The 461,373-nt window shown below is 40.5% G+C and carries 394 protein-coding genes, 4 tRNA genes, 2 pseudogenes and 2 riboswitches (2 of these 402 running past the window's edge); of the genes and pseudogenes, 227 read left to right on the top strand and 173 right to left on the bottom strand.

Features of this window, described 5'->3' with window-relative positions; translation table 11 throughout:
• The 5 genes from ACK8HY_RS07490 to ACK8HY_RS07470 all read left to right on the top strand — a co-directional run.
• Nucleotides 1-1,152: the 3' portion of a glycoside hydrolase family 2 TIM barrel-domain containing protein gene (locus ACK8HY_RS07490; RefSeq protein ID WP_416133246.1), read on the top strand. The gene continues 1,323 nt to the left of window position 1, outside the view; 1,152 of the gene's 2,475 nt are visible here — the last part of the coding sequence; the start codon falls outside the window, past its left edge; its stop codon occupies nt 1,150-1,152.
• Nucleotides 1,153-1,156: 4 nt separating this feature from the next.
• Nucleotides 1,157-3,727 (top strand): glycosyl hydrolase family 95 catalytic domain-containing protein, encoded by a 2,571-nt coding sequence (locus tag ACK8HY_RS07485; RefSeq protein ID WP_416133245.1) that lies wholly within the window; start codon nt 1,157-1,159, stop codon nt 3,725-3,727.
• Nucleotides 3,728-3,746: 19 nt separating this feature from the next.
• A complete protein-coding gene (locus ACK8HY_RS07480) occupies nt 3,747-4,934 on the top strand; it encodes an alginate lyase family protein (RefSeq protein WP_416133244.1) in 1,188 nt (395 codons plus the stop codon).
• A 74-nt stretch (nt 4,935-5,008) separates the two neighbouring features.
• Nucleotides 5,009-7,714 carry a hypothetical protein gene (locus ACK8HY_RS07475; RefSeq protein WP_416133243.1) on the top strand — a complete coding sequence of 902 codons (2,706 nt, stop codon included), beginning with the start codon at nt 5,009-5,011 and terminating at the stop codon, nt 7,712-7,714.
• A 62-nt stretch (nt 7,715-7,776) separates the two neighbouring features.
• Complete coding sequence (locus ACK8HY_RS07470; protein ID WP_416133242.1) at nt 7,777-11,952, top strand: two-component regulator propeller domain-containing protein; 4,176 nt, start codon at nt 7,777-7,779, stop codon at nt 11,950-11,952.
• Between the two features lie 304 nt (nt 11,953-12,256).
• On the opposite strand, the gene ACK8HY_RS07465 is transcribed toward ACK8HY_RS07470, so the two are convergent.
• Nucleotides 12,257-13,456, bottom strand: coding sequence for an MFS transporter (locus ACK8HY_RS07465; protein ID WP_416133241.1), 1,200 nt, complete (start codon nt 13,454-13,456; stop codon nt 12,257-12,259).
• Nucleotides 13,457-13,720: 264 nt separating this feature from the next.
• On the opposite strand from ACK8HY_RS07465, the gene ACK8HY_RS07460 reads away from it, so the two are divergent.
• Nucleotides 13,721-14,911, top strand: coding sequence for a M20 metallopeptidase family protein (locus tag ACK8HY_RS07460; RefSeq protein ID WP_416133240.1), 1,191 nt, complete (start codon nt 13,721-13,723; stop codon nt 14,909-14,911).
• A gap of 1 nt (nt 14,912) precedes the next feature.
• On the opposite strand, the gene ACK8HY_RS07455 is transcribed toward ACK8HY_RS07460, so the two are convergent.
• The 4 genes from ACK8HY_RS07455 to ACK8HY_RS07440 form a co-directional block, all read right to left on the bottom strand.
• Nucleotides 14,913-15,590: a YiiX family permuted papain-like enzyme gene (locus tag ACK8HY_RS07455; protein ID WP_077432640.1), complete on the bottom strand. Its 678-nt coding sequence runs from the start codon at nt 15,588-15,590 to the stop codon at nt 14,913-14,915.
• A 320-nt stretch (nt 15,591-15,910) separates the two neighbouring features.
• Nucleotides 15,911-16,123 (bottom strand): hypothetical protein, encoded by a 213-nt coding sequence (locus tag ACK8HY_RS07450; protein WP_416133239.1) that lies wholly within the window; start codon nt 16,121-16,123, stop codon nt 15,911-15,913.
• Nucleotides 16,124-16,137: 14 nt separating this feature from the next.
• Complete coding sequence (locus ACK8HY_RS07445) at nt 16,138-16,872, bottom strand: hypothetical protein (protein ID WP_416133238.1); 735 nt, start codon at nt 16,870-16,872, stop codon at nt 16,138-16,140.
• Nucleotides 16,859-17,353 carry a hypothetical protein gene (locus ACK8HY_RS07440; RefSeq protein WP_077432642.1) on the bottom strand — a complete coding sequence of 165 codons (495 nt, stop codon included), beginning with the start codon at nt 17,351-17,353 and terminating at the stop codon, nt 16,859-16,861. The genes ACK8HY_RS07445 and ACK8HY_RS07440 overlap by 14 nt, the downstream gene beginning before the upstream one ends.
• Nucleotides 17,354-17,752: 399 nt before the next feature.
• Between ACK8HY_RS07440 and ACK8HY_RS07435 the strand changes: the two genes are divergently transcribed.
• The 6 genes from ACK8HY_RS07435 to ACK8HY_RS07410 all read left to right on the top strand — a co-directional run bounded on the left by ACK8HY_RS07435 (nt 17,753) and on the right by ACK8HY_RS07410 (nt 23,674).
• Nucleotides 17,753-18,562 carry a phosphoribosyltransferase family protein gene (locus ACK8HY_RS07435; RefSeq protein WP_416133237.1) on the top strand — a complete coding sequence of 270 codons (810 nt, stop codon included), beginning with the start codon at nt 17,753-17,755 and terminating at the stop codon, nt 18,560-18,562.
• Nucleotides 18,555-20,063 (top strand): nicotinate phosphoribosyltransferase, encoded by a 1,509-nt coding sequence (locus ACK8HY_RS07430; RefSeq protein WP_416133236.1) that lies wholly within the window; start codon nt 18,555-18,557, stop codon nt 20,061-20,063. The genes ACK8HY_RS07435 and ACK8HY_RS07430 overlap by 8 nt, the downstream gene beginning before the upstream one ends.
• Complete coding sequence (gene nadE / locus ACK8HY_RS07425) at nt 20,053-20,835, top strand: NAD(+) synthase (protein WP_077432646.1); 783 nt, start codon at nt 20,053-20,055, stop codon at nt 20,833-20,835. The genes ACK8HY_RS07430 and nadE overlap by 11 nt, the downstream gene beginning before the upstream one ends.
• A gap of 155 nt (nt 20,836-20,990) precedes the next feature.
• On the top strand, nt 20,991-21,905 hold the full coding sequence (locus ACK8HY_RS07420) for a hypothetical protein (RefSeq protein ID WP_077432647.1): 915 nt from the start codon (nt 20,991-20,993) through the stop codon (nt 21,903-21,905).
• A gap of 4 nt (nt 21,906-21,909) precedes the next feature.
• Nucleotides 21,910-22,614, top strand: coding sequence for an NUDIX hydrolase (locus tag ACK8HY_RS07415; protein WP_077432648.1), 705 nt, complete (start codon nt 21,910-21,912; stop codon nt 22,612-22,614).
• Between the two features lie 217 nt (nt 22,615-22,831).
• Nucleotides 22,832-23,674 carry a hypothetical protein gene (locus ACK8HY_RS07410; protein WP_139350976.1) on the top strand — a complete coding sequence of 281 codons (843 nt, stop codon included), beginning with the start codon at nt 22,832-22,834 and terminating at the stop codon, nt 23,672-23,674.
• 26 nt (nt 23,675-23,700) lie between these two features.
• Here ACK8HY_RS07410 and ACK8HY_RS07405 read toward each other — a convergent pair whose 3' ends face one another.
• Complete coding sequence (locus ACK8HY_RS07405; RefSeq protein WP_077432650.1) at nt 23,701-24,240, bottom strand: hypothetical protein; 540 nt, start codon at nt 24,238-24,240, stop codon at nt 23,701-23,703.
• Nucleotides 24,241-24,442: 202 nt separating this feature from the next.
• On the opposite strand from ACK8HY_RS07405, the gene ACK8HY_RS07400 reads away from it, so the two are divergent.
• From ACK8HY_RS07400 to ACK8HY_RS07390, 3 genes are read left to right on the top strand one after another with little or no spacing between them, the layout of a single operon-like run.
• Entirely contained in the window at nt 24,443-26,920 is a 2,478-nt protein-coding gene (locus tag ACK8HY_RS07400; protein ID WP_416133235.1) for a tetratricopeptide repeat protein, read from the top strand.
• 9 nt (nt 26,921-26,929) lie between these two features.
• Nucleotides 26,930-29,503 (top strand): SEL1-like repeat protein, encoded by a 2,574-nt coding sequence (locus ACK8HY_RS07395; RefSeq protein WP_416133234.1) that lies wholly within the window; start codon nt 26,930-26,932, stop codon nt 29,501-29,503.
• An 8-nt stretch (nt 29,504-29,511) separates the two neighbouring features.
• A complete protein-coding gene (locus tag ACK8HY_RS07390; RefSeq protein WP_077432653.1) occupies nt 29,512-29,742 on the top strand; it encodes a hypothetical protein in 231 nt (76 codons plus the stop codon).
• Nucleotides 29,743-29,894: 152 nt separating this feature from the next.
• Here the strand turns inward: ACK8HY_RS07390 and ACK8HY_RS07385 are convergent, their stop codons facing one another.
• Nucleotides 29,895-30,431: a YfiT family bacillithiol transferase gene (locus ACK8HY_RS07385; protein WP_077432654.1), complete on the bottom strand. Its 537-nt coding sequence runs from the start codon at nt 30,429-30,431 to the stop codon at nt 29,895-29,897.
• A 225-nt stretch (nt 30,432-30,656) separates the two neighbouring features.
• Between ACK8HY_RS07385 and ACK8HY_RS07380 the strand changes: the two genes are divergently transcribed.
• Entirely contained in the window at nt 30,657-31,322 is a 666-nt protein-coding gene (locus ACK8HY_RS07380) for a DUF2625 domain-containing protein (protein WP_077435675.1), read from the top strand.
• Between the two features lie 249 nt (nt 31,323-31,571).
• On the opposite strand, the gene ACK8HY_RS07375 is transcribed toward ACK8HY_RS07380, so the two are convergent.
• Together ACK8HY_RS07375 and ACK8HY_RS07370 are read right to left on the bottom strand one after the other, a co-directional pair.
• The gene (locus tag ACK8HY_RS07375) at nt 31,572-32,882 is read right to left on the bottom strand and encodes an NYN domain-containing protein (protein ID WP_416133233.1); all 1,311 of its coding nucleotides are present in this window, start codon (nt 32,880-32,882) and stop codon (nt 31,572-31,574) included.
• Between the two features lie 426 nt (nt 32,883-33,308).
• On the bottom strand, nt 33,309-34,187 hold the full coding sequence (locus ACK8HY_RS07370; RefSeq protein WP_416133232.1) for a helix-turn-helix domain-containing protein: 879 nt from the start codon (nt 34,185-34,187) through the stop codon (nt 33,309-33,311).
• A 61-nt stretch (nt 34,188-34,248) separates the two neighbouring features.
• On the opposite strand from ACK8HY_RS07370, the gene ACK8HY_RS07365 reads away from it, so the two are divergent.
• Nucleotides 34,249-35,457: a CynX/NimT family MFS transporter gene (locus tag ACK8HY_RS07365; protein ID WP_077432656.1), complete on the top strand. Its 1,209-nt coding sequence runs from the start codon at nt 34,249-34,251 to the stop codon at nt 35,455-35,457.
• Between the two features lie 123 nt (nt 35,458-35,580).
• Here ACK8HY_RS07365 and ACK8HY_RS07360 read toward each other — a convergent pair whose 3' ends face one another.
• Nucleotides 35,581-37,440 (bottom strand): CocE/NonD family hydrolase, encoded by a 1,860-nt coding sequence (locus tag ACK8HY_RS07360; RefSeq protein ID WP_416133231.1) that lies wholly within the window; start codon nt 37,438-37,440, stop codon nt 35,581-35,583.
• A gap of 500 nt (nt 37,441-37,940) precedes the next feature.
• Here ACK8HY_RS07360 and ACK8HY_RS07355 point away from each other — a divergent pair, with 500 nt between their 5' ends.
• From ACK8HY_RS07355 to ACK8HY_RS07330, 6 genes are all read left to right on the top strand, one after another.
• On the top strand, nt 37,941-39,269 hold the full coding sequence (locus ACK8HY_RS07355; RefSeq protein ID WP_416133230.1) for an inositol-3-phosphate synthase: 1,329 nt from the start codon (nt 37,941-37,943) through the stop codon (nt 39,267-39,269).
• A gap of 197 nt (nt 39,270-39,466) precedes the next feature.
• Nucleotides 39,467-40,207 (top strand): nucleotidyltransferase family protein, encoded by a 741-nt coding sequence (locus ACK8HY_RS07350; protein ID WP_254846153.1) that lies wholly within the window; start codon nt 39,467-39,469, stop codon nt 40,205-40,207.
• A gap of 13 nt (nt 40,208-40,220) precedes the next feature.
• Nucleotides 40,221-41,105 carry a hypothetical protein gene (locus ACK8HY_RS07345; RefSeq protein WP_254846154.1) on the top strand — a complete coding sequence of 295 codons (885 nt, stop codon included), beginning with the start codon at nt 40,221-40,223 and terminating at the stop codon, nt 41,103-41,105.
• Complete coding sequence (locus ACK8HY_RS07340) at nt 41,086-42,039, top strand: CDP-alcohol phosphatidyltransferase family protein (RefSeq protein ID WP_077432660.1); 954 nt, start codon at nt 41,086-41,088, stop codon at nt 42,037-42,039. The genes ACK8HY_RS07345 and ACK8HY_RS07340 overlap by 20 nt, the downstream gene beginning before the upstream one ends.
• Nucleotides 42,029-43,018, top strand: coding sequence for a lysylphosphatidylglycerol synthase transmembrane domain-containing protein (locus tag ACK8HY_RS07335; protein ID WP_077432661.1), 990 nt, complete (start codon nt 42,029-42,031; stop codon nt 43,016-43,018). The genes ACK8HY_RS07340 and ACK8HY_RS07335 overlap by 11 nt, the downstream gene beginning before the upstream one ends.
• A gap of 2 nt (nt 43,019-43,020) precedes the next feature.
• Complete coding sequence (locus ACK8HY_RS07330; RefSeq protein WP_077432662.1) at nt 43,021-43,728, top strand: HAD family hydrolase; 708 nt, start codon at nt 43,021-43,023, stop codon at nt 43,726-43,728.
• On the opposite strand, the gene ACK8HY_RS07325 is transcribed toward ACK8HY_RS07330, so the two are convergent.
• The 7 genes from ACK8HY_RS07325 to ACK8HY_RS07295 form a co-directional block, all read right to left on the bottom strand.
• Nucleotides 43,729-44,601: a helix-turn-helix domain-containing protein gene (locus ACK8HY_RS07325; protein ID WP_077432663.1), complete on the bottom strand. Its 873-nt coding sequence runs from the start codon at nt 44,599-44,601 to the stop codon at nt 43,729-43,731.
• A gap of 2 nt (nt 44,602-44,603) precedes the next feature.
• Nucleotides 44,604-45,212: a M15 family metallopeptidase gene (locus ACK8HY_RS07320; protein ID WP_416133229.1), complete on the bottom strand. Its 609-nt coding sequence runs from the start codon at nt 45,210-45,212 to the stop codon at nt 44,604-44,606.
• Nucleotides 45,213-45,412: 200 nt separating this feature from the next.
• Nucleotides 45,413-47,482 carry a polyphosphate kinase 1 gene (ppk1, locus tag ACK8HY_RS07315; RefSeq protein ID WP_077432665.1) on the bottom strand — a complete coding sequence of 690 codons (2,070 nt, stop codon included), beginning with the start codon at nt 47,480-47,482 and terminating at the stop codon, nt 45,413-45,415.
• 166 nt (nt 47,483-47,648) lie between these two features.
• Nucleotides 47,649-48,026: a hypothetical protein gene (locus ACK8HY_RS07310; RefSeq protein WP_077432666.1), complete on the bottom strand. Its 378-nt coding sequence runs from the start codon at nt 48,024-48,026 to the stop codon at nt 47,649-47,651.
• 10 nt (nt 48,027-48,036) lie between these two features.
• Complete coding sequence (locus ACK8HY_RS07305) at nt 48,037-48,615, bottom strand: DJ-1/PfpI family protein (RefSeq protein WP_077432667.1); 579 nt, start codon at nt 48,613-48,615, stop codon at nt 48,037-48,039.
• 78 nt (nt 48,616-48,693) lie between these two features.
• A complete protein-coding gene (locus ACK8HY_RS07300) occupies nt 48,694-49,257 on the bottom strand; it encodes an NADPH-dependent FMN reductase (RefSeq protein ID WP_077432668.1) in 564 nt (187 codons plus the stop codon).
• A gap of 108 nt (nt 49,258-49,365) precedes the next feature.
• On the bottom strand, nt 49,366-50,301 hold the full coding sequence (locus ACK8HY_RS07295; protein ID WP_254846155.1) for a 1-aminocyclopropane-1-carboxylate deaminase/D-cysteine desulfhydrase: 936 nt from the start codon (nt 50,299-50,301) through the stop codon (nt 49,366-49,368).
• Between the two features lie 18 nt (nt 50,302-50,319).
• On the opposite strand from ACK8HY_RS07295, the gene ACK8HY_RS07290 reads away from it, so the two are divergent.
• A complete protein-coding gene (locus tag ACK8HY_RS07290) occupies nt 50,320-51,366 on the top strand; it encodes an RluA family pseudouridine synthase (RefSeq protein WP_077432669.1) in 1,047 nt (348 codons plus the stop codon).
• A gap of 19 nt (nt 51,367-51,385) precedes the next feature.
• Nucleotides 51,386-52,252, top strand: a complete 867-nt coding sequence (locus ACK8HY_RS07285; RefSeq protein ID WP_077432670.1) for an aminotransferase class IV — start codon at nt 51,386-51,388, stop codon at nt 52,250-52,252.
• A gap of 125 nt (nt 52,253-52,377) precedes the next feature.
• Here the strand turns inward: ACK8HY_RS07285 and ACK8HY_RS07280 are convergent, their stop codons facing one another.
• Nucleotides 52,378-52,953, bottom strand: a complete 576-nt coding sequence (locus tag ACK8HY_RS07280; protein ID WP_077432671.1) for an NADPH-dependent FMN reductase — start codon at nt 52,951-52,953, stop codon at nt 52,378-52,380.
• A gap of 217 nt (nt 52,954-53,170) precedes the next feature.
• On the opposite strand from ACK8HY_RS07280, the gene ACK8HY_RS07275 reads away from it, so the two are divergent.
• Nucleotides 53,171-53,698, top strand: coding sequence for a hypothetical protein (locus ACK8HY_RS07275; protein ID WP_416133228.1), 528 nt, complete (start codon nt 53,171-53,173; stop codon nt 53,696-53,698).
• A 195-nt stretch (nt 53,699-53,893) separates the two neighbouring features.
• Nucleotides 53,894-54,820, top strand: coding sequence for a polysaccharide deacetylase family protein (locus ACK8HY_RS07270; RefSeq protein ID WP_139350977.1), 927 nt, complete (start codon nt 53,894-53,896; stop codon nt 54,818-54,820).
• 87 nt (nt 54,821-54,907) lie between these two features.
• Here the strand turns inward: ACK8HY_RS07270 and ACK8HY_RS07265 are convergent, their stop codons facing one another.
• Complete coding sequence (locus ACK8HY_RS07265; protein WP_416133227.1) at nt 54,908-55,489, bottom strand: PhnA domain-containing protein; 582 nt, start codon at nt 55,487-55,489, stop codon at nt 54,908-54,910.
• A gap of 173 nt (nt 55,490-55,662) precedes the next feature.
• Here ACK8HY_RS07265 and ACK8HY_RS07260 point away from each other — a divergent pair, with 173 nt between their 5' ends.
• A complete protein-coding gene (locus tag ACK8HY_RS07260; RefSeq protein ID WP_416133226.1) occupies nt 55,663-56,532 on the top strand; it encodes a neutral zinc metallopeptidase in 870 nt (289 codons plus the stop codon).
• Between the two features lie 77 nt (nt 56,533-56,609).
• Here ACK8HY_RS07260 and ACK8HY_RS07255 read toward each other — a convergent pair whose 3' ends face one another.
• Both ACK8HY_RS07255 and fabG read right to left on the bottom strand, forming a co-directional pair.
• Nucleotides 56,610-57,590, bottom strand: a complete 981-nt coding sequence (locus ACK8HY_RS07255) for an acyl transferase (RefSeq protein WP_416133225.1) — start codon at nt 57,588-57,590, stop codon at nt 56,610-56,612.
• 168 nt (nt 57,591-57,758) lie between these two features.
• A complete protein-coding gene (gene fabG / locus ACK8HY_RS07250; RefSeq protein ID WP_077432676.1) occupies nt 57,759-58,502 on the bottom strand; it encodes a 3-oxoacyl-[acyl-carrier-protein] reductase in 744 nt (247 codons plus the stop codon).
• A 314-nt stretch (nt 58,503-58,816) separates the two neighbouring features.
• Here fabG and ACK8HY_RS07245 point away from each other — a divergent pair, with 314 nt between their 5' ends.
• From ACK8HY_RS07245 to ACK8HY_RS07235, 3 genes are all read left to right on the top strand, one after another.
• The gene (locus tag ACK8HY_RS07245) at nt 58,817-60,316 is read left to right on the top strand and encodes a malate:quinone oxidoreductase (protein ID WP_077432677.1); all 1,500 of its coding nucleotides are present in this window, start codon (nt 58,817-58,819) and stop codon (nt 60,314-60,316) included.
• A gap of 13 nt (nt 60,317-60,329) precedes the next feature.
• Nucleotides 60,330-60,471: riboswitch (TPP riboswitch) on the top strand.
• A 58-nt stretch (nt 60,472-60,529) separates the two neighbouring features.
• Nucleotides 60,530-61,150 (top strand): nicotinamide riboside transporter PnuC, encoded by a 621-nt coding sequence (gene pnuC, locus ACK8HY_RS07240; protein ID WP_077432678.1) that lies wholly within the window; start codon nt 60,530-60,532, stop codon nt 61,148-61,150.
• Nucleotides 61,125-62,219, top strand: a complete 1,095-nt coding sequence (locus ACK8HY_RS07235; RefSeq protein WP_077432679.1) for a hypothetical protein — start codon at nt 61,125-61,127, stop codon at nt 62,217-62,219. The genes pnuC and ACK8HY_RS07235 overlap by 26 nt, the downstream gene beginning before the upstream one ends.
• 331 nt (nt 62,220-62,550) lie before the next feature.
• Here the strand turns inward: ACK8HY_RS07235 and ACK8HY_RS07230 are convergent, their stop codons facing one another.
• The 4 genes from ACK8HY_RS07230 to xerD form a co-directional block, all read right to left on the bottom strand.
• Nucleotides 62,551-63,264, bottom strand: coding sequence for a hypothetical protein (locus ACK8HY_RS07230; RefSeq protein ID WP_139350978.1), 714 nt, complete (start codon nt 63,262-63,264; stop codon nt 62,551-62,553).
• Nucleotides 63,265-63,562: 298 nt separating this feature from the next.
• Nucleotides 63,563-66,028, bottom strand: coding sequence for an ABC transporter permease (locus tag ACK8HY_RS07225; RefSeq protein WP_077432681.1), 2,466 nt, complete (start codon nt 66,026-66,028; stop codon nt 63,563-63,565).
• A 449-nt stretch (nt 66,029-66,477) separates the two neighbouring features.
• A tRNA-Arg gene (locus tag ACK8HY_RS07220) sits at nt 66,478-66,549 on the bottom strand.
• Between the two features lie 320 nt (nt 66,550-66,869).
• Nucleotides 66,870-67,772, bottom strand: coding sequence for a site-specific tyrosine recombinase XerD (xerD, locus tag ACK8HY_RS07215; RefSeq protein ID WP_077432682.1), 903 nt, complete (start codon nt 67,770-67,772; stop codon nt 66,870-66,872).
• A gap of 233 nt (nt 67,773-68,005) precedes the next feature.
• Here xerD and ACK8HY_RS07210 point away from each other — a divergent pair, with 233 nt between their 5' ends.
• Entirely contained in the window at nt 68,006-70,861 is a 2,856-nt protein-coding gene (locus tag ACK8HY_RS07210) for a M16 family metallopeptidase (RefSeq protein ID WP_416133224.1), read from the top strand.
• A gap of 126 nt (nt 70,862-70,987) precedes the next feature.
• Here ACK8HY_RS07210 and ACK8HY_RS07205 read toward each other — a convergent pair whose 3' ends face one another.
• Nucleotides 70,988-71,848, bottom strand: a complete 861-nt coding sequence (locus ACK8HY_RS07205; RefSeq protein WP_028068906.1) for a sigma-70 family RNA polymerase sigma factor — start codon at nt 71,846-71,848, stop codon at nt 70,988-70,990.
• Nucleotides 71,849-72,235: 387 nt separating this feature from the next.
• Here ACK8HY_RS07205 and ACK8HY_RS07200 point away from each other — a divergent pair, with 387 nt between their 5' ends.
• Nucleotides 72,236-72,457, top strand: coding sequence for a helix-turn-helix domain-containing protein (locus ACK8HY_RS07200; RefSeq protein WP_077432684.1), 222 nt, complete (start codon nt 72,236-72,238; stop codon nt 72,455-72,457).
• Here the strand turns inward: ACK8HY_RS07200 and fmt are convergent.
• Entirely contained in the window at nt 72,454-73,371 is a 918-nt protein-coding gene (fmt, locus tag ACK8HY_RS07195; RefSeq protein ID WP_416133223.1) for a methionyl-tRNA formyltransferase, read from the bottom strand. The two genes, ACK8HY_RS07200 and fmt, sit on opposite strands and share 4 nt — an antisense overlap.
• A 149-nt stretch (nt 73,372-73,520) precedes the next feature.
• Here fmt and ACK8HY_RS07190 point away from each other — a divergent pair, with 149 nt between their 5' ends.
• The 12 genes from ACK8HY_RS07190 (at nt 73,521) to ACK8HY_RS07135 (ending at nt 88,514) form a co-directional block, all read left to right on the top strand.
• On the top strand, nt 73,521-74,738 hold the full coding sequence (locus ACK8HY_RS07190; RefSeq protein ID WP_077432686.1) for an ABC transporter permease: 1,218 nt from the start codon (nt 73,521-73,523) through the stop codon (nt 74,736-74,738).
• Between the two features lie 115 nt (nt 74,739-74,853).
• Entirely contained in the window at nt 74,854-76,977 is a 2,124-nt protein-coding gene (locus tag ACK8HY_RS07185) for a cation:proton antiporter (RefSeq protein WP_077432687.1), read from the top strand.
• A 26-nt stretch (nt 76,978-77,003) separates the two neighbouring features.
• A complete protein-coding gene (gene icd, locus ACK8HY_RS07180) occupies nt 77,004-78,266 on the top strand; it encodes an NADP-dependent isocitrate dehydrogenase (RefSeq protein ID WP_416133222.1) in 1,263 nt (420 codons plus the stop codon).
• Between the two features lie 56 nt (nt 78,267-78,322).
• Nucleotides 78,323-78,580: a hypothetical protein gene (locus ACK8HY_RS07175; protein ID WP_077432689.1), complete on the top strand. Its 258-nt coding sequence runs from the start codon at nt 78,323-78,325 to the stop codon at nt 78,578-78,580.
• Nucleotides 78,581-78,767: 187 nt separating this feature from the next.
• Complete coding sequence (gene serC, locus ACK8HY_RS07170) at nt 78,768-79,835, top strand: 3-phosphoserine/phosphohydroxythreonine transaminase (protein WP_077432690.1); 1,068 nt, start codon at nt 78,768-78,770, stop codon at nt 79,833-79,835.
• 152 nt (nt 79,836-79,987) lie between these two features.
• Entirely contained in the window at nt 79,988-80,935 is a 948-nt protein-coding gene (locus ACK8HY_RS07165; RefSeq protein ID WP_077432691.1) for a D-2-hydroxyacid dehydrogenase, read from the top strand.
• A gap of 125 nt (nt 80,936-81,060) precedes the next feature.
• On the top strand, nt 81,061-82,374 hold the full coding sequence (locus ACK8HY_RS07160; RefSeq protein WP_077432692.1) for an aspartate kinase: 1,314 nt from the start codon (nt 81,061-81,063) through the stop codon (nt 82,372-82,374).
• Between the two features lie 15 nt (nt 82,375-82,389).
• The gene (gene lysA / locus ACK8HY_RS07155) at nt 82,390-83,550 is read left to right on the top strand and encodes a diaminopimelate decarboxylase (protein WP_077432693.1); all 1,161 of its coding nucleotides are present in this window, start codon (nt 82,390-82,392) and stop codon (nt 83,548-83,550) included.
• Between the two features lie 98 nt (nt 83,551-83,648).
• Nucleotides 83,649-84,410 carry a prolipoprotein diacylglyceryl transferase gene (locus ACK8HY_RS07150; protein ID WP_416133221.1) on the top strand — a complete coding sequence of 254 codons (762 nt, stop codon included), beginning with the start codon at nt 83,649-83,651 and terminating at the stop codon, nt 84,408-84,410.
• A gap of 3 nt (nt 84,411-84,413) precedes the next feature.
• A complete protein-coding gene (locus ACK8HY_RS07145; RefSeq protein ID WP_077432695.1) occupies nt 84,414-84,650 on the top strand; it encodes a hypothetical protein in 237 nt (78 codons plus the stop codon).
• 14 nt (nt 84,651-84,664) lie between these two features.
• Nucleotides 84,665-86,068, top strand: a complete 1,404-nt coding sequence (locus ACK8HY_RS07140; RefSeq protein WP_416133220.1) for a radical SAM protein — start codon at nt 84,665-84,667, stop codon at nt 86,066-86,068.
• Between the two features lie 121 nt (nt 86,069-86,189).
• Entirely contained in the window at nt 86,190-88,514 is a 2,325-nt protein-coding gene (locus ACK8HY_RS07135) for a mechanosensitive ion channel family protein (protein ID WP_416133219.1), read from the top strand.
• Between the two features lie 60 nt (nt 88,515-88,574).
• On the opposite strand, the gene ACK8HY_RS07130 is transcribed toward ACK8HY_RS07135, so the two are convergent.
• Complete coding sequence (locus tag ACK8HY_RS07130) at nt 88,575-89,405, bottom strand: AraC family transcriptional regulator (protein WP_077432698.1); 831 nt, start codon at nt 89,403-89,405, stop codon at nt 88,575-88,577.
• Nucleotides 89,406-89,512: 107 nt separating this feature from the next.
• Here ACK8HY_RS07130 and ACK8HY_RS07125 point away from each other — a divergent pair, with 107 nt between their 5' ends.
• On the top strand, nt 89,513-90,427 hold the full coding sequence (locus ACK8HY_RS07125; RefSeq protein WP_077432699.1) for an AEC family transporter: 915 nt from the start codon (nt 89,513-89,515) through the stop codon (nt 90,425-90,427).
• A gap of 135 nt (nt 90,428-90,562) precedes the next feature.
• The gene (locus ACK8HY_RS07120; protein WP_077432700.1) at nt 90,563-91,009 is read left to right on the top strand and encodes a DoxX family protein; all 447 of its coding nucleotides are present in this window, start codon (nt 90,563-90,565) and stop codon (nt 91,007-91,009) included.
• Between the two features lie 44 nt (nt 91,010-91,053).
• Here ACK8HY_RS07120 and purL read toward each other — a convergent pair whose 3' ends face one another.
• Entirely contained in the window at nt 91,054-94,728 is a 3,675-nt protein-coding gene (purL, locus tag ACK8HY_RS07115) for a phosphoribosylformylglycinamidine synthase (RefSeq protein WP_416133218.1), read from the bottom strand.
• 320 nt (nt 94,729-95,048) lie between these two features.
• Between purL and pheT the strand changes: the two genes are divergently transcribed.
• The 4 genes from pheT (at nt 95,049) to rny (ending at nt 100,114) form a co-directional block, all read left to right on the top strand.
• On the top strand, nt 95,049-97,445 hold the full coding sequence (gene pheT, locus ACK8HY_RS07110) for a phenylalanine--tRNA ligase subunit beta (protein WP_416133217.1): 2,397 nt from the start codon (nt 95,049-95,051) through the stop codon (nt 97,443-97,445).
• 40 nt (nt 97,446-97,485) lie between these two features.
• Nucleotides 97,486-97,791, top strand: coding sequence for a hypothetical protein (locus ACK8HY_RS07105; protein ID WP_077432703.1), 306 nt, complete (start codon nt 97,486-97,488; stop codon nt 97,789-97,791).
• Nucleotides 97,792-97,848: 57 nt separating this feature from the next.
• Entirely contained in the window at nt 97,849-98,139 is a 291-nt protein-coding gene (locus ACK8HY_RS07100; protein ID WP_077432704.1) for a cell division protein ZapA, read from the top strand.
• Between the two features lie 421 nt (nt 98,140-98,560).
• Nucleotides 98,561-100,114 (top strand): ribonuclease Y, encoded by a 1,554-nt coding sequence (rny, locus tag ACK8HY_RS07095; RefSeq protein WP_077432705.1) that lies wholly within the window; start codon nt 98,561-98,563, stop codon nt 100,112-100,114.
• Nucleotides 100,115-100,262: 148 nt separating this feature from the next.
• On the opposite strand, the gene ACK8HY_RS07090 is transcribed toward rny, so the two are convergent.
• Entirely contained in the window at nt 100,263-100,916 is a 654-nt protein-coding gene (locus ACK8HY_RS07090) for an HAD-IA family hydrolase (protein ID WP_416133216.1), read from the bottom strand.
• 140 nt (nt 100,917-101,056) lie between these two features.
• Between ACK8HY_RS07090 and ACK8HY_RS07085 the strand changes: the two genes are divergently transcribed.
• Complete coding sequence (locus tag ACK8HY_RS07085; RefSeq protein ID WP_077432707.1) at nt 101,057-101,584, top strand: Mpo1-like protein; 528 nt, start codon at nt 101,057-101,059, stop codon at nt 101,582-101,584.
• A gap of 154 nt (nt 101,585-101,738) precedes the next feature.
• On the opposite strand, the gene ACK8HY_RS07080 is transcribed toward ACK8HY_RS07085, so the two are convergent.
• Together ACK8HY_RS07080 and ACK8HY_RS07075 are read right to left on the bottom strand one after the other, a co-directional pair.
• A complete protein-coding gene (locus tag ACK8HY_RS07080) occupies nt 101,739-103,064 on the bottom strand; it encodes an ABC transporter permease (protein WP_077432708.1) in 1,326 nt (441 codons plus the stop codon).
• Nucleotides 103,057-103,992: an ABC transporter ATP-binding protein gene (locus tag ACK8HY_RS07075; protein ID WP_077432709.1), complete on the bottom strand. Its 936-nt coding sequence runs from the start codon at nt 103,990-103,992 to the stop codon at nt 103,057-103,059. Before ACK8HY_RS07075 ends, ACK8HY_RS07080 begins: the two co-directional genes overlap by 8 nt.
• 192 nt (nt 103,993-104,184) lie before the next feature.
• On the opposite strand from ACK8HY_RS07075, the gene yihA reads away from it, so the two are divergent.
• From yihA to ACK8HY_RS07060, 3 genes are all read left to right on the top strand, one after another.
• Nucleotides 104,185-104,814: a ribosome biogenesis GTP-binding protein YihA/YsxC gene (gene yihA, locus ACK8HY_RS07070; RefSeq protein ID WP_416133215.1), complete on the top strand. Its 630-nt coding sequence runs from the start codon at nt 104,185-104,187 to the stop codon at nt 104,812-104,814.
• Nucleotides 104,815-104,915: 101 nt separating this feature from the next.
• Nucleotides 104,916-105,770 carry a UbiA-like polyprenyltransferase gene (locus tag ACK8HY_RS07065; RefSeq protein ID WP_077432711.1) on the top strand — a complete coding sequence of 285 codons (855 nt, stop codon included), beginning with the start codon at nt 104,916-104,918 and terminating at the stop codon, nt 105,768-105,770.
• A gap of 80 nt (nt 105,771-105,850) precedes the next feature.
• Nucleotides 105,851-107,527 (top strand): PNGase F N-terminal domain-containing protein, encoded by a 1,677-nt coding sequence (locus tag ACK8HY_RS07060; RefSeq protein WP_416133214.1) that lies wholly within the window; start codon nt 105,851-105,853, stop codon nt 107,525-107,527.
• A gap of 78 nt (nt 107,528-107,605) precedes the next feature.
• Here the strand turns inward: ACK8HY_RS07060 and ACK8HY_RS07055 are convergent, their stop codons facing one another.
• The gene (locus tag ACK8HY_RS07055; RefSeq protein WP_104381061.1) at nt 107,606-108,067 is read right to left on the bottom strand and encodes an Lrp/AsnC family transcriptional regulator; all 462 of its coding nucleotides are present in this window, start codon (nt 108,065-108,067) and stop codon (nt 107,606-107,608) included.
• Nucleotides 108,068-108,225: 158 nt separating this feature from the next.
• Here ACK8HY_RS07055 and ACK8HY_RS07050 point away from each other — a divergent pair, with 158 nt between their 5' ends.
• The 3 genes from ACK8HY_RS07050 (at nt 108,226) to ACK8HY_RS07040 (ending at nt 111,546) form a co-directional block, all read left to right on the top strand.
• Nucleotides 108,226-109,293 (top strand): PLP-dependent cysteine synthase family protein, encoded by a 1,068-nt coding sequence (locus tag ACK8HY_RS07050; protein ID WP_416133213.1) that lies wholly within the window; start codon nt 108,226-108,228, stop codon nt 109,291-109,293.
• Between the two features lie 123 nt (nt 109,294-109,416).
• Entirely contained in the window at nt 109,417-111,096 is a 1,680-nt protein-coding gene (locus tag ACK8HY_RS07045) for a protein-disulfide reductase DsbD family protein (protein WP_416133212.1), read from the top strand.
• A gap of 282 nt (nt 111,097-111,378) precedes the next feature.
• Nucleotides 111,379-111,546 (top strand): hypothetical protein, encoded by a 168-nt coding sequence (locus ACK8HY_RS07040; RefSeq protein ID WP_416133211.1) that lies wholly within the window; start codon nt 111,379-111,381, stop codon nt 111,544-111,546.
• Between the two features lie 68 nt (nt 111,547-111,614).
• Here ACK8HY_RS07040 and ACK8HY_RS07035 read toward each other — a convergent pair whose 3' ends face one another.
• Both ACK8HY_RS07035 and ACK8HY_RS07030 read right to left on the bottom strand, forming a co-directional pair.
• On the bottom strand, nt 111,615-114,212 hold the full coding sequence (locus ACK8HY_RS07035; protein ID WP_416133210.1) for a DUF5686 family protein: 2,598 nt from the start codon (nt 114,210-114,212) through the stop codon (nt 111,615-111,617).
• A gap of 301 nt (nt 114,213-114,513) precedes the next feature.
• Nucleotides 114,514-116,202: an RluA family pseudouridine synthase gene (locus ACK8HY_RS07030; RefSeq protein WP_416133209.1), complete on the bottom strand. Its 1,689-nt coding sequence runs from the start codon at nt 116,200-116,202 to the stop codon at nt 114,514-114,516.
• A 149-nt stretch (nt 116,203-116,351) separates the two neighbouring features.
• On the opposite strand from ACK8HY_RS07030, the gene ACK8HY_RS07025 reads away from it, so the two are divergent.
• From ACK8HY_RS07025 to ACK8HY_RS06980, 10 genes are all read left to right on the top strand, one after another.
• Entirely contained in the window at nt 116,352-116,825 is a 474-nt protein-coding gene (locus tag ACK8HY_RS07025) for a DNA starvation/stationary phase protection protein (protein WP_343558763.1), read from the top strand.
• A 142-nt stretch (nt 116,826-116,967) separates the two neighbouring features.
• Nucleotides 116,968-119,427 (top strand): glycoside hydrolase family 31 protein, encoded by a 2,460-nt coding sequence (locus tag ACK8HY_RS07020; RefSeq protein ID WP_077432719.1) that lies wholly within the window; start codon nt 116,968-116,970, stop codon nt 119,425-119,427.
• 2 nt (nt 119,428-119,429) lie between these two features.
• Nucleotides 119,430-121,388, top strand: a complete 1,959-nt coding sequence (gene glgB, locus ACK8HY_RS07015; protein ID WP_416133208.1) for a 1,4-alpha-glucan branching protein GlgB — start codon at nt 119,430-119,432, stop codon at nt 121,386-121,388.
• A gap of 84 nt (nt 121,389-121,472) precedes the next feature.
• On the top strand, nt 121,473-122,885 hold the full coding sequence (locus ACK8HY_RS07010) for a glycogen synthase (RefSeq protein WP_077432721.1): 1,413 nt from the start codon (nt 121,473-121,475) through the stop codon (nt 122,883-122,885).
• A gap of 6 nt (nt 122,886-122,891) precedes the next feature.
• Nucleotides 122,892-124,175, top strand: a complete 1,284-nt coding sequence (locus ACK8HY_RS07005) for a glucose-1-phosphate adenylyltransferase (RefSeq protein WP_077432722.1) — start codon at nt 122,892-122,894, stop codon at nt 124,173-124,175.
• A 63-nt stretch (nt 124,176-124,238) separates the two neighbouring features.
• A complete protein-coding gene (locus tag ACK8HY_RS07000; RefSeq protein ID WP_139350980.1) occupies nt 124,239-124,994 on the top strand; it encodes a hypothetical protein in 756 nt (251 codons plus the stop codon).
• A 1-nt stretch (nt 124,995) separates the two neighbouring features.
• Nucleotides 124,996-125,778, top strand: a complete 783-nt coding sequence (locus ACK8HY_RS06995) for a zinc-dependent peptidase (RefSeq protein ID WP_416133207.1) — start codon at nt 124,996-124,998, stop codon at nt 125,776-125,778.
• A 74-nt stretch (nt 125,779-125,852) separates the two neighbouring features.
• The gene (locus ACK8HY_RS06990; protein ID WP_077432724.1) at nt 125,853-127,634 is read left to right on the top strand and encodes a DUF4091 domain-containing protein; all 1,782 of its coding nucleotides are present in this window, start codon (nt 125,853-125,855) and stop codon (nt 127,632-127,634) included.
• Nucleotides 127,635-127,892: 258 nt separating this feature from the next.
• A complete protein-coding gene (locus tag ACK8HY_RS06985; protein WP_254846156.1) occupies nt 127,893-129,626 on the top strand; it encodes a thiamine pyrophosphate-dependent enzyme in 1,734 nt (577 codons plus the stop codon).
• 653 nt (nt 129,627-130,279) lie between these two features.
• Entirely contained in the window at nt 130,280-130,747 is a 468-nt protein-coding gene (locus ACK8HY_RS06980) for a hypothetical protein (protein ID WP_139350982.1), read from the top strand.
• Here the strand turns inward: ACK8HY_RS06980 and ACK8HY_RS06975 are convergent.
• Complete coding sequence (locus ACK8HY_RS06975; RefSeq protein ID WP_077432727.1) at nt 130,727-131,113, bottom strand: diacylglycerol kinase family protein; 387 nt, start codon at nt 131,111-131,113, stop codon at nt 130,727-130,729. The genes ACK8HY_RS06980 and ACK8HY_RS06975 overlap by 21 nt on opposite strands.
• Nucleotides 131,114-131,359: 246 nt before the next feature.
• Between ACK8HY_RS06975 and ACK8HY_RS06970 the strand changes: the two genes are divergently transcribed.
• Nucleotides 131,360-132,532, top strand: a complete 1,173-nt coding sequence (locus ACK8HY_RS06970; RefSeq protein ID WP_077432728.1) for a MalY/PatB family protein — start codon at nt 131,360-131,362, stop codon at nt 132,530-132,532.
• A 100-nt stretch (nt 132,533-132,632) separates the two neighbouring features.
• Here the strand turns inward: ACK8HY_RS06970 and ACK8HY_RS06965 are convergent, their stop codons facing one another.
• On the bottom strand, nt 132,633-134,795 hold the full coding sequence (locus tag ACK8HY_RS06965) for a S46 family peptidase (protein WP_077432729.1): 2,163 nt from the start codon (nt 134,793-134,795) through the stop codon (nt 132,633-132,635).
• A 226-nt stretch (nt 134,796-135,021) separates the two neighbouring features.
• Here ACK8HY_RS06965 and ACK8HY_RS06960 point away from each other — a divergent pair, with 226 nt between their 5' ends.
• Together ACK8HY_RS06960 and ACK8HY_RS06955 are read left to right on the top strand one after the other, a co-directional pair.
• Nucleotides 135,022-135,960 (top strand): hydrogen peroxide-inducible genes activator, encoded by a 939-nt coding sequence (locus ACK8HY_RS06960; RefSeq protein WP_077432730.1) that lies wholly within the window; start codon nt 135,022-135,024, stop codon nt 135,958-135,960.
• A 6-nt stretch (nt 135,961-135,966) separates the two neighbouring features.
• Nucleotides 135,967-137,766, top strand: coding sequence for a chloride channel protein (locus ACK8HY_RS06955; protein WP_416133206.1), 1,800 nt, complete (start codon nt 135,967-135,969; stop codon nt 137,764-137,766).
• A gap of 164 nt (nt 137,767-137,930) precedes the next feature.
• Here the strand turns inward: ACK8HY_RS06955 and ACK8HY_RS06950 are convergent, their stop codons facing one another.
• The 7 genes from ACK8HY_RS06950 to ACK8HY_RS06920 all read right to left on the bottom strand — a co-directional run bounded on the left by ACK8HY_RS06950 (nt 137,931) and on the right by ACK8HY_RS06920 (nt 149,497).
• A complete protein-coding gene (locus ACK8HY_RS06950) occupies nt 137,931-138,521 on the bottom strand; it encodes a riboflavin synthase (protein ID WP_416133205.1) in 591 nt (196 codons plus the stop codon).
• Between the two features lie 642 nt (nt 138,522-139,163).
• Nucleotides 139,164-139,757: an RNA polymerase sigma factor gene (locus tag ACK8HY_RS06945; protein WP_416133204.1), complete on the bottom strand. Its 594-nt coding sequence runs from the start codon at nt 139,755-139,757 to the stop codon at nt 139,164-139,166.
• Between the two features lie 208 nt (nt 139,758-139,965).
• A complete protein-coding gene (locus tag ACK8HY_RS06940) occupies nt 139,966-141,456 on the bottom strand; it encodes an arylsulfatase (protein ID WP_077432734.1) in 1,491 nt (496 codons plus the stop codon).
• The gene (locus ACK8HY_RS06935) at nt 141,453-142,976 is read right to left on the bottom strand and encodes a sulfatase-like hydrolase/transferase (RefSeq protein WP_416133203.1); all 1,524 of its coding nucleotides are present in this window, start codon (nt 142,974-142,976) and stop codon (nt 141,453-141,455) included. The genes ACK8HY_RS06940 and ACK8HY_RS06935 overlap by 4 nt, the downstream gene beginning before the upstream one ends.
• 54 nt (nt 142,977-143,030) lie before the next feature.
• On the bottom strand, nt 143,031-144,686 hold the full coding sequence (locus tag ACK8HY_RS06930) for a RagB/SusD family nutrient uptake outer membrane protein (protein WP_416133202.1): 1,656 nt from the start codon (nt 144,684-144,686) through the stop codon (nt 143,031-143,033).
• Between the two features lie 19 nt (nt 144,687-144,705).
• On the bottom strand, nt 144,706-148,098 hold the full coding sequence (locus ACK8HY_RS06925; RefSeq protein ID WP_416133201.1) for a SusC/RagA family TonB-linked outer membrane protein: 3,393 nt from the start codon (nt 148,096-148,098) through the stop codon (nt 144,706-144,708).
• A 226-nt stretch (nt 148,099-148,324) separates the two neighbouring features.
• Nucleotides 148,325-149,497, bottom strand: a complete 1,173-nt coding sequence (locus ACK8HY_RS06920) for a FecR family protein (protein ID WP_077432738.1) — start codon at nt 149,495-149,497, stop codon at nt 148,325-148,327.
• A 195-nt stretch (nt 149,498-149,692) separates the two neighbouring features.
• Here ACK8HY_RS06920 and ACK8HY_RS06915 point away from each other — a divergent pair, with 195 nt between their 5' ends.
• Nucleotides 149,693-150,394 (top strand): hypothetical protein, encoded by a 702-nt coding sequence (locus ACK8HY_RS06915; protein WP_416133200.1) that lies wholly within the window; start codon nt 149,693-149,695, stop codon nt 150,392-150,394.
• A 140-nt stretch (nt 150,395-150,534) separates the two neighbouring features.
• Here the strand turns inward: ACK8HY_RS06915 and ACK8HY_RS06910 are convergent, their stop codons facing one another.
• The 6 genes from ACK8HY_RS06910 to ACK8HY_RS06885 form a co-directional block, all read right to left on the bottom strand.
• A complete protein-coding gene (locus ACK8HY_RS06910; protein WP_416133199.1) occupies nt 150,535-151,323 on the bottom strand; it encodes a hypothetical protein in 789 nt (262 codons plus the stop codon).
• A gap of 348 nt (nt 151,324-151,671) precedes the next feature.
• Nucleotides 151,672-152,046, bottom strand: a complete 375-nt coding sequence (locus ACK8HY_RS06905; RefSeq protein WP_416133198.1) for a hypothetical protein — start codon at nt 152,044-152,046, stop codon at nt 151,672-151,674.
• Nucleotides 152,047-152,293: 247 nt separating this feature from the next.
• Nucleotides 152,294-152,366: transfer RNA gene (locus ACK8HY_RS06900), tRNA-Lys, on the bottom strand.
• Between the two features lie 142 nt (nt 152,367-152,508).
• On the bottom strand, nt 152,509-152,721 hold the full coding sequence (locus ACK8HY_RS06895; RefSeq protein ID WP_077432742.1) for a hypothetical protein: 213 nt from the start codon (nt 152,719-152,721) through the stop codon (nt 152,509-152,511).
• Nucleotides 152,722-152,869: 148 nt separating this feature from the next.
• Nucleotides 152,870-155,743 carry a heavy metal translocating P-type ATPase gene (locus tag ACK8HY_RS06890; protein ID WP_416133197.1) on the bottom strand — a complete coding sequence of 958 codons (2,874 nt, stop codon included), beginning with the start codon at nt 155,741-155,743 and terminating at the stop codon, nt 152,870-152,872.
• 259 nt (nt 155,744-156,002) lie between these two features.
• The gene (locus tag ACK8HY_RS06885; RefSeq protein WP_416133196.1) at nt 156,003-156,236 is read right to left on the bottom strand and encodes a hypothetical protein; all 234 of its coding nucleotides are present in this window, start codon (nt 156,234-156,236) and stop codon (nt 156,003-156,005) included.
• A 268-nt stretch (nt 156,237-156,504) separates the two neighbouring features.
• Between ACK8HY_RS06885 and fbp the strand changes: the two genes are divergently transcribed.
• Nucleotides 156,505-157,512 carry a class 1 fructose-bisphosphatase gene (fbp, locus tag ACK8HY_RS06880; protein ID WP_077432745.1) on the top strand — a complete coding sequence of 336 codons (1,008 nt, stop codon included), beginning with the start codon at nt 156,505-156,507 and terminating at the stop codon, nt 157,510-157,512.
• A gap of 118 nt (nt 157,513-157,630) precedes the next feature.
• Nucleotides 157,631-159,079 carry a L,D-transpeptidase family protein gene (locus ACK8HY_RS06875; protein WP_175991927.1) on the top strand — a complete coding sequence of 483 codons (1,449 nt, stop codon included), beginning with the start codon at nt 157,631-157,633 and terminating at the stop codon, nt 159,077-159,079.
• 86 nt (nt 159,080-159,165) lie between these two features.
• Here ACK8HY_RS06875 and ACK8HY_RS06870 read toward each other — a convergent pair whose 3' ends face one another.
• Complete coding sequence (locus ACK8HY_RS06870) at nt 159,166-160,755, bottom strand: DUF3943 domain-containing protein (protein WP_175991928.1); 1,590 nt, start codon at nt 160,753-160,755, stop codon at nt 159,166-159,168.
• Between the two features lie 168 nt (nt 160,756-160,923).
• Here ACK8HY_RS06870 and ACK8HY_RS06865 point away from each other — a divergent pair, with 168 nt between their 5' ends.
• Nucleotides 160,924-162,456: a SulP family inorganic anion transporter gene (locus tag ACK8HY_RS06865; protein ID WP_077432748.1), complete on the top strand. Its 1,533-nt coding sequence runs from the start codon at nt 160,924-160,926 to the stop codon at nt 162,454-162,456.
• 1 nt (nt 162,457) lies between these two features.
• Here ACK8HY_RS06865 and ACK8HY_RS06860 read toward each other — a convergent pair whose 3' ends face one another.
• Nucleotides 162,458-163,048 carry a methyltransferase domain-containing protein gene (locus ACK8HY_RS06860; RefSeq protein ID WP_416133195.1) on the bottom strand — a complete coding sequence of 197 codons (591 nt, stop codon included), beginning with the start codon at nt 163,046-163,048 and terminating at the stop codon, nt 162,458-162,460.
• 239 nt (nt 163,049-163,287) lie between these two features.
• On the opposite strand from ACK8HY_RS06860, the gene ACK8HY_RS06855 reads away from it, so the two are divergent.
• Entirely contained in the window at nt 163,288-164,172 is an 885-nt protein-coding gene (locus ACK8HY_RS06855; RefSeq protein ID WP_077435687.1) for a bestrophin family protein, read from the top strand.
• Nucleotides 164,173-164,287: 115 nt separating this feature from the next.
• Here ACK8HY_RS06855 and ACK8HY_RS06850 read toward each other — a convergent pair whose 3' ends face one another.
• On the bottom strand, nt 164,288-165,172 hold the full coding sequence (locus tag ACK8HY_RS06850; RefSeq protein WP_416133194.1) for an NAD(P)-dependent oxidoreductase: 885 nt from the start codon (nt 165,170-165,172) through the stop codon (nt 164,288-164,290).
• A 140-nt stretch (nt 165,173-165,312) separates the two neighbouring features.
• Between ACK8HY_RS06850 and ACK8HY_RS06845 the strand changes: the two genes are divergently transcribed.
• Nucleotides 165,313-165,447, top strand: coding sequence for a hypothetical protein (locus ACK8HY_RS06845; protein ID WP_262507800.1), 135 nt, complete (start codon nt 165,313-165,315; stop codon nt 165,445-165,447).
• Between the two features lie 348 nt (nt 165,448-165,795).
• Nucleotides 165,796-166,596, top strand: a complete 801-nt coding sequence (locus tag ACK8HY_RS06840) for a class I SAM-dependent methyltransferase (protein ID WP_077432751.1) — start codon at nt 165,796-165,798, stop codon at nt 166,594-166,596.
• Between the two features lie 234 nt (nt 166,597-166,830).
• On the opposite strand, the gene ACK8HY_RS06835 is transcribed toward ACK8HY_RS06840, so the two are convergent.
• Nucleotides 166,831-167,691 (bottom strand): AadS family aminoglycoside 6-adenylyltransferase, encoded by an 861-nt coding sequence (locus tag ACK8HY_RS06835; RefSeq protein ID WP_077432752.1) that lies wholly within the window; start codon nt 167,689-167,691, stop codon nt 166,831-166,833.
• Nucleotides 167,692-167,838: 147 nt separating this feature from the next.
• On the bottom strand, nt 167,839-168,297 hold the full coding sequence (locus tag ACK8HY_RS06830; RefSeq protein ID WP_077432753.1) for a hypothetical protein: 459 nt from the start codon (nt 168,295-168,297) through the stop codon (nt 167,839-167,841).
• Nucleotides 168,298-168,642: 345 nt separating this feature from the next.
• On the opposite strand from ACK8HY_RS06830, the gene ACK8HY_RS06825 reads away from it, so the two are divergent.
• Nucleotides 168,643-169,842, top strand: a complete 1,200-nt coding sequence (locus ACK8HY_RS06825; protein WP_172395306.1) for an MFS transporter — start codon at nt 168,643-168,645, stop codon at nt 169,840-169,842.
• Between the two features lie 56 nt (nt 169,843-169,898).
• Here ACK8HY_RS06825 and ACK8HY_RS06820 read toward each other — a convergent pair whose 3' ends face one another.
• Complete coding sequence (locus tag ACK8HY_RS06820; protein ID WP_077432755.1) at nt 169,899-170,450, bottom strand: 5' nucleotidase, NT5C type; 552 nt, start codon at nt 170,448-170,450, stop codon at nt 169,899-169,901.
• Nucleotides 170,451-170,560: 110 nt separating this feature from the next.
• Between ACK8HY_RS06820 and ACK8HY_RS06815 the strand changes: the two genes are divergently transcribed.
• A complete protein-coding gene (locus tag ACK8HY_RS06815) occupies nt 170,561-171,307 on the top strand; it encodes a DeoR/GlpR family DNA-binding transcription regulator (RefSeq protein WP_416133193.1) in 747 nt (248 codons plus the stop codon).
• Nucleotides 171,308-171,358: 51 nt separating this feature from the next.
• Here ACK8HY_RS06815 and ACK8HY_RS06810 read toward each other — a convergent pair whose 3' ends face one another.
• Together ACK8HY_RS06810 and ACK8HY_RS06805 are read right to left on the bottom strand one after the other, a co-directional pair.
• Nucleotides 171,359-171,925 carry a YceI family protein gene (locus ACK8HY_RS06810; RefSeq protein WP_416133192.1) on the bottom strand — a complete coding sequence of 189 codons (567 nt, stop codon included), beginning with the start codon at nt 171,923-171,925 and terminating at the stop codon, nt 171,359-171,361.
• A 218-nt stretch (nt 171,926-172,143) separates the two neighbouring features.
• The gene (locus ACK8HY_RS06805; RefSeq protein ID WP_077432758.1) at nt 172,144-172,713 is read right to left on the bottom strand and encodes a dihydrofolate reductase family protein; all 570 of its coding nucleotides are present in this window, start codon (nt 172,711-172,713) and stop codon (nt 172,144-172,146) included.
• Nucleotides 172,714-173,320: 607 nt separating this feature from the next.
• Here ACK8HY_RS06805 and arr point away from each other — a divergent pair.
• The 4 genes from arr to ACK8HY_RS06785 all read left to right on the top strand — a co-directional run bounded on the left by arr (nt 173,321) and on the right by ACK8HY_RS06785 (nt 176,567).
• Nucleotides 173,321-173,734 (top strand): NAD(+)--rifampin ADP-ribosyltransferase, encoded by a 414-nt coding sequence (gene arr, locus ACK8HY_RS06800; RefSeq protein WP_416133372.1) that lies wholly within the window; start codon nt 173,321-173,323, stop codon nt 173,732-173,734.
• A gap of 444 nt (nt 173,735-174,178) precedes the next feature.
• On the top strand, nt 174,179-175,234 hold the full coding sequence (locus ACK8HY_RS06795) for an NAD(P)-dependent alcohol dehydrogenase (RefSeq protein ID WP_077432759.1): 1,056 nt from the start codon (nt 174,179-174,181) through the stop codon (nt 175,232-175,234).
• 140 nt (nt 175,235-175,374) lie between these two features.
• Nucleotides 175,375-176,208: a 2OG-Fe(II) oxygenase gene (locus ACK8HY_RS06790; protein ID WP_416133191.1), complete on the top strand. Its 834-nt coding sequence runs from the start codon at nt 175,375-175,377 to the stop codon at nt 176,206-176,208.
• A gap of 80 nt (nt 176,209-176,288) precedes the next feature.
• On the top strand, nt 176,289-176,567 hold the full coding sequence (locus ACK8HY_RS06785) for an Ada metal-binding domain-containing protein (RefSeq protein ID WP_416133190.1): 279 nt from the start codon (nt 176,289-176,291) through the stop codon (nt 176,565-176,567).
• 62 nt (nt 176,568-176,629) lie between these two features.
• Here ACK8HY_RS06785 and ACK8HY_RS06780 read toward each other — a convergent pair whose 3' ends face one another.
• A complete protein-coding gene (locus ACK8HY_RS06780; RefSeq protein ID WP_077432761.1) occupies nt 176,630-177,094 on the bottom strand; it encodes an Lrp/AsnC family transcriptional regulator in 465 nt (154 codons plus the stop codon).
• A 189-nt stretch (nt 177,095-177,283) separates the two neighbouring features.
• Here ACK8HY_RS06780 and eat point away from each other — a divergent pair, with 189 nt between their 5' ends.
• The 5 genes from eat to ACK8HY_RS06755 are packed head-to-tail and all read left to right on the top strand — an operon-like array spanning nt 177,284 to nt 183,236.
• The gene (gene eat, locus ACK8HY_RS06775; RefSeq protein ID WP_077432762.1) at nt 177,284-178,606 is read left to right on the top strand and encodes an ethanolamine permease; all 1,323 of its coding nucleotides are present in this window, start codon (nt 177,284-177,286) and stop codon (nt 178,604-178,606) included.
• On the top strand, nt 178,603-179,964 hold the full coding sequence (locus tag ACK8HY_RS06770; RefSeq protein WP_416133189.1) for a glutamine synthetase family protein: 1,362 nt from the start codon (nt 178,603-178,605) through the stop codon (nt 179,962-179,964). The genes eat and ACK8HY_RS06770 overlap by 4 nt, the downstream gene beginning before the upstream one ends.
• 7 nt (nt 179,965-179,971) lie before the next feature.
• The gene (locus ACK8HY_RS06765) at nt 179,972-181,120 is read left to right on the top strand and encodes an iron-containing alcohol dehydrogenase (protein WP_416133188.1); all 1,149 of its coding nucleotides are present in this window, start codon (nt 179,972-179,974) and stop codon (nt 181,118-181,120) included.
• 12 nt (nt 181,121-181,132) lie between these two features.
• Entirely contained in the window at nt 181,133-181,882 is a 750-nt protein-coding gene (locus tag ACK8HY_RS06760; protein WP_077432764.1) for a gamma-glutamyl-gamma-aminobutyrate hydrolase family protein, read from the top strand.
• A complete protein-coding gene (locus ACK8HY_RS06755) occupies nt 181,860-183,236 on the top strand; it encodes an aldehyde dehydrogenase family protein (protein WP_416133187.1) in 1,377 nt (458 codons plus the stop codon). The genes ACK8HY_RS06760 and ACK8HY_RS06755 overlap by 23 nt, the downstream gene beginning before the upstream one ends.
• A gap of 121 nt (nt 183,237-183,357) precedes the next feature.
• Here ACK8HY_RS06755 and ACK8HY_RS06750 read toward each other — a convergent pair whose 3' ends face one another.
• Nucleotides 183,358-184,620, bottom strand: coding sequence for a metallophosphoesterase (locus ACK8HY_RS06750; protein ID WP_416133186.1), 1,263 nt, complete (start codon nt 184,618-184,620; stop codon nt 183,358-183,360).
• Between the two features lie 95 nt (nt 184,621-184,715).
• Here ACK8HY_RS06750 and ACK8HY_RS06745 point away from each other — a divergent pair, with 95 nt between their 5' ends.
• Nucleotides 184,716-185,084, top strand: a complete 369-nt coding sequence (locus ACK8HY_RS06745; protein ID WP_416133185.1) for a VOC family protein — start codon at nt 184,716-184,718, stop codon at nt 185,082-185,084.
• A 36-nt stretch (nt 185,085-185,120) separates the two neighbouring features.
• Here ACK8HY_RS06745 and ACK8HY_RS06740 read toward each other — a convergent pair whose 3' ends face one another.
• Both ACK8HY_RS06740 and ACK8HY_RS06735 read right to left on the bottom strand, forming a co-directional pair.
• A complete protein-coding gene (locus ACK8HY_RS06740) occupies nt 185,121-185,759 on the bottom strand; it encodes a hypothetical protein (RefSeq protein ID WP_416133184.1) in 639 nt (212 codons plus the stop codon).
• A 347-nt stretch (nt 185,760-186,106) separates the two neighbouring features.
• Nucleotides 186,107-187,162: a 3-oxoacyl-ACP synthase III family protein gene (locus tag ACK8HY_RS06735; RefSeq protein WP_416133183.1), complete on the bottom strand. Its 1,056-nt coding sequence runs from the start codon at nt 187,160-187,162 to the stop codon at nt 186,107-186,109.
• A 707-nt stretch (nt 187,163-187,869) separates the two neighbouring features.
• Here ACK8HY_RS06735 and ACK8HY_RS06730 point away from each other — a divergent pair.
• Nucleotides 187,870-188,235: a hypothetical protein gene (locus tag ACK8HY_RS06730; RefSeq protein WP_077432770.1), complete on the top strand. Its 366-nt coding sequence runs from the start codon at nt 187,870-187,872 to the stop codon at nt 188,233-188,235.
• A 17-nt stretch (nt 188,236-188,252) separates the two neighbouring features.
• Here the strand turns inward: ACK8HY_RS06730 and ACK8HY_RS06725 are convergent, their stop codons facing one another.
• Both ACK8HY_RS06725 and ACK8HY_RS06720 read right to left on the bottom strand, forming a co-directional pair.
• Nucleotides 188,253-188,351: an AraC family transcriptional regulator gene (locus tag ACK8HY_RS06725; protein WP_077432771.1), complete on the bottom strand. Its 99-nt coding sequence runs from the start codon at nt 188,349-188,351 to the stop codon at nt 188,253-188,255.
• 41 nt (nt 188,352-188,392) lie between these two features.
• Complete coding sequence (locus ACK8HY_RS06720; protein WP_077432772.1) at nt 188,393-189,400, bottom strand: AraC family transcriptional regulator; 1,008 nt, start codon at nt 189,398-189,400, stop codon at nt 188,393-188,395.
• A gap of 128 nt (nt 189,401-189,528) precedes the next feature.
• Between ACK8HY_RS06720 and ACK8HY_RS06715 the strand changes: the two genes are divergently transcribed.
• Entirely contained in the window at nt 189,529-189,897 is a 369-nt protein-coding gene (locus ACK8HY_RS06715) for a hypothetical protein (protein WP_077432773.1), read from the top strand.
• Between the two features lies 1 nt (nt 189,898).
• Nucleotides 189,899-190,294, top strand: coding sequence for a nuclear transport factor 2 family protein (locus ACK8HY_RS06710; protein WP_077432774.1), 396 nt, complete (start codon nt 189,899-189,901; stop codon nt 190,292-190,294).
• Between the two features lie 299 nt (nt 190,295-190,593).
• On the opposite strand, the gene ACK8HY_RS06705 is transcribed toward ACK8HY_RS06710, so the two are convergent.
• The 4 genes from ACK8HY_RS06705 to ACK8HY_RS06690 form a co-directional block, all read right to left on the bottom strand.
• Nucleotides 190,594-191,661, bottom strand: coding sequence for a 2,3-butanediol dehydrogenase (locus ACK8HY_RS06705; RefSeq protein ID WP_077432775.1), 1,068 nt, complete (start codon nt 191,659-191,661; stop codon nt 190,594-190,596).
• A gap of 117 nt (nt 191,662-191,778) precedes the next feature.
• Nucleotides 191,779-192,162: a 5-carboxymethyl-2-hydroxymuconate Delta-isomerase gene (locus ACK8HY_RS06700; RefSeq protein ID WP_416133182.1), complete on the bottom strand. Its 384-nt coding sequence runs from the start codon at nt 192,160-192,162 to the stop codon at nt 191,779-191,781.
• Nucleotides 192,163-192,379: 217 nt separating this feature from the next.
• Nucleotides 192,380-192,616, bottom strand: a complete 237-nt coding sequence (locus ACK8HY_RS06695; RefSeq protein WP_077432777.1) for a hypothetical protein — start codon at nt 192,614-192,616, stop codon at nt 192,380-192,382.
• Nucleotides 192,617-192,724: 108 nt separating this feature from the next.
• Complete coding sequence (locus ACK8HY_RS06690) at nt 192,725-193,612, bottom strand: alpha/beta hydrolase (protein ID WP_416133181.1); 888 nt, start codon at nt 193,610-193,612, stop codon at nt 192,725-192,727.
• Nucleotides 193,613-193,854: 242 nt separating this feature from the next.
• Between ACK8HY_RS06690 and ACK8HY_RS06685 the strand changes: the two genes are divergently transcribed.
• On the top strand, nt 193,855-194,502 hold the full coding sequence (locus tag ACK8HY_RS06685) for an HD domain-containing protein (RefSeq protein ID WP_416133180.1): 648 nt from the start codon (nt 193,855-193,857) through the stop codon (nt 194,500-194,502).
• 41 nt (nt 194,503-194,543) lie between these two features.
• Here ACK8HY_RS06685 and ACK8HY_RS06680 read toward each other — a convergent pair whose 3' ends face one another.
• Nucleotides 194,544-195,188, bottom strand: a complete 645-nt coding sequence (locus tag ACK8HY_RS06680) for a DNA alkylation repair protein (RefSeq protein WP_416133179.1) — start codon at nt 195,186-195,188, stop codon at nt 194,544-194,546.
• A 316-nt stretch (nt 195,189-195,504) separates the two neighbouring features.
• Between ACK8HY_RS06680 and ACK8HY_RS06675 the strand changes: the two genes are divergently transcribed.
• Together ACK8HY_RS06675 and ACK8HY_RS06670 are read left to right on the top strand one after the other, a co-directional pair.
• On the top strand, nt 195,505-196,023 hold the full coding sequence (locus ACK8HY_RS06675) for a hypothetical protein (RefSeq protein WP_077432780.1): 519 nt from the start codon (nt 195,505-195,507) through the stop codon (nt 196,021-196,023).
• 332 nt (nt 196,024-196,355) lie between these two features.
• Complete coding sequence (locus ACK8HY_RS06670; RefSeq protein WP_416133178.1) at nt 196,356-197,477, top strand: hypothetical protein; 1,122 nt, start codon at nt 196,356-196,358, stop codon at nt 197,475-197,477.
• Between the two features lie 100 nt (nt 197,478-197,577).
• Here ACK8HY_RS06670 and ACK8HY_RS06665 read toward each other — a convergent pair whose 3' ends face one another.
• From ACK8HY_RS06665 to ACK8HY_RS06640, 6 genes are all read right to left on the bottom strand, one after another.
• On the bottom strand, nt 197,578-199,173 hold the full coding sequence (locus tag ACK8HY_RS06665) for a RagB/SusD family nutrient uptake outer membrane protein (protein ID WP_416133177.1): 1,596 nt from the start codon (nt 199,171-199,173) through the stop codon (nt 197,578-197,580).
• Between the two features lie 10 nt (nt 199,174-199,183).
• The gene (locus ACK8HY_RS06660) at nt 199,184-202,441 is read right to left on the bottom strand and encodes a SusC/RagA family TonB-linked outer membrane protein (RefSeq protein ID WP_416133176.1); all 3,258 of its coding nucleotides are present in this window, start codon (nt 202,439-202,441) and stop codon (nt 199,184-199,186) included.
• Nucleotides 202,442-202,588: 147 nt separating this feature from the next.
• Nucleotides 202,589-203,782: a FecR family protein gene (locus tag ACK8HY_RS06655; RefSeq protein WP_416133175.1), complete on the bottom strand. Its 1,194-nt coding sequence runs from the start codon at nt 203,780-203,782 to the stop codon at nt 202,589-202,591.
• Nucleotides 203,783-203,854: 72 nt separating this feature from the next.
• The gene (locus ACK8HY_RS06650; protein ID WP_077432784.1) at nt 203,855-204,367 is read right to left on the bottom strand and encodes a sigma-70 family RNA polymerase sigma factor; all 513 of its coding nucleotides are present in this window, start codon (nt 204,365-204,367) and stop codon (nt 203,855-203,857) included.
• Between the two features lie 704 nt (nt 204,368-205,071).
• Complete coding sequence (locus ACK8HY_RS06645) at nt 205,072-206,658, bottom strand: discoidin domain-containing protein (protein ID WP_416133174.1); 1,587 nt, start codon at nt 206,656-206,658, stop codon at nt 205,072-205,074.
• Between the two features lie 211 nt (nt 206,659-206,869).
• Nucleotides 206,870-207,586 (bottom strand): DUF3667 domain-containing protein, encoded by a 717-nt coding sequence (locus ACK8HY_RS06640; protein WP_416133173.1) that lies wholly within the window; start codon nt 207,584-207,586, stop codon nt 206,870-206,872.
• Between the two features lie 157 nt (nt 207,587-207,743).
• On the opposite strand from ACK8HY_RS06640, the gene ACK8HY_RS06635 reads away from it, so the two are divergent.
• The 4 genes from ACK8HY_RS06635 to ACK8HY_RS06620 all read left to right on the top strand — a co-directional run bounded on the left by ACK8HY_RS06635 (nt 207,744) and on the right by ACK8HY_RS06620 (nt 211,971).
• On the top strand, nt 207,744-208,499 hold the full coding sequence (locus ACK8HY_RS06635) for a response regulator transcription factor (RefSeq protein ID WP_077432787.1): 756 nt from the start codon (nt 207,744-207,746) through the stop codon (nt 208,497-208,499).
• A 92-nt stretch (nt 208,500-208,591) separates the two neighbouring features.
• On the top strand, nt 208,592-209,191 hold the full coding sequence (locus ACK8HY_RS06630) for an NAD(P)H-dependent oxidoreductase (protein ID WP_077432788.1): 600 nt from the start codon (nt 208,592-208,594) through the stop codon (nt 209,189-209,191).
• A gap of 128 nt (nt 209,192-209,319) precedes the next feature.
• A complete protein-coding gene (locus ACK8HY_RS06625) occupies nt 209,320-210,441 on the top strand; it encodes a vWA domain-containing protein (RefSeq protein ID WP_077432789.1) in 1,122 nt (373 codons plus the stop codon).
• Nucleotides 210,442-210,504: 63 nt separating this feature from the next.
• Entirely contained in the window at nt 210,505-211,971 is a 1,467-nt protein-coding gene (locus ACK8HY_RS06620; protein ID WP_416133172.1) for a sigma 54-interacting transcriptional regulator, read from the top strand.
• A 98-nt stretch (nt 211,972-212,069) separates the two neighbouring features.
• Here ACK8HY_RS06620 and ACK8HY_RS06615 read toward each other — a convergent pair whose 3' ends face one another.
• Nucleotides 212,070-212,468 (bottom strand): DUF1801 domain-containing protein, encoded by a 399-nt coding sequence (locus ACK8HY_RS06615; RefSeq protein ID WP_077432791.1) that lies wholly within the window; start codon nt 212,466-212,468, stop codon nt 212,070-212,072.
• Nucleotides 212,469-213,011: 543 nt separating this feature from the next.
• Between ACK8HY_RS06615 and ACK8HY_RS06610 the strand changes: the two genes are divergently transcribed.
• Nucleotides 213,012-213,857 carry a DUF5694 domain-containing protein gene (locus ACK8HY_RS06610; RefSeq protein ID WP_416133171.1) on the top strand — a complete coding sequence of 282 codons (846 nt, stop codon included), beginning with the start codon at nt 213,012-213,014 and terminating at the stop codon, nt 213,855-213,857.
• A gap of 106 nt (nt 213,858-213,963) precedes the next feature.
• Here ACK8HY_RS06610 and ACK8HY_RS06605 read toward each other — a convergent pair whose 3' ends face one another.
• Entirely contained in the window at nt 213,964-214,599 is a 636-nt protein-coding gene (locus ACK8HY_RS06605; RefSeq protein ID WP_077432792.1) for a carbonic anhydrase, read from the bottom strand.
• A gap of 504 nt (nt 214,600-215,103) precedes the next feature.
• Here ACK8HY_RS06605 and ACK8HY_RS06600 point away from each other — a divergent pair.
• On the top strand, nt 215,104-216,510 hold the full coding sequence (locus ACK8HY_RS06600; protein ID WP_416133170.1) for a sialate O-acetylesterase: 1,407 nt from the start codon (nt 215,104-215,106) through the stop codon (nt 216,508-216,510).
• Between the two features lie 122 nt (nt 216,511-216,632).
• On the top strand, nt 216,633-217,991 hold the full coding sequence (locus tag ACK8HY_RS06595) for a hypothetical protein (RefSeq protein WP_077432794.1): 1,359 nt from the start codon (nt 216,633-216,635) through the stop codon (nt 217,989-217,991).
• A 112-nt stretch (nt 217,992-218,103) separates the two neighbouring features.
• On the opposite strand, the gene ACK8HY_RS06590 is transcribed toward ACK8HY_RS06595, so the two are convergent.
• Together ACK8HY_RS06590 and ACK8HY_RS06585 are read right to left on the bottom strand one after the other, a co-directional pair.
• On the bottom strand, nt 218,104-218,943 hold the full coding sequence (locus ACK8HY_RS06590) for a hypothetical protein (RefSeq protein ID WP_077432795.1): 840 nt from the start codon (nt 218,941-218,943) through the stop codon (nt 218,104-218,106).
• Between the two features lie 66 nt (nt 218,944-219,009).
• The gene (locus ACK8HY_RS06585; RefSeq protein ID WP_077432796.1) at nt 219,010-219,804 is read right to left on the bottom strand and encodes a helix-turn-helix domain-containing protein; all 795 of its coding nucleotides are present in this window, start codon (nt 219,802-219,804) and stop codon (nt 219,010-219,012) included.
• A gap of 359 nt (nt 219,805-220,163) precedes the next feature.
• Here ACK8HY_RS06585 and ACK8HY_RS06580 point away from each other — a divergent pair, with 359 nt between their 5' ends.
• Nucleotides 220,164-221,303, top strand: coding sequence for a hypothetical protein (locus ACK8HY_RS06580; RefSeq protein ID WP_416133169.1), 1,140 nt, complete (start codon nt 220,164-220,166; stop codon nt 221,301-221,303).
• Nucleotides 221,304-221,370: 67 nt separating this feature from the next.
• Nucleotides 221,371-222,030: a SanA/YdcF family protein gene (locus ACK8HY_RS06575; protein WP_416133168.1), complete on the top strand. Its 660-nt coding sequence runs from the start codon at nt 221,371-221,373 to the stop codon at nt 222,028-222,030.
• A 306-nt stretch (nt 222,031-222,336) separates the two neighbouring features.
• Here ACK8HY_RS06575 and ACK8HY_RS06570 read toward each other — a convergent pair whose 3' ends face one another.
• The 3 genes from ACK8HY_RS06570 to ACK8HY_RS06560 form a co-directional block, all read right to left on the bottom strand.
• The gene (locus ACK8HY_RS06570; protein WP_416133167.1) at nt 222,337-223,878 is read right to left on the bottom strand and encodes a protein adenylyltransferase SelO; all 1,542 of its coding nucleotides are present in this window, start codon (nt 223,876-223,878) and stop codon (nt 222,337-222,339) included.
• Between the two features lie 356 nt (nt 223,879-224,234).
• Nucleotides 224,235-225,863 carry a SusD/RagB family nutrient-binding outer membrane lipoprotein gene (locus ACK8HY_RS06565; protein WP_416133166.1) on the bottom strand — a complete coding sequence of 543 codons (1,629 nt, stop codon included), beginning with the start codon at nt 225,861-225,863 and terminating at the stop codon, nt 224,235-224,237.
• 11 nt (nt 225,864-225,874) lie between these two features.
• A complete protein-coding gene (locus tag ACK8HY_RS06560) occupies nt 225,875-228,925 on the bottom strand; it encodes a SusC/RagA family TonB-linked outer membrane protein (protein ID WP_416133165.1) in 3,051 nt (1,016 codons plus the stop codon).
• Nucleotides 228,926-229,493: 568 nt separating this feature from the next.
• Nucleotides 229,494-229,587, top strand: a riboswitch (TPP riboswitch).
• Nucleotides 229,588-229,790: 203 nt separating this feature from the next.
• On the opposite strand from ACK8HY_RS06560, the gene ACK8HY_RS06555 reads away from it, so the two are divergent.
• Both ACK8HY_RS06555 and ACK8HY_RS06550 read left to right on the top strand, forming a co-directional pair.
• Nucleotides 229,791-230,408 carry a Crp/Fnr family transcriptional regulator gene (locus tag ACK8HY_RS06555; RefSeq protein WP_416133164.1) on the top strand — a complete coding sequence of 206 codons (618 nt, stop codon included), beginning with the start codon at nt 229,791-229,793 and terminating at the stop codon, nt 230,406-230,408.
• A gap of 53 nt (nt 230,409-230,461) precedes the next feature.
• Nucleotides 230,462-231,142, top strand: a complete 681-nt coding sequence (locus ACK8HY_RS06550; protein WP_416133163.1) for an MBL fold metallo-hydrolase — start codon at nt 230,462-230,464, stop codon at nt 231,140-231,142.
• Between the two features lie 69 nt (nt 231,143-231,211).
• On the opposite strand, the gene ACK8HY_RS06545 is transcribed toward ACK8HY_RS06550, so the two are convergent.
• The 4 genes from ACK8HY_RS06545 to ACK8HY_RS06530 form a co-directional block, all read right to left on the bottom strand.
• Entirely contained in the window at nt 231,212-232,165 is a 954-nt protein-coding gene (locus tag ACK8HY_RS06545) for a hypothetical protein (protein WP_416133162.1), read from the bottom strand.
• 620 nt (nt 232,166-232,785) lie between these two features.
• On the bottom strand, nt 232,786-233,418 hold the full coding sequence (locus ACK8HY_RS06540; protein WP_077432802.1) for a hypothetical protein: 633 nt from the start codon (nt 233,416-233,418) through the stop codon (nt 232,786-232,788).
• A 280-nt stretch (nt 233,419-233,698) separates the two neighbouring features.
• Nucleotides 233,699-234,247 (bottom strand): DUF4382 domain-containing protein, encoded by a 549-nt coding sequence (locus ACK8HY_RS06535; RefSeq protein WP_416133161.1) that lies wholly within the window; start codon nt 234,245-234,247, stop codon nt 233,699-233,701.
• A 376-nt stretch (nt 234,248-234,623) separates the two neighbouring features.
• Nucleotides 234,624-235,220, bottom strand: coding sequence for a hypothetical protein (locus ACK8HY_RS06530; protein WP_416133160.1), 597 nt, complete (start codon nt 235,218-235,220; stop codon nt 234,624-234,626).
• A gap of 469 nt (nt 235,221-235,689) precedes the next feature.
• Here ACK8HY_RS06530 and ACK8HY_RS06525 point away from each other — a divergent pair, with 469 nt between their 5' ends.
• From ACK8HY_RS06525 to pgl, 4 genes are all read left to right on the top strand, one after another.
• Nucleotides 235,690-236,481 carry a hypothetical protein gene (locus ACK8HY_RS06525; protein ID WP_416133159.1) on the top strand — a complete coding sequence of 264 codons (792 nt, stop codon included), beginning with the start codon at nt 235,690-235,692 and terminating at the stop codon, nt 236,479-236,481.
• 381 nt (nt 236,482-236,862) lie between these two features.
• A complete protein-coding gene (gndA, locus tag ACK8HY_RS06520) occupies nt 236,863-238,281 on the top strand; it encodes an NADP-dependent phosphogluconate dehydrogenase (protein ID WP_416133158.1) in 1,419 nt (472 codons plus the stop codon).
• Between the two features lie 9 nt (nt 238,282-238,290).
• Nucleotides 238,291-239,772, top strand: a complete 1,482-nt coding sequence (zwf, locus tag ACK8HY_RS06515; protein ID WP_077432830.1) for a glucose-6-phosphate dehydrogenase — start codon at nt 238,291-238,293, stop codon at nt 239,770-239,772.
• 17 nt (nt 239,773-239,789) lie between these two features.
• Complete coding sequence (pgl, locus tag ACK8HY_RS06510; RefSeq protein ID WP_416133157.1) at nt 239,790-240,500, top strand: 6-phosphogluconolactonase; 711 nt, start codon at nt 239,790-239,792, stop codon at nt 240,498-240,500.
• A gap of 271 nt (nt 240,501-240,771) precedes the next feature.
• On the opposite strand, the gene ACK8HY_RS06505 is transcribed toward pgl, so the two are convergent.
• The 3 genes from ACK8HY_RS06505 to ACK8HY_RS06495 form a co-directional block, all read right to left on the bottom strand.
• Nucleotides 240,772-240,954, bottom strand: coding sequence for a hypothetical protein (locus tag ACK8HY_RS06505; protein WP_077432832.1), 183 nt, complete (start codon nt 240,952-240,954; stop codon nt 240,772-240,774).
• On the bottom strand, nt 240,944-241,522 hold the full coding sequence (locus tag ACK8HY_RS06500; RefSeq protein WP_077432833.1) for a zeta toxin family protein: 579 nt from the start codon (nt 241,520-241,522) through the stop codon (nt 240,944-240,946). Before ACK8HY_RS06500 ends, ACK8HY_RS06505 begins: the two co-directional genes overlap by 11 nt.
• Before the next feature lie 292 nt (nt 241,523-241,814).
• Nucleotides 241,815-242,591, bottom strand: a complete 777-nt coding sequence (locus tag ACK8HY_RS06495) for a helix-turn-helix domain-containing protein (protein ID WP_416133156.1) — start codon at nt 242,589-242,591, stop codon at nt 241,815-241,817.
• Between the two features lie 82 nt (nt 242,592-242,673).
• Between ACK8HY_RS06495 and ACK8HY_RS06490 the strand changes: the two genes are divergently transcribed.
• Nucleotides 242,674-243,807 carry a 2-isopropylmalate synthase gene (locus tag ACK8HY_RS06490; RefSeq protein WP_416133155.1) on the top strand — a complete coding sequence of 378 codons (1,134 nt, stop codon included), beginning with the start codon at nt 242,674-242,676 and terminating at the stop codon, nt 243,805-243,807.
• Between the two features lie 36 nt (nt 243,808-243,843).
• Entirely contained in the window at nt 243,844-244,248 is a 405-nt protein-coding gene (locus ACK8HY_RS06485) for a nuclear transport factor 2 family protein (RefSeq protein ID WP_416133154.1), read from the top strand.
• A 438-nt stretch (nt 244,249-244,686) separates the two neighbouring features.
• On the opposite strand, the gene ACK8HY_RS06480 is transcribed toward ACK8HY_RS06485, so the two are convergent.
• Together ACK8HY_RS06480 and ACK8HY_RS06475 are read right to left on the bottom strand one after the other, a co-directional pair.
• Nucleotides 244,687-245,058, bottom strand: a complete 372-nt coding sequence (locus tag ACK8HY_RS06480) for a luciferase family protein (RefSeq protein ID WP_416133153.1) — start codon at nt 245,056-245,058, stop codon at nt 244,687-244,689.
• Nucleotides 245,059-245,136: 78 nt separating this feature from the next.
• Nucleotides 245,137-246,063, bottom strand: coding sequence for a hypothetical protein (locus ACK8HY_RS06475; protein WP_416133152.1), 927 nt, complete (start codon nt 246,061-246,063; stop codon nt 245,137-245,139).
• 830 nt (nt 246,064-246,893) lie between these two features.
• On the opposite strand from ACK8HY_RS06475, the gene ACK8HY_RS06470 reads away from it, so the two are divergent.
• Nucleotides 246,894-247,397, top strand: coding sequence for a PD-(D/E)XK nuclease family transposase (locus tag ACK8HY_RS06470; protein ID WP_416133371.1), 504 nt, complete (start codon nt 246,894-246,896; stop codon nt 247,395-247,397).
• Between the two features lie 575 nt (nt 247,398-247,972).
• Complete coding sequence (locus tag ACK8HY_RS06465; protein ID WP_416133151.1) at nt 247,973-249,526, top strand: FKBP-type peptidyl-prolyl cis-trans isomerase; 1,554 nt, start codon at nt 247,973-247,975, stop codon at nt 249,524-249,526.
• Between the two features lie 119 nt (nt 249,527-249,645).
• Here the strand turns inward: ACK8HY_RS06465 and ACK8HY_RS06460 are convergent, their stop codons facing one another.
• The gene (locus ACK8HY_RS06460; RefSeq protein ID WP_416133150.1) at nt 249,646-249,927 is read right to left on the bottom strand and encodes an SOS response-associated peptidase family protein; all 282 of its coding nucleotides are present in this window, start codon (nt 249,925-249,927) and stop codon (nt 249,646-249,648) included.
• Between the two features lie 292 nt (nt 249,928-250,219).
• Between ACK8HY_RS06460 and ACK8HY_RS06455 the strand changes: the two genes are divergently transcribed.
• The 9 genes from ACK8HY_RS06455 (at nt 250,220) to ACK8HY_RS06415 (ending at nt 258,058) form a co-directional block, all read left to right on the top strand.
• Nucleotides 250,220-250,435: a hypothetical protein gene (locus ACK8HY_RS06455; RefSeq protein ID WP_416133149.1), complete on the top strand. Its 216-nt coding sequence runs from the start codon at nt 250,220-250,222 to the stop codon at nt 250,433-250,435.
• A 196-nt stretch (nt 250,436-250,631) separates the two neighbouring features.
• Complete coding sequence (locus ACK8HY_RS06450) at nt 250,632-250,883, top strand: DUF3606 domain-containing protein (RefSeq protein WP_416133148.1); 252 nt, start codon at nt 250,632-250,634, stop codon at nt 250,881-250,883.
• Between the two features lies 1 nt (nt 250,884).
• A complete protein-coding gene (locus ACK8HY_RS06445; protein ID WP_416133147.1) occupies nt 250,885-251,136 on the top strand; it encodes a hypothetical protein in 252 nt (83 codons plus the stop codon).
• An 11-nt stretch (nt 251,137-251,147) separates the two neighbouring features.
• Nucleotides 251,148-251,924: an exodeoxyribonuclease III gene (xth, locus tag ACK8HY_RS06440; RefSeq protein WP_416133146.1), complete on the top strand. Its 777-nt coding sequence runs from the start codon at nt 251,148-251,150 to the stop codon at nt 251,922-251,924.
• Complete coding sequence (locus ACK8HY_RS06435) at nt 251,921-252,373, top strand: tetratricopeptide repeat protein (RefSeq protein ID WP_416133145.1); 453 nt, start codon at nt 251,921-251,923, stop codon at nt 252,371-252,373. Before xth ends, ACK8HY_RS06435 begins: the two co-directional genes overlap by 4 nt.
• A 531-nt stretch (nt 252,374-252,904) precedes the next feature.
• Nucleotides 252,905-253,906, top strand: coding sequence for a hypothetical protein (locus ACK8HY_RS06430; protein WP_416133144.1), 1,002 nt, complete (start codon nt 252,905-252,907; stop codon nt 253,904-253,906).
• A 608-nt stretch (nt 253,907-254,514) separates the two neighbouring features.
• Nucleotides 254,515-255,216: a LytR/AlgR family response regulator transcription factor gene (locus ACK8HY_RS06425; protein WP_416133143.1), complete on the top strand. Its 702-nt coding sequence runs from the start codon at nt 254,515-254,517 to the stop codon at nt 255,214-255,216.
• 411 nt (nt 255,217-255,627) lie between these two features.
• Nucleotides 255,628-257,418: a hypothetical protein gene (locus ACK8HY_RS06420; protein ID WP_416133142.1), complete on the top strand. Its 1,791-nt coding sequence runs from the start codon at nt 255,628-255,630 to the stop codon at nt 257,416-257,418.
• A 202-nt stretch (nt 257,419-257,620) separates the two neighbouring features.
• Nucleotides 257,621-258,058 (top strand): hypothetical protein, encoded by a 438-nt coding sequence (locus ACK8HY_RS06415; protein WP_416133141.1) that lies wholly within the window; start codon nt 257,621-257,623, stop codon nt 258,056-258,058.
• 109 nt (nt 258,059-258,167) lie between these two features.
• Here ACK8HY_RS06415 and ACK8HY_RS06410 read toward each other — a convergent pair whose 3' ends face one another.
• Nucleotides 258,168-258,662, bottom strand: coding sequence for a GNAT family N-acetyltransferase (locus ACK8HY_RS06410; RefSeq protein ID WP_416133140.1), 495 nt, complete (start codon nt 258,660-258,662; stop codon nt 258,168-258,170).
• 38 nt (nt 258,663-258,700) lie between these two features.
• Between ACK8HY_RS06410 and ACK8HY_RS06405 the strand changes: the two genes are divergently transcribed.
• The 13 genes from ACK8HY_RS06405 (at nt 258,701) to ACK8HY_RS06345 (ending at nt 277,474) form a co-directional block, all read left to right on the top strand.
• Nucleotides 258,701-258,853 (top strand): hypothetical protein, encoded by a 153-nt coding sequence (locus ACK8HY_RS06405; protein ID WP_175991932.1) that lies wholly within the window; start codon nt 258,701-258,703, stop codon nt 258,851-258,853.
• Nucleotides 258,854-259,046: 193 nt separating this feature from the next.
• Nucleotides 259,047-259,601 carry a DUF4468 domain-containing protein gene (locus tag ACK8HY_RS06400; RefSeq protein WP_077432851.1) on the top strand — a complete coding sequence of 185 codons (555 nt, stop codon included), beginning with the start codon at nt 259,047-259,049 and terminating at the stop codon, nt 259,599-259,601.
• Nucleotides 259,602-260,260: 659 nt separating this feature from the next.
• Entirely contained in the window at nt 260,261-260,830 is a 570-nt protein-coding gene (locus tag ACK8HY_RS06395) for an RNA polymerase sigma factor (protein ID WP_416133139.1), read from the top strand.
• 75 nt (nt 260,831-260,905) lie between these two features.
• On the top strand, nt 260,906-261,889 hold the full coding sequence (locus ACK8HY_RS06390) for a FecR family protein (RefSeq protein WP_416133138.1): 984 nt from the start codon (nt 260,906-260,908) through the stop codon (nt 261,887-261,889).
• 115 nt (nt 261,890-262,004) lie between these two features.
• Nucleotides 262,005-265,469, top strand: a complete 3,465-nt coding sequence (locus tag ACK8HY_RS06385; protein WP_416133137.1) for a SusC/RagA family TonB-linked outer membrane protein — start codon at nt 262,005-262,007, stop codon at nt 265,467-265,469.
• A gap of 72 nt (nt 265,470-265,541) precedes the next feature.
• Nucleotides 265,542-267,305 carry a RagB/SusD family nutrient uptake outer membrane protein gene (locus ACK8HY_RS06380; RefSeq protein ID WP_416133136.1) on the top strand — a complete coding sequence of 588 codons (1,764 nt, stop codon included), beginning with the start codon at nt 265,542-265,544 and terminating at the stop codon, nt 267,303-267,305.
• Entirely contained in the window at nt 267,296-268,177 is an 882-nt protein-coding gene (locus ACK8HY_RS06375) for a metallophosphoesterase (RefSeq protein ID WP_416133135.1), read from the top strand. The genes ACK8HY_RS06380 and ACK8HY_RS06375 overlap by 10 nt, the downstream gene beginning before the upstream one ends.
• Before the next feature lie 31 nt (nt 268,178-268,208).
• The gene (locus ACK8HY_RS06370) at nt 268,209-269,480 is read left to right on the top strand and encodes an RICIN domain-containing protein (protein WP_416133134.1); all 1,272 of its coding nucleotides are present in this window, start codon (nt 268,209-268,211) and stop codon (nt 269,478-269,480) included.
• A gap of 12 nt (nt 269,481-269,492) precedes the next feature.
• On the top strand, nt 269,493-270,869 hold the full coding sequence (locus ACK8HY_RS06365) for a DUF3472 domain-containing protein (protein ID WP_416133133.1): 1,377 nt from the start codon (nt 269,493-269,495) through the stop codon (nt 270,867-270,869).
• A gap of 548 nt (nt 270,870-271,417) precedes the next feature.
• Complete coding sequence (gene dinB / locus ACK8HY_RS06360) at nt 271,418-272,599, top strand: DNA polymerase IV (RefSeq protein ID WP_416133132.1); 1,182 nt, start codon at nt 271,418-271,420, stop codon at nt 272,597-272,599.
• Nucleotides 272,580-275,516 (top strand): DNA polymerase III subunit alpha, encoded by a 2,937-nt coding sequence (locus ACK8HY_RS06355; protein WP_416133131.1) that lies wholly within the window; start codon nt 272,580-272,582, stop codon nt 275,514-275,516. The genes dinB and ACK8HY_RS06355 overlap by 20 nt, the downstream gene beginning before the upstream one ends.
• A 19-nt stretch (nt 275,517-275,535) precedes the next feature.
• Nucleotides 275,536-275,877, top strand: coding sequence for a hypothetical protein (locus tag ACK8HY_RS06350; RefSeq protein WP_416133130.1), 342 nt, complete (start codon nt 275,536-275,538; stop codon nt 275,875-275,877).
• 73 nt (nt 275,878-275,950) lie between these two features.
• Nucleotides 275,951-277,474: a hypothetical protein gene (locus tag ACK8HY_RS06345; protein ID WP_416133129.1), complete on the top strand. Its 1,524-nt coding sequence runs from the start codon at nt 275,951-275,953 to the stop codon at nt 277,472-277,474.
• A 198-nt stretch (nt 277,475-277,672) separates the two neighbouring features.
• On the opposite strand, the gene ACK8HY_RS06340 is transcribed toward ACK8HY_RS06345, so the two are convergent.
• From ACK8HY_RS06340 to ACK8HY_RS06315, 6 genes are all read right to left on the bottom strand, one after another.
• Nucleotides 277,673-277,918: an integrase core domain-containing protein gene (locus ACK8HY_RS06340; RefSeq protein ID WP_416133370.1), complete on the bottom strand. Its 246-nt coding sequence runs from the start codon at nt 277,916-277,918 to the stop codon at nt 277,673-277,675.
• Nucleotides 277,919-278,419: 501 nt separating this feature from the next.
• Nucleotides 278,420-279,136, bottom strand: coding sequence for an ADP-ribosyltransferase (locus ACK8HY_RS06335; RefSeq protein WP_416133128.1), 717 nt, complete (start codon nt 279,134-279,136; stop codon nt 278,420-278,422).
• 101 nt (nt 279,137-279,237) lie between these two features.
• Complete coding sequence (locus tag ACK8HY_RS06330; RefSeq protein ID WP_416133127.1) at nt 279,238-279,867, bottom strand: hypothetical protein; 630 nt, start codon at nt 279,865-279,867, stop codon at nt 279,238-279,240.
• A 17-nt stretch (nt 279,868-279,884) separates the two neighbouring features.
• Entirely contained in the window at nt 279,885-282,047 is a 2,163-nt protein-coding gene (locus ACK8HY_RS06325) for a DEAD/DEAH box helicase (protein ID WP_416133126.1), read from the bottom strand.
• Nucleotide 282,048: 1 nt separating this feature from the next.
• Nucleotides 282,049-283,362, bottom strand: a complete 1,314-nt coding sequence (locus tag ACK8HY_RS06320) for an ATP-binding protein (RefSeq protein WP_416133125.1) — start codon at nt 283,360-283,362, stop codon at nt 282,049-282,051.
• The gene (locus ACK8HY_RS06315; protein ID WP_416133124.1) at nt 283,359-285,767 is read right to left on the bottom strand and encodes a tellurite resistance TerB C-terminal domain-containing protein; all 2,409 of its coding nucleotides are present in this window, start codon (nt 285,765-285,767) and stop codon (nt 283,359-283,361) included. Before ACK8HY_RS06315 ends, ACK8HY_RS06320 begins: the two co-directional genes overlap by 4 nt.
• 510 nt (nt 285,768-286,277) lie before the next feature.
• Here ACK8HY_RS06315 and ACK8HY_RS06310 point away from each other — a divergent pair.
• Genes ACK8HY_RS06310 through ACK8HY_RS06300 form a run of 3 tightly spaced genes read left to right on the top strand, consistent with a single transcriptional unit; the run spans nt 286,278 to nt 289,731 of the window.
• Complete coding sequence (locus tag ACK8HY_RS06310; protein ID WP_416133123.1) at nt 286,278-287,357, top strand: ABC-three component system protein; 1,080 nt, start codon at nt 286,278-286,280, stop codon at nt 287,355-287,357.
• The gene (locus tag ACK8HY_RS06305; protein WP_416133122.1) at nt 287,345-287,851 is read left to right on the top strand and encodes an ABC-three component system middle component 2; all 507 of its coding nucleotides are present in this window, start codon (nt 287,345-287,347) and stop codon (nt 287,849-287,851) included. The genes ACK8HY_RS06310 and ACK8HY_RS06305 overlap by 13 nt, the downstream gene beginning before the upstream one ends.
• A 5-nt stretch (nt 287,852-287,856) precedes the next feature.
• Complete coding sequence (locus tag ACK8HY_RS06300) at nt 287,857-289,731, top strand: hypothetical protein (protein WP_416133121.1); 1,875 nt, start codon at nt 287,857-287,859, stop codon at nt 289,729-289,731.
• Here ACK8HY_RS06300 and ACK8HY_RS06295 read toward each other — a convergent pair.
• The 7 genes from ACK8HY_RS06295 to ACK8HY_RS06265 all read right to left on the bottom strand — a co-directional run bounded on the left by ACK8HY_RS06295 (nt 289,728) and on the right by ACK8HY_RS06265 (nt 297,188).
• On the bottom strand, nt 289,728-291,125 hold the full coding sequence (locus tag ACK8HY_RS06295) for a hypothetical protein (RefSeq protein WP_416133120.1): 1,398 nt from the start codon (nt 291,123-291,125) through the stop codon (nt 289,728-289,730). The two genes, ACK8HY_RS06300 and ACK8HY_RS06295, sit on opposite strands and share 4 nt — an antisense overlap.
• A gap of 30 nt (nt 291,126-291,155) precedes the next feature.
• Nucleotides 291,156-292,313, bottom strand: a complete 1,158-nt coding sequence (locus ACK8HY_RS06290; protein ID WP_416133119.1) for a hypothetical protein — start codon at nt 292,311-292,313, stop codon at nt 291,156-291,158.
• Nucleotides 292,314-292,378: 65 nt separating this feature from the next.
• The gene (locus tag ACK8HY_RS06285) at nt 292,379-292,687 is read right to left on the bottom strand and encodes a hypothetical protein (RefSeq protein WP_416133118.1); all 309 of its coding nucleotides are present in this window, start codon (nt 292,685-292,687) and stop codon (nt 292,379-292,381) included.
• Nucleotides 292,674-294,782 carry a hypothetical protein gene (locus ACK8HY_RS06280; protein ID WP_416133117.1) on the bottom strand — a complete coding sequence of 703 codons (2,109 nt, stop codon included), beginning with the start codon at nt 294,780-294,782 and terminating at the stop codon, nt 292,674-292,676. Before ACK8HY_RS06280 ends, ACK8HY_RS06285 begins: the two co-directional genes overlap by 14 nt.
• 864 nt (nt 294,783-295,646) lie before the next feature.
• Nucleotides 295,647-295,970 (bottom strand): DUF1016 N-terminal domain-containing protein, encoded by a 324-nt coding sequence (locus ACK8HY_RS06275; RefSeq protein ID WP_416133116.1) that lies wholly within the window; start codon nt 295,968-295,970, stop codon nt 295,647-295,649.
• Nucleotides 295,971-296,002: 32 nt separating this feature from the next.
• Complete coding sequence (locus tag ACK8HY_RS06270) at nt 296,003-296,422, bottom strand: nuclear transport factor 2 family protein (RefSeq protein WP_416133115.1); 420 nt, start codon at nt 296,420-296,422, stop codon at nt 296,003-296,005.
• A 250-nt stretch (nt 296,423-296,672) separates the two neighbouring features.
• Nucleotides 296,673-297,188: a helix-turn-helix domain-containing protein gene (locus tag ACK8HY_RS06265; protein WP_416133114.1), complete on the bottom strand. Its 516-nt coding sequence runs from the start codon at nt 297,186-297,188 to the stop codon at nt 296,673-296,675.
• Between the two features lie 1,006 nt (nt 297,189-298,194).
• On the opposite strand from ACK8HY_RS06265, the gene ACK8HY_RS06260 reads away from it, so the two are divergent.
• Genes ACK8HY_RS06260 through ACK8HY_RS06245 form a run of 4 tightly spaced genes read left to right on the top strand, consistent with a single transcriptional unit; the run spans nt 298,195 to nt 304,642 of the window.
• Nucleotides 298,195-298,569 carry a hypothetical protein gene (locus ACK8HY_RS06260; RefSeq protein ID WP_416133113.1) on the top strand — a complete coding sequence of 125 codons (375 nt, stop codon included), beginning with the start codon at nt 298,195-298,197 and terminating at the stop codon, nt 298,567-298,569.
• A gap of 16 nt (nt 298,570-298,585) precedes the next feature.
• Nucleotides 298,586-300,139 carry a TlpA family protein disulfide reductase gene (locus tag ACK8HY_RS06255; RefSeq protein WP_416133112.1) on the top strand — a complete coding sequence of 518 codons (1,554 nt, stop codon included), beginning with the start codon at nt 298,586-298,588 and terminating at the stop codon, nt 300,137-300,139.
• Nucleotides 300,136-303,276, top strand: a complete 3,141-nt coding sequence (locus tag ACK8HY_RS06250) for a SusC/RagA family TonB-linked outer membrane protein (protein ID WP_416133111.1) — start codon at nt 300,136-300,138, stop codon at nt 303,274-303,276. The genes ACK8HY_RS06255 and ACK8HY_RS06250 overlap by 4 nt, the downstream gene beginning before the upstream one ends.
• 7 nt (nt 303,277-303,283) lie before the next feature.
• Nucleotides 303,284-304,642 (top strand): RagB/SusD family nutrient uptake outer membrane protein, encoded by a 1,359-nt coding sequence (locus tag ACK8HY_RS06245; RefSeq protein ID WP_416133110.1) that lies wholly within the window; start codon nt 303,284-303,286, stop codon nt 304,640-304,642.
• A gap of 41 nt (nt 304,643-304,683) precedes the next feature.
• Here ACK8HY_RS06245 and ACK8HY_RS06240 read toward each other — a convergent pair whose 3' ends face one another.
• Together ACK8HY_RS06240 and ACK8HY_RS06235 are read right to left on the bottom strand one after the other, a co-directional pair.
• Nucleotides 304,684-305,052, bottom strand: coding sequence for a hypothetical protein (locus ACK8HY_RS06240; RefSeq protein WP_416133109.1), 369 nt, complete (start codon nt 305,050-305,052; stop codon nt 304,684-304,686).
• Nucleotides 305,053-305,434: 382 nt separating this feature from the next.
• Complete coding sequence (locus ACK8HY_RS06235; protein WP_416133108.1) at nt 305,435-305,980, bottom strand: hypothetical protein; 546 nt, start codon at nt 305,978-305,980, stop codon at nt 305,435-305,437.
• A 508-nt stretch (nt 305,981-306,488) separates the two neighbouring features.
• Between ACK8HY_RS06235 and ACK8HY_RS06230 the strand changes: the two genes are divergently transcribed.
• The 4 genes from ACK8HY_RS06230 (at nt 306,489) to ACK8HY_RS06215 (ending at nt 309,559) form a co-directional block, all read left to right on the top strand.
• A complete protein-coding gene (locus tag ACK8HY_RS06230) occupies nt 306,489-307,427 on the top strand; it encodes a hypothetical protein (protein WP_416133107.1) in 939 nt (312 codons plus the stop codon).
• Nucleotides 307,428-307,660: 233 nt separating this feature from the next.
• Nucleotides 307,661-308,467: a hypothetical protein gene (locus ACK8HY_RS06225; RefSeq protein ID WP_416133106.1), complete on the top strand. Its 807-nt coding sequence runs from the start codon at nt 307,661-307,663 to the stop codon at nt 308,465-308,467.
• 2 nt (nt 308,468-308,469) lie between these two features.
• A complete protein-coding gene (locus ACK8HY_RS06220) occupies nt 308,470-309,213 on the top strand; it encodes a LytR/AlgR family response regulator transcription factor (protein ID WP_286592301.1) in 744 nt (247 codons plus the stop codon).
• A 31-nt stretch (nt 309,214-309,244) separates the two neighbouring features.
• The gene (locus ACK8HY_RS06215; RefSeq protein WP_416133105.1) at nt 309,245-309,559 is read left to right on the top strand and encodes a MerR family transcriptional regulator; all 315 of its coding nucleotides are present in this window, start codon (nt 309,245-309,247) and stop codon (nt 309,557-309,559) included.
• A 76-nt stretch (nt 309,560-309,635) separates the two neighbouring features.
• Here the strand turns inward: ACK8HY_RS06215 and ACK8HY_RS06210 are convergent, their stop codons facing one another.
• Nucleotides 309,636-310,088, bottom strand: coding sequence for a GNAT family N-acetyltransferase (locus tag ACK8HY_RS06210; RefSeq protein WP_416133104.1), 453 nt, complete (start codon nt 310,086-310,088; stop codon nt 309,636-309,638).
• 452 nt (nt 310,089-310,540) lie between these two features.
• Between ACK8HY_RS06210 and ACK8HY_RS06205 the strand changes: the two genes are divergently transcribed.
• The 6 genes from ACK8HY_RS06205 (at nt 310,541) to ampC (ending at nt 314,576) form a co-directional block, all read left to right on the top strand.
• On the top strand, nt 310,541-311,185 hold the full coding sequence (locus tag ACK8HY_RS06205) for a DUF6266 family protein (protein ID WP_416133103.1): 645 nt from the start codon (nt 310,541-310,543) through the stop codon (nt 311,183-311,185).
• A 50-nt stretch (nt 311,186-311,235) separates the two neighbouring features.
• Entirely contained in the window at nt 311,236-311,769 is a 534-nt protein-coding gene (locus tag ACK8HY_RS06200; RefSeq protein WP_416133102.1) for a DUF6266 family protein, read from the top strand.
• A complete protein-coding gene (locus ACK8HY_RS06195; RefSeq protein WP_416133101.1) occupies nt 311,766-312,170 on the top strand; it encodes a DUF5675 family protein in 405 nt (134 codons plus the stop codon). The genes ACK8HY_RS06200 and ACK8HY_RS06195 overlap by 4 nt, the downstream gene beginning before the upstream one ends.
• A gap of 180 nt (nt 312,171-312,350) precedes the next feature.
• The gene (locus tag ACK8HY_RS06190; protein WP_416133100.1) at nt 312,351-312,668 is read left to right on the top strand and encodes a hypothetical protein; all 318 of its coding nucleotides are present in this window, start codon (nt 312,351-312,353) and stop codon (nt 312,666-312,668) included.
• Nucleotides 312,655-312,822 (top strand): hypothetical protein, encoded by a 168-nt coding sequence (locus ACK8HY_RS06185; protein WP_416133099.1) that lies wholly within the window; start codon nt 312,655-312,657, stop codon nt 312,820-312,822. The genes ACK8HY_RS06190 and ACK8HY_RS06185 overlap by 14 nt, the downstream gene beginning before the upstream one ends.
• A gap of 590 nt (nt 312,823-313,412) precedes the next feature.
• On the top strand, nt 313,413-314,576 hold the full coding sequence (ampC, locus tag ACK8HY_RS06180) for a class C beta-lactamase (protein WP_416133098.1): 1,164 nt from the start codon (nt 313,413-313,415) through the stop codon (nt 314,574-314,576).
• Between the two features lie 236 nt (nt 314,577-314,812).
• Here ampC and ACK8HY_RS06175 read toward each other — a convergent pair whose 3' ends face one another.
• Nucleotides 314,813-315,061, bottom strand: coding sequence for a hypothetical protein (locus tag ACK8HY_RS06175; RefSeq protein WP_416133097.1), 249 nt, complete (start codon nt 315,059-315,061; stop codon nt 314,813-314,815).
• A gap of 510 nt (nt 315,062-315,571) precedes the next feature.
• On the opposite strand from ACK8HY_RS06175, the gene ACK8HY_RS06170 reads away from it, so the two are divergent.
• A complete protein-coding gene (locus ACK8HY_RS06170) occupies nt 315,572-316,735 on the top strand; it encodes a P1 family peptidase (RefSeq protein WP_416133096.1) in 1,164 nt (387 codons plus the stop codon).
• Nucleotides 316,736-316,860: 125 nt separating this feature from the next.
• On the opposite strand, the gene ACK8HY_RS06165 is transcribed toward ACK8HY_RS06170, so the two are convergent.
• Nucleotides 316,861-317,901, bottom strand: coding sequence for a linear amide C-N hydrolase (locus tag ACK8HY_RS06165; RefSeq protein WP_416133095.1), 1,041 nt, complete (start codon nt 317,899-317,901; stop codon nt 316,861-316,863).
• A 650-nt stretch (nt 317,902-318,551) separates the two neighbouring features.
• Here ACK8HY_RS06165 and ACK8HY_RS06160 point away from each other — a divergent pair.
• From ACK8HY_RS06160 to ACK8HY_RS06145, 4 genes are all read left to right on the top strand, one after another.
• Entirely contained in the window at nt 318,552-319,901 is a 1,350-nt protein-coding gene (locus tag ACK8HY_RS06160; RefSeq protein ID WP_416133094.1) for a DUF1800 domain-containing protein, read from the top strand.
• 16 nt (nt 319,902-319,917) lie between these two features.
• Nucleotides 319,918-321,111 carry a DUF1501 domain-containing protein gene (locus ACK8HY_RS06155; RefSeq protein ID WP_416133093.1) on the top strand — a complete coding sequence of 398 codons (1,194 nt, stop codon included), beginning with the start codon at nt 319,918-319,920 and terminating at the stop codon, nt 321,109-321,111.
• A 125-nt stretch (nt 321,112-321,236) separates the two neighbouring features.
• Nucleotides 321,237-321,803 carry an RNA polymerase sigma factor gene (locus tag ACK8HY_RS06150; protein ID WP_416133092.1) on the top strand — a complete coding sequence of 189 codons (567 nt, stop codon included), beginning with the start codon at nt 321,237-321,239 and terminating at the stop codon, nt 321,801-321,803.
• Between the two features lie 2 nt (nt 321,804-321,805).
• Entirely contained in the window at nt 321,806-322,657 is an 852-nt protein-coding gene (locus ACK8HY_RS06145; RefSeq protein WP_416133091.1) for an anti-sigma factor domain-containing protein, read from the top strand.
• 109 nt (nt 322,658-322,766) lie between these two features.
• Here ACK8HY_RS06145 and ACK8HY_RS06140 read toward each other — a convergent pair whose 3' ends face one another.
• From ACK8HY_RS06140 to ACK8HY_RS06080, 13 genes and pseudogenes are all read right to left on the bottom strand, one after another.
• On the bottom strand, nt 322,767-323,600 hold the full coding sequence (locus tag ACK8HY_RS06140) for a ferritin-like domain-containing protein (RefSeq protein ID WP_416133090.1): 834 nt from the start codon (nt 323,598-323,600) through the stop codon (nt 322,767-322,769).
• Between the two features lie 20 nt (nt 323,601-323,620).
• Nucleotides 323,621-324,346, bottom strand: a complete 726-nt coding sequence (locus tag ACK8HY_RS06135; RefSeq protein WP_416133089.1) for a ferritin-like domain-containing protein — start codon at nt 324,344-324,346, stop codon at nt 323,621-323,623.
• A gap of 247 nt (nt 324,347-324,593) precedes the next feature.
• Nucleotides 324,594-325,091 (bottom strand): peptide-methionine (R)-S-oxide reductase MsrB, encoded by a 498-nt coding sequence (gene msrB / locus ACK8HY_RS06130; protein ID WP_398456133.1) that lies wholly within the window; start codon nt 325,089-325,091, stop codon nt 324,594-324,596.
• Between the two features lie 33 nt (nt 325,092-325,124).
• Nucleotides 325,125-325,592, bottom strand: a pseudogene (msrA, locus tag ACK8HY_RS06125) (peptide-methionine (S)-S-oxide reductase MsrA); the annotation flags it as partial.
• A gap of 382 nt (nt 325,593-325,974) precedes the next feature.
• On the bottom strand, nt 325,975-326,559 hold the full coding sequence (locus tag ACK8HY_RS06120) for a hypothetical protein (protein WP_416133088.1): 585 nt from the start codon (nt 326,557-326,559) through the stop codon (nt 325,975-325,977).
• On the bottom strand, nt 326,474-326,830 hold the full coding sequence (locus tag ACK8HY_RS06115) for a hypothetical protein (RefSeq protein WP_416133087.1): 357 nt from the start codon (nt 326,828-326,830) through the stop codon (nt 326,474-326,476). The genes ACK8HY_RS06120 and ACK8HY_RS06115 overlap by 86 nt, the downstream gene beginning before the upstream one ends.
• Before the next feature lie 23 nt (nt 326,831-326,853).
• The gene (locus tag ACK8HY_RS06110) at nt 326,854-327,378 is read right to left on the bottom strand and encodes a hypothetical protein (RefSeq protein ID WP_416133086.1); all 525 of its coding nucleotides are present in this window, start codon (nt 327,376-327,378) and stop codon (nt 326,854-326,856) included.
• A gap of 14 nt (nt 327,379-327,392) precedes the next feature.
• On the bottom strand, nt 327,393-328,544 hold the full coding sequence (locus ACK8HY_RS06105) for a zinc-dependent alcohol dehydrogenase (protein WP_077432896.1): 1,152 nt from the start codon (nt 328,542-328,544) through the stop codon (nt 327,393-327,395).
• Nucleotides 328,545-328,821: 277 nt separating this feature from the next.
• On the bottom strand, nt 328,822-329,613 hold the full coding sequence (locus ACK8HY_RS06100) for a hypothetical protein (RefSeq protein WP_416133085.1): 792 nt from the start codon (nt 329,611-329,613) through the stop codon (nt 328,822-328,824).
• 9 nt (nt 329,614-329,622) lie between these two features.
• On the bottom strand, nt 329,623-330,426 hold the full coding sequence (locus ACK8HY_RS06095) for a hypothetical protein (RefSeq protein ID WP_416133084.1): 804 nt from the start codon (nt 330,424-330,426) through the stop codon (nt 329,623-329,625).
• A gap of 10 nt (nt 330,427-330,436) precedes the next feature.
• Nucleotides 330,437-333,859, bottom strand: a complete 3,423-nt coding sequence (locus tag ACK8HY_RS06090) for a carboxypeptidase regulatory-like domain-containing protein (protein WP_416133083.1) — start codon at nt 333,857-333,859, stop codon at nt 330,437-330,439.
• Nucleotides 333,860-334,012: 153 nt separating this feature from the next.
• Nucleotides 334,013-335,179, bottom strand: a complete 1,167-nt coding sequence (locus ACK8HY_RS06085; RefSeq protein ID WP_416133082.1) for a FecR family protein — start codon at nt 335,177-335,179, stop codon at nt 334,013-334,015.
• Nucleotides 335,180-335,255: 76 nt separating this feature from the next.
• Nucleotides 335,256-335,864: an RNA polymerase sigma factor gene (locus tag ACK8HY_RS06080; RefSeq protein WP_416133081.1), complete on the bottom strand. Its 609-nt coding sequence runs from the start codon at nt 335,862-335,864 to the stop codon at nt 335,256-335,258.
• Between the two features lie 263 nt (nt 335,865-336,127).
• Here ACK8HY_RS06080 and ACK8HY_RS06075 point away from each other — a divergent pair, with 263 nt between their 5' ends.
• Nucleotides 336,128-336,364 (top strand): hypothetical protein, encoded by a 237-nt coding sequence (locus ACK8HY_RS06075; RefSeq protein WP_077432901.1) that lies wholly within the window; start codon nt 336,128-336,130, stop codon nt 336,362-336,364.
• Between the two features lie 235 nt (nt 336,365-336,599).
• On the opposite strand, the gene ACK8HY_RS06070 is transcribed toward ACK8HY_RS06075, so the two are convergent.
• Nucleotides 336,600-336,890: a hypothetical protein gene (locus ACK8HY_RS06070; RefSeq protein ID WP_416133080.1), complete on the bottom strand. Its 291-nt coding sequence runs from the start codon at nt 336,888-336,890 to the stop codon at nt 336,600-336,602.
• Nucleotides 336,891-337,250: 360 nt separating this feature from the next.
• Here ACK8HY_RS06070 and ACK8HY_RS06065 point away from each other — a divergent pair, with 360 nt between their 5' ends.
• The 3 genes from ACK8HY_RS06065 to ACK8HY_RS06055 all read left to right on the top strand — a co-directional run bounded on the left by ACK8HY_RS06065 (nt 337,251) and on the right by ACK8HY_RS06055 (nt 341,435).
• Nucleotides 337,251-338,051: a helix-turn-helix domain-containing protein gene (locus ACK8HY_RS06065; protein ID WP_416133079.1), complete on the top strand. Its 801-nt coding sequence runs from the start codon at nt 337,251-337,253 to the stop codon at nt 338,049-338,051.
• A 101-nt stretch (nt 338,052-338,152) separates the two neighbouring features.
• Nucleotides 338,153-339,001, top strand: coding sequence for a macrolide hydrolase EstT (gene estT / locus ACK8HY_RS06060; protein WP_416133078.1), 849 nt, complete (start codon nt 338,153-338,155; stop codon nt 338,999-339,001).
• A 262-nt stretch (nt 339,002-339,263) separates the two neighbouring features.
• Nucleotides 339,264-341,435: an alpha-galactosidase gene (locus ACK8HY_RS06055; protein WP_416133077.1), complete on the top strand. Its 2,172-nt coding sequence runs from the start codon at nt 339,264-339,266 to the stop codon at nt 341,433-341,435.
• Nucleotides 341,436-341,518: 83 nt separating this feature from the next.
• Here the strand turns inward: ACK8HY_RS06055 and ACK8HY_RS06050 are convergent, their stop codons facing one another.
• Nucleotides 341,519-342,955 (bottom strand): alanine/glycine:cation symporter family protein, encoded by a 1,437-nt coding sequence (locus tag ACK8HY_RS06050; protein ID WP_416133076.1) that lies wholly within the window; start codon nt 342,953-342,955, stop codon nt 341,519-341,521.
• A gap of 280 nt (nt 342,956-343,235) precedes the next feature.
• Here ACK8HY_RS06050 and ACK8HY_RS06045 point away from each other — a divergent pair, with 280 nt between their 5' ends.
• The 9 genes from ACK8HY_RS06045 to ACK8HY_RS06005 all read left to right on the top strand — a co-directional run bounded on the left by ACK8HY_RS06045 (nt 343,236) and on the right by ACK8HY_RS06005 (nt 356,044).
• Complete coding sequence (locus ACK8HY_RS06045; RefSeq protein ID WP_077435717.1) at nt 343,236-344,084, top strand: mechanosensitive ion channel family protein; 849 nt, start codon at nt 343,236-343,238, stop codon at nt 344,082-344,084.
• A 65-nt stretch (nt 344,085-344,149) separates the two neighbouring features.
• On the top strand, nt 344,150-346,156 hold the full coding sequence (locus ACK8HY_RS06040; RefSeq protein WP_416133075.1) for a BCCT family transporter: 2,007 nt from the start codon (nt 344,150-344,152) through the stop codon (nt 346,154-346,156).
• A gap of 3 nt (nt 346,157-346,159) precedes the next feature.
• Nucleotides 346,160-346,537: a hypothetical protein gene (locus ACK8HY_RS06035; RefSeq protein WP_416133074.1), complete on the top strand. Its 378-nt coding sequence runs from the start codon at nt 346,160-346,162 to the stop codon at nt 346,535-346,537.
• 225 nt (nt 346,538-346,762) lie between these two features.
• Nucleotides 346,763-347,542: a DUF4476 domain-containing protein gene (locus tag ACK8HY_RS06030; RefSeq protein ID WP_077432917.1), complete on the top strand. Its 780-nt coding sequence runs from the start codon at nt 346,763-346,765 to the stop codon at nt 347,540-347,542.
• A gap of 161 nt (nt 347,543-347,703) precedes the next feature.
• On the top strand, nt 347,704-348,243 hold the full coding sequence (locus ACK8HY_RS06025; RefSeq protein WP_416133073.1) for an RNA polymerase sigma factor: 540 nt from the start codon (nt 347,704-347,706) through the stop codon (nt 348,241-348,243).
• Between the two features lie 69 nt (nt 348,244-348,312).
• Entirely contained in the window at nt 348,313-349,509 is a 1,197-nt protein-coding gene (locus ACK8HY_RS06020; protein ID WP_416133072.1) for a FecR family protein, read from the top strand.
• 193 nt (nt 349,510-349,702) lie between these two features.
• Complete coding sequence (locus ACK8HY_RS06015) at nt 349,703-353,017, top strand: SusC/RagA family TonB-linked outer membrane protein (RefSeq protein ID WP_175991936.1); 3,315 nt, start codon at nt 349,703-349,705, stop codon at nt 353,015-353,017.
• Between the two features lie 31 nt (nt 353,018-353,048).
• Nucleotides 353,049-354,521, top strand: coding sequence for a RagB/SusD family nutrient uptake outer membrane protein (locus ACK8HY_RS06010; RefSeq protein WP_416133071.1), 1,473 nt, complete (start codon nt 353,049-353,051; stop codon nt 354,519-354,521).
• A 26-nt stretch (nt 354,522-354,547) separates the two neighbouring features.
• Entirely contained in the window at nt 354,548-356,044 is a 1,497-nt protein-coding gene (locus ACK8HY_RS06005) for a DUF4832 domain-containing protein (protein WP_416133070.1), read from the top strand.
• Nucleotides 356,045-356,092: 48 nt separating this feature from the next.
• Here the strand turns inward: ACK8HY_RS06005 and ACK8HY_RS06000 are convergent, their stop codons facing one another.
• Nucleotides 356,093-356,575: a DUF4199 domain-containing protein gene (locus tag ACK8HY_RS06000; RefSeq protein ID WP_416133069.1), complete on the bottom strand. Its 483-nt coding sequence runs from the start codon at nt 356,573-356,575 to the stop codon at nt 356,093-356,095.
• A 228-nt stretch (nt 356,576-356,803) separates the two neighbouring features.
• Here ACK8HY_RS06000 and ACK8HY_RS05995 point away from each other — a divergent pair, with 228 nt between their 5' ends.
• Nucleotides 356,804-357,502: a YdeI/OmpD-associated family protein gene (locus tag ACK8HY_RS05995; RefSeq protein ID WP_254846162.1), complete on the top strand. Its 699-nt coding sequence runs from the start codon at nt 356,804-356,806 to the stop codon at nt 357,500-357,502.
• 239 nt (nt 357,503-357,741) lie between these two features.
• On the opposite strand, the gene ACK8HY_RS05990 is transcribed toward ACK8HY_RS05995, so the two are convergent.
• The gene (locus tag ACK8HY_RS05990; RefSeq protein ID WP_416133068.1) at nt 357,742-358,380 is read right to left on the bottom strand and encodes an isochorismatase family protein; all 639 of its coding nucleotides are present in this window, start codon (nt 358,378-358,380) and stop codon (nt 357,742-357,744) included.
• 380 nt (nt 358,381-358,760) lie between these two features.
• On the opposite strand from ACK8HY_RS05990, the gene ACK8HY_RS05985 reads away from it, so the two are divergent.
• The 5 genes from ACK8HY_RS05985 to ACK8HY_RS05965 all read left to right on the top strand — a co-directional run bounded on the left by ACK8HY_RS05985 (nt 358,761) and on the right by ACK8HY_RS05965 (nt 363,061).
• Nucleotides 358,761-359,462: a DUF3667 domain-containing protein gene (locus tag ACK8HY_RS05985; RefSeq protein ID WP_077432925.1), complete on the top strand. Its 702-nt coding sequence runs from the start codon at nt 358,761-358,763 to the stop codon at nt 359,460-359,462.
• Between the two features lie 276 nt (nt 359,463-359,738).
• Complete coding sequence (locus tag ACK8HY_RS05980; RefSeq protein WP_077432926.1) at nt 359,739-360,008, top strand: hypothetical protein; 270 nt, start codon at nt 359,739-359,741, stop codon at nt 360,006-360,008.
• Nucleotides 359,986-360,267 (top strand): hypothetical protein, encoded by a 282-nt coding sequence (locus ACK8HY_RS05975; protein ID WP_416133067.1) that lies wholly within the window; start codon nt 359,986-359,988, stop codon nt 360,265-360,267. The genes ACK8HY_RS05980 and ACK8HY_RS05975 overlap by 23 nt, the downstream gene beginning before the upstream one ends.
• 107 nt (nt 360,268-360,374) lie before the next feature.
• On the top strand, nt 360,375-360,497 hold the full coding sequence (locus tag ACK8HY_RS05970) for a hypothetical protein (RefSeq protein ID WP_416133066.1): 123 nt from the start codon (nt 360,375-360,377) through the stop codon (nt 360,495-360,497).
• A 164-nt stretch (nt 360,498-360,661) separates the two neighbouring features.
• A complete protein-coding gene (locus ACK8HY_RS05965; RefSeq protein ID WP_416133065.1) occupies nt 360,662-363,061 on the top strand; it encodes an ABC transporter permease in 2,400 nt (799 codons plus the stop codon).
• Here ACK8HY_RS05965 and ACK8HY_RS05960 read toward each other — a convergent pair whose 3' ends face one another.
• Nucleotides 363,062-363,562 carry a DinB family protein gene (locus ACK8HY_RS05960; protein WP_416133064.1) on the bottom strand — a complete coding sequence of 167 codons (501 nt, stop codon included), beginning with the start codon at nt 363,560-363,562 and terminating at the stop codon, nt 363,062-363,064.
• 926 nt (nt 363,563-364,488) lie between these two features.
• Here ACK8HY_RS05960 and ACK8HY_RS05955 point away from each other — a divergent pair.
• The gene (locus ACK8HY_RS05955) at nt 364,489-365,358 is read left to right on the top strand and encodes a pirin family protein (RefSeq protein ID WP_416133063.1); all 870 of its coding nucleotides are present in this window, start codon (nt 364,489-364,491) and stop codon (nt 365,356-365,358) included.
• Between the two features lie 128 nt (nt 365,359-365,486).
• Here ACK8HY_RS05955 and ACK8HY_RS05950 read toward each other — a convergent pair whose 3' ends face one another.
• Nucleotides 365,487-366,065, bottom strand: coding sequence for an RNA polymerase sigma-70 factor (locus ACK8HY_RS05950; RefSeq protein ID WP_416133062.1), 579 nt, complete (start codon nt 366,063-366,065; stop codon nt 365,487-365,489).
• Nucleotides 366,066-366,168: 103 nt separating this feature from the next.
• Between ACK8HY_RS05950 and ACK8HY_RS05945 the strand changes: the two genes are divergently transcribed.
• The 4 genes from ACK8HY_RS05945 (at nt 366,169) to ACK8HY_RS05930 (ending at nt 373,189) form a co-directional block, all read left to right on the top strand.
• Nucleotides 366,169-367,149: a FecR family protein gene (locus ACK8HY_RS05945; RefSeq protein WP_416133061.1), complete on the top strand. Its 981-nt coding sequence runs from the start codon at nt 366,169-366,171 to the stop codon at nt 367,147-367,149.
• A 54-nt stretch (nt 367,150-367,203) separates the two neighbouring features.
• On the top strand, nt 367,204-370,506 hold the full coding sequence (locus ACK8HY_RS05940; RefSeq protein WP_416133060.1) for a SusC/RagA family TonB-linked outer membrane protein: 3,303 nt from the start codon (nt 367,204-367,206) through the stop codon (nt 370,504-370,506).
• An 11-nt stretch (nt 370,507-370,517) separates the two neighbouring features.
• Nucleotides 370,518-372,047, top strand: a complete 1,530-nt coding sequence (locus tag ACK8HY_RS05935) for a SusD/RagB family nutrient-binding outer membrane lipoprotein (RefSeq protein WP_416133059.1) — start codon at nt 370,518-370,520, stop codon at nt 372,045-372,047.
• Nucleotides 372,048-372,148: 101 nt separating this feature from the next.
• The gene (locus ACK8HY_RS05930; RefSeq protein WP_416133058.1) at nt 372,149-373,189 is read left to right on the top strand and encodes an endonuclease/exonuclease/phosphatase family protein; all 1,041 of its coding nucleotides are present in this window, start codon (nt 372,149-372,151) and stop codon (nt 373,187-373,189) included.
• Between the two features lie 89 nt (nt 373,190-373,278).
• Here ACK8HY_RS05930 and ACK8HY_RS05925 read toward each other — a convergent pair whose 3' ends face one another.
• The 3 genes from ACK8HY_RS05925 to ACK8HY_RS05915 all read right to left on the bottom strand — a co-directional run bounded on the left by ACK8HY_RS05925 (nt 373,279) and on the right by ACK8HY_RS05915 (nt 376,628).
• Nucleotides 373,279-374,592 carry a sensor histidine kinase gene (locus ACK8HY_RS05925; protein WP_416133057.1) on the bottom strand — a complete coding sequence of 438 codons (1,314 nt, stop codon included), beginning with the start codon at nt 374,590-374,592 and terminating at the stop codon, nt 373,279-373,281.
• A gap of 198 nt (nt 374,593-374,790) precedes the next feature.
• Complete coding sequence (locus ACK8HY_RS05920; protein WP_416133056.1) at nt 374,791-375,747, bottom strand: nitrilase family protein; 957 nt, start codon at nt 375,745-375,747, stop codon at nt 374,791-374,793.
• Nucleotides 375,748-375,788: 41 nt separating this feature from the next.
• Nucleotides 375,789-376,628, bottom strand: a complete 840-nt coding sequence (locus ACK8HY_RS05915) for a DUF6597 domain-containing transcriptional factor (protein ID WP_416133055.1) — start codon at nt 376,626-376,628, stop codon at nt 375,789-375,791.
• Nucleotides 376,629-377,003: 375 nt separating this feature from the next.
• Here ACK8HY_RS05915 and ACK8HY_RS05910 point away from each other — a divergent pair, with 375 nt between their 5' ends.
• On the top strand, nt 377,004-377,213 hold the full coding sequence (locus ACK8HY_RS05910; protein WP_416133369.1) for a hypothetical protein: 210 nt from the start codon (nt 377,004-377,006) through the stop codon (nt 377,211-377,213).
• Here ACK8HY_RS05910 and ACK8HY_RS05905 read toward each other — a convergent pair.
• Nucleotides 377,130-377,387: a hypothetical protein gene (locus tag ACK8HY_RS05905; protein ID WP_416133054.1), complete on the bottom strand. Its 258-nt coding sequence runs from the start codon at nt 377,385-377,387 to the stop codon at nt 377,130-377,132. The two genes, ACK8HY_RS05910 and ACK8HY_RS05905, sit on opposite strands and share 84 nt — an antisense overlap.
• Before the next feature lie 327 nt (nt 377,388-377,714).
• Here ACK8HY_RS05905 and ACK8HY_RS05900 point away from each other — a divergent pair, with 327 nt between their 5' ends.
• Nucleotides 377,715-378,053, top strand: coding sequence for a nuclear transport factor 2 family protein (locus tag ACK8HY_RS05900; protein WP_077432942.1), 339 nt, complete (start codon nt 377,715-377,717; stop codon nt 378,051-378,053).
• Nucleotides 378,054-378,087: 34 nt separating this feature from the next.
• Here ACK8HY_RS05900 and ACK8HY_RS05895 read toward each other — a convergent pair whose 3' ends face one another.
• On the bottom strand, nt 378,088-380,499 hold the full coding sequence (locus ACK8HY_RS05895) for a TonB-dependent receptor domain-containing protein (protein WP_416133053.1): 2,412 nt from the start codon (nt 380,497-380,499) through the stop codon (nt 378,088-378,090).
• 421 nt (nt 380,500-380,920) lie between these two features.
• Between ACK8HY_RS05895 and ACK8HY_RS05890 the strand changes: the two genes are divergently transcribed.
• Nucleotides 380,921-381,325 carry a hypothetical protein gene (locus ACK8HY_RS05890; protein WP_416133052.1) on the top strand — a complete coding sequence of 135 codons (405 nt, stop codon included), beginning with the start codon at nt 380,921-380,923 and terminating at the stop codon, nt 381,323-381,325.
• Nucleotide 381,326: 1 nt separating this feature from the next.
• Nucleotides 381,327-382,124, top strand: coding sequence for a hypothetical protein (locus tag ACK8HY_RS05885; protein ID WP_416133051.1), 798 nt, complete (start codon nt 381,327-381,329; stop codon nt 382,122-382,124).
• A gap of 94 nt (nt 382,125-382,218) precedes the next feature.
• Here the strand turns inward: ACK8HY_RS05885 and ACK8HY_RS05880 are convergent, their stop codons facing one another.
• Complete coding sequence (locus ACK8HY_RS05880; protein WP_416133050.1) at nt 382,219-382,383, bottom strand: winged helix-turn-helix transcriptional regulator; 165 nt, start codon at nt 382,381-382,383, stop codon at nt 382,219-382,221.
• Nucleotides 382,384-382,394: 11 nt separating this feature from the next.
• Nucleotides 382,395-382,595 carry a winged helix-turn-helix transcriptional regulator gene (locus tag ACK8HY_RS05875; RefSeq protein ID WP_416133049.1) on the bottom strand — a complete coding sequence of 67 codons (201 nt, stop codon included), beginning with the start codon at nt 382,593-382,595 and terminating at the stop codon, nt 382,395-382,397.
• Between the two features lie 140 nt (nt 382,596-382,735).
• Here ACK8HY_RS05875 and ACK8HY_RS05870 point away from each other — a divergent pair, with 140 nt between their 5' ends.
• The 5 genes from ACK8HY_RS05870 to ACK8HY_RS05850 all read left to right on the top strand — a co-directional run bounded on the left by ACK8HY_RS05870 (nt 382,736) and on the right by ACK8HY_RS05850 (nt 388,443).
• Nucleotides 382,736-383,368: an NAD(P)H-dependent oxidoreductase gene (locus ACK8HY_RS05870; RefSeq protein WP_416133048.1), complete on the top strand. Its 633-nt coding sequence runs from the start codon at nt 382,736-382,738 to the stop codon at nt 383,366-383,368.
• Nucleotides 383,369-384,106: 738 nt separating this feature from the next.
• Entirely contained in the window at nt 384,107-384,367 is a 261-nt protein-coding gene (locus tag ACK8HY_RS05865; RefSeq protein ID WP_416133047.1) for a hypothetical protein, read from the top strand.
• Nucleotides 384,368-384,455: 88 nt separating this feature from the next.
• Nucleotides 384,456-385,217: a GLPGLI family protein gene (locus ACK8HY_RS05860; protein ID WP_416133046.1), complete on the top strand. Its 762-nt coding sequence runs from the start codon at nt 384,456-384,458 to the stop codon at nt 385,215-385,217.
• A gap of 3 nt (nt 385,218-385,220) precedes the next feature.
• Nucleotides 385,221-387,890 carry a carboxypeptidase-like regulatory domain-containing protein gene (locus ACK8HY_RS05855; RefSeq protein ID WP_416133045.1) on the top strand — a complete coding sequence of 890 codons (2,670 nt, stop codon included), beginning with the start codon at nt 385,221-385,223 and terminating at the stop codon, nt 387,888-387,890.
• 67 nt (nt 387,891-387,957) lie between these two features.
• On the top strand, nt 387,958-388,443 hold the full coding sequence (locus tag ACK8HY_RS05850) for a nitroreductase family protein (RefSeq protein ID WP_416133368.1): 486 nt from the start codon (nt 387,958-387,960) through the stop codon (nt 388,441-388,443).
• Nucleotides 388,444-388,732: 289 nt separating this feature from the next.
• On the opposite strand, the gene mnmE is transcribed toward ACK8HY_RS05850, so the two are convergent.
• Nucleotides 388,733-390,112: a tRNA uridine-5-carboxymethylaminomethyl(34) synthesis GTPase MnmE gene (mnmE, locus tag ACK8HY_RS05845; RefSeq protein ID WP_416133044.1), complete on the bottom strand. Its 1,380-nt coding sequence runs from the start codon at nt 390,110-390,112 to the stop codon at nt 388,733-388,735.
• Between the two features lie 166 nt (nt 390,113-390,278).
• Between mnmE and ACK8HY_RS05840 the strand changes: the two genes are divergently transcribed.
• Nucleotides 390,279-390,764, top strand: coding sequence for a hypothetical protein (locus tag ACK8HY_RS05840; RefSeq protein ID WP_343559071.1), 486 nt, complete (start codon nt 390,279-390,281; stop codon nt 390,762-390,764).
• 72 nt (nt 390,765-390,836) lie between these two features.
• On the opposite strand, the gene xpt is transcribed toward ACK8HY_RS05840, so the two are convergent.
• The 3 genes from xpt to ACK8HY_RS05825 form a co-directional block, all read right to left on the bottom strand.
• The gene (gene xpt, locus ACK8HY_RS05835; protein WP_077432949.1) at nt 390,837-391,412 is read right to left on the bottom strand and encodes a xanthine phosphoribosyltransferase; all 576 of its coding nucleotides are present in this window, start codon (nt 391,410-391,412) and stop codon (nt 390,837-390,839) included.
• A gap of 53 nt (nt 391,413-391,465) precedes the next feature.
• A complete protein-coding gene (locus ACK8HY_RS05830) occupies nt 391,466-393,244 on the bottom strand; it encodes an AMP-dependent synthetase/ligase (RefSeq protein ID WP_416133043.1) in 1,779 nt (592 codons plus the stop codon).
• A 287-nt stretch (nt 393,245-393,531) separates the two neighbouring features.
• Entirely contained in the window at nt 393,532-394,728 is a 1,197-nt protein-coding gene (locus ACK8HY_RS05825; protein WP_416133042.1) for a proline dehydrogenase family protein, read from the bottom strand.
• A 95-nt stretch (nt 394,729-394,823) separates the two neighbouring features.
• Here ACK8HY_RS05825 and ACK8HY_RS05820 point away from each other — a divergent pair, with 95 nt between their 5' ends.
• From ACK8HY_RS05820 to ACK8HY_RS05810, 3 genes are all read left to right on the top strand, one after another.
• Entirely contained in the window at nt 394,824-395,030 is a 207-nt protein-coding gene (locus tag ACK8HY_RS05820) for an RNA-binding S4 domain-containing protein (protein ID WP_077432952.1), read from the top strand.
• A 50-nt stretch (nt 395,031-395,080) separates the two neighbouring features.
• Entirely contained in the window at nt 395,081-396,148 is a 1,068-nt protein-coding gene (gene aroB, locus ACK8HY_RS05815; protein WP_416133041.1) for a 3-dehydroquinate synthase, read from the top strand.
• Between the two features lie 138 nt (nt 396,149-396,286).
• Nucleotides 396,287-397,000: a ThuA domain-containing protein gene (locus ACK8HY_RS05810; protein ID WP_416133040.1), complete on the top strand. Its 714-nt coding sequence runs from the start codon at nt 396,287-396,289 to the stop codon at nt 396,998-397,000.
• 169 nt (nt 397,001-397,169) lie between these two features.
• On the opposite strand, the gene ACK8HY_RS05805 is transcribed toward ACK8HY_RS05810, so the two are convergent.
• Nucleotides 397,170-399,056: a TonB-dependent receptor plug domain-containing protein gene (locus ACK8HY_RS05805; protein WP_416133039.1), complete on the bottom strand. Its 1,887-nt coding sequence runs from the start codon at nt 399,054-399,056 to the stop codon at nt 397,170-397,172.
• A gap of 237 nt (nt 399,057-399,293) precedes the next feature.
• Nucleotides 399,294-400,247, bottom strand: a complete 954-nt coding sequence (locus ACK8HY_RS05800; RefSeq protein WP_077432956.1) for a zinc dependent phospholipase C family protein — start codon at nt 400,245-400,247, stop codon at nt 399,294-399,296.
• A 174-nt stretch (nt 400,248-400,421) separates the two neighbouring features.
• Between ACK8HY_RS05800 and ACK8HY_RS05795 the strand changes: the two genes are divergently transcribed.
• The 3 genes from ACK8HY_RS05795 to ACK8HY_RS05785 are packed head-to-tail and all read left to right on the top strand — an operon-like array spanning nt 400,422 to nt 403,039.
• Nucleotides 400,422-401,408, top strand: coding sequence for a glycosyltransferase family protein (locus ACK8HY_RS05795; RefSeq protein ID WP_077432957.1), 987 nt, complete (start codon nt 400,422-400,424; stop codon nt 401,406-401,408).
• 7 nt (nt 401,409-401,415) lie between these two features.
• Nucleotides 401,416-402,147 carry an FKBP-type peptidyl-prolyl cis-trans isomerase gene (locus tag ACK8HY_RS05790; RefSeq protein WP_077432958.1) on the top strand — a complete coding sequence of 244 codons (732 nt, stop codon included), beginning with the start codon at nt 401,416-401,418 and terminating at the stop codon, nt 402,145-402,147.
• Nucleotides 402,134-403,039, top strand: coding sequence for an aldo/keto reductase (locus ACK8HY_RS05785; protein ID WP_416133038.1), 906 nt, complete (start codon nt 402,134-402,136; stop codon nt 403,037-403,039). The genes ACK8HY_RS05790 and ACK8HY_RS05785 overlap by 14 nt, the downstream gene beginning before the upstream one ends.
• Before the next feature lie 4 nt (nt 403,040-403,043).
• Here ACK8HY_RS05785 and kdsB read toward each other — a convergent pair whose 3' ends face one another.
• The 4 genes from kdsB to mazG all read right to left on the bottom strand — a co-directional run bounded on the left by kdsB (nt 403,044) and on the right by mazG (nt 406,388).
• A complete protein-coding gene (kdsB, locus tag ACK8HY_RS05780; RefSeq protein ID WP_416133037.1) occupies nt 403,044-403,787 on the bottom strand; it encodes a 3-deoxy-manno-octulosonate cytidylyltransferase in 744 nt (247 codons plus the stop codon).
• A gap of 79 nt (nt 403,788-403,866) precedes the next feature.
• Nucleotides 403,867-404,484 (bottom strand): deoxynucleoside kinase, encoded by a 618-nt coding sequence (locus ACK8HY_RS05775; RefSeq protein ID WP_077432961.1) that lies wholly within the window; start codon nt 404,482-404,484, stop codon nt 403,867-403,869.
• A gap of 15 nt (nt 404,485-404,499) precedes the next feature.
• Complete coding sequence (trpS, locus tag ACK8HY_RS05770; RefSeq protein ID WP_077432962.1) at nt 404,500-405,498, bottom strand: tryptophan--tRNA ligase; 999 nt, start codon at nt 405,496-405,498, stop codon at nt 404,500-404,502.
• Nucleotides 405,499-405,575: 77 nt separating this feature from the next.
• Nucleotides 405,576-406,388, bottom strand: a complete 813-nt coding sequence (gene mazG / locus ACK8HY_RS05765) for a nucleoside triphosphate pyrophosphohydrolase (protein WP_077432963.1) — start codon at nt 406,386-406,388, stop codon at nt 405,576-405,578.
• A 138-nt stretch (nt 406,389-406,526) separates the two neighbouring features.
• Between mazG and ACK8HY_RS05760 the strand changes: the two genes are divergently transcribed.
• The gene (locus ACK8HY_RS05760; protein ID WP_077432964.1) at nt 406,527-406,826 is read left to right on the top strand and encodes a hypothetical protein; all 300 of its coding nucleotides are present in this window, start codon (nt 406,527-406,529) and stop codon (nt 406,824-406,826) included.
• 222 nt (nt 406,827-407,048) lie between these two features.
• On the opposite strand, the gene ACK8HY_RS05755 is transcribed toward ACK8HY_RS05760, so the two are convergent.
• The 4 genes from ACK8HY_RS05755 to ACK8HY_RS05740 form a co-directional block, all read right to left on the bottom strand.
• Entirely contained in the window at nt 407,049-408,608 is a 1,560-nt protein-coding gene (locus ACK8HY_RS05755) for a sulfatase (protein ID WP_416133036.1), read from the bottom strand.
• A gap of 268 nt (nt 408,609-408,876) precedes the next feature.
• A complete protein-coding gene (locus ACK8HY_RS05750) occupies nt 408,877-409,458 on the bottom strand; it encodes a YdeI/OmpD-associated family protein (RefSeq protein WP_416133035.1) in 582 nt (193 codons plus the stop codon).
• Nucleotides 409,459-409,488: 30 nt separating this feature from the next.
• Complete coding sequence (locus ACK8HY_RS05745) at nt 409,489-409,953, bottom strand: SRPBCC domain-containing protein (protein ID WP_077432968.1); 465 nt, start codon at nt 409,951-409,953, stop codon at nt 409,489-409,491.
• Nucleotide 409,954: 1 nt separating this feature from the next.
• Nucleotides 409,955-410,275, bottom strand: a complete 321-nt coding sequence (locus ACK8HY_RS05740; protein ID WP_077432969.1) for an ArsR/SmtB family transcription factor — start codon at nt 410,273-410,275, stop codon at nt 409,955-409,957.
• Nucleotides 410,276-411,136: 861 nt separating this feature from the next.
• Here ACK8HY_RS05740 and ACK8HY_RS05735 point away from each other — a divergent pair.
• The 6 genes and pseudogenes from ACK8HY_RS05735 (at nt 411,137) to ACK8HY_RS05710 (ending at nt 415,390) form a co-directional block, all read left to right on the top strand.
• Nucleotides 411,137-412,489 (top strand): GH36-type glycosyl hydrolase domain-containing protein, encoded by a 1,353-nt coding sequence (locus ACK8HY_RS05735; RefSeq protein ID WP_416133034.1) that lies wholly within the window; start codon nt 411,137-411,139, stop codon nt 412,487-412,489.
• A 334-nt stretch (nt 412,490-412,823) separates the two neighbouring features.
• Nucleotides 412,824-413,480, top strand: a complete 657-nt coding sequence (locus ACK8HY_RS05730) for a hypothetical protein (protein ID WP_077432970.1) — start codon at nt 412,824-412,826, stop codon at nt 413,478-413,480.
• Between the two features lie 130 nt (nt 413,481-413,610).
• A complete protein-coding gene (locus tag ACK8HY_RS05725) occupies nt 413,611-414,120 on the top strand; it encodes an STM3941 family protein (protein ID WP_416133033.1) in 510 nt (169 codons plus the stop codon).
• Nucleotides 414,121-414,370: 250 nt separating this feature from the next.
• A pseudogene (locus ACK8HY_RS05720) lies at nt 414,371-414,430 on the top strand (hypothetical protein); the annotation flags it as partial.
• Nucleotides 414,431-414,606: 176 nt separating this feature from the next.
• A complete protein-coding gene (locus ACK8HY_RS05715) occupies nt 414,607-415,005 on the top strand; it encodes a hypothetical protein (protein WP_416133032.1) in 399 nt (132 codons plus the stop codon).
• A gap of 40 nt (nt 415,006-415,045) precedes the next feature.
• Nucleotides 415,046-415,390, top strand: coding sequence for a hypothetical protein (locus ACK8HY_RS05710; protein ID WP_416133031.1), 345 nt, complete (start codon nt 415,046-415,048; stop codon nt 415,388-415,390).
• 149 nt (nt 415,391-415,539) lie between these two features.
• Here ACK8HY_RS05710 and ACK8HY_RS05705 read toward each other — a convergent pair whose 3' ends face one another.
• From ACK8HY_RS05705 to ACK8HY_RS05665, 9 genes are all read right to left on the bottom strand, one after another.
• Entirely contained in the window at nt 415,540-415,686 is a 147-nt protein-coding gene (locus ACK8HY_RS05705) for a hypothetical protein (RefSeq protein WP_175991939.1), read from the bottom strand.
• Between the two features lie 28 nt (nt 415,687-415,714).
• The gene (locus tag ACK8HY_RS05700) at nt 415,715-416,278 is read right to left on the bottom strand and encodes a biliverdin-producing heme oxygenase (protein ID WP_077432974.1); all 564 of its coding nucleotides are present in this window, start codon (nt 416,276-416,278) and stop codon (nt 415,715-415,717) included.
• 102 nt (nt 416,279-416,380) lie between these two features.
• Nucleotides 416,381-417,388, bottom strand: a complete 1,008-nt coding sequence (locus ACK8HY_RS05695; protein ID WP_416133030.1) for a hypothetical protein — start codon at nt 417,386-417,388, stop codon at nt 416,381-416,383.
• A gap of 83 nt (nt 417,389-417,471) precedes the next feature.
• A complete protein-coding gene (locus ACK8HY_RS05690; RefSeq protein ID WP_139351002.1) occupies nt 417,472-418,275 on the bottom strand; it encodes a hypothetical protein in 804 nt (267 codons plus the stop codon).
• An 87-nt stretch (nt 418,276-418,362) separates the two neighbouring features.
• The gene (locus ACK8HY_RS05685) at nt 418,363-419,073 is read right to left on the bottom strand and encodes a hypothetical protein (protein ID WP_077432977.1); all 711 of its coding nucleotides are present in this window, start codon (nt 419,071-419,073) and stop codon (nt 418,363-418,365) included.
• A gap of 125 nt (nt 419,074-419,198) precedes the next feature.
• Nucleotides 419,199-419,987, bottom strand: coding sequence for an HmuY family protein (locus ACK8HY_RS05680; protein WP_416133029.1), 789 nt, complete (start codon nt 419,985-419,987; stop codon nt 419,199-419,201).
• Between the two features lie 285 nt (nt 419,988-420,272).
• Complete coding sequence (locus ACK8HY_RS05675) at nt 420,273-420,860, bottom strand: hypothetical protein (RefSeq protein ID WP_416133028.1); 588 nt, start codon at nt 420,858-420,860, stop codon at nt 420,273-420,275.
• A 30-nt stretch (nt 420,861-420,890) separates the two neighbouring features.
• Nucleotides 420,891-421,646 carry an HmuY family protein gene (locus tag ACK8HY_RS05670; protein WP_416133027.1) on the bottom strand — a complete coding sequence of 252 codons (756 nt, stop codon included), beginning with the start codon at nt 421,644-421,646 and terminating at the stop codon, nt 420,891-420,893.
• 64 nt (nt 421,647-421,710) lie between these two features.
• On the bottom strand, nt 421,711-424,089 hold the full coding sequence (locus ACK8HY_RS05665; RefSeq protein ID WP_416133026.1) for a TonB-dependent receptor domain-containing protein: 2,379 nt from the start codon (nt 424,087-424,089) through the stop codon (nt 421,711-421,713).
• 292 nt (nt 424,090-424,381) lie between these two features.
• On the opposite strand from ACK8HY_RS05665, the gene ACK8HY_RS05660 reads away from it, so the two are divergent.
• The 4 genes from ACK8HY_RS05660 to ACK8HY_RS05645 all read left to right on the top strand — a co-directional run bounded on the left by ACK8HY_RS05660 (nt 424,382) and on the right by ACK8HY_RS05645 (nt 428,200).
• Nucleotides 424,382-425,254, top strand: a complete 873-nt coding sequence (locus ACK8HY_RS05660) for a heme/hemin ABC transporter substrate-binding protein (RefSeq protein WP_254846164.1) — start codon at nt 424,382-424,384, stop codon at nt 425,252-425,254.
• A 5-nt stretch (nt 425,255-425,259) separates the two neighbouring features.
• A complete protein-coding gene (locus tag ACK8HY_RS05655) occupies nt 425,260-426,291 on the top strand; it encodes a FecCD family ABC transporter permease (RefSeq protein ID WP_077432981.1) in 1,032 nt (343 codons plus the stop codon).
• A gap of 32 nt (nt 426,292-426,323) precedes the next feature.
• Nucleotides 426,324-427,115, top strand: a complete 792-nt coding sequence (locus tag ACK8HY_RS05650) for a heme ABC transporter ATP-binding protein (protein WP_416133025.1) — start codon at nt 426,324-426,326, stop codon at nt 427,113-427,115.
• Between the two features lie 122 nt (nt 427,116-427,237).
• Nucleotides 427,238-428,200, top strand: coding sequence for a helix-turn-helix transcriptional regulator (locus ACK8HY_RS05645; RefSeq protein ID WP_077432983.1), 963 nt, complete (start codon nt 427,238-427,240; stop codon nt 428,198-428,200).
• On the opposite strand, the gene pdeM is transcribed toward ACK8HY_RS05645, so the two are convergent.
• From pdeM to ACK8HY_RS05625, 4 genes are read right to left on the bottom strand one after another with little or no spacing between them, the layout of a single operon-like run.
• Nucleotides 428,201-428,857, bottom strand: a complete 657-nt coding sequence (gene pdeM / locus ACK8HY_RS05640) for a ligase-associated DNA damage response endonuclease PdeM (RefSeq protein WP_416133024.1) — start codon at nt 428,855-428,857, stop codon at nt 428,201-428,203.
• The gene (locus ACK8HY_RS05635; protein WP_416133023.1) at nt 428,854-431,316 is read right to left on the bottom strand and encodes a ligase-associated DNA damage response DEXH box helicase; all 2,463 of its coding nucleotides are present in this window, start codon (nt 431,314-431,316) and stop codon (nt 428,854-428,856) included. The genes pdeM and ACK8HY_RS05635 overlap by 4 nt, the downstream gene beginning before the upstream one ends.
• Before the next feature lie 2 nt (nt 431,317-431,318).
• Nucleotides 431,319-432,899, bottom strand: coding sequence for an ATP-dependent DNA ligase (locus tag ACK8HY_RS05630; RefSeq protein WP_416133022.1), 1,581 nt, complete (start codon nt 432,897-432,899; stop codon nt 431,319-431,321).
• Nucleotides 432,896-433,879, bottom strand: coding sequence for a ligase-associated DNA damage response exonuclease (locus ACK8HY_RS05625; RefSeq protein ID WP_416133021.1), 984 nt, complete (start codon nt 433,877-433,879; stop codon nt 432,896-432,898). Before ACK8HY_RS05625 ends, ACK8HY_RS05630 begins: the two co-directional genes overlap by 4 nt.
• 215 nt (nt 433,880-434,094) lie before the next feature.
• Between ACK8HY_RS05625 and ACK8HY_RS05620 the strand changes: the two genes are divergently transcribed.
• From ACK8HY_RS05620 to ACK8HY_RS05595, 6 genes are all read left to right on the top strand, one after another.
• Complete coding sequence (locus ACK8HY_RS05620) at nt 434,095-435,579, top strand: ATP-binding protein (protein ID WP_416133020.1); 1,485 nt, start codon at nt 434,095-434,097, stop codon at nt 435,577-435,579.
• Nucleotides 435,569-439,168, top strand: coding sequence for a response regulator (locus ACK8HY_RS05615; protein ID WP_416133019.1), 3,600 nt, complete (start codon nt 435,569-435,571; stop codon nt 439,166-439,168). The genes ACK8HY_RS05620 and ACK8HY_RS05615 overlap by 11 nt, the downstream gene beginning before the upstream one ends.
• Nucleotides 439,169-439,181: 13 nt before the next feature.
• The gene (locus ACK8HY_RS05610; protein WP_077432990.1) at nt 439,182-439,553 is read left to right on the top strand and encodes a response regulator; all 372 of its coding nucleotides are present in this window, start codon (nt 439,182-439,184) and stop codon (nt 439,551-439,553) included.
• A 2-nt stretch (nt 439,554-439,555) separates the two neighbouring features.
• Entirely contained in the window at nt 439,556-440,386 is an 831-nt protein-coding gene (locus tag ACK8HY_RS05605; RefSeq protein WP_416133018.1) for a CheR family methyltransferase, read from the top strand.
• A 71-nt stretch (nt 440,387-440,457) separates the two neighbouring features.
• Nucleotides 440,458-440,823, top strand: a complete 366-nt coding sequence (locus tag ACK8HY_RS05600) for a response regulator (RefSeq protein ID WP_077432993.1) — start codon at nt 440,458-440,460, stop codon at nt 440,821-440,823.
• Nucleotides 440,824-441,099: 276 nt separating this feature from the next.
• A complete protein-coding gene (locus tag ACK8HY_RS05595) occupies nt 441,100-441,978 on the top strand; it encodes an NAD(P)-dependent oxidoreductase (protein ID WP_416133017.1) in 879 nt (292 codons plus the stop codon).
• Here the strand turns inward: ACK8HY_RS05595 and ACK8HY_RS05590 are convergent.
• The 3 genes from ACK8HY_RS05590 to ACK8HY_RS05580 form a co-directional block, all read right to left on the bottom strand.
• Entirely contained in the window at nt 441,975-442,334 is a 360-nt protein-coding gene (locus tag ACK8HY_RS05590) for a winged helix-turn-helix transcriptional regulator (protein WP_416133016.1), read from the bottom strand. The two genes, ACK8HY_RS05595 and ACK8HY_RS05590, sit on opposite strands and share 4 nt — an antisense overlap.
• Nucleotides 442,335-442,644: 310 nt before the next feature.
• A tRNA-Ser gene (locus ACK8HY_RS05585) sits at nt 442,645-442,732 on the bottom strand.
• Between the two features lie 55 nt (nt 442,733-442,787).
• On the bottom strand, nt 442,788-443,306 hold the full coding sequence (locus tag ACK8HY_RS05580; protein WP_416133015.1) for a YceI family protein: 519 nt from the start codon (nt 443,304-443,306) through the stop codon (nt 442,788-442,790).
• A 184-nt stretch (nt 443,307-443,490) separates the two neighbouring features.
• Here ACK8HY_RS05580 and ACK8HY_RS05575 point away from each other — a divergent pair.
• The 3 genes from ACK8HY_RS05575 to ACK8HY_RS05565 all read left to right on the top strand — a co-directional run bounded on the left by ACK8HY_RS05575 (nt 443,491) and on the right by ACK8HY_RS05565 (nt 444,753).
• Nucleotides 443,491-443,564: transfer RNA gene (locus tag ACK8HY_RS05575), tRNA-Arg, on the top strand.
• 349 nt (nt 443,565-443,913) lie between these two features.
• On the top strand, nt 443,914-444,210 hold the full coding sequence (locus ACK8HY_RS05570) for an MGMT family protein (RefSeq protein ID WP_343559140.1): 297 nt from the start codon (nt 443,914-443,916) through the stop codon (nt 444,208-444,210).
• 15 nt (nt 444,211-444,225) lie between these two features.
• Complete coding sequence (locus tag ACK8HY_RS05565; protein ID WP_077432999.1) at nt 444,226-444,753, top strand: DUF1697 domain-containing protein; 528 nt, start codon at nt 444,226-444,228, stop codon at nt 444,751-444,753.
• Between the two features lie 95 nt (nt 444,754-444,848).
• Here ACK8HY_RS05565 and mgrA read toward each other — a convergent pair whose 3' ends face one another.
• Nucleotides 444,849-445,886 (bottom strand): L-glyceraldehyde 3-phosphate reductase, encoded by a 1,038-nt coding sequence (mgrA, locus tag ACK8HY_RS05560; protein ID WP_077433001.1) that lies wholly within the window; start codon nt 445,884-445,886, stop codon nt 444,849-444,851.
• A gap of 106 nt (nt 445,887-445,992) precedes the next feature.
• On the opposite strand from mgrA, the gene ACK8HY_RS05555 reads away from it, so the two are divergent.
• A complete protein-coding gene (locus tag ACK8HY_RS05555) occupies nt 445,993-446,634 on the top strand; it encodes a peptidylprolyl isomerase (RefSeq protein ID WP_416133014.1) in 642 nt (213 codons plus the stop codon).
• Nucleotides 446,635-446,692: 58 nt separating this feature from the next.
• Here the strand turns inward: ACK8HY_RS05555 and ACK8HY_RS05550 are convergent, their stop codons facing one another.
• Entirely contained in the window at nt 446,693-447,328 is a 636-nt protein-coding gene (locus tag ACK8HY_RS05550; RefSeq protein WP_416133013.1) for an HdeD family acid-resistance protein, read from the bottom strand.
• Between the two features lie 452 nt (nt 447,329-447,780).
• Nucleotides 447,781-448,620, bottom strand: coding sequence for an aldo/keto reductase (locus ACK8HY_RS05545; protein WP_416133012.1), 840 nt, complete (start codon nt 448,618-448,620; stop codon nt 447,781-447,783).
• Nucleotides 448,621-448,891: 271 nt separating this feature from the next.
• On the opposite strand from ACK8HY_RS05545, the gene ACK8HY_RS05540 reads away from it, so the two are divergent.
• Nucleotides 448,892-451,111, top strand: coding sequence for an NADP-dependent isocitrate dehydrogenase (locus tag ACK8HY_RS05540; protein ID WP_416133011.1), 2,220 nt, complete (start codon nt 448,892-448,894; stop codon nt 451,109-451,111).
• A gap of 96 nt (nt 451,112-451,207) precedes the next feature.
• Here the strand turns inward: ACK8HY_RS05540 and ACK8HY_RS05535 are convergent, their stop codons facing one another.
• Together ACK8HY_RS05535 and ACK8HY_RS05530 are read right to left on the bottom strand one after the other, a co-directional pair.
• Nucleotides 451,208-452,161, bottom strand: coding sequence for a glycoside hydrolase family 43 protein (locus ACK8HY_RS05535; RefSeq protein WP_077433007.1), 954 nt, complete (start codon nt 452,159-452,161; stop codon nt 451,208-451,210).
• 253 nt (nt 452,162-452,414) lie between these two features.
• On the bottom strand, nt 452,415-453,305 hold the full coding sequence (locus ACK8HY_RS05530; RefSeq protein WP_416133010.1) for a DUF4377 domain-containing protein: 891 nt from the start codon (nt 453,303-453,305) through the stop codon (nt 452,415-452,417).
• A 38-nt stretch (nt 453,306-453,343) separates the two neighbouring features.
• Between ACK8HY_RS05530 and ACK8HY_RS05525 the strand changes: the two genes are divergently transcribed.
• The 4 genes from ACK8HY_RS05525 (at nt 453,344) to ACK8HY_RS05510 (ending at nt 458,421) form a co-directional block, all read left to right on the top strand.
• Nucleotides 453,344-454,240 (top strand): hypothetical protein, encoded by an 897-nt coding sequence (locus ACK8HY_RS05525; protein WP_416133009.1) that lies wholly within the window; start codon nt 453,344-453,346, stop codon nt 454,238-454,240.
• Nucleotides 454,241-454,312: 72 nt separating this feature from the next.
• Complete coding sequence (locus tag ACK8HY_RS05520; RefSeq protein WP_343559154.1) at nt 454,313-455,140, top strand: alpha/beta hydrolase family protein; 828 nt, start codon at nt 454,313-454,315, stop codon at nt 455,138-455,140.
• A 152-nt stretch (nt 455,141-455,292) separates the two neighbouring features.
• Entirely contained in the window at nt 455,293-457,617 is a 2,325-nt protein-coding gene (locus ACK8HY_RS05515; RefSeq protein WP_416133008.1) for a TonB-dependent receptor domain-containing protein, read from the top strand.
• Between the two features lie 6 nt (nt 457,618-457,623).
• On the top strand, nt 457,624-458,421 hold the full coding sequence (locus ACK8HY_RS05510; protein WP_416133007.1) for a DUF4249 family protein: 798 nt from the start codon (nt 457,624-457,626) through the stop codon (nt 458,419-458,421).
• Nucleotides 458,422-458,424: 3 nt separating this feature from the next.
• Here ACK8HY_RS05510 and ACK8HY_RS05505 read toward each other — a convergent pair whose 3' ends face one another.
• Entirely contained in the window at nt 458,425-458,976 is a 552-nt protein-coding gene (locus tag ACK8HY_RS05505) for a polysaccharide deacetylase family protein (RefSeq protein ID WP_416133006.1), read from the bottom strand.
• Between the two features lie 113 nt (nt 458,977-459,089).
• On the opposite strand from ACK8HY_RS05505, the gene ACK8HY_RS05500 reads away from it, so the two are divergent.
• Both ACK8HY_RS05500 and ACK8HY_RS05495 read left to right on the top strand, forming a co-directional pair.
• Nucleotides 459,090-460,469, top strand: a complete 1,380-nt coding sequence (locus tag ACK8HY_RS05500; protein WP_416133005.1) for a TolC family protein — start codon at nt 459,090-459,092, stop codon at nt 460,467-460,469.
• A 21-nt stretch (nt 460,470-460,490) separates the two neighbouring features.
• Nucleotides 460,491-461,373: the 5' portion of an efflux RND transporter periplasmic adaptor subunit gene (locus ACK8HY_RS05495; RefSeq protein WP_077433023.1), read on the top strand. The gene runs 422 nt beyond the window's last position; 883 of the gene's 1,305 nt are visible here — the first part of the coding sequence; its start codon is at nt 460,491-460,493; the stop codon falls past the right edge of the window.

Below are 461,373 nucleotides of genomic sequence, written 5' to 3'. Positions count from 1 at the left end.
AAAATCAGAACATTTATGCGTGAACTGCACGAACTTTCCCACCAATTGGATCCCAGTCGGAAAACAGCCATACGGCGTTGTGATTTTTGTAAAGATATTGTCGATGTGTATTCACCTTCTATCTGGGCCGGTTGGTACCGTGGCGTATATACAGATTATAAAACGGCCTCGACAGAAGAAATGAAAAAGGTCAAACATTTTCTTCATGTGGAGTGGGGTGGAGATAGTCATGCTCGTCGACATGCCGAGGATCCGGATCGGGCATTAGCCAAAATAGAAGGTGATGGTACCACCGATGAGCGGGCTGGTGATGCATCGCTCGTTGGCGGTGCAGCAAGAGTTTCCAAGGATGGTGACTGGAGTGAGAGCTATATCTGTAACTTGATCGATTGGCACCTCAAGGAACAGGAAACCATGCCATGGCTTACCGGTACCGCTTATTGGCCCTTTAAAGATTTTTCTACACCTGTTCGGCCTGATAATCCGGTTCCCTATGTCAACCAGAAAGGTGTCGTCGAACGCGATTTTACGAAGAAAGAATCCTATTATGTATTTCAATCGTACTGGACTTCAAAACCTATGTTGCATATCTATGGACATACCTGGCCTGTTCGATGGGGACAGGCAGATGAAGCGAAGATGGTTAAAGTATATTCTAACGCGAAGGAAGTCGAGCTATTTGTCAATGGTGAAAGCCAAGGGGTCAAGAAAAGAAATAGCCAGGATTTCCCTGCCGCCGGGTTGCGATGGATGGTGAAGTTTCGTGAAGGGAAAAATCAGCTCAAAGCAGTTGCGAAAAATGGCAAGCAACTACTGACAGATGAAATCGAACAAGTGTATCAGACTCAACCCTGGGGACAACCTACAAAATTACAGGTTGAAGAAATTGCACGGGAAGGAGATATCATAACGGTGCAGGCCAAAGTGCTCGATAAAAACGGCATCCTTTGTCTGGATGCCAAAAACTGGATTTATTTTGATTCAACGGGAGATGGTGAACTGATTGTTGATCAAGGCACATCAATCGGCGCCAAAAAAGTGCAGGCATACAATGGAAGCGCCTTCATACGATTGCGTCTATCCGAAGGGAAGGCCGTTGTCTCAGGACGCTTGGACGAATCAAAAAGTACATTGTTGACAATTGAAAAATAGTGCGATGATAAAATTGAACAGTAATTTGAGCATTTTACTATTGCTCGGGATAATGGGGACTGTGAATTACGGTTTTGCACAGCATAAACAGAAGAAGCTGGAACTTTGGTACGATAAACCTGCTGCTTATTGGGAAGAAGCATTGCCATTGGGCAATGGTACAACTGGGGCTATGGTCTTTGGCGGGGTAACGAAAGATCGTTTTCAGTTGAATGATAATACCTTATGGTCGGGTGAACCCGAGGCCGGCAACAACCCAAACGGTCCACAGATTTTACCATCCGTACGTGAAGCCGTTTTAGCGGGCAAATATGAAGAAGCTGCTGCCCTCTGGAAGAAAATGCAAGGTCCTTATTCGGCACGTTATTTACCTATGGGCGATCTATGGTTAGATTTTCACCAAGACGAGAAAGCGGTGAAAGCTTACCGAAGAGATTTGGATTTGGAACGGGCGGTAAGTACGGTAAGTTATACTTATCAAGGTGTTCAATATCAAAGAGAGAGCTTTGTCAGCTACCCTGACAAAGCTTTGGTCATTCGCCTGAAAGCAGATCGAGCAAAATCGATTACATTCGATCTATCCATGACGAGTAAGCTTAAAAGTACAGTTTCTGCAATCGGAAGTGATATATTAAGTCTTGTGGGGAAAGCGCCGAGTTTTGTTGCAAATAGGGATTATGAGCCTAAGCAAGTGGTTTATGATAGCATTGAAGGAAAGGGAATGACTTTCGAAATGCGTGTCAAAGTAGAGGCAAAAGGAGGGAAGGTACAGCAGGAAAAGGATAAGCTTCGTATCATTGGTGCTGATGAGGTATTATTATTGCTGACAGAAGCGACCAGTTTTAATGGTTTCGACAAATCGCCAAGTCAAGCAGGAAAAGATGTAAAAACCGCAGTTAACGGTTTGATGAAACAGGTTGCTGCTAAAAATTTCGCAACATTGCTTGCTGATCATCAAAAGGATTATAGATCGCTATTTAGCAGGGTAGATTTTGAACTGGCCGGAATTTCAACACATGCAAGTTTACCGACAGACCAGCGCATTATGCAATTTTCCAAAGGACCTGCCGACCTTGATTTATTGACGTTGTATTATCATTTTGGACGTTATCTACTGATTGCAAGCTCACGACAGGGGGGAAGACCTGCTAATTTGCAAGGGATTTGGAATGATCATGTACAACCGCCTTGGGGAAGTAATTACACCACAAATATCAATACTGAGATGAATTATTGGTTGGCGGAAAATACCAACCTGTCCGAATGTCATCAGCCATTATTTGATTTTATGGAGGAATTGGCAGTTAATGGAGCTAAAACTGCTGCCGTAAATTACAACATAAAGGAGGGCTGGGTGGTCCATCATAATTCAGATCTGTGGGCCAAAACTTCTCCTCCTGGGGGATATGAATGGGATCCAAAGGGAATGCCGAGATGGTCTGCATGGCCAATGGCTGCGGCTTGGTTCAGCACGCACCTGTGGGAGCATTATCGCTTTACTGGAGATAAATCTTTTCTCCAAAATAAAGCCTATCCACTTATGAAAGGGGCGGCTCAGTTTATGTTACACTGGCTAATTGCTGATCCTGAAAATAAATACCTGATCACAAATCCATCTACATCACCTGAAAATACAATTAAAATAGCAGGAAAGGAATATCAATTAACCTTGGCATCCACGATGGATATGGCCATTATCCGTGAGCTATTTACCGCGGTAATTCGTTCTTGCGATGTGCTACAGGTTGATCCTGAATTTAAATCGACATTGGAGCAGGCAAGAGCAAAATTATATCCCTATCAGGTTGGACAATATGGTCAACTGCAAGAATGGTTTAAAGATTGGGATGATCCCAAAGATCAGCATAGACATATTTCACACCTTTTTGGACTTTACCCGGGTAACCAGATCAGCGTTACAGCAAATAGTGAATTGGCCGCTGCGGCAAAAAAATCGTTGCTTCTGCGCGGTGATGTGAGTACCGGTTGGTCGATGGCTTGGAAAACAAATTGGTGGGCAAGATTACAGGATGGAAACCATGCCTATAAAATACTTAAGGATGCATTGAATTTTATTGATCCCAAACTGGACCGCGCTCAAATGAGTGGTGGTGGTGCTTATCCGAACTTATTTGATGCACATCCTCCGTTTCAGATCGATGGAAATTTTGGTGCTACGGCCGGAATGACTGAAATGCTTTTGCAAAGTCATGATGGTGCAGTTCATTTATTGCCCGCATTACCCGATGAGTGGTCCGCGGGACATATCAAGGGAATTAAAGCAAGAGGAAACTTTACAGTCGATATGGATTGGAAGGATAATAAATTGCAAGAGGCGCGCATCGTTTCCAATATAGGTGGAATATGCAAGTTACGGACCGCTATGCCAGTGAAAGTAATTGGATTGGATGGAAATAAAGCTGTAAGAACTGAAAATGAATTGTTATACAAGCCAAGCGCTTTGGATTACCATGTTGTTGATCGCGAAAAATTAGTTCCCTTGCCATCCAATGAGATCTTTGAAGTTGAATTTCAGACCGTTCGCGGCAAGGAGTACCGCATTATCCCAAAATAGCTTATAAAAATCTAAGGAAATGAATTTGAAATCAATCTTCAGACGCGCTAGCACATTTATTGGGATTGTGCTGGTCCCTCTATTAGCAGGGGCGAATCATCCCAATGCATATTTTAACAGAGAGATCGCGACTGTTTTGCGTCCTATTATAAAGAAGCAGTCAAAATGGGCGATGAAGCAGAAGCCTATGACCGTAACGGCTTATCCTGCTGTTCGAAGCAGCGGAGGGATTCATGATTTTTACTCGGAGGGTGACTATTGGTGGCCCGATCCAAAGGATGCAAATGCACCCTATATTCAACGGGACGGCATGAGTAATCCTGCGAATTTTGTTGCCCATCGAAAAGCCATGATCCGCTTTAGCAGAATTATAGGTGCATTAGCCTCTGCTTATCGTTTGCAGCCTGATAAAAAATACGTACAACAGGCGCTGCTGCATTTGAATGCCTGGTTTGTTGATTCGGCGACCAGGATGAGTCCAAATCTGCTGTATGCCCAAGCTGTACAAGGACGATTTACAGGGCGTGGTATCGGGATTATTGACACCATTCATTTAATGGAAGTGGCACAGGGCGTAAAAATGCTCGAAAATGATCCTAACTTTCCACAGTCAACTAAAGATGCCATACACCGTTGGTTTGCTACCTACTTACGCTGGTTGACGGAGCACCAATACGGTAAAGATGAAATGAATGCAGCAAATAATCATGGCACTTGTTGGGTGATGCAGGTAGCCTCCTTTGCCAGCTTAGTAAAGGACACAGCTTTGCTCAAGATGTGCAGCGAACGCTATCAACAAATTTTATTGCCCAATCAGATGGAAAAAGACGGTAGTTTTCCACGGGAACTTCAACGCACGAAGCCGTTTGGATATTCCCTTTTTAACCTAGATGCAATGGTCATGATTTGTCATATCCTATCAACAGCAGATGAATCGCTATGGCAATATACGCTGTCCGATGGGCGTACAATAAAAAAAGGAATCGATTTCATGGTCCCTTATATCGAAGATAAAGCCAAATGGCCTTACCAAAAAGATGTAATGTACTGGGATCAGTGGCCTATTGCTCAACCTGCTCTTGTCTTTGCTGCAAATGCTTATAAAGACAGTAGTTATTTGCGCCTTTGGGCTGAGCTCGATCACAATCCCAAGACGGAAGAGGTCATTCGTAACTTGCCTATCCGAAATCCTTTAATCTGGTTATAATCACCGCGTAACAATGCTATTCCAACGAAAGATCTGACCAATTAACCTTTTACTTAAATAAACCTAAATATAATATGATTTTCAATATAAATAAGCTGCGATCAAAATACGTAGATGTTTCGAATCGTTTTAGCCGCGGAAAACGGTTTATCATTTGGATATTGTGCATAACATATATCCTTTGTGCTGCTGAGGAAATGAAAGCGCAGAGCAACAGTCAATTGAAAAAAGCCTGGGCTCTTGCTGAGCGGCAGTCGCAATTGCTCTATAAGGAACTACAGCTGCTAAAAAAAGGGGATTCTACACTGGCTTCTCCACGTACACTTTCCGAAAACAACGAGTTGGTAGCGGTAAAGCGTGGCGATTGGACAAGTGGATTTTACCCCGGGGTTTTATGGTATTTATATGAGAAATCCGGCAAACATACATGGAAAGAGCTAGCGGGCGAATTGACCAAATCAATAGAAGCCGAACAATATAATGGAAAGACCCACGATATGGGCTTTAAGATTTTTTGTAGCGTTGGTAATGGCTATCGCCTTACTGCCAATACCCATTATCGGGATGTGATTATCCAATCCGCTAAGACCTTGGCAACACGGTTTAATCCAAAGGTCGGATGTATCCGCTCTTGGGATCACAATAGCCATCGTTGGGATTTTCCGGTAATTATTGATAATATGCTCAATTTGGAATTGCTTTTTGAAGCAACAAAACTGACCGGGGATTCTACGTATTACCATATTGCTGTTAGCCATGCAAACACAACCATGAAAAACCATTTTAGGTCGGATTACAGTACCTATCATGTTATTGACTATAATCCCGTCAGCGGCGAAATACAGCACAGAAATACACATCAGGGCTTTAGTGACGAGTCTACCTGGGCCCGGGGGGAAGCATGGGCTCTGTATGGTTATACCATGTGCTATCGCGAAACAGGTGATCCGAAATATCTGCAGCAAGCAGAACAAATCGCACATTGGCTTTTTGCCCATCCGCGAATGCCCAATGATTTAATCCCTTATTGGGATTTTGATGCACCTCATATTCCCAACGAACCGCGGGACGTTTCAGCCGCAACAGTGATCGCATCCGGACTATTGGAATTGAGTACGTTCAGTAAACAGGGAAAGGAGCATTTGAGCAGGGCACGCACGATATTATCAAATCTAATTGATGGATATATGTCCCCTCCAAATAAAAACAAGGGATTTATATTACTGCACAGTACGGGATCAAAACCCTCCAATTCAGAGGTCGATAAGCCCTTAAGTTATGCCGATTACTATTTTTTAGAAGCCTTGCTCCGGGAGGAGAACCTGCGCTCCGGTAAGGTACAATCGAGCTTGGTACGGAAAGACCCAGAAGGAAAACTAATCTATTTTCCCGATAATAAGGGGAATATCATCCCTGATTTTAGCCGGGTTGGCTATCATCAGGGAAATCGGCCGCTTCCTACTATTGCTAACACTATTTCGTTGCGTCCTACACAAGATGAAACTGATCAACAGATGATCCAGCGTGCCATCGATGAAATTTCCGGAAAACCCCTCGATAAGAATGGGTATAGAGGAGCAATAATGCTAAAAAAAGGCACGTATAATATCCCCGGGAGTTTACTGATCAGATCGAGTGGTATCGTTCTGAGAGGTGAAGGCGATATGGAAGGTAAAACCTTATTGCGTGCGACCGGAGGGCAACAGCGTAGCTTGCTGAAAATTTCTGGCGAAGGGAATTATGTCGAAGATAAGGCTAAAGAACAGGTCGTTAAAGCAATATATATACCGGTTGGAACTCAGTATGTCGTTGTGGACGATAGTCATGTCTTCCAGAAAGGTGAACCGGTTCTCCTTTCTTATGAACTCAATAAAGCTTGGATTAATGCCATTAAAATGAATCAGATTATAGCACGGGAAGGGACAAAACAATGGACAACCAAAGAATACAAACTAAAATTTGAACGTGTTATCTCCGCCATCAGCGGAGATACATTGTTTTTAGACAATCCAGTTGTTATGGCCATAGATCCGCAGTTTGGTAAAGTGTCTGTTGTACCTTATAGCTTTACAGGGCGTATTCGGGAAGTCGGGGTTGAAAACCTACGTTTTGAATCCGAATTCGCCAACGAAACAGACGAAAATCATGGTTGGATAGCTGTTGAATTTGATAAAGTCGAAAATGCATGGGTGCGCAACATCACCGCACGCTATTTTGGTTTTGCGGCAGTAAGCTTGGGAGCCTTTGCAAAACAAACATCCGTTATCAATTCGAAATGCCTGGATCCCAAATCTCAAATTACAGGGGGACGTAGGTATTCATTCAATAACAATGGTCAGCTCAATTTATTTCGACAATTATATACCACAGAAGGGCGGCATGACTATGTCACGGGAGCAAGAACTTTGGGGCCAAATGTTTTTAGCTTGTCCACTGCAACAAATACCCATGCGGATATTGGACCACATCATCGTTGGGCAGTAGACACCCTGTACGATCAGATAACCACCGATGGCGAGATTAATGTTCAGGATCGCGGTAACTGGGGGAGCGGACACGGTTGGGCCGGCGTGACACAGGTATTGTGGAATTGCAAAGTCAAGCGTGCAGCCGTACAACAGCCTTGGGCTTCCGGGCAAAATTTTGCCATAGGGGTAGTGGGGGAAAAAAATCAAGGTCGTTTTAAAGACAGGACTGCCGGTTTTTGGGAAAATCAAAATAAAAAATTGCTCTTAGAGTCACTTTATGAGCAACAATTGAACGATAGATTAAATAAATAACTATTGGTGTTTATAGAATGGAATGATTATTTTTATCGTATCCAATTTCAATTATATTCCTCATGATGCCATTACGTATTTGTATACTTTGGGTTTTTAGTACGCTGTTTGTCCTTTCTATTTCTAATGCACAGGAGAAGAACTATCGTTTTTTACATCTTGATGTAAACGAAGGTTTATCACAAGGGAGTGTTTTTGCTATCGAACAAGATCACTTGGGCTTTATGTGGATTGGTACGCGGGATGGCCTGAATAAATATGATGCACGTAAGTTTACAATTTATAGAAGCAATCCGCAGGATAGCCTTTCCCTGGAACATAATTTTATACAAGCAATTACCCAGGACAGGAAACAACGTCTTTGGGTAGGGACAACAGGTGGTCTTAACTTATACAATCGAAATGCAGATAATTTTACACGTATTCCTTTACCTGTGGTTGAGAGTACAAGTGGGAAAATAGAAGTAAATGTGCATCAGATTTTCCAAGATTCAAATGGTGTAATTTGGATTGCGACAAATGTTGGATTATATCGGATAAAAGAAGGCGCGCATTTGGAGGCTGAGTTAGTTTTCAATGAAATCACGGTGGAGGGGAGCAATGGCCGCTCATATTTTAGAAATTTTAGAACGATATACGAGGACGGGAAGAAAAGATTATGGTTTTGCACAGATGATGCAATCGTGCTGATGCAGTCAGCTTCCAAGGATGGCAATAGATTGAAGGTGTTGCGGACTTATTTCAATCAGAAAGGATTGGTTAACAAAGTAAATCAACGATTTCAGGCTGTTCTGGAATTTGCGCCTGGTGTTTTTTGGGTAGGAACGAAATACAACGGCATAAAAATAATCAATGAAAATACAGGAGAGGTATCTTCTTTGAATACGGATGACAGTCCTACTGTAAATTTGGCGAATCAGGATGTACGCTCTTTGAAGAAGGCTGACGATGGGAGCATCTGGATTGGAACATTCAATGGCCTTTATTTATACCGAAACGGGAAAATATTATTTATACAGGCCGACGATAACAATCCCAATAGTTTGAGTAACAACTCTATTCGGCCAATATTTCAGGATAAAAGAGGCTCTATCTGGATCGGTACTTATTTTGGCGGGATTAATATCTACGATAAAGATATCCCTAATTTTCAAAATTTTACGCATCAGTCTCGGAGAAACAGCTTGAGCTACAATGTAGTCAGTGCTTTTTTGGAGAATCCAAATGGCGATTTGGTCATTGGAACGGAGGGGGGGGGGTTGAACTATTTTAACCGATACGGCAATTCTTTTGTTAATGAACGGCATGACAAAAGTAATGTGGGAAGCCTGAGCCATAATAATGTAAAATCCATCTGTCGCGATCGCGAGGGAAATTTATGGGTTGGTACCTATGATGGTGGATTAAATTTGAGACGTAAGGGACAACAGGTTTACGAGCATTTTCGTTTTGATCCCAATAACATCAATGGACTGGCAAACAATAACGTGTATGCATTGCTGGAAGATCGGCAGGGCGATATTTGGATCGGAACATTCGGCGGTGGTTTGCAGGTACAGCGGAAAAATCAAAAAACCGGTTATTTCCAGACTTTCAACGTTGCCGGTAAACAATTGAGCTCTAATATGGTGAGAGCATTAATGGAGGATTCCAAAGGTAACTTATGGATCGGTACTTCGAATGGGCTCAATCTTAAAATAGCAGGTACCGATAAATTCATTTCTTTTTTGAACCGTAAAAACGATTCACTTTCAATCAGTGGTAACGATATCATTAGCATTCACGAAGATCGAAAAGGACAAATCTGGATCGGAACCTATATGGGCGGTTTAAATCGCTATCTGCCCGAAAAGAAAGCCTTTAAACGTTTCAATGAACAAAATGGACTACCTGTCAACAATGTTTTTGGTATACTGAGTGATCAAAAGAACAAATTGTGGCTGAGCACGAATACAGGAATTACTTGTTTCGACCCGCAAGCTGGAACTGTTAGAAGTTATACAAAAGTGGATGGCTTGCCTGGTAATGAATATATTCAAAATGCAGCCACCGTGCTACGAGACGGAAAATTCGCCTTTGGTAGCTTTTCTGGTTTTACCCTATTCAATCCTGACAGTCTTAGCGTCAATAGCTATGTTCCGCCGATACAGTTTACTGATCTTAAATTGTTTAATCGTACCGTTAGACCCGGAATAGATGGTGTAATCCCCAAGGACATATCCATGATGGATGAATTGGTCTTAGATCATAATCAGAATGTATTTAGTCTTGAATTCAGTGTGTTAAACTATGTTCATCCTGAAAAAAACAGCTATGCTTACTACTTAAAAGGCTTTGATCAAGAGTGGAATTTTGTAAGCAATCCGGTCGCTACATATACAAACTTGGATCCGGGGAATTACGAACTCTGGATAAAAGGATCAAATAATGATGGAATCTGGAATGAAAAGGCGCGGGTTTTAAAAATAAGAATTCTCCCAGCACCGTGGAAAACATGGTGGGCTTATACAGGTTATTTCTTGATTTTGGGTTTTGTTGTGTTCTTGATTATCCGTTTTTTTCATGGTAGAAATAAACTAAAACGTGACCTTTTGATCCGAAAAATTGCATCTGAAAAACAGGAGGAGCTACATGAGGCCAAACTCAATTTCTTTACAAACATTTCGCATGAATTCCGCACACCCCTGTCTTTGATTATAGGACCATTGAATCAATTGAAAACGGATCATTCGCTATCTGACTATGCACAGGAACATCTGGGCTACGCCACACGAAATGCCAATCGCTTGATGAATTTGGTCAATCAACTACTTGATTTCCGGAAACATGAAGGCGGAAAAATGGAACTGCACAGTCAGAAAGTTCTTGTATCCGAATATCTGAAAAACGTTTTATTAAACTTCCATTTTATAGCAGAGAAGAATAATATCCAGTTTTTCCTTGATAATAATATTTCCACTGATTACCAGGCATATTTTGATCCTGAGCAGTTTGAGAAAGTGCTTGTCAATCTTATTTACAATGCTTTTAAATTTACCGATAAGGGCGGAAGGATAAAAGTGCAAGTTGAACTCGAGGGCAATGACGATGCGGCTAAATTACTTGTTTCCGTCTGGGATTCCGGTAGAGGCATCCCTGCAAAAGATATTCCATTTGTATTTGAACAATTCTATCAGGCAAATACCGAAGGATTTGTTGCCACAAGTAGTGGTATTGGACTTGCATTGTCACGATCCATTATCCAATTACATGGCGGTATATTAACTGTTGAAAGTAATATGGCCGCAGAACCTTTAGCCTATAATACAGTCTTTCGGATCAGTTTACCACAGCAAAATTTGCCTACGGATCCATCATCGACCGCTTATATTTTCCGTGAGTCAGCTATCGACGCTATCCCTGAACAGGCTGAACAATTGGTAGAAGAGCATGAGCATACTCCCGTAGAAATTGATCGTACGACGGATGAGAAACCGATTATACTTGTCGCTGAAGATAATGTGGAGCTGAGATGTTTTCTTTGTGAAAATTTACGCAAAAAATATGTGGTTTTGGAAGCCAATGATGGAAACGAGGCGCTGGCCTTGATCCATGAACAGCAGCCTGATATTATTATTTCGGATGTGACGATGCCAAATTGCGATGGTATCACGCTGTTGCAACAGGTAAAAAATGATAATAGTACAAATCACATTCCGGTTATTTTATTGACTGCGCGGACGGCGGATCCTTATATTACCGAAGCTTTTGAAGTTGGAACTGATGATTATATTACCAAACCATTCAGTATGCCACATTTGATTCAAAAGATATCAAATATCATACAGACAAGAAAACGTTTGGAAGAAAAGTTTGTTCAAAATTATCTTTTGGGAGGACAAGCGACAGAGACAACCGAAAGAACACGCTTTTTGGATCAGGTATTGCGTATTGTGGAAGAAAATCTAGGCTGCGAGGATTTCGGTGTACAAGAGCTCACGCAGGCAATAGGGGTAAGCAGGTCAGTTTTATACCGTAAAATAAAACAGCAAACGGGCTTGAATCTGGTCGAATTTATCAATATGGTACGTCTGAAAAAAGCGGCGCAAATACTGTTGAGTGATAGCGAATTGAGTATTAGTGAAGTTGCCTATCAGGTCGGTTTCAATGACCCAAAATATTTTAGCAAAACGTTTAAGAAATTCTATAAAGAAAGCCCACGTACCTATATCGAGAAATTTAGTGTTAAAAATAATTAAGATAATTATATCATAAATCTTCATGTTATCAAAAGGACAACGATTATGAAAATTGACTGCGGGTCCTTTCCGGTCAATAAGCCGAGTGCTGGACGCTGTCTAGTCCCTTAATAAAAAAAGAATCAATAAAAATGGGCATAAAAAAAGGTTTTCAAACGGGGAGAATGAAAACCTTCAATAACCAATTATAAACCTAAATTATGATGATACAAAGATAACTGTTTTTAACTTATTCCAAAAATAAAATAGCAGCTATATTGAAATGTGTAGCTTAAAATTGACAAAGTCTTTTTATTTGTTTTAGCTATAGCCTATTCGTTTTAGCTAGCTTACTGATGAAAAAGAGTGTGAGCAGTCCCAAACTCGCAAATACGGCGTATCCCAGTCCGATTTCAAGTTGAGAAGAGGGATTGATTAAACTGACTGTACCGTAGCTCAGGGAGGACGTTAATAGGTAAGTAATTCCACCGACCAATCCGCCGGCTATTCCTGCTGACAATGGGAATCGACCCAAACAATAACTGAAATAATTATTGAATATAAATCCGGCGGAACAATGTACCGCAAATGCGAAGAATGTTAGTGTATATAAATTCGTCTGATAAGGGGATACCACAATCATCAGTAGTACCAGGATAATCTGGATAAAATTAGCGACTCGCAGCTTTGGTATTAAGGCTCTTTTGATCAGCGCTTTTCCAATAAAACCACCGCACATCCAAGCTAATCCCATGATAAGTGATGTATAGCCCGTGGTGATTGCTCCGTAACCCAATTGATGCTCGATAAAAAATGGGCCACTAAGGTTATAAAACATCACTAAGCCGTAAGATATTCCACACATCAACACGCCAAAAGTAAAATCGTTTGTCTTTAACATCATTTTAAATTCGCCGATAAGATAATTGACGTGTAGTGGTTTTCTTTGTTTAATTGTCTCGCCAGAGAAGATAAATTCCAGAACAAAAAGTATGGCGCTATAAACAGCAAGGACCATGAAATTTGAACGCCATCCAAACTGTGTTTGAAGATATCCGCCGATAAAGGGAGCAATAATAGGTCCAATAGACCAGACGATGGTCATGATACTGAGATAGTGCTTGCGTTGCTCGCCCTCGTACACATCGACAAAGTAAGCCCGTTTGGAAATGACGACGAATGCAGATAGAATTCCCTGAAGAATACGCATGCCGTAAATAATCCAGATATCATCAGTAGTTGCGGTTATCCAAAAACTAAGGATAAAGAGAAACAGTGAAATCAGGTTGATCCGATATCTTCCCCACGCATCCACGAGTGCGCCCGTGAAGAATTGAGCTACACCGTAGCTGATCAGAAATAAGGACAGTGTTAACTGGATACGGCTTTCACTGAGACCAAGCTCTGCCGCCATTTGGGGCATCGAGGGGAGATAGATATCAGTAGCAAGACCTGTAATCGGAACAAGCGCAAAAGCCAGTATCGTTGGAACAAAAGATTGTCTGGGTTTAGTGTTTTTTTCCATCGTGATAATTTGTCGACAAAAATAATTCCATTGATGGATACAAAATATATAGAATTCAAACAAATTATTGTGAAAATCAAACAGCCTGATCACAATGCCCCCAAAGCAACAATATTGACGCGATTATGACGCTATGCAGGTTCGCCTAATAGACTTGGTATTTCTTCCCTTGGCTTTGGTATACAACATTTTTAACTTAACTTGTTGGACGATTTATATAATATTATCATAATAGAAATATCGTTTTCAACTAATATCTCGATAATGAAAGACTTGAACGCCGAAATTGATGCCATTTTCCCGAAGGTCGTTGCTATCCGTCGGCATATCCATCAGCATCCTGAGTTATCTTTTCAGGAGTATGAGACGAGTGCCTATATCCAGGAACAATTAACCGCACTCGATATCCCATTTAAACTTGTGGCCAATACCGGTGTGGTTGCCCTATTGGAGGGCGAAAAATCACCTAGTGATACTATTGTGGTTTTAAGGGCCGACATTGATGCGTTACCGATTCATGAGCAGAATGATGTGTTCTATAAATCTAAAAATGAAGGTGTCATGCACGCTTGCGGACATGATTTTCATACAGCAAATCTATTGGGTGTAGCTTCAGTCTTAAAGGGGTATAAAGCTGAATTTTCAGGAAAGATTGTATTACTGTTTCAGCCTGCGGAGGAAAAAATTCCCGGTGGGGCAATCCAGATTTTGGAATCCGGGATATTGGAATCTTTTGGTGGAAAGATTAAGGCTATTTTGGGAATGCACGTAAGTCCACGCGTTCCATTGGGAAAAATAGGCTTACGACCAGGAAGGTTTATGGCTTCGAGTGATGAATTCTATATGACAATCAAAGGACGTGGTGGTCATGCTGCTGAGCCACATCGGGCCATCGACCCCATTATGATCGCTGCGCAGCTGCTCACGACCTTACAGCAAGTGGTCAGCCGTAAGGCGAATCCGGATATCCCATCCGTACTTACTTTTGGTCGTTTTATCGGTGAGGGGGCAGCGAATGTTATCCCTGAAGAAGTCAAACTGGCCGGAACCTTCCGGACAATGGACGAAGCCTGGCGTAAAGAAGCGTTGGAAACAGTTGCCGAAATTTCGCGAACATTACCTGTCGCTTTGGGAGCGACAGTGGATGTCGAGGTTCGACATGGCTATCCAGCCTTGAACAACAACCCTGTATTGACCCAGCAGGTAAAAAATATCATACAGGCAAACATGGGGAATGACGTGGTACAGGATTTGGAAATTTGGATGGCAGCAGAAGATTTTGCTTATTACTCTTATCGATATCCGTCTTTGTTTATGTTAGTAGGGACGAATAATAACGATAATGCGACTCAACATGGGCTTCATAATCCTCAGTTCAACCTCGACGAAAAGGCGTTTAAAATAGGAATTTCAGTTTTTATAAATGCTGCACTGTCCCTCTTGAACGAGTCTTAAATTAATTGCTTGCTACTGTTGTCAAAAGCTTGCTATTGAAAATAGATGCAGGGGAAATTACTGTTTCCTCCAAAGGGATCCGATTGCCGTAACGTTCTTTGAGTTTGCTTTTGACCTCGACGCTACTGAGATCAAAATCTTTGAGTTTTTCCAGTTTGCCCACTTCGATTCCGGCACCGCGCTGATAGATTTTCCAGATTAGTTCCGAACAATAAATTCGGTTATCCGACCATTCGAATGTAGCATCGTAGTTTTTGCCCAAAAATTCTTTACCGATTCCCTTCATTTTAGCTAAAACTTCTGTCGATAGTACTTTGTCTGCCTCTTTAAGTCGTTTGATGACATAATGTTTGTTTTTTCCTCGAGCGATCCAATCCATCATGCTGGTCACTGTGACGGGTTGAACAGCCTCCAGCACGTAAGGTTTTCCATCCTCATGAAAAATAAGACCACAGTGAGAGTAAGGAGAACCTGTGGCTAGTTGCACAGCTTTACACTGCGGCGAGACGGATGACTGAAAGATCATATCGCCATCTTTTAACTGAGGTAGCATCGCGCTACTGTTAACTTTTTTATCTAAAGCTCCGTTTTGAGCTTTCGTTGCATTAATCTGGAAATAAGATAGCCCGATCAGGAGCGTGCAAATGAGCAACAGGACAAATAAAGCTATTTTTTTCATATGTGTAGTTTTTTAAATAGGATCATATAATCTGCTATCATCTTTTATTCCAGCAAGATAAGAAACGTATCGGCATAATTTATAGATTTATCTGTATGACCTTATTTTGGTAACGTTATTTTAGCTGTTGTTAGTATGCGCTGATTATGTATTGTTGTTTCAATCCTGTCATTCCTTTTAAACAGCTATGCTGTTATTCAGTCACTATACTACCAGAAGTAGTGCATAGCATAAGTTGTTGTCCTTATCTTATGGCTATGAATTGTTTTTAAGTTTAGCTATTAGGATGATAGATAGTTTGATATGTGATAAGTGTTGTTTTATTTAAAAAGATCAGCTAGCTTTTTTGCTTTCGCCCGCTCTGCGAATTGAATTGCATTAAGTACTTCTGTTTCATATTTGTATACCTTTTCTGTTGAAGCACGATGATCCAAAAGATAACGTGCGATAACCTTATTTTTTTGTTGTATTGCTTTACCGAGCAAGGTGCATTGTGTAAAACTGTAGTCGAATTTGACCTCATCTATACCCAAGATGTCTAAACTGTTTAAGGATGTTTTTTGATAAAATCCAAGTCCTCCTGTTCGATCGCCATTTTAAGTAATTCGAAGTCATTGAAATTCTTATTCTTTGTCAAAAATGAGTTATAAAAGAACTTTGCCACAGCATAGTTTTTACTGGCTAACAAATTGTGGATCGCATTGTAACCAAATTCTGCTGTGTTGGAGAAATCGTTCAATTGGCTTAAAAACAAGAGTATGTTTTCTTTGGGAACGGTCCCCCAGTTGAGTATTTTTAATTGTTCTAAATCGTTCACTGCAAATAAAGTTTCCAGTTCCCTGATAAAGTTCAAAGAAAATAAATGGCTGTTCAATCTAGGTTTGGATGGTAAATTGCTGGTTCTTAATATTTTGAGTTCGTTATCAGTAACCTGATAATGAATAGAAATGGGAGACCCCTGATAACTACTGATTTTAAGTTCTGAGCCTGTTAATTCATATTGTTTCAGCCTAAGATTCTCGACGTTTGTGCTTGGGAATAGGGTATTCAGATTCAATACTATAGCAAGATAGCTGCTATCATTTACCTGTAGATTATAGTGTAAATAGCCGTCGTCACTGATCGAATAGGGACTGAATGACTGCTGTTGGAGCTGATCAGGCGAAGCGGCCCAAGTGTCCTGTGGCAATAAGAGTGTGCTTAGACTGATAAATAAATAGCATATATACGTTGATGTCCGCAAAAGAAATGCTCGAACAAAATACAAGTTATTCAACATCATATTGCGCTAAAATTGCCTCAATCTCATCTGTAAGTTTATAGGAGGCTGATTCCAGCAGGTCGATGTCGGCTTGAATGGCCGGAGTAATCGGCAATTGCATCAGTTTTCGATATACTTGAATGTCCAGATCAATACTCCTGAGTTTGAGTTGAAGTAAATACTGCCCTTGCTCGGTTTGTAAGCAAAGTTGGCTGAACGCCTGTTTCAACCGCTCCAGTTCGGCAATTGTTCTTCTGTGGTCATTTTCTGCCGCTAGACCGTAATTAGGGTATTTTTCACCTAGTTGATTGAATGCATCAAGATATTCCTGTTCCGATAAGGAATGTATATTCATGTAAAGCAGGTTATAGGCATATAAGGCTTCCTGATTTTCTTCACTGACCGGAACGTCCTGATAATCTTTGACCAACTGCGAGATGTCCTGATATTCTGTTTGTAAAATAGCTTCAATATCCTTATTGATTAAATTTGCTTTGTTCATGCGAATATTTTGTTCTTTTGGCAGTCAACGATCGTGATCAATTCGTTTGACTGTTTGTCTTAAAGACAAAGATCCGGTTTTCTGCGAAAGATACTATCCCTGTATTCAGCTAATTTTATACGGCCTCCTGGTCGTTTTGTGTTTCTCATTTTCAAGCAAATTTTAGCGTTTGTTTGCGTATGTTTAGGTGTCGCTGAAGGTAAAACTGTGATTTTGTATTGTGCTTTATTAATAAATAAAGTGTTTTTAATGAAATTTATTCCACTGATATTTAGCTGATTGTGTCTTTGTTTTGATTCATTGAGTAAAAAATACTCAATGAATTTTGTTAAAGTAAAAATAATACGCATATTTGTTGAGTAAAAAGTACTCAACTAGAATGGCTGTAAAAAAAGAAAAATGATTATATTAAATAAACATCAGCTCATCACCGAACAGTTTCCAAATGGAGAAACGAAAGTGAAGGATTTCGATCAGTGGATCAAAGCGGATAATCTGCTAGAATTTACCTATCAGGAAGATGGCGATTTGATCCGTTTGTTTTTTGTCAAGAAGCGACTTGAGGAAGCAGGGGCGAGTTGTAAATTATGGATTCGTTATATGCCTTATAGTCGTATGGATCGCAAAATTGAGGGCGACCTGTTTACCCTAAAATATGTCGCTGCATTTATTAATAGCCTGCAGTTTGATAAAGTATATGTTGTCGAGCCACATTCCGAAACAACCCTCACCTTACTGGAAAATAGTGTAGCGATCTATCCTGCGCTAGATTGGTTGCCGAAACTAATGGGAAAATTCGAATTTTCGGACAATGACCGAATTGTATTTCCGGATAAAGGGGCAGCAGCACGCTATTTAAATAGTGGCTACGAAGATGCCTGTGTCTTTGAAAAGCAACGTAATCCACAGACGGGACGTATCGAAGCGATGAAGTTAAAAACTGGTAACATTGTCAAAGGTGCCAAATGCATAATTGTCGATGATCTATGTTCTGCAGGTGGAACATTTCTCTGGGCTGGAAAAATTCTAAAGGAGATGGGGGCAAGTGAAATTTACCTGTTGGTGACCCATTGTGAGCCAAGGATTTTCAAAGGGACTTTGTTGGAGGAAGATTCACCGATCGACCTTGTTTTCACCACAGATTCTATGATGAACACTACGCATCCGAAATTAAATTATATCAACTTAACAACTGAAAGCTATGTTTAGAGCAATGAGCAAAAATCCGATTCTCTGGACGGACGGTTACAAATTGTGTCACAAGGATCAGTATCCAGCACATACAGAATGGGTATACGAAACCTGGACTCCCCGGATGTCCCGGATCGCAGGAATAAGCCATGTTGTATTCTTTGGATTGCAGGGCGCTCTGGCGGAGATCAGTAATTCATTCGATGAATATTTTTTCGCCCAACCTGAGGAAGCTGTTGTCGCGCAGTATGAAGAAGCCATTCGTGAAGTGTTCGCGATGACCAATAGCAATTTTGCGAATACACATCAGTCACAACATATACGCGCTTTACATCGTTTGGGGTATCTTCCGATTAAGGTGAAAGCTTTGAAAGAGGGCAGTCTCGTACCGATAGGCGTGCCGATGTTTACGATCGAGAATACCCATCCAGATTTCTTCTGGTTGCCAGGTTATCTTGAAACGCAACTCTCCGCTTATATCTGGTCACCAATGACCGCTGCGACTATCGCTGATCAATACAAGCGATTGTTGACAGGTTTTGCTGAAAAAACAGGTGATGTCACTAAAGTATTCACCCAAGCTGGAGATTTCTCCATGCGGGGTATGGGGTCACCTGAAACGGCTTATCGCACTGCAGGCGGGCATTTACTAAGCTTCGGTGTTTCTGCAACACTCTCCGTTCGGGAATACCTCAAAACCTATTACGCAGCCACAAGTGATGTCATGATGTACACGCCTTCAACAGAACATAGTGTGATGTGTTCTTACGGTGAACAGGAGGTTGAAGCCTTCCGGCATTTGATTACGAAGGTTTATCCCAGCGGAAACATTTCTATTGTGTCCGACACCTATGACCTATGGCATGTTGTCGATCATGTATTGCCACAATTGAAAGAACTGATCATGGGACGGGAAGGCAAAGTTGTCATTCGACCAGACAGTGGCGATCCTGTTAAGATTATTTGTGGTGATCCGGAAGCTGACCACGAAACAGTTCAAAAAGGGATTGTCGAACGTTTGTTTGAACTTTTTGGCGGGAAGGTCAACGCGAAAGGCTTCAAAGAACTTGATCCGCATATTGCTGTTGTATATGGCGATTCCATCACCGTGGAACGGGCAACAAAGATCTGCGAAGGTTTGGTGGCGAAAGGTTTTGCCTCGACCAATACAATACTTGGAATAGGATCCTATACCTATCAGTATGTTACGAGAGATACCTTTGGCTTCGCTTTAAAGGGAACGGCCGAAATTGTTGACGGTCAGTTTAAAGCTATTCAGAAAAGGCCGGCCACAGATACAGGTAACTTTAAAAAATCCCAAAAGGGTATGGTTGCTGTTATATTCGAAGATAACGATTTTCGTATGATAGACGACCTCAATCCAGTAACTATCGAACAATTGAATGAACGTAATCTGCTCAAAGAATGTTTTGTGGATGGGGCCTTTGTCAGCGCGGCTAGTTTTAAGGAAATAAGAAACAGATTGGAAACAGAATCAGTAAGAGTATATGGAAAATAACTTAAGAAAACCGTTTTTCATCAATGATGAAAACGTTGCACAGTATGCCCAAAAAATGGCATCATGGATTGCGGGTCAGGTAAATGCGGCAAACCGTCAAGGTTTAGTGCTTGGCATGAGCGGCGGGATTGATTGTAGTGTGGTGGCTTGTCTATGCCATCTGGCGAAAGTGGATGTCCATTTGGTCATGATGCCCTATGGTAGCGATATGAACAATAGTAAGAGTCATGCACATGGGATGGAGCTTATTGAAAAATTTGATTTTCCTTACCATATCTTTGATATCAAGCCAGCTGTCGATGCGTTGACCATCAATAATGAAGCCTATATCGCAGCCTCCAGCGAATCCAACCGTGTTTTGAGCTTAGCCAATATCCGGCCACGGGTTCGTATGACCTACCTCTATCAATTTGCACAATTGGGAAGCCGTTTTGTGATCGGTACCGGCAATATGGCCGAAGCGACCGTAGGTTACTTTACCAAATGGGGAGATGGCGCTTATGATCTTAATCCCTTGGCCATGGTGACCAAGCAAGAAGTATATACACTGGCAAAATACCTAGGTGTTCCCGAATCCATTCAATATAAGAGCCCCTCTGCAGGGTTATGGGAAGGACAGACAGACGAAGAAGAATTGGGCATGCGTTATGCACAGATTGACGGATTTATTCTGACTGGAACATCCGGTGATTCAACGATAGATGAACTGATCCGCAGACGTCAACAACAGTCTGCGCATAAGTTTGCGGCGATTCCAACTTTCAAAGGCTAGTAAAAAACATAATTGATAGAAATCTTTGGGTTTAGAATTCTGGCTAAAGGAATGTAGATTTTAAACGGAGTAACGCCCATTTGACAGATGGTATAGGAGCATAACAATTTATTTATATCATCGATAGGATACCTAAAACACATAATTATTGACAGATGAAAACAAGATATGAACAGATCGTTGATGTAAGGAAGATCGCATCCGAAAAAGGAGGGGATATTCCGGCTATATTGTCATTGGCGGAACAGGAGCAAATCCTGCCTGCTGCATCAGATAAAAAGCGGACACTGCTTTTGGCGATTGATGTACAAAACGATTTTATGGAATCCATTGGGAGTCTACCGGTAGCTGGTTCGCGTGCTGATGTACAACGACTGACCCAATGGATATACAACAATATGGCTTCTTTGACGCAGGTTATGTGCAGCCTTGACTGCCATTCACTGCGGCAGATTTTCCATGCAGACTGGTGGGTGGATAAGCAAGGAAATCAGCCTAAACCTTTTACGGTCATCCGTCACAAGGATCTTATCGATGGAACCTGGACTGTTGCCAATTCGGACACAGCTGAACAATCTCTAGTTTATCTTAAAAATTTAGAAGCCGAAGGGAGAAAGGAGCTTTGTATCTGGCCCTATCATTGTTTAGAGGGGAGTTCAGGGGCGCAATTGGAAAGTCAATTTACCAATATGCTCTATTTTCACAGCGCCGCACGGCGAGTCAAACCCCTATTGGTCTATAAAGGACAGGATCCCTACACTGAAATGTATGGTATCATCAAAGCCGAATACGACGACAATAAATTTGTCAATCATGCCGTGCTCGAGGCTATCCAGGCTTACGATGCCATCTATATTGCAGGACAGGCATCAAGTCACTGTGTATTGGCATCTGCAATGCAGATATTGGAATATTTTGCGGAGGATAAAGCGATTACGTCTCGCATTACACTACTGATCGACTGTATGTCGCCTATTGCTGGTTTCGAAGAGGCTACACTGCAGGCTTTTGAATCACTGCGTGAAAAATATGGCATACAGATCAAAAAATCCACAGACGTAATTTTATAACAAGATGGCCAGTACTCCAAAAACATATAACTACGAATACCCCAGACCCGCAGTTACAGTCGATTGTGTGATCTTTGGTTTTGAAAAAAATCAGCTTAAACTGTTGTTAACCAAACGGGCAATAGAACCCTACTTAGGGAAATGGGCATTTCCCGGCGGCTTTATTCAGGAGGATGAAACTGCGGATGAATGTGCGCTACGTAAATTGTCCGAAGAAGCTGGGCTCAGCAATATCTTTCTTGAGCAACTCTATACCTTTTCGGAATTAAATCGTGATCCCCGGGGACGGGTCATCAGTATTGCCTATTATGCTTTAGTTAAACCTAACGAATATACCCTGGAGGCCGGACTTGACATCGATGCGGTGCAATGGTTTAGTTTGGAAGAGGTTGCTGATTTGGCTTTTGATCATCAGCAGATTTTGTCTGTCGCGGTCGAACGCCTAAAAGGTAAAATCCGTTACCAGCCCATCGGATTCGAACTGCTGCCAGCGCAGTTTACCTTACCAGACCTGCACAAATTGTATGAAACGATTCTGCAGCGTTCGATAGATCGCGGTAATTTTCGCAAAAAGATACTGAGCATGGATCTGTTGATCGACCATAGCGATATGCAAAAGGATAGACATGCCAGAGCAGCAAAGATCTATAGTTTTGATAAAGAAAAATACGAAGAATTAAAAGAAAAGGGATTTTATTTTGAAATCTGATCATTTGGTGTATGCATCAGGCTCTTGAAATAATAAAGACATCCGGTGGAAAGGATGGACTAGGGCTGTGTGCGGATGATCGATTTAATCGCGATGATTCTCTATAACATATTGGTGACCACAAGTCGAATATCGATTGTTATGGCGCTTAAATTAATTGAGCTGCTTCATTATGCGGCTGAAATACGATATTAGAATATCTTAATGATGCACTGTGATGAATAAAGTACTTTATTGCGTAGGTATTGTTTTGTTGATATGCTCGGCATGTCAACAAAACCAAGTGAAAAATCCTGTTCTTTCTCCGATAAAGGAGACTATTGTAAACGAAAAGCCAGCGGTCGATTCGCTTGTCTTCCAGGATAACATGATCCGAATTTATAAGATAGATTCCGTCAATTTTTTTAAGGAGCGGCAGCAGGCCGATTACCGAAGGGATACCATTGCTTCCATTAGCGATATCAATGTCGCGAGAAAACTATTGCAGGGACGTGTTAAATTTGGACGTTATATGCCAGGTAAGCCAATGGAAATTGATACCGTTGTGGAGGGAGATTTAATTGTTCGGGTACGATTTAACGATGGCCGATTGCTAGAAGCTGGAAAAACAGAAGGAGAGATTGATCTGTTTGAAAATATGTTTGTAAAATATTATCCTTCCGAGGAGGTTCTGCTGCTTGAAGGGGGGCATAGCACCGATCAGGCGCTCGATTTGCGTCTAGGAAAATGGGATGTGGAAGAAATCGGCAATTTAGACTATGTCTATTTCTCTAAGCATAAGAAATATAGATTGAATGGCATGTTTGACGGACAGGAATGTTCCAGTTATTTTTTGCAAAAAAAGGAAAATGAGGTCTATCTGACCTATGCGCAGATTCCCTTAGATTGGAATAATAACTTTGAACTATGTACCCTAAAAGAGATCTTTTGGAAAGGAGATCAGCAGCTATACTTTAGGAATTTTTTCTATGGAGCACCGCATGATAAGCGAGCAGGTTTTTACAGGTTAGATATTATTGCTGAAATAAACAACAGCAACCAATATAAAGGTGTTGAATAAAAAATTACATATCGGATTGTTTGCTATTATTTAATATCAACCCATTTTTTTTCAAAATAAATTGTTGTAACCGGATAGCCACTGACATCGATCAGCTCAGCTTCAATAAAATCATCTTTTGTCCGCAGGTATTTTAGCTTGAGGCCTTTGTCATCCAACCCTGATGTCTCATAATATGCGCCGAATTTGAGCTGGAAAGGGTTATCTTGCACATCATTCGTAAAAATAGAGAACAATAGCAGCTTTTTTGACTGAATATTTGGCTGTTCGTAACCAAAAAAACGATGGTCGACTCGGATATTCGCCCGTAAACGTATAATACTATCTTTGGTACTAAGGTTGACCTGTGCCTTTGTTAATTCATCCGATTCAAGAATACTTGTTGCATTTGCTTGATCAATGCTGTCCAAGCGGGACAGCGTCGGTGTTTTAGGTCGCTGAACCAGCGTATCCTTGCTATGGCTGAATTGGCTCGCCGGTAGTGCTAACTGCTGCTTTTTTTGCTGTTTTTCCTGACACGCCGAGCTTGCAAACAAGATCAGCAAAGGTGTAATAAGATAGCGCATAACATTAAATAGAGCTATTATTTTATTATTAAACAAAATCCGGTTCAAAGTTGCGGAAAATCTGTAAAAATAAAAATCCCTGTTTTCCGCTAAGCAGAATATTTAATAATAGCTGTAATTTTACTGCATCGGGTATAGTGCTTGCCGTTTTCATCTATTGAGGTAAGCACGATCTATTTTAAGGCTATCTAGCAATAAGGTTATGGCGCATCGCATTTATATATATAACGTAAATCTTAAAACAAAAGAAACATTTGAATCACATCTGGCCGAATGGAATTATGAAATTCCAGCCTTGATGTTCCCGCTATTTTCTTCGGATATCCGTTCCCGAGGAACACAGCTCTATGCCAATAAGGAAGACGGTATTGCAAGGCTACGCTATTTTTATGCATTGCTTGCTGATGTTTATCAATTGCATTACAAAAAGAAGTATACCGAACCTGTTAATAAGATGTTTGAATTTTTGGAAAGTTTGCCATTTGATACTTTTCAAATCGATGGTCGGGATGTCTTCAATATGAATGAAGAAAACCATACGGAACAGGCGAGTGACTGGGTTGATGAAATCAGGAGAACAGGGGCATTATATACACAGGCCTTTGAGCAACAAAATTTGGATCCGCTACAGGAAATTTTGCGCCCGTCTGGCTACGATACTTTTCTGGAAATGCTCGAGACAGACTGGATTAATTATGGTTTGGGCTTGTGGGAAGAAGATGCCTTTCAGAAAGAGGGAGCCGAAGTTTTTGAAGAAAATGGAAAACAAGGATTAAAGGATGCGGGTGGAAATATCCTGGTCGCTGCGAAATATGATGAGATATTTGAATTCAACGAAGCAGGGATTGCTGTGGTTGAACGGGATCATCTGTTTGGTTACATCAATGAACAGGGAAAGGAGATCGTATCCTGTCAGTACGTTGAGGCGTTTGACGCGCGTGTTATCGATGGGGTTAATTACGCTGAGGTCGAAATCGAAGGGAAACGTGGTATATTGAATATTGATAGCAAGCAACTTTCATTACCTGCTGCTTATGATGATTTGGACTGGTTTGCCCGTGGTTTTTTGAATGCAAAGCAAGGTGATAATTACTTTCTTTTTGCTGCTGATGGAACACAGGTTATTGCCGAATCGGCGGATGAACCTTTTGAATACGATTACTGTAAGCTTTTTTATAAGCGGCAAAAGGGTACCATGAAGCGGAAATACTTTCGTATGGACGGTCACTATCTGGGCAGTTTTCTGGAAGATAGCTTACAGGCTCTCCCCAACGCCTACTTCTGGATCAAACCCAATAAGTTGCAGCGAAAGATTTCAATCATCAAGCCCGATGGCACTGTGCTGGATGAAGAGATTGATCGTATCATCGTTTTGGATGGTTATCGTAGTATCGCATACCTGAAAAATAAACAATGGCGGATTTATGCACTCGCGCATGACCTATTCCGTTTAGTCGATCGATCCATTGATAAAATCTTGGTCGATAGCATTAAAAACTTTCGAAAAGATATCTTTGTTGTCGCCTGTGCCGAGGGGCAGGGGATATATGAAGCATATTTGGATCAATGGCTGCTCGAACCGGATCCGGCTTATCTAAAAATCGAATATTGCTATATGGACTTTATGCGTATCCATGAGTCCGAAGGAATGCGCTATTTTGATACAAAAGTGAATTTCTGTAGCGAACTTTACGATTATGTCAGTGCGCCAATTCATGATCCACATCCGGAACGAAGCGAAGGTGAATTCTTGCTCTTATTTAAAGGAGAAAGGCTGTTTTATGTAGATCAAAAACGAAATATTGCTGAATTTCCTGAAACAGCATTTGGCCGTTTGTATGCCGAAAAATATAATTTGCAGGGAACTGACCAGAGTTATTTTGTACAGTTCTATCAGGCTTGGACAAAACGGAAGGGAGCAGGTTACGAATCTTATCTTGATAACGAGACGCTGTATGAAAAAGCACGGAAACTAAATTGGGCCGGTAAGATAGCCGAAGCTATACCTTTGTTGACTATCGGCGCCTCCCGGGGTAGTGCCGACTGTCAGTACCTTCTTGGCAATATCTATTGCGATACGGATCATGAAGATTTTCTGGATATTCCTAAAGCAATCGGCTTCTACAAGCAGGCGATAGCACAGGATCATGCGCAAGCTTGGACTAATCTAGGCTTTATCTACGCTACAGGACTCGGTCTGCCGCCTGATATTCCCAAAGCCTTAACAGCATACCAAAAAGCAGCAGCACTTGGGGAAGGGCAGGCCATGAGTAACCTTGGTCACTGGTATTATGAAGGAGAGCATCTTGAACAGGATTATGGGCAAGCCTTGCATTATTTTAAGCAGGCTGAAAAAGAAGGCATCGACAACGATGCACAGATAGCTGAAATTTATTATCAACAAAAAGATTACACTAATCTTTTACGTTATCTGAAAAAGGATAAAGCGGGACAGTATGCTGCAATTTATTATGGGATTTTGTATGAAGAAGGCTGGGGTGTGAAACAGAGTATGGTAAAGGCGCTGCGTTACTACGAACAGGCAAACCAAAACGCTACCTATGCTTATGCCGTCAACCGTCTCTTGTATTACTATAAAAATGGAACGTTTGCAGATGCCGCTAAATACAACTTTTGGTTTGATTTTGCTAAAAACAATGACGTTGATATAGAAGAATAAAAAAACAATATGGCACATCGAATTTATATTTATAACACAGATAAAAAAGATCAGGAGTATTTCCGTGCTTATTTGGGTGAATGGAACTATGTCATTCCAGATCTGTTGCTGCCCTTGTTTGCCGCAAATCCAAAAGCGAAAGGAACCTTAGTATATGCTGAAAAAGAAGCGGGTGTTTTAAAATTGAGAAAATTCTACGATCTGCTTATTCAGGAGTATAATTTGATATCCAATGCTGCTGTTCTGTTGACCATCGAAAAAATGTTCGATTTTCTGCATGGACTTCCATTTGAATGCTTCCAGATCAATGCGCGTGATGTTTTTAATATGTCTGAGGTTAAACATAGCCAACAAGCAAAGGATTTTGCATTTGAAATTTATGAGAAGAACCTGTATTACGAAAAAGCAATAGAGAAGCAGTCGTTATCAGCGCTTTATCCTATTTTGAGTCGCTCAGGTTATGATTCCTTTTTAGCGATGTTAGAAGCTGAGTGGAGCAACTATGGATTGGGCTGGTGGAATACGGAAGCTATTGATAGCCTTGATAACCAGTTTTTTGAAGAAAACGGACGTTGGGGAATCCGGAATGCGAGGGGTGAGGAGAAAGTTGAACCCCGCTATGACGAGATCGGAGACTTTGATTACAATGGCTTTGCAGTTGTTGCGAAAGAAGGTTTGTTTGGCTATTTAAATAGAAAGGGCGAAGAGACTATTCCCTGTATTTACGACGCTGCAGCGCCTGTACAGAGTGGCCGTGGCAGGATTGTAGGAAAAGTGAGTTTAGTGGGCAAGCATGGCTTGGTGGACGTGGAAACTGGCGCTACAATTATTCCCTTGAACTATGCGGTTTTGGACGATTTTGCTTATGGATTCTACCAGGGACAGCGGGACGGGAAATATGACATTATCGATGCCGAAGGTAAGGGCTTGCATGCGACAGGTTCTGATGAGCCTTTTGAAATAGACTACGAGGGCTTTATTTATCAGCCGATAGCGAACAGCAAACTACGTAAATACTATTCCAGTCAGGGTGTTCTATTGGGCGAGTATCCAGAAGGGGTTTTGAACGAATTGTTGTTTGATTTTTACGCAGTCAATTTAAACAATAAAAAAAAGAAATCAGTCCATGCAGCAGACGGCTCCCTTTTGGTAAAAGATGTAGCTATTTTAAATGCCATGAATGGGCTCAGTGCATTATATTACCTTTCGGAAGGTAAATATTTTTTGTATGACCTCGCTAGCAAGGGTTTTCTTCTGCAAGATCTGACGATTAAATCTATACAGGGAGGTGCAGATTTTGGTAATGGTGCCTTTAATTGTTATATCATCCAAACCGAATCGGAAAGAGGAATCTATCACACAGAGACTAAAAGTTGGCTGATTCCATTGTCAGCACATTATGCCGCAATCAGCTATGCGCTGATGGACTATTTTATCCTGCAAGATCAGGTGGGCGGGTATTATTACTACGATACTGATAGCAAAGAACTGAGTGAATCCTTCGATTTCATCTGTTGTAGTGTACGGCATTATCAAGATCTAATGATGTTGCGCGACGGCAAACTGTTCAATAAAGGATATGAGGGATTGGAAGAGGTGCCCCAAGATCAGTATGGATATTATATCAAGGCACTGGACAAGTTGGAAGGAAAGGAACTTGAGGTTTTTGACCATTTTTTCACCCAGTGGAAATCGGATCGGGGTGTAGATTTTGAATCCGCTTATGATAGCTATACATTGTATCACATGGCCATGGATTGCTGGAGAAATGGAGACATCGAAAATGCCATCCGTTACTTTACATTTTCAGCTGATCAGGACAATGAAAGCAGTATGTATGAGCTCGGTAATATCTATACGGATACTGATAATGAAGACACACGTTTTCTGGACCTGAAAAAAGGAATTGCATACTATGAGCGGTCCGCCAAAAAGGGGTATGCGTCTTCTTGGAATAGCATCGGTTATCTATACCAGCATGGAATAGGCTATACATCGGATCTAAAAAAAGCTTTTGAGGCCTATAACAACGGGGCTGATCTTGGGAATGGCTATGCATTATCCAACTTGGGTTATTTCTATTTTAGTGGAACCTATGTAGAGGAAGATCTTGAAAAAGCATTGGATTACTACAAAAAAGCGGAGTTGAAACTGGTTGAAAATAATCGCAATATTGCTTCGATTTATTATAGTTTAGATGACTATGACCGTCTACTTGTTTATCTGAAGAAAGATAAAGCGGATAGCTATTCCAATATTTATTACGGTTTGATGTATGATGCGGGGTTAAAATTTAAAAAGAACAGTAAAAAAGCCATTCATTATTTTGAGCGGGCAAATCGTTATAGTGTCTATGAGTCTGCTACAGAAAGTTTATTGGGTTATTATAAAAATGATCCCGACTTTAGGGATCAGGAAAAACATGCCTACTGGTCGAACTTTGCCCGACAACACGAATTGGATATTGAACCCGAATTGTTAATTTGGGCGGACGAGAAAAGTGGGGAAGTGGAAGCAAAGGACGAACCTACAGGTAATAGTAGTTCATCCTTTTTCAGTAAACTGTTTAAAAAGAAAAAATAACCTGCACGATGTTATCTTCTGCGAATTTAGATTTCACAGGTATGCTGATCGACCTAGCCTTTATGCTATTTTTTGGCGTAGGTGCAGGTTATTCCCTGATAGTGGGGATTATCCATATCCTCCAGAAAAAGACCAAAACGTTCGGCTATTATCTGCGGACTTTTTTGATCGCCGGTATCGTAGGCCTTGCTTTGGGAGCCTTTGGTGCCTTTATCGTTGTATTGTGGTTGACGGCTTAGTTAGATCGGTACAATTTTATTAAAGAGGAGTGTCCTAAACGGTTGGACACCCCTATTTTCCTGCATTTTATTTGTATAGCCCTCGATCTTTTTTCAAATATGGCTTCGTAAGTGTGTATTTACGTATATATCGCTGAAACAAATATCAACTGTTATAATGGACTATTTTTTGCGTTGACGATATGCATCAAATGGTGATTACAATGCCAGGCATATAGGCCTATATTTACTTTGAGCGAAATATACCTTTTGGTAACCGGATGAATAAATGCGCGTTCCAGTTGTTCGTCACTCAGACTCTTTAGTAAGATTTCCCAACGTTGGTGTAAACCTTCTAATAATCTTAGGGAACTTTCAATGGGGTTATGTTTGGCATCTGGAAGTTCTGCCCACAGATTTTCTTCATAGAGTTTTATCGTAGGGTAATCTTCTGTCAGCGCTAATTTAAAACGGACAAAGCTATTCATATGGCTATCAGCGCAGTGATGCACTACTTGTCTGATGGTCCAACCGTCTGGACGATATCGTTTCTCCAAAGCGATATCTGGCAGGTCACTGACTTCGGATTTGAGTCGTGCGGGGAAGTCTGCGATTGTTTTTATCCAATCATTCAGTAATTGCTTGTCAATATGATCTGGTACGGCAAAGCGGCCTATGGGATACCGAAGTTTTTCTAATTCATGTTGCATGGTTTAAATTTAACGAAAATTGCTTCAAGGTTCTTATGTTTTGTGCGTAAAGTAATGGTTAAATCGGATTTTAGACTTTAGTCACTGAACTTATGTGATTTGGATGACAGGAAGAATTGTGGTAATTTCGGCAATTCAAGATGCGTCACTTTATTTTTCTTTCTATTGAAAGTGGATGTAGTAAAGGCGATAAATATGGTTTGTTTTGAATATAAAGCACAGGGAATGAAGAGTCTAAATGAGTTGATTAATCCGACAGATTCAGGATGGAATCTGGTCGAAGAATGGATGAGGGGAGCAAGTAATTCTTATGAGGTACTGCCCAGAAATCCAAAGCGTGCAGATGAAGAGTTACTACGAGCTCAGATTACCACAAAATCTCCTATGGGTGCTATTATTCATCAAACCGGTGGAATACTTATCGATGGGGGATGGCTACGGATTCTAGGCTCGGGTTCTGCTAAATTGAATCGAGGTATCATGGAGTGGAACAAAGGGAAAAGCTTTGACAAAGAAGGGGAGAAAGGTGGTTTTCTGTTAATTGCCGACGATGTTTTGGGCGGCTATTTTGCGATTAATGCTGGAGCCTTGGGTGAGGGCATAGGACAGGTCTATTATTTTGCACAGGACACCTTGCAATGGGAAAGTTTGGAGTGCGGTTATTCTGATTTTATCTATTGGACATTGAGGGGTGAAATCCGTCAATTTTACGAAACATTTAAATGGAAGGAATGGGTGGAAGATGTGCAAAAATTGGATGGAAATCAAGTGTTTTCATTTTATCCTTTTTTATGGACAGAAGAAGCACGTGATCTGCGCAAGGTTGATAGAAAAGTAGTGCCTATTGACGAAAACTACCATTTCACAATGGAGTTTGCCGGTGGAAGATAAACCTGTTACCAGTTGATGATCAAAAAGTTCTTTGTAGCACTGTATTCTTTGTAGCATTGTATACGATGACTTTTAAGGGTTTAGCTTTAATTTTGAACAGTAAATTTAGGTGAGCGTATTAAAAGGTGAAGTGCTGATCGACTACTTGTTGGGACACGAGATAAAGAATCCTTGTATGATTTGAAGTACTGACTGAATGTTCGCTTGGATTCAACCAGTACTTCAGATAATTTTCCAGTTTATCAAAAATTAATTAGATTGATTTTGAAGTGTATAGCTATGCTCGTTGAGCTTTGTTATCTCCAGTTGTATCCCTTCCGCTAGTCCAAGTTGGATCGCGGCCTCTTTGCCTAGTTTAAGGACATGGAATCCGCGTCCACGGTAGGTGAAGTTACCTTCATATTCGTTGGAGCCAATAATGATCCGTAGCTTTTGTGATTTTGTTGGAAACAGAGGTTTAAAATCTTTCGTAATTCTGATTTGCGATTTTTTAACATCGTCTGCTGTAATCTTATTTCCCGCTGCCGGAAATGACATGCGATTGGGAGAATCGTTTTGCGCTACGCTTTCTACTACTTGCTGTTCCTCTTTCTGCTGAACTGTCGGGGTTTCTTTTCCTGAATTTTCTACTGTGGCTGTATCCTGACGTTTTTTATCTTGACGGCCCTTTTTTCGTGTATTCTGATTCGCAGGTTTTGCGGCAACTTCCGCTGTTTTTGAAGCTGTGTTTGATGTCGTTTTTTGAACTTCAGTTGCCGGGGCAGGGGCGATGGCGGATAGCGGTCGTTTAATGATGTTTCGAATATAATAATGTTTTATTCGCGATTTGTCCGTATTACGTTCTTCGATTTCAAAATCCTCCGTATAGGCTTTAAAAAGGTGAGACATTTTATCGTAGCCATAATTTCGCGCATCGAAATCCGGTTTTCTTTTATTGAAAAGACTACCAATTTCTCCTAAAAATGCCCATCCATTTTCATCTGCGGTGTCATCAACGGTGTCTTTTAATAATTCCAGTGTCTCTTCGTCAAGCACTGCTATGCTGGTTGGATTGTCTACAGGTACAGGTTTGGGCTGATTCTGCTGTTTTTTCTTTGTGTTAGGTTCCTTTTTTTGATTCTTTTCAAAGATCTCAACATAAATAAATTTGTCGCAAGAAGCGATGAAAGGTTTCGGCGTTTTTTTCTCTCCAATACCGATCACCAACTTACCCGATTCTCTTAAACGGGTTGCCAGTCTGGTGAAATCGCTGTCGCTCGATACAATACAGAAGCCATCGACCCTGTCGGAATGTAGAATGTCCATCGCGTCGATAATGAGAGCTGAATCCGTCGAGTTTTTACCTTGTGTATAGCTATACTGCTGGATGGGGGTTATTGCATGGGTGAGAAGCTTATCCTTCCATTTTTCGACATAAGGATTGGTCCAGTCACCGTAGATCCGTTTGATCGTCGGGATACCGTAGCGTTTGACTTCGTTCAGAATCTCTTCGATCTTTCGATAGGAAACATTATCCGCATCGATTAATATTGCGATTTGTAAATCCCCATGCTCTGCCATATGTGTTTATTTATATTTTCGATGTATTTTTATGTTTATGTTGCGAATAGGATTCTCCTATTTTGAACTTACGGTTAAAAATACACTATTGTTGAAGAATTATTGAATTTTTTGAGAATTTAATTTGAATGATGATTTTCTGAAGGCTGCTATTTTGTAGGGTTTCCTTCTCTATTTTATAAATGAGATTATAACAGGATCAGTCATAAAAGGCACATCAAATAGAATTTAATAGAAAATATAGGGACAAAAAAAAAGGTTTTCAAACGGGGAGAATGAAAACCTTAAATAACCAATTATAAACCTAAATTATGATGCAACAAAGATAGTGTGTATTTTACACATATGCAAATCTTGTTTATTATTTTTAACAACCTGTTTGTTTTTTGTAGTTAAAAAGCTACAAACACGCTTCTCATTATGCTGTTAATGCTCTATAAAAGCGGAAGGCCTGTAGCCCATGACAGCATAAAAACTATTTGTAAAGGCCTGTACACTTTGGTACCCGACTTTGTAGGCAATCTGGGATATGGTCAGTTCACCTGTGCTTAATAATTCAAGACTTTTAATTAGCCGTAGCAATTGCTGATATTTGACCAGGGTCATTCCCGTTTCCTTTTTAAATAATCGTTCAATAGTACGCAGGGAAAGATTGGATAATAACGCAATTTCCTCCATTTTGATAGGATGGGTATAGTGGTCGTGTAGGTGATTTAATACTGTCTGTAATCTATTTTCACTCGGCAGCGTAATTTCTAGATGCAATAAGCGGGATCCGAAGGCGGGAAGTTCGTTAAGGAGTGCACGAAGGAAAATCGTTTCATGTTCATTTTCTTCCGTCAATTTTGACCATTTTTCGGCATATAAGATCATTTCTCTTAACACCTTCGGAGCAGCGAATATTTGAACCTTTTCGAAAAATGGATCTCCCTGCTTGATATCAAAAAAGAGGATCATTAACTTGATACTCCTGGACTGTGAATTGGTCTTATGTAAAGCATTTGAGGGAACCCATGCTACATGATTCTGGGGGAGCAGATACATTTTTCCCTCAACGGTGAGGTATTGGAACCCTTGCTCGACATAAATCAACTGCGCTTTACGATGTGTATGTAACGCATCGTCGTGAACCCAATTTTCTTCAAACCAGACAAAATTAGATTTTTTTATATTCTCAATTGTTTCAATATGATTGGAACAGCCCATGTCGTTATAAATTAAATCAATGGCAAATTTAATTAAATAACTGAATCTATCTTTGCAACAGATCTTCTTGTAGGTGTATTCATCATGTGGTAATACCATATTCTTGCGGAAGCATTCAACCGCTAAACATTAGCTATTACATCCAAGAAATAAATAATATATGAATAATAATATGCAAAAATCAAACACTATATCCTGGAGCTGGGTGTCTGTATTGGTTGTAATTTTAGTTTCAACGAATCTGAGGTCGCCGATTACGGCTGTCGGGCCTGTTTTGGGTCAGATCAGTGACTATCTTACATTAGATAGCTTTCAAAGTAGTTTATTGACGGCAATTCCTCTTTTTATGTTTGCAAGTTGTTCGGTCCTGGTGAGTAAGTATTCCCACGTTCAGGGTATGCATCGTTTTTTGTTGTTTGGATTGATTGTTCTTGCTGTGGGAATCATTGTAAGGGTAGGGGGCGGTACAGCTTCTTTGTTTGCAGGATCCGTCATGATCGGCTTAGGAATATGTGTGGGTAATGTAGTGGCTCCAGGTTATATTAAGACCAGTTTTCCCAAGCATATTGGGCTAATGACTGGTATTTTTGCCGTAGCAATGAATTTGACAGCGGCATTCGCATCGGGCTTTAGTCTACGTTTGGGGGAGTGGACTGGCTTTGGATGGAGAGGTTCCCTTGGCGTTTGGGTGATATTGGCTGTTTTATCAATCATTGCTGTCTTCTTTGATCGGCTAGGTGGGCAAAACAATGTTATTCCTGAACAGAAAAAGCAAGCGCAGACTGGGATTGGGCATATTTTTAAATCCAGATTGGCTTGGTATATCAGTATATTTATGGGAATTCAATCATTGGTTTATTATAGTTTGATTTCCTGGTTGCCCAAGGTATTGGTCGATTATGGGATGGCTGCCAAAGACACCGGTTGGTTGTTGTTTTTGATCCAGATTGCGATGATCCCCATTATGTTTGTCGGGCCTATTATTGCGCACCGAATGAAAGATCAGCGACTGATGGCTGTTGCTGTTGCGGTGGGTATGCTGGGCAGCATTTTGATCTTCTTTTTATATAAGCTCGATGGGATCTATGTTGCAGCCATATTATTAGGACTTTCCAATGGTCTGTCTTTTAGCCTTTCTATTCTCTTTTTTAGTTTAAGGGCAAAATCGACAGCGAATGCCATCAAAATTTCGGGAATGGCGCAATCAGTCGGGTATTTGATTGCAGCATTCGGCCCACCAATTTTTGGAAAATTGCATGAGATAGACCCATCCTGGGACTACTCCTTTTACTTTCTTGCAATTAGTATTGTCCTGCTGTTATTGACAGGAATAAAAGCGGCAGAAAATAAATTCGTGGAAGAATCATAATCGCGTAAACGACATTTGGTAAATGCTAGCAGCCCCATTATTTTAAAATAATGGGGCCGCTGTCTATGTGGATAGTTTACTCATGGACCACTTGTTGATATTGTCAATTCTGTTCACCTCTGTTTAATCTTTTAGGATGTCAAATTCGATATAGGTCGCATTGTTGACGTCATGGAAAATGCGCTGTGTTGCTTTACGGAAGTCGGCTTTGGTCGCTGTATAGGGTTCCATAAATACCTGTGGATTCCGTTCCGCCAATGGGAACCAGGAATTTTGTACCTGAACCATGATACGGTGTCCTTTTTTAAAGGTGTGCGCGACATCAGGCATCACAAAATCAATTTTTTCCACGAGTCCAGGCGTCAAAGCCTGAGGTTTGTCAAAACCATTTCTGTATTTTCCAGCCATTATTTCCCCTCGGACCATCATCTGATACCCCGCCATTGTTTTCCCTTCAAAACTGGGGGCATCATTGGGATAAACATCAATAAGTTTAACCACATAGTCTGCATCCGTACCCGTTGAAGACACCCTGAGGAAGTTTTTGATCGGACCCACAATGGTGATATCTTCTGTCAGGGGAGCTGTTTGATAGACCATGACGTCGGGACGATTGGCCGCAAAGCGTTGATCATCGACCATGTATTCGCGTGTGCGGGTCTGTATGAGTCCGCCCTGGTGGGGAACGGGTTTGTTGGGGTCTGTTACATATTCATCCCATGAGTCGGTACGTTGAACTTTCTCAAAACCGAGCTTGCCCTGTGGTTGAAAATAAAGCTTTTTGGTCTCCACATTTTTCGGGGGCCATTGTTCAAATTGTTTCCATTCATTGCTTCCGGAAATAAAGATATTGGCTTCGGCAGCAGAGAAGTTACCTTCCTCTTTTAAATAGTGACTGAAAAACGGCTGCTCAAATTTTTCCTGATAGGTGATACTTGTTTTTTTCTCAAATTGAATATCGCCTAGGTAATCTCCTGCAGCACGTACCCATCCACCGTGGTACCAAGGGCCTGCCACCAAAATCGAATTGTTTGTTTTACTCTTTTCCTCGATGGACTGATACGTTTTAAACGTCCCGTAGGCATCTTCGGCATCGAAAAAACCACCAACAACCATGACAGCGGGTTTCACATCCTGTAGATAATTGGTGATGACACGGGTTTTCCAAAACTCATCATAGTTGGGATGTTTAAATAGGTCGTTCCAAAATTTGACCGAATCGCCAAAATATTTTTCTTTAAGCTCTTTAGCGGTTCCGGCCTCAAGGAAAAAATTATATTTATCGACCTCGTTGACCTGGATATTACTTTTGAATTGATCGGGGGTAATTGGTTTTGGGCGTGGAACACCAAATGTTGACATAAATGTGAAAGCATCTTGTAGGAATAATACGCCATTGTGGTGGAAGTCGTCCCCAATAAACCAGTCGGTTACAGGGGCTTGTGGTGAGACAGCCTTAAGACTGGGATGAGTCTTGACCAATCCTACCGTAGAGTAGAAACCTGGATAGGAAATCCCGTATAGGCCCGCTTTTCCATTGTAGTTTTTCACATTTTTCTGTAGCCATTCTAAGGCGTCATACGTATCCGTGCTTTCGTCAATTGCTTTTTTATCCTTACTGAGCGTTGTGGGCCGGACATCTTCGAAATCGCCTTCACTCATCCATTTCCCACGGACATCTTGATAGACAAAGATATAACCGTCCCGCATCATTGCAGGGAAATTACCCAGGCTCTTTTTATACACGTTTTGACCATAGGGGCCCACCGTATAGGGAGTTCGGTTCAATAAAATTGGATATTTCTTCGATTTATCTTTGGGGCTGTAGATCACAGTAAACAATTTCTTGCCATCGCGCATCGGAATCGTTACTTCGGTTTTCTCATAATGATCCCGAACATAAGCGGAATCTACAGCAGTCTGGGCATAGAGCTGACTTCCAGTTAACAAAGCGAAAGCCAGAAACGAAATTGTAGTTTTCATTGAAATAAATATTTAGGAATGTTGATTTTTCATGGTTTACATAAACTTGTTGCACTCGTTTAATCTAAACTCATGACGGTTTCTTCAATTATCAGCCTAAAGGTAAGGCTCCCGAAATCATTTTCCAATTTTATTGTCATTTTTATAACGAATAGAAAAAGAAAAATTGACCAATTTTTTAGTAAGAATAACTTTTTTTGAATTGTATTTGGATTAGTTTTTTAATGTTAATATATTGAGTAAAATTAGTTATGATTATATTTTATTTTTTAAGGTATGATCAAAAGACTTAAATTTCAATGAGATGGGTGATATTTTATTGGCGGGCAAATTCGTTTCATCGTATTTCTTTTGTCTTCGAATAGGCTTAGAAAAATCAATTGTCACGATTTTATAAATAAAGTTTAGTGGGGTATGAAATATGTTTTTTTAAGCTAATTTTAAGAATTATTTTATCATAAAACATCAATTAAATAACAAATTAAGTATATAGAATTAATATGGGACAACAAGTGAAAGATGCCAATGGTAAATTGGGTATTCTTATTCCGGGATTGGGTGCTGTGGCTACAACATTAATCGCTGGTGTGGCATCTATAAACAAAGGTTTTTCAAAACCGATCGGATCTGTTTCTCAATTGAGCAGAATCCGTCTAGGTAAGCGCACGGAGAATAGGAATCCTTTAATCAAGGATTTCGTCCCTTTGGCAAAATTAGAAGATGTCGTTTTTGGAGGGTGGGATGTATATGAAGATAACGTATATGAAGCTGCTTCAAAAGCACAGGTATTGGAACAAGGTCAATTAGATGCTGTAAAAGCTGAATTGGAGGCAATTCAACCAATGAAAGCGGTGTTTGATCGGAATTTTGTTAAAAATTTGGACGGCACACACATCAAAACAGAAAAAACACGTCGCGAGCTGGCTGATGCGGTACAACGCGATATCCGTGAATTTAAAGAAAAAAATGGATTAGACCGTGTGGTATTGGTATGGTGTGGTTCTACCGAACGCTATATTGAGACAAACGAAGCTTTCTCAACAATTGCAAAATTAGAGGAGGCATTGGATAATGATGATCAACGCATTCCACCAAGTATGATCTATTGTTATGCGGCGATAAAAGAAGGTGCTCCTTATGTGAATGGCGCTCCGAACTTAACGTGTGATGTTCCTGCGATCGTTGAATTGGCACAGGAATATGGCGTTGCAATCGCTGGAAAGGATTTCAAAACAGGTCAGACGTTGATGAAAACAATTGTTGCTCCTGGTCTTCAGGCGAGAGCACTTGTTGTAGAAGGCTGGTTCTCAACAAACATCTTAGGTAACCGCGATGGATTGGTATTGGATGATCCGGAAAACTTCAAAACAAAAGAAGTTTCTAAATTATCGGTATTGGAAGAAATCCTAGATGCGAAAAAGAATCCTGAACTGTATGGTGATTTATACCATAAGGTACGTATCAATTACTACCCACCTCATGGTGACAACAAAGAATCTTGGGATAACATCGATATTTTTGGTTGGTTAGGTTACAAAATGCAGATCAAGATCAATTTCTTGTGCCGTGATTCAATTTTAGCTGCTCCGGTTGCGTTGGATTTGGCGTTATTTATTGATTTGGCACAACGCGCTGGTATGTCAGGCATCCAGGAATGGTTATCATTTTACCTGAAATCTCCGCAAACGGCACCAGGTTTGCCTCCTGAGCATGATATTTTCAAACAATTAATGAAGTTGCAAAATACTTTGCGCCATATTATGGGTGAAGATTTGATTACGCATCTGGGATTAGATTATTACCAGGAGTTAGTAGACAGTATTCAATAAATTACCTTTACAAAAAGGGGAAAAATTGCTTTAGGTAATTCTTCCCCTTTTTCTTCAGGACAATTAGTGCATGAGCTTGTGTAACCCCCTCTATTTTGAGATGTGGAAGGGGCTATCAAGCAATTGTCCAGAAATAACCCGCTGTAAATTTTTGCGTTTGCAAACGTTAAGATCGTGACAGGGGTTTTACTTTTTTAATGAATGATATTATTTTGCAATTAGAAGGAATGGAATTTGCTATCATTGCGGCGGGAGAAGGATCTCGATTGCGAAAAGAAGGCTTTAATTTGCCTAAGCCCCTGCTACCTTTACATGGTGTTCCATTAATTGAACGATTGATTCGTGTCTTTGCTAAGGAAGGTGCGCAGCAAGTGCATGTTATTATCAATAGGCAATCACCTGAATTGAAGAAATTTTTAACGCAGACAGCATTCGATCTTCCTATTGTCTTGATCGAGGAGGATACACCGAGCTCCCTGCATAGTTTTGCCTTATTGGTGGAAAGCAATCCAAATTGGACCTCCTGTTGTCTGACAACCACAGATACTGTTTTTAGACCCCATGAATTTCACGAATACCTAACAACTTTCCGGCAAAAGAAAAATGCAGACGCTTTTATGGCAGTCACACCATTTGTCGATGACGAGAGCCCGCTATATGTGAACACAGATCAGGAGCTAAACGTGGAAGCATTTTTGGATCAGGCTACAGCGGAAACAAAATTTGTTTCAGGAGGTATTTACTGCTTTCGTAAAGCGGCAATGCGCTGTGCATTAAATTCCGTTGCAGCTGGAAATTCCAGGATGCGCAACTTTCAGCGTGCGCTTTTGGAAAATGATCTGCATGTTGAAGCATTTGTATTTGAAAAAGTAGTAGATATCGACCACTTGAAGGACCGAGTCGTAGCGGAACAGTTTTTGAGTGGGGAAGTTAGTTAGTAAAATGAGCGAAATGATTTCTATTTTAGGCGTGACGCGTAAAAACCGCTTTTCTCCCAATCATGTAGGGAACGATGCTGCAATATTTAACGAAGTTGTGCTAAAATTGACCGAGCGAGGTGCGTCAGTCGAGGTTTGTAATGAGGATGAATTCTTAGCACTGGATTCTATCAAACAGGAAAACGTGCTGACAATGGGTAGAACAAAGACTTTGGTTAAGAAGTTGCAATACCTCCAAAATAATGGTGTTAACGTATTGAATTCGGGTTTCGGAATTGAAAACTGTTTTCGAAAAAACATGACCCTTAAGTTGTTAGAAGGAGGGGTTCCTTACCCGAAGAGTATCGTGATTTCAACAGTCGCAGATATACAGGCTATTTTTGAAAAACTGAAGGGAAAGGGTGTCTGGATCAAACGTGGGGATTTCCACGCCATTCATAAAGAAGATGTTACTTTTGCTGCGAGCCTTAAAGAAGCACAGCATATCCTAAACGAATATGCGCTCCGGGGGATTAAGGAGGCCGTTATTTCCGAGCATCTTGCAGGAGACCTATTAAAGTTTTATGCGGTCAGGGATACCGATTTCTTTTTCTACTTTTATCCCTATGAACATAATCATCATAAGTACGATTTGTATGAACAGATCAATGACGAAGTTGTCCATTTTCCATTTGATTTAGCTAAATTAAAGCAAGTGGCCAATCGTGCGGCAGAAGTATTGGATGTTCATATCTATGGCGGTGATGTGATTATTGATGCAAATGGCGGTTTTCATATTATCGATCTAAATGATTGGCCCAGTTTTGCACCTTGTCGAGCAGAAGCAGCCGAAGCCATTGCACAAATGGTTTACCATAAATTTACTGAAAAGAACCACAATGCAGAGAGAACAAGTTAATGTAATCGAAGAAGAGAATTTGAGTGCATTCGAACAATCTTTAAAATCTAATGATACCGAAGAAAAAATAGATATTTGGTTTTATAGACCGATTGGTTATCGTATTGCACAGGTATGTGCTAAAATCGGGATTACACCCAATGCTGTGACGATCATAAGTATTTTCTTTGGTGTTGCGGCAGGAATTTTATTTTATTATGAAGAGCTATGGATTAATGTGATCGGAATGCTGTTGTTGGTTTTCGCTAATTCGTTGGATAGCGCAGACGGACAATTGGCGCGGATGACAAATAATAAAAGCCGTTTTGGTCGTATTTTGGATGGCTTTGCAGGTGATTTTTGGTTTGCCTCCATCCATATTGCCATTTGTTTGCGCAGTATCAATGAAGGCTGGTCGAATTGGTTATGGGTATTTTGTATTCTTGCAGGGGTATCCCATATGTTACAGTCTGCCATGGCGGACTATTACCGGAATGTTCACCTCTATTTTATCAAAGGCAAGGCTGGCAGTGAATTGGATAATACACGTGATTTGAAAGTTGACTATGACGCCTTATCTTGGCGAAAAAACTTTTTTAGCAAGTTTGTGCTGAATGGTTATATGGGGTATACCCGAAACCAGGAAAAGTTATCGCCTAAATTGCAGCAGTTACTGCATATTGTCAAATCCCGTTACAAGGATGATTTGCCTAAACAATTAATGGTAGATTTCAGACTAAAAAATAAACCATTAATGAAGTACACCAATATTGTGCAGTTCAATACGCGGGTAATCTTTCTCTTTGTTTGGTTATTTATAGGTCAACCATGGATTTACTTTTTCTTTGATATGTTTGTCTTAAATCCGATATTAATCTATATGTGTAATAGACAGGAAAAGGTAAGTGGTTATTTTGTTGATAAATTAACAAAGGATCCAACCTATGGGGAGTAAAATCTATAAAGTACTCTTTATGCTAATTGGTATAGGTACATTGGCCTATATGATCCATGCTATGGGAGTTCAGGAGATTTGGACGAATCTAGCGAAAATTGGTTGGTGGTTTTTGCCGGTATTGGGAAGTTGGGCTATTCTTTATTGGATGAATGCCATGGCTTTTAAAGCGATTATTCAAGAGCCGCAATTACCGCAGACCGATGTTCCTTTTTGGAAAGTACTGCAATTGACCGTGTCAGGTTACGCTATTAATTACATTACACCATTTGTAGCCTTGGGAGGCGAACCTTATCGTATTATGGAACTGAAGAACTATGTTGGTGGTTCAAAGGCCGGTTCATCCGTGCTGCTCTATGGTGTGATGCATATTCTATCCCATATTTTATTCTGGGTGGTATCCGTGTTTCTCATCCTATGGTTTGTGCCCGCAAGTACTTTGGTGAATGTTGCCTGTGCTGTAATTTTTGTTATGGCAATAGTATGTACCTGGTTGTTTACAAAATTCTATAAAAAGGGAATTACAGTTTCCTTATTAAGCGCCCTCTCACGATTGCCCTTGGTTGGAAAGAAAATCAATAGTCTACTGGAATCAAAATTTGAAACCTTAAATGATGTCGACCAACAAGTGAAGAATTTATTTCAAAACCGTAGAGACCGATTTTATAAGTCTCTTTTTTGGGAATTTGTAGCTCGGGTGGTGGGATGTCTTGAGATCTATTTTATTGGCCTGGCATTGGATATCAACATCGATTTTATTGATGCCATGATTATTAGTTCGGGGTCTTCATTATTTGCAAATCTGGTCTTTTTCTTTCCGATGCAGCTGGGAACACGTGAAGGTGGTTTGGCGATGGCTGTGATGAGTATAGGCTTGCCAGCTTCTGTTGGTATCTTTATGGGGATCGTGACAAGGATCCGTGAGATTGTTTGGATCATGATTGGTTTAGGTTGGATGAGTTTAGTTAAAAAGAAATAACAATGGATAAGTTTATAGTTAATGGGATTATATTTGATTATGGTGGCACATTAGATACGAACGGCGGACATTGGGGAGCAGTGATATGGTCCGGTTATGAAAAATATCAAGTCCCTGTCAATCTAACTTCTTTTCAGGAAGCATATGCCTACGCCGAACGTCAAATGGCCATTCAGCCGATTATTAAACCGGAGTTTAATTTCCTGCAGGTACTTGAAGCGAAACTCAAGGTGCAATTTGAATATCTCATAGCTGCCGGCTATGATCTGGATATGCAATTGGCTGATAAAATCGCATTTGACGGTTATTCACTTGCCAAAGATACTGTTGCAAAGGTGGAGCCATTATTGGCTATTCTAGGTGATCAATACCCCATTGTAATGGTATCCAACTTCTATGGTAATCTAAAAGCTGTGTTGGCTGATTTCGGAATTTTATCGTATTTTAAAGCGGTGGTCGAGTCAGCGTTAGTGGGTGTACGTAAACCGGATCCAGCGATTTATGCATTAGGCGTGGAGGCTATGGGCTTACCTGCTGCTGAAATTTTAGTTGTGGGGGATTCCTATAGTAAGGATATGGCTCCGGCCAAGACTGTTGGGTGTCAGACACTATGGCTGAAAGGGCAGACTTGGGGGGAAGATAAACTACAGGATATTTCCGCCGCGGATAAACAATTTAGTACCATCTTTGATCTTAACGATTTTGTTTAATCAGGCTTTTTGACGAAATTCTTTAGGCGATATGCCTACATTTCGCTTAAAGAATTTTCCAAAAAAAGACTGGTCTGAGAAATGTAACTGTTTCGCAATTTCTCCGACCGATAGCCCTTGACGGAGCAAACATTTAGCCTCTTCCACCAAAACATTCTGGATCAATTCTATTGCTGGCTTTCCGGTGAGTTCTTTCGTGATCACGGAGAGGTGTTTGGGTGTAATATTCAATTCTGAAGCGTAAAACTGTACCCTATGCTCCTGACGGAAAGATTGTTTTAGTAACAAATAGAAATTGGATAATATTTCTCTTTTCCGTGAAGGTACCACAGGAATATTTTTTATGTTTTGGCTGGCTAAACGTGCGATCTCACAAAACAATACTTCCGTCAGTGATCTGATAATCTGTGGTTTGAAAATATAGTCTCCACCTTGCTTGTCGTAATGAATAAACTGCTTGAATAGGTTAGACAGGTTTGCGGCATCTGGTATCGAAAGTGAAAAAATATGATTGCTATTCAATGCGAGTGACTTTTTTGTAAAGTCAAAAAAGTCTTTTTGAAGTTCCAATTTAAACGTAAAATCTATACTAAAGAAAATCAGATAGACCTCGCAGTCCCACGATTTAGCGACCGAATCAGCATTGACTTTTGAGGATGGATGAGTCAACAGCAGTTGATGCTGTCTGACCTGTATCCGTTGGTCATTTATTATAAAGGAAGTTTCCCCTTTTTTTATGAGGCAGAGGGAATATAGACTGTTGTTTGCCAATATCTGTTGCTCCTGAGGGCTAAAGACCGGTTTGGACTTGTTTCCCTTGATATGAAAAACGAAAAAATCTTTATTGTCAATGTGTTTATCGATGGAGTACATATTTACTTTACAATAAAATCAAAATAGGTTTTACGATAGGGTTCATCCTTTAGGGTATAGTGCCACCATTCCTTATCGTAAGCCTTAAACCCAAATTTAGCCATAGCCTCACGTAATATCCTACGATTTTCCTTTTGTTTTGCCGTTAGTTTGGTATAGTTATGATGTGAAACTGCTCCGAAGAAATCAAAGGCTCCGCCCATATCGATTTCCTTATGATCTTTAAGATCGACCAAGGTTAAATCGACGGTACTACCACGACTATGTCCTGATTTGCTGGCAATGAAGCCAAGTTTGAATAAGTTTTTTTTATCTAGTTCCGGATAGAATTCACGCTTGGCTATTGTATCCTGAGTGGCCAGCGACCAAGCTTTAAAATGATCAACTGCACGTTGCGGTCGATAGGCATCAAAGATTTTTAGTGCTAGCCCCTGATTGTTAAGATATTGTTCAACTTGCTGTAAGGCTAATGCGGCACGTTTGGTTAGGATTGCAACAGGCTTTTCATAGCCACGGATAGCTCTTCCAGTAAAATTATGACTGCCAAAATAACGCATATCAAGCGTAATTGTAGGGATGACTTCTTTTACATAGACAAAGTTGGATGGCATTTTTTGCTGGGCTTTTACTTGGAAGGCAACAAAAGCGAGACAAATTGATAGACAGAAGTTGAGTTTCATGGGATGAAGATACAACTTTAGATTCTCAATCTTTGCATGTAGCGATGCATTGAAAGCAGATTTTAGATAATATTTCGGTATCAATAGACCAAGTCTAGGGTAGCGGAGTCCTAGGGCTTGGTCTATTGATGTTAATGATCTGTTATTTTTCTTTTTAGATAGTTATAGATCTCGATCTGTGAGCGACAAGGTTCCTTTTTATTTTCAACGTAGTGGTTGCTCAGGGAATTATTCAGAATACGCGCTTTGACATTGTCTGTTAGCTGGATATAAAGCATCTCCTTTAGATCTTCCTTGATCTTTTTGCTTGTAATTTTTACTGCAGCTTCAATGCGATGATCTAGGTTTCGGGTCATCCAATCCGCAGAAGAAATATACATTAACTCTTTTCCAGCATTGTAAAAATACATGACGCGGGCATGTTCCAGATATTCATCCACAATTGAAATAGCATTCATCGGGGATTTAAATGTTTTCTGGTTCGTTGCACAATAAATGCCACGGATAATAAGATCTATTTTAACCCCAGCTGTCGCCGCATCATAGAGTTTTTTAATCATATCTTTATCACTCAGGGAGTTTACTTTGACAATGATGGATGCTTTGCGACCAGCTTTCGCCTCTGCTATTTCCAGATCGATGAAATGTAGTAGTTCCCTACGCATATCAATTGGGCAGATCAATAAGCTTTTGCAGTTTTTGATCATTTCTGCAGGGTCTGATTTCGGCCGTCTAAGGTAATTGAAAACTTTATTAATATCCGCAATGACATCTCGATTACTCGTCAGTAAACAATAATCCCCATATAATTTAGCCGTTTTTTCGTTGATATTACCGGTGCTGACGAAGCCGTATTGAACTGTTTTTGCGCCAGTCCTTTTTTTGATAACACATAATTTGGCATGTACTTTTTTATTTGGAATTCCCGTAAGTACCTTGATGCCTTCCAATTCCAGTTTTTCTTTCCAATCCAGGTTATTTTCCTCGTCAAATCGAGCACGTAGTTCAAGCATGACGGTTACTTCCTTGCCATTTCGGGCAGCGTTTATCAATGCGTTGGCAATTTTGGAATTCGATGCTAAGCGATAGGCAGTAATCTGTATTGTTTTTACATCCGGGTCCATCGCTGCTTCACGTAAAAGGTCAATGATGGGACGAAACTCATGGTAAGGGAAGGAGAGCAGAACGTCTTTTTTCAGAACAGTATCGGTAACCCGTTCATAGTTTTGGAAATAGGGATGTGGGAACGAGGTCCTTTCCTGCGGTTGATGGTATGACTTGAACACATTTGGAAAGTCCATAAAATGTTTAAAATTATGGATCTTTTGTCCGGGTATGATACTATCTTTTTTTGACAGGTTCAGTTTTTTGATCAAAAATTCCACGAGTTTCGGATCCATCTCCTGGTCAAAAACAAAGCGGGTGGGTTTACCTTTTCGTCTATTTTTGACCCCTTTACTGATCTTTTCCACCAATGTTGTATTGATGTCGTTATCAATGTCAAATTCTGCGTCTTTCGTGACTTTAAACACATGCGCATGAAATACATCGAAGCCGAAATAGGAAAATATCAATGGAAGATTGAATTTAATGACATCTTCAAGCAGAATTATATGTTTTTCATCCTTTGGCGAAGGCAATTGGACAAATCGCCCATTTTGGCTTGTCGGAATTTCAATTAGTGCAAACTTAGTTTCGTATTGCCATTCGCTTTTTCCCATAGAGATGCCCAAATAGAGACTTTTGTCCCGGATATAGGGCATTGGACGGACATCATCTAGAATGAGCGGGATGACATTCGATTCCACATCATCCTGATAATATTCACTGACAAACTGCTGTTGTTCGGGGCTAAGCTCCTCACTTGTCTTGATAAAGACATTTTGCTTGGCCATGTCTTTTTGGATCCGATTCCAGGTGTTGTCAAATTTCTTTTGCTGTTTGATTACCCGGATATTGAGTTCTTCTAAAATCAGTTGTGGATCTTCATAAAAAGATTGATTGGCACTTTTATCCTTTAGGTCGATTGCACGTTTGAGACCGGCCACACGGACACGAAAAAACTCATCCAGGTTATTGGAAAATATACCTAAAAATTTGATTCTTAGAGGCAAAGGTACAGTCTCATCTGCAGCCTCTTGTAATACTCTGCCATTAAAGCTCAACCAGCTAACATCTCTAGGAATAAATTTTTTCGCCATAGCTAAATATACATAAATTTAAGAAGCAAAACTATAGCTCTAGGCGCGATAAACGAACTTTTTCGTGTTAAAGAATTATTAATTTATTTTTTCTTCATCTACTTCCAAAAAAATACCCCAAAAAGTGCGAGACCTTTTGGGGGAAACAACATCCTCGACTGTATTGTTATTTCTTTTTTCCGTATTTTTTTGAAATCTGGATTGCTTTATACTTGGTACCATCGAAGTGCGGGGCATCAATTGCCAAGGTCGTAGGATAAGGAGCCGTACGGTCGAAAAAATATACAGTTGTCGTACTTCCATAATCATTGACAGGTAGGAGCTCCAGGCAAGCAGTATAATCAGCATTTAATACATCGCCAACCGTTACGGCATAGATCCGGACAATACCACCCTTATTTTGTTCATTTCTGACAAATGCAACTTCCTTAAATCCGCCCGGTAGATCTTCGATACTTTTCTGATTGAAAGTATCCTTTAAAATAAAACCCAACAACACTAAAACCGGAATGACCAAAAGCCATACCTTTTTATTCTTCTTCATTAAAATACGCTTAAATTGTAATGTTTATATCCAATAATTTATAAAATTCCTTTAAGATAGCCTGATGTCCCGGCCAAGCTGGAGATGTCACTAGGTTGCCATCCACAACAGCCTGGTCTGCTGGAATATTTTTCCAGGTGCCGCCAGCTAACTCAATATCCGGTCCTACAGCCACATAGGCTGTCAAAGTTCGCCCTGTAAGAACCTTTGCCGCTGTCAATACCTGGATTCCATGGCATATTGCTGCAACAGGTTTATTCTTTTCAAAGAAATGTCTGGTAATCTCCAATACACGTTGATCAAGTCGGATATATTCCGCCGAACGACCACCGGCAATATAAAGACCATCATATTCTTCTGGGTTAACCTGATCAAAATCCTTATTGATCGCAAAATTATGCCCCCGTAGTTCTTTATAGGTCTGGTCACCAGTAAAATCATGTACGGCAGTAGGTACCACATCACCCTTTTTTCGATCAGGGGCAACGGCATCAACTGTTATTCCTATTGATCCCATAGCTTGAAATGGAACCATTGCTTCGTAGTCTTCCACAAAGTCTCCAACGAGTAATAATATTTTTTTTGCCATATCAAAAAACCTCTTTTAATAAGGCTTGAATTTACGTATTAAAAGAGGTTTTTACAATGTTTATTTGTCAATCTTTTGTTAACCTTGAACCGTTATTTTTTCTGCAAGAGCGCGTTTCGTCTTACGTACTTTTGCCTCCAGCTGGCTTCTTAGTGTTGGATTGGTGATACCTTTTCCTTCTTCGAAATTTTTATGAAATTCGGGTAAGGAGAACGAGTCCAGTATATCGGCACCGTCCCAGGTAATTCTATTGACTGCTGTGTTTAATACCGTTGATCCACCCATTGGACCGGGAGCAGTTGCCAATAGGAAAACGGGTTTGCCATTAAATGTTTTGCGATTCGGGATACGGGATACCCAGTCTACAATGTTTTTGTAGGCCGATGTGTAAGAGCCATTATGTTCGGCCAACGAAATGAGTAAGAAATCTGCAGCATCCATCTTTGCTGCGAAATCATACGCTAATTGTGGGATCCCCAGTTCTACCTCCTTATCATAGGAATAAATAGGCATTTCGAAGTGATTAAGGTCTAGAAGCTCTATGCTATCATCGGCTTCTTTGTAATATTTGGACGTACTTGTCACAAAGATTTTGTTGATCGAATTCTTATTACTGGTTCCTGCAAATGCTAATATTTTCATCGCTGTATAAGTTTTAAATTTTAAACTTGTCAAACTTACAACATAATCGAAAAAAAAATGTCAGTCAAATGTCTGCTAGCGGTATAAAGAGCCATTTATTGATCTAGGTCAATTAAATGCAAAACGATCATACATCCCAAGCAGTCCAGTAATGCCGCCAGTGTGAACGACGAGTAGCTGATCTGCTGGTGTGAAATAATCTTTTTTTATAAGATCATCAATTGCATAGAGCAATTTCCCGGTATAGGTTGGTTCGATCATAATTCCCGTATTACTGATAAAATGCTGTGTGAAGGTAAGTAGTTCAGGATTGGTCTTCGCGTAGCCGCCAAAATGATAATCCAGGTGTAAAATAGGAGGGCTAAGATGGGGATAAAGTTGATTAACTTCATCAGAGATAAAGCTGCCGTTCTTTAGGACAGGGACGCCGTGTATCTTGGTAAAAAGATCTTTTTTGTCGATTGCATTAGCAATTCCTGCAAGCGTAGTGCCGGTACCACAGGCGGTAAAGATATGTTGATAGTCCTGTTGAAGTTCGTCTACAAGTTCGGCGCAGCCTCTGGCGCCCAAGATACCATAGCCGCCTTCATGGATATAAAAGCTGTTGGAATCCTGACCGAAATAATCACCATACAGCTTTTCTTTGTTTCGATAAGCGTCCCGGTCCACATAAATAAGCTGCATCCCAAACAATTGACACATGGTCAGCACAGGGTTATTAACGTGCTCATCACCTCTTACGAAAGCGGTAGTTTTGAACTGGAAAGTAGCTCCAGCACAAGCTGTCGCCAACAAATGATTGCTCCAGGCTCCGCCAAAAGTAACGAGATGATTTTTTTGTAGCTGTAAGGCCTCCTGAAGATTATACTTTAATTTTCGCCATTTATTGCCTGAAATAAAGGGATGAATCAGGTCATCTCTTTTCAGTGTCACTTTGATGTGCTTTTTCTCCCATAAAGGTAGCGTGACTTCTGTTTCGGGACTATGAATTTTAAATGGCAACATAATATTAAATGAAAACAAATTTAACGAAAATTGTTTCATTTGGCTTATTTTTGTAGCATGACAGAACAAATGGGATCGCAAGATCAAGAAGAACAAGAGTTATTTGAACATCTACGCATTGAAGTGGATAGGGGGCAGGCATTACTCCGTATTGATAAATATCTGATGAATAGGGTAGAGAATGCTACAAGAAGTAAAATTCAGCATGCCATTGAAGCAGGTTCTGTCATGGTTAACGGCAAAGAAATCAAGGCGAGTTATAAAGTCAGACCTGATGATGTTATTACCTTGGTATTACCTGATCCGCCGCGTGATAACGAGGTTTATCCTGAAAATATTCCATTAGACATAAAATATGAAGACGACGATGTACTTATCGTAAATAAAGAAGCAGGTATGGTTGTCCATCCGGGCTATAATAATTACACAGGTACATTGGTCAATGCATTGACTTACCATATACAACAGTTGCCACAGCTGCCTGGAAATTCAGACCGTCCCGGTCTGGTACATCGAATAGACAAAGATACTTCCGGTTTACTGGTTATCGCTAAGAACGAAAAATCGATGGCCTTTTTGGCAAAGCAATTTTTTGATCATAGCATTACCCGTAAATATATTGCTTTGGTGTGGGGTGATTTGAAAGAGGATGGCACGATTACAGGTTACATTGGTCGTCATTTGAAAGATAGACGTATAATGGCCATGTACGATAGTGAGGATAAAGGACGATGGTCCGTGACACATTACAAAGTATTGGAACGATTAGGTTATGTGACATTAATTGAATGCCAATTAGAGACTGGACGTACACACCAGATTCGTACGCACATGCAATCCATTGGTCATCCATTGTTTAATGATGCCATGTACGGTGGGGATAAAATATTAAAAGGAACTGTCTTTTCAAAATATAAGCAATTCGTAGACAATTGTTTTAACCTGCTTCCACGGCAGGCGCTTCATGCACAGGTATTGGGATTTGTTCATCCGACATCAAAAGAAAATATGTATTTTGAAGTACCATATCCTGAAGATTTTCGTTTAGCTTTAGAAAAGTGGCGTGGTTATGCTGCAAATTCCATGGCTGTGGAAAATGATTAAAATTTAGAAACAAGTAAAGATGCCGACAAACTATATCAATTATAATGGCAATGTAGTGCCGGAAGAACAGGAAATATTTAGCATAGAAAATAGAGGCTTTCGCTATGGTGATGGATTGTTTGAAACTATGTTGTATAAAGACGGTGACATCCGTTTTCTGAATTTCCATGTAGCGCGTTTACAGCAGGGGATGGAATTGATTCACCTGGATGATGCGAATCTTTTCGACGAATTTTTTATCCGTTCAAGATCGGAGGAATTGATCCGTAAGAATAATATGCTGGGCCAACAGGTTCGCATTCGTCTGATTGTCTTCCGGACCGGTGGTGGACTCTATAGTCCAAGCACAAATAAACCGGGATTTGTTTTACAGGTACAACGCATAGAACCCAACCTGAGGGATAAGAAAGTCGGCCTGATTGTGGGCTTATATAGTGAATTCAAAAAGCCTTATAGTGATTTATCTAAAATCAAATCGCTCAACGCTCAAATTTATGTGTTGGCGGGTATTTATAAGAAAAAAATGGCATTTGATGATGTATTGATCTTAAATCAGGAAGGCTACCTTTGTGAGTCACTAACATCAAACATCTTCGTGTATTACGAAAAAATATTGTACACACCGGCACTTTCAGAAGGCTGTATCGAAGGGGTTATGCGCCGTGTTGTCATGGATATGGCGAGGGCTGAAGGGATTGAAGTGGTGGAGGCGCAGATCAGCCCCGAGATCATGAAAAGGGCAGATGAAATTTTTTGTACAAATGCGGTACAGGGGGTGCAATGGGTGATGGGATATAAGCAAAAACGCTATTTCAATAAGATCTCACGCATATTGCAGGACAAACTGTTAAGCTGGAATTACGATGCAAATGAGGAGCAAAATTAAGGTTGTACGAAGTAAATAATAAAGACAAAAGGCCAGGATTGGACTGACCTCAAAAAGTTGGACTAATTTACGCAGTGTATTTGATATAATGAGCTCGATATTCCACCGGGCTCATTCCATTTAAATTAATCCTGGCCTTTTGTATGCACAATTCTGATGATCCAGTGTTCAAAAGCTTTTTTGAAGCTAAGTAGAAAGTCTATTGTTTTTTGCAATTCGACCTTGCCGTTTTCTCCGATGGAATCTTTGATACTTCCGAGATATGCTTCGGGCTGCTGCATGGGGTAAATATTGACGAATACCAAAGCCTGTCGGATATGATGATTTGCGCCGAAACCACCATAGACTCCCGTCGAAGAGCTAATAATTGCACCCGGCTTTCCATCCCATTTATTTTTGCCATAAGGTCGAGATCCCACGTCTATAGCATTTTTTAGGACAGCCGGTATGGAGCGGTTGTATTCAGGGCTGATGAAAAGTACTGCGTCCAGCGAAGCGATTTCCTTCCGAAACCGGACATAACTTTCAGGCGGGTTGCCTTCATCATCGAAATCCTGGTTGTAAAGGGGGAGATCCCCAATTTCGATCACGCGATAGTTAAACTTGTTGGCCGGTTGTTCACAGATAAAAGCAGCTATTTTTTTGTTATAGGATTGTTTCCTTAAGCTACCGACGATGATTCCAATAGTGTAAGTATTCATGCTAAAGTTTAATTAAAGTATGAAAAGTATTAATGGTTGAACAATTTGTATCCTAAAAAGTTTCCCTGTAATGCATTGCGAAATTAAAACTAAACTATTCGTGCTGAATAGATTAAGTTTTTGTTAACAAAAATTAACATTTATCATTTAATCTTTTGCATACAGTTTGTTGTCGTATTGTAAAGAAGAAATTACAAAACTAAGGGAGGAGCTACTTATGAAAAAAATGTTTTACACCGCTGCTATCATTGCCGGGCTTTTTGTAGCTGGAACGGCTGAAGCACAGGTCAGTATCAGCGTGAATATTGGGAGTCAGCCCAGTTGGGGGCCAGCGGGTTATGATTACGCCCGTTATTATTACATGCCTGAATACAACATGTATTATGATGTGCCAGCGCGATGTTATGTCTACTATGATAATGGTGGCTGGATAAGAAGGTCGAGTTTACCAAGAAGATATCGGCATTATGATTTTTATAGGGCGCATAAAGTAGTGATCAACGATCGTACCCCTTGGCATCATCATGACCGTTACAGAAGCAGATATGGGCGCTCACGTGGCAGACAGGTTACTATCCGGGATAGCCACCATGGGCATGGCGGATATTCCTTTGCAAGCGAGCGTAGCGTAAGACGCGAACGTTCCTGGGGAGAAAGCAGAAGACATGGCGATAAGGGAAGATGGCATGGACGCGGATATGAAGATAGACATGAACACAGGCATGGAGGGAGACATAGAGATTAATCGGATCTGTCTGTTTTAAGTATCTTAATCGTTTAATTGAAAGGTACCTGTCCAAAAGATAGGTGCCTTTTTTTGTTGCATCGCTAATTCCTGAAAAATTATCTTAATTTTGTGATAGAGGAATGTTGCATGACTTTAAAAAAAAGATCTTTTGCACGCAAAAGATCGCATGTGGCGTATAGGTTAATTTTTGTAATGAGAAAAGTATTTAAATCAAGCTTTCTATGGATGGGCTTGGGGATAGTTGGCTTGGGGTTGCAGTCTTGTAATCAAAACAGCGGTAAAAAAGGAGAAAAGGGTGTTACTGTCGATTCCGTGCAGCACAGGAGAGATAGTCTAATTGTTGTGCAGGATTCCATTACAAAAGTGGATTCGCTACGTAAAGATTCCATTACCAAGATGGAGGCAGATGTTTCCTATACTGGTGCTAAAGATACCACAGTTTTATTGACGGACTCAGTTTCGCCGCGGTATATTTACCTTACTTTCGATGACGGCCCGCTTAACGGTAGTCAATATTTAGATTCTATCGCAACGGCGAAAGGTATTAAAATCAACGCATTTTTGATTGGCGCTCATGACAAGATGAGTAAAAAAATGCATAGCTATACGGAACGTTATAAAAATAATCCGTTGGTCGATTGCTACAATCATAGTTACTGGCATGCTCATGATAAGTATACTACATTTTACTCAAATCCAGTGACGGCATTTGAAGATTTTGAATTAGCAGAACAATCTCTAGGCTTGCAGCATAAAATCGTTAGGCTTCCGGGAAGAAATATCTGGTATGTAGGGGATCGTAAAAAAGTTGATCTAAAAAGTGGTGCATCTACAGCGGAATTGTTACATCAAAATGGTTATAAAGTGATGGGCTGGGACTGTGAATGGAAGATCAATGGTGTAACTGGTAAGCCCGATTTATCAGTTAACCAGCTGTATACACAGATGAAAAACTTACTTCGCAAAGGCACATCCTACACAAAAAATAATGTTGTACTGTTGACCCATGATAATATGTACCAAACCAAAAAAGGACAGAAATTACTGTCAGATTTAATTGACAGTCTTAAACAGCATCCGAACTATCGCTTTGAGTTTATGCGCAATTATCCACAATAGGGAGTTTACATAATTAATCTAGCCCTAAATCAGTAGTATAAGATTACTGGTTTAGGGCTAGATTTTTATAGCGGAAAAATTCTCTCCTTAATTTTGTTTGCGTAGATATTTGGTCAATATAACAATTGTTTGACCTTCAATTTTTCCTTCGATCTGTTCAATATTATCGGCTACTAAGCGGATATTTTTAACCACAGTCCCCAAGGTTGCTTTGAGTGAAGAGCCTTTTACATCTAATGTTTTGGTCAATACGACAGTATCACCTTCCAATAATCGTTGACCGATACTGTCTTCATGAAACGACACGTAACCATCATTTTCGTGATCTCCTGTTTTCTTTGCTTCGGCCAATGTTTCATCGTCAAGATAAAGGATATCCAGCGCCTCGGAGGCCCAGCCTTCATTTTTCAGACGATTTAGCATTCGCCAACAAACAATCTGTACGGCAGGATTTTCAGACCACATGGCATTGGGTAGAAATTTCCAGTCCTCAGGGTTTAGTTGCTCGGTTTTATTGAGCTGGTTGGCCAATGTTGTTGAAATCAGTAGGCTGTTATCCAAAGTCGAACTGGTTTCAGGTGGTAATGTATAGGTGATTAAATCCGCTGCAATGCCTGTTAGTTCACATTTTCCGCCAGCCCGCGCTAGTAATTGTTCTTCTAATTTCATATCTGTTTCTATAAAAGCCCAAAAATAAGAATATAAATCGTAGAAAGCTGTAGCTGATAAAATAAAGCTGGTTTTACACTAAAAAAAATAAGGCAAGCTAGTTATATTGGTACTGAATTTGTACGCTAACGATATTGGAAAAAATTATTAACTGGAATAAATAGATAAATCATATGAAATGGCAAGGAGGTAAACAAAGTGGCAATTTTGAGGATCGTCGGGGAATGTCAGGCGGTGGAAAGCTAGCATTGGGCGGTATAGGCGGGATTATTGTATTAGTTATTGGTTTTTTGATGGGTGGAGATCCAATGCAGCTGCTGCAACAGGCACAGAATATGGGGGGACAAACCGAACAGTCTGGACAGCCTCGCGAACTGAATCCTGAGGAAAAAAGGCTGACGGAGTTTTCTTTGACCGTGCTGCAGAGCACGGAAGATGTCTGGGCTAAACTATTTAAGGAGCAGATACAGCAAAACTATACGCCGACCACATTGGTTTTTTACGATGGTGGTACGCAAACAGATGGTTGTGGGATGGGACAGGCTTCCTATGGACCGTTTTATTGTCCCGGAGACCAAAAAATCTATTTGGACCTGACATTTAGCCGTGAACTTTCTGATAAATTCGGTGCGAAAGGTGAATTTGCAATGGCCTATGTTATTGCACACGAGGTTGGGCACCATATTCAACAATTGGTGGGCTTATTACCTAAAACCAATCAAGCCCGCGGGAAATTAAGTGAACGCGAAAATAACAAGATTTCAGTGATGACCGAGCTTCAAGCTGATTTCTATGCTGGTGTATGGGCGCATTATCTCAATGAATATACCGACATAAAAATAGATTATAACGATATCGTAGACGGTATGAAAGCCGCAGAAGCTGTGGGGGATGATAAGTTGCAGACAGCTGCCCAGGGGTATGCCGTGCCAGAATCCTTTACGCATGGAACTTCAGCGCAGCGTATGGCCTGGTTCAAAAAAGGATATGATTCGGGGGATATGCGCGCTGGAAATACGTTTGAAGATCCAAGCCTGAGATAGCAGACAGATTCCATGACCGCTATACAAGATAGCACAGGCAAAGAGAGCTCTATAAATTTATTATGGGGCTTTTTATTTTATTGAACCAATAAATTACAGCCTCTAATATCGCTTTGATCAAAACGGCCCAAGATCTCAAATGAACCATCGGCATACACTTTTCCTAAATCTTGTGTGGCTATAAATGAGCACGAATATCGGTTGGCTAAGTCGATGACATTGATTCCTCCTGTTCTGTTGGAAGAAATTAAGCTCAAAGGATCATTTGTATCACGGATTAATATTCTCATCCATTTCGGAAGATGGAAAATGCCCTGACCACAGGAGTATCCTTGAGACAGCAATTCAGTCATACCATATTCGGAGTGAATTCCATTGACCTTAAAAGCGTCCTGAAGCAGCTGGTGAATTTCCTCTTTGACCATTTCTTTACGTTTACCTTTCATTCCGCCGGTTTCCATGATGATGAGCTCTGGAAATTCAAGAGCATATTGTTCAATAAAATCCAGCAAGGCATAAGTGACACCAAAAAGGATAGTTTTCGTTCCCTTTGCTTTTAATTGAACAAGCGTATTGTATAGTTCCTGATGATTGTATAGAAAATAATTACTCTCTGCCTGTTTACTCTGTTTCATCAGGTCGTCGATCATATAGATCAGCGATGAACCGCTTCTTTCGAGATAGGATGGGAGTAGGGCCAAAACAGCGATATCTCTAATCGGACCATAGAAGTTTTCGAATATACGTCGAAAAGTCTGCTCATAGATGGACAGATCAGCAACAAGATGTTTGGATGTGACCATACCTGTTGTACCCGAGCTTGAAAATATAATTTGGGGATCCATTCCGGCTGCCAGTACCCTTTGTGTTTTGAAAAATTCTATCGGCATGAAAGGGATCTCACTATAATGTTGGATTTGATTTTTTTCCTTGCCTATCAGCGAAACATAGTCGCGGTAGACCTGACAATGCAGCAGCTGGAAGCGATAAGTTTCTAAACATTGTTGATTAAAATCATCTTCTGTTTGAATTGCAAAAAAATCCGCCCAATTCGTCATAGCATTTAAATTTTGATGGACAAAATTAGCTAAAATTTGGAAATATTGGGTAGGAAAGCGTAAGCTCTAGCGTCGGAATAATGTAAAAGAGCCTGCTGGCGAATTCTGCTATTCGGGATAATAGAGAAAACACTGGCGTCGATTGGGGACACCAGTGTTTGCTATATCTTACAACATACCGCCGTCAACAGGAAGAACCTGTCCAGTCACATATGCGGATAAATCAGAGGCTAGGTAGAGACATGCGTTGGCTACATCTTCGGGAGATCCGGCGCGTTTTAACGGAATTCCGGCTTCCCAGGAAGCGATTACTTTAGGATCTAATATATCTGTCATTTCCGTACGGATAAATCCAGGTGCGACCACGTTCGCACGGATGTTGCGTGAACCTAGTTCTTTTGCAATGGACTTGGTGAAGCCTATAATACCTGCTTTGGAAGCTGCATAATTTGATTGACCAGCATTACCTTGGACGCCAACAACAGAAGACATATTGATAAATGAACCATTACGGTTTTTCATCATTATTTTTGAAGCAGCTTTTGTAACATTGAATACGGATTTCAAGTTGACATTTAGGACATCATCCCAGCTTTCTTCTGTCATACGCATTAACAGGCCATCTTTTGTGATGCCGGCATTGTTGACGACGATATCCAGACTTCCAAAATCCGCAACGATTGCATTGATTAACTGTTCTGCTTCTTCAAATTTTGAAGCGTCAGAGCGGTAGCCAATTACTTTTGTTCCGTAGGCTTGAAGCTCTTTTTCCAGCGCTTGTCCCTTTTCTACAGACGAAAGGTAAGTGAAAGCGACATTGGCGCCGTGCTGTGCAAACACTTCAGCAATTTTTCTTCCAATTCCTTTTGATGCTCCAGTTACCAAAGCAATTTTTCCTTCAAGTAATTTCATATAAGAGTGTAAAGTTATTCGTTGATGTTTTTGCAAAAATGTTAAAACTATATTATAACACAAAATCTTTCGATAAATAACGATTTAAAAAGCTCGGATATTTGTCTTATTTCGGGCTATTTACAGCCGTATCGATCAACAATATCCTGAGTAAAGGCTTCGAAAAGCTGAAAAGTTGCATTTCCTTTATACTTAGGATTATTTTAATAAATCAATGGTATTTTTGAATAAGTGCTTCTAAAAAGTACAGTTTTTTGACAAAAGGCTTGGGGGTTTACCAAAAACTATATTAAATTTGCATCAATCACAAAAACATGAGCAAAAAATCAAATAAAGAAGTTGACGTTGTTCTGATCGGCGCCGGTATTATGAGTGCTACTTTGGGGACTCTAATCAATGAATTAAGCCCAGACGTTAATATTGAAATTCTTGAGCGTTTGGATGTTGTGGCGGCTGAGAGTTCTGACGCTTGGAATAATGCTGGTACAGGTCACTCGGCCTTGTGCGAATTAAACTATACACCGGAGCAAAAAGATGGTTCGGTAAAGGTTGATAAAGCGGTTAAAATTGCCGAACAATTTGAAGTATCGAAGCAGTTTTGGTCATACTTGGTTGATAAAGGTATTATCGCCCAACCGGAGAATTTTATCCGCAGCATTCCACATATGAGTGCTGTTTTTGGTGAAAAAGATGTGAAATTTCTAAAGACAAGATGGGAGACAATGAATACCCAGACCTTGTTCAAGGGAATGGAATATACCGAAGATCCTGAGTTGTTAAAATCCTGGATTCCTTTGATGATGGAAGGAAGGGATGCAGGAGAGAAAATTGCTGCAACCAAGATGGACCTCGGTACTGATGTGAATTTCGGTTCATTGACGCGTGATTTGATTAATAACCTGGCAAAAAAAGAAAATATTTCAATATCCCTAAACCACGAAGTTGTCGATATCGAACGCGAAGACGATGGACGTTGGGAAATCGAAGTGAAGGATTTGAAAACCGGGGTGAAGAGAGAGCTAAAAGCGAAATTTGTTTTTATCGGCGCTGGAGGCCACTCCTTATTATTACTAGAGAAATCTGGTATCCCAGAAGCAAAAGGTTACGGTGGATTTCCTGTAGGAGGTCAATGGTTGAGATGTGTAAACGAAGAGATTATCAATACACATCATGCTAAAGTTTATGGTAAGGCATCTGTCGGCGCGCCACCGATGTCGGTACCGCATCTGGATACCCGGTATATTGATGGCAAGCAAGCCTTACTTTTTGGCCCCTATGCTGGTTTCTCTACCAAATTCCTAAAACAGGGATCTTATTTTGACTTACCTGCATCGATCAAATTATCCAATATCCGTCCGATGTTATCGGCAGGACTTGATAACTTGCCTTTGACCAAGTATCTGATTACTGAGGTCATGAAATCTCCTAAAGATAAATTAGAGTCTCTGAAGCAATTTATGCCAACTGCTAAATTGGAAGACTGGGTTATTGAAAAAGCCGGTCAACGTGTTCAGGTGATTAAAAAGGATGAGAAGAAAGGCGGGATTTTAGAGTTTGGTACAGAAGTGGTTTCGAGTGCAGACGGTTCTATTGCGGCGCTATTGGGTGCTTCTCCAGGGGCATCTACTTCAGTGGCGATCATGATTAGCTTATTGAAGAAATGCTTCCCTGAACGTGCTAAATCAGATGAATACCGCAAGAAACTACGGGAGATGATTCCTTCCCATGGCAAATCATTAAACGATGACGCTGAGCTTTGTAGGGAGACGCGTATACGCACGCATAAAGCGTTGAAATTAATTGATATCGATTAATTTCGATTTACAAAATATACTTATGGGGTGCTTTGGATGCATTGTCATCGAAGGCTGAGATTATACCCAATAAAAGCGATTGTGCAACCTTGTACAATCGCTTTTATATACCTGATCCGGATAATGCTGGCGTAGGGATTTTAATTTCAATAAAAACAGCTGTTTTTACCCGCCTAAGTTTATTATATAATATAAGAAATAATAAACAATTGAATGACTTCTGATACAATTTTTGATGCTTTAATCCAGCAAATACAACAAGCTAGCCTAGCTGAGTGGCTGGGGGTATGTTTTGGCATTTTGCAGGTTTGGTTTTCAAGACAAAATAAATCGATCAATTATCTCTTTGGGATAATAGGTATCATTATATCGGTTTATGTCTTATTCCATGCCAAACTATATGCGGAGATCCTGCTCCATGTTTATTATTTGGTAATGAGCATCTATGGTTGGATCTATTGGAAATATAGCAGTGACCGTGTTGTCCCAATCAGCCGCAATACAGCTGGAGATTGGTGGATTGTTGGTATTATCTGTATAGCGGGCTTTCTATCATTCTACTTTGGTCTGGTTCATTTAACCGATTCGGACGTTCCTGTTTGGGACTCTTTTGTTTCCTGTACAGCTTGGGCTGGGATGTGGTTGTTGGCGAAGCGCAAAATTGAAAATTGGATTTTATTGAACATCAGTAACCTGATGGCAATTCCTTTGCTTATGCACAAAGGTTTATTCCTATATGCTGGTTTAACCTTATTTTTATTTGTGATGGCTTTTAGTGGCTATTTTAATTGGCGGAGAATATTAAGTAATGAAAAGAAATATGCAACTGAGTGATGCGACTATCGCTGTACTAAGGGATCAGCAAATGAAAGGCATCCAACAGAAAAGTTTGTCTAGGGAGCAGTTAGCGTTGATTTATGATAACAAGTGGTTTAAAATTTGGGTACCACAATCATTGAACGGCTTAGGCCTGGATTTGGTCAATGGGCTTTCCCTTTTGAAGGAGCTGGCCTATTGGGATGGCGGATTGGCGTGGACAGTAACTTTATGTGCAGGTGCCAATCTTTTTGTCGGTTTTATTGATCAGCTGGTGGGACGGGATATTTTCGCTTCAAAACAGGTATGTTTTGGGGGGAGTGGGCAGATTGCTGGTGTCGCCGAACGTGAGCGTACATCTTATCGTCTGAAGGGGCTGTGGAAATATGCTACTGGAGCACCTCACTTGACGCATTTTACGTTGAATGCTTATATTCAGGAGAAAGGTCAGCCCATACTGGACGAGGATGGAAATCCCCTGGTGAAGTCTTTTTTTGTCGATCGCGAACAGGTGCTAATTCATTACGATTGGGATACATTTGGCCTGGAAGCGACAGCCTCGCATTCTTTTTCGCTGGACAATATATGTGTGGATGAGAACCGGTCTTTTTCTATTGATGCAAAGAAAAGTACGTATACAGATCTGCTTTATCAATATCCTTTTATACCATTTGCGGAGTTGACCTTACTGGTCAATTTTATGGGGATGTATCAGCGGTTTATGGATCTGATTGAGAAGTTATTTGTATTGAGGTCCAATCAGGGGAAATGGGAGATTCTTGAAAGTAAAGCTGCTTTTCGGAAGTTGGACGAAATGCAGCAGGATTATATAGATAGGACGCATAAAATCTTGGATTTGGCAGCTTGTTCTTGGAATAATATCAAGAATGGGACTGATAACACTGCATTATATGAGCGCATAGCGATAGAAAGTCGGGATTTTGTAGAGATCATTTTGTCCAATGTAAATAAACTCTATCCCCATACCGGAATTTCGGGTGCGACGGCTGACAATGAAATCAATATTTTGTTTCGAAACTTATTTACGGCATCGCAGCATAAATTGTTGCAAAAAGGCTTTTTGTAAGCTTGACGAGGAATTTTATTGTTAAGGATACCAAGATTCTTCATCTTGCGGTAGAAATTTCCTCTGTCTAGAATGTAGGTAATGGATTCAGTAAGAGCTTTTTTACCGATTTATTATGCAAAAAATATCGCTTCTGGAGGCCCCGTGATAGACCCAATAATCGTTCCTATAAAACTAAAAGTGTGATTGTAAATAATACAATGGAATTGAGGACAATATAGGGACGCGCGAAATGATGAGCGGAAAGCCTGTTATCGTGTCGGTATCATCGTCAAAACCGATGGTATTTAAGGAATTCGAAATCGATGTTAACGGCATTACTGCAGCAACTTTAATTTAAGTTGAGGCCAAAAGCAAGTCCATACCAGAGTTTATTTTGATAAATCCAGGTGGAACGATTGCCATCCAATAGATGATCGAAACCCAATGCCATTCCAACAGTGAAATTATTGACAGCAAAAATTCCTGCAAATCCTTTGCTCCAAACAACACCTTCATATTCTTGTTGAATGGCGTTATTTGTCGTTGTAGGGGATAGCGAAGAATTTCCAAGACCTGTGAAAGCGCCAAATGAAAAACCTAAATGATTAATGCTTCTATCGGATACACCAAGTGGATTTGTTGTGTAATTGATTATGTATTTGTCCCGTCTGTATCCGAAATAACCAGCCCCGTTCAAGTTTGTATTTAACTGCATAGGAACTCCGGTTTGTGCAGGGCGAAATTTTAGAGGGATCGTCAAAAAATCAATATCGAAAGACGGTTTACTGAATGAAGCAGACTGTTCGGAGTTCGCTTTCAATACATTCTTTTGAAATTGATATACGTTGCATGTATCAATGCTAAATTGGCCATTTTCCTTGGGCTTTGATGGGTGGATCCGAATAGTTTCATCGGCAACATCAATATAGACTTTTTGCTTTACGCCATCTATATTTTGTGTATAGAAGCCATCGTTAAACTCTTTTTTACTATTTTTTTGGAATACGCTGCAACTTGAAACTGTGATGCTGATAGGAATGATAAATTGTGCTAATCTCTTCATTAGTTTTTTTACGTATGTATGGTGATGCTCTAAACGGATCACTTTATTTTCTTTCAAGATATTGGATATACCTAGAGCAGTGATTTTAAGTTTAATGCTTGTCCTCATTAAGTCATCTAATCGAATAAATACCTTCTTGAATTTGCATGATGCTGTTTTTCATAGAAAATGTTAATCTATATTTTCCAAAAATATAAAATGGCTGTAACTTGAAAACAACTTTGAAGCGTATTTTTAAAAAAAAGAAAAATCAAGCGTGATTTTTTTTTATTGTGCGAATAATTAGTCGCTTATGTATCTACTCATCCCTAAGGCTATCTACTGGGTTTGTTTTTGCGGCTTTGAATGCTTGGTAGCATACTGTCAATAGTGCAGCTAATATGCCAATTGTACCTCCCATAGTAAACGGTATCCAATTTACGTCTATTTTATATGCGAAATCCTGGAGCCATTTATTAGTTGCCCACCAAACTATGGGAGCAGCAACAAGAATAGCAATAAATACCATTTTCACAAAATCCTTAGATAGTAAGTTGACTATACTCGAAATAGAAGCCCCCAACACTTTGCGTATACCGATTTCCTTGCTTCGCTGGTAGGCGATGATTGTTGCTAATCCAAATAGACCTAAACAACTGATCAAAATTGCTAGGGCAGTACTGATATTCGTCAACTTTAGAAGCTGCTGTTCCTTTTTATAAAGATCGGCAATACTTTCATCATAAAACCTGTAATTAAATTCCTCTTTCGGAAAGAATTGGTTCCATTTGTCACTTATCTGCCTAAATAATTCCGGAAATTGTTCGCTTTTACCGGCATCAAATTTAATGTTGATGGTATTGACATTCCCCATAAAACTTCTCAATGCCATAGGTTCAATAACAGTATAGAAATTGCTGATATGAAAGTCTTTTACCACACCCATAATTGGGAACCTTCTATTTCCCTGTCCTATAATCTTACCAATGGCATCCTCAGGTGACTGAAACCCGAATGTTTTAACTGCACTTTCATTGATTACAAAAGAATTTATCGTGTCAGATGGCAATAGATTTTGACCAGCGATCAATTCTAAATCATATAGCTTCAAATAAGCAGTATCTACGGATTTTAAGAATATCCGCTGCATCTCTGGTTCTTTAATTCCCGGTATAATGTGATTAAAAACTGTAGAAGCTACCTGATCTTCCATTGGTTTTTGACCTAGGCTAACATGCTTTATTCCAGAAATCTTTCTTAGTTCTTCAACCAATGTTTTTCTTTTAGTGTTATAATTTTCAGAATTCCATAATTTATAAGGAATGTCTGTCGTAATGACGGCATCTTTATTGAATCCCAATTCTTTATGAATGGTAAAGCTCATTTGTTTCCCAATAATCAATGCTGATACGATGAATATTTGTGCTACGACAAATTGAAAAACGATCAGTATTTTTCTAAGGGTGATTTTATCATTAGCTATTTTCACTTCGCCCTTACCTCTAAAAATACTAACTGCATTTACTGTGGTAATAATCCAGGAAGGATAAAGTCCAGCCAGTAGGGTAGTAGAGATCAAAACAATTCCCAGGAATACGATAAAGCTAACTGGATTCAGAAATTCTACGCTGTCTTGAGTAAAGAAATCCCGTAAAGCGTCTATTGCAACATAAGATATTACACTTGATAAAATAATTGCAAATAATACTACAACAACTGTTTCTAGCATCATCTGGAGAATCAGATGCTTAGCCTTACTTCCAAGGGTTTTGCGAATACCAATTTCTTTTGACCGTTGAGGTATTTGGGACGTAGTGAGGTTAATATAGTTTATACATGCTAAAATCAATAAGAATATAGCTGTACCAATAAGTCCATAAATTACATTCTTACTGGTTTTATTAATACCATTATCTTTTACATCCGTAGCAAAATGGGACTCTAAAAGGGGTAATTTCTCTATTTGGCGGTTATATGTAAAATTAATTTTGTTCTCCTGATTGAATAGATTCCAATTGTCTGAAACTTTTTTCTGTATTCTAGCTAAAGCGGCATTTGCCTCTTCGGTGTTGTTGGTTTGAAAATATACCATATCCGTGCTATTAGTATTTGTCCAATTCCCCAAACTTAAATCAAACTTAGATTTATTCAATAGTAGGAATTCTTCACCTTTAAATTCCGTTGGAAAATCCAATGTTTTTATTACACCGGATACTGCCACTTGTATACTATCGTCATAGATCAATGTCCTACCCAAAATATTCTCATAAGAAGTATTAGGGAAATAATATTTCGCCCGCTTATCGGTTAATACTACTTTGGAAGGATTATTCAATGCTGTTTTTTTATCACCGGCGAGCCATTTATAAGAGACCATGTCAAAATAATTCCCTTCGGTATTAATAATGCTTTGATTAGTCAAATCAAAATTTTCCTTTTTGCCCTCATTTTGTTGGTTTATTGGTACCCTTACACTTTTTGTAAAACGCTTAAATACTGGAACAACTCGCTTTACTCCGACCAATTCTTCTTTCATATAAAAATAAATGGGAGTGGATATACCTCCAGTAAAGCTAAATTCACCTTTTTCCCCAAATCGACTTATCAATCTATAAGTATGCTCCTTATTTTCTATTTTATTCTCGAAACTCAGTTCATAACTTACAAATTTGTAAATCACCCAACACGCACTTATGCCTATACTCAATCCTAAAACATTCAAGAATGTATAAAGCTTATTTCTAAGTAGATGTCTTACGCTGTTTTTTAAGATTATATTATTCATTTCGTTTTAGATTTTTGGTTAGAGCTATTAGATTTTTGATGCATGATAATGGATTTAGAATCCGATCATGAATCATCTTAGCTTTCTTATGAGGTATTTCAAGAGATATGCCAATTAGTTAACTATTTTTTAATCAATAAGTTGTATTGTTGTTCAAGCTTCCGGCGTTCAATATCGTACGTTTTTTGTTCGGATACGGACAGTTGTATGGATAAACCCTAAATAACATTGAACAGAGTGTTTTATATTGATTGGCAACTTTATATAGTAAGAACGAGCCAAATCTGTCCTCAAATGAGATATGCACTGTAAAACCCAACGCTTATACGAGTTTTGTTAGTATATTCGTTTAAAAATGGGGGCGGCAGAATCAAAATATTTTAATAGTTTAGTTAACAGTTTTTCTTGTCATAAAAAAGGAGACAACTTCAATGAAGTGTCTCCTCTTGTGTTCCCGGCGGGGGTCGAACCCACATCGTCAGAACCGGAATCTGAAATTCTATCCATTGAACTACGGGAACGTGTCGCAAAGATATACTATTTTCTAGATCTTACAAATAATCTTTGCTATAAAATTTAATCTTTTGAACGGCGAATTTCGAGTGCATATCGCTCCCGGTTTTTGACTTCGCTGCTTTTATAATTTGTACATTCCGCTTTTCTAGGCTAACTTTTTGTCTATTAGTAATATGTATGCAATGTTGCGTTGAAGCTATGCTAAACTATTACTCAGACGCGTTATCGTACTCCAAATTTTATTGAGCTTAGGACTTAAAAAACATTCTGCACGACTTGACAAGCATTTTATAACGGTCTATTGACTTGCTCACTCCAGAGAAGATTAAGACCTGGGATGGTATTGTGTAATGATGGAGTGAAGATAATCCCGATCAATGTGTGTATATATTTCGGTTGTCGTAATACTTTCATGTCCCAGCATATCCTGTACAGCCCGTAAATCTGCCCCACCTTCAACCAGGTGAGAGGCGAAACTATGCCTAAAGGTGTGCGGACTGATGATCTTTTGTAGTCCAATTTTTTGAGCAAGTTCCTTAATGATCAGAAAGATCATCACCCTGGACAAAGCCGAACCTCGTCTGTTCAGAAACACAATATCTTCATTTCCATTTTTGATCTTAATATGGGGTCTAACCGAATCCAAATATAGCCGGAGATGTTTGATCGCCTGTTGTCCAATCGGAATCAGTCGTTCTTTGCTACCTTTACCTTCCACTTTGATAAATTCTACGTCGAGAAACAAATTGGAGATCTTGAGATTGACGAGTTCAGACACACGCAATCCGCAGCCATATAAAACTTCAATAATTGTTTTATTGCGCTGTCCCTCCGTCGAAGAAAGATCTATAGCTGCTATCAGTTGATCAATCTCATGGATACTCAGTACGCTGGGGAGTTTCCGCGCTAAGCGTGGTGCTTGCAGCAATTCAGTTGGATTATTATCTAGGTCATGTTCAATGACTAGAAAGCTAAAAAAGGTTTTTAGCCCGGATATTAAACGGGATTGTGTGAATGGTGAGATATTGAATTCCTGTAACCATTGCAGAAAATCCTGAATATCCTTCCGTACGATTTTATTTAAAGCGAGCCCGTTGTCCTCGCAATAGATTTGGAATTTAGAAACATCATTGAGGTAAGCCTCGATCGAATTAATGCTCAAACCCCGTTCGAACTTTAGAAATCGTTCGAATTCTTTTTTAATGACCTGCCAGTTGCTGAAATCCATTTGCAACAAAATTACAATTAACTATTGTTCTTTTCGAAAGATATTCTGTATTTTTAGACTTGTTTTACAAACCATGAGCAATAGTAAAGAGACGCTCGATCCCGTAGGGGATATTAATAATATTATTTTATCTGTATTTTACCATTTATCGGGACAATTGGTCTCCAGTTCCGTTTACCCTAATATAAACAATTAGCAAAAAATAACCGACTAAAAAAAAGAGATTCATTTGTATGAAATTCATTAAACCACTTGCATTAGCCTTTTTGCTTCCGGCTACATTTTACGGCGTAGAGGCAAAAATGCCCACTACTTTAACAGCACATGCCAGGGCTATTCTATCGCAGGATAGTTTGGCCTTAAATCAAAAGTTACCTTTCGACAATGAAGTTGTCACCGGTAAACTGAAAAATGGATTTACATATTTTATCCGCAAAAACACCGAGCCTAAGGGGCGAGTTACTATGTATTTGGGTATGAAGGCGGGGTCAATCCTAGAAAACGAAAAGCAGTTGGGACTGGCGCACTTTTTGGAGCACATGAACTTTAATGGCTTGAAGCATTTTCCAAAAAACGAACTTGTCAATTACCTTCAGAAAGCTGGTGTAAGATTTGGTTCGGATCTGAATGCCTACACGAGCTTTGATCAGACGGTCTATCAATTACCTATTCCATCCGATGATCCGGAATTACTGAAAAATGGATTACAGGTCATGCGTGATTGGGCACAGGATGCGCTATTGGATGGTGAGGAAATTGACAAAGAACGTGGTGTTATCTTGGAAGAGAAGCGCGGTGGAAGAGGGGTACAACAACGTCTGCAAGATCAGTATTTCCCAATGCTGCTTAACGGCTCCCTTTATTCAAAACGTCTGCCTATTGGTACCGAAGAAATTTTAAAAACCTTTCCCTATACTGAAATACGTAAATTTCATCAGGATTGGTACCGCCCGGATTTACAGGCGCTTATTGTTGTAGGTGATATTGATCCCAAAGTAATTGAGGAAAAAGTGAAAGTGTTATTTTCGGACATGACAATGCCGAAAAAGGTGCTGCCACGCAAAGAGTATCGGGTTGATTTATTGAATAAGAATCAATTTTTGACGATTTCGGATCCAGAGTTACCTTATACCGTCGCACAGATCTTGATCAAAAATGAAAAAGACAAGGTCGTGACTGTAGGAGACTACCGTAATGAACTACTCAAAAATATTTTCAACCAGATGATTGCTGGTCGTTTCTCTGAGCTGATGCAGCAGCCGAATCCACCTTTTATGCAAGCCGGTGGTAGCATTGGTGATTTTGTCTCTAATTTAAATACCTTCTCTTTATTGGTTGTACCTAAGCCAGGTGAACTGGAGTCTGGATTTAAGGCCATGTTGACGGAATTTGAACGTATCCAAAAATACGGTTTTACGCAGACAGAACTGGATCGTGCGCTTGCTGATATGAAGAAGGGAAATGAAACAGCTTATATCGAACGGGATAAGAAAAAATCGGATAACTATGTCAATCGGTATCTGAACTATTTTATCGACAATGAACCGGCTTTGAGCAATGAAGCATCTTATCGCCTAACGAAACAGTTGTTGCCAACCTTGAAACTGGAAGAAGTGAATGGTCTGATCAAGAAATATTATACCGATTTAAATCGTGATATCTTGATTATGGGGCCAGAAAAGGAAAAGGCAAACCTACCTACAGAACAAACCGTTTTGGGATGGGTAAAAGCCGTCGAAGATAGTCCGGTGTCTGCTTACGAGGACAAGGTTTCTAATCTTCCTTTGCTTTCCAAAGAACCTACTAAGGGAACGATCCTGTCTTCAAAGGATATTAGTGCTGTTCAGGCAAAAGAATTGGTATTGAGCAATGGCGTGAAGGTGATTTTAAAACCTACGGACTTTAAAAACGACGAAATCCAGATTATGGCTTATAGTCCTGGAGGAACTTCGCTTTATGCCGACACTGACTATTTCTCAGCTTCGAATGCATCCTCATTGGTCGATGCGAGCGGAGTTGGGCAAATGAACAATGTGGAGCTGACAAAATACCTTGCTGGAAAAGAAGTCTCAATTTCACCCTATATTTCTGAACGCTATGAGGGTATTTCGGGAAGTACGGACAAAGAGGGCCTGAAAAACGCTTTTGAATTAATTTATGGCTATTTTACGGAACCCCGTTTGGATATCGATGTTTTCCAAAGCACGATGACAAGAGCAAAAGGGTCGTTGGAAAATAGATTAAGCAACCCAAATAATGTTTTTTCGGATAAAGTGAAGGAAGTGCTCTATGGGAATAATATCCGCAGACAAAACACTACTGTGGAAACACTTTCAAAAATTGACCGTGAGCGCGCGCTGGCAATTTATAAAGAGCGATTTGCAGATGCCTCTGATTTTGTATTTACTATTGTAGGATCATTTGATGAAGCACAGATTAAACCCTTTATTGAAACTTATCTTGCTTCCCTGCCTGCGATCAAACGCGGAGAAAATTACAAAGATTTGAATATTCTGGAGCCGACTAAAGGACAGCGTGTGGTTGTTCACAAAGGCAAGGAGGAAAAAGCAAGCACCCAGTTGGCCTACTATGGAGATTACAGTTACAGCGAAAGCGAAAATGTCAATATGGAAGCTTTAGAAAGTATATTGACGATCAAATTGCTCGAACGTTTGCGTGAAAAAGAAGGCGGTGTTTATGGTGTCGGTGCCCGGGCTAGCTTCAGTAAATTACCTAAGGCACGCTATTCGTTTTCAGTCGGTTTTGGCTCAGCAGTTGATAAAGCTGATCCATTGATTAGTTCTGCGCTGGATGAGGTGAAAAAGATTCAGGATCAGGGGGCGGACAAAGTGGATATTGAAAAATTTGTGGCCGAACAAAAAAGACAGAATGAACTAAGCTTGCGTGAAAATGGCTATTGGTTGAATTATATTTCCAGTTCTTATCAAAACGAATTGGATATCAACAGATATACCCGTCGGATGGAAAACTTGAATAAAGTTACGCCTAAATCGGTACAGGACGTTGCTGCGAAGTATCTGAAGAAAGACCGGCTTTTCGAATTTATCTTAATGCCGGATACAAAATAGCAAAGCGCATTGATCAGCTATCAATGTGGGCTAGGGCTGTTTGCTAAAGGTAAACAGCCCTTATTGCAAACAAAAAATCCCAATCATCTCTGATTGGGATTACCAAAAATTTCAATAAATATCTTTTTAACCTAAATAAGATTTTAAGATTTTGCTTCTAGAAGTGTGTCTCAAACGTTGAAGAGCTTTGTCTTTAATTTGACGCACGCGTTCACGTGTCAAATTGAATTTCTCACCGATTTCTTCGAGCGACAGTTGGTGGTTGGATCCTAATCCAAAGAAAAGAACAATAATTTCGCGTTCTCTTTCTGTTAAAGTTGCCAATGATCGCTTGATTTCTTCTGATAGAGATTCATCAATTAGAGAACTATCGGTATCTGGATCATGGTTTTCCAATACATCCAAGAGTGTATTTTCTTCACCTTGGACAAAAGGTGCATCCATAGATACATGACGTCCAGAATTACTTAAAGTATCCGAAACTTTGTCAACTGTAGTTTCAAGGATATCTGCCAATTCTTCTGGAGATGGTTCCCGCTCGTATTCTTGTTCTAGTTTTGAGAAAGCTTTACTGATTTTGCTTAAAGAACCTACTTGGTTCAATGGCAGACGTACGATACGTGATTGTTCAGCAATTGCTTGAAGAATAGATTGGCGAATCCACCAAACGGCATAAGAAATAAATTTAAAACCCTTAGTTTCGTCAAAACGTTTAGCCGCTTTAATTAAGCCCAGGTTGCCTTCATTGATTAAATCACCTAAGGTCAATCCTTGATTTTGATATTGTTTTGCTACTGATACTACGAAACGAAGGTTGGTTTTAGTCAATTTTTCCAAGGCAACTTGGTCGCCTTCGCGGATGCGCTGTGCTAATTCTACTTCTTCTTCTGCTGTAATTAAGTCTACTTTACCAATTTCGTGTAAGTATTTGTCCAAAGACTGGGACTCACGATTGGTGATAGATTGTGTAATTTTGAGCTGTCTCATTAATTTTTATTAATTCTCCTCTCTAAGAAATGTTTGCGAAAATACGAAAAATTTTTGAATTATTAATGGAAAATGGATTATCTAACCTCTCATCTATAATGAGTTATGCTTTTGCGAACCTTCATTTTACATTATCAAAAACTATTCCATTTAAAATTGTTTTTCTTCCTCAATTGTGGTCGTAATATTCAACTGATTGATATTTAAAGCGCTAACAAATTTTATTTTTTTATATTCTCAAGTAATTTATCTAATGATATCAGATATGTTACGTAAAACGTATTCTTCGAATTTATTTTAAAATGATAATTTTATGATAAAACAAAAAGATATATGTTTTGTTTTACAAGAGACAGCAAATAAATTTAAAGGAATAAAAATTATAATATGCCAATCTTAATTCATTTGGATAAAATAATGAAAGAAAAAAAAATGTCGCTTAACCAATTGAGCGACAGTGTGGGGATCACCCTTTCTAATCTTTCAATCATAAAAAATCAAAAGGCTAAGGCACTGCGATTAGATACACTTGAAGCAATATGTAAGGCGCTAGACTGCCAGCCTGGTGACTTGTTGCAATATTACGATGGTGGCGATGAAAAAAATTAGAATCTATAGCCTTTTAAAAAGTCTACTATATTCATCTTTTTCTTGCCTTCCAATTGAAGTTCCGTTACACTGATATAGCCATCCTGTGTTGCAAACTTTAAATAGTTTTTTTGGTCCGTCTCTATCGTTCCCGGAGCAGCATCAGTAGCTCTTTGCTCTTTTTCTGTCTTGTATATTTTTAGTACTTTATCATTTAATAGCGTGAACGCCGTTGGATAGGGGCTAAGTCCGCGTATAAAGTTATAAACAACGTTTGTGGGTTGGTCCCAATTGATCTTGCAATCTTCTTTAAAAATTTTTGGTGCATGTTTCAACGGCTCGTTTGGCGCGATGTCGTCTTGACTTTTAGGTTGCAGATTCCCCGCTTTCAACTCCTCTAGGGTGCGAAGTAATGTGTTAGCTCCAGCATGCATCAAATTGTCGTGAAGGTCTCCGGCAGTATCCGTATCACTAATGGCAACTTTTTCGGCGAGTAATATATTTCCCGTATCGATTTCATGCTGCAACAAAAAGGTGGTTACCCCAGATTCCTGCTCACCGTTCATAATCGCATGATTGATCGGAGCCGCCCCCCGGTATTGAGGGAGTAAGGAGGCATGGACATTAATAGTGCCGTATCTTGGCATATTCCAGACAACTTCAGGTAGCATACGGAATGCTACTACGACCTGAAGGTCCGCTTGATAACTTTTGAGCTCAGCTAGAAAGGCCTCATCCCGGAGTTTGACCGGCTGGAGAACCGGAATATGATGTTGTGCTGCATATATTTTAACGGCGGATTCATGTATTTTTTGCCCACGACCCGCTGGCTTATCCGGTACGGTGACTACAGCAACGACTTGCTCGCCAGATTGAATGAGCGCTTCAAGGGAAGCAACAGCAAAGTCAGGGGTGCCCATGAAAATAATACGCATAAGAGGTCTGTGTTTTGTAAATTCCTTAAAATCAAATAAATCATTGGGATGATAAAAATCATCTGCGAAAGCGCTAATAATTTGCTATTAAAGTTTTGTAAATAACAAATTTTTATAACTTTGCGAAGTTACATAAATATATTGAAAGCTTGAATTTTCCTTATTTTTTAGCAAATCGAATAGCATTCTCAGGTAAACGGACTTTCTCCAAGTTGATCGTCCGCGTTACGATAGGTGCAATTGCGTTAGCCATCGCTGCCATCATCATATCTATTGCGGTTCTGCGGGGATTTAAGGGGGAGATCATTAGCAAACAACGCGGCTTTTTTGCGGATGTATTGGTCCTGCGTTATGATCTCAATAAATCGTATGAAAATTCACCTATCGCCCTGACACCCCAACTTCATAAAGCTATATTGGCAGATCCGGAAGTGTATTCCATTAATCCATTTGCAACAAAAGCGGGGATTATCAATGTGAATGACGAAGTGGAAGGTGTGGTTTTAAAAGGAATTGATTCGCTGTACGATCAGCAGCCCATAAAAAATATGCTGCTTGAAGGGAATACCATAGACTTTAAATCTGAAAATAAAGATAATCAGATACTAATTTCAAAATATCTGGCAGATCGCCTATTATTGAAAGTGGGGGATGACTTTATTATGTATTTCGTTCAGGAGCCAATCCGTAAGCGCAAGTTTGTCATTAAGGGAATTTTTAATACGGGGTCCGAGGAACTTGATAAAGTTTATGTCATTGGATCTTTGAATGTCATTCGGAAATTAAGCAATCTGGATGACAATGAGGTCGGTGGCTATGAGATCCGAATCAAGAATTTCAGCCAGCTGCAGGAGACAACCCGTAAAATAGAAGACATGTTACCCATTGATATGCAGGCAATCAATATCAAAGATCAGGTGCCTGACATTTTCCAATGGTTGGATCTGTTGGATATGAATACCAAAATTATTTTTGTATTGATGACTGTAGTAGCGATTATCAATATGATTTCAGCTTTACTGATTACCATCCTTGAGCGGACATCCATGATTGGTATTTTGAAAGCTTTAGGTTACCATAATGCGGGTATACGGCGGGTATTTATGTATAGCGCACTGTACCTCATCGGTCTTGGCTTGCTGATCGGAAACCTGATCGGCTTGAGCTTTTATTTTCTTCAGGATTATACCCATTTTTTCAAACTGGATGAGCAGACCTACTATATCTCCTATGTGGCTGTAAAACTCTACTGGTCTGACGTTATTTTAGTTAATCTTGCTGTGGTATTTATAGGGATGGTTTCCTTGTTTATTCCTTCAATGTTGATCACTAAGATTAGTCCGATAAAAGCAATTTCTTTTAAGTAAGCCCTTTTTTAAGCCGCGTTTTGCTGGAAAAATCGTATTTTTAGAGCTGTTAGCTGTTTTTCGCTGAGTGACGAAAAATAAGCGGACATATTTTACCGATAGCATACGAGCACATATGAATAAAACTTTTGAGCATATTTCCCACGCTTTCGAAGCGCCTTTACAGAATCCCGTACTTATTTTTTCGCTGGTACTCTTTATTATCCTACTTTCCCCTATTGTCCTCCGGCCGATTAAGGTGCCGGGCATTATCGGTTTGATTATATCTGGTGTTATTATTGGACCGCATGGATTAAATTGGCTGGAGAAGAACTCAGCAATTAATTTGTTTTCCACCATCGGACTTTTGTATATCATGTTTATAGCCGGTCTGGAATTGGATATGAATGAGTTTAAAAAGACCAAGAACAAAAGTTTACTGTTTGGTTTTTTTACATTTATTGTACCCATAAGTATAGGTTATCCCGTTTGTCATTTCTTGTTGGGTTATGATGTCCTGGCGAGTCTTTTGATATCGAGTATGTTTGCTACGCATACGTTGGTGTCTTATCCCATTGTGAACAGTTATGGTATTTCCAAGATGGAGGCAGTGGCAATTACGATTGGGGGGACGATCCTGACCGATACGGCGGTGCTGATTATATTAGCTGTTATTACAGGAGTTTCACAAGGTAATATCGGAAATGAATTTTGGGTCACCTTAGGGATTTCCTTTGCCATATTCCTCTTCATTATGTTCGGTATTATTCCGCGGATAGCAAAGTGGTTTTTTGAGCGGCTCGGAAGCGAAAAGACATCGAATTATATTTTTGTACTGTCCGTGGTATTTTTCGCAGCCTTTCTTGCGGAAATTGCGGGATTGGAACCTATTATCGGAGCCTTTGTGGCTGGTCTGGCACTGAATAAATTGATTCCACATTCATCGGCATTGATGAATCGTATCGAGTTTATCGGAAATGCTATTTTTATTCCATTTTTCCTTATCTCAGTAGGTATGATTGTGGATGTAAGTGTCATTTTAAAAGGTCCCCAGGCATTAATTATTGCGGGTACCTTGACCATCGTCGCAATAGTGGGAAAATATGTGGCAGCCTGGTTGACACAGAAAATATTTAAGTACAGCCGCGGGCAACGTAACCTGATTTTTGGGTTGAGCAGTGCCCATGCTGCCGCAACCCTGGCTGTAATTATGGTCGGGTATAAAAATGGGATCATTGACGAAAATGTCTTGAACGGTACGATTTTATTGATCCTGGTAACCTGTATTGTCGCAACCATTGTGACAGGGAATGCTTCCAGAAAAGTGGTTATGGATGGTGAACAGGATGAAGAACATATCGATGTGGTCAAGGAGAAAGATGAAAATATATTGATTTCTATTGCCAATATGGACAATATGGAACCTATTCTTGACTTCTCTACCTATATCAAGAGTAAAAAGTGTACCTATCCTGTGAATATCGTATCCGTGGTAAAAGATAATGAGCAGGCTCAGCTGAATATGAGCAAAGCACGCAAAAATCTGGATAGTATGGTGCGTTACGCTTCTGGCTCAGAGACCAATGTGAATATCAGTGCAACGATCGATTTAAACATTGCCAGTGGCGTGGCCCGGTCAGCAAAGGAGGTTTCTGCAAATTGTATTGTGCTTGGTTGGCCAAGTGCGGCGAACTTTATGGATAAATTTGTCGGCGAAAAAACGGAAAGTATACTCAATAGAACCTCTGCCAATGTGATGCTCTGCCACTTTAAAAAGCCTTTTATTTCCAATAAGTCCATTGTGGTATTTGCACCACCGATGTGTGAAGCTGAGTTTGGTTTTGAATACTGGCTGGAGAAGGTTATTAAACTGGCGCAGGAATTGTCCGTTCCGATCTCTTTTGTGGTAGATACGCGCTCTGCAGCTGCTATTGAAGCACATCTTATCGAAATTAAGAACTCCGTGCCGGTTGCTTTTAAACATTTCGATGACTGGGATAATCTACAGGGGTTAAAAGCGTTTAAAGAAGAGGATTCCATGTTTATTTTTGTATCTGCGCGAAATGGAGAGGTTTCATACCGCGATTCGCTGGATGGTGTGGCGAAAAAATTAGAGGGTATCTATGCAAACGAAAACCTTGTTTTGGTGTTTCCTAGTAGGATAGAGAACGCGCACATCGACGAATATGAAGATGTTGAAGCAGCTCCGATATTCCGCAAGATTAGCAAAGAGATTGGAAATATGTTTAATAAAGGATAGTTGTTATCCGCACAAAACACAGATTTATGTCAAATAAGATTACAATGTCCAACAATGGAACCTTACAGGTTCCGGATTCCCCAACAATTCCTTTTATCATAGGTGATGGTATAGGTCCCGATCTATGGCATGCAGCCGTGCGTGTTTTTGATAAAGCTGTGGAAAAGACTTATCATGGGCAGCGAAAAATCAACTGGAAGGAAGTTTTGGCGGGGGAGAAAGCATTTAATGAAACCGGTGAGTGGTTGCCCCGAGCTACACTGGATATATTGCGCGAATATTTGGTAGGAATAAAAGGCCCTTTGACCACACCTGTTGGGGGCGGCATACGTTCATTGAATGTGGCCCTACGCAAGGACCTGGATCTGTATGTCTGCCAGCGGCCGACAAGATGGTTTGAGGGGGTACCCTCTCCGGTCAAACATCCTGAATATGTGGATATGGTTATCTTTCGCGAAAATACCGAAGATATCTATGCTGGTATCGAGTTTCAGGCCGGGAGTGCCGAATCCAATAAACTACAGGATTTTCTGCACGATGAGCTTGATATAGACTACAATTTTTCGAGTACTACGGGCGTGGGGGTCAAATTGGTTTCTGAAGAGGGGTCCAAACGTCTTGTTCGTGCAGCTATAGAACATGCTATCCATTATGCATTACCCTCGGTCACGATTGTGCATAAGGGAAATATTATGAAATACACAGAAGGGGCTTTCAAAATTTGGGGTTTCGAGGTTGCAGAAACCGAATTTGCGGACAAAACCTATACCTGGGGGCAATGGGAGCGAACCAAAGCCGAGAAAGGTGAAGCTACTGCCAATCAGGAACAAAAAGATGCGCTCGCTGCTGGTAAAATTTTAATTAAGGACATTATTGCGGATAATTTCTTACAACAGATCCTGCTTAACCCGCGTGACTTTTCGGTGGTCGCCACCTTAAACCTAAATGGGGATTATATCTCTGATGCATTGGCAGCGATGGTGGGTGGGATAGGTATCGCTCCGGGAGCCAATATCAATTTTAAAACTGGTTATGCCGTTTTCGAAGCAACCCATGGTACGGCACCCCGATTTGCGAATACAGATACCATGAATCCTTCATCCGTGATCCTGAGTGGTGTCATGATGTTTGAATACTTGGGCTGGGCAGAAGCCGCAGCGGCAATTGTGCGGGCACTTGGGGAGACCATCATTGCAAAAACAGTCACCGTCGATTTTTATAACCTGATGGACGATGCCACCTTGGTGAAAACCAGCGAATTTGCTGATCGGATCATCGAAAAATTATAAGAATTTTCTTTTTTAAGATATTAAGCAGAAATTTGACTAAAATTTCTGCTTTTTTTATGGACTACGATCAACTTCCGCCTTTTGTAAAAGACTCCACCGTCTTGAGTACAGACGATAAAATTAAACTGGCTCTGATAGACCGATTACCAACAGCAATGGAGGTGGATGTGATTACAACGATGCCGGAAATTTACGAATTGTTAAACGCCTTTATCGGGGATCAATCCTCCCGTAATGTCCACCTTCAGTTAAAGGCGAAGGAGTATTTGCAAGATAATCAATTAGATATGGCATGGAAAGTGCTTCTTCTTTGATTACTTTAATAACCAACGGGGATTGACTTGTGTAATATTTTTATTGAAATGATTCAGAATTTTGTAAATTTTCAATAAAAAAACAGAATAGTTGAAAAATATATAATTTTATTTTACCTTTGGTTTTTAAAACAACAGATTGCTCCACTAGGGTTCAAAACGGGCAATCCAACAAACTATAACATCAATGAAACATAATTTTGGAGCAGGTCCATGTATTCTGCCAAAGGAAGTATTTCAACAAGCCTCAGAAGCTGTAATTGATTTTAACAACACAGGTTTATCAATTTTAGAGATCTCTCACCGTTCCAAAGAGTTTGAAGCAGTGATCGATGAGGCGACTCAGTTAGTAAGAGAATTATTAGCCGTACCACAAGGATATTCGATTCTTTTCTTGCAAGGCGGGGCAAGTCTTCAATTTGCAATGGCACCACTCAACCTTTTACCTGAAGGCGGTAAAGCTGCGTATTTGGATACAGGTGTTTGGGCAACAAAAGCCTTAAAAGAAGCAAAGAAATTTGGTTCAGTAGATGTTGTAGCTTCGTCGATAGACAAAAACTATTCTTATATACCAAAAGGATATTCAATCCCTTCCGATGCTGCTTATTTTCACTATACTTCGAATAATACGATTTATGGTACTGAAGTTTTTGAAAAGCCAGCTACAGATTTACCAGTAGTCGTGGATATGTCTTCCGATATTTTTTCCCGTGAGATCAATGTTGCAGATTACGATTTAATCTATGCCGGAGCACAAAAAAATATGGGGCCTGCTGGTGTGACACTGGCTATTGTGAAGGATGATATTTTGGGTAAATCGGGTCGTGTACTGCCTTCGATGTTAGATTATCAGTTGCACATCAATGGTGGCTCCATGTACAATACACCGCCGGTATACTCCATCTTTGTTTCGATGTTAAATCTACGTTGGTTAAAAGCAAAAGGTGGTGTTGCTGTTTTGGAACAGGAAAATATTATTAAAGCTCGTGCACTATATGATGAGATTGATCGCAATCCTTTATTTAAAGGTACTGCTGCTGTGGAGGATCGTTCGCGTATGAATGTGACTTTTGTGATGGATACACCTGAACTGGAAGCGGAGTTCCTAGCTTTAGCGAAAGAACGTAATCTGATTGGTATCAAAGGACACCGTTCGGTAGGTGGTTTTAGAGCGTCGATTTACAATGCTTTGCCATTGAGCAGCGTCAATGCTTTGATAGATGCCATGAAGGAATTTGAAGATACACACAAATAGTCTAATCGATTAAATATGCAGATGAAATTGACCGTTTCGTGGAGATCCAATTTTGATCAGTAACAAAGGTCGTTTTATCACTTAACAATTAAACCGGCTTTCAGGGATGCATTATACAATGAGAAACTTGTAGCCATAAATAATTATAAAGGATGAAAATATTAGCAAATGACGGTATCGATCCACTAGGAAAGAAAATGTTGGAAGATGCCGGTCATACTGTAGATACAAACCATATACCTCAGGATGAGTTGGCTGAAAAGCTGCCTGCTTATGATGCGATTACTGTACGAAGTGCAACTAAAGTTCGCCAGGCATTGATCGATGGCTGTCCGAATTTGAAAGTAATCGGTCGCGGTGGTGTAGGAATGGATAATATTGATGTTGAATACGCGCGATCAAAAGGTATTGCTGTTGTGAATACACCAGCTGCATCTTCTTTATCCGTAGCTGAATTGGTTTTTGCGCATCTTTTGAATGGTGTACGCTTTTTATACGATGCCAACCGGAAGATGCCTGTTGACGGAAATACGAAGTTTGGCGCGTTGAAAAAAGCCTATGGTGCTGGAACTGAGCTTCGCGGTAAGACAATTGGTATCGTTGGTTTTGGCCGTATCGGCCGTGAAGTTGCTAAAATCGCAATCGGACTGGGAATGGATGTCGTTTATACGGATCTATTTGACGGTCCGAAAGGTTTAACGATTGATCTTTCTGGAGGTATCCAAGTAGAGGTTCCGATCAAACAGGTTCAAATGAATGACTTGTTGAAAGTTTCAGATTTTATTTCCTTACATGTGCCATTCTTGGATAAACCGGCAATCGGTGCTGCCGAGTTCCCATTATTGAAAGATGGTGTTGGCTTGGTGAACGCTTCCAGAGGTGGTGTTATTGATGAATTGGAGCTGGTTAAGGCATTGGATGCCGGCAAAGTTGCATTTGCTGGTTTAGATGTTTTCGACAACGAACCGACTCCACGTGAGGAAATTTTAAAACATCCAAAGATTTCGTTGACACCACATATCGGTGCAGCGACAAATGAAGCACAGGAAAGAATCGGCGAAGAATTGGCCGGTTTACTGATCGAAAATTTGAAGAAGTAGTTCTTCCGCATAGAATAAATATATGCGGCACAAAACTTTCATGATTTTGTGCCGCATTTTTTTTTAAAATACATTCATGAATTGCCTATATTGGCGCACAGAAATTTAATAATTGTAACTTTAGTATGAAAGTTTTAAAATTTGGTGGTACTTCAGTAGGAAGTGCAGTACGTATCAAAGGGTTGTTGGATATTGTAAACCCTTCGGAACGTCAGATCGTTGTGTTGTCCGCGGTAGCTGGAACGACAAATGCTTTGGTGGAAATAGGTCAGGCTTACACAGCAGGTAAGAAGGACGAGGCTAAGGATTTGATCAAGAAGCACAAGGATAAGTACGAAGACCTTATTAAGGAACTTTTTAATACTGAAACCGGATATAAAAACGGCAAGGAATTAATCGACTATCATTTTAACCTGATTTCAAGCTTGGCAAATGAGCTGTTTACGCCGATTGAAGAAAAAATTATTTTAGCGCAAGGTGAATTGATGTCTACCGCATTATGGCATTTTTACCTCAACGAAATCGGAATACAATCTGTCTTGCTACCTGCATTGGATTTTATGAAAATCGATGAGGACAATGAGCCAATGGTGGAATATATCGGTGAAAAATTGACGGCGATTTTGGCACAACATCCCCAAAATACCCTGTTTATCACGCAAGGATTTATCTGTAGAAATTCATTTGGTGAAATTGATAACCTGCGCCGTGGCGGATCGGACTATACCGCTTCATTGATCGGAGCAGCTATCCGCGCCGAAGAGGTGCAGATCTGGACAGATATTGATGGGATGCATAACAATGACCCGCGTGTCGTTAAAGGTACGACACCGATCGCACACCTTAGTTTCGACGAGGCTGCTGAATTAGCTTATTTTGGCGCGAAGATATTGCATCCACAATCGGTATTTCCGGCACAAAAATATAATGTACCGGTACGTTTGCTAAATACCATGGAACCGAATGCCAAAGGAACTTTGATCAGTAAGGATGGAGCACAAAAGGGATGTATAAGAGCTATTGCAGCGAAAGATGGCATTACCGCCATCCATATTCATTCATCACGGATGTTGCTTGCCTACGGTTTCCTACGTCGTGTTTTTGAGATTTTCGAACGTTATAAAACACCGATTGATATGATTACGACTTCGGAAGTTGCCGTTTCATTAACGATCGATGATACAACGAACTTAGCGGATATCATTAAAGAAGTGGAGGACTTTGGTTCTGTTACTGTAGACGGCGATCAGACAATTGTATGTGTGGTTGGTGACTTCGGTTTGAACAGCCATGGTTATGCAGCACGCGTGCTTGATGCTGTAAAACATTTGCCGGTTCGCATGATTTCTTATGGTGGTTCAGATTTTAATGTATCCATTCTTTTGAATTCAGATCATAAAACAGAGGCTTTACGTTCATTGCATAATCGTTTATTTTAAGAAGGAAGGTTTTATATGATAAATACAGCTATAGCGGCAAAATTTGCAGAAAAAGAAACGCCGTTTTATTACTACGACCTGGCCGTGTTAAACAAAACCTTGGAAGCAGCTTATGCGGCTTCCCATAAAAGAGGATTCCATGTTCATTATGCATTGAAAGCCAATTTTAACGATGTGTTGTTAAAAGCGATCCGCCAGATCGGTTTTGGTGCGGACTGTGTGAGTGGAAATGAGGTGAAAAAGGCGATCGAATGTGGTTTTGAACCACAGCATATTACCTTTGCGGGGGTTGGAAAATCGGATAAGGAGATCAACTACGCATTGGAGCAAAATATTTTTGCGTTCAACGTAGAATCTATTCAGGAGCTTGAAGTCATAAATGAATTGGCGTCAAAGCAAGGGGTAAAGGCCAATGTGGCACTACGTATTAACCCCAATGTGGATGCGCATACACACCATTATATTACCACAGGACTTGACGAGAACAAATTTGGAATTCCGAATGCGGATCTGGAGAAATGTGCAGCTGTTCTCAAGAAATGTGATTTTATAGAATTGGTAGGTTTACATTTCCACGTAGGATCCCAGATTACAGACATGACGGTATTCAAAAGCCTGTGTGTAAAAGTTAATGAGTGGAAAAATTGGTTTGAGGAACGCGGAACACAGATTCGTGTTTTGAACGTAGGTGGCGGACTTGGGATAGATTATAAAAATCCAGATGGCAACCCGATTCCGGATTTTGAGGCCTATTTTGATATTTTTGACCGTTTCCTTGAGCGTAAATCCCATCAGGAAGTTCACTTTGAATTGGGGCGGGCTTTAGTTGCTCAATGTGGTAGTCTGGTCAGCCGTGTGTTATATGTCAAAAACGGTGTCAAGAAAAATTTTTTGGTCCTGGATGCGGGAATGACTGAATTGATGCGCCCAGCTTTGTATCAGGCTTATCATAAAATGGAGAATATCAGTGAAGGTACAGCGACAGAAGCCTTAAACTATGATGTAGTAGGGCCAATCTGCGAATCTTCGGATTGTTTTGGAAAGGAAGTGCCTTTGCCAGTTTCAAAACGTGGTGATTTGATTGCTATCCGTTCCGCAGGCGCATATGGTGAGGTAATGGCCTCCCGTTATAATTTGAGGGAAGAAATCAGATTTGTTTACAGCGACCAATTATAGGCTGCTGTACAAATGGAGGATATAAAGCCGGTTCAATTGTGAACCGGCTTTTGCTTTTTTGGCTATAGATATCTGAATTGTCTTTTGTATACTTGCTTATGCTAATTGCAATCGAATTTCCGGTCACCATTGATTTGTTTGGTAAGACTTTTCTCCTGCATCCATTTATGGAAGGTTTGGGAATGTTTATGGGCATGCGTTATTATCAGCTGTTAAAATGGAAAGACCAGGAGAGCTTAGGTCATACAAACTCACTTTTAATAGTGATTGCTGCAGCTATAGGAGCCCTAATCGGATCGCATGTAATCGGATCACTTGAACGTCCGGAGGAACTAATGGGTGCAGTCAGTAAATGGCGTTATATCTGGTTGAATAATACGATTGTGGGGGGCTTGGCTGGCGGGTTGGTTGGAGTAGAACTGATGAAAAAAATGATGGGCAAGAAAGAGAGCACCGGCGATCGTATGGTCTTTCCGCTGATTGTTGCCATTATGATCGGGCGGATAGGTTGTTTTTATACCGGGGTATTTGAGCAGACCTACGGCTTACCCACCGATTGCCCCTTTGGGATGTACCTCGGTGATGCCTATCGCAGACATCCGGTTGCTTTGTATGAAATAGCGTTTTTGATCTTATTATTTATTTCCCTGCAGTGGTTTAAATGGAAATTTATATTCCAAAATGGCTTACTCTTTCAATTTTTTATGTTCAGCTATTTCAGTTTTCGCTTTTTATTGGATTTTATCAAGCCAAGAGCAATAATTCTATTGGGGATGAGTACCATACAAATTACCTGTCTTGTCGTGATAATTTATTATATTTATTTATTGAACAATACGCATATAGAAAGGAAGGTCTAAATTATGTATTTACTCGAAGGATCATTTGGTTCGGAAAACACAGCTTTTTTGGGCTTGTTTTTACTGTTTGGAGGAGCTATAGTTATCGGGATAGCGCTTTTGGTCATCCTCATTGGTTCGATTATGAAATCCAATAATAAAGCCTCTACATTTAATGTTAATCCTTGGCTTAAAGTGCTATTGGGTGGTATTGGAGCGATGATAGCAGGTGGGATCGCTTGCGGAATAGCATTAAGTTAACAAGGATAAAATATATGCCAGTCAGAAATTACACTTATTACGATTATACCATTAGTCTGTGTCCAACTTGTCTTTCCCGTGTTGGAGCGAAAATTATCATCGAAGATGAACAGGTTTTTATGACCAAGAATTGCCCTGATCATGGTTTTTTCAAGACGCTGATAGCGACGGACGTTGAATATTATAAAAATATCCGGAATTATAACAAAGCTTCTGAGACACCTTTGAAATTTGATAAGGAAGTTCATTTTGGCTGTCCCTATGATTGTGGTTTATGTGTCGATCACGAACAGCATAGCTGTCTTTCGATCGTTGAAGTGACCGACCGCTGTAATCTGACCTGCCCGACCTGCTACGCGATGTCTTCACCGCATTATGGAAGGCACCGTTCACTGGAAGAAATCGAACGTATGTTTGATAAGATTGTCGAAAATGAAGGGGAGCCGGATGTGGTTCAGATCAGTGGGGGAGAACCTACCATTCACCCTGAGTTTTTTAAGATTCTGGACATCGCCAAAACAAAACCGATTAAACATCTCATGCTGAATACCAACGGTATCCGCATTGCGAATGACCCTGGATTTGCTGAACAATTGGCCACCTACGCGCCAGAATTTGAAATTTATCTCCAATTTGATTCTTTCCGTCCGTCCGTGCTGGAGAAATTTAGAGGGAAGGATCTAACGGATGTACGGAAAAAAGCGATTGAAAAACTCAATGCGCTAAATCTAAGTACTACGCTTGTGGTAGTGCTGGAAAAAGGAACCAACGATGATGAGATCGGAGCAATACTGGACTTTGCTTTAAGCCAGCGTTGTGTACGTGGGGTGACGTTCCAGCCCGTAGAAATTGCCGGTAGAAATGCGGCGGATGCCCAGCAGCACAAAATGACGCTGACCGAAGTCAGGCAGGAAATCCTGAACCAATATTCACTGTTGAATCCACATGATATCATTCCGGTTCCCTGTAATCCAGATGCGCTGGCCATGGGCTATGTGCTTAAGATTGGCGATGAAAGGATTCCGCTAACCAGGCATATTGACCCAGCGGTACTCTTGAACAATCAGTCGCGTAATACCATTGTTTATGAGCAGGATACCGGTGTTCAGATGCAGCTGCTCGATATTTTTAGTACCGGTATTTCGGTGGATAAAGTAAAACCAAAAGTCAATCAATTGCTTTGCTGCCTACCCGATGTGTGTGCTCCTGAATTAGATTATGATAATCTTTTCCGTATCATAATTATGAATTTTATGGACGCCTATGATTTCGATGTGCGTGCAGTCAAAAAGTCCTGCGTACATATTGTCAACAAAGATCTAAAATTGATCCCCTTTGAGACCATGAATCTGTTTTACCGTGACGATAAAGTCAAGCGTCTGGAGGAACTTAAATTATCGGATGCTATACGATTTTAGGCTGAGATAAGTTATTTTTGTCGGAAAAATAATTCGTTCGCTCCCGCGACACTACATTTTGCGCTGGGCAAAGCTTATTATTGAAAGAGATTAACACATTGCGGGTATGAAATTAAGCAGCATGAAGTATTTCATTGTTTTTGTAATCGGTCTATTGTCAGTGCATTTGTATGCTATGGGGCAAGACTCGGTTCAGATAAGGAGAGGGGCAAATACCGACAGGTCAATGTCGCATACCGGCTTAAATAGAAGAACTGGTATAGACTCGACCAGAACGGGGAACGATTCATTGCGTAATGACATACGGAAGGTGAATTTGACATTTTTGTCCAATATCCGTACCGCCTCTATGGCGGAGTTTGTCGCACAGTTAAATGAAAAATCCAATTCTTATGCTACGACAAGCGCCAATTCGGCAAAAGATTCTGTTGCGCTGATAAAAAATGCGATTTCTGATGAGATTAGGCAGCTTAAGTCAATTAAAGGGAGTATTGCGAATTATTCCAACAGTTTAAGTAGCACGCAAGATCAGATCCGTAATATTGTTAATCATTATGATATCAGTGCCAATAATCACGCGAGGGCTTATCAATACCTGAGCAGTGCCGGGCTAAAGTTGTCCTCCAAGATGGATTCGCTTGAAATGATCAATCGGACAATCGATGAACTGATCGTGAAGAATCAGCGTCACCTCAATCGATTGGATCTCGTTACTGAGACAAAAACTACGCCTAAGAAGTCTGATGCTGCAACTGGCAAAAGTTCGATTTGGAAAGCGAATACAACAAGTATTTCAAAAGATGTTATTTTAGATAATATACGCAGTAACTATAGCAATAATAAATCCATCGACAAATATGTCAATCGTACGGATTGGGCGAGCCGGATTTTGTTGATTGTGCTGGGACTGGCTTATTCGTATTGGATTGTACGGGTAGCCTATGTCCTGAAGCAAAATGATCCGTCCAATAAGCTCGCCATTGATGTCATTGTTGGGAAAACTGTTATTTTCTTATTCACCCTACTGCCTTTTGTTAATTTCTTTACACCGACTTTCATCTTACAGGCCTCCCAACTGCTGATCATGTTGATCTTTATGTATTTGCTAAGACATAAAATGACTGGACAGCAACGTAAGATCGCGCTTATTCTGATCATCTTTTATCTATTGGATGTCTTTGTCAATATGATTGTGAGTGATGACCTGTTTTTGCGTGTTATCTGTATTGGCTTTAATCTAATCGCACTGGGTTTGGTCAGTTATACCAAGCGGCGGATTAATAACCCAGAAAGTCCGGGATATATCAGCAATTTTATCTATGTGGTATTTGCCATTTTAAATATTACTGCCATTACCTTGAACGTTATTGGACATGTGGAACACTCGCGGAGTTTTAGTATCGCGTGTGCCGTAGGTTTGGTGCAGTCGTTTACACTGCAATATTTTGCTGACATGATCAAATTAGACGTCCGTAACCAGTTCAAAAAAGATCGCTTGGTTGCTGGGTTTTGGATGCGTTTCAATGAACAACGAACCCTGGCAATCATCACCCAGGTCCTTCGGATTGTGTGTATCCTGTTGGCTGTTATTGTGCTGGCAAATAACCTACAGTTTATTGAGACTTTACTGAGACTGAGCGAGACATTTTTTGGAAAGGTACGTAGCATCGGTAGTATCTCCTTTACTTTAGGTAATCTCGTTGTTGCGGTACTGCTATTGCTTGTTGCGAATTGGTTTCAAAAAAACATCAGTCTCATTGTACTGGGGGGCGAAGATGGTCAAATAAGCCAGGCTTATAATCAAAAGATGACGCTGTTTCCGTTGTTCCGTCTGGCAATTATCCTGATCGGCTTTTTTATGGCAATCTCAGCCTTAGGGATGAGTCTGGACAAACTTACCGTAGTCATTGGGGCATTGAGTGTGGGGATAGGTCTGGGTATGCAAAATATCATCAATAACTTCGTGTCCGGAATTATCTTGGTTTTTGATAAACCGTTTCGTGTGGGAGACCAGATCGAACTGGCTGATAAAAAAGGGCGGGTGAAAGAGATCGGCATCCGTGCGAGCGTACTGAAGACCGCCGACGGAGCGGATGTGATTATTCCTAACGGGGACCTATTGTCGGGTAGGGTTGTCAACTGGACATTATCGCAAGAGTATAGTAAGACAAGTTTTGTCCTGCATATTGACCGGAAAGCAAACCTTGAGCAGGCGAAACAATGGATCAATGATGCAATGGCGACGAGCCCACATTTCGTTAAGGAAAGAGATAGTGGTATCAGTGTACAGGACATCAGTGAAGAAATGATTTATTTAAGCGTTTTCTGTTGGGTGAATTTTGCGGCTAATGCCTCTTCTTTTAAAAACGATGTATTAATTATTCTCTATAAACAGTTTGAAGAAAAGGGTCTTAAATTCTATAGTGTGCTGCCTCCTAAAAATTGAAATGTCGTATAATAGGGGATGTCTTTTGTTTGTTGTATGGCTGCAAAAGGTAATAAGGTATCATTGTGCCTGTCGTTGTCGATAGGCTTTGGGACTGTAGCCCTTTGCACGTTTGTAAAAATGCGATAAGTGGCTCTCATCAACAAAGCCGAGCTCTTCGGCAACCTGTTTAAGTGTATATGCCGTGGACTTAAGCCGATGTTCAATTAATTCAATGCGGTACATATTGATGTAGTCTCTCAGGCTACTGCCAAAGTGTTTCTTGAAATAAATGCCAAAGTAAGTTGGGGATATATTAAATTTTTGGGCAATCGTTTTTATCTGAAGATACTCCGGCGTAAAGATATGTTGGTGAATATAAGCCGTGATAGAGCTGTCTATGTGGAGTGTATGCAGCTCTGGTATACGCTGTGTTTCCGATATTTCCTTGTAACGGCCGAAGATCGCAACCAGTTGATCAGAAAGCCAAGGCGAGGTTTGGTTGACAGCGGTAATGCAGTATAATCGTACAGCTTCCAATAAATGAGAATAAATCAAACGATCGTGATCAGTCATGTGCAATTTGCTTTCTCTTAGTCCTCTGTCGTTCATTAACTCCATAATCCAGGTATAGTTTTTTTGCTGGCGACGATTTTGTGAAAAATAGCTGTCGGTAAAAAGAATAAATAGAAAATGTGTTTTTTCGTGAATATTGAAATAATGTTTGTCTGCTGGGCTAACTAGGAAAATATCACCGCGTTCATAATTCAATTCAAATTTATTGATGACATGCTTTCCCTGCCCGCTGCGTATATAAACGAGCTCATAATAGTTTTGCTCATGCATGGGTAGGTGAAATGTGTCTTCCACAAATTCGCTGATCAATAATGGTTCGAATTGTCTCTTTCGCATGATCTTTAGTTGTATAGTATTAAATATACATAAAAATAATGTCTTTATACATGTTTTTCCCAAGGATACAATTGCATTTTTGTGTCGTATAAAATTGTAAGGAAAATATGGTTAACTTCATAATGATTGTATTTTGTATTGCTGCTGGTATGCTGTTAAGAAGGGCAAAGCTAATCCACAGTGAGGCACATAAAGGCATCAATACCTGGATACTTTATTTTGCGCTTCCAGCAGTTTCCTTTAAATATATTCCAAAGATTGTATGGTCGTCACAACTATTATTTCCGATCTTTTCGGCGGTTTTGGTTTGGGCCGGCAGTTGGTTATTTATGGAATGGTATTGTAAGCGGAAGTCCTATAAGCAGCGCTCGAGAAGTAGTCTGGAATTGGCTGCGGGGTATAGCAACACCTCATTCATCGGCTTTCCTTTGGTTATGGCTTATTTTGGCGAAGCGCAATTGCCGATTGCCATTATTTGTGACCAAACGACATTTATTTTATTATCCACTGCCGGTATCATCAATGCGCTTAAAGCAAATCTGCAGGACGGACAATCCATTGACACCAAATTTATGATCCGGAAATTACTTACTTTTCCGCCATTGATCGGTTGTCTTTTGGCATTGATGTTAGGCCAGTTTGTTGATTTCAGCGCTGCTGAACCTTTTTTTGACAAGCTTGTGGCTACAGTGGGACCATTGGCCTTGTTTTCTATCGGTTTACAGTTGAAATTTGAGGGCTGGCGCCAACAATTTGCGCAGATCAGTACAGCCATGACCTATAAATTAATTTTAGCCCCCTTATTAGTCCTGTTATTTGCCCTGTTACTTGGAGTAAAAGGACCGGTAGCGCGAATCAGTATTTTCGAAGCCGCCATGCCTACGCTGGTTACCTCCGGGATTGTCGCCGAACAATATCATCTCAATGCCAAATTGGTTAATCTTGTTATCGGTTTTAGTATTGTAATCGGATTGATCACAACAGCCTTATGGGATATTGTAATCCGGTTTGCGATTGCCTGATTCATCTTTCGTCTTTTTGGCTACCATTGGGCGATATGATGTGCAATAGCTTGGGTATTAAAATAATAAAGTGCAACAACTTTTTTGTGATTCGTTTGTTATAGCAGTATAACCATCTATAAAAGGAGGTATATTATGAACCTGATACATCGCATTGAGCATTGGGGAAATGTCCATCACCCACAATGGATTGATTACCTAAGAATTGCTCTGGGCATTATGATTTTTGCCAAGGGTATAACCTTTGTAAACGACAGGCAAGTGGTTGCGCATATGATCGAACAAAGCAGTTTTCACCTATCGGTTTGGGGCGCTGTTCATTACGTGGTATTCACGCATTTGGTTGGTGGCTTATTCCTTATTTTGGGTTTTCAAACCCGCTTGGCTTCCCTATTGTTGTTGCCTGTCTTGGTGGGGGCTGTCTTCTTTGTCAACATCACCAATGGCTTTAGTTATGTGAATTCCGAATTGTGGCTTTCTATAGTCGTATTCTTTTTGTTAATCTTTTTTATGGTCATGGGATCTGGAAAATACTCCCTGGACAATATGATGAACAAACCCGGATACAAAAGGGATATCTAAAAAAAAGCTCCTTCATAGATGAAGGAGCTTTTATCTTGTTGCTTTTACTTGCTGTGATTGTCAATCCAATTGCGGGCGTTGACGAATGCTTCTAACCAAGGAGAAACTTCATCCTGGCGTCCTTTTGGATAGTTTGCCCAATGCCATTGGAAAATCGAACGCTCGATATGTGGCATTGTTGCCAAATGGCGACCAGACTTATCACAGATCATTGCGGTATTGTAGTCCGAACCATTTGGGTTGTGCGGATATTGTTCATAACCGTATTTTGCGACAATATTGTATTGTTCTTCTGCATAAGGTAAACTGAATTTTCCTTCACCATGTGAAATCCAAACACCCAATGTACTTCCTGCCAATGTAGAAAGCATCACGGAGTTATTTTCCTGAACTTTTACGGAAACAAAGTTTGACTCATGTTTTCCTGAGGTGTTGTGCAACATTTTACCATGAATCTCGTGCTCTGGATTGATCATTTCCAATTCCATAAACAACTGGCAACCATTACAGATACCAACCGAAAGTGTGTCTGGGCGTGCAAAGAAATCGGTCAATGCCTTTTTCGCTTTCTCATTGTAAAGAAATGCTCCGGCCCAACCTTTTGCCGAACCCAGTACGTCTGAGTTAGAGAATCCACCGACAGCACCGATAAATTGGATATCTTCCAATGTCTCACGGCCGGAAATCAAGTCTGTCATATGAACATCCTTCACATCAAAACCGGCTAGGAACATCGCATTAGCCATTTCGCGCTCTGAGTTGGAACCCTTCTCCCGAAGAATTGCTGCTTTCGGACGGGCTTTACTTCCATCAATCACTGGTTTTTTGCCATTAAACTGACTTGGGAAGGTAAACGTTAAAGGTTGATTTTTATAGTTATCGAAACGTTGTTGTGCAGTTCCATTTTTCGATTGTTTCGAATCCAATAGGAAGGAAGTGGTCGACCAGATATCACGTGTTGCCGCAACATCAAAGCTGAAGGTTTCCGCTCTGTTTTTGATGGTCACTGTGCTTCCTGCAACTGCCTGACCGATTTTCACAGCATCTATGCCAGCTTTTTGAACCGCTTGCTCGAAAATAGTATCATCTTTAGCCTGTAGCACAAGCCCGATATTTTCACTGAACAGCACTTTTACAGCATCGGACTCATTTAATCCCGAAAGGTCATAATTTGCAGCCAAATTCACATCGGCAAATGTCATTTCCAAAAGGGTCGTGATCAAACCACCTGACCCGATATCGTGACCTGCCTCGAGCTGATTATCGTTGATTAATTGCTGAACGGTATTGAATGCCGTTTTGAAATAATCTGCATCCTGGATGGTAGGAACTTCCGTACCCAATTTATTGACAATCTGCGCAAAAGAGGAACCCCCTAATTTGAAGCTGTCTTTTGATAGATTGATGTAGTAGATGGAGCCTGCGTTTTTGTTTAAGACAGGTTCAACTACTTTGGTAATATCGGTACAATTTCCTGCTGCTGATATAATCAATGTACCAGGGGCGATAACATTTTCACCATTTGGATATTTTTGCTTCATCGACAAGGAGTCTTTTCCGGTAGGAATATTGATTCCTAAAGCAATGGCAAAATCTGAACAGGCTTTGACCGCTTGATAAAGTCGCGCATCTTCGCCTTCGTTATTTGCTGCCCACATCCAGTTGGCCGATAATGATATGCCTGCAAGGCCGTTTTTGATCGGTGCAAATACAATATTCGATAATGATTCAGCAATAGCCGTTTTACTTGCCGCAGCTGGATCAACCAATGCTGCTACCGGAGAATGACCTATTGTTGTGGCAATACCCTCTTTTCCTTTGTAGTCCAGTGCCATGACACCGACGTTATTCAAAGGCAATTGCAATGGACCGGCACATTGTTGTTTGGCAACGCGACCGCCCACGCAACGGTCCACTTTATTGGTCAACCAGTCTTTGGAAGCCACAGCTTCCAACTGTAAAACCTGATTTAAATAACTTGGAATATTCGCTGCGTCATAGCTAAGATCTGCATAATTGCGTTTTACGGTTTTATCACGCATAAACGTTTTTGGTGACGAACCGAAAAAGTCCTCTAAGGCATAATCCATTGGTTTTGCGCCATTGCTTTTGGAGGCAAAGGTAAAACGATGGTCACCAGTGACATCACCTACCGTATACATCGGTGCACGTTCGCGGTCAGCGACGCGTTTGAGGGTTGCGATATCATCTTCGGCAATCACTAGCCCCATTCTTTCCTGAGACTCATTACCGATGATTTCTTTTGCCGAAAGGGTAGGGTCGCCTACAGGAAGCGCGTCAAGATCGATTAGGCCACCTGTTTCTTCCACCAATTCAGATAGACAGTTTAAGTGTCCACCAGCGCCATGGTCATGGATAGAAACAATAGGGTTATGATCAGACTCAACCAAACCTCTTACAGCATTAGCCGCACGTTTTTGCATTTCAGGATTGGAACGTTGGATTGCATTCAGTTCTATACCCGAACCGAAAGCACCGGTATCTGCTGAGGAGACAGCTGCACCACCCATACCGATACGGTAATTTTCACCACCTAAGATGACGATTTTATCCCCTGTTTTAGGGGTATGTTTTTTCGCTTGATCCAATTTTCCATAACCGACACCACCTGCTTGCATAATGACCTTGTCATAACCAAGTTTACGGCCCTCTTCTTCGTGTTCGAAGGTCAAAACAGATCCTGTAATCAGGGGTTGGCCGAATTTATTTCCGAAATCCGACGCTCCATTGGAAGCTTTGATCAGGATATCTACAGGTGTTTGGTAGAGCCACTGACGTTCCGGCATGGCTTTCTCCCAGGGACGGTCTTGTAATAAACGGGAATAAGCCGTCATATATACTGCAGTACCCGCCAAAGGAATGGCACCTTGACCACCAGCCATACGGTCGCGGATTTCACCACCAGATCCTGTGGCAGCACCTGAGAAAGGTTCTACAGTTGTCGGGAAATTGTGGGTTTCGGCTTTTACGGATAAGACCGAGTCAAAGGATTTCTCCTCGTAAAAATCAGGTTTGTCGGCCGATTTAGGGGCAAACTGCGTGACCCGTGGGCCTTTAATAAAGGCTACGTTGTCTTTATAAGCGGAAACAATCTCGTTAGGATTTGTTTCGGATGTTTTCTTAATTAATTTAAATAGGGAAGTAGGCTGTTCTTCACCATCAATGATAAAAGTACCATTGAAAATCTTATGTCTACAGTGCTCGGAGTTGGCTTGTGAAAAAGCAAAAACTTCGGAGTCAGTCAAAAGACGGCCCAATTTGGCGGCAAGGTTGTTTAGATAGGTTACTTCTTCCGGATTTAATGACAATCCTTCGGATTTGTTGTAGGCATCAATGTCTTCAATTTCCAAAATAGGTTCCGGTGTAATGTTGACCGTGTACATGTCTTGCGTCAACATACTGAACTTTTGCGAAATCATTGGATCGAAATCATTGAAATCTGCTGGTACCGGTTGAAATTCTTCGATACGAACAATTCCTTGGATACCCATGTTCTGTGTGATTTCTACGGCATTGGTACTCCAGGGAGTGACCATCGCTGCGCGGGGGCCTACAAAGTAATGGTTAAGGGTTTGGTCGTCGAGTTTTTTGGCGTTGCCGAATAGCCAGTTGAGTTTAGTAATGTCTTCTTGTGATAAAGAGTTTACGCTTTGAACACCATATACGGTGCTCGATGGGTTCTCAAAGAAATGAATCATTATAAATGTTTGTTTTGAACGTTCTTCAAATTAAAGCACAAAGTTACATATTATTTTGGTGGAAATGATTGAATTTTGATTAAAAAATCAGGGGCATTATTCGTTTAAAAAAGAATGAAATAAGGACAGCTATAGGGCCCTATCTTTTTAGCTCTCGATAGCGGATCAAAGTGAACAATCAATAGGAGGGCTGAACTTTTCATGATGGGGTAGATTTATTTTTTATGTATGTGCCAATAAGGATAAATTGATATACTGCGCAATTATAATTGCATACAAAGTCAAATTTATCTAAGTTTGTGCATCAAATCAAATTCGAGATGAACATTTCATATAATTGGTTAAAACAACACGTTAATATAGATTCGACAGCAGAGGAATTGTCTTTGATTCTGACAAATACAGGATTGGAAGTAGAAGCACTGGATGTTGTACAGAGTATCCCAGGAGGGTTGGACGGTTTGGTCGTTGGTGAGGTGAAAACTTGTGAACAGCACCCAAATGCCGATAAATTACGCGTTACTACAGTGGATGTAGGCGCTTGTGAATTATTGAATATCGTATGTGGTGCACCTAATTGCCGCACCGGATTGAAGGTAATTGTGGCAACAGTAGGGACAACATGCCATCCACTGAGCGGAGAGCCGTTTAAGATTACCAAATCTAAAATTCGTGGTGAAGTATCCGAAGGTATGTTATGTGGTGAAGATGAGATCGGTTTGGGAACATCTCACGCCGGTATCGTTGAATTGCCTGCTGATGTTGCGGTAGGAACATTGGTAAAAGATCATTTCAATATTCAGGATGATTACCGTTACGAAATCGGTCTTACACCGAATCGTGCGGATGCAGCATCCCATTTGGGTGTGGCGCGTGATATCGCTGCTTATTTCCGTACGGATATCCTAAAAGCGGATGTTTCGGCATTTCAGGCTGCGGAAGCGGCAGGGACGACAGTAGTTGTTGAAGATGCTGTAGCCTGCCCACGTTATAGTGGAATCAATATTTCCGGTGTGCAGGTGGCTGAATCACCGGACTGGTTGAAAGAAAAGTTAAATGTAATCGGTGTACGTCCGATCAATAATATTGTTGATATTACCAATTATATCTTGCATGATCTTGGGCAACCATTGCATGCATTTGATGCAGATAAGATTGCCGGTAATAAAGTAATTGTCCGTACGGCAAAAGAAGGGGAAAAATTTGTGACCCTGGATGCTGCGGAGCGGACGCTTTCTGCAGAAGATCTTGTGATTGCAGATACTGAAAAACCGATGTGTATTGCGGGTGTTTTTGGTGGCGCTTACTCGGGTGTTTCAACAGAAACAACAAATGTATTTTTGGAATCGGCTTACTTTAATGCTGTTTCGGTACGTAAGACTTCCAAAAGACATGGTTTAAAAACCGATGCTTCATTCCGTTTCGAGCGCGGTACAGATCCTAATATTACGGTAGAGGCGTTAAAACGCGCGGCATTGTTGATTCAGGAAATTGCAGGCGGCACGATCTCTTCTACGTTAAAAGATGAATATCCGGTAGAAATCAAACCATTTTCATTCCACGTCAGTTATGCGAATGTGGTAAGATTGATCGGGCAGGCCATTCCGAATGAGGAAATTAAGTCAATTATTGTTGCCCTGGGTATAGAGGTTGCTTCGGAAACAGCAACGGGACTTGAGGTTTTAGTACCGGCTTACCGTGTCGATGTGACCCGTGAAGTAGACGTTGTAGAAGAGGTCCTACGGATTTATGGCTACAATAACATTGAGCTAAAATCCCAGATCAAAGCTTCTTTAAATACGGTCGAAAAACCAGATAAAGAAGTTGTCTTGAATCAATTGGCGGATCTGTTGATCGGTAATGGATTCCGCGAAATATTGGCGAATTCGCTGACAAAGCTTGATTATGCAGATGATAGCGAGACGGCAGTAAAATTATTCAATCCTTTAAGTTCGGATTTGGATACCATGCGTCAAAATATGTTGTTCTCGGTCTTGAATGCCATTGAATATAACCAGAAGCGAAGAAATTTCGATCTGAAATTCTTCGAATTTGGCAAAACCTATGCATTGGATGGAGAGGGGTATAAAGAAACGCAGCATTTGACTTTTGCAATAACAGGCCGGGAAGAAGCCGAACAGTGGAATAGTAAAAAAGGTCATGTCAATTTCTATCATCTGAAAGCTGCAGTTGATGCCATTATCAAACGTCTCAAGATTGAGGGGATCCAAATCCAAGATGCACCGGGCAATCATTTTGCTTACGGACTGAGTTATATGAAAGGCCAGAAACGGCTGGTTTCATTTGGAGCGGTAGCTAACGCCAATTTGAAAAAAGCAGATGTGGAAGGACAGGTTTTCTTTGCCGATTTTGACTGGGATGTCCTGATGAAAATTATTCGCAAGAATAACATTCAATACAAGGAAGTGTCCAAGTTCCCTGCTGTACGACGTGATTTATCCCTGTTGATTGATGAAGATGTGAGCTTCGATAAGCTACAATTTGTCGCGCAAAAGACCGAACGCAAGCTTCTGAAAGAAGTAAATGTGTTTGACGTGTATAAAGGTGATAAAATTCCGGAAGGGAAAAAGTCTTATGCTCTGAGCTTTATCTTGCAAGATGAAGAAAAAACATTGACCGATAAACAAATTGATGCGATAGTTCAAAAATTAATTGTTAATTTTGAGAAGGAACTAAACGCAGAGGTGCGTGGTTAATTAGAGATACAACATTAATTGGTAATATTCGATTTACGCTATGGCAACATTGTCTTCACAAATGAATCTGATCGTTGAGAAAACGAAAAACTTAATTCAAATGTGCGAAGTCTTGCAAGAAGAGAATGATTTGCTTAAATTAGAGGTACAATCCTTAAAAGTGGCTTTCGATGCGAGCAACGATAAAAGCAAGCAGCTGGAAGAGAAAGTCAAGGCACTGGCCGTCGCCAGGACCTTGGATTCGGAAACGGATAAGGAAGCAATTAATGAAAAAATACTTGACACAAAACAAAAAATTAACGATTTTGTGCGAGAAATAGACAAATGTATTAGTTTGTTGAAGTAGTTGGAATTTGGAGATCATCGGAATTTAAACTAATACAACGTTAAAAAGCTCAAAGAAATGGGAGAGATTTCCATAAAAATAAATATCGCAGATCGTGTTTACCCCCTACGGGTGGAAAGCGCGGAGGAGGAAGTGATTCGACATGCTGCGAAATTGATAAATGAAAAGGTAAAGGAATTGCAGGAAAACTATACTGTGAGAGATAAACAGGATTTGTTGTCCATGTGTGTATTGCAGTTCGCTACGCGAATGTTAAATGCGGAGCGGCAGTCCCAGAACCACGAAGTGGGGCTGGAAAACTCAGTACAGGAGCTCGACCAGTTGTTGACGGATTTCTTTAACAAATAAATTTACGTTCTTTATATTTAGAGCTTAAAACGACGAATTTGCCGCAATTAAATTCGGGTTGTCACTATTTTAAACTTAACGCTTCAATATTACAGGCGCAAAAAGATATAGGCCATTTTGCGAAAGCCATCTGGGTCATAATCTAAGCCTAATTATGTAATCACGAAGTTTAATAATACATGAGACCTGTTTAAATTTAATTGCGGTTTTTTTTTGTGATGAAGTCATCATTTGCCAGGACCTGATTGCATTTAGCCTGTAAATCCGGTCTGATGCGATCGGTGGCCCAAGGAAAAGGAGTGTATCGGGATATCAAAGCTATTAAACCAGCTTCTGCCCGGTTCAAAATACTGGAGAGATTTATTCTATTGAAATTTTAATAATTAATAAAAACAAACATATATAATACAATTATACATACATGGACGTCGCACTTTATATTATAATTCCTCTGATTGTTGGTGTACTTATAGGTCGTTATCTGTTGGTTCTGTTATTCAAAAAACAAGAGCAGGAAGCCAAAGATAAGGTAAATAGCATACTAAAAGATGCAGAGCAGGAAGGAGAACACATTAAAAAGAAACGCCTTTTGGAGGCTAAAGAGAAATTCCTTCAATTAAAATCCGAACACGAAAAGGAGGTAAATCAACGTAACAACACCATCAACCAAAAGGAAAATACGTTGAGACAGAAAGAACAATCTATTAACCAAAAGCTGGAGAGCATCAACCGCGATAAGCAGGAGGTGGATGCCAAGAAGAAGCAATTGGATAAGTTGGTTGAACTTAATGAAAAGAAATCCGAAGAAGTTGAGGCTTTAAAATTACAACAGATCAAGCAATTGGAGAGTATCGCTGGTGTTACAGCTGACGAAGCTAAAAACCAATTGGTGGATTCATTGCGCGAGGAAGCCCGTTCCCAGGCCATGATTCAGATCAAGGATATTGTGGACGAAGCAAAATTGACCGCGACGAAAGAAGCGAAAAAAGTCGTTATCCAAACGATCCAACGTACAGCTACTGAATCTGCGATCGAAAATACCGTTTCCATTTTCAATATCGAAAATGATGAGATCAAAGGCCGTATTATCGGTCGTGAGGGTCGTAATATCCGTGCATTGGAAGCTGCAACAGGTGTAGAGATCATCGTGGATGATACACCGGAGGCAATTATCCTTTCTGGTTTTGATCCAGTACGTCGTGAGATTGCCCGTTTGGCTTTACACCGTCTTGTAACGGATGGCCGTATCCACCCGGCTCGTATTGAGGAGGTTGTAGCAAAAACACGGACACAGATTGAAGACGAGATTGTTGAGATTGGTGAACGTACAGCTATTGATCTTGGTATTCATGGATTACATCCGGAGCTGATCCGTATGGTGGGACGTATGCGTTACCGTTCTTCTTATGGTCAGAACCTTCTACAGCACTCCCGTGAGGTTGCCAATTTTGCGGCAACAATGGCTGCTGAGTTGGGATTGAATGTAAAACATGCAAAACGTGCTGGACTATTGCATGATATTGGTAAAGTGCCTGATGATAATCCGGAATTGCCACACGCGATTCTAGGTATGCAATTGGCTGAAAAATATAAAGAGCACCCAGATGTTTGTAACGCCATTGGTGCCCACCACGATGAAATTGAGATGACAGCCTTAATTTCTCCTGTGGTACAAGCCTGTGATGCTATCTCAGGAGCACGCCCTGGAGCACGCCGTGAAGTTGTCGAAAGCTACATCAAACGTTTGAAAGAACTTGAAGACTTAGCACTATCTTACCCTGGTGTCGAGAAAACTTTTGCGATACAGGCCGGTCGTGAATTACGCGTCATCGTGGAGAGTGAAAAAGTATCCGATGCACAATCAGAAATATTGGCAGCTGATATCTCAAACCGTATACAGACTGAAATGACTTATCCAGGTCAGATTAAAGTGACTGTCATCCGGGAGACGAGATCCGTATCTTACGCGAAATAGTTTATCGAAGAGCCCTGGAAAAATAATCCAGGATCGTAGATAATCAGTATAGCAAAAGCCCCAATCATTGATTGGGGTTTTTTGTTGCTGTATCTTTTAATATCAGCAGGTACCCAGCGCGGAATAGTTATTCCTGCCGAAAGCTTATTTATGCATCAAAAAAATCAATTAAATCATATACGCTATGCATCAGATAGGTTGGCCTTTCTTTCATAAGTTCTTCCTCGCTGCCATAGCCATAAAGCACAGCGATGGCATCCATGCCTGTTTCCCGGGCGCCGATTAGATCATGCTTGCGGTCCCCGATCATAATACAGCGCTGGGGATCCGTTAGGGCAGTTTCGTTCAATACATACTGGATGACACTTGTCTTGGTCGGTCTGGAGTCGTCCAATGCGCTTCCGCCAGCAAAATCGAAGTAACTGTCGATTGCAAAATGCTGTAAAATCTTATGTGCAAAAATTTCGGGTTTTGAGGTCGCTAAGTATACCTTATAATCTTTAGCTTTAAGCCCTTCCAGCAATTCGGGGATGCCATCAAAGAGCAGGTTCTCATATAAGCCCTGAGTTGCAAAGCGCTCACGGTATTTATCTACACAAGCCAGCGCTTCCTTTTCATCAAATCCATAGGTATGCATGAACGTATCTTTCAATGGAGGGCCAATTAAGGGCTTCAGGCTATTTAAATCAGGCGTATGTATCCCTTTTGCTTCGAGTGCATACGCGATACATTTGGTGATGCCCTCCGCAGGGTCTGTCAGGGTGCCATCGAGATCAAATAAGATATGTTTGTAAGACTTCATGTTGCAATATTACGTAATTGGATAGGAGATTGCCAGTTAAAGGTCGAAGAAAGCATATAATGACAAGCGACAGACCAAAAAAATGAGAATATTATCCCGCTCAGCGGTTTATGCAGATCAATATTTATTAAATTTGCCGAATGAAACAAAAGAAGAAAGTTCAGGAAGTAGAACCGAAACGTCCAGTAGATACCTATTTTGAGGAATTGAATGCTAATTTTCAAGACCCAACCAATCGTATTATTCAGATCATCTTTTTGCCGCTGTTATTCTTCGGTGTGATGGGCTGTATTTGGATGATTCCTTTTCCACAGTTTGAATTTTTGGTGAAGCTTAATTGGCATACCTTCCTGAACTGGGGTTCTTTCTTTATTGCAATTGTCATCTATTTTTACCTGAAATTATCGGCAACCTTGTCTTATGCCATTTTATTCTCGATCGGTGCAATGAGTTTTTTTATTGTTCAGTTGGAATACGTACAAAAAAATGGCGGTCCTGCGGTAATTTGGGTATGCTTGGCGATCGCATTGCTGGCGTTAGTCGCACTGTTTCTCGGTAAAAGAAAAGAGAAAAAGGCAATTACTGGAAAGCAGTTTATGCAATTTCTATTGATAGGTCCGATCTGGTTATGGCATTTTGTATTTCAGAAGTTCAATATTAGATATTAAACCATTTGCCCTGTAGTTGTCATACTGAAAGAAAAGTAGGTTTATGGAGCTGTTTGAACTGAGGTTTTGACAGTTGGGTTGATAACAAGCGAAGGCTGGATTGTACAATACAATCTAGCCTTCGCTTCTTTATATGCCTTGTTGATCGGTCCGATCAATTTTTATAATTAAACCATTTGATGATTTCTTTGAGACTGGCTTTCTTTCCATAGATCAATATCCCCACACGATAGATACGTGCAGCTATCCAGGTGACCAATAGAAAGGTTAAAATAAGCAAGGTCAATGAAGTTAATATCTGCCATAAAGGGACACCAAAAGGAATGCGGACCAGCATAGCGATGGGGGATGTAAATGGAATAAAGCTCAGCCAGGTGGCAATTGGACCATTGGGATCGTTAATGATAACTCCGAAAGAGAGAATATACGTTAACAATAGGGGCATGGTGATCGGCATGGAAAACTGATTGGCCTCGGTTTCGTTGTCTACGGCAGAGCCCGCAGCAGCAAATATAGCACTATAGAGGAGGTAACCTGCTATAAAGAACAGAAAGAAGAATACAATAACCTCGGTGAAATTGAAACTTTGGATTGAAGCGAGAATAGCGGCAGAACCACCTTGTCCCATTGCTTTGGATACTGTTCCCATATTGGCCGCTCCAGGCTGGCCGGCGGCGACTTCCTGTATGTCTTGTGGATTGACAAATAATGTAGTAGCCACAAGAAAGAGCCCTAGCGTGAGTACAAGCCACATCACAAATTGTGTAAGGCCAACCATACCGATCCCAACAATTTTACCCATCATAAGCTGAAAGGGCTTTACAGAAGATATAATAACTTCTATAATGCGATTGCTTTTTTCTTCAATGATCCCGCGCATGACTTGTGCGCCATAGAGAAAGAGAGACAGGTAAACCAAAATAGCCAAGGCGACGCCAATCCCCATGGCTATGGCTGTGTTGCTGTTTTTTTCTTCACCGTCGACGGTAATTTCTTTGGCATCAAGTGCTACTTTGGGTTTAATGGACTGGATCAGCTTGAGGTCTATCCCTTTGGCTTTATATTCCTTTTCCCGAATGATGTCTTCCAACTGACCACTGATAATCTCCTGCGTGACAAAACTTGTTTTGCCGCTGGTAATCAATTCAGCCTTTTGTGTCGTCAGGATATCTTGAGGGATGTATAAGATTGCCTGTTTGGTTTGCTCTTGGGCCAGGCGTTGTTTTTGTTGTTGAAGGGGTAGTTGACTCTTCTTGTAGCTTACATTTTTATTGCTTTGAAGCCTATTGGCGAAGTCGCCCTGTTGATCAATGATAAAGACTTCTGTATGGGCATCTTTAAAGCTCTTTTTTGTCAGGTAAAACATACCTGCATACAGTGCAAAAAAGAAAAGCGGGACCGCGAAAGTCATCACAATGAATGATCTTTTCTTGACTCGGGATAGATATTCCCGTTGAATGATGAGTAATATCTTATGCATGATCTGGGGATAAAGGTGAGGCCTCAGTAACCTTCTGGATAAAAATATCTGCCATGGAAGGGACAAGCTCGATGATTTGATTAAGCTGTATTTTTGGTAATAAAGATGTTAATACGTTGTTTATATTAATATATTTATTTAGCTGAATAGTAGCCTTGTAAATATCTTCTTTTTGTGATGAGCTGACAATTTTAAATAGACTTTCATTGCTGATGTCAATGCTTTCTGCATTGGGGGTAAATTCCAAGGTATAGGTTTGGTTCCTGTAGTCTTTCTTGATATCTTGTACGGGACCATCCAGGATTTTCTTGGAGCGGTGGATCAAGGCAATATGATCGCAGAGCTCTTCTACCGTTTCCATGCGATGGGTGGAGAAGATAATTGTAGCACCTTCAGCATTTAACCGCAGGATCTGTTCTTTAATGATATTGGCATTCACTGGGTCAAAACCTGAGAAGGGTTCATCAAGGATAATCAATTGCGGTTGGTGAATAACGGTGGCCACAAATTGCACCTTCTGCTGCATTCCCTTGCTGAGATCTTCAATCTTCTTGTCCCACCATGAAGTTATATCAAGTCGTTCGCACCAATCTTTTATACGATGTAAAGCTTCTTTTTTTGAAAGCCCTTTCAGTTGCGCCAAATAAAGCATCTGATCCCCGATTTTCATTTTCTTGTAGAGACCGCGTTCTTCCGGAAGATAGCCTATCTGCCCAATATGCTGTGGACCTAACAGTTCCCCATTAAAGCGAATTTCACCGGAATCAGGTGCAGTGATCTGATTAATGATGCGGATCAGGGATGTTTTTCCCGCGCCATTTGGTCCCAGTAAGCCAAAAATCTTTCCTTTTGGAATCTGGAGGGACACATCGTCCAATGCCCGGTGATTGGCGTAATCCTTGGTGACATGATTGATTTCGAGTAACATCTTTTCTAAGGTTTAATTAAATTCTCTATGGAAAAATAGCATATATCGCTTGCTATCAAATATACACTTGTTTATTTTGACTATTAGTATCTGTCTGCTGTTAAATGTTACAGATTGGCGGTTGAAGTTTTTTTATCGTATAGAAGCGGAGTAAACCTTGTCAAACGGTTTCATTTAATGTACCTTTGTTCCATGGAAGTAAAAAAAGCCGAATTCGTGTGTAGCAACACGAGAGTTGACAAATTACCTGCGCCAAATTTGCCTGAGTACGCCTTTATAGGCCGTTCTAATGTAGGTAAATCTTCTTTGATCAATGCCATGACAAATAAGAAGGGGCTTGCCAAGACTTCTCAGAAACCTGGTAAGACTCAGTTGATCAATCATTTTATCATAGATGATACCTGGTATCTGGTCGATTTACCCGGTTATGGATTCGCGAAAGCGTCCAAAACGAGTCGAAATGAATGGGAGAAATTCATTCGCAGATACCTTACACATAGAGATAATTTACAATGTGTATTTGTTTTGGTTGACAGTCGCCTCGAACCACAGAAAATCGATCTTGATTTCTGTTATTGGCTTGGTGAATGCGGTTTGCCTTTTATGCTCGTCTTTACTAAGGCGGATAAACAATCAGCTGTGAAATCTGATGCGAACATTGCGAAATTTAAAAAATCGCTGTTGCAATGGTTTGAGGAGGTGCCGCCGATATTTTTGACCTCCGCTGAGAAGAAAGTGGGGCATGAAGCAATTTTGGAAACCATCGATGAGGTCAATGGTCGATTTGTGGCACCAGAGCCGGAAGAAAGAATGCCGTTTTAAGTAATTAATAAGTAGATAACGTTCAACATACGGGCTTCGTCAATCGGATCATTGTCGGGGATAGGATGCTGAACGTTTGAAAGTGTAATTAAGATCGCCTCATGAAGAAGTATCTTTCCTTAGTATTATTTGCCCATAGCGTGTTTGCATTGCCATTTGCCCTGATTGGCTTCTTTTTGGCGCTGCACACCACTGAATATACCTTCTCCTGGAAATTATTGCTGTTGATGTTATTGTGCATGGTAACGGCGCGAAATGCCGCTATGGCCTTCAATAGGTATTTAGACCGTGATATTGATGCCATTAATCCCAGAACAGCCATGCGGGATATTCCCGCGGGGAAGATTTCGGCCCGCAATGCTTTGATCTTTACCATTGTCAATTGCTTACTTTTTGTCACGGCGACTTATTTTATAAATTCCCTGTGTTTTATGTTATCTCCGATTGCGCTTTTTGTGGTGCTTTTTTACTCCTATACAAAACGTATCACCCCCTTATGCCATCTGGTATTAGGTGCGGGATTGGGGCTGGCGCCTATCGGGGCATATCTTGTGATTACAGGGCAGTTCGCAACTGTACCTGTTCTTTATGGGTTTGCTGTGTTAACCTGGGTGAGTGGATTTGATATTATTTATGCCTTGCAGGATGAAGCCTTTGACCGCGCCAATAAATTAAACTCCATTCCAGTGTGGCTGGGAACCAAAGGAGCGATGCGCGTATCGGAAATTTTGCATGTGCTGTCTTTTATATTTGTTTTAATACCGGCATTTTTAATGTCTGTTGGTTGGATTTATTATTTAGGTGTGGTTTTTTACGGTGCCTTGCTGATTTATCAGCATACGCTATTTTCCCCGACAGATTTAAGTCGGGTAAACCGCGATTTTATGACGACCAATGGCTATGCGTCGGTAATCTTTGCGGTTTTTTATCTTTTGGATATCTGGTTGATAAAATAAACGTTTTAGCATAAAATAAGAAAGGCTTTAGGAATTCCTAAAGCCTTTCTTATTTTTGTGTTTAATCCAATATGTATACGATGAAGAAAAATATCCTTTTTGTTTCCATTTTATGTCTGTCATTGTCCTCTTATGCGCAGAAGCTAACGAGCTATATGATCCAGTATAATCAGAGTTTTAATGGGAATACACCCGCTAATCAGAATGGGGTACTGGTGTATGCCAATGCAAATGAAACTTACGTGAGCTCGGAAAAAGATATAAAGGGACAATTATTACCGCCATACGAACGTGTACTGGTGGAGCGGTCTGTTGGAAATGCCCTGCTAAAAATTGCGAAACTGAAAGATGGTTCCCTTATCCTGACAAGAGATTCTTTGGCGCTCTCTAAGCAGAAATTCACCCCGACGAACGAAACTAAGACCATCTTGGGGTATCCTTGTAAAAAAGTGGAAACGAGTATCAACTCCAATAAATTGGAATTATGGTATACAGACAAACTAGGTATAAAAGCTGCTCCTAGCGAACTGGGGCAAGATCTAGGGCTGGTTTTGGAGGTCGTCAGAAATGGCAATACACGGACTTTCGCCACGAAGGTCGAGAAAGTCAAGACCATCCCGGAGCAATTGAAACTAAAAGGAAGCGAGAAACGTTATGACGAACTTTCCTATAAAGATCTTATCTGGAAAAACCGTTTCATTCAACTTCCGGTGTTTCAAAAGGAACGCATTCGTTTTTCAGATGATACCAAATCAGATTCAATCCTACGTTTTGCCAACGGGACAGTCATTGTCAAGAAAGTCAAAATACCGAAAATAAAACCTAGTGATAATGTGTTCGTTCAGCTTGTGGAACAGTCTAAAGGTGATGCATACGATCGTACGGGGTCCGTTTTTATTATCCCGGCGAATAAAGCACAGAGTTTTCTGGATGGGATGAAAAACGGTATGTCGACCCTGCCGAAGTATGAAAATGGAAATGGAAAGAGTTATCAAGGCGTGGTAAGAACGGCAACTTTTGAGCCGATTGTTGAGCTGATGCGTTTTTTTACACCCTTTGGTGTTAAGCAGTTTAACTATCTTCAGTTAAAGGATAAGGTTTGGCAGGATTCTGTGCTTTATAGACAGGATGTGTCCGAGCTCGCGGGAATGTTAAGTGAACAGGAAGTGTACGTGGGGGCTTTCATTGGTAACTATGATAAGAACGGTCACGAGGTGAGTGTAGAGCTGACCATTCATCCAGGGTTTGAAGAGGGACCGGAAGGAAATCTGAAAAAGGCGATGTCGTTATTTACCACAACCAATGTGATGGAAATGGGGGGACAGGAGTATGGATCTATGTTTGATAAAGAGAAAGGGTTGACCTTGTCGTTTCACTTGGATCAGGATGCTAAAAATGTACAGTTACGTTATATTACGACCGGTCATGGCGGCTGGGGCAATGGTGATGAATTCGTTCCTAAGGAAAACCGCATCTTTCTAAACGACGCCTTGCTGTTTAAATATACACCTTGGCGCAATGATTGCGGTTCTTACCGTCTGTCCAATCCTGCTTCGGGTAATTTTGCTACTGGATTGTCTTCATCAGATCTGAGCCGCTCTAACTGGTGTCCGGGAACAGTGACTCCACCAATTTATATCGATCTGGGCGATTTAAAAGCTGGGGATTACAAATTACAGGTGCAGATCCCGCAGGGTGCACCCGAAGGTACGAGTTTCAGCAGCTGGAATGTAACCGGAACCCTATTGTTCGATTAAATTCAATAATATGTATGAGGTATTGATTTATGTTAAATCAATACCTCGTCGTTTTATTTTTGGATCAGATGTCCTCGATTACAGCGGATAGGCTGTTTCGCTCTTTGTCTCCGATAACACAAAATACGTCTGTACTGTATTGACCTGAGGTAATACTGCAAGCCGATGGCGTAAGAAAATATGATAGGCATCCATATCTTTGGTCGCAATACGTAACATGAAATCATAAGAACCTGCCATCTGATAACATTCCATCACTTCAGGAAATTTCGCCACTTCTTTTTCAAATTCATTAAGCACTTCGAAGGTATGTGCTTTGAGGAATACCTGCGAAAACGAAATCAGTCCGATTCCGATTTTATGCCGGTCAAGGATTGCCACTGTTTTTTTTATATAACCCAGTCTTTTTAATTTTTTTACCCTTTCATGTACTGCCGCAATTGATTTATTCAATTCGAAGGAGAGTTCTTTGTTGCTTAATGAAGCGTCATGCTGCAATAGGCGTAATAATTTTAGATCAATATCGTCCAATTCCATAATCTGAATATTTTCGGTGTTGTTGCAAAATTACAATGTTTGTTTGAATAATTTATTGTTATTAGTGTGTGTTTATTGAATTTTTCTTGAAATAATGGTTATGTATTGAATAATATCTTGTTATTATTCAATTTTGCTACAGAATAATCATTTATATAAAAATGGCGGAACAAGAATTACTAAGTGCATGTTTATCCCCTGCGTTGGACAAAAGATTTAAGCATTTGTGGCGACTGGTTGGGAATACCCCCATGTTGGAATTGCAGTATACCTACAAAGGTAAGCCAGGTCGGGTATTTGTAAAATGTGAGAATTACAACTTGACAGGTAGTATCAAAGATAGGATGGCGCTATACATCTTGTATAAAGCGTATATGAATTGCCAGATCCGCCCAACGGATGTTGTAATCGAAGCGACGAGCGGAAATACCGGAATTGCTTTTTCGGCTATTGGTAAAGCACTAGGGCATCAGGTAAAGATCGTCATGCCAAACTGGCTAAGTAAGGAACGTACCGATATTATCAGAAGTATGGGGGCGGATATTCAGTTGATCAGCAAAGAAGAAGGTGGCTTTTTAGGAAGTATTCGTTTAAGTGAAGAGCTCGCGGCGGCGGGTGGTGTATTTCTGCCACGTCAGTTTGAGAATCAATATAATGCAGAAGCGCATGAGAAAACAACCGGCTATGAGATTGTGAAACAATTGGAGGAGCAGGGTTTGGTGGCAGATGCTTTTGTCGCGGGAGTGGGCACCGGTGGAACTGTTATGGGTGTAGGACGTAGTTTACGGAAAGCAAATCCAAATGTTCGTGTACATCCCTTGGAGCCAGCGGAAAGTCCAACTTTAACGACAGGACATAAAGTAGGTTCACACCGTATTCAGGGTATATCTGATGAATTTATCCCGGCTATCGTTGATCTGGATGAACTTGATGCAGTGGTCTGTGCCAACGATGGTGACTCAATCATTATGGCCCAAAAATTATCAAGACAACTGGGGCTTGCTGTTGGGATTTCCTCTGGAGCGAATGTTATCGGAGCGATTAAGTTACAGCAGGAGCTGGGGGAGGAAGCAGTCGTTGTGACGCTATTATGTGATGACAATAAGAAATATTTAAGCACGGACCTGGTAAAAGAAGAACCTGTTAAACCAGGATATCTATCCAGCGATGTTAATTTTCTGGGCTTTCAACCAATATGTAGACTACCGAATCCAGTATTTGGAGCCTAATAAGATTTAGTTTCATATGTTTATAGTTAACTCGGGGAGTATATTGCTCCTCGGGTTTTATTTACAGCAGAACAAATAATCAGTCTCCAGACAAATAAATTATGAAAAACACATTATACGCTGATGAAAACTAATTTTAAATTATTAACCCTTTTATTCCTGCTTATCTTTCCTATTGCTATGTTTGCGCAACAGGATAGTACAGCTAGCACGGAAGGTCTGGAATTTACGGACGGAACAATCAGTCCGGATTCTTTATCATTCGAAGAGTCACCCGATACCATGACAGCAAGTGTTGATTCAAGCAAAACGGTTGTTGCGACCAATAAGGTGGAAGAATCTACTGAAAACAGTAAAAAATCACTGTGGAGTATTTTTATCGCGGGCTTGGTTGGGGGCTTTGCGGCCTTATTGATGCCCTGTATATTTCCGATGCTTCCTTTGACGGTGAGTTTTTTCACCAAGCAGTCTGGTAGTCGCGCCAGTGGCATTAGCAAGGCCCTCTTATATGGTCTCTTTATTATCGTGATCTATGTTGCTTTAGGGATGATTATTACCATTGCCTTTGGTTCTGATGCACTCAATGCACTTTCAACCAACGGAATTTTTAATTTTATCTTCTTCTTGTTGCTGGTCGTATTTGCGGCCTCTTTCTTTGGTGCATTTGAAATTACCTTGCCCAGTTCTTTCGTTAATAAAATGGATGCTAAGTCAGACAAAGGTGGGCTCATCGGCCTATTTTTTATGGCCTTTAGTTTATCGCTGGTATCCTTTTCCTGTACCGGTCCGATCATAGGGACACTGTTGGTGGAAGCGGCGTCAAAAGGCGAGCGATTAGGCCCGGCCATCGGTATGTTGGGCTTCTCCATTGCTTTGGCTATTCCATTTGGTTTATTTGCCATGTTCCCATCAATGCTTAAATCACTGCCAAAATCGGGCGGTTGGTTGAACAGTGTAAAAGTGGTACTTGGATTTTTGGAATTGGCATTGGCTCTGAAATTTTTATCGAATGTGGACTTGGCTTATCATTGGAATTGGTTGGACAGGGAAGTATTCCTTTCTTTATGGATCGCCGTGTTTGGTTTGATGGGACTTTATCTGATCGGTAAAATTAAGTTTTCCCACGATAGTGAGCTTAAATTTCTATCTGTTCCAAGGACCATTTTAGCCATTGTTGTTTTTTCTTTTGTTGTGTATATGATTCCGGGTTTATGGGGGGCGCCTTTGAAGTCTATTTCAGCCTTTTTGCCGCCATCTGCAACGCAGGACTTTGACCTGTCTTCGGGAGTTGGCAGCGGTACGGCAGCCCATACGGACGGTAAGGTAAAAAAATATGCCGAGATATTCCATGAGCGTGGTACACCAAAAGGCTTTGATCCTTACTACGACTATGATCAGGCTTTAGCAACAGCGAAAGAACTCAACAAACCTGTATTGATTGACTTTACGGGATGGAATTGTGTCAACTGCCGTAAAATGGAGGCAAACGTATGGACAGATCCCGGAGTAGCTAAATTGTTGAAAGAGGAATTTGTTATGGCTGAATTATTTGTGGATGATAAAACCGAATTACCAGTCAATGAGCAGTTTGTTTCCAAGTACAGTAATAAAAAAATAAAGACTATAGGAAATAAAAACAGCGACTTCCAAGCCGCTGTATTTAACAGCAATTCCCAGCCTTTGTATGTCATCGTTGATCCAAATGGTCAGGTACTGGTTCCTCAAAGCGGCGCTAATTACGATGTTGAACAATACAAGGCATTTCTACAGAGCGGTGTAGATGCTTTCAAAAAGAGAAACTAACCATCGTCATATTCTAATTTTATCCTCCTTGCTGTTTGCAGGGGGGATTTTTTTTGTTCTTCCGTTCGGCTGTGTTTCGCTAGCGCGTCGACTCTGGATTGGCCCGGCTTCGGATGTTTATCGGGTATTATTCGGGACAGCTTCTGAACAGGGACGGGACAGCTTCGAGACAAGGACGGGACTGCTGCGGGATTTCTTTGGCAGCTGTTCGACAATTGTTCGACTGCTCATTGGCTTTTTCCCGAAGCCCAGTCGAAGGATTGTCGAAGCTCAGTCGAAGGAGTGTCGAAGAAATCCCGAAGGATAGTCGAAGCTGTTCCGACGATGTCTGCACCTTGTTACGTAGCTGTTCCGACGACTAGCCGAAGAATTGCCGAAGGTCTCCCGAAGGAATGTGCAGGGCTGATCGAAGGCCTGTCGAAGGATGCCACCAGAAGATGTCCCATATAAAAAAAGAGGCCCTGTCGTTCTCTCAATCGACAGGGCCCCAAAATTATAATATAAATTTACGGAAACTCTTAGAAATCAAACCTGACTCTGGCGCGGATTCCCCAAGCTGGAGCATCAACATGGTCAAGATAGTTCAGACGTTTGACGTAGTCTACACGCAAAATCTTAAAGATATTGGATAAACCGATACTGGCCTCCATATAAGGTTCAGAGCCGAATGTATATGAACTTTGGATTTGGTCTGCATTGCGTTGCCATGCAAATACTTTAGAACCATAATTTGGATCGTCTGGATCATTTTCTTTGCGAAGACCACCATAAACACCTTTGAAACTAAAGACCTCCCGTAATTTAAGCTTTTTGACCAATGGGATCTTATTCAATAGGAATCCGTTCATATAATACTGCACATTGATGGAGGCGTTGTGGTCACTGACAAATTCCAGGAAGTTCATCAGGTTGTACGAGTTTAACTGGTACGCATAAGTCTGGTTTGCCCGGTGGATCGTCAGGAAGGGGAATGGAATCTCTTTTCCGGCGATGTAGTTACCCTCAGCGGTCACATCAGCAAAACCAAATTGACTTAAGTAAAAACGTTTGAATGCACCGACGTTAAAACTATGGTAGTTATATTCTCCTTTTGCCAGACCTTTTATTCCTGCTGTATAATTGAACGTGAATATCGGGTATTGATTGAATATCGGTGTACGATAGATTTTGCCCTGATAAAATTCCTCATGTGGCGCGTATCTAAAGTTGACAGACAATTCGGTTGAATTTAGCTCATTGAACAATTTGTTTTGTCCATTTTCATCCAGCATCTGATAAGTCAGACTGCCTGCAGGGGACTGTTTATTGATATTAAATCCGGCACCGATCGTTAAATGGTTTAAGAATTCTTTTTTATACTCCAAACCATAATTGGTTTCGTAGATGTAGCGATCGTTGTCGCCACGTTTGAATGATAGCAAAAAGTTGTCCTCTTGAATAAATTCGAGTTTCTGTCCTGGGATCTTGGTGTCTTTTTTATACGAAGCCCGGATATAATGCATCGGGAAGGAGTATACAGACTTATTGTTAAAGGCATAGGTACCACTGAAAAAGTACTTCCACTTTTGGTCTTTGAATCCGTAGGCAGCATAGGTTTCTGCATAGAAACGTTTGCTCAGGGATTCCGTGGTACGACCACCCACACGCAGGCGAAATCCTTCCACAGGGTTAAAACTATAGAAGGTGTTCACCGGTCCGATTTCGACCGGTCCAGCTTGTTTATAACCCGAGAGAAGTAAGGCCGCAACGTCCATAAAGGTCCTGAATGAAGGAATTTTTTGAAGGGTATCAATATTGTGATAAATATTCAATTCATTCTGCGCCAGGGCCAACGGGCGTTGTGTTTCAAATAAGGATTTTGTCGCTTTCTTATTCTCGATATTGTATGCAATGACTGTAGAAGGACCATCATATAGACTATCAGGTTGCTGAATGCCGACTTTATAGTTGTTGTAGTCGACCGTCCGGCTACCACGGATCCCCATTCCTTTTTCTGTCAGTGAAAAGTCAATGCCTAAAGTGCTCGTTTTGAGGTAAAATCTGCTCTTGCTGTCTTTCTCAAATTTAAGCTGAATCTGAAGATCGCGCACAAAATTTAGGTTGATGTCATCGGCAACGGTCATATTCGCACCCTGAACCGCATAATTTCCGTCCAAAGTGACATATAGCTGCCCTTTAAATAACATATCTGCTTTATTGCGAGGAACAAAACTCAGTTCAACCAACCAGGGTTGAGAAGTTTTGATGGTGTCGGTAATAAAGAATTTATAAAATGTTGGAGCGGAGTTCGCAATTGGACTCAAAAATTGATTGGTGACCAATGAGATATTATTGTCGTAGATATCGACTTGCTCGTAAAGTTTGTTGAAATAAGACGATAGACCATCATTATCAATAAATTTGGGGTCAAATTGTGCCCGTTGATTACCCAGTATATATTGTTTGGTTTTGCTTGGATCTTTACGGTAGTACACTTTGGACATTTTCTCTTCGATAAAAGCCGGTAATACATATTTATTTGCCGTTTTTGCTGAATCGTCTGTTTCAAAAAGAAATTGATAATTTTTAAAGATTTTTTTGTTGACAAATTTCTCCGAAAGATTGCTTAAGCCAAGGGACATTTTCTCGTATTGATCAAATTCGGCGTATTGTTGTCCCGACAGACGGTTTTTCTCTTTATTTTCAATGACTTTACGGATCAGCGCGACCGCAGGATTGTCTTTGTTGCTGTATTTTTTCTTTTTGGCTTTAACAACGACTTCTTCCAGCATATTGTCCTGGGCATCCATTAGAATTTCCTTTGACTGCACAGCGTCATTGGTTACGAAAGCGTCCTTATTGTCATAACCGACATAACTTGCTCTGATTTTAACATAAGATGTTGGAAATACCAATCTAAATTCCCCATTGGCATTGGTCGAGGTGGAGGTTCCGGCAGAAGCTGGTGCGCCTACTACTGCCACGGTAGCGTAAGCAATGGGAGTCTTTGTCTTTGCATCTTTGACCGTGCCTGTAACCGTTTTGGTTTGCGCAAGGGCTATGGATGCTGATAGCAGTAATGTTATCGAGAAAAAGAGTTTAGTTATGAGGGATTTTGCGTTTAATTTAGCTTCCATTATATTGCTATAATCTTGAAAATTCAAAATTGTTTTCTTGTTTTTACTTTATTTTTGACTTTATAAGTATTAAAATCAAAAAATCAGTGAACAAAGGAAACAAAAAATTAAGAATATTTAAAATTTTATTGTAATGTAATATAGGGAATCGCTTTACTTTGATTGTTGTTTAAGATATTGTTTTTCAGGTGTTTGTAGTAAAATATTGATTTAGGTCAATAATTTATAACCCACATTTTGACTTCGCGATGATTTTCCGCTTCTCTATTTGCTGACTTTTGTAACGATATAGTCAATTCTGTTAAAATTCAGGTGGGATTTCAAAGCTGATTTCCTGTTTGGTACTTGGATGTATCAACTTGATAAAAGTTGCGTGGAGGTGTAATCTATCCGCTTTTTTGCCATAAAGATCGTCGCCGACAATAGGTGTGGCGAGTCCCTCTGGATGAACGGCATGCATACGAAGTTGATGTGTGCGGCCTGTTAAGGGATAGAAACGGATTCTTGTTTTATCACCTTCGATTGAGATCCGCTCCCACTTGGTCTGGGCTGGTTTGCCGTAGCTGTAACAGACCATTTGTCTTGGCCGATCATCGAGATCCACACGCAGAGGAAGGTCGATTAACCCGGATTCCTGTTCAACGATACCATCCAACAAAGCGATATATTCCTTGGCTATGGTATGTCGTATAAATTGATCCTGTATAAATTGATGGGCTTCTTTATTTTTGGCAACAACCAGCAATCCCGAAGTGGACATATCCAGTCGATGGATAATTATCGGACCTGCATTGGGATAGCGTTGGAGTACCCGATTGTAGACGGAATCTTTGACATATATTCCGGGGACGGATAAAAACTCGGCCGGTTTATTGAAAACAATGATATCTTCGTCCTCATAGATTTGTGGAAGTTCGGTGTGCAATGTCGTTTCCTGTTGCATGGGATTGGGGTCTACCTCGAGTCCCTGAAGCATATAACCTAAGATTGGTTCACATTTTTTACGGCAGGCCGGATAATAATTTTTATGTCTGCGGATTTCGGACGAAGGGGAGCAGCCCCACCAGAATTCGGCCAAGGCTATGGGTGTAAGGTTGTTGCTGTAGGCATATTGCAATAATTTCGGTGCGGCACATTCTCCGGAGCCCGCGGGTGGCGTGCTTTGGTCAAAGTCCTGAAAAATTGCAACAACATTCTTGTGCTGCCCAGTTGCGTCCAAAAAATTATATTGTTCAAAAAGCTGTTTTTGCAGATTTCCGGATCGCATCTTACGCTCTTCTTTTAATGCAGCAATGTCAGAAAGCAAGCCTTGGAGTTTAAGGTTTTCCGATTCCAGTGCCCGATGCATGTCATATTGATAGCGCTGAAGCTCCTGTTTGTCCTTGAGGCTCTGGCTGCGCATATCGTCCATCAGTATTTCGTAATCCTCATCCGAAAGGAGCGGACGTAATTTCGTCCGGGTTTCCTTGCGTTCTTTTTTCTGATTTCGGAGTTTTGTTTTGAGCAGGTCAAGCTGTGTGTTCCATTGATCTTTTAAAACGTTGAGATTGTGTTTTGTCCGCTCAAGCTCTTCACTGTTTTCAAGAAGTTCAATTTTTCTATTGAGGGCATTTAAATGTACTTCTTCGTTCAAAAAGAAGCCGTCCTCTTCCAACATATCAAATATGGGGGGGACAAAATAGCGGTGTTTGTTGCTGCCGGCAAGTTTTCCGGATACGGCGGCAAGATACCCAAGCCGATGCTGCTGATCGCGGACAACCAGTATGCCAAACATCTTGCCTATGGCAAGCCCTTTATTATTTTCTCCAAGGCCAAAGTTATGCTTCCATTCGTTTTGGATCTCAAGGTAAGCCTGAAGTTCTTCCGCGGCAGCAATGGCTAGTGGGTGTGGCTCATAGCAAAATGGAAAGGTAAATCGCAGGGGAAGTTCGATGTCCGAAATATCCGCCTTGAATGCATGAAAATAAGTGTTGTTGTCTAAAGTACCCACAGTCTTCCCTCTAATAATATTTTGTTGGCAAAAATACGGTTATTATGCTATTGAAATGACATTTTAATCTTAGTTTTTTTGGTATTCCCTGCTTTTTTGGGTAAATTTAACTAAGCAATGAAAAGATATAGTTAACAAATAAAAACAATATGAAAACTTCAATTGGAATTAAAGATGCAGACTTAAAAAAAGTTGCGAAATTGCTCAATGTCTTATTAGCCGATGAGCACATTATCTATATGAAAACACGCAATGCGCATTGGAATGTCGAAGGAGCTGATTTTCATGCTGCTCATTTATTTTTAGAGTCCCAATACGATGAGTTGGCAGAAGTTATTGATGAAGTTGCGGAGCGTGTACGTACCCTGGGACACTATGCGGTAGGTACATTTGATAAATACCTGAAATTAACCCGCTTGACAGAATCCACCTCGGAGAAGACAGATAGTCAATCTTATTATAAGGAATTATTATCGGATCATGAGTCTATTGCGATGTCCATTCGGGCGGATATTGCTGTCGTTGGTGATACCGCGGATAATGGTACGGAAGATTTTTTGGTGGGCTTACTGGAAAAACACGAGAAAATGGCTTGGATGCTTCGTGCTCATTTTTTAAAATAGCAGCGTTGAGATCCATTTGACATAAACAATCCCGCTCCTGTATAGGAACGGGATTTTTTTTTATGTTTTGTTGCCGGCGCGGGATAATTTTTCTATCTTAAAGAGGAATTAAGCCTACAGAAACTTTTAATATATTACAGCTATGCTTGAAGACGACAACCTAAATCAAACCACACTAAACGAGGAAGAACATGATGATACTTTGGAAAGTATGCATCATGTGAATAATCCGGTACTGGATTTGCCTAAAATTGAAAAGAAATACCTTGAGTCAGTTGTATCCCATCATCAAAATGACAAATCATACTATTTTTCTGATGGTAAGGCAAAAGTAGAGGTGAAAATCGTAACGGATGAGATCGTGCGTGTTCGACTTGCTCCACAGGGGACTTTTCTGGAGGATTTCTCTTATGCACTGGCAAAGAAAGACCATCGGGTCAGTATACATCAATGTAAAGAAGAGGTAGACCATTATAGTGTGCATACCAACACTATTTCCTGTCGCATCAATAAAAGTGATTTTTTGATTTCCTTTTCCGATCGAGCGGGTAAATTATTCAACGCGGATTTGGCGCCGATGCATTGGGAGGAGAGCCCGGATTTTGGGGGTTATTATGTCTATAATACTAAAGTTGCTTTTGAAAATGAAGCATTTTATGGACTGGGCGATAAGGCTACTAAGCTTAATCTGCGTGGCAAGCGATTAAAGAATTGGAACTCGGACACCTATGCTTTTGCTTATGACCAGGACCCCTTATACAAAACCATTCCTTTTTACATTGGACTGAAGGACGGTGAAGCTTACGGTATTTTCTTTGACAATACGTTTAAGACCTATTTCGATTTTGCTGCTGAGGATCCGGGAAAAACCAGTTTTTGGTCAGAGGGCGGAGAATTACAATACTACTATATCCATGGACCGCATATCATTGACGTGATCCGCAGGTACCATACCTTGACAGGAACACATTATTTACCACCACTTTGGGCAATCGGTTACCATCAATGCCGATGGAGTTATTATCCGGAAGCGAATGTGCGTAAGGTAGCCGAAGAATTCAGAAAAAGACAGATTCCCTGTGATGCCATTTATCTGGATATTGATTACATGGATGGCTACCGTTGTTTTACATGGAATAAACAATATTTTCCAAATCCCAAGAAAATGATCGCTGATCTTGCCAATGAGGGCTTCAAGACAGTGGTCATGATTGATCCGGGTATTAAGGTGGATGAAAACTATTGGGTATTTCGGGAAGGGAAAGAGAATAAATATTTCTGTCGCCGTGGGGATGACTATTTTATGGAAGGCTTTGTCTGGCCCGGGCGCTGTCAGTTTCCTGATTTTACCAACCCCGAAGTGAGACAGTGGTGGGGAACCTTATATCAGGGGCTGGTAGAAGATGGTGTCGCAGGCTTTTGGAATGACATGAATGAGCCGGCAGTTTTTGGCCGTGGGACTTTTCCGGATGATGTCAGACATCAATACGATGGGCATCGTGGATCGCACCGAAAAGCGCACAATGTGTATGGCATGCAAATGGTTCGTGCTACCTATGACGGCTTAAAGAAATTGTATAAAAACAAACGTCCATTTACCATTACACGAGCGGCTTATGCAGGAACGCAGCGGTATTCTTCGGTTTGGACCGGGGATAATTTAGCGAGTTGGGAACACCTCAAACTAGGTACCCTGCAGTTGCAGCGTTTGTCTACCTCAGGAATGTCTTTCTGTGGAACGGACATTGGTGGTTTTACCGGGGAGCCAGATGGGGAACTGTTCACACGATGGATGCAATTTGGTGTTTTTTCTCCGTTTATGCGTGTGCATTCAGCGGGGGATACCCGTGATCGCGAACCTTGGAGTTTCGGTGAGGACTGGGAGAAAATCAATAAAAAGTTTATTGAACTGCGGTACAAACTTTTGCCTTATATCTACACCTGTTTTTGGGAGCAAACGAAATATGGGTATCCGATTTTGCGTCCGATTTCAATGGTGGAGCAGCATATTCCTACGAATTGGCAGCGCGAGGAAGAATTCTGTTTTGGCGATAAGATATTGGTGTCGCCTGTGTTGCAGCCCGGTCAGACGAGCAAGGTGGTTTATCTGCCTGCCGGAGACTGGTTCTACTACTTCAATAATGAGGTTTATGTTGGCGGAAAAGAGCATACCATTGCAACTCCGCTGGATGAAATGCCGATGTTTATCCGTGGCGGTTCTGTCATCCCAGAATACCCGGTCATGCAATACACAGGTGAAAAGAAGGTCGAAGAACTACAGTTGAATATCTATTTTTCGGAAGGGGTACACCGTTCATATGTGTATTCTGATCATGGAGACACATTCGCATATGAACAGGATATCTATTTGGAAAAATGCTTTACAGTGTCCGGATTAAAAGATTCCCTGTCGATCAAACAGACCCGTGATGGATTATTTACCGAAAGATACGAAGAGTATAAGCTCCAGTTAATAGGTTTGCCATTTGCAGTTAAAAAAGTGAAAACAGATGGAATCGATACAAAAATACAACAGGATGAACAGGGGCGATATTGGATTAATGTCGCACGTGAATTTGAAAACATATTGATAGAGGGTTAAACATGGCCAATCAAGTAATACCGCATAGTCTTTTTTCGGAATTTGATGTTGCTCTGTTCCAGTCGGGCAGGCATTTCAAATTGTATGAAAAATTTGGTTCGCATGAACTGGAAGTAGAGGGTGAAAGAGGCGTTTATTTTGCGGTTTGGGCCCCAAATGCAAAATCCGTTTCCGTAACGGGAAACTTCAATTTCTGGGACAAAGGGAGCCACCCTTTAAATGTCCGCTGGGATACAAGTGGCATCTGGGAAGGATTTATTCCAGGCATTGCCAATGGTGAAACTTATAAATATTGTATTCAATCCTCTTCCGGAGAAGAGCTTGAGAAAGGTGACCCTTTCGCATTCAGATGGGAGGTAGCACCCAAAACGGCATCCATTGTTCATTCTAATTGGTATGAATGGAATGATGGAAACTGGATGAAGGAGCGTGTTGTAAAAAATAGACTGGATCAACCTTGGTCGGTCTATGAACTGCATCTGGGCTCATGGGCGAGAGATCCGGAGAGCCCGGACACCTTGTTGAACTATCGGGAGATTGCTGTGCAGCTCGTTGCTTATGTCAAGGAAATGAATTTTACGCACGTAGAATTTATGCCACTGATGGAGCATCCTTATTATCCTTCCTGGGGATATCAGATCACGGGCTACTTTGCAGCGAGTTCGCGTTACGGTTCTGCACAGGATTTAATGTACCTGATCGAAGCGTTACATGAAGCGGGAATTGGGGTATTATTGGATTGGGTACCTTCACATTTCCCTGGCGATGCGCATGGACTTCATCGCTTTGACGGCACATGTCTTTATGAACACGAAGATCCACGAAAGGGCTTCCATCCGGACTGGCAATCGTATATTTTCAATTATGGCCGTAATGAGGTGCGCTCTTTCCTGATCAGTAATGCTTTTTATTGGTTGGACCGTTTTCATATCGATGGGCTTCGTGTGGATGCCGTTGCTTCGATGTTGTATCTGGACTATAGCCGGAATGCCGGTGAATGGATTCCGAATGAATTCGGCGGTAATGAAAATCTGGAGGCGGTACAATTTCTGAAGGAATTTAATGAAGCTGTTTATGCGCATTTTCCCGACGTACAGACCATTGCCGAAGAATCAACCTCTTGGCCGGGTGTGAGTAAGCCGACCTATGCAGGTGGACTGGGCTTTGGGATGAAATGGATGATGGGATGGATGCATGATACCCTGGATTATTTTAAGGAAGATCCGATCAACAGGAAGTACCATCACGATCGCATCACATTCGCAACAGTATATGCTTTTCATGAGAATTTTATGCTCCCGCTCTCGCACGATGAAGTCGTCTATGGAAAACAGCCTCTAATTTATAAGATGCCTGGAGATGAGTGGCAGAAATTCGCCAATCTAAGGGCCTTATACTTATTTATGTATACATTCTTAGGAACGAAATTGTTGTTTATGGGGGGAGAGTTTGGGCAAACGTCTGAGTGGAATGTGAACCAGTCACTCGACTGGCATCTGCTGGAATTTATGCCACATCAAGGGATGAAAAGGTTCGTGGCCGATTTAAATGCAACTTATCAGCAACAACCCAGTCTCTATCAAAAGGCTTTTGATGCCTCGGGCTTCGAATGGATAGATGCCGGTGACCGTGAAAATTCAATCTTGGTTTATTGGCGTAAGGCGTTTGACTCCTGGGATGATACGGTGGTTGTGATTAACCTGACGCCTGTTGTCCGTGAACATTTTCGTATCGGACTGCCTTATGCCGGCGTATGGGAAGTGGTTTTGAGCTCGGATGATCTTGCATATTTTGGTTCAGGAGTCAGCAGTCAACATGTGGAAACGGAACACCTGCATTGGATGAACCGTGCACAGTCGGCCCAGGTCGATCTTCCACCACTCGGGGGGTATATCCTTAAGCGGAAGAAGGAGCTGAGAGAAACTGTTCCTGTAAAGCCAGCGGAACGTATTCCCGTCTAAGATGCTGTTCTCGTAGTAGAAGTTGATTAAAATAAATTTAAATAACATAAGCTCCATCTGAACGATGGGAAAAAATATGTACCAATGAAAGTATTTCATTTAAGTGTCGAATGTTATCCAATAGCCAAGGTTGGTGGTCTAGCAGATGTGGTCGGCGCATTGCCTAAGTATCAAACTAAACTTGGTGTGGATGCAGCTGTTATCATGCCTTGGTACGACCGTCCATTTGTTCAGCAACACTCCTTCGATGTGATTCATGAAGGAACTTTTTTTCAAGGATCCGAATTATTGCATTATAGTGTTTTCAAGGAAAAAGACAATATATTGGGGTTTGAACTCTATCTGATTAAAATTCCTGGCAAACTGGATCGCAGGGAGGTTTATTGCTATCCGGATGAGGGCGAGCAGTTTATTGCCTTTCAGCATGCTGTGTTAAATTGGTTTAAGGAAAAAGCAATTGTACCTGATATCGTGCATTGCCATGATCATCATGTGGGTTTAATGCCTTTTTTGATGAAATACAGCAATGAATATAATTTCCTTGCCGATGTAAAGACGGTAGCGACTGTTCACAACGGTCAGTATCAGGGTTGGACACACTGGAGCAAAGCGATTTTATTGCCTGGATTTGACAGCTGGAAATGGGGGCTGTTGGACTGGGACGGTTTGATCAATCCACTTGCAGCACTGATCAAGTGCTGTGATGCCTATACGACGGTCTCGGAGGGGTATCTTGAAGAATTGTATGTGGAAGCTAACGGACTACAGCATCTGTTTTACGATGAACGAAACAAGTCGGTCGGGATTGTCAATGGAATTGATTGGGATATCTGGGACCCCGGCAAAGATTATACCCTGATTGAAAATTATGATCTTGCCTCGGCCTTTGCCGGTAAACTAAAAAATAAGCAGGCTCTGGCGCAGCAGTATAAAATTAATCCAGACCTTCCTTTATTGGTTTTTATCGGACGTTTTGCCGCTGAAAAAGGAGCTGATTTATTACCGGATATAATTTTGGATCTAACCAAAAATTTTTCAGACAGATTGAGTATATTTATACTGGGAGCTGGAGATCCGGCGATTCAGGCACGGGTAAAAATGCTCGTCGAGGAAAAGGTAGAAAATTTTGATGTGTTCTTTGGTTATGATGAAAATCTTGCACACTGGCTCTATGCAAGTGCTGACTTTCTTTTGATGCCTTCGCGGGTCGAACCTTGCGGGCTCAATCAGCTTTATGCCATGAAATATGGGACCTTGCCGATCGTACACCGTGTAGGTGGCCTAAAAGATACGGTCATCGATCTGGAAAACGATGGGTATGGTGTTGGTTTTGACACGCTTGAGGTGGCTGATATCAGAAAAGCTATTATCCGCGCTGTCGAGTATTATGAAAATAGGTCCAAATTTGAGGACAACCAACACAAAATAATGAGTTTGGATTTTTCGTGGGATAAATCCGCAGCGAAATATATAAGTCTATATAACCAATTAATTTAATTTGATATGTCACATCACAATGTAGTAGCTATCGTCTTGGGCGGAGGAAGGGGTTCACGTCTATATCCGTTGACCGACCAACGGTCTAAACCAGCTGTTCCTATTGCAGGAAAATATCGCTTGGTTGATATTCCCATCTCGAATTGTCTCAATTCGGGATTCAATAAGATTTTTGTGTTGACACAGTTCAATTCGTCCTCGCTGAATTCCCATATAAAAAATACATACAACTTCAGTATTTTTAGTAAGGGTTTTGTCGATATTTTAGCGGCCGAACAGACGAATGATGGTGACAAATGGTTTGAAGGCACCGCAGATGCCGTGCGTAGATCGTTCAAGAAGCTGGCAAGCATAGATTACGATTATGTTTTGATCTTATCGGGGGATCAGCTTTATCAGATGGATTTTGATGCGCTGGTGGACTTTCACGTACAGAATGAAGGTGATCTGACAATTGCGACCATTCCTGTCAATGGCAAAGATGCAACAGGTTTTGGTATTCTTAAATCGGATGAACACAACCACATCACATCGTTTATCGAGAAGCCCAATAGTGAGCAGTTGCTGGACTGGAGTTCGGAAGTGAACGATCACTTGAAGGCGGAGGGGCGGGAATACCTGGCCTCCATGGGGATCTATGTATTCAGTAAAGGTGTACTCAAGCGTCTGTTGGAAGAAAATAGCGGAATGGACTTTGGAAAAGAGATTATTCCGGATGCGATTGAAAATATCAAAGTACTCAGCTATCAGTATGAAGGCTATTGGACCGATATTGGAACAATAGGGTCGTTTTATGAAGCGAATATCGGGCTGACGGATAATATTCCAGCCTTTAACCTATTTGATAAAAATACGGTTTTTACCCGGCCACGTATGTTGCCTCCTTCTAAGATTTCGGGCACGACATTGATTAATTCGGTTATCTCTGATGGATGTATTATCCATGCCGATAAGGTAGACCGCTCGGTGATCGGTGTACGTTCACGTATTGGTATTGGTTCAGTCGTACGGGGAACTTATATGATGGGGTCCGACTATTACGAGGATTTTTCGGATATGGATGAAGCGAAAAGAAAAAATATGCCTATCGTTGGGGTAGGTGAACGCTGTTATATCGAAAATGCGATCCTGGATAAAAACTGTCGTATCGGAAATGATGTCCGCATTAATGGCGGTCCCCATTTGTTGAATGCCAATCATCAGACGTACACAGTCTGCGATGGTATTGTGGTGATCAAAAAAAATGCTGTTATCCCAAGTGGCACGACAATCGGGCTGGCCACCGTATAAATTTATTAAACAAGGGAGATAATATATTGTTATAATTGCATGTTATTGTAATAAAAAAATGCTTTGAAACAGATTATCTCCCTTCTTTTTTTATTGATCACATTTGCCGGTTGTGATACTTCTTTAATGGTACAGAGCACCGGCGTGTTACGAGATGCTTCGCGAAGATTTGAACTTCATAACGGTGACCGCCGCATTATATATATCCCGATGCGGCATTTGGGAACGCGTGTATATTATGATCAGATCCAGGCCGCGGTAGACTCTCTCCAAAAATCGGGTTATGTTGTTTTTTATGAAAGTATTGCCTACAGGGTGGATAGCGCCGAACAACGAGATCTATATGATCGAAAATTCAGAAAACTGACCGGCAACCGCCTTGGCTTGCAACAATGCATTGAAACTCCCGGAGATACATCAAAAGTACTGAGGGCGCCCCTGTACCGTAAATTGGGACAACGTATCATCAGTCAGCCAGATTACTCTTTTTTTCTGGTTAATTACGAAACCGCTGTGAATGCAGATATTCCAAAGAATAAGCTGTTGGACGATTTTGAATACCGCTATGGTACCATAAAGCTCGATGCCTGCGACTACGATACTCCGCTAAATGCACCCTATGGTTGCAAACCCATAAAAACAGCACTCAAGAATAAGTTTGATAAAGAATTTATCATGCAACAACGGGAAGAAAATCTAGCTTCTCTTGTGGCTGACGCTCCGCAGCAGAAAATTTTAATCTTATTTGGCACATCTCATTTTAAAGGCTTTTTGCGTAATTTGCAGGCCAGAGATCCCCGTTGGATAAAGATAAAATAATATGTTAGGAAAGATTTTTATTATACTACTTGTACCGGTAACCATCTATGTTGTCTATTACTTGTTAAATCGTACTGCGAAAAACAACAAGGCTATTAAACGCGTCCTGAGTGATGAGGGGAAGGATATCCTCGAAAAGGAGGTTGCTTATTACCGGCAGCTCTCTAGCATAGATAAACAGGAATTTGAGTCGCGCTGTCTGTCATTTTTGGATACGGTCAAGATTGAGGGCGTGGGGGTTGTCTTAGAACTGAAAGATTATATGCTTATTGCGGCCAGCGCAATTATTCCGATCTTTGCTTTCAAGAAATGGACTTATCCAAACCTGACCAATATTATGGTTTATCCCGCCCATTTCAATGCTGATTATCAATTTGAAGGTCATGCAGACCGGAATATCATGGGAATGGTGGGGGAAGGAGCCATGAACGGACAGATGATTTTGTCTAAAGCAGCATTAGAATATGGTTTTCAAAATCCAAGTGATGGTCAGAATACAGCGATTCATGAATTTGTGCACCTTATTGATAAAAGCGATGGCACAATAGATGGTGTTCCGACTTATTTGTTGGACAAAGCAGCTGTTATTCCTTTTATGAATTTAATACGTACGGAAATTAGTAAGATAAAGCAGCACCAATCGGATATTGATACCTATGGTATGACCAACCCCGGGGAATTTTTTGCTGTCGCATCAGAATACTTTTTTGAAAATCCAGCAAAATTTCAGAAAAACCATCCGGAGCTTTATACTGCACTTTCTAAAATTTTTGAGCAAAGTTAAGCGGAGATAAATAAAATTTTAGTATTTTTAAAGCAAACAGAAAATGTTTGCTTTTTTTGTTAATTACAACTGTTATGCCTAAAACTACTATTTATTCTACTATTGCATGCGCATGTCTATTATTTTGCGGCAATAATCAAGGTTTTTCCCAGGGGCGTTATGCTGTGGGAACGACTTTTACTGAGATGGCAGATCCGACAAGAGATACGCTTTCCGATTGGTCAAATGTTAAACCGGGTTTGCACGCATCGTTTGTGTCTATCGATAAACGTTTTCCGAAATCTTTAAACCCGAATATCGCTGTCCAGCCTAACAATACGGTGGATGCCTGGAAAGGGGAGCAGGTATCGGCACAAATGCTCCTGTGGACAAGCGCAGCAGCACCGGATGTTGTCATTTCGACGGGCGAGCTAAGGTCAAGGACCGGGAAAACCATTTCCGCCGATGCGGTGCAGGCACGATTTGTTCGTTATGTGATGACAGATGAATTTGCGGAGGGTTGTGGCTATCGTAAACCCGAAGATTTTAAAGCTGCTCTTTCTGCCGATATGCTCGATGATGTCAAAAGCTATAATCTTGAGGCCAAGCGCGTACGTCCAGTCTGGATTACGGTAAAAGTTCCTGCTGGAGCGGCGGCAGGTCAATATAAGACAGTCATTGCTGTTAAACAAAAAGGTAAGGTCGTACAGAATTTGGATCTGATTGTGAATGTTCAGGAGCATGTATTACCGCCGGCTTCACAATGGTCATTCCATTTGGATCAGTGGCAACACCCATCGGCTGTAGCGCGGGTCAATAATGTTAAGATGTGGAGTGATGAGCATTTTGAAGCCTTAAAGCCAACAATGAAGCAGCTGGCTGCTGCTGGTCAGAAAGTCATCACAGCAACCCTAAATAAGGATGCCTGGAATGTACAGACCTATGATCCCTATGCGGATATGATCACCTGGAAGAAAGCAAAAGATGGATCCTGGAGCTATAACTATGCGGTATTTGACCGATGGGTTCAATTTATGATGGATCTGGGAATTAACAAACAGATCAATTGTTACTCTTTACTGCCCTGGAACAATGAGGTACATTATTTCGATGAAGCAAAAAATGAACAGGTCAATGTGGTTGCAAAACCCGGCACGCCTGTGTTTGAGGAGCTATGGACACCTTTCTTAAAAGATTTTAGTAAACATGTCAGCGCCAAAGGCTGGTTGAAAATTACCAATATTGCAATGGATGAGCGAGCACAGGAGCAAATGGATCCAGCGGTGGAACTTTTAGAACGTGTGGTACCTGAATTTGGAATTGCTTTTGCGGACAACCATAAAAGTTATAAGCGTTATCAAAAAAGTACCGATATCAGTGTTGCTGTAGGGGATCCTTTCGATCAAAATGATTTAATTGAAAGACGTAAAAAAGGGTATATCACTACATTTTATGTTTGCTGTTCAGATGAGTTTCCGAACCAATTTACATTTTCCGATCCGGCGGAATCGACCTATATGGCTTGGTACGCACTGGCTGCGGGATTTGACGGTGCACTGCGTTGGGCCTTTAATTCCTGGGTAGCCAATCCAATGCAAGATTCACGATTCCGTACATGGCCTGCCGGAGATACGTATATTGTTTATCCGCAAGGTCGTAGCTCTATCCGTTACGAGCGTATGCTGGAGGGGATCCAGGATTACACGAAAGTAAATATTCTGAAAGAAAAGTTGGAAAAATCCAATGATCAGGCGAATTTGGCCAAGCTGAATGCAAAAATCGCTAAATTAAAAAAATCTCGACGTTATGCTGCCTGGAATGAGGATCTCAATGATGCCAAAGCTTTTGTAAGTGAATTATCCAATAAGATCAAATAATTAGACGATCCTATAGTTGAATGATAGGCTGCTCTCCGGTATCAGGAGAGCAGCCTATTTTTTTGAGGCAAGGTTTTCTAAAAAGCCATAGCCTGTCATCTCGTGTTGGGGTATAAAAATTGCCGATCCATCCGTCTGTACCTTTTGTCGAATAGTGGAATATCCAAAACCATTGTTATTCAATATTGTTGTTATAAAGAAGCGATAACGTATTCAGCGTATCATCGCCTTATCAAAATTCTAAATCATCATATGGGTATGAAAAATGTAGCACAGCAGATCGTTGGTATTTTAAAGGATGCGGGAATTAAGCGTATTTATGCCGTAACGGGGGATAGTTTAAACTTTTTCAATGAGGCCGTGCATGCGGATGGGAGCATGCAATGGATACACGTCAGGCATGAGGAGGTCGGTGCATTTGCAGCGACGGCCGAAGCGGATCTGCAGGGCATTGCCTGCTGTGCGGGAAGTAGTGGCCCCGGCCATGTACATCTGATCAATGGAGTGTATGAAGCACATAAAACACGTGTGCCAATGTTGGTGATTGCTTCGACCTGTGCTACTTATGAGTTTGGTACAGATTATTTTCAGGAGACAAATCCAATCAAATTATTTGACGACTGCTCCTGTTATAATCAGATGATCACCCGACCTGAACAAGTGCAACGGATGGTGCAGAATGCCTTACAACAAGCGATTTCGAAACGGGATGTTGCCGTTATCGGTCTGCCGGGAGATGTTTCCGAAATGGAGGCTGTGCATATGAACACTTCGGCAAAGGTATTTTTCACCGAACCACAGATCAGGCCATCGGAACTTGAAATCGGTCGTTTGGCTCAATATATCAACCAAGCGGATAAAGTGACTTTATTCTGCGGTGTAGGAGCCAGAAAGGCCCAAAAACAAGTTGTGGAGCTTTCTGAAAAAATTCAGGCACCTGTAGGTTATTCGTTTAAGGCCAAACTGGATATTCAACGGGATAATCCCAACGAAATTGGAATGACAGGGCTCTTGGGGACAGCCTCTGCCTTTCAGAGTATGCACCATTCGGATCTGATCCTGCTGCTGGGGACAGATTTTCCTTACAAGGATTTTATACCCACCAATAAAACAATTGTTCAGATTGATATCGAGGGCGAGAAACTCGGTCGAAGATCGATTGTGGATTATGGCCTGGTGGGAGATATTGAGCACACGTTGAAAGCTGTCCTACCCTTTGTGGAAGCACGAACTGATTCTAATTTTCTCGAAAAACAATTGGCTGCCTATGAGAAGGTAAAAGAAGATCTGATGATCTATGTCGAAGACCCGGGCAGTGAATGTGCTATTCAGCCAGAATTTGTGGCGCATACAATTGATCAAAAAGCAAGCGATGATGCTATTTTTCTAGTAGATACAGGGATGTCCTGTGTTTGGGGAGCACGCTATATCAATCAACGCCGGGATCGCAAAATGCTGGGCTCATTTAATCACGGATCCATGGCGAATGCAATGCCAATGGCTATAGGAGCGGCATTGGCACATCCCGAAAGACAGATTATAGCCTTTTGCGGGGACGGCGGCCTTTCGATGTTGCTGGGTGATCTTGCGACGATAAAACAATATAATTTGCCGATCAAGCTGATTGTGTTCAATAACCGTTCACTCGGGATGGTTAAATTGGAGATGCAGGTTGCCGGTTTAAAAGATCAGGAAACCAATATGGTCAACCCAGATTTTGCAATGGTAGCGCAGGCGATGGGAATCCGTGCATTTACGGTGACCCGACCTGAGGAGGTAGACGGAATACTGAGTGAGGCCTTCGGCATAACGGACGAACCTGTACTCGTGGATATTTATACCAGTCCCAATGCCTTGGCTATGCCACCCAAAATATCATTCAGCCAAATGAAAGGAATGACCGAAAGTATGGCTAAATTAATGCTATCCGGCCATGTAGAGGAGGTCTGGGATACCATTAAGTCGAATTATAAACATTTGAAATCACTCTGATTCGCGTAGATCAGCAGCATTCTATTAAAAAAGCCTCTCCAATTTAAAATAACTGGAGAGGCTTTCTGTTTAGGAAAAATAAGGTATTCGGACTATTGATTGAATTTTGTGAATTACCGATCAACACTGGCGTTGAACAAACCAAAGGCTCTTCAATAACTCCTCTTTACAGCGTCGAAGTTTTTCTATTTTCGATTCCGAAGAAGTAGAAACATTCTCTTTTACAATAATAGCCAAATCTGTTTCAATGGATAATTTAGTGAGGGATGTACACCCACTGTCAAATTTCTTAAAGCTTACATCTTTCATACTAATATTGGTTAAGAATTTCTGAATTTTATAATGTACAATTTACTAATAAAAATTAGCTTTACAATATGCTGTGAATAATTTTATTGTTACTAAATTGTTTATTTTTAATATTTTATCAGTCGCTAACTTATAAACAATATTGCGGCAATTTTTGTTTTCTGAATTTCAAAAGTTTAAATGTTAGTTATTTAAAACAATATATTGTTTTGATTGCTATTGATAAGAATGAGCAGAGCAGAGGAAATAGCTCGTTTATAGGTACGCATCAGTTCATCAATAAATTCCCATTGGCGCTGATTTTGCAGCTTGTCAGTGTATATTTAAGAAAAATAATTATTCGCATGAAAGTAATCAATATTGGATTATCGTTACTGCTTTTTACCGTCGCTTGTCAGCAAAGTGGTAAAAAGCAAGGCGACCAGGTGCAATTGAACCGGGATACAGCAACAACTATTGCCGCAGTTGCTGAGCCGGGAAAGTATCAATACCTCAAAAATGGTGACACAATTTCGCTGACCATTGCGATCGACGGTAACCGGGTGCACGGCGACCTGAGTTACAGATGGAAAGAGAAAGACCGCAATATAGGCCATATTGATGGGGTGTTAAAGGACAGTATAGTGTTAGCTGATTATACTTTTGCCTCGGAAGGGCAACAATCTGTTCGGCAGGTTGCTTTTAAATTTTCCAAAAACAGGGCAGTCGAAGGTTTTGGAAACATGGAGGAAAAAGGAGGGAAGATGTCTTTTGTTGCCCCGGATAAATTGAGCTATGACGAAAAATTTGCCTTAGAACATGTGAGCCAATGATAGCAGTTTAGGAACAAATATAAGCAGTCCAATTAATAAGGCCGTTAAGCTACTCAGCATAACGGCTGCAGCTGCGATGTCCTTGATCCTTTTTATGTTGGGATTTTTTTCGGGGCAGACAAAATCAGCTAGATTTTCCAGTGCTGTATTCAGTAATTCGCAGACAAGAACAAAACCGATCGAAAAGACAACGGCTAACCATTCATAAGGACTTATCCGGAGGGCCCAGGAAAGTGCGATTGCCAATACTGCGGCTAGGAGATGTACCCTGAAATTGTGTTCTTCCCGCCAGACGATTTTTAAACCATTGAAGGCATAACCAAAACTTCGGATTCTTGCTTTCCATGAAAAGTTGCTTTGGGCCATAGTCAATATGCTATATTTTATGTAAATATAATCTTTCCCTTGATTTTTGACCGCCCTTAATTTCAGTTTATGTGCTGACTTCTGATAATAACAGTGGTCAGGAACGTTTTGCGAATGGCCGTGATCCTGAACGCGCGCTGTCCTGCAGTTGTCAGGGCCGTGGCAGCTTGTCTCGACAATTTTTTTACTTCCTATTTTCTCAGAAGTATTGTTGGAAGTACGTGGTATTTTTGAGTAAATTGCTTTATGATCTACAATTTTGATAAAATAATTGACCGTCGGGGTACGGATTCGGTCAAATGGAATCAGCAGGATTATGCGGATTTAATTCCACTCTGGGTTGCCGATATGGACTTTCCTGCATCCAACGAAATTATTAATGCGCTGAGCGAACGTGTGCAACATGCAGTTTATGGTTATGCAAGAGTTCCGGATGCTTTTTATCAAGCAGTAGCGGACTGGTCTAGCCGTAAACATGGTTTCCAACTGCAGCGCGAGTGGATACTTCCGGTTTTAGGTGTGGTACCTGCACTGTCGGCAATTGTCGCCGCATTGACCGAAACGGGGGATAAAGTGCTGATACAGGAACCTGTGTATCATTGTTTTTTTTCGTCGATCGAACGTAATGGCTGTGAAGTTGTTTCCAATGATCTACTGTACAAAGATGGAAAGTATACCATTGATTTTGTGGATTTTGAAAGGAAAGCAAGTGATCCAAAGGTAAAGCTCTTTATTCTCTGCAGCCCACATAACCCTGCGGGTAGGGTCTGGACAAAAGCGGAGCTTGAGCAATTGGGTGAAATCTGTCTAAAAAACAATGTACTGGTTGTTTCGGACGAGATCCACTGCGATCTGGTTTATGAGGGGTATCGACATATTCCTTTTGGAACGATTGATCCAGCCTTTCTGGCGAATACCATCACTTGCATGGCACCGAGCAAAACCTTTAATCTGGCGGGCCTGCAAGTCGCCACGGTTATTGTCGCGGATCCACTGCTGAACAAAAAGGTGCAGCAGGCTTTTCTTGTCAATGAGATCGCCAGTATAAGTCCTTTTGCGATAACTGGTTTAATAGCGGCCTATCAACATGGTGAGGAATGGCTGCAGCAAGTTTTGAGTTATGTTCATCATAATTATGTTTATGTAAAAAATTACGTGGCTCAACATTTGCCTTTCCTGAAAATTGTTCCCCTGGAAGGTACCTATTTGGTTTGGCTAGATTGTTCGGCTTTAAATCTTTCCAGCCGGAAGCTGGGACAGTTGCTCCTGCAGGAAGCCCACTTACAGGTGAATGTTGGAGCGATGTATGGAAAAGGAAGTGATTCCTTTATCCGCTTGAATATTGCCTGTGCGAGACCAATTTTAGAGGAGGGATTAAATCGGTTGAAACAGGTGCTGCAGAATTTGATGGAAAAATAATGCTTGTATAATTTTATAAGCCATAGTGACGATAAAAAAAAGCACCTAAACAAATGATTCAGGTGCTTTTTTGTTGTAGTAGTTACTTTACGCAAAGGGATTATATACCCATTTCTTTCAAAATAAAATGCGCATTATCAATTTTATCGGCTACCCATAACACATAACGGATATCTACACCGATGGACCGACTGTAGCTTTCATTCCATGCGAAATCGTTGATTGTTGCATCATAAGCACGGTCAAAGTTTACGCCGATTAACTCCCCATTTGCATTCATGATCGGCGAACCAGAGTTGCCACCGGTCGTGTCCATGTCATAGAGTATATTGACAGGAACCGATCCCAGGTCTTTTTTGAGGTAGGGACCAAAATTTTTATTGAGATACGCTGTCTTGATTTCCTGCGGATAGTCGAATTCAGGCAGACCGAGGTTTCCTTTCTGGATAATACCTTCAATGCTGGTGAATGGTTTCATATAGGTGGCATCTGCCGGAGCATAACCTTTGATATGTCCATAAGTCAAGCGCAAGGTGGAATTGGCATCCGGAATAAAGTTTTTGGCCTGAAAAATTTCCTTGACCGCTACATAGTCACCCATTAGTTTATTTAACACGCCTTCGCGTCTTTTCTGTTCGGCAGCAAAAATAACAATATCGCTGTTCAGTTCATTTTGGAGAATTAACAGTTTATCATCAAATTGCTGTAGGGCATTTGCATCGGCCAAAACGGTATTTAAGATATAGTTTTGATCGGTAAGCTTACTACCATTGATGATCTGTGTTGCAAATTGATTGGCTGATTCGTTATTCAATTGGAGCTTTTGAATGGCTGTGATCTGATTTTTACCCTGGAAAGCAGCAGCGTCGGCAAGCATTTTCCCAAAAATACGTTGGTCAGCCTGTTTGTTGTAGCTTTCGTAAGTTTCTTGAATACTTTTTTTAAGCTGTTCGACATTATAGTCGAATAACTGTTTTGCGGCATGTGAAGAGCGCTCTTTACCCATTGCCACTTTTAAGGTATTGAGATCGCGGGCAACTTTCAGTAAGCTTGTGCTGTTATAGATATTATTAATCCAAAGTTCTTTCAACGCGTCTTGGTCACTAACCTGATAGTAGGCAGCGATATCGTTTAACAGGTTACCATACTTATCTTTAAGTTCAGGTTTGCTTAAAATAAAGGCGGCAAGTGCTTCATCTTCTTGTTTTTTAGTTGAAAGAAGATCAATGCCGCGCAATCCTTTGAGCTTCCCGCGGTAATTTTTGAGTACATTGGCGTTGCGTTTGATGCGCGTTGCTAAAGAGAGCGCGATATCTGTATTATCTTTACCCGCTTCTTCCATCTGTTTATTCTGGAAGTCGTAGAGATCGGAAACATAAGGCAGCAAGTATTCTTGTTGGTACTTAATATATTGTGCGGGACGGTGCCGGAATGTTTTTCCCGGATAGCCCAAGATAAAGGTAAAGTCATTCTCTTTTACGCCATTTGGATTGACTTTTAGGTGTTTTTTAGGCTGGTAGGGCACATTATCTTTGGAATAGGGGGCAGATTTTCCATCTTTACTCACATAAGCACGAAGGAAAGAATAATCGCCGGTGTGGCGTGGCCATACCCAGTTGTCAGTCTCACCACCGAATTCGCCAATATTTTGACGTGGTATATATACCAGGCGTACATCCTCTATTGTTTTGTAGCGAAACAGCACGTAGCTTTTACCGATGAACATTTCGGACACTTCGGCTTTGATTGTAGGATCTTCTTTTTCAGCCTGTTTGACAAGTTCCTCTTGTTTTCTTTTAATTGTATTAATACGCTCTACGGGATCACTGATATTGGCAACAGCATTTAATATTTTAACAGATACGTCTTCGTATGAGTCGGTAATTCTGATTTTTAACCCTTTTGCTTCAATCTCCTGTTCCTGATTTTGTGCCACAAAACCATTTTTGAGGTAATTGTTGATGGCTGTACTGGCCAGCTGCACTGCTGAAAACGCACAATGATGGTTGGTAATAATCAGGCCACGATTGGAAACGAATGATCCAGTACATCCACTGACCTGAACGAGGGCATCCACTAATCCAACCTGACCGGGGTTGTAAATATCTTTTTCACTGATCTTTAATCCGGCTTTCTTTAATCCAGCTCTATTTAGATCGCTCAATGGATACATTCCTTCATCTGGATTCGCTATACCATGTGGGATATTTGTTGCCGATAATAATAGCGCCAGTGCAATTGTCGTATGATGTATAAACTTCATGGTTTTTTTTATATCAACTGTTGTAAATCTCCAAATTTAAGAAAAGCTTTTTGATGAATCCGACTTTTCGGTCAACTATTGTCATAATAGTCTATCAATTCTTGTTTTTTGGCAAGGTATTTATTGTGTAATATGTACGGGAAAGCAATGGTCAAGCCTTAAAATATTGTGTATTTGCCATCGTTTTAAACGAGTATTCGTAATTTTGCGCTTTAAAGATTTTAACATGACCTTAATCCAATTGGAATATATCATTGCTGTAGATACTTATCGTAGTTTTGTTGCCGCAGCCGAAAAATGTTTTGTGACACAGCCGACTTTAAGTATGCAGATCCAGAAACTGGAAGAATCCCTGGGAGCAAAAATCTTTGACCGCAGCCGGCAGCCGGTTGTACCTACCGAAATCGGTGAGAAGATCATTCTACAGGCGAGATCGGTACTGATGGAGAGCCGAAAGATCGCTGAAATCGTACAGGATAAGAAGGGGGAGATCGAGGGCAGCTTAAAGATCGGTGTTATTCCGACTATCGCGCCTTATCTATTGCCGAAGGTACTGACAACATTTATGGAGAAGTATCCGAAATTGCAATTGCAAATCTGGGAATATACCACCGAACGTATTGTTCACGAATTGAAGGTGGGGCTTTTGGATTGCGGTGTGCTATCAACACCCTTAAATGATCAGGGGATACTGGAGTCGCCTCTGTTCTATGAAAATTTTGTTGCTTATATCTCTGAAAATAGTCCTTTGTTTTCCAAGAAAGTGCTAAGTGGAGATGACATTGCCGATGATAAACTCTGGCTGTTGAATGAGGGGCATTGCATGCGAGGGCAGGTACTTAATATTTGCCATCATAAACATAATCAGGATCTTTCTGGGCGTTTTGAATATAATACTGGCAGCGTGGAAACACTTAAAAGAATGGTGGATATCAATGATGGGATAACCATTCTGCCGGAGCTTTCGATTTCAGACTATGTGGATGAACAACTGGATAAAATCCGATATTTTAAGTCACCGGAACCTGTTCGGGAGATATCTTTAGTCACTACGCAGAATTATGTGAAACGACATGCAATCCAGGCTTTGGAAAGGGAGATATTGGCGGTTGTACCCGAAAAATTCAAAACAAAAAAGAAAAAGGAAGTGTTGAGCTTTCAATAAGAAGACATGGCAAATCTCAGTGTACGTTTTTTTAAGAAAATAGACCAGATCAATCAATGGCGGATGAAAAAAGTTTCGAATAGGAACTTTATTATTCTCCTGGCCTTTTTAGTTGGAATTGTTGGTGGTCTGATGGCATCTGTCTTAAAAAGACTAACGCATTTTATAGCGGCGACAATTCAGGATGATATTGATTGGAAAGTGAAGTATTCTGTTTACCTGATTTTTCCGTTGATCGGGATATTGTTGAGCGTGTTTTTTGTGCGAAAATTTCTGAAAGGAAAGAAGATGGAGCATGGTATCACTCCGATTATCTATGCGATCAGTCGTAAGGGGAGCCGATTGGATCCGAGCAATATTTATTCGCAGGTTGTCACTTCGGCGATTACGGTTGGATTTGGAGGTTCCTGTGGATTGGAGGCTCCCGTCGCATTGGGAGGTTCGTCGATAGGTTCCAATATTGCCCGTTTTTTTGGTCTGCAATATAAAGAAGTCACCATGCTTTTGGCCTGCGGCGCGGCAGCAGGTATTTCGGGTGCATTTAATAGTCCTTTGGCGGGAATGATCTTTGCGATTGAGATATTGCTTCCGGAATTCTCCATTCCGGTTTTTATTCCTCTTTTAATATCGTCAGCGCTTGCCTCGGTGGTATCGCGGCTTTTGTACAGTGAACCGCTATTTAGCACATTCAATTCGGATTGGCAAATCTCGGCCCTGTTATTTTATTTGCTATTGGCGGTATTGATTGGACTGTATACAATCTACTTTGCCCGTGTATCCAGTTTGGTAGGGAAATGGTTTGCTAAGATAAAGAATCCCTATAACAAAGTATGGGTAAGCGGAATATCCCTGGGGATTATGATTTTCGTATTTCCGGCACTGTATGGCGAAGGTTATATTACCATCCAGCAGATTCTCAATGGGCAGTTTAACTCGATCGTAAAAAATAGCTTGTTTTCTGATTATAAAGATATGGGATTGGTGGTGCTGGGGTATACCATTTTGACTTTATTTGGTAAGTCGTTTGCGGCATTATTCACCTTGAATGGTGGCGGAAACGGTGGGGTGTTTGGACCGAGCCTGGTGATGGGCGGTCTATTGGGGTTTGCCTTTTCCTATGGGGTCAATCTGACGGGAATTGCGGAGCTTAACGTCCCCAATTTTGTGGTTGCCGGTATGGCCGGGGCACTAAGTGGTATTATGCATGCGCCATTAACGGGTATCTTCTTAATTGCGGAAGTGACGGGGGGATATACTTTAATGGTCCCCTTGATGTTGGTCTGTTCGATTTCTTATCTGATTAATCGTGCGGTATTGAAGCACTCAATTTATACAAAAGTATTGGCCGAATCGGGCGACCTGATTTCGTATGAAGATAAGGACCGTTCGGTACTGAGCATGATGCGCATTAAATATGTACTGGAAACCAATTTTGTGATCCTACGACCGGATGAAACGCCCAAAAGTAGACAGACGGATATTATCCATAGCAAGCGTAATATTTTTCCGGTGGTAAGTTATGAAGGTAAATTTATGGGACTTCTCTATAGTGAGTTTTTATTTTCGGTCCTGTTAGGGGAGTTAGAAGGGGGGGATACGCCCTTTGAAAAATTGGCACAGAAGCCAAACGATACGGTGGGGATTAACGAAAACATGGAAATTGTGATGGCTAAGATGAACAAAGATGACACTTGGATATTACCTGTACTTGGAGATGAAAACAAATATATGGGTTTTGTATCCAAGTCCAGTGTCTTTAATAAATACCGCGCATTACTTATCCGTCAAGGTCATTATCTAGAGTAAACCGGGCAGAATAGGTGTAAAGATGGGTCGAAGTGAAGACCTATTTCAGGACAGATTTTTTTGAATGGTCCTATCTAATATGCGCTTAACTTGAGGGCTTATCAAACGACTTACATGGATTGATCGTTCCACCCATGTAAGTCGTAAGTATCGGTTGCGTTGGATTAGCCACGCATGGCCATAATTTTTGTGACGTATTTTCCAATAATATCAAATTCAAGATTGACTGTTGTACCTACTTCAACCTGTTGGAGATTGGTATGTTCGAGGGTATAAGGGATGATTGCGACAGAAAAACGGTCATCGCGGGAATCAACCACAGTCAGACTGATGCCATTTACTGTAATAGAACCTTTTTCCACAGTGATATTCTGTTTAGTGGGGTCGTATTGAAAAGTAAAAATAAAACTGCCGTTCTCATCTGATTTCTGTATACAGGTTGCGGTCTGATCGACATGCCCCTGGACAATATGTCCATCAAATCTTCCGCCAGCTAGGGTGCAGCGTTCGATATTAACCAAGTCACCAACTTTCAACTCGGCCAGGTTCGTTTTCTGCAGGGTTTCATCAATCGCGGTTACTTTGTGCACCTGATCCTCCAGTCCAACAACAGTCAGGCATACACCATTGTGGCTTACGCTCTGATCTATTTTAAATTCATTGGAGATCGGAGAGCTCACATAAAAATGGATGTTGCTTTTTTCATGTTCGATACGTTCGATTTTTCCTAAGGTTTCTATGATTCCGGTAAACATGCACTAAAATTTTTGATGAAATCAAAGTTACTAAATAATCGAAGGAAACACGGTTTTTGCGAACAAAATAGACGCATGAATGACAGAATAATTTATCGTGAATATAATTCATGAAAGAGATAAATACTGTAATAGAATCTGCTTTGATATAGTATGCTAAAAAAAAGGCTTCTGAAAATAGCAAAAAGATTGTGTGTATATTGTACACTTACTATTCTTTTTGTTGCAGCTGTGCCAAAACAAATTTATGGGAGTTGAAAAAAAATATTACAAAATTTTTGTTTATATCATTTGAAGCATTATCTTTGTCATAGGTTTAGGTTGATTGCCTCTTACAAAGAGGTATTTATAAAAGCTTAGCAGGTCGCCCGACCAAATGCTAAGCTTTTTTTGTTTTATAATAATATGCTGTTTTACAGTTGATTATATTACACTTCGGTCCGACCATTTCTTTTCTCTGCATGACCTATTTTTTATTTGATTCGTGTTTTTTACTAAAGTGTTGATGATCTCGCAATACGCTGGATTTATTGGTTTTGAATAATCTGTAAACGAATGCAATAGCTCTGGGCTCTCTGTAAAAGCAAAAAGGCAGTAAGTATAGCTATACGATTGGGAGCTGCCTGAAAGGATGAATGTTTCTTAGCTTCTGAAAAGATGTATTGCGGACATTGAAATTAAAAGAAGGTATTCGAAATTTTTGGATCTGAAGCGTTCTTTTAAAGCGAGGAGTGCCTTGGAACGTGCATAATAGACATTTGATGGGGTAGTGTCCAGTATCTTACAGATTTCTTCAGTATCTAAATCCTCCAAAAAACTCAATTTACATATTTTAGCCTGCTGTTTTGGTAGTTTATTGATTTCGGCCAGTAATAACTCCGTTAGCTCTGTTCTAAATATTTTTTTTAGAATATCGTCCTCGGGTAGGGATAAATTCTGAAGGATATCCAATTCTTCGGTCTGCATTTTAAATCGAGCCGATCTTTTCATATCGATACAGGCATTCTTTGTCGCGATATACAAAAATGCTTTGAGGCTTTCGTAATTGTCCACTTTCTGTCTGTGATTCCAGAGTTTGACAAAGATATCAGATACAATTTCTTCAGCGTCGTTTTTACTGCGTAGATAGGAAAAGGCAAAATAACGTAGCGCATGGCCAAAATGGTCCATGAAAAAGCACAATGCGCTTTCATTACCCTCTTTTAATGCGTTAATATGCGACTCTAGTTGAAGCATGTTTGGTTATCAATATTTTTCTTTCATTGCCCTAAGATGGGCATAATGACCGGTATCATGGTCTTTGTTGTTGTTCAATAGGATATTTACAGGTCCGCCTCCCAACACAGATGCTCATAACGAAGTTACATAAAAAACTTGGGTTGTCATGTTTTCAAGCATGACAACCCAAGTTTTTTAACGGTGAATAAATGAGATCCGGAGAAATTTATTTTTTCACCAGCTTACTGTCTACGATTTCCCATTCTTTTATGTGTGCAGGACGGTGTTCAGTAAGGATAATTTCATCAAAATGACGAAGCAATTCGGGGTGTTTGTTCGCAATATCCTTTTGCTCCCATGGATCTGTTTCTAGATCATACAATTGCCATTTTGCTTTTGGATTATTTTTTAGATCCAGTTTAATTGCCTTCCATTGTCCTTCACGTATGGCAATCTGCCCGCCTTTTTCGGGATATTCAAAGTAAAGGTATCGGTGTTTTTTCTGGTTCTTTTGTCCTAGCCAGGTTGGCAGCAGGGACAGTCCATTGGTCTTACCGGGATCCTGTTGGACCAACTGTCCAAAGGTAGCCATCAGGTCATATTGTGCTGAGATAACAGCCGTCTCGGTGTTTGCTTTGATTGTTTTGGGCCAGCGGACGATCAATGGTACTTTTATTCCCCCTTCAAACACATCCATTTTTAGCCCCCTGAGTGAATCGACGCTCTTGAAAAAGCGGTAGTCTATACCACCATTGAAACCCGTGCCATTGTCGCTGGAAAACAAGATAATGGTATTGTCATCCAGACCCAGGGATTTAATATGTTTCATGATCAGGCCCACTTGGTCATCCAGATAAGTGATCATGCCTGCATAGGTAGCTCTTGGATAAGGCGTTGCCGTGTAGCCATCCTGCCCATAGTAAGGATGGTCATGAAAAAGATCCTTATATCGATCCACATATTCCTGGGGTACCTGTAAGGAAAGATGGGGTAGGGTGTACGGAAGATAGAGGAAGAAAGGACTGTTTCGGTTCTTATCAATAAATGCCAATGCCTTTTCCGTCATAACTTCCGGAGCATATTGTTTGCCACTGAATTGCTCGAAATCTTTGGCAGTTGCTTTGGTGGAGTCGAGTGGAATATGCACAAACTTTTCTTTGTTTTGGAGTGGATATTTTTGCTCGTTTTCCCAGAGATGGCTTGGATAGTAATTGTGGGCCTGCTTTTGGTCGAGGTAACCAAAGAAGTAGTCAAACCCCTGTTTGTTTGGGCTTCCGGTTGTATTTTGCATGCCGAGGCCCCATTTTCCGATGGCGCCAGTATGATAACCAGCTTTTTTAAATAGGTGAGCCATGGTGTAGGTTCCCTCGGGTAGGGGCATTTGTCCACCTTCGAGGCTATCGGCAAACCCGCCCAATTCATAATTACCCCGGATATAGGACTGACCAGCATGTTTACCTGTCAATAACATGCAACGAGCTGGGGCACAAACTGGAGCACTTGTGTAATGATTGATAAAACGAAGTCCCTCCTGCGCCAACTTTTGCAGGTTGGGGGTTTTGATCAGCTGTTGTCCGTAGGGTTCTGTCTCGGCATAGCCCAAGTCATCCGCATAAAAAAAGATGATATTGGGCAGCTTTTTAGCTGCTTGCTTTTGTTGTGCAAAAAGCATCCCCCATCCCAGTAGGATGAGGGTAAGACCTATTCCTTTTTTCATTTTTTCCGTTCTCCTTCCAACAACTGTTTCAACTCATTCACTTTTTCAGGATATTTAGCAGCAACGTTGTTTTTTTCTCCGATATCATTTTTGAGGTCGTACAATTGATCTTCGGGGAGATTTCCGGTTTCAGTATCCGTCAATTTCATATAGGCGGTACCGTCGCTTGGTGCAATATATTTCCAGTCGTCCTTGACAATCGCCAGAGTTTGTGCATGTTGGATTATGCTGCTACGCCCTTTGGGATCTTCGCCGGTTAAGGTTTTCAATAATGCCTTACTGTCTTTTGCTTCATCAGCTTTTAATTTTACGCCTACGAGCTGCGCGCTTGTTGCCAACAGGTCCATTTGACTGATCAATGCATTGGATACCTTACCTTTGGCAACCCCTTGTCCACTGACGATAAAAGGTACACGTGTTCCGCCCTCAAAGATACTATATTTGCCACCTCTGAGCGGTCCTGCAGGCTGGTGTCCATTAAGCTGAGCCACGGCACCATCCACATAGCCGTCATCCAATACCGGACCATTGTCACTGCTGAAAATGATAATGGTGTTTTTGTCCATGCCCAGTAGCTGCAATTGCTGTTGGATCTGTCCGACTGTCCAATCCAATTGAAGAATAGCATCTCCGCGGTAACCGAGCTTACTTTTGCCCCTAAATTGTGTGGCCGGCATACGTGGCACGTGGGGTTCCGTTAAACAGAAGTAGAGGAAGAAAGGCTTATTTTGATGTTGTGAAATAAAATCTTGTGCTTTATGTAGAAAGGTTGTGGAAACTTCTTCGTCTACCCAGCGTGCACGTGTGCCGCCGCTCATGTAACCAATCCGTCCGATACCATTGACAATCGTCTGGTTGTGCCCTTGGCCGGGAGAGGAGTGCATTTTTAGTAATTCGGGATGCTCTTTGCCCGTAGGATCGTTGCCTATTTTCTTCTCATAATCAACAAGGATAGGGTCGTTTGCTTCTGCTGCAACCACTTGATCGTTTTCAAGAAAGACAGTCGGTACACGGTCAGCCGTAGCTGGAAATATAAAAGAGTAGTCAAAACCAACATCATTTGGTCCTGGCTTGACAGCGGTATTCCAGTCTTTTTTGACTTGGTTACCAAGACCCAAGTGCCATTTGCCGACAATTGCTGTTGCGTAGCCTGCATTTTTAAATACTTTTGGCAGGGTAATTTTGTCCGTTGGTACAATCAATTTGGCATCTCCGGGCAAGACGCCTGTACCGGTCTGGCGCCAAGGGTAGGTGCCGGTCATCAATGCAAACCGGGAAGGGGTACAGGTCGCCGAGCTACTATGTGCATTCGTAAATCGGGTGCCGCTCTGGGCTAATTTATCCAAGTTTGGAGTTTCAATCTGTTTGGCTCCATAGCTGCTCACATCACCAAAACCAAGATCATCCGCATAGATATAGATGACGTTGGGTTTATTCAGTTTTTGTGCAAATGAGGTCAGCGGAACTGTCATCGCCAGACTTGAAGAAAGTAGGATCGTAAGAGATAAGGTCTTTTTCATATTGTGCAAATACGTTGATAAGGTGTCGTCTTTTTGTTGACGACACCCAAGATACTATTTTAAATTTGGATTGATATCAATTTCACTTTGGGGGATCGGCCAGTGATTATCCTGGCCTGCTCTAAATGATTTTTTGGTTACATACCAGCGGCTATAACTGTCTCTGCTACTACCTGCTTTCACGCGGATATTTTTGGCATCGGGAAATGCCGCGCCATAGAAATCACCATTTAAAACATCTTTTGCTGTATCCCAACGCAGGAGGTCCCAATAGCGGATACCTTCTAAGGCCAGTTCCACACGTCTTTCATTACGTAATGCTGCCCGGACTGTAGTCGCGTTGGCGACAGCGATAGGAGGCATATTGACGCTGCTGCGTCGGCGGACTGCATTGATGGTTTTATCCAGTAGCTCCGCTGTCAGAGGATCACCATTTTCAAGTTTGGCTTCAAGGTAGCTCAATAACACCTCGGCGTAGCGGATAATAGGAAGATCTGTTCCGGAATTCTGTAAATTGCCGCTAAAATTTTCAGCGTTAAATTTACGAAGACCGTAACCCGTGCGTGTTGCTTGCTTGGTGGTTGTGAGCTGGTCAATGGACAGGGTTGAATCTGGATGCGAGATATAACGGAGGTTTTTGAAACGATCCCCGTTGCTGATGACCGTAAATCCTAATCTCGGATCCCGATTTTGGGTGATATTTTGTGCGTTATATCTGGGATCAGTATAGGAAAAAGCCGTTCCATCCGTAAAGGTATAACTCTCCACTAAGCTTCCCAAAGGACAATGGAGATGCCAACCACCAGCTATTGCTGGAAAGTTATGTTGAAACATACCATTTCCGGCAAGGTCTACAAGATATTGTGTGGCAAAAATGATTTCTTTACTGGATTCATTACTGCCATCAAAAAGACTGGCATAGTTGGGATCAATACTATTTTCATTGGCATTGATGATATTTTCGTAGGTCTTAATTGCTGCGGCGTAAGATTTTTCGGCTAATTGTAGACGCCCCAGAAATGCATAAGCGGCTTGTTTCGTTGCGCGGCCCCGTTCTGCTGCGGGTAATTTGCCATAGCTTGGAAGGTCATTCGCGGCTTCCTCCAACTCGCGTTCGACAAAGTCCACTAGTTCTTGCTTTTTATTTTTCGAGACATGATTAGCTTCGTCAGGTGTCAAGGTTCGGGTTACCAAGGGAGCATCTCCCCAATACTGTGATAGGTAGAAGTATTGGCAGGCGCGAATAAAACGAGCTTCAGCCTTAAAGCGGGCCAAAAGCTCAGGTGAAACAGGCGTTTTGTCCACATGCTCTAAAAAGAAATTTGCACGGGCAATCCGTTTGTAGGAGAGTGTCCAATAGTTGGACAATATACCAATATTGCTGGTGAGTGTACCATCGGACAATTTATTGAATGCTGAATTATCTCCGCGTCGGTCATAGGCGTTGTCGGAGGCAAACTCTAGGTAAAGCAAGCCATGGTAGGACCACCAGTCTGAGGGGCTAAACTCGGCTAAACTATTCATTTGGATTTCGCCTTTGTAAAGACCTGTGATGGCAAGCCGTGCATTGGTCTCGCTGGTCCAGAATGTATCATTGGCAAACTTATCCAGCGGGTTTGTATCCAATTGTTTTTTGCAGCTTATCGTTAGACCGGATGCAAAAAATATACAAAGGACCAGTTTTATATTTTTATAAGTTATACGTTTCATGTTATGGTTATGAATTGATTTAAAAACTAAGATTTACGCCGAACGTGAAATTTCGCATAATCGGATAGTATGCTCCACTTGAATTGATCTCTGGATCCCAACCTTTTCGATAATTGCTGCTTGTAAATAGATTCTCGGCATTTGCATAGATACGTAAACCTGACAATTTCCATTTGGAAACCAGCTGTTTTGGGATAGCATATCCCAACTGTATATTTTTTAAACGCAAGTAGCTCGCATCAAGCATCCAATAGTCTGATAAGAGTGTATTTGGTGTTCCGGTACTTGGCAGCTGTTCGAATCTTGGGTATATGGCATTTCGATCTGGGTTTGCAGTAGTCCATCGGCCATCGGCTTGCCAACGTTGAATATTGCCATTCTGAGTTAATGCAAATCCTGCGTAGTTATTTAATAAACCCTGCACACCACTTACACCCTGGAGTAGGAGACCAAGGTCAAAGCCCTTGTAATTAAATCCAAGATTCATTCCATAGGTATATTTGGGAATACGGGATCCAATAACCGTTCGGTCATAAGTTGCATCGACCTTACCATCAGGGACACCGTCCGGTCCACTGATATCCTTGTACCGGATATCGCCCGGTTGTGATTGTGGATTAATACTTTTTTGATCTGCCCAAGATGCCACATCAGCAGCATCAACAAATAAACCGTCAGTCTGATAGCCATAATAAGCCTGTATCGGATAGCCGATAAACAAATCGGATCCGTTACCAATCATGCCATTGGACTGGTTGATATTGCCAATACCCAAATCGACGACTTTATTCTTGACCGTGGAGAAGTTTAGATTGACATTATAGGAGAACTCATTGATCTTATGTTGATGGCCTAACGTAAATTCCCAGCCAGTATTTCTAAGTTTTCCGGAGTTTTGTATACCAACATCAAAGCCTAATACCTTTGAAATGCTTGAGCTGGGGCTGACTAAAATATCATAAGTAAAACGATTGTAATAGGTGCTGCTAAAGGTCAGTAGATTTTTAAATAATGCGATTTCGAGTCCGGCATCAGCAGTTCGGGTTGATTCCCAGCGTAAGTTTGGATCTACAATCGTCACACGGGCGACCCCAGGCGATATACTATTTCCGAAGGGATAATTGTAACCCGTATTTAAGATGTTTTGGTAGGGATAATTTGATACTACTCTTGAGGTAAGATTTTCCACAATATTCTGATTACCTAAAACACCATAGGAGCCTTTTAATTTCAACTCAGTAATCCAGTCAAATTTATCTTTTATAAAAGTTTCTTCACTGATTAGCCAACCCGCAGCAAGTGAAGGGAAAATAGCATACCGTTTACTTGTGGGAAAGCGGGATGAACCATCGTATCGAATCACACCTTCTAAGAGGTATTTTTTTGCGTAATTGTACTGAACCCGACCAAAGAGCGATTCCAATGCCCATTCGGATGCTGAGCCCGAGTTAAGTTGTCCATCTGGTGAACCAATATTTAATTCTGTAAGCTCATTGCTCGGGAAGTTTTGACGTGAGGCCGACAGTCCTTCACTGTAACCTTTTTCAAAGGAATAACCAGCAAGGATTTTAACGGAATGATCGTTGAATGATTTGCTATAATCGGCTAATGCCTGAAATGTTTTATATGTCGTATATGGGGCGCTCTGTTCTAGTGTAGAAGGAGCAAGTGTAATGGAGCTATTAATGCGCTGTGTTGCACGAAACAACTTGGAACGACCATTGGTTTGGGTATAACCACCAATTGCCGAGAGTGTCAGATCAGAAATTGGATTCCAGTCGAAACGTGCATTCCCAGAGATATCGGATACTTTCTCTTTGTAAAATGATTCGCTTTCAAGAAAAGAGACAGGTGTTCCTTTTAGATTATTTCCAGCTCCCCAATCACCATTGCTCATACGGATCGGAAATGTTGCGGGATAGCGGATAACCTGGGAGATAATATCGGTCATTCGCGAAAAATCAAGCGTTGCTGGTGCAGCGGGTTCATCGGTGTCGGTCTGTATCGCCGATACTCTTGTCGTTAATTTAAGTTTATCACTCAGCTTGGAAATCAGATTAAGTCGAACATTGTATTTATTAAAATTATTTTTAATGACAATACCTTTCTGATTGAGGAACCCGGCAGATAGGGTATACTGTATCTTTTCGGTTGTATTGGAAATATTCAGGTTATGTCCAGTCTGGGCTGCCTGTGATTTAAATGTACTACCAATATAGTCGCTATTGGGGTAATTGTCAGGATCAGATCCATCCTTAAATTTTTGAATTTCTTCTTCGGTATAACCACCGCCACCATTTGTGGTTTCATTGAGCAGGCTAGCATATTCCCATGAATTGACAAACTCAGGAAAGGCTGTTGGTTTTTGAATACCAAAATATCCGCTATAATTAACGGCTAACTTTCCAGCTGTTGACCCTGTTTTTGTGGTGACGAGGATAACACCGTTGGCAGCCCTGGCACCATATATTGCTGCTGATGAGGCATCTTTCAAAACAGAGATGGAGGCTACATCATTGGGGTCGATATCATTGAATGAACTGGTTGGAATACCATCGACCAGTATAAAGGCATCTGTGGTGGCACCAAAAGAGCCTACACCTCTGATCTGTATGCTATTGTTGGCCGCACCGGGTTGCCCCGAACGTTGGATTACCGTTACACCAGGCATCTGTCCTGTTAGTGCCTGCGCAAGTTGGGGAACCGTTCGTTTGGCAAGCTGCTTACCATCAATCTGCGATACCGAACCGATCAATTCCTTCTTTTTCGTAGCGCCATAGCCCACGATTACCACCTCTTCCAAGGCGTCAATCTGTTGATTAAGCGCAATATCAAGATAGATTTGTGTATTTAAGGGAATTTCTTTCTGTTGAAATCCAATCATCTTAACAACAAGTATGGCATTACGGTCATTGACATCCAGCTGAAAATTTCCACTGGCATCTGTTGTGGTCGCTTTGCTTGTTCCTTTGACTGTGATTGTAGCCCCAGAGATTGGTTGCCCCTGGCTGTCATGGACATTGCCCTTTACGGTCCTTGTCTGCAACATAAACGTATAATTTGTTGGACTAATGACAGCGGAACTGTTTGTTTTCACTGCGGTTACGACAAGCATATTGTCTTTGAAACTCCAGCTAACGGGTTTGTTTTTCAACAGTACTGACATCGCTTTGTCTAAAGGCATATTCTTTACATGCCCTTCAATTTTTATTTCGGCGAGTTCCTTACCATTTAACAGAAAGGGAACGCCACTCTGCTTTTGGATAGTTCGCAGAACCTGTATAAGCGATGTTTTGCTTGCATCTATGGTAATAGATTGTGCATATCCAGCTGCTGAGAGTTTGACAACACATGCAAGCGTAAAAAAGGCGCTAAGCTTCATCTTGGTCTTCCATTGTTTGGGTATGTCCATAGCTATAGGTTTTCTATGGACAAGAAATTTAAAATTCATAAATTTGTTGAATTAGGGATATAATCTATTGGTAAACTGATTGAGTGAATCGGTCAAAAATGGAGATCGCTAATGTATTGGCCGATTAATGTTGGAAGCATTTTTCGGCTTTTTTTTAGCGGCTCTGATTAGCTTCGTTAAGTTGGCTTTTTCATCTATATAATTTAGTTTTTGGTTATATAATGGGTTAATTGGATACGATGAGCTTACGAACACCATCTTCTTGGATCAACTCAAACTGGATATTGCTTCTTTTTAAAATTTCCAATACCGCGGATAAACTTTTTGTTCGTTGAATTTCGCCATATAAATAGGTCTCTTTGCTATTATTTTTATAAATAATCTGGAGATCATACCATTGACCAATCGCCAGTAGGGCAGTATGGAGGTCTGTCTCGTTGAAATAGAATTTATTGTCAATCCAGGCAATGTAATTGTGTGGGTCTACGTTTTTTTGTGAAAGGCGTCCCGATGACAGGGTGGCCTGTTGATTGGGTTTGAGCTGTATTTGTTTTCCATTGGCCGATAAATTGATCGAACCTTCGACAAGTGTCGTACTGCTTTTTTGTTTTGAATAGGTGTTGACATTAAATTCGGTACCTGTTACTTCAATTAATTGACCATTGGATTTTACACGGAAGGGAACTTTTTTATTTTTGGCGATTCTAAAATAAGCTTCCCCATCCACTTCAACAAGGCGTTGGTCTTGCGTAAATTGCAAGGGGTATTTGAATGATGTCTTTGCATTGAGAGTAACCTCTGATCCATCTGCCAAGGTAATTTGGAGCATGCTGCCAGCTGCTGTATGTACAGTCGCAATCAAATCTGTATTGGGAGCTGTCGATTGAATAAGACTACCATCGGCATACTTCAAGCCACCAGATGTGACCAATGCGCCCTTTCTATTGTCCAGTTGGATTACTTTTCCGTTCGAAAGCTGTATTTCAGCATGATTATTTGGTAATTCGACATCATGTAGGACGATTCTATTGGTATTGGGCGCCGAAGGCTTCCAAATAAATTGATAGATTAATCCCGCAAGAATAACAGAAAATAGAGCCGCGGCATAAGGCATAAGTCGCCTGATCCTGTTGATACGGATAGGTTTCTCTCGTGCATGGATCGTTGCCAGGGTTTTTGTTTTGAGGCGTTCAGACCAATCTGTAGCATCTGATTCCTCCAGTGAGATCCGCTGTCTCAAATCCCGTACAAGATCTTCTTTTTGCAACAGATCATCAAGATAAGTGCCATGCGCAGGGGATTCGGCCAACCAGGAGGACAACGCATTTTTTTCCGCAGGCGATAAATTGCCCTTTATGCATTTTACAATCAGTTGCTTGATATCTTCTGTTAGCCTCATGGTTTATAATTTTAGATAGATACGTAGTATGGAGAGGAAATCTTAGTGAAAAAAATAATATTTTTTACCACATTGCTCGAATAGGGCAGATCTTGTATGCAGAAAATTAAATATGAGTTCTGTATTGGCGAATGTTTATTGCTGCTTTTTAATTTTTGGAATTATTCGCACCTTTAGAAAAGATTGAAAATTCCAATGACAGAACGCCTTGTAAAATACAGATTTCCAAATATCAAAAGCATAATGATTGGTTTGACCCTTATTATGGGTGCATGTTCAACAGATGGACCCAGCTACCAGCGGGAGGTTCTGGATTTAAAAAATATTGATTTTAGCATGGATGCTGAGCTTTTCTATCGGTCAGCAACACAAAAATCTAATCTTAACGTTGATAGTAAAAAACAATTTGTTGAAGTCTTTAACCTCACAAACGGTTGGTCGACTTTTGAAGTAAAGAAATTTTCCATCAAAGACATCGTAGCTAAATTTGATGAGGTGATTTTTAATCGGGTGAATGCTATCACAGGAAATGATGGGAAATTTAAGCTGGTCAATGCCCAGGCTGAGCTTACAGGTGTTGAATTGAATAATTTGTATAAGGATCTTAATGCAGGTTTTGGTGATCCGATTAAGGTGGATTCTGTTGCTGGTTCGACCTATACACGTATGTATCGTTATACTTGGGAAGGAAAAGAACAGGTGCTTCAGATCGTTTCAATTTTTAATCCAGCGCGACCAGAGCGGCTGGAACAAATTAATGCAAGAATCCCGGACAAGGACTTACGGATTGTCAATGAGCGTCCTAGCATCTCCTTATTTATCTGTAAAAAGTCATCAATGGATGCAATCCTTGACCTGGATCTCGTTGATGGTGACTGGGTAAAGTTTAAATACTAACAGGTCTGAATTAGGGCCGTGGAATAAAATCCATAAGAATGACTGGAACTTCCAGATTAGACCTTAGACAGTATAGCAAACTATTGTTTTGGCTACTTTTTTTGAATTGAAATTTACGTTGTACTCAGCTTTTTACATCTTTATTCTATTTGGGCAGAATAAAGGACATATTCTGTTCCATTGAGTCCAACATACACATATTTATCCAGATCTCCACGATAGGCGACGAACAAAGGGTATTGTCGTATACGCTGGGGATTATTGTAAAACTCTTCGATGGAAGCATAACGCGCTTTGACCAAGATGTCACCTGTTGCTTTATTCTTTATTCCTTTGAGCTGCGTTTGTTCATTGGTAAAATATGTGTAAGGAACTGCTGTGAAGTGGGGATAATAAATTAGCCGAATTCCTGCGTCGATAAATGTCTTATTCTTTTCTCTAAAGTCGGCGATCGACTGATCGTCTGGAAACACAATCTGTCCCGTTTGATTGTCTTTTATCTGTTGAAATAGAGTCGTATCATCTACTTTTTCTATTACATGTTCCCCAGCGTTTTTAAAGAGCTGAATAAGGGTTTCTCCGGTTTTGAAATCGGCTTCATCATATTTGTAAACAGGTTCGCCTTTTTTGTTGATACGGTATCGCTCTCCATTATGCTGAACCCAAGCGTATTCGGCAGATCCATATTTCACAATTTCGGGTTTATTGACATGGAAAACCTGGAAATTAAAATCTTCTTCAAATAATCCTGCGCTTTGATATGCAGGAGCCAGTTTGATGTCAAGAAGACTGTCACAGTAACCATATAGACTATCGTTTACCAGTACTGGAATTAGATCAGGATAGGATAAATTGTTGGAAATAGGCTTAGTTTGCGCATGAATAAAAGCGCTTGACGATGCAAAAAGGAGTATGAAAATGAACTTCATGTGATGTATTTTTTCTAATATATCAAAAATACCATAATATAAATGCCTTTAATATCCATGAAATCAGGGGTTTTTTAGGCGGTAGTTAAGTACAGGAAAAGCACGCTTAACGTACACATTAAGTATCGATCAAGTATTGACTAAGTATTTAAATAATATTGTAATAGAGATCCAGGTGGAGTATTCTAATCATCCTTCAAACTCCTTAATAGATCAATGTGCTTTATATCTTAGAATAAGACAAGCACATTGCTAAGAGCAGACAGCAACATCATGTTATACTACATTAGTATGGGAAATTCCGAATATCAAGGCGGAAGTATATTGAGGCTCGTATCGTAGGGTATTTTATTTGCTCTCTAGTCTCAGTAGATTTGGTAAAATTTCAATTATTTTAGACCAGTATCTTTTTGCTTCCTCCCGTTGATTTTCATCCTTTAGTTGATCAATGTGAATAGAAATTGTCGTTTTATCCCGGTTTTTATTAGGAATAAACCTGATCTGCAAATTCGCGCCTTCCTCGAATCCTGCATGTTTCCACTTTGTACGTATATGTGAATATTCTTTAAAGGTTGAGAAATTTTGATCAACCTCCTCAGACCAATATTTTAATCCCTTTTCCGAAAAAAAAAGATCCCACAGATGTTCTAAATTGGATGGTAGCGTTTTTCTTACACCAAACTGCCAGCCAGAATCTTTCGTTAATCCAATATTTTGTGTCATGTTTTTATTTTTTTGAAGAATTAATTGACATAAATAATTCGCAAAGTGGTTTTAGATTTATGCTAGATACTGGGAAAATAGCGATGTTGGTCGCTTATTTTATCGTTTGTCCAAATTATGAATTTTTCCTGAAAAAAAGATATGATCTTAACCTGTCATGCAAATTGAACGCAAATAAACATTGGATTCATTATCCTTAATACCGCTAAAACAAAAAAAGCTAATCTTGCGATTAGCTTTTCTTTTGTGATCCCGCTGGGATTCGAACCCAGGACCCATACATTAAAAGTGTATTGCTCTACCAGCTGAGCTACGGAATCTTACTTCTTTATTTTTGAACTATTGTTCCTTGTTTGAAGTGATGCAAAGATAGGCTTAATCTCTATTCTACGCAACTATTTAGGTGATAAAAATGCCTTTAATATGTTTAAACCTTCATTTTTAGCGATTTATTTTTTATTCCTAGGATAGAAAATCCCGATCTTCGTCGGATAATTTGGACTTTGGTTCCTGTTCGTCGTCTTCAGATAAATCAAAAAGCGTTGTATTTTCTTGTTGTTTTGCCTTTTTACCACCTTTTAGCAAAAAGGCGAAGAGTACTCCCATCGCAAAAAATGCCAGCAGGAGTTTCCATAACGCTATTTTGCCTGTCGCAAAGAGATCGATATCGATCATTTGTGAATTTTTGACACAAACCAGTGTTACAATAACCGATAGAAATATTAAAAGTATATTGCGCATAATAATGATAAATATATGTCATTAGTAACAGCGAATATAATTAATTATCTATTTTTGTTACTATCAAGCATCTTCTTTTTGTCTACTTCTTATCTATTCCTATTGTTGCCCGATTTAAGCGCAGCGAGTTTAAAATCACGGAAACGGAACTAAAGCTCATGGCGGCAGCAGCAATCATGGGTGATAATAAGATGCCGAAACTTGGGTATAGCAGTCCAGCGGCTAAAGGGATACCTAGAATATTATAGATAAAGGCAAAGCCTAAATTCTCTTTGATATTTCGCAGTAGTTTCTGACTCAGTATTTTGGCTTTAGCGATGCCTATTAGGTCTCCCTGTAATAGGGTGAGGGATGCACTTTGTATTGCTACGTCTGTTCCTGTACCCATGGCGATACCAATATCGGCTTGAGCAAGGGCAGGAGCATCGTTAATCCCATCACCGGCCATTGCCACAATATGTCCCTGTTCTTGTAGCTTATGAATTTCCTGTAATTTATCCTTTGGTAAAGCATTTGCTTTGAAATGTTTGATACCGACCTGCCCAGCGACGGATTTTGCAGTGTGTGCATTGTCTCCCGTAAGCATAATTATATCTACATCGTGCTGAAGCAGGTAGTGTATAGCCTGTTTGGAAGAAGCTTTGATCTGATCAGAGATGCTAAAATAGCCAAGTAAATCACTTCCTTTCGACAGATAGGAAACGGTTTTGCCATTGGATTGGGCTGATTCTACGGCTTTTCGTATCTCCTCTGAGATGGTCACTTGCAGGGATTCCATCAACAATTGATTACCGAGGGCAATTAATTTGCCGTTAATATGCCCCTTGATCCCTTGTCCGGCAACGTTTTCGAACCCTGAAACCTGTTGCTCTATTTCAGTACCGTCCTTTTTAGCCCTTTCAATAATAGCCTGACCAAGGGGATGCGTGCTGTTGCTGTTTAGCGAAGCAGCCAATGCTAATATTTCATTGATACTGCTGAGCGCGCTGGGTTGAATATCATCAACGGTGGGTTTACCTTCGGTTATCGTTCCTGTTTTGTCCGTTAACAGTACATCGACTTTGTTCATTTTTTCTAAGGCACTGGCGTCTTTGATCAATATGCCATTTGTGGCTCCTTTGCCGACACCAACCATAACGGACATCGGGGTGGCCAGGCCAAGGGCACAGGGGCAAGCAACGATAAGAACCGCCAAGGCATTGGCAAAACCATAAGACAGCGAGGGGGTAGGGCCCCAGATCCACCATGCAATGAATGTCAATAATGCGATTACAATCACAATTGGAACAAATATTTCGGAGACTTTATCCGTAAGGCGTTGGATGGGGGCTTTGCTTCTACTGGCATTATTGACCATCTGAATGATCTGAGCCAATAGGGTATCCGAACCAATACGTTCAGCTTTCATGAGGAAACTTCGTTCACCGTTGATGGTACCGGAGCTAACCTTGTCACCTTCCTGTTTTTCGATAGGCAAAGGTTCGCCCGTGAGCATGGATTCATCAATGCTTGTTGTCCCATTTGTGATCTGGCCATCCACGGGGATTTTGTCCCCAGGCTTTACTTTTAGGGTATCACCGATCTTAATCTGATCGACACTAATTTTGACATCAACCCCGTTTTCGACCCGGGTAGCATCAGAGGGGCTGAGTTTAATGAGTTCTTTGATGGCTGAATTGGTTTTGGAATGTGCTTTTGCTTCCATCACCTGCCCCAGGAGAACTAAGGTCAGGATGACGGTAACGGATTCAAAGTATAAAGCAATATAACCGTGGTGATTTTTGAGGTCATCTGGGAACAACTGTGGAAAAAACAGACCGACAAGACTATATACGAAGCCAGCACCAGCGCCAAGGGCAATCAAGCTGAACATATTCAGACGCCAGGTTTTAAAAGAGAGCCAACCACGTTGGAAAAAAGACCAACACGTGTAGAAGACAACCGGAAGGGATAAAAACAATTGTATCCAGCCCGACCAAGCCGGAGGAACGACTTTCCCGATTGGATTACCGGGAAGCATTTCTCCCATGGACAGTATAAATATCGGAACTGTGAACAAGATAGATAGCCATAGTTTCATCCGGAGGTCTTTATAGGTTCTATCATCTTCAACGTCACTGCCCCCAGCGATAGGGACGAGATCCATACCACAGATCGGGCAGCTTCCGGGATGATCCTGTACAATTTCGGGATGCATCGGACAGCTATATTGTGTGTTGCTATTTAATTCCGGAACTCTCTCCAAATTCATCCCGCAAACTGGGCAGTTGCCCGGTTGATCATAAAGCTTGTCGCCCTCACAGTGCATTGGACAGTAGTATTTTCCCGCTGAACTCACATTCTGCTGCAGGGGTATTGCAGCAATAGGGGCGTGCTGGGCATGCTTTTGTTGGCCGTGGTTATGCTCATGTGGCACTGATTCATCTTGTTGCTGCTGATTGTGCTCTTGTCCATGTTCTTGATGGAGATGTTCGTGTTGATGCGCTAGATGATTGTGCTCCGGCATGATAGATTCATGCTGCTGTTTATTAATAGCTGTGTGTGTTACAGTTGATGGCAGTTGATCTGGGGTCTGTGCATTATGGCTTGCATCGCCGATATTTTCTATTGCTGCGAGATGCATTCCACAAACTGGACAGCGCCCGGGTTGATCGTAGGTTTTATCACCTTCGCAGTGCATGGGGCATTGGTATTTACTTGATTTAAATGGTTTTGATTGTTCACTATGCGGCATATCGTCTACTGGTTTATCGATTTCTTCAATAGAATACCCCCCTAATTGATCTAGGGTTTCCTGTAGTTGTTTTGCCGAAATTCCTTTTGACGATTCTATTGTCAGTAATGGTGGGTCTAATGTAACTTTAGCCTGAATTTCAGGAAGTTGATTGATCGTATTTTCAATTATTGTTCTACACCCGTCGCAGGACATGCCTGAAAGTTTATATTGGTATTGCATAGCATTTTGTTATACATTAAATTTAAGGCTTATCACCTGGGTAATGTTATACTTTTACACCGTTTTTTTGTAATATTTCAAATGCTTATATCCGCTCTTTCGAAAAATAATCGATATGGATGGATGACTGCATTGATGTTTTACGTAAAATAAACACCGAAATAAGGCTATTTGTTTACAGCGACAATATCAAATGGAATAGGAATGGCACAGCGGGGGGAGGTATAGGCTAAGCTGTAATCAGGAGCAAAGCTTAGGTTTAGGAAAGTAGCATAGCTTCGGGGTGCTTCAATAAGTTCTGAACGGTTAGTTTGCTTGTTAACAATGCTTCGTAATACGGTGTTGGAACCATTATTTTAAAGGTCTTACGGGCTGTTTTAACGAAAAAAAGTGCCCCATGGATGACCTGTTTGTCGTCAATAATCAACGTATGTTGTGTAACTGGCTGCTTGCCTAGTTTTTCCTTTTCGACGAGCTGTAAAAGTTGTTGCATTGTATCAATATATTTTGCCAAAATTACCAAATACTTATCATTTTTTAGTTTTTTTTTATTTGCAGTTATTTAATAGATATCTACTTCTTTTGCTTCATTTTTATCTTTTTGTAGGTGATAATCGTTTTAGCATATGAAAGTTTTCAAAGAAATACGCAATCGATTGCGTATTCCGTCCGCTAAATTTTAGCTTGGCAAGCAGGAAGTTTTGCTAAAATATATTTTACTTTTTTAGCTTTGTGCAACAAATATCCAATAAAACACTATTATGAGTGGTATAAAAACACTAGGTCAATTTATTATAGAAAAACAAGCCGATTTTCCCTATGCGAAAGGCGAGCTGTCCAGGCTGTTGCGCGATATCGGTATAGCAGCAAAAATCGTTAACAGGGAGGTCAATAAAGCTGGACTGGTTGACATCCTGGGGGATGCAGGACAGACCAATATTCAGGGGGAAGGGCAGAAAAAGCTGGATGTATATGCTGATGAGCAGTTTATCAAAGCGCTCCAAAGCGGGGGAGAATGCTGTGTGGTTGCCTCTGAGGAACATGAAAACCCCGTTTACATGCAGTCTGGAGTTTCTAAAAATGCAAAATATATTGTTTGTATAGATCCACTGGATGGTTCGAGTAATATTGATGTAAATGTTTCCGTAGGAACCATTTTTTCGATTTACCGTCGGCTTTCGGATACTGGGGTATCTTGTAATAGCAATGATATTCTACAGCATGGAACCAAACAGGTTGCTGCAGGATATGTGATTTACGGAAGTTCGACCATGTTGGTGTATACCACAGGCAAGGGGGTGAATGGTTTCACTTTAGATCCTTCTATAGGTGAATTCTGTCTGTCACATCCCGATATGAAGATTCCCGAAGCTGGCCATATCTATTCGATCAATGAGGGGAACTATTCTAAATTTCCGAATGGTGTCAAGCAATATATCAAGTATTGCCAAATGGAAGATGCTTCCACCCAGCGCCCCTATGCTTCCCGTTATATTGGATCTATGGTTGCGGACATTCATCGCAATTTATTAAAGGGTGGAATATTTCTTTACCCTACTACTTCCGCCCATCCGAATGGAAAGTTGCGACTGATGTATGAATGTAATCCGATTGCTTTTATTATTGAACAGGCCGGAGGCAAGGCCACAAATGGATATCAACGTATTTTGGACATTGAACCCAAGAGCCTGCACCAACGAACTGCGGTTTTTTTGGGTAACTCGGAGATGGTCGAATTGCTCGAGGATTTCCTGCAAAAACAGCAGTAATTCATTCTGTAGTGATTCGATGACAGGTAAGATTCGTTTGCCAATAAGAATTATTTATCTTTGTCCTTAGAAAATGGCTTCATTATTGCGAGGCCATTTCTTTTTCATTATTTGTAGTATGTCACGTTTTTTAGTTTTTATTTCCTTCGTTTCAATTTTATTTTTTTCCTGTAAAGAGAATCTCCCCACTTATGGTGATGTGCTTGCAAAAGGTTTTGAGCAAAAATCTTATAAGGAATTTGATACAACAGCCTATATGAAGGTATTTAGGGAGGTGTATGGAAAACAGAAGGCCAAACTGCATAACCCCAGTTGGATGAAGGACTTGTCTGATTCTACCGATGGAATGACCTTAATTGCCGGACATTTATTCGATAGTAGTATTGATACGCTATTGAATTATTTCGAGCGCAGTGAAGAACACGGGCTCCGTAGCAGCTATTTTCATACAACAGAGATCAAGGAAACTTTATTTTCTCTCCGTAAACTGAAACCTAAAGATGTAGCAGAATCTTATCCGTTGTTGGCGAAGTTGGATCTCCTGGGAACCGATGGTCTAGTAGCCTATGTAAGCAGCATGAAATATGGTGTTATCAATCCAAAACGTTTGTACGGAAGGTATTTTGTACCTCAAAAACGGATGAACTATGCCAGCGTAGTTCGCCTATTGGATAGTGTTGAGATCGGATCATTAATGGCTGGTATTCAGCCAAAAAACCAGTATTACATCCAATTTCAGGATTTACTGGCAAATGGTAATCTGGATGATACCCAAAGAACAAAAGTGCTGATGGTGCTTGAAAAATTGCGTTGGATGGGAGAGGCATTTCCAGACAAATATGTATTTGTCAATATTCCGGAACAACGATTGCACATCATGGAAGACGGAAAAACACGCCAGTTGATGAATGTATGTGTTGGCGAAACTGATAATCCAGCTTACACCCGTAAAGGGGAAAACCATGAAACTCCAGTTATGCAGGGCATTTTAGATGCTATGCAGGTCAACCCCGTATGGAATATCCCAAGTAGTATCGTAAAAAAGGAACTATTGGCAAGTGTGCGTAACAATCCCAACTATCTAGCTTCACGCAATATGGTGGCCTATTATAAAGGAAAGCAGGTGGATCCCAGTACTGTAAATTGGCATGCCGATTCGGTGGAGAAGTTCCGTTTTAAACAAAATCCTGGCTCAGATAACTCTTTGGGTAATGTGAAATTCTTATTTGAAAATGCTTATTCGATCTATCTCCATGATACACCGGCCAAACAAATGTTCGGACAGAGCAACCGCGCCGTAAGCCACGGATGTGTACGGGTTGAGAAACCTGTAGACTTGGCCAGCTACCTTGTCAATAACGAGAAACAGGCAGAGAAGATTGCCCATGAAATAACAACAGACTCGATCTCGAAATCACGTTGGGTAACACTGAAACGTCAGATGCCTGTATACCTTACTTATTATACAACCTGGCTAGATGACGATGGTAAACTAGTTTCCTATCCAGATATTTATGGATATGACCCACGATTGAAAGAGGCGTTAAAAAAATATTGGACAAATTAGAAAAGACTTAACTGGAGAACGGTTTGAACATGCCCCAAAAAAGCTAGACACTTATTTTGGGGTATTTTTTTGTGATGTTTCATCTACTAATATTCGGAGTTATAGGCTAGAGCCAAACGAACAAACGGATAATCTTTGTTGACATTTTGATGATCTTTGTAATGGCCTTCAAGTCTAAAATATCCGGAGTAAAGATTGACACCAAAGTTTTTCCATATCCGCACAGATGCACTGGTGGATGCGGTGTGAAGATAATGATGAGATTTATTGCCACTGATCGTGACAAAATACCCACCGCGGTAATCTATGCCAAATTTTAAGCGATTGAGTGTGCTTAGCGTGGCGGAGGCACGGATGTCTGCTCCGGGACCATAATCATAGGTACGACTTTCGCCGAAATGAAGATAGGGATCAGGCACTGCTGCCAGTACAACTGGACCACCTCCCAGTATAGTACTCAATTTCGTCCGTGTACCGATATTGTAGTTGGAAAAAATATTGTAATTGATACTCTGTGAGCCGTAATAGAAAGCTTCATTTCGCAAAAAGTCAAAATGGGCAGAAACGATACCACGATGCCGACCTGTTAAATTGGATAAAATACGATTTCCGTAGAGCGAGGCGTAGACATTCACAGCATTTACGATCGAGCTATCATCGGATCCAATTTCGAGATTTAGAAAGAAATCGTCGAATGGTTTCTTTTTGTCAACATCATCGTTGTTGTAAATCAATTTTATACGTGCATAAATGTCATTTTTACCGCGGTTGAGTACATCATGCTCTTTGGCATCAAATCGACGGATCCCCAATTCCACTTCGGTATGCACCAATGAGCTATCAACCACGGCACCTTTTGTTGTATTACCCCAACGACCGTCGAGCAACCGATTTAAACCATTCATCGGATTGATCAACATCGCCAAAATTTCCTTTTTATTACGTTGTCCTTTCGTAACACTTGGTCTGGCGAGCAGATGCTGTGAAAGACGATGAGTCATTTCTCCTAGGATTGTTCCGCCAAAACTGGTATTGACAATATCGTTGATCGAAGGAGGTTCGGTTTCACCCGCTGTCTCCCAGATGTAACTTCCAGCGACGGTTGCCAGCGTAGATTGCAGGAAACTAAAATTGTTGGATCGGAATGAGTTGAAATAGAACTGACCATGGTAGGGATGTGCAATCTGATTCGTCGCAAAAAGATTGTCGTCCCATGTCCATGCGGAAAACTTCAGATGACTGAAGAAGTTTTTGAAGGAAATATGGGAGACAGGGTCTTTCCGGATGAAATAATTGACGGATGCAGGTATGGCCTGAATAGAGAACCATTCTATTCCGGCACGTAGAAAGTTTTTTTTCTGATAATTTGCGATGCTATCGGGTAGATTGGCATTGACCCGATCTGAAATCCATTTTATCTGTCGCATCGATACAGTTATGCTATCCGTTAAATTTTGTGGGGCGGCGAAGCGGATTATGCTGTCTGTTGGTGGTTCTACCTGTATGCTGCCTGCTGCCGACAGGGGATTTAAAATTGAACATTGTACAACAGGCTGACTCATATAGGTAGAGCCCCTAACTGTGGAATTGGTAAAGACCGGCGGCCCAAAAATGGTAATAAATAGATTTAGAAATAAAAATAAAATAGAACGATATATAGTTGGAGATTGTTTCATATGGGTTAATATACTGTTTTGCAATAAAACTTGCAATAAATAACAAATAGTCATTAAAAGTGTTTTTACGATTGCGATTTCTTTGTGTTTTAGACGCTGTAGCTTGGTGATTTGCGGTATTGATTGTTACCTTTGCAGGGCTTTAATACTGTTCAACTGAATTTTGATATGAACAATACCTTTGAATTTTTTAATGTGCGATCGGTCAATTTTAAGAACGAGCTATTTGCCGGTTTGACGGTTGCCATGACCATGATACCTGAATCACTTTCATTTGCAATATTGGCTGGCCTCCCCCCTTTGACAGGACTTTATGCAGCTTTCTTAATGGGACTTGTGACAGCCGTTTTAGGTGGAAGGCCCGGTATGGTATCTGGAGGCGCCGGTGCGACGATTGTTGTTTTGATGGCGCTTGCAGCAAGTCATGGTATCGATTATCTTTTCGCAGCTGTTGTCCTGGCGGGTATATTGCAATTTTTGGTGGGTCTTTTTAAATGGGGGAAATTTGTCCGGCTGATTCCGCAACCGGTAATGTATGGTTTTTTGAATGGGCTGGCCATTATTATTTTCATGGCGCAGGTTGTCCAATTTAAAGTGAATAATGGAACAGGCACAGCGTGGATGTCGGGGTCAACTTTATATATTATGGGAGGGCTTACGGCATTAACGATGTTGATTGTGCTTGTTTTTCCCCGACTGACAAAAGCAGTTCCGGCGTCTCTGGTCGCTATTTTAGTCGTTTTTGGTCTGGTTTCCCTATTGGGGATCGAAACAAAAAAAGTAGTGGATATCGCTTCGGTCAGTGGATCACTGCCGCGTTTTCATTTGCCCAATGTTCCCTGGAGCTGGGAAACATTGCAGTTGATCTTTCCCTATTCACTTGTGATGGCCGGCGTGGGCCTTGTTGAGTCTCTGTTGACTCTTAATATGGTGGACGAAATTACAGCGAGTAAAGGGAATGCAAATCGCGAATCTATGGCGCAGGGACTTGCCAATACAGTTAATGGATTTTTTGGTGGGATGGGTGGATGTGCCATGGTTGCTCAGACGCTGGTAAATTTGAATGCTGGTGCAAGGACGCGGCTATCTGCTTTTATTGGAGCCATAACAATCCTTGTAATTATTTTGGTTGGAGCGCCGTTTATTGAACAGATACCAATGGCCGCACTTGTCGGCGTAATGATGATGGTGGCGATTGGAACTTTTCAATGGGTGAGTTTACGTATCATCAACAAATTTCCGAAATCGGATATTTTTGTCGGTGTGCTTGTTGCTGCAATAACGGTGTTATTGCACAATCTAGCTTTAGCTGTGCTTGCCGGTGTAGTGGTATCGGCATTGGTTTTTGCCTGGGATAATGCAAAACGTATACGGGCAAGAAAGTATCTTGACCGGGACGGTGTGAAGCACTATGAAATATATGGCCCTCTTTTTTTTGGTTCTACTGCTAATTTTTTGGATAAGTTTGATCTTCTAGAGGATCCGGATCGCGTCATTGTGGATTTCAGGGAAAGCCGTGTCGTAGATATGTCCGCGGTAGATGCATTAAATAAAATCACCGAACGTTATGCCGCAAAAAATAAGAAGATAGAACTATGGCATCTTAGTGAGGATTGTCGTTCCTTGCTCAAAAATGCAGAGGGAATCGCAGTCGTTAATATTATGGAGGACCCGACCTATCAGGTGATGCCCGGGAAATAGCTTATTTTCTTTTTAACACAATGAAAAGTTCGCTACCCTGACGTTGGGGGATACTATTGGAACAGTCTTCCATTTTTAAAATATGAAAGTCTTTCTGAAACAATTGTTGATACCCTGATTTTTTTCCGCCAAAAGGTGGCCCCTCGGAGTCGAATTCACGATTAAACAATAAGCCTGCAAGAATACCATTGGGATGGAGCAATTCAGCTATTTTGTTGCTGTATTTTTTGCGTAGGCTGGGATCTAATGCACAAAAAAAAGTCTGCTCGAGGATATAATCGTATTTTTCTCCATGCTCAAAAAAATCTTGGCAGATAACGCGGACCTGTGCAGCTTCCCCAAAATTTTTTTGAACCTGATGGACTAATGTTGGTGCGATATCAAGTAGCGTGATGTTTTCAAATCCGCTCTCAAGTAGTGCTTTCGCTTCATAAGCATTACCACAGCCAGGAATCAAAATAGAAGCTTCTTTGGGAATCACCGTCTCCGCATATTCGATTAATGCCGGTGAGGCATAGCCAATATCCCATCCGGTCTCCCTGTTTTTATAGCGGCTGTCCCAATATTCTTTATTCAAATCCAATATATCCATTGTATTATACACTTGGTAAATCAAGCGATCCAATTTAAGGAAATCTTGTGTAATACGGCATTATTTTTGTTTTTTTACCTGACAACCTGTTCATAACGTTAACAATAACCTTGATAGAGATGAAAAATATTAATTCGCTTTATTGTAGGTTTTTAACATTTTGTTTTTTGTTTTTTAAAACAAAAAACAACTTTCGGATTTATTATGATGTATTATTTCAACTAAAGAACGATTGTTATATGTTACTTAATAGGAGGATCTCTGTCTTATACTTCTTAAAGACCATTCAGACTGATCTGGTTCGAATAGTATTTTTTGGCTGTCTAGTGGGCCTACTGGCAAAACACAAAGACTTTCTCACACTGGAAATTCCTTTATCTTTAATTGCCATCGTTGGTACAGCGATATCGCTTTTGCTGGCTTTTCGAACTGCACAATCTTACGATAGATGGTGGGAAGCACGTATTGTTTGGGGCGGAATTGTCAATGATTCACGTAGCCTAATTCGTCTTTTGCAGACTTTTATCAATAAAGATCAGGACATCCATCTAAAAATGTTTGTTGAAAGACAGATTATATGGAATTATGCCTTGAGCGAATCGCTGCGAAAGGAGCCGTATTCAAAACGGGTAAGCGACTATTTGGAAAATTATCAAATAAAGGATACAAATGCTGTTTATGGAATTTTAAATGCGCATGGAAAGCATTTGCGTTTATTGGCCCAGGAGGGATTGATTACTGAATTTAGGCAGGTTGCTGTAGACGAGATGTTAACGCGATTTTCGGATTCAATGGGGCGATGTGAGCGGATCAAAAATACGGTTTTTCCGGTGTCTTATGGTAAGCTGATCCATTTTCTGATTTATCTATTTGCGCTCTTATTGCCCTTTAGTCTGAATGACGATGTTATCTTGGTGAAAATGATGCTGACGATTGGTATTCCCATTATATTTATTATTATCGAACGTACTGCAATCTTAATGCAAGATCCCTTTGAAAATAAACCCATGGATACGCCGATGACAACGATCTGCCAGACCATTGAGATGAATCTGTTGGAGGCTATTGGCGAACCTGCTCCGAAGCCAATAGCTCCTGCTGAGCAATTCTATTATATCCTTTAATTGGTTGACCGTAAATTTTAGCTATAATCGGATAGCTACATCACCAGATTAGGTTTATAAAACTATCCGATTATAAAGTTTTGTGCAAAGCTACCTTTAAGTGAGCAGGCTTTGGTTATTGCGGTGTCCGCAATGTCTTAATCACGGCAGCAAATTCTTCCTGTTCATAGCCCGCATCTTTTGCTCTTTTGAGCCAATTTGCTGCAAATTGCGGGAATTCACTATTTATTCCACTTAATTTTGCTGTTGCAAGAATTCTTTCTGTTGCCTCTACAGAGATGGCAAGTGGACTTTGGGAAAGCTTAAAATCTCCGCTACTGATTACGGCACCCTCATGCTTTAAAAATTCGCCCATTCCTGGGGCAATTTCTGCGATGATATTGCCATACTCCCTGACGTCAAAATTTTCGGATTCGGCAATTAGAGCGCCATGTAGAAAACCTGCTGCTGCGCCATAAATATAAGAGAGTGTAGCGGTATCCATGGCCGCCGCAGTACCAATATTTTCGCCTAGATATTTTAGATTTCCACCCAGAATTTTCAATGTATCTTCGATTTCCAAATACTTTTCGCTATTACCCGAAAACAGTATTGTTGTATCTGCCTGTGCCATCTGTTCTGGCGCCACCTGTATAGCTCCATCAAGGTAACTAGCTGTTTTACCATTAAACCAGGTTTCACTTAAACGTGCTTCCTCCGATGTACCTGTAGTCAATTGCACAATGAGTTTGCCCGCTAATGCATGCCCCGTTTCGATTGATGAAAAAAGATCATTCGCTACTGAATAGTTAAGAACGATAACGATACTCACTGGACTTGCCTCAATGGCCTCGCTGATGTTTTTTGCTAATCGAGCCCCTTCTTTTACTAGTTGATCTGCTTTCGCTGCGGTTCGATTGAATACGGTGACCTGAAAACCTTTTTGTAGATAGAGCTGTGCTATTTTTATACCCATTGGACCTAGGCCGATAATGCTGATTTTATTTTTCAATGTCTCCATGTGCTTCTTTGTTTATTTTTATGCAACAAATATGAGGACAAGCCGGTACGCTGGCAATAAGGGAAAAAGGATTCAGCCAGGGAAAAATTATTCCCTATGGAATTGCAAAATTCAGTAGTTTTAATGAAAATTATGAAATTATGTATAGTAAAAAGATTCCCGAAGATCTTGACTGTGGCATAGTCGTCACAATGAAAATACTTGGTGGAAAATGGAAAGCCTGTATATTGTATGGTATCAACAAAGGTAGTCTGCTGTTAGTCCAGAAAAGATAATTGTATATGAAACTGCACTACAAGCTGAAGCCTTTAACATTGATCGAATACTTTTGCATAGCTTATATACCGCTTTAATTTCTTTGCGCTCATGTTCGCTAGCACAATACTAATTCGAAATATTCATCCCTTATGAAATGCAGTCTTAGTCATGAGTTTCCCGTATTCTTTATTTGTGTCGAAAATAAAATCGAGAGCATATGTTATTATTTTTTGGGAAATCCAAATCATTGTGAACGGGAAATGCTTAAATTAAGCCTATCTTCTTAAAACAACGAAGTATTACAGTTGTTATGTGCATTAATTCTTCTTTACTAAATAATACTGATAAAAAAGTAGATTTAAGATATGAATAAAGAACAGCATTATTTGGATATAAACAGAACGTCCTGGAATAATAGGATAGATTCACATCTCAAATCAGAATTTTACGATCTTCCGGGTTTTCTTCAGGGGAGAAGTTCTTTGAATGAGATTGAGCTAGATCTGCTCGATGATATTCAGGGGAAAACAATATTGCATCTGCAATGTCATTTTGGTCAAGACACAATTTCACTGAGCCGGCTGGGTGCTGAAGTAACTGGGATCGACTTGTCCGATAAGGCTATTGAAAGTGCGCGAAAAATTGCTGAACAGACCAATTCTGATGTTCGCTTTATCTGCTGTGATCTATACGATCTGCCGAATCATTTGGATCAGCAATTTGATCTTGTTTTTACGAGCTACGGTACAATCGGATGGTTGCCTGATTTGAATAAATGGGCACAGGTTATTTCGAGATTCTTGAAACCGAATGGAAAATTTATATTTGTCGAATTTCATCCTGTCGTTTGGATGTTTGATAATGATTTTGAGAAAATCGGCTACCGATACTTTAACTCAGGAGCTATTATAGAAACCGAGACAGGAACTTATGCGGACAAAAATGCGGCTATAACAGCGGAGTATGTTATGTGGAATCATGGTATAAGTGAAGTGGTCAATAGCCTGATAAAAAATGGGCTCCAAATCGCACAGCTTGATGAATTTGATTATTCCCCCTATAATTGCTTTAGCGGGACGATTGAATTTGAAAAGAATAAGTATCGGATTGAACTATTGGAGGATAAAATTCCAATGGTCTATGCGATATTGGCTATAAAGAATTAACGTCAATACATGGGTATTCCGTACGCTTACAAGGGCATATTCTTGGTGTTGAGCTGAAAAGGACGAAACATTAATCCTTCGTCGCGATGCGAATATGGCACGGAGCCCTACATAAAAGGGATTTTGATAGCTTTAAGTAAGTTGTCGACCTTTGAGGGGGGGGCGGATTGGACACTGTAATGGATATATAGAAGCGAAGATGCCGAATAATCCAGATTAAAAAATTAATCAAATTCATTTCGTCTGTATAGCATTGAGATATATCCTAATATCCTGTTCAAGTTTTATAGGGTATGTATAGCCCAATTTATTCGCTAGTTCCCTGCCAATTTCAGCGACGAGATCGGCCATTGCGAATAGCGCCGTCCAATTTTCATTGATATCGCCGCCTGAAAAAGTCCGCATTACTTCCTCCCAGGTTTTCTCGGTCAGGTATTTTTTGAATAGGCGTCCATGTTTATTGGTTGTGATGTTCCAGTCATGCTGGCTAGCAATATGCCACTCAATCAGCGGTACCAGATAATCGGTACGTATATTGTCTTCGGACATAAATTTTGCATAAAAAATATCTTCCCTGACAAGACATTTGGCTACATAAGTACAGTCCCACCAAAAATCGTTGAGTAGCTGTCTTAATTTTTGCTCGGTAGGTTTTTTTATGATTGACACCCGATAGGAGGGTTTTTGTATCGCTTCCGTTATGCCCTCTTTGTCAAGTAGTACTTGATAACCAATATCCCAATCTTCACATAACGGGCTTTGGCGCACCTCTTCCAAAAAATTAGGCTTACTATATAACTTAAAATCAACTTTTGTGTGATCTGCGTATAAAACCATCTTCATGGCATGTTTGCTATCGAAGTAGCTTTCATCCTCTTCAATCATGGCGATAGGAGTGCCAAAGTTATTTAACCAATTCTTATCGGCGACATACGTGGTATTGTCATCAAATACAAGTTCGATATCTAAATCACTTAACTCATCGACAGGTGCCAGTGGATTTACCAAAGAACTGGTTAGAAGAACTGCCCGAATATCCGGATTTTCTTGCGCCCAATCCATAATCTGCTGTAATTTTTCTGCTCGAGTTTGCATATTTTTAGTTTATTTATGGGGGATAATCCCGTTTATTTTTTAATGAGGACGGCTTGCGGCCGTTGGTTTTGCAAAGGCGTTAAAACAGATTTATCTTCAAGTGATTTTTAACTATTAAGATCTGCCTCGCGGAAGACTACAGCCAATTTAAAAACCGAAGAGTCCGCTAAAGATAACAATACAATATATTCCCATCGCCAACAGCAGATTGATGCACAGCGCTGCATATTTCTTCTTCGCAAATAACCAAATTGATTCTATTACTGTATAAATGAGGAGCGGAATTCCAAAACCGAGCATTTCGAAATAAAATAAATAGCCAGCACCCAGGCGATCATTTTCTTTATGCATATACCATTGGGAAATAATGATAATAAGGCCAATTAGTATTAAGATACCCAATCTTATTAAGAGATGTCTTTTTAATTGTTTATCTCTCAAAATAGGTGTGCGAGTGAAGAAGACCGTTCCTGCAAAGTAAGCTATGATGAATATAATCCCTATAAGCTGTCGGAATGTGTAAGATATATTAAACCAACCATTTGTATAGAGTGACCCTATAATTAGTGTTGATAAAAGAAAATAGCCTATCGTTTTATAGTTCATGTGGTAAAATAAACGTTTTGCCTATACCGGATGACTCAAGCCTTTTTGTTGGAAAGAATTCACTTTCTAATAGCAATTTAGGTATAAATCACAATTATAGCAAAAATAGAAAGTGAAGATTCATTTGCCAAAAAATGTATGGAGATATTAGTCCTTGAAATAAAAATTGTAAACGATTACTAATGACAGTATTATTTAATGGTACTGGTTGTTTTATTGCTTTAATTTGCATTTTTTGCAATATTATGCAATAATATGCTTCTATTTTGATTTATTATTGATAGTTTTGTACGACTAAGCCTAGACAAGTCTATCGCTATACTATTTTAGTTTATCTCAAATTATATGGAAATTAAATCATTACCCATTCGTCCGGATACAGCGAGAAATGCTGTCAGGTTTATCTTTTTTGTGTGTGGGTTGGGACTCGCCAGTTGGGCACCTGTCGTTCCTTATGTTAAGCAAAGGCTTGGAATAGATGATGGTGTATTGGGACTTTTGATGCTTCTTATCGGCGGCGGAGCTCTTTTTATTATGCCATTTTCGACCATCCTTCTAAATAAATTTGGAACAAGAAAAATTATCTTTCTTTCGGGTATCACGCTCGCATTGATACTGCCGATGTTGTTAATTGCTAATTCGATCATAACAATGGGGATTACACTATTCTTTTTTGGTATGTGTATGGGAGGAATAGAAGTTTCCGCAAATGCGCACTCAATCCTTATCCAGAAACTCTTTGATCGGCCGATCTTATCCGGTCTGCACGGTATCTTTAGTGTGGGAGGATTAACGGGGTCGCTCGGATTAGGACTGTTGATAAAGTTAGGGTTTCAGGCTACCTATGCCATGTTATTGATCTCCTTACTGATCGTTGTAATTATGTTCGTCATGTATCGTAGGTTGTATGCGCATGATGATGAAATACGCATTAATAGTCATCATGATGACAAGAAAATGGCTGCAGGTCAGTCCAAATGGGCTGGTTGGTTCAATTTGCATGTTTTATTTCTGGGCATGCTCTGTTTCTGTGCTTATCTCTCCGAAGGTTCAATGTTGGATTGGAGTGCGGTATTTTTGCATGAGGAAAAAAATGCACCGCTTGAAATTGCGGGGATAGGGTATGCTGCCTTTTCCATCGCCATGGCAACAATGCGACTTTTTGGCGATGTACTTGTTGTCCGGTTAGATCATCGGGTTGTTGTGGTCGGAGGGGGACTCTTAGCGGTATTCGGTTTGCTGGTAGCTGTTTTATCACCTTCTTATTGGGGTGCATTAGCCGGATTTATCCTATTGGGCTTTGGTGCCGCTAATATTGTTCCGATTTTATTTAGTCATGCCGGAAATTTAAAAGGGGTTGGGGCATCAGCAAGTATCCCGGTTATGTCAACATTGGGGCACTCGGGACAGTTGTTGGGCCCCGCCTTGTTGGGTGGAGTTGCCCAATTTTATGGAATTTCAGTCTCGCTTATCGTCGTTGCTTTTCTTATGCTTTCACTTTCCGTGTCTTATTGGATTTATTGGAAATTCCAGGCTAGAAAATAAATTCTTGCAAACTATAGCTGGGCAATTACCTCTTGTGATTGGCCAACTATAAATACTCAGTTGAACGTTTTATTTTGCAGGTCAGCAACAAAAAAACGATGTGCATCAGTCCAGTTCTTCAACCGTTCAAATCGGTGCTCATTGACATTGTGAAATGTATTAAACATAAGCCCTTTTCCAGAAAAACTGTCTAGATTCTTTAGATGATCGTCAATAAGAAAATCGGTGTCGATAATACCTTTATTCCCACAGAATACGATGTTCTTCCACGAGATAAATGGAAAATATTCCTGTAGCCATTCCCGTTTCTCTAAAAGACTATTGGGAAATTCCATTGCGGCAGATACAACAAAAATTTCATAATAGTTTTGTAATTCCTTTACCACGTCTTGTGCATCTTGTGCAACAGGGATACTGCGGAAAAAACCTGGTGTATGCAAATACCGTAAGACTGCCGTCTGATCAGGTAAACAATCCGCTTCCTTCAGCCCTACGATATCGTTTTCATTTATCCGTATACCCGTTTCTTCAAAATAATGTGAAAGATAGTGCCGTTGGATGTCTGCAAGTACACCGTCCATATCAATGGAAATTGTCTTTTTTATCATAAGTTTTATCTTTATTATTGCACAAATGTAATTATATAATTGCAAAATATTGCAATTATAGCAAATTTTTGCAATTCATTTTATTCTGGTAAATCTATATATTTGTTCCTATGCTAAAGTACGATCGTCTGCAAACCATTTTAGATATCACCAATAGGGAGGGCTCGGTTTCATTTCAAACCTTGAGCAAAAAGCTTTCGGTATCTGAAGATACCATACGGAGAGATATCAAGGAATTGAATGATCGGGATCTTCTTCGCGCAGTACGGGGGGGAGCTCACAGCATTGTGCAAAAAAAATATCATTATCGTGATCGCGAGAAAGCAGGGCTGGAACAGAAAAAGATTATTGCACAAAAAGCTTTATCATTAATAAAAGATGATCAGGTACTTTTTTTCGATGGGGGTACATCTATCCTGGAGTTGACTAAAATTTTACCAAAGGATCTTAAAGTCACTATCATTACAAATAGTTTTCCTGTCGCGAGTGTGATCGAAGACCATCCTTTGATCGATATCATTTTTTTGGGAGGCCGACTTTATAAGTCCGCCTTTACCACTTTTGGCAATACTACGTTGGAAAGCATTGCCAATTTTAAAGCTGATTTATACTTTTTGGGCGTTTGTTCAATTACTCCTGAAAATTTGTCCTGTAATTATCAGGAAGATGCTGAAACGAAACGTGCAATGATGAAACAGAGTGTTCGCATCGTTGGATTGTGTACTTCCGATAAGTTTGATACGGAGTCAAGCTTTATCATCGATAAAACCAAAAAGCTTGATATCATTGTGACAGAACATGAATCAACGAGTCCCGAAATGCGCAAATATATCGCTCAGGGGATCGAGCTGCTTTAGACAAACAATGATGTCGCAGTTTTTTTGCTACATCATTGTTTGTTATCATAGCTATTTTGCGGCTTTGATCTGAATGTCCAATGTAAATTCGTCCTCAATCGCCCGATTCCCGAGGTCAGAGAAAAAGCTGGCCGAACGATATTGGATATCAAAATCCAATCGATTTACCTTTACACCCAATGCTTCGGCCGAAAGTCCGTCAGTGGTGCTGGTTACCTTTGCGGGAAAAGATATCGTTTTCGTTTTGTTTTTAATGGTAAGATTCCCTGTGATTACTGGAGTAGCCTTGCTGTTATCCACTTTGCTGATAATGAATTTTGCTGTTGGATACTTCGGTACATCAAAGAAATCTTCATTTTTAAGATGGCCAGTTAGTTTTGGCGCATCAGTACATGCCATCGAATTCATATCAATGGTAAATCCACCACCGGTAATTTTACCTTTATCTGTTTGGATCGTTCCGTCTTTCAAGGCAATGGTACCAACATGACCACCGACGACTTTCTTCGCATTCCATTTGATTGTTGATGATTGCGTACTGACTTTATACGTTGTTTTTTGTGCAAAAGCAAAGGAAGTACTGCAAATAATAGCAATGAATAATAAGGTTCTTTTCATAGAGATGATTTGTTTAAAATCAAATATACAAGAAAGTAGGCAAATTCAAATGAGTAAGGTAATGATTATATAAACGATAGTTTTAAATCAATGATTGTAACCATTCCTGAAAAAAATGGGTAAATTTTTATAACATGATTTATTCTGTAAAATTAAGGATATCAGCTCCTGACCCGTATAAAGTTGGCTAGGATGGGAACTTATCCATTGTAGGAATATTATCTTTTAAGCGGTCCAATATATTTATAGCTATTGATGAGTATGCCAGTCGGCGTTGCCTTTGAGTTGAGGAAGACAAGTTCCTGGGCGAACACCTTATCTGAGAGTAGGCGCTTGCCATGTCCCAGCAAAACGGGGTAGGTAATGAGTACCACTTCGTCCACGAGACCCTGCTCAAGTAATAGCGAGGTCAGTGTAGAACTACCTACAACAATCAGATCGGGACCATCCATTGACTTGAGGGCATGAATCGCACCGACAATGTTCGCACCCAAATTTTTTACTGGCCCCCAGGTTAGACTGTCGGGATGGTGAGTTGCAACATATTTCATTGCAGCATTTATGGCGTTGGCCATAGGAAAATCTCCTGCATTGGGCCAGAAGCCACTAAAGATATCATAGGTCTGACGACCTAAAAGCAGGTCGAAGTCTGAGCCATATGCCTGAAAGAGCATTTCCGCTCCTGCGGGACTTCTATAGGCAGTTGTCCATGCACCATAGGCGTAATCCCCATCGTGTTCGATGATGCCATCAAGGGAAATGTGTTCGAAAATTCGGATCTTTCTCATTGTTTCAAGTGTTTGATTATCAATTCAAATTTAGCGAAGTCTAAAAGTATGTATGAGGTGCAATTGCGACAATATAAGGGGGTAAAACCTTGATGTCAATCTGTTGTTTTTAGGAATAATTACGAATTGTACGAAGGTCGATGCAATACGATTTACGAACAACATACGGAAATGTATAAAAATATGTAGAACTTTAATCCTGCAGATACCGGTGCATGTGGATTTTAAATCTCCCTGTGCCAACGGTACATTCGGCGATGTAAAAAAAGATACGCATATGGAATTTTCACCTTTCAACAACGTTGTTAAACTTTGTCTTCAGGGTATGAGCATGGAAGAGGCCAAGCATACTGAAGAAGCCCTTAACTTATTTATGCAAGCTTGGAACGAAGCCACAGACGATCACGAACACTTTCTTGCGGCTTATTATATCGCCCGGAATCAAGAGGCTATTTCCGACAGATTGACATGGCTGGAGGCGGCCTTGAGCCATGCATTAAAACTAAATGATGATACGGTTAAGAGTGCTTTGCCAAATCTTTATTTGAACCTTGCCAAATGCTATGAAGCGCTAGGGGATAGCGATAAGTCTCATGGATATGCTGATCTGGCTGCAGTCTTGGGTGAAAAACCATCAGATACCGGTCCTTTTTATCATGGTACAAAAGCTGATTTACCAGTGGGTGCGTTATTAACAGCGGGAGGTAATTCCAACTATCAATCTGAACTTACCATGAATCATATTTATTTCACTGCATTAGTTAACGGAGCTGGACTCGCGGCAGCTTTGGCAAGAGGCGATGGTCGCGAACGCGTTTATATTATTGAACCTATGGGAAGCTATGAAAATGATCCAAATCTAACCGATAAAAAATTCCCAGGTAACCCGACACGTTCTTACCGCTCCACAATGGCATTGAAAATCATCGGTGAAGTAAGCGACTGGGTCAGACCGAGCCCTGAAGAGCTTCAGCGGTTCCGTGAACGTTTGGCAGACAGTAATGGGGAAATAATCAATTAAGTCTACCGTATTTAAGGATCGATCGACTTGATGTAAATAAATTTCTTCGTACTAAACGGAGAATAGACTATAAAAGGGGGAAAATCCAGCAGATACACTGTGGATAATCTCACGATTTATTATCTTTTGCTTTGCTCTAAGAGGGATATTACCTGTCCAATATTGTAGAGAATGCTAGATTGGTGCTTCTAAAGAAAGCTCATGAAGATAATCAGGGGTTATGAGATTGATTTTGAAAGGGATTAAAATTTGAAAGGGATCAAATTGACTGTTCAGAACGGTTGACCAAGAACATTTTGCGATTTTCATTGTTTGTTCAATGTCAATAATGCCTGACAGATTCTTTTTTTCGGGCAAATCCCCATTAACGTTCGCACAACGTGGTAAATGGATCTTATTTATTGATAATTTGGATCCAATTGGTATTTTATAAAAAACAAAAGAATGATTAAATCGAAAGGTTACGCGGCGAAGGATGGCAATTCCCCGCTTGAATATTGGGAATTTGAAAGAAGAGAACTTGGTTCAAATGATGTGCTAATCGATATCTTGTATAGTGGTATTTGCCATTCAGATATTCACCAGGTGCATGATGAGTGGGGTGGGACACAATATCCAATTGTTCCGGGGCATGAGATCGTTGGTCGCATCAGTGCGGTAGGCAGTGCGGTGACCAAGTTTAAAAAAGGTGACCTAGCCGGTGTTGGTTGTATGGTGGCATCCTGTGGTGAGTGCGATAATTGTAAATCGGATCAGCAACAGTTTTGTTCGGAGAAGAAAACTGTGTGGACTTATAATAGCACCGATGTGATGCACGATCACTCTTGCACCTATGGTGGGTATAGCGATAATATTGTGGCTGATGCAGACTTTGTCTTGCATGTGCCGGAATCGCTTGATATCAAAAAGGTAGCTCCTTTACTTTGTGCGGGGATCACCACTTACTCGCCCTTGAAACGATGGAATATCAGCAAGGGGCATAAAGTTGGCGTGCTAGGGTTAGGTGGTTTAGGCCACATGGCAGTGAAGATCGCTGTCGCCATGGGAGCTGAAGTTACGATGATAAGCCATTCGCCCCGTAAAAAAGCAGATGCGGTGCTGTTAGGTGCCCAGAAGTTTTTAAATACGCATGAGCCTTCGGAGTTGAAGGAGTTTTCAGCATATTTTGATTTTATCATAGACACCGTATCGGCACCTCATGATTATAATCTCTATTTGGCATTGCTAAAAACCAAAGGTGTATACATCTGTGTTGGTATCCCAGCAGCGCCAATGGAAATTAACGGACGATCGATTATGGGAGGAAATAAAATTTTGACGGCTTCAAGCATTGGTGGTATACAGGAAACACAGGATATGCTTGATTTTTGTGCTGAGCATAATATCCTTCCAGAAACCGAATTGATTGACATCGATTATGTGAACGAGGCTTACCAACGTGTATTGGACAGTGATGTAAAATACCGGTTTGTCATTGATATGGCTTCGTTAAATAAATAGTGTCAACAACATGAAAAAATAGGAATCGTCCACTATTGAAGTGAACCTCAAAAGTTAGACGGATTAACAAAATTAAGTTTTTTGTGCTAGAGCTCGGTAGAATACCGGGCTCTTTCCATTTAGCAAAAACGGTGATTGATATGAATGATAATTTGTTGCGCATTTTGTTAACATTGATCTCCAAAAAAGGAAAAACAGCAGGTTTCGGATTTTTTACCTTGATTGATAGGCCTAATTTTGAGCTGTTGAAAATTATCGTCATGGAAAATATAGTATCTAGATTGCTGGCCAGGGATTGGACAGCAATCACCAAGGAATTACATGATAAAGGTTTTGTAATAGTACCCGATCTATTAAATCAAGTCGAATGTGATGAGCTGGTTGCAGCTTACGGTGCTGACAATAGGTATCGAAAAACTATTGTAATGGAACGTTATCGCTTTGGTTTGGGGGAATACAAATACTTTCAATATCCCTTGCCCGAGCTGATTACGACAATAAGGGAAAAAGTATACGCATTGATTGCACCAGTCGCCAATCAATGGATGGACGAGCTTAATATGGACCGAAGATTTCCAGCTTCGCATGCTGCCATGCGAGAACTTTGTCAGCAGCATGGACAGGTGGAATCTACCGTCCTTATTTTAAAGTATAATACAGGCGGATTTAATACGTTACACCAGGATCTATACGGTGAAATTTACTTTCCCATGCAAATCGTATTGCTGTTGGATCAGGTGGATCAGGATTATACCGGTGGTGAGTTTGTTATCACGGAACAGATACCAAGGGCGCAGTCTAAGGTTAATGTCTTAAAACCCAAGCGCGGCGATATGATCATCTTTACGACTAATTTTCGCGCAGCGAAAGGCTCCAAAGGCTATTATCGGGTCCATATGAAGCATGGTGTTAGTCCATTGCACAAGGGGCATAGGCATAGTCTTGGGATTATATTCCATGATGGCCTTAGCTAAGACTAAGAGATTCTTGTAGGTAAAATAGCCGATTTAAATTATAGGTATGTATACAATAGATCAAAAATTAAAAACGAACTATGATCAGACATATGGATTTGGGAGGGACAGCTGCTGATAGAACGAAGTCCTTAAGTTCCTTCATTCGAAAGGGAGAAATTACCTTGGGCGGATATAAAAAGGCTAAGATTTACGGCCGTCTAAACTGTGCTAGTGGCAAACGGATGAAAGTCGAGCATCGTGTTTTCTTTCGGGATGAAGCTGATGCCGTCAGCCATGGATATAGACCATGTGCTCATTGTATGCGGGAAAAGTACAAGGAGTGGAAAACTAAGCAGCAGGGCTTGGAGCACACTTAAAATAAACGCAGATCTCGGTCTGAAAATTTGCAAGCACATTTTAGTTTGCCAGATGGAGATCGTTAAAGGAAAAGTGGAAGTCGTGTTGCGTTGACAATTTCTTTCATGACAAAATAGCTTTCCATATGTCTGATTCCTTTAATCGTTGCAAGCTTATTGAAGTTAAATTCATGATAATGGTCGACATCTCTGACCATAACCTTGAGCTGATAATCAAAAGCTCCTGTCACATGGAAGCATTCGACCACTTCCGGAAATTTCTGTATTTCTTCCATAAATAACAAAGCACTTTCGTTTGAATGCTTTTCCATACTGATCGATACAAGAACCATCAGGTTCAGGTCCAGTTTTCTTCGATCCAGCAAATATACCTTTTGTTTGAGCACAGCCATAGCCGTCAACTTCTTAATCCGTTCGTATACAGGAGTCATGGATAAGTTGACTCGATCGGAAATTTCCTTGTTACTCATGTTGGCATCCTGTTGCAAAAGGTCCAAGATCATAAGATCTTTTTCGTCTAATTTCATTGTTGTAGTAATTTAAATCTAAAAACAAAGGGGTATAAGCCTGTTGTTGGAATCGCGAATCTAAAAATAATAATATTTCAATATAATTTTACTTAAATAAGTTTAATTGCAGGTATTTATCACTATTATTTAATTTAAAGTAGTAAATTTATATTACTTAATATCAATTACCAACCTATAAAAAGAATTATGAGTGATCCCCAATTAAAGAAAGTCCTTGGCCCCGTCATGTTGTGGGGATTGGGGGTAGGGTATGTAATCTCAGGAATGTATTTTGGATGGAACCTTGGTCTGGCAGAAGGAGGGACTTTAGGGTTAGCCATTGCGACTATATTCGTCATAATTATGTACCTAACCTTTACCTTCAGTTATACAGAAATGGCATGTGCCATACCGAAAGCTGGAGGGGCTTTTGAATATGCCAATAGGGGACTGGGAAAACAATTGGGGTTTGTCGCAGGGATTGCTCAAAATATAGAATTCGTTTTTGCACCGCCGGCTATTGCAGCGGCGATAGGTGCTTACCTTCATTTGCTTCATCCCGGGGTAGGCTACCTTACTTTTGCGATCGGAGCCTATCTGATTTTTACAGCAATGAATATTTTAGGTGTGAAACTCGCTGCTTCGTTTGAATTGGTTGTGACAGTCCTTGCGGTTATTGAATTATTGATATTCGCCGGGGTGACGCTGCCAGCATTTGAATTTTCTAATCTTCAACAAAATGCACTTCCCAATGGGTATTCAGGCATTTTTGCATCCATTCCATTTGCCATCTGGTTTTTTCTAGCCATTGAAGGGGTCGCCAATGTGGCTGAGGAAACCATCAATCCACAGAAAAATGTATTGATCGGTTTTGGATCAGCTATCGTTACTTTGGTCGTGTTGTGTATCATTACATTTTTATCAGCGGTTGGTGTCGCTGGCTGGGAAGCCGTTGTCTATCCACCAGGAAGTACCGAAGCCTCGGATTCTCCTTTACCTCTTGCTATTGCCAACGTCATTGATAGCTCCCATATTCTATACAAATTACTTATCGGGGTAGGGTTGTTGGGGCTTATTGCGTCGTTCCATGGTATTATTTTGGCCGGAGGGCGCGCCACTTTTGAATTTGGGCGGGTAGGATATGCACCGTCTATCTTAGGAAAAGTTCATTCACGCTTTAAAACACCAGCTAATGCGCTATTGGTCAATATGGCTGTTGGTATAGTCGCGCTACTGACGGGGAAGACGGCTGGGATCATTACCATTGCCTGTTTTGGTGCAATCAGTCTCTATATTATATCCATGTGGTCTTTTTTCGCCTTACGCAAGAAAGAACCCGCATTGGAGCGCCCATTTAAAGTTCCTTTGTATCCTTTATTTCCTATGCTTGCGCTGATCATCGCCCTGATCTGCCTGATTGCTATGATTTACTACAATCCATTGACAGCCTTATTATTCTTTGGGCTTGTCATCTTATCATACCTCTATTTCTTAATCTTCCTTGACAAGGATAAAACCATCAAATCATGATCGACAAAAAAGAAATTATTTCCAAATTAAAGGCAAGTACCAGTACACACGTCAAAGTCGCCGTAGCTGATATTGATGGCGTATTGCGGGGCAAATTTATGCACCGTGATAAGTTTATCTCTTCATTGGACAATGAGTTCGGCTTTTGTTCTGTCGTATTTGGATGGGATGTCAATGACCAAGTTTATGACAATGTGGAAATTACTGGCTGGCATACCGGTTATGGAGATTTTCCCGCTCGTATAGATGGAAATACCTTCCGAAAGATACCCTGGCAGGAGGATGTCCCATTTTTTCTGGCTGACTTTGAATCGACACATGCTACAGATCAAAATGTGTGCCCGAGGGCGCTGTTAAAAAATATCATAGCACAGTCTGAACAGGCTGGCTACAAACCCATTTTTGCACAGGAATTTGAATGGTTCAATTTTATTAAAGGTGATATCAATGCATCACAGAACAGCTTTAAAGAAATGACACCGATTACCTCCGGAATGTTCGGTTATTCCATCTTGCGGATGTCTGATAATTACGGGTTCTTTCGTGATCTTCTTGCGATGCTCGAACAGTTTGATATTCCCTTGGAAGGTTTGCATACTGAGACAGGACCTGGCGTAATGGAGGCGGCGATTCAATGCAGCAATGTGCTGGAAGCTGCAGATCGCGCTACACTTTTTAAGTCAGCCGTAAAGGAGATCGGTAAAAGACATGGTATTGTCGCTAGCTTTATGGCCAAGCAGACGAAAGAATTACCGGGCTGTAGCGGTCACGTACATCAGAGCCTCTGGGACTTAAAAAAAGAAAAAAATCTATTTTATGATGCCGACGATCAGTTAGGCATGAGTGAACTGATGAAGCAATTTCTTGCTGGACAACTGTATTGTCTGCGGGATATTCTACCCTTATTTGCACCAACTGTTAACAGCTATAAAAGACTCACGGAAGGCGCTTGGGCTCCCACGACTTTAACCTGGGGGATAGACAATAGGACTACGGCCCTGCGGGTCATCGATGGTGGACCAAAGGCTACACGTATTGAACATCGGGTGGTTGGTTCGGATGTTAATCCATACCTCGCCATAGCGGCTTGTCTAGCGAGTGGACTTTACGGTATCAAGCATAAACTATCCTTGGACAATCCGTATACTGTGGGTAATGGTTATAAGGATTTGCAACATGGCGTTTTACCAAGAAATCTCTATGAAGCTACGAACCGGATGGCGCAGTCTGAAATAGCATCAGAATTGTTCGGTGAAAAGTTTGTTGACCACTTCTGTAAATCCAGGTTATGGGAATGGCGGCAGTTTTCAGAACAAGTAACGGATTGGGAAACAAAAAGATATTTTGAAATTATTTAACTGCAAGATGGATACAGATAAAATTTATGGTTTTAATTTTCCGACACCGATTCGTTTTGGTGCAGGAGCAATCAATGAATTACCGGATTACCTATTGCGCAATGGTCTTAACCGTCCTTTATTGGTAACGGATCCAACCATTGCCGAGCTTCCTTTTTTTAAGGAAATCCAGCGTAAATTGGCGGGCAGAGGGATAGACGTGATTGTGTTTCATGATTTGCACAAAAACCCGGTTAAATCCGATGTGCTGCAAGGTGGAGATGTCTATCGGGGGAACAATAGGGATTCTATCATCGGTGTTGGAGGTGGAGCCGCACTTGATGTTGCGCGGGCAATAGCATTGCGTGCACATCATCATCGTGATCTCTTTGACTATGACGATCTTATCGGTGGAGATATTTATGTAACCAATGAGATCCCACATCTGATCACTGTACCCACTACAGCAGGCACTGGGAGTGAGGTCGGTCGTAGCGCTATTATTTCCGAAGATAAAACCAAAAAGAAACGTATTTTGTTCAGCCCTAGGTTGATGGCGAAAATAGTCTTTGCAGATCCGCTCCTCACGATGGATCTTCCGGCATTCGTCACAGCAGCTACAGGAATGGATGCGCTCACACACAATATGGAAGCCTATTTAGCAAAAGGATATCATCCGATGTGTGATGGTATAGCGTTAGAGGGAATGGCGATGGTGGCAGCAGCTATTGAAAATGCAACCAAGGAATCTGATTTAGAATCACGTTCGAAGATGCTTTTGGCCTCACTCATGGGGGCAGTGGCTTTTCAAAAGGGGCTGGGTATCGTTCATAGTCTGGCACATCCGCTTTCCTCGTTGTTAGACACGCATCATGGACTTGCGAATGCCATTAATCTACCTTACGGTATGCAATTTAACTATGCGGGATTCGAAGATCGTTTTGATAAAATGGCAGTAGCGCTCGGTATTGGCAATAACGCTGGCGATAAAGTCGTGGACTATTTATTTGAACTGAATACACGCCTGGATTTACCTACCCATTTATCATCCATCGGTGTACAAAAGCAACATCTTGCGCCATTGTCGGAACTTGCATACGCGGATTTCTGTCATCCTTCAAATCCGAAGCCGGTGACAACAGAAGATTTCCTTGCTATTTATGAAACAGCATTCTAATAAAAAAATAGTATGATTAAAATAGGTATAAGCGCCTGCTTTTTCTATCCTGACAAGGAGCGTGCTGTTTTTGGTGCTAAATCATTGAGCTATATGGAAAATGATATGGCCCGCTGGATAGGAAAGAAGGGAGTGCTTCCGGTACTGCTTCCTGATTTGGATGAAGATTTATTGATGGATGTAATCGATCAGATGGATGGCATCATCCTCCAGGGAGGGAGTGATATAGCTCCTGAACACTATGGCGAAGAGCCTATAGGTAAGTGGAGAGGAGACGCTTACCGGGATAAGTATGAGTTAAAAATATTGGATTATGCAATCAGGCAGGAAAAACCAGTATTGGGTATTTGTAGGGGATTCCAATTGATGAATGTTTATTTTGGAGGTTCACTTTATCAGGATATCCCTTCACAGATACCTGGTGCAGGAGTCCATCGGTCGGCAGAATTATACGATACGATTAATCATCCCATAAACTTTGTACCTGGAACCTTGCTTGGGGATTTGTATGGGCATATCGCTAATCCTAAGGTAAACACCGTACATCATCAGGCGGTCAAACAGCTTGGACAAGATTTGGAAGTATACGCTCATTCGGATGATGGTTTTATCGAGGCATTTGGATATACCAAAGCAGCTCCAGGTAAAGTGATGGGTGTACAATGGCATCCGGAGTTTTCTGCTACGCAAGCCGGCGAACTGTTGGATGAAGAATTGATTTTTAATGTTTTTCTAGAACATGCAAAACAACATAGAAATTAGAAACCCCGCTACGGGGGAGGTAGATGCTGTGATCCCTGTTATCACAGCATCCGAATTAGAGACAGCGGTCGCTCTTTTAAAAAAAGGACAGCTTTCTTGGGCAAAAGTGCCATTACAACAACGTTTAGACTGCATAATTGCGTTTGGACAGTTAATTCTGGCCAATAAACAAGAACTTGCCGAAATCCTTACGAAGGAAACGGGAAAACCTATTACCCAGGCGCTAAACGAAATTGTAGGGGCGCAAAACCGTATCGAACATCTTCGGACAAATGCGAGCAAATGGCTTTCTGAGGAACTGATTACAACAACTGGGGCCACCCACGAAAAGATTGTGTATGAACCCCTGGGGCTGATCGCCAATATTTCCGCATGGAATTTCCCTTATAATGTTGGGTTTAATGTATTTCTGTATGCACTTGTAGCTGGCAATGCCGTGCTTTATAAGCCATCGGAGTTTGCTACTGGTACCGGCATACAGTTTGAGAAATACCTGTATCAAGCGGGTATTCCCCAGGATGTATTCAAATGTGTTGTCGGAGATGCTGAGATTGGCCAGCAATTATTGGAGCTACCGCTGGATGGCTATTTTTTTACAGGGTCGTATAAGACTGGTCTCCATATTGCGACCACAGTGGCACATAAATTAGTTCCCGTTCAATTGGAACTAGGCGGGAAGGATCCGCTGTATGTTGCCGATGATATCGTGGATATTAAGAAGGCCGCAATTCTTGCCGCAGAAGGCGCATTTTACAATAATGGACAAAGTTGTTGTGCTGTGGAGCGTATTTATGTATCGGACAAAATATACGATCAATTTGTTGAAGCTTTTGTTGAAGAAGTAGCCTCTTATACCATTGGAGATCCGATGAAGCAAGATGTATTTATCGGGCCACTAACCAGAGCCGCTCAGCTGACTGTGCTTGATGCCCAAGTAAAAGATGCGCTTGCAAAGGGAGCAACCTTGCGCCTGGGGGGGCATACACTGGAAGATACAGGTTATTACTATGCACCTACAGTTTTTGAGTATTGCAATCACGACATGGAATTGATGAAGGAGGAGAGTTTCGGCCCTTTGATCGGCATCCAAAAGGTGACTTCAGATGATGAGGCGATCCATCTCATGCAGGATACCACGTATGGCCTGACTGCAGCCGTATTTTCAGCTGATCAGGATAGGGCCATGGCAATACTGGAAAAAATGGACACGGGAACAGTGTATTGGAATTGCTGTGATCGGGTAAGTCCCAACGTCCCTTGGTCTGGACGAAAAAACTCAGGGCTGGGATCAACCCTATCTGCGCAAGGAATCCGCGCTTTTGTTCAGCCCAAAGCATACCATTTGCGACCATAGATTTTTTGTCTAAAGATCGTTTGTAGGGAATTGATTCCCTAATTTCAAGGTTTTAAGTCGTTTTTTGAAAAAACATCTGTTTATTTCTGTAAGGTTTAATACTGAAGTCCATGACATCATATTAAACCTTACTTTTTAAATGGAATATCGTGATCTCAGGTAATATTCCCACTCGACTGGGGTAATCCAGGTAGCCGAAACCTACATTCACATAAAGTGATTGATGTTTTTCCTGATACAGACCGGCCCATTCACGATAGGCATATTTAATTGGGCTCCATTGATAATCTGGATTGCTAAAGCCGAATTGACCACCATGTGTGTGTCCACTAAAGGTGACATCGATCATCGGATATTTTGGTAATACCTCAGCCCTCCAATGTGACGGGTCATGTGAAAGGAGGAAGTTGATGGGTGAAGAAGGATCAACCTTGGACATGGCCAGATCGAGGTCGCCATAATTGTGCGGGTTGTTCGCCCCCCAGTTCTCTACACCTACAAGCGTGATTTTTTCATTATTTACGACAATCTCCTTCGACTCGTTTAACAGGAGCTGCCAACCAAGTTTACGATGGATATCTTTTACATTGCTCAGGTTCTGCTGTTTGGTCAACTTACGCTCATTGTTGAAATGGAACCTATTAAAATGATAGTCCCCATAGTCGTGATTTCCCAAAATAGAAAATACACCCAAGGGGGCCGTTAGTTTACCAAATATGGAGAGGTAATCATCCATCTCATTGGCAAAGTCGTTCACCAGATCTCCTGTGAAGAAAATGATATCTGGCTTTTGTGAAAGCAATAGGTTTATACCCTTTTTTACGGCATTTAAATTATAAAGACTGCCAGCGTGTATGTCAGAAAGCTGAGCGATGATCTTGCCCTCGAACGATTTTGGAAGATCGGGTAAAATCAAATTGACCTGTTTGATTTGGTAATCATAGAGATTGGATATAAAACCACGGGTTAAAGCGACTAAAGGGATACTGCTCAACAAAAGACCACTTTTGATAATGAAATCAGATCTTCCTATGGTCTTTTTATTTGCATCTGGTATTATGTTATTGTTTGTTAGTCGTCCGCCAATATTTCTAAAAAATATCGAAAGTATATCCACGCCGATGGAGAAAAGAAGGATTGTCTTTGCAAGTAGCAATGAAATGGGGAAAAACATGAAACAAGCGGCGATAAAATTGCTCCACTCGAAAAATAAATTCAGGAATATGCAGGCATAAGAGAAAATACTCAATAACCACCAGATTACATTTGCGGTTAATGGTTGTGATTTCCATACGGCCAGTCTACGTAACCTTAAATATATTAAAATATCAAAAAGAAGAAATATAAAGATGATTTTTAAGTAAGTGTATAATTGTGGGATCATATAAAAGTTTGTTTGTCTGAACCAAATCTTGCCATAGGGCAAGCGTCCTGACTAATTAATTTATTTATCTTGTATTCTCGTTAAAAATAACAAATATGAATACAAAATTTGAAGCTGGGATTAATATTGCCATAAAAATTCCCAAAAATAAATATGAAAAGACGGTAGCTTTTTACAGGGATATTCTGAAATTGGATGTCGAGGAGAAGCCGATCGATAACCCGACGGTCTCCAGGACACATGAGGTGAAGTTTGGGCACAATATTATCTGGCTGGATTGTGTGGATAACTACACCCATTCCGAAACTTGGTTGCAGCTTACTGTTCCGAATGTTGCTGAAGCGACCGATTATCTATTGTCAAGTGGGGTGGAAACCTGTGACGAAATTGAGGAGCTTCCGGAGAATATGCATTGGATTACCGACCCCGCTGGTACCGTATTCAATTTGCAGGAAAAGCGATAAAATGCTGATTTCAGGCTATGACAGCAGCATTAATTACTATCGGTGTTCAGCAATAGCGCTCTTTCTCAGCAGATGAAAGTGCGATAGTATAACAATAGGTACTATGATTGTTGGAAGCAAGACATAAGGAAACTGTAGTACAGCGATATTAGGTTGATCAAATGCCATTGACTGTAAAGGTAATGGCGATGATAATATACCAATCAACACGACAATCAGCAGTGAACAGATGCCCAAAATATTCCAGGCTTTGAAAACTGCAGATGTGAGTATTTTTGGATTGAAACTACTAAGTATTAAAAATAAAACGGCGGTAATGCCGAAAAATAGATCATAGTTCCAACCCAAATATGTCATTTCTATGGGTAGCATTTTATGCTCAAAAAGTTGGAAAATAATGAATTCAATAGGGAGTCTTAGGATATGGATACCAAGCAGATAATAAGCGTTCAAGTTAACATTTTTTGCTAATCTATAGTAACTGATACTAAGTAAGAGCGCGCTCACCAAGACAAGTACAAAAGTAGGTGGGAAAATCAAAAAAATATTAAGGGATGACACCGCTGAGAGTGCAAATGCCCATATTGCAATAGGAATCACCACCATTTTATTGGGGGAAGCGAGTCCAAATAAAATGAGGCATGCTAAAGTGGAAACGGAAAAAACAACAGGCATAGAAATGCAGATTTATGATATAAAACTACAAGAAATTCGCTTTGAAATACTTGTCCTAGGGCAAGTATTTTGACTCTTAGAAAAATTAGCGTGTAGTTTTGCTAACCTATGCTGTTTGTTAGTCTAATCCGGAATTTAATTAGTTGAGCTCAACCCTTTCTCTTTCGGTGATTTTGATAGGAGGTCGGCTACTTCAATATTATTCAGTATTGGACCGCGCTTTTGCTCGCTCTTTTAGTATAAAACTTAAAATGCTCTTAGTTGCCAAATATGCCTTCTTTTATAAGATTAAGCTTGTTTTGTTTTCGCTCATTGAAAGTAAATTGACTGGACATGTTGACGAATTGCTAAAGTCTATAGGTGAATGCATTGATATTCATTCCTGCACCTACAGAGGCAAATAAGATGATATCATTTTTATTGAATGAATGTCCTTCAATTTTTCCCTGCCTAATTAAATCATAGAGTGTTGGAATAGTTGCTACACTGCTGTTCCCAAATTTATGAATGGACATCGGCATAATATCTTTGGGCGGCTGCATATGATATAATCCATAGAATCGCGAAATAATGGCCTCATCCATTTTCTCATTGGCCTGATGAATTAATATCTTTTTTATGGCATTAATGTCAAGATTAGCTTTCTCTATACAGACTTGCATGGCTAAAGGAACCTTACTCAGCGCGAATTCATATATCTTTCGCCCCTTCATCTTAATGTAGCGGGTGCCTTCTTCATGTTGGCTGTTAAAGGAGCCTCCAAAATAAAGATAGTCGGCCTCATCAAATGCATAAGTTGCACTTTCAAAGGATAGTAATCCTGCTTCCTCTGTTGTCGCTTCTACGATAACTGCGCCAGCACCATCAGCATAGATCATTGAATCACGATCGTATGGATCTACGACACGGGAAAGAGTCTCGGCACCGATAACCATACAGCGTTTAGCCATGCCTGATTTGATAAAAGCATTAGCTTGTATCACGCCTTCATTCCAGCCCGGACAACCGAATAAAAGATCATAGGCGATACAATGCGGATTTCGTATACCTAATTTTTTCTTGACCCGTGTTGCCAGACTGGGAACAGTATCGGATTGAACTTTTCCATAGGGTACATCGCCATAGTTATGTGCGACAATAATATAATCAAGTGTCTCTTGATCGATGTCTGCGTTAGCGATTGCCCGCCCCGCGGCAATAGACGCTAGATCGGAAGCCACCTGATCATTATTGGCATAACGACGTTCTTCAATGCCAGTAATATCTTTAAACTTACCTATAATGGATTCAGGGTATTTGATAGGCTCACCGGCCTCATCCAAAAAAATACGATCTTCAAAATTCGCGTTATTGATTTTATTGTCCGGAAGATAGCTGCCTGACCCAATAATTTTTATATTCATTAATTTCCCTCCGTTTCTCAATTATTGAGTTGGTTTCTGTATTGTTCTTTGTGGAAAGCAGCAATTGGTTACGATGCCCAGTGATTTATAAATTTCAATGTAGACATTTTCTTGACCGAGCCTTCTTTTGCTTAATTTACCAAAATTATTTAAGATATCGCCATATAAGTTAAATAAAAGGGAACTCGCTCATTGTTTTCTGAATATATGCTAGAAATGTATACCAAATTCATCTTTATCGAGCATGCTTCCATCCGCCCCGGATCAGGCTATGCTGACAAAACTTTTGGTGGAATTGCGGGAAGAACTCTACCGCTGACGTTTGTCTTACTTCGAGGCGCAATCTCATCGATTGATTGAAGTTCGCCTCAAGTTGCGATAGATCTCCACAATGGATATGTGTGGTCTATTCAAGAAGCTTAATTTGATATTAATGATGCTGCAAATAATCGATTATTTTGGACAGATATTAAGTCCTACCCTCCGAATCATAAATCTATCTGGTATTCAAGATCATTACTCACTATATTTAATAAAGCAAATTAAAAGTGCATATTTCGGTTGCTTGAAAGGCTATGAGTAAAATTGAATAATGGTATTTTGGGGTTTAAGGCGTTACAAAGGATCTTATAGAGTACCACAAGACTCGGTCAGCATTTGTCAAAATATGCCAATTGAAAAAGAATAATAAAAACATTTCAAAACCGATGAGTTACGATATTTCACTATACAGGACTGAAACAAAGGTAAGGGAAGAAAATGCTCATGATGCGGATTTTTTCGAAAAAGAAGAAAACCTCGTTCCTTTTACTGGACAACAGTTTCAAGAGCTTAAAGAGCGACTTTTAAACTACAACTACAAGATCACTGGGGAGGATGATCATGGTCTACATTTTAGCCATTCCGATGGTGATTTTGGCACCGCCTTATTAACCGGAAATGCACTCTACTTTACAGCAAGCTGGAATGCAAACTCAATTTTTGAAGTAGGAATGGTCGCTTCAGAATTTACTGACAGTGGGGAATACGCAAAGTATGATTTCCAGCGTGGGGAATGGGAGGTATGGGAATGATCAAGCGTTCCCATAAATTATTTTCGGTATTGCGTTAAGGTCATACCTGTTTGTCTCTTAAAATAACGTTTCAAATACGAACTGTCTTGAAAATTGAGGCGGTTGGCAATCTGCATTCCATTCGCTGTTGGTATAAGCTTAAGTTATGATAATTAATCTAAAGACCAGCCGTTCGATATGCTGTAGGTGTTTTCCCTGTCCATTTTTTAAATGCCCGAACGAAGGCACTTGGCTCAGCATAGCCCAAAATGGTTGAAATTTCTTTTATGGAAGAATTACTGTTTTGCATGTAGTGGACAGCCATTGACTTACGCACCTCCTCAACAATTTGTACATAAGATGCTCCCTCATCCTTGAGTTTACGTTGTAAAGTCCTTACACTGACATTGAAATTTCCTGCCACCGCTTCAATCGAGAGTGAGTAAAGGTAAGAGTTCGCTAGAAGGTAGTTGAATATCCTCTTGGAAAGAGCACCTGTTAACTCGTTTGGATTTTGCAATTTGTTCATTTGGTTAATGAGCAAAGTTTGCACCTCATAGTTGGCTGTAATGATCGCAAAGTCCAGGTATTCTTTGGGAAATTCTACCGTATAATATTCTGCTTTAACTATTGGACATTTCAAAATTATCTCATAGTCCAAGTAGCGATCTTTCTGAAAGCTTGGTAGACCAACCTTCGTGGGTTTCAGATTTTTAAGTAACAGCCCTTTCAGTTCATAAATTGTAAACGCTATAAGGAAGTCCCCGAATTGTCTTTGGGTCATCTGTAAATGGTCAAAACCTGTATTTTTAAGGTATTGGATGACACATGTTTTAGGCCCCAGTTCTATTTCCATTGTATAAAGATCCGTGACGAGGTGCATCATTGATCGTACTTGTAGCAGGGCATCTTTCACAGTGCTACTCGTCTGGATAATCTGTCCGACAATATTCAGCGCCGCTAACTGCATTGTGGCTCCAAAATGCAAGCCTATCAGCTCATCGTTGGAAAACTGAACAATGTTCTTCCATAGATTTTCCACCTGTTGATCGGAGATATCAAACCTGGAGCCATTCATTAGCTGGGCAATCGAAAACCCTGATAATGCAGTAATTTTAGCATTATCTAACCCACGCTCGCCACAAAAGGCAATTAAGGCTTGCAACATGGTTTGTCTATAATTCATACTGTAAATCTAATGATATGTTTTACAATTTGTGTCTGATTGTCGCATAATGTCAATACCCTGTCGCTTATAGATAATAAAAAACAGTCCGTACAGCAATACTTTTGAATAACAAAAAGATAGAAATTATGACACTAAAAAATGTATTGCTGACCAATGCGATCAGCTCAGGAATGACCGGGATCTTATTAGCGACTATGCCTTCTTTATTTACACAACTATTTAAAACACCACACAGTAGTCCATTTACCTTGGTGGGAGGTTTTCTGATCGTGTTTTCTGTATTTGTACTGGCAACGGCTATGAAGAAAATTATCCCGAAAAGTTGGACCAAATTTATCATTACGCTTGATGTTATTTGGGTTATTGCCAGCGTTATTGCTGTCATCTCCTTGTTTTATACGATCAGTATGATAGGTTCTGTTATGATCCTAGCTGTTGCCGCATGGGTTGGAATGATGGCTTATTTGCAGAACAGAAATCTAAACAATATTTGAGATGGAAAATATCAATACACTTGTGGATACCTTCCTAGGCTGCTTGCAGCGGCGAGAACTGAAAAATCTGGTTGATCTTTTTGCCGAAGAGTTTTACCTGGAAATTCCAGGCAATACAGCAAAGATAAAATGGCTGGGATCGAGAAGTTCGAAACCGGAAGTGGAACAACTTTTTAAGTTACTATGGTCAGCCGTAGAACCCGTAAAGGCTGCAATACAGACAGTATTGACCAACGAAGATCAGGCTATTATAAAAGGGAATTTTACTTCCAAGATGTTGGAAACAGGAAGGTTGGTCAGTTCTGTATTCTTTATTCACTTGAGGATACACAACCATAAAATTATCGAATATACACTGTTGGAAGACAGTTATGCGGTTTCGGAAGCTTTGCGATAGAAATTTAGCCCACTTGGTTGTCCTGCTGCTTTTATTACCATATCTTGGTACTATAAAAATAGCAAGGCTCCAAAGCCAAGGTTATAAAGCTTAGCTGTAACTGTTTTCTTATTGGTTATCGCAGGATCCGTATTAAGGACCAAAGATAACTACCAAATAGAATGTAAGCCGTTTACAAAGATTTGGCAAACCGAATAAATCTGGACCGCTTGGGTCAACCCAACGGCCAGATTTATAAAACGACATTATTATTTCGATACGATGCTTATTATTGCCCTATCATCTGTATCCTGATAGTGTTAATTTTTCTGTATATCAATTAAGATTTTGACTTCAGTGGGATCATTCACCAGAGCTTCAAATCCTTCTGAAACGATATTGTCTAAGCTTATTTTGCGTGTCACAAGTTTTTCTACGGGCATACGTCCACTATCGATAAGCGCGATAACCTGTGGAAAGATATTACGATAAGCAATAATACCTTTAATGGTGATTTCCCGCAGGACCTGATCCAGCGCATCGGTCGTTACAGGTTTGCCAAAAAGTGCAACTAAAACGGCAGTTCCACCATTTTTTAAACTATCAATTCCAGTTGTATAGGAGGCTTGTACACCGGCGCAATCCAGAAATACATCCACTCCGAGCCCTGTGATGGACTTAATTTTTTGCGGTATACCTTCTTCTTTTGCATTGATGATATGGGTAGCGCCGATGGCTTTAGCTTTCTCCAATCTTTTGTCTGCGATGTCAGTCACAATAACTGTTGTTGCACCTGCTGCAAGTGCAGCTTGGACACATAGTAAACCTATTGGACCAGCTCCAGAAACTAATACCGTTTGTCCGATTTTAAGTCCACTTTGGAGCACGGCATAAACTGCTACTGCAGTTGGTTCTACTAATGCTCCCTGTTCGAACGACATGCTATCTGGTATCTTGTGTACCATATAGTCTTCGACCACAGCATACGATGCAAACCCACCATTGCTGGAAAGACCTACAAATCCCAAAGGTTCAGATAAGTTATATGCGCCATTCGCGATAAAAGGACTGTCGAAATTCTTAAAAATCGGTTCTACGACGACACGGTCACCTACTTTTAGATGCTGGACGCCTTCACCTATCGCATCTATAACTCCTGAAAACTCATGGCCTAATGTAGTGGTTCCCTGATGCCCATTTAGTGGATAAGGTTGATCTACTGGAATTAATTGCGGACCATGTACATATTCATGTAGATCAGACCCACAGATGCCAGCAAAATGAACAGCTATCTTAACTTGACCGGTCTTTGGTTCAGGAATTTCAGTTGATTCTACCCGAATGTCTTTTGCAGCATGCCAACGTGCGGCTTTCATTGTATTCGTCATGTTATCTCCTTTTTTGAATATACACTAAGGTAAGCAGAATGATTAGGGATCATCGTGATCCATATCTCAAACGTAAATGAGATGGATCATTTTAGCCGAAAATTAATGGAGGAGATCTTATAATTCGAAATGGCGGTCATGATTCGTATTCCGAGGATTTATTAACGAACTGTTGCAATAGGTTGCTGCTTCAAATTCGCTGATGCTGACCGAAAGGAAAGAGGTCGAAGGAAGCAATTTCCTCAGTCGGGCAGTGATTGTTTTTGAGAGATTTGCCTTTTGTTCCGTTGTTCGTCCCTCCATAATATATCCGAATACATGTAGAAAATTGGTCTTATTGCTTCCAAGTTTAAAATGGGAGAAAGACTGAATTCTAACCTTTATATCATTGAGGGCAAAAATTCCTGTAGCATCTGCGGTATCGTATACAGCGTCCATGAGTTCATCAGGGGCTATCATTTGAAGAATATCTTGTGAACATTCTATAATAAAATGAGGCATAAACAATATTATCTGTTCTATACCTAACAGTAGGAATAGGAAATTGTTTATCAGGATTTTATCATCTCTAAAAGTTGATCTTCAATTTCGTTTACGCCTAGGTTGCAGGGCTGATACTTTATTATCCATCTGTTTTCATAGGTTCCATTTTACAAGGGTTATGAAAACAGATGAAGTGTATTCAGCATGAGTTCTGTATTGAACGATTTAGTTCATCTTAATCATTGTCATGATTTTCAGTAGCATATGAAAACTTAATTGATTTTTGTGGATAAGTTTCCATACTCATACGGCTGGTATTTTTGATGATACTTTTTAAGCTGACCCGATCACCCAATTTAAAATAAGCTTCTACGGTTTGATAATCCAATAGATAAGGGCCACAAAAGTAATTTCCATTCGCATCTTTTTCTATGGTTCCCTGATAAAGTCCCGCTTTTGTTTCTTTTGGCATATGTGTTTTATTTGGAAACAAAGGTAGGAAGAGTAATTGGCAATTCGGTGACAATTGTCATATTCCTTTTGCGACTGCCAATATTTATAGCCAATAATGGTATTATCGTCATTTATTTAGTTGGTTTGATCTTAATATCTTGCTAATCCATTTCAGATAAACTTTGTTTTTCGAGAAGTCATTATGCCCTTCATTGTTTAATGTGATAAAACGATCTGAGCTTTTTAACAGTTTGGAAAGTTTTGTAGAAGAACCATAGTAGACGGCGTTATCACCGCTGCCGTGGAAAATTATAATCGGGCATTTCACCTTCTTCAAATGAGATGCATTATCAAAACTGAATGGGATATTTGTGGTGTCTAATTCAGGAGCAACATTGTTTACCCAGTCTACTAAATTGTAATATGGGGCCTGTAAGATCAGCAGACCCGGCTGGTTGTTGGCTGCAATATTGGATGCAAGGGCACTGCCCATAGATTGGCCCAATACGATAATTTTATTTTCAGAATAGATTGACTTTAGTTTGTTGTAGACTATTTGAATATCATTATACAGCATACTTTCATCGGTGACTTTACCTTGGCTTTTACCATACCCGCGATAGTCAAGCATAAAGATATCATAACCATTCGCTGTGTATATTGGAGCGATTTTACCCCAGGTGTCTAAGGCATCATTACTTCCATGCAAATAGAATATAAGACCTTTGGGTATTTTGGCTTTAAATAATAGTCCATTCAGAACAATACTATCCTTCATCGTAATGTATTTCTCCTCAAAGGGAATATCAAAATTGAAAGCTAAATTTTCGATCTTCTTACCTGGAAATAATTGTTCGGTCATCAAAGTATTCCATTCTTCTTTCGTCCACGATTTTTTATCCTGACCATTACAGATGGAGGGAAAAATCACCAAAGTAAGAAACAGGCATATCACCCAAACAGATAACTGCTTGGTCCATATTTCCGCTGATGATATATTGATATCCGATTTCATTGTTAGTATAGTTACTTGGTGTTGTTCCTAAGTTAGTAGTAATATGTCAAATTGTTCTACTATTCCATGTGGAATAATAACCTAGATGGTGAAATTACTCAAATATAAGTTTGTGATAGTGGGTAATAAGTCAATACTTTTTTCTTTGAAAAGCCACTTTATTACCATTCAGAAAATATTAAATTAGCGTTGATATTTAGTGAATATGTAAATTAGGTTAGAGTTAGATATTTAATATATAAATGGTTAATCAAATAAAGATAGAACAATTGTCAGCGATATTAGATGTCCTGAAATTGGCTGAAAAATTAAAATTCGAGTTACGACATAGCTGGTTATCAAACGGACGTCAGGAGAGTGTTGCGGAGCATACCTGGCGGATGTCGTTGATGGCTGTTTTGATCGAACCACTTCTGGATGAAAAAATTGATCTTTCCCGTCTGCTAAAAATGATCATTATTCATGATCTGGTGGAAGCAGAAGCAGGGGATGTTTCCGTATTGGATCAGATTCGTAATCCAGATGTCAAAAAGATCAAGCAACAAAATGAGGAGAAGGCCATCTCTAATATTAAGGAAATGCTCACATCGACGAATGGTCAAGAAATCTATGATCTTTTTTATGAATTTGAAGAGAAGGATACTTTCGAAGCAAAAGTTGCGAATGCCATTGATAAATTAGAGGTACAATTACAACATAATCATGCTGATATTTCTACCTGGGAAGAGATCGAATATGACTTATCCTTTGTAATTGGCAAACATGTTCAATTTGATGATACCTTTGTTGTATTGAAGGATTTAATTGAGAAACAGGCTGAACAAAAGCTTGAAGATGCTGGATTAAATGTTTCAGAGATTCGCAACCGTGCGATAGCCAGTTTTAGCTAAATAGGATGAATCACCGAATATTTCCAGGATAATTCGGTGATTTATTTACCAAGTTTTGCCACCTGTATAGCTATGAATTTCGACAGATAATTTGGAGTACAGTTTTTTGCTACGATTTCGTCTTTATAGAGTCCGGTTTGCTCTCCGATATTGATACATCTTGCTCGGAAATTTTCCTGAAAGATACCGATTTGAGCGGCAGTAAAATTCATCGCCCACTGGACTTCAGGTACTTCATTTTCAATTCGGGATTCAATTTTTGCAAGTAATTCCTCGCTATTAGGCGGCGGTGTTTGTCCTACCCATCGCAATCGGGCTTGATGGTACCAAAAAGTACGTCTTTGAAGGGGAGATATACTGTTTTCCCAACTTTCCATTAATGTAATTGTTCTTTTGTCCTTAGCAAGTTGATTCGCCATAAACCAATCAATCAGCTGCAGTTTTTCGTCTTCCCGATGCTGTTCAATATCGCTTACCAATCTATCAATAATTTCTTTAGAAAGTAATTTCTTGTCCATAAGGAGGATAGCCAATTGTCTTGGGAGATACTGCGCTGTGGCCCAAAGCTCCATAGCTAGTTCCTGATCCTTCTTTATGATGTTGGCAATTTTACGCAAGTCACCAAGTTTGGTTTTCTTGTCGTTAATTTGCATCATAATATTTTCTGCTGTCGATGATAGTTTCATAACCGTTTTCCAATAGTTAATAGATGCGCAACGCTCGCTTACTCATTTTCACTTTCTTTTATAGGCTACATCTTATGATATTTATACGCTGATCAAGTGTTATCATATCGTGAATTTACTGATTTTTTTAATTATTTATTACTGGTTCAGTTTACTACTAGCAAGGTCGCGAAATACAGTCGGTTTAAATTATTATTATATTTTTGTTTGCCGATCTGGTCTTTTTGAGTAAAAGACCAGAACCTAGTTGTTTGGTCATAGGTCAAGGAGGTTGTACAAAACAAGATGAAGGTACTTTTGACGTTATATTTGGATAATGGAATTAAGAAAAGAAATTGAACCCGATTTTAAATCAGCGGAAAAACACTATCCGGAAGTTCTAAAACTTATTCTAGCATATTCAGACTATTGTGAAGAGAATGGAGATGAAGATAGTACCGAATATCAAAAGCTTGAAAATACGCTTCATGAAATGACGGGTAAAGATATGTCTCAATTTAATCTTTGGGAATGGTGGGAGGAAGAAGGTGCTGAGGTTTTGGCATTCAGAATATCACTTCCCGCTCCGAAAGTTATTGAACATATCACAAAGGGTGAACTGACTGAAATTGTGAGACGACAAAAGACTTTTGTCATCCAGGATGAGAATGATAAAAGTTTGAGAGCGCAGTTTCATTATCATCTTGATGATTATTTCATTGATTTTCTAAGCTTAAATTTTACAACTTTTGACCATAGTCTTTTTCAGAGACAAAAAGATAAAAAGGGCAATTATTTTGAATATAATCAAAACGAGATTGTTGAAAAATTATGGAACATGGGAAAGTATAAATAGCCTTGTCCACCTTTGATAAAGTTTATTGCGATCGTTTTCATACCAAGTACTGCTCGATCTGATACAGACTATTTATTTTATAGTCTATTTAATGCGGAACAAAACGGATATTTAGGAATGATAATCTTAGGTCGCAAAATAGAATAAGATTGTTTTTTGTAAATTAGTCAAATGCTGTAACAGACTCCTAGCATAACAAAGAGGAAAATGCCAGCAATAAAATTATAGAAAGAGATGCTCAAAATTTTAAACCAAAAGAAGCTGTTAACGCCTACAATATGAATAGAGAAAGTCCGATCCATCTTTCGTTGACGAGCACAAATAGTCACACCGTGAAAATTGAGGCAGGTCAAGGCAGTTTTTCTATTGGTGAAGCTGATATGGACAAGAAAAAATTTGATGTTCTTGTTGAAAGAGAATCGGCCATCAACTGGAACGCCTTTGATACATATATGACACCGGCTGGTAGTCATTGGCCAAGATTTTTTTATTATTATGGTAATGATACGGGTTTCCTTGAATGGTCAAAAAAAAGAGCGATTGAAGATTTCTTCTGGCAGCCATCCATACCAGCTGATATTAATTTAAATGCTGCTCAGATCGGAAATTTGACAGTTCGTTCGAATAAAATTCCTGTAAAAATTGCTTTACCATCAGGCGAAGATGATTGCCTCCTTGGTTTGAGATCGCTTAACCTATCAGGGGATCTGGAAAAATTTGAAATTTTATCGGAAAATACCAATCCATACATCCGCCTCTATCCTAATGTAACGAGAGATAAAATCGCATTACCTTACCGACTACCTGCTTTTAAATCCCTGGGAAAAATTACCGGACTCGACGTGATTGTTGAACCGTTGGGGCAAGCGCTAGATTGCGAAAGTTTATTGCAATTTCCCAATTTGCAAGGGTTAAGTCTTACAGGAAATCTTAGTAATGTAGCCAGTCTAAACAAACTTGAAAAGTTGGAAAGTTTAGCTATTCGTTATGCTCCCAACTTAGAAAATTTCCCTTCTTTAAATTCTTGGGACAACCTGAAATCATTTATCGGGTGGAATATTGAGGAGATTACAGGAAAAAGATTGAAAACCGAATTAAAGGAGCTCGTTAAGTCAGGAAAAGAACTAGAATATTGTTCAGTCTCCAAACTGCGGAACTCAGTGTGGTTTACGACAGAATATGGAATTCCCTTTACAAACTGGGAAAGCAAAAGCGCTAAAATTGCCACCAAAGCTTATAAAGCTGCTTTACAGAAAATCGTTAATGGTAAAACAGAAAACGAGATAAAACAAGCCCTTGTAGAATTGATCGAAACAATTAACAAACTATCCAACATTGAAACTGCCGAGCGGGAAGACACTGGTATTGCCATTCAGCAATTAATAGAAGCGTCACCGGTAAAAATACAGTCGGAGACCGCTAATGACTGGTTTGACGAGGTGAGAGATTTTTAGTGAAAGCGGGATTCGAGACTCGGAAAAAATCAAAGTAACATAGCAGCACTAGCTAAGTAAAAAACGACTTTCCAGATGGAAGGCCGTTTTTTACTAGTGACTAATAGCCCGGATTTTGCACCAAGTTAGGTTCCACCTGAAAACTACTCTCGTGAAATGGCCATAGGTATTGATGTTTTAAGAACTTTCGATCCTCAATTTTGAGTACTTCAGACTGTCCAGAGCCATTCAAACGCATATGACCGAGAGCTGCTTGATTAAGTACCGTCTCTGCCGTTTTCCATCGCAAGATATCGCTATAGCGTAATCCTTCCCCAGCGAATTCGATTCTTCTTTCGTTGCGGATGAGTGCTATCCATTCCTGTTGTGATTTTGCAACTAAATTGACATCCGCAACGGTCATATCAAGGCCAGCTCTTTTGCGAATTTGATTGATACAACTTTTGGCCAGATCATCTATTTCATTCAACATTATTTTGGCTTCAGCATAGGTTAAAAGGACTTCGGCATAGCGAGCTAAAGAAAAATGCATATTTCCACCGGTACGGAACGCATCGGCTTGGTCCACAAATTTCTTAAACCAGTATCCCGATCTACTACTGCGTAGGTTTTGGTAGTAAAAAGCGCTTTTGGAATCATAGATGTCTATTTTTTCATTATTGAAGAGATCGCCATGACCAAACACACTGGCTTCATACCGCGGATCGCGGTTTAATTTTGGATTAAGCTCATAGGCTTGTTTGCTGTGTAATGGACAGTTGTCAATTGGTCGGCCCTGTAGAGTCCAATAACTATCCACAAGTGCTTTTAGAGGAACAACATAAGATTGTCCATTCCCGGTTCGATATTGTGGGGCCAGATGTTGAAATGACGCCGTTGCGGAATTGTTATGACTTTCCATATCGAACTTAATGATAAACTCTTTATTAGTTTTATCAGCTTGATAGTTAAATAGATTAGCATATTGGGGGTGGAGTTGATATTTCCCACTATCCATTATTTCTTTAGCAAGCTGTGCCGCCAGTTCGTACCTTCCATTGTAGAGCGCATAGCGCATGACCAATGTTTTAAAAGAATACTTATTGAACATATATGCATTTGTCGTGCCTTCATTTTCTGGAAGTCTATTTGCAACATCTTCACTCATTTCAAAGAGTTTATCAAGGATTTCAGCTTTAGGTGTGACAGGTGGTGTTGCCTCTTCCAGTTTAACAGGAGTAAGCACAAAGGGGACATTACCCCAAAATTCTGTAATCCTAAAGTAATGCCAGATGCGCAAACCTTCAAGAATTGCTTTATACCTTTGACGGGTAGATTCATTTTCGACATAAGGGACATCAACATTTGCCAAATAAGTGTTAATACGTCCTATATGCTGATTGTGTAGATTCCAGTAGTAAACGGCTAAAGGAGAGTTGCTAGTCATATTGCCGTTGGCAATGATCATGTGGTGATCTGTCTCAATGCGGGCATAAGCATTGTCCGAACGGCCTTCGGTCATATAAAAAAGGAGACGACGTTCGCCGGGCCCCATAAAAGCATCCAAATAACTGCTGTAGACTACACGGCGTAAATCCTCCTCCGTGTTAAAAAACTCATCAAAAGAAGTTGCTGTCGGATCTCGCTTATCAAGAAATTTTTCGCAGCTACTAAGTGTTGTCAATGCTATTATCAGGGTAATAATTTTCTTTTTCATTGTGGTGATATTAAAAAATGCTCGCACTTAATCCAAAACTGTATGTTGCCATCCGCGGGTAATTTCCATTACCACTACCGATCCGCTCAGGGTCTAGTCCTTCCCATTTTGTAATGGTGAATACATCCTGGGCATTAACATACATCCTTAAGTTTTTGATACTTTTACCAATGGATGGAAAAGTGTACCCCAGTTGAAGTGATTTAACACGGAAAAAGGCAGCATTGCTGAGCCATACATTACTCAAAAGTGTGTTCGGCGTTGAGCCAGTCCAGAGACGCGGGAAGCGGCTATTTGGATTTTCCGGACTCCAATGGTCGGCAACATATTCAACACGTGGTGCCCCTAGGTCATTGCTGTTTCCATCGACATACACCGGATAAGCTTCCTGCCCAGCTAGCCTACCCGTTCTTTTACCCACGCCTTGACCAAGCGCAGAAAAATCCCAGCGTTTATAATGCAGGTCCATATTGATGGCGTAATTGTAATAGGGAAGAGGATCTGCTAGATAAACTCGGTCATTGTCGTTAATTAAGCCATCCTGATTTTGATCGACATAGCGGATATCGCCAGGTCTGGAATTGGGCATTTTCGCTGCGGTTTCATCAATTTCTTGTTGATTCTGGAAGTAACCAATTGATTGAAAGCCATAATAATTATTGATCGGGATGCCTTTATACCATATCTGATCATTATTGCCTTTGAAAATCAAGCGGTCATTTTCATTATAACCAGCCTTGAGTATGCGGTTGCGGTTATTGAATAGCATCGCACCGACTTTATAGGAGAAATCATCTTTCTTGTCAGACCAGTTTACTGAAACTTCCCAGCCATTATTCTCTACCGCACCAATATTTACTGCGGAGACTAAGTTGTATGATCCTGTTAAGGGCGGAACAGCAAATTGGTCATAGATTAAATCATACGAATTTTTATGGTATACTTCCGCTGTTAAAGAAAGTCTATTTTTGAGCGCATTCATATCGAGACCGAGATTCCATTGTTTTTGTTTCTCCCATGAAAAATTAGAATTGGGAACACGCATTGTCCATCCCCAGGTATTGACAGATTCCTGCCACAGATAGGGTGCGACATTTTCATTACCGATCAATCCGTATGAGGCACGGATCTTAATATTGTTGATCGCCTCGGATTCGAGAATTGGCTTGAAAAAGCGCTCATTATGCAGATTCCACGCAAATGCCCCTGATGGAAAGAAACCCCAGCGATGACCCGGTGCAAATTTACTGCTCCCATCCGAACGACCTGTTAACTCAAATATATAACGGTTGTCAAATGAATAGTTTAATTTACCAAAAAAGGATGCCTTGCTAATTTCCCTAAAATCGGTAAAGGTATAGCTCATGATCTCAGAGCCTGCGGTGAGATAGATTTTGTCTTTATCCTGACGCAGTTCTTTGTTGTAATTGACTAATGCCCGCGCAGTCAGCTGGCTCTCACTGACTCCTTGCGAAGCATTCACATCATTACCCCATATGCTGATCGGTGCCCCTTTTTCATCAAAGAATTTGTAGGTTAATCGCTTTTGCTTGTCGGCAGATTTATTGATCATGTAGGATACATTACCTTCGATATTTAGGTTACTGTTGATATTATATTTAGGCCGGAGATTGATCGTACTACGGTCATGCATATAGTTTTTGGTGCCACCATGTTTAATCGAAGCGAGGGGATTTATGTTGTTATGCAGTATGAATGGTTCAGGCCTGTCTACATCATAGTAGATCTGTTGTGTTGGGTTCAGGCGCCAGGCTTGTTGATAGAGTCCGTGACCATCATCATTTGCCATTAGCCGGTTGACTTGCAGACGATGTGCGTAAAAATCGGCCATCAAGACAAACTTATCTGCAATATTGATATTCGTATTGAACCTGGCCGAGAATTTTTGTGTACCTTCAATATTGTTGAGGCCATTTTCCTTAATATGGCCCAACATAAGGTTAAAGGTACCTACACCACCGCCGCCTGAAATACTGGCGTTGTTGTTAATTGCCGTAGACGTGCGTTCCATGATTTCGTCCAGCCAATTGACCCCTTTTATTTTTCCGCTGGCGTATTGTTCAATTGTTTCATCCGAATAGATCGCAGGTTGTCCTTGTTGGACCAGTGTTTCGTTTCGCAATTTCATAAAATCAACTGCCCCCACAAATTCTGGAAGATCGATCGGTTTGTTTATGGCATACCAGTTGTTTGTAAAAACTTTAAATTGGCCAGTTTGCCCACGTTCCGTTTCGATGATAATGACGCCATTGGCGCCACGTGAGCCATACATAGACGCTGAAGCTGCATCTTTAAGTACAGTAATACTTTTCACCTGGTTAGGATCGATATCGTGGATACTCTGTTCCATTCCATCCACGATGACCAGAGGATCGGCGTTTTGTAAGGTGCTGATACCACGAATAGAAATGGTGCCAGGTACACTTCCAGGAAGACTATTCCCCCGCATCATCGTAACACCGGGAATTGTTCCCGAAAAGGCATCCTGCATTTTATAGATAGGCCGGTTTTTTACTTTTTCCATATCCATTTGGGATACCGAAGAAGCCAGGTGCTTTTTATCAACCTCTGAAAATCCGACCACCACAACCTCTTCAAGCCCAATCTCATCACTGTCCATGACAATATTGAGCTCGGTTTTGTTGTTGATGGGTAACTCAAGCTGTTTAAAGCCCACAGCGCTGAAGATCAATGTACCTTTATTCCCATTTGGTAGAGAAAGCTGAAATTCACCTCTAGCATTTGTTGTAGTTCCAATGTTTGTCCCTTTGAGCAATATGCTGACTGCACTTAATAGATTTCCTTTTGTGTCATGTATTTTCCCTTTAAGGGTTCGTTGCTGATAAAGCATTTCACTATTTGATAGATCATTCGGAATATTTTCCTGTTTCCGTTTTATGACGACGGTACCCCGATGTACCATGTAATAAAATGCGCTATTCTTAAAGAGCTGATCAAGTGCTTTATTCAGGGTTGCATCTGTTATTTCAAGATTTGCTTTTTCATTATTCAGTAAGCCCTCCATAAAGATAAAACGTATGCCTGTCTGTTTGGTGATGTTTTTGAGGACTGTTTCAATCTTGGCGTTTTTGGCATGCAGTGTAATCTGAGCAGAGCTTGAAGCGTAGGCACCCACCATGGATGTTGCTAATAATATTCCGGTCAGTTTCATTTTGATTAGATTGTTCAAAATTTTCCCCTTGTCTATAGGACAAAGAATTCCTTTTGAATAAAATAAATTATTCATAATTTGGTAGAGAATTAATAGTTTACGATCAGTTGTTAATTCAGTTAGATGCAGGAGTATTGGAGTACTTCTGCATTCTTTTTCATACAATATTTAGGTATTTATCTTCTTACATATTATAAGCCCTCCTTTTCTTGTTTAGATAGTTTATTTATTTTTTTTCGGTCGGTTTGTTACGATTAATTTTTCTTTGTCGATTGTCAGCTGATAGCCAGTCAGGTCTTTCAGTAGATTACAGACCTCTGCAAGGGTTACATCTCTTTTTATGCCTCCTTTGTAACGTATTTTATCTAATGAAACATTAGAATCAATTTTAATACCATACCAGCGGCTTAATTCATCGAGAATCTGCTGCATAGTTTTGTTTTCGAAATAGAAATAGCCATCCTTCCATGCCGTCGCTTCTTCCATGTCCGGTATTGGGAAGGCAACCAATTGATTTTTAATCATTTTTGCACCATTTCCAGCATCTATAAAAATCTCTTTTTCTTGTCCATTGACTTTTAAGCGTCCTTCAGTTAGCAGTACTTTGGCATTTTGGGTATAGGAATTGATATCAAAAGCTGTTCCTATCGCTTGGATGCTAAGGTCATTGGCTTCTACGATAAATGGCCGTTTTGCGTCCTTGGCTACTTCAAAATAAGCTTCCCCTTTTAGTCGTACTTTCCGTTCTTTTTCATTGAAATTTGCATTATAGATCAGTTCCGATTCCGAATTTACCCATACACGCGTACCATCGCTTAATGTTATTGCTATAGTAGATCTTTTGGGTACAATTAATGTGTGCATCGGATTGTACTCTTTAGTTTTGAGCTGCGCGTATAATAATTCTCCATTTTTAAATTCAATCCCCTGAGAAAGGCTTTGGTCGACTTGCTTATTCATTAGGTTGATATCGTCCTTTCCTTTAATCTTCAAGATAGCACCATTTTCCCCTGGAAGAACATCGTTTTTTTGGCCATAGACCTTATCCGGAATAAGATAGTTGATAGGTTTAACATAGGATTTCCAGATCCAAACAAAAGTAAAGAGTAATAATAGCGCGGCAGCTACTCCGATCCTAACTTTCCATTGTCCATTCCACCAACGATAATTTGGCGTAATTTTTCTTTCATTATATTTGGTTTTTAAAATTTCCCACTCCTGATCTAAATCGGTGTTGCGTAAATCAAATGGAACTTGGATATCCGTATTCGCAAGACGGTAGCGTAAACTTTCCTTTGCGTCGGGATATTTTTCCAACAAACGTTTTAGCTCATTTTCTTGTGCAGTAGCTAATTGCCCATCTTTCAGAAGTAATGAAGCCAATTCTGCCAACACTATTTTATCGGTTTCTATCATAATTTAATACTAAATAACTTGAGGAATCAAAAAGGGTGACTCAGGATGAAAAAAAATAAAGAAGGATAATCTTTAAAGCAAAAGGAAGTTTAATATTAGATTTAGGAATTTGGTTTTCAAAAGGTTTATTGCACGAACCCGTTGCGTTTTTACGGTGTTGACAGATACGTCCAATTCCCGTGCGACCTCCTCATATTTCATACCGTCCAAATAGATTAAACGGCAAATACGCTGACAGCCTTCAGGCAATTGGTTGAGCTCGCGGTGTAATGCGCCAATCAGTTCAGCATTGATAAGATCATCAAGAATATTATGATTGTCGGATTCTTCTACGGTTATGGAACCACGTATCTTATCAAATACCATATCCCGTCGTTTGGCGTTCATTGCCATATTTTTTACAGAGGTGTAAAGAAAACTTTTGATAACGCGTTCTCCCTTTTCCAACAATTCAGGTCTGTCCATCAGGACAATAAAAGCATCTTGTACAATATCCTTAGCTATCTCCTCTGAGTTGACCCATGGAAAGGCAAAGGTGCAGAGCTGTAGAAAATATGTTTTAAAATAGTATTCGATGGACAACATTACCTAGCTATTTTTTTAAAAATATAGCTATTATACAAAAATATTAGAAACAATGTACGTAATTTATATAATGTCCTTCCTGAGCTGTTTTTGCGTGTAAGTAATTGAAAGGTTTGTTTTTAAGTGGTGTTTTTTTTGCTTTATTGGGATAATTGGGCTGTGGTTTTTATCATGTTTGCCTTAAAATTGTAACGAAAAAAAGTTTTGTATTAAAAATCAACAAACTTCCACCTTGGGCTTCGATTGTTTCGCCAGGTGTAAAACCTGCGTGGATTTTTCTCTTTCCACTCCAGTTAGATTCTTTCGGAGCTTTACTCTGGCTGTTCCTATGTATATTGCAAATCACTCTTATCGTTACCAGCTAAATAAAGTCCAGACGCATGGTAAGCCTCACAATGTTTTTGCTCTCCGCAGGCAATGCTATTGTTTCTGGTCTATCATTAGCCTTTCATCATTTGATTCTGATATACGATAGCCAAAGTAGCAATATATCCATAGAAATTCATGCTCAGATTTCAGGGACTAGTTTTATTTTCATCAGCTCCACATTAGCAGTTGAGGCCCATAGTATCGGAATAAATAAAGGACTTTAAAATGCGTCTGGAGATTAAAGGTTTGAGAAAAGAAATTGTGGGGTGTAGGAGGAAAAATAGGAGTGTTCTGCCTTTGTGAACACTCCTTTAAAGAATTAAGCGAATAAAAAACTAATCAGAAAAGACCCCGAAGTCTGCCAGATGTGAGTAAAAGAAATCACCCCAAGAATTCACAGATTCTATTTTAAGATAGCGCGTGCTTATTGTCGAATCAAGGTTAACATTAATCCAAGAGCCAGAAACTTTGCTCAGCTGCGCCGATTTAACCAAGGTCCAGCTTGTCCCGTTTGTACTTGTATAAATATTGATATCTTTCATTGCTCCGTTCAGATTATCACGGTTTCGAAACGCGAGCCCCTTTATTGAGCGTAGAGCGCCCATATTCACGGAGAAGAAGTGCGGTTGTGGTGTTTGTGCAGAAGACCATGGTGTGTGCCAGATTGTACTTCTGTTCATGTCAAGCACATTGCTTGCTGGGGCACCGGATTCGTTGCTGTCACTACCTATGATTGACCAGCCTGTTGTCGGTAATAGTTTATGCGTAACAACTTTACTGAGATCAGGAATATTATTGACGAAGTTATAGGCATATCCTAATGTTGAGCGACTTCCGTTGAAATGCATAAAGCCGATACGCATTTCATAGTTTCCTGTTAAATCATAAAAATCTGCCAATGGACATTCGAATCTGAAACTATCCTGACCAATGATTTTAGTGGCCCATTGTACTGCATCATAGTCGTTGTTACCCCCAAATGGCTCTCTGTCATGCCAAACCACGATATCATTTACAGGCTTGGTCGTGGTAAATTTGCCAGAAATAATGATCTTGTCGTTGCTATAACTTGAGGACAATGAAGTGATCTCCGCTGTCGCTGAAGCATACCAGTCATTTCTTGTTACGGTGCTAAACACCTGACTGTTATTAAAGGTCGCGGCGGTGGTAGCTGTCAATGAAGTGGTGGAGATTCCATAGGTCGAATTACCAGAACCCATCAATGCGGTACCTAGCGTTGGAGCTAATGTCTTATTCATCCGATTGTGACTGGCATTTAAACCATGCCCAAGTTCATGGATCATTCCGCCTATCCAAACTGTTGCCTTCCAGCCGATGTCTCCACCTATTCCTAAGTTTTTGGCATCCAGATTTATGTAATCCAAGGCATAACAGGTGGTACCGGTACCATAGAAGGGAGGACCTCCTGGATTGGCCGGATCAGTATTATAGGTAGGAATAATAATCAGGTTGTGCGCACTTTTCTTTGCTGTAGGGTTCTGGGTGAAATAAGCATCCACTTCGGATTTGACGGCACCGCTACCACCGGAATAGGGATAGGTTGATTTCCCAAATTTTCCAGCAATGTAGTGGATGTTGATCAACGTATCATTTGTCAGGTCCAATCCGAAGGATTTGCGGCCAAATCCTTCACGATTCATATTCGAGGCAAACATTTCCTGTGCGTCCAGAAGGATCCGGCTGATTCGTTTTCTAAAATTAGGAATCGAATCGACATCATTGGGTACAAAGTAAATGACGTTGAGTTTGTACGGATTTGTACGCCACTCATTGGTAATTGTTGTGTTGGATGCTTTAAGTTTTAAATTTTCACTGTTTTCATCCGTTGGGACGAGCGTCTTATTACAGGACGCTACACCTAGGGCCAAGGTGGCAATCAATAAATTTAAAAGTTTTCTCATAATGGTTTATATTGTATAATAATGAATATAGCCCATTGGACTGATTGTCTCGAAAAAAAAATTACATTTTTATCCAGTATTGTTTAATCAATCGATTGATAAATCAATGTTGAGAATTGTTTTGTAACATTTATTAATTTTTTTGATAAAAATTAAGTTTTAAGATGGTGGCGGTTTATCTATTTATGGATGGGTCCGAAAACTATTATTGTCAATGAAAGATAAGATCTATCGTAGAACCAATAGTAAAAACTGCTATTGTAAACGTGATACATCCTAAAATGTAAGCAGATAGGGCTTTAAGATAACCAACTGTTTTATGTGGATCGAAAAACTGTCCTATAGACCAAACGCAATATAACATACCTATTATACTCGAGAGTACCGTAACATTTTTATCTGTAGCACCTTCCAGTATTGCGAAAAATGTATATATTAACATGCTCATTCCTAAAGTAAAACACAATAGGATAATAATTTCAAAAAGATTGAACCCATATTTTTTAAAAAATATTTTTGTCCAAAATGCAATAAATATCCCCATTATAATATTAGCATAACCGTAATGGTTTTGGATCCAGAGGTACATAGCGCCCGTTGTAGAGTGTAGGGATTCATAATAACTAACATATTTATCTTCAACATGAAAATAATGGCTTACAATCGAGTAGATCAATGAGGTGACAATAATAAAAATAACGGGTTTGACCAAGCGACTTCGATTTTCAGAAAGGTAATTCCGTACATTTTTTCCCGGGGTAGTGACAAGTTCCCGGATAGTATACAAAATCCCCCGTTCGAAATGAAGGACATGTTCAATCTCATGGACGATATAGTGCGCATCTATCCTTTTGAGGACCGCGGGTTGACCACAATTTGGGCAGAAATTGGAGATGATATCAGTTCCACAGTTTTTGCAATTTGTCATTTTTAAGGTAATTAAGGCTGTAATGATATGTTTCGGTCTGGTACGTGCTAAAACGCTGCCTATCGATTTCTATTTTGTTCAAAAATATTACACATTATCATAATAAGAGCTACACCTGAGTGTAGTTTTATTTACTTTTGAAGTATATAGTTTGAACATGGATGTTAACGATTTATTTTCACCCAAGAATGCTGTGGATAGTCTATCAGCAAAAGATTTAGAACAGACCAAAGATTATATAGAAATTGTTAAAGCTTTCGCGCGTATTACTTACCAAAGTATTTACGTGATCGATTATCAATTGAAAGCATTTGAATTTGTTTCAGATAATCCGTTGTTTCTTGCAGGTTTAACTTCAAAACAGGTTATTGAGATGGGATACGGATTTTACCAGAAATATGTACCTGCCCCGGATTTTCAGATGCTCATTCAGATTAACAATGCCGGTTTTAATTTCTATGAAAATATTCCGTTGGAAGAGCGGAAGCAACATGTTATATCCTATGATTTTCAAATACAAGATGCAAATAAGAAATATATTTTGATCAATCATAAGTTAACACCATTTTTTCTAACTGAGGAGGGAAAGATATGGAAAGCGATGTGTATTGTATCTTTATCTTCAAATATTTCTTCAGGAAATGTAACCATAGAAAAACTTCATTCTGATTTGCTATGGGAGCTTGACCTATTGACTGGTAAATGGATTGCTCGTACAAAAGTTAATCTCACAGAACGTGAAATCGAAATTTTACGCTATTATCATCGCGGGCTTTCTATCCACGAAACTTCCAAGAAGATCTTCATTTCAATAGATACGGTGAAATTCCATCGACGGAAATTGTTTGAAAAATTGGGTGTGGGAAATATGAATGAAGCCTTGGCTTTTGCGTTGAATAATAGGTTGTTATGAATATTCTGTTGTCAATCCCGTTTTGATTAAACAATCCGATTCGAAGTTCCCACAAGATTCACAAAAGAAAATGTAATCCTAATTGTGTCATTATGAATATTTTAATTGTTTACAGTCATCCGAGCGAGAAATCCTATACATTCGAGATATTGAGCCACCTGAAGAATATGTTGGTTGCCCAAAGATGGAATGTGGAAGTTTCTGATTTATATGCGAATAATTTTCAGGGTATTATGACCTTAACGGAATACCAAAGAGAAGGCAATGCAGATACGACATTGCCCGTCCCAGCGGATGTGATTGGAGAGCAGCAAAAGATAGAAAATGCGGACTGTGTTATCTTCCTATATCCAGTCTGGTGGAGTGACTGTCCGGCAATGATGAAAGGTTGGTTTGACAGAGTTTATTCCGTCGGTTATGCTTATGGGCAAAAACCAGACCTGCCAAAAATGAAAATAATCAAACATGGAATAGTTATCTGCACCGCGGGCCATCCCAATCATTTTTTAGAGGAGATCGGCATTGCCCAAAGTATGGAAAAGGTTATGCTTGAGGATAGGTTAGGGAAACGCTTTCAGCACAGGGAAATGCTCATACTAGGGGGGACATTGTCAATTGAAAATGTACGGGAAAATCATAGGGAGCAAGTCAATGAATTAGTAAAAAGGATAAGTATTAATTCTATTTTCTGATTGATACCCTGAGTACGAAATTTCGGTGCAGGGCTCTTTATAAGAATTAATATTTCGTAAATTTATACTACGAAGTGATTCCGGATTCAATCGACGGATAGCTTCTTTATTCTTAAAACAAGGAATGCATGAGCAGTACGAGACGAAATAGGGGTTTTCTCTTCACACAATATGCCGAGCCGTTTCAGACTCCTTTTGATAAATTATTTGAAATTTTTAAAGAACTGATTACCCATACCGCTGGCGATTTTGACGAAGCTATAGACTGGTTACGTCAATTGGATAGAGAGTTCAAGTTGACTACTCCGGAATATACGATCGATGATTTCATAGCGGATTTAAAGAATAAAGGATATATACGGGAGAAATTAGGATTCGGGACTGAGGGCGGTGTAGATATGACCTCAAAGTTGGAAAAAGCATTGCGACAGAATGCCTTAGATCAGATTTTTGGGAAAATGCGAAAAGGAGTTTCAGGCAATCATAAAACCAATCATCAAGGTCGGAGTGACGAAAATACAGGTGATTTTAGGAGTTATCAGTTTGGAGACAACTTAGAAAAAATAGCATTGACCGAGAGTCTGAAAAATGCTCAGATCAATCATGGGATGGGGGAGTTCAGTCTGTCAGAGAACGATCTGGTCGTAGAAGATACACAATTTAAATCCCAGATGAGTACCGTGTTGATGATCGACATCAGCCATAGTATGATTCTATATGGAGAGGATCGGATCACACCTGCAAAGAAAGTAGCCATGGCTTTATCGGAGCTTATCATCACACGTTATCCCAAGGATTCCCTTGATGTCATTGTTTTCGGCAATGATGCTTGGCCCATCGCGATTAAAGACTTGCCTTACCTGCAAGTAGGGCCGTTTCATACCAATACTGTCGCCGGCTTAAAGTTAGCAATGGACATACTCCGGCGAAAGCGGCATGCGAACAAACAGATCTTCATGATTACGGACGGGAAACCGAGCTGCCTAAACATGCCAGACGGTACTTACTATAAGAACCCGATGGGATTGGATCCGTTCATTACCAGTAAATGTTATAGTATGGCAGCGCAGGCCCGAAAGCTGGGGATACCCATTACGACCTTTATGATCACTTCTGATCCTTATTTACAGCAATTTGTCAACGAATTTACAGCGTCGAATCAAGGCAAGGCCTACTATACAGGACTCGGAGATCTGGGAGGAATGATTTTTGAAGATTATGAAGAAAATCGTAAAAAACGGATACGATAAACAGATCGTTTAACGATAAGAAGATATCATCTGCGCAGCATTTGCGCTTCATTAGCACAATATATGAACTATACGACGATTACAACATTTGGCGCATTGAAAAGTGCAGGCTATAAACCCAAAACGATAAAGGAAGAATTGCGTCAAAACCTGATTGAAAAGATTACTAAGGGCGAAACCGTTTTCACGGGTGTTCATGGTTATGAGGATACGGTTATTCCCGAACTTGAAAGAGCCATTCTTTCCAAACACAATATTAATTTTCTTGGTCTCCGTGGTCAGGCAAAGACACGCTTGGCTCGACTAATGGTTAATCTGCTGGATGAGTATGTGCCTGTGGTGCAAGGCTCAGAGATTAACGATGATCCATTTAGCCCCATATCACGTTATGCACAGGAGCTATTGAAGGAAAATGGCGATGACACAGCGATAAGCTGGCTGCATCGAAATGACCGTTTTGCTGAAAAGCTTGCGACACCGGATGTGACTGTAGCGGATCTGATCGGTGATGTCGATCCAATCAAAGCTGCTAATTTGAAACTGAGCTATGCGGATGACCGTGTGATTCATTTTGGCATGATTCCACGTGCAAACCGTTCGATATTCGTCATAAATGAACTCCCGGATCTCCAAGCTCGGATTCAAGTAGCCCTTTTCAATATTTTGCAGGAAGGGGATATCCAGATCCGCGGATTTAAGTTGCGTCTACCATTAGACGTACAGTTTGTGTTTACTGCAAATCCGGAAGATTATACCAACAGAGGAAGTATTGTGACACCACTCAAGGATCGGATCGGGTCACAGATATTAACGCATTATCCTACATCTATCGAGGTAGCGAAGACTATTACAGCACAGGAGGCAAACTTGGAAGTAGCACAGAAGGAGCATATATATGTTCCTGAGTTGGCAAGTGAATTAATCGAACAGATCAGTTTTGAAGCTCGAAATAGCGAATATGTAGACGAAAAAAGTGGTGTCAGCGCGCGGATGAGTATTACAGCATTTCAGAATTTATTAAGTACGGCAGAATTGCGGATGCTTAGAAGCAGTACAAGAGTAACCGCAGTACGCCTGAGTGACTTTATGGGTATCGTACCGGCGATAACTGGTAAGGTGGAACTCGTTTATGAAGGTGAACAGGAAGGGGCAGCTTCCGTGGCCCTCCAGTTGATCGATAATGCGGTAAAAAGCCTCTTTCCGATCTTATTCCCCAAAATTGAGAAGCTGGAGAAGGACAACGAACGCTATCCCTATGGCGAGATTGTCCGTTGGTTTTCGGAATCGGAGGGGATCGAATTATCTGATGAGCTTACTGATGTAGATTACAAAAGTCTATTGGATCAAATGATACCTATCCAAACACTGATACAAAAATACCAGCCAGAAACGAAAGCCGAAGATCGCTATTTCCTGGCTGAATTTATACTGTGGGGGCTGGCGCTAAACAATAAATTAAGTAAATATAGAACAGGAAACAACCTGCAGTTTCAAGATAATTTTCAGGGTTATCTGCGAAATAATCTTTAGCGATTGCCAAAAGCTTCCCTGCTAGTTCAAGGGAAGCTTTTTTTGAGGTATCCGCTTCTTAGCGCAATGCCAGCAAGAAATAGAATATTTAAAAGGTTTTACTTCTTTTTCAGATAACGATTTATCACAGGACTAAAATCTATTTGAGAGGACCTCTGCATGTGCGCTGTCAGAACCGATTCTGGAAATTCATCCAACGATTTGAAATTAATACAGCCCTTTTGGAATTTAGCTTTGGGCAATTTTGATTTTAGTTCATCCATTAATTCGGGATTTGAATACATTACCAGTGAATGGAATGAAATATAGTTTTTGGCAACGGTAAGTCCGTATTTAAAAACATCTTGCTCATTATAGCTGATTGCATTCGGATTAGACATGAATTTCCCAAAACTTTCTGAAACCGCTTTGTCATTTTCAGAAATTACCTTCCGGAACTGTTGGATGGCTTTTTGTGCGCCTTCGGAAAGCGTACTGATATATTGTTCTATTTCCATTCTTTTTACCCTTTTTAGATCGTTTGTATTTAGGTTAAATTTATTCAATTTCTTTGATGCAGCTATAGGTTCCAGAATAATAAAATAAACTCCTACGTTTAAAGATCAGCTGATCGAAAAACACAATTTCTACAGTGTATCAAACGCTAACGACTACAGATGAGCTTGATAAAATATGGGCTAAAAAGCTAAATGTGAAACCAAAAGTCGGTTATATCAATGAGTTCGATTATAATAAGGAAGAACTAATTAGAATGAAGGTCGCAAACAGTTGTCCATTGCCAACTTAGCATGAAAAACGACATTCTTAAATTATGTCCAGATTTTATAGAGTAATGCGAAAAATACTCGGTCAGGTGGTCCTCCTATTCTTAGTACATTGTGCCAATACAGAGCGAAAAAAGGATAGCACTCATGACCATACTGAACTTGGCCAAAACCTGATAAGAATTAAGGAGGAAATCAATCTCTAAACTACACCCAAGTGTAGCCTTTATTCGAGCGAACTGTGATATTTTTGGAGCATTAAAAACAAACTAATATATGAATAGCCTGAAAAACACAGCACAGTTGATACAATTATCTAATAGAACAAAAGGAATCAATTTAAAAATTGTCCCCATATTGCTTTGTGGAATCCTTTTTGGAAAAGTATATGCGCAAAAAACAAAAGTCTTAAATTTTGCAACTTTTCACATGACATATACACCTGATGCACATAAAGTAAAATTTAATGAAAAGGATGACAAAAATAAAAAAGAGACTTATAAAATTGCAAAAATGCTGGCGGAATTCAAACCGACAATAATTTGTGTGGAAGTACTTCCAACCAAAAATGAGGAATTGAATTCCGATTATAGGAATTTTAAGGAAAATAAAGAGTATACACCAAAATATGCAGGGGAAATAGCTCTAATTGCTTACGAAATTGGTAAAATGGCTGGCGTAAACAAAATATATGGTATAGACGAGCAGCAGACTGCAGCTTATAACTATAATATAGGGCGTGAATTGGAAAATCAAGTCGACAGTATAACCTCAAAAAAATATAGCGCCAGTATTTTCAAAGAATTTATGGCAGCAGAAAACCTTTCTGTGCTAGAAAAATTGAAGCTATTTAATCGCAAAGCGACTTTCCAAAAATTCATAAATCTCAATGCTGATATATTAACTCACAACAGCACAAAAGGCAATTTCGAAGGGGCAGATGAAGCGAGTAAATTCTATAGACGAAATCTGCGGATATTCTCCAATTTGAACCAGATACCAGTCAATAACGATGATCGAATATTTATAATTATGGGAGCTACCCATAGCGCTTTTTTGGATGAATTCATGCAGAGAAGTCCCAAGTACGAGCTTGTCGATGTTGAAAATTATCTCAAATAAATAGTAGGAATATAATAGAAGGCCGCTTAGGTACTTTCCAAACGGCCTTTTTGTATTATAGCATGGGTATGTTTTCAATAGAGTCGATAGCAATTCTTGAATTATTTTATAACCAAGTTACGCTTCCTGTTTCAACATCATAGTTTGCACCCACAATCTTGATCTTGCCTTCTTCTTCAAGCTTACGGAGAGTTGAACTTTGTCTGCGAATATCTTTAATTGCATGTTTGATATTCTGTTGGTTTAGTTTCTCCAACAATACACTATTTTTTGAAGAGCGTTCTTCGTTTTCACCAATCACCTCATTGATAATAGGATCAAAATGACTGACCAGATGGTTCAAGTTGTCCATTCCCAATCCTTCGATCTGTTCAGCGTCCAGTCCGCCTTTTAGAGCGCCACATTTGGTGTGGCCTAATACGACAACCAGTTTAGATCCAGCAACATTACAGCCAAACTCCATGGAGCCCAGAATGTCCTGATTGATGAAATTTCCAGCAATCCTGATACTGAAAATATCACCTAGACCTTGATCAAATATAAGTTCAGCAGAAGTACGGCTATCAATACAGCTAAGCACCACAGCAAATGGCCACTGTCCTTCACGGGTAGCATTTACTTGTTCGAGAAGATCCCGGTTTGCTTTTAGATTATTGACAAAGCGTTGATTACCTTCTTTTAAGAAGTTTAATGCTTTTTCAGGAGTAATTGTTGATTGTGTTTCGTATGTATGTGCCTTCATAAAAAAATAAATATTTGCAGTATTAAAGATAAGAGTAATTCATTAAATTTTAAAAATGGATAAAACTCTTTCGCTTTTCTCAGTCCAATGGATTATTCCCATAGAACCTCTTGTCGGGGCCTGATCATCACCAAAATTAATGACTATCAAAACTCCGAAGGGATGCTAATGACGCATTGGCTAAGGTATAGCTGATCAATTGGTCTGTGGACAATAAATTCACCTAAATAGCTTACTGCATTGGATAATTAAAATTTGCAGCTTAACGAGTTTAAATTTAATGTGCAGGAGACAGGCTAGTTGAAATTAATATGCCGGTCGATCAATACTGGTTAGTTTCAAAAGCCTTCTTATTTAAACATTATTAGAAAAAATGTCAATAAAAATCAGCATACTTTATTATTAATGGGTTAACTTAGAGTTTGATAAAAAACTTACCACTCCAAATTTTGATATCATTTGGAGTAGTATTCGAAGGCTAACTTAATTATAAATTCAAATGATATGTACAAGTCTCTTTTCTTTCTGATTTTCTGTTTTTTTATGTCTTCATTGCAGGCAGCAATTCGTTTACCAAGTATTTTGGCGGATAACATGGTTCTACAGCAGCAATCTAAGGCCGAATTATGGGGATGGTCCAAACCGGGAGAAAAAGTCAAAATTACAACCTCTTGGGATAATAAGACGGCTGAGGTAACAGCAGATGGAAATGCCAAATGGCAAGCTTCAGTCCAAACACCGAGAGCCGGTGGCCCCTATACCATCACATTTGAAGGTGAAAATAAAATTATTCTTGAGAATGTATTGATCGGTGAGGTCTGGATTTGCAGTGGTCAGTCCAATATGGAATGGAATTATTATAATGGTATTTCCAGCATTAAGGATGAGTTTTCGGATCTCGACAAGTTAAATATCAAGCTGTTCCAGGTCACTAAAGCAACAGCGAAGACACCGCAGGACAACAATGAGGGAAACTGGATGGTCTGTGATAGCAATGCCCTGAAAAATTTTAGTGCGGTAGCTTATTATTTTGGAAAAGTACTCAACAAGGAATTAAATGTTCCTATAGGTTTGATCAGTAGTAACTGGGGGGGGACTCCTGCCGAAGTATGGACACCAGTCGAGCTGGTCGAAAGTAATCGTACGCTGAAAGATGCAGCTGCTCAAAAGAAACCCTCTTCTTGGTGGCCTATTACCCCAGGATATACTTACAATGCTATGATTGCACCATTTACCAATTTCAACATTGCCGGTGCGATATGGTATCAAGGGGAGAGTAACGTTGAAACCGCCGCTAGTTATACCCAATTAATGGATACCCTGATCGCCTCCTGGCGTACCTCCTGGCATAAAAATTTCCCGTTTTATTACGTTCAGATTGCGCCAAATAAATATTTAAATCACCATGTTGGGGCTTTACTCCGGGAAGCGCAGACCAAGAATTTAATGACTGAAAATACAGGAATGGTTGTCATTTCGGATCTGGTCAGTGATACACTAAATATCCATCCTGCAAACAAGAAAGATGTAGGTTTGCGCCTGGCGAATTATGCCCTATCCGAAACTTATGGCCTAAATAAAGGATTTTATAAAAGTCCGATCTTTAAGTCTTTTACAGTGCGAAAAAATCAAATCGTGATTGATTTCGACAACCTGGGATCCGGTTTGACAATAAAGGGAAATGAAGGAAAGGAAATTTTTATTTCGGGGGCAGATCAGAAATTTTATCCTGCAACCGTAGAAATAAAAGGCAAACAAATGATCGTTTCAAATAAGCGGGTAAACAATCCGGTTGCTGTTCGATACCAGTTTAGCAATACGGGAATTGGGAATATCTTTAGTAAAGAAGGCTTACCTGTCGCTCCTTTTAGGACCGATACCTGGCCAGTTGATACCAGCAAAATTAAATAATGACATGGGAATTCTTTGCTGTGAAAGAAGTTATTTGTAGCCGATGCGGTTTGGCAGGTCAAATCGTATACAGGTTACCAAATTACGTAATGGGTATCAATAGAAAATGTAAACGCTAAAATATGTATGAACGCCTAAAGCATCTTCGTTCGCCGCTTTTTATTTTTTTTCTTGTTCTATTGATCGTAAATGATTTTTTTCTGAAAGCGGCTTTCCATAATTCGTTTACCGGAAAACTTTCCGATTTCAGCGGACTTTTTATTTTTTCAATTTTCTGGTCAGCTATTTTTCCTAAACATAAATTATCGGTTTTTATCACTACCGCAATCTTATTTGTCTTTTGGAAAAGTGAACATTCTTCTGGGATTATTCAATTTCTGAAACCCTATTTTGGTATTGCAAGGACTGTGGATCCTTCCGATCTGATTGCATTGCCCATGCTCTTGTTCGCATGGTTATACATAAAAAGAGATTCACCGACAGCTACCGGAACAATGTTAAAGACCCAGTTTAGTACCTATTTTATCGGTAGCATTGCAATTTTCTCTTTTTGCGCGACCAGTCAGCCACGATATATCCAGTTTTTCGAGCAACCTCAATATGTATTGTTAAAAAATCCAACCATCCGGTATCTTAATGCCCACGATGAACTCAAGCTTTACAAGAGAGATTCCTTGCTCGCGGTCAAAATAAACTACCTATATATCCGTAGACCTGAGCGGAATGACGATTACAATAAAAACCGATCGGTGGAAAATCTTGACCTTACAGTTTTGCGCCTTCTGGCAGATAGTGCCAGTCTGATTCCTCCCGGAAAAATAAGCTTGCTAACCCTTAATACCGACCAGGGCATTGATTCTTTGCGGTTTAATGGTGGGCGGCTTGACGGAGTGTTTACACGAACCAAAGGTGGTAAAACCATCATTGAAGGGTTTTATAAGATGGGGCTGGAAGACTCGATTTGGACGATTAGGGACACTCTCGGAGATGATAAGATCATACAGACATTTGTCAATGGGGAAGCCACCCAGGTCAAACGCTACAGTGGGGATAAAATCAAATCAACTTCAACGATCAATACCCGGGCAGACAGCATTTTTAATACCTATATTCAGTTGGCTGTTTTAATCCTATGCATGGCTGGTATAAGTTATTTTTTATATACAAATTATCGTAAAGCCCGGCCAGAGCACTTTAAACTTCGATTATTATGGGGTTTGCTGTTATGTTTTGTTGCTCCGTTTTTCGTTTGGCTGTTTTACATCGGGATCTTACTCTTGCTGATGAATTATAGTCAGGATATTTTTGAGACAATTGCCGCAGGTATTTTTATTTTTATCGTAGTTTGTCCATTGATGTTTGTCGTTGTTTTTTTGATCAAGCTTAGAAGGTCTATAGATATTTTTTTATACTGCCTCCTGTTTGCTTTGGCGTGCAGTGCCTGGACTATGTATACTACAATTGAGGCACTCTCGAAGTAGGATTGTTAACCAATTGCTGTAGAAACCAATCTTCTTATCAAGAAATGTGGTTACCTTCTTGAAAGAATACTATTAGGAGTTAGGGAAACTGACATATGTAAGTAAGAGCCATTTAATTTTTTATTACTTTATCTAATTCAAATATTGTTTGAGAACCATCTATATTGATGTATTCCAATTTTATGAACCCATATTTTTCATTAAAATATGAGATCAGAAATGTCTTACCAAGTTGACTGTTGGCAGTTGCCCTTGAAACGACACATTTAATTTCTCCAAATTTTGTTTTTACTTTTTTGTGCTCAAGTATCTCATAGATATATTGGTTTTCGATACGTCCTATCCATTTTTTCCACCTAACATTTGCCCACTGATCTCCTATACTCAAATGCCAGTCCCATTTTTTACCGGTTTTAATAGGAAATGAAATATATGGAAATGGATTTAGTTCCAAGATAGAAAACAGCGCAAATCGCGGCGGATGTATCCAAATATTCTTTTTATTTTCAATTACACCGGTTATTTCTTGCCCAATTGATTGTCCCTCAATATTTAAAAAGTTGTATAAAAAATTGGTTTGGTTGTAATCTGGAATAAACGCCTTGAAAGCATTGCCATTTAGTGGTATGATTGCAATATTAAGAATGGTAGAATCATTCTTTCTTTCAATTGGTATGAATTCCCATTCATTCGTTTTTTTTTCTGATTTGCTTATTTTTCCGATAAGATATGCCCGTTTGTCATTCCCGATGTGCTTATAGCTATAGATGAATTTTGTTCCAGCGACATAAATTTTATTGTCGCGATTGTATCTATTGTCGTCAACATCGGTCGAGTCAAATTTCTCTACTAAGATGCCGTCGTTGTCGATCATGAATTTTGGAGTAACTCTTGTCTTGCAGGAGGCAATAAAAATCGAGATAATAATTATAGAAACTAATTTTGTTTTCATTTGATATTCTAAATTTACATTCAAATTTAATCTCGATCTGTTATTAAGAATTGTAAAAATGTAAACTTAAATAATCAGCCAAACGACTTTATTATTTCCTTGAGTCTGCTTAAAAAAATCTTTAGGTTTATAGGACGTTAATAGTTTAAAATACTTGTTGAAATGAGCCTGGTCGAAAAAGGAATTCTCATAGGTCAGCTTTGTGAGCGTTTCATCAATAGCATGATTTTTGATTGCTTTGCGAAATCTTGATATTGTTCTAAATTCAGTTGGGGATTTCCCTATACCATCTTTAAAATAATTGCTGATATATTGTCGGGATAGATTTAGCTCAGCAGAAATTTCACCAATCGTTTGATTATTGTTTAACCTCTTAATCATTTCTGCTAACAAGCCATCGATTTTACGACCAATCCTATTGGCCAGGAATTTCTCAATTTCAGTATCTAAATCTTTGTTCCCTTCTTTATTAGAAATCCTATTGAACTCCTTTTTCAAGAATTGAGCGTCGCAATCAAAGACTGTTTTAACTTGGGAGTCGTTGATGAGTTCGGGGAAAATGCAAGCCAAAGCACCAGGTTTTAAATAAATAGTAATTTCATCCACAGGGTCTAAATACCTAATCTCCAAGGGACTTTTGTATTGAGTAATCACACTCAATAGTGAATTTCCATTCGATTTTGTAATATAAATAATTTTGCCTTTTTGTTGTACAGAACCATTTTTAATAAAAGTAACAATAGTATAATTATTCGGGAATGTAAGGTAGTGTGGTAATTTTTCATTTTTTTCCGATAAATAATAGTAGCCCTCGATGTAGCTAAGTAATTTTTCATTTTGTGGAGATCTAAATTCTATCATGCCTACCTAAGAGTAATCTGTAAATTTTAATAAAAATTGTTGTGGTAATTCATATAAGTGGGAATATGGCATTCTATTTCGGAATATACAGCATTAAGATAAAGCAAATGGTTCTATAAATGAAATATTATTTCATTTATAGAATCTATCATTGGCCTATACGTATACTTTGGTGGTTTTTACAATCACAGATAAAGTCCGATTCAGCCCCCCTAAAAAAACGCAAATACCTGCGAATGATAATTTATCCCCAGCGAATTATAATTTGTTCAATTTCCTATAGGTTTTACAGCTAAATTTAAAGATCAAATAAAGTAGACATCGTCAGCCAATACGTTGGCATTTTAGAATAATCATATATGAAGAAAATAATATCACTAGCTGTTTTAACGCTATTTTTTTCTTGCAGAAGTCAGGAAAAAATAGACTTAGCGACTCTCAACTTAAACGAACCAATAGAAAAAGTAAGCAGTTTTGATGACGCATTACGCATAGGTGTAGAAACCGTAGAGTACCCTTTTAGTTTGTTGTTAGAGGTTGAAAAATCGAAGAAATATAGGTTTGACGGAATAGATCTGGAAGGCCAGCGGATTATTTTCCAAATCGATGCCGAGAAACTCAAGACGGACAGTATAACTCGTTTTGGAGGCGGGCATATCGATCTCAAACCCGTCAAAAATATTGATGAGTTAAATGCGGCTTTAAAAAGTTACGATGCCGAAAGTAAAATCTACGGTATTAGAATTGAGCTGAAAACGCCAAAACTACAGACCGATATCTTAAAGAAATTGGAGGCGAAATACGGTAAGGGAACCAAAAATCCAAATACGGACCACGGTTTATACTGGAATGTAAAGGCTCAAAATAAGTTTATTTTTTATGCTCCAGATTACAGCAGATTAATTATCCTGAACAATACTGATCTGTCTAAGTCCTGCTATTGGGATGTCATGAATGGTTTAATTGATTTTGGCGGATGCAATAATGAAAAATACATGGCAGACTTGATGAAAAATGCAACCAAGCCAGAAGATGTTAAAGAGAAATCTACGATAAAAATTGATAAAAACTGGAACATGAATGATTTGGTTGTCGGTAAAACAACTGAGGAAGACTTTGTAAAATCGTTCACAAACAAAGGTTTTGAGCGAATCACAGAAATTGATGGCATGACTGGAAAAACGAACGAGATCTATTATCAAAATAAATATCATGATGTCTACTTTTATTTTACTGCAAGTAAAGGCAATCCCGATAATCAAAAGGAAAATTTCATCAATGGCTATGCTATCAACGACTTTAGGAAGGTGGATATCTCATTTGAAAATGGCTTTAAACCCGGTTTAAAATTTGAAGAAGTATTAAAATTGTTGGAAAAGTTGAAAATAGCCTATAACCCGGTTGATTTTGCCAATTATATTGAAATTAAAACTTCACCGTATAAAGTGACCTTAAATTTTAATGATAGCATGTTGCTTTCTGGGATGTTTGTCAAATAGCTTTGTAAGCAGTTTTGCCAAAGGCGTAAAAAGGACGATTTTTATAAACTGTTTTAAAATCAAAAGCATGAACAAGATTAAAAAGTTTCTTATATCGGGTATCATTCTATGTTTAATAGTCCTAGTTGTTGTTTTGGCAACCGACAGTAATATAACAGCCAAAACGGAGAAGCTGATTTTCACCGAACTTAAAGATGTTCCCAAAGTCAAAGTAGCCATTATTTTTGGCGCTGGTATAAACGGCGATCAGCCAAGTAGGTATTTAAAAGATAGGCTTGATGCTGGAATTTCGTTGTACAAAAACAACAAAGTGGATAAAATATTGCTGTCGGGAGATAACGGAAAGGATGAATACGATGAGCTTACTGTCATGAAGTTATATTGTCAGAAAAATGGCGTTGATACCACAAAGATCTACATCGACTATGCCGGCTTCGATAGCTATTCGACGATGTTTCGTGCAAAACATATCTTTCATGTTGACACAGCAATCTTGGTCTCTCAGAAATACCACTTGAACAGATGTATTTACCTCGGCGATAAATTGGGCATAAAATCATTTGGCTATAGTGCGGATAGGGGAGTATATCCGGGGTATAGATATTATGCATTTCGGGAAAAGCTATCCGTTACTAAAGCCGCTTTGGATGTTATCAGAGGCAGAATACCAAAGTATCTGGGGGAGTCAGTTGATATCAATGGAAAATCAAACTATACGAAAGAATAGCTTATGAAATACCGTCTTTTATTTGTATTGCTCGTGTTTTTCTTTGCAATCATTTAGTGGTAATCAATTTTGATTACGTTATTGTTATAGTGTTAATGACCTATTAAGAGATGCATTATTGACTTTGATGAAAGCAGATGTGTTTTTATCTTTTCGATTTGTAAGAGGTACCGCTTAAATTTTACATTTAACATCCTTTATCCTTATGCGATGAAAGTCCTCCATTGAGCAGCTATACGTCGTTGTTTTAAATAGGATGACGTATGGTTGCCTTATTCGTGCATCAAGCAAAAGGAATATCCGTTGCTATGAGCTACAGGAGAGTGTAGAGCATCCAGCCGTGTCGTTATAGCTGGGCGGGCGCTTTACCGAAAATTCCGGAAATAGCTCCTGATATGGGGTTTCCAAGGCCCGAGTTAGTTTAGTCAACATTTCTGTTTTCCCCTTACCAATTTCTTCTATACACTCGTAAAGCAGATAGTTACGCAGTATAAATTTAGGATTTGTCTTTTTCATTAATTCCAGGGATGCTTCCTTTGAAATCGAATTTGAATGCAGACGGGATTGATACTGTTCAATGAAGTCTTTGAGTTTTATGAGTTTTTCTTCATTTAAGACACTATACGCTACCGGACTGAAATGTTCTTTTAAATCCGTATCCCGAGTTATTTTCTCCAATTGATTGAAGAATAAGGTGTGATCCAATTCCAACTCCTGCATGATGCCCTGCCAGTTGCTGAAAAACTCATCATCCGTTGTTTTGAGCTCATCAAATCCGAATTTTTTGCAAAGCATTTTGTCATGGGCTTCCCAAAAATAGACTGCGAAATTATTGAGCTTGCTTTCAAGAAATTTGTCATCGTTGATTATTGGCTGGAGGGCGTTCGCAAGTTTCCATAGATTCCATTGTGCAATCTGTCCCTGCTTTCCAAATGCATATCGTCTTCCCGGAAGATCAGTTGTATTGGGGGTGAAGTTTAAATTATATTCATCCATCATGGAGTAGGGGCCGTAGTCAATCGTTAAGCCTAAGATGGACATATTATCTGTGTTCATTACGCCATGGACAAAACCTACTCTGAACCATTCTACCATTAAGTCTGCCGTCCGGGTGCACACATTTTCAAAAAAATCCTTGTATTTCTGATGATCGGATGAAACAATTTCAGGGAAGTAATTTTCGATCGTAAAATCAAGCAGATCCTGCAATAGCTTATATTCCCCCTGAGCAGCCATCAATTCAAAATGCCCGAAACGAAGGAAGCTTTCGGCCGTTCTGATGATTACAGCCCCTTTTTCGTATTGCGGATTGCCATTATACATGATATCTCGAATAACATCTTCGCCTGTAAAGGCCAGGCTCAATGCTCTGGTTGTGGGTACGCCCAGATGATACATCGCTTCACTCATCAGGTATTCGCGTACGGACGACCGCAATACAGCTCTTCCGTCTGCACGTCGTGAATAGGGTGTTGCACCGGCTCCTTTCCATTGGATCTCTGTTTTCTTGCCGTTTGTATTGGTAATCTCCCCTGCGAGAATCGCTCTTCCGTCTCCCAGCTGCCCTGCCCAGTTACCAAATTGATGTCCGGCGTAAGCTGTCGCGTAGGTCTGCATGGTATGGGGAAGCTGAGATCCCACCAGAAAATGAAGATCTTTCTCTTCAAATTTTCCGAGCCCTATTTCCTCAGAAAGTGCCTCGTTAAAAGCAATTAATTGTGGTTGTTCAAACCCGGTAGGTTTAATCGTGGCAAATAAAACTTTTGGCGTGTTTCTCTGCGCAGGATTACCTGAAAAATCTCCGGGAAATTTTTTGAGAAATGGCTGTCCGATGTGTTCGATATTCATAGTTCAAAGATATTAATTATAAAAGAGAAGACCTTCCAAATTATCGAAAGGTCTTAAATATTCTAATAAGAGAATCTATTGATATCGTTAATCGCTATAGGCGGTTTAAGGATGTGCCGGCCACATTCCGCTGCTGACAGACGGTGTTGATGAAAGCTGATGTATTTTGCCGAACGGTCAAACTGATCCTAAAAGTGATCCTACTGGTTATGCTGGAGATAAGCTGTTGCTTGAACAAACCTGAAATTCTCAGAGGTAGACTCCTTATTCAAGAGCTCAGAATAATCTTGAATTTTAACTATAATAGCCGGCTATTAACCGGCTATTATAGTTAAAAAAATGAATAAAAAAGTTTATTAAAACTTCTTGTTCGCTACGTCCCACCACAATCGTGTACCACCGTTATCAGGGCCACCCAATAACTTTACAGCTGCAGTAACCGCCTGGTTATTACTGTCATATTCCCGTTGTGGATAGGGCATACGTCGGATACCCGGAACTGTAGGTATGGCGTTGCCGCTGAAATTGACAACGTTAGGGAACAGAATGGGATATCCTGTACGGCGGTAATCTGCCCAGGCTTCATCACCGTCTGGAAACATGGCAATCCATTTTTGTGTGATGATACGTTCAAGTTTCCTGTCATTCGAATCTCCATCCTCCCAGCGTATAGTCATCGTGCTCAAATAGGGAGAACCAATAGCTACATTATTTTCACCGGCTTTAATCGCTTTTGGATCAACATAAGCTTTGGGCTTGCTCGTGCTGTTGCTCTTATAAGCTGCAAGGTCTCCGCCTAGATCATACATTTCAAAAGAACGTTCTATACCGGTTTCGTAGTTTGTCTTTGCTGTACCTGCATTGGCCCAGCCACGTAGCGCAGCTTCGGCTTTCAAAAACCAGCTTTCAGCAGCGACCATTAATTGCATCCGGTTGGGGAAAGCTTTTAGCTTCGAGTAATTTTCATAACGGCTTTTACCATCGATATTGATGCCTGAACGTATACCCTTATACTGTCCGGCTACTGCGGCGTCCGTTGCGGGATTAAACCACTTTGCCAATCGTGGGTCACCATACCCGCCGAGTATCGACTCTACGGGCGCACTCATGCGGGTATCACCCCAGGCCCCCGTGATGGTATTTAAGGGATGATCTGTACTGAGTCCGATAATACAGTTGTCAGCGTTTACCTCTAGCAGCCCACCATTGGCCGGATTGAGCGCTTTTTCACCCTCCGTTTTTGCAATATTGGGCGCTATGGCGACGACACGTAAAGCCAGACGCAGGCGCAGCGTATTTGTATAGCGTAGCCAACGTTTGTAATTATCTGTGGTGTAGGCCATATCAGACTTTGCCATCGCTGCCGATAGTGCATTGTTCTGAATGCCTTTTAAAATAGTTGCCGCAGTATCCAGGTCCAAAAAGAAGTTTTTATAGGCATTTTCCTGTGAATCATAATCGATCTGTCCATTTTCATTCAGTACGTTATATTTACTGTAGATAATAGGGCCAACTTTGTCACTGGTGCGATGCATGGCTGATACTTTGAGCAGTTTGGCAAATGCGAAAATATCCTGTAGTCTTTCTTCTTTACGTGTTGCTTGTTCAACGCGAAAAAGCGGGTTCATCGCTTTGATGTAGCGATCGACGAAAATGGCCTGATACCAGCCGGGAACAAGGCTATAAGTAACGTTATTCGCATTTCCAACGAACGGAGTGGGCGGGGTAAGGTACCCCGCATAGGTATCACTGCAGAGGTTATTTGCCAACTGGTATTCACCGACGTTCTCGGGGATGATGTCACGTTGTGCCTGAGCCAGGAATGAGGCAATCAATGCATAGTCGGCATTTGCTTCTTCGTCCGTTACACCTGCCGGATTTGTATTTAAGTCGGTGAAATTTTTGGTACAGCCCGTTAACAAGACAGTAACGAGCAAGAGGCAGATCAATCTGCTATAAGCGAAAAATTTGATTGTATTGTCCATGATCTACGTTGTTAAAAGGATACCTTGAGATTTAAACCATAACTGCGGGTCGTTGGAAGGGCAAAGCTATCGTATCCCTGTCCGCCGACACCGGTTGTTGTATTGAGTTCAGGGTCGTAAGGGGCATCGTTGCGAAAGAAAAATAAGTTTCTTCCGGTCAATGATATGGAGGCCTGTTTGATGCCCTGCCATTTGATGGGGAGTTTATAGCTGAATGCAATCTCACGCATCCGGATATTGGTGGCACTGTATAGTTGGCCTTCGATGATACCGTCACGGTTGCCAATGGCACTATAGTAAGCCTGTGCCGGAAGGAGGCCCTGCCAAGGTGTGCCGTCCATTTTAACCGCTGCAATGTCAACACCACCGCGATCCCTTGCGGCCGCACTTTCTTCACTCACACCAAAGGAATTGAGGTAACCGTCTGTGATACTGATTACTTTTCCGCCAAACCTGCCGTCTATGGTAAAGCTCAGGCCAAAATCTTTGTAATTCACATTATTGGTCCATCCGACGATGGCTTTAGGCGTATTGTTGCCGATATAACCTGCAGGAGCGATCTGTGGCCGGCCATTGTCGTCGACGATAATTGTTCCGTTCGGATCACGCTTAAACATAGGCGCCCAGAAATCGCCAAAGGAACCACCAAGGCGAAGGACATTGAAATTTCCGCCCAATGGGTACGTATTTCCGAGATTGGGAGCTAATTTTAGTATCTTATTGCGGTTGGCAGTAAAATTAAATCCTGTGTTCCAGCTAAACTGCTCTTTTTTGATTGCCGTCACACCCAAAGCTGCTTCGATACCTTTATTTTCAACATCTCCTGCATTCAAAAATACGGTCGTGTTAACTACGCCCACAGGTCCCTGATACTCAAAATATTGATCTTTTGTGTTGGTTCTGTAAAGCGCGATATCCAGATTGATGCGGTCTTTCCAAAAGCGGCCTTCGTACCCTAATTCGATACTTTTGCTAATTTCTGGTTTCAATGGTATACCCATATAAGGGCCTGATACATTTGGGCTCAGAATGCCCGTATTTAAAGTGTTTACAGGTATTGTACTATAAGCGGCAACATCGTTCCCCACCTGTGCAAAAGATAGACGGAGCTTACTGTAGGTAATGGCGCTTGGCAATTTGAATAATTCACTCAGCACAGTTGACACACCTGCCGACCAGTAAAAATAACCTTTGTGTTCTTTGGGGGTATTCGCTAGCGTAGAAGCCCAGTCGTTTCGGGCCGTTAAATCCAGGTAAACCTTTTCGCGGTAGCCCAGGTTGGCCGAGGCAAATAAAGACTGGATCTGCCTACGTGAAATGGTTTCGGTCGCAGACTGCATTGGAGCGTCACGGTAGATGTTGCTTAACAGAAACTTATTGGCTAAGGCGAGCCTGGCCAGATCCAAAACAGTTCCATTTGAGCGTAAATCATTGATTGAGGTACCTGCTGTAAAATTTAAATCAAGCTGTTCCGCCCATTGTTTATTACCGGTTAATAATAGATCACCATATAAGGCCGTGCTTTCGCTGCGGTCGATATTATAACGGCCATTGTCGCCCAGTTTGCCGTCGATCGGCAGGCCCGACAATACACCCTGTGTTCCGGCATAGATGCGGCGTTCCCAGTGATCCCAGCGTTTGTTCAGGGTTCCGCGGGCACTTACCGACAGCCAGTCCGTTAGGGTATAGCGGAATTGTGCCTGTCCGATAATATTATCCCTTTTTTGATCTGTAGGAATGCGGTTGAGCACCCAGTACGGATTTTGCTGATGATGCGTTCCGGTGAGTTTAGCGTCAGCATTGATATTCCACCAATCCTGTAAGTAGAAGTTGCGGCTTTCGGAGAAATATTCGAAATTTTTGTACTTCTCAAAATCCTGCCCCCGTGGAAACAGGTATAAGCCCGCTATTGGACTGAAGTACAGCCCTGAGGAAGGGCGATTATGAATATTCTGACGCGAATACATCAAGCTTCCGTCAAAGAAGAGCTTATTGTCAAAGAAATTCATCGAATTTCGAAAGGTTGCGCTATGCTGTTTAAAGGTGTTGGTTGGCAGTATCCCCTTGTTGCTGGTGTTGGCATAGGAGAAATAATTCTGTATGCGATTGGTTCCACCGCTCAGCGCCAGGGTATTGATAAAGGTTGTACCAGTATTGTAGAAATCTTTTACAGGATCAGCAAAATTACCTTTTTCACCCCAGCTTTCCTCGCTGGAAGGGGTGGTCTGTCCATAGCGGTATTGCAATTTGGGCAGGTAAAATGCTTTGTCAGCCGTGAATCCACTGGAGAGGTCAATTTTCAGATTTCCTTCGGCACCCTTTTTTGTGGTGATCATAATGGCACCATTAGCCCCTTGGCTACCGTACAATGCCGATGCAGACGCACCCTTCAATACGTTGATGGCGGCGATGTCATCCGCATTTAAGGTGCTCAGGATATCCCCACGGTCGGTACCTCCGCCAAAGGCGCCTGAGTTGCCACTACCGTCTGTATTTGTGATTGGGAGACCGTCAATAACATACAAAGGCTGGTTGTTGCGGTTTGATTTAAATCCGCGTAGTACAATGTTTACGGATCCGCCCATACCCGATGAACTGCGATTGATCTGCACACCCGAGACTTTACCGGTCAGGTTGTTCATGGGATTGACATCTTTCACCTTGGTCAGTTCGTCACCTTTTACGACCTGCGTCGAGTAGGTCAGGCTCTTGGCTTTACGCTGAATACCCAGCGCAGTGACCACGACAGTCTCTAGGGCAGACGATTTGCTTGTCATTTTGATGGTGATGTCGCTTTCTTGTGCCGTTACGGTACGTCTTGCATCTTCATAACCCACCAGTGTAACCAGTAGTTTGACTGCGCCCTGCGGTACATTTAATGTAAATTTCCCCTGATCGTCGGTGGAGGTTCCGATGGAGGTAGATTCTAGCCGGATCGTTGCACCTCCCAAGGGGGCATTGGTGGCGAGGTCCACAAGGCTTCCTTTTAGCATGCGTTGTTGACCATGGGCCAGTGGGACGATCACTAGCCATAGAAGTAAAAAAGACAGAATTTTACTCATAATCATGTAATTAAAAATTGGTTAAAAATAATGTTTGACCCAAGTAGATGAAGATCCAAACGCCGACAAGCCGAATCAACTTTAGCATTGTTTATATAAATGTAAAGGAAAAGTTACGAAATAAAAAGACTTTTTTTTAAAATTTTTATAGGAATGTAATTGTCTGATAATTAGTTGTATATGTGGTTTTGAAATAAGTGGTTACTATCGAATGAGCTGGCAAGGGAGTAAAGAGAGCCTATATTTGCGTGAAATTGGCTCCATCCGACGATAGTCTGGGAACAAGGAGTGTGCTTACGTATCTCAGTCGATATACCAAAGCGTCTTTTGTGAGTCGTCACATTCGATTTTAGCTATAGATTTAACTAATGGCTTTATCGATATCCTGATGTCATACAATCAGGAAAAGCTCCAAGAGCTTTTGCGACAACTTCTATTCTTAGAAAAAAAGGAATTACATCAGTTCCATTTTAAAGAATAATATAACCTTCACCAACACTAGGTTGAAAAACGTTTAAATTATTTAACATAGCTAAAACTAAAAACCGCTAGCTGTTGTCCTATTATTGGAAGCATTTAGGGGTGGTTTGAAAAAATCTGAGAATATACCCATAGCACCTGATCCAGGTAATGCTGGCGAAGGAAAAATGTTTCCTGGGGCTTTGGTTAAGACCAAGGCCCTTTTTTTATCGTTTCATTACCAACGTTTAAGCAAACCTAATGTTTCATGCATAACGAAGGCTTTCGGGTAGGAAGGTCGTTGCGGTATAATTTTTAACGATCGGTGTGGATTCCATTGCCTGACTATTCCCAAATTAAGAAATATATGTACATTTAAATGTGAAAATACGACTAGACAGTCAAAATGAAATTAAAAGAACGGAAAGATAGTCCAATGACTGACACACTCAAAAAATACCTGTCCTTAACCGGAGCCCTTACAGACGAGGAGATCAACTTTTCTGCGGATTTCTTCAAACCTATCAGCTTGAAGAAAGGTGATTTTTTTATTAAAGAGGGTGATACCTGCCGTTATATTGGATTTATTGTCCGAGGTGCTGTAAAGGCATATGCTATTGACAAAGAAGGAAAAGAAAATATAACCTGCTTCAAGTTTGAAAATGAATTTGCCACCTCATTTTCGGAATTTGTGGCGCAGGAAAAATCCAGAAGGAGTATCAGGGTGATCGAAGATAGCATCATCTATGGGATAAGCCATCCCGACTATCTGAATCTGCTTGGTCAGGTTACCGCCTGGAACAATATTATAAAATCGGTGATAGCGCGGGAGTATAGCCAAAAGGAGCTTTACCTGCTGAATTACAACAATCGGTCGGCTTTGGATAAATACCGTCATGTCTTGACGAACGAACCGATGCTCATCCGGCGTGTAGCCACACAAGATCTAGCATCGTACCTAGGTATTACGCAACGTTCGCTTACCCGGGCCAAGGGGCAATTGCACCGATCCAAGGAATTATAGGACAAATGTCCTTATGCCGTCCGGATCAGCGATGTAGATTTGCACAAAAAAATATGTTACGTCACATCGCTCCCGAGGTGGTTCAGATTTCACTGATGCCTCGAAACAGTATCAACTGCTATATTATCGAAGGTGTATTGGTCGACTCCGGAATACGGAGTTCGTATGCCACTGTCAAGAAAGCGCTCGAGGAACTACCCGTTTATCAACATGTCCTGACACACGCACATGCAGATCATCAAGGCTGTAGCGATCAGCTATGTGATGAATTCGCAATACCCCTGCTCTGCCATCCCAACGAAGTGTTTCGGGCTGAAACGGGTATGGTTACCAAAGCCTATCCAAGACCGCAACATTGGATTGCAAAACTTCAACAAAAGTATTGGGCAGGTCAGGGACATAAAGTCCAACGGACAATTGTTGAAAACGACATGATCGGAAACTTTCGGGTCATTGAGACACCCGGACATTCAGCAGGTCATATCTCTTTATTCCGAGAGCGGGATGGTGTACTGATCATCGGAGATGCGGCAGTCAATATGAACCTGCTCACGACGGCAGTCGGACTACGGCTGCCGCCAGGTCTATTCACCACGGATCAGCAACGCAATATCCAATCGCTACAGAAGCTGGCCAAACTGAAGCCTGCCATCATCTGTTTCGGCCATGGACCGGTCATGATCAATAAAAGCGGGACGTTTGAGCAATTTGTGGCTAAATGCAGCGAGCTTTAATACCAATGGAGGAACATCCTTCTTCCAGACCAGCTTTACGCTGGATGACCATACCTTGAATGGCTTCTCTCATCTCTTTGCCTGAGTGACTGTTTTGATTTCATCTAACTTGATTTTGTAGGTGTGATAAAACGGAACGAAACTATTCGTTAACGTTTCATTTAGGAACTCAAGTTCGCCGTCAAAATAGTTAAAGATTTGAGGGATATAATTGGGGTTGTCAACGATAAAGCGATCTGTATTTTTTAAAAATTCATTTTCTAATTCAATTTCAATATTGATATTGACAATATTTTTGAGTTGATAAAGCCCCAAAAGAAATATTGGAACGGATTTATTCAAATTAGCATCTCGGTACCAGCCCGAGGATAGCCATTGGCATCTATTATACAACTGTTCCATTTCCGCAAAGTTAGTTTTGCATAGCTTGTCATCTTCTGTCGTCAATCCGTATAGATATTGTAAGAGAGCCCTATCAAATTTTGATGAAACTTCACCAATAAATTTTGAATATTGTTCGAGGGTCAGCGTTTTTAAATCGGGATTGGTCAAAATTGTTCTGAGTAAGTTCCCGCTCAATAGAAGCGTTGTATCATAAAATACATTCGTATTAAAGCCTAAAGACTTGGGATATTCTATATCCCGCAGTGCAATATCATTATTGATTAGACTTTCGACTACGTTCCAGTCATTAGCTCCGGGAATATACGCCCTTTGGAGAGACCTTAACCGCGAATAAGTAAATACGCCATTTAACAAATGACTATAATCGTTTTGAACGATAGCATGATAAATTGACACATTTAATATCGCCAGTATTGCATCATTGTTAAGGTTCATAAAAAACAATTCTTCGATGGACAGTTTATGATACTGTCTTCCCCAGGCATTAGAATTAAACAAATCTCGATAACCATTCCCTGATGCAATCCGAACTCGATTTAATGATTTTTTTAACGATTGCTGTATCTCATCAAAATTTTGATAGATCGCATTACTAAAATTCTTTTCAATCTTTTTCATTGGTCAAATTATCTATAGATGTTTCGACGTTTCACTCAAATGTTCCATTTCACTTCTTTTATTATCCAGTTCCAATGAAATAGCAACGATACATCATTAGAACTGATCGAAAGTATAGGACCTCAATTAAATATATACGATAATTCTGGGATATTCTGACACGATTTATTATTCGCCCTTGATGGCTTTATATTTGTCTACCTGACAGGGGATGACGTACGGCACCAATACCCGAATTCGCAAGTCTTCATTTTTAACCCAGCTGTAAAGACCAAGGCATCACATTCAATTTATACAGTCGGGCAGAACTATGCAAAACGGTTATACTAGTAATAATGTTTATTTTAAAAGATAAATAAAAGATCTATAGTTGGTTGCGATGAGAGATTCAAATCAAATTGTATATTAACCTACCGCCAAGTAATATGTTTGAATTTTCCATGTAGACTGATTTCTAAATAGCGGCACTGAGCATGCAAAATCTAGGCATTATATTAATTAATCAAGGGTATTATCCAAAAGAGCTTATGAAGAAAATATTATTATTAAATACACTGTTGTTTCCATTGATAGGGGCGGCTCAATTACAGACAGTATTTTAAAGATCGAATGATTTAAAACTAGTTACGTTTTTTGACAGATTCATCTATAAGTTTCAATAGATGATCAACAGTTTTAGCTACTTCTTCTTTCCGCACCACCAATGTCTTTTTTTCTAGACCAGAAGGAAGCGAAATCCTGCCATTAAACTCAGGAAAAAACAAATTAATTTTTTCCTGATCCATTTTATTGAAATTAAAAAAAGTCCATTTTTTTGGTTCGCCTTCTTTTAGTGCTAATAAGTTAGCTGAAGTGATTACCATTTTGTCTTTTTCCGGCGTAGACATTACCAATACCTGGGGAATAAAGCAATAGGCTATGCTATCAATTTTAGAGACATCTATATCAACGTAATTGATCGTGGAATCAATCTTAATTCCGTATTTTATAAGGGAAGAATAAAGTTCCTTGGTCAGTTTTGTTGCTTGGTCTATTCCGCCCATGCTTTCAATTATTCGGGGTGAAGTTTGGCTTAGAATACCTTCAACGTCACCAGATATAGATGCTTTTGTCATGGTCGACAGTGCTTCCCTGAGCTGCGGATCTTTTTGTGCAGAGCTTGTGTTATAAAAGATAGTTAATAGTATAATTAACAAAAATGTTCTTTTTCGTTGGATGTTTTTAAACTTGACGAACCATTTATTGGTTTGCATAATAGAAAGAGATTAATTCCAATGAAATTACAGGTTTTTATTTACAAATCAAATCTCCACATACCGCTTACATACACCTTGTTTCGCTATCGTTCCTCGATGCTGTGGGACATTTCTTTGATACCGTGCACTTTCCACAACACTCAAGAAATATCCCATAAGAGGAGCTGGCATCTACCTGGTCGAAGGCAAGTCACTGTAAATACGGACGTTCTTCTATTGAGATTATATGTTGTGTCAAGATGCCTTTAAAGCTCGATCCCAGGAGTGAATAGCACCGCTAGTCCAGTACCGCAGTTATGCTTGGATTGATCGCAAATTTTCCATTATCCGTCTCTTCGATAAAATCTGATAGATCGATATCAAGCATCAGGGCATGCGTCTCATTCGGCTTGAGCAGCTTGTCACCGGGGATATTAATGGCAATATATTGTCCTTGTGGTGTCTCTGCAGGATAGGAAGAACCATTCTTGACTATTTGATTGCCCGTAGCGGATACTTTTAGCATTACTTCCTGTAGGGTGCCGTGGGGGACGTGGCCACCAGCAATGATGCTGTCCTTTTGTACCTCTAGGATGTTTAATCTTTTATTTGCGTTGATTTTGCCCCCACCTGTAGACGTGCGGGTCCATAGCTGTTGGATCTCAAGATAGACTGCATCATACTGATCACTGTCACTTTTTACCTTTACGTTTAGGCGCGCCTGCTCGGGAGCAGGGCTATCGTCCTTATGGCAGCTGCCCAAAAGTATGAGTAGGGCAAGAGTCACCAGATATAGCGGTGCAGACATTCTGCGGGCGTTTAACTGTGTATTTTTTATATTGGACATAAAGGTCATAATTGTTTTTTTTAGTTGAACACTAGAGGAGCATCCATCGTTTGCTTTTTTTTAAAAACAGTTTTTTTCTCTACAATTGCAGTCAGAAAAATACAACGAATAATAAATCAAGCCCTACGAATCGTGAATGGCTGACTTTAATACCAAGCTTATCCGTATTTTAGCTGTAGGAAAATCAAGGTCAAGTAAGGATGTTTAGGCAGCATTAAAACAAGAAGAAATCGAGGCTCGAGCAAATATAAACAATCGTGGCTGGGAATGATCAAGGTTTTTATACCTATTATTTGTATTTGCTAATTAATTTTATTGTTTAATGAAAAGTTAGATGAAAGGTCGGGTTTGAAGAGCTCGACCTTTTTTTGTAATGTTAAATATAATCTTTGCTGACCTTGAAAATTGAATTGCCTTCGCTATCGAAAATTACGGTACCGCATTCCTGACAGCTGTCATCGCTAAGTGATTCGCCCATTTTTAACTGCCACACATTCATACTTCCGCAGCTACAGTAGACTGTATAAAGAACTTCTCCGGTTTGGCTTCCCCAGGGTTTGAAGCGCCAAAACTCATCGCTGGCTTTTTTGATCTGTTTGCTCTTTTCCATGACGCCTATATAATAGCTATCGTTACTTAAATCAAGTTGCACGATTTCTAAACCCTTGTTTTTAAGCTCATGATTTAATGCTTTCAGAAGAGCGGGGATGAAATCTCCGGGCGTCACCGCCTGATCGTTGGCCATCTTATAAGCTGCTGTAAAATCGAATGTAGCTTCTGTTTTAAAAGCAATTGCCCGTTGCTGTAAGAAGCTGCCTATTTCATTTAAATAGGATTCACCCTTCCAGTCAATTTGTAATAAAAATTGATGGTCCAGTAAATAGTTTAGCATATCCTCGTTGCTGAATTCCTCAGTGGGAAGGTTCTGCTGTTCGCCATCCGATAAAACGTAAATAAATGCTGCCGTTTTCATTGTTTAAAAAAAATGATCATATCCAATTTAACTATTTTTCTGCAGATTCCATAGGGTAGTTAGTAGAATCGAGAAAGCAGCCAAATTGCTTGCTTCAACAGGTTAGAGGGAGAAGTTTAAGGAGAAGCTAAGGTAAAAGCAGAGGTAATCAAAAATCTTTTGTCTTCGAATAAGTTTTCGATTTCGGAAGTTGCCGAACTTGCGAACGTCACTGTAGCGTTTGTAAAGCAGATCGAGGCAGAGATAACTAAAGGAAAATAATCCATATTACAATATTGGACTTTACGGCCGCTTGGATACTGTTCAAGCGGCCTTTCTTTTTAAAGGACGAGGGTATCGTAGTTTTAGACTTTACAACTCATTTGAACAGTCACCAAAAGTTCTTTTGTGAGCTCGTAGCGTTAATTTGCGCGGAAAATGGAAGATTATTAGGATAAATCCGTAATTTCATCGATCAAACAGCTTTAACATGACATTTCTATATCGATATATTCGTTTGACTTTATTGGTAGCGGCATTAATACTTTCCGTTGATGTTTTCGCACAAAAACAATCTAGTGTGGACAGTAATGCTGTCGCGTTCCAGTTCGTTGACCGACTACTTTCTGAAGGTCACTATACCGCTGCGGTGTTGGGGATTCCCAGGCCGAACGCATCGCAGCTTGCAATTGTTGAGAAAATGAAACTTGCCATCAAAGATAATGAAGATTGGTTTCTCAAAGTAATGAAAGAATTGGAACCTGGCCAACCTATCCCATATCACAAAAATCTGGGTATTAGCGAAACGGAGTATGCCGATTTTATGCAGTTTTCTCAATCCGTCAAAATAGACAAAGTAGGAGCGGTGCCACTTAAGGTCATCCGCAGGGACAGTAGTTTACATTTTGAACCTAAAGATTTCGGAGATTATTTAAAATATCTAGTCATCCATTTAAAAGACCATACGGTTATGGTTGATAGTCTACGCTTGTCCTACAAAGGGCAGATCACGATGGATGCCAAGCGGACAACACTGGTTGCAGGACCTTGGAATGGATACTCCTGGGTACTCGAAGAATATCGCAAAGACGGACAATTAATTACAGATCCGGAAAAAGTAGATCCGACGGAAATCAGGGAAATGGATATAAAATCTATCGAGGTTATTATTGGCAAACTTGATCATAGCAATCAGTGTTTTCTCTATCTCAAGAGTAATATAGTTAATAAAGGGCATGTGCTTGCAAAACAGGATATCGCCCTTTTATTAACTAAAGAATAGGCTAAGCTTAATTGCTCGAAGTTGAAATACTTTGTTAAAGCAGTCTTTCTGCTTTTGTACTGTATGCCCAAAGTGCGTAAACAGTAAAATCGCCAAACGGACTGGGGGCATTGCCCGGTTTGTGCAAGGGTAAAACTGCATGTTAAAGAATGCATGCAAACCTTTAGCATGTATTTACATATAGCCAATAATAACTATTAAAAATTAGAGAATTTGGATCTGAATTAGTTGATGTTTTAAATGATGCTATTATCAACTTATTAATGAATGACATTTTCCAGTTGATGATAAAAATGTCACGTTTTGAAAGAAAATTTTAGATAATTTTTTTACTGGCATGCATTTCAGTAATTTTGATTTATAAATAAACTTTAAGTAAGAATGGAAAAGTATAATTACGGGGTCATTGGTCTGGGTGTAATGGGAAGAAATCTGCTTTACAATATTGCCGACAATGGTTTCTCTGTCGCAGGATTCGATTTAGATGAACAAAAGGTAATAGAACTCCGTAAAGGAGTGGCTTCAGGTACAAAGGTTGTTGGAACTGTTTCTCTGGAGGAATTTGTGTTGAGTTTAGACAGTCCGCGAAAAGTTATTTTGATGGTTCCTGCAGGCAAACCGGTTGATGCTGTTCTTGAAAGCATAACACCACTTCTGAGTCCAAAAGATGTTGTCGTTGATGCGGGAAATTCTTATTTCAAAGATACCGAGAGACGTATAGCTTATTTAGCTTCTAAAGACCTTCATTTTATGGGAATGGGAGTTTCTGGAGGCGAGCAGGGCGCAAGACGAGGACCGAGTATTATGCCGGGGGGAGATTTGGAAGTTTTCAATTTGGTGAAGCCTATGCTGGAAGTGATTTCAGCAAAAGTAAAAGGGGAGCCTTGCACCGCTTATATGGGGAAAGGAGCTGCTGGGAATTATGTTAAAATGGTTCACAACGGTATTGAATATGCCATCATGCAATTAATCAGTGAAGCATACGATTTACTGCGAAAAGGAGCTAATCTTAACAATAACCAATTGTATGAAGTTTTCAAAAGATGGAATGAAGGCGAGATGAATTCTTTCCTTATCGAAATAACAAGAGATATTTTCCAGCAAAAAGATGATGTAACAGATGGTTTTCTTGTCGACAAGATTTTAGATAAAGCAGGAGCAAAAGGAACCGGAAAATGGACCTCCCAGGAGGCTATGGAAGTTGGAGTGTCTATTCCAACCATCGATATTGCAGTCACATCAAGAATTTTATCCGCTTACAAAGATGAGCGCGTGAAAGCTTCTCAATTATATGCTAAAGAAGAAGTAAAAACTCCTGAAAATACAGAATTGTTCATCAAAGAAGTGGGGGATGCTTTGTATTTGTCTACTTTAATCAGTTATGCTCAAGGTTTGGCATTATTGGTAAAAGCTTCTGAAGAATATCAGTTTGAAATTCCGTTAAAAGATGTTGTTAAAATCTGGAGGGGTGGATGTATCATCCGTTCGGTTTTATTGGAAAAATTTTATCTGGCTTATTCAAAATACGAGAACTTATCTAATATTTTATTGGATCAGGAAATTTCAGAAATTGTAAAAGATAAAATATCTTCATTGAGAAAAACAGCTGCTTTTGCTGTATCAAATGGAATACCAAGCTTAGGAATTCAGTCGGCTCTAGGGTATTTCGAAGCTTACACCACAGCATCTTTACCTGTGAACCTGCTTCAGGCTCAGCGTGATTATTTTGGTGCACACACCTACCAAAGAACTGACAGCGAAGGAGTCTTTCATACGTCATGGCAAAACCCAAATAACTAAATCCTAACAATGAGTGACAACACAATCCTGCATCCAACAACCATCGTTATTTTTGGTGCAACAGGGGATTTGGCCAAAAGAAAGCTTTTTCCTGCCTTTTTCAATTTATATATCGATGGCAGAATGCCCAAAGGCTTTAATATTTTAGCTTTAGGAAGAGCCGAAAATACGGATGAAAAATTCAGGGCTTATATTAAAGAAAATCTGGAGAGTTATTCCAGGAAGACCGTAATCAAAGAAGAGTGGGCTGGTTTTCAGGCCCACATCAGCTATTTTCAGCATCAGCTTGATGAAGAAAGCTCTTATCAGAATTTATATCAGAAACTGGAAAATTTTGATAAAGTGTACGGAATGAGAGGGAACAGACTATTCTATCTGTCGATTGCACCAAACTTTGTATCGGTCATTTCAAATCATCTTAAAAATACCGCAATAGCATCTGATCCTGCAACAGATCGAATTATTATCGAAAAACCTTTTGGTCACAATAAAGAATCTGCCATTGAGCTAAATAATCTTCTTTCACAAACTTTTCAAGAAGAACAGATTTATCGTATCGATCATTATTTGGGTAAAGAAACCGTTCAGAATATTTTGGCGTTCAGGTTCGGAAATTCAATTTTTGAACCTCTTTGGAATCACAGACATATAGAATCGGTGCAGATTACCGTTGCCGAGGAAGTGGGAGTGGAAACAAGAGCCAGTTTTTATGAGCAGACAGGAGCTTTGCGCGATATGATTCAGAACCATCTTTTGCAAATTCTTTGTATGGTTGCCATGGAACCTCCGGCTTCACTTGAATCGGGTGAGATCAGGGATCGAAAAGTTGATGTTTTAAAATCCATCCGTAGGATTTCGCCCGAAAAAGTAGATCATTATGCGGTAAGAGGGCAGTACGGACGAGGCAAAGTAAATGGGCTAAAAGTCAATGGCTATCGCCAGGAAGAGGGAATTGCTCATGATTCCAATACGGAAACATTTGTCGCGATTAAGTTTTATCTGGATAATGAAAGATGGGAGGATGTTCCTTTTTATGTTCGTACCGGGAAGAAGATGAAAGAAAAGCATTCTTATATAACGATTCAGTTTAAGCCACTTCCAAATTCTATGTTTTCAGAAAGCACTTCGCTTCTGTCGGCTAACCGATTGGTTATTAATATCCAGCCACAAATGGACATCAGATTGCAGTTTATGTCTAAAAAACCAGGCTTGTCTTTACAGCTTAAACCTGTGGAAATGATTTTCGATAATTTTGCCTGTCAGACCGATACTCCCGAGGCTTATGAAACTCTTTTATTGGAAGCACTTGTGGGAGACCTTACACTGTTTATGCGCTCTGATCAGGTAGAAGAAGCTTGGGATGTGATAAAAACGATTCAGGAAACCTGGGAAAAAACCAAAGACCCCTCTTTCCCAAATTATGCTTCGGGAAACTGGGGCCCTGATGAAAGTGATGCATTGGTCGAAAGGCAGGGACATCAGTGGGTTTAAACTCTAATGAAAAGAAAATGAATATTACGATATTTGATCATCTGGATGCATTATATAAAAAAGCAGCAGATACATTTGTTGAGCTTTCGAAAAAAGCAATTCAGAAGCATGATAAATTTGTGGTCGCCTTGAGTGGTGGCTCTTCACCGAAGGCCATTTTTAGCTTATTAGCTACTCCCGAGTATGCAGATAAAATAATTTGGAACAAAATCTATTTTTTTTGGGTAGATGAAAGGTGGGTTTCTCTTGACGATGAGAAAAGTAATTTTAAGATGACTTGGGACGTACTTTTGAATAAGGTTCCAGTCAATAATAATCAGATTTTCCCCATGTATAAAGAGGGAGTCGAGCCTGAAAATTACGCTAAAGAATACGAAGCTCAAATCAGAAATGTTTTGGGAGCTGACGGTATTTTTGATTTCATCCTTTTAGGAATGGGAGATGATGGCCACACAGCTTCTCTGTTTCCAGGTGAAAAGATTTTACAAGAAAAAGAAAAATGGGTGGATGCCTACTATCTAAAGCCACAGGCAATGTTCAGGATTACTTTGACTGAACCTATTATCAATAAAGCTGAAAATATTCTGATTGTTACCTTCGGTAAATCCAAGAAAAATGCTTTGAATGAGGTTCTTAATGGTGTATATAATCCTGAACTATATCCGCTACAGTTAATTGAAGACAAAGCAGGAGTCCAGATTTTTACCGATAAAGAAGCTGTAATTTAATGTCATTTTATAGTGGGCGTCTAGCTAAAAAGACTCTCTTAACGATTGACAAGGGTGCTTAGGTACTCTTGTCAATACAGTTATAGCCCTTTAAGGAAATATTGGATTTTTTTATCCTATGTCTCGGGCGATCCGCCGTGCCAAGACGCCTTTAATGTGGTAGCCAAGGAATGAGTAGAGAAAGTTAAATACAGTTAATTAGTCAATTCGATTTGAAAATAATAGATAAACAAAAAGGCTAGTATTAGTGATAAGCATTTATATGAAGAACCTATTTTGGTAAATTCATGAGCAGCTCCTCCGCAGGGACTTCTTTTATTTTTCCGTCAACTTTTACAACCAAACTTTCACCCTTTGCTGCACTTTCTTCTGCCAATTTTCGCAAAGCTTTCTGTACTCCTAAACGAATTCGTTCAGCAAGGTTGATATTTTCAATATTTACCTTATTGTTCATTGTAATACTTCAATTTTAGTGTTGACCAAATTTCGCTATTTGAAACGAGTTCTCCAAATCTATCACCCTGAGCAATTATTTCGGGTATTAAATCCATGTTGTCAAAGACCAACCATCGATCACATATAGGGATATAGATGTTAAACAAGTTTTCTAAACCACGATGATATCGTCTCTCTATCACATCAGAAGGGATATTATGCCCTCCGTTCTCAACTCTTTTTTTTACACGTTGTATAGCCAATGAGGGAGAGTCGAGCCAAAAATAAAGTAAGGTGACTGAATATCCTTTTTTTTGCGCATCAAATACTAAGTTTTTATAGCTACGGGTAGAAAGGGTTGTTTCAAAAGCAAAATCAGCTCCAGTTTTCATTAATTCCGCAATACGATCTAACATAATACGCCCCGCTGACACAGCCACACTTTGCGGATTAAATGGAGAAATACCTGCTGCTATATTGTCCGCATTTACAAATTCCCTGCAATCTAATATCTCAGGTAGTACAGTATAACTCGCAGTTGTCTTTCCTGCTCCATTGCACCCCGAGATAATATAAATATTTGGCATACTTGTTTTTTTGTCAAAATAATGAAAATTGCCTGCTTTTTCAACTTCTTTTTATAAGTTGATAATTTTATCGCGGCGATTTGCCTAGTTTTCTTGGGATTTATGCTTAAATACTTTTCTCAAGACAGTTATAGCCCTTTAAGGAAATATTGGATTTTTTTATAATTGGAGGGCTGTTGTCATTACTTTATAAAGTATTTCAATTTCTTTAGGGGATATACAAACCTTGCCTGCAGTAAGGATGAGACTACAACGTAAGCCGTGTCAATAGAATAATTGATAAGATTATTCATTATAGTCTTGCCCTATATTGCTGAGGTGACAGTCCAAAATATTCTTTGAATAGATTGGAAAAGTTAGGTACGCTTTCATACCCAATTTGATAGACAATTTCAGCGATATGCATATCCTTATTTTCCAATAATTGAAGTGCTTTTAGAAGGCGATGCTGTTTTATAAACTGGAATATGGTGATCTGCATTTCTTCCTTAAACTGTCTGAAAAGTGTTCGCTCCGATAGAAAAAATTTAGCGCTAATCTCAGCGATTGACAATTTATTGTCGAGGTGTTGGAGGATATACGTGCTCACCCGGATCATCAATTCACTTTTTGCTGGCGTGATTTGTAAAAGGATCGGTTTTGCCAATAGTATGGGGAGCATAGCCTTTAAGGCCTCCAAGGTAGCTATTGTCAACGTGTCGTGATCTTTCAGCGTCCAATGCCGCTGGCCAAAAATCAAAAAATGATTCAACAATTCATTTGATGGATACACTTTAACTTCCTCGTGCATATTGTTCATATCCAAAAAAATGGTTTTTAGTGAGAGTTGCTGAGAACGGGAAATGAGTTTGTGCGGGACATGTGCTGGGATATATACAAAGAAAGTACTAGGTACACAGAAACTGGCTTTTTCGGTATAGATAAAGAGGGTACCATTTGTTGGGCTAAGTACCTGTACTTGTTCATGAGCATGCATTGCTGTGTTGAATTGTCCATAGTTGCGTAAGTCAATTGTGCCATCGCGAAAGTTCTTGGCACATTGAACGAAGGGAATGGTGGATTTTGGCATTATTGAATAACAATTGTTTTATTTTCAAATATATTAAATTCTGTAGTTCCGGTACTTTTGAGCTATAAAAATAAGTTTGGATATGAAACAAGTTAAGATTTTCGACACTACTTTACGCGACGGAGAGCAGGGGCCGGGCTGCCAGTTGACACTGAATGATAAATTACAAATTGCTGAAAAACTCGATGCGATGGGAGTAGATGTGATAGAGGCAGGGTTTCCAATAAGTTCGCCCGGAGATTTTAAGGCAGTGACAGAGGTTTGTAAACTGGTGAAAAAGGCAACAGTCTGTGCATTAGCCAGGGCCAATAGGAAAGATATCGAACAGGCCTCTTCGGCCTTGCGTAAGGCAAAGGTGGCACGGATTCAGCTCGGAATTGGAACATCTGACATTCATATTAAACATAAATTTAATACCACACGCGAGGTCATCTTGGCCAAAGCTTATGAAATGGTGGCTTATGCTTCGGATAAATGTGATGAAGTACAATTTTTTGCCGAAGATGCTGGCCGCGCAGACAATGATTTTTTGGTTCAAATGACCGATACGGTGATTGAAGCGGGTGCGAAGGTGGTGAATCTCCCTGATACCAATGGCTTTTGTACACCCTTTGAGTACTTTGAAAAAATAGCCTATGTGAACCAAAATAGAAGGGAAAAAGAGAACGCCATTCTTTCTGTCCACTGTCATAATGATTTAGGTATGGCTACAGCCAATAGTATTGCAGGGCTAATGGCAGGTGCGCTTCAGGTGGAAGGAACGATTAATGGTGTGGGCGAACGTGCTGGCAATGCTGCCCTGGAAGAAATTATTTTGACACTCATTGTAAAGGAAAATCTAGGGATTGCGACCGGAATTGATCCAAAATATATTGTGGAACTAAGTGGTATGGTCGAACGGGCGATGTCAAATCCTGTACAGGCCAATAAGGCCATTGTTGGGAAAAATGCTTTCGCGCATTCTTCCGGTATCCACCAGGATGGCGTGCTGAAAGACCGTAGAAACTATGAAATTATCGATCCCCGAATCATAGGGGGGAAGTTGCCTGAATTGTTTTTATCCGCAAGGAGTGGACGTGCAGCATTAAAAGACCGGTTAAAAAGTATGGAAATAGATTTTCCGGCTGAACATTTTGAAAATATCTATGACCGATTTCTTGTTTTGGCAGATCAGAAACGTTTTATTGAAGATAACGACCTCCGGAGTCTGGTTTAGTCGGGAGCACTAATTACAATTATATTTTAAAAAATCATGAATGAACATCCAAACTTAGTTTTAGTAAACAAATTTTTCAACGCATATTCGAGTAATTCAATCGATGTATTGCAGGATATATTCCATGCTGATGTAAAATGGCATATTCCCGGCAGACACCCTTTAAGTGGAATTAAAACCGGGGTTGGAGAGATTGTAGAATACCTCAACCAATTAGGCAGCTTTAACTTTAGAGCCGAAGGTGTAGTATTAGGGGTAAGTGATGATTATGTGATTGACTGTCACAGAAATTGGAGTGAATTACAAAATATAGACAACTTAAATAATTTATCTTGTTTATTATGGAAATTTGAAGAAGGAAAAATTAAAGAAGTGTTTAATTTTCCTCAGGATCAACACGTAGTTGACTCTTTTTTTAATGAAAATTTTACGGATAAATAGCTACTGAGTTACATACAGATAGAAAGTGGGAGATCGCCTTCCTCCGAAATAATATCTTTACAAGATCAAAGTGGATAAATTTATCCGCTTTGATCTTGTATAAATACTCTTCGCAGCAGGGAAACAAATATAAACTTCCGCAGAAAGATACATTAATTAAATTTGCACATAGTATATTCTCAAACAGGTTACTTGCAGCATAGTAGCTTAAAGGTAATGATTCTGTTAAAATATTACAGGGCTTTGAATGATCCAACATCACTGAAGTTAGGCACCTTAATTAGTTCGATCAAAGATTGGTTCGATCTCCATTAGATTTAGGCTGTGAAATTACTATGAATTTTAAATCATTGGCTGTTCTATTGAAAATTCTATGAATTTCATTTGGTTCAATATGAAATCCATTTCCCTCTTCTACGGAAAAGCATGGAATAATTTTTATATAGCATCTAGCTGTATAGAATTATGCTTTTGTTTGGCGCGGTCGTAGGCCTTGTCTAAAAGAATACATGCGTAGCCTACGTCCTGTTTATTTTGAAGGTAAAAGCTTATCCACCCAGAATTTTTAAATACATGATGGTCCTTAATTTTTCCTTCAGCCATTAACGAATTTTTTAGTTCTGTATTTAATAAGACATCCAATAAGCCATTACTATGTACATGAGCAAACTCTTTTTCCATATAATTAAACCCAATCCCACCATATTTATGTATTCCAATCGTAGTTCCGGGCATCTGCGTCACATTTTCTTCCAGATCATCAATCCAATCCAGTAATTCAGGTTTCGTTAAGAACATCCAAAATCTCATGAGACTATCAAATATAAGAGCGAATAAAGGGAGCTCCTTTAAAAAACCGACTCTTTTTACCACAAAAGAAAACATAGGCTATCTCTCGCTTAGTAATTTAATATGCTCCATTACTCTAAAATGGACATTTCTGGTGATACTTTCTGCCCATAGATCGTAGTACCAGGTAGGGAAGACATGAAGGTTATACCAACTGTTCCCAATGAGAGTAGTGGTACCGTTTCCATTGTCCTTTAATATAAATTCGCCCCTTTTTATATCTATATGACCCATAATTTCAGGGTCTTTGGGTTGATCAACGATATCAAAAATTAGGTTTTTATTGATATCAAATTTTACAATCTTCTCATCGAAGATATATCCATTGCTAAAAATACATTTTCGGTTTGCACCCAGTCTATGCTCACTTACCGTTGTGGCCATGGGGCTCGGCATCCCAATTTTAAAGAGCCAATAGTTTTCCTTTTGGGATATTGGATCGAAGGCGACCACGTGTTGCCATACCTCTTCTGGGCTTGCCTCAATCAATAGCTCATCAGAAACCATATTTTCGTGATGATGGTCGCTCAGGGAGTCAACAATGAAAATCCCAAGTAAAAGGCTTACAATGCTTATATTCAATTTTTGATTTCTCTTTTTAAACATAGCCCTTCCAATAAAGGCACCTGAGATGATAAAGCCAAAAATAAGAGGTGAAACAATCAGTAAACAAATAAAGCCCTCACCTAAGAAGAAAAAGCTCATTAAAATGGCGATAAGACCATTCAGGATAGAATATCCGGTTATTTGTTTTCCCCTTATCGCCATGTCTTTCCAAAACCAAGCCGTGATAATACCCATTAACATTGGAATAATCACAAATTCTGAAAAAACAAGTATACCAGTATCCTTAGGTGCCAATGAAGACTGGATACCAATAATTAGGAATGCGAAAATGTTGGCTATCAAAATTCCTTGAAGTATTTTGGAATTTAACACTTTAGATAAATTTTTATTCAAACTCATCCTATTTGATCGTTTATTTTGGTATACTATAAATGTAATTCTCTAATAAGAATTTCAATAAATGACTCGGCAAGCATCCTGAACCAATTGTTGCTTTGCATAATGGAAAGAGGCTAATTTCCATTGAATTTACCGGTTTTTATTTATAAATCAAATTTAGATAAGTCTCTTCCATTTAATGCATGGTCGCCTGTTGAAGTGACTTGGGATTTTGGAGAAGAAACAGTGGCCAATATATTTTTAGCATCTAGATTGATCGCAACATTTTTTATTTACTTAACTTTATATGAGTACGATTGACAAGGGGGCACTATAATGATGGAGAGTTACTTGATTATGTTTAACAATACGATTGAGTTCTTAAAAAAGAATAATCTAAAGTATGAATATATGAAATTTTCATCTGGTTCAATAATGCTAGATGTTTGGAATAATAAAAAATTCTACGTTTTTCAATTTGAACCTGATCGAATAGGTTTCTCAGAAGTTGATGAAAAGGTTGGCTTTGATACTATACCTGACAAAGTACTTTTGAATTCAGATCTGTTAAAACTTGTATTGACGAGTATTGTTTAAAACATTGTTTTTTTTGTATTGGAAGCTGTTATTCGTTTTTATAAGCATAGTAAGTTTATGAGAACAAAGTAAAATAGGGGACTTTGTATGCGAAAAATTTGTCAAGACCAAGCGCGGCGATCTGATGAAATTCGGCACTTTCCTCGATGCCGAAGGGCGCTTTTTTGATACCGTACACTTCCCACAAACACTGGTGAAATATCCGCTCCTTGGTGCGGGAATCCCCCCGTGAGTAAGGGTGTTTTTTACACGATATTTGTCTATGTTATCTGGATCACGGTAAAATATTTTACGAAGATCTGGGTTTTATATATTTAGAATTGGTTAACTTTGTTAGAGCTGAGGCAGAGTTAGATAATGATTTGGATCGTTGGCTTTATATACTCAAAAACATGTCCTCGCTAAAGGGACTTTCAAAATATCTGCGGAAGCCAATATTTGAAAAGTTATTTCAGTTAGCAGAGTATAGCAAACTAAAACCGGAGGAACGAGAGATGTACAACGCAAGTTTAAGGAATAAATGGGATGCCGAGAGTATCCGAAGTAGTCAGGAAGCGCAATTGAAACGAGCGCGCGAAAAAGCAATAGCAGAAGGAAGAGCAGAAGGAAAAGCTCAAGGAGAAGCTAAGGCAAAAGCTGAGGTAATAAAAAATCTTTTGTCTCTGGATAAGTTTTCGATTTCGGAAGTTGCCGAACTTGCGAACGTCACTGTAGAGTTTGTAAAGCTGATCGAGGCGGAGATAGCTAAAGGAAAATAAAACATATATCGATATAAGGTTTTACGGCCGCTTGGATACTGTCCAAGCGGCCTTTTTCTTTTTATAGGATAAGTCGGTATCTTAGCCCTATGCTGTATAAACCCTTTGAACAAGTCACCAAAAGTTCGTTTCGCGAGTTCGTAGTGTCCGTCTATACTGAGTTTTGCTGCAACATCGCTATGAAGCTTTTAACTGGAAGGGACTGCCGCAGCTGCTTACGACCATGATTCTGCCATAAAAAAACGGGCAAAATCACTACCATAATTAACCTCCAACGGCTCAAAGAACATCTATCTTTAAATTTTGGTGAAGCATCGATTAAGGAAGAAACCTCAGCCGGTAATTTAATTTGATTTCTAAAATAGCTCCATTCTCGGTTTACAGTAAGAAATATGAAAATTTGACAGCCAGTATGAAAAAATTCATCTTACCACAGATGGCATTTTTTTTAATATCCCTAATAACTGGTAGGGATGTGTTTATCCTTCCAATTATTTGCCATGATTTTAAAATATGATTATAGGAGGAATTTTGATTTAAAATTTTCGTAAATTTAGTAGTATAAAAACTACGCCATGAAAACCCCTATTTTTTACGCATTACGATGCTGTGCGCTCCTTAGTTTTCTATTCAGTTTTTGTTTATACGGCCAGAATAGTAAAACCTCTTCATCCAGTCAAACAGACGTATATATTGTTGGACGTTGGGATGACAGGAGTACAGGTCAGTCTTTCGCTGCTTATTTTAAAAATGGAAAACCTGTTGTTCTCAAAGATGGATTAGGTCCAACCCGGTTTTCGATTGCTTCCTCCGCAAGGGCTATTGCAGTAAACGACGGGGATGTCCATGTCGTTGGTTCTGCCCGCGATGCAAATGACAATGAAATTGCAACCTATTGGAAAAACGAAAAATTTGTGCCCCTACCGATTAAGCGGGATAATTCTGGAAACACTCAAACCGCATCAGCTCACGGAATTGGCGTGTCCAATGGTAACGTATATATACTTCCGTACCATCCGGGCCATCAGGTCGAGTATTATTACTTAAAAAACGGAGTGGAAACGAATTTTCCACAGAAAGTATATCGCCCGCAAGTATTTGACCTTATTAATTTTGTATCAGGTAGTGATATATATATTGCAATGGAAGGTCATGACGCAGGATACTGGAAGAACGGTGAAAAGGTGATTTTAGACAATACAATGAAAGGCCATGACAGGGTGCAGGTATCATCCATTTTTGTTTCTGGAAATGACGTATATGTATCAGGTTTTAAGTCGTATCCCTCAAAAAATGCAGATAATACCAACAAATCGATGGCTTTATACTGGAAAAATGGGCAGGAAGTTATTCTTTCAACCGGAACCGGGCGCTTCGGAAGCAGATCTACAAAATCAATATATGTATCTGGGAATGATGTATATGTTGCTGGTATGACCCAGGATGAAAATACAGGTGCCTCTCGGGCGGTATATTGGAAGAATGGTCAGGAGGTTGTATTGGCAGAAGGTCCAACCTTCACCCAAGCAGTGGCCATAGCAGTTTCCGGAAATGATGTGTACGTAGCCGGACAAAATTCCAATCGATACGTCTACTGGAAAAATGGGAAGGAGATTAACCTCCCGGATTGTAGCGATATTAGGGCGATAGCCTTATCATCTGGAAATAGTACTTCTTCCCAATCTCCGAAGAATAATACAGGAGCTACAAACACTACGAGTGTAGATCAAGCTGTTGATTTAATAAAAGCGAAGGAAAGTGCTGACCTATATCTGGCACAGATGCGAAAAATTCCGGGAATAATAGAAACTCAAAGCGGTTTATTATATCAAGTATTGAAGGAAGGAGCTGGGCCTAGAGTTACCTTTGATCAATTTATTGCTGCTGATTATAGAATAAGCTTCCACGATGGTATAGAAAGGCCTGGTTATACAGGAGGAGTAGGCGGTACAATGTCAGCAAGTAGTTTTCTAATTAAAGGGATGCAAGAAGCCGTGCAATTAATGCAGGCCGGAGGTATTTATAGGTTTATTGTTCCCTATGACTTGGCATATGGGAAAACAGGGAAGAAAACTATCCCACCTTATTCGGTATTTATATATGATGTAAAAGCCTTACAGATTAAATAATGGCCTATATTGGGCTAGGGTGTTGCGTATAACGGTCAAGGCTCTGGAAAATTAAAATTTTTTATCCTTAGCATTTTTTTTAAGAAAGTTATTTGTACCTTGAATTGTAAGTCCAAGATCTATATCTCATAGACCAAGTCAGGAACATCTACGTAAACAAAAGCTCTTGTAGGAGTTCCGGTTGTTTTAAAATCTTTGTCAATGGTATAAGCTTCCATTTCAGCAGCACTGATCTGATAGGTTGCCAATTCAGTAATGCGGTCTTCAGATAGATCCGGAACCATCATCCATTCCCACGCCAGCTCATCAGGCAGCATCGTAGGCATTCTGTTCTTTGAATTGTGGATCTGTCGCATAAGGGAATTTGCCTCGGTCGTAACTAGCGCAACTGTATCAACCATTTAGTCCCATGGTTTGCTTTCGTATCTTTAGCAACTTCAATAAAAGTGTCGAAAAGGTTAGTTGTATGTACTTTCATATCATTTATGCCTTATAATTGTATACGTCAATGTTATTAAATAGCTAACGATTTAGTAACAAAGTTATTTTAAATCTTTAGATAACTGGGAATTGAACTCAGCTTTCCAGATTTAATTTACAGCAAGTGGATTACAATACGAAATATTAAAGCAAGGAACTGGTCCCAAAGTATTGCTATCGGATAAAATTCAAGCTATTCACAAAAAAACTTTAATGTTTGGTAAGGAAATAAAAGAACAGGGAGGATATGGCTTTCCAACTATTTATGAAGTTCGAAATCTAATGCCAGGTTTGATCGAAGGATTAACCCTAATGAACCTCGGGAGTACTTATAGAATATATATTCCTGCCAAACTTATTAGTGCAGATGCAATAAAGAAGGGGGCAACCATAATTTTTGAAACCGAAATTCTCGGAATCTTAAAATAAAAGATGATTTATTCTATTTAAGTAAGGTAATCCCGTAACCATCCCATTTCACTTCATAGAGATAATCCTCAGTATCCAAGGGATCTTTTACCAGGGTACAAAGCATGGGGGCTTATATGGGCAGGCATCTTTTTCATCACAGGACTTTTCAGGTAAACATCAATCACATGCCTTTTGTTGACGAATATTAACTGTTTTGTTAATATGTCAAAACAATCAAACTGTATGTGTTGGCGCTTGTTCTATTCAAAAACGCTTTGTATGTCAGACAATAAAAATCAAAAGGCCGCAAGAGACCGCAATTAGGTCCGCCGTTGTCGAATCGTATGAAGTAGATTATATCGCAAAAGAACTTGGCGTATCGCGGCAGAAAGTCGAAGCGGCAATCGAGAAGGTCGGTAATAGCAGGGAAGAGATTTCTAAATATCTAAGAAATAATAAGAAATAATATGACAGATAGAACCACATTTACAGGAATCCCGGTGACCAATAGCGAGGGGATAGAAAAATATTTTGATTTCGAAGTTGGCAAGGAGGGAGAGAGCGGCGAATATGCTCGTATTACGATGGACGGCTGCCAGCTGATTTTAGATGAAGACCTGGCTTATATCAAAGGTGATCTGCCGGAGCAGTGGCATAAACCCGCCATTAGCAAATTGCTTTTTTTATTGGAGGTTGACCGTAACATGGATGACAATTGAAATAACGATAAATGAAAATAGCAACCTACAACCTCAATGGTATCAATGGGCGGCTAAACGTATTGCTTCGCTGGTTAAAGGAGGAGTCGCCGGATATCGTTTGTTTACAGGAACTAAAAGCACCGCAGGAACGCTTTCCCCTAAAGGTCATTAACGACGCGGGTTATAACGCGGTGTGGCATGGTCAGAAAAGCTGGAACGGTGTAGCTGTCCTTTCTAAATTCGAGATTACCGAAGTGACAAGGGAGCTACCTGGTGATAAGGAGGACAGCCATAGCCGCTACCTGGAAGTTATCATCAACCAACTTTTAATATGCTGTCTTTATCTGCCCAACGGCAACCCTTATCCCGGTCCTAAATTCGAGTATAAAATGGCCTGGATAAAGCGATTAATGAAACGGTCAAAAGCGCTTATAAAAATGGAAGTGCCTGCTATTCTTATTGGTGATTTCAATATTATCCCTACGGAACAGGATGTCTACAAGCCGGAAAAATATATAGAAGATGCCCTTTTTAGAATTGAAGTCCGAAAAGCGTTTAAACAGCTTATCGGCCAAGGGTGGCTCGATTCGATACGGACGCTTTTTAAAGATCAGCAGGTTTATACCTTTTGGGATTACTTTAGGAATGCATATGGTCGAAATGCCGGCCTCCGGCTGGATCATGTTCTTTTAAGCCCAACCGTTGCTCCGTTGCTATTGGAAGGCGGGATCGACCGACAGGTGCGGGGCTGGGAAAAAACCAGCGATCATGCGCCGGTCTGGATTAAATTGAAAGATAAAATATGAAGATTGTTGTTAGCAAGAAATCCAAAAATGAGCTGCTAAAGGAGGCACGATTGCAGGAACTTGAGGGTAAAACCGAAGATGCCATCAAAAGCTACAGCCAAGTCATAAGCAAAGACCCATTACAGGCCGGGGCATACAATCGCTTAATGATCCTTTATCGAAAGCTAAAAGATTATAAAAAAGAATTGGCAGTTATTAAGCAGGCCATCGGCGCATATGAAAAAGATATAAAGCACGATCAACAAACCTGGAAGAAGGCAAACCGTAAATCTGCCCGGCTCAGTCTCAGCCTGGCTAAATCAATGGGGCTTCTCAATGACAAGGGGCTCCCAGTTTATGAAGATCCGCAGATCCTGACATGGCGGAAACGGCACGAAACGGTTCAGAAAAAAATTAAAACTCCTCCAAAACCGCAAAAAAAGAAAGCTATAGCGCGTAGAAAGAAGTGAAACCTGGATTTCTACGATGATAGTTATTGAAAATAACTGTTTATGTTTCTTCCCTCTGCCTGTTAGAGGGAAACTCTTTGTTTTTTTTACCTCTTGTTTTTAGGATCGCCCGCTCTAGATCTGAAAGATAAGGCAAGTGAGTATACTTTTCGGTATCTCCCGTATACCGCTTACATACACCTTTTTTTCCTCAAATAGCCTCCTTAATCCCCATACCCATATCATTTAAATAAAAGAATATGGCAAATCAATCTCTAATCAAAGAGACGATGGATGCAATGCGCAATCTATGAACAACGTAAATCGATGGATTGAAGGGAAGCAATCTTATATATGAAAATGTTTTAAATAAAATAGCTTGAAACTAAAGGAAAAATGTTTTTGTATGGGAATAGTCTGCTTTCGTAGAGGAAAATGTGACGTTAATGGAATAACTTTTTATGTTTCTCCTTATGTTCTTATCTTGGTGGGTAAGTAATAACTGTTATAGTAAATTTAATTAAAAACGAACCTAAAGAGGTCTAATCTTTTATGAAAATATATCGAAGTATATTTGTTAATATTTCAAAACTCGGAGCAGCGCTAATTTTCTTAGGAACTTCCATTTTATCTTGTTCAAAAAATGAATCAACTACTCCTGAGCGGGGGGTACCAAAGCTCAATCAGAATGACAGTCTTGCTCTATTGGATATCTACGAAAGAATGGGTGGGCAGTATTGGAGCAAACAATATCAGTGGAATACAGATACTCCAGTAAGCAAATGGCGAGGAGTAAAGGTAGCACAGGAAGGCAACGAGTATCGTGTCGTGGAACTCTGGTTTTCTAATTTGCTAGAAATAGAGGGTAAGATCTCGCCAAAAATTGGAGATTTAGCATCATTAAAGGTGTTAGGCCTTACAGGTAGAAAATTAAAGGGAGAAATTCCTTCTGAAATCGGGCAGCTAAAAGATCTCCAACTACTAAGGATTTATACAACCGGACTTTCAGGTCCTTTACCAAAAGAGATTGGTAATCTAAAACAACTGAATAGTTTAGAAATTGATGAAAATCCGGACCTTATTGCTGGTCTGCCAAAAGAATTGGGAAATCTCGAAAACCTGAATTACTTGTACGTTGGCAACAGTGAAAATATTTCAGGAACATTGCACCCTGAATTTGGTAATTTAAAAAACCTTGAGAAATTTTATTTGAGAAACATTGGCTTAACGGGAAATTTGCCAAAAGAACTGGGGAAGTTGCAAAAATTAAAAGAATTAAGTTTCGTTGTAAATAAAATATCCGGAGTAATTCCAAAAGAGTTAGCTGCGTTAAATAATTGTGATGTTAATCTGGCTTCTAACCAATTGAGTGGGGATATTCCCGAAGAACTTGGTTCTAGTAGCAGCTATTTTGTGTTGTCAAAGAATAATCTAAAGGGCGTCATCCCCCAATCTCTCTTGAATAAATACATTAATAGAAATGATTTAAGTTCCATATGTCCACAAAATGTAGGCTATGGATTTTCCAATTGTCAGTTAAATATTTCAAAATAATCATTAAATCTTTATGAATCGTATTACGTATACTTTACTAGCCGTAAGTTTGCTTAGCTCTTGTCAGAAAAAATTTGAAATCTTAGATGGTGATTCCAAATCAATAATATCTAAGGCAAAGACTTCGAACCCGCAGTGTACCATCTACATTGGGTAAAAATGATAATTCACTTATAAAAGTGACTTTTAAATAATAGATTAAACACATTTATTTATACATTACATTAAAAGAGATAGAAAAGTTTTAATCATCTAACTAACTATAGAGAAATGGCCGAGTAAATTTTACTCGGTCATTTTTATTTTAGGTTGCTAGTTTTTTTCTTCTTTCTCTTATATACTTTTGAAAACTACTTTTAAGTACTATTGGATCTTTAGCATCAAATTCCTTCATACTTATTGCGTCAATAAGTAAAGTAAATTTGGCTATTGTAATAATTATATTATATATAGCGATAATTTGTAAGCGAGCAGTCTTTACATTGTGGGATAAAATTAAATTCTATATATTCGAGCTCACACTAATTGTTTTAATAATTATTATTTCATGATCGCTCCTCCTTCTGGATAATGCGCAAGATCTGAAATTTTAATTTATCGTAAATTTTATGATTGATTGTATTTTAATAGAAGATGAACCAATAGCGAAGCAAGGGATTGAGAAACATATCGGACAAATTCCTTTTTGTAATCTGAAAGCGAGTTTTAATCATGCGATGCCTGCATTGGCTTATCTTTTAGAAAACGAAGTCGATCTAGTGATATCAGATATTAATATGCCGGGGTTAAATGGTATAGATTTTTTGAAAGGTTTATCAAAGAAACCACATTTTATATTTATCACTGATAAAGTTGCACATGCAGCAGACATGTATGATCTTGAGGTCTTTGATTTTATCCGAAAACCCTATCGGTTTGACCGTTTAATGAGATCTCTACTTCGATATAAAGTAACCTTTTCAAAACAAAGGCTTGATGTTGACAAAGGTAGAAATACGTTTTATACGTTGAAAGATAAATATATGAATTATTTAATACCATATGATCAAATTCAATATATAGAAGGTGACCAGGAGTATATAAAGATTCAAACAATCGATAAAGAGCATCTAACAATCAATTCGTTGAAGAAAATGATCGATGTGCTTCCAACAAAGATGTTTATGCGTATTCACAAATCTTATATTGTAAATCTCAACTACATAAAAGCGGTGGCACATGACAAAGTCGTCATGAGGAATAACATAAAAGATCTTCCTTTGGGAAAGACGTATAAAGAAGCAGTCTTTAAAGAACTAAATTTACGTTGATCGCAGTATGTAATTGAGATACAAAATTGAAGAGTTTACCAACAGCTTCTTTACGTAGGTGTTGGTTGGACTAAAGTTCGTCTATCTTTTTTAATTATTGCCCAGCTTTTATTTGAAGGGGGCAAGATGCGAGGGAATTACACCTCTTATTTATATTTTGTTTGCTCATACAATAAGTCATCATCATAAATGTAATGTTTAAATAAAATTGATTTGTACCTATTCGAACAGCTTCCCTCAATTAAAAGAGGGAAGCTGTTTTGTTTTATGTGCCGTCTGCTAATACAAATAAAAATTGCGTTGAAGGCGTACTTTTCGGTATCTTCGGTATACCGCTTACATATGCCTTGTTTTCCTCGGATAGCCTCCGTAGCAACCATACTTTTGCTATACACATAAAAACAAAAGAATATGGCAAATCAATTTTTAATTAAAGAGACGATGGCGGATATGCGAGGCTTATCTGCTTGTGAAATTCTGGCATTACAGAGCGGATGCTGTGCAGGAGTGGAACTATTAGGGTATTATGAGAAAGGGGATACCCCAGCACCTATTATTTACACACGGAGTACAACTTTATTGGCAGACAACGGCGGGAGTATTGTCGAAACTGGAGGCATCAAATTGGAACACCAATTTATTGAACATGCCAATGCACTTTATTTTGGTGTCAGTACCTCACTTGCTGATAATGCCACGCGCTTGACTGTGTTCTTCGACTATCTAAAGGAAAACAAAGCGCTAGAAGGGGTTTTACCCATCGGAACGATCGCCTATAGTCAGACACTAAACTTTGTTTTCGAAGGAGCCAAGCTTAGAGGACAGGGAAAAGGCACCATATTGAAGTTTACTGGATCTGCAGACAGGGCTTTTGAGATTGACGCATTTAAAGGTGGTACCGAAACAACCCAGTTTATCAACAATATCACTATCAGTGATATGGTTTTCTCCGGAAATGCCAACACCACCATTACCTTATACCTTAGAGGTATTGCACGGAGTAAGTTCTCCAATGTGTGGGTAGGGGATGGCAAGAATAGTAGTGATGGATATGGATGGTACCTCGCTTCCGTACAGCTGACACAATTTTTGGGCTGTGGATGTAGCAAGTATCTCACCCCAATGGCAAGCGTCCCATATGCAGGTATATTTATCGGATTGGGACAGCGTGGTAGTATCACTGCGGGTAACAGTACCAACAACACGTTTTATCAAAACTATTTTGAAGATTTGAGCATTGGTGTATTGATGTCCCAAGCTGACGAAAATACCTTTATCGGCGGAAGCTCAGAAGCCAATAGCGTATATGGCATCGTTGTGGGTAAGGATTGTAAGGTAAATACATTCATCGGTGTCGGATTGGAGGCCAATCCTGTTGATGTTTCCGATAGCTCAAGTTATAGTACTTATACCAATTGTTACTTTGGGAATATCCTGCGTATAGGCAGCACAGCCAAGCAGATCTCTGTTGTCGGAGCGATGATCGGACGGATTGAAATACAAGATGGAGCACGATATATTGAAATCAAGAATTCTGTCTACAACCGATTTAAAAATGGAGCAAAAGGAATTTTTGATTTAGGGAAGCGTACATCCTTTGTTAATGTAGAGGATTTTGACTCAGAAGAATTTATAAAACAAAACATCGAAATCGATGGGACAGTAGCTGCCGATTCATATGAGGTAAAGGAAAAAAATGATATCCTTACGCCAATTAACAGCATTAATCCTGTAGGAGGATTTTCCCCGATTATTATTAAAGATACAGCACCATTCTGGCCGATTCAGGGGGTTGCATTGGGAGTGGACAGAACAGGGAATTTCAATGATACTAATTCCATAAGCTCCTTTCGGATATTTTCAAAAGCCAATACCCTGGATGAACTATATTTTACCAAAAAGCTTTTTGGTACTGGAGCGACAACGGATTGGTCGCCCTTACGTAGGCTTATTCACGACAATAATCTCGCAACCACCACGATTAAAGGCATTGTCTCACAGTCTGCGGTAGTAGCCAATGTCGTCGCGAGTAACGGTACAAAATCAGTTCTTAATGATGCCGCTGATTTAGCTACTTCTGTAGCCCTGGTGAATGACCTGAAATCCAAATACAATCAGGCAGTTGATCTGATTAACGAGTTGAAGGCTCAGCTAAATGCGAAGTTACAGTCTGATCGAGCGAGTGGTCAACAGTCAAATTAACGATATTGAGCTGTTAGAGAAATGGAATATTCGCAAGGATATTCCATTTTTTGCTTAATAGGGACGTTCTATAATTTTGAAAAGCAGGCAATCCAATAAGTACTTTTCGGTATCTTCGGTATACCGCTTACATATGCCTTGTTTTCCTCGGATAGCCTCCGTAGCAACCATACTTTTGCTATACACATAAAAACAAAGGAATATGGCAAATCAATTTTTAGTTAAAGAAACGATGGCAGCTATACGAGGCTTATCTGCCGCTGAAATTACAGCTTTACAAAACGGAACTTATGAGGGAGTTCAGTTATTAGGTTATTATCAAAAAGGGGATACCCTAGTGCCGATTGTTTATTATCTAGCGCCATCTACTCCCGATCCCGGACCGGACGATGGGGGCAGTGTGATCATCGTAAGCAGTATCAAACTTGTTCATCAATTTGTCGGCCATGTTGATGCAGTATATTTTGGTATGTCTCAGTCGAAATCCTCTAGCGAAAATAAGACGATTGCTCAAAAAGTAATTAATTATGCAGCTATTAATGAAGCAAAAAGCGTAAACTTTCCGAAGTGGTTTAGGGTGGTATACTCAGATTATACAAAATCCACATTCGCTAAGCATATTGAAGCACTCATACAATAAGTCATTATAAAAATGTAGTGCTACAATAAAATCGATTTGTACCTATTCGAACCGCTTCCCTCAAATTAAAAGAGGGAAAGCTTTTTTTGGGATTATTCTGAATATAGATCTATAAAACCCGTTTTTCAAGAATAATGATATTTCCTTCATTAGTCATCTTCTGAAAACCCAATTTTTCCGCAAATTTAAGTGCTTTAAGATTCGTTATTTCTGTCTTTGCTACCAATACGTTTACCTGGTACTTTTCTTTTGCCAATGCTATCAACAACTCAAAAGCTGCAGACATTATTCCTTTTCCCCAATATTCGAGCAGCAGAGAACCACCAATCTCAATTTTCTTTTCTTCCTGATTCCAGTGGTGTAAGGCGCAGTCACCAATAACTATATCCTCATTTTCCACAGTTCGTATACTGTAGAGTTCCTCACAAAGAGATAGAATATGTTCTGTAAACTGTACCGGATTCATATGCTCCCCATCAGTTTTCCGATCCTGAATGGCTGATTCATTTCCAAAATACAATCGGTAAAATGACTTAGCATCTTTCAAAGAAATTTCTTTCAATATGATCTTTATATGGTCTCCGTCCGATTTAATAACCTCCATAAATTATGAATTTAATGTTTATTTTTCGATAACTGCTGATGGCAGATCTTTCAGTTCCCTCAACACGATATTCAGATCAGTTTGAGGTTCGTGTATCTCCTGCAGTTAAGGTAGTAAAACCTGCAGATTTCTGCAATTTCATTGATTTGAACAGTATCGGGATCAAACAAAAGGGGCATGGATTCCAGTAGTAGGGTTCCATTACCTTTTTATTTCGCTTAAGAAAAAAGAAGGGAAAAATTCCTTTTGAGTTTGAAAATCTACTGCGCTCTGGGGACTTATTTTATTTAAATATTCGAATATATAATTTTGGCATAATATCTGTTGCCGTAGCAACAGTTGTTCATGTAATTGATCCTAATTTAAAATAAATACGCTTGATAAATGATAAAAAATTTTGTTGTTGTTTTACTGTTTTTAGTTACAACAGTATTTGCAAACGCGCAGTCCATGAAATTAACTCCCAATGACTTTGTAGATGCTGCAGACGAATCGAAGAATTATGTCGTCCTGAATTTTGCAGGAAAATCGCAAAGTGATCTGTATAAAGCAGCGCTGAAATTTGTGAACTCGTATTACAATAACCCGGAGAAAGTTACGACAAAAATAGAAGGTGAGCAGATTGTCGTCGATGCGATGAAAGTAAAAGCAACGGCTTGGGGTAGAGGTAATGATCTTGATTTTTTTTATAAGATTACCATGGACTTTAAGGATGGACGGCTGCGTTTTTCTCCCAATTATAAATACCTCGAAAACTACAATGGAATTGAGTACCCATTGGTCAAAAAAAGTAATCTTTGGGTAAAGACAGCCCTTTTCAATACAGATGGTAAAGTCAGGCGAGAAGCGGCGAAGCAGGAATTGGAACAGTTTATCAATAATTATATTATCGCGATTACAAATAGTATAAATATGAGCAAGTCGAATGACAACTGGTAAAAATATACCAAATAATATGTTAAACAGCCTCCATGGGAGGCTGTTTTGCTCTCCAGCCCATGGACTTGATATCTCTATCTATCTATCTAGTCCTAAGGTCTGAACGTATAATATTCCGGATATTCCGCTCACATATAACTTATTTTCCTCAGATTGTCTAGTCTAGAGCCATACTTTTGGCTCCCCCAGGGTGTCTTTATCAGTTAAAGCCAGACCCGCGGAGTGAATAGCACTCGTCTTTCAAATAAAATGGTAAACGGTGTTTGCTCTTTTTGTATAAATGTATTTTGTTTTCAGATAAATTCTAAGTAATTAAAATAAATATGGTATAAATATATCTTATTTAATACGAAGTTTTAAGTACCTAAATATTATTCCAATGTGCCCAGCTTCGTGGAAGTTAGCAGCTTGAAGTGCTTGAATGCGATTATTTATAAAAGATGCCAATCGGTAAGCTAAAGAATTGGTGTTTTATTACTTCCCGCCACTTAATAAAATTTCAAATAAAACAACCTTGGATAAGTATTGTATCCAGAAAGTGATAAAATGAAAATTTACGCAAACGTTTGATTTAAAAGCTTGACTTTTAATGCAAAAAAAATCCAGTATGTTTGATTAAGAACAGCAATATTATACGCAATTAAACCAGCTATTAAATTATGAAATCAAAATTGTTGATCAAAGATATTTCAGATTTTGAAATGTTGGTGAATACCCATACCGACAAGCTGACACAGACTGCTTTCTTAAAAATTGGAAACCTGCAGGATGCGGAAGATCTTGTGCAGGATCTCTTTATCAATCTCTGGGTCAAAAGAGAGTCCATTGTTATACATGGTCCCGTCTACAATTACCTCTATGTTTCCCTGCGGAATAAAATTATGAATTATTTTGCTAAGGCCAAGCTTAGCCAGGACGTGAAAAATAAGCTTGCACTAAACCTTGAAGTCGTAGATCTTTCCTTGGTCAATCTTTTGATCGAGAAAGATCTAAACATCTTGTTTTCGGAAATTTTGAACGAGTTACCTGATCACATGCAAAAGATTTTTAAGCTACGCAACGAAGATTTTACCCTCAAAGAGATTGCTGTCGCTTTAGGATTGGCCGAACAGACCGTCAAAGGATACAGTGCAGAAATGCATCGCCGTATTAAAGCCATGTTAATAGAGCGTCATCCCGAATTTGCTCGTTCTCTGACAGTAATGCTTTCCTTTTTGCTGGTCAAATAATTTTTTAATTTCTTACATACTTTTGATTATCACCAACTGTCTTACTAGAAAGAACACATCTAGAAAGGATTACCAGTGGATCAAAACCAGTTAAAAAAACTAATCAAGAAGTACCGGGAAGGTACAGCGAGTGCTGCGGAGAAATTTGTCGTGGAATATTGGTATGAATCCTTGGGGCAGCAAAAAGACGAAGATCCAGAAATAAAATTAATTCCAGACCGCAAAAATCTTAAGCAGCGGATTATTGGGGCTGCTTCTGAATATGCAAGTAAGCGATCCGCTAACCGACGACGTTTTATATATGTCGCTGTCGCGAGCATCATGCTGTTTATGCTATCAACCGTTTTATATAACCAGTATTTTTCAACGTCGCATATTGACCGCCTGATAAAGCCAATCAAAATAGTATATCTCGATAGAGGAACGATATCCACTGGTACTGCCGAACGAACGACAGTCATCCTGAACGATGGTACGAAAGTGATCCTCAATGCCAACTCAGGCATAACGGTCGGCAATTACGACCGTCGGCGTGATGTGAAACTCTATGGTGAAGCCTTCTTTGATGTCAAGAGAGATCCGTCTAGACCCTTTACGGTACATGGCGGTGGATTACATATCAAGGTGTTAGGTACCAGTTTTAATGTTAAGGCTTATCGCGATATTAGTAATACATCGGTATCGGTGTGTACAGGTAAAGTGCAGGTTGACAACAACGAGAAAAATCTGCGCACATTGCTGGCTGATGAAAATATATCTTACGATCGCAAATCTAGCAATTTTAAATTGACCAATGCTGAATATTCTTTAGAGAACTCATGGCTATCGGACCATGTTAAGCTGGATCAGGCAAGTTTTGAAGAATTAAACCAAAATTTTAAGAATTTCTATGGATTCTCACTCCATACAGCCGATGAGAAATTATTAAAGGATCGTTATAATATTAATTTCCGACAATCCAAAACAATGACAGCCGCGCTGGAAGAGATTCAGTTATTGACCGGTAAGAAAATTAGTTTTAATAATAAGCAGGAGGGAAAAGAGATCATTTTATATTAAATATAAAAGGGCTCACATAGTGTAAGACCCTTTACAGAATTATATGGAATCTATCTCACCCGATTCCATACCCGGTTTCATTGACGTAAAACCTTAATCAATACAAAATTAACAAATGATTAACAAAAAACTAATAGTAAAAGAAAAAAGAAGCAACAAATACCTTTCTTTAAGTCTTGGTGGGGCGCTACTGCTATTATCCGGCACTTTTCCATTGAACAGTATATATGCACAGGAGAATGCCAAGATCTATAACCAGAACTACCAAAAAACAAATCTGCGGGATGTTATCCTGGATCTACAAAAGAGATCTGGCTCAGATATTTCTTTTACAGAGAGCTTGGGTCTAAAAAATATAAATATAGCGAGATTCGATACCAAAAATGAGTCTTTAGACCAGGTCTTACGAAGACTATTATCTCCCTATGGTATTCAGGCAAAAAAGACGGATAGTGGATTTGTTTTAGCGCGACAGGCACAACGTCAAGTAAAACCTATTTCCGGAAAAGTTGTCGATCCCTCCGGTACACCGGTTTCGGGAGCTACCCTAAATTTAAAGCGCTCCAACACAAAATCCAAAACTGATGACAAAGGGATGTTTCTGCTGAATTCGATTTTTCCTTCGGATACGCTATCCGTGCATTTTATGGGATTTAAACCGATAGATACTTTAATTAATAGTGACCTCACCGGAGATTTTGTGATTCGGCTGGCAGCTGACCGGGCGCGCGAGCTTGATGAGGTGGTCGTTGTGGGATATGGTGTTCAAAAGAAAGTTAATCTCACGGGATCTGTTGCGGTTGTCGATGGCAAACGTTTACAGGACCGACCGGTAAACAACGTTTCCCAATCACTTTATGGAACAGTCAGTGGTCTGACCATCGCATATGGTAACAATGGTTTTGAACCCGGCGCTGCACCGTCGGTACAGATCCGGGGGCAAGGTAGTCCGTATGTCCTGATCGATGGCACCGCCGGAGATATTAATACCATCGATCCGAACACTGTTGAAAGTGTTTCTATCTTAAAAGATGCAGCTGCTTCGGCAATTTATGGCGCCCGTGCACCTTATGGAGTGTTGCTGATAACAACCAAATCAGGGAAAGCTAATCAGAAACCTCAGATTGATTTTTCGATGAATGGCGGACCTACAACCATTATCAATAAACCGAAAATGGTTGATTCCTACACGTTTGCCCGCGCCATGAATGAAATGCATGACAACCAGGGGGTTGCCAGATTGTTTTCAGAATCTACGATCGACAGAATCATAGCGTATATAGATGATCCCTCATTACCTGAGACCGTGCCTGATGCCAACAATCCGAAGAAGTGGTCCACCTATCAATTCTCAAACGGCAATAATGACTGGATAGATATCCATTATGGCAATGGACGCCGGATGCAGGAAAATTTATCTGTCAAAGGAGGATCAAAAGACATGGCCTATTTTTTGTCTCTTGGACATGCATCCGAAAAAGGGGTTTTCAGAATCGTCGATGATAAGTATAAACGCTACAATTTTCAGGCTAAGCTTGATGCCAATATTACGGATTGGTGGAAGATCAGTTCGAATACTCGCTTGACAAATGAACAGCGCAACCGACCGATCTACAATGGTGAAGGGGGATACGGAATGATAATTCACCAGATTTTCAGGACGCATCCCGAGGTTTTTCTTAAATCACCAAATGGTTATTACTCGCAACTTTCTCGGGTGCCGCAGATGAAAGCGGGGTATCAAAAATTGACGGACAATAATCTGGTTCAGCGTTTGGCCACAGAGATCAGCCCTCTTAAAAACTGGAAAATCAATGCCGATTATTCCATAGATTATAAAATCTACAATTATGAGGGCGTCAATCAGGTGGCTTATGAGGATGAAGTAGATGGTACGCTCGTGCCAATATCGCTTACGGTTCCTTCCTATATCAGTAAAGACAAATCCAATACCACCTACAAAGCCCTTAATATTTATACAAGCTATAATTTAGATTTTGGAACGGATCACCATTTTATTGCACTTGCTGGATTTCAGAATGAAATTAATTCCTATGACCTTCTCAGTGGTTTAAAAAGGGAACTTATCACACCAGATGTGCCTTCCTTAACAACTGCAACCGGTGAAATGCAGATATCCGATGCCCTTAGTCATTGGTCTACATTAGGCTATTTTGCTCGTTTAAATTATAATTATGCGGACAAATATCTCTTTGAGGGTAATATACGATATGATGGTACATCGAAATTTGCTCCTGGTAAAAGGTGGGGCTCGTTTCCTTCGCTATCAGCAGGATGGGTGGTTTCAAAAGAGAAATTTTGGACTGGCCTTCAAGCTTATGTTCCTTTCTTTAAGCTTAAAGGATCCTGGGGACGACTAGGAAATCAGAACGTTGAAGCCTATCAGGATCTCGCATTATTGGGCGTCAAAAGTAATTTAGGTTGGCTTATTGATGGCATGCGCCCTGCATACACCACCGCACCCAACTTGGTCAATCGCTTTCTCACATGGGAATCATCCCGTTCAACGAACATGGCCGTCGAAGCGGGTTTTCTACAAAACCGTCTGCAGGCCGAATTCGAATATTACCAACGCTTGACCTATGACCGTCTTGGCCCAGCTCAGGCACTTCCAGCGGTATTGGGAGCAAATATTCCTAAAGAGAATAATTCTGAACTCAAGACCAAAGGCTGGGATTTTAGCTTACGCTGGAATGGAAAAGTCGGCTCGGATTTTAATTATTCCATAGCGGCCAATGTGTTTGACTATAAAAATATAATTACAAAGTATACCAATCCTACGGGTATCCTGACAACGGACTATGTGGGCAAAGATGCTGGAGAAATCTGGGGCTATGAAACCGTTGGCTTGATCAATACAAAGGAACGCGCTGATGAGATCAACGCTTCTGGCTATCAGAAATTTATCAATGGTCAGACTTGGCAAAAGGGAGATGTTGAATATCGTGATCTCAATGGAGATGGGGTAATCAATAAGGGCAAAAACACCATAAATGACCATGGAGACCTTAAAATCATTGGTAATACAACCCGTCGCTATCAGTTTGGACTTAATTTAACAGCCAACTATAAAAATATCGATATAGCGGTATTTATCCAAGGTACTGGAAAGCGTGATCTATGGTTGGATGGCAATGTATTCTGGGGTTTTAGAGCCTGGAATCAATCTTCCCTGTTCCCGCACCACATGGATTACTATAGGGATACCGAAGGTGACCGCTATTCGGGGCTTGGTATAAATACGAACGCTTATTATCCTCGTCCTTATAGTAACACCGGTCAGGACAGCAAAAATAAAGAGGTTCAAACGCGCTATCTGCAGAATGGTGCCTATGCACGTCTTAAAAATCTTCAGATCGGATACAGCATTCCGCCGCTAATGCTCCAAAAAATCGGATTGAAGCGCGCACGTATCTATTTTTCCGGTGAGAATATCTATACTTTATCTAAGCTTCCCGTCGGTTTCGATCCTGAGACGGCGACTTTAGGAGAATTAGGAAATGGAAAAAGTATGTTTTCACAGGCGATTTGGGCATTCGGAATGAATATCTCACTGTAGCCACATTTGCTATTAAATAATAAACGGCTATTAGTAAGTGCCAGAAAATTTATAGTAAGAAATCAATAACCAATGAAAAAAATTATAATCTTAATATATACAGCAGTCTTTTTACTGTTTATCAGTTCCTGCTCCAAAGAATTTTTGGATAAACCACCATTGACAGAGATCGATAATGAAATCTACTGGAAAACGGCAAATGACCTGGAAAATTATACCATACAATTTTATACGGTATTCCCAGCGTTTAACACAGTAGGTAGTTATTTGGGATCAATCGGTTGGGATGGTACGCGAGGATCCGACGTGCAGATTTACAGTTCACCAAGTACAGTCTGGAATGGTACCGAATCGCCGGTTTCATCAGGCGGAAACTGGACCTGGGGTAATATCCGCAGTGTCAATATCTTTTTCAAGAATTATACGAAATGCAAAGATCCTTTTGAAAAATATAAACAGTTTTTAGGAGAGGCCCATTTCTTTAAAGCTTGGTTTTATTTCGAAAAAGTCAGGCTCTACGGTGACGTTCCCTGGTATACGGATCCATTGGAGATGGACTCCGAAGAATTATTCAAAGCACGAGACCCACGTACAACGGTAGTAGACTCGATTTTGGCACACCTGGATAAAGCGATTGAATATTTGGAACCTGTGGCTACAGTAAAAGGTAAAAACAATCGGCTTTCTAAACAGGCTGCCCTGCTCTTCAAATCCAGGGTCGCCCTATTTGAAGGCAGCTGGCAGAAATACCACAAAGGTACAGCATTTGGTACAGCTGGCGCTGATCCCAATAAGTACTTCCGGCAAGCTACTGCCGCCGCCGAAACGCTGATGGATGCAAAATATGGCATGTCGCTGTATAGCAACAACGATCCCGAAAACGATTACTGCAAACTATTTTCCCTGAAAGATCAGCTTGCCAATAAAGAGGTGATCCTTTGGAAGGCATATTCGGTCAACCGTGATTTGTCACACTCTTTTCAGATCTACGTGTCCGATCGCACTGCGGGGATATCCATGACTTTTGAGCAGATCCAGCATTACCTTGGCCGGAATGGTCAGCCATACGATTATTTTACCCTTGGTAAGACTGTGAAAGGCAATGCTTTTTTAGAAAAAATACGGGCCGATTGTGATCCGCGCCTATCTCAGACGATTTGGACACCAGGAGCTTTGATGTGGGATAATGGATTTGGTAAAGCCACCTTTAAAAAGCCATTTCTGGACAAATCCGGTGAAGCATTGAATAATACCGGTTTCCAGATCCGGAAGGGAAATGATCCAAAATCGGCTCTAGCAGGTGGTGGTGTTTCCTGGAGCTCAAGTGATGAAACCGGTGCAGTCATCTTTCGTTACGCCGAAGCCTTATTGAATTATGCTGAAGCGAAGGCTGAACTCGGAGAAACAGTCGATTATACCAAATCAATCAATCTGCTCCGCAAAAGATCAGGTATGCCGGATTTTGCTATTAGCGACGATCCAAATAAGGACAAGTATGCTGACTATGGTTATAATATATCAGACCAGTTGAGAGAAATCCGACGCGAGCGCACCGTAGAACTTGGAGCCGAAGGATTTCGCTATGACGATATCCGGAGATGGGCCGCCCATAAACTGCTGAAAGGCAAACGTCCCAAAGGTTATCCATTTTTGGCCTCGGATTGGACGGGTACAAAAATCAACTATAAAGTTGATGCGGACGGTTTGCTGGATCCTTTTGCAACTCAGCTGCCGAATGGCTATGGATTTAAGGAAAACCGCGATTATCTCGAATGTATACCGCTAAATGAAATCACATTGAACAATAACTTAAAACAAAATCCAGGATGGGAATAAAAGTATTTTTGCCATTGCTGTTCATCCTATTTTACAGCATGATCCAGGCTCAATCTGTTATTAAGATCGGTCTTATCGCCGATCCACAGTACGCAGATAAGGATACCCGTGGGAGCCGTTTCTACCGAAATTCACTTGACAAATTGGATTCGGCCGTCACAGCGATCAACAGGGAAGAGGTGGATTTTACGGTCATGCTTGGCGATTTGGTCGATGTAGGACCCAAAGATCTGCAGCCGGCGCTTCAACGACTCAACAAGCTTAAAAGACCGGTCTACAATATCTTGGGAAACCATGATTATGTGGATGTTGATGACGGGGCTCATTTATATGAGTTATATAACATGCCAAATCCTTACTATACTGTAGAAAAAGGTGAATGGCTGTTTATCATGCTCAATACCAATGAACTTGCCGAATATGCCACTAAGGCGGGATCAGGCCAACGTGAGGCTTGGAAGAAACTCAATGATATACTGAAGAGAGCAAAAAGAAACAATGATCAGCCCTGGAATGGAGGCATAAGCGAGAAACAGCTGAAATGGATGGAAAGACAACTTCACAAAGCCCATTCGGCATCCAAAAAAGTGATTGTTTTCACACATCATCCCTTGTGCCCAGAGAATGGCCTTGAAGCACTGAATAACCGGGAGATATTGGCCCTTATCGAAAAATATCCGGTTGTAAAGGCGGTGATCTCAGGTCATCATCATCCCGGTAATTTTGCAAACTATAAAGGCATTCCGATGATTACACTCGAGGGCATGATCGAAACCGCCGATCAGAATGCTTTTGGTGTTTTGGAGCTCAATGACCATCATCTGAATATTCATGGAGCAGGGCGGATGACAGCCAGAAAAATTAACTTTTAACGATATACTTACTATTTAAACAATAAAAATTATGAGAAAAACAACATTAATGTTTGGCAAAGCAGTCTGTATGTTTGCCTGTATGACTTATCTATTTGCGGGCTGTCAGAAAGATATTACCCAAATTCAGGAAAACGCGCCCAAAAAAACAAGCAAAGTCAATACGACATTGGCTGGTCCGACCTTTGTAAGTGCACATCGGGCCAATGATCTGATTAAGGTTGATGAGATTATCAACGAAGGGATTAATAGCCTGGAGGTGGATATCTATGTTGCCAATAAAAACGGCCAGCCAACCTGCCTAATCGGACATGAAGCCGGAACAGCAACAGGACAGACATTGGAAGAGTATTTTGCCAACCTAAATCAGAAGCTTCCGGGCTATACTTCCCTTTGGTTGGATTGTAAAGATTTGAACAGCGCCACAAATGAACAATTATTTTTAAAGACTTTGAAGAAAATGGATAGCCTGTATTCCATTAAAAACAGAGTATTGATAGAAAGTATGTATCCGCAGCATTTGACAGGCTTTAAGCAGCTTGGTTGGAAGGTAAGTTACTATTGCAACTGGTCAGATTTGAGCGGCAAGCCAGCTGCGCAGCAACAGGTTGTCATGGATTCTATGTACAGCAAGTTGACTACCTATGGTGTGGATGGAATTAGTTACGATGCATCTGTCGATAATGCGATGAAATCTTACTTCCCGACCAAAACCGTTGGCACAGAACGTGTGAAGATGTATGCATGGGCACTATCACGTTATTACGGAGAAGCAGACCTCGCAAGCAAACTGGCAGGATATTCACATCTCGATATATTATTGATTACATTTTACTCGCCACAAGGTATTTTGACAGATGGAGCCAATTACAAAATCGTATCTGCATTAACGAAAGAGCCGAGCAAGCTGGTTGATGCCAACGGTAATCCTCCAGTTAATGGTGAGGATGTCACCTTATGGACTTATAATTATCCGACAACGCCCAATCAGGTCTGGAAATTGAGAAGTGTTGGAAGTGGATATTATGCCTTGAAGAATGTGGCTGATACGACTAAAGTATTGGAAGTACGGGGCGGTGGATCGGCAAACAGCACGCCTGTTCAGGTGGCCACATTTGCAAATACTTCTGCACAACGGTGGAAGATTACTTATGTGGGAAGCGGCAATTATAACCTTGAGCCAGCATCTGCCATAGGTAAAAACCTTGATGTAAATGGATCAAGTACCGCCAACGATACGCAGATACAAATCTATTCAGCGCATACAGGCAATGCACAGAAATTCAGGCTGGTTAAACAATAAGAAATTGCGATCATGACAACAACTGAAATGGTAAAGATCAAATATTTATATCTATTTTTCGCGGTTTTGAGTTTTGCAGGCTTTTTGCTTCTCTCATGTGAAAGAGATCATGCCGTAGAGCATAATCCGTCCGAAACAGTTAGCAAAAAGGGTTCGAGTCTGATCCAGGGAGATATCAATGATCTGACGCTTGCGATTCCTATGGGTGGGAATGCGTTTGTGACCAATGGATCCGGTGGGGCAGAGATTTTTGATAATTCAAATTACGGGCTGCGTAACTGGACCAGCCTTTCGGCTGTGGTAAGTTCCTATTTTAAGGTAACACAATCAGGTACTTTACATTTGGGGATACGAGGCTACGTCACCACAGGCACGAGTGTGGTCCGTTTGACCGTCAATGGACAGAGCTTCGATGTGACCATGACAGGTGGAGCGCCTGCAAAAGACTATTATGCAGGAGCAGTGCAGATTGCTGCACCTGGTTATGTAAAAGTAGATCTACAGGGAATAAGCAAAACTTCGACTTACATCGGTAATATGACCGATATTCTTATCGGCGGTACGGTAGCTTCCTCCGGTCTTACCTATGCGAACATACCTGCAAGCTATTATTTTTCACGTCGTGGCCCTTCGGTACATTTAACGCCAAGTCTTCCTACTGGAAATTCCTATGAATGGATGTATAATGAAGTGACTGTTCCCGCAGGACAGGATCCTGTAGGTAGTTATTACATGGCAAATGGATTTGGACAAGGATATTTTGGCTTTCAGGTCAATTCAGCGACACAACGAAAAATTATATTTTCCGTATGGGATCCAAGCAATGAGGCTGACGGTAAAACCACTGCAGTGAGTAGCGGTACAGATGTGGTCGTCAGTGGTTTCGGTGGCGAGGGGACAGGCGGAAAAAGTAATTGGACATACGACTGGTCAACCGGGACGACGTATAAGTTCCTGACAAGAATAAGACCGGACGGGTTAGGAAGTACACTTTATTCATCTTGGTTTTATGTTCCAGAGTTAGGAACATGGAAATATATTGCGACCTTTAAAAGACCGGCTATTTCAACCTACATAAAAGGTGCTTACTCTTTTCTTGAAAATTTCAATAATACGATGGGCTACTTCGGCCGAAAAGCATATTATTCAAATTTTTGGGTTAGGACAACAACGGGTACATGGATCGAATCAACTTCTTGTAAATTTAGTGTGGACGGCGCAGGTGATAATAATCAACGCGGCGATTATAGAGGTGGAGTTGAGAACGGTAAGTTCTTTTTGCAAAACGGTGGATTTTTTAATGATTTCGTAGCGGAAAATACTGTTTTTACAAGACCTGCTACTGGTACTGCTCCCAATATAGATCTTATTAATTTGCCCATGAATTAAAAATTTTGTAGGTAGTGGTGTTCAATTTGGCGCAACGCATGGATTATTTCATGACGTTGCGCTTTTTTGTTCCACACTTTTTACTAAAGATAGAATGTATTTTCAGTAGAGGTCATTCTTGTTGAATTTGTGATTGTTTTTGAAAGAAAGCCTATTTTACAATACAGAAAAAATAACTTAATAATTTAAGGGACAACTTGGTGCTATAGCCATAGATAGGAAGGACGATGGCAGCTATAAATAGAGTTGATAGCCAATGCTTAAAAATATAAGACCATTTTAGACCATTTTGCGTTAGGCTTTTCATCGTTTGGTCAACTATGTTTTAAACGAAAGCAATAATTTATGTTTAAAAAATGTGTAATCTTCTGTAATGTAGCTAAAGTTAACGCGACGTCCACCACAAATTATGTCGCTGACTGTGAATGTGATAAAAACTAAACCAAAACATCTTCTTGTTTGTTTACTAATAATATTAGTATTTTTGATCGGAGCAACTACCAAAAATCAAAAGCCACAATACAGGGCTTTTTAGGCAATTGAAAGACATGGAAAGGAGTATAGTACATTGTGATCTCGATACCTTCTTTGTATCGGTAGAGCGCTTGCAGAACAGCAAGCTTCAGGGCGTACCTGTGCTCATCGGCGGCAGCAGCGACCGTGGGGTAGTGGCGTCCTGTTCGTATGAAGCGCGTAAGTTTGGCGTGCATTCCGCTATGCCGATGCGGCTGGCACTGCGTATGTGTCCTGAGGCCGTTGTGGTGCGGGGCGATCACGATCGCTATAGTCAGTATTCCAGTATGGTCACTCAGATCATCGAAGAAGAAACCCCTATTGTCGAAAAAGCCAGTATAGACGAGCACTATCTCGATGTATCAGGCATGGACCGCTTCTTTGGTTGCTGGAAGTGGACGCAGGAACTTCGACAGCGCATTATCAAAGAGACAGGTCTCCCGATTAGTTTTGGTCTATCAGTCAACAAAACCGTGTCCAAGATTGCCACCGGTACAGCCAAACCCTGTGGCGAGAAGCAGGTGCAAAATGGTACCGAAAAAGGCTTCCTGGCGCCGCTATCCATCCGCAAGATTCCCATGGTCGGCGAGAAGTCCTTTACCTTACTCCGCAATATGGGGATCTCCAAAATCGGCACCTTACAGCAGATGGAGGTGTTCACGATGCAGAAGGTCCTCGGGGAGAACGGGATCAATATCTGGCGCAAAGCCAATGGGCTGGATGATTCGCTGGTAGTACCTTTTCGTGAACAGAAATCCATGTCCAAAGAAAACACCTTCCAGCAGGATACCATTGATATGGATGTGCTCCGCCGTACCCTCATCGGCATGGTCGACACCCTGGCCTTTGACCTGCGCAAAGATCAGAAGCTGACTAGCTGCGTTACCCTCAAGATCCGCTACAGCAATTTCGATACCCATACCCAACAGCTGCAGATCCCTTATACCAATTCGGACAGAAAGCTTACAGATGTGGTGCTTTCCCTGTTCAAAAAACTCTATAGCCGCAGGATGCTGATCCGCCTTATCGGGATCAAGTTCTCGGGGCTGATCTACGGATCCTATCAGACCGATCTCTTTGACGATAGCGCCGAGGAGATCAACCTGATGCAGGCCATGGACAAGATCCGGAAACGCTATGGCGCCGAATTTCTGATGAAAGCCATCTGCGCACCGCCGCCAGAGAAAGGAGGGGAGCATGCTCTTAAATCTACATAGCTACTATAGCCTGCGCTTTGGTACCCTCAGCCTGCAGGATCTTATTTCGGGCATGCTGGCCGGGGGCTATGATACCGCTGTGCTCACAGATATCAATAACAGCTCCGGATCGCTCGACTTTATCAAATTGGGGCGCGCAGCCGGACTCAACCTGCTTGCCGGCATGGAATTTCGCAGCGGCGATCAGCTCTGTTTCGTGGCCATTGCCAAGAACGAACAGGGCTTCCGTGAGATCAACGAATACCGCACCAAGCTCAATATGGAAAATCGCCCCACACCGGAGCGATCGCCAGACTTTGAGCAGGTGTTTGTGATCTATCCCTTTCACAAACTCAATAGCTTTCCACTGCGTGATTTCGAGTACATCGGCGTCCGACCCAGCGAACGTACGCGCGCCCAGCTCATGGATCGAAAACTGCTCGAGCGCTGTGTAATCCTGGCTACCGTCAGTTTCCGCAGGGCCGACTATACCTTACATCGGCAGCTGCGGGCAATTGACAACAACCTGCTGATCTCGCAGCTCAGTCCGGATCAGGTCGCTGCAGAGGATGAGGTATTTATCCCCCGAGTCAAACTGATGCGCCTGTTTTCCGAACTGCCGCAGCTGCTCGCCAATACAAACCGTATCCTGGGGCAATGTTCCTTTGGTTTTGATTTTACCAGCGTCAAAAACAAGGCGACCTTTACCGGCAATCGCTACAACGATAAGCAGCTGCTGCATAAGTACTGTATGGACGGCTTTTCCAGGCGCTATGGCCGCAATGACCGGATCGCGACCGAACGCATCCAGCGTGAGCTCGAGATTATCGAAAACCTGCGTTTCTCCAGTTATTTCCTGATTACCGACGAGATCTGCCGCTATGCCCGGGGACGCAATTTTCACTATGTAGGCCGCGGGTCAGGAGCCAATTCCGCCGTTGCTTATTGCCTGGGGATTACCGATGTCGATCCCATCGCCCTCAACCTGCCCTTTGAGCGTTTCCTCAACCCCAAGCGCAAGAGTCCACCCGACTTTGATATTGATTTTAGCTGGAACGAGCGAGACGAGATCTATGATTTTATCTTCAACCGCTATCAGACCGGGCATACCGCTTTGATGGGCGCCATGAGCACCTTTCGCTCCAGGAGTATCCTACGTGAACTGGGCAAAGTATACGGCTTGCCCAAGGCCGAGATCGACCGCCTGGTGCATGAGCCCGAGCATATGCTCAACAAGAATGAGGTGACCAACACCATTTTAAGCGTGTACAACCGCATGGCCGATTTCCCCAATCAGCGCACCATACATGCCAGTGGCGTACTGATTTCCGAGGAACCGCTGACCTGTTATTCCGCCATGGACAATCCGCCAAAGGGATTGCCCACCATGCAGTTTGATATGTATGTAGCCGAAGATATCGGTTTTGAAAAATTTGATATCCTTTCGCAGCGCGGGATCGGCCATATCAAAGATTGCCGTACCATTGTGCGGGAAAATCTCGGTGTAGTCATCGATACCGACAATCCAAAGCGATTTTTTGAGGATCCCCAGATTGCTGCACAGCTCAAATCGGCCAATACCATCGGTTGCTTCTATATCGAGAGCCCGGCGATGCGGCAGCTGCTGACCAAGCTGCGCTGTGATGACTACCTGACGCTGGTGGCAGCCTCCTCCATTATCCGTCCGGGCGTAGCTAGTTCGGGTATGATGGGCGAATACATCCGCCGGCATCATGATCCCAGCACGGTCGTGTATCCCCATCCGGTATTTAAAGAGCAGCTCGAAGAGACCTATGGCGTGATGGTCTATCAGGAAGATGTGATGAAGATAGCCAACGCCTATGGTGGACTCGATATGGCCGATGCCGATGTGCTCAGGCGCATGATGTCGGGCAAATATCGCAGCAAAGACCATCTGATCGAAATCGAAGATAAGTTTTTCGCCAACTGCAAGGCCAAGGGCTATGACGAGCAAGTCAGCCGCGAGATCTGGCGGCAGATGGAAAGCTTTGCTGGCTATTCCTTCAACAAGGCGCACTCCGCTTCCTTTGCCGTAGAGAGTTACCAGAGCCTTTTTCTCAAGACCTATTATCCCCTGGAGTTTATGGTTGCGGTGCTCAACAATTATGGTGGGTTTTACAACCGCAAGGTCTATGTCAATGAAGCGCGGATTTCGGGAGGCCATATCTGCTTGCCCTGTGTGAATCAGTCGGTCTTTAATACCTCCATCCGGGAAAAGAATATCTATCTGGGTTTTGACTGTCTACTCAATTTCGAAGGCAAGCTGGCTCATCGCATCATCGCAGAACGCGAGGCGAATGGTCATTATCAAAGTTTGCAGGACTTTGTCAAGCGGACGCAGGCAGGCCTCGAGCAGATCATTATCCTGATCCGTGTCGGTGCCCTGCGGTTTACCGGGATAGGGAAGAAGGCCTTGCTCTGGGAGGCCCATCTGCTGATGACCAGGCATAAGCCAGCAACTGTCGGCATGGCTCTCTTTGAGACCGAGAGCCGCAAACCCATTCTTCCACCTTTGGAGGAGGATATCCTGGAAGACTACTACGATGAGATCGAGCTGATCGGCTTTTGCGTGACCGGTACCTTGTTTGACCTGGCCAAAAGCGATTACCGGGGTGATATGCCAGCTCGGGAACTCCCTCTGCATGAAGGAAAAATAGTGCGTCTGGTAGGGGACTTTGTCTGCGAGAAATTTGTCAAGACCAAGCGGGGCGACCTGATGAAATTCGGCACTTTCCTCGATGCCGAGGGGCGCTTCTTTGATACGGTGCACTTCCCACAGACACTGGTGAAATATCCGCTAAGAGGAGCTGGTATCTATCTGATCGAGGGTAAAGTTGTTGTGGAATATGGTTGTCCATCGATCGAGGTGATCCGCTGTGCCAAGATGCCGCTAAAGCCCGATCCGCGGAGTGAATAATTAATCCTATCTTAGTCCTATGTTGTACAATCCCTTTGAACAAGTCACCAAAAGCTCCTTTCGCGAGCTCGTCGAGTCCGGTTATACCGACTTTGTGCTGCAGCGCTTTGAGTGGCCTGATGTCAAAGACAAGACAGGATTTCTACTTACTCTTTACGATGATAAGGAAAGCGCCGATCAGCATGCCCATCAACTGGGAGCGAAGGAGGGAAGAGCCTTGCAGCTGCCGCAGGATGCGGATAAGATTGAGAGCATGCTGACGACCGGATCAGGCTACCGTATCTTTCTCAACCGTATCAAGGAGGAGAACTGGGACAAGCGCATGCTCAAGCTGTATTCAAAGATCATTCATTTAAATTAGTAGAAGCTCCTTAAAATTTCTTTGGAATATTGAACCAAATTTTCTGTAAATTTAGTAGTATAGAAACTACGCCATGAAAAACCTTATCTTGCATGCATTACGATGCTGTGCGCTTTTCAGTTTTCTTATTACTTTTATTTCTTATGCTCAAAATTCCAAGTCTTCAGCTTCAAAACAGAATTCAGGGAATCGTAAGAATAGCGAAAATCAAGTAGACATATATGTAGCAGGATCATGCTATAACGAAAATACAAGACTCCACACTGCTGTTTACTGGAAGAACGGAAAACCAGTTGTGCTTACTGACGGGCAAAGTGATGCAGAAGCGACCTCAATGATCGTGGTAGGTAATGATATATATGTAGCGGGCAATGTCGGTGGGCAAGCTACGTACTGGAAAAACGGCCATGAGACAAGAATTAGTAAAGATGAGGGAGATTATAATACCGCTTATTCTATTACTGTTAAAAATGGGGATGTATATGTGGCTGGGTATTATAGAGACTATAATGAGGTCAAAACCGGCTACAAAGATTTAGCGATGTACTGGAAAAACGGGCAGCCTGTGACACTGCCAGTTCCTAAGTTTTATAATCCTGTAACTGGTCAGAGTTTCGACGAAATTTATAGCTGTGCAACCTTTATAACTGCCGTTGATGATGATATATATACAATAGGGAATGGGAGTAGTCGATATATACAGATATACTGGAAGAATGGCAATATATTAGAAACTATCAATGAATTAAAATATGTATCCACCATTAGACAACTGAATGGTAATGCTTATGCTGTAGGTAAAACGCATAGCGGGCAACCTGCTTACTGGAAAAACGGAATTATCGAAAGCTTATCCTCCAAAGATGGTGTCGCTAATTGCATAGCTATATCAGGCAGCGATGTTTATATAGCAGGAGTTGATGATAGTAATGGAAGCGGAACAATAGAGGATTATGATGTGGGTAAATATTGGAAAAACGGACAATTATTAGCGAATCTTGAAGGAACCTATAATAATGAAAAATATATTATCTATCGCCCTACTTCTATAGCTGTATCGGGTAATGATGTATATATTGTGGGGAATGCTTTAATTGGACATTCTAGCTATGGAACGAGACTCCTGAAGAACGGTCAAGTTTTAGGGTTAAGTGTTGTTGAAGGATACAGTGGGTCTATTGCAAATTTTGTAACATCGAATGTGCGACGTGAGGATCAGATAACGAAGCGAAATAAAGTTAACCCAGATAATGAAAGTGATCTTTTAATTGATAATGCAAATGAGCCTCAAATTATTGAACCTAAAAATTATACCGTTTTTAACCATTTTCCACGGACAACCAGAATTGAATGGACACCAGTAGCTAAAGCAACAGAATATGAAATAACAATGGAGATTGATCAAACTCCTGGAAACGGCCATAAGAGTTTTGACAAGGCGACTATTTTCGGTCCCTATTTTGTTCATAAAACCCCATTAACTGCCATATCATTTAAAGGTGCTGGAGCACAAGTTCATCGATATAAAATCCAGGCAAAAAATAAGGATAAAATTATTTCCACAACGGATTGGTTTTTTATGGATTATTTACAATAAGTTGATTAAGTTTATGTTTCAAAAAAACATCTTTGTAAATATTACAAAGGTGTTTTTTTGTGGCTACATGCTCTAATTTTATTTAAAGACTGTTGTATATAATCTTTACAGCTCCTTCCACCAGTGCCTTATCCCGTGAACGGTTGGCCCTGGTGTAAGTACCCCATTTTCCGACAGCTGAGATTAGACTTTTCTAATTTACGTTACTAATTGATTTATTTGTTGTTGGTGTCTAATATTTTTTGATAATTCCGTTGATGTAAGATTCCCAAGACCTTCATGCGGTCTGTTGTTATTATATTCATCCATCCATTCCTGGGTATGTTCTCTTACTTCGGTCAAGTTGAAAAATAAATAAGCATCCAAAATTTCTTTGCGATAACTTCGGTTGAACCGTTTGATGTAGCCGTTCTGCATATGCTTACCGGGCTGGTTAAATTGAATAGCAATGCCTTGGTCTTTACACCAGAGGTCAAATGATGACTAGTGAATTCGGGGCCATTATCTACGCGGAGACAGAGCGGTTTGCCCCGCCAGTCTATGAAGATGCTGCCGGTAATAAATCACTATACAGAATGGTGTAATACAAGATCGTATGAAAATCTCAAATAATGTAGGTGTTTAGGGTTAATTAAGCAGTCGGTGGGATATGGGATAAGTTTTTTTATGAGTTCGGATTTCATCAACATTTTCTCGGAAATGATCAATAAATATTCCATCTGACATGACTACCTTTACTCACACAAGGACTAAACAATGGATTATAATTAGCAAAATCAATTGAATAGCCAAATTGCCTCTCTTTGCCGGTTAAGGGGGGCTTTTTAGTTTCTTTAACCGACGAAAAGGGACATCGTTTGTTATAATTTTTTTTAATATCTTTTTTATCAGAGAGTCTTAAATATTGGGAAATTTTCACACGCATTAGTAATATAAAAGGATTAATTACCCACACTTAATCAACTTGGTAAAAAGTACACGATTATTAAATATTTTGTGAATTGCTTCAATTAACAATTCAGTTTTCTGTGGTAAAAGTATTTCAAATTCATCTTTCTTGCTTGTTGGTTCTAAATAAAGTGCTTTTGTTCCCTTTGGAACTTTTATAAAAATCAGGCCGATATTTGAAAGGCGTAAATCATTTCCCTGCATATTTTTCCTATGATTTAAGTTGAGAGTAGTACTTAAAAATGCCTTATCTTTTAGGATCATTCCTTTTTTTAGATTCTTGCTTAAAAATCCGCTATAGATCAATCTTAAAACTACAACGTTATCTTCGATGGCGTTTTTGTTTATTTCTCTGGATATAATATCTATTTCTTTATTAAATGGAAATTCAGGATCGAATGTTTCGTGGTATCTTAGATGATTATTTATAATTCTAGCGACATACCCTGCGTAAAACCCCAAAGCGTCTTGGGAAGTGTTAATTTTTTTAGCAGATATTAAATTGTTATAGTATTCTCTTGATACCTCGTCATAATACGTATTAAAAGCTTTACCCCAAGATATTATTTCGGAAAAGTTATTGAAATATTTGTACTTGTTCGGTTGATAGTCTTCCTTTATTTTCTTTCCTAACAGATAACTAACTCGTTTTTCAGTGAGCTCATGAATATATTTAGCAAAATATGCTTTTAGCTTTGTTTTTGTTTTTTTCATGGAATTATAATTTATAGGTTCGGAATAAGTACATAGAATCATACTAAGACTAAAATAATGGTGATTTAGTGTCGTCACAACCATTTTTTTCTTTAAAATGCTTATCTAAAATACTTCATCTCTATAAGTCGTCTATGCTCTGGAAATCGGCCTTCACGTTTCCATCTTGCTAGACCAATATTGTCAAAGACTATATTGTTATCTTTATTATATACCCAGTCGAAATTTAGTTGATCCAAAATTGGTAAGTTTCGGTTGTGTATAATGGATATTTGGTCTTTTCTGTTGTTTTTGGAAAATTCAGCGCCATTACTTATTATTTCGTCTATTTGATTGATAATCAGGTTGTAGTTGTCGTAGAATTCTCTGATGCCGTTGTGTGTGTCGAGATTAGGGATCTCGAAGTTTGCTAGATCCTTAATATTCTTGATAATTTCGATGCCTGGAATCTCAGACTTATAAAAATTACATCCTTTAATTACTTTGTCTAAAGCAGATATACTATATTTTATACCATTGAAATTCTCAATCATATAATTAAAAAGCAGTGCTTCGAGGCCAGATTTTATGCTTGCTGCTAAGAATTTGCTGTCTGTGCAAATTGCAAAACTTTTAATGTATTCTTTACGGGAATAATAATCGAACTTTAGACTTTGAATATCTTTGGTTTTTAAAGCGATTGTCGAGCGATCAGTGTCAATCTCTATGAGAATTAGATGTGAAATATTCATAGTAATAAAACTTCAATTTAAGCGTCTAAAGTAAATTTAGTAAGGTCATCCGCATAGGAGTTTACATAAACCCATCGGACCGAGTTTATAAATTTCACCACCCCCTCAAAATCATACCGCCTACTTTTTAAAAGCTCGACCTGTTTATCCTTAGGAAGTAGTATAGCCCATTTTGCAAAACTTAATATAGCAGGATTCGTATCAATCCGAAACGCCAAATGACGATCTAAATCTGTCAAAACAGCGAGCAGTTTTGGTGCAGACCATTCAAATCCTTGCTCTTTATCTATTTCAATAGATGCTGATGCGTCTTGATGCCGGAATTCTAAGCCTGCAGCTGATAAAATAAATTTTAAGGTATCAAATATCTTTGACCCCTGGAAGGTATAAAATTTATAGGAATTTTCTCCGACAAACAGTGGACGGTCATCTTCTAAACTGTCAATGGGAATATCTTTAAACACCTGACGCATATCAGCCAATATCGCACAGCATTGCTCATCAAGCTCAGGATGTATGGATGAAGTCATCAGCAATTCTAGCATTTTTTGTCTAACTAAGGGATGTGTATTACCAGGCTCACCACCAAAGATCGGAGGCTTGCCATCGTTCGTAGGTTTTACCAATATTTTCCTGCTTCTAAAGTCTATATCAACCACTTTCCAAATCTTTGCGGCCAACAAAATGTTGTCTTCGATCATGATCGGAGAGGAGGAGGGTAGGTCTCCGATAGATTTGCCATCATATAGTACTTTAAAATGTATTTCAGTCGCAAATACAGAGTAGAAATCTCGCGAATTGACAATTCGCTCGCCTTCGAGTCCTATAATGACCTCTTTACCTAACTGTTCGAGCATATCGGTTTCGATCAGATGGCTTAAAATATCATCAAACTCTTCGGACGTGATATCCTTAAATGCAAAGTTTTGCTCGAGCTCGGTTTTTAAAACCGATATCGGTAAGCCGCTATATTGCTTGACTACTGCCAATAGTTGATGTGCAAATAAATCAAAGGGCTTGGGTGCGACGAAGGGCGGTTCTATAAATTCCTGTTTATAAAGTTCCCAGCAGGCTAATGATTGTAACAGGCTCCATTTTCCAGTTGCATATAACAGCAAAGTACTTGCTTGTCCGTCCTTGCGCCCGCTTCGACCTACACGTTGTATAAGAGATGCAATAGAATGCGTAGCGTCGATCTGAACTACTTTTTCTACGCTACCAATATCGATACCAAGCTCTAGTGTTGAGGTACATGATATCACAAATGGATGATAGGTATTTGTTTTGGCAAAATGTTCAATCCATTCCCTTAGCTCCCGATCGACGGATGAATGGTGTGAGTAGTAAGAAGTATGTCCATTTACTTTTTCGGCAATCCTTTTTAGCTTGACGGCCACTTCTTCGGCCCGGCCACGGCTATTAGGAAATACCAAAACTTTATTGTTGTAAGTTTCTTTGTATAGATCTTTCAGCAGCTCCAAAGAAAGTTGATTTGGTCCGCTCTCAAAATAACGGAATGAAGTCACCATACTTTTAGCGGTCCGGTCCCGTAGTACAACCGTAGCCTCTGGTCGACCGGTCATGCGTTTTGCTTCTTCGAAATCTCCTAAAGTCGCTGATAAACCAACGATGGAAGGTGTCACGTTAGCTGACTTTTGAATGCGGTGAAGGATAGATTTCAGTTGAATTCCTCTGTCTGTGCCTATAAACGAATGAATCTCATCAATAACAATGTATTTCAGGTCGTTAAATAATATGCTAACATTTTGAGGTTTATTGACCAACATAGCCTCCAAAGACTCTGGCGTAATCAGCAGGACACCGTTGGGCTCTTTAATCAGATGCTCCTTTGCCGTTCTGTTCGCTTCGCCATGCCATTTTGTTACTTTAATATCTAGATAACTACATAGATCTTCTATCCGTACAAATTGATCGTTGATCAAAGCGATCAACGGAGAAATATATAAGACTTGAACGCTCTTGCTCAGCTGACCTATTTTGGATAGGATAGGGAGGAAGGCAGCCTCCGTTTTACCCGACGCTGTTCTACTTGCCAATATCGCATTGTCTTCACTTTTCATGATTTTTTCAATGGCAGCCACTTGGATCTGCCGAAGACTTTCCCAGCGCTTATCCTTCACGTAGCGCCTGATTGGTTCGGAGAGCAGTTCAAACGCCATATTATAGTTCCTCTATGCTATCTAATAGAACATCAACTGGACGCTCATCCTTAATTTGGATGTCACTAAATAATGCTGCTTTATCCATCTCCGGATTTTGACGCAGGATGCTCAGAATATTTAGAAAATCACGTATCACTTCCCTGGGTGTCAAAAATTCACTTGCACCAGGTTTATTATACATTTCCTCCATAAAGTTCTGAATCTCGCTGTCCGTAATATCAATTTCCACCTTATAATGAAATTCAAACACCTCCTTGAGTTTGTTGAGCAATACAAATATCTCATTATGATCGATCGGCATCAATCGAATCACCGGCTGTGCAAAATCACGGATCTGCAAAGTTTCGAACTTATTCGTTTCTAATCTTGATTTTAAAGCTTGATAACTAAATAAACCACGACGTTCATTCTCCAAAAACTCACGTGTACCTGCAATATTGATAAATAAGTTGCTGACCTTACCTTGGAAACAATCGTTATAAATGGTCAGAATTTTTTCATAGTTCTTTTCACGCATCGTCGACGTAGAGATCTTATAGAGATTGATGGCTTCATCCAGATTGAGCATAAAACCACTATAACCCATACTGACAAAGAGTGCTGTGAAATTTTTGAGCATGTCGTAGAAGTTCAAGTCGTTGATCACCTCACGAACGCCAAGGTCTTGACGTGCTTCAGTCTTTGTTTTATATTGGCCTTTTAACCACCTCAACGCATTTCTTTTCAGTAGCTCATCATCATTGATATAACCCTCATAGTACTTCATGATTACACTAGCAAAATCAAATCCTCCAACATCTGTCAATTCGTTGATTGATTGCATAATCTTGTTCTGTACTAGATTCAGATATTGCTCTTCACGGATCTGAATAAGGGAAAGGTTATTTTCCTCGGCAGTAGAAGCGACAACTTGCTCGATCCATTTTTCCAATAAAGTTGCTAAAGCGCCGCCCTCAGGTTTGGTCTGTATGGCAATATTATCCATGACTGCTGTATAGAGCACGAGCGCTTTACCATCGTTGGAATACAAGCGGTTATCCGGCGTGAAATCAGCTGTCGAGACCACAAATTTCTGTTTTAATGCTACCGTATTGAGTAGGTGTAGCATAAAAGATTTTCCCGATCCAAAATCACCGATCCAAAATTTAACCATGCTATGGCCATTTTTTACATCGTCCAATGCTTTGATAAATGCATTGACTTCATCCGATCGTCCTACCGTGATATGTTGTACACCAATTCTTGGCACCACACCGCTAAGCAGTGAGTTGATAATAGCAGTAGCTTCTTTAGGTTTTACAGTTACTTTCATGCTTTAATAATCATTTTATAATAATCCTCATTCATGTCCAAATATTCATCATCACGCTCCTCAATTAGGTTGTCGTCCAATAATTCATGGCAGCGTTCGTTGATATCATTAATTGTTGGTCCAGATCGTAATCCCTTGGCAGCGCAATAATTGGAGATCTGTTCTTGCGTTAGACTGAATTCAGAGCGAGTAAATTCAACTATGATTTCACGGTGATGCAATGCTAGATCGATTTCGTCTATAAAAGGGTTAGCCGAATCGGGCTCAACTTCAAAAGCTTCTGTTTCTATTGTTGGCTTTTCTGTAGGAGTGCTATATACAATCGCTGGGTTGTCTAGAAGCTCTTCTTCGTCCTGTAGGTAGTTGTTTAAAAGCTCAACGGTATTTTTATCCTGCTGCTGTACCGTTTTGATCGCTTCGATATTCAATTCTATTTTTTTACGGACAGGAGCATATATCAAATCTACTTTTTCAATGGCAGCGGTGAGATCACGATCCTCTTTTAGTTGTCCTATGATATCATTAAAGGCTTGTTCGTGTTGGTCATTTTTAAACAATGCCTTATAGATTGTTTTTGAGAGCTCCTTACCATCAATTTTATCAGACAGCAGATCAGCGTTCACGTAATGCAAATAAAGCCGGATTGCCTCGTGTTTGTCGATAGGATAGGCCACCTTGCAAGCTTCATAATAGATGTTTTCAGCAGATGGATTCTGTTGATTATCTTCAAAAAGCTTATGTACTTGCTGCATAAAGTCTGCTATATTTTCATTGTTCAATCCATTTTTTATTGCATCAAATTTGAGCATCCAACGTCTGACATTTAGTCTGTTCAATTCAATTTCAGTCGCCTTGTCTGGATCTTTGATTGAAGGACGTAAGCTTTCCAATATGAGATTCACATCCGTTCCAATACGTCTTTCAAAAATATGACTTAAGCCCTTAAAGTATTGGATAAAGTCTCCTGATATTTTCCGTTTATGCTCCCATTGTTCTCGCACCAGGTTTTCTGCGCGTTTAAATATCGTATAGTACACCTGTTTCGTGAAGTAATCATTTACATGATCTGGGCCATAATAATCTTGAAACAGCCATTCACCATCTCTAGTTTCTTTATTGATTTTTCGGGCAATATCGGAGAGATTCTCAATCTCCATTTTTAGATCAGTTCCTCTTTTGGTTAACGTCGCTTTTAACTTTTTGACACAACTGAGAAAGAGCATAATCGTTTCTATGCAGCATCCTTCCACTTCAATAAACACATTATTTACACCAGTTAACTTATTGACTAGGGTAACTTGAGCTTTTGAGAGCCCCATTTTCTCTTTATAACGATTGCCGAGTAAATAATCTTCATAGCTATAGCCGCTTTCAAATCTATCTAGATTACTATCCTGTATAGGACTATTACTTGGAGTTTCCTCCTTTGTAGCAAATAGATTGGAGGCATCCAAATGAACTAGTATATTGTCGATATCCAAAGGATCCTGAGATGGATAGCTCGTATTCTTTTCCAAATCATACTCCCGGTTCGGTATAATTTCCTCATGCTTGTCAGTAATATCTATGATAGCGTTATTTGCTTCTTTTCTTTCAGAGATGTCGTTAACAACCAGTGCCTCTAAAATCGATTCGATTTCATGATGATCTTGTTGAATAGCTTCATTTTCCTGCACTTGAATCGGAATATTTAGATCATTATCTTTATGGTCAATAGCCCCGTCATTTGCATTTAAATTTTCGTTAAATAAACGCTCGGACGAGGGAGTATCATTATTTTCAATTACATTTTTGATAGCTGTATTCTCCTCATCTTGAATTATAAATTTTGATTCAGATGGTTTAGTGTCTACTGGCTTATATTTAGAAAATAGATCCTCGGGCGGTAATGAGCGATAGGTAGGTATAGTATTATCAAGAATGATATCTTCTTTATTTGTAATTACTATAGGAGACGATTTCCCCTTATCCTGCTCAGAAGCTTTTAGATGTTTTTGAAAATCATCTATTACCATCCGATATGCCTTACAGACATTCTCACTATTATATTGGCGATTTCGTAGCAATCGCAATGTAAGATTATAGAGGAGGAGTGCTTCATCTTTATCGCTAAATGCAATTTTTAGATCATACTGTTCATTGATAGACAATTTACGTAATGCTATAGCAGCTATTTCGAAAAAGTCGAGCGGCCACAATTCATATTTGCCATGGTGTGTGATCAAGTAATGGCGCCAGCCCTCAGCATAGTAAAAACGTGCAGTTGTCATTTCCTTTGGCGTTGGAGTTACTTGAGCTTTGGTGGGGGCATGGTACTTGCTTTGTTGCTTTGGTTTCTTATTCTTTTTATTTGAAGCAGCTAAAGCGATAACGATAAAAATCAAAATTATAAAAAAGGTTTCCATTTACTTCCCATATTAAATACCTGTAATAATGTTGGATGCTGGCGATTTAAATCAGTTCCATACGGTTAATAATCCTGTTTTCTAATTTATCAATATTTTTCTATAAAAGCAATTTCTATGCGTTAGTAACTAACGAAGAGTTGTAACAAAAGTATAGGTTTAATATGTTGAATTTTACGGTTTACCGTAATGCTAGGACCCGTTATATAATTAGCGAATGAATTTATAATATGCTTATCCAATAGAAGAAAGCAATAATTGCTTCAATAGGGTTACTACGCCTGCATTTTAAGCAAGCGGCACTGTTATGTCTGAACTTTAATTTGCGCTAGATTAATGGTGTAGGCCCCTGTTGGTGCATTAGAACCAATCGTTCAGCATCTTTAAAGAGTTAATCTTTATATTCGTCCATGTATCTTATACTTTATCGACGCCATTAGGTAAATATTATTTAATTGAACAACAACACAATTGTGAAATATTGTTATGTTTGTGTTATAATCCAGCTAAATGACCAAAGAGAAAGATTTTCCGAATCCGGAAAAAAAAGGCCCCTTGACAAACAATGATATCCTATTTGGGGAATCTATTATTCCTATAGATCGTTTAAAAATATTTTCTCCAGATGATTTTGAAGATTTCACTAGAGAATGGGTCGTGGGCTATTTAATGACTACTGGTGAATATACAGATTGTAAAAAGTGTTCTGGTTCTGGGGATAAGGGAAGAGATGTAATTGCCAAAAAAGAAGGGGGGAAATGGGACAATTATCAATGTAAACATTACGATGCTGCATTAACACCAAGTGATATTTGGAAGGAGTTAATTAAACTGATCTATTACACCAAACAAAAAGAATTTAAATTGCCAGAACGATATTATTTCGTTTCGCCTCATGGCGCTGGTCCAAAACTAAATAAGTATATGGAAAATCCTGAAGATCTAAAAGAAAATCTATTAGCAAATTGGGATAATCATAATTCAATAGGTACAAATTTAACCATAGCGCTGGACGAAGGTATGTTGGAATATATAAATACAATCGCCTTCGATATTTTTGATTGTGTTGACCCACAGGTACTCATCGATCAGCATCAACGTACAGTGTATTTTCCTGCTAGATTTGGAGGAGGACTGATCAAAAAGAGAGCATTGGATAACTCAATTCCTAATGCTATTCAACAATATGAGCAAGTGTACACCAATCAGCTATTTAAGGTATATACTGAATATAAGGGAGACGAGTTTAGCACAATTGGACATTTGGAAAAAGATGCAAAAATTGCGGGGCATTTTCAGCGTCAAAGGGTAGGTTTTTTTTCAGCTGATTCACTAAATCAGTATAGTAGAGATACATTACCACCTGATCAGGACTATTTTCATGATTTAAAACAACAATTTTACCTTGGGATTGTGGATACTGTAGAGAGCGATCATGCAAATAGCTACGTACGCGTTAATGAAACCATAAAGGCTGCAAATTCGTTGAATATCACTTCTAGTCCATTGGTCTCGCATTTAAGAATAGAAGATAGAATTGGAATTTGCCACCATCTCATTAATGATTTAAAGATAAAATGGATAGAATAACTGAAAATATGCACGAAGAACGAAACTTTAAATTATTCAATTCTCCGTTAGAAATAGGGCTACGTACATTATATGTTCTCAATGAATTTGTGGATAGACCAATCTCTATTGATAAGATGATTTATTATGACTATTTTCTGGTACACGCTGGTGATGTGGCTAAAACGCAAAAGAGTTTACATCCGTCATATCCTTTTAGAAGTTCTGAAATCATAATAAAAAGACAATTATTGAATGAGGCACTTAAATTAATGATTTCAAAAGAGTTATTGGAAATTGAATATTCTGAATTGGGCTTGAACTACAAAATTTCTAAAATCGGAATTAAATTTATTGAATATATGAGTTCTGAGTACTCAAAACAATTGATATCTACTAGCAAATGGATATATAAAAAGTACAAGGACTATACTGAAGTGCAATTACAAGCATTTTTTAGGAAAAATATGAAAAAATGGGGTGGAGAATTTATAAACGAAGCAAAATTTAGGTAGGTGTTATGTCATTGAAATTTTATATAACCGATTTAATTATCAGTGGACTTGATAAAAAAGATGCTTCGCTGAAATTTGATACAGGATTGAATGTAATATCTGGAGCTTCAGATACCGGTAAATCTTTTGTTTTTAACTGCATTGACTTTATGATGGGTGCAGCGAATCCCCCGGTTTTTATTGATGAAATGAATGGATACGATACCTGCTATTTGGTCATAAAAACAAAAGAAGGCCTCATATATACAATTAAACGAAGTATAGTTAACTCTTCTTCCTTTTTTATTAAGGAAGGCGGATATGCTGCAGACAATTTATATGAAAGATATGCGCCTAAGCTATCTGATGATCCAAATAATATTTCTTCTTTTTTCCTTCGATTGATAGGCTTAGATAAAGATATTAAATTGAAGAAAAATAAACGTAATAGTACAAACAGATTAAGCTTCCGGGATATTGCAGGACTCTTCATGGTAAACGAAGAAAATGTAATTTCCAAAACTTCACCTGTATTTAATTCAGGTATAAGTCTTGCGGAAACTAAGGAAATTTCATTGTTTAATTTATTGCTTACTGGTGTCGACGGCTCTGCCCTTATCGAAATCGAGGATAATAAAATCAGAAAGAGTAAAATTGATGCACAAATTGAACTCATCGAAGGCTTGATTAAACGCAAAGAGGTAGCCCTTGAAGATTTCGAAGACATAAAGGATACAAATTTGGATGAAGAGCTCAAGTTGAAATATGAAACCTTAAATTTGGATTATGTTTCCACGATTGAACAGATTGACATTCATAGAAACAGAAGATCTGAATTTTACGATGAGAGAGTCTCAGAAGAAAGTAAGCTTTTATTTAACCGTGAATTATTAGATCGTTTTGAACTTCTAAAGGAGCATTATAAAAGTGATATTAATAGACTTGATTTTATAGTTGAAGGTAGCCACTTATTTGACCAGCTTCATGAGGTAAACTGCCCAATTTGTGGTTCTACAATGACAGAAGGTACACACGATCACAAGTGGGAAATTAGCAAACCAAGTGATAAATTTGAAATTGCAATGCATGCTGAGCTGGAAAAACTAAGAATTAAACAAACAGATCTGCATAGCACCATTGAAAAGATCAATAAAGAAAATGCCAAAATCTCTAAGAACATAATCGATTTAGATAAAAGAATCGCTCTTGAGGATAAAGTGCTACATGCTTCCTTGGTACCGGTATCTGAATCGTTAAGGGACCGTTTGAACGAGATTTCAATATTGAATAAGAAATTTAATGAATTTAAATTAATAGAGAGAGATATTAACCAATTAAATACAAAAATTCAGGAGCTAATCGTAAGAAAGAATACAAAGCCGAGTGTAAATACAGAAGATTCCACCGATTATTCTAAAAATTATATTGATTTTAGTGATGTTTTAAAGGATATTCTAATTTCATGGAGTTTTGAAGATGTCCGATCCGTAATTTTTGATACTGATTCCCAGGTTTATGATGTAGTCATAAATGGCAAGCTTAGAGGATCAAGAGGAAAGGGTTATAGAGCGCTGACGTATACGGCTTTTTTATACGCATTGTTAAAATACAATATTAATAAACTGGACACTCATCCTGGGATATTAATTGTAGACTCTCCTTTGACAACCTTTAAGGATAAAGACTCTGCTTTTGATGAATCCGATAATGCGGATGTGCCAATCGGTATTGAACATTCATTTTTCAAATCCTTTATTGATGATGGAGAGCAGATGCAGGTGATTATTTTTGAAAATAAAGAACCAGCAGAAGATCTAAAGAATAAAATGAACTACATACATTTTTCGAAGGAAAAGACTTTAGGAAGATATGGTTTCTTTGAGCCGCTGCAATCAATCTAGGTTTCACTTTTTCTATCTGTTTCTGCATCATTTATGTCAAGTCTGTAGTTATATACTGGATCAAATAGACGATTTATAAATTCTCGAAAATACCTAATATCATACCAATTGTCTATACCATAGCTTGGTATGTCACCATGTCCATGAAACGGATGATTTTCATAACCATATTTTGTCAAATATTTATAATCAATATCTTGATATGCTTGAAATAATTTTCTTAAAAGCCCTGTTGGTCTTACATCATAATTATGTACAAAAACGTCCTCCATTAGGATTCGTTGATATTGTTCCCAAGTCATTGAACCATGGTCAGTTTCAAAGGTTTCATTTTCGGAATTTATAGTCATGGTATTAAATGTTTCAAAGGAAATACCCGCAATAGTATCAGTCCAAGCAGTCGAAAAGGCTTCCAAATAGTCTTCACTGGATTTATTGTGAGTATTATCTATTTCTGGCAATATATTATTCAATCTAATGCCTGACGTATCCAAATCTTTTGTTTTATATATATCAAGTCGTTTGGTTCTTATTAGATGAAGCAGTTTACTGACTTTAAACGGGTTAATACCAGCTATAATCAAAGAGTTAGGAAGAAGAGGCATTTCTGCCCAAGGTTGTGAGGCATAAACGAAACCCGTTATATGTTTTGATTCCATTACTTGCGCAGCATATATGGACAGCTTATTTAATGTATCGACCATATGTGGCTCGGGATTCTGCCGTGGTGGTAAATAATTCCAGTCGTCAACGTAATCCCAAGTCAGCTTAAATATGTCAATATTGGAAGGATGGAACATTCCATTTGAAATCTTAACCAAGTCTTCGTTAGATGGAATCCACGGATGTAATTTAAGTGTAGTTATATCATCATTTACCCACTTAGGAACCAAACAATATACGGGTTTTTCGTCATTAAGAAGACTTAATAATGTGGCTTCTCGTACAATCCTTTCTTCCATAGGGGATATTAAGATATAAACCAAGTCCTCCGTAGACATACCCGGAAATAGACGTTGTATGTGATTGCCATATCCCAGCAATTCGGTATATGCTTGTCTTTCTGTTTGTGAGCTTTTTTTGATTTCAATGATTCCAAAACCTCCTCTCCCAATTGAACAGCATAATAAGTCAGCTCGAATTGTTGAATCTGAATCCTTTTTTAAGCTTACCTCGCACCCAATTAGCTCGGTTTTGCGTGTATATTTATCTACGTCAGATAGCCGACTATAGATTATATTAAAAAAAGCATCTTGGGGATTTAATGACCATATGTCATATTCCTCGTCTATGAAATGGTTTGGTTCAGGAAATTTTACAGGCTGAATCAAATTAACCCAATTATCTCTTAGCCCCCATATATGGAGCTGTATATCTTTTTCGCTAATAGGCATATTGTTTTGGATAAAGTTGACAATGAGTATCTAATATCCGAAAAAATTTAATCCGTAAGGATTATTAAGATAATCATTAGGTGTTAAATTAAACGTTTCCAAAATACTGTTACTTCCATTAAATATGCCATAATCGAATTGAGCATCAATCAAAGCTTTTTCAATTAAGTCTGTTTGATTGTCTATAAAAGTTGAATAATATACGGGTTCAAAATAAATATTCCCTACGTGGCCTGCTAAAAGAATTGTTATATCTGATTTAAGCTTTCCTCTATTTACAATTTGTGAACATACTTTTTCATATAACTTAACATCATCCTTAAAATAGCTTATTAGAAAATACGTCTTATTAGAATCTGGAAGTAGCGAAACATATAAATATTCCATTCTATTTTCTGAATGAGGGATCTGATTGCCTTCAAAATCGAAATCTAAATAAAAGCTGGAAGAGGCTGCTATAGGATAAAAAACTGGAAGTTCGAATATTTTTGTTTCGATTATATTGTAATCGTTTTTAAGAATTGCTTTATCAAATATTTTCTTTGTTTCCTTGATGTCATTGTCTGCTTGATCCCCAAAATTAGCAAGGTAACTTCCTTCGATTTTTTTGTGAGCTGCTACGATAAAACCCCGATATGCAAAAAGGAAATTTTGTTCTGCAGTTTGGGTGTAGGGCAATACTTCAATTGGTTTAAATATTGCGTCATGCGTGTTACAGAATCCCCAAAATACCGACGCTAAACTTTTGCCTATTAATTTACCATCAAATCCTGGCGAAGTCTTTTTATATGTCATTACATGACCATCTTTTGCGATTTGGCTGAGAACTCGATTGTTTTGGATTGAATGCGCTGCACTAATTGAAATATTTCCTGCTTTATCAAGCTTGCATGTTTGTACACCTGCCTCTGGATGCCAACACCTTTTTGAGTTTTCTTCCGATCTTCTAAACAATTCTCTTATGACAATCTGAAAATCATCTTCATTCAAATCTGTCAAATTGAATTTTTTAAAAACACCATAGTCACTGTCGCTTCTTGATACAATTGGTGGTAATTTTCTCACAAACTTTATAAATTCATCATAATTATTCGGATTTAACCCTCCTTTTCTAAAATCACGCATAACCTCAAAAAATGCTTCATAATTTAATTGAGGATGTTGTGTTTGATGTAAATAGTTTACCATAAGAATAATTAATGCTTTTATGAGACTTCATTACAAATGATATGGAGAATGCGTAGCAAATTTTGTTATGCACAGTCTTTGTCATTCAGTTGTATTAACCCATTGTCCTGTAACTCACTATATGTACTTTTTAGTTCTGCATTAAGTTGAGTTATGTATTCTTTGCAAATGTGGTGATACAGATCTTCTTTATCGTCAGTCAAGTTGAATTCAAATTCCCCCTTTTTAAGTTGTTCCAATAACTTGTTGAATACACTCTTTACATCATTAGGTCTGTCTTCAGTCAAAACTATGTCTAACACAGTTTCTCCGAGTGCAAGCCTTAATGTTGCACTTAATTCTTTTCTGTCAATAGTTGCGTTATGAGTTTCCATATATTTTACCTCTTTCACCGAAAGCAGATTTCCCACCCTCTAAAGTTTTCATGCTAATTAATTTCCAATCTAAGTTAGGTTTTTGTCCTGAATTACAGACTAAGCTGTTGGAAAACGGGTTTCCTGAATATGTGTAGTAGCCGTTAACATCGTGTTCTCTATAAATTGAGTTGTATGGCAACGTCCTTACAGCAATATTTGCGTCGTGAGTTGCAATAATTACTCTTTTGCCACTTCTTGCCCTTTCCTTAATTAACGGCACAATTACTTCACTTATATAATCGTTACCTAAACTTTTTTCCGGTTCGTCAATTAGATATATTTCTTTGTCTTTCAATAATTCATTATGCAAAAGAACCATTGAAGATTCTCCATTTGATGGTATATAGGCTAGGTCGTTTAAAGTAAAATGCCTGTAAAAAAGAAGTAAATCGTCAATTGAATTTACAGTTTCTGAACTTTCAATGTTTTTAAGCTCGGCAATTTTTTCAAATAATGCGTTAGAATATATATGCCTTTGGATAATTTCAATTTGTGCAGCAACCAATTTCTGAGGAATCTTAGTTGCGCTTGCAATATGCTTATATTTGCTATCTGTTATTTTACCATCTTGAAAAATTAGATTGGTGGTGCAATACAATTTCCCTTTTTCACCCAAATCGCCTACATATTCAATTTGTGGTTCAATGGTTTTAGAAATGTTTTCAATAATTTTTCTAACGTCTTTCTCAATTGCAATTCGATTGCTTGCATATTCATAAAATCCAGCCTTTATAGGTTTTTCAGGTTGTCCTGTTTTTCTTGAAATTTCAGTTACAAATAGTTTTATAAGGTTATTGAATAAACTTATGCTTTTGTAGTCAATAAGTCTCTTTTCCGATTCCGAATTAACCTTGTCTATGATTTTTGAAAGGACACCAGCTAATTCTTGGAAAAGTTCATCCCCAATAACAGCTTGTAATTTTGTATCACTATTAAAGTATTCCTTAAACTCACGGATTTCATTTAAGTTATCTTTGATTTCTTCAAAACTCCTTTTAGACGAATTTTCATCAAGTTGAGTAAACTTGTCAATCTTGATGTTTTTAGATATTTTATTAGTTGCCTCCGCAGAATAATAGCGTGTATATGCTGATAGGCTCGTGACGTTTTTCTCTGCTGCGTTTTTTATAGAAGCAAATTCAGCAGCACAATTATCAATACCTAAACTGTCTGTATCAATATTATATTGATTTCCTTTCAAATCAAAAACTACGTCAAGTCTTTTAGCATTTGACTCGTAAACATCTGTTTTAAAACCAATGCCATTATAGTAATTAGAAAGTGCTCTTAAAATTTCCGTTTTACCTGTCCCTTTGGAACCAAAAAGTATATTGATATCATTATAAATATCAATATTTATTAGCTGGGCAATTCCAAACGGATTTATTTGGATAGTTTCTTTGGTTTTTTTATCAAGAATTGTTTTTATAGTAGCATCATCTTTATCTAACAATAAACAAAACTGTTCAAAACTCTCGACAGGAAGTCTCAATTCAGGCAGATTTTTAGCAGTATTTCCATATTCATTCCAATTATGAACATCTGATCCATGTATGGAATTGTGTCCATGGTTTATGTAGATACCTGCTGAAATTGAATTCGATGCCTCTTTTAAAACTCTTTTTTGATTTGAAACCAAACTCACAAGCTTCTCTACATCAGTATCTGTTAAGTTTGGCTTTTTTGAATGGTAGTGTGCAATAAAAATCGCATCAAGATTGTCGAATTGGCTTACAACATCATCAATACTAATTGCAAAGGTATCGGCGGATAAATTCCCTATAACTTTTTCAACCTTATTATTAAATGCTTGCGAATTTTTGGGATTTACAATAATAATCAAATGCGCTCTTCTTCCTTCTTCGAGAATATCAAATTCTACACCTGGCCATATTTGACAAACTCCATCAACTTTATTTTTGAATTCAATATATTGGTCGTGGTCAAAATGATTATGGTTAGTTATAGCCAAAATTTTCACATCTGTTTCCTTAATAATATCCGAAAACCTATCAGCATTGATATTCCGATATTCAGAATCACCTTGTTTCACTTTTTTTGTATGTGTATGTATGTCGATTCGCATTCCTATATTTTGAGTCTTGTCATCCTACGATATTGTGTCCATTAAATATATTGACGAAGAACTAAGGTTTATAATTTTTATGCTTGGTCAATAACAGATATACCAAATATGCAAAATTTACCGCTAAAAATCAAATAGGTGAAACTAACAAACACTCCTAATCAAGATTCGACTGATTAAAAATAACAAACACTTAAATATTCTTATCAGCAATTAATAATATGCATTTTAATGTAAGGACGAGGGTTTATCAATCCTATAATCTTAGGTCATTAATGAATGTTACGAAGCATTTTTTGTCCGCAAAGGCCGTGCGCAAAAAATGGCTCTGTCACGTGTAAGATATAAAAAAAAATAGGCGATTTATAAAAACCGCCTATTGTTTTATTATGCCTATGGCAAATTACAGCCATGATTCTGCCACAATAAATTTGCTATGGCTTTTTATGACATTTTGAGGTGCGATTCATGCTAGAACTCGTTAAAATCAAAGTACTAGAATATTTATCAAGCCCAGATCATCATTCATTTATTATAACAATCTTAATTATGCCTTTTTAGCCTAAATAACCATAAGAGATTAATTGACCGTTTTAGTTTTTAGCAATAGAATCAACTCTTCCAAACTTAGTGTTCGATTTTTGCGTCGATGTATCATGGAGTGGCAGTTCGGTCGTTTTCTGTTATGATAACGTAATTCATGTCTATAAAATTTCTTAAAGTGGGCCGAGATCTCCAAAACCAAGGTTAGGGGATTCTTAATTTTCCCTACCATATGCGATACCTTGCACACGTAATAATTTATAAGGTTTCTTGCTTATCCCACTTTTCTCATAATATAGCGTGGTCGATTTGTCTTTTCAATTCGCTGACGCTCCATGCTTGCCTAATACAATCTAACTCATAAAATGCGCGCTTTTCTAAATTTTGAATTGGGAGGAGTTGTACGAAGTGAGTAAAAGAAATCTTTGATAAAATTTCGAAAGGATCTGTTAGGGGCCCGTGTTTTATAAGGTGTTGAAACGCTTGTTTCAATTCATCAGTCATCGACTGATGAATTGAATTTGCCTTGTAGTCAGCACGTTGTAATTGGTCAGTCAGGGACTGACCAATTTGAATTCCTTTTGAGTTATTGTTGATCAGAGCATCTTCCATTTCTTAATAATGTCTTTTATTCTTTTTAATCACTACGCTATATCTGTCAACCTACTTATCTTCCCATCCTCTGAAAACTCAAAAACAGACTTGCCTTTTAAGGTGATCTCATCACCTTTTTTCAACCCATTCGGAAAATCCATTGCCGCGATAGCTTTGTAACTAATTACGATCTCAGTAGAATTGTATTTATGAGTCATCGTCTCGATGGACTGCTCTCTTTTAGTGAAATAGGAGAGAGCTTCGATGGCTTGTTTCTTGAATTCTTCAATTCCCCGCAATTCCATAGTGTTTTCGCCGTTCATGACGTTTAGGAAAATGATTTCATCAGCAAAATTTGCAGTCATATTTTCCAGATCCATCTGATTATAAGCCTCCACATATCGGAAAACCATTTCCGTTCTTTCATTTAAGAAGGATGCGCTTGTAAGTTTTGGTATTTGATTTTCCATTTAATTGCTAATTGATGAATGCTTTATTTCTCTTTGAGGTTGCCTGTTTAAAATCTGAAAATACAGATGCGAGGAGAAAGCGCGCATTAGGTTGCCATTTTGGGTTGCGAATCTTTTTCATCAGTTTCATTAAATTTTTTTAATTGTCAATTCATTTCTACGTTACTATTGTATCTTATTCACAATAGATAAATTATAACATCTCAAATTGCTTCATCTTAAAACGGATACAAGAGGTTCATGACAGCAATTATTTCTTTATTATATAAGTGTTTTTATTGCCAGACCTGCTTTCGATTTTGACAATATCATCTGCTTTTAAATTTCTCATGACCCCCGCAATTTCGCTTGTTGTGATTGTATCCTTAGGTATTACTTTTAGTCTTTCCAATTCTTCTTTAATCTGTTGTGATCCCTTTCCAACCGATAAGAAGCCAGTTAATATAATATTTACTCGTATTTCCTTTGTAAGCTTTATTGCTTTAAGCCGTTCTTTGGGAAGTTCCTTAGCGGATTGCATTTTTATTTCCGCTTGAGTTAGAGTGGCTAAAGGATACTTTACAGCTTTTCCGTATTCTACATAATAATCTATATTCGTAACTTGCCCTTTTTCTATTCCTACCAATGTATTGATTGGAATTTCAGTCATTTCTTGAACGTCATTGAGGGTATATCCTTCATTTATTCTTTGCTCCCGCAAATTTTTTCCAATAAATATTCTGTATTCCGGAGATTTTATCCGTTCCGATTTCTTCTCTTTCTCCATGTTTTTTTGCTGATATTTATTAATTAATTAATGTATAATTTGCATTTGTTGATTTGTCTTTTTATATTTGTTTAAGTTATTGTTAAAGCGACTTTTAAACAAGGATTAATTCCTGTGTAACGATGTCTCTCGTCTGAGAAAACCGGCAAATTTTACCTGCGAGAAGACTGCGAGTTCGCCAATTTCTATCGGATTATTTTTTATCTTTACGATATTATATAGCCGATGGGGCGAACTTTGTATCAGTCTTTTTGGAGGTAAAGTAGATAAATCTCGAGTAGGTTAAACTACGAGGGTTTCCTGCCGGTTTCCCTCAGCCAGAAAGCAGCAAGGTTCGCCCATTGGTTTATAAAAAACTAATTGATCTCCTTTGCGGCACTCTAGACATCGTTTGATAACCAAAATGAATGATTATGAAACGATTAGACCCCCCAAAAAACACCACACGTTACCTCCAGGAGGTAAACCATTGGTTTTCACACACTATTCCCATAAAGAACGTTATTCGTTCGCCTGGATAGATTATTTAAATCACTAAAAACCAAAACAGGAGAGGGCTGCTATCGCAGGTTTGTAATATGCCGATAGGATACAAATAAGTACTCCCTTGTCCGAGGTTTTCCGATCTGTCTGTATACAACATCCCTTTTTGATCTGGTTAATAATAAAGTTAATTGCTCTATCGAGCCTGAACAACTTAAAATTAGCGTTTAATTTTTATTTTGCCAAATAAATAAAGAAATTTGTGTATAGTTTTTCTATAAAATACAGGTCGGTTTTTTATCTTTCCCGACAGGAAGCGCCATAATACCCCCCTAACCAATGCTTTGTAATTGTTTTGAGGTGCTTTGCGGGATTTTGTTTATTCTTAATTTGTGACACCAGCAAGGACTAAGAATTCCCTGCAATGACACCTCTTTGGAATGCAAAATTTTTTGCAATAGGGGAAGGTATGTCCGATTCAAACGAAAGGACATTGCCAAAGTCATCTTTATGAACCTTAAAAATGAATCAAAAATATTCAAATGTGCTAGCTTTAGAACTAGCCATATACCAAGTACACGATCAAGATTATGATCCCACGGATAAGATCGTTTATTTTTGGAAAAAGTATGATATCCGTACCATTCAGAATACCATTTCTTTATTACTTAAGAAATCAGCAGACCGTTGGCCCAATGAAAATGTATTAGAACTCTGCCAAAAGCAGGTTTTCGGTTTCGATCTATTAGCTGTACTGATTGCTTATTTCCACGTGCATAAAGATTATGTGGACATGAGCAAATTAGATTTTTCAAACGCTGAGACAACAGGTTTTAGCCTGGATGAGCTGGAGATCACCAAGCGGATCCACGAATTCTTTGGACGAATAGTAGACTAACCTTAACAATAAGCAGATGACAAACAGATCAAATCTGATGTCTGCCTTATTGGATAAGGTAGCATATCTGGCGTCCTTAAACGGCGCTGAAAAAAATAATTTAAAAAAAGTTCAATTCGAATGGGGTAAAAATTACCTTTTCAATTGTATAGTATATAGCTTGAGGCAGATGATGTCGGCATGTACCCCTGTACCGACGCCGAGGAGCCTAAAGGGTGTGATACAGTTATCGCTGAATCTATACTTTTTAATTTTCAATGCTATTATTTGTCTTTCAAAGGCATTGAAGAACAAACATGCCCTGCTTATTCTGGCATGTTTGTTTCATATGTTTAGTTTATCGGCTCAGACGCCCCGCAAGGACAGCGGGGCCGATGGGCTCTTAAAAATTGCACCTCTAAAAATTGGTGATCAGATCCCTCAAGAATTATGGGATCTGGTATTCAATACCATGTATGATCCGTCAGGTTCACAAGAGCTGCAATTGCGAGAGCTGAAAAGCAAAAAGCTGATTATATTGGATTTTTGGGCTACCTGGTGTGGATCCTGTATCGGATCAATTAAAAAGTACATGGCTTCTGACGCCTACAAAGATAACGATATTGCTTTTATAGGTGTTACTTATCAAGATAATGCCGAGGTTAGCAAATTCAATAACCGTTTCGTACTCAATTTTCCTACAATCGTAGCGGATAAGATCCTAAAAAAGTATTTTCCACATCGCATCCTTCCTCATATTGTTGTTTTAAAAGATAATAAGGTATTGGCAATTGCGCAGCCGGAGATACTCCATCAGCAAACAATGCAGACGCTAAAAGATGGTACCTATGGAAAGGAGTTGGTTAAAGCTGATATTCTTGATTATGACCCCAAAAAGGAGATCGCAGAGCAGGGTAATATAGCCTTTCAAAATGCAACGCTTGCCCGTATTACTGTGCTGGGCCCGATAGTAGGGCTGCATGGGATTACCTCGTATAAAAAGAATGAACAAAACCAACGTATTCTGATTACGAATAAAAGCCTTCAGCTGGCCATGTATGAGCTGCTCGATAGCTATTGGCACAATCGTATTTTTCTTGATGTGAAAAATGAAAATCAATTTAATTACTATGGTCAAGAGCAGGAGCTCCCGCTAAATCAATGGCTCGCAAAATATGCGGTTGGTGTAGAGTCTGTGGCTCCACTGGCGATGCGAAAGTCCGAAATGAAAAAAAATGCGATGATCGCCTTGCTCAATGCAAAAGGCTATGATTTCCAGATGACGGTGCGTGAAGTGCTTTGCAGGGTGATCCATCCTACACGACGAAATAAAACGAAAGAAAATAAAGGCAGTAAGCTGTCTTTTTCAGACTTAGTGCGTCAGCTTAATTATCAGCCGATAGATAAGCCAAGAGGACCAATTTATACAATAGGAAGTACCATAAGATCACAAGATAGTGTGTCTATTGATGAGGCTAGGCTGCAGGAGCCTGGTTATCTGCTCAAGGCTCTGGCGGAGTCTGGCTATGAATTGAAACAGGAATTGCGCAAGCAGCCCATTATTCAGGTAACGGAAAGGAGGGGATTATGAGAATCACATTCTTATTTATATGGATACTATGTACCTTAACAAAAGTAAGTAGTCAAACAATTCGCATTCGTGTTGTCGACCAACAATCTGCTGCTCCCATAAGTGAAGTAAGTGTATCAGGGAAAGACTTTATTGGGAAAACGGATATGGATGGGTATCTCAGCTTGCCCACAACTGTAAAGGTTGACAGCTTGGTGTTTTCTCATCTAAACTATGTAAAGCGAGTACTTTCGCTTGCACAGGTACAGAATGGCAATATAGTCGATCTCAAAAAGTTGGACAATGTGCTTGAGGAGGTTGTCATCAACACTGGATATCAAAAGATAGAACAGCGTATATCAACCGGGGCGGTAGATAAAATAGCGCTTGACCGTACGCAGGATATTTTTGGAACCAATATTTTTCAAAAATTGGAAGGCAACTCTCCAATCTTGTTCGATAAGGGATCTGATCGGCGGGCGATGACTATTCGTGGGCTTAGCAGCATTAACAATAGTAATCTGCCATTGATTGTCTTGGATAACTTCCCTTTTGAGGGTGACCTCAATTGGATCAATCCAGAGGATATTGCAGATATCACCATCTTGAAGGATGCTGCGGCTGCAGCGATATGGGGTGCGCGAGCAGGGAACGGTGTCGTTGTCATTACCACAAAAAAAGGCCGTTACAAGATGGCCAACAAAATAAATCTGACAAGTGCTATACAGTTTCAGAGCAAGCCTGATCTATATTATCCTAATCAAATATCTTCGTCGGGCCTGATCGATCTCGAACGCTTCTTATTTGAGAAGGGATATTACAAAAATAATGAAAACTCCTATACGATGCCTTATCTATCTCCTGTGGTAGAGCGCCTGATTGCCATTCGTGATGGCCTTGGGAATGCCGCAGATCATGAGCGGGAGATCGAAAGACTTCGGACACTGGATGTCAGAGATGATTATGCGCGCTATATGTATGGCACGTCAGTAAATCAAAATCATAATTTGAGTTTTGAAGGTGGTGCTAGTCAGTTGCGCTATCAACTATCGGCTCGTCTGGACGATAATGTCGGTACATTGAATGAAAAGTCCAAGCGAAGCCTGTTGCGTAGTTTTGTGGAAATAGAATTGCATCCGCGGATCAAAATCTCTTCCGATATCCAATATGTCAACGAAAGGGCGACCTCGGGAAAGAAAGCTTATAGTGCTATTGGCACCAGGCCTTATATCATGTTGGCCGACACCGATGGGAGCGCCCTACGGCATGCGGACTATCGGGTTGGCTATCTCGATACTGTCGGTAGTGGGCTGATGAAAGATTGGTTTGAATATCCTCTAAACGAATACCAAAAGCAACGCAGCACGATACTATCCAATATGGTATTGGCCAATTTGGGCGCTGATATTAAGCTGGCAGATGGGCTCAATCTACAGGGTAGCTACAGGTATCAATACATATCAACGGAGAATAAGTCTACGTACGATGCGGACAGCTATATGGTGCGTGATCTGATAAACCGCTATACACAGATTGACTATAAAAACGGTACGGCCTCTTCCGGGATTCCCAACGGTGGGATAATAGATCAGGCTATGGGATCAAAAAAGTCATATGACCTTCGGGCTGGATTGTCATATCGTAAAGAATGGCGCGATTTTTTGGTGACAGCATTGCTTGGCGCCGAATGGCGTAACACGACGAATGAAAATGTGACCAATAGGTTTTACGGATTTGACCCCAATACGTATACGCTCGCTAAGGTAGATTATTTAAATCCATATCGGCATTTTATCAATAAGTCAACTATTTATCTGCCTTATAACGATGGTAAAACTTTGCGGACCGATCGCTTTATGTCGCAATATGCGAATGCTTCGATTGCTTACAAAAGCAGGTATATCCTCACAGGAAGTGTGCGCCGTGATGCCTCCAACCTATTTGGTGTGGAGACTAATGAACGCTGGCAGCCGCTCTGGTCTGCAGGATATAAGTGGAATTTGTCGGACGAGCAATTCTTTGGGGTAGGTTGGATCAATTCGTTGAGCCTCCGTGGTTCTTATGGTGTGAGCGGAAATGTGGATCAGTCTCGTTCGGCGATCACGACGATACGCTATATGAAACCAGATCAGTATACCAATCTGCCACGGGCTATTATAGGACAATATAGTAATCCCAACTTACGCTGGGAACGCAATACAACATGGAACACAGGTCTTGACTTTGCTATCTTCGGTAACAAACTGAGTGGCTCGCTGGATTATTACGTCAAATGGGGCGATGACCTATTTGGAACTGCTCCGGTTGACTATACGGCTATTCCAAGCAAAGGTGTCATGCGCAATATAGCGGCAATGAAAGGTGAGGGGCTAGATATCCGACTAAATGCCAATATTCCTTTCGGCAATAAATTGTCTTTCAGCCCACAGTTGATGGTTAACGTAAACAGCAGCAAGGTCACTGACTACCATTTTGAAGGTGACTATGCCTATCAGTTTTTAAGCAATGGCTCTTCTGTCAACGGTCAGATAGGCTATCCGGTGTATTCTATCCTGGCTTACAAATGGCTTGGGCTCGATGGGGATGGTAATCCACTTGGAGAACTTGCAGGGGAGGTTTCAATAGATTATCAGCAGATAAGATTGCAGGACAAGTCTGTATTGGAATATAAGGGATCAGTGGTACCCAAATATTCAGGTTATTTTAATCCAGCTTTAACAATTGGCAATTTTGATGTTTCCGCTAGTTTACTGTATAAATTTGGACATGTATTCCGGCGGAGGTCACTCAATTATGGTGAATTGATTGCTATGGCCGCCTTGGGAGCGGGAAGTGGGGATTTTGAAAAGCGATGGAAAGTAGCAGGAGATGAATACAAAACCGATATTCCAGCATTCCTTTATCCAAATGACAGTCAGCGCAATTCATTCTATGAAAACTCGTCGGTATTGGTTGAAAGTGCAAGTCACATTAGGCTACAAAATGTTAGCCTCGCTTACAGATTTTCGGTGAAAAACAAGTTTTCGGGGCGGCTATTCTGTAATGCTACCAACTTAGGGCTTATCTGGAAAAAGAATAAAAAAGGTATCGACCCGGATTACTTTGAACAGCTAAAGCCGCAGAAGCTACTGGCAGTAGGTGTAAGATTAACTTATTAATACGACAATGATGAAAACATTATATTTTATATTGGGTTTGTTGTTTTGTGTACAGATCCTATCATGCAATAAATTTCTGGATGAAAAAGTAGACGCAAACTTAAAGGAAGCTGACAATCTGGATGATCTGGATGCGCTATTGAATAGCACCCAAGTCATGAATTACTATGTTATGGGGCTGGGTGAGGCTTCGGCTGACAATTATTATCTGGATAAAGCCAGCTGGGAATCTATGGATATCGTCGACCGGGAGATTTATGGTTGGGGCCCTGAAATCTTTTTTCAAAACTCGCTAAGCGCATGGTTGGATTATTACAAGACCATTTATTATAGTAATCATGTGCTGACTAGGTTGAATAAAATAACGGCTTGGTCTGTACAAAACAAGCGGGCAGAAGAAGTTAAAGGAAAGGCCTATTTCTTTCGTGCTTTTGGCTTTTACAAATTAGTGGGGTTATTTTCAAAAGCTTATGATAAGGAAGGGGCAGCAACAGATCTGGGCATTCCTTTGCGCTTGACAGATGATTTTAATGTCCCATCCGAGCGGGCTTCGGCCAAAGTCTGTTATCAGCAGATTTTAGATGACCTATATATGGCCGAAAAGCTATTGCCGATAGAACAGAGCAATCGGCATCTACCTTCTGTTCAGGCTGCGTATGTCTTGCTTTCCTCCATTTATCAGCATATGCAAGATTTTGAAAAGTCACTTGACTACGCCAAAAAAGCACTCTCCATCAATAGCAAACTAAAAGATATGAAGACCTACAAGGCAACAGAGCGCTATCCATTTATCGGCTCTGAAGAGGAAATTGTCTTTATAGTAGCCGGAGGTGCTTATACTTTGCTTGATAAAAAATATTGCAAGATTGATACAACACTGTATGCATCTTATAGTCAGCATGATCTTCGCAAAAAGCTGTTTTTTGAAATAAATAAAGATGGAAGCTATTATTTTAAAGGCTCGTACGTAGGCTCGCGGGGACTATTTATGGGCTTGACCATTGCAGACGCTTATTTAAATGCCATTGAAGCATTAGTTCGATTAAATAAGGTAGAAGAAGCCAAAGAATATCTCGCTGTATTTCTAAAAAACAGGTATGCCGAAGGATATGTACCTACACTCGCTGAAAAAAGTCAGCATGAATTGCTTAAACTTACGCTCGATGAGAGGCGCAAAGAATTCATCATGCGCGATTCAAGGTGGTCGGATATCAAGCGATTGAATAAGATTGATCAGGAAACGATTATTCCGATGCGGGATGTAGGAGGGAAAAAAGTGTCTTTGCAGCGGAATGATAACCGCTATGCGCTGCCGCTTCCTGCTGAGATTATCGAAATTACGGGGATGCCGCAAAATCCGAGATAGAACAAAAGAGCCGGGCAATTTTTATTACCCGGCTCTTGCGTTTAAAATGCTGTTCTTAACGTTCTGTCGTAATCATCTGGATTATCGCTCACGTTACCATGCGATAGTGCTGGCTGCGAACTATTCGATGGATTTGCGGTATCCTGAATTTCACAGACAATTGGACCAGAACCACATGTGACGTCCTCGTCAGGTTTAGTAAGCGCATAGTTGGCTGGATTGTTAATATCAGCCGGATTGGTACTGTTTAATTGATAGTACCAGGTCATTTCTGTCAACTGATTTTGACTGTTAACAATTTCAGACTTTTTATCTTCTGGTTGGTTCATTGCTTTAACAACGAAAAATGCTCCTACAAATAGTGCGAATAATGTGGCGACAAGTAGTCGCGTATTTTTTAATGTAATCATAATTTTCTCTGCACTTAGTGCTTTTAATAAATAATTGAGCTATGTGACAAGTTTATATTTTTGGCTCTTCGAACTTGTCATCACGAAGCTTTCTCCTATTTGGCTACCAAATTCCTAGAAATTGGCTAACCTTGATACTCGGGAAGAGGGCAAATTTTCTTTTGTATTGTTTCATAATTTTGTTTTTAATGGGGCATTTCGGATAGCGTTTTACCGGTACATGTTACTTTCTTCGATTAAGTTGAATGGCATTGATCTGCTATATCCGACCTGCTATTACAAAGTTCTAAAGCAATACGCGTTATATTTTGGTATTTGGAGCACTATGATTTGTATGCTGAAATCCAAAATATTGGTATTCAAAAATCAAAAAATTGGAGCCCTAATACTCCCTGTCCCTGAATATCCGGCGCAACAGTTCCATGCTGATGCCCATAAACTTTGCGAGCTCCTTTTGTGTAATATGCGAAAGTATGTCGGGGTATTTATTAAAGATAAAATCATATTTATCTTGATTATGGAGCGACAAAAGCTTGTGCCTGTAATCGAGATAGCTCTGCTGCCTTTCCTTAAGGTTGGCGTAGAGGTAAAAAACTTTGGGATTGCGATCATTAATCTCCTCCAATTGTTTGAGGGAGGTGCGATAGGCGCGGCAATCGCTCAGGGCGGTAAATTGATAAGCGTGCCGATGGTTGGGGATCATCAGCGATTCGCCAGCAATGGCATAGCGTACAGGACAGGTTTTCTCATACTTACCAAAGATCCCATCCACAATTAGATACAGATCGCCCCAGTCATTGATCAGCTGCTCACTCCTGATAAATCGTTCTTCTTCAAATACGGCTGACAGCTCAGGGATTTCATTTTGCCATTGCGGATGAATATCCCCAAAAAAGGGATCGAGTAGGTCTTCTTTACTTTTTTTCATTGTTTAGTTTATGTTGGCATTTTATCATAAAAAAGGAACATGCAATTTAAACATTTGATTAATTATTTATTATTTGAGGGATAGATGACCTATTTGAGGGGTGAACAGCATATAGTAGGGGTGATTGGTATTTTAAACCCTTGTCGTCATCAACTTTTCAGTTCAGTGCCGTTTTTTTGCTCTATTTCCCCCGACTTGCTTTTTTCCCGTTGCTTGTTGCAAATTTGTTTATCAGCTGATCATTGATAAATATATCGTACGATAGAGCAGGATAGATTCGACCTGCATCTTTCGAGTCAACAAAATGAATTTAACATGGAAAATGAATTGCAGACAACAGTAACTGATCTTTTCGCCGGGTACACAGTTTTTGAGATCGTGGGTGAAGACCCGATATTGGGCGATCTGGAAGATGATAAGTGTTGGCCAGGATCTTTATAGGCCTTAATCGTTAAACAATGGCGTCAGGTGATTCTAAATCACCTGGGCCATATTAAACTAAAACTGCATGAACAATCAAAAAAAAGAAGAATTGCAATGTCTGCTGTGGATGGCTAATGTACAAGGCTTTTATCCGGATAAGTCTGCGGTCGAACTGGAGGCCGGTTATCAACGGTGGAAAGATCATCGCCAACGGTTTGCCCTAATGAATCGAGATTTTCCTTTTGAAAATATCCTGCATCAATCTCCTAACGTTGAGCTAGCCTCTTTACCCGGCAGCATCGTATTTACATTTCATTATGGCCCATATCGCCTTTTGCCACGTTCTCTGGTCGCTGCTGGGTACCGACTTACCATAGTCGTCTCGGCTTCAGTGCTGGACAGAGAGCGTACGCGATATGCACTTGATCTCGCTGCTATGGGCTTGCCAGCCGATAGGCTCGAATGTCTGGAAGCGAGTAACGCAATGGTCATACGCAAGATACTTCAGGCCATTTCCAAGAGTCGACTGATCCTAGTATTCTTAGATGCGAATGAATCAGCCGGTAACAACGGAAGTAACAGGGAGCATGGCCGACTTCGAGTCTCTTTCGGTGCAAGCTACTTTTATTGGCGTAGTAACCTACTCAAGCTTGCACATCGAATAGGACTACCTGTATACGCCATTCATCTAAGTCCAAAACTTCATCATACCGGACCAACCTGGCAAGTCGGTGATCCGCTCACCGTCTTAACACCTGCGGACAAGAATAATCCGATGGCGCTCTTAAATGCCTTTACCAAACTGCAGGAATACTTTCATGCAATGATGCAGCAGGATTGGACAGCCTGGGAAAACTGGGGTCTGATGCACCATTATAAGGGATTTGACCAGCGGGCTGGTATTGATGCAAGGTGTCAGGGCAGCTATATGGTTCCTTTTTCCTTTGCGGATAAAGGTTATCTATTTGATTTGTCACGAAAGCTTTTCTATGAAATTATTGCTAATAAAGATAATATTAGTTAATTTGGGTTAATAACTTGACCAATTCAGATATGAAAGCTTTATCACTAAACCTTACTTTTTTTAATAATAAATTGCGTTATAGATACTTAGTCGGAGTCACATTGTTTGGCTTACTGTTGGGGATCCTATTCAAAAATTTATGGCTAAATCACCCACTAAACATTTTTATACTGTTCATAATTCCATATGTATTTTATTTTAGTGTCAGTTTTATAATTTTCCATATCATACGATTGCAGAAATATCGACTCTGGTTTGTACTGGTGCCCGGAGTTGTACTGATTGTAATGGTTTATCCCATCGTAAAATGGTACTATTATAGTTTTCTGACTGTACATGGCGTGGTGTTCTATTTCCCCTGGACGGATGGGGATGCGCAAAAGCTATTTATTAAAATCGTTCGTGGGCTTGCATTTGTGTTGCTTTTCCTCTCGCTCGATACTGTTTTGTGGCAGAAGAGAGAGAAAATAATGAAAATAGATGAACTTCAGCTCGCCGTAAAAGATATTGCTGATCATGCGCTGCTGTCTGGACATTTTTTGTTTAAACTTTATCAGTTTGCAGCGAAGAAGAAAATTGTTTTTGATCTTAAAGTGCTGGATTTCTTTCAATACGTTATCAATAAAATTGCCGCACATAATCCTAGGGTAGGTTTGATTGAGGAATGGGAATATCTGAAACAATTGATGGGTATGTGCACACATCGGACCATAGAGATCAAAGGCGAGGAGCTTGTCCCAAGTCATATTTGGAACAGGTCTGTCCCTGCACTTTCGCTGATGACTTGGATTGAAAATGCGGTTTCCTACAGCCCGATTGGTAGAGCTATTCCTATTGTTATAGAGTGGATCCGAGAGAAGGATGCCACCATTTTTATGGTACGCAATCGGATTGCGAGCGAAAATAAGAACAAAGGAACTGGCAAGGGACTAGAACTGGTCAATCGTCTTTTTGAACCTTTGAAAGAAGACCGCGTAAATCTTGCGTATCGGATTGAGGAGGAAAAGTATTTTGTGGTGGAGTTAAAATTTATGAATTAATTATGCCTAAATATAGTATTGTCGTGGTCGATGATGACAGAACGGACGCCAATCGGGTGGTAGAGCAGATCTTAAAATTAAAAGATATTCACAAAATAGGTGATTTTGAAGATATAAAGGTGTTTGAGGATGGAAAAGAGGCGCTCAACTACCTGATGCGCAATAAGGTCGATATACTCTTTTTAGATATACAGATGCCTGCGCTTTCGGGATTTGAGCTCTACAAGATCTTGCCGCAGCACATGCGACCTGCGCTGGTCTTTGTCACGGCTTATGTTGAATTCGCCCTCGATAGCTACAAATTGGATGCCTGCGATTACCTCATGAAAAATGTCAGCTTTGAAGCTGTATTCTTGGCATTGAATAAATGCCTTAAACGACTAGGTATGCCAATTATAATTGCTCCAGAAGTACAGCGCCAATACTATGTGTATGAAGTGAAAGACTCCCGTAGTAAACGAGTCTTGCACTACCAAGATATTATCTATATCCAGAGCATAGACAACTATGTGGAGATCGTGACCCGCAACGAGCGGCTGATCTGCAGAATCACCATGGAGGAGATCGAAGAAAATATGCCCCTTTCTTATTATGCGCGTATCCATCGGGGATACATTGTCAACTTTAAATTTGTCAAAGATATTGATGGTGCCAAGCTGTGGCTCACCGAAGGTGAAAAAGTTAGCCTTCCGATCAGTCGGTCGCGCCGGAAAAATATTGCAGGAATGAGGAAACCAGCTGAATAACCCGTCTTTTATAAACCCTAAATATATATGTATGCGTAAAAATCAGTACCTCAGGGGCTTTTCCATAAGCCCCGGGCAGTCCCATGCCCACAAATTGATCTTGCTGGAACTATTGGCGGTAAAGCGCCAGCTGGCGAATTATCTAGCCCTACGGGAGCAGCTAGAAGCAGAGAATGTCATACTTCGCGATGCGGAATATGTCAAAGCACATGTCGGCATCTCCACCGAGACACTCTATCGCTTGCAGCGGGATGGTTATATCTGCGTAGCCAAACGTGAGCGCAACAAACGCTACTACCGGGATGTGGATGTAGATCGCTTGCGCAATAGCTACCGCGGTCTATAGTACCGCTCGATCAATTGATTTTTACCTGTACGCGGATTACTTTCTTCGGGCGTCTCTCTTACTGGAGAGACGTTTTTTATTTATTTTTTTCCATCACATAGTTTGTCAGCTCCACACCGTTTCGGCTGACCTGTTGCGCACGGATCACCCGATATCCGCGGCGCTCGAAAAAGGGCTTTGCCGTAATCGAAGCGTGGGTGGTGAATTGATCGATCTCGATCGCATTTTCCAACGCATTGCATAGCGTAGTGGCAATACCCTGTCCTTGATAGTCTTTGTGCACATAAAGTCGGTCGATGTAGCCTTTGGTAGTGATATCGCCAAATCCGACTATTCCATTATTCAAGACTGCAACGAGGGTAAAGTGGGCCAAAAAGGATTCGTTCCAGGCAACCAGATCAAGCTTGCCTGTCGCCCATACATCCAGCTGCTCCTTACTGTAGTCTGCTGCATTGACCGTATGCACTGTATCATAAAATAGCTGGCTGATCTGTGTCAGATCAGAGGGAAGGTATCGTCTTATTTCCATTTTTCAATTTTAAGGGTTTCAAAGCTACCATTATTCATCCGATTGCCCAACCTTCTTCGGACTTTCTCCTGACCAACTCCCAGCTCCGCGGCAGTCAGCATCGAATTGGCTTCGGGTATTCATCGGAATAAATTGCATCCCCACCCGAAGCCGGACCGCAAAAAATACGATTAAGGGTAGAAGTTAATCAATAAATGATCGAGAGATAATCAGGGGTTGAGAGCCTGTGAGTATCGACAAAATTAGTTTAAAAATGTAGTCTTTTTTGACCTTATTAGCATCACAAGGAAGTCTATTTTAAGTAGGGTCCGGTCTATTATCGGTCAAGTTTACGAAGCCTATCGGTCAGCAATCAGTCTACTGGTTTAGTCCTATTTGTTGTTGATTTAAAGTGTTTTATGTTTGCTATGTCAATCAGATGTACCGGTACGCAAAAGATTGATTTTTAACACATGGGAACTATTGTAAACGGAGCTAATGGAGGCTTTAAGGGTAAAGCCGGCTCCATAATCGGAAGTAGTTGGAAGAGTATCAACTACATTAAAGGGCTTTATAAAAAAAGATCAAAGCCCGCATCGGAAGCACAGATGATGCAACAGGAAAAATTCAAGACGCTGATGCGCTTTTTGCTTCCCATCAACTTCTTTTTGAAGATCGGCTTCGGCCGTAAAAATACAGAAAAATTGACACCGATCAATGCGGCATTTCAATTTAATCTGGACCGGGCAATCACGGGTGTTTATCCCAACTATTCGCTCGACTATGCAAAGATCAGCATCGCTGATGGTGGCTTGTATGGAGGCGGCTCGGTGGCTGTCGCCTACGATGCGGGTGAGCTGACGTTTACCTGGAGTACGGGTGATAGCGAGACTTTCGAAACCTTTGCGGATGATATGGTTTATGTGCTGGCTTACCACCCCGAGAAGGACGAGTTTATCTCAACACCGGCACCGAGTACACGAGCATTGGGTACGGTGACCTTCACGGTGCCTGAGCACTTGGCCACGGGTAGTGTACATACTTGGCTGTTTTTGTCCAACCGATCGAAAACCAAGGTATCCAAAAGTGTGTATCTGGGCGAGATACAGCTAATCTAATTTAGATAGGGGCTGAGCTGATGTGGCTCAGCCTATTTATACGCTATATTATGACTAAAAGAACAGCAAGTCCTGCTCAGCTGCGTGTACGGGCTGCATTTAAGGTCGGACAGGCCTTTTTGGTACCCTTAAATGGATTGATCAGAAAAGGATATGCCGAAACAGCGAAACGAAAAAGATCTCTGCCTGCCGGGCTGGCGCTGGGCTATACACTTCAGGTAGCAATAAAGCACGAAGCAGAGGGGCCAGTGGTGGATCCCTCGTTAGTACGCTTAAGTGATGGTGCGCTGCCCGGAGTCAGTGTGCCCGAACTGAGACGGTATGCCGATCGTATTGAGCTAATACACGACAATGGTAACGCGGGGTTATTAACAGCGGACGATCGGCTGACCCTCTGCGCCTATCAGGTTGAAAAAGGCTATGCCTTTGTCAATGAGCAGATCTGGCAACGTCGCGAAGGGAAAGTTATCGTTCCGATACCTGAAGGTTTTCGGGAGGATGGATTTCATCTCTATCTGTTGTTGTGCAACAGAAAGGGCACAAAGTATTCACGATCAAATTATTTGGGTTATTCAACAAAATGAATACAAAACATATCCTGCTGCTCCAACGGAAATATGGAGCAAATGGAACTAACGGTACCATCAGCTATCAAGGCGAAGAAATCTGCCATACCATCGAACTACCAGACCGAAATAACATCCCTCGGATCAGCTGCATCCCGATAGGTCAGTACAAACTGCAAAAGCGTCGTTACCCCAGACATGGGGAGCAAATCGGCATCCCGAATGTGCTGGGCCGTGAAGCCATACTGATCCATGCGGCTAACAATGCATTGCGGGAACTGCATGGCTGTATAGCCCCAGTTACAACCTTAACTGGTGAAGGGACTGGTGATTACAGTGGTAAGGCTTTAGCAAAACTTAAAGAACTGGTGTATAGTCTGTGGGATATGGGGGATGAAGTGTATTTGAATATTCGATAATTAGCAGATGAACGATCAATTGCTTTATTCCTTTGTGCAATTGCTATTGCCCAATGGCTAAATGAATTCAAACTCACTTCGTTCAGACAAGAATTCATCCTTAACGCCTTTGGACTTCATCAATTTGCAGTCGGAATATGATGCTGATGATCGTTCATTCTGCCAATTTTAATTGGTAACATGAAAAAAATCTTAAACAAAATCGGACAGGTGCTGCAGGTGGTTCTGCTGGCGCCTATTAAGCTGCCTGGTAGGACAGTGAATATCTTAAAGTACATTGCTGTGGGATTGGGTGTATTGGAGACAGTTCTGGAAAAAGAGAAGGATCCACCGGAGGAAGTAGCTGATGATGCTGATCAAGGGGTAGGGTCAGTGCAGGATTCCTCACCCGAACAGCAGGCTGATCCGCCAATGAAAGAGCTGAACGCTCCGGATCAAAACGTAAGGATCAATGGGGCTGGAACCGGAGAAAGGAGCGAAGTCAATGAAACTGAATGATATCCGTATCTCGGCCATTGGTGGTACCATCTGTTCCATCTGGGCAAGCCTTTCGCTGGGCGATGTGCTACAGACGGTGCTGATGGCTGCACTGGGTACAATCGCGAGCTTTGCGACTAGCCGACTGCTGGGGAAATATGTGCGGAAGAAGTAATCTGCATCAGTATTGTTACGGAAGTACGGACAACCGTACTTCCTTTTTTTAACAATACTAATCCAGTATATAACGTTCTTGAGATCGCTGACGATCTTCTCGTTATTTGATACAAAAAATAAGTAGGAAAGTGACCTTTATCGATTCAGTTTTAATTATTCTTTAAAGTATTTTGATATTTTTTTAAAGAACTATCTTTGATCAAATGATTAAAAGTTGGCTATAAAAACAGTGTTTTTAATTATTAGCCATTATTATCAGAACAAAGTCTTAGAAAATGACGAATTTTTATAAAGTAATCGGTATTATTGGACAAAATACCAACGAAACAATAATATTCAATAATACTAATGCCAAATCTTTAATAGAACAGATAAAAGTTTTAATGTCTATTTTTGGAATTACTCGAGAAAGTAAGCCAGAAACACCTATACTTTTAACGCAAGCTATCCTTGGGTGATGTGGTGCAGTTAATGAATTGCCGAAACGTTGTATTTGTAAAGTGACGATATTAAAAAATAGTATCTTTGCCGAAGCATGTAACTGCAACACATGTTAAGATACATGTAATCACATAAAACTCTTGATCGATGTACAATTTTAAAATCGCTACAACACTGCTGGCCTGTATCTCCTCATTTTTAGGAGGTAATGGGCAAGAGAGAAAGACTGGAGATCTCCAGACTTATGCCGATGCGCTCGTAAGGCCGGTGATGCATGGCAATCATATTTCGGGTTTAAGTATCGCCGTAAGCGTCAACGGAAAGCATACCTTTTTGAATTATGGCGTGGCTTCAAAAGCAAAGGGTACAGCAGTCTCTGAGCAGACCTTATTTGAGCTCGGATCGATCAGCAAAACTTTTACTGCTACATTGGCCTGCCTGGCTGAGGTCGAGGGTAAACTTGATTTTAGCAAACCGGTTAGCCAATATCTGCCCCAACTGAAGCATAGCGCTTTTGACAATATCAATCTCTATCATCTAGGCACGCACACCGCAGGTGGATTCGACTTACAATTACCTGATGCTGTCCAAAATGAGACGCAATTAATGGATTTCTACAGATCCTGGAAACCAGATTATGCAGTGGGAACCCAGCGGATCTATACCAATCCCAGTATCGGACTGCTGGGCGTAATTGCCGGCAAAGCATTTCAACAGACCTTCCCAGCGGCCATGACACAGCATGTGCTTAATAAGTTGCATCTGTCGAATACATTTTATGAGGTACCTGCGGCCAAAATGGAACAGTATGCGCAAGGTTACGATAAAACCGATCAGCCTGTACGTGTCAATCCCGCTATGCTCGCCAATGAAGCATATGGTGTAAAATCCTGTACGGCAGATATGATTAAATTTGTAGATGCAAATATGGGCGTAGGACCTGTGGATAAGACGGTGGCTGCGGCGATCCGCAAAAGTCATACGGGGTATTTCACTACCGCAAACATGACCCAAGATTTGATCTGGGAGCAGTATGACTATCCGGTAACGTTGGGACACTTGCAAAAGGGGAATGCATATGAGATGATTTATCAGCCAAATAAAGTGGAGGAAATTATACCGCATGCGGAAGAAAAAACTCAAGTATTGATCAATAAAACCGGTTCGACAAATGGTTTTGGTGGTTATGTCATGTACATACCTGCCAAAAAAATCGGTATCGTTATCTTGGCCAATAAAAATTATCCGAATGCTGTTCGCATCGATTTGGCTTATCAACTGCTTTCTTACTTAGAAAAGGAAGTAAAATAATTCGGCTTTACTCACCGACTAAGGGGCGAAGACTTAACTAAGCTGACCGAATTGCTCAATAAAGTGTTGGCAGAGACAAAAAAAAAGCATGTATACGGAAAAGGCAGCCACCTCTGGCTGCCTTTTCTCGCGCGTGTATTTTACCAATCATCCAGTTGTGATGAATCCGCCTAAGGGCTTAGTGAAACAATACATTCGTCCGATTGCGTATTGAATTATAAATTGATCAAAAGATATTAATGGCTCAGCTGTAATTTTCCGATAAAGGGGCGGCTATCGATCGTCGTAATAGCTTCTTTAATGGAATAGCATAGTTGGTAGTTTTCGCTCAGCATTTTTTTGCTGGATTCTATTTTGCTGTTTTCAACCTTATCGACAATCCAGGTCGGGTTTAACGGATCTGAATTAAATTTGGTGATTAATACTGTAAATCCTTCTTTCTGAGCATTGATTAAAGTGTCTTTTGTGATGTCTACTATTTTCATAGTGAGATAAGATACGAAAAAAATAGGAAATAGGCTTTGCTTTGTTTAGCTGATGGCCTTGTCAACATCCTTGCAATTGAACGAAAATGGATCTTCTTTATGGGTTCCGGGTCTAAAGTGTGAAGGTTCGGCGATCGATTTATCCATCGTGATTCAGATTGCGAATAAATTAAATGTAACAAAAGGCGGTCTTTGGTTGCATTATTCTACTGGTTTTATTAGAAATCCACCATAAATTGATTTTCCATTTTATTACAATCAGGATAAAAAGCTCAGCAGTAAGCTGGATATAATATCCATTCCGACAACATTGGTCCTGGATAAAAAGGGGAACATCCGTTTCCGAAAGGTGGGATTTGAGGGTGAAAAGCTACTGCAGAGCCTCGATGCCATGATCGAATACCTGAAAGAATTGGAGCACTAATACTGAGATCATTTTTATTTTTTATCTTCGGGAATTATGTTCAGTTCAAATACACTAACTCCATGTTAAAGTACCTTTTCATTTCAATGTTGACTATTTTATGCCTAAATACACATGCGCAACGTCGTATACGTCAATTGGGATTAACGCCCGGTGTGCTAGCACCCGGAAAGCAGAACAGCATTACAGATGTGAAAGGCGTGTTGGTGGGCCATAAAACAGTAATAAAGGGAGATAATGTAAGGACCGGTGTTACCGCGATATTGCCACATAGCGGCAATATCTATCAGGAAAAAGTACCTGCTGCCGTCTTTGTAGGAAACGGCTTTGGGAAATTGGCCGGCAGTACGCAAGTGACGGAATTGGGTAATATTGAAACACCGATCATATTAACGAATACATTAAATGTGAGTACAGCTGTCAGTGCTGTAATCAATTATACACTGCAGCAGAAGGGAAATGAAGAGATCCAATCTGTCAATGCCCTCGTGGGCGATGTAAATGATGGCTGGCTAAACGATATTCGCGGCAGGCATGTGCAGGAATCGGACGTCGCAGATGCCATCCGTCAGGCGGCTGATTCGGTGGTTGAAGGAAATGTTGGTGCTGGAACAGGAACTGTTTGTTTTGGCTTTAAAGGCGGAATCGGTACTTCATCGCGCAAATTGCCACAGAGTCTCGGCGGGTATACAGTTGGGGTATTGGTACAGACAAATTATGGCGGCGTTTTGCAGATGGACGGCGTCCCGGTAGGAAAAGAACTGAAGAAGTTTTCTTTTAGCAATCAATTGCTCAATAACGTGGACGGTTCGTGTATGATTGTGATCGCAACAGACGCTCCTTTGGATCATCGCAATCTAGAGCGAATGGCGTCCAGAACCATGATCGGACTGGGAAGAACAGGCGGAATTGCAGCACAGGGGAGTGGCGAATATGCCATTGCTTTCTCTACAAATCCAGGTCTGCGGATACAGCATCAACCCAAAAATCCTGTAGTCAATATACCCAGTTTACATAACGATTATACCTCCCAATTGTTTATGGCTGCTATTGAAGCTACGGAAGAAGCCGTACTAAATTCGCTTACTATGGCGAGTACCATGAAAGGATATCAGGGCCATGAAATTGAGGCACTGCCATTAGAGAAACTCCGAGAATTAGTAAAAAAATACAAGGCTATTCCTCCGAAGGATACCAGCTTTTCGCCCGCATCCAATTTTATTGCCGACATAGCTCCATGCAGTCCTTAAGAGATGCGGAGGGAGGAGATTATGTCGGCAACTGAATACTTTTATGCGTTTTCGTGAAATTTTCCCTTAATTCGGCTAGCTATCGAGGAAACAAACTGGTAGCTTATTTTGCTATTCGTATTGAATTATAGCCCCATAAATTTAAAAGGTTCAACTTTTTTTAGGTGTTCATTGCTCAATCCCGTATAGGTTTTGTTCTGCTCCACATCAAGTTTAAGAACCTGACCTTTTTCGCTCAGATCCAGATCTTTTAGATTGATCCAAAAGGTACCCGGTGTGGTTACTGTCTCAAAATAGTAAACCAAATCTTTATGATCTGCTACAGAACGCCAACGTGTCGTGGAGATATTGGGCTCTTCCTTGGAGGAAATTCCATAAGGAACAGAACAATTGCGAATTACACTAAACACACTTGCAACCGATTTCCTCACATCATCAGTCTGTGGAATTGCATCAATATAAAAGGAAGCGCGCACAAATCGGTCTGCGGCACGGTTGGTGCCAGGCAACATGATGGTGCCCGGAATCCCCCGCCAATAATTATTGAGCGCCAGCTGCTCTTCAAAGATAGGCGAGTTTGTCATCACGACATATTTCGGGTCATGGTGTATCACAAGCTTTCCGTTGATGTATTCAAATATGGCATTGTCGCCAGATTTATCGGATAATGATAAATGCAGTGTCGTAAACCGTTCTGTGCCCGGAATATAGTCGCTTACTAAGACGAATGGTTCGCCTTTGAGAGCATCTACGGCCTCTGCTACCGAAGCATAGTTGTCTAATATATATTGTGCCCAAGCGGCAATGGTCAATCCGGGCTTCTGTCCTTTTGGATCGAATTTAGGATATTGGGACTCGGCTAGCCAAAGGACATTGGCGACAAGGCCAGCCTCATTCAAACCATCGGTAGTGGCCATGTCCCAGGCACTGGCAATGACACTGCCATATTTTGAAGTCCATTTGACAGAAAGGGGACCCACTTCTCCATTTCGTTTCATCCCTTTTGGAAATACCCACAAATTAACGGGTATTTCATCCCGCCAGTCCATACTTCTGGCGGTAAGTACAGTGTGATTGGGGCCTTTATATACAACGCGTGTGCATGCATCGGTTTTGCGATAGACAAAACAAAAAACTAGCATTAAAACAATTAAGATTCTTTTCATTTCCTTAAATTTATAGGGTTAAAAATATATTACTGCGTTGGTCCATAGTTCTGTAGCTCACTTTGCCTACTGCTCCCGCCATGCCGAGCTCCTGGTAACCACCAATGGTTCATCTCAATATATAATTACTTGTGTAAATAGAGATATCAGTGCTACATTTAACTTATTTAAATCTATTTCTGTTAATTAGGATAATTACTATTGCATTAATAACTAATTTGCCCCTCTTTTTGTTTGTCGTATCAGTCAAATTTTAGGTGGCTTAATAGTAAATTAACACTGGGGCATAATAATTTTCTTATTATACTCATGGCTGCCATTCGCGATCTTTAGGTATCAATAAGGTTTTGGTTTGCTACCTTATTGATGCCTATTGCCTTTATGATAATACGAGATGTTTTTGTTAATCCCTTGCGCCGCATTATTTCTATCTGGTGATGCTATTGCGGGATATAATCAGCGATACTAAATTATACAACAGCAGTGCATTTAATGAAAAAAACGAAGTTTGAAAAGTATCGGACTGGTAGTCAATTTGTTAATTTAGCTTAAAGTTTGTTAAATCGAATCTTCCTATAAGCAAACATATCTAAATAATTCGTTATTTAGGTATAAATGGAAACATGATGATGTCCGATTTTAAAAAAAATATGCACTTGGCAAATCGCGCCGGATTTGGGATGAGCCTACAGCAGATTCCTATTTTTGAACAGCAGTCTACCGCAGTCCTCTGGAAGCAATATGCTCAGGAACATAAATTTCATCCGATCAGTTTCAATAGGGAGCAGACCGACGTCGACTATACAGCACTTTCAAAGTTGAATGCGGCAGACAAAAAGCGGGTGCAGCAGCTTAATCGAAAGCGTAATATTGAAATCAGCCTTAATTTCCTGAATGAAATGGTGCATAGCGAAGATCAGCTCCGGGAGAAGATGGCCTTTTTTTGGCACGGCCATTTTGCAAGCCGGGTTATCAACTCCAATTTTAGTGCCCATATCCTCAACGAAATCAGAAAAAATGCACTCGGAAATTTTCGTGATCTGCTGTTTGCCGTTTCCAAAGCTCCGGCTATGCTCAATTTCCTCAACAACCAGCAGAATAAAAAAGGCCATCCCAATGAAAACTTTGCCCGGGAAGTGATGGAGCTCTTTACGATGGGGCGTGGCAACTATACGGAATCGGATGTAAGGGAAGCTGCGCGTGCATTTACGGGTTGGTCGTATGATAGGGACGGCCAGTTTCTGGAGCGTAAAAAGTTTCATGACTCGGGCAGCAAAATATTTTTGGGGAAAACCGGGAATTTTGACGGCAATGCTGTCTTGGATATTATCCTGGGGCAGCCCGCTACTGCCCGTTTTATCACCGATAAACTCTACCGTTTTTTGGTCAACGAACAAGTGGATCAGAAAATTGTCGACACGCTGAGTAAAGATTTCTTCGATTCAGGATATGATATCAGGCAACTGCTCGACCGCATATTTACAGCAACCTGGTTTTACGACTCCAAACATGTAGGCAACAAAATAAAGTCACCGGTGGAACTCATGGTCGGTATCATGCGCGTGCTGCCCATGGAGATAGCGAATCCCGAAAACCTGATTGTTTATCAAAAGTTGCTGGGGCAGATGCTCTTGTATCCGCCGAATGTGGCGGGATGGCCATCTGGAAAAGCCTGGATCGACAGTTCTACTTTGTTACTCCGGATGCAAATACCACAGATATGGACCGGCCTGCGGCCGTTGGACCTTGATGCGCAGAATGACGATGACCTCGACATGGGGCTGAAGCAGTCGCGGGCACTTTCTAAGGTCTACAAAAATCCCAAAATATCCATTGACTGGGCTGGAGTCGAGGCTGCATTTGCAGATCGGGATCCCTTTGAACTCTTGCTGCAGCAGCAGCCTTCCTTTGGTAAGACACTGCGTGATAGCTACGCTGGCGGAAGCCGCCGTAGAACTATTATCGAAGTAATGAGTATCCCGGAATACCAACTCTGTTAATCGTAAATAGGACGCCATGATCATCAAAAGACGCCAATTTCTCAAAGCAGGTTCACTGGCAACAGCTTCGCTGCTGCTGCCCAATTTCTTGAAAGCTATGTCCTCGCCCGAAGCACTGGCAAGGGGACATAAGGTGTTGGTCATCTTGCAGCTTAGTGGCGGCAATGATGGGCTGAATACCATTGTTCCGATGCGCAATGATATCTATTTTCGGGAACGGCAGACGATTGCGGTCAATAATGCGCTAGCCCTCACGGATGAAGCGGGCATTAATCCGGCGTTACCTTTTTTCAAGACACTTTATGATCGTGGCGAACTTGCGGTACTCAACAATGTCGGTTATCCGGACCCCAATAAATCGCATTGCCGCAGCATGGATATATGGCATAGTGCGAGCCGAAGCGACGAATACCTAGAAAGCGGCTGGATAGGACGCTACCTCGATCAGGCCTGTTACGATTGCGGTCATCCGACACAGGCCCTGGAAGTGAATGATATGCTGAGCCTTGCTCTCAAGGGAAAAAAGAAAAAAGCGTTTGCGTTTAAAGACCCCAAAAAGCTTTATCAGACCAGCCGTGAAGAGTACTTTAATACACTCTTTCAGGAACATCAGCACCAGCATGAAGAGGAAACAGTAGCCTATCTGTATCAGACCCTGGGTGATACGATCAATAATGCCGACTATATTTTTGAACAGAGCAAAGCGAGTAAGACCGCGGCAGCGTACCCCGATTCGGTGCTTGGAAAGGATCTGAAGACGGTATCCTCCTTGATTAAATCAGATATCAATACACAGGTATATTATCTGCAGATCGGTAGTTTTGATACGCATATCAATCAGCAGCAACGGCAGCAGAACCTATTCCACATCATCAACGATGCCGTGGAAGCTTTTGTAGACGACCTCAAGAAAAATGGCCTTTTTCAGCATGTCATGCTGATGACCTTTTCGGAGTTTGGTCGCAGGGTGGCCCAGAATGCCAGCAATGGCACTGACCATGGTACGGCAAACCAACTTTTCTTTCTGTCCGGAGGCTTGAAAAAACAGGGGCTGCTCAATGCCTTGCCCGACCTTACCCAGCTCAATGAGGGGGATCTCCAGTATACGGAAGATTTTCGAAAAGTATATGCAACAGTGCTGAAAAACTGGCTACATGCGGATTCCGCCAAAATATTGGGATGGAAAAATGGGATTTATGATTTTATTTAAAAACACCTGCTTATGGATAGGTATTTATACGCTTTTTTTTCCGATAAGCAGTTTTTTACCTGAATTGCGTGATGGGCTTTGATTTACAGGATTTATTAGAGATATTAGTTCTATAAACTTAAAATTTGAGTCCATTACACAACCTTTCGGAAGAAACATTGATTCTTTTGCTTAAGAAAAAGAACCAGCAGGCCTTTAGCTATCTCTACGATAACTATGCGGACGCCTTGTATGGCGTAGTTTGCCGGATTGTAACTTCTATTGAGCACGCAGAGGAAGTTATTCAGGATGTTTTTGTTAAGATCTGGAAACATATTGATCATTTCGAGGCAGAAAAGGGAAGGTTATATACATGGATGATCAATATTGCGCGTAACGCCGCACTGGACTACCGGAAATCAAAGGCAGCAAAGAATGAATTGAAAAACCAATCCCTTTCCAATATCGTAAATAGAGAAGAGGAACAAGATCAAAGCCAAAACGAACGATTTGCGCGTACTGACTTTATTGGATTTAATAATATTTTAGATAATTTGAAGCCTGAATGCCGCATTTTGATTGAAATGGCCTACTATGAAGGATACACCCAACTGGAAATCGCGCAACAGCTCGATATTCCTTTGGGGACCATAAAAACACGGACTAAAGCTGCGTTTTTACATTTAAAAAAATTGTTAAAAGAATATCGTTGATTTTGGATATCGAAGCTTACATATCATCTGGGATTATTGAATCGTATGTATTAGGACTCGCTTCCGAAGAGGAAGTAAGTATCCTGAACTGCATTCGTAAACATAATTCCGCAGTGGATGAAGCAGTAATCGAAGCTGAAAAAATGCTCGTGAACTTGGCTGAGATCCAGGCGGTGGCACCGCCTATTCCTCTGAAGGAAAAAATCTGGGCTAGGCTTGAAGATGAAAACCTCGTTGCGAAAAATAATTCAGCACATCTTGCTCCAACGGTGATTACTTCATCGAATGAATATGATAAGTCACGAACAAATTCCAGCACTGAAGAGCAGACGGCTCAGATCGTATCGGTAAGATCTTATGGGTGGGCAATCGCAGCAAGTGTTTTGTTTGTGCTCAGTGCTGGTGCGAATTTAATCTTTTATCAGCAGCAAAAACACGATAGACAGATGCTTGCTCAAACCAATACGCAACTAGATTCGAAGCAAACTACGTTAGCTGTATTGCAGGACAAATGGGCACTCATTCAGAATCCGGCAATCAAAACGATTTCTTTAAAAGGTATTGAGACCAAACCAGATTTGCACGCACTAGTTTACTGGGACCAGCAGTCTAAAGCAGTATACTTGAGTCTTGAACATATGCCCGTTCCTCCCAAGGGTAAACAGTATCAGCTCTGGGCCATGGTAGACGGACAGCCGGTCAGTGCTGGTGTATTTCCGGTGGCTGCCAGCAATCAGATGGTCAGTAAAATGCTTGATGTTGCCAAAGCACAGGCCTTCGCCATTACGTTGGAGGATGAAGGTGGAAAACCTAGCCCTACGCTAACTGAGCTCTGCGTAATGGGAAATATCTAGCACCTTATTCTCTTAAATTTTTTACTGTCGTTCAGGATTTAATAGCACGAAAAAGCCCCAATTTGTAAACCAAACCGGGGCCGTTTTCACAGGTAAATTAAAACTTTTGTTAAGCTTTGATAAATAAACCTGCAATATTAAGTACAGCTTCTGCGGTTAATGGCTCATCAAAAGATTGTGTGGCTGCACTCGTTGAGATTTTCCCCATGGAGCCAGAAAGCGAAGTAATGTCAACGCCTGCTTGCTTTACATTATCCTCACCTGCATAAATAGGATCTACGACGGCACCGATACCCGTATCATTGGCTCCCGTAATCCAAGGCTTTTGATTTGCAGCACCGCCGCCGCGTGCGCGGCGCATCTGCCGGATATGGGAGGCATGCCTTGCTTCGACAGAGTGGATCTGCAATGCTGCGGTAAGAACAACGCGGTTGCCAAGCAAGATGCCTGCCTGTCCTTTATACGCTCTCACCCCGGTATCTTCAAATGCCTGAGCAACCGCTAAAAATGTATCATAATCGCTAAAGACATTTCCAAATGTGCCGCCAGCGGTAAAATCAAATGTCGGCTTTGAAACAGCCTTACTGCCCAATACCTGTTTCAGAAAATTCACGTGAGCTACCTCATGATCCCGTATGGTGGTAATGGCTCCGAGCGGTTTGCCTGAGGGAATGAGTCCAGATTTGGCAACTCCCATGGTATAATATTCTGCTTCTAAATATTCGAGGGTCAATGCATAATTTAGTACACCATTTACGTCCGTTGGAGCTGTGGCACCATAAGCTTTTTTGAAAAGTTCACTAACGAAAAAGGGTAGCGCTGCCAGGGTTACTTTTTTACTCATGGAAGCTAGATTTTTGATTGCTTCGCGACGTGGGCTGATGCGATCGCTGAACTCAGGATCTACAGCATTTATTTGTTCAAAAACGTTTAAAAGATTCATGATAATTGAGTTTTGGGTGATTAATAAGTGGGTAGATCCGATACGTCGATTTTCGATTTGATAAACGGTGCCGCAGCGCTCAGTACGACACTGGGGCTTTTGGCAACATCAAGACCATTGGAATCGACAACTTCCATATTGGCAAAACTGCCGTTGTCTATCATGTCACGTACCCAAGCAGCATGCCGCGCTTCGACCGAAACGATCTTACCTGCCAATAACAGGTAATTGGGATCTTTAATAAGCCATCCGGCACCGTTATACGCTGAAACGCCCAGGTCTTCAAATGTTTTGGCCGTTGCCAGGACATTTTCCCGGCTACTGAAATTAATACCCGAAAGATTTAAATCAAGGCTGGAGATTGCTTTGGCACCCAGTGCAACTTTAAAAAATTCGCGATGGGCAATCTCATGATCACGGATATCCGTAAAGAATGCCTTTTCCATATCGGTCATGCCAGCGTAGGGGTTATTGACCAATTGAATATAAAAGGCGGCTTCAAGCTGTTCGAGCGCATACGCATAATTGAGAATCGCAATATCGCCGCTGCCAAAATAAAGACCTTTACCGCCGTTATCCATGCCGTCGTCGTGGTCTTTTTTACAACTGGACATACCGAGAATGGCTAATGATGCAGCGCTTGCGCCTGCAAATTTTAGGAAATCCCTTCTGCGAAGATCCCTTTTTTCAATTTCACCATTGGAATCCAATAGCGAATCATGGTGGGGCTTTGTTGTCTTTTCCATAACAAAAGTCTTTAAGTTTTATAATTTTTCTGTACTTATAACCATTTACGACTTTTTGAATAGCTTGGATTTTATAATTTTATTTTTTTTTAATTTTTTTTTGATGTAGGTTTTAGCTAGTGTAAATAAAGATCGTTTCACACGTAAGTGGATAGCTCATTTCGTTACTGTTCGTGGGATAGCAGCGCACAAAAAAACTGATGCAGCTTGCATCAGTTTTTGCTAAGAGCCTTTTAAGCTATACCATTTACTTCTTGGCTAGCAAGGGCAAATATTTTTCATAACCCTTGGCTTTCATTTCTTCTTTAGGCACGAATTGGAGAGAGGCACTATTGATGCAATAGCGTAGCCCCCCTTTGTCGGCAGGGCCGTCATCAAAGACATGTCCTAGGTGAGCGTCGCCAGTTTTGCTACGTACTTCCGTGCGGCGCATGCCGTGAGAATTATCAGCTAATTCTTCGACTAAGTCTGGATTGATCGGTTTGGAAAAGCTGGGCCATCCACAGCCTGATTCAAACTTGTCGGTCGAGACAAATAGCGGTTCACCGGTAGTAATATCTACATAAATGCCATCTCTGAACTCATCATTGTATGCGTTATCAAAGGCACGCTCGGTTGCCTGATTTTGGGTTACATCATATTGTAGTGCTGTAAGTTCTTTTTTAAGTGTGCTCTTGTCCTTTCTTTTGTAGGTTGGTGACACAACTGTATCTTTGGCGGGCGCAGGATTGGCTTTGCGAGCCATCTCGAATAATTCCGGATCAATATGGCAGTAGCCACCTGGGTTTTTGTCGAGATATTTTTGATGGTATGCCTCAGCGTCGTAGTAATTTTGTAAGGGTTCCAGTTCAACAACTATTTTTGCCGGATATTTTCTGGCCAGTTCGGCGAGGCTTTCCTTGATAACCGGAATGGCTGAATCATTTGTATAGTAAATACCGGTACGATACTGTGTTCCGATATCGTTTCCTTGCTTATTGAGCGAGGTCGGGTCGATAGTCTTTAGGAATAAATCTATGAGCAGCTTTAAGTCAACGACTTGTGGATCGTAAGTGACTTTGACAGTCTCCGCAAAGCCCGTTTTTCCTGTGGAAACCTGCTCATAGCTTGGGTTTTTTAGATTGCCATTGGCATAACCAACTTCGGTAGCGGTCACCCCGCGGACCTGCTTAAGAAAATGCTCCGTACCCCAAAAACATCCTCCTGCAAAATAAATAACCTGATCTTCATCGCCGGTAGGGTTCATAGCTTGTTTTTTAATTATTTTGGAATCATTAGTTTTCTGCGAAAAACCAAATTTGCTGAGCATAAATAAGCCTAATCCTAGTAATAATAATAAAAATACCTGTTTCATAGCGTTTCTCTATTCTTGTTTTTTAATATACGATGTAAAGATCCAGATCGGTTTTAATCAATTTAAAAATTGAGATTCTTTGCTTCGTTATTGGTAAGATATATCTAATTATGAAATTCCATAAAGATCGATAGAGAGTTTTAGGATGCAGGCACTTTTTTTACCTGCACCAGACAATGCGATACAGTTACCGATAGAAATCTATTGTTAAGTTGCTAAAAGTTGACGGATAGGTGCTTCCCATTTTTAAACTTAAATGGATGTTTATTGTTTCCTATTCGAGATAATGCCCTTGGCGGATAAGCAGTGCCCTGTATTTATTGAATACGCTAGATTTGGACACAAAGCCCAGATATTTTTGCTCAGGTCCAAGCACCGGGAGGATCCAAGTGTCTTCTTTGTTCATTTTTGACATCACAGATTCCATACTTTCATGAATAAGGACGATGTCATTGGGTTTTTGAGCCAATTTTTCAAATGCTGTATCCAACCCATCCAATTCGCCAAGTAGAATCGAGAATAGATATTCGCTGTTGACCAGCCCTATGAATTTGCCATCATGGCTCACAATAGGAAATATATTTCGTTTGCTATGAATAATATCGTGCTGCCTAGATTTAGGGGTTTCATCCGGACGTAAAATCACAAAGTTGGTTTCCAGAACGTATTTGATGCGCATCATGCTCAATACGGAACGGTCTTTATCTTCATAAGATATAAGGTCTCCCGATTCTGCGAGCACTTTGGTATAGATCGAATGTTTGAGCACTGTTCTATTGATGAGGTAAGATATCGAACAGACAAGCATCAAAGGAACCATCAATGTATAGCCTCCGGTCACCTCTGCAATAAGGAACATACCGGCTAAAATCCAAAAGCCATGGTGATGCCGCCAGGAATAGGCCCGAAAAGATATCAAAAACCAGATGCACGTCCATCGGCACAACACGAAATAGAGCAAGTTCGTATTGTGTAATAGCACTGTATACCAAGGTTAATATGCCGAGTAGCACAAATACTGCTCCTTCGGGACTACTGCTGCTGAGATCAAACAGCTGTGGGCAGAGAATCAGAAAGAGCGCTGTTAGATAATCTAGTATGCCATGCATCTTGGTGCTGAGAACTCTCATAGGCTATTATTTTAGTTTATCCTTTATTTTTTCTTTTTGGAACAAAACTGATAGGCCACCAATCCAATCATTACAGCGGCCACAATAGACTTGCCGATCAAGGATTTTTTATTATGCTTCCATTCGGCCCTTAAGCCCAGTTCGTTGACTAAATTCGGAAGGTGCCCCTTTTTAATATCGCAAAGGATGCCTTCTATCATATTGACCCGGTCGGCGAGCACCAGGGGTAGCCAGCGCCCGTAGCTGGATTCGCTATACTGAAAGGCAATTCGCCTGAGGACTCCACTGAGGCCAATAGGCGGATTGCTGGTGCCATAGACTGCTGTCAGATTGGGCCTTTCCACAGACTTGAGGATCTCTACAGTCTCCTCCTGTAGCGGCGGACGCTGCCAGGAATAGCCCTGATGTTCGGCATTGTTGCGTTTTTTAAGGGGATAGGTCGGATCATTCTTGGGATCAAAATCGATGCCCCAACCCTTAATATGGCTGTAGCGCCCTTGTCTGTCGTTGATAAAATCTTCGGGTGTAGTTTGATCTGTCATCATCATATAAATTTTAGGATTTAAGCGAAGGGTGGAATAAGCACAGTTTTGATACAATTGTCCAGCTTGGAAGAGAAAATATGATAAGCGTCAGCAACTTCTTCCAATGGAACCCGGTGTGTGATCAATTCCTTGGGATTGATGATCCCATCTTGTACATGTTGGATCAGTTTGGGCAGAAGTCGCTTTACCGAGGCTTGGTTAGCCCGTATGCTGATTCCTTTGTTGAGTACATTGCCAATGGGCACCAGACTGTCGATAGGGCCGTATACCCCAACAATGGATACGATACCGCCTTTTTTGACGCTATTAATGGCCCAGTGCAAGGCCGTGGTGGATCCGCCCTGTAACATAAGATAGCGGCCCAACAGCGTATTCATTGTATTGCCGGCAGCTTCACAGCCGACGGCATCGATGCACACATCGGCTCCCAGTGAATCGGTAATTGTCTTTACAAAAACTACGGGATCGCCAATGGAACGGAAATTAACGGCTTCGCATTGCGCGTATCGTTCGGCAAATTCAAGCCTGTAGTCAACCTGGTCGATGATAATAACGCGTCCTGCACCAAAAAGCCAGGAGCACTTGGCGGCCATAATACCGATTGGGCCAGCGCCAAAAACAACCACGGTATCGCCGGGTTGGATACCGGCCATTTCGGCCGCCTGATAACCCGTTGGTACCACATCTGTCAACAGGACAGCGTCGTCCGGGTCCATCCAATCGGGAATAACCACGGGGCCGACATCCGCATAGGGGACACGGACATATTCGGCCTGCCCGCCAGCATAGCCGCCCGCTGTATGGGAATAGCCAAAGATACCGCCGACAGCTGTAGCCTCCGGATTGGACTCATGGCAGTTGCCGTATAGTTCCTGCCGGCAAAAGGCACATTTGCCGCAGGCAATATTAAAAGGCACCATCACCCGGTCGCCAACCTGTAGACTTTCTATTCCGGCGCCGACCTCAACCACTTCACCTATAAATTCGTGTCCAAAAGTAGAGCCTACCCGGGTGTCGGGTACCAGCCCATGGTAGAGATGCAAGTCTGATCCGCAGATACAGGAACGCAAGACCCGGACAATGGCATCCTGTGGATGGAGGATCTCTGGCAATGGGGCATTTTTATCGGCGCGTACGCGATAGGGCCCCCGGTAGTTCATTGCAAGCATAATTCCTAAAGTTTTAAACTATCAAAAAGCTAGCGCCCGTTCAAGGACACTTAACTAGGGAAGGCATGTGCCGCAGCATTGGTTTGCCTATTTTGCGGATAGCGGACTTATACGGTAAATTGCGTATTTAGGACAGCAGCAGGAAGTGAATGAAACTTCGTATATATAACAGCCCTGTAGTAAAGGCGGTGTTGGATATATGCAATGTTAAAGAAAAATGGCGGGCAGGTAAGCCACATGAGGTTTACCTGCCCGCCAGTGCTATCCCATGGATCGCTTAATCCAGATAGAAGAAAAGCCGGCTGAAGATTTGATTCGGCACTTTGGGCGCAATAAAATAGGGGTGCACCTTGCCCTTATCGTTCAATTTTGGGAAAAAGAAGCCAACGGCGGGCAATTTACTTTTTGCTTCATCGCCTTCAAAAGCCCATTCATCGGTATTGGCCTTGGTGAAATGTACTGTGGCACTCCGCAGGTCGACCTCTTTGTCAAAGCCCTTGAGTGGCATATAATCGACATAGACCCATTTTCCGGGAAGCACACGTTTTGCAATATACTCCTTACGGACATTGCCCGTAGTTGCATCGACCTGCTGTAACGAAATATCAACCGGAAAATCAATGCTTTTATCATAAATGTAAAAGCCCAGCTTATTGACATTGGGGTCAGCAGCGGGGGGAACCACCTGCTGTACCTTGCCGTCAAAATAGAGGTAATTGAAATTTACCCTGATGGTATTCTCGGGCAATTCAGCACTGTATACCACTTTCTTAGTCACGGTATCGGTCAGCGTAACCAGTCGTTTTTTGGGTACCCTGTAGCTGTAGGCCGTTGTAAAATGGATATTGCTCTTGGGCTGGATCATAAAAGCGCCCTCTTTATGATCAAATACGGTGGTATCGATCGCCACGACCAAAGGATGCTCAGCACCATTGTAGCCATTGATCAGGATATGCATCGCGCGCTCTACTTCAACCGTATCCTTGTTGCAAGCACTGAAAAAGAAAGGAATGCCGATCAGCAGCAGCGCCATGCATGGGAAAAATGTCTTTGTCAACAAATTTTTCATCTGTATAAATTATAATTCTAAAACCTTATTAAACTGTATCATATTATTGACCGGAGCTTCGTTGATGATCAACAACTTGGAACTGGCCTTTACGGGTGAGGGCGTCGGAGCAACCGAGGTCAGCGGGTTGAATTCATAGGGCGTACCTGCGTTATAGGGGATGTCGGTCCCGGCTTTGTAAATATGTGCCCGAAACAAGACCGGCGTTTTCTGCCCATTATATTCCTGTACGCCTAAGGGGAAGGGAGCAAAAGAAATGGGCTGAGAGAACTCGTTGGGCTTTAGGTTTTTGATCCGGACGACCTCTTCAAACACTTTGGGGATAAAATAGTATTTCTTGAATACAATATCCACCGGTTCGCGGTAATTTAAAATATTGGACTGGAACATATAGATCAATTGCACCTTGCCCTCCACGGGTGCCGGGATCACCGGGAAATCGCCTACCTTTCCGTTCATATAGATCAGGTTGAGGTTGGTCTCGGCTTCCGTATCGTTGGCTCTGATTTCCCGCTCCAGCAGAATTTTATCGCTGGCTTTGGATTTCATGGTGAATTTTAAGCTTTGCTTCTTCGGATCATTGAAATTATAGGTGGCGCCAAAAGCGATTTTGCTAAACGCTGACGTCACTGTAGGAGGAAAGGTGTCCAGTTGCAGCGTAAGTTCCTCATTGCTGTTATTGTACCCACTTAAATTGAACAGATGTATATTGGAATGGTACAAAAGCTCGTCTCCGCCTTTGTTGCAGGACAGGAGGCCGAAGAGCAGAAAAAAGCTGATTGCCGTAGCTGTTAAAATGTTTTTTATGTTCATAACGCTTGATTTAAAATGTATATCCAATGGACAGGCTAAAGGAACTGCCTACTTTGCGGTTAAAGGTTTCTTTGTCGCCTATGCGCATCTTTTTGGTTCCGTCTGCTGAGGTCTCGTAGTAACCTTCCTCATATTTTTGGGAAAACCCGAATTTCCACTCGTAGATCTCGTCCCACTCCTGGGTAGGCCACTCGGAGTTGGACAGGCCTTTCCAGCGGTCCTGTATCTTGTAGGTTTCGGGCCTGTTGACATAAAAACGGAAGGGGCTATTCAGCAGATTGCTGAGGTTGAGCTTAAGGTCCAGGTTTTTGTTTTTCAGTAATTTGTAGCTCAGCTGTGCATCGAGCTGATTGCGGGGGCGCTCGTATTCGATCAGGTCTTCACTCATGGCGGTCATAAAGGTTTTGTACCCCATATGGTTGAAGGCGACGTTGGCACCTAGGCGGTCTCCGGCATATTGTAAGGCGGCATTATAGACGACGGGGATCTGTCCATAGAGCGGGCGCTTGCTTTTGAGGAACTGTTTTTCGCGGTACTCAAAGGTATTCCCATATTTATCGGTGTCGATGCCCTTGGCCCTGAATTCGGCCGATTGCACCTCGGAGCTCTGCAGGGTGACGTTGCCGCTGAAATTAAAATCCTCGAGCAGGGAGCCCGGAAGTATAAACCCGAGGTTTTTGCGGATATCAAACTCCAGTCCTTTTATTTTGGCCCATTCGGAGTTGTTGGTGGTGACATAGATGCGGTGGGAGGAGTCCATCATCTGCCGGTACAATTCGATGGGGTTCTGGAAATATTTATAGAAAAATCCAATGGAGATCACTTCCGCAATGGAAGGATACCATTCCAGGCGCATGTCATAATGGTCTATGACGGTAGACAGCACGCCTTCATTGCGGCGGTAAGCGCCACCCAGTGCCGGATCCTGACGTACCATCCTGGAGTTTTCGATCAATGCGGGGCGGACTACCGACTGCGAATAGGCCATGCGGATATTGAAATCCTCTACGGGGATCAAGGTCAGGCTGGCCGAGGGCAGGTAGCGCCAGGTTTTCTCTTCGGTCTCGGGGTCTGCTGTCATGCCCACCAGCTTGCCGGTTTTGGGATCTACAAAGCGCTGCTTGCGCATGGCAATGGTGCGGGCATCCATCTGCAGGTCATTATCGCCATTTTGCAGGCTTTTATACTTGAAGTATTCGGCACGCAGTCCCCAGACCAGCCGGATCCAGGAGTTGAACCGATTGTCTAACATCCCATAGACGGCCTGGTTGATATTCTTCCCTTCGTAGGCGCTGATGGAGAAGGCGGCGGGATAATAGAACATCCCATGTAAGGGATCCTTAAAATCAAGGTACTTCGACCAGGTGTTAACGGGCGAATAGGTATTTGCACCGACCGAAACAATCGGCAGGGAGACCCATTCGAATAATCCATGCCGGTCCATAAACTGATAGCCGGCTTTCAGGGTCTGCTTTTGCCCGAGCCAGTTGATCTGGTAGCTCAATGCCCCCTCGGCAATTTGGTTGGTCTCGGTATAATGGTATTCGGAGCGTGTAAAGGTCCCATCACCGGCATTGGCATAATGTGAAGGCACAACATTGTACAGGGTATCATTGAGGGTGCCTCGGGGTTCGAGCCAGGCTTCGGTGGCATCTTTCTCGCGGTTGTTCAGCCGGTTGCGGGCAATATTCCATTCCAGCTTAAAGTTGCCCAAGCGATGTTCGCCATCCAGCTTGTTCTGAAGCATATCGATAAATTTGGGGCGGTCATACTCGCGGATAGCGGGTCTGGAGCCATGGCCAATATCGTTTCCCCAGCCCTCGATGACAGAGAACTGATTGTTGAACATGCGGGAATAAAAGTTGCGCGCGGTTATTTTATGGTTTTTGCTGTTCCAGCCCAGGTTGACCAATCCGCTTAGACTCGAATTGAAGTTATACTGCCTAGCGCTTGTCGGATTGATTTCTTTTCCGGTACTGATATCGAAGCTGGCTCCGTCTGTTTTTTGCCAGTTGCCCCGTTCAAAATTGGAGATCTGATCAATAGACTGTTCATTGCGGTAGCTGAGCGAACCTACAAATCCAAAGATACCCTTTGCGCTATTGTAGCTCCGCCCCAGGCTGAACTGATAGTTTTGCCCGGGTAGCGCGGTATATTTTCGTGTTCCCAGACGTTCCAATCCGCCGATGCGTTTGTTCTGTGCCCCGATCATTTCGGGGGTAAAAGGCGTGACTCCCTCGGGTACCGGTTTGTACGGATTGGCAGGATCGTAGTTGATGCCGTTGAAGACGGTCAGATCCCGGGGAAAATTACCCCGCGTGCCGTCGTCAAAGGCCAGGTAGTCCCAGCTGCCACGGCCATAGCCCAGGAAATCTTTTCCCGTAGAGCCATTGATATATTTGCTGCCCAGCGAAAAGGAGGTGAAGTTTTTCAATGGAATGGCCAGGGTGTTGATCTGGACCAGTCCACCGCCAAAGCCAAAACTCAGGTCTGGCGATGCGGTCTTGTGGATCACGACATTGTCGATCAGGTTGCTCGGCACAATATCAAATTCGAAGTCCCGGACCTGCACATCGGTGCTGGGGAGGGTGGCGCCATCCATCATGGCCAGGTTATAGCGTTCGGCAATACCGCGGATCACAACCCGGCGGTTGTCATTGGTGCTGACGCCGGAGATGCGCTTTAAGGTTTCACCAACGTTTTTGTCGGGTAACACGGCAATCTGCTCGCGGCTGATCCCGTTGGAGATCGTCGTTGCATTTTTTTGTTTGGTATAGAGTGAAGCAATACTTTCCTGCTTGTAACTTCCCGTGACGACCACCTGTTCCAGGCTTTTTACAGCATCTTTTAACACGATGCTGAGGTTGGTCTGCTTGCCGGCATGGACAAGGATATCGGTGATCCTTTTTGTCTGATGGGAAATGTAACGAACTTCCATGGTATAGATGCCGGCAGGGATGTTGAGCGTATAACTACCGTCGGCCTTACTTTTCAAAGATAGTCCTGTCTGGAGCACGGTGATGCTGGCATCTGCGAGCGCTTCGCTGTTTTCGTTGGTGATCCTTCCACTGATCGTGCCCTGCTGTTGGGCGCCGATGTTGCTTGTGGCACTGGCGGCTGAAAGGGGGCTGCTGCTTGTCTTTTTTGCCGAAACAAGCACGGATTGATCCCGCAGTTCGAAGCTCAGCGGCTGGTTTTTGAAAATTTCTGCCAGTACAGTGTTAATATCGGTGTTTTTAGTTTCTATGCTGACCGGTCTGGACATTTTGAGCAGGCTGCCTTCGACTAAAAATCCATAGCCTGTCTGCGTACTTATTTTTTTGAATACTTTGGCCAGGGAGCTGTTCTTCTCGGAGAGGCTGATGTTTTGTCCTACTGCCCCCAAGCTGATCTGTAGCATGCCAAAAGCGGTCATGAAGGTGCTTAGCTTCATTTTCAATAGTATGTTTGTATTTTTTTTATACATTTGTTAAGCTGAAATATGTGTTAAATCGGATCGAGAAATTCATTTTGCCTATTCCGGCTATCGGCCAGTAGTGTTACGACCACTATTGGCTTTTTTTGGAATCAGACATTGGGTTGTGTATTATCTTTTTTCTACAATAAGCCTCCTTCCTTGCATTTCTACCTGAATGCTTTTAAACGTTTTTAATAGATTCAATACTTTTTCAAAAGGCCAGGAGCGTGGTATCCTTCCCGTGAAGGTTTCCTGGGTTGCGCTGCCCTGATAGTGGATGTCCACATTGTACCAACGGCCCAGTTCGTCGATCACGCTGCCGATATCGGCATCCGTAAAGTCAAAATAGCCTTCTTTCCAGGCAATGACCTCCGCCGGGTCCACCTGTTTGACGGATAGGGAGCGGCCGGTCACAATACCTTGCTCACCGGGCCTGAGGACAATGCGCTGATGGGCATTGCTCAGGGCGACGGAACCGCTCAGGAGGGTGGTTTTGGCCACGGATTTGGCTTTGTAGGTATTGACGTTAAAATGGGTGCCCAGCACTTCGATCGTTTGGTTTTCGGACTTCACCCGGAAAGGCATGGCGGCATTGTGTGCTACCTCAAAGTACACCTCGCCGCTGATCGTCACTTCCCGTGAATCACCGCGGAAGGCAGAGGGGTAGGTGATCGAAGATTGTGCATTCAGCCAGACCTGGGTGCCGTCCGCTAATGTCAGCTGGTACCTGCCGCCGCGGGGGGTGGATAGGGTATTGACATGTACCTTGCTGACTTTAGTGTCGGCGGTATAGACCAGGTTGCCCGGTTCGAGTTTGTTGATATGAATATTTCCTTCGCTGCTGAGCTCGCCGTTTTTGGACTCATCCAGCAGGATCTTTTGTCCATTGCCGAGTGTCAGGATGGCTTGGTCCGTTGCGGGCTGGATAGCGCTGCTTTGTGCCGCTGGGCTCAGGGATTGCTTGTCTGGCTGCTTCTTGAAGAGGTAAAATGAGGCAGCACAGAGCAGGATCAGCGACGCCGCTACTTGCCACTGCCTATTGCGCGGGTGTAGGAAAGCGTGCTTTTTGGGCATTTCTGCCGCTGGGTTGATCTCTGGGCCCAGCTGATCGAAGATCTTTTCCTGCAATTGTTTTTTTCGGACGGCACGTTCCTCCGGGCTTAAACTGTCGGTGATATCCGGATTGCTTTCAAACGAAGCGTACCAGTCATCGAGCGTCTGGAGTTCCTCTTCCGTGATCGTTCCGGCTTCGTATTTCGCAAGTATATCGCGTATGTATTGGTTTTGATCGTCCATTTCCTTTGCTTTATACTAACTAGTACCCTAAGTATTCAAAAGCGGGAACGGGAATTTCAAAAAAAAATGAATTCGCTTAATTTTTGTGCATATAGAACAGCAGCAGCAGATAGAAAATATCCATTTGCTTTTCTTTGATCTCGGTGCGCATGATATGCATGGATTTGGTAATGTGCTTGCGCACCATGGCCACAGAAATATTCAGTTGGTCGGCGATATCCTGATTGGAACGTTTTTCGAAACGGCTCAATAGAAAGACCTCTTTGCAGGTGGCGGGCATTTTTTCGGTGATCTTAAAAATCTCGGCATGGATCTGTTTGGACTCGAGGATATTGTCGGGCTGGACCGGAGCGCTATGCCCGATGTAGGCTACAGTCTCGATGTATTTATCTTGGACCTTTTGTGCCCGATAGGTCTTAAAGACCTGAAATTTAATCGCTGTTTTTAAGTAGGCCTCCAGGGAATGGCTGAGCTGAATTTCCTTTCGCCGCAAATAAAAATCGACAAAAACATCCTGCACGATTTCCTCTGCTAGGGCAAGGGAGAGTGTCCTTTTGCCTGCCAGATTGATTAAGGGTTCCCAATAACGGTTATAGAGTTCGGAAAAAGCAGCTTTATTGTCTTTCAATTGGACCAAATCGAACAGTTCCTGATCTGTAAGTGCTGTAAATTCACAATTAGCCATGATAATTAAGCAAAACCAAATATAGATAGGCAATTATACCTCTGCGTTTTACGAATATTAATAAATTATTAATCTTCATTTGGTCTATTGGCTGCCGGGAGGGGGCTGTAATTTTTTTTATACTTTATTTTTGACTATTGTTGTTTGATGGTCAAAAGTTTTTATATTTGTTATACGGAATAACAGAAGTTAACAAGGGGCTCATGGGGATGATCAGCCCGTGTTATGAATTTGGTTATGGACCATAAAATTAATGTGCAACAATGAAATATTACTTATTGACCTTTTCGGTTTCGGCCCAGGTGCTGGCCAAACGTGCCGATCTCATCAGCTATCTTAGTCGTCATATCGCTGACCTGAAATATATTTCCGCTGACTTGCAGGACAGGTTATGTACAATAACGGTACGGACCTTAAAACGCGACGAAGCCGCTATCCTGAACCTGATCGCCATCCGGGGATTTAAGGCTGCGTTTTTATCGGCGGTGGAGAGTACGTAGACGCGTATCACTGTCGAGAGCTTATCGCTGTCGAACGTGTATAACAGTGGAACGCATAATAACTGTCGAATGTGTATAACCGTCGATGGCAGTTTGATTATGATCTTGCTGATCATAATTGACAATATGCTGCACTGCCTGTTTTTGAACCGGATGATACAGTTCGGTTGCTATAGGGATAGCGTATCATGCGCAATGATTAAAAATATGGGTTTCTAAAAATTGACCCGCAAGGTTAATGATGTCGCGTTCCCCGCTGGTGGTAAGGAATATTTCTGTTGAAATCAGCCGCATGATTACCACTGCTCGATAATAAGGCGGAATCCACATATTGCAGGGCAACAATATTGGGCGCATCTGCCTGGGACAAGTCAGGAAGCGGGCGATAACCCGGGGGGCGCGCTTGTTTGTTGCGGCGCTGCTGACCGGCTGTCTTTGCTGTTGTAGCCTGTTTTTTCCAATGTTTGAGTACCATCAGGGCGGTACCGGCGATTGCTGCAATAACTAATGTAATTTTCGTATTCATACCTGATCTTTTCTTAAGGGAACAAGTTTAGCGCGTGGATAGTTTAGTGAAAAATTTAAAAGTCTGTTGGCCAGTATTAGCCTCCCAATAAAATTCCTGAGCCCGATCCTGGGTAGTCAGGAGATATAACCTGATGTCGAAGTTCTCAAAGGCGATAATCTAGAAGAGTTAAGAAAAGACCGAGAAATAATAGCACTGGTGTTGTTCGGTAAATAGCGGAGTTAGGAAAAATCGGAGACAATCCGATTGGCAAATTGAATAAAAAGTGCCGGAGCTCTTATCATTGCTCGTAATCATTGCTAAGGATATTGCATAAAGTCTGAACAATTTCGTAAATTCTCGCTTTCTAAATACGACAAGATGAAGTACGAAAAAGTATATCCGAATGAAAGTATCAAGCAGCTTGTCTGCTTTTTCTGGAATTTTGAGGCCGATTTTGGAGCGACATCTTCGTACTTACATTCATCTGTAGCATCAATTTATCCGAAATTAGCCTTTCAATATATTCCTGGAATGAAAATTTCCAACAATCATGAAATAAGCAATTTGTTCAATAGTGGTTTTCAGTCGCAAACGGATACCTTTTGCCAACTGTCTGCCGAACAAAAAGTAGGGATCTTTGGAATTTATTTTCAGCCTTACGCAATACCATTTCTCTTTGGACTTCCGACATCTGAAATGACGAATCAGCATATTGAAATAACTGCATTATTGGGCAAGGATGGTGTTTTCTTGGAAGAAAAGATTCTGAACTGTGTCAATACGCAAGAAAGGGTCGCTGTGATGACGGAATTTCTAGAACAAAGGATAAATAAATTTTCACCAAGGCTCGATGATACCATTGCTGCAATACAGCATATTGTTTTTCATAAAGGTAGCATGAAAATGACAGCAGTTCTCCAGCAACAATTTCTATCTCAGCGGCAGTTTGAACGTAACTTTAAGTTATTGACAGGCTTTTCCCCTAAAAATTTTTCAAGAATTGTCCGTTTTGAGAAAAGTATCGAGACCGCCATGAATAAAGATCTGTCATTGACCGAAGTGGCCTTGCAGGCAGGTTATTTCGACCAATCACATATGATCAGAGAATTTCGGGCTTTTACGGGTAAAAAGCCTGTAGCCTATTTTTCTGAGGACCTGTCCTTGTTCTTAAAAGAATAAATGTCGAATTTATACAATTTTAGTTTTTAAGCTGATGGTATTTTTGGGTATGAAAAGAATCGGATCTTTTTTTACTAATTATCATTTTAATCAATAGTTGTATGAAATCACATCCTGAAAAAACGATCGTCACGAATGGAATTTCCATTTACACAGAGTCTTTTGGACAAGCGGAAAATCCTGCGATTTTATTAATAGCTGGGGCAACGGTGTCGCTATTATACTGGGATAAGGAGTTTTGTGAAAGATTAGCCCAAAAGGGATTTTTTGTCATCCGCTACGACAACAGAGATGTCGGTAAATCAACGACCGGAAAACCGGGTTCCATCGCCTACAGTATAGAGGATCTTACTGATGATGCCATTCATATTTTAGATGGCTATCATATCAGACGAGCAACTATGATGGGAATCTCATTAGGTGGTTTGATCGGCCAGATTATAGCGATCAAGTACCCTGAACGGGTTGGTTCACTCGTTTTAATGTCTACTGGACCATGGGGGACACCTGATCCCGATGTTCCTGAAATGGATAAGCAGATTATTGATTTTCAGCTCAAAGCAACGGCTGTCAATTGGGACGATGAAGAAGCTACAGTAAAATATATGCTGGAAAGTTCGCAGCTGATGGCTGGCCAAAAACCAGTAAATTATGCGAAAGATGAAAAAAGAATCCGGGCGGATTTTCATCGATCCATAAACTACAGGAGCATGTTTAACCATGCCCTGCTGCAAGGCGGGGAGGCCTATTATGATCGCTTAAATGAGATCAAATCACCAACATTGATCATCCATGGTTCTGATGATAAAATATGGCATTTTGGACATACGGACAAACTGTTAGCGGAGATTAAAAATTCGGAACTTTTGAAGTTAGATGGTACCGGGCATGAACTGCATGAGAATGACTGGGATATGATCATCAACAGACTAAACGAATTCATAGAGTAGTCTAAGGAAATTATGAAAAATGTGGATGTAAAATATAATCCGGATACCGGTGCGATGTATTCTATATTACGGGTAAACGGGACTAAATTTACACTGCTCGCGGGACGGAAGCGGAGTTGAAAGCTAGAATATCATATCTGCTAACATTTTAAGCAATCGATTGCATTGCTTAAAATTTTCGCCAGTTTGATTAAATCTCCTATATTTCAGGGACTGAACTGTTTATAAACAAAGGGAAGCACCAATCACCTAAATACAGAACATGAGATTTAAGCTAATTATACTTGCACTGGCATTGATCGCCACGGAAAATGGATTCGCACAGAAAAAAGAGAATAAAACGCAGGACTGGCTGATCAGTAATGCTGCGCCGTATCAATCCCGCATCGCCCTTGCGGGGCAGGATATTGTACTGGACAATGGCCTCGTGCGCCGTTCATTTCGCATCAGCCCCAATGCATTCTGTTATGATTACACCAACCTGACCACGGGGCAACAGCTTATACGTGCCGTACAGCCCGAAGCGCAGCTGCAGCTCAACGGCAAGTGGTATAATGTCGGCGGTGTGGACGGACAGAAGGAGCGGGCTTACCTACGGCCGGAATGGATGCCGAGCTTTACGGCTAATGCAAACGATTTTAGTTATGTCAAACATGAGACCAGCGAACTGGATCCCTTATTGCCCTGGAAAGGGGATAAGTGGTGGTCTACACACAAGGCTGCTGGCAAAGGGAAGGTGCTGACCTTTACCTATGCTGCCCCGGCCAATGCGACGTTGAATGGGGTCGAGGTCAAGGTGCATTATGCCATTTACGACGGCATTCCCTTGATCAGCAAATGGGTAACGGTACAGAATCACAGCAAGCAGACCCTGCAGATTAACCAGGTGATCAACGAAAAGCTGGCCCTGGTCGAAGAGGAAAGTGCCGTAGTGGGCTCAGTCGAAGATATGAAGAAACAGCATGGCCTGTACGTCGAAAGCAATTTTGCTTTCAATAATGCAATGCGCTACCACCTCAGCGATCAGTCGCTGCACTGGAACGCGGATTCTACCTATACTTCTCAGGTGAACTACAACCTGAAAACACCGGCCATCCTGGAGATATACCCGACAGTGGGAGTAGGCATCAGACTGGCCGCTGAGGATAACTTCAGCTCCATCCGTTCCTGGGAACTGCTGATGGATAGTTACGACCGGGAGCGCCGTGGCCTGGCTATCCGCAAGATGTACCGTACCATAGCACCATGGACCACCGCCAATCCGATCTTTATGCACTTGGTCAGCAAAAAAGACGAACAGGTGTACACCGCCATAGACCAGTGTGCGGCCACAGGCTATGAAGCCCTGATCCTTAGCTTTGGTAGCCATGTCAATATGGAGGATACAACAGTCGCGAACCTCGCCGCGCTGAAAAAGCTGGCAGATTATGCACACAGCAAAAATATTAAAATAGGGGCTTATTCCCTGTTTAGCTCCCGCAAGATCAGCGAGCAAGATGATATCATCAATCCAAAAACGGGGAAAACGGGGGGCACATTTTTTGAAAATGCACCTTGTTTCGGTTCCAACTGGGGGATAGGCTATGCGCAACAGATCAAGACCTTCTTTGAAAAAACGGGATTTGACATCTGGGAAAATGATGGACCCTTTCCGGGGGATCAATGTGCCTCGACAAGTCACCCTGGCCACCATGGCCTGGAAGATAGCCAATGGGTACAGTTTAACATGCAAAAACAACTTTACCATTGGCTGAATGCCCGCGGCGTATATATCAACTCCCCGGACTGGTACTTTTTGGACGGTTCCAACAAGACCGGAATCGGTTACCGGGAGGTCAACTTTTCATTGCCCCGTGAGAACCAGCGTATCCTCAACCGGCAGAATATCTATGATGCGCTCTGGGAACAGAACCCGTCCATGGGCTGGGGATTTGTGCCCTTAACAGCTTATCAGGGTGGCGGAAAAGAAGCGGTACTGGAACCTTTGCATGAGCATAGGGAGGATTATAAACAACTGATGATGCAATATTATGGTGCTGGTGTGCAGGCCTGCTACCGCGGGCCGCGCCTCTATGATACGGAGCAGACCAAGCAGACGGTCATTGATGTTATTCAATGGTATAAAAAATACCGTACAATCCTCAACGCTGACCTGATCCACCTACGCCGTGCAGATGGTCGCGACTGGGACGGCTTCTTGCATGTGAATGCATCGGAAAAGGGGATCAAGGGCTTGGGTATGCTGTTTAACCCATTGAAAACGGCCATCACACGGACCATTGAACTACCGCTTTACTACACGGGCCTAAGTGCTCATGCCAAAATCACCTGGGATGACAAGACCGTAAAAACAGCGTCTTTGGATCATCGCGCTAAAACAACGATCACCCTGACCATCCCGGCCGAGAGTTATCGCTGGTTTACCGTGGAATAGATTAAGCCTACGGGATAAAAATTACTGCTTTGATGTTGGTTGTATCAGGGAGTGACGACCTTATTGTCATTCCCTGATATGCTTCAATCTTGTTTTTTGGACCAGAGCTCCATATCTGGGAATTGATATGTTGAATTGTCAAATATGGGATCCTGCTTGGCTTTCTGTTGGTCGCGGTAATCTGCATATAAGACTAATACCTTTTTGTGCAAGAGTATAATCGCTATTAAGTTGAGCCAGGCCATCAGGCCCACACCGATATCGCCCAGGGTCCAGGCGGTTTTGGCGGTACTGATACAACCGATATAGACGGAAACTAAAATAAGAATGCGTAACAACCAGATCAAGGCGGTCTTGTGTACTTTCTTGCGGCTGACAAAGCTAATATTGGTCTCGGCGATGTAGTAATAAGCCATAATCGTTGTAAAAGCAAAGAAGGCCAGGGCCAAAGCGACAAAAGCCTTGCCAATGGAAGGGAAGTGATGGGAGACGGCCTGTTGGGTAAATCCTGGACCCATTTCTGTCGCTGGTAGATGCTGGACGAGAAATCCGCCTGCGGGGTTTTCTACATTATACTGTCCGGTGAATAGGATCATGAGTGCGGTGGCGGTACAGACAAACATCGTATCGACGTATACTGAAAAGCCCTGTACAAGGCCCTGTTTAATCGGGTGAGTCACTTCGGCTGCGGCCGCAGCGTGGGGTGCCGTCCCTTGTCCGGCCTCATTGCTATAGATACCCCGTTTGACGCCCCAGGAAATGGCCATCCCGGCAACAGCACCGAAAGTAGCCTCCATATTGAATGCTGCCTTAAAAATCAGGGCAAAAACTGCGGGGATCTGTGTGAAGTTAAGTCCAATAATTACCAAAGCCATCAGGATGTAAGCGCCTGCCATAAACGGTACTACATATTCGGCAACGGTGCTGATACGCTTCACCCCGCCGATAATAATAATGGCCAGCAAAGCGGCAATAGCCATACCGGTTACACTCGGCGAGAGCTCAAAGGCTGATGTCATCGCCGAACTGATGCTATTGCTCTGGACGCCGGGCAGCAAAAATCCGGTACTGATAATTGTGGCAATCGCGAAGGTCCAGGCAAAAGCCGGCGACCGCAGACCTTTGAGTATATAAAAAGCTGGCCCGCCCCGATATTCGCCATCATTTACTTCCTTGTACATCTGTCCGAGTGTAGCCTCGACAATGGCGGAGGCACTGCCCAAAAAGGCAATCACCCACATCCAGAATATGGCTCCCGGACCGCCCATGGCGATCGCTGTGGCGACACCAGCAATATTGCCCGTGCCTACACGCCCCGAGATGGCCAGCGAAAAAGCCTGAAATGAGGATATCCCTTTGTCAGAACTACTCCCATTGAAAAGCAGACGCAGCATTTCACGCAGCTGTGTCAGTTGGGGGAACCGAAGTCGAACCGTAAAATAGATTCCGGTCAATAGACAGAGGTAGATGAGTGCATCACTCCAAATGATATTATAAATTTTGTCGATCAGATTTTCCATTAGTTATAATTGAAACCCATAGGGCAGCTAAAAATAATTAAAACTATTCAGGCCTCCCTAAATAATACATAGATTATATTGATAGGATCTTTTGTATGTATCTATTGTCTCTATATTATTGGTTTAACCGGAATGAAGTATGTTTAATTTCATGTTTTCAAGAACAATTATAGGGGTATGGTTGTTGAAAATGTAAAGAAAAGGGTGGTTGTTTGAAGAATAGTTAATCTTTTACTATTTTATGCCCCTTACTTTACATTTTTAATAAAATATGAGTGCTATGAACAATTTAGAACTGAACGATGTCCAGCAACATTGGAATAAATTTATTTCCTCTGCCATTGCCTGGGCACCTCGTATTATTACTGCCGTAATCTCCGCTTTACTCATTTATCTGATAGGTTCCTGGATCATCCGCCTGGTCAAACGAATGATTGATAAGGCCTTTGAACGCCGTCAGATGGATGTCTCCTTGCAACGTTTTTTAAGTAATCTGATCAGCTGGATCTTAAATATATTGTTATTTATAGTCGTGGTGACCCAGTTGGGGGTACAGACTTCGGCTTTTGTAGCGATCATCGGGGCGGCCGGACTGGCTGTGGGGCTGGCACTGCAAGGATCATTGTCCAATTTTGCTGGTGGGATCCTGATCCTGTTGCTGAAGCCTTTCCGGGTAGGTGATTATATCTCGTCAAGTGCAGACGTCTCTGGGACCGTCAATGAAATCGATATTTTCAATACGAAACTGACTACGCCGCAAAATCAACGGATCGTCGTCCCCAATGGTGTTTTATCAAATAGTAGCATCACCAATTATACACAGCTCGGTACGAGACGGACTTGGTTTGATATCGGTGTTGCTTATAATGCGGATCTAAAATATGCTAAGGAAATTCTGCTGCATGTCGCTCAGAACAATGAATTTGCTTTTAAGGAGCCGGCTCCGCAGGTGGTGGTGACCGAGCTTGGTGACAGTGCGATCAATCTCTCCGTGCGGGTTTCAACATCAAACGAAAACTTTTGGACCATGCAGGAACAGCTGATTATCGATTGCAAAGAGGCGCTGGATAAGGCCGGGATTGAAATTCCCTTTCCGCAACGGGATATTCATATCAGGAGCAAAGCATAATCTTTAAAATCAAAAACGGAGCCTGTTATTGGCCTCCGTTTATTCCATCATATAAATAAAATTTAGTGAGCTTATTCAAATCTACTTTAAAAAAGGGCATCGTTGTCCCCAGCCTGATCTTCATCGTCGGGACTTGCCTACTATCGGTATTTCTCCCGACGTTGACCGTACGTATTTTAGACACCGTAAAGGAATTTATCTTTGTTAACTTCAACTGGGTCTATGTGTGGGGGGTGACATTGTTTGTTATTTTTCTGGTCTACCTGATGTTCAGCAAGTTTGGCAATACCAAATTGGGGAGCAACGATAGTAAGCCAGAATATTCGTTCTTTTCCTGGATCTCGATGTTGTTTGCTGCCGGGATGGGGATCGGATTGATGTATTTCAGCGTGGCCGAACCCATGCAGCATTACTCCACCGAGGTATTCGCTTCAAACCATTATATCAACCGCGCAAAGAATGCGCAACTCTATACCTTCTTCCACTGGGGTATCCATGCCTGGGCCATCTACGGGGTCGTGGGATTGGCGCTTTCGTATTTTGCCTACCGCTACAGACTGCCCCTTTCGCTGCGCAGCTGTTTTTATCCGCTGCTGAAAAACAGGATCAATGGAAAATGGGGTAATGCCATTGACGTGTTTGCACTGTGTAGTACCTTCTTTGGTATTACCACCACGTTGGGTTTTGGTGTTGTTCAGGTCAATGCGGGTTTACAGACCCTGGGTGTTGTCCCCGAAAGTAGCTTTACCTACCAGATCATTATTGTGGGCGTGTTGACCTCGCTTTCCATCCTGTCGGCAACCTCTGGGGTAGACAAGGGGGTGAAGTTATTGAGCAAAATCAACATCATTACGGTGATTGTCCTATTATTGTTCGTACTACTGCTGGGCCCTACATTTTACCTGATCGGTAGTTTCACGGAAGGGATCGGAAACTATATCAATAATTTTTTCAGCCTGACATTTGACACCCACGTCTATGACGAAGCTACCTTACCCTGGTTCTATAGCTGGACAATCCTGTATTGGGCCTGGTGGATCTCCTGGTCTCCCTACGTGGGACTATTTATCGCAAAAATTTCCAAAGGCCGGACCATACGCGAGTTTGTCGCGGCAGTACTGATCATTCCGACATTGTTCAATTTTATATGGATGTCTGTGTTTGGGAATAGTGCCATCTGGTTTGACATTAACATCGCCAAAGGGGCACTGAGTCTCCTGGCGGACAATCCCGATGCACTGATGTTTAAATTTTTGGATTATCTGCCCGGGTCAGAGCTGGTCAGCTACCTGGTGATCTTGATCATCATCATCTTTTTTGTGACCTCAGCAGATTCAGGAATATTTGTGATGAACAGTATTGCAACCAAGAACGCCGAAAAGTCACCAAAATGGCAGATGATCTTTTGGGGTGCGCTGCTGGCCATTCTCGCGCTGATGTTGTTGAATACAGGTGGATTGCAGGCCTTGCAGACCATGACACTTATTACGGCTTTGCCGTTCTCTGTTATCATGCTGCTCTTTTGCGTCAGCTTGTTCAAAGCCCTGGTGATTGACCGGAGTTATTACGAACGCGACTTTTCAGTCAGCACGGTACCCTGGTCGGGCGAGTTTTGGAAAGACAGGTTAAAACAGATTGTTTCGTTCAAAAGCCGGGAGTCTGTCGATCAGTTTATCGAGACTACGGTTGGGAGCGCCTTCGGAGAATTGCAGGCTGAATTTAAACAGAACGACATTGAAGCCAAAATAAAACGGTTGGATAACCCCAAAAGGATAGAAATAGAAATCCGCCACGACGTAGTCAACAATTTTATATACGGGGTCAAAAACCAGGTCAAAGTCGTATCGGATTACCTGCTGGAGGAGGAAAACCTGCCGGATCTGCAGGATAAGAAGACCTATTTCCCGAAATCGTATTTTGGTGATGCCCGGGAGGGATATGACGTGCAGTACTTTACGAAAAATGAGCTGATCAGTGATGTGCTCAAACACTATGAACGCTTTCTGGAAATTATTTCGGAAGAGAAAAATGAAATGTTCATCAGCAGCAATGCGAATAAGAAAATGAGTTGATTTATGACATTTAGTGATACAGGAATTATGAATTGGAAGAATTTCGCCCTTTTGATATTGGCTTCTTTTCTATTTGCTAGCTGTAGCGAAAAGCCAAAGATCCATTTCGTGGACAAAGATGGTCATATTCATCTATTGACGCGTGAGGGTGAGCGTACAGCAATGGGCTTACAGAAAATCATTGCACATGGAATTGATACGATAGTGACAATAGATGAGAGCGGTCGACAAAAGATCTGGACAGCTTCAGATGTCGACAGTATTGATACGACCAAAATTCAATATTATCTAAAAAGAAGAAACGGGGATAATATAAATATATATACACCTTTGGAGGGGACTGAAGACCTGAGGATTGACCGGGGCAGGGATTCAATTTAAGCAATTGGTGTTTATAAAAGAAAAACTGGGATTTCCGCCTTGGAAGATCAGGAACGGACTCACTAAGGGTATAAAAAATAGCGTAAAAATATCAGCTTAAATCCTGCTGCTACTGGGATACGCGATGCAGCAGGTGACGGATTAAATAACTTTATTAAAAAATTGTAGGGTGAATTAATCTTCGGACCTAGGAATGAGTCATAGTACTAAATAATCTATTTTTTTATGTTGAAATATAGCGTCGTTTTTTTTCTCGTCCAATTGATCGGGATCAATCTACATGCACAATATCGTTCCGGCAATGCAGGGAGGATTACTGTTATCTCCGACAGCCAGCCTTTTATATTGTCTCTGAATGGAGTCGTATACAACGATCGGCCTGAGCTGCAGGTGACCATTGACGGACTTTCAGATCAATTGTATGCGATAAGTACGCTGATAAGCGGAAGGGGGCAACGGGAAATGGAGCGTAGGCAGATTGCTGTACGCAATGAAAATGGTGATTATGTGGAGATGATCTTTAAGGTCGGCAACCAGCGCAATACGCGGAGTCGTGGCCAACATATTAATCTATTTGCTCAGATTCCGATAGATATGTCTTCCATAGACAATGGTAATGGGGTGGCCTATGCCTATGGCGCACCGGGCAGACCTATTCACCTGGACGATGGACCGGATATGGGAATCCCGCCGATAAACTCGATTACCCCGATCAGCAGAGCAGAATTGGACCGTTTATTCAGTCTCATGAACAGGGAAGCTTTTGACGATGCGAAATTCAAAATAATTAACCCCATCTTTTCTGAGACAACGCTCCGTGTTGAACAGATCAGTGAAATCATGAAACGTTTTCAATGGGATGACGGAAAGCTGAAAGTCGCCAAGGCGGCGTACGGAAATTGTTCGGACAAAAGAAATTATTCAACATTGAGCGGAAACTTTACGTTTCTCGGTAATAAAAATGAGCTGCTTGATTTTATAGAAAAGCAGCAAAGAATGAAGTAAAATTCGTCTTCAAGGTATATAGCGAGCCCGGCATAAATTGTCGGGCTTTTTTTTACCCAGATAAATTAAATTTGGATAATTGTCGATAACTTTTAACTTTGATTTGTTACACCAGTTGTTTTGACATCGTTTGTGTTTAACACCTAAAAAACGGATTCAATATGGGAAATCTATCTAATGATGAAATCAAGATCTATTTTGATCTGAATTATCATCGCTTGTTTCTTTTTGCTAAAAGCTTGGTAAATGATACAGAGATCGCACATGATCTTGTTCAAGATAGTTTTATAGTGTTGATACGTGCTAATATGAAGACTTCGGATGCTCCTCCTGTAATTAAATCTTTTTTATATACAACGGTCAGAAATCTCGCATCCAAAAATATCAGAAAACAAAAATCGGCACAGCTTTTTTTTCGTAAAGAGAAGACGGAAGAGTGGGAAGATGCCGCTGTTTTCGAGAAGCTTTTTCAGGCGGAAGTTATTGCTGAGCTCTACCTTGCTTTGGAATCTCTGCCACCAGGCTGCAAGCAAATTTGTAAATTAGGCTATTTAGAAGGACTAAAAAATCAGGAGATAGCTGATATGTTGGGTGTTAGTATTAATACAGTCAAGACACAAAAGAAGCGTGCACTCCAACTTTTAAGGGACAAAATCTCTCCCCAAGCTTTCGCACTGCTATGTATTTACCTTTGTCACTAAAAAAAATATTTTCTTTTCACCCGTTTTTATTAGTAATGGTACATAGTATTAAAAAACCTAAGTTACCGTATGGATAAAAATGGAGAACACCTTTATTTTGCCGGACTTTTAGCGAAGTGCATTCAGGGTATATCCTCTGAAGAGGAAATCGTGAGATTGAAAAAATACATGGACGAAAATCCTCAAGCAAGTGAAATACTTGTTAATCTAAGAGAAACTAACCGGCTTGATCAAGACCTCGAAGAATTGGGTAAAATAGATCTTGAGCAGCGATGGGCTAACTTTGAAGAGAGGGGACAAACAAAAGCAGCATCTCGTAGAACTGTTTCGACCTTGATTATTTGGCTATCGACGTCTGCGGCGATACTTATTGCTGCGGTTTCTTTATTTTTAAACCGTCAAATCGAATCCAATACTTCAATTATTCCAGATCATCAATTTGGTTATAAAAATGATGTCACGCCGGGGCATGCCGGGGCAATCTTAACTTTGGCCGATGGACGCGTGGTAGAATTAGGGTCAACAGGCCAGCAAGGGGAGCTAATTGATACAAACCTGATTCATATTTCTAAGGGTTCTGTAGAATTTAGGAATGAAACAAATACCAATGAATACAGGGCTAATCGCATCCAAACCCCAAAAGGAGGAACTTTTCAGACTATTCTGGCTGATGGTACCAAAATATGGTTAAACGCAAATAGCGAAATTGAATTCCCAAGCCAGTTTTCTCCTAACGAACGACGCATAAAGTTGCTTTCTGGAGAAGCATTTTTTGAGGTAGCCAAGAACAAACAAAAACCATTTATTGTAGAAACACAAGGGTATGCAGTTCATGTAACAGGTACAGCATTTAATATCAATAATTATGAGGCTAATATTGTCAAAACTTTATTGACTGAAGGTAAAGTAGACGTAATAGGTAAGAAGACACGTGCTAGCCTATTTCCTGGGCAGGCCGTGGTTAATAAAGGGGAGTTTCTACAAACAGAAACAGCAGATATCAACGAAGCATTGTCCTGGCGTGATGGTTATTTTTACTTTGACGGAAAGACACTTCAGGAAATTCTTGGCGACGTATCAAGATGGTATGATGTCAGCCTCGACTATCAGATAAGTTTAGATCAAACGACGTATATGGGTGGCGCAAAACGCTCGAACACTTTAGGTACAATCTGTAAGATGCTGACGGATATGTCCCAATACAAGTTCGAAATCAATGGAAAGAAATTAATTGTCAAAAAAAATAAAGGAGGAAAAATGAAATAAACTGACCTAAATGATGATGGTATAAGGAATCCGGAGATACTGCAAATATCCCCGGAAGTAATTCGGCATACCAAATGTGTAGTAACAAATAGTTTAATAACCTAATCAATTCAAAATTATGTATAAAATCTGGTTAAGGCAATACCCAGACGAGCCTCGTTATGGCATTAACCTTCGAAAAACAGTATTAGTCATGAAACTTTCTTTAGCGTTTTCACTTGCATTGACAGTAAGCGTTCATGCCAGTGTTTTGGGGCAAAAAGTAAACCTTCAAAAGAAAAATATCACTTTAAAAGCGTTGCTAACTGAATTGCAAAAACAGACAAACTATCGCTTTATGTATAAAAGGGGTATTTTGGAAAACTCTCTACCAGTGAATCTTAATCTACAAAATGCCCCGTTGAGTGAAGTCCTGGAAATTGCTTTCAAAAATCAGCCTTTTGAATATCATATCTATGATGGGACAGTAACGATTTCTCGAAATTCGGTTGTCGTTCAACAAGCTGCTGTGCGTGGAAAGGTTGTTCAGGCAGATAATCAGCCTTTGGCTGGTGTGTCGGTGAATGTTATCGGTAAAGGAATCACTACGGCCACAGACGAACAGGGTAATTATGAAATCAAAGCCAATATAGGGGATCAGCTGGAGTTTAAATACATTGGCTTTAGGTCCAGTACTGTAGCTGTTGGTTCAAATAGGATGGCGACTATTACGATGATTCCAGCCGGGGATAGTAAATTGGAAGAAGTTGTGGTAATCGGTTATGGAACACAGAAGAGAGCTGACCTTACAGGCGCGATCAGTTCCATCAAAGCAGAAGATCTTCCGAAAGCTGCCAGTGCTTCGGTGGAACAGATGTTGGCAGGAAAAGCCGCTGGAGTACAAGTGCGGTCGACCGATGCACAGCCAGGGGGAGGAGTCGAGGTTTTGATTAGGGGCGCAGCTTCGACAGGAGCAGGAAACGCACCCCTATATATAATTGACGGGTTTCCAGTGACTGGCGGTGTGGATCCTGGAACAAATACCCGCTATTCCATCGGTAGTCGCAGTCCACTCAATTCGATTAATCCTAATGATATCGAATCTATTGAGGTGTTAAAGGATGCCAGTGCAACAGCAATTTATGGTGCCCGCGCTGCAAATGGGGTTATTTTGATCACAACTAAATCTGGCAAACAGGGGCGCGCAAGGGTTTCCTATGATCTGAAAACGAGTATGCAACGTGTTCAGAAGCCATGGGAAATGATGGATGCCAGTCAGTGGATGCGTGCGCGCGGTAATTATTTATATGAACTTTGGATGGTCAATAACAAAGTTGGTGTATACGGTGGTAAAGATCCCTCAACTGTACCAGCATTTACTGCTCCGTATACCGAAGATGAAATTAATGCAGCCGGTAAGGGTACAAACTGGATCGATGAGGTTACTCGAAAAGGACGTATTCAAGATCATAATCTGAGTATCAGCGGCGCTAATGATAAGACAAATTATCTCATATCATTTAATTATTTTGGACAGGATGGTATTGTAAAAAAGAATGACTTCAATCGCTATACTGGACGTGTAAATATCACCCAAGAGGTCAATAGCTGGCTCAAGGCTGGTGTACGTGCTAGTGGAAGCCGGATCGATATCAACAATCCAGCATTGGGAACCGGAGGAGCAGAGAATACCGGCGTATTGGAGTCGGCACTTAAATTTACGCCTACACTACCGGTTTATCTCCCGGATGGAAGTTACTCCATTGTTCCGAATTCGACGTTCTTCCCAAATCCTGTTTCCTTACTCGATATTAGCAATGTAACGGAGCAGAACCGTTTGATGGTGCAGACCTTTGCTGAAATAGAACCGATCAAAGATCTCAAAATTCGTACACAGCTAGGATTTGACAAGCAGGACGCGGTGAATAATACCTATCTACCGAAGTCTACACTATATGGTGAGGCTGTGGGAGGACAAGCGACCATTGGGCAGAATAATCGTTTTGATAAATTATTTAATACGACCGTCAGCTACAGAAAAGTGCTCAATGAGATACATGATCTAAGTCTGTTACTCGGTTATGAATGGCAGTCCATGGGAAGTTCGGGCCACAACTTATCCAATAATAAATTTCCGACAGATGCCTTTGGCACGAGCAACATCGGCGCGGGAGAGTCTGTACGTCCAACCGTTGGGTCTTACAAGAGCATCAATGAACTGGCGTCTTATTTCGGAAGGTTAAATTATAGTCTGATGGATAAGTATCTATTTACTTTTACTATGCGTGCCGATGGCTCTAGCCGTTTTGGAGCAGGAAATAAATTTGGATATTTTCCATCGGGTGCATTTGCATGGAAGATCGATCGAGAATCTTTTATGTCTGATGCGAAATGGATCTCAAGTGCCAAACTGCGGCTGAGCGCTGGTCAAACAGGTAACAGCAACATTTCTGGCGCCTTTGCCTTTTATTCTTTTGGAAGTGATTACCTTTTTGGGAATGCTGTCAATACAGGGACTTACCTTTCTTCTTATGCCAATCCTGATCTGAAATGGGAAACGACAACGGAGTATAACCTCGGACTGGATTTTGGCCTATTTGACGAGCGTATCAGTGTAACAACAGAATTGTTTTCCAAAACGATATCCGACCTATTGGGTGAAAGGCAGCTAAAGACCTATCTTCCCTTGGATAAGGTAGCGGCCAATCTTGGTAAAACCTCTAGTAAAGGTTTTGAGGTGACCTTGAATACACAGAACCTTACAGGTGCATTTCAATGGACTAGTACATTGACGTTGTCTGCATATCGTGACCGCTGGAAAGAGCGAAGCCCAGATGTGGTCCTTCGATCCTACGAATCAATTACAGATCCCATCCGCGTGCACTGGGGATATGTATTGGATGGTCTGGTGCAACCAGGAGAAGTAGTCCCTCATATGCCTGGTGCATTGCCTGGTGTGCAAAAAGTCAAAGATATCAATGGTTTCGATGAAAACAATCAATTGACAGGAAAACCAGATGGTAAGATTAATGATGCCGATGTAGTTAAACTTGCCAATGCAGATCCCAGACTCATCATGGGCTTTGGTAATACCTTTCGATACAAGGGTTTTGACCTGAATATCCATGTATATGGTATGTTTGGAACGAGACGCAACAATGATTACATGGGCTATGTGACGGAGATGAACCCCAATATCAACCGAGGTTGGAATATGCCGAATATGGTCGACCAATTTTGGTCGAGCAGCAATACACAAGGGACATATCCTAATCCATTTGTTGTCAATCCATTTCCGGGAGCTGGACAGTTTCTATTGCAAAAGTCTGACTTCGTCCGGGTGCGCAACATTACGTTGGGTTATGATCTTAACCCCTTGTTTCACAAAAAATGGTTCAACGCCTTTCGGGTATATGTAGATGCTTCAAACCCTATTGTTTTTACCAGTTTCAAAGGTATAGATCCTGAATTTACGGGAATCTATCCACCAGCGAAATCCTTTACACTGGGACTTAGTGTTGGATTTTAATCAAATTACTGGCTTTAATACATTTATTATAATGAAAAAAATATTTATTTTATTGCTAGGAGTGTCCTGGCTTTACTCCTGCGAGAATCTTGAACCACAAGTGTTTGACCGCTTGAGTCCATCGAATTACCCGAAAAATGAAGAAGACGCGCGTACGCTGGTCACCGGAGTCTATGGTATTCTCAACCGCGGAGCATATGGTGGATTTTCGGATATATCCTGGCAATCACGCTGGGTCATGAATACAGCTACTACTGATGAGTTCGTCTGCTATTGGGGTGGTGGTGTCTGGGAAACCTATGCCAAATTTCTCTGGAATTCGAATAGTGAGCACGTGACAGCCAAAACCTATGGCCCGTACATTAAAGCAATTACCAATTGTGTGAATATCGCTGAGCAGCTTGAGCCGATCAGTATGAACGCTGAGCTTAAGACACGCTATCGTGCCGAACTAAAGGGGATTACTGCCCTGTTGGCCTACACCTTATATGATTTCTATGGGCCAACAGCTATAGTGACCGATCCTGCGATAACCTTGGATCCGAACACGAATTTTCAGCCTGAAAGACCTACGAAAGCATGGATGGTGAATTTTATCAAATCTACAGCTCGGGAGGCCGCCGATAACCTTCCCATTAGTTATTCGTCACAGGATTATGGTCGTTTTACGAAAGGAACCGCGTTGATGGTGTTGCTCAAACTGGCGATGCATGAAAAGAACTGGACGGAAGCAGCTCAAATTTCAAAGGAGATTATGGATTTGAAACTGTACGCGCTACAAACGTCGTATCCATCCATTTTTGCCGTGGACAATGAGATGAATTCGGAAATCATCTTTGCTATTCCATGTTTGACGGTAAACGATCGCTATAATAATTGGCTTGCGCACGTGTTGCCTTCGGAATATGTTGAACCCAATGGTATACCGGTACAAAAATGGGGTGGATATAAAGTGCCTTGGACGATGTTTGATAAATTTAAAGCTGGCGATGACCGTCTGAAATCAATTTGGGGCAGTATTAATACCAGCAAAGGCATGGTTGATCTTCGTTCAATCAATGAATCCTGGGCACAGATGGGCGCTGTACCCTATAAATATCCTGCTGATCCTGCTTCAACTGGCGAGGCGCACGGAAATGACTGGGTCGTATACCGCTATGCGGATGTTTTGCTTCTTCGGGCTGAAGCCTTAAATCACCTTTCTCCTCTTAGTAGTGAAGCGATAGGTTTGATTAATATGGTACGGAGCCGCGCGAAGACAACAACTATTGAGGCTTCAGATTTTGCTGGAGAAAATGCTTTGAATGACTTCATATTGGATGAAAGGTTTAGAGAGCTGTTTATGGAAGGACACCGTCGGGAAGACCTGATCCGGCATGGTAAATATCTTTCGGAAGCTAAGAAACGTGGTGCATCTTATTCAGATGAAAGCAGGCTATTGTTTCCAATACCGCAATGGGCAATCAATGAAAATAAGAAAATCCAGCAAAATCCTGGTTATTAAGGTTCGTTTTTGATAAAAAATGTAAGATGGAAAAAACAATCAAACAGCTGAGTTTGGTATGGGCGCTAATGGCGCCCATATCTCAGACGTTCGGAAGCATTTCGACGGATACCTTGCAACAAAAGGACCAGTACATGGAAATTGTTGCTAAAAAAGCGATCCATAATCCCGAACGGGGATATCATCTAGAGGCTAATTATTTTGCACATAATTTATATAACCCTTTTCACAAAATTGCTTACCCGGAGGGGTGGATAGACGAACAGATCCTCCGCTATGGTCGTCCTGATGACCAAATTTCGGTCTTACAGCTTTACTTTTACCTCACTGATTATGTGGGAGGTGATATTACGAAAGAAGGACTGGATAAGATGCAATTCATTTTTGATGAGGTCGAAAAGAAAGGTTTTAAGGTTGTGCTGCGGTTTGCCTACGATGTCGATTATGGAAGTACCAAAGCCAATTTTAATGATGTCTTTAAGCATATCAACCAGCTTGAGCCTCTGATCAAAAAAAATATAGGTTTAATTGATATTTGGCAGATTGGATTTGTCGGTGCATGGGGAGAGGGGCATAGTTCGCCAATGAGTTCCGATGATTATAATAAAGCAAAAATGGTAAGGCGAATACTGGATATTTTTAAAGATAGACAGACGACAATCCGTTACCCTAATCAAAAGACAAGACTTAAACTGGAATCGACGTATTTAAATCGAATAGGATATAATAACGATTATTTTACGGCATCAGAACACCCAAAAGCACCAGACAATGATTATACATTTGGGAGTAATGCGTATGAACAGGTCAAACGTGAATCCCCTGATGTACAGGTGATGGGGGAGATTCCTTACGCCGAGGCAACTGAATGGGGGCTACACAGTCTTATTTCGGTAACGAATAGCCTCAAAGCGTTGAAGGAACATCATTATAGTCTCTTTGATATCACACAAAACAATGAATTGAATATTTCGAATTGGAAGAAAACTGCATTGACGCCTGATATGCTCAGGTCGATGGGGATCTTGTTTGATCCAAGCTATTTTAAAGAGAATAAGGATACTGTAGCTCGATCAGCCTATGATTTTATAAGGGATCACCTCGGGTATAGGCTTTATATAGACCGTGCCAATACAACAGTTCAACGTCATAACAAGGGACTGACTGTTGACATTGTCGTCAAAAATGTCGGTTTTTCGGCTATTCATAATCCGAGGCCCGTATACCTTATTATATTTGATAAAGACAATAAAATTGTAGGTCGGAAAAAGCTGACGGTCGATCCACGTCATTGGCAACCTTATGGTTCAAACGGAAAGGAAGATGTGGCTTTGTTCCATCATATACAGACGGAGATAATCATGCCTAATATAAAGCACGGAGCTGTTGGCCTGTGGCTTCCAGATCCGGAGAAGGAGTTGGCTAGTAAAGCCGCATACGATATTCAGTTTGCCAATGATGATATGCGTATAATTACCGACCATCCTGGATACGGGCGAATCAACATTATTGCGGATTTTTAATCCGTTAAAAGCATAAACTTGCCAAGGCTTGCCTTTGCCGGGCAAGGGTCATTTTTTTGTACGAATAAAAATCATCGCGATCACCGTCGTGACAGCGCCGAAAATAAAGGCAAAAATAGTAGAATTAATGGCATAATTCTTATAATTGAAATTTGCTTCCGCTTCGTCTATTGTTTTATAATAGCCTATTTCGACCGATCGCTTGATGACGTTAGGGAAATACTCGGGACTGATAACATAAGAAATAATCCATTGTGTCAGCGGACTTAATAAAGCGATAATAGCAGAAAGTACTAAGCCCGAAATTAAGCCCTGCGTATAGCTCATATTGCCATGGTAGAAATTTTTCTTTTTATCTTTCAGTGCCAGGACCATAAATAGGATGGCCGGTATAGCAAAAAGATTGGTCAGGTAAAGGTGATAGTCAATATACTTGCCATGGAGCCCGCATATTTTTTCTAAGAGCATCCACGTTAGCGTCATCAACGTAAAAAAAATAGCCCATTTGATCTCAATTTTAATGTTTTTCATAATTCTAGTAGTTTTAGGTAATATATGTTATGTCATCATTTAGCTGGAAAATCATCCATAATCAGTTTATTAAATATAATGTTAATTTGGTAATGAGTTGCAAGGTTTTAACCTTTTTTTCGCTGAATTAAACGGGCAAATTTCTGTTGCAGGCGAGGTATGTCCGAAATAGTTCTGTAGAAATATTTCGTGCTGACAGACAGTTGTCTTATGTTTTATTAATTTTATATGCAAGTAGTAGGAAAGTTTAGCGCTGACGATGCGGTAAAATGCTTCGTAAGTGGAAATATGGGGATAATCCGTCTAGGTCTGGAAATAACAAATAAACCAAAAATGAGCAACATACAACAGGTAAATGAGGTACGATCCATCCGTATCCATACAGCGGAAGAGTGGCGACAGTGGCTGTTGGACCATCATCTGGTCGAACATTCCGTATGGGTCATCTGTAACACAAAGGGTTCGGGGCAGCCAGCTGTAGCATGGAGTGAACTGGTTGATGAGGCATTGTGTTTCGGCTGGATTGACAGTACGAGAAAAACAATTCAGCAGGGTTCGTTTAAACAGTTGTTCAGCAGGCGCAAACCGCGCGGGACCTGGTCCAAGGTCAATAAGGAGAAAATAGAAAGGCTTATTGCCAGCGGGAAGATGACGGCCGCGGGACTGGAGACCATTCGCATCGCACAGAAAAACGGTTCCTGGTCCATTCTCGATAGCGTGGAGGAACTGCTTATTCCCGAAGATCTGGACAGTGCATTGAAGAATCATCCCGGCGCAGCGGCTTATTTTGATGGGCTGAGCAGATCGGTGAAAAAGATGCTTTTGCAATGGATCGTGATTGCCAAGCGCCCCGAAACCCGAAATAAACGAATAACGGAAATTGCAGAACAGGCCTCTCTGCAGATGAAACCAAAGCAATTCCGGTAAGCCAGCGGCTCGAATAAAAGTTAAACCTTATCACTGCTGTAGGTCCCTTATAGGTAAGATCAAAGTTGAATGTGCAATATAAAATCTGGTCACCGGCTTAAGGTTACTTTTGGAAAATAAAAAACGGGTAATTCTTACATCGAAAATTACCCGTTTTCGTAAACTAAACCTTTGCCCATTATTTGATCTGGTAAAGGTTTCCAAAAACCAACTTATGGCACTGTCTGGTTACAGGATGATTACTTATTCTCGAGGGCTACTTCCTGTGCTTTGTAATAACTTTCGATCACGGCCTGATAATTAGGCATTACCGTGGATAATGCCTTAGCGTACTTCGCGGCATCTTTGTGCTGCCAGGTTTTTAACACCTCGCTGATGACTGCTGTGGTTGTGATTGGGATAACACCGGCCAGCTGTAGCCGCGCTATGGTCACCTGTGTGGATAGTGGGCTCATATCGCCAGAGGCATCGATGACCGCAAATACCTCATAACCTTCGGCGATGGCTGAAATAGCAGGAAAAGCAACACAGACACTGGTGAGTACGCCAGCAATCACTAATTTTTTCTTTCCTGTATTCTTTACAGCCTGAACAAAAGCGGGTGTATCCCAGGCATTCACCTCGCCGGTACGGCCTACATATACAGCATGGGCTGCATGCTCATGAATTTCGGGCATTAACGGTCCATTGGGGCCTTTGGGTTCGGATGCCGTAGTGATGACTGGAATTTGTTCGACTGCCGCGATTTGAGCGAGCGCGATGACATTGTTTCGCAATGTAGGGATCTCGATATCTTTGACCGTCTGGAACAGACCACTTTGGTGATCGATCAGTAAAAATGCTACATCGTCTGCATTGATTCTCGTTGTAAGTACCATGATTTTAAAATTTAAATGTGAATAATAAATCGTTGGTTAAAGGTAGGTACAGCATCTTTAGTGGAAAATGAAGCAGATTAAGCACATGACTTAATGTACCTTAAGTTTTAGGGAATGACTTGATTTGAAGGAAGCAGTTTATTGCGCATACACTGTGGTCCCGATTCGGTGGGACAACCGGAACAATCCTTCATATACACTAGGTATGTAAATGAGTGGATTTAGTTGCAGTTTACGAATCATAAGTCTTTTCAAGCGGATATTAAAATAGTTCTTTTTGATAAATTCGATTTAATTATCTTAGCGGTCAGGAAACTACTGGTCACATGTTGAAGATTTTTTAACGAAATCGGCAGTATAATCAAAATTATCTATTATAAATGAAAGATACAGGCAACCAAAACCCAACTAATCAAGTAAAGAGGATTAACTTTTCTTATATCAGCCATGAGCTTCAGCATCTTTTACACCTAGAAAGTGGATTCTTATATACGGTTAAGGAGCTTTTTTTTCGTCCGGGAAAACTTGTCAGGAGTTTTATTTTAGCCGATAGAACAAAGGCAACCAAACCGCTTATCTTTCTAATATTTTCAGCGACATTGTTTACATTGCTCTTCCATTTCTTTCATACCGAATATCATTTTTTTTCGCTAAATCAAGAAATAGGAAATGTTGATCAATATCTAAAAAAAGAAATGATCAGTAATTGGGTGAATAGTCATATCGGTTATACTTCCTTATTTATTGGATTTTTAATTTCGTTATGGATATCTCTATTTTTCAAAAAGCATGGATACAATATTTATGAAATAACTGTTCTGTTATGCTACTCAATTGGTCAATCCTTTTTAATTGTTTGTCTGTTTGCATTAACTGGGCAATTATTTAAAAGTAACGTGATTGCAAACGTTGGTGTATTTGCGGCCTATTTATATGTGTTTTGGTCAATCGGACAGTTTTTTGGGGAGAAAAAAATCATTAATTATATAAAATCATTTTCATGCTGCCTTCTTGGAGCTGTGAGTTTTCGGTTGATCTTGATATTATTGGCCAATATATTTTATTATCTAGGGCTTAAATAGAGCTTGCAAGTCATGGATCTTAGTAATAGACATGAGATTTACGTCTATGGTTTTACTACTTTGATTATTGCTAGGAGGCACGGTGGTCCAGATTCGGTGGTCCAACCGGAACAATCTTTCATATGCACATAGGTATGTAATGAGTGAATTTAGTAGCGGTTAACGAATCATAAGTCTTTTGAATCATAAGTCTTTTCAAGCATATATAAAACAGTTCCTTTTGCAGTTTTCAGTATTTCTATCTTTATGATTTCAGATAGTATATAGTGATTAACGATGAAAGGAAAACAAAGAAAACTGCTGAATATTCCGCTATGTATATATTGGATTATGATCGGAATTGGTAGGACTTCATGTCATAATGGTTCTCAAGCTACAGCAGGGTCAAAAGTGGTGAATGATCACTCGCAAAATACCACAGAGATCAGGCTAATGCCAGGTGTTGAAAGCTCAGTAGGGGACATAACGCAATTGAATACAGTAGAATATAAAGGCATTTCTTTCATTACAGAAAATACGATGCATGGCAGCGGTGTTGTCCATTGACCAGAAAGTTGAGATTTTAAATCTGGACAAAACGATCTATGGAAGTATCGTACCAAGTAATGCAGTTGAGCTTGTGGACTATGAAATTAATCTGCCGCAAATTGTGATCGCCCGTCAGATCATCCCCTATTCCGAACTTCGACTTTTTGAATTTGATGCGGAATCTCCAGATCAGGATAGCGCCTATTTAACTGTCCTCATCAACAAGGAAAGGAAACTTATTCTGAAAAAAGACCTTCAATATAGTTTTTTGAGCTGAATGACTACATCAAATCCGCATTTGTACGATTAACAACAGCTGTGCAGAACATCAGTATAACAGAACGAAAATACCTGTACCAGGTACTGGAGATAAAGAATGATTTTATGTTAATCAAATTAGTCCCAAAATCAACCTGTGATTATGTCGAAGATTATAAACCTATTTCCAAATGGGTAAAATGGCGGACAGACCAACGTAAATTGATCGAATACAACTTCTGCTATTAAATTCGGGTAAACTTTTTGTCCGGTTTTGCACATGTATTGTCCGAATTCGAACAGGTTGTTAAAATGGCTGTTTTTGGTAATTTACTGATAAGTAGTGTTTTGTAATATTGGTCTGGCTTGTGTATTCAACGTAAACAGATTTGACCGTTAGACCGAATAAAATTATGTTAGGACATTATTTAAAATTATCTTTTAGAAATATCAGGCGATCACTGGGCTATTCACTCGTTAATATCCTCGGTCTGTCTATAGGTGTATGTAGCTTCCTTATCCTACTGCTGTATCTAAATTACGAATTAAGTTATGACCGTTGGCATCCGGACCTTGAACGGGTTGCCAAAGTATCCCTTCTGGAAAATGAGGATGTGTTAAATTCAACACAGGCACCGTTAGCTGCTTTATTAAGAGAGAAGGCTTCCGTCGTTGAATCCGCTACGAATTTATCACGGGATGAAAATTTTGAGACTCCTTTGTCGACCCCTGAGAAACGAATCGTTCAAAAAGGGACTATAGCCGCCGATTCCCTTTTCTTCAAAGTGTTTCCATATGAGATTATAGCTGGAGAACGTAATGGCCCTTTAAACCGGCCTAATACCGTAGTCATCAGTGAAAACATAGCAAAAAAGCTGTTTGGGAACGAAAGTCCTATCGGTAAATCAATTAAATTCTTCAACGCTTTGGATTGCGAAGTTACAGCAGTGATGAAAGAAGCTACAGGGCCAGGGCATATGAACGTAGAGATTGTATTTCGGAATCCCAACGAAAAAAACAATTACCACTGGGGCAATTATTCTTATCTAACTTATATCAAGACTAAGCCTGCAGTGAAGCGGGGGGATGTAGAGGCTACAATAGCTAAGATTTTTTACGAGGAGCGGCTGAAGACCAAACACAATAATAAGTCTTACGCAGAATTTAGCGTATCAGGTCCTCAGGAAGGTTTATTTTTAGACTTCGTTCATGATATCCATAACTTTCCACGCTATGGTAGCAGCAATATCAAAACAGTTTCTATTCTCATTGTCTTGGCTGCCATGCTGCTGATTGCTGGGACAATCAACTTCAGTAATCTTTCTATTGCGGCAGCGCTACCCCGTGCAAAAGAAATCGGAGTAAAGAAGGTTCTCGGCTCAAGTCAGAAGCGACTGTTTTGGCACTTTATGGGAGAAGTAGCCATACAATGTGGCATTGCATTTACCATTGCTGCTTTGCTATTGTATCTTGCTTTACCTTATTTTAACCAGCAATTTAATGTTAATTTGAGCCTTCTGAAGAACGGCATAACTTACACAATCGCGGTTCAGCTTTTCCTATCTTTTATCGTGGTGGTAATTCTTTCAGGCTTGTATCCAGCGATTTTTTTGACACGTTTCAATACGACTAAGGTTTTAAAGGGTGATTATTCGAGAGGTAAAAATGGAGTTGTTTTTCGCAACGCGCTTATTGTGCTCCAGTTTGTCGTAGCAACATTCTTCATCTACAGCGTGGTGGTCGTGACCAAGCAATTGGATTATATGCAAACCAGGGACAAAGGTTTTTCCGGAGAACAGATTTTGCGAATTCAAGCCTATAAGATGAGCACTCGCGAGGAAGGCTTTAATGCGTTACAATCACGATTAATGCAAATCAAGGGGGTGGAATCTGTCTCGAAGTCAACAAAGATACCCGGGGACAAATTTAACGATACCACAACGGTTGCATTTAAAGCTGAAGGTAAAGTATACCGGATGAGTTCGGTCAAGGTAAGCAAAGATTTTTTTAAGACCTTGAACATCAATCTGGATCAGGGGCGGTTATTTGACGATAGTTATACTGATCAGCACACGCGTTCCGCAATTATCAATCAAACGGCTGCTAATAAGTTGGGATATAAAAATGGAAAACAGAACTCGATAGCCTTTCCTGATTGTGATAGTATCCCCTTGCAGGTGGTGGGGGTAGTGGAGGATTTTAATGTTTTGGGCATGGAACAGGAGATTCAGCCTACGGTGTTTACAATTGGCAATGAAGCTTGTATGTTTCAGTCTGGAGGGGCAATTTTAGTAAAAATAAATAATGGGGATATCAGTGGAACCGTCAAATCCATCAGAACAGAATGGAAAGATATTGAGCCAGATTTTGATATGAAATATTCATTTTTGGATGATGATTTCCAGCAATTTTTCGACACTCATATCCGGTTGCAACGCATTGTTTCGTTTTTCGGTATAACGGCCATTGTTATTTCCTTGATTGGTCTATTTGCATTGACAGCTTTTCTTATTGGTCAGCGTAGAAAGGAGATCAGTGTACGTCGGGTGCTTGGTGCAGATCTTGTCGATCTGGGACTATTACTCGGTAAAAACTATATACGGTTAATTATTCTGGCTGTCGTCATTGCTGTTCCGCTAAGTTGGTGGGTAGCAGAAAAATGGCTGGATGGATTTGCTTACCGGATAGACCTGAGCGGTTGGTTATTTGGTCTGAGTGCTGTCGGGATTCTTGTAACAGTAGCCGGTACAGTCGGGATACATATCATTAGGGTATCACGTGTAAATATCTCAGGTGACCTGCGTGATGAATAACTATATATCCAAATGCTGCATTTTGAGGAATTTAATTGTAATACCCATTTGTCCCAAGTGGTACATGTCATGGTGAACTAAACCGGTTAACAGGTAATTATAATCATGTGGAAAGGAGCTGTCGGCATGAGGATAGGCTGTGTGCAGGAAGGAATCATCTTTTCCCTCCAGAAAAGAAATAATATCTTGCTGTGTTGCGTGAAAATCCTGTAATAGATTTTCCCAGCCCCGCTGTCTCAAGTCATTTGTTCGCCAGTTTGCCTCATCGCTCATTTCAAGCCCCCTTGGATTTCCTTTTAGGCGGCTCAGCACTTCCATGCGCCACTCGATCAAATGTGAGGTTAGCTCTGCTATACTGTGCATTTCGGCAATCGGCCGTTCAAAAGCTGTTGTTCCATCGACCTGCGATAGCTTCTTCTCAAAATTTTCGTCGATCCAGAGGTCGGTGCTTTCGACATCCTTTAACTGCTGAATACGGTCTTTGATCAAAATATCTTCCATGATTTTATATGATGTTGCTATCTTTCGGAAAGGAACAGTTGCTGGATAGCAATTGTTTGTTTTCCGTAGCGGAATTTTTGATTATCTGCAAGGGAATTACTTCAGATAAACAACGTGTAGGACAGATTCTTTGATAGTTACAAGAAGCTGAGCCCTGTCACCTCAGGAGGAATGCAGGGAATAATCGCCGGGCTAAGCCCTGATGGATGGTATCCAATGGGAAAGATTGAGGTGTTATAATACGATTAAATGATCCTAAAAATAAATGTAAATATTATATTTAGGTTAAGGATTGTAATTTGTTGTTTTTTAAGTATTATATGTGTTTTTATTTGCTGTCTTTAGAGGAGTTCTGATCACCGCTTTTTCGTTAACAGGAAGATCATTTTAATAGGGGATTACAGAAAGTAATACACAACGAATCCAAAGGTCATTATGGAACGCTTATGAATACGATGAGATCGGTAAGATAAATTCCTATGTGATCAGCTACTCACAGCGGACGAGCGTTTGAAAATTGGGCGCTTGTTGCTGTTTGTTTTTTATTGTTACACTTTGTTAATTAGTTATTTGTGATCTTTATTTGAATTAAAAATATAATTAAAAAAATAGGTGGTTATAACCAATGGTTATGACTGTTTTCTGAATGATCTAACACAGGTTTGTATGGCCTTGTCCCGGTTTTTGATGTTGCGACAAGGGGTAAAAAGCCATTCGGGATAGCTAGTGATAAATACTTAATCTACATTAACTTTTTACCTTAAACTAGCTTATTGGATTGTACTTCCTTGCTGGCGTAAATTTGACTATGCAAATCGGCAGCAAGCAAGCAAGCAAGCAAGCAAGCAAGCAAGCAAGCAAGCAAGCAAGCAAGCAAAAAAGAATATGTTCGATAATGCATGGATCTAAAAGATAGGAGTACTAAAATGAAAAAATCAATTGAAAAAATCTTCCCTCGTCCTGCACAACCGGGGATGGTAGGTGACGGATTCCGTGTATACAATATGGTTCCCGGTAACGGGATCAGCAAAAGACGGATAAGTCCTTTCCTCTTGTTGGATTTCAATGCGGAATTTGATTTTGGTCCATCGGATCATATCCGTGGGGTAGATGTGCATCCGCATAAAGGTTTTGAAACGGTGACAATTGCTTATAAAGGTAGTGTGGCGCATCACGATAGTTCGGGCAACAGTGGGGTGATCAATCCCGGAGACGTTCAATGGATGACAGCGGGATCGGGTATATTGCATAAAGAGTATCATGAGGAAAACTTCTCCAGGGCCGGTGGTCCCTTTGAAATGGTACAACTCTGGGTCAATCTACCTGCCAAAGATAAGTCTACAGCGCCGCATTATCAGGGGATCACAGCGGATCAGATGGGCAAAGTACAGCTGCCTGACGGAGCTGGACAGGTCAACGTCATTGCCGGTGTATTCCAGGAAACAAAAGGGCCGGCCGAGACCTACACCGCCGTGAATCTCTTTGATATTAAATTGGAAAAGGGACATCAGACGACATTTCATGTTCCGCAACATCACAATGCTGGTCTGCTGGTGGTCAATGGTGAAGCTGAAGTAAATGGTCAGTTGGCCAATGAACATAGTTTTGTGTTATTTGAAAACGATGGTGATGAAATCGTGATCAAAGCCAATGAGCAAGCTGTCTTGTTGTTTATGAGCGGAGAACCTATTGACGAACCGATTGTCAGTTACGGCCCCTTTGTGATGAATACACAAGAGGAAATCTATCAGGCTTTTGAAGATTTTCAGGCTGGTAAATTCGGTACGCTTGACTAATCATTCATGGTCATAGTAACATTTTTCGCTATCGACGGTCACCGTTCCCGAAAATCGCCGATGCAGAAATCTTATCAGGAACTTCCCCTGGGCTCAAAAAGCTTGGGGGATTTTTTTGATAGGGAAGATCAGAGGCGTAACATGGGATAAAAGTAGACCAACAGCGGCAGGTAATTCCTGAGGTCTTTCCTCAGGATTTTTAATGCCTGCTGGATGCGGTAATCAACGGTCTTGGGGGATACACCTAACTTCAATGCAATTTCTTTATAGGTCAGATGCTCAAACCTATTCAATTCAAAAGCCTCTCGGAACGAATCCGGGAGATTGCTGATCGCTCTATCGATCTTCTCTTTCAGTTCTTTTTCAAAATAAAGATCCTGGCCCGATTGTTCGAATCCAGTCAGTTGACTTAATTCATAAAAAGAACTTGCTTTCGTTTTTTCCTTCTTGATCGCTGTAAGACAACGGTTGCGTACCGCTGAAAACAGATAACTTTTTAGGGAAGTGCTAAAATAGAGATTCTCACGGTTGTTCCAGAGCCATAACATCAAGTCCTGTATATTTTCTTGAGCATCAGCCAATTCTACGTATTGCTTGCCGTAAGCCAATAGTGGGGCATAGTACTTTTTGAAAATAGACTCGAACGCGTATTTATCTCCTTTAACCAGATTTTCGACGAGGATCTCGTCGCCTAAACTCGTATTCATAAAAAAAATAAAAAAATTTTTAGGACATACTCCCCTTAAATAGTCATCCTTTAAAATCGTTGTAAAAATGCATAAAAATGATGAATATATAGAAACTCTGCTTTTGAATTTTATTAATAATAATTTATCGGCGGAAGAAGAGGAAAATTTGAGGAACTGGTTGCTAGAATCGGAAAGTAACCGGGAAAAAGCACGTTCTTTTTGTGAGTTTTACCACCAAATTGATGCTTATGCCATATTGGAAAGCACTGATACTGATCGGGCCTTTGAAAAAATGACTTCAGAGATCAGCGAATTCAGACCTACTAGACGCTTGAATTATCTGCATATACTGCAGCGCGCGGCTGCGATATTGTTCGTGCCGCTATTGCTGGTTCAGCTTTACCAGTGGTATAGCAGGTCTGAGTCTGTAGCCTGGGTCACTATGCGCACCAATCCGGGAATGGTGGCTTCGATACGGCTGCCGGACAGTACAACGGTATGGTTGAATGCAAATACCGTGATCAGCTACCCACAACGATTCACTAAGGAGCGTCTTGTCAAATTGGATGGTGAAGCGTTTTTTGATGTGACAAAAAATCCGAAAAAGAAATTTAGTGTACAGACTGCCGCTAATGCAGTCGTTGAGGTATTGGGCACCCGCTTTAACGTGGATGCCTACCATACAGACTCAACTGTGCGTACAACGCTCGAAGAGGGGCGTGTACAATTTAAATACCAATCTGATACTGGCCCCAAATCCTTGCTGCTAGAGCCAAGCCAAACCGTAGTCTATAACAAAAAAAACAGGTCGATTGTACCCAATGAGCTGAACGAAAAGACCCTGACCTCCTGGAAAGACAACCAGATTGTGCTCAACAACACAAGCCTGACGGAGTTACTGACCATTATATCCAAGCGCTTCAACGTCAAGTTTAATCTAAAATCACAAAAACTAAATGACGAACGACTTACCGGTGTGTTTGATTCACAACAGCTGATCACCGTGCTGGAGCACATCAAGATATCTTCTCAGATCCAATATAATATTGTTAATGACGGTAGTAAAACCGATGGTTCGATTACCGTAGAACTCTATAAATAAGTCCTTATCATGTAAACAATAAAATTCTACTTATACAATTTATTAACCATTATCATGAACAAGTTAAGATTAAAACTGATCTTATTGGGGGTTGGAATCTCTACGTTCCAATTTGTCCAAGCACAGCAGAAGTCCCTGACTTTGTCTGTTAACAACAAAAGCATGCAGACTATTCTGGATGAAATTGAAAAGAAATCTGGCTTTCGGTTTTTTTACAACAATAACCAGATTGACACAAAACGCAGTTTTTCGGTCAATGCCAAAGGGGAGGATATCAATGCTGTGCTTGAGCGGCTTTTTAAAGGCACAGAGATTAACTACCGTATTATGGAAGGGAATATCATCCTTTCGGTAAGAGAAAAATCAACGCTGACAAAATCGGAAGGGCAGCAACAATTGATCACAGTCAGCGGGGTTGTACTGGACGAATCACAAAAGCCTTTTTCCGGTGCGACAGTCAGTCAGGGGGAGCGCAAGACAAGTACAGATCAACAGGGGAAATTTACAATCCGTGTACAAGCGGATGAAAATCTGTTCGTCAATGCAGTCGGTTTTGAAAGCGTGGAACTAAGTCCTTCGAATTCGCATACGCTCCGTGTCCAATTGAAAGCAGGAAATAAAGCGTTGGATGAGGTGGTTGTTACTGCTTTGGGGGTGAAACGCGATCAGAAGGCATTGGGGTATGCTGTTCAAAAAGTGGGCGGAGCAGCACTTTCTTCAGCAAAAGGTGTGGATGTGGCAACTTCTTTGACCGGACGTGTGGCGGGTCTGAATATCAAAAACAGCACCGAGTTTAATACCACGCCAACAATTGAACTGCGCGGACGTGCGCCACTGATCGTTATTGATGGGGTGGCTTCGCAATTTGTCAGTCTAAGGGATGTCCCGGCGGATGATATCGAAGATATCAGTGTATTGAAAGGGGCGACAGCCGCAGCTTTATATGGAAGCAGAGGTGGTGGTGGAGCCATCATGATTACGACGAAAAAGAGCAAAGGCAAGGGAATGGACGTGCAGATCAATAGCAGTACAATGTTTAATGCGGGCTACTTGCGGAGACCGGAAGTCCAGACATCTTATAGTACGGGCCAAGGGGGAAAATATCAACCGGGAAGTTATGTTTGGGGAGATAAACTGGATATCGGAAGAACAGCAAAGATTTATAATCCTTATACCTACCAGACAGAAGATACCGAATTGCGGTCTATCGGAAAGGATAATCTAAAGAATTTTCAACAACAGAGCTTTATTACCAATAATAATATCAGCATTTCTCAACGGGGGGAAAATGGTGGTGTTAGGGCTTCATTTACGCATGTTTACAACAAAGGCCAGTATGAAAACAACAAGCTGAACAAGATGACCTATGCCGTATCGGGTGATATGACCGCTGGTAAATTTAAATTTGAGGGCGGACTGAACTATAATAAGCGATACTATCCAAATATGGGAGCCACAGGATATGGTGGTGGTGGGATTCTGTACAACCTAACCGTCTGGTCGGGGACTGAATATGACATCCGGGACTATAAAAACTATTGGGTAACTCCCCATGAAAAGCAGAACTGGATGGATGCTTCCTGGTATGATAACCCCTATTTTATTGCCAACGAGATTGTACATTCCAATGACTACAATATTTTAAATGGTTATCTAAATACGGAGTTTAAAGCAAATGACTGGTTGACGATTAATGCACGTTTAGGGTCAGATATGTATTCACAGCTTGATCAATACCGAAATCCAATTGGTGCTGTTGGGGGCTGGAACAAATTGGGGTATTTCTCCAATACCCGTCAGGGTGGTTACAGTGTCAATGGGGATTTAATGGCTACCGCAAAAAAGCAAATCAATCAATTTGCATTTGAAGCATTTCTTGGAACTGGGTTAAATTATCGAAATAACGACAGCCAAAGCGGAACAACGTCCGGCGGCTTGACAATTCCGGGATTTTACTCTTTGCGGGCTTCAGTAAATCCTGCTACCACGAGTTCAAGTTTAACACGCCGGCAAGAGAACGCAGTATATGGGCGGTTAACGACATCCTGGAGAAATGCGATCTTTGTGGAAGTCACAGGCCGGAATGATTGGACATCTACACTGGATAAAAATAACCGTTCATTTTTCTATCCCTCAATATCTTCTAGTGCAGTATTATCGGATCTAATAAAATTACCTACCGTGTTGAGTTTCTGGAAAGTGAGAGGCTCATGGGTCAGAACAAAAACTCCACCCGAAATCTATGCCATTAATCAGCAATATGCAATTTCCAGTGATGTCTGGCAGGGGCTCGGGACTGCTGCGTATCCAACGGTCTTGAGGAACGCCTCGATTAAGCCGGTCACAATTGATACTTGGGAGCTCGGGACGGGACTTAATTTCTTGAAAAATAGGATACAGCTAGATGTTACCTATTATAATGCTTTAACATTTAATCAGCAACGTAATGCTGCAGTCAGTTCAGCTACCGGTTTTTCGCAGACTCAGATTAACATCAAAGAAGACTTACGTAGAAAAGGGATCGAAATTATGTTGGGCGCGGATGTAATAAGAAATCAGGATTTCAACTGGAATTCCAAAATCAACTGGTCGAGGGATCGGTATACTTATGATCGGGTGGATCCGGATTATTCAACAGATAAACCTTGGGTAAAAGATGGAGCACGATGGAATTGGGTGGCAGTGTATGATTGGGAAAGAGATCAGAACGGCAATATTATCCATTATGGCGGATTACCGAGAGCCAGTGCTTACCAGACCGTTGCTGGGTACAATGAGGCTGATTTTATCTGGGGCTGGTCAAATACTTTTTCCTACAAACAGTTTACATTGAATCTCTCTTTTGATGGACGTGTGGGTGGGATCACACATAGTGTGACCGACCAGGCGATGTGGAATTCTGGTAGTCATCCTGACAGTGATAATGAATATCGCTATGATATGGTAGTCAATGGTAAAAATAATTATGTAGGACAGGGCGTAAAAGTGGTGTCTGGCTCGGTAGACTATGATTCGTATGGTAACATCACAAGAGATGACCGGGTATTTGCGGCCAATGACGTACCTGTTTCTTATGAAAATTATCAAATGCGTATGGCTCCCTATATCGGTAGTCCAAGGTCCCAGTTTATGTTCTCACAGACTTTTGTCAAATTAAGGGATCTGAGTTTAGAGTACCGTTTGCCTGCTACCTGGTCGCAGAAAATTAAAGCAAAAAATACCTCTGTGGGTCTGATAGGCCAGAACCTATGGATGTGGACCAAAGACTTTAAATATTCGGATCCCGACGTAGGTTTGGATAACCTTAATTCGGCATCTATACGCTACATTGGTATGAATCTAAAACTTCAATTTTAATCCGCAGCATCATGAAACAAAAAATAAATAAATTATTTGTGCTTGTATTCGCTGTCAGCACAACTGTACTTGCTTCTTGCAACAATTTCGAAGAGATCAATACGGATCCGAATGGGTCAACTCAGGCATCTCGGCCGTTGCTGGCTACGAATATTATACTTGAACTAACCTCGAGTAAAATGGGGAAACCGTTTTATGGCAATCAACTGCTGTCAAAAAGCCTGGCCTGGGGTGAAAGCGCTGATGGCGATCAATATAATTATTTCGGCCGATCGGAATTTAGCGGCTATAGTACCGTTATCAACGGTAATAAAATGTTGGAATTAACAACGGAGGCATCCCGGCCAGCGTATGAGGGGCTGTATTATTTCTCGAAGGCTTACCAACTATTTTATCTGACGATGCAATTGGGAGATATACCCTATTCGGAGGGATTTCAGGGAGAGACAGGGGTATTGAAACCAAAGTACGATACGCAGAAGGAAGTACTTTTGGCAATTCTAAGTGATCTCGATCAGGCCTATGAATCGTTTAATAAAGGGGTTAAACTGGATGGTGATCCTATTTTTAAAGGAGACCCGGTCAAATGGCGAAAGACTGTTCGGGCATTCCAACTCAAAGTATTGATGCATCTGTCGATGAAGCAGGCCGACAATGATCTCAAAGTAATCAGCCGTTTCCAAAACTATGTGAAATTAGATTTGATGGCTTCGAGTGCAGACAACTTTCAGCGTACCTATGCCAACAACGCTAAGGAATATTATCCGGTTTATTTTACCCGGCTTAACCATAATCCTTATGCAATGTTGAGTTACTTAATCGTCGACAAATTGAAAGAGAGTGCAGATAACAGGTTGTATTATTTTGCCAAACCTGCTAAAAGCGAAACAGATAAGCAGATACCGGCCAACAGTCCGGATGCCTATTTAGGCGTAGACCCATCAGTATCCTTTGATGTGATCAGCAAAAAGTGGTCTTCGGGTCAATTCTCGGGAATTAATGCGCGTTATACGCAATTGCCCAGCGGAGAGCCTGTTGTTAAGCTCGGTTATGCCGAACAGCAATTTATCTTAGCTGAAGCCGCATTGCGTGGCTGGATTTCGGGTTCGGCCAATAGCTATTATAATGAGGGTATTCGTGCGAGCATGGCCTTTGTAGCCGATAATACGCCGGATATAGCCGACTATCACCATAATAAGAAGATTGATGCAGCCAATATCCAAGCTGTGCAAAATCATCCGTCAAACCTTTTGACTGGAAATTTTGAAACTGATTTGGAAAAAATTATATATCAGAAATACTTATTGTCTTTTATGCAACGTGAGTGGGAGTCGTATTATGACTACCGTCGCACAGGATATCCTAAATTTCCGATTAATCCAAATACAAATCAGAATATCACGAACACGAAAATGCCGATGCGCTGGATGTATCCAAACTCGGAATTTGATACCAATCGGGAGCATGTAGATGCGGCTATACAACGTCAGTGGGGTAGTGTGGACAATGTCGACAAACTCATATGGTTGTTACAAAAATAAAATAGGACTTGTACCAAAGTCTTTAGATATTTGAACAGGATACCTGTTTTAGTCCGCTGGAGCAGGTATCCTAAATTGATGAGTTAAGACATACCATAAAGATGAAACTAGGAAAATTTATCCTACTGTTGCTACTGTTCAGCATCGTACAGATGCTATCTGCGAAAGGGAAAACGGAACTTAAAGTTCTGCAGATCAATATCTGGCAGGAAGGGACGGTAGTGCCCAATGGTTTTGCGGCTATTGCGGATGAAATCATAGACAAAGATGCAGACATTGTGCTTTTTAGTGAGGTGCGCAATTACAAGGGAACTGATTATATTCAGCGTATATTGACTGCGTTAAAATCCAGAGGTGCAAGCTATTTCGGTAAGTCAAGTGATGAAAAACTGGATGTGGGACTAATCTCAAAATTTCAGGTAGGAGAACAGCGTGCACTTTATGACCTCGAAAGTGGAATGGGAGGCGTGCTGAAGAGCAAAATTAAAGTCGGTAAACGCAATTTTGTCTTTTATTCTTTACACCTGGATTATACCAATTATGCCTGCTATTTACCCCGCGGATATGATGGAGTGACCTGGAAGAAATTGGAGAACCCGATCAACGCGGTCTCGGCTATTGTGGAAGCGAATCGCAAAAGCAAAAGGGATGAAGCGATACGCGATATTATACGCGATGTGGACGGAGAGGAGCAATCCCAGTCCTTTATTATCGCCGGTGATTTTAATGAACCCTCACACCTGGACTGGACAGTAGCGACCAAGGATCTGTTCGACCATCGGGGTGCCGTCGTGCCCTGGGACTGCTCGGTTCTGCTGGAAAAGGCGGGATTTATCGATAGTTTTCGTATGATGTATCCCGACCCCGTAAGCCATCCTGGTTTTACTTATCCTGCATTCAATAAGGATGTACCTATTGATAAGCTGGCCTGGGCGCCGACAGCAGATGATCGGGACAGAATAGACTATGTCTATTATCGCAGCAAGCAACCGCTAAAAGTGAAGGCGACAAAGATTGTAGGTCCTGTGGAAACAGTAAAATATGCCAAAAAACAGGACAGAGATAGCAAAGATGAATTTCTGCTTCCAAAGGGAGTATGGCCTACAGATCACAAGGCCCTGCTGGTGACCTTTGGCTTTTAGCCGATAAAAGCAGGGAACACCTTGTTTAAACGGAAAAGTGATTATAAGATAAGGCGAATATCGCATAACCTTGGCGGCACAGACTGGTTTTAGCTTACCGTCTGTGCTTCTTTTTTTGCGGGTTGATTTCTTGTGGGAAATGACGGTAAGCCAACGCTAAAAATCGAACCTTTATGGGGTATACTCTGGATATCGACTATACCTTTGTTGCGTTCGATCAGGTCTTTACAGAGGACAAGCCCCAGGCCCGATCCGGGTTCTGCTTCTGTGCCGAATGATTTGTGCTGAGCCACATTAAATAACATCGCGGATTTAGAGGGATTGATCCCAACCCCCTCGTCCTGGATATGGATGTGGGTATGGCTTCCCTTCGTACTGCAATAGATACTTATCTTTCCGGCAACATAGCTAAATTTGATGGCGTTGCTGATCAGGTTGCGGAAGATAATGGCGGTGTGATCCCTGTTGGCAAAAATCTCTGTGCTTTCGGGGATGTCAATCTCGATCCTGAGTTGTTTGGCCTGGATCTGGTCGGCAAACAGGCTTATGATTTCCTGTATCAGTGGTTTGACCATGACCAATACTGCTGGGTTCGTAATGCCACGCATGCTGCTGGTACCCCAGTGTAAAAAATCGTCCAATGCCTGGTTTTGAAGAACGATCTGCTGATAAAGTTGTTGGATATATTCCCTGGATATCGTATTGTCGAGGACCTGGTCACGGAGCATCAGCACCAATGCTTCCAGACTGGCCAAGGGGCTTTTGATATCATGGGCGACGATAGAGAATATTTTTTCCTTATCGCGGTTCATGGATTCCAATTTACGTCGCTGTTCCTCGATTTTCTCCATATTGTTGTAAATAATCTGTAAGAAAGAATTGACAGCGATAACAATGAAGGCAAGTGCATTGCTGATATTGAAGATCAGTCTCAGCCGTGGTACGCGATGGGACAGGGGAATAAGCGGGGGCAGGAAATAGAGCAGTGCGATGGAGCAGGCAGTAGCAAGACAGAAAACAATATGGATGCGGCGATCGTCATAAAGTAACATCGAAGCAATCAGCGCACACAAGAGAAAGTACTCACCCCCGTTTTTAAATAACATGGCTCCTAGAAAAAAAAAGATAAAATTGCTGATCAATAACATGGCCTTTGCAAAATTATGTTTGCCATCATACTGTAGGAAAAGAACCGTAATAGAACAGATCGCGTTAGATAAGTTGATCGCCGATAAGAGGTAACGTTTGTCCATGATATTAAGGACAAAAAAGCAAAGCGTGGGCAATAAACAAAGTATGGCAATCAGATTGACCATCTGTATCCTTTTGAGATTGACATAGGAAATATCCGGATGCGTACCGATATTTGTAAGTATGTTCCAATATCTTCGGATATACTTCATAATTTTATTTAATCTGCTAGTGAATATTAATCCGCTAAATTAACATAAATAAGGTGTTGTCGCGTGATACAGATAAAAAAATGTTCGCTATACTTTAATTGGCAGTAGACTGGGGGCTGTCCCTGCTTATTTATTGGTCTGCAACTGATTTAAAACCTGAGTTGAAAGGTCTTAAATCAGTTGCTGGATTGATGGAAATTAGCTATTTTCTGTATGTAACCAGACTACTTTTTGCTCTGCTTCATGTTGCTGACCAATAATGTTGCGGTAGAGTTCTGGTCGTCGGGCGCTGATATAACGATACCCACCAGCCTGTATCAGTTTTTCGGGTGTGACTGTGGCTATGACAAAACTATCGTCAAATGTATGGCATTCTGCGAGAATATCCCCGAAAGGATCTAAGATCATTGAACAACCATTTTTTAACTGATCGTCATCTATTCCGATGGGGTTTGAAAACACGGTGTAAACTGCGTTGTCATAGGCCCTGGCTGGCAACCATTTCATTAACCAACTGCGTCCTTTCATTCCATCAAACTCCAATCGCAAGGAGGTTGGATCCTGTTCACGGTTGTGCCAGAGCTGAGGATCCACAAAGCCCGCTCCAGGTCTAGATGAAGGAGTACACATGGTAACATGTGGCATAAAGATAATGTCGGCTCCCAATAATTTTGTTGCGCGTACATTCTCAATGACATTATTGTCGTAGCAGATCAAAATGCCGCATTTCCATCCTTTGATCTCAAATACCGTATAAGCTTGACCTGGAGTCAGATAGGGGTTTATAAAAGGATGTAATTTGCGATGTTTGGCGACTAACCCATCTTTGTCGACACAGATATAAGGCTTATATAAATTGTCGTTTTCATCTTTTTCAAATAAACCGGCAAGAATGGTAATATTGTATTTGGTTGCTATCTCGATCAACTTCTGGGTGCTGTTTCCTTTGGGAACGAGTTCGGCAATATCGAGCATTTGCTGTTTATCTAAATTTCTTGCGAAAGTATAACCAGTAATGGAACATTCGTGAAAAGCAATCACATCAGCACCTTGGGCTGCGGCCTGTTGCGCAAGGGTCTCTATGATTGTCAGATTATAGGCTTTATCCGCACTTTTATGCTCAAATTGTGCTGTGGCAATTTTTAATTTGTCCATATTTCTTTCTTTGATCTATAGACAAATCTACTCGTAAGTTGTTAAGATAAATTGTACAAATCCGACAAGCGATCAGGCAAGGCTTGGAACTCCATAAAATTGATTGCCAGTCTGCATGTATTGTTCAAATATATGGATGGCGTAAAACCAGTATATTTTTTAAATGTTCTGATGAGATGAGATTGATCAAAATACCCGCTTTCGTAGGAGATCGTCGTCAGTGTTGTACCATCAGGTTTATTGCGAAGTAGCTTCAAAAAGAAATGGAGTTGGACAATGCTTCCGAATTTTTTTGGACTCATACCGACCTGTTCGGCAAATATCCGTTCCATCTGCCGCTCATTATGACCACTAAGTTTGAGTAATTCTTCCACAGAGAGGAGCCCTTTGTGGTCGGTAATATATTTTAATACGTTAGAAAAGGAGGTCTGACCTAGCGATTTGTGTCGAGTGTCGAGTGTATAAAAGAAGGTGTTTAATGCATTTAATTTGGCTGTTGGATGCTTGCAGCACATAAGCTGATCGTAAAGCCGGTCTGCTGACTGTCCAAAGATATCCTTTAAGCCAATGATTTGATCTTTTAGCTCATGTGCCGGTATACCCAGCAATTTGTAGATACCATCGGGTTGAAATACAACAATAATAAAGGAAATGCGTTCGATCAGACAGAGATCTTTAAAATGACTGATCTGACCATACAAAAATGAGTGGGGAAGATGATCGCTTCGGTTGATGGATAATTGGCCTTCATTCAAAAGAAATACCATTCCTGTATTGCCGTCCGAGAATAAGCGTAGCGTTTTTTGCGGATCAGCAGCGCTTTCCAAAAAGAGGTAGTGCTTGATGTAAGGCAATAATTCTTTTGGCGGGAGTATCTGCATGGCCTAATCCTTGAGTTGATGTATACCAAATGTACGTATTTCCTCTTGTATGAAAAATTAAAAATGATTTGATATTTCGCGTTATCTGTCGTCTCAATTGAGGTTTCTGACCGCTCGCTTTACGATGTATATGGTTTCTTTACTTTTACTTTCTGTTTCCCATCTGGTAAATAATTCTTTAACAAATAGCGGACAGGTTTTGGCGGTGTCATCCAGCCAGTTAGCCACGCTGTTTTGTACATACCGGGATAGGTCACACTTTAAGGCTTCTAATACGGGTAATGCAATGGCGGGATTTTGTTTCAACGCATCAATATGTGCACACCATACATCTCTGGACCGTATAGCTTCTGAAGCAAAGCGCCTAATGACGGAATACTTCGCAAGGAAGTCTTTAAAGAGCTGCCCCCGCTAGTAGAATATATACTGAAATTACTAGGTAAAAGTCTGGTAGAGGTGCTCTGGAAATTAAACGACGGGGGTGAATCGCTTTTAGTTGTTTTATTCCTTCTTGGATTGGCGGGATTTAATTTCCTGGTTGATCTGTGCGTAATTCACATAGATGGGTATAAAAAGGCAAAATAATGAAGCTGGAATACCCGAAAGCGCATATTTTTTGGTTTTAAATGCTAGATAAACCAACAGTACTATGGCTACGCACATTACGATGCCAAAAGATAGCATAACTGCTGTAGATTTTTTTTTCTTTTTGTTTAACTCGTCGATGGTTAAATCGGATAATGCTTTATTTGCTGGCATGTCTTAATGGGTTAGGATGTATTAAAAAGGTTATATAATTGTTCTGTTCGGTACAAATTTAAATAAATTTTTGACCCTGTCAAGTTCTTTTTGGAAGCCGATTGTGATATATTTATAGGGATAGGTTTGCAAAATAGATTTGTTCTTGATGAAAATTTAGGGGTAGAAATGAATGAAAGCGAAAAAATCAAAAACGATCAAACGCTTAGGCCATTTTGTTGTTCTTTTAACTAAAGTAGATTTGGATGTGCTGAATTGCTGTTAAGCATTCACCGGGACAGCAATCAAATTAGGAAATCGTATAAATAACCATTAGAACGCAAAAAGATGAAATCAGCAAAATACATTGTGCTCAGTTTTCTGGAAAGTCTGAACAAAGAAGATTTTACGGCTGCATATGAATTACTGGATAAGGACATGGTCTTTGAAGGGGTACTGGGAAGCAGACATACTGCAGACCATTATATTGCAGATATGAAGAAGATGAAGTTAAAATATAATATTAAAGAGGTGATGACAAACGGCAATCACGTCGCCATCTTCTATCATATCAATATGGGCGGGAAGGAAATATTTAGTGCAGGCTGGTATCAGGTGGAAAACGAACTGATCCTGAAGATAAAGGTAGTCTTTGATCCACGGCCATTGATAGCCGATAAACCATAGCCCAGGGGGCTGTCGTTCTGGGCTTTATTAGTAGCTACTCGGCCCTCTGTCTGAGATCTTCGGCAGCGCCGGTTTTACGTGACTGTCCGGATTTGCTGGATCCAAAATTATAGCTATAAGATAAGGTCAGGATGCGGGGTTCTCTTCTGCTCTTGAAACTTTCCTCGTAATTATTGTAGGCAGTCAACCCCTTTCTATTATTGCTGTTGAAGGCATCGGTAAGGGCAAGTTTCAGGCTGTTCTTTTCCTTAAATTTCTTCTGCAACCCGATATTGAGATTCCAGTAAGGGGAGATACGGACAAAGGCATAAACCTCTGTTGCTTTATAACTGGCTGCCAGTTCAGCGACGAAATTTTTACCCAATTTAAGGGTATGGATGCTATTGATATCGAGGGTAAAATTACCGATATTGTTAATCTGCGTTCCCGAAACATTGCCTGTATAGGAACCATAATAGAAGTTGGCGTTGTTGTTTATATCCCACCAATTGGTTGGCTTGAGCGGCAGGATCAGATTAAGCGAATAATAGGCGGCTGATTTCAGGTTTTCTTCGGTCTGAACGGTGATATTTTCTCCATTTTCGAGAATGGGCTTGATGACAGTGGTGATGTTGTCACTTATTTTGCTATAACTCAAGGTGGCTATGTATTTACCTTTGAAACTATAGGTCAACTCGTAGTTTTGTGATGTCTGCGCATTTAGATCAGGATTGCCAACGCGGTATGTCGTCGCATTGATATAATATTTAAAAGGATTGAGCTGTTGGTAATTGGGGCGGTTGATACGACGGCTGAGGTTAACTTCGAGATTATGATCAGCGGTGAAATCATAGGAAAAAACGACACTCGGAAATAGCTGCGTGTACTTCCGCTTATTAATTTGGTCGGTGGTTAGCTGTGTTCCGGTAACATTGGTGTTTTCTATACGCAAGCCGAGTACAGTTTTCAGCTTATCCCATTTTTTTGAAACATTTCCATAAGCGGCATGGATGTACTCCTGGTAGATATAATGGTTGGACTTATTGCTGTCAGGTACTGCCGGTGATGTACTATGGTCATAGAACTTAATATCGTTATCTGACTTAACATAACTCGTTTTAAAGCCGATCTCCAGTTTAAGGCTTCTAGGAAGGATCTTGATCCAGTCGCTCTTTAATGCAAAGATATTCAAATCACCGTCAGTCTTGCCCTTTAAGATATAGGGTATACCGATAGGGCCACCGTTATTGTCGCTGGTTCTGGTATCAAAACTTTGATTTGAGGCGCTGGTATAGCGAATAAAGTCGAAATCGGTGCTCAGTTCAGAACCAAGGGTATCCATAAGGTATTTATGGTTGAGGTTTGCGGAGATGTTTTTTGTGGTATTGACCGTCTCACTTAGTGTAGCGGTATGGTTGATCGCCTGCTGGTCAGGGCCCATCAGCGTTGTCTTGCTATCTCCAAGCGGTTTAAACACATTACTTGCGAAGCTGACAGCGGCACCGACCAGGTTTTTGTCCGTCAGGTTGTAATCGAAGCCAATTTTACCGTTGTGGTTGCGGGAGCTGAACTTAAAGAAGTTATCCTGAATGAAAGTTTTCTCCAAATGATCGTCCTTATAAAATCTTCGATCGAGCATAAGCTCATTATATGTCTTGCGGTAAGCAAAATCATAGTTCGCAAAGACGTTGAGCTTATCGTTGCGATGATTGATATTAAAACTGTTGTTATTTTTTAGGTATCTCGCGGCACCTACTGCGGTTGAGAAACTGCCATTGGTGCCTTTATTTGTTCCTTTTTTCAGTTTTATATTGATAATGGCGGTTCCGGCAGCATCGTATTTTGCAGAGGGATTGGTGATGAGTTCAATTTTATCGATGGCAGAGGCGGGGAGCCCGCGCAGGTAATTGGCGAGCTCCTCACCGGTAAGTGCTGAGTTTTTTCCATCAATCTGGACAAGAATATTGCTTTTTCCCCGCAGAATAATGTTGTTATTCCCGTCTACGGTAACACCGGGCGCTTTTTCGAGTACTTCCAACGCTGATCCGCCCGTATTTTGAAGGCTACTTTCCACATTTAAGATCAGTTTGCCATCATGTCGTTCAATATAGGGGCGTGACCTGTTGATCACGACGGTTTCCAGCCGTTGTTCGTTGATCCGAATTTCTGGCAAGGAGATATCCTGCTGCGTTACCAGGATCACCTCGGAATTGTAGAGATCTGCTTGCCCGCGACGCACTTTGATATAATAGGCTCCTTGGGGAACTTCGTCAAAATGGAATTCACCCTGCTGATTGAGGAATTCGGTCTTGACGAGTCGGCTCTCCGTATTGAATAAGTGGATTTCCAGACTGGAAATTTCTGTGCCCGCTATTTTCCCTGATAATGTAAATTCATTTTTCGGAGCCTGTTGGGCAAAGAGTCCGGTTGCCGATAAACACAACAATAGGTTTATGAAAGTGATCAAAATTGATCTCTTTGTCGAATGGCTAAGCATGATCGTGCAGGGGTTCCGTTGAGTTTGCATTTTTAGTTTTATATCCATCGCGTATGTTTGCACTGTTAGGTCTATGTCGCAGGAGCTGACCATATGTTGCATATTAATTGGATACATGTGGAAATAGCCGGATAGCGTCTTCGTAGCAGAGAATTATGATTCGTTGGGATTAACTTAAGATTCGTCTAACGACAACCAAAAATAACTTTATATCTTTGAGTCAACTTGCTTTATCTGTGATTAAGCTTATCTAAGCCCGTATTGGAAAGAAAATAATGACTTTTAAGCGGGTATCAATGTCCGAAGATATTGATGAGTTATACGAGCAAAAGCATTAGGGAATGAAACAGTGTGCGTATGCTCAAAGTAGCATGGCTTATAGCAGTGGGGAATGATTATGGACAATGAAATCAATAGTAGTATAGATCGAAATCATGGGAGGTACGGTTTTATGATAAAGAAAAGCATTGTTATTGTGCTGGCTGTGATGACCATTATAATCTGTGGATGGCTCATCCTTGGTCTGACGAGCTCTTTGGACATTCCGTCCAATAAGAATGATCAGTTTGCAAGTGAGCAAAAGTGGCAGGTAGATCAACGGAGTGATATTGATTCCTGCGAAAAACAAATAATCAAAAATCAGATAGACCTGAAACGTATCAATGAAAGGCAGATTTCGGAGCAGGCTTTTCAAGCACAACTATTCGCGCTTTTGATCATTGTATTTCAATTGATATTGATTGTTTTGGTAGTATTGATACGCCAGATGCCCCACTCTTTACAAAAGACGCCCTAGTATGAAATTATTGAAAATTATATTTGCGCTGGTGATCCTATTGGCTTGTATTTTTTGCCTTATTTCATTCTTGAAGCCCATACCTTATTCCAACAGCTGCGGTGAGGATAATCTCTATCGATACCGCATGGGAATCTATCAGATAGATACAAATATTATTCAAGAAAAGGAACTTAAGAAACTTGGTGGGTTATTGTGCTTTGCTGGAATAAAGTATATTCGGTGCCCTTATGAGATGGCGATACAGCGGGATAAAATGCTTGCACAAGCTATTGATAGCACCAATAAGAGCTTAAAATGGAGGTTTTTGAAAAATGATCTATGGATTAATAAAAATGGAGATATAGGATTGAAGGAAAAGATCGCTATTGGAAATGAAGGTGTTACTTTTGTTGATAGTTATCTTACAAGAATGGGCTTTAATACCGAGGAACCATTGAATGCAATCATTGATACCAGTACATTTCAAAAGCTGAACAGTGCATTCTATAAAGATAAAAAACATATTTATCGCTATTATGCAATGGCCTATGGTGGAAGTTTTTCTACTTTTGAAGAAGCTGATCATGCAACTTTTGTAGCACTTGGTGATTGCTACGCGAAAGATAAAAGGTATATCTACGAAAATCGCCGAGGTATTTTAGATCATGTAGACTATAAGACCTTTAAAGTCAAAAATACGGTGGTCGGTTGTTTTGCTAAAGATAAAAATGGTTATTTGTCTTGGGATGATCGGATTACCGGGGCGGACCTAGCGGATGAATATGTAAAACGGGCGATCAGCGAATTGGATAAATAAAGCAGCGACTTCTGATTTTAACGGTTCAAAATCCGGCAACAAGCTGATGATCTACTATCAAGTATTTGCTACCTGATGATTAGTACAGCTTTGCCTAAGGTGAAATTTTATTACCGCTTACGATGTGATCCCTGTATTTTGTTCCCCAATCTCCAATGGCATCAATGATATGCTGAAGGCTTTGGCCAAATTCTGTAATTTCATAATCCACAGTAACGGGCATCGTATTGTTTTGGGTCCGTTTAATAAGTTGATTCATTTCCAGATCCTTCAATTCTTTGGATAATGTTTTAGAAGCCACGCCACGCCATCAACTTGCCGTTTTAGATCCATGAAGCGCATTTTCCCCGTGTAATACAGATGGCTGATGATAATAGCTTTCCATTTGCCATTTAATAATGACATTGCATCCCGCACCCCTCGAAGGTGAATCAGGCAGGATTCATCTAATTCGATCTTTTCTTTTTTCATCTGGAATTATTATACTGCAAATGTAAAAAAGTTATAGCATATAAGCACCTTGGTTACCTTTTGGTAACTGATTACTAAAAGTTAACAGGTATGTTTTTGATCCCTGATATCTTTTAATTTTGCAATCAAATTTTAAAATTATGTCACTAAAAGAAGCACTTAACTGGAGGTCAGCAACAAAAAGCTTTAATGGGAAAAGCATTGAAGACGACAAGCTCCAGCAAATACTGGAAGCTATCCGCTTAGCTCCCTCAAGTTCAGGATTGCAGCCGTTTAAAGTTTTTGTTATTTCCAACAGGGAACTAAGGGAGAAATTAACACCTATTGCATGGGGGCAACAACAAATTCTTCAGGCCTCACATATTCTGGTCTTCGCAGCGTGGGATCAGATGTCGAAGGAGCGCGTAGATGCTTTCTTTGAATTTAGTAATCTGGTTAGAAGTCTGCCTTCCAGTGCAACAGATGATTATCGTTTGAACCTTCTAAGTTTACTCGATAATAAAAGTGAAGACCAGCACTTTAACAATGCTTCCATGCAAACTTATATTGCGTTGGGATTTGGCTTGCTTGCTGCTGCTGACCTGAAGATTGACGCAACACCTATGGAAGGATTTGACAAGGAAGCCTTGAATGAGCTACTGAGCTTAAAGGAACAGGGCCTTAAAAGCACAGTGATGATGGCAATAGGGTATAGGGACCATGAAAATGACTGGTGGAGTAAGATGGACCGGGTACGAAGACCAAAGGAAGAATTATTTGTAGAACTGAAATAATGATTTTAAAAAAGGTATTTCATAAAAAAGGAAGCTTTAAGGCTTCCTTTTTTATTTTAGAACTTATAGAAAAGCAAATCTTAACAGACCCCACTGGAAGGGGCTCGTAACAGAAAACTAAAAGAGTTTTTGTGATACAGCCGTAGGTCGCGGTAAGTTTTGGAAGTGGAAATTTCCTGCAAATGATTGTGATAGAATTCCTCATCATACATTAAGGCTATAAGGTGCCATTTCAGCCGCTCGTTGTCCTGCTCCTGCGAGTATCCCGGGATCGTTACCAGATGATCAATTTCTATTAACAGTAAATTGACGAAATCACCGGCCTCAGCAGCAAGTTTTATTTCCTGGATATATTTGTTATCGCTGTCAGGGATAGTGGAAGTAGACGTTCATTTTCCCACGATTACTATTACAAAAATGGCAAAGATGCCATTCATCCCAGATCAGGATATTCGCATAGTGAAGAGAAGCGATATGAAGCTCATTCAAAACCAATATATTTCTGATTATATGTTTTGTGGCGGGTATCTGTTTAATAAGTTAATTATATATAATTTACTGTTAGTTTATTTTTAATGAGGTAAAATAATATTTATATGCAAGTAATAATATTCTGAGTGTTTTTTATTGACCTAAACGACTGTTTGTTGACTACACATTTGTGTAGATTTTACAATAATTGTGTTCGGACATCATTTTTATAAATATATTCGATATATACATATATAAATATTAATTATGAAAAAAAGTATTTTAAAGATGATGCTACTAGGTGGTGTTATCTTTGGGGCGAGCCAAGTTAAAGCATCAACTATTGCAGAAGAAGCTCCAATTGTGCAATCAGAAGCGATGGTTGAGCAAGAAGGACCTATCCAATGCTTGGTAGAAGTTGCAATTCGGGGTGAACAGATGGAAGGTCATTATCCGTCTGATGTTCTGGACCGTATCTTAGAAATGGAAATGGAAAAATGTTTAAATGGTACCCATTCTTCATTATAGAAGATCATAGTATAAAAATGTTATCTATGTTGGGTATTTAAATGTAAGATATGGTTGGGAATACCCAACCATATTCAAAATTTTAAAAATGAAACTAAATAAAATATTTCTTCTTTTTATATTTATCTTCATAATGAGGGGTAAATCCAATGGACAAGAAATTGCGGGTTATGCTCATTATGCTGTATTAAGGAGCACTGATAGTATTAATAATGGCCCTGAAGGCCTTTGGGTGTTAAACGCATACCCTTTTGTTCCTAAGGTGGCTGCTATGATGCGTTTTAAGCTAGAATTTACAACTACCAATTCAATGTTTAATAGGGTAAAAACCAAGGAACTTGAAAAAGTTTCGAATGAAGATATTAAAACAACCGAAACATTGATCGGTTATAAAGATACGAGCTGGCATGATGCATCGTATTTTTATAGTTTTGATAGAGATCTTAGGAAAGGACCAGACAAAAAAGGCCTTATATTGAAGACACGTAATAATTTTGACTGGAAAATCAGCGACGAGACGAAAAAAATAGGTGAGTTTACCTGTTACAAAGCAAATGGAGATAAAGTAATAAGCTATAGAGAAGGCGGCGAATACAAGATTAGAAAAACACCTGTTATTGCTTGGTTTTGTCCTGAAATTCCTGTGCCCTTTGGCCCTGTATTTGCACGTGATCTTCCGGGATTAATCTTTGAGTTTCAATATGATGGGATTGTCTACGGACTAACTGATATTAGCTTAACATCAAAGGCCGAAATTGCACCATTGCCAGATAAAGAAATTCTGACAAAAGAACAATGGCGGGAAAGATTATATAAATTGGCCAAAGAACTCAATATTCCCTATCAATAGCTTGTGACGTTAAGATTTAAACTATTATTTATTCTCTTATGCCTGCTGACCAACAGTTTATTGGCACAACAGAGCTTGCTATTTAAAGGACTTGTTGTTGACGAAAGTGACAGTCCATTGGAAAGCGCAAGTATCGTGATAAAGCATATTCCTTCCTCCGGAATTGCTCCCATATTTCAGAAAAGTGATCAGCAGGGCCATTTTCAGTTTGAATTTTTGAAAGTAGGAAAAATTGAACTCACGATCTCCAGATTAGGCTATCAGAAAATTGTTGATACCTTAGATAGTCAATCAGCAGAACGGAAAATCAAATACAAATTATTAAAATCAGTCAAAAGACTTGATGAAGTAAAGGTTGACTACCGATACCGCGCCGTTGAAATTGCCAAAGACACCATCCGTTTTTCCGCCGATTATTTCAGGGACAGTACCGACCGAAAATTACAGGATCTTATTGAAAAGATGCCTGGCTTTTCCATCGAAGAAGGGAAAGTGCGTTTTCAAGGAAAGCAGGTCAATGTAACCTTAGTTGAAAATGAACGGTTTTTTGGAGGTGGAAGTAAGCTCGCTATCGAGAATATTCCCGCAAATGCAGTAGACAAAGTTGAGATGATCAGTAGATTTTCCCAAAACGACCTGTTGAAAAATGTGCAGGTAAATGATCAGCTTGCCATGAACGTCAAACTGAAAGAGAATAAGAAGAATTTCATCTTTGGAGATCTTGAATCTTCATTGGGTAACGAAAAATCATACAAGGAACACGCCGCCTTATTTTATTACTCACCGGAAAAAACCATGTCTTTTATTGGGGATATCAACAATATCGGTACTTCACCGGTGTCCAAGGAAGATATTGACCGGGTTCAGGGTGCCGAGTTACAATATTTCTCAAATTCGGTTTCTAGGGATGCGCTGACGGGTTATAATCTTGACAATAGAAATGTGATAAAGAATATCAATAAATTCGCCGCATTCAACGGTTTTCAAAAGGGACTAAAGAAGAAATTGAGCGCAAATCTCTATGGCGTATATGCCGAAAATAGATTAAATGCAATGGTAGATGGCGCCAATCATTATTCTTTTCCCGACCTTCGGTATACAGAAAAAACCAGTATGCGTTCTTCGCAGGTCAATAGACAGGCGTCATTCAATATTTCGAGCAATTTTAAGCCAGATCCATATTTTAGCGTAGATTATAACCTGGGTACATTCTGGACGATGCCCCAGCAGCAGGTACATACGAACAATGTTATTGACAGATTTGGAGTAGACAATAATAATATACAACACCAAAATGGACATTCTTTTGTGTTAAAACAATATCTGGAAGGCAGCTGGAAGCATTCTTTGCGAAGTTATAGTTCTTTTGCTTTTCAGCATCAGTACACTTCTGAAAAAGATAATTTTTCCCTTTCCTCAGACAGTATTTTCCTGCGTGGTTTCGTACGTATTGATTCTATGTCGAACTATAGTATACTTAGACCTGTGCAGCAGAAAAAGCATCTTTTAAATGGGTCTTATAAATACTATTGGGTAATCAATCAAAACCAACAGCTTCATTTGGAAGTGAATTCGCAAAATGAATTATTACGACAGAAAGGACAATCAGCGGGCGTACAGGATACTAGTAATCTGGACTTATTTAACCATGATCAATATTATCGAAATAGCAGCAATTATTTGGGGGGGAGCTATCGGTTGGACTTCGATAAGTTAAAAATACTATTTTCCTTAAAGCAGTACTACTTATACCTAATCAATCAGACTCCAGCAAACGATGATCGTCATGGGCAATGGCTTCTACAACCCGAGGTGGATCTTAAATATGGGAAGAGTACTTTGGATGGATTTCGCCTTAACTACCGAAGAGACTATACTGTTGCGACAGCAATGGATCTTAATCCCTCTTATTGGATCACAGGTTACAATAGTTTGTCCCGTGGAAATATCTCGATGGAAGGACAGAGATTCCATAAACTTAATTTTACCTATAACAATTTCAGGCTTTCGGACTTTCGGGTAATCCATTTTAACAGTACACTGACATTGAAGGATAAGATAAAAGGAAACAGCCTTTTAACCTCTTCCTATGAACAGTTGAAGATGGTGCAATTGTTCGATCGACCTGATCTCAATTTTACTAATTTAGGAGGGTTTAGCATAAGATACGGTAGGTTTGAACCGGGTGCATATCTTTCCTATATTCATATGAGGTTGGCGCAGCGTATTGATAACAGCGAGATTTATCTAAGGCAGAATACGGTTTCGACAGATCTGTCCTTAAGATGGTTTATACCAAAGTGCGTTGATGTAAAAGTGGTCTGGACCAAAACAGATAGCTGGCAGAAGAGCCTGAGTGATAATCAAAAGGTCATACTCAATAAATGGAATATTACCGGAAAGTATCAGATGAAGAATATCGTATTTAAAACAGATTGGAGTCTTTTAAAAACTGGGCTTGGGGATAATGGTTCTGATCCCACTACTATCAATGGAAATTTTGAATTGCGTTATCAGAAGGGGAAATCTCCAATTAGTTTTTATATTCAAGGGCTAAATGTGTTAAAAAATACGAGCTACAGAGCAGCAGTACTGACGGAGTACATCAGCTCCGAAAAAATTATCTATACGATGCCCCGTATTTTTTTAATTGGGTTAGCCTATAGTCTATAATACTTTATTCTCTCTATCGCTTTAATGAATTTTTATCCCTAATTAAAAGCATCCCGCACTTTTTGTTATTTCCAACAGGGAACTAAGGGAGAAATTAACACCTATTGCATGGGGGCAACAACAAATTCTTCAGGCCTCACATATTCTTGTCTTCGCAGCGTGGGATCAAATGTCTAAGGAACGCGTAGATGCTTTCTTTGAATTTAGTAATCTGGTTAGAAATCTGCCTTCCAGTGCAACAGATGATTATCGTTTGAACCTTTTAGGTTTACTCGATAATAAAAGTAAAGACCAGCACTTTAACAATGCTTCCATGCAAACTTATATTGCGTTGGGATTTGGCTTGCCTGCTGCTGCTGACCTGAAGATTGACGCAACACCTAGGGAAGGATTTGACAAGGAAGCGTTGGATGAGCTACTGAACTTAAAGGAACAGGGCCTTAAAAGCACAGTGATGATGGCAATAGGGTATAGGGACCATGAAAATGACTGGTGGAGTAAGATGGACCGGGTACGAAGACCAAAGGAAGAATTATTTGTAGAACTGAAATAATGATTTTAAAAAAGGTATTTCATAAAAAAGGAAGCTTTAAGGCTTCCTTTTTTATTTTAGAACTTATAGAAAAGCAAATCTTAACAGACCCCACTGGAAGGGGGGCGTAACAGAAAACTAAAAGAGTTTAGGCCTTGAAAGTATCTGAAATACTAAAAAATCCAAATTTTGCTGGTATGGAATCAAGAGGAAACCCCCATTAAAACAAACCAAAATTCTATTAGATCTTACAAAATTGTATGGTTATGTAAGTATTTGATTTGTTTTTAGATTGTTCTGCTTTACTTTCTTACTTGCCAATACAGAATTTGGAGAAGATATTGTCCAATAAATCATCTGTGGACACTGTTCCAGTGATCTCACCAAGATGATATAAGGCCTGACGGATGTCCATTGCCAAGAAATCCGATGTAACCGGATTGTCAATACCAAATAATACGCGTTCCAGTGAATCGGATGTCTTCTGTAATGCCTCTACATGTCGGATATTGGTGACCATGACATCGTCTGTGTTGAGGTTGCCAAGTTGTACTCTATTGATCAGTTCCTCTTTTAATTCTTCGACTCCTATCTGCTCTTTTGCTGAAATATAAAGCGGATTAAGTGGCGCATATGCTGCCTTTTGTTGATCGGATAATAAGTCGCTTTTATTGATAATCGTCAAAAATGGAATTTGCAGGTTTTGAATTTCGGACAACTGTGACTGCACATCATCTATTTTATCCTGCATTGGATCAAAAAGATAAATAATCAATCTAGCCTGTTTCATTTTTTCGCGTGTACGTTCAACGCCCTTGGCCTCAATAATATCTGCGGTCTCCCGAATCCCTGCGGTATCGATAAACCTGAAGGTTACCCCATGGATATTAATTTCATCTTCAATGGTATCGCGCGTTGTTCCGGCGATGTCTGAGACAATGGCACGTTCCTCGTTCAGGAAAGCATTCAACAAAGTTGATTTACCTACATTTGGTTTTCCGGCAATAACCACAGGAACACCATTTTTTAATACATTTCCCTGTTCAAAAGACTGAATTAGTTTTTGTACGATTACTTTTATTTTATTGATTAGATTTTTGAGCTGGTCTCTATTCGCAAATTCTACATCTTCCTCCGAGAAATCCAGTTCGAGCTCAATTAGGGAAGCAAAGTGGATCAAGTCCTCACGGAGGGATTTAAGTTGATTGGAAAATCCGCCGCGCATCTGCTGCATGGCAATTTGATGGGAGGCAGCCGAATTGGAAGCGATTAAGTCTGCTACTGCTTCAGCCTGTGAAAGATCCATTCCTCCATTGAGGAACGCACGAAGCGTAAATTCACCAGGGCGCGCAGCCCGAGCTCCTTGTTTGATAAGCAAGTTGATGACACGCTCAATAATATATTTGGAATTGTGTGTGGAAATTTCTACAGAATTTTCTTTGGTATACGAATTGGGCGCGACAAAAAGGGAGACAAGCACCTCATCGATAATCTCTTCGCCATCGCGAATGGTTCCAAAATGGATGGTATGTGAGGCCTGCTGGAGCAGGTCCTTACCTTTGAAAATGTGATTGGTGATTGCAATGGCCTGTGGACCTGACACACGAATGACAGCAATTGCACCATTCGTACCAGCCGATGTCGCCAATGCGACTATTGTATCTTCAGTAATATAACCTGTATTGGACATGCTGCAAAGATACGTTAAATTGGCTGGAATGAAGCGCGCAATGGCCGAACAAATTAAATTTACGATGATGGATTAAACCTTTGTTAAAACACAGATGTCATACCAATAGGAACGTTTATAAAAATTAGCAAAAACGTATTTGATTTATAATTTAAATGATGGGGTTATGAAAAAGATAATATACTTCGCATTGGCAATTGGGGGACTTACCTTACTCTCCCCAAAAGAGTCTTCAGCTCAACATCGCGGACATGATCGCGAATGGAAGCATGATAAAGAGTACTGGAAATACGAGGAAAAAAGGGATCGGGAAGAACGGAAATACTGGGAAAAAAGAGATAAGGAAGATCGGAAATATTATGAAAAGGTAGCCAAGCGTTATCGCAAACAATACAGACATGGCCCGCCAGCCTGGGCGAGAGCGCACCGATACGATAATAGACATCACGTTTATTTCAGAGACTATAAAACATTTTATGACCCTTATCGCAATGGATATGTTTATATGAGAAACGGACGCTGGAGTTTTTCGGCAAGTGTACCTTCTTTCATGCTAAACGTGAACCTGGGAGCAGCTAACATCCGTGTGGTGAAAGATGTGCCGATAAGTAGACATCCCGAAGATTTTTATGATGACTACCGCTGGGATTAAAATATAATTTATCTTGTTGTTTAAGTTTAAAAGCCTCATTCTTTATGGAATTGAGGCTTTTAATTTATGCTGTTAATTTTCTTCGAAACTGACTTTGCCCACTTCTAAGGATTTTATCCGTGCTAAAGATTCTATCCTGATATGGGGTAATTCGCGCAGTCTGTTGCCACCTTCCTGAAAGGATTTTTCAATAATAAAACCCATACCAAGTACTGCTGCGCCAGATTGCTGAATGAGGTCCAATATACCGAATGCTGCATTTCCATTCGCTAAAAAATCGTCTATAAAGAGTACCTTGTCATCCGCTGTCAAGAATTCCTTGCTCACACAGATATCGTAAGTCCGATTTTTGGTAAAGGAATGCACTTCACTCGTATACATATCGCCCATGGTCTTGGGTTTGGCCTTTTTAACAAAAACTACAGGGAGCTCGAGTAGGTAGCCAAGCATGATAGCTGGCGCAATGCCACTCGCTTCAACAGTGATGATCTTGTTGATGGGTAGATCTGCAAAACGACGTACAAATTCTACAGCAATAGACTTCATCAATACAGGATCCATCTGATGATTGATAAAGCTGTCTACTTTCAATATGCCCCCAGAGAGACTTTTACCGTCATTAAGGATTCTATCCTTTAATAATTTCATGTGATACTTTTTATAAATAATTGTGAAGATATACTCAAATAGGAGTGACGCGGTTAATCGGTCTCCATTTGATATAAGTTATTGAATTCTTCCTGATGATGTTCGAGAATAACTTTACGTTTCATTTTCAAGGTCGGCGTCAGCTCCCCATTTTCAATCGTGAATTCATCCTTTAAAATAATAGGCTTCTTAATCTGTTCCCAATTGCCAAAATGTTGATTGGCGCGACGTACTTCCTGATTTACTTTTTTGATAATGGGAGGACTGGTCAGGAAGTCCTCTTTGCTCATATCTGCTAATTCTGGAGCATCGTTTTTAGCCCAATCCAATAGGTGGGAATAATTGGGGACAATAAATGCGGACGCAAATTTCATTCCGTCGCCGATGACCATGGCTTGCTCAATAAATTTGGATTCCACGAGTTTGGTCTCGATAGGTTGTGGGATAACATACTTGCCGCCTGAAATCTTGAACATTTCTTTTTTTCGGTCGATGATTTTTAGGAATCTTTCATCTTCCCATTTACCGATATCACCGGTATGTAGCCAGCCGTCAATGATCGTTTTGTCGGTCTCCGCTTTATTTTTGTAATAGCCCAACATGACATTAGGTCCTTTGACCAATATCTCGCCGTCCTCGGCAAGCTTGATTTCTACAAAACGAACGGGAAGACCAACGGTACCGATCCGTATGCCTTTGATGTAATGGTTGACCGAGATCAAAGGAGAGGCCTCAGTCATGCCATAGCCTTCATATAATGGGATGCCGGCGGCTAAAAATGCGCGTGTCAGCCTATTATGCAGTGAGGCCGAACCCGAGGCTACGGTCAAGAGCTCGCCGCCCAAAGCTTCATACCATTTGTTGAGCACAAGCTGTTTGGCAAGTTTGAGCTTCATATTATAGGCGAAACTTCTCTTGGCGGGATTAGGATCGTATTCTTCAGCTACGCTTACGGCCCAATCAAATACTTTTCTTTTGACGCCCGAAAGTTCATGACCTGTTTTCATGATCTTCTCATACACTTTCTCAAGTATACGGGGAACGACGGTCATGATATGCGGTTTTACTTCCTTTAGGTTATCCCCGATTTTATCAAAGGACTCTGCAATATGTATGGTAAAGCCCAGGTACATGTAGGTATATAGCACCATGCGCTCGTAAGCATGACAGGGGGGAAGAAAAGTGAGTCCCCGGTCATAAGCTTTACAGGGGGTAATCTCTGCAGCGCCCAATACATTAGCAAAAATATTGTTATGGGAGAGCATGACTCCCTTTGGCTTACCGGTGGTGCCGGAGGTATAAATTAATGTGGCCAGATCCTCCGGTTTGATCTGCTCACGCAATTTAGTTAATGTTTCATCGGTACAGTTGACGCCCAGGTCGTTTAGCTCATTCCAGCTTCTGGTGCCTTCCTGTTCCGAAATACAAAAGATATATTTTAAGCTGTAGATAGATTCTGTGAGATTCATCAAACGGTCATATAACCCTTTATTACTGACAATACAGACTCTGATTTCAGCATCATTAAAGATATACTGGTAATCGGCATCAGTAATATTGGGATAGATAGCCACTACAACTGCACCGATCTGTTGAATGGCAAAATCTATCATGTGCCATTCCATACTACTGCCAGCGATAAGACCGACTTTTTCGTTGGGCTTTACACCGAGCTCTAGTAGCCCTTTGGAAAGACTATCTACCTTTTCAAGAAAATCAGCCGTTTTGATATAGTTCCACTTGCCATCCAGTTTATGCGCAAACATGTTGAGATCGGGATATTTGCTGATCTGTTGATGGGCAAGATCAAATAATCTAAGTTTTTCTTCCATTTCAAATATATCTACATTTTTGTCCCATGGGAACAGCCTTTTCCTATGAACTTTATTTCAGGGGAAAAGTTTGCAAACATAAATAATTGTTTCAATAATTGGGAATCAATTTGTAATTAGCTCCTTCGCATATCCAAAAGCAGGTATAAGTTTATTTTTTGAAGCTTCTATAATCCCAAAGTGAATGGAGGGGGCAGGTAGGAGACAAGCGGAGCCTTGATCTGGGGTGGGAAGTATCGGATGCTGAAGTGTGTTGGAAAGTCGAAATGAAAAAGAAAAGCTAGTCGTTATCGACGACTAGCTTTTCTTCTTTGTTTTTCCTTGATCAATAGCCCTAGTTCGCGACCAGTGGCTCCTGCAACGGAGGTATTTTCCTGTGCCCTTCTGAATAGGTAAGGCATTACTGCTTTAACCGGACCATAAGGCATATATTTAGCGACATTGTAGCCATGAGCAGCCAGATTAAAACTTAAATTGTCTGACATTCCCAGCAATTGTGCAAAATAGATACGATCTGTTGATCTGTCGATACCACGTTTGTCTATTTCCTCTGCCAGTAACATGCTACTGTCTTCGTTATGCGTACCCGCCATCAGTCCGAAGTTGTCCAGGTGATCCAAGATAAATTCAATGGCTTCATTGTAATCTCTATCGGAAGCCGCTTTATTTGGTTGGATAGGATCTGCATATCCCATTTGCGCAGCGCGGGCACGTTCGATCTCCATATAGGCTCCACGAACTATTTTTGCACCCATATGGAATCCTCTGATCTTGGCATATTCAAAATCAGCTTTCAAAGAAGCCAACTTGTCGCTACGGTATAATTGGTAGGTATTATATACAATAGGTTTTTCCATATTGTATTTCTCCATCATCTCACGAGCGATGTCGTCAATAGCATCCTGGATCCATGAATGTTCGGCATCGACCAATACCTTTACTCCCGCTTCATGACAAGCTTTGCAGATGCGGTCGGTACGGTCAAGCATGCGTTGGTATTCTGCCTGCTCTGATTCTGTTAATGTTTGTTTCGCATTAACCTTCTCGAACAATTCAAAACGGCCTAATCCCGTCGGTTTGAATACTGAAAACGGAATATACTTATTCTTGCTCGCTGCGGAGACCGTACGCAGTACTTCATTGCAACAGGCATCAAAAGCACTTTCGTTCTCTTCGCCTTCAACCGAATAGTCCAAAATCGTACCAACACCATTTTCACCCAATTCATTAATGGCTGTTTCACAACCTTCAATGGTTTCTCCTCCACAAAAATGTTTGAAGATCGTACTACGGATTATACCCTGGATCGGTAATCCAATGTTCAGCGCAAAGTTGGTCATGGATGGACCTACTTTTGTCAAAAAGTTATTCGCTATTATTTTGAATAACCAATACGCTCTTTCTAAATCCTTATCGCTTTTACTTTTAAAAGCAATCTCTGTATTATCAAAGGACAATGTTCTGGGCTCAGAATTCTCAATCATAATCTTTATTTGCAATAAGGCAAATGTAGCAATTTAGTAAGCATTAAAACGATGATTATTCTTGTATTCCTCGGTTAAACCACTATTTTTGTGAAATGCAAGAATTTAAAATCGAAGGGGAATATATACAGCTTATCCAGTTACTTAAAGCTTTAAATTGGGTAGAGCATGGTGCTATGGCTCAGTGGGTTGTTGCTGAAGGTTATGTGAAGTATAACGGTCAGATTGATTATCGGAAAAGACTGAAATTGAAGCCTGGTGATGTTGTGGAATTCGACGGAATGGAAGTAAAATTGGTGTAATATTAAACAATATTGGTAAATAGAAAACTTAAACCTTAAAGAATCGTAGAATGGAAGTCATAGAAAGTTTGGGCTATCAGGTATATTTTGATGATACGTTGGCCTCTTTGGAGACGTTTTTAGCTGAACGTAATTATTCAAAAATCATCGTTTTGGTAGATAGCAATACTTTAGACAATTGTTTGCCTTTGTTTCAACAGGCCCTACCCAATTTATCCAACTATGATGTCATAGAAGTAGATCCGGGGGAAGAAAATAAAAATATAGATTTCTGTATAGGGGTCTGGCAGAATATGCTTGATTTTGGTGCTGACCGACATTCGCTGCTGATTAATCTCGGCGGAGGCGTTGTGACTGATATGGGAGGTTTCGCAGCATCTACTTTTAAGCGTGGAATGGACTTTATTCAGATTCCCACAACCTTGCTTTCGCAGGTAGATGCTTCTGTCGGCGGAAAGACCGGAATCGATATGGGAAGTGTGAAAAATATAATCGGAACATTTGCTCAACCTCAGGCTGTGTTTATCTCAAGCCAGTTTTTAAAAACATTGGATCAGAGACAATTGATATCTGGATTTGCAGAAGTTATCAAACACGGGCTGATCTTTGACCGGGCATATTATGAGCGTGTGAAAATGCTCGATATAACGCAGGTGGACAATACGCTGGTCAAACATTCCGTTTCTATAAAGAATAAAGTGGTCCTGGATGATCCCAAAGAAAAGGGGCTTCGTAAGATCCTGAATTTCGGACATACAATCGGTCATGCCATTGAGGGCTATTCGTTGTTGAATGATCGCAAGCCTTTATTACACGGCGAAGCTATTGCCATTGGGATGATTTGTGAAGGTTATCTTTCTTATAAATTGAATGGCCTTTCCTTGGATGAATTGAATGACCTGATTGCCACTTTTAGAAAGTACTTTACGGATTATGCCTTTAGTTCAGCTATAGATACAACTTTGTTGGATCTGATGCGTAACGATAAGAAAAACTTATCCAACCAGATCGGCTTTGCGCTCCTTGATAAAATAGGTAGCTGTCAGTATGATATTTTCGTCTCTGAGGACGATATTATCGAAAGCCTTGATTTCTACCGTGAGCTAATGAGCGGCTAGAATAATGGAAAAGCTGTGTACAGGGAGAGTGCACAGCTTTTTTGACGATACTCTACGTTTTTAATACATAAAAAAGTGCTGTGAATTAAACTTGTGGAGAATAACCTAAACTAAATTCTAATTATAACCATTTAAATCATGAGTAAACTCTTCATTTTTTTATTTTCTCTTTTTACGGTAACATTGACCGCTAATGCTCAAAAACAGGTACTGATTTTTAGTAAAACACAGGGATTTAGGCACGGTAGTATCGAAAAGGGAGCCCGGGTTCTTAAACAATTATTGGATAAGGAAAAGATCAGTTCAGACCATTCGGAAGATGCCGCCTTATTTACGGACCAAGGTTTGAAAAAATACGATGCTATTATCTTTTTAAGCACTACCGGAGATATTTTAGATAGCAACCAGCAAGATGCATTTATGCGTTATATTCATTCGGGCAAAGGTTTTGTAGGGATTCATGCAGCCACAGATACCGAATTTGACTGGCCTTGGTACAACGGTTTGGTAGGGGCTTATTTTACATCTCATCCAGCTGTACAGCAGGCGAAGATAGATGTTCTCGATAGGAAACATGCGGCTACCAAACATCTTGAGCCTACATGGCTGCATAAGGATGAATGGTATAACTTTAAAGATGTCAAAGAGGGTCTACATGTATTGATGAATTTGGATGAGAAGAGTTATAACGGAGGAAAAATGGGGGATCATCACCCGATCTCATGGAGTCAAAATTATGATGGTGGAAAGGTTTTCTATACAGGATTGGGGCACACAGAAGAGTCATATGATGAACCAGCGTTTCAAAAACATCTGATTGGAGGTATTTTATCTGTACTTCCGAAAAAATAGTGCAAGCTGTCTAAATTTACTTATAGATACATGATGACTTGTATGTCTTCATGTTAAGGGGATAATATGTCCAATACCCCATCATTGATTATCAATGATGGGGTATTTTTATGTAGAGGAGACAGTTGCTCGTTTTTATGGAGCAGGCGTATTCTGGCAGCCTTAAGTGTTAGTAAGTGAATTTATATTTTGCACCTAAGCTTAACCATCTTCCGGGCATAGGAACCGCTGCAGCTTCAATATAGCTCTTGTCAAAAATATTCTGCATATCGGCGAAAATATTGAGGTCATTAAGCTGATACGAAGCTCTTATATCTGCGATAAAATAATTCTTGTAGCTGATGCGCTCGTTGAAGCGGTTGGCTGTTGTCAGCATCCAGTTTTTATGACTCACCGTAAAATTGAGAATAACCTGATGCCTTAAATTTTCAATGGCATATTTGGAGCGGATTTCATCTTCAACGTTGATTTTCGGATTTAGATAGTTATAACTTAATGTGGTGTAATAGCGTGTGCTGGCCATTGGGTCATTGAGCTGATAACGAAAAGATCCATTAACGCCATCAACCGTATTTTTTCCAATATTTGAAGGTTTCCATGGTACCACAGTTCCTTCGGGGGCCGGAGCGTCTGTCTTTTGCCAATCTATAAAATCATTTATATTTCGGTGGAAATAGCTTGCCTGAGCAACGATACGATCGGAAAGGTATTTGATTCCACCTTCAATCTGATAAGCATTCTCTGAGGTCAGTTCAGGATTTCCGATATTGGCTGTCTGTTTGGTATAAAGGTCTGTAAAGGATGGAATGCGTTGGGCGGATCCGGCACTAAAAACAAATTTTAACTGTTCTGTCAGATTATAACCCAAGTCAAGTCCAGGAAATACCTGCCAGCCAAATTTGGAGTTATAATTTACATAGGCTCCCGCATTGATCATTAATCTGGCAATTGCTTCGGTCTTGAACTCGAAATAACCGCCATAATTTTCGCGATTATGGGTGCCAATGGCGGTACTGCTGATCCGCTCGAACCGGCTTTCCAATCCAAGGCCAAAAGTTCCGTAATGCTGTTCTAAAGCGGCATTTACTTCGGCTCCAAAAACATTGCTATAATGTTTTGACCGTCCTTTGCTGCTCTGTTTTCCGAGATACCAATATTCGTCTTCATTATATCTGTTACTGATTCGTGGGCTGATGGAAAAGTCTTTGCTCAACTGATGTTTCGACTGCAGGGATGAGAATGCTGTTTTAACTTGTTCATATGCTTCTTTGTCGGTTGGGGCAGCATAATATCCGTTGGCACCAAATTGATTGTTAATATAGCCGAAGTTCGCTTTTATTTGATTGGATGCATTGGGCTGATAAGTTCCGTCGTAATACAATTTGTTGTTATTGGAGGCTGTATTGTAGCGCTGACCATTGGAATCTTCATGCCCAAAATAGATTCCATGGCTCGTCAGTCCACTGCTAAATTGCGCGCCTAATTGGGCGCCTTTGCCGTAATATTTACCAGAGTTTGTCTGCTCATTATCTTTAAATGATGAGCCTCCATAGACCTGTGCACTAATCTGGTTGGATTCGATTTTTTTTGTAACGATATTAATTGCTCCAGTTAGCGCATTGATGCCAAAGATACGTGATGCCGGACCTCTGATTATTTCGATACGTTCGATGGCCTCCACAGGTACAGGGAAATTCATGTTATGGTGCGCGGACTGTGGATCCATAATTTTAACTCCATTTAATAGGATAGCAGTTTGTTCAAATGAGCCACCATCTATACTGACATCAGCCTGTGAACCAAAGGGGCCTCTTTGGCGTACATCTACACCAGGTATATTTGTCAATAGTTCGTTGATGGAACGGTTTGGTAGGCGTTGAATATCCTCTTGTGTGAGTATATGTATATTTTTACTTTGCTTTGAAAAGGGGATCTGGAGCCTGTTCTGATTAATAATGACTTCGTTTAATGCTGTGGTATCCCTTACTTGTGCATAGGTGGCACTTACAGTCAGCATAATGGCGAGCTTCGTTAGCGCTGTTTTTTTGTTCAACATAATTTCATTTAATTTTCCTAATACTCACAAACGAACCTGGTTTTAAAGAGATCTGATAGGCTCTTTTTGCCTTTTGTCGATTGAAGTCCTTTTCCGTGATTTCGCGGTTATTCGCCGTTATTAAAAATCACGCTGAGGATCATAGGTTTTATGCCGCAAAACTAATTCAGTTGGTTTAGAAAGTAAATAGTCCGGCACTAATATTGTGTGTAGTCCGGTGGGTTATTTGACATCTGCTTACATCCATTCTTCGCGGCCGATACGTTTTTTATCCTGTGTAGCAATGCTGTCCTGTTTATTTTCAAGTTGGATTTTAGCCGTAGGGGCAAGGTTGGGCTGGCCAGCTTCGAGCCAGGCAGAGTACCAATAGGAGGCCACGCGGAGAATTGTTTTACGCATTCTCCGTTCTACCATCCCGTTCAATGCATGGTGATAGGCCTTTGCATAATTATCGGAATAGGTCCATAGCAATTGATTATTCCGTTCGATAAATGAGTTTTTTTGGGAGGCTTTAAATTTTTTATTGAGTAGTGATTCTATACTGAGCACAGAATCGACAAGTTGATTGCTTTCACGGACAATATTCCAGGCTTCGTTTAAAGGGTCTTCGATATAAATAGCTTTTCCCACAAGTAGGTTATACTTACCGGCAAACATTTCGGGAAGTCGGCTCTCCCAGAAAGCGTGAATGCCGATCTGATCTGTCAGCTGGCCATTATAATTTTTAGTGGTATGTAAGGGGACATGTGCATCTGCTATATAATGCCCTAAATCTGCGGAGTGTTTGATAATTTTACTGTAGTCTTTGGATTGGAATGCTTTTACAAGTTTTATATAGGTGAAATTGATTTGCCAGGGAATAATTCCGTTTTTAAGTAATTGACGTTCTTGAAATTTTTCCTTTGCTTGCGACCAATGTACGGGTATTGAATCGATCTGACGGTCTTCGCGGTAATCATCAATATCTATAAAGTGCCGTGGTCCCTCGGCACTGTCGATAAAACAACGTTTGTCGGGGTCGACCGCTTTCTCGGTAATAAGGTCAATATTGGCCTTATAAAAATTGGCTAACTTTGCTGGGAGTGCAAAAACGGCATAGTGATTGATTTTTTTATGCGCAAAAAATCCCCATGCATTAAATATAAGCAGCATAACAAAGGAAAGTATCAAAAGGAGAGGAGACCTTTTCATAGTAAATTGGTTATTAAATAATTGTTAATATTAAATATACATAAAAAGGAATAAAAAAGCGGTTAACGCTATGGATTCTTTATATTAATTTATCTTATCTTAACATAGGTAAACAATAAAATAATATTGATAGTCGTTAAAATTCATTAATTTGCCTGCATAAATACAGTCATTATGAAAATATTGTACGCCGTACAAGGGACTGGCAATGGACACCTGAGCCGTGCTATGGATATTGTTCCCTGTTTGAAAGCCTTGGGAGAAGTGGATATATTGGTCAGTGGAATTCAGGCCGATCTCTCGTTGCCTTTTGAAGTGAAGTATCGTTTTCATGGTTTAAGCTTTATTTTCGGTAAATCGGGCGGGGTAGACCTGTGGAAAACCTTTATGAGTTCGACCATCCGCAAATTTACTAACGAGATAAAAAGCCTGCCAATCGAAGGTTACGATCTCGTGATTAATGATTTCGAACCTATTTCAGCTTGGGCATGCCATTCTAAAGATCTGGACTGTATCGGTTTGAGTCATCAGATCGGGGCATTGGATCCTGCGAGTCCCAAACCTGAAGAAAGTGATATGTTGGGTAAGTTTATTATGAAGAATTACGCTCCTTCGACGTATTCTTATGGTTTTCATTTTAAAAGATATGCTAAAAATATTTATCCTCCAGTTATCCGGAATGCCGTACGCAATCTAAGTGTTTCGGACGAAGGACATTATACGGTCTATTTGCCGGCCTACGATGATGCACACCTGTTGAAACATTTAATGAAGTTCCCGGACGTCAAATGGGATGTCTTTAGCAAACATAATTCGAGACCTTTTGAGATGAAGAACGTAACCATTAAACCGATCAATAATCAGGCATTTATTGAAAGTATGGCCTCGTCCTCCGGAGTTTTATGTGGTGCAGGTTTTGAAACCCCGGCAGAAGCCTTATATTTGAAAAAGAAACTATTGGTCGTCCCAATGAAAAATCAGTATGAGCAACATCTAAATGCTGCATCACTGGAAGAAATGGGAGTTCCGGTGATTTCAAGTTTAAAACAGAAAAATATGCTGGCTATAGAAGCCTGGCTAAACAGTAAATCCAGGGTTGAAGTTGATTACCCTAATATAACGCAGGAAATTATTGAGGAAATTGTGCAAAAGCACCGTTAAGTAAAACATGAAATACATCACATTAGCCCTATTGTCTCTGACAACCGTAGCTGGATTTGCCCAGCAGAAAAAAAAGACCAGTACGGTCAAAAAAAAGATAACCACAACAAAAACAAGTTCAACCAATCTGTTGCCAACTAAGGCGGACTCGGTATCCTATGCATTCGGTATGGATATTGGAAAGTCGTTGAAATCTACCGAAGTAGCTTATTTAAAAGCGGATGTTATCGCAAAAGCAATTACGGCCACACTAAAAAATGAGAAAACCTTATTGGAAGATGGACAAACAAGGGAAGTTATCCAAAAAGCCATAATGGATATACGTGCTGAGAAAGAGGCTGTAAGTCGTGCTCAAGAAGATAAATTCTTTGCTGAAAACGCAAAAGTAGCAGGAATGAAAACGACAGCTGAAGGAATCCAATATATCGTATTAAACCAGGCAGAAGGTGCAAAACCTACAGCCAATGACGAAGTTACCGTACATTACCGCGGGACTTTATTGAACGGTAAGCAATTTGACAGTTCGTATGATCGCAATGAGCCATTGAAATTGTCATTGGGGCAGGTGATCAAAGGATGGCAAATTGGTATCCCATTGATGTCCAAAGGGGCTAAATATAAATTTTTTATACCGAGCCGGCTCGCCTATGGTGAAAGGGCTACGGGTGAAATTCCAGCCAACAGTACTTTGGTATTTGAGGTAGAATTGCTTGATTTTAATACGAATGGAACAACGTAAATTAGGCAATACTGGCCTGATGGTTTCGGAAATTGGTTTGGGCTGTATGTCATTAAAAAGCAATCAGCCCAAACAATCCAAGGATATTATCCAAAAAGCTTTTGATAAGGGAATTACATTTTTTGACACCGCCGATCTTTATGATAAGGGCCAAAATGAAATGGTTGTCGGTGAAAGTGTGCAGGCCTTTCGTAAGCAGATTGTCCTGGCCAGTAAAGTAGGTAATCTCTGGCGGCCAGATGGCTCGGGCTGGGATTGGAAAGCATCAAAAGACTACATCGTTAGAGCTATTGAAGGGTCACTTTCGCGATTGAAAACCGATTATATTGATCTTTATCAGCTACACGGGGGTACCATAGAAGATCCAATAGATGAAATCGTCGAGGCGTTTGAATTATTGAAGAAGCAAGGCAAGATACGTGCTTATGGGCTCTCGTCAATTCGTCCCAATGTTATTAAAGAATTTTTGTCCAAATCAACCATTTCGTCGGTGATGATGCAGTATAATTTATTGGATAGGCGGATTGAGGAGGAGATGGATGCATTATTGCGTACGAACAGTGTTGGCATCTTAGCCCGGGGAACACTGGCGAAAGGACTTTTAGTTAATAAACCGGTGGAAGCGTATCTTCAATATAGTTCAGGAGAGGTGGCACATGTGCTCCGCAATCTGGACAGCATGGCAAAACATTCGGGAAAAGACAGGGCGACGGAATCACTCTCTTATGTGCTTTCTAATCCTGCGGTAGCAACCGCAGTGGTAGGGATTAGTACTAAATTGCAGCTGGATGAATTGCTCTTAACAACACAGCAGATCAGGCAATTAAATGAGGGAGATAAGAAGAAATTACTGGACGGTGTCCGGTCTTTATATTATACCGAACACCGCTAAGGGTCTATTTATTAAAAAATAGTTTTAATATTTTGTCGAGATCTTCTTTCGTATCTACTGCGACAGTTTCATGGGTGGTGACCGCAGTTTGAATTGCGTAGCCATTTTCTATCCAACGCAACTGTTCGAGCGCTTCAGCTTCTTCCAGACTCGATACGGGTAACTTAGTCAAAGATCTTAACGTTTCCGCTTGATAGGCATAAATACCAATATGCTTGTAGAAGGTTTGCTTCGTAAGCCATTGTGCCTGATCAACTCCTCTTAAAAAAGGAATCGTTTGCCTGCTGAAATAAATCGCTTCCCCAGATGTGTTTCGGACAACTTTGGGAATATTTTGATTGAACAATTCCTCTGCAGTCTGAATTTCTTTCACGAGGGTTGCAATTTTTGTGCGTGGATTTTCAAAACAGGAAGCCAAAAGATCTATCTGCTCAGGATTGATAAAAGGTTCATCGCCCTGGATATTGATCACGACATCATATTCCCGATTATTAGCAATAACTTCGGCACAACGGTCTGTACCGGATTGATGTGTATCGGATGTCATTAGCACATTGCCACCAAAGGAAAGTACTTCTGCAGCTATGCGTTCGTCATCGGTCGCGACAATTACTTCGGTCAATTTTTTTGATTTCTTTACCTGCTCATATACCCGTCGGATCATGGTCTTGCCTTCAATATCAATCAAAGGTTTACCTGGAAATCTGCTTGAAGCATATCGGGCAGGAATAATGCCTAAAAATTTCATGATAATTTGTGAATTTCTATTTAATAAAAAGCCTGTAAAATTATCAATTTACAGGCTCTTATCTATCTGTTGTCTATTGTTATTCAAATAATCCGAATAATTCGGCTTCTATCTTTTGTATGATTCCACCAAGATCCTCTGGATTAGTTGTGAAATCAAGATTATCTTTATCTAAAATCATGACTTTACCTTCCTTGTAATTATTGATCCATTTGTCATATTTATCATTCAATTTAGATAAATAATCCAACCGGATGCCTGATTCATAGTCACGGCCTCTTTTTTGGATATTGTTAACTAAAGTGGGAACAGACGCTTTTAAGTAGATCAATAAATCGGGTGGTTTAATGTAATGGATGATACTTTGGAATATGTTGCTATAGTTTTCAAAGTCACGGGCACTCATTAAGCCCATGTCATATAAGTTTTCGGCAAAGATATAGGCATCTTCATAGATTGTACGATCCTGAATCATATTAATCTCCGTCTCCTGAAGCTTTACAATATGCCTAAAACGGCTATTCAAGAAGAAGATCTGAAGATTGAAGGCCCAACGTTTCATGTCCGAATAGAAGTCCTCTAGATAAGGATTATTGTCCACGGCCTCAAACTGAGGTTCGAATTTGAAATGACTCGCCAATAATTCCGTTAGCGTCGTTTTTCCAGCACCTATATTTCCTACGATAGCTATATGCATATGCTCTTTCCTTGTTTAATAAAATCTCTTGATACCAATAATTTCGCGAACTTCTTTTAATGTCTTACGCGCAGACTCACTCGCTTTTTCGGCGCCCAATTTTGCAACTTTTGCAATATAAGCATCATCGTTTGATATGTCTTCAATACGAAGGCGTACATCATTTGTTGCTAAAACCATATCTTCGGCCAATTGCTTTTTGAAGTCGCCATAACGGATCTCACATTTATTGTAAAGCTCGTCAAAGTGCTGTAATGTATCGGGCGTCGAAACCACTTTCATAAGATCAAATAAATTTTGGACCGCTTCGGGTTTGGGTTGATTCATTTCCGTTGGGCCAGAGTCGGAGACTGCACGCATCACTTTTTTACGAATGGCATCCGCGGTATCCGAAAGATAGATACAATCAGCTTCACCATTGGATTTGCCCATTTTACCTTGTCCTGCCAATCCTGGTATTTTAACCAATTTGTCGGAGTAGGAGAAAGCAAAAGCTTCCTTAAAATAATCGACATTATATAAACGATTAAAACGATTGCCAAAAGTACGTGTCATTTCTAAATGTTGTTCCTGGTCTTTTCCGACAGGGACTTTCGTTCCATGGTGGATTAGGATGTCACAAGCCATTAACACGGGATAGGTCAGCAAGCCGGCATTGACATTGTCAGGGTTACTGCGTACTTTATCTTTAAAAGCTGTCGCACGCTCAAGTTCGCCCAAATAGGCATTCATATTCATGTACAAGTAAAGCTCAGCAACTTCAGGGACATCGGATTGAACGTAAATAGTTGATTTTTCGGGGTCTATACCTGCCGCTAAATATTCAACGATGACTTGACGTACAGTACCCTGAAGACCATGCGGGGTCGGGTGTGTCGTCAAAGAATGCAGATCCGCAATAAAAAAAAAGCAATTATATTCATTTTGCATTTTCACAAAATTGCTCAATGCACCATAGTAATTTCCTAAATGTAATTTTCCGGTACTTCTGATACCACTAACAACTGTTTCCATATTCCTGCGAATTTACGGATAAATTTGACAAAGTAGAATTAAATTCCGTGAGTCAGCTGCCTTTTAATGGATTGTTGTTATTTTTTTAATTTTTTTGCTTCGTTCCAGTAGACGTCCATTTCTTCGAGGCTCATATCTTGTAGCTGTAGCTGGTTTTCCGCCGCTTTTTGCTCTAGATAAGTAAATCGGCTGATGAACTTTTTATTAGTACGTTCTAATGCATTTTCAGGATTGATACCAATGTGTCGTGCATAATTTATGAGCGAGAATAAGAGGTCGCCAAATTCAGCTTCCGCCTTTTCACGGTCAATGGCTTCGGTGGTCTCGATATTGAATTCTGTTTTAAATTCCGCGAGTTCTTCCTCAACTTTTTCCCATACTTGTCTTTTGTCCTCCCAATCAAAACCAACTCCTCTTACTTTGTCCTGGATGCGGTAGGCTTTGACAAGAGCAGGTAATCCCTTTGGAACACCAGCGAGAACCGATTTATTGCCCTCCTTAAGTTTGATGGCTTCCCAGTTGGACTTCACTTGATCTTCGGTGTTTGCATTTGCATCAGCATAGATATGGGGATGGCGGGTAATCAGCTTATCACAGATAGCATTCAAGACATCCACGATGTTAAAATGCCCTTCTTCTTCTGCAATACGGGCATAGAACAGCAGGTGCATCAGCACGTCGCCAAGCTCCTTTTTTATTTCAGGGTAATCCTGTTCCAAGATAGCATCTGTTAACTCATATAGCTCTTCGATCGTTAGATGACGCAAAGATTCCATGGTTTGTTTCTTGTCCCAAGGGCATTCAATTCTTAGGGTATATAAAACATCGAGTAGACGTTGGAATGCAAGTTGGGGGGTATGCTGGTAAGCCGGAGCTGCTAGATTTGCCATATGATATTGAGTTTTCGTGTTACAAAAATAGAAATATGATTTCTAATAAACTATTTGAAATTGAGGAAAACAAAAGTGGGGAGCTGGCCGTTTTATAATAAAAAAGCATTATTTAGATCAACTTAAGAACAATCAGTTATGGAGAGAATGCATGGATACTCGTCAGCTAGCGTGGCATTGGAAAAGTTAAGCGGCTTGGGCTATACGATAGATTATAACATCGAATTTGAGGATTTATTGGCGCATGCAGACGAATTTAAGATCGATTACCTATTTCGCTATGAGGGAGCATCAGATCCCGATGATGAGTCTACGGTATATGGGATAAGCCGGAATTCGGGAGAAAAAGGGGTTTTCGTAGCAGGTAATCTATCCTTGATTGAGGGAAAGAAGCGGGATATTCTACTTCAGTTGGAACTAAAAGAGCGAGAACATTAGTCGTGTCGCGGCACAAAAATAGTAGCGTTTAATATCACATAGCATTGGAGCAATCGCTAGATCTAAAATGGCTGCGACGATTGTGTGCTATTTCTTTACGCTATCACACTAAAAGAAATTGCGGTGCCATCTATCGTTATGGCACCGCAATTTTTATTAGCTAACTCGATAGCCAGTGATCCTAGTGATTAATAAAAGCTTGGTAAAAAATCCATGTTCTCATTATTTTTTAACTAAATTTTCATTGATCAACAGCTGCTGGAAAGCAGGACGGTTTGCATCACTGTCTCCGGCTTCATCTTTGAGCTTAACGAGTTCCTTTTTTAAGCGAATTATCTCTTTTGTGTATTGCTCGTCATGGATTGCATTATGTGTTTCCATGGGGTCTTTTTGCAGATCATAGAATTCCCATGCTGGAGCGGTAGTTTTTTTATCGGTACCGGTCATTTCCAGTGGTTGTCCATAAAAATAGATGAGTTTATAGCGTTCGTCACGAACACCCAGGTGGGCAGGGCGTATAGGGGCGTGTTGCCAATAGCGATAATACATTGATTTGCGCCAATTGTTTGGTGTAACACCAGCCAGGTTTTTGCGAAAACTTTTTCCCTGTATATAAGCCGGTTTTTTTATCCCTGCATAGTCTGCAAATAGTGCCGCAAAGTCTATATTTAGGACCATATCATCAAGTTTACTGCCAGCTTTAATTTCTTTTGGGTAACGGATAACAAATGGCATACGGAGCGACTCTTCGTACATCAGTCGTTTGTCCATAAAATTATGCTCTCCAAGAAAATAGCCCTGGTCTGATGCGAGGATAATTACTGTGTTTTCATCAATTTTGGATGTTTTTAGATAACGCATAATCTTCCCGAGATTGTCATCCACGCCTGCGACACAGCGTAAATAATCCTTCATAAGCTTTTGGTAAATCTTTTTGCGGGCATCCAGGGCATTCATGCCTTTGGTGGAGAAAGGAAGGTCAGGGTAGCTGGTCCAGAAGGGGCCAGTGGATGCTTTTTCATAGCGCTGACCAAGTTCTTCGAGAGGCTGGCCTTCAAAAGATCGTCCGGTGGTCGTTGCGCCAGAATCCAGAAAAGTTGCGGGATAAGGGAATTCAATATCCTGATATAAATCCTTGAATCTATCGGCGAATTCAAAAGGCTCATGCGTCGCTTTATAATGACATAGTAAAAAGAAAGGTTTGTCAGGATTGCGCTGCGATAGCCAATCAAGGCTTAATTGTGTTGTAATATCATCTACATAACCGGTGTAGGGGCTGCCGGCCTCTTCATTGTCATTCCAGTTATCGTTGGAAAGATATGTTGGGTTATGGTAAACACCATGTCCTGGCAGGACCTTAAAATCATCAAATCCCGAAGGTTTCTTTTTAAGATGCCATTTTCCGAAAACAGCCGTTTGGTAGCCTGCACGTTGTAGGTCTTTGGCGATATTCTCCCTGTCCGGATTCAGGGCATCATCCAGGGTGTAAACCTGGTTTTTGTTGCTGTATTGTCCGGTAAGGATGGATGCTCGACTAGGTGTGCAGATGGAGTTGGTACAGAATGCGTTATTTAGCGTTGCGCCTTGTTTAGCAAGATTTTCGATGTTGGGGTTCTTTACAATATCTTTTAAAATTCCGCCATAAACACCCCAAGCTTGCGCAGTGAAGTCATCAGTAAGGATAAAGATAATATTTGGACGTGTTTTATTGTCGATTTCTTGCTGAGCTTGTGTTATAAATGGTAGTAAGCCGCAGATAAACCAAAATAGTTTTTTATTCATGTATATTCTCCTTATGTGTGCAATTCATTCCGTCTAATGCATAATCGTACAGATGCTGGTTTAGGTCTGTTCGGCCTTGCATAACAAAGCTACCAAATTCCAGTCATATTCGCATTGTGATCGCCAAAAGTCTACTTTCTTAAAGTGGAATGAATCTGCGGACGCGAAAACTGCATACTACTAATAGGCCGAAATCGATATCTTATAAATACGGGAGTATATGCTACTGATCTGTCATCGTAATTTTAAGCATTATCGTTCAATTCTTTTAATCATCTATACCTTTACCATCCAAAATATGCTGATAATATTTTTCGATCCTGGCCACACGCGTTTTTGCCTGTTTTGCCTGATTGAAATAAAATAAATATCCTTTTTGGCGCCCCGGAGTAAGGGATCGAAATGCCTCTTGAAATTCTTTGTCTTCATTTAACGCCTTCGCGAATTCTTCAGGAATGGGATAGTCTTCCGTTTTTCGCATACTGACCTTTGCGCCGGACTTTTCAATCACTATCGCTTCCTGGATATAATTTACGATTGTTTCCCTTAAATTTGCAATTTGTTCAATGTTCGTAAATCTGAGTTGTCGGCCTGCTTGGACGTTTTCAGTCTGTTGAATCAATAGCTGTTTTTTATCCTTCAAGAGGGCGCCTTTATGGAATAATAAGGCACAGTAATCTTTGAATCCGTGAATTAAAACAATATTTTTTCCTTCATAGGTATAACATGGGTGCATCCATTTGTAATCCTCTACGAGCGATTGGTTTTCGGTGACAATTTCTCGTAATAAATTAAATTCTTCGTTCCATTTTTTTGCATGCTCGAAGAAGTGTGTTGCTTTTAGGTTCATGATGCTGTTTTTGGTTTAATTAGTTGCGTGTTAGATATGTTTGGCTGCAATTGTCTCAAGTCTGTTGTGGGCAATATTAATGCCTTGTGCAAAGGGCATTTGAAGGAGCTTGTCACGGAATTCGATGGACTGAAATATAATATGCATGCGGAGTTTGCTGCTATTGTCGGTTACTTTTTCGAAGTACAGATATTCCAACTGTACGGGGAAAGGGCTGTCTTCCATTTCGAATGTTCTCGTGATTTTCTCATTTGGTATAAATTCGTGTATTGTGCCGTTCGCTTTAAATACAACATTATTATTGTGAGAAGTTTCAAAGGCATAGGAGCCATGTTTTTGATTGTCCCATTTCAGTACTTTAGTTCCCATCCACTGCTCAAAGATTTCAGCTTCTTTATACGCTTTAAATAAAAGTGATAGCGGTAAATCAAATTCCCTGGTGATCAAAATTTCCTGCTTACCCTCTTCGGCATGGATTTTTGTTTTCTTTTCCATCTTATTTGTCCTTGTAATTTTTCATAATTTCTTCCAATTTATTAAATCGATCATCCCACATGTCGCGGAAGGGTTCAATAAAATCAGCGATTTCTTTCATTTTTGGCGGATTGAGCTGGTAGTAAATTTCGCGGCCGTGTTGCTCCGATTTCAGAAGCTCACATTCACTAAGAATCTGCAGGTGCTTGGATACCGTTGGCCTTGCGGTGTTAAAGTTTGCCGCAATAGCTCCTGCGGTCATGGATTGCGACACCAAAAGAAGGAGAATGGCTCTTCGGGTTGGGTCTGCAATGGCTTGGAAAACATCTCTTCTTAAATTCATTGTGAAGTTATTTGACTACAAATTTATATGTTGCCGTTTAACTACACAAGTGTTTTTTATATTTTTTTTGTTTTAAGCCAGAATAAGTGATTGGTTAGCCATGGATTGACTAACGATTTTAGGTGGATGTTTAAAACGAATAAACATTTCTTTGTATGTATGTACAATGTTGTGTTTTCTTGTGTTGAACTAGGTGGTGTTAATAGCTTTGATATGATGGTGTATTTATTTGCTTGAATAGCGAGGGTATTCCTATGCGATCGCTTGCTTTGGGCTTTTTCTTAAAAAAACAACAAAAAATTTGAAATTAAAATTTTAATATGTAACTATGTATATACAAGAAAGAGCTATTTAATATAGGCTTGCTCTTAACTAACCAAAAATTATGAGCCCAAGTATCATTTATTACTTTAGGAGGCACACCCTCCTCTGTTTGTTTTTGACGGGGACTATTCTTAATTTTTGTTGGTTGAGTTGAATCCCCGTCTTGATGATATCGATGTCGAGCTGTTATATCGACACAAAAATGGGGTTATGGGGATCAAGATATTCGTGTCGAATAGAGTTGGTACAACTTTGAGGCAAATACAAGTTTTATTAGATATAGGGCATTGTTTAAACCGGATCCAAATGCTGAGAATACTTTTTCCGTCGCATATGTCGGGCTTGTAGTTCCCGGATTGGAACGTGAGCTTGATAAAGCTAAATTTAAAGAATATGTGCTTCCCATGGACGCTACCGCCAATCATGGGTGAGTGATACCTAATATGTGGGATGGAAGTTATGGAGTGCCAGGCTTTGTGTATATACGAGAGATAAGAATAATTAAAAGTCTAAATCAATTACTATTATAAGATGCAAATGAATGTAAAAATGGTAGTGCTAGCAGGTCTATGTGCTTTTACTGGGAGTAGGAGCAGCTATGGCCAGGATCTGAGAACCATGAATAACTCCGGAAGAGTTGAAATTAAGTCGAAAGCAGATGCCGTGAAAACAATGGCTGAACAATTGGTCAAAAAGGGTTTTACCGCTGGTGATGGTTACGGTGAAGTCTGGATAAGAGACCTGAATACTTTTGTTACTGTTGCCAGTACAGTTAATGATAAGGAGTTGATAAAAAAACATTTACTTACTTTTTTTCAGTTTCAACAACCCGATGGCGGTATTTTGGATGGTTATGTACCTGTCAAGAAAGGAGCTGTTCCGTATAATTATTATCATTCCGCGTTGGCGCCTGATTATGCAGGGCACAAGAATACTGTAGAGACGGATCAGGAGACCTCATTGATCCAAGCAGTGGCAAAGTATATCAGAAGTACTGGAGACAAAAGTATTTTGAATAATAATATCGGTGGAGTTTCTGTACAGAAGGGGCTTGAGCGAGCAATGGATTTTCTATTGACAAAACGTTATAATGAAAAATACGGATTATTATGGGGAGCGACAACTGTCGATTGGGGCGATGTCCAACCAGAACATGACTGGGGAGTTGTATTGGATGAGAATTCCCACCTGACAATTGATATCTATGATAATGCAATGTTTATCATAGCCATTAATGATTTTCTAGAGGTTGCGGACCTAACAGAGGCGCAACAGAAACATTGGAAGGCCATTAAAGACAAAATTGCGAAGAATGTCCGTAAGCATCTTTGGGATAAAAAGAATGAGAAATTTATACCACATATTTATCTGAACGGTTCGCCTTTTCCGGCTTCATTTAATGAGTCTGAAATCTACTATCACGGTGGTACAGCAGTGGCCATAGAAGCGGGATTGCTCAGTAAGGCTGAAGTAAAAGTAGCCTACAGAAAGATGCAGGAGAACGTTAGAAGGGCGAATGCGGCAACTATCGGATTGACAATTTATCCCGTATATCCACAGGGATTCTTTAAAAATGGGAGTATGGGACCATATTCTTATCAGAATGGCGGTGACTGGACCTGGTTTGGTGGGCGCATGATTTCGCAGTTGGTTCGCTTTGGTCTGATGGATGAAGCCCGGGAGGCGCTTGAGCCTATGTTGGACCGTGTTATTAAAAATAATGGTTTTTATGAGTGGTACACGCCTGATAACAAGCCTCAGGGTTCTGCTAGTTTCAGAGGAGAAGCCGGTGTTTTGTGGACGGCAATTACCGATCTTGAAAAAAAAAAGGTCAATAGCCCAGTCGCGTTAACAGAAGAGCTGCTTCAAACAACGAATTTTGGCAATTGAGGTAATACGTTAAGCTTTGGAATGCCAGGGCAATACATGAATAAGGTTCAAGTTCTTATGGATTTGAACCTTATTCATGTATTAGCCTCCAACCTGCCCGCATATATTTTATGGATAATGCGTCTTTTACCTAAAAAATAAAACGCTCAACGGATAAAATAGGGATAAAGTAATACAAGATTTCGTCCGCAGGTTTGCTCAGGAATAGATTGCAGAGATTCGAATAGACGCGAAAGTATAGCGAATTTAAAATGAATTCCAGCGAATTGGAATTGACCTATAAAGTTGGAGACAATAGTATTAATTTAGTACCATACATTAGTAGTTTAACTTTATGAATACGCATTTATCCTATCTTAAAAAATTAACCGTTCTGGCAACAAAAACCTTATTTAAGTGTTATTTATTGGCTATTCTGTCAACAGTGTTGTATCTCATTGTTGGGTATCTGCTGCTCAGGAGCAATTCGGGCGGTTCCTTTTTTTCAACCACGGACTCCTTACAAGCCGTTGGAAAGTTTCTGTGGTTAATCGGGTTGGTTTTGTTGCCAATCTTATTATTCCTATTTAGCAATAAATATGTTTTTTCTACTGTCGCAAGCAAGGTTGTGGAAGAGCGGCAAGACGATTTAATTATTCCTGCTTTGGATAAAGTGCTACTGGTTTTTCAATCCAACCAGCCCGATCTTATTCAAAATGCTGGTGACTACACTTTTGCTAAGCTCAAGTTAATCAACGAAGTGAAAAACACAAGGATTGAAAATCCCTGGATCAAGCGTATTGTGGTGTTTGGACTGAACAAGATAAGTTTCGACAGTTTAGATCTCGACAACAATAACAACTTCTACGATATTGTAAAGTCCAAATTCATCGATGTATTGGAGATGCTTACCGAGGCAAATAATAAACCCTTTTGGATCTGTATTGCTATTCAATGGCTGATTATCCTGTTTATTCGGTTTGCTGGTTCCGGTGCTTCATTAATTGGGTAATAAATTGGCGATAGAGTCGATATCAGATGGGCTGTTTTGCCTCGAATACATTAACCTTGAGGCATACAGTAGCGTTGGCGAAAAGCTCCGAAAGAGATGGCGGCCTATAAACCACTTAAAGAAAGCAGATATGAATGAGACTATTATAGAATTTGATAGCAAAAAACGACTGAAATTGTTCCTGTTTGGCATTGTATTTACCGTCGCAACGTTGACCTTTGCTTACTACATATTCTTTGTTGCTCAAAGAATAAATATAACTTTTGGTACATTGATGCTAATGATGAGTTGCCTAGCTTGCTATGGTTTAATTTCAGGTACAAAGAGTATGTTTGATAAAGATCGGGTAGGTCTTATTTTAAATGCAGATGGAATACTTTTTAGGGGGACGCCCTTGGCGAAAGCGATTGGCTTAATAAAATGGACTGCAGTGCAGTCTGTATCGGAGGGAGTTGCCCATCGTGCTCCATTTATCTCTTTGAAATTGCGGAACCCAGAAGGTCATATTCAAAATCTTTCGTCGCAGTTGCAACAGTTTGTTATAAGCAATGGACTAGTCGTGACAGCTGATCAATTGGCTGTTGATTTCTGTGAACTTAAAAATCTGATCATAGATTACCACCAGCAATATTGTCAATAGTGGATAGCTTGATGAGCCAATGCTGTGGATAATTTTAATAATAGCTTTAGGAAATGAAAAAAGTAATCATAGTCACGTTATTCTTACTATTTGTCCAGGTTGGACTACGGGCAAGCGAATGCTATCATTACCATACGAAGAAAAATTATGAAATCGTCGCGATAAAAGGAATTCCATTGTTGCGGATTAGTGTAAAAGATCCAAACGATATCAGTATTGTCTCTCAGGAAGATATTCCGATGGTAGCGGTCGGTGCCGATATCAAAATTATAAATCGAGATGCTTACAATTTGCTTCTGGCAGACAATAATGCATACTATTTACTTGCAATCGAATTCTATGATGTTGATCATGTAAAGCCTGTGAAAATTGCAGATCGTAAAGATGTGAAGGCTACATTTGATGCAGATCTGCTTTGCATTCAAGGAAAATGGTTTTCCTTTTCTTTTGATCCATATACAAAAAAAATAGTTAAAGGGGCATCAAGTGAGTCGAAACTGGCTGAATTCCTTTGTCGATTTTAACGATGGAAATATTTGGTGCTATGTTTCTGCTGGACTGGATTTGGAGGATGGCACAACTACCTATTTCTATCCCATAAAGGCACAGTGGCTGAACAAGCAGCATCAACTTATCAATAAAGATGGTAAGATATATTATAATGGTTGGGACATGATCAACGATCAGCCAGCTATGAATGTGACAGCTGTTGCACAGTCAAAGCTACTGGAAATTACCAATGCTGGACTCTATTTTGATGGTAAGGCTTTTTATAAGGACCAAGACGGAGCAGGAATGTTGGCACCTGTGACATGGCTCAGTAAAGACAGTAAGTTTATCCAGGGTGTTTATTCCTATCAAAAAGGAATTTCTGGATTTTTTTGACGATGGCCGACAGTTGGTGTTTTCCGACGATACAATGGCGATGAAAAGAACGATAGTACATCAATCTAGTTTAAAAGATCTAAAATTAGCCTATGCTTATGATGGTAAATTGCTGATAGAAAATAAGGAGATTCCCAATAGCGCCGATCTAGAAAGCATGGAATTACTCGGTTCTACTGTGGACGTCATTGAAGGTTGCGATGGGGGCAGGGGACAGATACCGGTGGTGATCGAATATAATTATTTTTTTCGGGACAAAAATCATATCTATGGTTATCATTCCGGTGACCGAGCATTAACCGTGATTGAGGCAGCTACACCCGGTGTGGTAGAGATAAATAATTATGGGCAGCTGAGGGAATTGCAGAAAAAAATAAAAAATTGATGCGCCGACAATCTTATTACTTTCATAAAAGAAGTGGTCGTTGCTGTGTCCTAGTAAAAGTATGTTAGGAATAGAAATAAAAAATGTGAAGTCGGTTTAACTCCACATCTCTATAACTTTTACACATTATTAAAACCTGGCTATTAATACTAAATAGATATGCTACAGGACTTTGCCGCGAAGAAAAATACCGCAAGCCACACAAGTCCCTTGGCAAGGAAGAAGAGAAATGCCCCCATGCCGGCACGCTTCAACCATTTTGATTTATTGTCTTTATTATTGTCTTTTTGCTCCATCTGAAGGATTAAACAATATCAGGCCTTTTTAGTTTGCACTTGTGATCGGCGTGAATACGTCTCCAAAGTTATAAAAAGTTTGGTTCGCAATTTCTACAGAACGATCATAAGTTGTGGAATTTTCAGCATATTTATTTAATACAGCCGTGAAACCAGCCCACATCTCGCGGCTATTTTCACCATAACCTTCGAAGAAAGAGGTTCCCTTATTGACACCATATTTGTTCAGCATCTGTACGATATACGGACCACCCATAATAGAACCTTCTAGCACGTATAGTGATGCGAGTGCTTCCTGTATATTGGTTACAACTGGAGCTGTTGCATCCGGAAGATTATCGAGATTACCGCCCAAGGCTTCAATATCACTTTTGATATAAGACGAGTTGCGGCGCTCTGCCAGATCAGGTAATACTTCGGCTGTAACGAAAGGTGCTACGTTATCTTCCACTGCACGGAAATAAGCATAGAACCCTTTTAATACCTCAGCATAATCTGCTTCAGAACGAATATTTTTCAATTGACGCACAATCGTTCCTTCTACGTTTTGGTGAGCAGCGTGCGTCTGCTCTTTGATATGTTGACTTAACATGTTCTTCTTTTTATTTATAACGATTCTATACAAAGATTCGTATTTATTTCCAAATATCTATGCTGTTTTCTGATTTATCATCTATGAAAAACGACAGGATTTTTATTCTACGATTTTGATCGGATATTGATAATATGGTGATGTTAAGAAAGTAGACCAATCACCCGATAAACTAAGTGATATCCCACCACTGAGCGAAGTTGATACGTTTGTAGGAGCATCATTCGGAATCTTGACACGAATTGACTTTAGGTCTTCTGAAATAGCCAAAAATTCCAAAGGAAAAGCGTCAGGATAGCCCGATTCGTTTATAAAATTAAAAGAAACAGCGGAAAACAAAAGTTGTTTTGATAGATGTCGAACAGGGATACTGATCACATCTCCTCTTTTTACTTCCCAGGTTTTCGGATGATTGAAATAAGGATAGGGATAGGCTGTTCCTGAGGTAATATGAACTATTTTTTTACTGCTTCTGACGGGGACTAGGTATTTATTGTTTACTTGAACATAATAATCACCGGCTGGTATGCCTGTCCCGTCATATTGGTCTGCAATAAATTGAAAGCTACTGAGCTGGTTTCGTGACGCAGCGATCAATGTGAATAATTTATTCTGATCATTTACCAGGAAAAGGCTATCACTGCCATCGGTAGCAAGATTACGGAATGGGATCGAATAGGTACCGCCCAATGCAAGCGGGAGCACTGTCTCTTCATCCACAAAGGAAGGCAGTACGGCTCCATTGGAAAGTTTAATCGTATAGACCTTGGTCGTACCATCCTGCGCTTTTACCTGATACTGAGCGCCATCATGGAGTGCAATTGCTGTTCCTGAGGCTGGGCTAATACTGGCATTCTTCGAGATGTGAATAACAGGGCTGATAGTCTCCGGAATAGGCCATTCTGTTGATCCCGGCCAGGAGACATGGATGTTCTCCCCATTCACTATGGCTACAATCGTATCTTTACCTGCATTGTAAGGGATTTTAAAGGAAGTAATTTCGGCATAAGGAGTAGGAGCAATCTCATATTCTTTTTTACAGGCCGAGAAGAGTATTCCTGCCAATAGCAACAGAGCAGGAAAGGTATATATGCTGTATCTTGTTTTCATATTAATCATGACTTTCGGTAGTCGAATAAAATATTCTTAATTTAATTAATCTGACTACGATCTATTGGTTTACTTCAGGATGGTTAATTATTGTAAAAAATCCGTATCGGATTTTTTAAGGTCACTTCGCGGCTGTAATAACGAAGCTTAATAAAATAGTCGCCAGCAGCAGGTACTTTGTTGTATTTAATATCCCGTCCGCTTCCTGTTACGCGTCCCTCGATGTCGTTTAGATTAAGCAGCATGTAGGCTTTTTCTACCGATGGAGAAGTTGCTGATGAGATACTTTTAAATGCATATTCCTTTCCATTTTTATCGACTAAACTTGCCTTGGCCAGTTCGAGGTCACTTTCTGGTGTAGCGATATAGGGGTATGAGCTAAGGGTATTAAGGACGTAGATGTCATTTCGGGTATACCAAAAGGTCTGATCGTAGGCGATAGGATTATTTAAATCTGTGCTGACTTCCTGTGGATTGAGCGGGATTTGATCACTTTTTATGGTTAAGGTATACGTCGCACTACTTCCATCTGTGGCTGTCACAGGGTATTGTATGATGCGACCATTGCTGAAATAGTCCATCATATTGGTGATCAAAGTATCTGTCCCTTGCTTTAAAGTAGCCCCAGAAGCGACCTTTACTTCTGGTTCCAAGCTTGTCATATAAAGATTTGCTGGAAGAGTGACGGTGATAGTTTTATTGCTATTATCGATAGCACCAATAATTTCCTGATTGGTATTAATAATTTTGAAGCTGCTGATTCGAGCCATTTCTTCTTTTTCATAAGGCTGAATTTCAGTTTTCGTACAGGAGGAGATAAATAGGCTTCCTATTAAAACTCCTGAAGTTAGTATTGATCTTTGTAGAGTTAATAATTGAGTTTTCATTATTATCTGGGAAGTAACCGGTATCAGCGTAGCTGATACCGGATTTAAAATTTACAATTCTTATCAAAAAAAGAGTGTGCGAACCTATTAGTTCAACTTTTTGTAGTCGAAACTCATAAAAGGGAAATTGGTTGCAGCATAAGGGGCATTAGGCACCTCATCCTTGTATACACTATTCAAACGCAATTTCCATTTTGTATTTGTCGTTTTATTGACCAGGATATACGTTCTTGGACCATAGCTGCTCATGATGTGATTGCTAATGTTATAGATATACCAACCTGCGCTTGATGGGTTTCCTGTTCCGTTGATGCTGTTAGATCCTGCGGTACCTGTTGAAATCAATGTACCGGTAGTCGCTGCTGTCACAGCATCAAAAGCTGTATTGACGTAATAGAGGTTGTATTTTGTTGTATTTACAGTCAGGCTTGCATTGGCTGTGCCACTGAATTGAAAGTCGTAGCCAGCCGATGTGCCGCCATCGTTATTGACCAAATCATAATAATAAGTGCTCGCTGGGTTTTTCCATTGCGTTGTATCGACCAGGTCAGGTACTGTACCCTGATGGAAGTTGCGTGCACCATAAGTGCCTGTGGCAAGAGTTTTTAAATATCCTTTTGTGCCAGTAGCAGTAAAGTTTACTGTACCGCCTATGGTTGTTGAAGGTGTGGCAGCGCGTTTGCTGAATGATTGCTCTTCTACATTAGGAGCAAGTGAATTGTCTTTGCTACAGGATGCGGTCATGCCAATCGCGGCAATACCGAAGGCAATTGATAAAGTTCTGAATTTGATTTTCATTTCTTTTTCGTAATTTTGCCACTTCTACAGTGGGCTAGTTAATAAATATATGTTAATTAGTCAATTTGATACCGGATGTACCTCGACCGTATATCCGGTTTTTTTTTGAATAAGAATTGTACGATCTATGGTTTTATTTCAAACGTTTTGCTCCCTTTTGGCACAATGACATAATCAAATGAGATAAACACATGGGGTGAATCCTTAAACCATTTATCCGATGTATACAGATCTTTATACATGGATACGGGTTTAATTTTGGCATAATTTCCTTTTGCTGTACGGACAATCAAAGTTCTGGGTTTAATCACTTTTCCACTTTTTAGTGTCAGTCCGTTTCCTAGCGCGTAAGCAACGTGTTCATTCTGAATGTTGTGATCGCGTACCAGTTTGCCGTAAAAGTCGTAGAGTAACCAACCCATACCATTTCCTTCGTCCCCGTTTTGATCCATGCCAATTGCATCGCCTATAAGTTTAAACTGGGAATCTGCGGGAATTTCGGTGACTTCATCAAATGCTTTCTCGACGATCAGAATACCGCCCGTTGCATTGTTGCCATAACCAAAATTTGAATTGTTTGTACCATTATTACCAGATACGTGACTATTGAAAATATTGCTGAATGCAATATCCCAGTTTCGGGTCTGACGGTGTGTTTCAGGAATACCTTTGTTTGTCTCTAGACTATAATAGACTGTAGGAGCAGCGTTGTTGCCGTCATTTTTGTCTGTACCAGCAAAATTGCGGACTTGAATCAGTTTATTATAAAGCCCTGTATTGCTTTCTTCTTCTTTGGGTGGTTCGACAACAGGTTCTACCGTTGGATCCGATTTGCTGCAGGAAGTATGGATTGCTAGACCAATGCAAAGCAATGCAATATATTTTGTTCTGTTGAGCTGTCTTGCTATATTCATTTGTTGTGTGTTTGTTTTTATTTAAAATCATTCTAAATAATGGTAAAGGTAAAGAGTTTACCCTATTACTTGTGTATGAAAAATGATATTTTATATATTAATTTTGATGTTAACCGTTTAACTTAATATGTAATATGTTCTTTGCATATCTTAATGGAACTTCAATTAGGAGCTTTTTGATGGAAAAAATAATAATGATGTCTCCAAACTTAATTCATGTACGTTTTTTGATTGAATATATTTAGAGACATTTCTTTAAGAAGACTGATCGTACCTTTTAATAAATTATTTTACAAACTTTTTAAAATTAATATTGTACGTTGCATTGCCATTGAGAGCAGTAATTCCAGCTGCCTGAATAACGAAAAGCTCATCACTCTTCTCGCTTAGCTTTTCCCCTTTATACATGACGATGTAACGGTTAGGGGTGGGGTATACTGCATGATTGTTCTTAAAGTCATAGATTATCCATGTGGGGCCTGTCGCTGGAGCACCAGCACTGGAAGCGTCTATGCCTAATTTTTCTGTGGAAGTTATGTTGGAACCTAATACTGCGGCTAATGTCAATTTTTCAATACTTGTATTCTCTTGATCGAAATATCCCATTTTATAGTTTTCAGCTGATGTTTTTTGCAAAGTAGAACCATACATGCCAGATAGATTTATCATACTTTTTGCTTCCTCCTGAACACTATTTGTCTTGAAATCATAGTAAACTTTTGCGCCTGCAGGAATTTCAATCTTGGCAGTAGCGGTGACAGCTGTAGCATCATTCAATTTGTTTTCCTCAACTTTATCATTATCCTTGCTACAGGAAGTAAAACCTAGACTCAATGCACATAAAAGTGCCGCTGTTGTAAATAATTTGTTCATCTTTAATTTATTTGTGTAATTTTTCCTTATTTATAATGTGTTTGTATTTAAATCTTTACTGCCATCTTCCTGTACATAATATTTAAAGGTGTAATAGGGAGCCGGCCAGTTCATATTGGTCACTGCCGATGGATTTCCTTTATAGGCATTGATCAATTGTAACTTGGCATATTTACCATCGGGAAGCCGGATAGCATAGGTGCGATTGGGCAGCGCTTGCATAATATGGGTACTTAGACTATACTGAAACCAGCCTAGAGACTCCGAGTTGGATGCCCAACCAATTTTGCCCGTTCCGTTCTTATTAAATTCTTCGTCCGAAGGTGCTACAGTCAGGCTTTGGTAAGATTGCTTTAATAGCATGACAGCTGTATTGTTGGCTTCGCCCTGATAACCCGGATTGAACTCATCAACAGCATTATTGACAAAGACTTCAGAATTGTAGGGACCCGTAAAGGCAATATCCCAATCTTTTGTTTTTAACCATTGTGCGGAGTCGGCCTTTGTCTTGATCCAAATTTGCTTTTTGTCCTTAAATCGAAAAAGAAACATGTTGAATGGTCGTTTTTCTTTACCTTCAGCACCATCACCCATGGCGGCATCGGTATCACCAGCCAGATCTTTAATGACGACACTTTTGCCATCTTCTAATCCAATCGTATAGTCTTTGTCCTTCCCACAGGAAAGGAGCATAAGTGCCAGAAAACCTGAAAAAATACAACGTCCAATCTTATGGAATGAAAGCCAGATGCTGCATTCCGCTATAATGATATTAATTGTTCTCATTGTTTTATCTACTATTTTGTGTACTTATTTTTAGCTTTAATCTCCAATCTCCAATCTCCAATCGCTAATCCTTCATCCACCGGTAACTGACTCCGCCCATAATCACTCTACCGGGCTGCCCCAATAGATAGCGGCTCGTAAAATTGAACAGGTTGTCGCCGATCAGACGAAAGGTTAACCTCCGGTTCATCAGACTTTTTTCGATCGTCATGTTCAGAAGCGTATGATAGGGGATAAAGATGTCATACTTGTCAATAAATTGATTTCCGTTGTATTCTTGAAAAGGTGTCTTTCCACGAAAATTAACGCGGGCATTAACATTGACTCCCCAGGGTTTGTATTCGTATTGAGCTTTGAAATTGAGCATATGACGCGAACGGTCCTCAATGCCCCAGTAATCTGATTTTTTGCTCTGTCGATAGAGATCACTTGCAGCATCGTTTATTTGATTATAGGGGTAATGACCCGCTGCGATACTATCCAATACGCTAAGATCTTTTGCGACAAGATATTGATAGCCCATGGATAATTGCAGATCCCTGGTAGCCTGATAACTTATTGAAACTTCAAAACCCTTATTCATCGCTTTCGGTAAATTACGGTAACTATAGATCTGCGCGATACTGGTACCATTACCTACACTGACCGTATTGATCTGATTGTTGATACGATGATAGAAAACAGAAAAATCTGCCTGAAATTTGTTTGAAGGATTCCAGGTAAGCCCAATATTGTTGGAGAGGCTAGTTTCGGCCTTGAGGTTACCTGCGACTAAATTCAGCATATAGCTGTTCTTGTAACTCAATTCACCCGCTTGGTCCATGGCCGCAACCACATCGGCTACCCGTTCGGTGCCTACAACCAGATAATTCGCAGCGGGATTGAAAAACACCTGATAACGCATTTTGTAATCCGGAGCTTTGAACCCAGCGCCAACACCTCCTTTGATCAATAATGTTGGACTGATATGATACCGTAAGCCTAGGCTTGGGCTCAGATGCCCGTTATAAACATTGGTCTGGTCGTAACGTAGTCCCAGTGTCGTCAGCAAGCGGTCTATCGGTTTCCACTCCGTTTGGAAGTAGATAAACGCACTGTTCAACGAGCGTTTGGCATCCAGATCCTGATTATCCATCTGCTCTAGACTACCACCGATTCCTCCAGTAAATTTAACTTGTTGTATGGGATTATAGGCAAATTGCTGTTCGATGCGGTGTACATTCTGTCCGAACTCTTCAGCACTGGCTAAAACTCCTTGTCGTAACCATTGCGCAGCAATCTGCGAATGAAACCTGGAAAAATAGTAGCGTGTCATGCTGCGCAGTCCTGATTCAAAATTATGGTCGTAGCTGGCTGACAGATTGATGTCCTGATCTTTTTGCTTGTCCTGCAAGGTGCGGTCTTCAGACCAGGCATTGATCATTTCAGATTCGCGGGCAGCAAACCGGCCAGTCATTCCCACGGTACCATTTTTGCTCGTGCGATAGCGTACGCGCCCCTGAAAACTATAGTTGGTATAAGGCGGGAATGTTGTGCTTGTTGGGTTGAGATATTGCTTGTCCGTATTGAATCCATCTGTACGGTAGTAATTTCCGGAAACAACGGCGCTACCTCTTTGATTGGAAAATGGTGTTTCGCCTTCCAATGTCGCATCAACTGTATTTAAGCTACCATAGAGCAGAGAAGCATGCGCCTGTGGTGTGATGGCGCCATGGCGGGTAATGATATTGATGGCACCACCAAGTGCATCACTACCGTAGAGACAGGAGGATGCGCCCTTGATAATCTCAATACGCTCAATATTGGTCACCGAAATACGGGAAAGATCAAAATTACCACTATTACGACCGAGCATGGGTTGTCCATCTACCAATACCATGACATAGTTGCTGCTAAAGCCTTGAATCTGAACGCCGACAGCTCGAGAACCACCCGCGATATCATTGACGATAGCAATACCAGTCTGTTCTTTTAGCACTTCGTCTAACCGACGGCTTCCCATCAGCTCAATCTCTCTTTTTGTGATGACCTTGACCGGCATAGCGGCGTTTTCGGCTTTGATAAGATTATCGACGGCCTCCAATTTACGGTTTACTTCGACCTCGCCGATTTGACGACTATCTGCATGTACCGTAAGGGTCAGTTCCTGGTTTTTATCGCTCAAGTCTACAAATTGACGCAGCTCCTTATAGCCTAGCGCTTGTGCGACAAGCTCATAACGACCTGAATAGAGTTTATTAAATTGAAATTTTCCAGCACTATCTGTTTTGAAAGCATATTTATCCGGATACAGGTAAACGGTTGCATTGGCTATCGCTTTGTCGGACTCATTCTTTAAGGTTCCGGATAGTTTCCATTTTTCCTGTGCTTGCACCGCTAAGATCTGGCAGGCGCACAGCGTGATTACTGTACTTATTCGAATAGAAGAGCGACTTTTAAACACTATTTTTATTTTTAATCATTCTAAATAATGTTACAAAAAAAGGCAATACTATTGGATTTTTCTATATGCAAATTGTCATAAATTCTATTTAATCCGATTTTTGTTAACCCTAACTGGCCTAGTTTTATGTGCTATTTTATTGTTTTATAGTGTGATAGCTTATTTATTCTACTCTAAACCTTTATTTAGGGGAAGTGAAAATAATTTGTATTTAGACTGATTATTGATTTGTTTTGTAGTCAAATACAATTGTCATACAAGAAAACAAGAAACAAAATCTTGTGTGGTTCTAATGGAGAAGAAAGAGATGCGTAGAATTTACATCATTATGCTCTGTTGTTTGCTCCATCTTGGCGGATGGGCAAGTGCACAGCAACGGATTATTACATTGAACAGTTCACTGACAGAAACAATTTATGGGCTCGGGATAGGGGATCGTATGATTGCGACAGATGTGACCAGTATATCGCCAAAGGCAGCAGCAGCATTGCCAAGGGTAAGCAAAAACCGTTCTGTTTCGGCTGAAGGTTTATTGTCTTTTAAGCCTACGCTTGTTCTGGCGAATGAGGGGGATATCTCCAATTCGGTAATCCAACAGATCCGTGCCGCTGGGGTAAGGTTTATTGCGATTAAGCCAAATTATTCGGCCCAAGGCGCACTGCGTTATATTCAGGGGGTTGCTGATGCTGTCGGAGAGCCATCCTTAGGGAAATCTCTGGTATCACGTACAAAAACAAGCCTGGATCGTACCCTGGAGTTGGTAAATAAAGAAAATAAAGGTAAAGCTACGCCGAAAGTACTGTTTTTGTATGCCCGTGGGACAGGTACAATGAGTGTTGCGGGAAAGGGCAGTAGTCTGGATGCGATGATTAATCTGGCTGGAGGGAAAAACGCCGTGCAGGAATTCTCGGATTTCAAACCCTATACAACGGAAGCATTGGTACAGGCCAATCCGGATATTGTATTGCTGTTCGATTTTGGGGCTAGTAGCCTTGGGGGCGCAGAAGCCATTCTTAAATTACCTGGGATGCGTATTACCAATGCGGGTAAAAAAGAGCGCATATTGGTTATGAACGCCTCCTTGCTGGTCAATTTTAGTAACCGGCTACCAGATGCGATCTTGGAACTGCACCGGGGATTTGAAAAAGTAATGGACTCAAAATAGATCAGGTGCAGAAGAAACAGAAAGTAATATTACTGGCATTGAGCCTAATATTGATTGTCATATGTATTATTGCATTAGGTTTAGGTGCTTATCACATACCTCCCCAAGATATTTTATCCATGTTGATGGCGAAGATAAATCATCCGGGATCTACCGATCAAAACAGCATGCACGCTGATGTTTTATTTGAGATCCGCATGCCACGTTTATTGCTGGGGATTTTGGTTGGTGCTGCTCTGGGTATTTCGGGTGCTGCCATTCAGGGGATTTTTCGAAATCCGCTTGCAGAACCCGGATTAATTGGTATTTCTTCGGGTGCCTCCTTATTCGCGGTATTGATCATTGCATTTGAAACGTTCCTGCTAACCTCACTTTCGGCCTGGATCGGTTATTATATTTTGGCATTTGGTGCATTTGCCGGAGCCGGATTGACGGCCTTTCTGGTTTATCGTATTGCCAGTAAAAATGGACGGCCCAACGTGACGACAATGTTGTTGGCAGGCATTGCCATTAATGCCTTTGCTGGCGCCCTAACAGGCTTAATGACTTATTTGTCTACAGAACAACAGCTCCGCACCATAACCTTTTGGATGCTTGGAAGTTTGGGCGGCGCAAGCTGGGAAAATTTATTGGCTGTAGGACCTTTTATCGGTATTTCTATAATAATCCTGCCTTTTTTCGGAAAATCATTGAATGCTTTTGCCTTAGGAGAACTGCAGGCGGATCTATTGGGCATGCGTACTGATCGTGTAAAAAGATTTGTGGTGGTCTTGTCTACATTGGCAGTAGGCGCTTCGGTGGCGGTATCGGGGATTATCGGTTTTGTAGGATTAATTGTTCCACATACGGTACGCCTGATGGGCGGCCCGGATCATCGTTTTGTGCTTCCGGGCTCATTGATCCTTGGTGCATTGGTGCTGACCCTGGCGGATGTTATCGCCCGGGTCTCAGTGGCGCCGATAGAATTGCCTATCGGTGTGATTACGGCCTTACTTGGAACACCGGTTTTTTTGTATATTTTAATCAAGGATAAATAGCCTTCCTTCGGATGTCTAACTAATATTGTCTTATGTTGCGTGTAGAGAAAATCAACTATGAGCTGAAAGGCCGAAAACTACTCAAGGACATCACCTTTCAGGTGCGTAAAGGTGAAGTCTTGGCTGTACTTGGTGCCAATGGGGCAGGGAAGTCCACCCTGATGGGGGTATTATGCGGAGAGAAAAAACCTGATTCCGGGCACATCTATCTTAACGGAAAATCCCTCTCTGCATACGATGCAGCAGCATTGTCCAGATGCAGGGCTATGTTAAGTCAGCAGCAACAGATGACATTAAGTTTTAAGGTGGAAGAGATTGTTTTAATGGGCAGATACCCTCATTATAGAAATACACCCACAGCGCATGACTATAAGGTGCTGGCCGAGACGATGGAACTCTGTGGTGTGACGGCTTTTGCCGATCGGGATTTTCTGAGTCTTTCGGGCGGGGAACAGCAGCGTGTTCACCTTGCCCGTGTGTTAGCACAGATATGGGATAATCCAGATGCGCTCTTATTATTAGATGAACCTATTTCTGCCCTGGACTTACATTATCAGCAAAAGGTGCTTGCTATAGCCAGAGCACTGGCCCGTAAGGGGTTTATGGTTGTTTTGGTTGTCCATGATGTTAATTTTGCAGCGATGTATGCCGACCGGATACTGATGCTCAAACATGGGCGCAAACTTTTTCATGGTACACCCGTAGAGGTTTTGGCGCAGCAGGAAATCTATACGATTTTTTCGGTTGAATCCAATGTGATCATGAATCCAAGGACATTAAAACCTTATGTTCAATTGGAGGAGATGGATATTGATCTGGAATAGACCAGACCATTTTGACATTGTGCCTGTCTACCAGGAGTTTATTTAGATAGATTATAAATAATTTTTATTTCCCACCCTAATTCGTTAATTTTAACTGCATCAGGCTTATTTGAATTGTAATCATGTTGGTGAAAAGTAAAATAGTTGAGTTGGCTGATTGGCTTTTTGAAGAAGAAATTCCAGACAGCTATGTGCCTGACAAACCTTTGGTAGAAAATAAAATCACGATCCATACGGAGCCCGTTCACATGGAAAATTTTCAGCTCTCTACCTCAGGCTTGTTTATATTGCATTCGAAAATGCAATTTGATCGGCCTGTACAGATATTGACTGAGATTGAAGGGGAGACCATTACCAGTCAATTTATCTTTTTTAAACCTACTGATAGCAAGCTGCCTTATGGCATGAGCCGGCACAATATCAGGTATATACCCTCTGTTAAATCGATACATGAAGTAGAGCCGGGTATAGAATATACCTATTTTATTGCGGTCATATCCAAGGAGTATTATCTCAATCTCATCAAGCGGGATTCTTTATTGCACCAGCAGTTTGTGCATGAAATTGAAAAAGGCGAATACACATCGTTTTCAGAAGAGGATCTGATGGCAACCTACGAAATGCAGCATACCATAGCGGAACTTATTGAATCCAAGAAAAAAGGTGAGATACGAAGGCTCCATACCGAATCTCGTATTGTTGAGTTGCTGATGTATCAATTTGAACAGTATAACGAGAAAAGTGAACAAGATGTCTCTTTATTCCACGAAGAGGATGTACAGCGCCTGGAACTGGCGCGGCAGATTCTCGAACAGCGCATTGCCAATCCGCCGACACAAAAAGAGCTGGCGGCAGAGGTATTAACCAGTGAAAGCAAGCTGCGAAAGGACTTTAAAGAATATTTTTCGGTGACAATCCATGATTATTTAACGAGAATACGAATGGAAAAAGCCAAAAGTTATCTATTGGATGATAAGATGACGGTTTATGAAGTTGCTTTGCTGACCGGATATGGTCATCAGAATAACTTTAGCAGCGCCTTTAAAAAATACTATGGAATATCTCCTGGCGAACTTAAAATGTAATTAGCTATTCTTTAGCGGTAGGATTATTTCGTCGTGTACAGCGAAACATGCATATTCCGATGGCATTTTTCGGCTATCCAATCCTGTAAATTTGCTAAATGCCGGTAAAATAATCTGTTGTGCAGAGACCCAAAAGCAGGGCAGACGGAGATGCTTGTTGGGTGGGAGTTTGATACTGATTCCCGGATGAATATGTCCGCTGATGCTGAAAGCCGAAGGGGCTGTTGTCGGTTCATGTACAAAGGAGATCTGCTCGAGCTCGAACTTGTCCTTGTGATAGATCAAATCAATCTGCTTCGCTAATTTCTCCACCATTCGATCATGGTTACCCAAGACCAGATGAAAATTGAGATCGGCATATTTTTGTTTAAACTCTTTCAGTAAAAAAACTTCCTGATTGATCCCCGCATGAATAAGGTCACCGACAACCAAAATATTCTCTGCTTTATAGTGATCTATTAATGTAGCTAATCTTTGCAGATCTAGGTTAGCTGTATCCGAAGGAATAGGAATGCCATGTTTACGAAAATGAGCAGCTTTACCAAGATGAAGGTCTGATAGAATCAGGGTGTTTTGTTTTGGCCAAAAGATAGTCCGTTGATTATTAAGGATGAGTTGTTGTTTATTGAATGTTATTAGCTGTTCCTGTATATTCATTTTCTTCGTCGGCGTTTTGATTTATTTGCATGCTCCATGCGTTGAATTCGTTCAATCAAGGCTTCACTGGAAAGGGATTGCCGTAAACTGTCCACTTTGATCGGGAAACTCAGCGGAGTATATTCCTCTACAAAGGTATAGATGATTTGGCTATTATTTATTCTTTCAAATGCTTTTATCAGACGGTATTCTTCCAATTGCTGATTGAATACTTCGGTGAAAGCTTGTTTTAACAATAAATTGTCAGGATCATGATCCATCAAAACACGAAATATAATACCCGAAGAAGCTTGTAAGGATTTGTTGTTTTGTTGGGTGCTGGGATAATTTTGGACCACCAATCCCGAAATTACGGCAATATCGCGAAATTTGCGGCTTGCCATTTCAGCGGAGTTGATACTACTGATCACATCTTGCATCAGATTTTCCCGGCTCAATATCTCGGTTAATTGCGCTTGATCCAATTGAATTTCTTTATCGGAAAAGAGTTCAAAACCATAGTCGTTCATGGCCATGGAGAAACTAATGGGATAGCGTTTGCTGATGCGGTAAGCGATCAGGGCAGCCATGACTTCATGGATCAAGCGGCCTTCCAACGGATAAAAGAATAAATGATGACCTTCATTGGTCTTAATATGTTCGACCAGAAATTGTGATTCATTGGGAACAGCCGAAAGACTTTGCTGCTGCTGGATCAATGGCGCCAGGAAGCGCAGTTCTTTTTCTGTATGGTTGGGAGCTTTCGCTTCTGCAAGTTTTTTACGTAAAAAATGGCTGAGATTGGATGAAAGGGGCAATCTGCCTCCCAGCCAGCTTGGAGTGATGGCCTTACCGGAAGAATTTTTGACAAATACAGTCATATCCTTAACCATAACAAGTTCAAGAATGCGGCCAGCAAGATTAAATCGTTCGCCTTTCTTCAGTTTACTGATAAAATATTCCTCAATCATACCGATATATCCGCCCGAGAGGAACTTTACGCGCATCATGGCATCGCCAACAATGGCACCGATATTCAGCCGATGGAGAAGGGCGATGCGCCTATTTTTTATAATCCAGTTACCATCGCTGTCTTGTACTACTTTGTGAAATTCCTCATAGCGTTTGCCGATTTTACCTCCCGCAGTGATAAAGTACATGCACCACTGCCATTCCTCATCTTCCATATAGCTAAATGCGTGGGTCCCGGCAACGATCTGCTGGAGCTCAGTCGATTGGAAGCCGCCTCCAAGGGCGATTGTCACCATAAACTGGACCAGCACATCGAAACTCTGGACCATGGGGTCGCGGTTTTCTATCGTTTGGGTTTTGACCGCTTCCTTTAAAGCAGCGACTTCAATAAGCTCCAGGGAATGTGTCGGAACGAAGTAGATAATGGATGTTTCGAAAGGGCTGTGGCCACTTCTTCCGGCGCGTTGCATAAATCTGGCGACACCTTTGCTTGACCCGATTTGGATGACGGTATCAACAGGCTTAAAATCCACCCCCAAATCGAGTGATGACGTGGATACCACTGCTTTTAGCCTTCCACTGCTCAGATTTTCTTCGATCCATTCGCGGATATGAGCGTCTACTGAACTGTGATGCAACGCAATCTGTCCCGCAAAATCAGGATGTGCTTGCAGTAATAGCTGATACCATAATTCACTTTGGCTACGCGTATTGGTGAAAAGGATCGTACTTTTGCTTTCGAGAATAATGGGGACGACCTGATTCACGAGATTGCCACCAAGATGTCCTGCCCAAGGAAGTAGTTCTACTTTATCTGGATAGATCGATTTGATGGCAATTTTCTTTTTCTCCTTTGCGATAATCTGGACGCGTTTTTTTTCTAATGGCAGCAGTACATCCATTGCTTGATCCAGATTGCCTATGGTGGCAGTTATACCCCAGATCCGAAGATGTGGATGCTGATGTTTTAAATATGACAAGGCCAGTTCTACCATGACACCGCGTTTATTTCCAATAAGTTCGTGCCATTCATCTACAGTAACGCAGCGGATGTTTTTGAAATATTTGTCACGTTGTTTTTGGGCGAGCAGGAGATGCAGGCTTTCCGGAGTCACCAAAAGAATATCCGGCATTGCTTTGGTCTGTTGTGCTCGGATCTTTGGATCGGTGTCCCCATTACGCACCTGTACAACCCAATCTAATCCAATATCGTCAATAGCGGTTTGCATTGCTCGGGCCAAATCCTTTGCCAAAGAGCGCAAAGGCGTGAGCCATAGTAATTTTAATCCTTTTTGATAGTGTTCAGGATGGTTCATGTAATCGATCAAGACAGCCATAAACACCGAAAACGTTTTGCCAAATCCTGTAGGGGCAATGACCATTCCGCTGTACCCCAGCATATATCGGTCCCAAGTCTTAACCTGGAAGCCAAAAGGAGTATTGCCTAAGGATTCAAAATAACGATTAACGATCTTGAATCCTTCACTGTGTATTATCTTCTGACTCAACTTTATGGTATTAATTTTTTGATGTTCTCTAATGTATCTATTTCATCGGCCTTTTTGTCCCTGCGCCAACGCAAAATTCGTGGGAAGCGCAAGGCTACACCAGATTTGTGGCGTTTACTGTAACCTATTCCCTCGAAGGCAATTTCAAATACCAGCTCGGGCTTGACAGTCCGTACAGGTCCGAATTTCTCTATTGCATGCTGTCGAACATAGCGGCTAACCTCAAGTATCTCTTTATCTGTAAGGCCTGAATAGGCTTTTGCGATGCTTACTAATTGATCACCATCTTTAACGGCAAAAGTGTAATCTGTGTAATGCGCACTTCTACGTCCGCTGCCTTTTTGTGCATATATTAATACTGCGTCAATGGTCATCGGATTGACTTTCCATTTCCACCAGCCACCCTTTTTCCGGCCAACATAATAAACAGAGTCTTTCTTTTTGAGCATAATGCCTTCGCTGTTTAACTCACGCGATGTAGCTTGTAAGGTTCGTAGCTCGGCCCAATTTTCGCAATGGATAAGTGGTGACAATTGGATTGTAGGTCCAACATTGGGTTGATACAACTGTTCCAATAATTTGCGTCTGTCCTGTAACGTTTCTGACCGGAGGTCTTTACCATCCAACTCCAATAGGTCATAGAGATAGGCAACAATAGGGACTTCTTCACGCAAAGATTTGGATATCACTTTGCGATTAATGCGTTTTTGTAGTTCATTAAAATTCAATATTTGTCCGTCTTTCGCTGCCAGAATTTCGCCGTCTAAAACAAAGCTTCCATTCCATTGTTTCAGTGCCTCGCTAATTTCCGGGAATTGTGAGGTGACCAGTTCTTCTCCTCTGGACCAGATAAAGATTTCGTCTCCTCTTTTGATCAGTTGTCCACGTATCCCATCCCATTTGTATTCGCATTGCCATGCCGAAATTGGACCAAGTTCTTCCACTTCTTTTTCAATGGGGTAAGCCAGACAGAAGGGGTAAGGTTTTGACAGGTTGGTATTGCTATATTCTCCGCGGACGAGTTTGTCAAACGCGAAGTCATGCGGATTCCACTCGCCCATAATGCTATGGGTAACAATGCTCGGCTCGATCTGAAAATGTGTCGCAATGGTATTTATTAATCCTTTGGAAGAGATCCCCAAACGAAAGCTACCGCCCAGCAGTTTGTTGAAAATAAAACGCTCAATTGTGTTGAGCCTATTCCAGGAGGCGAGTACAAATTCTTTTTTTTCTGCGAGTGAAGCATTTCCTATAAGCAGAATATCTTCCATCCAGTCGTTTAGACTTCTGTCTGTTTTCTCCAATGGTGGTGGCAATATCAAAGATAGGGTTTCGGAAAGATCTCCAACAGCTGCATAGGATTCGATAAATAACCACTCCGGAATACCTGTGATTTCCAATGCCCAAGTTTTGAGATCCTTTGTTGAAACCGGACGTCTAGGCCGTTTACCCGTCATTAAGGCCAAAAACCAGCGTTTGTCTTTCTCAGGGGCAAATGTTAGAAAGCGAATAATAGCTTCCTTTTTCAAGCTGGCTTTATTGCTGCTGTCCAAGGCATTGATTAAAGTTGCAAATTCTATCATACGCTTAGTTCTTCACCATAATCCGTGTTAACCTCTTCAGCAGCAATACCTATCTCATTCAGGTACTTACTAAATGAAGCTGTCTGTCCATGCGTCACATAGACTTTTTCGGCCTCACTTTCCTTTACTGCCTGCAACAATCCATTCCAATCCGCATGATCACTGATAGCAAAACCGGCATCTGCGCTGCGCCATCTGCGTGCGCCACGAATCTGCATCCAACCGGAACAGATCGCGTAGGCAACATGCGGTATCTTATGAAGTAGTTGTGTGTCCAGTAATGCTGGTGGTAGTAGTACGATCTTACCATCCAGTTGCTTCATGTCCGTCGTTGGGTCGATAATGTGATAAGGGGGTAAATTTATCCCCACATCCCTATAGGCCATATTTAATTTAGCGATACTGTAATGTACATATATTTCGCCCATATCTTTCACCGCATTTAATATCCTTTGAGACTTGCCTAATGAATAACCAATAAATACGGAAGTTTTTTTATATCCTTGATTGTGAGTGATCCATGTATTTAAACGTTGATTTTGGCTCCCAATACTTTCCCAACGATAGATTGGAAGACCAAAAGTACTTTCAGTAATTAATTCATGACATTTTACAGGTTCAAAAGGAGTGGAGAGTCCGTCATCCTGAAGCTTATAATCTCCGGTGAAAACAATTACTTTTCCTTTGTATTCCATACGTATCTGAGCCGAGCCAATAATATGCCCAGCAGGATGTAAAGAAATTTTTACACCGTTAATACGGATGGTTTGGTTGTAAGCTATGCCCTCCACCTGAATATCTGCGCCAATCCGGCTTTTCAATATGCCAACTGTAAAATGATGGCAAAGATACTTTTTCATCCCCGGTCGCGCATGATCTGCATGTCCATGGGTGATAATGGCAAGATCAACTGGTTGCCAGGGATCTAAGTAAAATTTGCCCGGAATACAATAAATACCTTTTGATGTGAATTGAATCATAGCGAATCCTTGTTTTTGACAACATGACTGCTGTTTGCAGCATGTTATGTATTCAAACAGGTAGGCATAAGTTAAAGTTTTGTTTATTTTTTAGCGAAAGCCGATCACAGTATTTACATTCCGGGCTAAGGAGATTTTTTGCCTGCAATCATTATAAGGTGGATTCAGTTAATTTTTTTACATTTGTTTACGTTGATCCTTAGTTTTAGCTCTCTATGATATTAATAGTTGATGATAACCCAGATAATATTTATTCGTTACAAAAGTTATTAGAATCCAAAAATTTTAAAGTTGATACCGCCCAGTCAGGTGAAGAAGCTTTAAAGAAAATTTTAAAATATAATTATGCTTTGATCATATTGGATGTACAGATGCCCAATATGGATGGTTTTGAGGTTGCCGAGAATATTGCGGGATTTAGCAAGACAAAGGAAACACCTATTATATTCCTGTCTGCTGTCAACACAGATAAACGCTTTATTACCAAAGGTTATGATTCTGGAGGCCTGGATTATGTGACCAAACCTGTAGATCCAGATATCCTGATGCTCAAAGTCAAAACATTCTATCGGTTGTATGAACAAACACAGGCTTTAAAGGATATCCAGTTAGCCTTGGAAAAGGAAGTAGAAGGAAGGAAACAGGCACAGAAAGAACTCCGTTCGAAAGTAGATTATCTACATACGCTATTGGAATCATTGCCTCAGATTGCATTTACCTGCGATCATCGTGGGAATATCGGATTTGTTAATGGTCGTTGGTTTCAATTTTCGGATAATGAGCAGGCATTCCCACAGACTCATCCCGATGATAAGCCAATTGCTGCCGAGTTGCAGGAAAGCCTTGATTCAGGTAAGCCGTTGGAAATGGAGGTGCGGGTCAAGAAGCGGGACGAACCAGGTTATTCTTATCAATTGTTAAGGGTATGGCCGATTCTAGAAAATGGGGAAAATAATTGGGTTGGAACCTTTACCAATATAGATGCTCAGAAGAAAGCTGAAAAAGAAAAGGATGAATTTTTGAGTATTGCCAGCCATGAACTCAAGACTCCGTTGACAAGTATAAAAGCGTATATGCAGTTACTTGACCGAAAATTAAAACTTGACGGAGACTGTGCAGAGGCGAAATACGTTAATAGAGTTCAGGATCAGGTGGAGAAACTCAATAGTCTGATCACAGATCTGCTCGATTTATCGAAAATCGACAATGGCAAATTAGGTATAAACAAAAAAGTTTTCTCGCTCGAGCGTATGGTTCAGAACGCTGTTGATTCCATCGTGCAGACCCATGACCAGAGCAAGATGGAACTCCATAGGCAAGGAGATATTTCGGGCTTAATGGTGTATGGGGATGAAATAAGACTGGAACAGGTGCTGGTTAATTTTTTGACCAATGCCTATAAATATGCAGCTGGGACAGAGAAAGTGATCGTTGATTGTAGGGTCATGGATGACTTTGTCAAAATAAGTGTAATAGATTTCGGGATCGGAATACCTGAAAGCAAGCTTTCTGAAGTTTTTAATAAGTTTTACCGTGTGGAAGAAACCTCTTTTGATTTTCAGGGGCTGGGAATAGGCCTTTATATCTGTTCGGAAATTATCCGTAGCCATCAAGGAACTATAGCTGTCGAAAGTTCAGCTGGGAAAGGGGCCACTTTTTATTTTACAATACCATTAAATCTGCCTACAGATGCCAAATAAAACACTGAATAACTTATCTATAGGAATTGGCTTGTCCTTATTTGTACTGTTGGTGAGTTCCACAGCCTCCTATCTAGGGATTAAAGAGCAGAATAAACACCGTCAGGAGTTGACCGCTACCCGGAAAATAATCAGTTTATCAAATATTATACTGAATTCCTTACAGGGGGCCGAAACGGGAAACCGGGGGTATCTGCTTACGGGTAAAGAGAATTACCTGGATCCATTTAATATGGCTCTAGCGAGTTTGCCGAACGAATTAAATGAAATAAAGGAACTTACGGAAGCAGATCCGATCCAGCGGAGCCGAGTAGATAGCTTGTTTACTGCTGTTCAATGGCGGTTGGCGGTATTAAAGGAGTCCGTAGACACCAAAAGAAAGGGCGGGACCGTCACTGTGGAGAAGTTGGATGAAAGTAAAACAGCGATGGATAAATGCCGTAATATTATCAAGGATATTATTCATTATGAAGATGATGATATAGACCGGAAAGCTGCCAATTTGGATAATTCTTCATTTATTACGACCCTGTTTATCGTTATCAGCGCTTTACTATCGCTGATTATCACAGCATATTTTTATTTTCGCTTAAGGGCAGATTTTCTTAGACGCTTGGCACTGGAAAAATCGCTGGTTGAAAAGGATGAGGGAATTGCTCGCAGGTTAAATCTGGTTCAAAATATTACCAACCGTATTGCTTCTGGAGACTACGATGTAAAAGCGGAGGATATTGAAGATGATGATCTAGGTGCGATTGCAAAATCTGTGAACCGGATGTCAAAATCCCTAAAAAAGTCCTTTGATAAGCTTCGGGATAATGACTGGTTACATATGGGCTATGCTGATCTCTACACAGGCCTGGTCGGTAATAAAACCGAAAGGTTGCTTGCAACGGATTCAATAAAAGGACTGGTAAATTATATTGGTGCAATTACTGGAGCAATATATATCTTTAATGAGGAGAAACTTGAACGATCGGGTTGCTATGGATTGGATCCGAAAGCGCAGCTATATTTTCTTCCAGGGGAGGGGTATGTGGGACAGGTATTTGTCGATAAGGAAACGAAAGTGATCAATAATATCCGTGAAGAAGATTATTTGGTCAGTTTTGCCTCTGGTAAAATCAATGTGCCGCATCTTATTTTTGTCCCCATTGTATCTGCAGATCAAGTGTTGGGTGTTTTGGAGATAGGACACCGTCAGCCGTTTACTGAATTAGAAGTGATTTTCCTGACCGAATCTGCCAGACAACTTGGCATCGCTCTTGCATCTGCAAAAGGCCGTGCCAAAATCCAGGCACTTTTGGAGGAAACACAGGTTCAATCGGAGGAGTTGTTGTCGCAGCACGCTGAACTTGAGAACCTAAATACAGAGTTAGAGGCCCAAACCTTGCGTTTACAGTCGTCTGAGGAGGAGCTTAAAGTTCAGCACGAAGAATTGATGCAATCTAATCAGGAATTGGAGGAACGTTCAAAATTGTTGGAAGACAAAAACCTTATGATTGCTGAGCGGAACCTGGAAATCCAACAGAAGGCCGAAGAACTCGCATTGAGTACAAAATATAAGTCTGAATTTTTGGCGAACATGTCTCATGAATTACGTACACCGCTAAATTCTATCCTGCTTCTTTCCCGTCTGCTATCCGAGAATAATGAACAGAACCTGAATGCGGACCAGATCGAATCGGCCAAAGTGATCCAGAGTTCCGGAACGAGTCTATTGACATTAATCGACGAGATATTGGATCTTTCAAAGATTGAATCCGGTAAAATGACCTTGGAATATGCGAACCTGAATATAAATGATATATGCGCAGATCTGAATAATTTATTCTTGCCAATCGTCAATGAGAAAGGCTTGGCCTTCACGATCAACATTGATCCGAAACTCAAACAAAATTTTCAGGGTGATCGGCTTAGAATAGATCAGGTGTTGCGTAATCTGATTTCCAATGCAATTAAATTTACTGCGACTGGCGAAGTTAGATTGGATATTTATGGCGATAGTGCGACAAAAGATAAAATTGTCTTTGCTGTAGTAGACTCCGGTATCGGAATACCCCTCGAGAAACAAAAGATAATTTTCGAGGCATTCCAACAAGCAGATGGGTCGACCCGGAGAAAATTTGGTGGTACAGGATTGGGTCTATCGATTAGTAGGGAGATCGCCCGTTTGCTTGGAGGAGAAATCAAGTTGACGAGTGAGGAAGGAAAAGGTAGTACATTTTCGTTTATCATACCGGATCATAAAGTTGAACTTGGTGAAGTCCAAACAAAGGAGCAACAGCTTGTGGAAGAGATCCACTCTGAAGTTGAGGAGGTACGTGAGCTCGTCACAGAAGATACTTATAATCCGGCTACCATACGTATACCAGAAGAATTACCTGATGATCGAAATAATATTACTGAAGGAGACAAGGTTATTCTGATTGTTGAAGATGATATCAATTTTGCCAAAGCATTATTGAAATATACACATAGCCAGCATTACAAGGGTGTTGTTGTGGTACGGGGAGATCATGCCCTGCCGGCCGCCAAGAAGTATCATCCGCAGGCTGTATTGTTGGATATTCAGTTACCGATTATGGACGGCTGGGCGGTGATGGATGAGTTAAAAGGTGATAAGGAGACACGCCATATTCCAGTACATATCATGTCGTCACTTGAAGTGAAGAAGGAAAGTTTGCTTAAAGGTGCAATTGATTTTATCAATAAACCCGTGGCCCTCGAGCAGATGACATCGGTGTTTCAGAAAATTGAATCCGCCTTAAGTAAATCGCCAAAAAAGGTTCTTATTGTTGAAGAAAATCCGAAACATGCACGTGCATTGGCTTATTTTTTAAGTAGTTTTGATATTTCACTTGAAGTAAAAGATAATGTTACAGATAGCATCAATGCACTGGGAACTGCTGAGGTAGACTGCGTAATTTTGGATATGGGTGTGCCTGATGAAATGGGATATAATACCCTGGAAGCTATTAAACAGCATGAAGGTCTCGAAAACTTACCAATAATCATATTTACGGGCAAAAATCTATCAAAATCCGAGGAACTAAAGATTAAAAAATATGCAGATTCGGTAGTCGTCAAGACCGCACATTCCTATCAACGTATCCTCGATGAAGTAGGCTTATTCCTACATTTGATTGAAACCAACAATTCGGATGATGTACGCCGGAAAAACAATGGTCTGGGTGCGTTGACCGATGTATTAAAAGGGAAGAAAGTACTGGTAGCTGATGATGATGTGCGTAATATATTTTCTATGACAAAAGCATTGGAAAAATTTCAGGTGCAAGTCATACCAGCAATGGACGGTAAGGAGGCACTGGAAGTGCTAAATTCAGGTGAAACAATTGATATTGTCCTAATGGATATGATGATGCCCGAAATGGATGGGTACGAAACGATTCGGAATATTAGACAGGAAGCTTCATTTGCTACATTACCTATTATTGCCGTTACGGCCAAATCTATGATTGGTGATCGGGAAAAATGTATACAAGCAGGAGCTTCAGATTATATATCAAAACCTGTTGATGTAGATCAGCTTTTGTCATTGTTACGGGTTTGGTTATACGAAAATTAATTGAGCGGCTTTAATGAATAGAAATAAAATAATATTAATTGTAGACGATGACAATCGGAATATTTTTGCGTTGGGTTTAACGTTAAAAGCGAAGGGATACCAGATCCTTAGTTGTACCATGGCAAAGGATGCAATTGAGTTATTAACGGCTGACAATCATGTTTCATTAGTTTTGATGGATATGATGATGCCCGAAATTGACGGATATGAGGCTATCCGTTTGATTCGCAGTTCAGCAGTTATTAAAGATATTCCGATTATCGCGGTTACTGCTCAAGCAATGAGCGGGGATCGCGAAAAATGTCTTGCAGCGGGTGCACAGGCTTATGTGTCGAAACCAATTGATGTGGATAAGTTAATAGTTGAAATTGAACAGTTGATCTAGCTATGTTGGGCCATAATATTATTAAGGATGAGGAGATAGATATTTTATTGGAAGATATCTACCAGCGCTATGGCTATGATTTCATGCAATATAGTCGGGCATCGATTAAGAGGAGGATCAACCGAATCATGACGAATGACCGATTTGCAAGTTTTGCGGAGCTACGATTCGCGCTGAAGGACAATCCAGCGTTTCTTCAACATTTTGTTGAAGAAATTACAGTGAATTTGACGGAAATGTTCAGGGATCCTTTATTTTTTCGCCAGTTGCGTGAGGAGATTTTGCCGCAGTTGGGAACCTATCCGCTTATCCGTATTTGGGTAGCAGGATGTTCAAGTGGCGAAGAAGCCTATTCACTTGCGATTTTATTGAAGGAGGCTAACCTGCATCATAAATCCTTAATCTATGCAACAGACATCAATCCGCGGGTGCTGGAAATAGCACGTAATGGAATCTATCCATTAAATCAGATTAAGTTATTTTCAGAAAATTATATGGAGTCGGGTGGGAAGCAGGACTTTTCTAATTATTATACGGCAAATTACGAATGGGCGAAATTTAATCCCGAATTGAAACAGAAGATCATCCTTTCAACCCATAATCTAGTGTCAGACACTTCATTTAACAGTTTTCAATTGATTTTGTGTCGCAATGTGTTGATTTATTTTAATAAGGATTTACAGGATCGTGTTTTTAAGCTCTTTGATGCGAGTCTGGAAAATTTGGGATACCTGGCCCTAGGCAGTAAAGAGACTATCCGTTTCTCGAGTATCCAGCAGAATTTCACCCCAATAGGAGATCAAAAAATTTGGAAAAAACTTTATTCGTTATAATATGGTTCTACTTAGAAATGAAATGATATTTAATCCATAGTAGCCCCTATAAAAGACATAAATTAAGCTATATGAGTAAAAGAAAAACTGTACTGATATTTGAAGATGATACAATTATTTTGGAGGTAATAACAGTCGTGCTAACAGATTTGGGGTTTCAGGTCGAGGTTTCGGAGACATCTCATGATATTATTCAAAAGGTGGAGTCTACAGAACCTAATCTTATTTTGATGGACAATTGGATTCCAAATATTGGAGGGGTAGAAGCGACCCGTCTTTTGAAGGCAGATGACCGGTTTAAACATATCCCGGTTATTTATGTGTCCGCTAACAATGATATAGAGTCATTAGCTGCCCGTGCCGGAGCAGACGATTTCCTGTCCAAGCCTTTTGATCTGGATGATCTTGAAGGTATCGTAAATAAATATATCTCATAGGATCCAACCATTGATCTATTTTATTAACCAACGAATGATAGCCTACAATTTTGTAGGCTTATTCCATTGTCTTTACAACTTGGTGAGTTTAAAAGTTGATAGATTTTTTGTTTGTATTATTGTTAGCTATTTTTTACTTTGATGCAATCGAATATTTTGTTTTATCGTGACAGAATATTTGAGTAAGGCGTCAATATTTTCATATAGGGGTAATTTTATCCTATATTTTATCTTAGCTGTATTTGCATCAACTTTGTTCTATTAAAACATATTTATATGAATGAAGTGACAATTATCGGACTTGGTCCGATGGGACAAGCAATGGCTAAGACTTACTTGAATAACGGGTATAAAGTAAGTCTTTGGAATCGTACCAAAAGTAAAGCAGACAACCTTGTGAAAGAAGGTTGTTTTTACGATCGTTCAATTACGGAAGTGATTAAAAGAAGTCAGCTAATATTAGTTAGCTTGACTAATTACGATGTTTTTTGGAGTATTTTAGAAAATTTGAAGACGGACCTGAATGGTAAAGTTATTGTTAACCTAAGTTCTGGTACACCTCAAGAAGCCCGCGAAGTTAGTCAATGGATTATACAGCAAGGGGGAAGCTTTCTTTCTGCAGGTATTATGGTGCCACCATCGTTAGTAGGTAAGGATGATCCGAATTCCTATACCTTCTATAGCGGTCCCAAAAAACTTTTTGAGCAATATCAGGCGGATTTAGCAGTTCTTACAACAACAGATTATAAGGGTGAAGATGTTGGTTTAGCTATGCTTTATTATCAAGCCATGCTCAATATTCTTTATACATCAATGACAGGTGTTATTCAAAGTTATGCCCTGTTGAAAGCGGGAAAAATTAATGCGATAGATTTTGAACCATATACGCATGAATTTCTAAAATTTTTACCGACTTTGATACAGCAGGCAAATATCGCTGCGGAAATCGATACAAAAAATTATGATGGTTCACAACAGAATCTTAAGATGATGTTAGCGGGAGCCAAACACGTAACGGAAACAGCCAAGGAAGCAAATATTGACTTTTCGGTACCCAAAAGTATTGAAGCATTATTCCAAAATACGGTTAACGACGGATTTGGTGGAAATAGTACAGCAAGTATTTTTGAGACACTCTATGCCAACGGGGATTAAGATAGCCTCTTTTTATTCATTAATTCCTTGAAAGAAGACAGGTGGCCTTTTCCCCACCTGTCCATTTCGAATATGATTGGTAAAAGGGAACAGCCTAATTCGGTCAAGGAGTATTCAACTTTTAGTGGTAGCTGTGCATAGATTGTTCTTTGGATGATGCCATGGAACTCTAATTCTCGAAGTTGTAGGTCTAAAACTCGTCTGTTTGCTTCGGGCATGGCTTTTTGTAATTCACTTGGCCGTTGAATACCAGAATTTATTAGAAACAAAACATATGTTTTCCATTTTCCACCGATGATCTCCATCAAAACAGCCATGCCACAATCGTAGTTTTTAGGAATTTTCTTTTCGTACATAATCTACCCTCAATATACTACAATGATACTAATAATATGCAAAATTTATAAAACTTACCGATAAAAAAGTTCGAACTCCGGCCAGCGCTTCTGGTTCGAATCCGAATACAATGAAACAAGCCTTTCATTTCTGAAAGGCTTGTTCTGCGGAGAGTGAGGGATAATAACATGATCCCAATGGGAGGAGGCTTCATCATAAAATAAAGCCATTCACTCCGTTCATTTTTTTTCCGTTTAATACTTTTGATTAAACATTGTTTGCAAAGTCTATAAACGAGAAAACCCGACTATCGTCGGGCTTTGTTTTTGCTGGCGGAGAGTGAGGGATTCGAACCCCCGAACCTGTGACAGTTAACGGTTTTCAAGACCGCCGCATTCGACCACTCTGCCAACTCTCCGCGACAAAAGTACGAATTTTTGCTCTCCTGCCAAATTTTATTTCAGAAATACTTCTTAATTTGCTTTTATAAACTGGATATCAGCGCTAAATTTTACTTCATCACTCACCATGACACCACCTGTTTCTAAAGCTGCATTCCAATTAAGCCCGAACTCTGAACGTTTGACCTTCCCTTCTACGACAAATCCCGCTTTGCTATTTCCCCAAGGGTCTTTTTGAATTCCTGCAAATTCCAGGTCAAAAACCACAGGACGAGTTACGTCACGGATAGTCAGATTTCCTTTAATCTGTTCGTTCGCTAAGCCCGTTGTTTCAAATGTTATTGCAGGATATTTTTCGACATCAAAAAAATCAGCACTTTTTAAGTGCCCGTCCCGTTGTTCATTTCGTGTGTTGATGGATGCTGTTTCGATAGTTACCTTTGCAAGTGCATTCTCAAAGGTATCATCCGCTGTATTAAGATCGATTTTAAAACTGTCGAAGTTTCCTTTGACATTAGTGATCATCATGTGTTTTACTTTGAATTCTATTTCGCTATGTGCAGCGTCCAATTCCCATTTTCCTTGTGCCATAATTTTTGTGTTTTCTTATTTGTTTACAACACAAAGGTAACAGCAACCTTTTGGTTTTTGTTTGACCTAGATCAATAAAATAATCTTGTTGAAAAGCAATCAGTTATTGGAAAACCGAAAAAAAAAGCAGATGATATTTTGGAATTGTTGAACAAATGTCTACTTTTGCATTACCGAAAACGACGCGCCAATAGCTCAGCTGGATAGAGCATCGGTTTTCTAAACCGACGGTCTCAGGTTCGAATCCTGATTGGCGTACAGAATCGCAAAAAGTCCTTAATATGAATATTAAGGACTTTTTTATTTACTAGTATCTATAGCCTATATGAGCTGGATATCGACTCAATTATAAAATATTTACACTGCGCGTTTTCTTTTCAATTTGTTCCTTTTATAAAAAATAGAACTGTTTTTTACGTAGAAACGTAGGCAGAGGATTAAATTGGTTGACTAAATAAGTTCACAGCGCTTTTATAAGGTATTAGGTATTCGTTTTTTGTATTTTAGTCAACTTTGAAATATACTCGGTTTGGCGTATTATTGCTGACCGAAGGAAATTTTTTAAGGTCCAACTGGCAGTTGAACTAATGATCTAAATAGATAGAATATGGATGAAATATTCAAACAGCAAGTGTACGAATTGGCAAGACTGATCCCAAAAGGACGTGTTTCAACTTATGGAGCAATTGCGAAAGCGCTAGGTTATCCAAATCATTCCCGCCATGTTGGAAAAGCGATGGGGGGATGCCCCAAAGATGTGCCTGCACATCGGGTGATTTCGAGCAGTGGAGTATTGTCGGTCCCTGCATTTGAGGCTAAATTGGAAAACGAAGGCGTTGTAATTAACAATCTCCGCATTAAGGATTTTAAAAAGATATTTTGGAATCCAATGGATGAAATTTAATAAAATTGATAAAAGATGAAATACTGTGCATTTCTACGGGGGGTAAATGTTAAGGGGACAAACATGAAGATGGCCGATGTATGCCGGGTCTTTAGAGAAGCTGGAATGGAGGATGTGAGCTCAGTGCTGGCTTCTGGAAATATTGTTTTTTCTTCAGAAAGATCTGTCGACGAACTTAAAGTAATTTTGGAAGAAGCGATGTCCAATTATTTTTCCTATGAAGCCTTCCTTTTTATTAAGTCGCAAGCAGAAACTGCTCTTTTTTGGAGTAGTATTCCTTTTGAAAGACATCCTGATTTTCATATTTATACTTTTGTAGGTTTACAGGGAATAGAAGAGGTGCTGATGGACGAATTCAATCGTAGTATAAAAGCAGATAATGAAAAAGCTGATGTGGTCAATGGACTGTTTTACTGGTATGTGCCCAAAGGAAATACATTGGATTCAACATTTGGGAAAATATTAGGTAAGAAAAGCCTGAAGGATAAATTCACCAGTAGGAATGTAAATACATTTGAGAAAATTTTAAAACTCATGCATTAGCGCAATTTGAGTTTATTTCATGAAGTCTATTAAAAAAAGCGTATTGATTTGTCTTCCGAACATCAATACACTTTTTTAATGTAGTTCATATTTCGTTAAGCTTTATTAAGCTCAGCAGATTGTGCCCATATATTGATGTGGCCATCTTTCGCATATAGATCAATTTCTCGGATTTCTTCTGAAGTAAACGATAGGTTTTCGAGCGCGCCTACGCAGTCGATGACCTGTTGAGGTCTGGATGCGCCGATTAGTGCTGAAGTTACCTGTTGTTTCCGAAATACCCAAGCGATGGCCATTTGGGCTAAAGACTGTCCTCTACGTTGCGCAATAGCATGAAGTGCCTGGATATTCTGTCTGTTCTCCTCGCTCAAAAACTTGGTCTGCAAAGATTTTGACTGTGATGCCCTGCTGTCCTGTGGAATATGATGTAAATACTTATCCGTGAGCATGCCCTGAGCGAGTGGTGAAAAAACAATGGAGCCAATTCCGATTTCATCCAATGTGTCCAATAGCCCGTCCGACTCAACCCATCGGTTTAACATTGAATAGCTGGGTTGGTGAATAATAAACGGTGTTCCTAATGATTTCAATATCGCATAAGCTTCTTTGGTGCGTTGCGAATTATAGGACGAAATACCGATATAAAGGGCTTTGCCATTCCGAACAAGTTGATCGAGGGCCATCATGGTTTCTTCCAGCGGGGTGTTTGGGTCGAAGCGATGTGAATAGAAAATATCAACATAATCTGTTCCTAAGCGTTTTAATGATTGGTCGCAACTGGAAATAATATATTTTCTGCTGCCCCATTCACCATAGGGACCATCCCACATATGGTAGCCTGCCTTTGAAGAGATAATGAGCTCATCCCTATACCCAGCGAATTGTTGTTTGAGAATCTGTCCAAATGCTATTTCTGCACTACCTGGGGGAGGCCCATAGTTATTGGCAAGGTCAAAATGAGTGATTCCCAGATCAAAAGCTGTTGTACAGATATCAACTTTGGTTTGATGAGCTGTGTCATTTCCAAAGTTGTGCCATAGACCTAAAGAAATAGCTGGTAACTGAAGACCGGATTTACCACAACGATTGTATATCATCTGTTTGTAGCGTTCAGGGTTAGGGGTATACTGCATAGATTTGAATTGTTATAGTCAAATATAACAATAAACAGATTTCCTCGAATTGAAATTTAATGTATTTTTATACGAAATTTTGAATAAGTCGATGCGACCAAAAGATATGAGAAAAATTACGCTGATTATAGCAATTGTGTTCATCTGGATGAGTAACACTAATGCACAGTCAAAACGATTGTTATTTAAAACCGCATTTGGAGAATTTAAGGTGGTACTCTATGATTTCACACCCAATCATCGTGATCTGATGTTAAAGTCGATTAAGGACAGTGTTTATCAGGGGGCATTATTCAATCGTATAATTGAAAATTTTGTGGTGCAAGGTGGAGAACATGATATCGATATCGAAAAGAAGGAAGCGGCAGATCCTCAGCATCGCAAACCTCGTTTGGCGGCTGAGTTTGACCAACGCGCTTTTCACAAAATGGGCGCGTTGGGGGCGGGACGTGACGGTAACCCTGAAAAGGCATCTTTCCTGAATCAGATCTATTTTGTCGTTGGTAAAAAGATTAACTCCGCAGAACTGGATGGTCTGGAAACTAAAAAGGGCATAAAATACAGTAAGGAGCAGCGTGAAGAATATTTATTGCATGGTGGCCAACCTAGACTTGATCAAGATTTTACAGTCTTTGGTGAAATATATCAGGGCTTGGATGTAATCTTGAAGATCAGTCGGTCGAAAACAGATCAACAGGATTTTCCGCTGGAAAGGGTGCCTTTCAGTATAGTGGAAATCAAAGAATAAAACCATCTTGAAAAAGATGGTTTTCCCTTTAAGATAGCACTTTTTTTATATATGATTTTTATTTGTTGTGTTGTTCAAATTCCTCTTTTAATTTTTCGTAGCGTTCTTTCCATTCATTAGGCAGTTTGTCGGGGATATTTTTCAGACTTTTCAACTGAAACGCAAATACGCAGGCTGCAAAACCGACTGTACTAAGCGCCATTCCTGTCCAAATTACAAGGGAAAAGCCGGCGAAAATTGGGTTCCATAGGAGAATAAAACTAAAGATAATGCCCAATATTGCAAATAGGGTGATCCAGCCCCAGGATTTACTTCCATAATTTTTCAGGTCAAAGGAGAAGGATAATAATTGAACGGATCTGAACAAAGCATAAAATCCGACAATAAAAGCCAAAGTGCTTGCAGACAATAGGGGATTGGTCATGAGTAAAATTCCGAATAAGACATAAAGGATGCCACCGGTAAGGTACCAGCCCCAACCATCCACTTCATTTTTGTTTTGTAAGGCAAAGATAATTTCAAGTATCCCCGACACAATGAATGACCAAGAAAACAAAATACTCAAGGCAAGAAAGGATGTGATCGGCGTAGCTATCGTATAGAAGCCTAATAAAATTAAAAGAATTCCAATAATAAGCGGTATATACCAATGTTTAACGGAGGATCTGATCGTTTTTAAAAATGAATGTGCCATAATCGTGTTTTTAAATTTAAATTTTTGCGGTCTCTCAAAAATTTGTGACATGCTACGCAATATTGATTTTAGCATTTGCTAAACTTCAGTCCTGTTTAACGCTAATTGGTTCAAATACTCTTTCAATAATACGATAGTTCTCCTCTGCAAACGCTTTGTTTCGGCATATTGCATTTTGAGTAGGCCTCATGATATGAATTGTTGTATTATTAACAGCTATCCTAATCTTTTGTTTCGGGGAAAGCTTATATTTCTTTTTTAGTGCTGAATCGTGCAAACATCAGTAGATGTGCTAAGGATATCACTCTACAGATACCGAGAGGCTGAGTACATTTCCGGTAAAATTCAGGGGTAATGATGGTGAGATTAAAGGGAATAGGAAAAAAAGAGTCCGCCGACCTAGTTTCGTTGGGCGGACTCTATAGCGTATATTTTAGATTCCTTTCGATAATCTAGAATGCGACTTTTTTGGGATCAGATCCAGAGAACCCCATTGCTGGTAATGCCCGAATCATTCGAATATCCTCGTCCGTAAGATCGAAACTGTCAACAGCTAAGTTTCGTTTAATATTTGTCGGATTGGTGGATTTTGGAAGCGGTAAAATACCTTGTGAAAGTGCAAATTTAATACAGATTTGCCCAATACTGGTAGCTTTTTGTTCTGCTAAAGCAATCAGGGTTTCGTTCTGTAATATCCTTCCTGAGCCTAGTGGAGACCAGGCCTGCACCAGTATGTCATTTGATTTGCAAAAGTCAACAGTTTCCTGTTGCAGATAACCTGGATGAAATTCGATTTGATTGACGCTAGGTACGATAGTTGCCGTCTCCAGTAATTTCGCCAGGTATTCTTTTGGAAAATTGCTAACCCCGATCGCTTTTACTTTTCCTTGTCCGTATAAATATTCAAAGGCTCTCCAGGTATCGGCATTAATAGTCGCCCAATCTTCAAATTGAGTTTCGTTAGCCGGCCAGTGAATCAAATAGAGGTCTATATATTCCAAGCCCAGATCTGTAAGAGATTTTTCAAATGCAGCGATGGTTCTGTCATAACCACGTTCGGTATTCCATAACTTGGTTGTTATAAACAGAGTATTACGATCTATTCCGCTATCCTTGATCGCCCTGCCCACACTTTTTTCATTTCCATAAATAGCAGCCGTGTCAATATGCGTGTATCCTACTGCCAATGCTTCTTTAACAGCTTGATATGCGTCTTCTCCTTCCGGAATTTGCCAGGTTCCAAATCCAATTGCTGGAATATCTATCCCATTGTTCAATTTGAATGATTTCATGCTTAATAGTATTTTTTATCTGACTAAATTAGGATTTCAATTGAATTATCCCGTCACTGAAATGTCAAGAGGGCTGTCCTTTAAAATGGAGAGACCAAGTTATTCTGTATTGCCAAAATATATTTATTTTCACATTTTTATTGTCAAAAAGGTCGGATTAAGCCATGGTTTATGGCATTAATTCTTATCTTTAGGCGAAATTTTGAGAAATTTAGATTTTTCACTGATTTCGCATAGCATTAAAAATTAAACATATTTCTAATAGATTACTATGTCAAACAAATCAAAAATTGTTTGGACAAAAACAGATGAAGCACCTTTGTTGGCGACTTACTCGTTTTTGCCTATTGTACAAGCGATTACAGCTACAGCTGATATCGATGTGGAATTGAGAGATATCTCTTTAGCGGGGCGTGTTCTTGCGAACTTTCCAGAATTTTTAAAAGAAGATCAAAAAATTGCCGATGCTTTGGCCGAGCTGGGACAAATGGCGACAACTCCTGAAGCAAACATCATCAAATTACCGAATATTTCAGCGTCGATTCCACAATTAAAAGGAGCTATCGCAGAATTACAAAAAGCAGGTTATGCTATTCCTAACTATCCGGATGAAGCAATGACCGAAGAAGAAAAAACGATCAAAGCCAAATATGCGAAAGTATTGGGTTCAGCTGTAAATCCTGTCTTACGTGAAGGTAATTCAGATCGTCGTGCACCTAAAGCCGTGAAGAATTATGCGAAAGCTAATCCGCACAAAATGGGGGCTTGGGCAAAAGATTCAAAAACTAAAGTCGCATCGATGACATCTGGCGATTTCTATGGTTCAGAGCAATCTGTAACAGTAGAAAATGCAGGTCAATTCAAAATTGAATTTGTGGATAGCGAAGGAGCTGTTACCGAATTAAAAGGTCTTTCTCCATTAAAGGCTGGTGAAGTAATTGACTCTTCAACCTTAAGTTTGAACGCACTGAAAGGTTTTGTCGCTGATACAATTGCTGAAGCCAAAGCTGCTGGGGTATTGTTATCTGCACATTTAAAAGCAACGATGATGAAGGTTTCAGATCCGATTATCTTTGGTGCGGTGGTTGAAACTTATTTTGAGGACGTGTTTGCTACTTATGGCGACTTGTTTAAAGAATTAGGTGTCAATAAAAACAACGGCTTAGGGGAAGTATATGCTAAAATTGCAGGTCATGCAAAAGAAGCGGAAGTGAAAGCTGCTATTGATGCTGCTATCGCGCAAGGTCCCGCTTTAGCTATGGTCAACTCAGATAAAGGTATTACAAACTTCCATGTTCCTTCCGATGTTATCATTGATGCTTCTATGCCCGCAATGATCCGTATTGGTGGTAAAATGTGGAATAAGGATGGTCAAGAAGAAGATACGATCGCAATGGTGCCTGACCGTTCTTACGCTGGCGTTTATGAGGCTACAATAGAGGATTGTAAAATACATGGCGCTTTGGATCCAAAAACAATGGGATCTGTTCCAAATGTGGGCTTGATGGCCCAAAAAGCAGAAGAATATGGTTCGCATGACAAAACTTTCCAAGCAGCTGGTAAAGGTGTGATCCGTGTTGTGGATGCGGAAGGTCATGTATTCATGGAGCAAAAAGTCGAAGAAGGTGATATTTTCCGTATGTGTCAAACAAAAGATGCACCTATCCAGGACTGGGTAAAATTAGCTGTAAACCGTGCACGTTTATCCAATACACCAGCAGTATTTTGGTTGGATAAAGACCGCGCACATGACAGAGAGATCATCAAAAAAGTAGAAAAATACTTGCCAGATTTTGATACCGCAGGTTTAGATATTCGAATTTTATCACCGATAGAAGCTACTAAATTCTCTTTGGAGCGCATTCGTAAAGGTGAAGATACTATTTCCGTAACAGGTAACGTCTTACGTGATTATCTGACTGATTTATTCCCTATTTTGGAAGTCGGTACTTCAGCAAAAATGTTATCTATTGTACCATTGATGAATGGTGGCGGTTTGTTCGAAACAGGTGCTGGAGGCTCAGCTCCGAAGCACGTCGAACAATTCCTTCAGGAAGGTTACCTACGTTGGGATTCATTGGGCGAATTTTTAGCTTTAGGAGCTTCATTGGAACATTTATCACAAACACAAAATAATCCTAAAGCATTAGTTTTAGCGGAAACCTTGGATGTGGCAACAGAGAAATTCCTGGCAAATGACAAATCTCCGGCACGTAGAGTAGGTCAGATCGATAACCGTGGATCCCATTTCTATTTAACTTTATATTGGGCGCAGGCTTTAGCTGCTCAAACGAAAGATGCAGATTTAGCAAGCAGATTTGCACCTGTTGCAAAAGTACTGACTGACAATGAGGCTAAAATTAATGAAGAATTGATAGGGGCACAGGGACAGGCTCAAAATATTGGTGGTTATTACTTCCCGAATGATGAATTAGCAACAAAAGCTATGCGTCCTTCTGCGACATTAAATAACGCAATCGCCAATATTTAAACGCTGATTATCTTAATTAAATAATGAGAGCCCCGGTTTTTGATCGGGGCTCTTCTGTTTAGGTTGGGTTGCTTGTATTATACAGAGAGGGTTGATTTATTTTAATGGATATTTGACTCCTTCAAAGGTCATTTTGACGGGTATAATATGACCTTTTTCGTCAAATTTCATTTCATCTATACAAGTGACACGCTCATTGGCGCCTTCCTTACCTAATGGCCTGCGGTGATAGACGATGAAATACTTGTCTTTATTGGGCACTTTAATAACAGAATGGTGGCCTGCCCCAACAGCAACTTTTGGGTCGCGCTCGAGAATTGTTCCAATACGTTTAAACGGCCCGAACGGAGAGTCCGCAATTGCATAAGCTACCTTATAATCCGGTCCGGTCCAACCACCCTCGGACCACATAAAGTAGTATTTGCCATTTTTAATAAACATAAATGGACCTTCCACGTAGTTCTCGGGTGTAATTTCCTTGTAATAGGTTCCGTCATCAAATGGGAGCAGACCCGAAAAATCCGGCTTCAGTTTTACCATATTACAGTGCTTCCAGCCACCGTAATACATGTAAAACGTTCCGTCCCGATCTTTAAATACAAATTGGTCAATGGGCTGCGCACCGTTGATGATATCATTGATCAGTGGTTTGCCTAGCAAATCTTTATAAGGCCCTTCGGGTTTATCGGCTACGGCCACGCCGATTCCGCCGATTTCGCCCTGGTGAACATCGTTAGCACTAAAGAATAAATAATACTTGCCCTTATTTTCCAAAACAGCGGGTGCCCACATTGCTTTTTTTGCCCATGTTACCTCACTATTTTGGAGTACCCGCGGGTGCTTTGTCCAATGGGCCAGATCGGGCGAGGAAAAGGCATCAAAAAACAGCTGTTCTTCATAGGGAGCTGAGTAGGTGGGGAAAATCCAATAATTATTGCCATAGATAATTCCTTCAGGATCGGCGTAGTTGCCACGAATAATCGGATTCTCTTGGGCAAAGAGCATCGTTGTCAAAAATAAAGCGGCTGTCGTAAAAAATGTTCTGATCATCGTTATGGTTTAAACCATTAAGATACTACAACTTTGCTGCCCTAATGTTCCAAAAAATATCATTTTTACGCCAATTTTTCTCAATATTTTTAAAGTGTTAAAATTATGTTAAAATGAAGTGTAGCTTTCGGTTCTTTCCGATTTATTTCACATATTTGTTTATGTCATTTCCAAATGGCATAAATACTTTTCATAAAATAGGTTAATAATATGGCTAAGATACCCGAAGTTCCCCAGACTTCGGGTGTTTTTTTTATTCGCGCTCTAAGCCAAAAATCATAACTAATTTTCCGTCGATATACAAGTTTAGGGTTTGTTCGGCGATATCAAATTGAATTTGTTTTTGCTCAATGATCGCAAAAAAGTCATTTTCAATATTATTGGGACCATTACAGGATTTCATATTGCTTGCTAGGTGTGGAAAGCTGATCAAATTGCCTTTTATATTAAAATTTCCCCAGAAATTATTACAGCCTGTCGATCCGGCGATTGTTCCGTTTTTCGCGTCAAAGCCAATATAGGCTTTGCTGCTCGTTACATCTTTCCCGTTTAATTGAAGCAAATTCCATTTGAACCTTGCGAGAAAAGAAGCTACACTGGGCAGTTCGGTTACCCTTTCTTTGGAAATAATATCCATCAATTCGTAGCGTAAACTGTCGGTATCTTTTACTTTCGTTTGCTTCACTTTGATACGATAGCGATATTGCTCTTGGTAATCAAAACCTAAAATAGGGCCTGCGATATATTCCCATTTGTTTTTTTTGTTGGATTTTATCTGCAGACAGGCCAATTTGCCTGACATTGGATTATTGACATAATACTCAGCCACATCCCAAATTGCGATTTCAGTATTTTCAGCCGGTGATTTATTAATGATTTGTTGGAGTGTATAGATTGAAACTTGGGCAGTTGTCGTTTTTTTTACACGGATATTGTGCTCAAACCCTGGGTTATAATTAAACTGCAGGATTTCAGCATAGAATTTCTCCCAGTCTTTACTGTTGTAATACTTTACGAGATAGGGCGGTGTATTGTCAAGCCCTGATTTAACTTTTATCCGGAATACGCTGCTCTGTGCCTGTGTCGTATATTGGATTAGAAATAAGGGGATAAAAAATAAGATATATTTAAGGGATTTGTTCATAACGGGCATAAAATATCAATAAAAACGTATCTTTAAACATGAATATTGCACGAACAAAAGTACTCTTAATGATTGTACTTTTTTTGTCCGGCTTGCGGATATCTGCCCAAAATAACAAGGATTATTTTAAAACACAAATCCCCTTAGGTGAAATAACAGATCCGCAGCTAAAAGAAGTATCAGGAATTGTAGCAGCTCAGGGGGAGGGAAGCTTTTGGGTGCATAATGACAGTGGTGACGGGGCGAATATCTATCTGATCAACCGGCAGGCCAATCTACTCAAAAGATTTACGCTTGAAGGTGTGACTGTGACAGACTGTGAGGATATCGACCGCGTAAAAATTGATGGTAAAATTTATCTGATTTTAGCAGATATAGGCAATAATCTTGGCAAGCGGACTTGGGCAAGCCTATATGTATTTCCAGAACCTTCACCGCAAGATTCTTCAATGATATCAAAAAAGAATATTAAAACCATATTTCTTAAATTCCCCGGACAAAAACGTTTGGATGCCGAGTCTATTATGGTGGATCCGCGCGATAATATGTTGTATATCGTTTCTAAGCGGGAATTTCGGTCTACAGTATATAGTGCGCCAGTTTTCAGAAATAAAAATCAACAGTATTTTACATTAGATAAAGTGGCTGAACTTCCTTTTACTTTTGCTACAGCTTCGGCTATTAATCCTTCCGGAAAAGAGATGCTTATCAAGAATATCACGCATATTTTTTACTGGAAAAGGAATTCGGGCGAGTCATGGCAAAAGGCGCTAAACCGAAGGCCAATCGAAGTTCCTTATAAGGTAGAGCCGCAAGGAGAAGCGCTTACTTTTGATAATAACAACGCTGGTTTTTATACCATCAGCGAGCGTCCATTTGGTTTAAAATCTTATCTTTATTATTTTGAAAGATGCTCTAAATCCATTGATAAATAAGCTGACTTGATTCAGAAAATTGGATCAATAATATTGGTCTGAGTAGAATAATTACATCCAAATACTGATATAATGAATTTAAAACAATTTTTACTTTTATCACTTGCGCTATTTTATATTGTCGCTGTTAGTAAAGCTGCCAAAGTGGATACTTTGCGTATTCCGAGTCGGAGCATGGCAAAAGATATCAAAACAGTCGTAATACTCCCGAAAGGTTATTCGACAGATACGAAATATCCGGTTCTTTATTTACTTCACGGATATTCAGGTAATTATAGTAATTGGGTGAAGCATTCCAATGTGGCTGCTTTGGCAGATCAGTATGGATACATGATTGTTTGTCCGGACGGAGGATATGGCAGTTGGTATTGGGATATAAAAAATGATCGAAATTACCAATACGAAACATTTGTCGCAAAAGAGCTGATTGATTATATAGATGGTCATTATGCGACAGTTCAGGACCGTAAAGGAAGAGCGATTTCAGGGCTTAGCATGGGTGGGCATGGAGCTTTGTCACTTGCGATTAAACATCAGGATCTTTATGGTGCAGCAGGCAGTACTGCCGGCGGGGTAGATTTTAGACCATTTCCTTTAAACTGGGAAATTAAGGATCGTATCGGGAATTATGCCGATTCGACGCAAGCCTGGGACGATCGGGTGGTGATCAATATGATTCCTAAATTAGTAAATAATAAACTTCGGTTAATTATTGATTGTGGAAAGGAGGACTTTTTCTATCAAGTCAATATTGCACTTCACGATAAGCTCATGTATCATAATATAAATCATACCTTCGTTACAAGTGAAGGCGGACATAATTGGGCGTATTGGTCACGCTCCATTGTCTATCAAATGGCCTTTTTCTATGATTTTTTCAATCCGGTAGAAAAAAAATAATAAGAAAAATAGATAAATATTTGGCTTAAATGAATAAAATACTATTTTTGTTTAAAGAAGATCTTGACTAACAAATTATAAACTTATTATTAAGCCTTACAAATTGTAAGGCTTTTTTATTATTTTCAATAAATTTTTGATTTCAATCTGCTATGCTTAAACCTCTAAAGGTTGTTTTTTATTTTTCTTCTATTTTGTTTTGCGCACAGCAATCCTATGGCCAACAATCTAAATCTATATCGGGATTTATCAGGGATAGCATCAGCGGTGAAAATATTATTGGCGCTTTGGTCCGGAATGACCTAGAGAAAAAATCGACGGCTTCCAATAAATACGGCTTTTTTAGTTTGTCCCTTCGCGGAGCTGATACTTTCCTCGAAGTTTCCTCAATAGGATATAAAACCAAAATATTGCCTGTGACGATGGGAAAAGACTCGACCTATATTGTACAATTGGTACCCGAAGAGAACCAATTGGCAGAGGTAGTTGTTACTGGAAATAGAAGAAAATCGATCAAAGATCTGACTCCGGGCTTGACTCAGTTTAGCCCAAAGGAGATTGAGAAGGTTCCTGTATTGTTTGGTGAGAAAGACATTTTGAAGACGATCCAATTGTTTCCCGGAGTGGCGAGTGGAGGCGAGGGAAGTAGCAGCTTTTATGTACGTGGAGGTGGTGGGGATCAAAACCTGATTCTGTTGGATGAGGCTCCGGTTTACAACAGTGCTCACCTTTTTGGTTTCTTTTCGACCTTTAATTCCGATGCCATCAAAGACGTCAATTTTTATAAAGGAGGTGTGCCCGCCCAATATGGTGGTAAGATCTCTTCGGTCATGGAAATAACAACCTTGGATGGGAATAATCAACATTTTAATGTCGAAGGGGGACTGGGGCTAATTGCGTCACGGCTGAAGGTAGAGGGGCCATTACAAAAGGGAAAGAGCTCATTTATGATATCCGGTAGACGTACTTATGCCGATTTGTTCCTGAAGCTCTCAAATGATGAAAATATTAAAAATAGTGCTTTATTTTTCTATGATCTAAATGCCAAATTTAATTATAGAATTAACGATAAAAACACCATTTATTTATCAGGATATTTCGGTAAGGATGCCATGGCATACCATGATTTATTTGACTTCAGTTGGGGGAATGCGACCGGAACGATGCGCTGGAATCATGTTTGGAATAACCGCCTGTTCAGTAATACCACATTGATCTTCAGTAAATTTAACTATCAGGTGAAGATCGAAGACGATAATAACTTCAAGATCCGCTCAGATATCTTCAATTATAACTTTAAACAGGATTTTCAATATAGCCTCTCGGATCACCATAATCTAAAATTTGGTCTGCAGGCAGCTTTACAGAAAATTCGTCCGGCGAGTATTGAAGCCGGTGAAGATTCTAAAGTAAACTCATTACGTATTCAAGAGCGCAAAGGAGCGGATATTGCTGCTTATTTCTCGGATGATTGGTCAATAAATGATAAGTTCAAACTGAATTACGGTATTAGGGCGACAGCTTATGCCGCTTTAGGGCCAGGTATGTTCTATACCTACGATCATGCAGGCGAAGCTGTTGATTCAACTTATGTGGGGAGTGGAGCAATGGGAAAAAAATATGTTTATCTGGAACCACGTATATCGCTGAACTATGCCTTGAATGAATTGACTACCTTAAAGGCATCTTATAACAAGAATGTACAGTATTTACATCAGTTGAGTAACACCACAAGTAGCTTGCCGACTGATCAGTATGTATTAAGCAATAATACCATTAAACCACAATTGTCAACACAGTATTCGCTGGGTTATTTCCGGAATTTTGCGTCCAATAGGTATGAGTTTTCAGTAGAAGGTTACTATAGGGATCTGAGAAACCAGATCGACTATAGGAATGGAGCCGATTTACAGGCCAATGAATTTTTGGATGGCGAACTACTATTTGGAAAAGGAAGGGCATACGGTGTGGAATGGTTTATAAAGAAAAGATCGGGAAGGTTTAATGGATGGATCAGCTATACACTGTCCAGAAGTGAAAGACAATTCGAGCAGATCAATGATGGACAGTGGTTTAATGCGCGTCAGGATAAGATTCATAATATAGCTGTTGTGGCACAGTATCAATTGAAGCCTAAATGGAATCTGAGTGCGAACTTTGTATACTATACCGGGGATGCTGTGACAATGCCTGCTGGTAAATATTTTGTTGACGATAGAACGATATTCTATTACGATAAGCGAAATGGCCAGCGTATGCCAGCTTATCATCGTTTGGACCTGGCTGCAACTTATGATATCAAGCGTACAAAAAATACCTATTCAAGTTTATCTTTTGGAATTTATAACGCTTATAATCGCAAAAATGCTTATTTAATTGATTTTAGAGAGAAAGAAGGTCAATCTAATGTGACCGAGATCTATAGGATCGCATTGTTTGGTGCCATACCATCTGTTACCTGGAACTTTAAATTTTAACACAACATGAGAAAGATAATAGGATTGATCGCATTAACTTGGATGACTTTGATTGGTTGTGAAGACAAAATTGACCTTAAATTGCCTGAAAATACAGGGCAGCTGGTGATCACCGCCGATCTGATGGTGTCGGATAAGCAGCATGAGATCAGTATTCAGAAAGTAGTGGGTTTAAAAGATTCGATGTTGTCGCCCATAACGGATGCGGAAGTATCCGTGAAAAATCTGCAAAATAACCAGATATACATCTTTTTACCTGGAGCCAACGGTGTGTATACCAATAAAACATTGCGGCTGCAGGAAAAGAACAGCTATCGATTGTATGTAAAAACTGTGGATGGAAAAGAAATTGAAGGAACCTCGACGGTACCATCCTATGTTGATGTCGACTCGATAGGGCTCTCCGAACGCATTATATTTACAGACACCATCTATTATCCTACATTGGTCTTTAATGATCCTCCGGAAAAAGGAAATTATTACAAATATAAAATGTCCGTGAATGGTGGTGAATTGCGCTTTGTTGATGTTTTTAGCGATAAATATAATAATGGATTGCAAGTACAGCATGATATTGTCGATCGCGATAGAGACCTTAAGATAGGAGACAGAATACGGGTATTGCGTCAATGTATCGACCTGGGGGCTTACAATTACTGGAACAGCTTCCAGATGATTAATCCAGGCGCAGCATCTCCAGCAAATCCGATTTCAAATCTATCCAATAATGTTTTAGGATATTTTAGTGTGAGTGTGGGCAAGTATTATGAATCTGAAGTGGTTTTATCTGGGAGTAGACCCTGACATTTATTCCATTCTTGCTATTTGATACTGATTTTCTAGGAGAAATTCAATCGTTTTAGGTAAAGCGTATTCCACACGGGGAATCGCTTTGATATTGTCGTGGAAGATGATGATTGAGCCATTCTGTATGTTGGGAAGTACGTTCTCAAGGCATTTTTCTGGACTTAGGTTCTGATCAAAGTCACCCGACATAATATCCCACATCACCACACGATAATTTTTATATAATTTTTTAAGCTGTGATTTTGTGGCTTTAGCATAAGGTGGCCGAAAAAGATCTGTTTGCGTTAGTTCCTGACATAGCCTGATATTATCGATATAGGTTTCGTCACTTGTCTCCCAACCCTTGAGATGATTGTAGGTATGATTGCCAACCTGATGTCCTTCTTGTAAAATTCTTTGAAACAAATGTGGATTTTTTTTAATATTTTCACCAACACAAAAAAATGTTGCCTTAACCTGATATTTTTTTAGGATATCGAGTATAAAAGGTGTAATTTCAGGTATTGGACCATCATCAAAAGTGAGATAGACTTTTTTTTCCGTCCTCGGCATATGCCAGATTGATTTGGGATAAAGCCAACGAAGGAAGAAAGGGGATTTGACAAAATACATAACCGATAAATGAAGTTCAAATCTATAAAAATTGTATGGTTCTACATATGAACATGAAAAGATTTTATTATTCTGCAGTAGTATTTACTGGTTTTTTCTTTGGAACGAACAGCCTCATCCAAGCCCAACAGGTCGTCGGCGTAGCCGAGGCTATACGTATGACTTTGGAACGCAATGTACAGATAAAGCAGGCCGAACTGAGCAAAGATCTGGCAGCTCAGGATTTGTTTCAAGCGAAAAGTAATTTATTGCCGGACTTAAACGCTTCTGTTGATCAAAATTTTCGCTATGGTTTTGCCTTCGATTTGACCTCGGCACAAATTGTCAACAATGCATGGACTAGAACGACCGCTGGATCGGTAGGGTCAAGCGTGAATATATTTCAAGGTTTTCAACAAGTCAATCAAATAAAAGCAAATAAATTACAGTTGGAGTCTGCAGCGACGCAGGTCGACAAGATAAAAAATGATCTTATTCTAAATGTGTTGGTGAATTATTTGGAAGCCATCACAAATCATGAATTAATGATCGCTAGTGAAGATCAGATTGCCTTGTCGAAACAACAATTCTCATTGGACTCTATTCAATTTGCTGTCGGAAACAAGACTATTGCTGACCTTGCAAAATCAAAAAATCAGGTTGCTACGAATGAATTGAACAAAGTGAATTTGAAGAATGCATACGAGATGTCCTTGTTAACCTTGAAACAATTGATGGAAATGCCTCCTGAAACAGTAATTTCTTTGGAACGCCCAAGTTTAGAATCAGTTTTGTTAACTGCGGTAGATAAAAATGCGGTAGATGTATATCAAAAAGCATTGACAAGACAACCTGATATTCACAAATCTGCTTTGGATAAAGAAGCCGCATTAAAACAAATTGATATTGCAAAGGGTGGGTATTATCCAACGCTTAATTTAAGTGTGAGCTATGGTACAAATTATTCATCTGCAACAACTAGGCAAACTGATCCATTAGATATCACAACGACATATCGCGTGCCTTTTAGCCGGCAAATATCGGATAACAAATCATTTTTCACTGGTTTATCGCTCGCTGTTCCCATTTTTTCCAAGAATCAGAATAAAGTTAATGTAGCGAAGGCCAAAATTGGTTTCAAACAGGCTGAGGCAGCGGAGCAATTAGCAAAGAACAATTTAAATAAAGCTGTCAATCAGGCGATTTTGGACGTAAGTGCCGCCAAACAGAAGTATACTTCGGCAACGACAGCTTTTGAAAGCGCTGAAACAGCTTATAAAGCAACGAAAGAAAGGTACGATATCGGTATGGCAAATTCTTTGGAATTATTTACGGCGCAGACCGAACGAAACAAAGCAGAATTTGATCTAATTCAGGCAAAATATAACGTGATATTTAGATCCAAGATTATCGATTATTACTTAGGAAATCCAATTCAATTCGACAACAATTAACCTATTTGATTAACAAAAACAATGGCAAAGAAAAAACGTAGTGTAGTAAAGATTCTATTAATAGTCATAGCGCTCCTGGCAATTTTTGTTTTTATCGGCTTTAAGGCCGGTTGGTTTGGAAAAGGAGATATTACTAAAGTCGCTGTAGACGTTGTGAAGGAAGCAGATGTGGATGAATTGGTGTCTGCCAGTGGAAAAATACAGCCAGAAATTGAAGTTAAGCTGAGTTCCGAGGTCTCGGGTGAGGTCGTTGAGCTTAATATCAAAGAAGGAGATTTTGTGAAGAAAGGACAAATCCTCTGTAGGATAAAGCCTGATATCTTACAGTCCGGCTACGATCGTTCTGTAGCTGCGATGAATTCACAGCGTGCCAACCTGGCGGCTGCCCAACAACAACTCAAACAGCAGGAAGAAAATTTTAAAAATGTAGCAGCAACCTACAAGAGGAATCAGGAGCTTTTTGAAAAACGGGTTATTTCTGCTGCTGAAATGGACAAAAGTTCTTCCGAATACTTTTCGACCCTTGCCGCAATTCAGGCCCAAAGGGAGACGGTACGGTCAACTAGGTATGCTATAGATCAATCTCAAGCTTCTGTTAAAGAAGCCCAGGATAATCTGAACAGGACAACTATCTATGCTCCAACAGACGGTATTATTTCTTTATTGTCGATCGAACAGGGAGAGCGTGTCGTGGGAACAGCTCAAATGGCTGGTACGGAAATTATGCGCATTGCTAATATGTCTTCGATGGAAGTAAATGTGGATGTCAATGAGAACGATATTAACAACGTAAGAGTAGGTAACCAAGCTGAAATTGAGGTGGATGCTTTTCAGGACCGAAAATTTAAAGGTATTGTTACTGAAATTGCTAGCTCCTCCAAAAATATCGCTACGACAACTGCGA

This window comes from Sphingobacterium sp. NGMCC 1.201703 (assembly GCF_047784615.1).
Classification (GTDB): Bacteria; Bacteroidota; Bacteroidia; order Sphingobacteriales; family Sphingobacteriaceae; genus Sphingobacterium.
The sequence above is the reverse complement of the archived record's forward strand: the minus strand, read 5'-3'. Positions and strand labels throughout refer to the sequence as shown.

Bases quoted from the DNA above. Each gene is read 5' to 3' on its own strand.
- ACK8HY_RS07075 (WP_077432709.1), bottom strand. From the start codon at position 103,992: ATGTTACTCGAAATCAATCATGTCACCAAGGATTACGCCAATCACCGG.
- ACK8HY_RS07400 (WP_416133235.1), top strand. From the start codon at position 24,443: ATGGCGCATCGCATTTATATATATAACGTAAATCTTAAAACAAAAGAA.
- ACK8HY_RS06055 (WP_416133077.1), top strand. From the start codon at position 339,264: ATGAGATTTAAGCTAATTATACTTGCACTGGCATTGATCGCCACGGAA.
- ACK8HY_RS05615 (WP_416133019.1), top strand. From the start codon at position 435,569: ATGCCAAATAAAACACTGAATAACTTATCTATAGGAATTGGCTTGTCC.
- ACK8HY_RS06990 (WP_077432724.1), top strand. From the start codon at position 125,853: ATGCCTAAAACTACTATTTATTCTACTATTGCATGCGCATGTCTATTA.
- ACK8HY_RS06425 (WP_416133143.1), top strand. From the start codon at position 254,515: ATGATTGATTGTATTTTAATAGAAGATGAACCAATAGCGAAGCAAGGG.
- ACK8HY_RS06605 (WP_077432792.1), bottom strand. From the start codon at position 214,599: ATGAAGGCACATACATACGAAACACAATCAACAATTACTCCTGAAAAA.
- ampC (WP_416133098.1), top strand. From the start codon at position 313,413: ATGTACAATTTTAAAATCGCTACAACACTGCTGGCCTGTATCTCCTCA.
- ACK8HY_RS07320 (WP_416133229.1), bottom strand. From the start codon at position 45,212: ATGCCATCCAACTTTGTCTATGTAAAAGAAGTCATCCCTACAATTACG.
- ACK8HY_RS06910 (WP_416133199.1), bottom strand. From the start codon at position 151,323: ATGAAGTTCATTTTCATACTCCTTTTTGCATCGTCAAGCGCTTTTATT.
- ACK8HY_RS06115 (WP_416133087.1), bottom strand. From the start codon at position 326,830: ATGAGAGTTCTCAGCACCAAGATGCATGGCATACTAGATTATCTAACA.
- ACK8HY_RS06265 (WP_416133114.1), bottom strand. From the start codon at position 297,188: ATGGAGAAAGAGAAGAAATCGGAACGGATAAAATCTCCGGAATACAGA.
- ACK8HY_RS07210 (WP_416133224.1), top strand. From the start codon at position 68,006: ATGAAATTCATTAAACCACTTGCATTAGCCTTTTTGCTTCCGGCTACA.
- ACK8HY_RS06330 (WP_416133127.1), bottom strand. From the start codon at position 279,867: ATGAATATTTCACATCTAATTCTCATAGAGATTGACACTGATCGCTCG.
- ACK8HY_RS07415 (WP_077432648.1), top strand. From the start codon at position 21,910: ATGGCCAGTACTCCAAAAACATATAACTACGAATACCCCAGACCCGCA.
- ACK8HY_RS06945 (WP_416133204.1), bottom strand. From the start codon at position 139,757: ATGCTTCAACTAGAGTCGCATATTAACGCATTAAAAGAGGGTAATGAA.
- ACK8HY_RS07265 (WP_416133227.1), bottom strand. From the start codon at position 55,489: ATGAAATTAGAAGAACAATTACTAGCGCGGGCTGGCGGAAAATGTGAA.
- mgrA (WP_077433001.1), bottom strand. From the start codon at position 445,886: ATGCAGTATACCCCTAACCCTGAACGCTACAAACAGATGATATACAAT.
- ACK8HY_RS05755 (WP_416133036.1), bottom strand. From the start codon at position 408,608: ATGAATAAAAAACTATTTTGGTTTATCTGCGGCTTACTACCATTTATA.
- ACK8HY_RS06840 (WP_077432751.1), top strand. From the start codon at position 165,796: ATGAATAAAGAACAGCATTATTTGGATATAAACAGAACGTCCTGGAAT.
- ACK8HY_RS06770 (WP_416133189.1), top strand. From the start codon at position 178,603: ATGATCGACAAAAAAGAAATTATTTCCAAATTAAAGGCAAGTACCAGT.
- purL (WP_416133218.1), bottom strand. From the start codon at position 94,728: ATGATTCATTTCTTTGAGAACCCATCGAGCACCGTATATGGTGTTCAA.
- ACK8HY_RS07360 (WP_416133231.1), bottom strand. From the start codon at position 37,440: ATGAAAACTACAATTTCGTTTCTGGCTTTCGCTTTGTTAACTGGAAGT.
- ACK8HY_RS06580 (WP_416133169.1), top strand. From the start codon at position 220,164: ATGAAGAAAATAATATCACTAGCTGTTTTAACGCTATTTTTTTCTTGC.
- ACK8HY_RS05540 (WP_416133011.1), top strand. From the start codon at position 448,892: ATGTCAAACAAATCAAAAATTGTTTGGACAAAAACAGATGAAGCACCT.
- ACK8HY_RS05630 (WP_416133022.1), bottom strand. From the start codon at position 432,899: ATGATAGAATTTGCAACTTTAATCAATGCCTTGGACAGCAGCAATAAA.
- ACK8HY_RS07025 (WP_343558763.1), top strand. From the start codon at position 116,352: ATGAAAACTTCAATTGGAATTAAAGATGCAGACTTAAAAAAAGTTGCG.
- ACK8HY_RS06975 (WP_077432727.1), bottom strand. From the start codon at position 131,113: ATGGCCCAAAGCAACTTTTCATGGAAAGCAAGAATCCGAAGTTTTGGT.
- icd (WP_416133222.1), top strand. From the start codon at position 77,004: ATGTCAAATAAGATTACAATGTCCAACAATGGAACCTTACAGGTTCCG.
- ACK8HY_RS06865 (WP_077432748.1), top strand. From the start codon at position 160,924: ATGAACAATACCTTTGAATTTTTTAATGTGCGATCGGTCAATTTTAAG.
- ACK8HY_RS06995 (WP_416133207.1), top strand. From the start codon at position 124,996: ATGTTAGGAAAGATTTTTATTATACTACTTGTACCGGTAACCATCTAT.
- serC (WP_077432690.1), top strand. From the start codon at position 78,768: ATGAAACATAATTTTGGAGCAGGTCCATGTATTCTGCCAAAGGAAGTA.
- ACK8HY_RS05795 (WP_077432957.1), top strand. From the start codon at position 400,422: ATGAAAATATTGTACGCCGTACAAGGGACTGGCAATGGACACCTGAGC.
- ACK8HY_RS06795 (WP_077432759.1), top strand. From the start codon at position 174,179: ATGATTAAATCGAAAGGTTACGCGGCGAAGGATGGCAATTCCCCGCTT.
- ACK8HY_RS05980 (WP_077432926.1), top strand. From the start codon at position 359,739: ATGAAAGGAAAACAAAGAAAACTGCTGAATATTCCGCTATGTATATAT.
- ACK8HY_RS05785 (WP_416133038.1), top strand. From the start codon at position 402,134: ATGGAACAACGTAAATTAGGCAATACTGGCCTGATGGTTTCGGAAATT.
- ACK8HY_RS06895 (WP_077432742.1), bottom strand. From the start codon at position 152,721: ATGATCGATATCGATCTCTTTGCGACAGGCAAAATAGCGTTATGGAAA.
- ACK8HY_RS06710 (WP_077432774.1), top strand. From the start codon at position 189,899: ATGGAAAATATCAATACACTTGTGGATACCTTCCTAGGCTGCTTGCAG.
- ACK8HY_RS07200 (WP_077432684.1), top strand. From the start codon at position 72,236: ATGCCAATCTTAATTCATTTGGATAAAATAATGAAAGAAAAAAAAATG.
- ACK8HY_RS07125 (WP_077432699.1), top strand. From the start codon at position 89,513: ATGGTTAACTTCATAATGATTGTATTTTGTATTGCTGCTGGTATGCTG.
- ACK8HY_RS06505 (WP_077432832.1), bottom strand. From the start codon at position 240,954: ATGAACAATAAGGTAAATATTGAAAATATCAACCTTGCTGAACGAATT.
- ACK8HY_RS07100 (WP_077432704.1), top strand. From the start codon at position 97,849: ATGGGAGAGATTTCCATAAAAATAAATATCGCAGATCGTGTTTACCCC.
- ACK8HY_RS07235 (WP_077432679.1), top strand. From the start codon at position 61,125: ATGAAAAGAAATATGCAACTGAGTGATGCGACTATCGCTGTACTAAGG.
- ACK8HY_RS07050 (WP_416133213.1), top strand. From the start codon at position 108,226: ATGGCGGAACAAGAATTACTAAGTGCATGTTTATCCCCTGCGTTGGAC.
- ACK8HY_RS06430 (WP_416133144.1), top strand. From the start codon at position 252,905: ATGAAAATATATCGAAGTATATTTGTTAATATTTCAAAACTCGGAGCA.
- ACK8HY_RS06165 (WP_416133095.1), bottom strand. From the start codon at position 317,901: ATGAAAAGAATCTTAATTGTTTTAATGCTAGTTTTTTGTTTTGTCTAT.
- ACK8HY_RS06105 (WP_077432896.1), bottom strand. From the start codon at position 328,544: ATGCTTGCAATGAACTACCGGGGGCCCTATCGCGTACGCGCCGATAAA.
- ACK8HY_RS07370 (WP_416133232.1), bottom strand. From the start codon at position 34,187: ATGGTATTACCACATGATGAATACACCTACAAGAAGATCTGTTGCAAA.
- rny (WP_077432705.1), top strand. From the start codon at position 98,561: ATGGACGTCGCACTTTATATTATAATTCCTCTGATTGTTGGTGTACTT.
- ACK8HY_RS07355 (WP_416133230.1), top strand. From the start codon at position 37,941: ATGGGACAACAAGTGAAAGATGCCAATGGTAAATTGGGTATTCTTATT.
- msrB (WP_398456133.1), bottom strand. From the start codon at position 325,091: ATGGCTCGCAAAGCCAATCCTGCGCCCGCCAAAGATACAGTTGTGTCA.
- ACK8HY_RS06410 (WP_416133140.1), bottom strand. From the start codon at position 258,662: ATGGAGGTTATTAAATCGGACGGAGACCATATAAAGATCATATTGAAA.
- ACK8HY_RS06120 (WP_416133088.1), bottom strand. From the start codon at position 326,559: ATGTTCCTTATTGCAGAGGTGACCGGAGGCTATACATTGATGGTTCCT.
- ACK8HY_RS06920 (WP_077432738.1), bottom strand. From the start codon at position 149,497: ATGAGGCTAACAGAAGATATCAAGCAACTGATTGTAAAATGCATAAAG.
- ACK8HY_RS06660 (WP_416133176.1), bottom strand. From the start codon at position 202,441: ATGAATAATTTATTTTATTCAAAAGGAATTCTTTGTCCTATAGACAAG.
- ACK8HY_RS06575 (WP_416133168.1), top strand. From the start codon at position 221,371: ATGAACAAGATTAAAAAGTTTCTTATATCGGGTATCATTCTATGTTTA.
- ACK8HY_RS05670 (WP_416133027.1), bottom strand. From the start codon at position 421,646: ATGAGAACAATTAATATCATTATAGCGGAATGCAGCATCTGGCTTTCA.
- ACK8HY_RS06030 (WP_077432917.1), top strand. From the start codon at position 346,763: ATGTTGAAATATAGCGTCGTTTTTTTTCTCGTCCAATTGATCGGGATC.
- ACK8HY_RS07325 (WP_077432663.1), bottom strand. From the start codon at position 44,601: ATGTACTCCATCGATAAACACATTGACAATAAAGATTTTTTCGTTTTT.
- ACK8HY_RS05580 (WP_416133015.1), bottom strand. From the start codon at position 443,306: ATGGCACAAGGAAAATGGGAATTGGACGCTGCACATAGCGAAATAGAA.
- ACK8HY_RS07285 (WP_077432670.1), top strand. From the start codon at position 51,386: ATGCCGACAAACTATATCAATTATAATGGCAATGTAGTGCCGGAAGAA.
- ACK8HY_RS06785 (WP_416133190.1), top strand. From the start codon at position 176,289: ATGATCAGACATATGGATTTGGGAGGGACAGCTGCTGATAGAACGAAG.
- ACK8HY_RS06745 (WP_416133185.1), top strand. From the start codon at position 184,716: ATGAATACAAAATTTGAAGCTGGGATTAATATTGCCATAAAAATTCCC.
- ACK8HY_RS06955 (WP_416133206.1), top strand. From the start codon at position 135,967: ATGGCAAATCTCAGTGTACGTTTTTTTAAGAAAATAGACCAGATCAAT.
- ACK8HY_RS05790 (WP_077432958.1), top strand. From the start codon at position 401,416: ATGAAATACATCACATTAGCCCTATTGTCTCTGACAACCGTAGCTGGA.
- ACK8HY_RS06325 (WP_416133126.1), bottom strand. From the start codon at position 282,047: ATGGCGTTTGAACTGCTCTCCGAACCAATCAGGCGCTACGTGAAGGAT.
- ACK8HY_RS07145 (WP_077432695.1), top strand. From the start codon at position 84,414: ATGTATTTACTCGAAGGATCATTTGGTTCGGAAAACACAGCTTTTTTG.
- ACK8HY_RS06810 (WP_416133192.1), bottom strand. From the start codon at position 171,925: ATGAAAAGAACCTTATTATTCATTGCTATTATTTGCAGTACTTCCTTT.
- ACK8HY_RS05690 (WP_139351002.1), bottom strand. From the start codon at position 418,275: ATGAAAACTCAATTATTAACTCTACAAAGATCAATACTAACTTCAGGA.
- ACK8HY_RS07480 (WP_416133244.1), top strand. From the start codon at position 3,747: ATGAATTTGAAATCAATCTTCAGACGCGCTAGCACATTTATTGGGATT.
- ACK8HY_RS06650 (WP_077432784.1), bottom strand. From the start codon at position 204,367: ATGTTGTCCATCGAATACTATTTTAAAACATATTTTCTACAGCTCTGC.
- ACK8HY_RS06695 (WP_077432777.1), bottom strand. From the start codon at position 192,616: ATGCCAAAAGAAACAAAAGCGGGACTTTATCAGGGAACCATAGAAAAA.
- ACK8HY_RS07035 (WP_416133210.1), bottom strand. From the start codon at position 114,212: ATGGAAGCTAAATTAAACGCAAAATCCCTCATAACTAAACTCTTTTTC.
- ACK8HY_RS06185 (WP_416133099.1), top strand. From the start codon at position 312,655: ATGAAACTGAATGATATCCGTATCTCGGCCATTGGTGGTACCATCTGT.
- ACK8HY_RS07205 (WP_028068906.1), bottom strand. From the start codon at position 71,848: ATGAGACAGCTCAAAATTACACAATCTATCACCAATCGTGAGTCCCAG.
- ACK8HY_RS05645 (WP_077432983.1), top strand. From the start codon at position 427,238: ATGTTGGTGAAAAGTAAAATAGTTGAGTTGGCTGATTGGCTTTTTGAA.
- ACK8HY_RS06550 (WP_416133163.1), top strand. From the start codon at position 230,462: ATGTTACGTCACATCGCTCCCGAGGTGGTTCAGATTTCACTGATGCCT.
- ACK8HY_RS06210 (WP_416133104.1), bottom strand. From the start codon at position 310,088: ATGGAAATAAGACGATACCTTCCCTCTGATCTGACACAGATCAGCCAG.
- ACK8HY_RS06905 (WP_416133198.1), bottom strand. From the start codon at position 152,046: ATGACACAAAATATTGGATTAACGAAAGATTCTGGCTGGCAGTTTGGT.
- ACK8HY_RS06525 (WP_416133159.1), top strand. From the start codon at position 235,690: ATGACATTTCTATATCGATATATTCGTTTGACTTTATTGGTAGCGGCA.
- ACK8HY_RS07245 (WP_077432677.1), top strand. From the start codon at position 58,817: ATGAGCAAAAAATCAAATAAAGAAGTTGACGTTGTTCTGATCGGCGCC.
- ACK8HY_RS06535 (WP_416133161.1), bottom strand. From the start codon at position 234,247: ATGTCCAATATAAAAAATACACAGTTAAACGCCCGCAGAATGTCTGCA.
- ACK8HY_RS07440 (WP_077432642.1), bottom strand. From the start codon at position 17,353: ATGAACAAAGCAAATTTAATCAATAAGGATATTGAAGCTATTTTACAA.
- ACK8HY_RS07310 (WP_077432666.1), bottom strand. From the start codon at position 48,026: ATGAAGAAGAATAAAAAGGTATGGCTTTTGGTCATTCCGGTTTTAGTG.
- ACK8HY_RS06980 (WP_139350982.1), top strand. From the start codon at position 130,280: ATGAAAGTAATCAATATTGGATTATCGTTACTGCTTTTTACCGTCGCT.
- ACK8HY_RS06005 (WP_416133070.1), top strand. From the start codon at position 354,548: ATGGAAAAAACAATCAAACAGCTGAGTTTGGTATGGGCGCTAATGGCG.
- ACK8HY_RS06475 (WP_416133152.1), bottom strand. From the start codon at position 246,063: ATGAGTTTGAATAAAAATTTATCTAAAGTGTTAAATTCCAAAATACTT.
- ACK8HY_RS06295 (WP_416133120.1), bottom strand. From the start codon at position 291,125: ATGCCTATTAGCGAAAAAGATATACAGCTCCATATATGGGGGCTAAGA.
- ACK8HY_RS05800 (WP_077432956.1), bottom strand. From the start codon at position 400,247: ATGAAAAGGTCTCCTCTCCTTTTGATACTTTCCTTTGTTATGCTGCTT.
- ACK8HY_RS06780 (WP_077432761.1), bottom strand. From the start codon at position 177,094: ATGAAATTAGACGAAAAAGATCTTATGATCTTGGACCTTTTGCAACAG.
- ACK8HY_RS06070 (WP_416133080.1), bottom strand. From the start codon at position 336,890: ATGAATACGAAAATTACATTAGTTATTGCAGCAATCGCCGGTACCGCC.
- ACK8HY_RS05830 (WP_416133043.1), bottom strand. From the start codon at position 393,244: ATGGAAGAAAAACTTAGATTATTTGATCTTGCCCATCAACAGATCAGC.
- ACK8HY_RS06090 (WP_416133083.1), bottom strand. From the start codon at position 333,859: ATGAAGCTAAGCACCTTCATGACCGCTTTTGGCATGCTACAGATCAGC.
- ACK8HY_RS07065 (WP_077432711.1), top strand. From the start codon at position 104,916: ATGAAGAAGTATCTTTCCTTAGTATTATTTGCCCATAGCGTGTTTGCA.
- ACK8HY_RS07255 (WP_416133225.1), bottom strand. From the start codon at position 57,590: ATGACGAATTGGGCGGATTTTTTTGCAATTCAAACAGAAGATGATTTT.
- ACK8HY_RS05985 (WP_077432925.1), top strand. From the start codon at position 358,761: ATGAAAGATACAGGCAACCAAAACCCAACTAATCAAGTAAAGAGGATT.
- ACK8HY_RS06395 (WP_416133139.1), top strand. From the start codon at position 260,261: ATGAAATCAAAATTGTTGATCAAAGATATTTCAGATTTTGAAATGTTG.
- ACK8HY_RS05740 (WP_077432969.1), bottom strand. From the start codon at position 410,275: ATGAATTTAAGAAGAGATGTTTTCCAAGCCATTGCAGACCCAACCCGA.
- ACK8HY_RS06100 (WP_416133085.1), bottom strand. From the start codon at position 329,613: ATGAAAAATTTGTTGACAAAGACATTTTTCCCATGCATGGCGCTGCTG.
- fmt (WP_416133223.1), bottom strand. From the start codon at position 73,371: ATGCGTATTATTTTCATGGGCACCCCTGACTTTGCTGTTGCTTCCCTT.
- ACK8HY_RS06950 (WP_416133205.1), bottom strand. From the start codon at position 138,521: ATGTTTACCGGAATCATAGAAACCTTAGGAAAAATCGAACGTATCGAA.
- ACK8HY_RS05760 (WP_077432964.1), top strand. From the start codon at position 406,527: ATGGAGAGAATGCATGGATACTCGTCAGCTAGCGTGGCATTGGAAAAG.
- ACK8HY_RS06170 (WP_416133096.1), top strand. From the start codon at position 315,572: ATGTTGACTATTTTATGCCTAAATACACATGCGCAACGTCGTATACGT.
- ACK8HY_RS06010 (WP_416133071.1), top strand. From the start codon at position 353,049: ATGAAAAAAATATTTATTTTATTGCTAGGAGTGTCCTGGCTTTACTCC.
- ACK8HY_RS06635 (WP_077432787.1), top strand. From the start codon at position 207,744: ATGGATGTTAACGATTTATTTTCACCCAAGAATGCTGTGGATAGTCTA.
- ACK8HY_RS07420 (WP_077432647.1), top strand. From the start codon at position 20,991: ATGAAAACAAGATATGAACAGATCGTTGATGTAAGGAAGATCGCATCC.
- ACK8HY_RS06885 (WP_416133196.1), bottom strand. From the start codon at position 156,236: ATGCAACAACTTTTACAGCTCGTCGAAAAGGAAAAACTAGGCAAGCAG.
- ACK8HY_RS06690 (WP_416133181.1), bottom strand. From the start codon at position 193,612: ATGAAATCGGATATCAATATATCATCAGCGGAAATATGGACCAAGCAG.
- ACK8HY_RS07335 (WP_077432661.1), top strand. From the start codon at position 42,029: ATGGGGAGTAAAATCTATAAAGTACTCTTTATGCTAATTGGTATAGGT.
- ACK8HY_RS06625 (WP_077432789.1), top strand. From the start codon at position 209,320: ATGAGCAGTACGAGACGAAATAGGGGTTTTCTCTTCACACAATATGCC.
- ACK8HY_RS06590 (WP_077432795.1), bottom strand. From the start codon at position 218,943: ATGAAAACAAAATTAGTTTCTATAATTATTATCTCGATTTTTATTGCC.
- ACK8HY_RS07405 (WP_077432650.1), bottom strand. From the start codon at position 24,240: ATGCGCTATCTTATTACACCTTTGCTGATCTTGTTTGCAAGCTCGGCG.
- ACK8HY_RS06610 (WP_416133171.1), top strand. From the start codon at position 213,012: ATGAATAGCCTGAAAAACACAGCACAGTTGATACAATTATCTAATAGA.
- pdeM (WP_416133024.1), bottom strand. From the start codon at position 428,857: ATGAATATACAGGAACAGCTAATAACATTCAATAAACAACAACTCATC.
- xerD (WP_077432682.1), bottom strand. From the start codon at position 67,772: ATGGATTTCAGCAACTGGCAGGTCATTAAAAAAGAATTCGAACGATTT.
- ACK8HY_RS06345 (WP_416133129.1), top strand. From the start codon at position 275,951: ATGAAAAACCTTATCTTGCATGCATTACGATGCTGTGCGCTTTTCAGT.
- ACK8HY_RS06025 (WP_416133073.1), top strand. From the start codon at position 347,704: ATGGGAAATCTATCTAATGATGAAATCAAGATCTATTTTGATCTGAAT.
- ACK8HY_RS06675 (WP_077432780.1), top strand. From the start codon at position 195,505: ATGGAATTAAGAAAAGAAATTGAACCCGATTTTAAATCAGCGGAAAAA.
- glgB (WP_416133208.1), top strand. From the start codon at position 119,430: ATGGCCAATCAAGTAATACCGCATAGTCTTTTTTCGGAATTTGATGTT.
- ppk1 (WP_077432665.1), bottom strand. From the start codon at position 47,482: ATGGCGAAAAAATTTATTCCTAGAGATGTTAGCTGGTTGAGCTTTAAT.
- ACK8HY_RS07295 (WP_254846155.1), bottom strand. From the start codon at position 50,301: ATGAAACAATTTTCGTTAAATTTGTTTTCATTTAATATTATGTTGCCA.
- pheT (WP_416133217.1), top strand. From the start codon at position 95,049: ATGAACATTTCATATAATTGGTTAAAACAACACGTTAATATAGATTCG.
- ACK8HY_RS06050 (WP_416133076.1), bottom strand. From the start codon at position 342,955: ATGGAAAATCTGATCGACAAAATTTATAATATCATTTGGAGTGATGCA.
- ACK8HY_RS06490 (WP_416133155.1), top strand. From the start codon at position 242,674: ATGAAACAAGTTAAGATTTTCGACACTACTTTACGCGACGGAGAGCAG.
- ACK8HY_RS06190 (WP_416133100.1), top strand. From the start codon at position 312,351: ATGAAAAAAATCTTAAACAAAATCGGACAGGTGCTGCAGGTGGTTCTG.
- ACK8HY_RS07275 (WP_416133228.1), top strand. From the start codon at position 53,171: ATGAAAAAAATGTTTTACACCGCTGCTATCATTGCCGGGCTTTTTGTA.
- xth (WP_416133146.1), top strand. From the start codon at position 251,148: ATGAAAATAGCAACCTACAACCTCAATGGTATCAATGGGCGGCTAAAC.
- ACK8HY_RS06015 (WP_175991936.1), top strand. From the start codon at position 349,703: ATGAAACTTTCTTTAGCGTTTTCACTTGCATTGACAGTAAGCGTTCAT.
- ACK8HY_RS05995 (WP_254846162.1), top strand. From the start codon at position 356,804: ATGCAAGTAGTAGGAAAGTTTAGCGCTGACGATGCGGTAAAATGCTTC.
- ACK8HY_RS05930 (WP_416133058.1), top strand. From the start codon at position 372,149: ATGAAACTAGGAAAATTTATCCTACTGTTGCTACTGTTCAGCATCGTA.
- ACK8HY_RS05875 (WP_416133049.1), bottom strand. From the start codon at position 382,595: ATGAAAAAAGAAAAGATCGAATTAGATGAATCCTGCCTGATTCACCTT.
- ACK8HY_RS06460 (WP_416133150.1), bottom strand. From the start codon at position 249,927: ATGGTTGATACAGTTGCGCTAGTTACGACCGAGGCAAATTCCCTTATG.
- ACK8HY_RS06715 (WP_077432773.1), top strand. From the start codon at position 189,529: ATGACACTAAAAAATGTATTGCTGACCAATGCGATCAGCTCAGGAATG.
- ACK8HY_RS07395 (WP_416133234.1), top strand. From the start codon at position 26,930: ATGGCACATCGAATTTATATTTATAACACAGATAAAAAAGATCAGGAG.
- fbp (WP_077432745.1), top strand. From the start codon at position 156,505: ATGAGTGGTATAAAAACACTAGGTCAATTTATTATAGAAAAACAAGCC.
- ACK8HY_RS05955 (WP_416133063.1), top strand. From the start codon at position 364,489: ATGAAAAAATCAATTGAAAAAATCTTCCCTCGTCCTGCACAACCGGGG.
- ACK8HY_RS05735 (WP_416133034.1), top strand. From the start codon at position 411,137: ATGAATGTAAAAATGGTAGTGCTAGCAGGTCTATGTGCTTTTACTGGG.
- ACK8HY_RS07290 (WP_077432669.1), top strand. From the start codon at position 50,320: ATGACAGAACAAATGGGATCGCAAGATCAAGAAGAACAAGAGTTATTT.
- ACK8HY_RS06960 (WP_077432730.1), top strand. From the start codon at position 135,022: ATGACCTTAATCCAATTGGAATATATCATTGCTGTAGATACTTATCGT.
- ACK8HY_RS05500 (WP_416133005.1), top strand. From the start codon at position 459,090: ATGAAAAGATTTTATTATTCTGCAGTAGTATTTACTGGTTTTTTCTTT.
- ACK8HY_RS05970 (WP_416133066.1), top strand. From the start codon at position 360,375: ATGTTAATCAAATTAGTCCCAAAATCAACCTGTGATTATGTCGAAGAT.
- ACK8HY_RS06255 (WP_416133112.1), top strand. From the start codon at position 298,586: ATGACAAACAGATCAAATCTGATGTCTGCCTTATTGGATAAGGTAGCA.
- ACK8HY_RS07485 (WP_416133245.1), top strand. From the start codon at position 1,157: ATGATAAAATTGAACAGTAATTTGAGCATTTTACTATTGCTCGGGATA.
- ACK8HY_RS06940 (WP_077432734.1), bottom strand. From the start codon at position 141,456: ATGAAAAAAGGAATAGGTCTTACCCTCATCCTACTGGGATGGGGGATG.
- ACK8HY_RS06320 (WP_416133125.1), bottom strand. From the start codon at position 283,362: ATGAAAGTAACTGTAAAACCTAAAGAAGCTACTGCTATTATCAACTCA.
- ACK8HY_RS06370 (WP_416133134.1), top strand. From the start codon at position 268,209: ATGAGAAAAACAACATTAATGTTTGGCAAAGCAGTCTGTATGTTTGCC.
- ACK8HY_RS06870 (WP_175991928.1), bottom strand. From the start codon at position 160,755: ATGAAACAATCTCCAACTATATATCGTTCTATTTTATTTTTATTTCTA.
- ACK8HY_RS06485 (WP_416133154.1), top strand. From the start codon at position 243,844: ATGAATGAACATCCAAACTTAGTTTTAGTAAACAAATTTTTCAACGCA.
- ACK8HY_RS06095 (WP_416133084.1), bottom strand. From the start codon at position 330,426: ATGAACATAAAAAACATTTTAACAGCTACGGCAATCAGCTTTTTTCTG.
- ACK8HY_RS06820 (WP_077432755.1), bottom strand. From the start codon at position 170,450: ATGATAAAAAAGACAATTTCCATTGATATGGACGGTGTACTTGCAGAC.
- ACK8HY_RS07460 (WP_416133240.1), top strand. From the start codon at position 13,721: ATGAAAGACTTGAACGCCGAAATTGATGCCATTTTCCCGAAGGTCGTT.
- ACK8HY_RS07280 (WP_077432671.1), bottom strand. From the start codon at position 52,953: ATGAATACTTACACTATTGGAATCATCGTCGGTAGCTTAAGGAAACAA.
- ACK8HY_RS05550 (WP_416133013.1), bottom strand. From the start codon at position 447,328: ATGGCACATTCATTTTTAAAAACGATCAGATCCTCCGTTAAACATTGG.
- ACK8HY_RS06315 (WP_416133124.1), bottom strand. From the start codon at position 285,767: ATGGAAACCTTTTTTATAATTTTGATTTTTATCGTTATCGCTTTAGCT.
- ACK8HY_RS06645 (WP_416133174.1), bottom strand. From the start codon at position 206,658: ATGAGAAAACTTTTAAATTTATTGATTGCCACCTTGGCCCTAGGTGTA.
- ACK8HY_RS05625 (WP_416133021.1), bottom strand. From the start codon at position 433,879: ATGATTCAATTCACATCAAAAGGTATTTATTGTATTCCGGGCAAATTT.
- ACK8HY_RS06685 (WP_416133180.1), top strand. From the start codon at position 193,855: ATGGTTAATCAAATAAAGATAGAACAATTGTCAGCGATATTAGATGTC.
- ACK8HY_RS07085 (WP_077432707.1), top strand. From the start codon at position 101,057: ATGAAACAAAAGAAGAAAGTTCAGGAAGTAGAACCGAAACGTCCAGTA.
- ACK8HY_RS06825 (WP_172395306.1), top strand. From the start codon at position 168,643: ATGGAAATTAAATCATTACCCATTCGTCCGGATACAGCGAGAAATGCT.
- ACK8HY_RS05950 (WP_416133062.1), bottom strand. From the start codon at position 366,065: ATGAATACGAGTTTAGGCGACGAGATCCTCGTCGAAAATCTGGTTAAA.
- ACK8HY_RS05705 (WP_175991939.1), bottom strand. From the start codon at position 415,686: ATGGAGCAAAAAGACAATAATAAAGACAATAAATCAAAATGGTTGAAG.
- ACK8HY_RS06435 (WP_416133145.1), top strand. From the start codon at position 251,921: ATGAAGATTGTTGTTAGCAAGAAATCCAAAAATGAGCTGCTAAAGGAG.
- ACK8HY_RS05965 (WP_416133065.1), top strand. From the start codon at position 360,662: ATGTTAGGACATTATTTAAAATTATCTTTTAGAAATATCAGGCGATCA.
- ACK8HY_RS05700 (WP_077432974.1), bottom strand. From the start codon at position 416,278: ATGTTAAGTCAACATATCAAAGAGCAGACGCACGCTGCTCACCAAAAC.
- ACK8HY_RS06220 (WP_286592301.1), top strand. From the start codon at position 308,470: ATGCCTAAATATAGTATTGTCGTGGTCGATGATGACAGAACGGACGCC.
- ACK8HY_RS05710 (WP_416133031.1), top strand. From the start codon at position 415,046: ATGAAAAGAACGATAGTACATCAATCTAGTTTAAAAGATCTAAAATTA.
- ACK8HY_RS06270 (WP_416133115.1), bottom strand. From the start codon at position 296,422: ATGGAAAATCAAATACCAAAACTTACAAGCGCATCCTTCTTAAATGAA.
- ACK8HY_RS05525 (WP_416133009.1), top strand. From the start codon at position 453,344: ATGAATATTGCACGAACAAAAGTACTCTTAATGATTGTACTTTTTTTG.
- ACK8HY_RS07365 (WP_077432656.1), top strand. From the start codon at position 34,249: ATGAATAATAATATGCAAAAATCAAACACTATATCCTGGAGCTGGGTG.
- ACK8HY_RS06805 (WP_077432758.1), bottom strand. From the start codon at position 172,713: ATGAGAAAGATCCGAATTTTCGAACACATTTCCCTTGATGGCATCATC.
- ACK8HY_RS06420 (WP_416133142.1), top strand. From the start codon at position 255,628: ATGGCAAATCAATTTTTAATTAAAGAGACGATGGCGGATATGCGAGGC.
- aroB (WP_416133041.1), top strand. From the start codon at position 395,081: ATGGAAGTCATAGAAAGTTTGGGCTATCAGGTATATTTTGATGATACG.
- ACK8HY_RS05535 (WP_077433007.1), bottom strand. From the start codon at position 452,161: ATGATCAGAACATTTTTTACGACAGCCGCTTTATTTTTGACAACGATG.
- ACK8HY_RS05590 (WP_416133016.1), bottom strand. From the start codon at position 442,334: ATGTACGAAAAGAAAATTCCTAAAAACTACGATTGTGGCATGGCTGTT.
- ACK8HY_RS05820 (WP_077432952.1), top strand. From the start codon at position 394,824: ATGCAAGAATTTAAAATCGAAGGGGAATATATACAGCTTATCCAGTTA.
- ACK8HY_RS05880 (WP_416133050.1), bottom strand. From the start codon at position 382,383: ATGAATCAACTTATTAAACGGACCCAAAACAATACGATGCCCGTTACT.
- ACK8HY_RS07160 (WP_077432692.1), top strand. From the start codon at position 81,061: ATGAAAGTTTTAAAATTTGGTGGTACTTCAGTAGGAAGTGCAGTACGT.
- ACK8HY_RS06585 (WP_077432796.1), bottom strand. From the start codon at position 219,804: ATGATAGAATTTAGATCTCCACAAAATGAAAAATTACTTAGCTACATC.
- zwf (WP_077432830.1), top strand. From the start codon at position 238,291: ATGAGTGACAACACAATCCTGCATCCAACAACCATCGTTATTTTTGGT.
- ACK8HY_RS07455 (WP_077432640.1), bottom strand. From the start codon at position 15,590: ATGAAAAAAATAGCTTTATTTGTCCTGTTGCTCATTTGCACGCTCCTG.
- ACK8HY_RS05595 (WP_416133017.1), top strand. From the start codon at position 441,100: ATGAATGAAGTGACAATTATCGGACTTGGTCCGATGGGACAAGCAATG.
- ACK8HY_RS06285 (WP_416133118.1), bottom strand. From the start codon at position 292,687: ATGGAAACTCATAACGCAACTATTGACAGAAAAGAATTAAGTGCAACA.
- ACK8HY_RS06530 (WP_416133160.1), bottom strand. From the start codon at position 235,220: ATGAAAACGGCAGCATTTATTTACGTTTTATCGGATGGCGAACAGCAG.
- ACK8HY_RS07375 (WP_416133233.1), bottom strand. From the start codon at position 32,882: ATGGCAGAGCATGGGGATTTACAAATCGCAATATTAATCGATGCGGAT.
- kdsB (WP_416133037.1), bottom strand. From the start codon at position 403,787: ATGAAATTTTTAGGCATTATTCCTGCCCGATATGCTTCAAGCAGATTT.
- ACK8HY_RS05680 (WP_416133029.1), bottom strand. From the start codon at position 419,987: ATGAATATAGCAAGACAGCTCAACAGAACAAAATATATTGCATTGCTT.
- ACK8HY_RS07330 (WP_077432662.1), top strand. From the start codon at position 43,021: ATGGATAAGTTTATAGTTAATGGGATTATATTTGATTATGGTGGCACA.
- ACK8HY_RS06465 (WP_416133151.1), top strand. From the start codon at position 247,973: ATGAAAACCCCTATTTTTTACGCATTACGATGCTGTGCGCTCCTTAGT.
- ACK8HY_RS05510 (WP_416133007.1), top strand. From the start codon at position 457,624: ATGAGAAAGATAATAGGATTGATCGCATTAACTTGGATGACTTTGATT.
- ACK8HY_RS05530 (WP_416133010.1), bottom strand. From the start codon at position 453,305: ATGAACAAATCCCTTAAATATATCTTATTTTTTATCCCCTTATTTCTA.
- ACK8HY_RS06250 (WP_416133111.1), top strand. From the start codon at position 300,136: ATGAGAATCACATTCTTATTTATATGGATACTATGTACCTTAACAAAA.
- ACK8HY_RS06925 (WP_416133201.1), bottom strand. From the start codon at position 148,098: ATGGACATACCCAAACAATGGAAGACCAAGATGAAGCTTAGCGCCTTT.
- estT (WP_416133078.1), top strand. From the start codon at position 338,153: ATGAAATCACATCCTGAAAAAACGATCGTCACGAATGGAATTTCCATT.
- ACK8HY_RS06600 (WP_416133170.1), top strand. From the start codon at position 215,104: ATGTACAAGTCTCTTTTCTTTCTGATTTTCTGTTTTTTTATGTCTTCA.
- ACK8HY_RS07350 (WP_254846153.1), top strand. From the start codon at position 39,467: ATGAATGATATTATTTTGCAATTAGAAGGAATGGAATTTGCTATCATT.
- ACK8HY_RS05870 (WP_416133048.1), top strand. From the start codon at position 382,736: ATGTCACTAAAAGAAGCACTTAACTGGAGGTCAGCAACAAAAAGCTTT.
- ACK8HY_RS05745 (WP_077432968.1), bottom strand. From the start codon at position 409,953: ATGGAAAAGAAAACAAAAATCCATGCCGAAGAGGGTAAGCAGGAAATT.
- ACK8HY_RS06215 (WP_416133105.1), top strand. From the start codon at position 309,245: ATGCGTAAAAATCAGTACCTCAGGGGCTTTTCCATAAGCCCCGGGCAG.
- ACK8HY_RS06850 (WP_416133194.1), bottom strand. From the start codon at position 165,172: ATGGAGACATTGAAAAATAAAATCAGCATTATCGGCCTAGGTCCAATG.
- ACK8HY_RS06725 (WP_077432771.1), bottom strand. From the start codon at position 188,351: ATGCAGATTGCCAACCGCCTCAATTTTCAAGACAGTTCGTATTTGAAA.
- ACK8HY_RS07465 (WP_416133241.1), bottom strand. From the start codon at position 13,456: ATGGAAAAAAACACTAAACCCAGACAATCTTTTGTTCCAACGATACTG.
- ACK8HY_RS06615 (WP_077432791.1), bottom strand. From the start codon at position 212,468: ATGGAAATAGAACAATATATCAGTACGCTTTCCGAAGGCGCACAAAAA.
- ACK8HY_RS05865 (WP_416133047.1), top strand. From the start codon at position 384,107: ATGAAAAAAAGTATTTTAAAGATGATGCTACTAGGTGGTGTTATCTTT.
- ACK8HY_RS06875 (WP_175991927.1), top strand. From the start codon at position 157,631: ATGTCACGTTTTTTAGTTTTTATTTCCTTCGTTTCAATTTTATTTTTT.
- ACK8HY_RS05565 (WP_077432999.1), top strand. From the start codon at position 444,226: ATGAAATACTGTGCATTTCTACGGGGGGTAAATGTTAAGGGGACAAAC.
- ACK8HY_RS07120 (WP_077432700.1), top strand. From the start codon at position 90,563: ATGAACCTGATACATCGCATTGAGCATTGGGGAAATGTCCATCACCCA.
- ACK8HY_RS06935 (WP_416133203.1), bottom strand. From the start codon at position 142,976: ATGAAAAAGACCTTATCTCTTACGATCCTACTTTCTTCAAGTCTGGCG.
- ACK8HY_RS06310 (WP_416133123.1), top strand. From the start codon at position 286,278: ATGACCAAAGAGAAAGATTTTCCGAATCCGGAAAAAAAAGGCCCCTTG.
- eat (WP_077432762.1), top strand. From the start codon at position 177,284: ATGAGTGATCCCCAATTAAAGAAAGTCCTTGGCCCCGTCATGTTGTGG.
- ACK8HY_RS05620 (WP_416133020.1), top strand. From the start codon at position 434,095: ATGATATTAATAGTTGATGATAACCCAGATAATATTTATTCGTTACAA.
- ACK8HY_RS07045 (WP_416133212.1), top strand. From the start codon at position 109,417: ATGAAAACTAATTTTAAATTATTAACCCTTTTATTCCTGCTTATCTTT.
- ACK8HY_RS05810 (WP_416133040.1), top strand. From the start codon at position 396,287: ATGAGTAAACTCTTCATTTTTTTATTTTCTCTTTTTACGGTAACATTG.
- ACK8HY_RS06035 (WP_416133074.1), top strand. From the start codon at position 346,160: ATGACATTTAGTGATACAGGAATTATGAATTGGAAGAATTTCGCCCTT.
- ACK8HY_RS07435 (WP_416133237.1), top strand. From the start codon at position 17,753: ATGATTATATTAAATAAACATCAGCTCATCACCGAACAGTTTCCAAAT.
- ACK8HY_RS05750 (WP_416133035.1), bottom strand. From the start codon at position 409,458: ATGAACCTAAAAGCAACACACTTCTTCGAGCATGCAAAAAAATGGAAC.
- ACK8HY_RS05975 (WP_416133067.1), top strand. From the start codon at position 359,986: ATGGCAGCGGTGTTGTCCATTGACCAGAAAGTTGAGATTTTAAATCTG.
- ACK8HY_RS06365 (WP_416133133.1), top strand. From the start codon at position 269,493: ATGACAACAACTGAAATGGTAAAGATCAAATATTTATATCTATTTTTC.
- ACK8HY_RS06230 (WP_416133107.1), top strand. From the start codon at position 306,489: ATGAACAATCAAAAAAAAGAAGAATTGCAATGTCTGCTGTGGATGGCT.
- ACK8HY_RS07020 (WP_077432719.1), top strand. From the start codon at position 116,968: ATGCTTGAAGACGACAACCTAAATCAAACCACACTAAACGAGGAAGAA.
- ACK8HY_RS05675 (WP_416133028.1), bottom strand. From the start codon at position 420,860: ATGAACAAATTATTTACAACAGCGGCACTTTTATGTGCATTGAGTCTA.
- ACK8HY_RS06915 (WP_416133200.1), top strand. From the start codon at position 149,693: ATGACAGAACGCCTTGTAAAATACAGATTTCCAAATATCAAAAGCATA.
- ACK8HY_RS06235 (WP_416133108.1), bottom strand. From the start codon at position 305,980: ATGAAAAAAAGTAAAGAAGACCTACTCGATCCCTTTTTTGGGGATATT.
- ACK8HY_RS05695 (WP_416133030.1), bottom strand. From the start codon at position 417,388: ATGAAAACAAGATACAGCATATATACCTTTCCTGCTCTGTTGCTATTG.
- ACK8HY_RS06000 (WP_416133069.1), bottom strand. From the start codon at position 356,575: ATGAAAAACATTAAAATTGAGATCAAATGGGCTATTTTTTTTACGTTG.
- ACK8HY_RS07130 (WP_077432698.1), bottom strand. From the start codon at position 89,405: ATGCGAAAGAGACAATTCGAACCATTATTGATCAGCGAATTTGTGGAA.
- ACK8HY_RS07225 (WP_077432681.1), bottom strand. From the start codon at position 66,028: ATGAATAATATAATCTTAAAAAACAGCGTAAGACATCTACTTAGAAAT.
- ACK8HY_RS06075 (WP_077432901.1), top strand. From the start codon at position 336,128: ATGAAATATTACTTATTGACCTTTTCGGTTTCGGCCCAGGTGCTGGCC.
- ACK8HY_RS06640 (WP_416133173.1), bottom strand. From the start codon at position 207,586: ATGACAAATTGCAAAAACTGTGGAACTGATATCATCTCCAATTTCTGC.
- ACK8HY_RS05730 (WP_077432970.1), top strand. From the start codon at position 412,824: ATGAATACGCATTTATCCTATCTTAAAAAATTAACCGTTCTGGCAACA.
- ACK8HY_RS06290 (WP_416133119.1), bottom strand. From the start codon at position 292,313: ATGGTAAACTATTTACATCAAACACAACATCCTCAATTAAATTATGAA.
- ACK8HY_RS05555 (WP_416133014.1), top strand. From the start codon at position 445,993: ATGAGAAAAATTACGCTGATTATAGCAATTGTGTTCATCTGGATGAGT.
- ACK8HY_RS05960 (WP_416133064.1), bottom strand. From the start codon at position 363,562: ATGGAAGATATTTTGATCAAAGACCGTATTCAGCAGTTAAAGGATGTC.
- ACK8HY_RS06195 (WP_416133101.1), top strand. From the start codon at position 311,766: ATGAATACAAAACATATCCTGCTGCTCCAACGGAAATATGGAGCAAAT.
- ACK8HY_RS06375 (WP_416133135.1), top strand. From the start codon at position 267,296: ATGGGAATAAAAGTATTTTTGCCATTGCTGTTCATCCTATTTTACAGC.
- ACK8HY_RS07470 (WP_416133242.1), top strand. From the start codon at position 7,777: ATGATGCCATTACGTATTTGTATACTTTGGGTTTTTAGTACGCTGTTT.
- ACK8HY_RS07090 (WP_416133216.1), bottom strand. From the start codon at position 100,916: ATGAAGTCTTACAAACATATCTTATTTGATCTCGATGGCACCCTGACA.
- ACK8HY_RS05920 (WP_416133056.1), bottom strand. From the start codon at position 375,747: ATGGACAAATTAAAAATTGCCACAGCACAATTTGAGCATAAAAGTGCG.
- ACK8HY_RS06305 (WP_416133122.1), top strand. From the start codon at position 287,345: ATGGATAGAATAACTGAAAATATGCACGAAGAACGAAACTTTAAATTA.
- ACK8HY_RS05545 (WP_416133012.1), bottom strand. From the start codon at position 448,620: ATGAAATCATTCAAATTGAACAATGGGATAGATATTCCAGCAATTGGA.
- ACK8HY_RS07230 (WP_139350978.1), bottom strand. From the start codon at position 63,264: ATGAAGAGATTAGCACAATTTATCATTCCTATCAGCATCACAGTTTCA.
- trpS (WP_077432962.1), bottom strand. From the start codon at position 405,498: ATGGAAACAGTTGTTAGTGGTATCAGAAGTACCGGAAAATTACATTTA.
- lysA (WP_077432693.1), top strand. From the start codon at position 82,390: ATGATAAATACAGCTATAGCGGCAAAATTTGCAGAAAAAGAAACGCCG.
- ACK8HY_RS06545 (WP_416133162.1), bottom strand. From the start codon at position 232,165: ATGAAAAAGATTGAAAAGAATTTTAGTAATGCGATCTATCAAAATTTT.
- ACK8HY_RS06175 (WP_416133097.1), bottom strand. From the start codon at position 315,061: ATGAAAATAGTAGACATCACAAAAGACACTTTAATCAATGCTCAGAAA.
- ACK8HY_RS05725 (WP_416133033.1), top strand. From the start codon at position 413,611: ATGAATGAGACTATTATAGAATTTGATAGCAAAAAACGACTGAAATTG.
- ACK8HY_RS06765 (WP_416133188.1), top strand. From the start codon at position 179,972: ATGGATACAGATAAAATTTATGGTTTTAATTTTCCGACACCGATTCGT.
- yihA (WP_416133215.1), top strand. From the start codon at position 104,185: ATGGAAGTAAAAAAAGCCGAATTCGTGTGTAGCAACACGAGAGTTGAC.
- ACK8HY_RS07475 (WP_416133243.1), top strand. From the start codon at position 5,009: ATGATTTTCAATATAAATAAGCTGCGATCAAAATACGTAGATGTTTCG.
- ACK8HY_RS06570 (WP_416133167.1), bottom strand. From the start codon at position 223,878: ATGAATATCGAACACATCGGACAGCCATTTCTCAAAAAATTTCCCGGA.
- ACK8HY_RS07305 (WP_077432667.1), bottom strand. From the start codon at position 48,615: ATGGCAAAAAAAATATTATTACTCGTTGGAGACTTTGTGGAAGACTAC.
- ACK8HY_RS07175 (WP_077432689.1), top strand. From the start codon at position 78,323: ATGGACTACGATCAACTTCCGCCTTTTGTAAAAGACTCCACCGTCTTG.
- ACK8HY_RS05935 (WP_416133059.1), top strand. From the start codon at position 370,518: ATGAAACAAAAAATAAATAAATTATTTGTGCTTGTATTCGCTGTCAGC.
- ACK8HY_RS07345 (WP_254846154.1), top strand. From the start codon at position 40,221: ATGATTTCTATTTTAGGCGTGACGCGTAAAAACCGCTTTTCTCCCAAT.
- ACK8HY_RS07260 (WP_416133226.1), top strand. From the start codon at position 55,663: ATGAAATGGCAAGGAGGTAAACAAAGTGGCAATTTTGAGGATCGTCGG.
- pnuC (WP_077432678.1), top strand. From the start codon at position 60,530: ATGACTTCTGATACAATTTTTGATGCTTTAATCCAGCAAATACAACAA.
- ACK8HY_RS06620 (WP_416133172.1), top strand. From the start codon at position 210,505: ATGAACTATACGACGATTACAACATTTGGCGCATTGAAAAGTGCAGGC.
- ACK8HY_RS05505 (WP_416133006.1), bottom strand. From the start codon at position 458,976: ATGCCGAGGACGGAAAAAAAAGTCTATCTCACTTTTGATGATGGTCCA.
- ACK8HY_RS06080 (WP_416133081.1), bottom strand. From the start codon at position 335,864: ATGGCTAATTGTGAATTTACAGCACTTACAGATCAGGAACTGTTCGAT.
- mnmE (WP_416133044.1), bottom strand. From the start codon at position 390,112: ATGTCCAATACAGGTTATATTACTGAAGATACAATAGTCGCATTGGCG.
- ACK8HY_RS06760 (WP_077432764.1), top strand. From the start codon at position 181,133: ATGATTAAAATAGGTATAAGCGCCTGCTTTTTCTATCCTGACAAGGAG.
- ACK8HY_RS07430 (WP_416133236.1), top strand. From the start codon at position 18,555: ATGTTTAGAGCAATGAGCAAAAATCCGATTCTCTGGACGGACGGTTAC.
- ACK8HY_RS06140 (WP_416133090.1), bottom strand. From the start codon at position 323,600: ATGAATCTTTTAAACGTTTTTGAACAAATAAATGCTGTAGATCCTGAG.
- ACK8HY_RS05825 (WP_416133042.1), bottom strand. From the start codon at position 394,728: ATGATTGAGAATTCTGAGCCCAGAACATTGTCCTTTGATAATACAGAG.
- ACK8HY_RS06380 (WP_416133136.1), top strand. From the start codon at position 265,542: ATGAAAAAAATTATAATCTTAATATATACAGCAGTCTTTTTACTGTTT.
- ACK8HY_RS06275 (WP_416133116.1), bottom strand. From the start codon at position 295,970: ATGGAAGATGCTCTGATCAACAATAACTCAAAAGGAATTCAAATTGGT.
- ACK8HY_RS06730 (WP_077432770.1), top strand. From the start codon at position 187,870: ATGAGTTACGATATTTCACTATACAGGACTGAAACAAAGGTAAGGGAA.
- pgl (WP_416133157.1), top strand. From the start codon at position 239,790: ATGAATATTACGATATTTGATCATCTGGATGCATTATATAAAAAAGCA.
- ACK8HY_RS06555 (WP_416133164.1), top strand. From the start codon at position 229,791: ATGAAATTAAAAGAACGGAAAGATAGTCCAATGACTGACACACTCAAA.
- ACK8HY_RS07165 (WP_077432691.1), top strand. From the start codon at position 79,988: ATGAAAATATTAGCAAATGACGGTATCGATCCACTAGGAAAGAAAATG.
- ACK8HY_RS05990 (WP_416133068.1), bottom strand. From the start codon at position 358,380: ATGGTACTTACAACGAGAATCAATGCAGACGATGTAGCATTTTTACTG.
- ACK8HY_RS06740 (WP_416133184.1), bottom strand. From the start codon at position 185,759: ATGCCTGTTGTTTTTTCCGTTTCCACTTTAGCATGCCTCATTTTATTT.
- ACK8HY_RS06860 (WP_416133195.1), bottom strand. From the start codon at position 163,048: ATGGATATATTGGATTTGAATAAAGAATATTGGGACAGCCGCTATAAA.
- ACK8HY_RS07410 (WP_139350976.1), top strand. From the start codon at position 22,832: ATGAATAAAGTACTTTATTGCGTAGGTATTGTTTTGTTGATATGCTCG.
- ACK8HY_RS06335 (WP_416133128.1), bottom strand. From the start codon at position 279,136: ATGAAAAAAACAAAAACAAAGCTAAAAGCATATTTTGCTAAATATATT.
- ACK8HY_RS06355 (WP_416133131.1), top strand. From the start codon at position 272,580: ATGCTCTTAAATCTACATAGCTACTATAGCCTGCGCTTTGGTACCCTC.
- ACK8HY_RS06540 (WP_077432802.1), bottom strand. From the start codon at position 233,418: ATGCAAACCAATAAATGGTTCGTCAAGTTTAAAAACATCCAACGAAAA.
- ACK8HY_RS06135 (WP_416133089.1), bottom strand. From the start codon at position 324,346: ATGGAAAAGACAACAAAGCCCCACCATGATTCGCTATTGGATTCCAAT.
- fabG (WP_077432676.1), bottom strand. From the start codon at position 58,502: ATGAAATTACTTGAAGGAAAAATTGCTTTGGTAACTGGAGCATCAAAA.
- ACK8HY_RS07105 (WP_077432703.1), top strand. From the start codon at position 97,486: ATGGCAACATTGTCTTCACAAATGAATCTGATCGTTGAGAAAACGAAA.
- ACK8HY_RS07445 (WP_416133238.1), bottom strand. From the start codon at position 16,872: ATGATGTTGAATAACTTGTATTTTGTTCGAGCATTTCTTTTGCGGACA.
- ACK8HY_RS05940 (WP_416133060.1), top strand. From the start codon at position 367,204: ATGAACAAGTTAAGATTAAAACTGATCTTATTGGGGGTTGGAATCTCT.
- ACK8HY_RS06700 (WP_416133182.1), bottom strand. From the start codon at position 192,162: ATGCCTCATTTTATTATAGAATGTTCACAAGATATTCTTCAAATGATA.
- ACK8HY_RS06495 (WP_416133156.1), bottom strand. From the start codon at position 242,591: ATGCCAAAATCCACCATTCCCTTCGTTCAATGTGCCAAGAACTTTCGC.
- ACK8HY_RS06260 (WP_416133113.1), top strand. From the start codon at position 298,195: ATGAATCAAAAATATTCAAATGTGCTAGCTTTAGAACTAGCCATATAC.
- ACK8HY_RS07005 (WP_077432722.1), top strand. From the start codon at position 122,892: ATGTCACATCACAATGTAGTAGCTATCGTCTTGGGCGGAGGAAGGGGT.
- ACK8HY_RS06500 (WP_077432833.1), bottom strand. From the start codon at position 241,522: ATGCCAAATATTTATATTATCTCGGGGTGCAATGGAGCAGGAAAGACA.
- ACK8HY_RS06630 (WP_077432788.1), top strand. From the start codon at position 208,592: ATGAATATTTTAATTGTTTACAGTCATCCGAGCGAGAAATCCTATACA.
- ACK8HY_RS05520 (WP_343559154.1), top strand. From the start codon at position 454,313: ATGAATTTAAAACAATTTTTACTTTTATCACTTGCGCTATTTTATATT.
- ACK8HY_RS05605 (WP_416133018.1), top strand. From the start codon at position 439,556: ATGTTGGGCCATAATATTATTAAGGATGAGGAGATAGATATTTTATTG.
- ACK8HY_RS06855 (WP_077435687.1), top strand. From the start codon at position 163,288: ATGTTACTTAATAGGAGGATCTCTGTCTTATACTTCTTAAAGACCATT.
- ACK8HY_RS05610 (WP_077432990.1), top strand. From the start codon at position 439,182: ATGAATAGAAATAAAATAATATTAATTGTAGACGATGACAATCGGAAT.
- ACK8HY_RS06480 (WP_416133153.1), bottom strand. From the start codon at position 245,058: ATGAGATTTTGGATGTTCTTAACGAAACCTGAATTACTGGATTGGATT.
- ACK8HY_RS05840 (WP_343559071.1), top strand. From the start codon at position 390,279: ATGAAAAAGATAATATACTTCGCATTGGCAATTGGGGGACTTACCTTA.
- ACK8HY_RS05805 (WP_416133039.1), bottom strand. From the start codon at position 399,056: ATGTTGAACAAAAAAACAGCGCTAACGAAGCTCGCCATTATGCTGACT.
- ACK8HY_RS05775 (WP_077432961.1), bottom strand. From the start codon at position 404,484: ATGCATATAGCTATCGTAGGAAATATAGGTGCTGGAAAAACGACGCTA.
- ACK8HY_RS07380 (WP_077435675.1), top strand. From the start codon at position 30,657: ATGAAGAGTCTAAATGAGTTGATTAATCCGACAGATTCAGGATGGAAT.
- ACK8HY_RS06930 (WP_416133202.1), bottom strand. From the start codon at position 144,686: ATGAAACGTATAACTTATAAAAATATAAAACTGGTCCTTTGTATATTT.
- ACK8HY_RS06965 (WP_077432729.1), bottom strand. From the start codon at position 134,795: ATGAAGTTTATACATCATACGACAATTGCACTGGCGCTATTATTATCG.
- ACK8HY_RS05900 (WP_077432942.1), top strand. From the start codon at position 377,715: ATGAAATCAGCAAAATACATTGTGCTCAGTTTTCTGGAAAGTCTGAAC.
- ACK8HY_RS06020 (WP_416133072.1), top strand. From the start codon at position 348,313: ATGGATAAAAATGGAGAACACCTTTATTTTGCCGGACTTTTAGCGAAG.
- ACK8HY_RS06045 (WP_077435717.1), top strand. From the start codon at position 343,236: ATGAACAATTTAGAACTGAACGATGTCCAGCAACATTGGAATAAATTT.
- ACK8HY_RS06240 (WP_416133109.1), bottom strand. From the start codon at position 305,052: ATGATTACATTAAAAAATACGCGACTACTTGTCGCCACATTATTCGCA.
- ACK8HY_RS06415 (WP_416133141.1), top strand. From the start codon at position 257,621: ATGGCAAATCAATTTTTAGTTAAAGAAACGATGGCAGCTATACGAGGC.
- ACK8HY_RS06565 (WP_416133166.1), bottom strand. From the start codon at position 225,863: ATGGACAATACAATCAAATTTTTCGCTTATAGCAGATTGATCTGCCTC.
- ACK8HY_RS07185 (WP_077432687.1), top strand. From the start codon at position 74,854: ATGAATAAAACTTTTGAGCATATTTCCCACGCTTTCGAAGCGCCTTTA.
- ACK8HY_RS06655 (WP_416133175.1), bottom strand. From the start codon at position 203,782: ATGATAGAAACCGATAAAATAGTGTTGGCAGAATTGGCTTCATTACTT.
- ACK8HY_RS05515 (WP_416133008.1), top strand. From the start codon at position 455,293: ATGCTTAAACCTCTAAAGGTTGTTTTTTATTTTTCTTCTATTTTGTTT.
- ACK8HY_RS06970 (WP_077432728.1), top strand. From the start codon at position 131,360: ATGATCTACAATTTTGATAAAATAATTGACCGTCGGGGTACGGATTCG.
- ACK8HY_RS06155 (WP_416133093.1), top strand. From the start codon at position 319,918: ATGATCATCAAAAGACGCCAATTTCTCAAAGCAGGTTCACTGGCAACA.
- ACK8HY_RS06385 (WP_416133137.1), top strand. From the start codon at position 262,005: ATGATTAACAAAAAACTAATAGTAAAAGAAAAAAGAAGCAACAAATAC.
- ACK8HY_RS07080 (WP_077432708.1), bottom strand. From the start codon at position 103,064: ATGCATAAGATATTACTCATCATTCAACGGGAATATCTATCCCGAGTC.
- ACK8HY_RS07385 (WP_077432654.1), bottom strand. From the start codon at position 30,431: ATGCAACATGAATTAGAAAAACTTCGGTATCCCATAGGCCGCTTTGCC.
- ACK8HY_RS06300 (WP_416133121.1), top strand. From the start codon at position 287,857: ATGTCATTGAAATTTTATATAACCGATTTAATTATCAGTGGACTTGAT.
- ACK8HY_RS06735 (WP_416133183.1), bottom strand. From the start codon at position 187,162: ATGAATATAAAAATTATTGGGTCAGGCAGCTATCTTCCGGACAATAAA.
- ACK8HY_RS06560 (WP_416133165.1), bottom strand. From the start codon at position 228,925: ATGAGTAAAATTCTGTCTTTTTTACTTCTATGGCTAGTGATCGTCCCA.
- ACK8HY_RS06205 (WP_416133103.1), top strand. From the start codon at position 310,541: ATGGGAACTATTGTAAACGGAGCTAATGGAGGCTTTAAGGGTAAAGCC.
- ACK8HY_RS05885 (WP_416133051.1), top strand. From the start codon at position 381,327: ATGAAATTATTGAAAATTATATTTGCGCTGGTGATCCTATTGGCTTGT.
- ACK8HY_RS06085 (WP_416133082.1), bottom strand. From the start codon at position 335,179: ATGGACGATCAAAACCAATACATACGCGATATACTTGCGAAATACGAA.
- ACK8HY_RS06405 (WP_175991932.1), top strand. From the start codon at position 258,701: ATGGCAGATCTTTCAGTTCCCTCAACACGATATTCAGATCAGTTTGAG.
- ACK8HY_RS06790 (WP_416133191.1), top strand. From the start codon at position 175,375: ATGAATGATAATTTGTTGCGCATTTTGTTAACATTGATCTCCAAAAAA.
- nadE (WP_077432646.1), top strand. From the start codon at position 20,053: ATGGAAAATAACTTAAGAAAACCGTTTTTCATCAATGATGAAAACGTT.
- ACK8HY_RS06985 (WP_254846156.1), top strand. From the start codon at position 127,893: ATGAAAAATGTAGCACAGCAGATCGTTGGTATTTTAAAGGATGCGGGA.
- ACK8HY_RS05925 (WP_416133057.1), bottom strand. From the start codon at position 374,592: ATGAAGTATATCCGAAGATATTGGAACATACTTACAAATATCGGTACG.
- ACK8HY_RS07270 (WP_139350977.1), top strand. From the start codon at position 53,894: ATGAGAAAAGTATTTAAATCAAGCTTTCTATGGATGGGCTTGGGGATA.
- ACK8HY_RS06830 (WP_077432753.1), bottom strand. From the start codon at position 168,297: ATGAACTATAAAACGATAGGCTATTTTCTTTTATCAACACTAATTATA.
- ACK8HY_RS06835 (WP_077432752.1), bottom strand. From the start codon at position 167,691: ATGCAAACTCGAGCAGAAAAATTACAGCAGATTATGGATTGGGCGCAA.
- ACK8HY_RS07300 (WP_077432668.1), bottom strand. From the start codon at position 49,257: ATGAAAATATTAGCATTTGCAGGAACCAGTAATAAGAATTCGATCAAC.
- ACK8HY_RS05915 (WP_416133055.1), bottom strand. From the start codon at position 376,628: ATGCAGATACTCCCGCCAAAAGAATTATTGCCTTACATCAAGCACTAC.
- ACK8HY_RS06200 (WP_416133102.1), top strand. From the start codon at position 311,236: ATGACTAAAAGAACAGCAAGTCCTGCTCAGCTGCGTGTACGGGCTGCA.
- ACK8HY_RS05860 (WP_416133046.1), top strand. From the start codon at position 384,456: ATGAAACTAAATAAAATATTTCTTCTTTTTATATTTATCTTCATAATG.
- ACK8HY_RS06720 (WP_077432772.1), bottom strand. From the start codon at position 189,400: ATGAATTATAGACAAACCATGTTGCAAGCCTTAATTGCCTTTTGTGGC.
- ACK8HY_RS05600 (WP_077432993.1), top strand. From the start codon at position 440,458: ATGAGTAAAAGAAAAACTGTACTGATATTTGAAGATGATACAATTATT.
- ACK8HY_RS07390 (WP_077432653.1), top strand. From the start codon at position 29,512: ATGTTATCTTCTGCGAATTTAGATTTCACAGGTATGCTGATCGACCTA.
- xpt (WP_077432949.1), bottom strand. From the start codon at position 391,412: ATGAAATTATTAAAGGATAGAATCCTTAATGACGGTAAAAGTCTCTCT.
- ACK8HY_RS06705 (WP_077432775.1), bottom strand. From the start codon at position 191,661: ATGACGAATACAATGAAAGCCGCACGTTGGCATGCTGCAAAAGACATT.
- ACK8HY_RS06065 (WP_416133079.1), top strand. From the start codon at position 337,251: ATGAAGTACGAAAAAGTATATCCGAATGAAAGTATCAAGCAGCTTGTC.
- ACK8HY_RS05890 (WP_416133052.1), top strand. From the start codon at position 380,921: ATGATTATGGACAATGAAATCAATAGTAGTATAGATCGAAATCATGGG.
- ACK8HY_RS06350 (WP_416133130.1), top strand. From the start codon at position 275,536: ATGTTGTACAATCCCTTTGAACAAGTCACCAAAAGCTCCTTTCGCGAG.
- ACK8HY_RS06445 (WP_416133147.1), top strand. From the start codon at position 250,885: ATGACAGATAGAACCACATTTACAGGAATCCCGGTGACCAATAGCGAG.
- ACK8HY_RS06400 (WP_077432851.1), top strand. From the start codon at position 259,047: ATGATAAAAAATTTTGTTGTTGTTTTACTGTTTTTAGTTACAACAGTA.
- ACK8HY_RS07150 (WP_416133221.1), top strand. From the start codon at position 83,649: ATGCTAATTGCAATCGAATTTCCGGTCACCATTGATTTGTTTGGTAAG.
- dinB (WP_416133132.1), top strand. From the start codon at position 271,418: ATGGAAAGGAGTATAGTACATTGTGATCTCGATACCTTCTTTGTATCG.
- ACK8HY_RS06890 (WP_416133197.1), bottom strand. From the start codon at position 155,743: ATGCAATACCAATATAAACTTTCAGGCATGTCCTGCGACGGGTGTAGA.
- ACK8HY_RS06750 (WP_416133186.1), bottom strand. From the start codon at position 184,620: ATGATCCCACAATTATACACTTACTTAAAAATCATCTTTATATTTCTT.
- ACK8HY_RS05685 (WP_077432977.1), bottom strand. From the start codon at position 419,073: ATGAAAATCAAATTCAGAACTTTATCAATTGCCTTCGGTATTGCCGCG.
- ACK8HY_RS06755 (WP_416133187.1), top strand. From the start codon at position 181,860: ATGCAAAACAACATAGAAATTAGAAACCCCGCTACGGGGGAGGTAGAT.
- ACK8HY_RS05570 (WP_343559140.1), top strand. From the start codon at position 443,914: ATGGATGAAATATTCAAACAGCAAGTGTACGAATTGGCAAGACTGATC.
- ACK8HY_RS06815 (WP_416133193.1), top strand. From the start codon at position 170,561: ATGCTAAAGTACGATCGTCTGCAAACCATTTTAGATATCACCAATAGG.
- ACK8HY_RS07010 (WP_077432721.1), top strand. From the start codon at position 121,473: ATGAAAGTATTTCATTTAAGTGTCGAATGTTATCCAATAGCCAAGGTT.
- ACK8HY_RS06110 (WP_416133086.1), bottom strand. From the start codon at position 327,378: ATGATGATGACAGATCAAACTACACCCGAAGATTTTATCAACGACAGA.
- ACK8HY_RS07340 (WP_077432660.1), top strand. From the start codon at position 41,086: ATGCAGAGAGAACAAGTTAATGTAATCGAAGAAGAGAATTTGAGTGCA.
- ACK8HY_RS07140 (WP_416133220.1), top strand. From the start codon at position 84,665: ATGCCAGTCAGAAATTACACTTATTACGATTATACCATTAGTCTGTGT.
- ACK8HY_RS06160 (WP_416133094.1), top strand. From the start codon at position 318,552: ATGCACTTGGCAAATCGCGCCGGATTTGGGATGAGCCTACAGCAGATT.
- ACK8HY_RS07060 (WP_416133214.1), top strand. From the start codon at position 105,851: ATGAAGAAAAATATCCTTTTTGTTTCCATTTTATGTCTGTCATTGTCC.
- ACK8HY_RS06245 (WP_416133110.1), top strand. From the start codon at position 303,284: ATGATGAAAACATTATATTTTATATTGGGTTTGTTGTTTTGTGTACAG.
- ACK8HY_RS05905 (WP_416133054.1), bottom strand. From the start codon at position 377,387: ATGCCAGCAAATAAAGCATTATCCGATTTAACCATCGACGAGTTAAAC.
- mazG (WP_077432963.1), bottom strand. From the start codon at position 406,388: ATGGCAAATCTAGCAGCTCCGGCTTACCAGCATACCCCCCAACTTGCA.
- ACK8HY_RS07135 (WP_416133219.1), top strand. From the start codon at position 86,190: ATGAAGTATTTCATTGTTTTTGTAATCGGTCTATTGTCAGTGCATTTG.
- ACK8HY_RS05650 (WP_416133025.1), top strand. From the start codon at position 426,324: ATGTTGCGTGTAGAGAAAATCAACTATGAGCTGAAAGGCCGAAAACTA.
- ACK8HY_RS06665 (WP_416133177.1), bottom strand. From the start codon at position 199,173: ATGAAAAAGAAAATTATTACCCTGATAATAGCATTGACAACACTTAGT.
- ACK8HY_RS06595 (WP_077432794.1), top strand. From the start codon at position 216,633: ATGTATGAACGCCTAAAGCATCTTCGTTCGCCGCTTTTTATTTTTTTT.
- ACK8HY_RS06845 (WP_262507800.1), top strand. From the start codon at position 165,313: ATGTATAGTAAAAAGATTCCCGAAGATCTTGACTGTGGCATAGTCGTC.
- ACK8HY_RS05660 (WP_254846164.1), top strand. From the start codon at position 424,382: ATGGAGAAGAAAGAGATGCGTAGAATTTACATCATTATGCTCTGTTGT.
- gndA (WP_416133158.1), top strand. From the start codon at position 236,863: ATGGAAAAGTATAATTACGGGGTCATTGGTCTGGGTGTAATGGGAAGA.
- ACK8HY_RS06680 (WP_416133179.1), bottom strand. From the start codon at position 195,188: ATGAAACTATCATCGACAGCAGAAAATATTATGATGCAAATTAACGAC.
- ACK8HY_RS06455 (WP_416133149.1), top strand. From the start codon at position 250,220: ATGTTTGGTAAGGAAATAAAAGAACAGGGAGGATATGGCTTTCCAACT.